The sequence below is a fragment of the Klebsiella sp. MPUS7 genome, from assembly GCF_009905335.1.
Lineage (GTDB): Bacteria > Pseudomonadota > Gammaproteobacteria > Enterobacterales > Enterobacteriaceae > Klebsiella > Klebsiella grimontii.
The window spans coordinates 3556431-4017803 of record NZ_CP047604.1; the positions used below are offsets into that span (position 1 = coordinate 3556431).

Consider the following 461373-nt stretch of genomic DNA (forward strand, 5'->3'; position numbering starts at 1 on the left):
CAACAATCATCAGCGCCTGCGTATTCCCCGCCTTTTCGCGGACGGTATCGATAAAGAAGCGGCGGTTTGGCAACTGGGTCAGCTCATCCTTAAGCGATTGAGAACGCGCGTCGACGTACAGGAGATTGATGCGCTCAATGATTTTGTAGACCCCGACCGCGCTCAGCAGCATGCCGGTCAGACGCAGCAGATCTTCACAGTAGTATCCCATCCAGCGCGGCTGGCGGAAGATTTCGTCCATCAGATCGAACGTGCCTCCGGCAATCCATAGCAGCAGCCCGTAGCGTACCCAGTTGACCGCCACGTGGTTCATGCGCACCTTGGTTGAGCTCCAGAGCATAAACAGCAGAAAAAGCAGCGCCAGAAGATCGATATACATACCGGGATTAGACAAAATCACGCGCCACGGTCCCAGCGGCGGCGAGACGAACGCGCACAGACCCGATACGGCGGCGATCGCCAGCAGCGCCGGAAAGATATGGGTTCGGGAAATAGAAGACGAGGGTTGAATATGGATGTTTTTTTCGCGTTCGGCCATGGTCAGGTCTCTTTACAGCGCGGCTTGCCAGGGCGTTAGCATAACAGCGGAAAGCGTTTGCGCGAACTGTAAAGGCGCGCGGGCGGGCGACAGGGAGCGGATTTCCACTTATCCCGCGTAGCGTATTAGATGAAATTGTTATCGAAGCGGGTTCGCGCAAAAGCGGTAGTCTAAACGTACAGGTTTAAATCAACAGGCGGTGGGAGAATATTCATCAAAACCACGCCAGGATCAGGGAGAAATTTCATAAACCGCAGGAAGTCCGCCGCAAAATAAGGAATTCAGCGCCCTTTGCGCATTTCCCTACCAACTGGCTGAGCGGGGATTGCCATCATTTATCTCCCAGGACTATGCTAATAGCACCAGCCTCATCAGTCATGCCCTGCGGGTTAAGCGATAAATATAAGGTGTCGTTATGGCCATTGATCCGGAACTATTATATATAGAAATTCTGGAGACTATTCTGTTGGCTACGCTGGATTCTCAATTCTGGAAACCCGCGCTGCAGAAACTGTCGTTACTGACAGGACATCAGTACGCGGCATTGCTTTATTATGACAAAGGTAATGCGCATCTTATGACGGATTCATTACTTTTTGATGAAAAAGTCTTTACGGCCTACCGGGATGTTTTTCTGGCAATCGATCCTGCCGAAAAAATATTGACGGGGTTGCCTGTAGGGCAGATGTACAGAGACAGGGAGTTTTTAGGAGATAAATTTATTGCTAATAGTATTTATTATAATGAATTTCATCACCCTAATGATTTAAATTATCTTACCAGCGTCAAACTAGGTACCGTCAACGGTTATGCCACTTATTTATCGCTGATGACGGCTAATGAAGCGGCCTATCCACAGCCCACGCAATTTGACCTGTTCCGGCGCCTCATCCCCGCGTTAATTACCGCCAGCCAGCTTCATGCCAGATTTGAACACCTTCGTGACACGATTAAATATCAGGGTGCCGTCATGGACAACGGTATTTACCCGGTCTGGCTTGTGGGTCATGCCGGTAAAATCCTTTACGCCAACACCCGGGCCGAAAATTACCACCGCGCGAGCCATAGCGCGATCTGGTCTGTCGGCGCTGACACGCTAAGCCTGAACACAGACAGCAAAAAACTGCGGCATGCCATTGAACAGGCCACCCGGACGGAGGCGCGCCCCCGAGCAGGATTATGCTACACCGCCGGGCGGCAAGCAAAGCCGATCCTGGTCATCCCGTCCCCCAGCATTCCCGGTGCGGCTTGCATTATCATCCCCGAGCCTTTCCTCACCGGCAGCGCATTCATGGAGCTCTTTAATGTCAAACCCGCCGAGAATGCGGTAGCAGAACTGCTGGTCAGAGGGATGACCCCGGATGAATGCGCCCTGCATCTCGGCGTCTCCATCACCACCGTCAGAACCCACCTTAGTGCGCTGTACCGGAAAACGCATACCCGTAATCAATCCGAGCTGCTGCTCATTATCAGGGCTATTCATAGCTAATTTATTTTACCCACTCATTCATTTGAATGAATGTGGATGCCATGACCACCACTATACTGAACCTTATCTGCGGGGACGCGTGTCAGTATAACCCCGTGGGTATAAGATGACCCCTTGTTGTAAATAGAAATACCTGCGTATATTAGTTTATCTTCACATGCCAGACATAAAATAATTTTATCCTGGCGAGGAGCGCATTTATGTTTTTACTAAAAACACACGCATCAGTAATTGTTTTATTTTTTATTTCCGCCGCCGCTCACGCTAATGAAGCCTCCTGTCAGGCTCAGCAGTCCTGCGGTGAACATATCAACAAATATTTAATTTACCTTGTATTTTTCATCGTTATCTTTGGTACCTTGCTTTCTATTTTAGTCATCCGCAATTCACTTCCTAAAGCGTGGTCTTTAGCCGATGCGCTTTCTGAAGATGTTGAATTATCCGCTACCGAAGAGGTTAAAGCCACCAGGGACGGCACTGATACCGTGACAAAGAAGCCTCTTTATGACGATGCAGGCAGGCCGCGGCTGGTCAAAGAAATGAAAGCCAGTTCGAGCCGGCTCATTGCGCTAATCGGCATGCTGGTTATTTTGTTTATGTATATTGGCTTCGGCTCGTTATTGCTACTTGACTTTGGCCGCAATGGAAAAATATCCAACCCTGACGCCCTGAGTGAAATCATTAAATTCCTGATAGCCGGAATGACATTATTTGCGCCTTACCTGGTAAATAAAGTCTCTTCTCTCTTTCAGGGCTTAACCTCGAGTAAATAGACCTAAGACACTATCTCAACATTCGTCACCGTCATGAAGGAGAGTTTTATGGATACTATCAACAAGCGTATATTCATCGCGACTCGCTATCCTGTCAGCACGCAGCATGGTCGCCCACCGATAGCGTTTTTAGAACAGTTAGTCGATACTTTAAATGCTTTACCTGATGAGGTTTTTGCTGAAAATAAGCTTCATGATATCTATGCCGTAATGAAAGGGGCTCTCGGGCCTTACACTAGTCTTTTACACCGTAAAGCCGTCATGTGTGAAGTGCTTCGCGTTCAGGCGGGGTTTGAATCAGACTGGCGCTGGGATGCCGGCGTTGATTCCGAAAACGCGCGTTCAATGGCTCACATGGAAAGCGAGGAAACCGGGGCGTTTCAGGTGTCATTTGACAGCATCGGCAATGGAAAGGCGGAACTCCTGAATTTTGCTAAACAGCATGGCATTGATACAGCTGAAAAATTCATTACAAAAATGAAAACAGACCACCCGCTGGCGATAGAGTATTGTGCCCGACTGTTGCGTTTCAGCACCAGCTGGTGCGGTACCATCGTAAACCCCGCGATGGTTATCTCTCACGTGCGACGCGATGCCGTGGAAGAATTCCAGACATTTGTTACGCTACATACGCCTCCTGTGATGTTTGCCGATAGCAACACGCCGCTGAGCGACAAAGAAAAAATGCTCGACGTAGTCAATATTGCCACAACGCCGGATCGTTATGAAAAAGTTCAGGCCATCGCTGCGATTGAGCTTTTCAAATTAGCCCATGAGCAGTGGCCGCATGATGGTTGCGCCCTGAACCTGGCTAACCTGTTACAGGCCGGAGGGATTGCCGTTCCCGATATTACGCAGGCATTAGCTTTGGGTAACTATCTTCGTGATAAACGACAATGGAAAGTCATTTCTGTGGGTGATCAACAGCCCGGCGATGTCGGTTCCACCTGCGGTCCCGTAGCGCACCACGGTTACGATCATATTTATCTGGTGCTGGAATGCGAAGGTAACGACATAATGCTCATTGCCGATAATCAAAAACCAGTCCCTCATCAACGACTAGCCAGTGGAAATGGCAAAACACCCACAACTTTCTTTTTGCGGCCAGTCTGATTCAACCCGGAAAAAACTTACCGCGTACTGAATCCCGTAACAGCAACGTTTTGGGTATTGCACGGGGTCGGATAGCCCGGGCAGGTGTGCGCCACCTCCGGGTATATCCGGCCTGCGTCGCGATAATCCGTTACCTTTTTTGCCGCTGTCGCTGATTATGCTGCTCAAGCTCATACTCAATAAAGGCATCTATCATGGACCGATATACTTTCTCAATAATCACTTCGGGCAACCCTGCCGCAGCCGCTTTTTCGCGAACCCGATCAATAACCTGCTGCACGCGTTCTGGCGCGCGTACGGCTGAGTGGTCTGTTTTAAATGCGGCGGCGGCTTGAACACACGTAGCGCGCTGAGCAATCAGGCTAACCAATTCGCTATCAATCGAATCGATCTGGCTTCTGACATCGGCAAGGCTGGAAAACGTCATCACTTAAACCTCCAAACTAGTACATAGGATCAGCATGATATAATAAATTTCGCCCGATTCCACGCCTGGCGTCTATTCAGGCAGCGTTGGCCAGCTTTTCTTCAAAGCCGATGCCGGCGGCGAGCTGCAGATGTGACCTTTCGTTTTTATCCGCGGACGCGCGTATTTGTTAGTGATAAAGCTTAGCCGGACAGCGGTGGTCGCTGGGTACGCATAGCCGCATACAGCGAGCATAGCTCCTGCAGGCTGTTGGTCCCCATACGCTTCATCAGCCGGGTACGCTGGACGCTGACCGTGGACGGACTGACCCCGCGGATACGGGCAATATCATCCAGAGAATGGCCGCGTAAACTGAGCCTCATGATCTGTTGCTCGGCGTGGGTAAAATTAAACGTATCGGGCAGATAAGCAACGCTTTGGTTCTGGGCCGAAAACAGGCCCATCACTTTTAACGCCTGACGCAGCTCTTCGACCGTCAACCTCTCTGACAAACAGAGCTTTAGCAGGCCCGGAAACAGCCGGTTGATAGCCTCAAAATGGCGCTCAGAGGTGATGAAGATGGCGTAGTGCTCCGGCGGATGGCGAAAGAACAAAGCGTATATCTCCTGGATATCCATCCCGCAAGTGACATACACGCAGTTGCTTAACCCTGCATCCGCGCCATCGTTCAGCTCCTGCAATAGAGTCTCTACGCCAGAAATAAATACACGATCCTTTCCATGAATAGTCATCTTGAAGTCCCGAGGTTACTGTCTTTTATTATCCTTCCATATGGATGCTTTTCTGAGAGTGTTATGTCGTCAGTCTGGCAGATCAATAGCGCAATCTTTTCCGTTTAGCTTTCGTTTAGGTTAAAGGAATCGGAAGCATGGGCTTCAGTTTAACCATTGAAACCGACGGAGTATTTTTTAAGTTTTAACAAATTGAGCGCTTTAAAATATAGGAATACGATTACTGCCAATTCAAAGAAAAGCTTAAATTCACGCATAAAACGGCGTCAAAAAACCAGAAACAAATACATAACACTATGATACGCATGGAAAATATAGAATTAGGATTATCTTTATAAATAACATAAAAAATATTTACCCTCTCTTTTTAATATTCAGATCTCGATCTCAAAACATCATTTCATTTTGTGTAAAAGTTATTTTCAATAAAATTACAAGCAGTGCGAATTAGCCATCAACAGGGAATAAAGAATAATGTGTGGTGAATCCCCCTAAGCGGCGGGGTCAAGCTGAATCGAGGAATACCCTCATCTACGTTTCGTTTTTATTGACGAATCAGGAAGTCAGCGCCTGATTCACCGGGAGGCACCCGGCACCACACCACCCTCTAATAATTTAATGTGTATCGTTCTGCCTGCTTTACGGCAGGTAATTTCTTGTACCTTTGGAAAATATAAAAAGTAGAGGCACTCTATGTTTCGCTCATTATTATTAGTCACGATTCCTTTTATCAGTATTGCTGCCCACGCGGTGACCTTTGATTACCGTCATGAAACCAATGACAAAGCCGGCAATAATCATAAAGACAGACTGTTGATGTCTCACCGTTTTGCTAATGGTTTTGGCTTGTCGCTGGAAGGGAAATGGAAAGGTTCGCAGGATAAAAATAAAGCCTATGATGAAACCGTTAGTAACGGCACCGAAGTGGTGGCGAGCTATGTGCATAAAATAAATAAAACCTTTCAGATTGAGCCTGGCTTCTCTCTGGATACCAGCTCGTCTTCAAATAGCTACCGCCCTTATCTGCGCGGCAAAGCCAACCTGACAGATGACCTCAGCGCCTCACTGCGTTACCGCCCTTACTACAAGCGCAATTCAGGCAATATCGGCACGTCTAAAGACACCTCGGAGAACGGTTATAACCTGACCAGCGTTATTTCCTGGAAATTCCTCAAAGATTATCAGCTGGATTATGAACTGGACTATAAAAAAGCCAACTCCGCAGGGGTTATTTTAGCGGATAACGAAAGCTACGACTGGACCCATGATTTTAAGCTGACCTATAAATTTGATAAAAACTGGTCGCCTTATATGGCAATAGCGAATGTTTCCGGCAGTAAAGCCACCGATGAACGCCAGACGCGTTATCGCGTTGGCGTGAAATACTCCTTCTGATAACTTCCTGTCAGCCAGATAAAAATAAATAAGGGTTTCATTAAACCCTTATTTTCATTAAGAGGAAAATAATGAAGATTGCAAAAATCACCCTGGCATTGGGCGCTCTGAGTCTCTTTTCCCTGAGTGCTGGAGCCCAGGAGAACGCGCGTCTGAGCAGCGTAAAGCAGTTCGCCGAGGTCGTGCTGGATAAAGCGGGAGATCGGTACGGCCATCACTCTCCTCTGCTGGCAAACGGCGTGGATCCTCGCACCGGCAAGCAAATGGAATGGGTTTTTCCGGACGGTAAAGTTACCGTGCTGTCGAACTTCTCCGCCCAGCAAAATTTAATGCGGGTGCTGGTAGGGTTAAGCAACCTGACCGGCGAAGCAAAATATAAGCAGCGGGTCGCGGAGAATATTCGTTACTACTTTGACCACTATCAGGACGCCAGCGGGCTGCTGCTGTGGGGAGGCCATCGCTTTGTTGATTTGAAAACGCTGCAGCCTCAAGGCCCGAGCGAAAAGGAGATGGTCCATGAACTTAAGAACGCGTACCCCTATTACGACATGATGTTTGCCGTCGATGACAAGGCCACCGCGCGCTTTATCAAAGCGTTCTGGAATGCCCATGTTTACGACTGGAAAACGCTGGAAACCAGCCGTCACGGGGAGTACGGCAAAGCGATGGGCGCGCTCTGGCAAAATGATTTTGCCCAACAGCCGCCGTTTTTCGCCACCAAAGGCCTGAGCTTTCTCAATGCCGGCAACGACCTTATCTACTCCGCATCGCTGCTCTATAAATACGATGGCGACGCAGGCGCGCTGACGTGGGCGAAGCGTCTGGCCGAACAGTACGTTCTGCCGCGCGATAAGAAGACCGGGCTCGGCGTCTACCAGTTTACCCAAGCGCTAAAACGCGCCGACACTACCGATGATAGCGATACGCACTCGAAATACGGCGACCGCGCGCAGCGTCAGTTTGGTCCCGAACTGGGGCCCGATGCGCTGGAAGGCAATATGCTGCTGAAGGGCCGGACCAGCACCCTCTACTCAGAAAATGCGCTGATGCAGCTTGCCCTGGCTAAATCGCTGGGCACCGCCGGCGACGATCTCAAAAAATGGACCCTTGATGGCCTCAAGGCCTTCGCGACCTACGCTTACGATGAGCAGAACAATACCTTCCGCCCTCTGCTGGCCAACGGCACGGACCTCTCCGGCTATGCGTTAAAACGCGATGGCTATTATGGGAAAAAAGGCACGGTGCTGAAAGCCTATCCGGCGGGAAATGAATTTCTTCTCTCCTATGCCCGCGCCTGGACGCTTGAACCGGATCGTGCCATCTGGAAAGTCGCGCGAGGTATCGCCAAAGGCCAGGGACTGGGCGATATTGGCGAACCCGGCGGCGCGAACCGCAGGCTGAATAGCCAAACGGAGAATCATCAGCCGTATGCGATTTTCGCGCTTATCGACCTGTGGCAGGCCACCGGGCAGCAGGACTATTTGACGCTGGCGGATCGTATCGGCGCTAACATCATCAACAAGCAGCGCATCAACGGCTTTTTTGTCGATGAACCTGAGGCCGAATATGCCAGTATCGATAGTATCGCCCCCTATGCGCTTCTCGCCCTGGAAGCCGCCTTCCGCAATACGCCGGACGCGGTGGCGCCGTTCCTGAACGGCGCGGGATTCACGGAGGGTGCTTATCGGATGGCTGACGGGACGGTTCGCTACTCTACCCGCGATGACGAACTGTTCCGCCTTAAACCCGGCGAACAGCTCAAACCGAACGGCAAAAAATAAAACTGGCCCTCACCGCCACCGGTGGGGACCGTACCGCGACGGGACAGTAACGCGCCGGACCGCCCGGCGCTTACTTCCCGGCATCCAGCGCCGACACCGCGCGCGAATAGGCGTCTATCGCCAGCGCCACATCGTCGGCGGTGACCGACTCTGCGGGATGATGGCTGATGCCGCCTTTGCAGCGGACAAACAGCATCGCTGAGGGCCAGCGTTCGGCAATGGCGATGGCGTCATGCCCGGCGCCGCTCGGCAGCGTTAGCGAACGCCCCTGCACCACCTGCACCGCCTCGCTCAATACCTGCTGCAATCCGCTATCGCAGGCGGTAGCGGCAATCCGGTAAAACTCTTCGGCGCTGAACCGCAGCTGGCGACGAGCGGCAATGGCCTGCGCCTCCGTCAGCAGCGTATCCAGCAGCGCATCCAGCGGCTGGTCTTTCGGCCCGCGAATGTCGAGGGTCAGCGCGACTTCGCCGGGAATGACGTTAACCGCGCCGGGCGCGCAGCGCAGCGTCCCCACCGTGGCGACCAGGTTTCCGCCCTGTTCGCGGGTCAGCGTCTCTATCAGCACCATCCACTCGGCGGCGGCGGCCAGCGCATCTTTCCGATGGCTCATCGGCACGGTCCCGGCGTGTCCCGCCTCGCCGGTAAAGCGGCAGTTCAGACGACGCGCGCCGTTAATCGCTTCCACTACGCCTAAGGCCAGTCCTTCCTGCTCCAGGCACGGCCCCTGCTCGATATGCAGTTCCAGATACGCGGCGATCTCCTCCTGGCTGCGGGCGGCCAGGTGAACGCGCGCCGGATCCAGCCCGGCCAGCACCATCGCCTGCGCCACGCTGACGCCATCGGCATCGGTCTGCGCCAGCCAGCACTCGGGCCAGGTGCCGGTCAGCCCGCGGCTGCCGAGCAGCGTAATACCGAAACGCGTCCCTTCTTCATCGCAAAAGCCGACAATCTCGATCGCCTTTGTCAGCCTACGCCCCTGTCGATGCAGGCTGTCTACCACCTCGATCGCCGTCAGGACGCCGAGCATACCGTCATAGCGCCCGGCGTTGCGCACCGTATCAAGGTGCGAACCCAGCAGGATGGCGGGCGCTCCCTCCTGCTCTCCCTCATAGCGCCCGCATATATTGCCGACGCTGTCCTGCCAGACGGTCATCCCGGCCTGGGTCATCCACAGCGCCGCCCGCTGGTTGGCCGCAAGATGCTGAGGAGAGAGATAAACCCGGGTCAGGGCGTCCGGCGTTTCGCTGATCGCCGCCAGCTCGTCGGCGCGGGCCATCACCCGGGCCGCGGCCTGCTGCATATCCGCCTGCTGGCGTTGTGTTTGACTCATTGCGCGCGCTCGCTGCGATAGTGGTCCCACGCGGCCTGCATCGCGGCGCCCTGGGTGGTCGGGAATTTGAGATAGTTCAGCACCGACTCCAGGGCGCTGAGCGTAGTCATCACGCAATCTTTCCGCGCGTTATAGCCCATGGTGCCGATCCGCCATACCTTGCCGTGCAGCGGGCCAAACGAGGTGCCGATTTCAATGCCGAAATCTTCCAGCATCAGCTTGCGCGCCTGGTCGCCGTTGATGCCCTGCGGGATGACGACGCCAAGCACGTTGTTCATCTTGTGTTTCAGGTCGCCGAAGGTCTCCAGCCCCATCGCCTGGATGCCTTTAACCAGCGCATCGCCGTGCAGCTTATGCCGGGCAATGCCGTTATCCAGGCCTTCCTGGAGGATCAAGCGGGCGCATTCGCGGGCGCCGAACAGCGCGGTAGTGGCCTCGGTATGGTGGTTAAGGCGCTCCGGCCCCCAGTAGTCCATCACCATGCCGAGATCGAAGTAGTTGGAGTAGATCATCTCCTCGTCGCCGTCGCGGTGGGCATCGGTGCGGATCCCCTCTTCCACGCATTTGCGGCGGCGAATCGCCTCTTCCATGCGCGCGCTGAGGGTAATCGGCGAGGTGCCGGACGGGCCGCCAAGGCATTTTTGCATCCCGGCCGAGACCGCATCCAGTCCCCAGGCGTCGGTTTCCAGCGGGTTGCCGCCCAGCGAGGCGGTGGCGTCGGTGTAAAACAGCGCGTCGTAGCGGCGGCAGATCTCCCCCAGCTCCGCCAGCGGCTGCAGCATGGTGGTCGAGGTATCGCCCTGCACCGTCAGCAGCAGGCGCGGACGAATACGTTTGACGGCATCCTCCACCTGGTCCGGGGTGAACACTTCGCCCCACGGCACTTCAATGGTATGCACTTCCGCCCGGCAGCGGCGGGCGATTTCGCACAGCAGATGGCCGAAGCGGCCAAATACCGGTACCAACACCTTGTCGCCCGGCCGAATAGCCGAAACCAGGATCGCCTCAATCCCGGCCCTTGAGGTTCCGTCCACCAGCATCGTCCAGCGGTTTTCGGTACGAAATACGCCGCGGTACAGCGCCATCACTTCGTTCATATAGTGGGTCATCGCCGGGTCGTACTGGCCGATGAGCTGGCTCGACATGGCGCGCAGCACGCGCGGGTCGGCGTTAATCGGGCCGGGCCCCATCAGCAGGCGCGACGGCGGGTTGAGTTGCGGAAACTGGGTGATATCCATCTTTAAGTCCTTATTGATTGAGGCCGCGCACGGATGAAATAAACTGCTTCAGTTCGCTGGTCTGCGGGTTGGCGAACAGCGTTTTGCTGTCGCCCTGCTCCCAGACGCGTCCCTGATGCATAAACACGACGCGGTCGCCCACTTCGCGGGCAAAATTCATTTCATGAGTCACGAGAATCAGCGTCATGCCCTCCGCCGCCAGCTGCTCCAGCACCTTGAGCACTTCGCCCACCAGCTCCGGATCCAGCGCCGAGGTGATCTCGTCACAGAGTAAAACTTTTGGCGACATCGCCAGCGCGCGGGCAATCGCCACGCGCTGCTGCTGGCCGCCGGAGAGACTCGACGGGTAGTAATCGAGCCGGTCGCCCAATCCGACCTTTTCCAGCATCCGCTGGGCCAGTTCACGGCACTCGGCGGCGCTCTTCTTCAGCACCCGACGCGGCGCCAGCATCACGTTTTCCAGCGCCGTCATATGCGGGAACAGGTTAAAGTTCTGGAACACCATGCCGATAGAGCGGCTGATCTCACGCGCCTGCGAGTCGCGGTCGGTAATGGTCATCCCGCCGAGCTTAATGCTGCCTTCCTGATAGCCTTCCAGCCCGTTGATGCAGCGCAGCAGCGTGCTCTTGCCGGACCCGCTGCGGCCGATAATCGAGATAACTTCGCCCATATCGATATCCAGATCGACGCCCTTGAGCACGTGGTTATCGCCGTAATACTTCTGCATCTGATTAATGGTGATGAGAGGCATTGAATTTGTTCTCCAGATAACGGCTGTAGCGGGACAGCGGATAACACAGAATGAAGTAGCCCAGCGCCACCAGCGCAAAGACTTTAAACGGCTGATAGGTGACGTTGGTCAGCATGGTGCCCGCTTTGGTCAGCTCGACGAAGCCGATAATCGACGCCAGCGCCGTGCCCTTGATCACCTGCACGGCAAAGCCGACCGTCGGGGCGATGGCGATCCGCAGCGCCTGCGGCGCGACGACGCGATACAGCGTCTGGCCAAAGCTCAGCCCCAGACAGCGCGACGCTTCCCACTGCCCTTTTGGCAGGGCGCGAATGCTGCCGAACCAGATATCGAGCAAAAAGGCGCTGGTGTACAGCGTCAGCGCCAGCGAGGCCGCGGTCCACGCCGAAACGTCGATGCCGAACAGCGCCACGCCGAAAAAGGCGAGAAACAGCTGCATCAGCAGCGGCGTCCCCTGGAACAGTTCGATATAGCCGCGGATCAGGCGTTTTACCTGGCGCCCGCCGGTCATGCGCAGCAGCAGGAGCGGCAGCGTCACCAGCGCGCCGCCGAGAAACGCCACCAGCGACAGCATCACCGTCCAGCGCCCGGCCAGCAGCAGATTGCGGACAATGTCCCAATCGGTAAAGGTGGTCATCATGCCTGTACCCCCAGCCATTTACGTCCCGCCGCCAGCAGCAGCTGGCGCATCGTTATCGACAACGCTAAATAAATCCCCGTCGTCACCAGATAGACCTCAAAGCTGAGGAAGGTGCGCGACTGAATCAGGTTGGCGGCGAAGGTCAGCTCTTCATAAGAGACCTGCGACACCACCGACGAACCGAGCATGACGATGATGCACTGGCTCACCAGCGCCGGATAAATGCGCTGTAGCGCGGGCGGCAGAATGACCTGAATGAAGGTCTGCGTCCGGGTCAGCCCGAGCACGCGCCCCGCCTCCCACTGCCCTTTCGGCGTCACCTGAATACCGGCACGTACGATCTCGGTACTGTAGGCCCCGAGGTTCACCACCATCGCCAGCAGCGCGGCCTCGCCCGCCGTCATCTTCAGCCCCAGGTTCGGTAAGCCGAAGACGATAAAAAACAGCTGTACCACAAACGGCGTGTTGCGAATCAGTTCGACATACCCGCCCCATATCCGGCTGAACCACGTCGGACGCCCGCTGCGAACGGCGGCGCCGAAAATGCCAATCGTCAGGCCGCCTATCGTCGCCAGCACGGTCAGCTGAATAGTCACCCACAGCCCCGCCAGCAGCTCCGGCCAGTGCGGCCAGAGCTCAGAGAAATGAAGTTGCTCCGTCATGCCCGAACCTTAGGCGCCGAGGCTGGCAGGCAGCGGCGCTTTCAGCCACTTCTCAGACAGCCCGTTGAGGGTGCCGTCTTTCACCCCCTGCTCAATCAGCGCATCCACTTTCGCCTTCAGGGCCGGTTCATTTTTCTTCAGGCCGATAAAGCACGGCGAGTCTTTCAGCATAAAGCTCGGCACCGGGGCTTTGTCAGCGTTCTGCCGGGAGATGGCCGCCACCACCAGGTTTCCGGTAGCGACGTACTGCACCTGGCCGGAAAGATACGCCGACAGCGTGGTGTTGTTGTCTTCGTAGCGCTTAATCTGCGCCTCTTTCGGCGCCACGCTGGTCAGCACCATATCTTCCACCGCGCCGCGGGTCACGCCAACGCTTTTACCACTCAGCGCCGCCGGGTCTTTCAGCTCTGCGCCCTTCGGACCAAATACGCCGAGGAAGAACGGCGCGTAGGCGCGGCTGAAATCGATCACCTTCTCGCGCTCGGCGTTTTTACCGAGGCTGGAAATCACCAGGTCCACCTTATCGGTTTGCAGATAAGGCACGCGGTTGGCGCTGGTGACCGGCACCAGCTGCAGCTTGAGCTTCATCTGTTTGGCGAGGTAGCGCGCCATATCGATGTCGTAGCCCTGCGGCTGAAGGTCGGTCCCCACCGAGCCAAACGGCGGGAAATCCTGCGGCACCGCAATGCGGATCGTGCCGCGCTTTTCAATATCCTGGAGCTGGTCAGCCTTCGCCGCCGAGAGGTTGGTTAACAGACAAGCGGCCCCGGCCAGTGCGATCAACAGTTTCTTCATGGTGTTTACCCGTTACGTTAGCATGAAACAAAAGATTCTTTAAAGTCACTTTTGCAACTAATGTGCCAGATAAATCGCCGCGCATCGGGTGAGTCCGCCGTTTGGCTAAGCGAAGGTAAAACAAGGGAAAGTGAGGAATTAAGAGGAAATGACCGCGCGTTCCCCCATTATTTTGTCGCACCAAAATCATGCAAGGCACCACGCTGGCGCCCCATTATCGTTGTTCTAGCTCGTCCAGCTGCTGATAGAGGGTGGCAATATCGTGAATACGCGGGCGGCCTTTATCGAGAATTTCGTGCAGAAACGCGTTCGACAGTAGATTGATCAGGCTATTGACCGACGCGTAGCTATCGTAGGCCGATACGCTATCCAGCGGCGCGCAAAGCCGCCAGCGCGCCAGCGGAAACAGGCCGTGGGCCTGCGGCTCGCACATCAGCAGCGCCGGAATACCGCTGCTCTGTAGCTGCTGCAGCAGCGGGCGAATAATGCGCGGGCGGCGGCGAAACGCCATCACCACCACCAGATCGTCCGCGGTTAAATCCACCAGCTCCTCGCTTAAGCTTTGTCCCGGCTGCGGCAGCACCAGCACCTGCCCGCGCGCCTGAAGAAGCTGCTGGCGCAGATGCAGCGCCGCCGGATAAGCATTGCGCATGCCGATAATCACAATACGCCGGGCGCTTACCAGCGCCTGAATCGCCTCGGCGAACTGCTGGACATCAAGGGCGTTAACCCACTGGGTCAGGTTGGCCATCTCCTGTTTATAGTGGCGCGCCAGCAGCGTGTTGCCCTGCACCGCATCGCGATTATCGGTCAGCGGCATTCCGCTCTGGCGCAGGGTGCGCAGCTCATCGCGCATATCTTTATATTTCTCATAGCCCAGGCGCTTGAACAGACGGCTGACCGTGGCTTTCGATACCCCGCTAAGCTGCGCCAGCTCTGCGCTGTTGTAGCTAATCAGGTCATCAAAATGATCGAAAATAAAATCCGCCACCCGCTGTTCCTGCGGCGATAAAGACGGGTACTGCTCTTTTAGTCGTTCATCAAGCTGTTGCATAAGACCTCTGTAACTTTCGTTTCACCGCACTATACCGCTAACGCCTTTCATAATGCATGCCAGTTCGGCAAAAAACGCCCATCGCCAGCAGCGATTGAAACTTTGCGTTCAGACATGGAACAGCTTTTGCAACCCTCTGGCGACGATTCGGTTAATTGAGGACACCCCATGCAAAGTCATGTTGCCGCCCACGGGATGGCGGTCGCGCCCCATCATCTGGCCAGCCAGAGCGCGCTGGCGGTTCTGCGCGAAGGCGGAAGCGCGATAGAAGCGATGGTCGCCGCCGCCGCCGCCATCGCCGTGGTTTACCCGCATATGAACGGCCTCGGCGGCGATGGCTTCTGGCTTATCGTGCCGCCCGAAGGCGACCCCATCGCCATTGACGCCAGCGGCGCGGCGGGCTCGCTGGCGACGCCGCAGGCCTACGCCGGCCTGGCGCAGATCCCCCACCGGGGCCCGCAGGCGGCCCTCACCGTAGCGGGCACCGTCAGCGGCTGGGACGAAGCGCTGAAGGTTTCGCGCGAGTTAAGCGGAAGATCGCTGCCGCTGTCGCGGCTGCTGGAAGATGCCATCGGCTACGCCGCGAGCGGCATCCCGGTTACCGCCTCGCAGGCCAGCGCCACCGCCGGGAAATTCAGCGAACTGCGCGACCAGCCCGGCTTCGCCGAAACCTTTCTGGTGGACGGCCAGCCGCCGAAGGCCGGGAGCCGCTTTTTGCAGCCGGCGCTGGCGAACACTCTGCGCCGGTTAAGCGAGGAAGGATTGGACAGCTTCTATCGCGGGCCGCTGGCGGAGCATCTGGCCCGCGGTATGGAACAGTATGGACTGCCCGTGACCCTCAGCGATCTGCAGCAGCATCGCGCCCGCCGCCCGCTGCCGCTCAGGCTTGAGCATCAGCACGGGGAACTGTGGAACCTCGCGCCGCCGACCCAGGGGCTGGTTTCGCTGGCAATCCTCGGCATCACCGACCGGCTGGCGATGGCCGACGCCGACGATGCGATGACCGTCCACCGCATCGTTGAGGCGACCAAGCTGGCTTTCGGCCTGCGCGACGCGCATATCACCGATCCGCGCCACCTTGATGTCGATATCCAGAGCCTGCTGGCGGCGGCGGCGCTACAGCCGCTAGCGGATAACATCGACGACCAGCAGGCTGCCCCGTGGGGCGCGGGCAAAGGCCCTGGCGATACCGTATGGATGGGGGTTATCGATAAAAGCGGACTGGCGGTCTCCTTTATTCAAAGCCTTTATCACGAATTCGGCAGCGGCGTGGTGCTGCCGGAGAGCGGAATTGTCTGGCAGAACCGCGGGGCCTCTTTCAGCCTCGACCCGAGCCACCTGCTGGCGCTGGCGCCCGGCAAACAGCCGTTTCACACCCTCAACCCCGCCGCAGCAAGGCTGAACGATGGCCGGGTGATGGTGTACGGTTCGATGGGCGGCGACGGTCAGCCGCAAACCCAGGCCGCTATTTTCACCCGCTACGTGCTGCAAAACGCGCCGCTGCAGGAGAGCATCACCCGGCCGCGCTGGCTGCTGGGACGCACATGGGGGCAAACCTCCGACTCGCTCAAGCTCGAAGGCCGCTTCAGCGCCGAATGCGTTGCCCGCCTGCGTCAACTGGGGCATGACGTTGAAGTGCTAGCCGATTTCAGCGAAGCCATGGGCCACGCCGGGGCGATCGTTCGCCACCCCAACGGTCTGTTCGAGGGGGCCAGCGATCCGCGCAGCAACGGCTCCGCCGCCGGATATTAGGAGCTGATGATGAACACACCGCACAACGAATGGGACGCTTACCTCACGCAAATGGAACAGCTGTTGGCGCTGGAGCTGGACGATGCGCGGCGCGCAGAGCTCCGGGTGCAGTTTAGCCGCATTGCCGCCATGGCCGGGCCGCTGCTGGCCTTTCCCCTCGACGAGCGCGTCGAAATCGCCGGAGTTTATAAAGCATGAAGCTGCCTGAAATGACGATTCACGACATCCAGCGCGCGCTGGCCAGCGGCGAACTCAGCGCCAAAGAGATCGCCCGCCACACCCTGGAGAATATCGCGCGGGTTAACCCGCAGATCAACGCCTGGACCCACGTCAGCGAAAAACGCATGCTCGCTGAGGCGGAAAATATCGATACCCTGCGGCGGGAAAAAAAGCCTCTGCCCGCGCTGGCAGGCGTTCCCTATGCGGTGAAAAATCTTTTCGATGTCGCCGGACACACGACCCTTGCCGGGGCGCAGCTGCTGGGCGATCGCCCCGCCGCCGTTGCCGATAGCTGGGCGGTGCGCCAGCTGCACAGCGCGGGCGCGCTGCTCTCCGGGATGCTAAATATGGATGCCTACGCCTACGGGTTTACCACCGAAAACAGCCATTACGGGGCGACGCGTAACCCGCACGATCTCTCGCGGATCGCCGGGGGTTCCTCGGGCGGGTCGGCGGCGGCGGTGGCCGCCGGGCTGGTGCATTTTTCGCTGGGGAGCGACACCAACGGCTCCATTCGCGTCCCGGCATCGCTGTGCGGGATCTTCGGCCTCAAGCCGACCTTTGGCCGCTTATCGCGTTCCGGGAGCCATCCTTTCGTCGCCAGCCTCGACCATATCGGTCCGTTTGCCCACTGCGTCAGCGACCTTTCCGCAGTTTACGATGCCCTGCAGGGCCGCGATCCGGGCGATGGTTTTCAGGCCGACAAGGCCAGCGAGCGCACGGCGAATCTGCTGTCGCGCGGTCTCGAAGGCCTGCGCTGCGCCACGCTCGGCGGTTATTTTACGACATGGTGCGATAACGACGCCCGCGCGGCCGTCGCTCGCGTCGCCGGGTCGCTGGCGGCGCATGAGGAGCTGATCTTCCCGGAGGCGGAGCTGGCCCGCTCGGCGGCGTTTATTATCAGCGCCGCCGAGGGCGGCAACCAGTACCTGCCCGCGCTGCGTAGCCAGGCCGAACGTTTTGAGCCGAACTCACGCGAGCGCCTGCTGGCGGGCGCGATGATCCCGTCGGCCTGGTATCTTCAGGCCCAGCGCTTCCGCCGCCACGCACAGCAGGCGTTTAAAGCCCTGTTCGCCCATGCGGATGTGCTGATCGCCCCGGCCACGCCGTGCAGCGCGACGCTCATCGGCGCGCAGAACATGGAGATCAACGGCCAGCCGCTGCCGATCCGCGCCAGTATGGGGATGCTGACCCAGCCCATCTCCTTCCTTGGCCTGCCGGTGGTCACCGTGCCGCTGCGCACGGCGAGCGGGCAGCCGATCGGCCTGCAGCTGATTGCCGCGCCTTTTAATGAACAAGCCTGTCTGCGGGTCGCGCGGGCGCTGGAAGAGACGGGCGTGACCGACGCCCGCCCGGTGGAGATAGCAGCATGATGACGCAAGAGCATATTAATCGCCCGCGGATCCTCGCCGAGGTGACGGCGGCGTTTTACCGCTATGAGGAAGCGCTGGTGAGCAATAATATCGCGGTGCTGGATGAGCTGTTCTGGCACGATAAGCGCACGGTGCGGCTGGGGGCCGGGGAAAATCTCTACGGTATCGACGAAATCCGCGCCTTTCGCGCCGCCCGTCCCGCCGCCGGATTAGCGCGCGAGCTGCGGCACACCACCATCACCACCTTCGGCGAGGATTACGCGGTGTGCAGCACCGAATTCACCCGCGAAGGCAGCGAACGCATTGGCCGACAGCAGCAAACCTGGGTGCGCTTCCCCTTCGGCTGGCGCATCGTCGCCGCCCAGGTGAGTTTAATGAGTTAAGGGAATCCCCCGGGTTGCGCTGCGCTTACCCGGGCTACGGGTCCATCGCCGTCTGCGGGCCGGTAGCCCGGACAGATGCGCAGCATCGCCTCCGGGAATGTGCCAGATCTGAAATGCTCTGCGGTTTGCTTCCCCGGTGGCGCTGCGCTTACCTGGGCTACGGGTTAACTCGCGCCTGTAGGCCAGTAGCCCGGGTAAGCCGCTTGCGGCGCGACCCGGGGAACGACTTTACCCACCAAACGGATGAACCTCGCGCCAGTGGTCGGCGATCTGCTGACGGGTGCAGACCCAGACCCGGTCGTGCTGCTGCACATAATCGAGGAAACGCTGCAGCGCGCGAAAGCGGCCCGGACGCCCCAGCAGGCGGCAGTGCATACCGATGGACATCATCTTCGGCGCGCTGGCCCCCTCTTCATACAGCACATCAAAGCTGTCTTTCAGATAGGTGTAAAACTGCTCGGCGGTATTAAACCCCTGGGCGGTGGCGAAGCGCATATCGTTGGCATCGAGGGTATAAGGCACGATCAGGTGCGGCTTACGCGTCCCGTCGCCGCAGGTCACCTCGCTCCAGAACGGCAGGTCGTCGCCATAATAGTCGCTGTCGTAATCAAAACCGCCGTGCTCCACCACCAGTTGGCGAGTATTGGGGCTATCGCGCCCGGTGTACCAGCCAGTGGGCGGCTTGCCAAACAGATCGGTTAACACCTGCACCGCTTTATGAAGATGCTCCCGCTCCTGCTCAATGGACATATTCTGGTAATGGATCCAGCGCCAGCCGTGGCTGACCACGTCATAGTTCGCCGACTTAATCGCCTCGACCACCTCGGGATGACGCGCCAGCGCCATAGCAACGCCGAACACGGTCAGCGGCAGTCCCCGCTTGCTGAACTCATTATGGATGCGCCAGAAACCGGCCCGGCTGCCGTACTCATACAAGGAGTCCATCGACATATGCCGGTCAGGGTAGCTGGCGGCGCCGATAATATCGGACAGAAACTGTTCAGAACCGGCATCGCCGTGCAGCACGTGGTTTTCCGAGCCCTCTTCGTAGTTCAGCACAAACTGCACGGCGATGCGCGCGTTGTTCGGCCACCGCGCATGCGGCGGCTGTCCGCCGTAGCCGCGCAGGTCGCGCGGGTAATCGTCTGCCAAAAATGCCATCTGCCACCTCTTTCATTCAAAACGGGGTTAATGCCTGAAATTTGCCGCTCAACGCCTTGTTTTCGGGAAAAGCTAAATCGCCGTGCTTGCTGGTCGACAGGCCTAACGCCACCAGCGACTCAACCATTTTGACCGCCGCGCTGACGCCGTCGATCACCGGCACGCGCAGCTCGCGGGTCAGCTCCTGGGCCAGCGTCGCCATCCCGCCGCAGCCCAGTACGATGGCCCCGCAGCCGTCCTCTTTTAGCGCCTGAATACAGCGCGCGCGCACCTTCTCCTGCGCCACACCGCTGCCGTCCTCCAGCGCCAGCACCGGTAAATCAATGGCGTGCAGGGCTGCGCAGTGGTCATGAAAACCATACTGGTGCAGCAGATGGCGGGCGATGATCAGGGTGCGCGGCAGCGTGGTCACGATGGAGAAACGGGTGGCCACCAGCGTCGCCATATGCATCGCCGCTTCGGCAATGCCCACCACCGGCCCCTGCGCCAGCTCGCGCGCCGCCAGCAGCCCGGGGTCGCCAAAACAGGCGATCACGTGCCCGTCTACCCCCTGTTGGCGACCGGCTTTGATCTGCTCCAGTACGCCCACGGCGGCGATGGCTTCATCAAAGTGGCCCTCTATCGATGGGACGCCTTCGCGGGGGCAGACCGCCAGAATCTCGGTTCCCGGCGCGGCGACCGCCCGCGCGGCGGCGCCGATGGTTTCCGTCATTGCCAGGCTGGTGTTGGGATTGATCACTTGTATACAAACAGCGGCCATTACGGCTCCTTATAACCGGCAAACAGCCGGGCAAAATCGGGCAGGGTCACGCCAGAACGCTCAAAGCAAAGGCTGGCGACAATATGTTCAAAATGGTGGCTTAACGCATCGCTCAGCGGCTGCAGCGCCTTGTCGCGCAGCAGCTGGACAAGCCGTTCGTGATCGTCGCAGCGGCAGCCCTGACGCCACGGCGATCCCCACGCCGCGATAACTAATGAAGAGCGCTGGCTCAGGCGGGTCACCATCTCGGTGAGCACCTGATTGCCGGAGATCGCCTGCAGCTGAATATGAAACTCGGCGGAGTAGCGGATCGCCGCCGGGCCGTCATAGCGTTCATGGGCCTGCTGCTCCTGACGGATAATGGCCTCCAGCGCCGCCAGATGCGGCGGCTGACAGCGAGCCAGCACATCCGGCAGGTTGGCGACCTCCAGCAGCGCGCGGGTGCGGAAGATCTCTTGCGCCTCTTCGACCGTCGGGCTGGCGACCTGTGCACCACGTTTGGGCGTCAGGGCGACCATTTGCACAGTCGCGAGTCGTTGCAGCACCTTTCTGATCCCGGTGCGGCTTACGCCGAACACCTCCGCCAGCGCCTCCTCCGGCAGTTTGCTCCCCGGCGGCAGCTGATGCTCGACGATCGCGGTCATCAGCGCCTGATAGATGGATTCGTCTTTATCCTGCAGTTCTGGCGCGGCCTGCAGACGATGTTGGTTGCTCATTCACCACTCCGGTTTTACTTTTTGATATCGAATCGTATACATAAAATTTAATTATTGCATACAAAAATAACTACTTTGGCCTAAATCCTGCAACAGCCTCAGCAATCCATTTAAACGGGTGTTCATTTACAGGAGCAGGTTTCATGCCAAATCAACAAAATACACATCAGGTTAAGGCCGCTGATCCCCACGCTGGATACAGCCCGCGGCTTTGCAATGAGGATCTGGCGCCGACGCGCGACCAGAACTGGAGCTGGTACAACATCTTTTCTTTCTGGATGTCGGACGTGCACAGCATGGGGGGCTACGTGGTGGCGGCGAGCTTCTTTACCCTTGGTCTGGCGAGCTGGCAGGTGCTGCTGTGCCTGCTGGTGGGGATTTGCATCGTTCAGCTGTGCGCCAACCTGGTGGCGAAGCCCAGCCAGATGGCGGGGGTGCCCTACGCGGTCATTTGTCGTCAGGCGTTTGGCGTCTTTGGCGCCAATATTCCGGCGGTGATCCGCGGGCTTATCGCCTTCGCATGGTACGGCATTCAGACCTATCTCGCCGCCAACGCGCTGATGCTGGTGCTGCTGAAGTTCTGGCCCTCGCTATCAACGCTCACCGCCTCCAGCTTCCTTGGCCTGTCGCATCTGGGCTGGCTCTGCTTCGCCACCATGTGGCTGCTGCAGGCGATGGTGTTCTGGCACGGAATGAACGCCATCAAGCGCTTTATTGATATCGCTGGCCCGGCGGTCTACGTGGTGATGCTGGCGCTGGCGGGCTGGATTGTATACAAGACCGGTTTTGACGGGATCTCCTTTACCCTCGCCAGTAAGTCTCTGAGCGCCGGGGAGCAAACCTGGCAGATGATTACCGCCACCGCGCTGGTGGTCTCCTACTTCTCCGGCCCGCTGCTCAACTTTGGCGATTTCTCGCGCTACGGCAAAAGCATGGGCGAAATCCGCCGCGGCAACCGCTGGGGACTGCCGTTTAACTTCCTGCTGTTCTCCATCGTGACCGTGGTGATTGTCTCCGGAACGCAGTCGCTGTTTGGCCGCATGATCACCGACCCGATTGAGACCGTGAGCCGCGTGGGCAACGACCTGGCGGTCGCCATTGGCCTGTTGACCATGATCACCGCCACCATCGGGATTAATATCGTGGCCAACTTTGTCTCCCCGGCGTTCGATTTCTCTAACTGCTCGCCGCAGAAAATCAGCTTCCGCACCGGCGGGATGATTGCCGCCGTGGGGTCGATTCTGCTGACGCCGTGGAATCTGTTTAACTCGCCGGAGCTTATCCACTACACCCTTGATGTGCTGGGGGCGTTTATCGGCCCGCTGTTCGGCATCCTGATTGTGGATTTTTACATCATTAAGCGCGGTAAAGTTTCCGTCAACGACCTGTTTGACGACACGCCAAAAGGCCAGTACTGGTACCGCAACGGCTTTAACCCGAAAGCGATCGCCGCCCTGATACCCTCCGTCGCTATTGGCCTGGTCATCAGCTTTATTCCGGCCCTGCACGAAGTGGCCAACTTTAGCTGGTTTATTGGCGTCTTCCTGAGCGGCGCGGCCTACCGCTGGATTGCCCGCGACGAGCGCGTCGGCGCGACGGCCGGTTTCAGCGCCCTCGCCCAGAAAGAGTAACCCCGCATCCCCGCCGCGGCGTCACGTCGCGGCGGCTCTCCGCCTGCGCAAACTGGCATTAATCTTGCTCAATCAACCTATCCTTTCGCTAACCCACAGGGCAGCTATGATGTTTGACTACCATGCCGCAGTTCGCGGCGCATTTTTCGATATCGCCGCCGTTGCCGATAGCGCTGACGATATCGCCCGCCATGCGCGCTATCTGGAGGATGGCGTGCTGTTTCTTCGCGACGGACGCGTTCAGGCGCTGCTGCCATGGCAGGAGGGCGAACGGTACCTGCACCCGCAGAAGGGCTATCGCGACCTGCGCGGTAAGCTGCTGCTGCCGGGGTTTGTCGATGCCCACGTCCACTATCCGCAAACCGAGATGATTGGCGCATTTGGCGAGCAGCTGCTGGAGTGGCTCACCACCTATACCTTTCCGGTGGAGAGCCAGTTTGCCGATGCCGACTACGCCGCCGAGATCGCGCAATTTTTTGTCAACCAGCTGCTAAGCCACGGCACCACTACCGCGCTGGTTTTTTGTACGCTGCATCCGCAATCGGTCGATGCCCTGTTTAACGAAGCGCTGCGCCTGAATATGCGCCTGCTCGCCGGGAAAGTGATGATGGATCGCCACGCGCCGGACTACCTGAGCGAAAGCGCGGAGCAGAGCTACCGGCAAACCCGCGAGCTGATTGAACGCTGGCACCAGCGCGGCCGTCTCGGCTACGCCATTACGCCGCGCTTTGCGCCGACCTCGACGCCAGAGCTGCTGGCCGCGGTGCGGCAGCTGCGGGAAGAGTTTCCCGATACCTGGCTGCATACCCACCTGAGCGAAAACCTCAACGAAGTGGCGTGGGTAAAAAGCCTGTGGCCGGAGCATGAGCACTATCTCGACGTCTACCATCATTATCGGTTAACCGGCGAGCGCAGCGTGTTTGCCCACGGCATTCACCTGGCGGACGCCGAGTGGCAGTGCCTGCACGAGACCGGTTCAGCGCTGGCCTTTTGCCCGACGTCGAACCTGTTCCTCGGCAGCGGGCTGTTTCGTTTACCGGTCTGCTGGCAGAACAAGGTGCGGATGGGCATCGGTAGCGATGTTGGCGCGGGCACTACGTTCAGTATGCTGCGCACCCTCGGCGAGGCGTATAAGGTCAGCCAGCTGCAAAGCTATCGCCTGCGCGCCAGCGAAGCCTTCTACCATGCGACCCTCGGCGGCGCGCGCGCCCTGCGCCTTGATGAGAAGATTGGCAATTTCCAGCCCGGCAAAGAGGCCGATTTTGTGGTTATCGACCCGGCGGTCACGCCGCTGCAGCGCTTACGCAGCGGGCGCTGCAAAGATATCTATGAGCAGCTGTTCGTGCTGATGACCCTGGGCGATGAACGCAATATTAGCGAGACGTGGGTAAACGGCGAGCGCGTATGGGGAGATGCGGCTGCGCAGTAGTCCCTTTCCCGGAGGCGCGCAGCGCCGCCTCCGGGGGACATTTAGCTGCCGCGATAGGTGGACCAGCCGCCGGGGGCAATTAAAAACGGTAAATGATAGTGCCCGCCAGGCGCTTCGCGGATGGCGAAATCAATCTGCGCGCTCAGGTAGAGCGTCTCGCGCCCGCTGGCGGTAAACCACTCGCCGATTTCCGCGCTCAACCGGTAATGCCCCGGCGCCAGCGGCCCGGCGCCGAGTTCGCCAATACGGCCGTTCTCATCGGTGGCCCCGCGGGCAATCAGCGCGCCTTCGCGCTCCAGCACAACCTTCACGCCCTGCGCCGGTCGGCCGGTAGAGATATCCAGAATATGGGTGCTTAAGGTACTCATTCGCCAATTGCTCCTTCCAGTCTTAATAAGGTGATTTCGCGCAGCTGCGCCAACGCGTCCTGAACTTCTGCGCGCTCGCTGTTTTGCAGGCGACGCGACAGCGCCGCTAAGATTTCATCCCCGCTGCGCCCTTTCGCGCGAATCAAAAAAACCCGGCCAAATCGCGCTTCGTAGCGGGCGTTGCCCGCTTTCAGCGCCTGCGCCAGCGCAGCATCGCGCTCATCAACGCTTCCCTGCTCCTGACGCGAGAGCGCCGCGTGCGCCTGAGACCCGGCGGGCTTTTCGCCAATACGCGGATGGGCGCTTAGCGCCTCGGCCAGCTCCGCTTCGCCCCACGCCGCCATCAGCCGCTGCGCGGCGTTGAGCAAATCAGCGCGGCTGCGCCAGGGCCGGCCGGCGGCGAGCGCCGCTGCCCAACCAGGAACGGCAACGCAGGGCGCCAGCAGGGAAACGGCCTCTTCGCCGCTCAGCTGGTTAAAGTGATTCAGCGCGATCATCGGTGCTCCTTGTGGCCGCCGCCGCGGCCGGTTTCTCTTCCGGGATAATCAGATTCAGGACAATCGCCACCAGCCCGCCGCTGGTCGCCGCCGAGCCGAACAGGTTACCCACGATCGGCGGGAATTGGGTCAGAAACGCCGGGACCGCCTCAATGCCGAGACCAAAACCAAAGGCCAGGCCAACGATCAGCATATCGCGGCGGGTCAGCGGTTTCTGGGTGATAATGCGGATCCCCGCCGCCACGACGCAGCCAAACATCACCATCGTCGCGCCGCCCAGCACCGGCGCCGGGATCTGGCGCAGTATCTCGCCGAACGGCGGAAACAGGCCCAGCAGAATCAAAATCCCCCCAATGTAGCGGCCAACGTAGCGGCTGGCGACGCCGGTCATCTGAATCACGCCGTTGTTTTGCGCAAAGGTGGTATTGGGGAACGCGCACAGCATCGCCGCCACCATGCAGCTTATGCCATCGGCAAGAATGCCGCCTTTCAGCCGGGAACGGAAGGCCTCGTCATCTATCGACTGCTGAGAGATCAGGCAGTTAGCCGTCAGATCCCCCACCGCCTCAAGAATGCAGACCAGCGACACCAGCGCAATCGGCATAAAAATCGCGCTGTTAAACTGAAAACCAAACGGAAACAGCTGCGGCAAGCGGAACCAGACATCGCCGACGCCTTTAAGCTGGAACGATCCGCTCAGCGCCGCCGCCGCGCAGCCGACGGCAATCCCCACCACCACCGAAGAGAGGCGCAGCCAGCGGTTTTTCGCACAGCTCAGCAGGACGATGGTCCCCAGCGTACCCGCGCCGAGGGCGATATTGCTCATGCTGGCAAACGCTTTCGCCTGCTCGCCGCCGCACCAGTTAATGACGCTGACTTTAATCAGGCTAATGCCGATCAGCGCAATCACGCTGCCGGTAATCACCGGGGTAAAAATACGCTTCAGCGGTTCAATAAAGCGGCTGACGAGACAGGGCACCAGCGCGGCGACGAAGTTGACGCCAAACAGCATGGCCATAATATCCTGCGGCGTGCCGCCCTGCCCTTTTACCCACATACCGCCGGCAATGGCGACGCCGAGGAACGCAAAGCTGGTGCCCTGCATACAGATCATGCCCGCGCCGATTCCCCAAACGCGGTTGGATTGCAGGAAGGTACCGATGCCGGAGGCCAGCAGGGACATGCTGATTAAATAGGGCAGCCACTCCCCCAGCCCCAGCGCCGCGCCGATAATCAGCGGCGGCGTGATGATGCCCACCAGCCCGGCGAGTACGTGCTGTAAAGCGCTAAAAAATGCCGGGAGCGGCGGGATCCGCTGCTCGAGGCCGTACAGTAAGCCGCCGTTTTTTTCATCTGACATGGTCGTTTCATCCCGTTGCGAATAAGCGTGCGGGAACGGGTGCACAAAACAGGCCAAATTCGCTCACACTTGCGCAACATTTAATTTTTCCTCAATTTTACAAAGAGATAAATCATCTTCCTGGTTAACCCCTGTGCGCCTGCGCGGGCCGCCGCGGTGAAACTTTAGATTCTCGATTCCTAATATAGAAATTATTGATTCATAAAAAGGCAACAAAACCCCCATCACGCACCACGATTGTGCAACCGCACGATGGCGGGGAGGCCGAATCGGCGAAATCCGCGCCTGCGTCAAAGTGGTACGCAAATTGCTCAAGCCAATCACGACGTATGTAAAGGAGAAGCAAATGAAAGCATTAGTTATCGGCGGCGGCATCGGCGGCCTGAGCGCGGCGGTAGGGTTAAAAAATGCAGGTATCCATTGCGAAGTCTTTGAGGCGGTGAAAGAAATCAAACCGGTGGGCGCGGCCATCTCCATCTGGCCTAACGGCGTGAAGTGCATGAAGCATTTAGGTATGGGGGATATTATCGAGAGCTACGGCGGCCCGATGCATTTTCTCGCTTATAAGGATTATCTGCGCGGGGAGGACCTGACCCAGTTCAGCCTCGCTCCGCTGGTAGAGCGTACCGGCGGCCGCCCCTGTCCGGTTTCCCGCGCTGAACTGCAGCGCGAGATGCTCGACTTCTGGGGACGCGACGCCGTGCAGTTTGGTAAACGCGTCACCCGCTGCGAAGAACACGCCGACGGCGTTCGCGTCTGGTTTACCGACGGGTCGATGGCGGAGGGAGATTTTCTGATTGCCGCCGACGGTAGCCATTCCGCGCTGCGCCCGTACGTGCTCGGCTATACCCCTGAGCGCCGCTACGCGGGTTACGTTAACTGGAACGGTCTGGTGGAGATTGATGAGGCGATTGCGCCGGGCAACCAGTGGACCACTTTCGTCGGCGAGGGGAAACGGGTGTCGCTGATGCCGGTCTCCGATGGCCGGTTTTACTTTTTCTTTGATGTTCCGCTGCCGGCGGGGCTGGCCGAGGATCGCAGCACGCTACGGGCGGATCTCAGCCGCTACTTTAGCGGCTGGGCGCCGCAGGTGCAGAAGCTGATCGCCGCCCTCGATCCCCAGACCACCAACCGCATTGAAATCCATGATATTGAACCGTTTGAGCGGCTGGTTCGCGGCAAGGTGGCGCTGCTGGGCGATGCCGGGCACAGCACCACGCCGGATATCGGCCAGGGCGGCTGCGCGGCGCTGGAGGATGCGGTGGTGCTGGGGGATCTGTTCCGCGAGAGCCGCGATATCGCCGGGGTGTTGCGCCAGTACGAAGCGCAGCGCTGCGATCGGGTCCGCGACCTGGTGCTGAAGGCGCGAAAACGTTGCGACGTGACCCATGGTAAAGATATGGCGCTGACGCAAGCCTGGTATCAGGAGCTGGAAACCGAGACCGGAGAGCGGATTATCAACGGCCTGTGCGAAACCATTCAGGGCGGCCCGCTGGGGTAAAAATATTGGCATCAGCGCCCTTCCCGGCTCGCGGCGTAAACGCCTTAGCAGGGCTACCGACCCGCAGACGCGGGTGAACCCGTAGCCCGGTCAGCGCAGCGCCGCCGGGGAAGCAAACCGCAGAATATTTCAGGCCGGGGACATTCACGCAGGCGGCGAGATGCGCCTCTCCGGCTACCGGATCGCAGACGCGGGTGAACCCGCTGCCCCGGCCTGCATCTCCTCCATCACGGCGGTCAGCTTCTGGATCGCCATCTGCGCCGGGCGGGAGAGCTGGCGCGACGGCGCGGTGCACAGGGCCAGGGTGAGCGGACGCAGCAGCTTGTTGCGTAGCGGGACAAACGCCAGCTGCCCGAGCTTCACCTCTTCCAGCACGTCCAGACGGCTGAGAATCGTCACGCCGCCGCCTTTCAGCACCAGCGATTTGATCAGCCGGATATCGTTACAGCTAATACTGTTGGCCGGAGAAAAATCATAATGGCGATAAAGCATCGCGACCCGATCATGGACGATCAGCGGCGCGCCGGGAACAATATGCCGCTCCTCGCTGAGCTCCCCTGGCGACAGCATCACGGCCTGCGCCTGAGGATGATCCGGGCGCATTACCGCGCCCATCTCCAGCTCGGCAAAGGCCAGCACGCTCAGCCCCGCCTGGCCTTCAGGATCCAGAATCAGGCCGAAATCGAGATCCGCCTGCCGCACCTTCTGGCTGATGGTATGGCTATCCGCCACCTGCAGATTCAGCTCCAGCCACTGCCAGCTGGCGATAATGTCCGCCAGCGCGGCGGCAAAGCTCCCTTCCGCCAGCGCCTGCACCATGCCAAGGCTGACGCTGCCGCGCTTCAGCCCCTGCAGCTCATCAAACTTTTGCCGCGTCAGATGAAACTCCTTTTGCCAGCGCAGCAGATTGTCATACAGCAGCTCCCCGGCGGTAGTCATACGCAGCCCTTCCGGCAGGCGCTCAAACAGCGGCGTGCCGAAGGCCTCTTCCGCCTGTAAAATTTGCCGGTTTATGGCCGAAGCGGAAATATGCAGCTTTTCCGCCGCCCGCCGCAGGCTGCCGCTGCGGGCCACTTCGGCAAAATAGATAGCGAAACGTGAAAATGGGCTCATCGGCGACCTGTTCTCTTTTTTGCAACGGCTGGGTGAATTCTTGCTGATGGATGTCAACACCCTAATATGGCAACAATAAACTCACAACAATTAAACAAATGTTTTTGTGAGCAGGAAGAGAAGCCATGAACAAACCACAACCTACCCCGCCCGCCCATTGCACCTTTGAGCCCGAGGACTGGCTGCGCCTGGCGAAATGCTGGCATCCGGTCGCGCGCGCCTGCGATATCGGCCCCGCGCCGGTAAAAGCCACCCTGCTTGATGAACAGCTGGTTATCTATCGTATCAAGGGCCAGGTGGTGGTCGCTCGCGACGTCTGTCCCCACCGCGGCGTGCCGCTGACGCTCGGTTTTCACGACGAAGAAGGGATCGTCTGCCCATACCACGGCCTGCGCTTCGGCGAAGATGGCCGCTGTAACCGTATCCCGTCCAGCCCCGACCAGCCGGTACCGGCGAAGCTCAACCTCACCAGCTTTGCGGTTGAAGAACGCTATGGCCTGATCTGGACCTGCCTGGCCTTCGACCCGGAGAACCCGATGCCGCTGCCGGTGATGCCGCACTGGCACGACGACGGCTTTCAGCAAATCAATTGCCCGGCCTTTGAGGTTAACGGCTTTGCGGGCCGCCAGGTCGAGGGCTTTCTGGACGTCGCCCATTTCGCCTGGATCCACACCGAGACCTTCGCCGACCCGGATAACCAGGTGGTGCCGAACTACAATCCGCAGGAGACGGCGTTTGGTTTTATCGCCGATTACTGGAGTTCGGTCGGCAACTATCCCGCCAGCTCCGAGTTTCGCGCGCCGGAAGGCTTCCAGTGGCTGCGCCATTTCGAGATGCATCTGCCGTTTACCGCAACCCTGACGATTCATTTTCCCGGCGAGGCCCGGCTGGTGATTATGAACGCCGCCTCGCCGGTTTCCTCGCGGATCACCCGCATGTTCGCGCCCATCGCGCGTAATTTCGATCTGCACGTGCCGGTAGAGGATGTTCACGCCTTTAACCTGCGCGTCTTTGAGGAAGATCGCCTGATGGTGGAGACCCAGCGCCCGGAGAGACTGCCGCTGGATTTAACGCTCGAAGCGCATATCCCCGCCGATCGCAGCTCCATCGCCTATCGCCGCGGGCTGAAAAAAATGGGCTTCGGCGACTTTTTCCTCGTTTAAGCGGAGAGCCATTATGAGCGATGTAATAGAGGTTATCGTTGACGGTATCTGGCGCCAGGGCAGCCAGAGCCTCGCTGTCAGGCTGGTGGCGCAGAACGGCCAACCGCTCCCCGCCTGGCAGCCCGGCGCGCATATTGATGTGCATCTGCCGTGCGGCCTTATCCGCCAATATTCGCTGACCGGCCCGGACGGCCCTGACGACGGCTACCTGATCTGCGTGGCGCTGGAGAAAGCGTCACGCGGCGGCTCGCGCTATATCCATCAGCAGCTGCGCCCCGGCCAGACGCTGTTGATTTCTCCCCCGCGCAATCTGTTTCCTTTACGCACAGCGGAGCGGGTGACGCTGCTGGCGGCTGGGATCGGCATTACGCCGCTGTACGCGATGGCGCTCAGGCTTAAGGCGGAAGGCGTGCCGTTTACCCTGCACTATTACCTGAAAAACCGCGCGCAGGGGGCGTTTGTCCGCGAACTGCAGCGGCGGTTCAGCGCCGAAAGCGTGGTGATTCACTGCTCTTGCGAAGGAGACAGCGCCCGGCAACATTTAGCCGCCGCGCTGAACAATACGCATACCGGATATCCGATTTATCTCTGCGGGCCGGAGGGATTTATGACCGCCGCGCGTCGGGCCGCCATGGAACGGGGCTGGGCGGAAACGCTGATCCATAGCGAAGCCTTTCAGCCCATCGCTGCGCCAGCCGGCGCTGAGGAGGGAGAAACCTTTAGCGTGACGCTGGCGTCCTCGGGAGAGCGGTGGCCGGTGCCCCCGCATAAAACTATCGCCCAGGTGCTCCAGGAAAACGGCGTCGCCGTCCCGCTCTCCTGCGAGATGGGGATTTGCGGCGCCTGCCTGACGCCGGTTATCGAGGGGGTTGTCGACCATCGCGACACCGTACAGTCGGAGGCGGAGAAATCCGCCAGCGCGCAGCAGATCGCCCTGTGCTGCTCGCGCAGCCGATCGGCGAATCTGTGCATTGATTTATAGACCGGCGCCGCTAGCGGGCGAAAACCCGCGCCTCGCCCACCACCTCAATGCGTACCGCCGCCCCCGGCCGCCATAACGGCTGGCTGACGGTTTTGACGATCAGCGGCTCGCTCCGGCCGGGCATCGTCAGGGTTAACGTCGAGAGATGGCCGCTAAAGTCCACATCGCGTACGGTAAGCTGCGGGTCATCCGCCCGGCAGGGGGAAATAACCAGCTGCTCGGGGCGCAGCATCACCCTTCCCTTGCCGACGGCCTGCGGATTGTCAGTTAAGAGTTCGCCTATCGCGCAGCGCGCGCGGCCGCCGCGCAGCTCGGCGGGCAGCACCAGCGCATCGCCGAGAAAAAGCGCGGTCTCTTCATCAACCGGATGACTGTAGACCTCATACGGCGTACCAACCTGGGCAAAACGCCCCTGACGCATCACCGCGACCTGGCTGGCAAAGGAGAGCGCTTCATTCTGATCGTGGGTGACCAGAATCGACGCGACGCCGGCCTGCGCCAGTAAATCGGCGGTGGCTTTACGCGTGGCCGCGCGCAGTCCGGTATCGAGGGCGGAAAAAGGTTCATCCAGCAGCATCAGCGCGGGCCGCTGCGCCAGCGCGCGCGCCAGGGCCACGCGCTGCTGCTGACCGCCGGAAATTTCGTGCGGCCAGTGGTTCGCCAGCTGGCTGTCCAGCGAGACCCTCTCCATCAGCGCCGCTACCTGCTGGGATTTCTCCTGGCGACTGCCATCGAGCCCCCAGGCGATATTGTCCGCGACGTTCAGATGGGGGAACAGCGCGCCCTCCTGCGGCACGTAGCCCACCCCGCGCAGGTGGGCGGGAATAAATGTCCCCTGCGCAAACAGCGTGCGCCCCTGCATGACAATCCGCCCGCTATCCGGCGTTTCGAAACCCGCGAGGATCCGCAGCAGCGTGGTTTTACCGGAGCCGGAGGGGCCAACGATCGCCGTACGGCTGCCTGCGGCCACCGTCAGATTGAGGTTTTCGAGCACCCGCGTACCGGCAAAAGATTTTGAGATTGAGGAGAGTTCGAGCATTTACAGGCCTGCGATTTTTTTCGACTGAATATAGAGAATGCCGGTCAGCGGCAGCGAAAGCAGAATCATCAGCATCGCGTAAGGGGCGGCGGCGACATAATCAATTTCGCTGGTCAGCGCCCAGAAGCCGGTTGACAGCGTGCGGGTGCCGAGCGGCGAGAGCAGCAGCGTGGCGGTCAATTCATTGGTGATGCCGAGAAACACCAGCGCCGCCCCCGCCGCCGCGCCCGGCGCCGCCAGCCGCATGGTGACGCTCCACAGCGCCCGGCCGGGGCTGCGGCCTAAACTGCGGGCGACGTTTTCCAGCTCGACGGGGGCCTGCGCGATCCCGGCCCGCAGGTTGACCAGCGCCCGGGGCATAAACATCAGCAGCCAGGCGAGCAGCAGCGTGACCTCGGTCTGATAGATGGGACGCGCATAGTGAATGGTGACCGTCACCAGCGCCAGCGCTGTTACGATGCCGGGCAGCGAGCTGGTCATGTAGTTACACCCCTCCAGCAGACGAAAAAAACGCTGCGGATAGCGAACGCCCAGCCAGGCGATGGGAATTGCGCAGGCGGTGGTGAGGAGCGCGCCCACCGCGCCGAGCAGCAGCGTTTGCCGCAGGGAGAGCCACAGGTCGGCGCTCATCCAGTTTTCCACGCCGCCCAGCCAGAGCCAACGGCAAAGCACCATCAGCGGAACGCCCAACGCCAGCATCACCAGCGTCAGCAGCGCGAGCTGAAGAGGGATCGCCGACAGCCGGCCCAGCGGCTGCCGCTGCTGTTCGCGCGCGGCGCCCGAACCGATGCGGGCATAGCGCGCCTTCCCCCTCGACGCCCCTTCCAGCAGCAAAATGGCCAGGCAGCAAAGCGCCAGCACCCCGCCCAGCATGTTCGCCGCCGGGCCGCTGAAGGTTGACTGGAACTGGTCATAGATGGCGGTGGTAAAGGTATCGAAACGGACCATCGCGAACAGGCCGAACTCCGCCAGCAGATGCAGCGCCACCAGCAGCGCGCCGCCGCATATCGCCAGCCTGAGCTGCGGCAAAACCACGCGGAAAAAGATCCGCCACGGCGGCGTACCCAATGAGGCGGCAACATCTTCCAGCGTCGGGTCCAGCCGCCGCAGAACGGCGGCAACCGGCATATAGATAAACGGGTAATAGGCCAGCAGCGAAAGAAACACCCCGGCAGACAGGCCGTGCATTGCCGGCACCGCGCTGACCCAGGCGTAGCTTTGCACAAAGGCCGGGATCGCCAGCGGCGCAACCGCCAGCACAGACCAGAGCCGCCGCCCCGCCAGCAGCGTGCGCTCCGTCAGCCAGGCCAGGCCAACGCCCAGCGCAATGCACAGCGGTACCGTCAGCGCGATAAGCCACAGGGTGTTGCTCAACAGCTCAGCGACGCGCGGACGAAAGACCAGCGCCCGGATTGTCTCCCAGCCGGTATCGACCCCCACGGCAATAACAAAACCCGGCGGCAAGAGCGCCAGCAGAGAAAACAGAACGGCTAACGCGATCATCGGAAAAGCAGGACGCCTGCGCTCGGGCAGGCGTTGGGCTTTTTTTCCGAGCGCGAAACTCAGAGAAGACATAGCGTATTCACTTTAACGGACGATTACAGCAGGCCAGCCTGGGTCATCAAATCAACCACTTTTTTGCTGTTCAGCGAAGATGGCTCAACCTTCGGCGCCTCTAGCGCCTGCAGCGGCGTCAGCTTCGGGTTGGACGCGGCGTTGACGCCAACGGCGTATTCAAAGGCGTTATTGGTGCGCAGCTCATCCTGCCCCTGCTTGCCGGTGATCCACTTGATAAAGGCCTGAGCCTGTTGCTGATGTTTGCTGGAGGCCAGAACGCCGCCGCCGGAAATGCTGACAAAGGCGCCAGGATCCTGGTTTTTAAAGTAGTGGAGGCGGGTATTTTTGCTGTTCTCGCCGGTTTTCGCCTGATCGACAAAGCGGTAGTAATGATAGATAACGCCGCCATCAATCTGACCGGCATTCACCGCTTTCATCACCGTGCTGTTGCCCTTGTAGGCCACAAAATTGGTTTTCATCGCTTTAAGCCATGCCAGGGTGGCCTGCTCGCCTTTCAGCGCCAGCATCGCGCTGACGATGGCCTGGAAATCCGCGCCGGATGGCGAAGCGGCCCAGCGCCCTTTCCACTGCGGTTGCGCCAGATCCATCAGCGACTTCGGCAGCTGCGCTTCGCTGATTTTCGCCGGATTGTAGACGAATACGGTGCTGCGGGCGGCAATGCCTATCCAGCGGCCGTGCTCAGGGCGGTACTGCGGGGCGACCTGCTGAAGGGTCTCGGCCGCCAGAGGCGCAAATAGCTTCGCGTTATCCACCAGCACCATCGCCGGGGAGTTTTCCGTCAGAAAGACGTCCGCCGGGGACGCCGTCCCCTCCTGCACCAGCTGATTCCCCAGCTCGCTATCGCCGCCGTTACGCAGCGTCACTTTAATGCCGGTCTCTTTGGTAAAACCGTCAACCCATGACTTAACCAGGTTTTCATGCTGCGCGTTGTAGACCACAATCCCGTCGCTGCTGGCCGCCGCCAGCGCCTGCGGAGCAATAAACGCGGAAGAAGCCATCAATGCAGCGGAGCAATAAGACACCAGACGAAAACGCATACGCTAATCCTTAATAGAGGTGGGCAAAGGGTAACTGGCAGCCGGTCGGCAGGGATTAAATCACAGAGGAATGTGAATGATAATGCAAACAATTACCATCTAATGAAAAAAGAGAAATATACTGCGCGCGGGCGGCACCAGGCGGGGAAAATGCTATAAAAAAATAACCGCCGCGATGAACATTAAAATAACCTTAAGACAGCTTAATTTTATTTTACACTGCCTTCAAAATCCCACTGCGGGCGGGCTTTGGCCACTGCGTTAGCGAAAACTCCACTGCACGCTCACCACAAAGACGGCGGGAAGAATAATTCCGCTTTCCACGCCGAAATAATCGGTAAAGTTGTACTGAAATCCATGGTAAATATAGGGAGAAAAGCCTATACCGGTCGCATCTTTAAAATCCTTGTAAGAACCATGGTCGCCGCAGTGCTCAAAGGCCGAGAAGAAAAACTCGCCAACGTAGCCATAAATTCCCTTAAATACCCAGCCGTTGCCCAGCGAGGCCCAGTCGCGGCGTACCCCGAGCGCGATGCAGCGATCGTCAAAGCTGTTTTTCCTCGTTCCGGCCAGCAGGCTGTACGGAGAATCTTCGGAGAACTTGCGTTCAACGGAGGCAAACTGGTTGTCAAAACCTTCGGTGTACTGCCCGTGGTTATTCGACAGGTGGTATATCCAGGAGCCGGTATTAACCGAATAAAGGTTGATTTCATCCGCCCGTAGGGCCGTCGACGACATCAACAGCGCGGCGGCAGCCACCGCAGGCTTGATCATTTTTCTGCGCATCAACATCATCCCCTGGTTCAGGCGTCGGCCCGGCTGGATAATAAGAGTATAGAAACCGCCGATTGGCTCTGCCGGAGAAATGCGCGATTTTCTGCAAAGAGATATTTTAATGAAATTCTGGCGGGTTAATTTTAGTAATACAGCGTATTTATTCCGGTCTTCATTGTCTGATGAACAAGAATAAAATGGGGTATTTAATTAATTTTCAGGACAGTAGTTGATCGTTAATAATAAAATACCTGGCGTCTGACCAGGTATTTATGAGGTGGATTTAGCGCTGACAAATTTTTATCAACAGTTCCGCCATCCAGCGGTGGCTTCTCTCCTGGCCCGCCGTTTCATGCCACGAGAGATAGCAGGTGCGGCTGTCCATTTCTAAAGGCAGCGGCAGCAGCTGCAGCCCAAACTGCTCTTCAAACTCTTGCGCCAGCCACTCCGGCGCGATAGCCACCATATTGGTTTGCGACACAACGCTCAACACGCTGACCATCGCGTTACCATGAAAAGCGACGCACGCCTGCTGCTCTTCAGAACTGTACCAGGGGGAGCTGAAGGAGGCGTAGCGATCCAGCGCGACGGTAGCGTGCTGCTCGCGATAAATATCCTCCTCACTCAGCGGCGATGCGATACGCGGATGGTTGCGCCTGGCGACCAGTACCATTTTGTCGTTGAACAGCGGGATGCTGGTAAACTCCGGATGATTGAATTTGTTGTAGTCGAGAACAAATTCCACCTCCTGATAGCGCAGCTGATTTGTCACCTGCTGACTTAGCGAAGATTTAAAGGACAGACTGACCCTGGGAGCAATCTCGCTGATTTTGTTAAAAATAAGCGGCGTCAGGTAGTTATCCAGCGGGCTACAGACGCAAAGGGTGTAGAGACGTTCGCAGTCCAGCGGGTCGAAAAGCGTGTCCGGCAGCTCATTTTGCACCAGCGACAGCGCGCGTCGAACCGAGCTAAAGAGTTGAAAGGCGCGCTCTGTCGGTTTAATGCCGCGGCCGTTACGGACAAACAGTTCATCTTTAAACAGCACCTTCAGGCGAGAGACCGCGCTGCTGACCGCAGGCTGAGACATACCCAGCGTTTGCGCCGCTTTGGTTAGGCTTTGTTCCTGCATGACGGTATCAAAAATAGTCAGCAGGTTGAGGTCGACTTTGCGCAATACCGGCTGCAGGACTTTCGGTTCAGAGGTTGGTTTAGATGTTGTATTTTCACTCATGTAGGGAACTCCACCAGCACATTAATCAGCGATTCTGCTGCGTAACACTGAGACCTTTCGCCAAAGGAAAAAAATAGGCAGATAAATCACCATCGGCCCCAGCAGCCATGTGTTATCGGTTTCCAGCAGCACGCTCAAATGTATGAAACTTATTATCAAAATGGTAAACAGCAGAAGAATATGAAACGTATTATGTTTTCTGGAGAAAACGGCATAGCGGTAAAGCATTCATTTTTCCTTCGTTCACTCCTTGAACAGCGGAGAATACCATATAAAAAGTGATGAAATTTCTGAAAAATACGCGACTTAATCCTAATAAGTAAATTCTCATTAAAATTTTTCGCCTGGGCTTAGCTAAATCGCGAATCAGGCAGAACGCCGATATTCCTTTGCCGCTACAGGGAGTCTAAAACCGGGTAATAACTTTCCATGACGCATAGGGGCTAAAGAATAGAAATTATTTCACAGAAAATAGTCACGTATATGCAGCAATAGCCGGAAGGAGGCGAAGGCGGTGGGCGAAATAAAATTGTGCGGAAGCGGGAAGCGCTCTGTTAACGCGCTAAGTCGATATTGGGCCGCCATCGAGGCCTCGAACCCCGTTCCCTACAACGTATGTCGTTCGCTCTTCCAGATGAGCTAATGGCGGTCAGGCGCTAATCAGTAAAGTTCAGCAGTGGCGTGCCGATACCAATTAGCGACGCGAATACTAGCCAGTCGGTTGGACGGAGTAAATAATATAAATGTACGAAATATCTGAATCGTCCCTCTCAGCGCCGGCCGATACGGGTCAAGGTTGAGGATGCAGACAAAACCTTACACGCCAGCCCCTTGTACATTGATAAGGATTGTTTATGATCCTCGGGTTCTGAAATGTCCTGGTACCCTATGCGCAACCGTCGGCTCCCTGGTAAATGGTTTTTGATACTGACCTGCTTCGTCATGGCATTCTGCCTTGTTCAGCGGGCGGCCTATCTGCACCATTTTTTGGCGGACGCCAGCGCCCAGGCGCAGGAGAGCGTTCTCAGCGCACAGGCCCAGCAGCCCTCTTCAGAGGAGGCTGAGCAAGGGCCTTCGCCCTGCCAGCTGAGCGCCAAATCCTTGCTCTGCACGCAGCCGCTTTTCTTCGATGGCGCATTGCCGGCCGTTCTTTTATTCCTTACCCTGCTTCAGCTGCTCGCCGCGGGCCGTCCGGTGGTTTTGCGGGACGATCCCGTTCGTCCGCCCACGCTGCGAATACATCTCAAAAACTGCGTTTTCCGTGAGTGAAAAAATCGTTCTTAGACGATTAGTTTTTTAATTCACGGAGAAAAAAATGCTGAATATCTTCAGGGGCTTCGTCTTCCTGTTACTGACCTGCGCGGGCGTTGCCCACGGGGCGGACACAGGATGGCTGACATCCCCGCAACACGACCACGCCCGGATCCGCTTCCAGGCGGAAAAAGGCAAAGATCGGATCGACGGACTGCTCTCTATTGAGCTGGCTTCCGGCTGGAAAACCTACTGGCGCTCGCCGGGTGAAGGCGGCGTCGCCCCGCAAATAATCTGGAACAACGGCGAACGGGCGCGGTGGTACTGGCCTGCCCCGTCAAGATTCAAGATTTCCGGCCTGACGACCCAGGGCTACCACGACCGGGTGGCGATCCCGATGACGATCGCCGCCGCCCCCGGCGACGTGCTGGAAGGCATGCTTACGCTGTCGACCTGCAGCAACGTCTGTCTGCTGACCGACTACCGGCTGCATCTCGATTTCAATCAGCCCGCGGACGGCGAGTTTCGGAACGCCTTTGCCCGGGCCATGCGCGCTGTCCCGGCGGATAACGGAGTGACGAACGATCTCGCCGCGCATCTGGTCGGTAGCCAGCTGGTCATCACCGCGACCACGACCGGCGAATGGAAAAATCCCGGGGTCTATTTTGACCCTATGGACGGGGGGATTGTGGCCGGCGATCCGGAGATTCGCGCCGAGGGCGACCGCCTCAAGGTGACGGTGCCGGTCACCGATGAATGGGGAGAAATACCCGCCACGCTGGCGGGAAAAGCACTGTCGTTGGTGCTGACAAATGGCGAAAAAGCGCAGCAGATAAACCTTACGACTGGCGCCGATCTCGCGCCAACGGCGACGGTTAGTCTCGGGAAAATAGTGCTTTTCGCGCTGCTCGGCGGCGTCATCCTCAACCTGATGCCCTGCGTGTTGCCGGTGATGGGCATGAAGCTCAGTGCGGTGCTGCAGGCCGGGGCCGATCGGGGCAGGGTCCGGCTGCGCTTTCTGGCCACCAGCGCGGGCATCCTGACCTCGTTTGCCCTGCTGGCGCTGATGGTGACGATACTCAAGCTCACCGGCGCCTCGCTGGGCTGGGGGATCCAGTTCCAGAATCCCTGGTTTATCGGCGTAATGGTTGCCGTTACCTTTCTCTTCGCGCTGAATCTGTTCGGGATAGTCGAGATGCTGCTTCCCTCGGCAGCCGTTAGCCGGATGGCGACCGCCGGCGGCGCCGGGATAGCGGGGAGTTTCTGCGAGGGCGTTTTTGCCACTCTGCTGGCAACGCCCTGCTCGGCCCCCTTCCTGGGCACGGCGGTCGCTTTCGCGCTTGCCGCCCCGTTTCATGAGCTGTGGCTGATTTTCATGGTGCTCGGACTGGGCATGGCTGCGCCGTGGCTGTTCGTCGCCCTGTTCCCGCAAACCGCCGCCCTGCTCCCCCGCCCTGGCCGCTGGATGAACAGCCTGAAAATGGCGCTTGGCGTCATGATGCTGGCTTCCAGCTTCTGGCTGACGACGCTGCTCGGCGTTCACCTCGGCGAGACCTCCAGCGTCGTGATGACGTTGACTCTCACCGTGGCGGCCCTGATCGCCTTGTTAGTCGCCCATCAGCGAACGACTCCCGCCTTCTGGCTGGTGGTTATCGCCCTGGCGGCGTATGGCGGTTTTCAGGTTCGCGGTCTGCTGACGCAGGGTTCCACCGTCTCATTGCCGCAGGCTAACGCTCAGCAAATTCGCTGGCAGCCCCTTAGCGAGGAGGCCATCCGCAGCGCGCGGGCTGAAGGCAAACGGGTGTTTATCGATATCTCCGCCGACTGGTGCGTAACGTGCAAAGTGAATGAACTCCGGGTGTTAAATCAGCCCGCCATCATCCGCGCGCTGGCTCAGCCCGATGTCGTGGCGCTGCGCGGCGACTGGAGCAAGCCTTCTGAGCCGATCGCCCGTTTCCTGCAGAGCCGCAATCGCTACGCCATTCCCTTCAACCAGGTCTACGGTCCGGGCCAGCCGCAGGGAGAAATGCTGCCGCCGCTGCTCGATAAACAAACCGTCCTCAAGGCTCTCAATCGTGCCAAAGGTTAAATTAACGATGAAAAAAACGCTGCTCACCCTCGCTCTCCTCCCGGCATCTTTGACGGCTGCGGCGTCTTCGCCGCTTACGCCGGCGCAGGAGGCCCGCGTGCAGGAACTGGTTCAGGAGACGCTAATCGGCCATCCTGAAATTTTGATCGCCGCGGCCGAAAAACTCGATCGGCAGAATGCCCAGGCCGGACAGGAATCGCTAAAGCAGGTACTGTCGCAGGACGGCGAGTTTATCTTTCACGACCCCAACTCACCGCGAATCGGCGCGCAAAATCCGAAGCTGACGCTGGTCGTCTTTACCGATCATAACTGCCCGTATTGTAAAAAGTTTGACCCCTATCTGGAGAAGATTGTGGAAAAATACCCGGACGTTGCGGTGACCTTTAAGTTTCTGCCCTGGCGCTCCGAAAGCTCAATGACCGCGGCCAGGGACGCGCTCACCCTGTGGCGCACGCATCCTGAACAGTTTGTTAAATTTAACCCTATCCTGATGGCGAAAAAGGGGTATCACGACAGTGTCAGCATTGAGCAGGCAAAAAAGAAGGCGGGGGTCATGGCGGCTCAGCCGGATGCGCAAAGTCTGGAGACGATTAAGCGCAGCTTTGCTATCGCCGAAAAGCTTGGCATTCAGGGAACGCCGGCCACGCTTATCGGCGATGAGATGCTCTCAGGCTGGATCCCCTGGGAGCAATTTGATGCCACAATCGGCGACGCGCTGAAAAAACAGTAACCCACGTCAGGGGGAGCGATCCCCCTGCATTGCGAGGCGATATGATGAAATACTTTTTACTGCTGGCGGCCTGGATGATGCCGGGCCTGGCGCTTGCCGAGGGGGCTATCCCCCAGATAGTTAAAAATTTTGGTGAACAGCAAGGGATCAAAATTATTAAGGAGATAGATTCCCCCGGCGGCGTGAAAGGCTGGGTCGGTCAGTATCAGGATATGGGCGTTACCCTGTTTTTGACGCCGGACGGGAAGCACGTTATTTCCGGGTATCTTTACGATGATAAAGGGCAAAACCTCAGCGAGGGGTACTTCAAAGAAGCGATCTATACCCCGTTAGGCCGCGAAATGTGGAAGAAGCTGAACGATGCCCGGCCGCTCAAGGAAGGCGCTGATTCCGCTGCCAGAAAAGTGATTGTCTTCGCCGATCCGTTCTGCCCCTACTGCAAGTCGTTCTGGTCAGCGGCGCAGCCGTGGGTAAAAGCCGGTAAGGTCCAGCTGAATACCCTGCTGGTTGCCTTTCTCAACCCGAAAAGCGGCCAATACGCCACGGCAATCCTGAATGCCAAAGATCCGGTAGCCGCCTGGCAAGAGTATGAACTCTCCGGCGGCAAAAAACTCCCGCGCTTTGACGGCGTGACGCCGCGCGAAACCTTTAATCTTCTTCAGCATAACCAAAAGCTGATGGATGATTTGGGCGCCAGCGCGACGCCGGCTATCTATTACATGAATGAACAGAACGAGCTCCAGCAGGTGATCGGCATGCCCGATAAGAAGCAGCTGGTGGAGATGTTCGGGCCTGAGCCCTGATGCAGAGCGGGCGTCCCTCGGGGCGCCTTGCTAACCCAGGACTGACTGCGTATTTTTACTCTTACGCTGCCCGTCCGGGCATTCAACGCTTGAATGAATGAGGAATAATGGAACGCTTATTTGTCTACGGCACGCTGCGTCCGGGCCACTCGAATGCCCATATTATGGACAACATTGGCGGTGAGTGGCAGCCCGGCTATGTGAAGGGGCTGTTTTATGAACGCGGCTGGGGAGCGGCGGCGGATTTTCCGGGGATCGTGCTCGACAACAACGGGCCTCGGGTCGACGGCTATCTGTTCCTGTCCGCGAATCTTAGCGTCCACTGGCCGATGCTGGATGCGTTTGAAGAGGGCTACGATCGCGTTGCCGTGGACGTTACCACCGAAGACGGCCAGCGCGTGACCGCCTGGATCTATCAGCTACAGCCGAAGGTCGCAGCGTAAAACCCTTTCGCCCCGCGCGTGCGGGGCGTCGCTCAGCGCGGGTTTAAGCGTCGCGCCAGCCCATTGCCGGCGCAACGTGCTTCAGTATGGACTCAATCACGTGGGCGTTATACTCCACGCCCAGCTGGTTCGGCACCGTCAGCAACAGCGTATCCGCTTCGGCAATCGCCTCGTCCTGCTTCAGCTGTTCGACCAGCTTGTCCGGCTCCGCGGCGTAGCTGCGGCCAAAAATGGCGCGAGTCTTCTCGTCGAGGAAACCTATCGAATCGCTCTCGTCACGGCCTGAACCGAAATACATCCGGTCACGATCGTTCATCAGCGCGAAAATGCTGCGGCTGACCGAAACCCGCGGCGTGCGCGTATGGCCCGCTTCTGCCCAGGCCTCGCGGTAGGCGCGGATCTGTTTCGCCTGCTGAATATGGAACGGTTCGCCGGTTTCATCGTCTTTCAGCGTCGAACTTTGCAGATTCATCCCCAGCTTTGCCGCCCACCTTGCCGTCGCATTCGAACCGGCGCCCCACCAGATTCGCTCGCGCAGCCCTGCAGAATAAGGCTCAAGCCGCAGCAGGCCCGGCGGATTGGGGAACATGGGCTGCGGGTTAGGTTTCGCAAACCCCTCTCCGCGCAGCGCGTCCAGCAACACTTCGGTATGGCGGCGCGCCATGTCGGACTCGTTTTCGCCTTCTCCGGGAACATAGCCAAAATAGCGCCAGCCGTCGATCACCTGCTCCGGCGAGCCGCGGCTGATACCCAGCTGTAAACGGCCGCCGGAAATTAAATCCGCCGCGCCCGCATCCTCGGCCATATACAGCGGGTTTTCGTAGCGCATATCGATAACGCCGGTGCCGATTTCAATACGTTTGGTTTTCGCCCCGACCGCAGCCAGCAGGGGAAACGGCGAACTGAGCTGGCGGGCGAAATGGTGCACCCTGAAATAGGCGCCATCCGCGCCCAGTTCTTCGGCGGCAACGGCCAGATCGATGGATTGCAGCAGCGCGTCAGCGGCCGAGCGCGTCCCGGACTGCGGCGACGGCGTCCAGTGACCAAATGACAAAAAGCCAATCTTTTTCATGACGTGGGTATCCTGGTTGGCGGGGAGGTCGTCGGCAGGTGGCGCATAATGAAACGTGTCTGCCGCGTTATGCCTCTACTCTACGCATAACCAGGTGAGAATAAATATCGTTTGTTTAACCGAATGCTTCAAATAAATTGATTGAGTCTGCGCGACGCCACAGACCGCGGCCCGGGCGATAAACACGGGTTCACAGGCCGAATATCGCCTCAATTTCAATTTTGAGATCCGCAGAAAACAGGCGGCTGACTTCAACGAGCGAGCTGGCGGGTAAGCAATCGCCGTAGTTCCGGTAAAGCACTTTGCGCAGCTCGTCGAGCTCATCAAAAGAAGTGATAAAGATCGTGACTTTGATAAGAGACGAAAAATCGATGCCTTCGGCCTGGGCAACGGTTCGTATCTGGGTAAAAATCTCCTCCGCCTGGGCGGCAATACCGTCGTGCTGCGCTCGGGTACCGAACGCGGTGAGTCCAGAAATATAAAGCGTGTTTCCGTGCTTAACCGAATGAACGTAGGGCGCCTTGACCTCGCCCAGTTCAGGGTAATTTTTTCGTACTATCTGACTCATACCGATATCCTTATTTTACAAGAAACTGACTTGCCTCACTCGTTCGGCGGTCTTGTCGTCATTCATTAGCCAGTCGCTAAACAGCCGCTGGCTAATGGCCCGCGCTTTTCATTGCATCCTGCCTGCCCGGATTGCACGGCTCTTTTGTACCCGGAAGATAAAATTTTCCGGACGAGTCAGGCTGCGTTCCGCCGGGGCAACCATCGCGCCCAGACGCGGTCGCGCTGCCATCAGAGCCATTGCCCCCATCCGAGTTATCCCCATTCCCACCGTCGCCGCCATTACCGCCGTTAGCGGCATAGGCTGAGCATGCGCACAGCATGAAGAAACACACCAAAAAGCGTCTGACCATCACCATCCCCTGTCATCGGATTTAAACACTGACTAAAAACAGGTGAATTGTACTCGCTTCCAGAATCCGTTGAACGCATTTCTGCCGCATCGCCGGATAAGAAAAACCGTACGCGACGCGACGATCGTTGTGCTCAGGGACAGGGCATGGAATAAGGCAGGAATAATCCAGGGGCAGGCCGTCGCGATATCGCCAGCACGGCTTTCGCTATCGCGGCCGTAACGCTATAAATCGTTATTTATCGCACAGGGTGACGTGGGTGGCAGCAGGGCCCTTGTCATCTCTATGGAGTATGGCATATTCAACTTTCTGGCCTTCAAACAGGGTATTAAAATTATCACCACGAAGCGCCGAGCAATGGACCGAGATATCTTTACTGCCATCGAGAGGTGAAATGAAACCAAATCCCTTTGACTCATTATACCACTTGACCAGACCTTTAATTCTTGAGGACATACTGACTCCAGTTGCACATCAGGTAATTGACAGAAAACGTGTCGGATTAAACGTATGGACTCAAAAGAAAGGGGGTATCAGCGATAGCGCCTGGTAATGAGAACGGGCCGGTAAAATTTTTAAGCTCATGCGTTTTTTCGGATTAATAATTTCATTAATGCATAAATACCATTAATAAGCAAATGAAATTTTAGCCGTCCAGATGCCCCGCTGGGGATAAAATAATGAGAAATGGCCTTAAATTTATTGCGCTGCGACTCATGATATAGCTTCACCGCCGCGTGAGCCTGTTCGGAAAAATAAAAGAACATCCCTCCAGATTTATCCACGTCACCATAGCCAAAAACTTGGCTAACCCAATGAAATAATGGATTTTATTATCATTAAACCATCAACAAGGCGCTGGCGAATCACTCCCCCCTCTTTCCGTATTACTCTCCGTCCCGGCAATATCAATTGAAATAAGTCTTGCTATCCGCGGTGAAGTATGTGACTAATGATTGGTCGGTTAAGTACACAGACATAATAAAGCGGTTTAGTAAAGCAGTCCTCATCTCAAGTGTTATCCGTTGATAATTCTTCCTTTTGAGTCTCCTTATCGTTATTAATTAGATTCTGTGCGAAACCTTTTTTCGCCGTAAGGCTCAGATATGTTGAGGTATTATCAATGTCTAATAAAATGACTGGTTTAGTAAAATGGTTTAATGAGTCGAAAGGCTTTGGTTTCATCACCCCGGACAACGGTAGCAAAGATGTGTTTGTACATTTTTCTGCTATCCAGAGCGGCGGTTTTAAGACCCTGAACGAAGGCCAGAAAGTCGAATTCACCATTGAAGATGGCCAGAAAGGCCCTTCAGCGGGTAACGTCTACGCCATCTAAGCTGCGCTTTATTCACTGGCGGTAGATTTCAGCTTCGCTGCTGATGATGGACTCACGCCAGTTCAAAAACCCTGACATCATGTCGGGGTTTTTTCGTTATATCACGAGCCGCCAGGTAATAAAAAACAAGGCTGGCCTCAGAGTATTCCGTGCTGAATCAAAAAGCCCCACCACGGAATGCCGACAACCATATGCAGCAGAAACGTTAATAAAGCGATTATGGTCCCGGTTAACCACCAGGATTTAATATCGTTATAACCGGCGGCAAAGATAATCGGCCCGGCGGCACCGCCATAGTGCGTGATACAGCCCCCGTAAGAGTTAGAAAACAGGATCGCAAGCGCCAGCAGCGCAGGCGCCGTACCGGTAACCAGTCCGACGGTAGCGAAGACGGGAACCATAGCCGCGACGTATGCACCGCCGGAGGCGAATAAATAGCGCACGATGATGCTTAAAAAAACAATAATCACAATGGTCGTGTTACCGGCGCCGAGGAAATCCAGATGCGCGGACATAAAGGCGGCAAGCCATTTAAAAAATCCCTCTTTGCTTAAGGTCGCACTCAGTCCAATAATGCCGCCGTACCAGATTAACGTATTCCAGCCGCCCTTATTTTGCAGCACATCATTCCAGCAAATAACATTCGCGAGCAAAGCGCCAGCCATGGCAATCACCGCAACGGAGGATTCATTCAGCCCCAGATAATGAGAAAATATCCAGCCTGAGAGCGCGGAGATAAATACGACGATCAGTCCTTTCTCTTTCGAACTGATGGCACCCAGCTCATTCAGGCCCGCAGTGGCTATTTTTATATTGTCTATTTCTTTTAATTGCGGGCGCACTATTTTGTAGGTGATATAAGGAATAACGGTTAACATCAATAGCCCAAGCGGTACCCCCGCCAGAGCCCATCCCACCCAGCTTATGCGAATATGAAAAATATCGGAAATTAACTGTAACGCTAAAGCATTTCCGGCAAACGCGGTCAAAAACATATAGCTGGTGGTTTTAGTCACCATATAGATATTCACCATCAGATAACGTCCGGCCTGACGCGGACTCTCTTTTGGCGTTGAACCTAACACCAGGGCAATGCTATTGATAATCGGGAATACGACGCCGCCGGCGCGTGCGGTGTTAGAAGGCGTCGCCGGTGACAGCATTAAATCCAACAGCGCCGTGACGTACCCTAGCCGTAGGGTTGTCCCACCAAATTTTAAAATAAACCAGTACGCCAGACGTTTCCCTAATCCGGTAGTGACAAAAGCGGCGCTCAAAGTAAACGCGCTAAATACCAACCATGTCGTTCCCGAGGAAAAACCGCTCAGTACATCCATTGACTTGACGGGAGAGTCATCAAATCTTGCCACCGTTAAGCATGACAAGCCTACCGCCGACATCATAATCACGGGCTCAGGATAAGGCTTACTCACCAGCCCTATAATGGACGCCAGGTAGATGCCGGCCAGTATCCAGGCTTCTTTCGTTAATCCCTCGGGGGGTGGAATTATTATTGCTAATATAATAATAAAAATAAGCACCGCTATTTTTATTAGCTTTGACTTCAACATGCTGCACCTCGGCTACAATCCGTGTCGTTAAAAGCAGAAGCCTCTTTCTTCTGAAGCTTCTGCTGAATAAGTGAGCTATTCACCGTTATTGCTTAATGCAGTAAAGAATTAGCCAGCGAATGTTTTAATAATATTTTTTTCATCATTCGTTGACTGATACTCTGGCAACCGATCGAAGTTCAGGTAACGATAAATATCGTCCCTTGTTGCTTTGATTTTATCCATGTGCCAGAAATATTGTTCAACGGTCGGCATTTTCCCTATCATCGCCGTCACGGCGCTCAGCTCTGCCGACGCTAAAAAAACGTTCGCATCGGTGCCCAGACGATTCGGAAAGTTACGAGTCGATGTTGAAACAACGGAACTGCCCTGACGTACCCGCGCCTGGTTCCCCATACACAGCGAACAGCCGGCGGGTTCGATTCTGGCGCCCGTTTTTATAAACTGATTAAAGTAGCCTTCACTGGCAAGCTGACGCGCATCCATTTTCGTCGGCGGAGCCAGCCACAGCCGTACGGGTATCTCGCGGGCATCGGCAATAATTTTACCGGCGGCGCGGAAATGGCCAATATTCGTCATGCAGGAGCCAATAAAGACTTCATCTATCGGCGTACGCGCGACTTCCGACAGCAGCCGGGCGTCATCCGGATCGTTCGGCGCACAGACGATAGGTTCGGTAATTTCCGTGAGATCGATCTCAATCACCGCGGCATATTCGGCGTTCTCATCGGCCACCAGCAGCGACGGATTCGCCAGCCACGCCTCAATTTCCGCAATTCGCCGCGCCAGCGTGTCGGCATTTTCATAACCCTGATTAATCATCCAGCGTAGCAATGTGGCATTGGAGCGCAGGTATTCCGCCACGTTATCTTCTTCCAGACGCAGCACGCACGCCGCTGCGGAGCGTTCGGCCGAGGCGTCGGCCAGTTCAAAGGCCTGCTCCGCTTTCAGCATCCCGAGCCCTTCGATTTCCAGGATACGACCGGAGAAGATATTGATCTTATTTTTTTTCTCCACCGTCAGTAATCCCTGCTTACGGGCATAGAGCGGAATGGCGTGAACCAGATCGCGCAGGGTTATCCCCGGCTGCATCTCTCCCGTAAAACGGACCAGTACGGACTCCGGCATATCCAGCGGCATAATGCCCGTTGCCGCAGCAAAGGCCACCAGCCCGGAGCCCCCGGGGAAAGAGATGCCAAGCGGGAAACGGGTGTGCGAATCCGCCCCGGTCCCTACAGTATCAGGAATTAGCATACGGTTAAGCCAGGAGTGGATAATGCCATCACCCGGCTTCAGCGCCACGCCGTTCCGGCGGCTGATAAATTCAGGCAGCGTTTCATGCAGCTTCACATCAACCGGCTTGGGATAGGCCGAGGTATGGCAGAAAGACTGCATAACCAAATCAGCGGAAAAACTCAGGCAGGCCAGATCGGTAAGCTCATCGCGCGTCATTCCTCCGGTGGTATCCTGCGAACCGACGGTGGTGACTCGCGGCTCGCAGTACTGTCCTGGTCGGATTCCGGCAACGCCGCAGGCTCTCCCCACTATTTTCTGCGCCAGCGTAAAGCCGGCGGCGGAGGGTGCCGGCGCCTTCGGCCTGCGGAAAACGTCGGAGGGCGCAAGGTTCAGTGATTGCCGCGCTCTGGCCGTCAGGCTGCGGCCAATAATCAGCGGAATGCGCCCTCCGGCGCGCACTTCATCCAGCAGAACGTCCGTTTTCAGGGAAAATGAGGTAACAGGACGCTGGCTGTGGGTTTCGCAAATCTCCCCGCGATACGGATAGAGATCAATCAGCATTCCCGTGGATAGCGCGGAAACATCCATTTCAAGGGGCAGCGCGCCGGAATCTTCCAGGGTATTAAAAAAGATGGGCGCAATATTGCCGCCAAAAACAAAGCCGCCGTTTCGTTTATTCGGCACCCATGGAATATCGTTGCCAAGGTGCCATAAAATAGAGTTAGTAGCCGATTTTCGCGAAGAGCCGGTGCCGACGACATCGCCGACGTAGACCAGCGGGTAGCCCTCTTTCTTTAACTGCTCTAGCTGTCGTATCGGCCCGCGGCTTCCCGGTTCATCCGGGCTGACGCCGTCGCGCGGATGACACAACATGGACAAGGCATGCAGAGGAATATCCGGACGTGACCATGCCTCGGGCGCAGGGGACAAATCATCAGTATTGGTTTCCCCCGTCACTTTAAATACTTTCAGCGTGATCTTCTCCGGCAGCGCCGGGCGACGTAAAAACCATTCGGCGTCGGCCCATGACTGAATCACTTTTTGCGCCCAGGCATTTCCTTGTTTCGCCTTTTCTTCCACATCCTTAAATTTTTCAAAAATAAGCAGCGTGGCGCTTAATTGTTCCGCTGCGCTGCTGGCCCAGCGGGGATCGTCCAGTAAGTGAATGAGCGGTTGAACATTATAACCGCCCTGCATGGTGCCCAGCAGTTCAATAGCCTGCTGAGGCGCAATAATACTCGCCGGGTTTTCTTCTTTGATCTGCTGATAAAGAAAATCGGCTTTAATCTTCGCCGCCGGATCGACGCCCGGCGGCACGCGATGCGCTAACAGCTGTACAAGGGCATGTTTATCATCGCAGGTCTTGCTGGTCAGTAATGTAATTAATTCTTGCGTTTGCTCAGCGGTTAACGGCTTCGGTGGAATATTTTTTTCAGCACGTTCGTCCACATGCTTATTATAAGCTTCTAACATATGCTCTCCGTTTCAGATGTTATTTATCTGAAGGTTGTTTATGTAATAGCGATATTCGGTTGGTAAAATTAAGTTTTAATAAATTGCGGTAAGCCTTCACAAAATTCTGCTAACTGCTCCAGACCATAATTCCACTCCCCGAATCCGGACTCAGCATTAATATGCCCGGCGTCACCCAGATCGATTAACCGCCCTCCCCAGCATTGCGCCCAGTACTGCGCTCGCTTAAAGGTCATTAACGGATCGTTTCGGCTGGCAAACAGGAGGCTGGGCACCCGCAGCATCTCGGGAATTACCGCCTCGTCCAGTTCGAAGAGCGATGGCTCCGCAGGCGCAACCATGACGATACCCGCGATGTTCACCTTTTGCGTCTGAATGAGGCGACATGCGGCGAGCGCCCCAAAGCTGTGGCCGACCAGCACGGCCGGCCGCTGACAGATAGCCAGCTCCCGACGGATAGCGGATACCCAGGCATCGATATCCGGCTCCAGCCAGTTCCGCTGGCTTATCCGCTTCCAAAAAGGAAAACGACGACTCCAACAGCTTTGCCAGTGATGCTCATCGCTGTCTCGCAGGCCCGGTACCAGAATAATCGTCAACTTCTCGCTGAGCTGTTCCAGACGTTGGGTAGTCATAAAGCCTTCCTCTCCACGTTCAGTACCGCCCGTCAGGCCGGGTAATGGGAAAGTACCCAGCCAACGGCAAGGAGATCCGCGCTGCCGCCAGGGCTAATATTTCTGTCAATCAACGCCTTATCCATGTGTCTCAGCGCTTTTCTGAGCTTTTCACCCGCCAGGTGTTCTATCTTCAGAACGCGTTGCGCATAGCGCTGCACATACTGCAGGCCACTCAGCCCGCCCCGGGACACCACATTGGTATCGGGGTTGAAGGCCATCAGGGCCAGCAGCATCCTGAGCAGCGCATCCTGCTCAGATAACCCCTCCCGCCGCGCTTTCTGCCACTGCGGCAGCCCGAACTGCCTGACGGTATAAAAGCCGTTCTCAGCCTCACCCCGCGCGCCGCTAAGCCCAAAGCGCTGAAAAATATGCTCGCCTTTGGTTTTCGCGAGGCCCTTTCTTTTCAGTTCCTGGCTAACCAGGCCCGCGCACATCGCGCGGGTTTCCTCGCACAGATTGCGCTGGCTAAGCATCTGGTTGCGCTTAACAAGGCGCCCAGCGGCGGCGCACAGCAGGCCGAGGGAAAAAATGCCGCCTTTGTGGGTGTTTACTCCCCCCGTGGCGTTAAACATCGCCTGTTCGCAGGCCAGTCCTGTGGGCCTTATCGCCAATAGCGTCTGCGGGGCAGGCAAATCCGCCGTCGCCTTTCCCTGCGCAAAAAAGCGCGGAAACCAGGGCGAGACGGCGCGAATACTGGCCATAAACAGGGCGATGTTCATATCACGATGCGCGCCATTGTTCTCGCCATCAACCAGCCCGGGCTTTGGCGTTAATCTCACTTCCCGATACATCGCCTCGGCAGCCAGCCAGGCAATGCTTTCACGTTGCTCAGCCCGTTCAACGTTCACCGCGAAAGTAGTCATAGGCTAAATCCTCAATCACTTGCGCAAGTTCATTCTGAGAATGGCGGCGCATACGGGAACAGACGTGGGCAGCCTCATTGCAAATGAAGCATCTGCGCATCGGCTGTCGGATCGCGCTGCGCTTAATTAATCCGGATGTGGGACAAAAGACATCGATATCCCACAGACGCCCGAGAGGATGATGATCTTCAAGATGCGCCGTCACGTGCTTAATCATCCAGGCAGGCGCCGCTACGGACCAGAACGCTTCGGGCCCGGTAGGCTGAAAACGAACGTCGTGTCTGGAAACGCCCCAGCGATGTTTCAGCAACAGCTGGCTCAACGCGTCCGTCGCCTCCGCCATAACCTGCCGGGCAAGCGGCGTATCTTTTACCTCTCCGGGCCAGACAAGCGTGGTGGATACCATCGGTTGTTCGAAGCGGCGCAGCCACGCCTGTTGTACACTCGCGCGCGCTTCTCTGGCTCTGAGGACCTCCTCAAGGGTGAGAGTGGCGCAGGAAGCGTTTGTCGTTTCGTCGATCATTCTTTCACCTGCCTTACAACGTCAATGACGCTGCCATCGCGATAACGCACGACGCCGACAATGCGCGAGGTAAACTCAATCGGTTTCGGTTCGCCAGAAATCACCAGCGATGTCTGATAAAGCGCCTCGATATCAACAACCGGCAAACCGGCCGCCGTCAGCCTCTCTTTGACTTCCGGGCGGGCAGGATTCACGGCAATGCCGTGGTCGGTGACGAGCACGTCAATGCTCTCTCCCGGCGTTACGCGGGTCGTGACGCGCCTGACGACGGTGGGAATGCGGCTGCGGATCAGGGGCGCGACCACGATAGTTAAATTTGCCGCCGCAGCGACATCGCAATGTCCGCCCGATGCGCCGCGCATCACACCGTCGGAGCCGGTCAGAACGTTGACGTTAAAATCCGTATCAATTTCCAGCGCGCTTAAGATGACGATATCCACGCGGTCGCAGCAGGCGGCTTTCGCCGCCGGGTTGGCGTAAACGCTGGTCGAAATTTCAACGTGGTGCGGATTTTTCGCCAGCGACTCTCCCGCCGCGCCATCAAAACTTTGTGTATCCAGCAGCTTAGTAATCAGCCCCTTTTCATGCAGATCGACAATGCTGCCGGTAATGCCGCCTAAGGCAAAGCTGGCGACGATATTGTGTTTCCTCATGCGGGATTCCAGGAATCGCGTACAGGCGGTGGACGCCGCGCCCGATCCCGTTTGCAGGGAAAAGCCATCGCGAAAATAACCGGAATGCTCAATGACGTCCGCAGCAGACCGCGCGATCATCAGCTCTCGCGGATTGCTGGTCACGCGCGCGGCGCCAACGCTGATTTTCGCCGGGTCGCCTACGCTGTCGATTTTGACAATATAATCAACCTGATCCTGAATAATGCTGGCCGGCATGTACGGAAACGGTTCAATGCTTTCCGTCAGCAAAACCACCTTTCGGGCATATTTTGCATCGACCATCGCGTAGCCAAGTGAGCCGCACCGGGATTTACCGCCGCTGCCGCTGGCATTGCCATATTCATCGCAGCAGGAGACCGCCAGGAATGCGACATCAATATTAATTTCACCCTTCTCAATCAGATTGACCCTGCCGCCGTGCGAGTGGATCTGTACCGGCTCCTCCATCAGACCGTGTGAAATCGCATCCGCTAATTCACCGCGCATCCCGGAGGTATAGATTTTGCTAATAACGCCGTGTTTAATATGCTCGATCAGCGGCGTGTTGCAGGTCATCAGGGAACTTGACGCCAGCGTCAGCCCTCGCAGGCCTTTTTCCGCCAGCCTGGCCATAACGTAGTTAATCACTTGATCACCCTCGCGGAAGGCGTGATGAAATGAAACGGTCATCCCATCGCGTAAATCGCAGCGCGATAAAACTTCATCCAGCGTGTCGAAAAGTTTGCGCTGATATTTTTGCCGGGTATCCGCGAGATAGGGCGTATGGGTATTTGCGCCGGAAAATACCTCATATTGGTGCTGGGCGCCGGATATATTATGAAGGGCTTCGGTTAATTGATTCATAGTTAAATCCTGTTGCTGGTGACTGAATGGAGATTATTGACGGATGCCGGAGGCATTTTTGCGTTCAATAACCACCCGGGCATGGTTGATGATCGGCGCGTCAATCATTTTGCCGTTCAGTGAAATCACCCCAAGTCCGCTACGCTCCCCTTCTTCGGCCGCGGCAATTACACGCTCGGCGTAATCAACCTCTTCCTGAGTGGGGGCATAGGCATTATGTAAGATCTCAATCTGCCGTGGATTAATAAGCGACTTACCGTTAAAGCCCATACGCTTAATCAAATCCACTTCTTTCAAAAAGCCGGCTTCGTCATTAATATCGGCATAGACCACGTCAAACGCATCAATGCCTGCCCCACGGGCCGCATGTAATACCGCGCAGCGCGCGTAAAACAACTCCGTACCGTCGCCGCGTTCCGTTTGCATATCCATGACGTAATCAAACGCCGCCAGCGCAATTCCCATCAGGCGTTGAGATGCCCTGGCGATAGCGACGGCATTAATGACGCCCACCGCCGATTCAATCGCCGCCATGAGCTGCGTAGAGCCCACCGGACGGCCGCAGCTCTCTTCAATACGCACAATTTCACGCTCAAGCTGATAAATATCTTCCGGCGTATCGGTTTTGGGTAAACGGATAACATCGACGCCGGCGCGCACCGCCGCTTCGAGGTCTTTTAAGCCAAACGGCGTATTCAGCGGGTTAATCCTGACAACGGTTTCAATATCTTTATACATAGGATGCTGTAACGCATGGAACACCAGCAGCCGCGCGCTGTCTTTCTCTTTCAACGAGACCGCATCTTCCAGGTCAAACATGATTGAATCGGGTTTATAAATAAAGGCGGTTGAAAGCATAGCGGCGCTTGAACCCGGTAAAAAAAGCATGCTGCGACGTAATTTTTTCATCATAATTTTTCCCACGCAATTTCGTTGCTGGCCGTTCCCCGTAAAATCGCCGCCTGCATTCTGGCGCGGATAACACAGTCCAGCGCGCCCTTATCCTCCACAATAATCTGGCCCTGCGTAACGTTTAATATGGAAAGTGTTTCATTGACCACTGCCGTAATCTGTTCACCAAATTGTTTGTACACTTCACTGTTGATAGTTATATCGAGCCCATCATCGTAGGGGCTGACTTTGACAACCAGGTCGCTGGATTCGAGCGTCCCGGCGATTGCCGCATGTAATATTTTCATATAAATATCCTGAACAATTATTTATTAAGCATCGACCATATCCAAATCGGGCTGCTTTGATTGATTCGTTGATAACCATTTATATAAATAAGGCATCGTAGTTGCAGGCACCATACATTTAACGGTGTGCATATCTTCGTGATTTAACAATTTCCTGACCGCAGAGGCGGAGATGGGAAGATTATTCATATCGGTCATCCGCTGAATCTCATTCACCTTGATACTGGCGGCAGGTATTGTCATCTCATCCTCCAGCCAGTGATGCATTGCGTCATTATATTGCGCGGTCACCTTACAGAAGGGTTCAGTACCAACAAAGCGCTGATTAATATTTAAAGCCGGTGCAATGTAACGGCGGAACATAAGCAAATCTATTGCGGCATACACCTCGTTAATAATTTGTTTTTCTTTGAGAAAGTAACCGGGGAATGTTCCTCGAGAAATAATATATTTTGAGCCAGGATGGACCGTAATATTAGGCAAATGCCGTGACCCCTCCTGAACCATGGCAAACCGTTGCCGAAAGGAAAACGTGGACAGATCTTCCTCAACGACAAAGACATGCAGCCAGTCGCAAGCTTTTGCAGCCTGCTCAATCAGATACTGGTGCCCTAACGTAAAGGGATTTGCATTCATCACAATCCCGCCGATATTTCCGGCCGTCACCAAATGCTGGCCCCGCAGTTGGCGGCAGTAGCGATGGATGCCAACCGGCGAATTCTCCATCAGCGTCGCCCTGTTATCGAGGGTGACCAAAGGATAAAATCCGCATCCCTGGAACGACCGAACATTATCCGGACACGTCAGGAGAAAAAGCTGATGTTCGCCGTTCTGAACAGCCAGCAGCTCCGCTTCATGAATGATTTTCAGGCCTAACGCCGTCCCGCGCCACTCTCTGGCAACCGCAATGCATTTTAACGTATTCCCCGCAAGCCCGGCGCAGGCAACCAGCTGCCGCTGGCAGCGCGCGACAACAAATTGCTCAATGTCGCCGTCGATACCTAATCCATTGTTCTTCAGAAAGAGAATAATTTCTTCTCTGAAGGTACCGTTGCTAGTTTCCACTCTCTCGAATTCTAGCGTTTGGTCGGTGTACATCTTGTTTCTCCTGCCCATACCTTAATGGGCGTCAAAAAATAATCTTGCCCGAGCCCGCGGAGACTACGACATCTGCATTTCGTGCTGCGGTTTTGATTCGACAATCGTATTCATGAGATGGCCAATATTTTCAATAACCACCTCGACCCGATCGCCTTGATGCATAAAGAGAGGGGGGGTTCTTTTTTTACCGACGCCGCCTGGGGAGCCGGTAATAATGACATCGCCGGCGCTGAGCGCAGTAAAAGTACTGATATAGCTAATCAGATCGGCGACTTTATGGATCATATTGCTCGTCGAATCATTCTGAACCATGATGCCGTTCAAATAGGTTTGAATAGACAAGCGGTGGGGGTCAGGTATTTCATCAACGGTTGTCAGGCAGGGACCAAATGCGCCGGTCTGCCGCCAGTTTTTCCCTGCGGTAAACCAGGCATGCTGCCAGTCGCGCACCGAACCATCCATATAGCAGCTATAGCCGGCAACATGGCTCAGGGCAGCGTCGGTATCGATATTCATACCCGGTTTGCCTATAATAACGGCTAGCTCGCCTTCATAATCAAATTCATTAGATAGCGCGGGTTTTAATATCGGCGTTGCATGACCGGTTTGCGAGTCAGGGAAACGAACGAAAAGGGTCGGCGCATCGTTCGTTTCAGAAAACTCTTTTCTTTTTTCCGCATAGTTCATACCGACGCAGAAAATTTTCCCAGGGCTTTCAATAACTGGTAAAAAAGTAATATCAGCCATCATAATATCGACCGGATAATTAACATATTGCCCGGCTATCTCAATGGCGCCCCACTGCAGTAAGTCCTTCAGCGTACGATATTGATGACCAATTTTGCTACCCAGGTCAATAATGCCTGTATCCGTCAAAATTCCATAACTCTTACGACCATGATGAACATAGCTTGCTAATTTCATGATGACACCTTACTAACATTGAATTTCTTTCCTCACGCCATTAGACATGACGTGAGTAATTTACTTCGCTACGAAGGATTTAAGACTCAACCGGAACCATGGCTTTTGTTTCGCTGGAAGACAAATACGTTGCGACCACCGCGCCAACGGCCAGTAGCGCAATAATGAATCCCGTCATCCCCTGCCAGCCCATAGAGTGGAAAACAAAACCGTTCACGAAACCAATCACTGAGCCGCCCATGTAGTAGAAGAACAGATACAGCGCGACGGCCTGGCCACGTGCATGCGTTGCATTTTTGCTTACCCAACTTAAACCAATGGAGTGACAACCAAAGAAACAGCCGGTAAAAATAACCGCGCCAATAATAAAGGTGACGACGTTAGAGGTTAAAGTCAGCAACATTCCTAGCGCCATCATCACAAACAGCGCACGCAGGACTCTCATACTGCCGTATTTTGCGGAAAGTCGTCCCGCCTGAGGGGCGGTGAAAAAGCTTAAGGCAAAGCTAAAGGAGAGCAGGCCCGCATTCGCCGGAGAAATATGAAACGGTTCGCCTTTCAGGAAGAAAGCCAGGTAGTTATAGAGAGAGGTAAATACCCCAAAAATGATAAAGCTAATCACAAAAGCTAACGCCAGTTTTTTATTTTTAAAGTGAGATGCTGCGCCTTTCACTACGCGAAGAACATTAAGGTTTTGCGTTGGCTTAAAGTTCTGAGACGACGGGAGTAAAAAGTTAACCAGCAAAGCAACCAAAATCAGGCTGATCGCAAAACCATAGAAAATGGTGTTTATTGAGATATGGTCGATCAGTTGGCTCGCCACAATACGCCCGGACATCCCTCCCATCGAGTTACCAAAGACGAAGTATCCAGTGACCACCCCAGCCACCACGGGCGCGACCTCCTCGCTGATATAGGCAGTTGCGGCAGCAGCGATACCGCTGAGCGCCAGACCAATAACCGCACGCAGAGCCACCAGCATCGCCCATGATTCGACCAGAGGACAGAGCATCGTCAGCAGTCCGCCAAGTAGTAGCGAAACGATAATTAATTTTTTTCTGCCGTAATGATCGGACAGCGTCCCGGTGAATAATAATCCTATAGCCAGAAGCGCCGTTTCTGCAGAGAGAATGATACTCACCTGACTAACCGGCACATCATATTCGACAGCCAGAACCGGTAACAAAGGTTGAATAAAAAACAGGGAGGCTAATTCTGCAAGGCCGGATAGCGCCAGGGCCAGGATGATCCGAATATAATTACTGACCTTGACGGGAGCAGAATTAAGCTGATTATCTTTCGTATGGGTTATAGCCATAAAATCCTCGACATTATTTTTTTAGGTACAGAGTTATGTAGCAACTACACGCTAGAGGACATCAGTATTTCACCGCATTAATGATATAAAATATTTATAATTCCTCCACTAAAACATATTCCGGGACGCAAACCGTACCTTCAAATAATTTACGGGAAGTTCTAATCACTGCGGCACGCGTTTTTTCAATATCATTTCCCTCTTTGAGTAAAGATACCGAAATTTTCCCGCTTGGATGTTCAATATTAATGATATTGGTATACGGCGTCCTGGGCTGAACGGCTACAATGTGATGGGCCACCGACCCTTCAATTATCGTGGCCGTTGCTATGCCGATAGACCCCGTAATAGCCAGAGATTTATGGCAGGTATGAGGCATAAAATAACGAACTCTGATGGTCCCGCCTGCGCCGGGTTCACTCAGCAGAACCGGTTTAGGGATCACTTTATCGGCAACATCGCCCAGCCCCATTTTCGCTCCCGCCTTACGCCGGATCGTTTCCAGCCTATTCATAAACGCGCGATCGGCATCGAGTTCGGCCGGTGATTCGTCCCCTCTTTTTCCCATCTGCTCAGCCCTAATCAGCACCATCGGCATCGCCATATCGATGCAGGTGACTTCCACATCATCAATCACATCGACGACGTTACCGGTTGGCAGCAGCTTTCCCGTCTTGCATCCGGCGGAGTTAAGGAAAGTCAGGCCAATCGGCGCGGCGCAGCCGGGAACGCCATCAATGTGCGTATCGCCTTCATAGTTGACATAAAAATTCGGCGTTTGTACTTCCGCATCAACCAGCGTACCGGTATTCAGGTTGCGAATTCGCACTGTCGTCACCGGACTTTGCGCCTTAACAAGGCCTTTTTCAATCGCAAAGGGCCCTACGGCACAGAGCATGTTTCCGCAGTTGGGCGTGGTATCGACGCGACGCTCGTTGACCATCACCTGAACAAATAAATAGTCGACATCAGCATCCGGACTGTCCGAGGGGCTAACAATAGCGACTTTACTAGTTTGGGGGCTGCCGCCGCCAATACCATCAATTTCAAGTTCGTGACCCGCGCCCATTAAGCCCAGCAGCACAGCATCGCGTTCTTCAATTTTTGTCGGCAAATCACTGGCCAGAAGCACCGGGCCTTTCGAAGTACCGCCACGCATCAGTACACAAGGAATCTTTAACATTATGTTTCTCGTTTCACGCATTAATAAGAGCAATGTCAGGATTCCACAGACGAATACATAATGCTAATGCCAATAAAACCAACCATTAATACGTTTTGCGTATAAATAGCGGTTAGGGTAGTGTGTTTGCATCGCGACAAAGTCTGGAGTGAAATCTCATGCTGCACGATCTTCAAGGTATACAAGCGTTTGTTAAAATTGCAGAAATTGGATGTTTCACAAGAGCATCACATTTTCTTCACACATCCCAACCGGCATTAACGCGGCGGATTAAAAAACTTGAAGAGCAGCTGGGAGCTACGCTATTTGAACGGACAACCAGAAACATTAAACTCACGGCTGTAGGCAGAGAGTTTTTACCTAAGGCAAAGAATTTAATAGATTTTTATGAGAGCTCGATCCTGAGTATTAAAGAAATGGCCACCCATCAAAGCGGTGTCGTCACCCTGTCCTGTCTCCCCACCGCAGCGTTCTATTTCCTCCCCTCCGTCATCAGGGACTATAACAACCACTATCCCAATATCCGTATCCGAATCCTCGAGCACAGCGCCAGCGATTGCCTTGAAGCCGTCTTAAACGGTGACGCAGATTTCGGCATAAACATGATAAACATCACACATCCCAATATCGATTTCTCGCCGCTGGTCAATGAGCCTTTCGTATTAGCCTGCCGACGGGATCACGAACTGGCGCAGAAATCACTGATCTTGTGGGAAGACCTGGCCAACTTCAGGCTTATTGGCGTAAGACGTTCAAGCGGTAACCGCTCGCTGATCGATCAAGCGCTGGAGAATATGGACTGGAAGCCCAACTGGTTCTATGAAGTCAGGCATCTGTCGACGTCGCTGGGTATGGTAGAGGCAGGGCTTGGCGTGGCAGTGGTTCCCAGTCTGGCCATGCCGACCGATGAGCATCATATTCTTGTCAGCCGTCCACTCGTTGAGCCGGTTATTCGCCGCACGCTCGGTCTCGTGCTGCGCAGAGAAACGGCGCTTAGCCCTGCAGCGGAAAAGTTCAGGGAGATGCTATTACAACTCTGGTCACAGGATACAAGCAGCCCGTGGATAGGGAAATTTACCCGGTAAAGGCGTTTTTATCTTCCGCACTCTATCGCCAGACGCTGCGCAAGGGACACGGCGATATCATTTCAGGCCGGGACGCTGGTCGGGCTAATATTGCCGCGCTTTTATGAGCCTGCCAGTCAGAAGTGATATTTTTTAACGACCCCGCAAACTATGACTCCCACCAGGTCGAAATTTTTAAATTCGGCGACGGAAATAAAACACCTTAGAACAATAGCGCATTAAGTTATGAATAATATGTGCAACACGCCATGATTTAAGTAAACAGCTTAGGTATCAGTAAATAACATTCAGGCATGAGTTAAACCAAAAAATAATAATGCACTGATAACAAACTCCGTTATCGTGTTCGCGTAATACGTTGTTTTTCAGAAATGACTTTCTCATCAGGGTAAAAATATGCCAAGAAAAATTCATAGATTGCTATTGTCGCTGGCGATCGCCGCCGCGCCTTTTTTCAGCCATGCCGAAGAGTCCAACTGGGATCATATTAAGCAATCGGGCGAACTGCGCATCGGAGTCGCGCAGGGGGAACCGTGGTATTTTAAAGATCCAGCCACCGGTCAGTGGAACGGCATTGGCTATAACGTAGGTAAAGTACTGGCAAAAGATTTAGGCGTAAAACTGGTGCCGGTGGAAACCACCTGGGGGAATGCGGTCGCCGCGCTGCAGGCCGGACAGATTGATACCATGCTGGTGCTGGACCCCACCGATGAACGCCGCAAAGCCGCCGACTTTTCCGACCAGCCCTTCCTCTGGTATGCGCAGGGGGTCCTGATCCGCGACGGCGTGAAGGCCGAGAGCTGGGAAGATCTTAATCGCCCGGATATTAAGATTGGCGTCACACTCGGCAGCAGCCCGGACCTGATACTGACCAAAAAATTACCCAAAGTGCAGCTGGTGCGCTTTACCAATATGGATGAAGGCGTCGCAGCCTTCTACGCCGGACGCGTCGACGCCCTCTCGTACGTTCACCCGGCGCTAGCGCTGCAGCAGGCAAAAGTGCACAAAGGCAACCTGATTCTGCCAAAACCGATTATTGCCATCAGCACCGGCGGCGCGCTGCGCAAAGAGAGCGATCCCCGCTTCCGCAACTTCCTGAATGAAGAGTTTGCCAAAATTTACCAGTCGGGACAGAGCAAACAGTTTTATGAAGACGCCCTTAAGCTACGCGGTGTGGATATCAGCAAAGTGCCCTCGGTGATTAAAGAAGAGTGGAAATGAGCGATTAATCTCCTGGCGCGGGCAGAAGCGGCGCGATTGCCGCGCCAATGTCCGCGCAGCGTTCCATATCCAGCAGAGCGTCAATCAGCCGCGCTGCCCGCGGAGCGCTGAGGCGTGATGACAGGTTGGCCACGCATTTATCAACGATCCGCTGTTCCGGCAGCGGATTTTCTGCGCACCCCGGCGGGAAGTCGATACGCTCTCCGGCGATCGTCCTTCCCTTTAGCACAATTTCCACGCGCGCGGCGGGACGGCGATGCTGCAGCATCAGCTGTTCAAAGGTCTCATCGGCGATAATTTCAACCCGGTCAGCAAAGGCAAGGAGTGGCGCCGCGCCGCGCGTCCGATCGCTGCTCCACTGATGACGCGCGATTTTAAAAGCCAGGCAGGCTATCGCCAGCGGCAGACTGAACTGCGCATCGGTATTGCTGACGGGACGCGCGTCGGCGAAAAAACGCGCCAGGGTGAAACTCCCATAGACGCGTATCCGCTCAATCGACTCTGCCGACGGAATACGCTCCAGCAGATGCTCAAACGACGCCAGCGCCGTATGCATCCAACGGCATACCGGATAGTCTTTGAAACTGGCGTGCCTGAGCTGCCAGTGCGTCGCCAGATTCTCTGTCAGCCGTTCTGGCTGAAAGCGGTCGGAGCCTGACATCCGCCAGAACCCCTGTTCGCCATCGAGTATCGCGCGCGGCCCCACTATTCCCGCGAGGTGTAGCTCCACCGCGCGTACGCCGGCCTCTGCCGCCGGCGCATTGTAATCCTTAAACGAAACCAGTGGACGCGCCTGCCAGTTGTACTTATGCAACGTGGGCAAAGGGGTTAACGAGGCGGCCAGTCCCAGGCTATTTTCCAGCCCCGCGGCATCGCAGCCGCGCAGTAAACCATACGCCACCGCCGCCCCCAGCGATTCGTGCTGGCACACGCCATACACTTGTTGAAACCTTTCAGGACTCGGCTGCTGAGAGATAATCACGCGGCTGTTGATTTCCCAGGCCGCCACCAGAGAGGTCAGCAACGCCCCGCCGCTGACCGGCCCACCCTGGCCCACCGCGGCCAGCGCCCCGGCCACCAGCGTGGCGCCGGGATGCCCCATCCCCCGCCCGGCGACTTCAAAACCATCGTCATAATCCAGCGCGTTTATCGCAGCGGCGTTAAGGAACGCGGCGCCGCTGGCGGAGAGCGGAGTTCCACCGTCAAGCGCCACGCTTCTGCCCGTCGCGTACTGGCTCCGAATAACCCGCGCGCTTTTACGCAGCACGCTGTCTTCGCCGCCGGCAATGCCGCAGCCCAGGCTATCGATAAAATGCAGAGCGATCCTGGCTTTCACCGACGCCGGTATCGCAGCCGGAGTGAGTTCGCCGGCAAAACGCGCCAGCGTAGCGGTTAAAGAATCAAAGTTTGGCATTGCTTTCTCGCGTAAATATTTATAACCAAAAGAGATAATAGCAATGGTTTTTATTATTTAATTATCACATTTCGCTACTGCTAAGATGATGTCGTTCTAAAACCATCACCATCGTTTTGCGTTTTTCAGGGGTTCCAGAACTATGTCGTATCAATGGGATTTTGCCGCCATCTGGCCATATCGCATGCTGTTGCTGGAGGGGCTGTGGGGTACCATTCAGATCGGCGTCACCAGTATTTTATTCGGCATGCTGGCCGGCATTGCGCTGGCGTTGATGAAGGCCTCGCCGCTAACGCTCTTCCGTATGCCGGCGCTGATACTGATCGGCTTTTATCGTAATACTCCCGCGATCGTCCACTTCTTCTGGATCTACTACGCTCTGCCAATCGTCAGCCCGCTGACGCTCTCGCCGTTCGCTGCCGCTGTACTGGCGCTCTCCGCCCAGTCGGCCGCGTTTTATGCCGAAGTTTACCGCGGCGGCATCCAGTCGATCGGCGCCGGACAATGGGAAGGGGCGAAGGCGTTGGGCATGTCGCGCGCCACCGCGCTCCGACGGGTTATTTTCCCTCAGGCGCTGCGCAGAATGATTCCTCCTTTCCTTGAGCGTTCTTTCGAACTGCTCAAATCCACCGCCCTTGCTTCGTCTCTGGCGTACAGCGAGCTGCTGTATCAGGCGATGCAAATCAACAGTCAGACTTACCGGCCCCTGGAAGTGTATTCGCTCATCGCGGTGATGTACTTCACCCTGCTGCTGATTATCAGCCAGGGCAGCCAGCTGCTTGAACGACGCCTTGCCGTCTCCGACACACGTTAACGAGAGAACAATCATGCATTATCAGTGGGACTTTTCCCTTGTCTGGCAAAACTTGCCGGTACTGCTGAAAGGACTGGGCGTTACGCTGGAGCTATGGCTGCTGGCGGGAATTGTCGGCACGCTGATCGGGCTTGCCGTTGGCGTCGTCCGTGCCCGCGGGCCGCGCTTTTTTTATCCCCTTACCAGCGCCTTTGTCGAGGTGTTCCGCAATACGCCGGTGCTTATCCAGCTCATCTGGTTCTACTATGCCTTTCCGGTGCTGGTGGGCATTCAGTTTTCCACTTTTGGCGCCGCCGCGCTGGCGTTAACCCTGTACACCGCCGCCTACAGCACCGAAATTTTTCGCGCCGGGCTACAGTCCATCGAACGCGGGCAGTGGGAAGGGGCAAAAGCCTTAGGCATGCCGCCGGGCGTGATGCTACGGCGCATCATCCTGCCGCAGGTATTTCGCCGTATGCTGCCAGCCCTGACAAACCGCATGATTGAACTGGCGAAGGTGACCTCCCTGGCCTCGATTCTCACGGTTAATGAACTGATGTATCAGGGCAGGCTGCTAAGCAGTACCTGGTATCGCCCGGTGGAGATTTTCACCGTCGTCGCCCTGCTCTATTTTGTGCTGATCTGGCCCGGAAGTTACCTGGCGGCACGACTGGAGCGCCGCTACCGTCCACATCCTTAATTTGATGAGAAAGGCCATGTCAGAGAAAAAAGTCGTCATGCGGATACGCGCCCTGCACAAACGCTTTGGTGCGCAAAGCGTGTTACAGGGCATCGATTTAGATATCTATGCCGGTGAGAAAATCGCCATCATTGGCGGCAGCGGCTCGGGTAAGAGCACCCTGCTGCGCTGTCTGAACTTTATGGAAATACCCAGCGCTGGCACCGTAGAACTGGACGGCGTTACCCTCGGTAAAATCGACAGCCGCGGTCAGCGGCGCTATAGCGAAAAACAGCTGAGCGATGTTCGCCAGCGCGTGGGGATGGTGTTTCAGCAATTTAATCTCTTCCCGCATCTGACGGTACTGCAAAATGTCAGCGAAGCCCTGATATCGGTGAAAAAGATGCGTCGCGAAGAGGCGATGCGCATTGCCCGCGCGCAGCTGGAAAAAGTGGGGCTCGGCCATAAGCATCAGGCCTGGCCCGGCAGCCTGTCCGGCGGTCAACAGCAGCGCGTCGCGATTGCTCGCGCCCTGGCAATGACGCCAGAGATAATATTGTTCGATGAGCCCACCTCGTCCCTCGACCCTGAACTCGTGGGGGAAGTCCTGCATACCATCCGTGAACTGGCAGATGAGGGACGGACGCTGCTGCTGGTCACTCATGAGCTGGGCTTTGCCTGGCATTTCGCCGATCGGGTGATTTTTATCGAAAACGGCGTGATTCATGAAATGGGCACCGCGGAAGAGGTGCTGCGCCATCCGCGCCAACCGCGCACCCAGGCCTTCCTTTCCCGTTTCGCTGAACGGGCATTTTAACCGCAAGGAAACATGATGAGTTTAGCTCTCTCCGGTCAAAGCAGTCAGGCGTACCTGCAGGATACGCGCAACGACAATGTGCAAGTGTACGTCAACGGCGAATTCGTTCATCGCGATCGCGCCACGGTTTCCGTTTTCGATTCCGGCTACGTCTGCGGCGACGGGGTCTGGGAGGGGCTGCGGCTGGTAAACGGCAAGCTGATCGCCCTTCAGGCGCATCTCGATCGCCTGTTTGCCGGGGCAGCCGCTATCCAGCTCAATATCGGCCATAGTCCTGAGGAGCTAACCGATATTATGTACAACACGCTGAAGATCAACGGTATGACGGACGGCGCCCATCTGCGGCTCATGATCACCCGCGGCAAAAAGCGCACGCCAAATCAGGACCCGCGCTTTATCCTCGGCGGCGCCACTATCGTCTGCGTGGCGGAATATAAGGTTGTTGATGAACAAGCCAAACGGCGCGGCCTTGCCCTGTTCACCTCGACCTATCGTACCAGCGCGCCGGATGTTTTCGATTTGCGTCTTAATTCCCACAGCCGCCTGAATTTGATTCAGGCGCTATTGCAGGCGCTGGATGCCGGCGCAGATGAAGCGCTGATGCTGGACCCTCATGGTTTTGTCGCCAGCTGCAATTCCACCAACTTTTTTATCATACGCCAGGGCGAGCTGTGGACCTCAAACGGCCTGTACTGCTTTAACGGTATTACCCGCCGCACGATCTTGTCACTGGCGCGCCAGCAGGGCCTCGGCGTACAGGAAAGATCCTTTACCCTTGCCGAAGCATTCACTGCGGACGAAGCTTTTGTCACCGGAACGCTGGCAGGTATTACCCCAGTAAGCAGGCTCGACGGCAGGCGCTTCGACCTCAACGAAAATCCCGTGACCCAACGCATCAGCGGCTGGTATCAGGACTATTTACAGCAGGAGGAGTCGCCGCCCGCCGACAATCGCTGGACGAAAAAAAACCCGCAGAGATAGCGCGGGTCGATTCAAGTGCAAATCCATTGACTGCAAATAACATCACAATAACCGAGCGTTATTTTATGACTTGCATCACAAAAACATCACCCCCTGTTCGGGGGGGATGCTAACTTCTCCCCGGTATCTCTTTATCCGTCCCGAGCGCAACGTGAAGGGCATAAGGGGCATGAAATAGCGACGCCTGCGCATTTCTGCTTCATGCTCAACTGAGATGGTCTGAGGATTTTTGCTTTTTTCGAGGCCGGATGTAAGAATCGACGAACGTTTTTGATGGGTCAACGCGTTCACTCATGCCGCCCACCGCAGGGGCATGGATATTGGCTATCGGGATAACATTGCGCCTGCATCGTTGCGATGCCCGCCCGCCATATCAAATGATGACTGCTATCTACCAGAGCCCCCCCTGTATTACTGCATTCAACGGGAAACAGTATGAAGCCAAAACAAGCGGAAATTATCCGCCATTCTATGTCCCTGTTTAACAAAGAGGGGTATCAGTCGCCGAGTATTGACCGGATTTCGGAGAATGCGGGCATCTCCAAAATGACGTTCTACCGCTACTATCCGGATAAAGAGGCGCTCATTCTTGATATTTTACAGCAGAAAGAGTGTGATTTTATGCAGGCGCTGCAGGACATTACCGCGGATAAACCCACGGGGCGTGAAAAGCTGTTTGCCGTCTTTGAATACTACAATAACTGGTTCACCTGTGCGGATTTTCACGGCTGCATGTTCACCCGCGCCCTGTTTGAATACGGGACCTCGTCTCCCGCTATCCGGACGATATGTTCACAGTTTAAATCGCGCCTCTACCAGTTTTTCCGCGACATCCTCATCGGACTATTAAAACCAGAGCCTGCGGAACGGGTGGCGATGATGATGCTTATGCTGATTGATGGCGCGATTGCCGCCCAACAGGCCGAGTCATCGGAATGCCGGGAGATCCCTCCCGGTATAACGGCCTGGAGCGCGGCGAAAGCGCTTATTTATTCAGAGGGCGGTACCCTCTGATTCGCGGCCCGCGAGCGTGCGTAACGCCTCCAGCAGACAATCGTAATAATCGCAGCAAGTCTGAAGACGCAGCGCTGCGCCAGAGTAGACCTCTTCCAGCGCAGCCGGGTTTTTATTGCCGATCGGCACGATAACGTTATTCAGCCATCCATCCGCGTGGCCGATATCAACCTCGATATGCTCTGAGTAATAATGGACGTCGCGATCCGATAGCCCAATACGGCGGCATCCTGTCACCAGCTTCTGGTACTGCGGCGGATCCAACAGTTCCGTCATCGCCATGACGCCAAGCGATTTGTAGTAATGCTGACGGTTAACGCCGCCCAACATAAACGCGTTGTAGCCAGCGAGTCCCTGCCAGTCGTACAGATGGGCGAAATGGTTTTCCGGCAACGCAATATCCCTTCGTTTCAGTAAATCCTTATACAGATTAACGTGCGTGATCTCCTGGCTGCCCTGGCCTATTTCATCCCAGAGATTGTGGGCAATCTCTGCTCGCGTTTCTGGCAGAGAACCGACTAGCCCCATTGCCACCAGATCGAAAAACAGCAGATTCAGCGCGCTATCGCTTTTGAAGAAATAGTCGATTTGCGTAGCAGAAGCGGAAGAAGCGAGAAAATCAAACAGAGGATGGTGCGAGGCCGGGTGTTTCTGACAGAGGTCACGAAGTTCCTCAACGATATTGCCGGCGTTAAGCGCGGGTATCGGGAAAGCGAACCGTTTTTTTTCCACTCGTAGCCATTCTGATTCGATGTAGTTTCTAATCCCGCAGAGCAAGGGATGGAACTGGTTTTTTGCCGCCGCCGATAGCGGCTCCGCCAGCCAAGCCTGGTACAGTTTAAACAGCGCGCCGTGGGCACGCTTTTTCGCCTGCGGGTCGTTGGCGGTAAAAGCCTTGATGCAGGTGTTTTCAGTCAGGTACCAGACTCTGTCGGCCAGCAGCGGATTAGCCGTAAGTTTTAGTGAAAGCGCGTTGCTGTGGAGAAGCTGGTCAATCATGTCATCCAGAGAGAGCCTGGCCATTGCGGAATGCTGTTCGTTCCCGGTGAAACCATTTTCTGTCTTACGCATCGATTTATCCCTGTATAATGCATGGTATAGATACGTTATCGTACAGATATATATGCTGCAATCAGATTTTTTGCACATGCGTAACAAATTTTTAATTATTTGTTTTTAAAACAAAAAATAGCAAAAACCCAAAATAATAATAAAATTTAATTGATATATTAAAAAAAATAAAGTTACCATTTAGTACAGTTCGAAGCGATGCAAGGAATCAGCATGCCTTACCTGTTACTCACGCTGGCGGCCCTGTTTTGGGGAGGGAATTATGTCGTAGGGCATATTCTCGTTCAGGGCGCGGACCCGATCCTGATGACCGAAGCGAGATGGGCGTTGACCGCGATACTGTTGGTATTGCTCTATCAGCGGCAAATCCGCGACAGTCGGCTGCTGTTCCGCCAAAATGCGCCAACGCTGCTGATTTTAACGCTGTGCGGGCAGATAAGTTTTCCCTTAACTCTCTATATTGGCCTGCAGTCGACTTCGGCGCTGAACGCAGCGATTTACATGTCTGCGACCCCCTGCATGGTGCTTATTATTAATCGGCTGATTTTCCGTGACCGGGTGTCGGCGCGTAACTGGTGGGGGGTGTTGTTTAGCACCGCAGGCGTCCTGCTGCTGCTTCTGCACGGCAACCTGACCAGTGCAGAGGGGCTAAAAGGCTTTAGCCAGGGCGATCTGTGGGCAATGGGATCCGCGCTGAGCTGGGCGGTATATTGCTCTCTGTTACGTAACAAAGATCGTCGTATCCCCGCCAACGCCTTTGTCGCCGTCAGTTCGCTTCTCGGCGCCCTTATTCTGCTTCCGGTGGTGATTTTCTGGCTGTGGCGGCATCCCGCTACCTCATTCGCTTCTTACCACGATATCTCTTTCCTGACCGGACTGGCGTACCTGGTTATTTTCCCCTCGTGGCTGGCTTACTTATTCTGGAATAAAGGCATCGCGGCCATTGGCGCCACTCGCGGGGAAATTTATACCCATATTATTCCGCTGTCTGGCGGCATATTAAGCATTCTGTTTTTACACACCCAGCCGCACCTCTATCACTTACTGAGCACGCTGCTAATTTTGACCGGGATCGCTATTTGTTCACTTGCTAAAAAAACAGCGCCACATTAATTAATAATAACACCACGTTTTAATCAATATTAACCGAAGAGTTTAACATGCTCAGGATATACTTATACCTTATTCTCGCCGCATCGGTTTCCGCGCTGGCAACAGATATGATCGTGCCGGCGCCGCGATCCTCGGCCATTCGAGCTGGAACCATATATTCCTCGTTATGGCCCTGTTTAGCGTCGTTACCCTTCTGCTGTCTCCGCACCGCCTGGGGCATCGCGATAGCGCTGCGGCGCCCTCTTCCTCCGGGTTTATCACGCCGGCATTTATCCAGGGAACGCTGCTGGTTTCGCTGATCCTGAGTTCGCTGTTTTGCTATATCTCGCTGTCGCCGGCCATTTTTATGCAGCAGCTTGGGCTGAGCACAATGCACTACTCGCTGATGTTTTCCGCTTCCGTTTTATTTTTTATTATTGGCAATCAGTTCTCAAAATTTGAGCGTATAAATAATCCCTGGATTTTGTTAATCATGAATGCGCTGGCGGTCTCGCCATTTATTATCGATAGCCACTCACTCATATTATGCATCGCTGGATCGATGATTTTTAATTTCAGCCCTGGCGCCTATTACCCGACCGCCAACTTTATCGCACTGCAAATCAAAGGGACTAAAACTGGTATTGCGGCATCAGTCACCGATTTTATCCAAACAGTCTGCGCCGGCGCCATCAGCTATTTCGCGGTAAAACTCACGGATACCGGCCTGGGGTTTGACAGAACCCTCGGCACGAGCACGTTAACGCTGGCAATTTTATCTCTTCTGGTAGTCACGACAATGAAGGTAACGCAATGGAAAATTGGCAAAAAAGGAAAATAGATAGATCGCTAAAATATCAAGCCAGGTGTTCTCTGAACATATTAATGAACGGGTGGTAGCCAAAAGGGATGGCAAGGTCATTACCCTCGACGATGGCAGAAAAATGGTGGAATTTGTCTCATGTTCGTATCTCGGGCTGGAGACTCATCCGGCGCTGAAAAAAGCGGATATCGACGCGATTGAGCGTTTTGGCGTGCAGGTTTCCGTCGCCAGAACGCGTTCCCGCAGCTGGAAGCGCGACTGAACCAAATCATGCATGGGGCTCATACCCTGACGTTTATCGCGGTGACGGTAAAAATGCGGCAGCTGCGCCATCAACTCCCGGCACGGACCACCGGCGGAAGACAAGCGGCAAAAAGCCTGAGCATGGGAAACCCTTAATCAGCTCCCGAATACTCAGACCCGTGACCAAAAAAAGGAGCGGTCATCATTCAGGGGGCCAGGCTTCTGAGAATCAACGAGGAGAGAATGACCGCCGCCGTCGGCGCCGTTTCGAGGTTAAACTGCAGCTGAACAGGGTTAATGAAGGGGCACATCACCATGTATATCGCATAGGTTGCCTCGTCAAGAGGGGTTTTCCTCTCAAACTCGCCGGCCTGCCTGCCTTCGACAACGATGCTTTCAATCAGCTTTAACAGGCGTTCCGCATACCTTTCCGTTGAAGGCCACTTATCCCGCGAGGCGACGGCGGCAATGTCGTAGAGCTTACGATCGTGGAAAAACAGTTCGCTTCCCGCTTCGGTGAGCGCGCGAAAGAGGCGGCGTAATTTTTCGCTGGCTGATGGCGCATCCGCCACCGCTGCAAGTACCGCCGTCATGATCGTCTCCAGGCGGTTAGCGCAAATAACTTCGCCGATAGCCTGTTTGGAATCGAAAAACTTATAGATGTAGGCCTTTGAAAAACCGATAGATTTAGCTAATTCCGCTACGGTGGTTTTTTCGTAGCCGTAATGCCCGAAATGCTCAAATGCGGCGTTGACGATTTGCTCCCGGACGCTGTGATCGAGTGGGCCACGTGCTGATGGTACGTTCATATTCTTAGTCATTCTGTTAGCTTAACGTGATGGTCTTTGATTGACAAATAGTGACCATTTTATCATTCAGCCACAATTTCGCTTGATGCAAGGTCGTGCAAAATTGTATCAGACAAAATCCTCTGCCAACAAAAGCATCGGCTCCCCCCGATACAACTTTATTTCAACCACACCACAGATTTGAATAAGCGGTAAACATCACCTCGCCGCCTGCTGTTCAGAAAGGTATTTTTGCCGCCATTTAGCCGGAGATACGCCGTGCATTTTCTTAAAAGCCTTAGAAAAATGCAGCTGATTTTCATAGCCTACGGAAATGCCCACCACTTTAATCGCCGTATTGCTGTTTTTGAGAAGGCTGACGGCGATGCTCATCCGGAAATTGAGCAAATACGCCTTGGGACCTATACCGTAGGCGCTTTTAAACAATCGGCAAAGGTAGCTGCGGTTGATATTACAGTATGCGGCCAGGCTCTCAACGCTCAGAGGTTCGTGGTAGCGATTTTCAATTTTTTTGATCGCCTTTTGCAGGTGCCTGGTCTTGTCATCACGGAGAGGAGCCCTTTGATCATGCGTATTGCTGATTAAGGTCGAAAAGAAGAGATAGCACAGCCCCTGCACCTTCAGCCGGTGTTCATCGCCATGTTCGACAATTTGCCGCAGGTAGCCGAGGGCGCTGACGTTGTCTTTATTCAGGTTGGGCCGGTAAATCGGTGATTGCCGGCTCAGATGGCACTCCGCGAAAATTCTGGCGGCGATCAGCCCATCGACCTCAAGCCACATATAATGCCACGGATCTTTTTTATCCGCGCAGTAGGTGGTCACATCATGGGGGTGGATCAAAAACCCCTCCCCCGCGACGACAGGAAAAGCGCCGGATTCACTGTAAAAGGTGCCGGTTCCACTTATCACATAATGAAATAGGTAATGCTGGCGAACAGCGGGGCCATAACGGTGCCCCTTATGACAACTCTCCTCGCCGTACTGGTACAAGTTCAATTCGATATTGTCGGTATGATTGAGGGTAAAAGTCTTGTGCATCAGTAACTCGCGCTTTTTTCCCATCACATTATCAGAGATACCGCCAGTAAAGTCCCCCGGTTCAGTCAGATTCAGAGCTGGCTCACACTTTCTTTGCGACATCATTTTTCGCCATAGCAATATCACATTTAGCCATATTTCCGGGTCACGCCGCAGCGTACATTCTGCCTGACCAAAACAGCAGGAACGGAGAAATACCATGATTAAAGTGACATTTATGGGCGCGGGCAGCACCATTTTCGCCAGAAACGTACTCGGGGACATTATGGCGACCCCGACGCTGAAAGAGGTGGAGATTGCGCTGTACGACATCGACGGCGCGCGTCTCAATGAATCTCTCGCCATGTTGAACAATATCAACAGCAATACCAATGCGGGCAGAGCGAAGATCGCCGCTTACCTTGGCGTTGAGAACCGCCGTGCGGCATTGAAAAACGCCCATTACGTGGTGAACGCCATCCAGGTCGGCGGCTACGACCCTTGCACCATTACCGACTTCACTATCGCGAGAAAATATGGTCTCCGGCAGACGATTGCCGATACCCTGGGGATTGGCGGTATCTTCCGCGCGCTGCGCACCATACCCGTAATGTTTGATTTCGCACGGGATATCGAAGCCGTCTGCCCGAATGCCTGGTTACTCAACTACACCAATCCTATGGCCACGATAACCGGCGCTATGCTGCGTCATACGGAGGTGAAAACGGTCGGACTTTGCCACAGCGTTCAGGTCTGCGCTGAAACGCTGTTGAAAAGCGTGGATATGCCAACCGAGGACGTGCAATTTCATATCGCGGGTATTAATCACATGGCCTGGCTGCTGGACATTCGCCGCCACGGCGAGGATCTGTACCCGGAAATTAAGCGCCGGGCCAGCGCCCTGCAGGGCAAGCATGATGATATGGTGCGCCATGAAATCATGAAAATTTTCGGCTATTACGTTACCGAATCGTCAGAGCACAACGCCGAATACATGCCTTACTGGATCAAACGCAACTACCCGGAGCTGATCGAGCGATTCAATATTCCGCTGGATGAATATCCGCGCCGGTGTATTGAGCAGATTGAACAATGGCAGCAGCAGAAAGTGGCGCTGACCCATGACACCAGCCTGACCCACAGCCGTACCCATGAATACGCGTCTTATATCATCGAAGCGATGGAAACCGATCGGCCCTATAAAATTGGCGGTAATGTGCTCAACACCGGTTTGATCGCCAACTTACCTTCCGAGGCCTGCGTCGAAGTACCTTGTCTGGTGGATGGCCAGGGCGTCACGCCATGCTACGTCGGCAACTTGCCTGAGCAGCTGGCGGCGCTGAACCGTACCAACATCAATACCCAGCTGTTGACCGTCGAGGCGGCGGTTACGCGCAAGCGCGAAGCTATCTACCATGCTGCGCTGCTCGACCCGCACACTTCCGCCGAACTGTCGATCGATGACATCCGCAAGCTGTGCGATGAACTGATTGAAGCGCATAGCAACTGGCTTCCAGCCTACCATTAATCGCCCTAAGGCTCTGCAGCTTCCTGTACGCCCGCAAAGCGCGGAGGTTTCCGCGCCGTTACCAATCTGCAGAAGTTTTGCCGCATTTAGCCATCGGCATGCCTTATACGGCAGGACTTCAGCCCACTTCAACCGGCTGCGGCCATGAGTCTATCAATGAGACGCTGAGCGATCCGCTGGATTTGGCAAGAGGGGACGGTTGATTGTCGGTATTGATGAAGCGTCCCCGCAAACTCGTGGCTGCTAATCCAATGTCCTTATCCGCGAGCGTGATGTCATTTTATTTAGTGTCGTTCGTAATGTAATATGCAACGGACGTCGGGAGAATACCCGCAAGCGTGCCTTGTGATAATTTTATCTTTTCAGCCTCAGATGCCACCAAATATCGCGCACTGTCATTACTGTAAAGTATCTTTTTAATTTCCTCATCACTCAGAGTGGTACAACGTTTATAAACCGTCTTAAAGTACTTATTGCCATCTTCGACGTCTTTCCTTAGCAGTTCAATATCATTGGGGCGGATCCACTCAGTATTCATATTTGGCGATGCCGCCGGGTGCAACATAAATGAAGATTCAGCAAGCGTGAATCTCTTTTGCGCGCCACAATATAATAACGTCGCTGAAGAACCGGTCATCCCTGCATTAATAGTTTCAACGGGAATTTTCGACCCCTTAATAGCCTGCATTGCCAGGTATCCACTTTCCATACTTCCGCCAAAGCTAGAAATGAATATCTTTATTGAATCTGCCTGCGGATAATCATTATTTATCTCATCAAGAGCAGATATTAGCTCGGATACCTGACGAGGGGTTATTTCTCCGGAGTATATTATCTTCGCTGTTTTTACCTCCGCAGGTTTAATGTTTTCTGATTTCACCCAGTGCATTTCTGCAAATGAGCAATATGAAATAAATAGCGACAAGCCTATAAAAAACTTAATATTCATGTGAATTTTCCCGTGAGAAGTAATATTACCCTTGCGACTTCAGGTGGTGATGGTGCTTACCTGTCTTTGAGATCCTCATGCAAGAAACGCCTGCTAGCTGGTGCAATGCAGGGCAAAGTAATGAAATGATCACTAACGTTATTATGAGCACGCAGATACTCTTCATTTTAACTAAAAATAGACACTCAGCCGCTACGGTCAGGATATGGCGCACAATAAAGATCCGCCACACATGAATACGCGACGGTAAACCTATGCAGGTCGAGGTTGCTATAACTATTTTATTCATCATCTATCCATAGTGCGCAGAAATACGTTTTTTCCTGTTTCAATAATAATTTCAACCTAGATAAATATTGTCAACCGCGATCGATAGTTTCATTATCATAGGCAGCAGCTATCACAAATAGAAAAACGATCGTTAATGTCGATCATCGTTAAATGATTATTATTCTTAATAGCTTGTGTTTACAGAGGTTTAAAAAATATACAGCGAAACTATTTCCCTGCTAAGTTCCGACATGGTTCACCCTCCAGAACATTATTTTTCCTCATTCCGTTTATACAATATTTAGATTGATAACAAAACACATCCAATTAAAATACAATTTCATTACATCATTTATTTATTAGCCATCTCACCGTTTAAAATAAAGACTAAAGTGCGCCTCTAATCAGGGTGGCGTTGGTGTATAATATTGGCGTTTTCAATTTATTAAGAAATACCTCAGCTTGCTGAAGCATTTTGAACGTGGAAAAATGGTCACTATCCAGCCGATAGCGTAAAACAGCCGGCTGTTGGTAATGGGTTGATAGTAATAAAGCAGTCTACTGGCGGCGTAACGGCTCAGGTCTGCTGGAGTTAAACGGACTGATGGAAATTGAACTTAATAAAAGCGCGCGCGAACGTATTTTTCATGCCGTTCTTTTTGAACTGCTTGCAAATGTGCTAATCGCGCTTTTTCTGGCGTGGTTTATGCAGATGTCTTTGCTCAATACAGGGGCGCTTTCGCTTATCTCAGCATTAACCGCAACGGTCTGGAACTATATCTTCAATAAACTGTTTGACGGACTGCAAAAATATCAAGGTTTCAAACGTACCGTGGTGATACGCGCGCTGCACGCCGTAGCCTTTGAGGTTGGTCTAATCGCCGCGCTTACGCCCATTGCAATGCTTTTGCTTGGTCTATCCTTTGTTGATGCACTTTACGTAGAAATGGGGCTGGTGCTGTTCTTTCTGCCTTACACTATGGCTTATAACTGGCTTTATGATTACATCCGCTGGCTCTTCATCGGGCGAAGGAAGCAGCCTGCCACCCAGTCGTAGTGCCAGCGTTTCGGCTGGCCTATCGCCCATAAAACGTTATCCCCTCCCCCTGTTCAGGCGGAGGGTAATTTTGCCAGCATCCATCCCACCGACAGTAAATCTGCGCTGCCCCCGGGGCTAAGATTGCGCCTAATCAGCGCATTGTCCATCTCTAGCAGCGCCCGGCGATCCCAGCCGTTAGCCAGCAAACCTTTCGCATATCCCTGCACATAGCGCAAGCCGTCGATGCCACCGCGTGAGACCAGGTTGCTGTCCTGATTGATGGCCATCAGGCGCAACAAAAGCTCATGAAGATCGCCGTTCCAGCGGGCTAATACCTCGCGGACGGTGGCAAAACCGCTCTCCGCCTCGCCTCGCGCGCCGGTCAAACCATACTGCTGATACTGCCGCTCGCCCGCCGTCGCTCTGCCGCTACGCCCTGCTAACTCACGCGCCACCAGCCCGGCGCAGATGTTGCGCATCTCATCGCAGAGGCGGTCCGCCGTTAAATTTTTCACACGCCCGGCGGTAAAGCACAGCAGTCCGAGCGCGAAGATCCCCCCTTTATGGGTGTTCACGCCGTTGGTCGCGGCATACATGGCCTGTTCGCAGGCCATTCCTATCGGGCGAATAATCCGTAGCTGTTCAGCAGCGGGTTTATCCGCGTGGGCATCCCCCAGCTCAGTAAAGCGAACCAGCCACGGGGTAATAGCCGCGATACTGCGGGCAAACAGGGCGTGATCCATATCACGATGCGCGCCGTTGTTGAGTTTGTCTACCAGCCCCGGCTTCGGCGTCAGCTCCAGTTCCAGCCATAGCGCCTCTTCCGCCAGCGCGGGCGCATCAATCGGCCGCGCTTTAATCGCGAGCAAACCAGTCATCGCTCATCTTCTCCGCGCGGCGCTCTTTCGCCGCCAGCAGCATCGCCAGACTGACACCCGCTGATGCGGGTGTCGCAATGGTCATATTGACGCCTTTACCTGTCGAACGGTGTCGATCACGCTGCCGTCGCGGTAGCGGATCACCCCGACAATTTTGTCGGTAAATTCAATCGGTTTTGGGACGCCGGTAAGCGAAATTGCCCGCTCATACAGCGCATTGATATCCACAACGCTGAGACCAGCGGCAAGCAGACGCTCGCGGATTTCCGGGCGCGCCGGGTTAACCGCAATGCCATGATCGGTCACCAGCACGTCGATACTTTCTCCCGGCGTCAGGCGCGTGGTGGCCCGTTTTACCACTGTTGGGATACGGCTGCGCAGCAGCGGGGCAACGACAATGGTCAGGTTAGCCGCCGCGGCCACGTCACAGTGTCCGCCGGACGCACCGCGCATCACGCCGTCCGACCCGGTGATTACGTTGACGTTAAAATCGACGTCAATCTCCAGGGCGCTGAGGATCACCACGTCAAGCTGGTCGCAGCTCGTCGCTTTACTGCCGGGGTTGGCGTAAACGTTGGTGGAGATCTCAACGTGGTTCGGGTTACGCGCCAGAGAGGCCGCTGCCTGACCGTCAAAGCACTGGGTATCCAGCAGCTTTTCGATTAAGCCTTTCTCGTGGAGATCCACCAGGCTGCCGGTGATGCCCCCCAGGGCGAAGCGCGCCTTCACGCCGCTGCGCTCCATCTTCTCTTCCATAAAGCGAGTGCAGGCGGTCGCCGCCGCGCCAGAGCCGGTCTGCATCGAGAAGCCGGGCCTGAAATAACCGGAGTGCTCAATGACATCTGCCGCATGACGGGCAATCATCAGCTCGCGCGGGTTGCTGGTGACACGCGCCGCGCCAACGCTGATTTTGGCGGGATCGCCGACGCTCTCCACCTGCACGATGTAGTCCACCTGATCCTGCACCAGGCTGGCGGGCATATTAGGGAACGGCACCAGTTCTTCAGTCAGCAGCACCACCTTACGGGCGAAGTGCGCATCCACCATCGCATAGCCCAACGAGCCGCAGCTCGATTTGCCGTGGGTTCCGTTGGCATTGCCAAATTCATCGCTGCACGGTACGCCAAGAAACGCGACGTCGATATTCAGTTCGCCATCCTGCAGCAGCTTGACGCGCCCGCCGTGGGAGTGAATTTGTACCGGTTCGTCCATCAGCCCGTGAGAGATGGCATCCGCCAGCCTACCGCGCATGCCGGAGGTGTAGATACGGGCAATGACGCCGTTCTGGATATGCTCGATCAGCGCATCGTTACAGGTCATCAGCGAACTGGAAGCCAGCGTCAGGTTCCTGAATCCCATTCTCGCCAACAGAGAAACGACGTTATTGATCACCCGGTCGCCTTCACGGAACGCGTGGTGGAAGGAGATGGTCATTCCGTCCTGCAAACCGCTACGTAAAACGGCCTCTTCAACAGAAGCGCACAGCTTACGGTTCTTTTTCTCTTCAGGATTGTTGAGCCACGGCGTCGCGCTATGGGCGGTATCAAAAGGTTTTAAATCCCGCAGATGGGGAAAGTTCACATGGAGAAGCTCTGTCTGATTCATTGTGTAATCCTTAACGACGCACGCCGGAGGCCGCCGCACGTTCGAGAACCACCTGCGCGTGGTTGATGATTGGGGCATCGATCATTTTGCCGTTGAGCGACACCACACCGAGGCCATTACGCTCGCCTTCCTCTGCCGCTTCAATCACGCGCTGAGCGTGATCCACCTCTTCCTGCGTTGGGGCGTAAGCGTTATGCAGCAGGTCGATCTGGCGCGGGTTAATCAGCGATTTCCCGTTAAAGCCCATTTTGCGGATCAAATCGACCTCGCGCAGGAACCCGGCTTCGTCGTTAACGTCTGACCAGACGACGTCGAAGGCGTCTATGCCTGCGGCGCGGGCGGCATGAAGCACGGCGCACCGCGCATAGAACAGCTCGGTGCCGTCGCCGCGTTCAGTCTGCATGTCCATGACGTAGTCAAACGCCGCCAGCGCGATGCCGATTAGCCGCGGGGAACTGCGGGCAATCGCCACAGCGTTAATCACCCCGATTGCGGATTCAATCGCCGCCATGACGCGGGTCGACCCCACTTCGCGCCCGCACTCGCGTTCGATACGCGCCAGGTGGCCTTCCAGCTCGTAGATGTCCTCCGGCGTGTCGGTTTTTGGCAGCCGTATTACATCCACGCCGCCATGAACGGCGGCCTCCAGATCTAGCAGGCCAAACGGCGTGCTGAGCGGGTTGATGCGCACCACGGTTTCGATATCCTGATACATCGGGTGCTGCAGCGCGTGGAACACCAGCAGGCGCGCGGTATCTTTCTCGCGCAAGGCAACGGCGTCTTCAAGATCGAACATGATGGAGTCAGGTCGGTAGATAAATGCGGTAGAGAGCATGGCGGCGTTCGCGCCGGGCAGAAACAGCATGCTGCGACGGAGTGTAGTCATTGCATTTTTCTCCAGTCAACGGTCTGCTCTTCCGCAGCGCGCAGGATCGCGCTCTGCAGGCGGGCGCGGATCACACAGTCCAGCGCGCCTTTATCCTCGACGATAATTAATCCCTGGCGCACGTCCAGCGCGCGCAGCGTCTCGTCGATCGTCTGGCGAATCTGCTCGCCAAACTGCTTGATCACTTCACTGTGAATGATAATCTCCAGACCGCCGTCGGCGGGGGCGATTTTCACCATCAGGTCGCTGGACTCCTGGGTTCCGGACAGCGACTCCCTAACAATTTTCATGATTAATTCCTGATAGTTATGCCACTTCCGCACGCGCGCTGTAGTGCGCTTTGAGGTGTGCAAACGTGGACTCCGGGACAATCTCCCGAATACGAGAAACCTGTTGTGTTCTGAGTAATCGGCGTACTTCCGATGCCGAAATGGCATTGCCTGTGGCCTTGATGCGCGGAATTTCCACCACCGAGATCTGCGGAGTCAGCAGTTGATGCAGCGTCTGATTGTACTGTCGTGTGATATCGCAAAACGGCTCGGAACCGATGAACCGATGGGTTATCCCTAACGCCGGCGCGATAAAATCGCGGAAAATCAGCACATCGATTTCACTCCACGCCTGCTGCACTTCTCCGCTCTCCTTCAGAAAATAGGCGGGGAAGGTAGCGCGCGAAATAATGTATTGCGATCCTTCATGCACGGAGACGTTCGACAGATGCGCGACGCCCGCCCGCACCATCTCCAGACGCTCGCGAAACGGGAAGAACGACGCATCTTCGCGCACCACGAACAGATGCAACCAGTCGCAGCGCCTGGCCGCCTGCTCCACCAGATGACGGTGCCCGAGAGTAAACGGATTGGCGTTCATTACGATCGCGCCGATACGCTCCCCACACCTGCGCTGGCCAGCCAGCGAACGGCAGTAACGCTCAATGCCCAGGGGGGTGTTTTCCATAAGCACCGCGCTGTTGCCACTTTGGGCGATGGGCCAGAAGCCGCTGCGGGCAAAGCGCTCTTTGTTGCATGGACGGGTACACAGAAAGAGGTGAAAATGGCCGTGCGCGAGGGCGACGTTTTCCACTTCCGCCAGCAGGCGCGCGCTCAGATTTACCCCACGCATCTGCTCATCAACCGCCACGCATTTGATAACGTTGGCCGCAAGACCCGCGCATCCCACCAGCTGCGAACCGGACAACGCCTCGACAAACAGAATGATATCGTTGTCCAGCCCCAGACCGCTGTCGGCCAGTAGCCCGCGAATCCGGCTGAGCCTTTCGGGATGTTCGGCCACTTCCGTGAGTCGAAAATCAATGGTGGGTTGCGTGTGCATACTCAGCTTTCCTGGCGCGCTGCGTTCAGCCGTTGCGCTGGCGCTTCGACGATCGTATTGCTCAGATGACCGATGTTTTCGATTTCCACCTCAATGCGGTCGCCCTCCTCAAGAAACAGCGGCGGATTACGTTTTTTACCCACGCCGCCCGGCGAGCCTGTGATAATCACATCGCCCGGACTCAGGCGGGTGAAGGTGCTAATGTATTCAATCAGCTCCGCGACCTTGTGGATCATGCTGCTGGTGTTGTCTTCCTGAACCATGCGGCCGTTCAGCCAGGTGCGGATCGCAAGTTGATGCGGGTCCGGGATCTCATCGGCAGTCGCCATCCACGGGCCAAACGCCCCGGTTTGACGCCAGTTTTTCCCCGCCGTAAACCAGGTATGCTGCCAGTCGCGGGCCGAACCGTCCATGTAACAGCTATAGCCCGCCACGTGGCGCAGCGCGTCCTCGCGGCGGATATTTTCGCCTCCTTTACCCATGATCACCGCCAGCTCGCCCTCATAGTCAAACTCGCTGGAGTGACGCGGTTTCAGTACCGGCGCATTGTGCCCGGTCTGGGAGTCCGGAAAGCGGATAAACAGCGTCGGAGCCGGATTATGCTGGTCAAACTCCTGGCGCTTGGCGGCGTAGTTCATGCCCACGCAGAGGATTTTTTCCGGCCGCTCAATCACCGGCAAAAAGGTGATGGCCTCCAGCGGCGCGTCGACGGCGTCATCGAGATAGCGCGTGGCCTCCGACATACCGTTACCCTGTAGCAGCGCCTTAAGGTCGCCGTAGCGGTCCCCCAAACGGCGACCTAAATTCACCACGCCGTCGGCCTTGACGATGCCGTAGCTGCGTTGACCTTTATAGATAAAGCTTGCGAGTTTCATAGTTCTTTCCTGAAGACTTAAACGAGGAAGTTGCCCAGAATCAGCAGAGAGATAGAGACGTTGATCGCGCCGCCGATACGAGTAGCAATCTGGGCGAACGGCATCAGGCTCATGCGATTGCCTGCGGTCAGGATTGCCACATCGCCGGTACCGCCCTGCCCGCTCTGACAGCATGAGACGATGGCGACATCAATCGGATGCATACCAATCTTCTTACCCACGAAAAATCCGGTCGCGACCAGCGAGGAGACGGTGCTAACAATGACCAGCAGGTTGCTTACGGTGAAGGCGTTGACCAGCTCCTGCCACGGGGTAATGGCTACGCCCACGGCGAACAGAATCGGATAGGTGACGGAGGTCTGGAAGAATTTATAAACAACCTGGGATCCTTCCAGCAGACGCGGAGATGCGCCGTTGCAAAGCTTAACCAGCACAGCTACAAACAGCATGCCAACCGGCGCAGGCAGGCCAATCAGCTTATGGCCAAGCATGCCCAGCATATAGAGCAGCACCGCCAGCAGCGCGCCGGAGGCAATCGTCGTCACGTCCGCTTTCCCGGAGAACGCTGGCTGGGAGGTGGCGGTGTCCGCATTAGCGCGGTTTGGCATCAGCTGACCTTCACCGGTCAGATGCGGATAGCGCTTGCCGAGCTGGTTCAGGCAACCGGAGATAATGATGGCGGTTAAGCCTCCGAGCATGACCATCGGCAGCACGCGACCGAGCGCCACGCCCTGATCCATGTGCAACAGCGCGGCATAGCCGATGGAGAGCGGGATTGCGCCTTCGCCCACGCCGCCCGCCATGATCGGTAGAATGATAAAAAAGAAGATCTGGAAAGGCTCAAGCCCGAGCGCCATGCCCACGCCCATCCCGACGATCATGCCGACAATTTCGCCGCAGAGCATCGGGAAGAAAATGCGCAGGAAGCCCTGAATCAGCACAGTGCGGTTCATACTCATGATGCTGCCGACAATGATGCAGCAGATATAGAGATAAAGAATGTTGGTGGATTTGTAGAACCTGGTGGTTGATTCGACCACCACGTCCGGCAGCAGGCCATAATAGACCATCGCGGAAGGAATGAAAGTAGCACAAATCGCCGCAGCGCCCAGCTTGCCAACAATCGGTAGCCGCTTGCCAAACTCGCCGCAGGCGAAGCCGAAGAACGCCAGCGTGGCGACCATCACCACGATGTCGCTCGGCAGCTTGCCGCCGAGGCAGTCGATCGCGATTAATGCTCCCGCCAGCACAAACAGCGGCAGCGGGATGATCCCCACCTTCCAGGTATCCATAATGTGCCACCAGCGCTCTTTGAGGGACGGCCGCTGAATATTAACCGGGTCGTGGGTTACAGATAAAGAATCGTCAGTAGTGCTCATAATAAAGCCTCTTGGTTATTTGTGCGTTAAGCGTAAAGTCGCCAGGGCTTAAATAATGTGAGGAATGGCATATTAAATCCGGAGTTTTAATGGCCGCTATGGTTTTAATGGTTTATTTTATTTAATGTGATTAGCGCCTTGTTTATTGGTGTGGTTTTTATGGTTTCTTTTCCTAATTGAACATATATATAACATTCATTAAAAGCGTATTAAGATAAACCTTAGTTTAATAATTTCACAGGTAAGTACACCGGTGCAAAAGATCACAAATTTTAAGTAAACTGCGGGTTTGCATGAAAAAAGATGATATATTGCCCATACCCGTTGATGCCGTGCGTGATGGTCATGAGAGTGTCATTTCAGATAAAACTGTTTATTTCACTGGTTGCCTTTTTCTCAGTGCTATTTGTCTTACTGGGAAGTTACTATTATGTCGATGTTGGCAGACAGCTATATCAGGAGATGAGCACCAGAGCTAAAATACAGTCGGAAGAAATTGCGCTTATTCCTAATTTGCGTAAAGAGGTAGAAGAAAAAGATATCAAAGCCATTCATCATTTTATGCAGCAAATAGCAGCGCACAGCGATGCGAGCTTTATTGTTATTGGTGATAATCAAGGTCAGCATCTGTTTCACTCCGTGTTCGCTGACCGGACGGGCACGACGCTCGTTGGCGGCGATAACGAAGAGGTGCTGCGCGGAAAAAGTATCACCACCATTCGTAATGGAGGTTTAGGCATTTCGCTGCGCAGCAAAACCCCCATTTTCAACGATGTCGGCCGGGTGGTGGGCATTGTCTCCGTGGGCTATCTCACCAGCTATCTGGATACCATCACCGTCAATAAGGTCGTCAACATCCTTATTGCCGCCCTGCTACTGCTTATCGCGCTGTTTATTTTTTCCTGGTTTTTCACCCGCAGCATAAAGAAGCAGATCTTCTCGCTTGAGCCGCGAGAGATTGGCCTGCTAGTTCGTCAGCAAAAGGCAATGATGGAGTCTATCTATGAAGGCGTGATCGCGGTCGATCGCGATCTGCGAATCGAGGTGATCAATCAGGCAGCGCGAACGCTGCTGGGCTTATCCCAGCCCGCGAGGGCGCTGCGTGGGCAGTTAATCAGCGAAGTCATCACGCCCGTGCCGTTCTTCACACCGCGCACCATGCTGCTCAAAGATACGCACGATGAGATTTGCCGTTTTAATGATTTGACGGTGATTGCCAGCCGCGTGCGTATCATGCTGGAAGATTCGCTCCAGGGCTGGGTCATTACCTTTCGCGATCGCAATGAAATCGACTCGCTCAGCGCCCAGCTTAGCCAGGTGAAACGCTATGTCGATAACCTGCGCATTATGCGTCACGAACAGTTAAACCGAATGGCTACCCTCTCCGGCCTGCTGCATATGGGACGCTATAAAGAGGCCATTGATTTTATTCAGGCGCAGTCGGAACACGCCCAGGAGCTGCTGGACTTTATCTCTTCACACTTTAGCTCGCCCACGCTGTGCGGGCTGCTGTTGGGTAAATCCGTGCGCGCCCGAGAAAAAGGGGTCGAGATTAATTTCGATCCCGCCTGCCGGATGGATAAAGCTTTCACCCCGCTTCTGGAAGCAGAATTAATTTCAATTATTGGCAACCTGCTGGACAACGCGATTGAAGCCACGCAGCGTGCGCCGCTCCCGCACGATCCGATCGAAGTGCTGATTAAGCTGAATGAGCGCGAGCTGATTATTGAAGTGGCCGATCGGGGCGTAGGAATTAAACCGGCGATCCGCGAAAGTATATTTGAACGCGGTATCACCACCAAAACGCGTGGCGATCATGGTATTGGCCTGTACCTGATCGAAAGTTACGTCACCCAGGCTGACGGCTACATTGAAGTTGCCGATAACACCCCGCGGGGCGCTATTTTCTCGCTCTTTATTCCCGCCACGGGAACCGCCCGCCGCCCTGCTCAAGAACTGGAAGATATTGACTATGCAACATGAATATATTGACATATTAATTGTTGAAGACGAGAACGAACTGGCGCAACTGCATGCGGAACTGGTTAGCAAACATCCTCGCCTGCGTCTGGTTGGCATCGCTTCCTCGCTGGCCGAGGCGCAGGCGAAACTTGCCAGCCTGCAACCGCAGCTTATTCTGCTGGATAACTATTTACCCGATGGGAAAGGCATCACGCTGATCAGCAATCCCCTGCTGGCTCACGCTAACTGCTCGGTGATTTTCATCACCGCCGCCAGCGATATGGATACCTGTAGCCTGGCGATCCGCAACGGCGCGTTTGATTACATTCTTAAACCCGTGTCGTGGAAACGGCTGAGCCAATCGCTTGAGCGCTTTGTTCAGTTCGCCGAGCAACAGCGGGAGTGGAAGATTGTCGACCAGCAGAACGTTGATTCGCTGTATCAGCTACAGGCCAAAAATTATCGTAAGGATAACGGCGGTAAGGGCATCGAAGAGAACACCCTGGCGAGGGTGCAAACCTTGTTCAACGCCAGAACGACACACTGCTTTTCTGTCGATGAAGTCGTCAGCGAGACGGGGTTAAGTAAAACAACCACACGCCGCTATCTGGAGCACTGCGTGGAGGCAGGATTTTTGCGCGTGGAGATGCTGTACGGGAAAATTGGCCATCCGCGAAGAATGTACAGGCGGGCAGATACGTGATGGCGGGCGGGGATAGCTGACAGGCTTTTTCAGGGCGCTGCGCCTCTCGGTGAGAAGAGGGAAAGACCGCTGGCTCAGGTTTGGCGTGGTCGCGTTTTCAGAGAAAAATCGCTCTTCCCTATCCCACTAACGATCGTCTCTTGCTCATCAACTACGGCGCTTTTGAAGACCACAAGCGCCTCGGGGGCATACGCTCATTGATGAGACGCGTTCAGGACAAATACGCTGTTTTGTTTTTCTTGCGATATTCACCGGGGGGTAAATGGAAATGCCGGGTAAATAATCGTGTAAAGGTTTGCTGCGAGTCATAGCCGTAGCGCAAGCCAATACTGTAAATATTCTCATCGGTCTCGCGTAAATCGCGGGCAGCTGAATCCAGCTTTTTATGACGAATGTAGCGCCCCAGGCTCTCTCCTTTATATTGCAGGAACAAACGCTGCAGATACCATTTTGAATAACCTGAATAATGAGCTATTTGTTCTATACGCAGTGGTTTATGTAAGTTATCGTCGATCCAATCAATGATAACGGCGATCACGGATTCAGAAATAAACATGGGGTCTCCTCCTTATGCATTCTCCCGGTATTATCAAGGTGGTTCTGCAGTAATTTTTGCTAAAGCCTCTGATGCTATTCGTGTTGTAATAAGCACAATATTAAGCTGATGGCATTGATAATCCTTTAATTATCAAAGACAGACCATACTCAAAAGCGGTATCCGGATGTGGATTGACCAACGATTCGATATGGGCAATTTCTGCCGGTATTTTTGATAACATTTTATTATCATTACCGTACGTTCGCGACTGTTCCTCTAATACGCACCCCAAAGTGTATTCGCTAATCGCGAGTAATATCATTGCGGCTTCTGCCTCAGTGAAACCGGCTCGAACAAGATAAACCAGTTTTGGATAAAAGGTTTCTCCTCCCACCCGGGTCGGCGATGTCCCTGCATGTAACAGAGCGCCGTCCCGATGGGCGAGCAGAGCGCGGCGGAAACTACGTGCGTTATCCGCCAGCCAGCTTGTCCATTCCGGAGTGTCTTCGGGCACAGGTAGCGCATGGTGTTTGGCTAAAACAGCTGAAGCCATTTCTTCCAGCAAATTGGCTTTGTTTTTGAAATGCCAGTACAACGTCGCAGATTCCACGCCCAGTTTTTGTGCCAGCTTGCGGGTCGTCAACGCTTCCAGACCGACTTCATCTAAGAGAGCTAATGCTGCCTCAATCACCTGATCTCGTTGAATTTTCGCCATGATATTGATCCTGTTGTTAATCCATTTACCCGTGCCAGCGGCCGGTGAAGAGACACGTTGTCTGAACCCGACGCCTGACGGAATCTTTAATGCAAATTACTCTATCAATGATAGATAAATTGATCAATGATAGATTTCTTCGCTCATCGTCGTTAGGGTCTTTTTATGAATATCGATCGAGACAAGTACGTTAAGAAAACAAACAATACGCGGCCGACAGATGCCATACCGCCAGTGTTGTGGATGCAGGCAGCCATTATCACGCTGGGAGCTTTTTCCACCATGCTTTCATCAACGATGCTCAGCGCTGCGCTGCCCGCCATGGCCATCGGCCTGGGGGTGCCGGACTCGGCAATACAATGGATAGCAACAGCGTATCTTATGGCCCTTGCAGCAGGCGTTCCGCTGAGCGCCTGGGCCGTCAGACGCTTTGGCGCTACGCAGCTTTGGCTCTATGGGCTGATTTTATTTGCGATTTTCTCGGCCGTTTGCGCCCTTTCCCCACGTTTCGAGGTGCTGCTTGCCGCAAGAATGATGCAAGGTCTGGCAGGGGGATTACTCGTACCGGCGGGGCAAACTATTCTTGGCCTGGTCGTCGGACGCGAACGCCTGGGGCGGGTCATTGGCACGATTGGCGTCGCCATCGTCATTGCCCCCTTATTGGGGACATCGCTTGGCGCACTCCTGCTTGAAAGCTGCGGATGGCGAGGGTTATTTTGGATCACCGTGCCCTTCTGCCTGTGTGCATATCTCGCCGGGTGGAAGTTGCTTCCCCGTCCGACAATAAAAAATGACAGGCCCCTCTCGCTGGACTGGCTGGGACTGGCGCTGGTCTTTTGCAGCCTGCCGATGCTGATGGAAGGCATGAAAGCGCTCAGCCTTAATAACGGTAAATATGGCTGGAACGTCATCATGCTGAGCGTGGGCGCCCTGTTCACCTGCTTGTTTATTTATCGCTCTTTGCGCATTGAATCCCCCTTACTGCATCTCGGGCTTTTCAAACATCGGGGCTTCACTTTATCTGCCGTATTGATGACTATCGGCGGCGCGGTGAATTTTGGCGGGCAGTTCCTGCTTCCTTTATATTTTCGCGACGTTTGCCATAAAACGCTGGCTGAAGTGGGCTTGCTGCTTACGCCTCAGTTAATCGGTTCGGCGATAGGATTTCCGGTGGCAGGCTATTTTTCTGATAAGCTGGGGCCACGCGCGGTGCTGATCGTTGGCGGCTTACTCGCGGCTTTTGCCACCCTGCCACTGGGGATGATTGATGCGCAAAGTCGCTATACGCTTGTGGGTGGAGCAATCGCCGTCAGAGGGTTCGGTTTAGCCCTGGCGACGGTACCCGCTATGGCAGCGGGCATGGCGATGGCTGGCAGCCGTCATGTCGCTGATGCCGCGCCTATTCTTAACATCCTCCAGCGTATTGGCGCGATGGCGGGAACGGCATTGATTACCGCGAGCTACATTAGATTCGCTCCGACTAATGGGAGCTTAACCGCCTTTCACCACGCCGGATGGATACTTACCGCTGGGGCCGTACTGCTCGCGCTTTGCGCATTTTTTATGGTAAATCATTCCGTTTTAACAACGCAGGAAGAATAAAAGTTTAATCAGAAAATTTATCGCTTTCAGACCCGATCCCAAAGCCTGCTGATTAAATTTGCAGAAATGGACTTCGTTGCCTGCAAAATAAACCATTCGGAGCAGCTGTTAGGCAGTCATGCCGGTCCGCTGCGAAGCCGACCGACATGACGCATTCTCACTGACTAAATCGCGCCGATCAATCCGCCATCAACCCGAATCACCGCACCGGTAATGTAGCTGGCAGGCTGGCTTGCCAGAAACGCCGCGGCGGCGCCGTACTCCTGCGGTTCACCGTAGCGCCCGGCCGGAATGCTCAGACGACTCTTTTCGGCGACCGCTTCCGCACTGCTGTTTTCCCGTTGCGCCCTGAGTGCGTCCAGCTGCCCCACGCGGTCGGTGGCGATGCGCCCTGGCACCATCACATTCACCGTCACGCCGTCGCCGGCCACTTCACTGGCGAGGGTTTTCGACCAGCCGAGCAGGCTCATGCGCAGCGCATTCGAGAGGGCGAGGCCAGGAATGGGGGTAATTACGCCGGATGACGTGGTGGTAATAATGCGTCCCCAGCCGCGGCTGCGCATGGCGGGCAGGAGTTTATCGGTGAGCTGAATCAACGAGGCGACCATCACTGAAAACTGCTGTTGCCAGACTGCGCCATCTGTCCCCTGCGCCGATGCGGGCCGCGGGCCACCGGAGTTGTTGACCAGAATATCGATATCGCCCCACTGCTGGCGAATATCGGCAATCACCGAATCAAACCGTTCCGGGGCGGCCAGATCCAACGGCCAGGCGCGGGCAGTACCGCCCGTCCGGGTGATACGCTCCACCGTTTGCGCCAGTTTATCAGCATTGCGGCCGGTGACCGCCACCCTCACGCCCTCCTGCGCCAGCGAAAGGGCAATAGCCTGCCCAAGGCCGCTTCCGGCACCGCACACCAGCGCCACTCGTTGTTGTATCTGCAAATCCATAAATGCTCCTGATTGTATTTTCAGAAGCAATATGTGCAAGAGCGATGCCAGCTATGCGCGACCGTTTTTAACATTGACCTGGTCAAACGCGTATTGCAGGTGTTTTCTCATCAATTCCGCCGCCTGTTCCTGCTTGTTCTCTCGCAGGGCATCGATGATAGCAACGTGCTCTTCGCACCACTCTTTTACGCGGCGCTTATTGTGATAGCTGCCAAATTCCAGCAGACGGCGCAGCCGGTTTTGTTGCTGGATAGCCTGTAACACAAACAGATTGCCGCTGGCTTCCGCCAGCAACTCATGAAATAAAGCGTCGGTTTCGAAAATCTCTTTTGCCGGAACCTGCGTAATGTCCGGGTGGGTGATGAGGCGCAGATGCTGGGCGCGCAGGCGTTTAAGCATCTGCCTGTCCACATGCAGGTTGGGTGTCAGCAGCGCCGTCGGTTCAATCATCAGGCGAAAACCGTAGCTGTTGCGCAGGGCGACATCGGAGTTGAGGGTTTGCAGAAAGCGCCAGCCGTGCCCCGCATTGCGCGCAATCAGGCCGTCCTCCGATAGCTTCACCAGCGTACGGGTCAGCACCCCGCGATCGACCTCATAGCGCTGACTGATTTCAGTCTGGGTAAACGATTCCGGCAGCACGCCCGCAATACGGTCATGGACCAGCTGTTCGTAAAGCTTCTGGTCATTGCTCTTGGACTGCTCAATCTCCAGCAGCTCCAGCTCATTGCTGCGTTTAAGCAGGAAAAAACCCTGATTTGGACGCGCTTCAACCGCCCCCATTCGGGTCAACTCTTTTAACCCGGCGCGCACCGGCGTACGCGAAACCCCCAGCGCATCGGCAAGATGTTGCTCGCGTAAATGATGACCTGGATCGAATTTTGCTTCAGATATCAGGTCGAGTATTTGCCGGGCTATCCGGCGACTGCTCGCAGTGGAGTCAGGCTGCATGGAGAACGCTTCCCTGGAATGCATTGTTGTGGTCGATATATACAATATCACGCACAACAAAACGCAGCAAAACAAAGCAAGGACTGCACGATTAACGTGCAATACGCACCAGAATGAGACGTTTTTTTCACACGTATAATTGTATTTATTGACACATTAAATTCAATTTAGACCTTAACCAGGAGACGACTATGTCTAGCAATTCTTTATTGTTTCGCCACGTGCGTACCTTGATGTTCGCGCTGACCGCACTCCCGCTGGTGGGCCATGCTGCGGTGGAAACCATCGCCCCGGGCAAGCTGACCTACGGCACGGCGGCGACGTTTATGCCTTTTGAGTTCGTGAAAGAGGGCAAGCTCACCGGCTTCGATATCGACCTGATTAACGCGCTAAGCAAAGAGATCCGGCTGACGCCTGCGCCGATGCCGATGGAGTTCAAAGGGCTTATCCCAGCGCTGCAGGGGAAACGTCTCGATATCATCAACTCCGCCATGTACGTCAACCCGACCCGTGCCGCGCAGGTCGACTTCGTGCCTTACCTGAAGATCGGCAGCCGCGTGGTGGTGAGCAAAGGTAATCCGGCAAAAATCACCGGACGCGACCTGAGCCTCTGCGGCAAAAATATCGCCGTGACGCTCGGCGGGATCGAAGAGAGCCAGGCCCGGGCAGACAACCAGCGCTGCCTGGAGGCCAAAAAACCGGCCATTAACGTCATGACCTTCCCCGCCGCTACCGACTCCGCCGTTGCCGTCTCCCAGGGTCGCGCCGATGCCGAATTCCTCTCCACGCCGGGAACCGTCGCCCTGCTAACCGAAAAAGCGGGCATGTTCGAAGCGGTTGGCGATGAGTTCGAAGCAGATACCCACATCGCGTTTGCCGTGCGTAAAGGCGATAGCGAAACCCAGGCTCTGCTGGAAAAAGGTCTCCAGGGCCTCGTCAAAAATGGCACCTACAAGCAACTGATAAAGAAATGGAACTTCCCTGACTCCGTTGCCCTTTTCTAACCCGTCTCGCCATTAACCGGAGAACGCTATGTCGATCGAACTTATGTGGCAGTACTTCCTCTCACCCGAGTTTGTTCAGGGTGCCTGGATGACGCTACTGATTACCCTCTGCTCACTGTTGTGTGGCGTGGTGCTGGGCCTGGTGTTGGCGCTGTTGCAGGAAGCGCCGTTTCGCGCCGGGAAAGGGCTGGCCTTTTTCTACCTGTGGCTGTTTCGCGGGACGCCGGTGCTGTTCCAGATAATCTTTGTCTACAACGTGCTGCCAGGCTTCGGCTTACGCTTCTCCGCATTTACCTGCGCAGTGCTGGCGCTTTCGCTTAATGAAGGCGCCTACATGGCGGAAATTCTGCGCTCTGGCCTGCAGGCCGTAAAAAGCGGCCAGCGCACCGCCGGCATGGCGCTCGGTATGACCAGCGGGCAGATCATGCGAAAAATCGTGCTGCCTCAGGCCGCACGCATCGTTCTGCCGCCGATGGGTAACCAGATGATCAGCATGCTGAAATCGAGCGCGCTGGTCTCGGTTATCGCCGTTCAGGAACTACTGCTGGTCGCCAACCAGACCGCCAGCGCCAGCTTCCGCTACTTCGAAGCGCTATGCGCCGCAGGCATCTATTACCTGCTGCTCACCAGCCTGTTTATGGTCTTCCAGTCGTGGCTGGAAAGCGTGCTGGATCCCAAACAGCGCCGCAGCAAAAGCCAGAAGCGGCTGAACCGCCTGTTTAAATTACCAAAACCCGCCCGGGAGGAACCATGAGCGAGAAACCGCTGCTGGAGATGATCGGTATTGATAAGACTTTTGGCCGCCAGACCGTGCTCAAGAACTGCTCTCTTGAGGTGCAGCGCGGGGAAACCGTGGTCCTGATTGGGCCATCGGGCTCGGGGAAATCCACCCTGCTGCGCTGCGTCAACATGCTCTCCCCTGCCGACAGCGGCGACGTGTTCTTCGCCAGCCAGCACATCAGCCGGGGCGAAGTGCCGGTGCACAAACTGCGGCAGCGTATTGGCATGGTGTTCCAGAACTACGAGCTGTTCTCGCACCTGACGGCGGCGGAAAACATCATGCTGGCCCCGATGACGGTGCTGGGGATGAACCGCACTGATGCCCGTACGCTGGCGGACAACCTGTTGGCGAAGGTGCGCATCAACGAACGCGCGGACCACTTTCCTGACGAGCTCTCCGGCGGCCAGCAGCAGCGCGTGGCGATTGCCCGAGCCCTGGCGATGAAGCCCGAGCTCATGCTCTACGACGAACCCACGTCAGCCCTCGACCCGGAGATGATCCGCGAGGTGCTGGAAGTGATGGCGGAGCTCAGCGCAGAAGGAATGACCAGCATGGTGGTGACCCACGAAATGGGCTTCGCCCGCCGGGCCGCTAACAACATTCTTTTTATGGAAGACGGCGAAATTATCGATCGCGCCAGCACCAGCGATTTCTTCGCCGGCAACGTCAGCGAGCGCGCGCAGCGCTTCCTGACGCAAATATTACATTAATCACGGAGTTCCTATGTTCAGTTATCAGGTTGACAGCGCGCGTATGAAAAAGGACTTAGCGACGCTGGTTGCCATCAATACGGAGAATCCGCCGGGCCATGAGCGTGAAGCCGCCGAATGTCTGGAAGGCTGGCTGCTGACCGCCGGATTCGATCTCTCCTTTAGCGAATACGCGCCGGGGCGGACCAACGTTATCGCCGTCCTGCACAATGGACCGGGGCCGTGCTTCGCCTTTAACACCCATATCGACACCGTTCCGGCGGGCAGCGGCTGGACCAGCGATCCCTTCACGCTCGCCGAGCGCGGCGGGCGCCTGTACGGGCGCGGCGCCTGCGATGCCAAAGGCCCACTGGTGGCGATGGTTGAAGCCCTGCGTTTGCTGGCCGCCAATCGTCAGCGCTGGTCCGGCACGCTGATGGGCGTGTTCACCGCCGATGAAGAGGTCGCCAGCGAAGGGGCGAAATTCTACGTACGTGATAACCCACCGGCGATTGATTTCGCGGTGATTGGCGAGCCGACATCGAATGCGACCTTCTCCGCTCACAAAGGCAGCTTGCGTCCTCGCGTGCGGGTAAAAGGCGTCACCGCGCACTCCGGCACGCCGGAGCTGGGGGTTAACGCGATTTACCAGTCCGCGCGCCTTTTAGGGCTGATTGAAGAGGCCCACCACCAGCAGGTGCGTTGCCGCTGCCACGATCTGGTCGGTAACGCCAGCCTGACGGTGACCCGCATCCACGGCGGCCATGCGGACAACGTGGTGCCCGACAGCTGTGAGCTGCTGCTTGACCGCCGCATGGTCCCGGGTGAAGACGAAGCGGTCGTCAAGGCCGAACTGCAACAGCTGCTCGACCACGCGCACGCTCATGCGGGCGTGGAAGCCGAAATTATCGCCTGGCAGCCCACCACCGGTGGCGCGACGCAAACCGACAGCAGCGAAGCCATTGTCGAGCAAAGCCTTGCCGCCTGCCGCCGTCACGGACAGAGCGAGCCCGGCCCGTTTGGTTTTCAGGGCGGCTGCGACCTGGTGCATTTCCGTTCGCTGGGCGCAAAGGGCGTGGTCATTGGCCCCGGCTCGCTGGCCGTGGCGCACAAGCCCGATGAATTCGTCCCCGTCGATGAATTTATCGCCGCGGCATATATCTATCTCGATATTGCGCTCGCCATGCTGCCGCCGGAGCCCGGTTTATGAAAGCGCAGCTCTTTCGCGGAGAACTGCATTATGCCGGTGTGATGCTGCATACCGCCGCCTCCGGCCCGGTGACGGCGCTCGACACCCTCTGGCTGCGTCTGGACGACCAGGGCGTGACGGGGATTGGCGAAGTGCGGCTCAATATTCGCTACCTGCATGGCTATAGCGAAGAGCAGGTGCTGAACAACCTGCTTCAAATCCTCAGCCGTTGGGACTGGCGCCGGCAGCCCGCGGCGCTACTTACCGCGCTGCATGATGAGGACCCCACGCTGCTGCCGCCGTCACGCATGGTGCTGGATATGGCATTGCACGATCTGCTGGCGCGTCAGGAGGGGGTAAGCGTTGCCGCCTGGCTGGGGGCGCAAGCTGGCCTGCCCGCCTGGCGCACCAATCAAACCCTGTTCTGGAGCAGCGAGTCGCGGATGCTGGAGCAGGCGCAACGCTATGTCGATCGCGGTTTCACCGAGCTGAAGTTACGCACGGGCGTAGCGGATTTCGCCACCGACCTGGCCCGCCTGCAAAGGCTGCGTCAGCGGTTTGGCCAGCAGATTTCGCTGGCGATTGACGTGAACGGCCAGTGGTCGCTGGCGCAGGCTCACGCAGCGTTCCCCTCTCTGCGAGCGCTGAATCTCAGCTACATCGAACAGCCGTTAAGCCCGGTATACGACAGCCAGCTTGCCGAACTGTACGGCTACGGCATCCCGATCATGCTCGATGAAAGTCTCAATAGCGACGCAGCCATCACCCGGCTGATCGCCGCCAAAGGCGCGCTGTGGGGGCATCTCAAGCTGGTGAAATTGGGCGGCCTCGCTCCGACGCTTGCCGCCGCCCGCCGTCTGCGGCGCGCCGACGTGCCGTTCATGATTGGTCAGATGAATGAAGGCCATGCCGCCACCGCCGCCGCGCTCCAGCTTTGCCGGGTGGTGCAACCGGCATTTGCCGAACTGTATGGCGCCGATGGCTTAACGGATGATCCCGTCAGCGGGCTGGAATACCGCAATGGACGGGTCACCGTCAACGACTCTCCCGGTCTGGGCGTGCAGTTCAATGCCGCGCAGGCCAACTTACTCCAGGAGTTTAACGATGCAAGATGTTAACAATGTGATTCAGGGCAGTGAGTCCGCCTTTAGCGCTGACGAATATGCGCAACGCATTCGACGTACCCGCGAACGCTTAAGCAGCGCGGGCGTGGACGTCATGATTGTTACCGGACCAGAAAACATTTTCTGGCTTACCGGTCAGCAAACGCCGGGATATTACACCTTTCAGGCGCTGCTGCTGCCGGTAGAAGGGGATCCGGTCTTTGTGATTCGTCAGCTCGAATACTTTAACTTTATCGCCAACACCTTTATTTCAGATGCCGCTATTTACCAGGATGGCGATAACCCGGTGGATTTTCTGGTGGCTATGCTGCAACAGCGCGGCTGGCTCAATAAGCGCATAGGACTGGATAAACGCGGCTGGTTCCTGCCGATTGCCGTGTATGAAGCCCTGCAGTCTAAGCTCGGCGCGATTGCCGATACGGCTGGCGTCATCGAACCGCTGCGCGCGGTGAAGTCGGCCGCGGAGGTGGAAAAAATCGCCGCCGCGGCCCGCTATGTCGATGCGGGTATGCGCGCCGGGATGGCGGCGATTCGCAGCGGCGCAGACGAAAACGCGCTGGTCTCGGCGATGATGGGGGCCGCCATTGCCGCCGGTTCCGAGTATGTCGGTATGGAACCGCTGGTCTCAACCGGTCCGCGAAGCGGCGTGCCGCACGGCACATGGCGACGTCGGGTGATGCAGGATAACGACCCGGTTTTTCTGGAGATGTCTGCCGCCCACGATCGCTACCACGCCGCGATGATGCGCTCCGCCTGGCTAGGCCGCCCGCCCGCTATCGCCATCGAAATGGAAAAAGTTTGTCAGGAAGCCCTGCAGGCCTCCCTCGACGCCATTCGTCCGGGCGCTACCTGCGAAGCGCCGCACCTGGCCTGCCAGAAGGTGATCGACCGCGCCGGTTTCACTGAAAATTTCAAAAAACGCACCGGTTACTCCATCGGCATCGCCTTTGCGCCGGACTGGGGCGAAGGCGGCATCCTTAGCCTTTACAGCGGCGTCACCACCGAGCTGCAGCCAGGAATGACTTTCCACATCCCACCGGCCCTGCGTATCTACGGTCAATTCACCGTCGGCGTCAGCGAAACCGTGGTGGTGACTGAAACCGGATATCGCCAGCTGGGTTCCCTGGCTCGCCCATTAACACTGCTGTAAGGAAAGAAAGATGAAAGATATCAATGAGTGTCGTGAACGCCTGCGCGGTATTTTCAACATCACCGTCACCCCGTTCGACGCCAGCGGCGCGATCGACTACCCGGCGTTGCGTGAAAACATCGAACGCGTGATTGGTCTGGGCTATGATGGCCTGCTGATTGGCGGCACCTACGGCGAGTTCCCGGTAATGACCGTCGAAGAGCGCCGCGAATTGTTTCATGAAGTGATGGCCTGCGTGGATGACCGCGTGGCGGTAATGCTGTGCAGCGCCAGTTCCGATCCGCGCGACGCCCGCGAGCTGACCGTTCTGGCAAGCGAGTTGGGCGGCCTGCCGATGGTCACCGCGCCCTTTGTTAGCGAAATCACTGACGAACAAATCATCAGCTACTTCAATGAGATGGCACCGTTATCCAAAACCGGCATTCTGGTGTACAACGCGCCGGGCATCGGCATTACCCTCTCCCCGACGCTGCTGGAACGGCTGGCAGAGATCCCGAATGTGGTCGGCATCAAACAGGGCGATCTCAACCCCACCGCCATCGACCAGATTGCCAACCGCCTGCGCGGGCGTCTGCGCCTGTTCTGCGCCTCCGATCTGGCTTTCCTCGGACCGATGATGGCCGGGTTTGACGGCATCAGCACGACCAACAGCGGCGCGCTGCCGGAGCTGATCGTCAATACGTTCCGCGCCGTGGAACGGGGCGATGCCGCCACTGCCCGCGATTTGCATCAGCTGTGGTACGCGTATCGAGCCCTGGCGCGCAAATACGGGCAGCCGCAGCTGGTGAAAGCGGCGATGGCGCTGCGCGGCTTTAACGGCGGCACCGTACGCGCACCGTTAAAACCGATCGGCGACGCGGCGCTGGCAGAGCTAACCCGCGTCATGCAGGCGCTCGCCAGCGACCAGCGCAGCGGGGTTACGCTGGCGCGTTAAGCGCCACCTTTAGAAACGCGACGAACAGCGGATGGGGCGCATCCGGGCGGGACATCAGTTCCGGATGCCCCTGAACTCCGTGCCAGAACGGCAGCTCAGGCTGGGAAACGGCTTCCACGATACCGTCGCTTTGCGCGCTCACGCTGACCCCGCCGGGGGACAGCGCCGGCAATAAGTCGGTGTTGAAGCAGTAGCGATGGTTGTAGTGCATTTCGCGGACATCGCCGGGGATAAGCCCCGAGGAAAAAGGGAATACGCCGCAGCGATGACGACCATCGGCAAAGGGAACAAAGCTGTGCAGAGCCTCATGCGGAGCGACTTCCGCGGGAATGGCCGATTCGAAACCCGGACTCCGGCGCACGGCAGCAGTCATCATGCTCTGCATTCCCAGGCACAACCCCAGCGTTGGCTGCCCGCGGTTAAGCGTATCTTCCGCCACGCGGATTTGTCCGTTGACCGCCGCCATTGAGGAACCGCCTGGCAGCACCACGCCCTGGAAGAGGTGAAGTTCGTGTAACTCGGCGGACAGACTGACCGGCGCGAAGAAATGGACATCCAGGTTCAGCCCCAGCGACGCCGCGGCATCGCCCAGTGAGCCGAGCGTGGCGGGATAGACCAGACGGTGGTCCGCCTCGCGGCCAATCAGCGCGATGCGCAAGGACGCCCCGGCGGACGACGGTCTCCCGGCATCCCAGCGGCCATAGCGGTCGGGGGTGAGCGCTAACAGCGTGTGTTGCCCGTCGCTGAGCGTCAGGCGGTGGTTGCTGTCATCGCTGTAAAGCCGCTGGCCCGGCAGGTCGGCGATGAGCGGCGCCTGCGAGGACGCCAGCACAATAACGGCGTCTGATGGCGGCAGGCTGGCGATATCGCGCACCTCTTCACGCAGCGTATCGCTGCGCCAGAGACCGCTGGTAACGCAGTACCCTGCGCGAATGACGTGCTGATGACTATCGGGAACGTCCCCGGCGAAGTCGGGGCGAAGGCTCCAGAGGGGCAACCCAAGACGATTAGCCCACAGGCTGGCGGTGATACCGTAGCGGGCGGGGACGGAGCTGTTATCGAGAATAAAGATCGGTGACACGGCGAGTTTCCTGCTGATGTTGGGTGCCTAATTGTATTAATTGAATCATTAGATACAAAAGAGGATTTATGAATAACAGTCAAATCGCCCGTCGTATGCTTTCCGTACGCCCTTCACCGACGGCGGCCATTTCTGACCGGGTACGGGCGCTGGAAGCCGCAGGCAAGCAGGTTATCAACCTGGGCGAAGGGGAACTGGATTTTGCTACCCCGGCCCATATTAGCTATGCGGGCATTGAAGCTATCGTGCATCACCAGACTAAGTATACCGCCGTTTCCGGCACCGCAGCGTTGAAGTCGGCGATTGCCGCCAAGTTCGCGCGCGACAACCAGCTGCACTACCGCGCGGAGGAGATCATCGCCGGGAGCGGCGCCAAGCAGCTCATTTTCAATGCCTTTCTGGCAACCCTGGACGCCGGGCAGCAGGTGATTATTCCCGCCCCCTACTGGGTCTCCTACCCGGATATGGTCTCTCTGGCCGACGGTGAACCGGTGATTGTGCCCTGTGATGAACAACACGGCTGGAAGCTGACGCCGGAACAACTGGCCGCCGCCCTCACCTCGTCAACGCGCTGGCTGGTTCTCAACTCGCCGGGTAACCCGACCGGGGCGATATACAGCGAACGGGAACTGCGCGCGCTGGCAGAGGTCCTGGCGGATTACCCGCAGGTGCTGGTGATGGCCGACGACATTTACGAGCCGCTGCGCTACGACAATGTCCCGTTTATCACTTTTGCTCAGGCCGCGCCGCAGCTGGTTTCGCGCACCCTGACGGTGAACGGGGTCTCCAAAAGCCACGCCATGACCGGCTGGCGTCTGGGCTATGCGGGTGGGCCGCAGTGGCTGATTGCCGCCATGCAGATCCTGCAATCGCAAAGCACCTCCAATCCCAGCAGCATTTCACAGGCGGCGGCGATCGCGGCCCTTAACCATTCGGCGGATTTCTTCGACGGCTGGCTGCATAGGTTGGATAAACGTCGCCAGCAGGTGCTGGGGATGATTGCCGCCACCGAGGGCCTGAGCGCTGGCATCCCCCAGGGCGCATTCTATGTCTTTGCCAACTGCCAGCAGCTTATTGGGCGGGTGACCCCTGGCGGCGAAACCCTCCGCGACGACAGCGGGCTGGCTAACTGGCTGTTAGAACACACTCAGGTGGCCGTGTTACACGGTTCTGCGTTCGGCATGCCGGGGTATTTACGTATCGCCTACGCGGTAGAAGATGGGCTGCTGACGCAGGCCTGCCAGCGGATTGCCGAAGCCTGCGCGCAGCTGCGTTAGGGCACGCAAGCACCACGATGGCGCCCTATAAAAAGAAAACCCCGTGCGATGTACTGGCCGGGGTTGTTGAATGCGGGCGCTCCGTTTTCTCAGCTCGCCAGCGCAATAGCGCGGCAATCAGTTTGCGTTCACGCCCGGCCGGTGCGGCAAAAATTCCTCGCCCCTGCCCCCTCCGTCGGGGCGAAATTGCGAAATGCATCACAGTCCAGGAAATAACTTAACAGGTTAACCGGTTAAGTTGAGTTGAGAGGTTGATCGGACAATCAGGTACGGGTATCGTAAGCCTACGAAATAAAATAAATGTAAACAGAAACTGGCGAAACAATGAAAGCAACGGCACAGTCAACGAAATACCAGGTGATAAAGGCAGCACTGTTAGATGAAATAAGAAACGGTACTTTTAAACCCGGGGAAAAATTCTACAGTGAGTCGGAATTAAAAGAGCGTTACTCCGTCAGTTCCGCCACGGTTATTCGCGCTATTCACGAAATGGTGAATGAAGGCTACCTGATTCGTTATCAGGGTAAAGGCACTTTTGTTTCGAAAGCCAAACGAAATGAGAACATTGTTTTCTCAGAATCAGATAACGATTTAAAAGGCATGCAGTCGGTTAAAGTTATCGCCTGTGAACTGGAAAACGATCCGTGTATTAAAGAAAAACTCGGGTTAAATGATGATGAAAAATATTATCATATTGCGCGCTTAAAGTTTGATAATAACAAACCTTATGCATTACAGATTTCGCATATTCCGGCCCGCTACTTCGCCAGTCAATTGACGATTAAGAATTCGGCACTCAGCTCTATTTATGAGGCTTTTAAGGTTAACAATGGTCTTGATATGTACACCATGCCCTATCGGCAGACCATCTGTGCCCTGACCGATGCTGCGCCAGAAGTCCTGCAGCACCTTGAGCTCACGGCTCACCAGCCCGTTATCATGATGAAACGCTACACCCACGACGAGCAAGGTCAGGTGATTGAATATATTGAGACCTGGAAACGGTTAGAATCATTTTATATTGAAATAAGAACGCCAGATAAGGGGGCAGGATGAACCAATTATTATTAATCTCTCATGGGGGTTTCGCCAGCGGTGCCAGACAGGCCACAGAATTAATACTCGGAGCGCAGCCAAACCTTCATGTAGTTGAACTGGATGGTGAGAAAGGGATAGCAGTATTTAAACAGGAACTTCTCGATAAAATCACCATCCTTAGCGCAGCAGAATCCAAAATTATTATCCTCTCTGATTTAAAAAGTGGTTCGCCATATAACTCCGCAATGGAGATTATTGTCACTAACAACCTATGGAATAATATCACCCTGCTCTCTGGGATGAATTTAAACTTAATTCTGGAAATGGCGATGGCAATTGATGAAAGTCACTCGCCAGCCTCGCTGAATGAAATAATAACTACGGCGCGTGATGGTATTTACCATTTACAGCAGGCAGCGCTTGCCGCCCACACAGATGACGGAGACGAGTAAAAAATGGAGCACATTGCGGTCTGGCAGATAGCGTTACTGACGCTTTATTCAGGGCTGGCGATATACGACGGCAACAACACGACGCTTGGGTTAGTGAAACCGAGCATGGCGGGCTTCTTTGCCGGTCTCATTATGGGCGATATGACCACCGGGCTTATCGTCGGCGGCACCCTGAACCTGCTGGTACTGGGCGTGGGCAACTTCGGCGGCGCGTCGATCCCGGATTACATGACCGGTGCGGTGCTGGGTACCACTTTCGCGATTATCAGCGGCCAGGGCGCGGCGTTTGGCGCAACCATTGCGGTGCCGATTGGTCTCTTAATGGTACAGCTGGATATCCTCGCCCGCTTCAGCAACACCTTTATCCATCATAAGGCCGACAGGCTGATTGAAGAGGGTCAGGTGAAGGCGGCGGCCAGGATGAACCTGCTGGGCCAGGTGCCTATTTCGCTCTCGCGTATGCTGCCGGTGCTGTTGGCGCTGATCCTCGGGGCAACCTTCGTTAATGACGTCGTGACCTGGATCCCCGCGTCCATCATGAACGGTCTTAAAGTCGCCGGTGGCCTACTGCCTGCGCTGGGTATCTCCATCCTGCTGCGCTATTTACCGATTAAGAAGAACATCTCGTTTCTTATTCTGGGCTTTTTCCTGGCGGCCTATCTGAAAGTGCCGGTGCTGGGCGCCGCGCTGCTGGGCCTGGCAATTGCGCTTTACGTCTTCAACTCAGAAAAACAGGTAACGCAAACTACCGAATCCCCGGAAAATGGAGCAATGGGCGATGAATAAAGTACTAAAACGCGTGTTCTGGCGCTGGTTCCTGTTCGGTCAGTCTGGCTGGAACTACGAAAAAATGCAGGGTCTGGGCTATCTGTACAGCATCTATCCGTTCCTTGAGAAAAAGTACGCAAAACCCGAAGAGCTGAAGGATGCGGCGAAGGTACACAGCCAGTTCTTTAACACCAACAACACCATGGCGCCGGGGATCCTCGGGGTGAACATCGCCCTGGAAGAGCAGACCGGGCTTGCGGGCAAAGATGCGGTTGCCGGAATCAAAACCGGTCTGATGGGACCGCTGGCGGGCATCGGAGATACGCTGTTCTTTGTTATTCCGACCACCATTATCGGTTCTGTCGCTTCGTACCTCGCGCTGCAGGGCAACCCGGTGGGGCTTGTCCTCTGGCTACTGTTCGCCCTGGTTCGCATGCTGTTTATGCGCTTTAGCATCAGCACGGGGTATCAGGAAGGGGTCAACCTGCTGGGGTCTTTGACCAATAGCCTCAACAAAATTACCCGCGCAGCCAATATTCTCGGGCTGACGGTTATCGGGGCGCTTATCCCCTCGGTGGTGAAGGCGAATCTTAATTTCGAATTCAGCTACGGCGAAGTGTCGCTCAAGCTGCAGAGCATTGCCGACCAGATTATGCCCGGGCTTATTCCGCTGCTGGTTGTGGGGTTCACCTACTGGCTGCTGGGGCTCAAAAAGATGAACTCGACTCGCGTCATTTTTGTCCTGATTGCTTTAGGTATTATCGGCTACAACCTGAATATTCTCGGTTAAGTAACACATTGATTTAAGGAATTTATCATGAAAGGTATTGTGCATATTCGTGTCGATGACCGGCTGATCCACGGCCAGGTGGCCACCCGCTGGGTAAGCCACTTCAACGCCAACCGTATTATGGTGATTGACGACGCCGTAGCTGCAAACGATGTAGAGAAAATGCTGCTGCGCAGTGCAGCCCCGGAAGGCTGCAACACCTCTATTCTCTCTTTTGAGAAAGCCAGCGCCAATATCCTCGCCGGCAACTACGACGGTCAGCGCGTACTGATCCTGCTGAAGACCCCGGAGCTGGCGCTGAAGCTGATGAACGCCGGGATTGCCCTCCCCCAGCTCAATATCGGCAATATGTCCAACAAAGACGATCGCCGCCAGATCAAACGCTCGGTCAGCGTCAACGATGCTGAGATCGCGGCCATCAACGCGCTTCTGGAAAAAGGCGTGGCGGTGACGGCGCAGATGACGCCGGAAGAGCCGAACGCCTGTATCACCACGTTTTTAAAAGCCGATAAGGGATAAGGGATGTCACCACATCAGCAGCAGTATTATCAGCATGTTTTAGCAACGCTGAATCAGGTGTTTCTTACTCAGAGCGCTGAAGTTGAGCAGGCGGCGGCGCTGTTTGCCGAGTGCGTCAAAGCCAACGGCATTATTCACGGCTTTGGCTCCGGCCACTCGTTTGCCGCGGCGGTTGAGCTGGCCGGTCGTGCAGGCGGCCTGGTCAATACCAAAGCCATTGACCAGTTCTATGGACCAACCGGCTGGTTTGATTCGCTGAAAGGGATTGGCGACATCTTCTCCGGGCTGCTCGATCTGCGCGAGTCAGACTGCTTTGTGATTATCTCCAACTCCGGCACTAAACCGCTGCACGTTGAGCTGGCACGCAAGGTCAAAGAGAGGGGGCTGAAGCTGGTGGTTATCACCCGCTACGCCGGTGAGTCGACGCCAACGAGCGAGAGCATCCGCGACTATGCCGATGTCATTCTCGATAACGGCTGCCCGTCCGGTGACTGCACGCTAAGTATGGATAACGGCAACATCATGACCGGTCCGGTGTCCTCGCTGTCTGCGGCCTTCATCATCAATAACGTGGTGATCCGCTGCATCGAGATGCTGCTGGAACAAGGTATCGCGCCGCCGGTGATGCGCAGCATCAATCTGCCCGGCGGTAAAGAATACAACGACATGCTGATGAGTCAGTACAAAGAGCGCGTATTCACGCTGTAGGGAAAAATCATGAAAGAGAGTCTGTCGAATCGCCTCACACCGCTGCCCTTTCCTGCCCTCACGCCCGACGCCTGTCGGGATGAGCTGACGGCGTGCGCGCGGCGGATCGCACGTAACATGGGTCTGTACGGCGAGAAATTCCCCTCAGCCTGCACGCTCAATAATCGCTACGTTCTGAAAGAGAATAACGACTGGACCAACGGATTCTGGACCGGGATGCAGGCAATGGCCTGGGAGTTCAGCGGCGATCGCGCATACCTGGACGGCGTTGAACGCAACGTGGCGAGTTTTAAAGCCCGCCTGGCGGCGCACTACGTCCTCGATCACCACGATATCGGCTTCCTTTATAGCCTGTCGGCAGTCGCGTACTGGAAACTGACGGAGCGCGAAGCGCTAACCCCGCTTATTCTGGCGGCGGCCGATCTGCTGGTAAACCGTTTTCACCACAGCGCCGGTTTTATCCAGGCCTGGGGTATGCTTAACGACCCGCAGGAGTACCGGCTTATTATCGATTCATTGATTAACCTTCCCCTGCTCCACGTGGCAGCAAAGATCAGCGGTGAATCACGTTATCGGGAAGTGGCTGAACGCCACTATGCGGCGGTCATCAACAACATTTTTCGCGAAGACGGCTCCACTTTCCATACCTTCTATTTTGACCAGACAAGCGGTGCGCCTTCGCACGGGAAAACCTTTCAGGGCTACAGCGATAACTCCTGCTGGGCCCGCGGCCAGGCGTGGGCCATTCTCGGCATCCCGCTTCACTGGTCGGCCACCGGCGAAACCGACCACTACGAACGGTGGCAGCAGGCCTGCGAGTATTTCTTCCGCTACCTGCCGGAGGACGGCGTTCCCGCCTGGGATCTGCTGCTGGCTGCAGATCCCGACGCCCCGAAAGACAGCTCCGCGCTGGCGATTGCGGTCTGCGGCCTGCTGGAAGCGCATAAGCACTTTCCGGATGCCGGTTACCAGACACTGGCGCGTCAATGTCTGCTGGCATTAATGCGCGGCGCGTCTGCCCGCGAGGATGATGTCTGCGAAGGCTTACTTAAACACGGTGTTTACGCCTATGCCCTCGGTAAAGGCATCGATGAATGTAATCTCTGGGGAGATTACTTCTATATGGAAGCGTTATACCGAGTCTACCAACCACAATGGTCAGGATACTGGTTATGACAATGATTCAGAGCTATTTAGATATCGTCCAGAAAAAACTTAACGACATTACTCAACAGCAAAGCCATAAAATCACTTCCACCGCCGTGGAACTGGCAAAAATCATTAACCAGGGAGGTGTAATTTATATTTTCGGCTGCGGCCACTCACATATTTTCGCTGAAGATGTATTTTATCGTGCCGGAGGTATCGCCCCGGTTCGGCCAATATTTATCGAACCTTTAATGTTACATCAGGGGGCGGCGGCTTCATCATATTATGAAAAACAGAATGACTATATTGCTGAGCATCTGGAGAGATTCTCGATCACCAGTAAAGATGCGCTGATTGTTATCTCAACTTCCGGGATTAACCCCGCTCCGGTCGATGCAGCACTCTGGGCAAAACAGCACGGGGCATTTACCCTGGCGCTGACCAGCTTTCTGTATGCCGAGACCCAGCCGTCGAAGCACAAGGCTGGCCTTAAGCTGCGGGACTGCGTGGATGTCGCCATTGATAACCAGGTGCCAATCGGTGATGCGGTGCTTTCCCTTACAGAGCATGCAACGCCGTTCGCGCCGGTTTCCTCAATGACCGGACTGTTTATTATGCATACCCTGTTCGCGGAAATCATAGCGAACCTGGGGAGTGAAAATAAATCTCTGCCGGTATTTTTGAGCGGTAACATTGCGAATTCCGCAAAACATAATGAATATCTTCTCGAAAAATACGGTGCGCAAATCCCGGAGCTCATAAATAACACGAGTTTTAAATAAACAGTACATCCCTCGCCCTATAATACATGGTTTTATAAGGTATATAATAATGACAACTCATAGACTCAGAGTTTCTCTGTGTACACCGCTGTTTCTTTTTATTGCCGCAGATGCCTTTGCGGAAGAAGAAACGGATTATGAAGCGCCTTCTCAGTTTGAGAAAGCGTTTTATGATGAAGGCAAATTAAATCTCAATACCTCACTATATATTCGTCATCGTGCTGTAAAAGACTCCACGACCGGTAAATACGGACTGGGTCCAGCCGGGATCCAGAACCAGACCGGTAACGTGGCGATTAGCTATATTTCAGGCTATTACCAGGACGTTATTGGCTTTGATTTCTGGGGCAACGCCAACATTAAACTCGGGCATACCGTCGGTCAGTCGGAGATCCTTTACTACGACTACGATTGCGGCGAGCCGGGCAAGTTCAGCCCGTGCGAGAGGTCCTACATGAGCGTGTCGGTTGCCGCACTCAAGCTCAACCTTGGCGATGCAGGCACCAATTTCAAGCTGGCCGCGGGCTATACCCCCATTAACTCCGGTACCGTAAAAAGCAGTTGGGGCCTCAACCCTCACGCTTTTCGCGGGTTTGACAGTGCCCTGACCCTCGACAAACTGAGGCTGACCTACGCCTGGGCCGACCGCTTCAAGAACGACTGGAGCCGTGATTTTAAACCGATGACCACGGCCTGGCACCAGAACAACGCCGCCGGACTCGATGACAACGGCAAAACCATTAAAGCCGGTGCAATCATCGATTACATTCACACGGTGGGCGCAGTCTATAACTTTGGCAGTACCGTGCTTGACGTGGGCTATGGCGAAGGTAAAGGCTACCGTCGCAACTGGCAGGCACAGGTAGAGCGTCACGATACGTTGACAAAGGATGTCTCCCTGCAGAGTAAGCTCTTCTACCAGGGCGCGCGCTACATTGAAGATCTGTCGAAAATAAAAGATCCTGCAACGGAATATTATGTGGGGGTTGGTTTTAACCTGAGCCACGACAACACCGTGTGGTCCCTTGGTTATAGCCAGAACTACGCCCCGAACACCGGAGATTACAACTTCCGCTTAACCCCGTGGGCGAACTCCGATAAGCGTGATTATCAGCCGACGCTGTCGCAGCTGGAAGACTTTAACGTTTCCGGCGCCCGCGCGGTTCGTTTTGGCGTGAGTTATAACTTTGCCGATCTGAATCTACCGGAGTTAACCCTGGGCGGTGCCGGAACCTACGGCTGGCACGTGGTTAGCGATGTCTGTAAAACCGGTTCGGCGAGAAAGTACGACGGGAGCATGGTGTCGTTCGATCTTTCCGCTCGCTATCTGGTGGCGGACGGCATGGCGAAAGGCCTCTCCTTTACCCTGCTCCCGGCGCTCTTCCGGGCGACAGACAGCAACTATAAAACCGATCGTAACGACGTGAAGTTTATCGTCGGCTACAGCATCAATATCTTCTGAGTCCGCGCCCCCTCAACAGCGCATGAGGGGGGACTTTGCGAAGGGAACCGCACCTGTCAGCTTCAAACGGCCAGAGCGGGTTACTCAACCGAATGGCATACTGAATAGCGGCACATAAGAAAAAACCCCGAGCGATTAAATAGCTCGGGGTTTGTATGACAGGATTGCACGATGCCGAAGAAAGCAAAAGAACCATCAGGACTAGCCGTAGATAGATAAGTGACATTAAAATAACATTCGGAGATAGTTCGAACTGTTTTTGACCTGCTACCTTGTCATACTAAACATTTCTCTGTAGATAATTCTGGCTTACTCCCTCACCATTTTCATATATTCATAAAATATGATAACCATCACATTCATGATCAGGGTGCCAATTTTTGATATAGCTGGCTTTTACTTTTTGCTACAGATGGTAATGCACCCTAAAAAAGGAATTAATCATGAAAATGACAATAATATATGCACTACTATCCGTATTTTTTGGAGTATATGGAACAACGGCCAGTGCCAGTAACACAAATCAAGTGTCACAAAATTTAGAAACTGCAATTCCCCAACAAAAGCAAATAGTTATCGGCAATTGGGACGAGTTCAACTCAAGAAAAATTGACAGACTCATTCAAGAAGCAAAGCAGAAGCCAGCGCATTCTTTATATGCTGTTTTTGATTTTGACAACACAACAGCTTTTCTGGATATCGAAGAGGCAACGCTTATATATCAACTAGAAAACCTTAAATTTTCGATGAAACCTGAGACATTGAAAGAGATAATTTATAAAGATATACCGCCTTCAGACTTTAACTCGGATTATAATAATAAAAATCATCAACCGGTTAATATAAACCTCATTGGTCAAGACATTATTGATAGCTACACATGGCTATACAATAATTACAGCGGATTTGCGGGTAATAAAACGCTTGATGAAATTAAGAAAGATTCTAATTATATGAATTTTATAGTGAAAATGAGATATTTATATGATGCAATAGGTGGGTCATTCGACCATGAGGTATCTTATCCATGGGTGACGTATCTTTTTTCTGGCATGTCCAAAAAAGAAGTAGCTGATTTAGTGCACGATACTATTGAGTGGCAAAATAACCAGCCTATCGAAAAGGTGACATGGGTAAGCCCAGCAGATATGGCTGGCCGAGCTGGTATCGTATCAGTAACATGGAAAAATGGATTTAGGCTGGTCCCAGAAATGCAGACATTATATAAAAACCTACAGCAGGCAGGAGTTGATGTTTATGTCATTTCCGCTTCTGCTTTAGATGTGATAAAAAGCATCGTTACTACAGAAAAATATGGTTTTTCTGTTCCTGAGTCTCATGTCTATGCAATGCATCCCTTATATGATAAAGAAGGTAGATTGACTCACAGCCTCGATCCATACTATCCCCAGACGCAAGGTAAAGGTAAAACCGAAACCATAAAAAAATTTATACAACAACATTACAAAAATACCGGGCCAATATTAGTTGCTGGCGATAGCGAAGGAGATCAAAACATGATGTCCGACTTTAATGACACAAAGTGTGTTCTTATTATTAATCGGCTACGCGCATCTGACACTATTATCGGTGAGTTATCAGCTAAAGCCGTTCGTGACTATAATAAAGATGATGCAAAAATATTATTACAAGGAAGAGATGAAAATAAAGGGGAATTTTTATCATCACAAAGTAGCATACTGATGGGCACTAATAACGAAGTATCTTTACCATAGGTATCGACTTACAGCAATGCCTCTTACTTGAAACGGGGGCATTGCTAGTGAAATGATATTAATTACTTTAAATATAAGATCATGACCTTGTCATAGTACATTATTTATAATAACGCCTTACATTGATACTTTTAAAGGATTAAAAACCATAATACTGCGCAGTATAATCAAACATTCCTTTTTAAGCATGAACATATTAAATCCAGCAACTTTAATAACAACATTCAAGTTATGACATAAGCACTCTATACAATATCCATTGTTTTGTCATCAAAACCTGAGGTCAAAGAATAACCATTTTCATCCAGATTATTAAACACATCCAAAATTCCGTTAGTTGTATAAACCAACAAATGTGTAAATACTTCTATTTTATTATTTTCAATAACCAAATAATCCACACCAAGTTTTACCGATGATATCCTATTATTTAGACATCCACTGATTTCTTTTGGACTATTTGTCACCCAGCGAACTTGATTATACTCAATCGAAAACGGAAGTGTTAGATCATTACTTAACCATAGTTCATCAAATTTAGACCAGGCAATAGAGATTACCTCACCACCATCAAAGTAGATTCTTATGGGTAAATCATTCCAGGGTTCCCAGTCATCAAAATAAATCTCGGCCGTTTCATACTTGATAATTTTTTTACCAAGCAATTTAAAAAAACAAGTATATATATTGTTAACTTTATTCATACCTTGAGCCTCATATCCTGAAGACTTAAAACCAGGCTGATATTAAAACATACTCATCCAGACACGCTGGCCTTTACAATCATCTTAACGAATTTTTGGACGTCCCATTCTTTAATATCTGAAACTTGCCCATCGCCGATTTCGATCAAACGAAGATTGGATGAAGCTGTCTCAACCATATCTATTGAGAAAAAAGGGGAGCTTATATGCTTCGCTATTTCATGAACAATAGTAGGGATAACATCATCAGCAGAGTAGACATTTCCATAGAATGAAAAATATCTACGTTCTGTTTCGGGTTTTAGGTCCTCAACCTTTCTAAGCACGACACCACCCTCAATTTCTCCGCGATATTGTTTAATATGGGCTAAAATCCCCTGTATTTCCTCGGCATTTTTCGCTATCGAACCACGCGATGTCGTAAGTGATTTAACATAGTCTTTAACAAAATATGAAGGCCATTTTAATCGGGATGTAATTTTTTCGAAATCATCATTCTCAGTAAGTAAAATAGTTTCAGGTGTATAATCACTACATGTTCCGTACCAGCCCGTAATATAGTGGCAAGAAGCGTAATCATCAGGAGAAACTAACATTTCCGCACTATGGCTTTTAACAGTATTGTATAATGTTTTATATTCTTTCTGTTTAAGCATCCAGCCTCGCCAAATAACTGGCGCATGCGCCTCAAGGTTTCCTGAAAGTTTAATTTTGCTATCTAATAAATGCTGTGATGATAGCAAAACACATTTTACTCCGTTATCACTTGCACAGTTGAATTCATCCTCATAATTTTCATCAACTCTATTCAGATTAAAGTAATCACTTGGGTAAATTATTTGCATGGAACCTATCCTTTTCTCAATATTTGTCTATATTATGGGTAACGTAACACTCTATTGGCAGTAATGTATATTTATATACTCCCCTGTTTATCTGCTCGGAGCGTGTTAAATGACTCAACGCCGGGAGGATTATTCACTGACGTCTTTACAGAGCCCACTTCGAAATGCATTAGCCCTCACCTGAACGATGAGTATTTGAAAGGATATTTATTGAGCAAAGGACGGACTTTAGATGTAAAAAAAGCCCGTATAAACGGGCTTTTTTGTACTACTTTATGCACTATAAAATCAAAACCATTCTTCAAGCTATTGATTTTATTTAGAATTTGGCGGAAGCGTAGAGATTCGAACTCTAGAACCCTTTCGGGTCGCCGGTTTTCAAGACCGGTGCCTTCAACCGCTCGGCCACGCTTCCAATGAGGCGCACTATAAACACCTCTGTTCCGGCTGTAAAGCACCAATTTATTCAACTGCCTTAAAATTAAACAAAAACGCGTTATTCGACTGAAATTCAGGCAGTTTGCGCAGATTTTCAGCGCAAAATGCCCTCTGCAGGTTAATGTTTTTTGATGTACATATCTTTGCTGTAGTAATACCCCAGCTTATCCGGCGTAAATCCGCCTACCCATGGCTTGACCAGATGGGTGCGCACGTAGTGATAGACCGGAATGGCCGGGACATCCTGACCTAACAGATCCTCCGCCTGCTGGTAGAACTTGCCCCGTGCCGTCGTGTCAGAAGCTTTTGCCGCATTGCGCAGCGCCTCATCGTAGACCGGGTTGCTGTACTGGCTGGTATTTTCACTGTCGCCGGTGCGGAAGTTGTTGAGAAACGTCGCGGCGTCGTCATAGTCGGCTATCCACGCGTAGCGCACGGCGTCAAAATTATGCGTATGCATGGCGTCGAGCATGGTCTTCCACTCCTGGTTTTGCAGCTTCGCCTCCACGCCAAGATTCTTTTTCCACATTGAGCTGGCGGCGATTGCAATTCGCTGGTGCGATTCCGACGTGTTATAGAGCAGATTAAAGACCAGCGGGTGTGACTCGTTATACCCCGCCTCGCTCAGCAGCTTTTTCGCCTCGGCGATACGCTTATCGCGCGGCCAGCTGGCGTACTCGGGATTGTGCAGCTTCACCCCGCCGATGTCAGGCTGGCTGATAAGCCAGGCCGGACGCTGCCCCTGCCCCATCACCTTCTCCGCGATAATGTCTTTATCGAGGGCCATATTGAGCGCCCGTCGCACGCGGGGGTCGTTAAACGGCGGCCGGGTGGTGTTGAATTCGTAATAGTAGGTGGCCAGCTGCGGCGAAACATCCAGCTGATCGCCCATGGTTTTTTTGAGCTGGGCAAACTGATTAATCGGCACCGTATAGACGATGTCGATCTCCCCCGCCTTATAGCGGTTGACGTCGGCGGTTTCAGAACTTATCGGCAGGTAGGTCACCTTATTGATGACCGTATGCGCGTTATCCCAGTAGCGCGGATTGCGCTCGGCCACAATGCGCTCATTCACCACCCACTGCGACAGCTTATAGGGCCCGCTGGTCACCATATGCTCCGGTTTGGTCCACTTGTCGCCGTAGCGCGATATCAGCACTTTATCGAGCGGAACCAGAGACGGGTGCGCCAGCATCGCCAAAAAAGCCGCATTCGGCTGAGTTAAGGTCACCTCAAGGGTGGTATCATCCAGCGCCTTGACGCCCAGCGTCTCGGGCGCTTTTTGACCCTGCGCTATCTCCGCGCCGTTGACGATATGCATATTGCCGGGATAGCTCGCGTAAGGGGACGCCGTAAGCGGCGACACCAGACGCTGCCAGCTCCAGACGATATCCTGCGCCGTAATCGCCGTACCGTCGGACCAGGTCACTCCGGGGCGCAGATGGAACGTCCAGACGGTGTTGTCTTTATTCTCCCACTTCTCCGCCAGCCTGGGCTGAATTTCTCCTGCTGGCGAAACGCTGACCAGCCCTTCGAAAAGATCGCTGATAATGTTGTTTTCAACGTCGCTTTCCACTTTATGCGGATCCAACGACGACGGCTCGCTGCCGTTATTTCTGACCAGCTCCTGCTTCTCCGCCAGCACCGTTCCCGGCGGCACCTGAGCGGCCAGCGCCGGAATAGCCATGGAGAAAAGGCCGACGGCCAGTAGTACGCGTGTGATGTGATTATATTTTTGTGATTTCATATCCCTTGCCTTTGTTACGCTTCGTTTGTACCCTCTCCAGAGTTAGTCGCAGAATGGCATTAACGCAATATTTTTCAGTGAGTTATCAGATTTCGATCTGGCTTCAGAAGGCGAACAAATAAACATACCGCGCATTTTCATTTTTCTGGAATAAAATGCTGCATTCAGCCCGCATGCCTTGAGTAAAGATGGGTAAAAGCACTATGGCTTCGGCCTTGATTTTTTTATGCTTCGTTATTAATTACATCTGTCATAAGAGAGTGACTCATGGATCGTATCATTACATCGTCGCGTGACCGTTCATCGCTGCTTAGCACGCACAAAGTTCTGCGGAACACCTATTTCCTGCTTAGCCTGACGCTGGCATTTTCGGCCATTACGGCGACGGCCAGCACCGTGTTGATGCTGCCTTCTCCGGGTCTGATTCTGACGCTGGTCGGTATGTACGGCCTGATGTTCCTGACCTATAAAACGGCGAATAAGCCAACGGGTATCATTTCCGCGTTCGCCTTTACCGGTTTTCTGGGCTACATCCTGGGGCCAATGCTTAACGCCTACCTGTCTGCGGGCATGGGAGACTTAATCGGCCTGGCGCTGGGTGGTACCGCGCTGGTGTTCTTCTGCTGCTCGGCCTACGTGCTGACCACCCGTAAAGATATGTCCTTCCTCGGCGGCATGCTGATGGCGGGCGTGGTGGTCGTGCTAATCGGTATGGTCGCCAACATTTTCCTGCAGCTGCCGGCCCTGCATCTGGCTATCAGCGCGGTGTTTATCCTGATCTCTTCAGGCGCGATTCTGTTTGAGACCAGCAATATCATCCGCGGCGGTGAAACCAACTACATCCGCGCGACCGTTAGCCTGTACGTCTCGCTGTACAACATCTTCGTCAGCCTGCTGAGCATCCTTGGGTTCGCCAGCAGAGACTAATTCTCTCCCCCGGTCGTTCTGAGGCCCCGCTTATGCGGGGCCTTATTTTTTGCTACACTGCCGCCATTTTCAGCGGTATGTGAAGAATCATGTTTATCTTTAACGGTAATGAAATAGAAACCGATAGCGAAGGCTATCTGAAGGACACAACCCAGTGGAACGAAGCGATGGCGGCCGTTATCGCCGAGCAGGAGGGCATCAGCCTTTCCGTTGAGCACTGGGAAGTGGTGCGCTTTGTGCGCGACTTTTATCTGGAATTCAACACCTCACCGGCGATTCGTATGCTGGTAAAGGCGATGGCGAACAAGTTCGGCGAAGAGAAAGGCAACAGCCGCTATCTCTACCGCCTGTTTCCGAAAGGCCCGGCTAAGCAGGCGACGAAAATCGCCGGTCTGCCCAAGCCGGTAAAGTGCATCTAATACAAAATGGCGAATTTCTGCCACTCTCTGGTGGGCTGATGGGGCTCGGTCAGAACCCTGTCAACTCGCGCGCTGCGCGGCCCGCCGGCTTTCAACCAGGCGATGAGCTTCTCCACCTGTTCAGCCTCTCCGCAGGCCAGCACTTCCACGCCGCCGTCGTCGAGGTTGCGCGCGTATCCGGTTAATCCAAGCTGCAGCGCCTCGCGCTGGGTCGAATAGCGAAACCCGACGCCCTGAACGGAACCGTAGACCCACGCCATCGTGCAAACCGTTGCCATATTCTCTCTCCTTTCCGGACAATGACTCACTACAGAGGATAGCAAATTCTTTCAGCGTACATGCTTTGGCAGTACGCCGTAGTGCTGGCGAAAACGGGCGGTAAAGCGCGATCCGCACTGGTAGCCGCTGTTTTGCGCAATTTCGCCAATGGGCCGCGACGTCGACTGTAATTGCCCCAGCGCGTAGGCCATACGGACCTCTTCCACGATCTGGCGGAAACTGCGGGACTCCTGCTGCAAACGGCGGCGCAGCGTCGACTCTCCCAGAAACAGCATTTTAGCCACTTTCGCTACGCTCCACGCATCGCCAGGCGACAGCATAATAATTTGCCTGACCTGGCCGGTTAGATCCTCGCGCCGTTCGTTGAGCAGCGGCCCGGCGTATCCGGCCTGATACAGCGCCAGCAGCAGCCCCATCGCCTGATGATGCTGCAGTTCGCCGCTGAGCCCCTCCCGTACCGCCTGCAGGACGCTTTGCCACATAAACGACAGTTCCGCCCCCAGCGGCGCGCAAAGCGACGTCAGACGGCCAGCCTGTGGTTCGCTCATATAGCGATTCTTAAAATCCGCCAGCAGCTCCGGGGTTAATGAGAGCAGATCGGAGCAAAACAGCCCGTTTTCCGGCTGATTAATCACCTCGAGCTCAACCTCGGCGGGCAAAATGATCAGCTGCTGCGGCGTTGCCAGCATCTCGCTGGCGCCCTGCACAATCACTTTGCTGCCGCGGTTTACCCGGCAGATCGCAGGCGCGAACAGCGTGACGCGGTGCAGTTTGCATAATCGTCGGGTGGTAATTTCCGCCGCCGTTAACGCGTTATGGTGAAAATTAATGTTCCGCATCAGGCTGCCCTTATTTTATCTTCCGGCCATCGCCGTTATCTGCGCGCTGGCGATGGCGTGGCTATGTAACATAAATCCGACTAACGCCCCGCTGGACTCGCCGTCAATGGGCAGCGTCGGGATATCCAGCGCCCATACCGTAAAGCGGTAGCGATGCGGTTTATCGCCGGCGGGCGGACACGCGCCGCCAAAGCCGGCATAGCCAAAGTCATTGCGCCCCTGTACCGCCCCGGCGGGCAGTTTAGCGTTATTTTTGTCTCCGGCGCCAGCGGCTAAGCTTGTCGCCTGTTGGGCAATATTCACCACCGTCCAGTGCCACCAGCCGCTCCCGGTTGGCGCATCAGGATCGTAAGCGGTCACCGCGAAACTGCGGGTACCCGCCGGGGCATTTTGCCAGGCGATCTGCGGTGAGATATTGCCGCCGGTGCAGCCAAAGCCGCCAAACCAATGCCTCTGCGCCAGAGCGTCTCCTTCGCGCATATCCGCGCTGCTGACGCTAAACGGCGCGGCAATCGCCGTTCCACTTATCATGACCATTATCGCGGCAGCGACTTTCAATCCTGTTTTCATCGTATTTTCCTCCGTCAGGTGAGGAAATACTGTAAGATCGCGGCGTGATTTTTATTGTGCCAAAGCGCCTGCGTTTTGTGCCGAAACGCTCACCTGTCGATACCGGTGGAATGGTGCTTGCCGCAGCCACTTGTGCTAACCTACGCGCCATTTTTTCGGTGCCGACATTCCCGTTGCTTAAAGGTAGCCCATGACAGACTCCATTTTCCCCCGCTTAGTGTTAACCAAAGGACGCGAGAAATCCCTGCTGCGTCGCCATCCGTGGATTTTCTCCGGCGCCGTCGCCCGAATGGAAGGTAAAGCCCGTTCAGGTGAGACCATCGATATCGTTGATTCGCAGGGAAAATGGCTGGCCCGCGGCGCCTATTCACCGTCTTCGCAGATCCGCGCCCGCGTCTGGAGCTTCGATCGCGATGAAGCCATTGATAACGCCTTTTTCGAGCGTCGTCTTCAGCAGGCGCAAACCTGGCGCGAGTGGCTGGCAGCCCGCGACGGGCTTGATAGCTATCGCCTGATAGCCGGTGAATCCGACGGCCTGCCGGGCGTGACCATCGACCGTTTTGGCGACTTTTTTGTTCTGCAGTTGCTGAGCGCCGGTGCCGAATACCAGCGCGCGGCGATTGTCAGCGCGCTGCAAACGCTGTTCCCGAACTGCGCTATCTACGATCGTAGCGACGTCGCGGTACGTAAAAAAGAGGGGCTGGAGCTGGCGCAGGGTCCGGTTGTCGGCGAGCTGCCGCCTGCCCTGCTGCCGATTACCGAGCATGGTATGCAGCTGCTGGTAGACATTCAGGGCGGCCATAAAACCGGCTATTACCTTGACCAGCGCGACAGCCGTCTGGCGACGCGTCGCTACGTCGCCGATAAGCGCGTGCTGAACTGCTTCTCCTATACCGGCGGTTTTGCCATCTCCGCGCTAATGGGCGGCTGCCGCCAGGTTGTCAGCGTTGATACCTCCCAGGAGGCGCTGGACGTCGCCAGACAGAACGTTGAGCTGAACAAGCTGGACCTGTCAAAAGCGGAGTTCATCCGCGACGACGTCTTCAAGCTGCTGCGTAAATATCGTGACGCCGGGGAAAAGTTCGATGTTATCGTGATGGATCCGCCGAAGTTTGTGGAAAATAAAAGCCAGCTGATGGGCGCCTGCCGCGGCTATAAGGACATCAACATGCTGGCGATTCAGCTATTGAATCCCGGCGGCATCCTGCTGACCTTCTCCTGTTCCGGCCTGATGACCACCGATTTATTTCAGAAAATCGTTGCCGATGCCGCCCTGGATGCCGGACGTGATGTACAATTTATAGAACAGTTCCGCCAGGCTGCCGATCATCCGGTGATAGCAACCTACCCGGAGGGGCTGTATCTGAAAGGGTTTGCTTGCCGCATCATGTAACTTGAAAAATGGAGAATCGGCCCGCATATAGCAGGTAATCATGTCTCCCGGGAGGTGCTTATGATAGCCAGCAAATTCGGTATCGGCCAACAAGTTCGCCACACGCTTCTGGGCTACCTGGGCGTGATCGTCGATGTCGATCCAGAGTACTCGCTCACGGAGCCGGAGGAGGACGAAATCGCCGCTAACGACGAACTGCGTCTTGCGCCCTGGTACCACGTGGTGATGGAGGACGATGATGGTCAGCCGATTCACACTTATCTTGCAGAAGCGCAGCTGAGCAGCGAAGCCAGCGATGAGCATCCGGAGCAACCGTCGCTGGACGAACTGGCGCGAACCATTCGCCAGCAGCTGCAGGCTCCCAGATTGCGTAACTGATCTCAAAAACCCGCGTTGCGGGTTTTTTATTGCCCTTTATCTCTGCGCGGCATTTGCCAGCGCCTGGCAAATCAGACTATTGAATTGTCCGTCACGCTGCTGTTGTTCACTCCAGCGGTCGTTTGCCCGCTTCATTGCGCGGGAAATCCCCTCGCTGGTAAGCGCAAGCTGCTGAAAAAAAGGCGCCAGCATCGTACCGCCGGGCAAAACCAGAGTTTTAAACACCGGACTCCCGTCAGCGTAACGGTACGTTAGCGCTTTTTCAGGCAGTATTGTTGGCGCAAAATACTGCTGCGCATAGCTGGCCCAGAAGTTCGCCGCCCCATAGCCGCGCGAGAAATTACTTTCACACCCGGAAGGCTCAGCCAGCGGCGAAACTCTTTTCTCCGGGGCTCTGAAGGCATTTTCCATCCAACGCGCCATTCCCTCCAGGTACCATCTCTGTTTAAAAACCGCGTAACCGTACTGGTATAAATGGAATAATTCATGGGCTGGCGTAACGTTGCGCGCGGGCTGCAGCCCGGCGTTAAGCACGATTTTTAAGCCGCAGGGCAGCGCCGTTCCGTCGCTCATCGTTTCCGCCGCCACGCGATCGAAGGCAAGGCCATGACCTTTAGGAAGCGCCAGCAGATAGAGGTTAATCTGTCGGGCCTGGGCATAAATCTTCTGCCGCAGAGGCGAGCGCAGGCCCAGCCGCGACGTGTAGAGATATTGCGCCGCCTGTAGCTGACGACCAATATCTTTTATAACGTCCGGCACGCCATCGCCGGTACTGTCCTGCGGATATCGCAGGGCATCTTTGCCCTGCAGGCTGTAGTAAATATGAAAGTCATCGACCACGTGCGTTTTTTCCAGACGATGCTCATGAAGCAGGGAGCCGGGAACGCAGCGCGAAACCTGCACGACATCGCGCGCCAGCAGCGGCGAACTGCAGCAGGACGCCAGCAGTAGCGCGATGACTTCCCTCATCGCCGCTCCAGGGGGCCAGGCAAAGGGAAAAGGCGCTGACGGTTATCCAACGTTAGCCGCCTGATGACGCTTTTTTTCCGGCCTGCTCTCCAGCTCCGTCCCGGTATCCAGCTGACGTTCGCTTGCCTGCCGCCATGCCGCCCATCGTCCGGCGATCGCGCTGGCGTAGTAGCGTTGCGCGTTGCGCAGCGCAGCCTGCTGCATACTTTGCTGTAGCGTCTTGTCGGAGATAACCTTGATCATCGCCGCCGCCAGCGCGCCCTCATCGCCGCAGGGCACCAGAATCCCCGCCTGCCGGTCCTGCAGGATGTCGCGCGGGCCATATTTAATGGCAAAGCTAATCAGCGGCGTACCGTATGCCATCGCCTCGACGGCGGAAATGGACTGCCCCTCCTGAGTCGAACAAAGCACCGTGCAGCAGGCCGTTTTATGCGCCTGCGCGATGTCGGAGGTGAAGCCGTTGATATGGATAGCCTGCTCCAGCCCCCACTCCGCCACCTGCGCGCTTAAGCTGCGCCGCAGCGGCCCTACCCCGTAAGTGTGCAGCTGCGCGTCGGGGATCGCCTTCACCACCTGACGAAACGCGCTCAGCAGTAAAGCGTGCTGCTTCTCTTCCGAGTAGCGCGCCAGGTAAATGACCGTTTGCGAAGGCGTCTTCTGCGGGTTCGCCGGTATAGCGCCGTTATCGAGATGGTTGGGGATCACCGCCATCCGGGCGGCCGGAAATCCCTCCTGCTGCAGGTCCTGCCACTGCTCATCAGTCAGGACAATCAGCTGGTCTACGAGTTCCGGCTGTTCCAGGATATGCCGGTATGAGCTTTTCAGCGCCCCGTTAGACAACTGATGATGGGAGTGGATAATCGCGCTCAGCGTGCAGGCCATACGCTGGGCGGGCCGTGAGCAAACGAAGCTTTTCCACGTTTTATTTTTATCGACGATAAAGTGCCAGCGCCCTTTTTCCGCCAACCGGGTTTCCAGCATCCACGCATAAAACGCCTCTTCCTGAGCAAAGCGTTTAACGTCCCCTCCCGGCAGAGCGATTTCAAGATGGCTTAGCTGCACGTTGCCCTTTTTTTCGTCAAAGCTTTTGCGCAGCAGAATATTGCCGGCGCGATCAATATAGTCTTCGATGATTCTCCCCTGCGGACGCAGCAGGAAGTTGTGTTTACCCACCGGTAGATCCGCGGTGGGATTCACGGCATGTCTGAGCTCAATATTGCCCACCAGCGGCGCCAGCGCAGAGATCGCATTCAGCTCAAGACAATCGCTTAGCCAGGCATAAAGGTTATAAACCGGCACCTCTTCGGGCAGCGCGCCGCGAGCTTTCAGCGCCTTAACCGCCGTGGAGAGTTCGGGATTCCACGTCGCGGTAATCAGCCAGGGTACAGTGCGCAGATGTTCGGTGAACAGTTTCGCCCGGCGCATGGCCGCCACCTCAATACCGTTGCCGACGTCACGCAGCGTCTCCAGCAAAAACACGGGGGTCGCGCTATTCGCCGGCTGCGCGTCGTCCTGCTGGAGCGGCGGCTTTTTTGCCGCTAAATGGTATTTCTGGTAGGCGATAAAGCCGGAAAGATAGTGCTCAACATCATCGATACGCACGCGGTAGCTGTGGTGGCGGATAAAGAAGCTGTTAACGATCCGCGCGGGATTTTTAAAGAACATCGCCAGCTCGGGCCAGAAAAAGCCGTTCAGCAGATAGCGGGCGCGGGCCTCCAGCGCCTGCCAGAACTTCTGCTGGTCAAAATCCGCCAGCAGATGACGATGCTCGGGCGAGGCGTCCAGCCGGGTCACCATTTCAGACGCCGCCATCATTAATTCCAACAGCGTGGGATAGGTGGTGACGCGATGCAGCACGAAATCAAGATGATCGCGCACGTTATTCAGGCCAAAGCGAAAGTACTTCTCTTGCGGACGGAAGCGGGTCAATTCATTCACGCAGTAGCTCAGCCAGTGGTCGTGATGCTGCCAGTGTTTATTTTTAATGAAATAGGCGAAGGCTTTCTCCACCATCTCCAGCCACTGCGGCGCGTTGGTCAGGCCGTACAGGCGCATCAGGGCAAAAGCCGCTTCGCCATCGTAATAAATGATGCGGAATTTGGCTTTCAGCGACAGATCGCGGCTATTTAATACATGAACAAACTGGCCGCTGAGCGGATCCTGCATAAAAGCAATGCCGGTCGCCAGCTGCGCCATCAGCGGTAGATATTGCCGGTCTCCGGTCGTTTCGGTGTATTTCACCAGCGCCAGGATGCTGACGGCGTTGCCGCCGAGCTTGATCTCATCGCCCACATCGCAGAGAAACGCCGCCTCGCGGCCATCGTCCAGCGTCCGCACTTCAATCAGCGTGTTAACCAGGTACGCAATCGCCCGGTCTATCGCCTGACGAACCGACGGCTGACGCGTCGCCTCCCAGCCCTCGATCAGCGAATAGGTCGAGCTGGCATGGCGCAGCGCGTTATAGGAGCGGACCGGGCGATCGAAACAGGGAAACCAGCCGTAATGGTAGAGGCCGTCTTGTTTTACCTGGCGGGCCAGATAATCGGTGCCTTTTTTAATCACCTCGGCCAGGCACTCGTCCTGCCACTCTTCCCCGATGACGCGATAGCCGGAACCCCGTCCGGTGTGTTCAATCACTTTTGCCCCAAAACGATCGCAGAAGACGCCCTGAGTTTTAAAGCGCCAGAGCGGCTGCTGCGGATCTTGCGGCCAGCTCAGCGTCTGCTTAAACCGCCGCTGGGCGTAGTTTTCCAGATTGACGCTATTCGGCGCCACGACGCCGTTATCCCCGTCATAGAGCAGCGCGTTACCGGTAATTTCTTGCTCAAGCATCGCGCAGCTAAACTGCGGATCAAACGCGAGGCCAAAGCGAAAATAGTTACGCTTGGTGACCATGAATTTTTCGTTGAGGGATTGCCAGCTGAGCTTTTCCACGCTGTCCACGATGTCAATCCGCAGCCACTGCGGTTCGCTGTCCTGTTTTTTACGCCACTCCTGCAGCGCTCTGGCCCCCGCCAGCCATGCGAGGTCAAAGCTGGTTCCGCTGGAGATATGAGTATGCGCGCGTGACTTACCATCGCTGACGCTGAAGAAGATGACCCATGCCGGATAGTCAGAGGGCAATTCGGTGGATTTTAATTTTTTCGCCTGAAAGCAGGCTTGTTGCAGTAAGTCACTTAGCGCCATCTTTCCCTCTCCGTATAATCAAGAATGCGTTGCATGTTTAAAAATTATTATTTCAACCCGTTTTGGAAATTGCGCTTATGTCTTTGCCCGGCACACTCCCCGGAGGCGGCGCTTAACGCGCCTTGTCCGGGCTACCGGCCCGCAGACGGCTGTGAATACGTAGCCCGGTCAGCGCAGCGCAAGCCGGGGAAGACGCTGCGCCGATATATCAGCCCGGCACAGGTCAGCCATCGAATTAACGTTCTCTTAATGCTTCTTTTGCCCGATTAAACGGTTTGACCAGATAATCCATGACCGTTTTTTCCCCGGTCTTAATATCAACGGTGGCAATCATTCCCGGGCCGATTAAAAAGCGCTTGCCGCTTTTATTTTCCAGGTAATCGTAGTCAGTTCGAATAAACACCCGGTAGTAGTAAATATCGGGTTTAGCTTCGTCCTGGGTTGTATCCGGCGATATGGTTTCCACCACGCCGTTAAGCGCGCCATAGATGGCATAATCATAGGCGGTAATTTTCACCAGCGCCTGCTGGTCAGGATGAATAAAAGCGATATCGCGCGGTGAAATCCGCGCTTCGATTAATAACCGGCCATCTACCGGAACAATTTCCATCAGCTCACCGTTGGGCGCAATAACCCCACCAATGGTGTTGACCTTGATATTTTTTACGATCCCCTGCACCGGCGAGCGAACGGTTAAGCGCGTGACCGAATCGGCGCGGCCTTTAATCACTTCCGCCAGGCTGGCCACGTCGGCATTGGCTTTTGACAGCTGTTCACGCGCGTCAACAAAATAGCGGGTATTAAGATCGATCTTTTTAAAACTGATATCCGCGACCTGCTGGCGAAGACGCAGCACTTCAACGTTGCTCGCCGCCCCGGTTTTCGCCAGCCTTTCGGTGATGGCCAGTTCGCTATTGACCAGTTTTAGCGACTCGTCCAGCTGGCGCGTCGATTTGCTCAACTGCTCCTTGCGGCTATGGTAGAGGCGAGTCTCTTCCGCCAGCAGCGCGGGCCAGGCTTTCAGGGAGTCGGGAAACGCCAGCGGCTGATTGTTGACCTCGGCAGTTAAACGAATGCTCGCCGCCAGCGAGGCGCGATATTTCGCCTGGCTTTCGCCGACGTTAGATTCGCTGCGGGTGGGGTCGAGGCGGGCCACGACCTGTCCGGCTTGTACCTTGCTACCTTCCCGCACGTTCAGCTCGGTTAAAATACCGCCGTCGAGGGTTTGTATTACCTGCTCCCGGGAGCTGGGGATCACTTTCCCGGTGCCCGTTGAGACTTCGTCCAGCACCGCGAACCATGCCCAGACGCCGCCCACCAGCAGCATCACGGCCAGCAGGAGAATCAGCCGCCGCGATTTTACGATCTGCGCTTCGTCTTGTTCGCTCTCCGGAAGCAGCGCCACCGGGTCGTTGTCGGCCAGTAAGGGAAATTTACTCATATATTCACCACCTGACCGCGGGCTTTCTCTTGTTCAAAGACCGTCGCTTTGGGTTTATCCAGCGCCAGCTGCCCGTCCTGGATAACCAGGATCCGGTCAACGATATTGAGCACCGCCGCTTTGTGCGTGGCGATAATCATCGTTCTTTCACCGGCCCACTGCGCCAGCTGTTCCACAAAAGCTTTTTCCGTTCGCTCGTCGAAAAACGAGGTCGGCTCATCGAGCAGGATAATGTTCGGATCGCGCAGCAGCGTTCTGGCCAGCAGCAGCGACTGCCGCTGGCCGCCTGACAGCCCCAACCCGCCTTCCATAACGACGTGTTCAAGACCAAGAGTCAGTTTGCGCACGAACTCCAGCGCGCCGCACAGGGTAAGCACCGAGAAGATTTCATCATCCGTCGCCGACGGACGCCCGAGGATCAGGTTCTCGCGCAGGGTGCCGTGGAACAGCCGCGCCTCCTGGGTCAGCAAGGTGGCGTTGCGGCGAATATCGGCGAGGTCGATCTGCGGCAGGCTTAAATCATCCAGCCGCAGCTCGCCGGAGACCAGCTCGATGTTGCCCATCATCGCCTGCAGCAAGGTCGATTTACCGGCGCCGATTCGTCCAAGAACAGCGATTCTCTCCCCGGCTTTTATCGACAGTTGATTAATCCGCAGCGGGATGGCGGCGTCGTTAAGGCCGTAGCGGAATTCCGCCTGGCGGAACTCGTAGTTGCCGTGCAGCACGGCGCGGTGAACCCGGGGTTCGTCCTGCCCCCCTTCGACCGGCAGCGCCATCAGCGTATCGAGGCTGGCCTTCGCCGTTTTCACCTGCTGCCAGCGGGCAAGTACCCCGCACAGCGCGGTCATCGGCGCCACCATGCGGGTCGATAGCATCGATGCCGCCACCATCGCCCCGGTGGTGATGTCGCCATTAATCACCAGCGGCGCGCCGACCACTACCACCGTGGCGTACAGCAGGTTTTGCACCGACATTCCCCAGCTGACCAGGCCGTGGGTGAGCCTGCGCGTTTTGACCCCCGACTCGGCGGTAATCGCGATATAGCTATTCCACTGATGCAAGAAACGGCTTTCCGCCTGCATCATTTTGATGTCCTGCAATCCCTGGATGCTTTCCACCAGGATGGCGTTACGTAAGGTATTTTCGTGCTGGTTTTTATTGGCCAGCGCCGCCAGCTTGCGCTGCAATAGCAGGCCGGGGAGGATCATCAGGACCGTCGCCACCGGCGCAATCCAGCTTAGCCACGGCGAGACAATAAACAGCACCACCTGAAACAGGAGAAAGAACGGTAAATCCGCCACGATGGTCATCATCGTCGAGGTCATCATTTCTCGCACCTGCTCCAGCTCGCGGATTTGCGAAATAAAGCTCCCCGTCGAGCGCGGCACCGCGCTGTTTTTCAGGCGCAGCGCGTGGCCGAAGACCCGGTCAGAAACGCGAATATCCCCGCGTTTGCCGAGCAGATCCGTGACGTGCCCGCGCATAATTTTCAGCACAAAAGCAAAGACCGCCGCCAGCAATACGCCGCTGAACAGAACATAAAGCGTGGGATAAGACTGCGCCGGGATCACCCGATCGTAAACCTGCATCGAAAACAGAATTCCGCTCAGCGCGAGAACGTTGATGGCGAAAGACGCCAGCATCACGTGCATATAGGGGCGAATATCTTTCAGTACAATTTTGCGTAGCCAGTCCGGCTGAAAGCGGGCCAGATAGCTCTCGGTGCGAATATCCCTTTCCGGCGCCGCCGGGCGAAAAGCAATGGTCTTTTCAATTTCCGGCAGCAGGGTTTCCAGCGGGCAGTAGCTGAGCAGCGCGAGCTCCTTCACAAACCGCACCCCAACGGCGTTATTGACGTCAACGCTTTCAACCACGGCGATTTGGCCGTCGCGCAGCTGGATGACTAGCGGTAGCCGCCAGGCCGACATTTTCTGATCGGCGGCGGATAAAATCTGGCAGTTTAGCCCGGCGTGGCGCGCCAGGTGCCGAAGCGCCTCCGGCAGGGTTTTCTGCGTCGCCCACTCGGCGGCGGCATGCAGCGTTCCGGGCGAAAAGCTTTGTCGATAGTGGTTGGCAATAAAGGCTATCGCATTGGACCAGTCGATCAGATGCGGTATCCCGGCGCGTTCATCTTGTGGGGTCATGGGCGGATCTCCACGCCCTGGATATTTTGTTTTTCCAGCGCGAACACCGTGCGCATCTTGCCGGTGCTGAACAGGCAGTCCAGCTCAAGAGAGCGCAGTTGCGATTCCGTCAGGACCTGGCTAAATCTGGCCTGGTAAATTTCCTGATCGACGTTGAGCAGATCCAGCAGCGGGCGCGAACCGAGCTGAAGGTACTGATCCTGATACAGCGCCCGGGTTTGTTCGCCCAACTCCTGCTGGCGCTTCTGAATACCCAGCGACTGAGTCAGATTAACCGCTTCATCGCGCGAGGCGTTGAGCTTCTGGCTGGCGTCCAGTTGCGCGGTTTTGATCGCCGCATTCGCCGCCGCCAGGCTTTGCTGGGCGGCGTCGCGGGAGGCGGTCATCGCCCCGCCCTGATAGATAGGCATCTGCACTTTCACCCAAGCGGAATATTGCGTTTTATTGAGCACCGCGCTGTTGGCGTAGTTATCATTGAGGTAGTGGGTAACTTCCGGCTCAAGGGAAATCGTCGGCAGCATTTGCGCGTTGGCGTTATCCAGCTGCGCCTGCGCCTGGCCGGCCTGGGCCAGCGCTGCTAATACCGCAGGCACTGAGCGGTAATCGATTTTGGCTACCGCGCAGGCGGCATCCATCCCCTGCGGGACGTCATCCGTTACCGTGGCGATTCCGCCGATGCCAATGTAGGTCGCGAGCGTGGCTTTCCAGCGCTCAAGGGCCGCCTGATATTGCAGGAGCGTGGATTGCGCGCCTTCCACGCGGGTGTCGGTCTGCACGACGTCCGATAAAGACGACGCCCCCGCATCGTTGCGCTGGCGAATAAGATCGCCAATCTGTTTGAGCGACTCGACCTGCGCTTTGGCGATGTCCACCAGCTTTTGATAGCCCTGAACCTGGACTACCGCCGCCGCGGTGTCATGAGCGACCTGATCGATGCTCAGCATGACGGTGGCCTGCTGTTGGGCAACGCCGGAGTCTGCGGCTCTGACCGAGCTGGACACTTTGCCGAAGTCGTAAAGCATTTGCGATACCGAGACGACCAACGATGGCGTATATCCGGCATCAGAATAGGTATTACTATAACCATTATTCATACCCGCACTAACTTGCGGGTAATATTTGGCTTTCGCCACGTCGACTTTCTGCGCCATCTCCTGGAGTTTACTCACCTCCTGGGTTATAGATGGATGCCAGTTCACCGCATTTTTTACCGCTTTTTTAATATCCAGCGGGCCGGATATTCGGCTTTGGCTATTAATAATCTCTTCGTTATACCCCGCCACCTGTTGGCTATCGGTTAAGCGCTGGCTGCTAATATCATTCGGCATCAAATATGAATTTTCCGCATGAGCAGAAAACGCCGGATTCAAAGAAATAAAGAGGGCTGTATAGCCGCAGGTTATGACATTCCTTTTTTGTTTAAATAGACGCATCAAATTTACCCTTCAGAAAACACGCACTGAAAAAACGGATATAATCATTTCCGCATCATTATTTTTATTAAATGATAGTCGGCTATCTCCCGGTTCACTGACCGATTCATTCCTCCCCTATTAAATAACCTCGACGGCGCGTCCCTGCGCCGTCAGCGTTATAACGCCTGTTAGTTGGAGTTATTCGTATCAATCAGCTCGTTGAGCGAATTGATATGCACCCCTTCCAGCGTAATTAAGGTTGTTGATTGATGGTCTCCGGCCCCGCCGTCGCGGTCGATGGATACCACCGTGTTATTGCCAACGTAGCTCAGGGTCACATAGTTGCCCAGGCTGCTGCTGTTACCATCCCAGTCAACCAGCAGCGCCGACACATCGATATGATCCCCTTGCGCAACCGAGAAATCCTTCCAGGTATCGCCGCCGTTGCCGCCGCTATTGTCATCAGCCAGCAGGTTGTAAACCACCGTGTCGGCCCCGATACCCAGGGTGAAGGTATCGTCATAAGCGGTGCTGTGAATATCGTCGCCGTTCACGCTGCCGGTAATCTGCGGATGCAGATCGATGGTCAGCGTCGCCGCGGAAGAGCCGCCATTGCTGTCGTTCACCGTGTAGGCAAAGACCTCCTTATGGGTGATTGTCGACACATCCAGACCTGCATTCAGACTGTAGGTATAAGAACCATTATTCGCCATCGTCAGGTTGCCATAGTCACCGTAAATTGTGACGCTGGTTGCGCTTACGCTACTACCGTCGCTGGTGGTGATACTGCCGTTGCTGTGGAAGGTCCAGGATTCGGCACTGCCAGAGGAAGTATGTCCGGCGACGGTGTATGAGGCATACAGCACGCCATGGAAATCTTCCGTACCGCCCGAGTTGTTTCCGTTCTGGATATTCCCGCTGACGTTGGTTCCTGCCACCGTATAATGCGTTGCGGTATCGATCGTCGTACCGGCGATCGTTGCGCCTACCGTATAGTTCGGTGGTGTGGTGACGAAATTATCCAGAGTGGCAGTAGCTTTAGAAGCCAGGACCATCTCGTAATTTCCTTCGCTCAATGCCACACCCGTTAGCGTTAGCGTATCCGTAGCGCTAGCTGTGGCGCCGATAATCGTGGTCAAGCTTTCTGTCGGCGTCCCTTGCCATACCAGGACCTTACTACCATCGCTGAGTACGTGATAAATGCTGACCGTGCTGTCAATCCTGACGGTATTGACCACTGAGCCACTCGCGGTGTAGTTCACATTCACCGAGAGGGTATCCATTTCGCGATCGGCCCCCACGCTAAAGTTAATCAACTTACTCGCTGATACTCCGCTCCCGCTCGACTTACCGCTGGTGTTCAGCCCAGAGGTGTCAATCGCCGGAACATTCACCGTTGCCAGCGCCGTTGCCACGTTCAGCGCAACCACGTCATTCACCGCCAGCGAAGCCGGGCTGTCGATATCGAACGTCAGCGTCGTGCTCGCCGTGTGACCCAGACTGTCGGTTATGGTGTAGGTAAAGACCTCCGATTGGCCGACGCTATTCACTCCGCCATAAGGCTGATAGGTATAGCTACCGTCGCTGTGAATGGTCAGCGATCCCCAGGCACCGGCTATCGTCGTTCCGCTGCTGGTGACCGCCACCGGATCGGCGTCGGTAACCGAGGTGGCGGTGACGCTGGTCACCTTAATATTTACCCCGGAGTCCGCCACGTCGCCGTCGCCATCGCTTTGCAGGACGTTCCCCGTCAGGCTGTCGGTGTGATAGCCCTCAGAGTCGGTGACCGACACGTTGATAAAGGTGCCCAGGTTCAGGTCCAGCAACGCGCCCAACAGGCCGCCGGTATTCGGTGAAGAGACCACCGCCGTGTACGATCCTGAAGGTAACATTGAGGACCAGCCGCCGCCGCTGTAGCCCAGGCTGAGACCCAGTCCGTCAACATTAATATTGACGGCGTTGGTCAGAACCTGCACCACTTCGCCGGTCGCCTTATCGACGATTGAGAGATCCGCCGTAAAGGACGATGCCCCGCCCAGCAGGCTCAGCAACGTGCTCAAGGCCGCGCCCAGGCTCAGGCCAGTGCTCCCCGAGACAGTGAGCAGCACTTTTTCGTTCGCGCCGGCGGCGACGTCAAAGTCAAAACTATTGCCGTTAAGCAAACCTACATTGACGTTACCGAGTAACGAGACGCCGACCAGTTGTCCGACGGTACCGCTTTCGCCATTAAGATTATCGAACGTCGCGGTCAGGTCCGTCTCCTGCGCATCCGGATTGGCCTGCGCCGGTTCGATATTTCCTCCAATATTGATCGTCAGAGAAGTGGTCGATGTATTCCCCGCTGCATCGGTAATGGTGTAGCTAAAGACATCCGATTGACCGACAGCGGCTCCGCCTTTGGTCAACTGGTAGCTATAGCTGCCGTCAGAGTGAATGGTCAGTACGCCATAGGCCCCCGTGACGTTGACGCCAGCGCTGGTCACGGTCACTGCGGTCGATCCGTCAACGGAGTCCGATACCGCGCTGGTGACCGTGATGCCCTGGCCGCTGTCCTGCATATCGCCGCTGGCGGTGTTGTCCAGCACGTTTCCTTCAATGGCGCCGACGCTATACCCAACGGAGTCCGTCACGTCCACGTTGACGAAGCTTGCTACCTGAGCCTCCGCCAGCGCGTTGATCAGCGATACCAGGGCGCCGTTACTTTCCGGTGCAGAGATAATCATGGTGTAGTCGCCCGCCGGCAGATTGGCAAAGGACGCCGTGCCGCTATAGGTGAGCCCGCCAAGCAGGCTCGCCGAGATAGAGACGCTGTTTTCCGCAATCGCCACGACTTCGCCGGTGACCGTATTCACCACCGACAGATCGGCGCTCAGGGTGTTGCCAGCCCCCAGCAGGTTGACGATGGTGGTCAGCAATCCGCTCGCCGTGAGCAGCGAGTTGCCGTTCACCGACACCGTCATATCCTCAACGGTTCCGGAACCCACGCTAAAGCGCAGATTATTGCCCGACAGCAGCGAGACATCGACGGTGCTGAGTAGCGTCAGGCCAACCAGTTGACCGCTGGTGCCGCTGACATTATTCAGGTTTCCGTCCTGAGTCACCACATCCGGGCTGTTGCTATCCGGTACAGCCTCGATATCGCTATCGGAGTCGCTGTCTGAATCCGAATCGCTGTCAGAATCGGAATCGCTGTCGGAGTCCGAGTCACTATCCGAATCGGAATCGCTGTCGGAATCGGAGTCACTGTCGGAATCCGAGTCACTATCAGAATCAGAATCGCTGTCGCTATCCGAGTCGCTGTCGGAGTCAGAGTCGCTGTCAGAATCGGAGTCACTGTCGGAATCCGAGTCACTGTCGGAGTCAGAGTCACTGTCGGAATCCGAATCGCTGTCAGAATCCGAGTCACTGTCAGAGTCGGAATCGCTATCGGAATCCGAATCACTGTCAGAGTCAGAATCGCTGTCAGAGTCCGAGTCGCTGTCAGAATCCGAATCACTGTCGGAGTCCGAGTCACTGTCAGAATCCGAGTCGCTGTCCGAGTCAGAATCGCTATCTGAATCCGAGTCGCTGTCAGAGTCAGAATCGCTGTCCGAATCGGAGTCGCTGTCGGAATCAGAGTCACTGTCAGCATCCGAATCACTGTCCGAATCCGAATCGCTATCGGAATCCGAATCGCTATCGGAATCCGAATCACTGTCGGAATCCGAGTCGCTGTCTGAGTCCGAATCGCTGTCGGAATCCGAATCGCTGTCAGAATCCGAATCGCTGTCAGAATCCGAATCGCTGTCAGAATCCGAATCGCTGTCAGAATCCGAGTCGCTGTCAGAGTCCGAATCGCTGTCGGAATCCGAGTCACTGTCCGAATCCGAGTCGCTGTCGGAATCGGAATCGCTGTCAGAATCCGAGTCGCTGTCGGAGTCGGAATCGCTATCGGAATCCGAATCGCTGTCAGAGTCGGAATCGCTGTCGCTATCCGAGTCGCTGTCCGAATCCGAATCGCTGTCAGAGTCGGAATCACTGTCAGAATCGGAATCGCTGTCAGAGTCAGAATCGCTGTCCGAATCCGCATCGCTATCCGTATCATCAGCCAGACCAATATTGATAGTCAGCGTCGTGGTAGCCGTATCACCATCCGCATCCGTAATGGTGTAGGTAAAGACCTCCGTTTGGCCGACAGAATCAGCGTCCCCGGTCGCGTGATAGGTGTAAGAACCATCGGCATAGATCACCAGCGTACCGTAGGCGCCCTCGACAATCGTTCCACCTGAACTAACCGTTTCCGCCGTTGCCCCCGGCACCGAAGTCGCAATGATGCTAGTCACGGTAATATCCGTACCGATATCACCAACATCCCCGCCAGCATCCGTCTGCAGGACGTTACCGCTGATAATCGCGGACTCGTATCCTACGGAATCGGTTACCGCAACATCCACCGCGGTCACCACGCTGATATTTGCCAGGAAGTTCACCAGCGTCGGCAGCAGTCCGGTATTCGTCGGCGACGAGATCACCACCGTATAGTTACCTTCCGGCAGATCGCTGAAGCTGGCGCCACCGCTGTAATCCAGGCTGACGCCTCCCGCCGTGATAGTCACCGCATTCGACGCCAACGCAACCACTTCGCCGGTCGCCGTATTCACCACCGCGAGATCGGCCTGGAAGGTATCGGTACCGCCCAGCAGAAGCAGCAGCGTATTGATCAGTGCCGCCGAACTCAGCGTTGTCCCGCCGGAAATATCCAGCACCACATCCTGAGTCGTTCCACTCGCGACGGTAAAGTCAAAGTTGTTGCCGCTAAGCAGCGAAACATCAACTACGCCAAGCAAGTTCACGCCAGTCAACTGGGTAATCGTACCGTTTACACCATCGAGATTGTCATGGTTCTCAGAGATCAGCGCAGTATTGGTATCCGCGTTGGCCTGCGGAATATCCGAGTCGCTGTCAGAGTCGGCATCGCTGTCGCTATCCGAGTCGCTGTCAGAATCCGAGTCGCTGTCAGAATCCGAGTCGCTGTCAGAGTCAGAATCGCTGTCGGAATCCGAGTCACTGTCGGAGTCCGAGTCGCTGTCGGAATCCGAATCGCTGTCGGAGTCAGAGTCGCTGTCGGAATCCGAATCGCTGTCAGAGTCCGAGTCGCTGTCAGAGTCCGAGTCGCTGTCCGAATCCGAGTCGCTGTCCGAATCCGAGTCGCTGTCCGAATCCGAGTCGCTGTCAGAGTCAGAATCGCTGTCAGAATCGGAGTCACTGTCGGAATCCGAGTCACTGTCGGAATCCGAGTCGCTGTCAGAATCCGAGTCACTGTCCGAGTCTGAATCGCTGTCGGAATCCGAGTCGCTGTCCGAATCCGAGTCGCTGTCAGAATCCGAATCACTGTCCGAGTCTGAATCGCTGTCGCTATCCGAGTCACTATCGGAATCGGAGTCGCTGTCAGCATCCGAATCACTGTCCGAATCCGAATCACTGTCAGAGTCTGAATCGCTGTCTGAATCCGAATCGCTGTCGCTATCCGAGTCACTATCGGAATCGGAGTCGCTGTCGCTATCGGAATCGCTGTCGGAGTCAGAGTCGCTGTCAGAGTCAGAGTCGCTGTCGGAGTCAGAATCGCTGTCGGAGTCAGAATCGCTGTCGGAGTCAGAATCACTGTCCGAATCGGAGTCGCTGTCAGAGTCTGAATCGCTGTCCGAATCCGAGTCACTGTCCGAATCCGAGTCGCTGTCGGAATCGGAGTCGCTGTCGCTATCCGAGTCGCTGTCAGAATCCGAGTCACTGTCGGAATCGGAGTCACTGTCGGAATCCGAATCGCTGTCCGAATCCGAGTCACTGTCGGAGTCGGAGTCGCTGTCAGAGTCAGAATCGCTGTCCGAATCCGAGTCACTGTCCGAATCCGAGTCGCTGTCCGAATCGGAGTCACTGTCAGCATCCGAATCGCTGTCAGAGTCCGAGTCGCTGTCAGAGTCCGAGTCGCTGTCAGAATCCGAATCACTGTCCGAGTCAGAATCGCTGTCGGAGTCAGAGTCGCTGTCAGAGTCTGAATCGCTGTCGGAGTCAGAATCACTGTCCGAATCGGAGTCGCTGTCAGAGTCTGAATCGCTGTCGGAGTCAGAGTCGCTGTCCGAATCCGAATCGCTGTCCGAATCCGAGTCACTGTCCGAATCCGAATCACTGTCGGAGTCAGAATCGCTGTCCGAATCGCTGTCCGAATCCGAATCGCTGTCAGAATCTGAATCGCTATCCGAATCCGAGTCACTGTCGGAGTCGGAGTCGCTGTCAGCATCCGAATCACTGTCCGAATCCGAGTCACTGTCGGAATCGGAGTCACTGTCGGAGTCGGAGTCACTGTCGGAGTCGCTGTCAGCATCCGAATCACTGTCCGAGTCCGAATCGCTGTCCGAATCCGAGTCACTGTCGGAGTCCGAGTCGCTGTCAGAATCCGAATCACTGTCCGAGTCTGAATCGCTGTCGCTATCCGAGTCACTATCGGAATCGGAGTCGCTGTCGGAATCGCTGTCAGAATCCGAGTCACTGTCCGAGTCAGAATCGCTGTCGGAATCCGAGTCACTGTCCGAGTCAGAATCGCTGTCGGAATCCGAGTCGCTGTCAGAATCCGAATCGCTGTCGGAGTCAGAATCGGAGTCGCTGTCGCTATCCGAGTCGCTGTCAGAATCCGAATCACTGTCCGAGTCTGAATCGCTGTCGCTATCCGAGTCACTATCGGAATCGGAATCGGAGTCGCTGTCGCTATCCGAATCGCTGTCAGAGTCTGAATCGCTGTCAGAGTCGGAGTCGCTATCCGAGTCAGAATCGCTGTCAGAATCCGAGTCGCTGTCAGAATCCGAATCGCTGTCCGAATCCGAATCACTGTCGGAATCCGAATCGCTGTCGGAATCCGAGTCATCGCTGAGATCGACAGTCAATTCAAATATCGGGGAACGCTCGCTGACGTTCCCGGCCTTGTCGGTCACCGTCGTGCTCAGGCTGTGGCTACCTTCGGCCAGCGCTCCCGGGGTAAAGCTCCAGCGGCCATCCTCGCCCGCTATCGCAGTGCCCAGGACGGTATCACCGTCATAAATTGTGACCGTGGCACCCGCTTCCGCCGTGCCGCTCAGGGTCGGCGTATCATCATCCGTTACGCTGCCGTTGTTGAGAATGCCTGTTTCTTCACCTGCATTATCAGTCACCTGCAGATCGCTGACCGGCACCACCGTAGTGTCCACCGTCAGTTCAAACGCCGGTGAACGCTCGCTGACGTTCCCGGCTTTGTCGGTCACCGTGGTGCTCAGGCTGTGGCTACCTTCGGCCAGCGCTTCCGGAGTAAAGCTCCAGCGCCCGTCAACACCCGCAATCACGGTGCCCAGCACGGTGTCGCCGTCATAGATCGTGACCGTAGCGCCCGCTTCCGCTGTGCCGCTCAGGGTCGGCGTGGTGTCGTTGGTCAGATCTCCGCTCTGCAGCGGACCAGTGTGCTCAGCTACGTCATCGGTTACCTGTGGAGCGCTGGCAGCGGGCGCAGTGGTATCTATCGTCAGCTCAAACGCCGGTGAACGCTCGCTGACGTTCCCGGCTTTGTCGGTCACCGTCGCGCTGAGGTTGTGGGTCCCCTCGCTCAGCTCCGGTAAAGTGAAGCTCCAGTTGCCATTCTCATCCACCACGACAGTACCTAGTACGGTATCGCCGTCGTAAATCGTTATTGTTGCCCCTGCTTCTGCCGTTCCTTTAATCTCTGGGGTCGTATCGTCGGTTACATCTCCAGAATGCAGAACGCCGGTGATGGGACCGACATTGTCATTCACCGTAATATTCTCTGCCGCGGTAGGTAACTCGGTATCTGAGTCGCTGTCAGAATCCGAATCGCTATCGGCATCGGAGTCGCCATCGCTATCAGAGTCACTATCTGAATCTGAATCTGAATCTGAATCGGAGTCGCTGTCAGAATCCGAATCACTATCCGAATCGGAGTCGCTGTCGGAGTCCGAATCGCTGTCCGAATCCGTATCACTATCGGAGTCCGAGTCACTATCAGCATCTGAGTCGCTTTCAGAGACCGAAGAGTGGTGGTCTTTGTTTGAGGTGCCGGCGAACATCGCCGCAATGCCCAGCAAAGCCGCGCCCGCCATGACCCAACCAGCAATACTTTGTCCTGCGCCACCGGTCGCGATGACTTCTGAAAGATCGCTAATCAGCGAATAGTGTGCTCCATCGGTACCCGCGCCTTCCAACCACCATAATGCGCCGGTCTCATCATCCATAAGAACCAAATCACTGTGCTGCCCATGCTCATCCACAACGAAAAAGTTTTTAATTGTAACGGTGTCACCGTTATGGAGTTTTAGAACAAGATCATTACCTTGGCGGGTATACGAACTTATATCCTCACGTTTAACGTGCAGGAGAACCACTGACTGCGTATTGAGATTAATTTGATTGCCATCAACGGTGTATTCAACACCTGTTTCTTTCACTGTCACATTTATATTTTTCATCAGGTTGCACCCTTGAGATGAAGACGCAGTCAGAGGTATGAGATAATTCTTAATTATGCACCTTATTAGATATACCAGTTCCCGGCGTCCCGCAAGGTTAAAGGAAAACAGATGATTTACATTCTGAAATAAATAAAAAACATTAAATTACAACCAGTTAAAATAATAAGCTTACATTTTAAAATGTTAATTAAGGCTATAATTAAAATCGTTACTCACGGTTATTACAATGAAGATAAAATTATGGATAATACATTTCCTATATCACCAAACCTGCTTTCAAGCGCTACCCGAAAAATATCTGTGATATTAGTCATATAAATGACATGAGAAAAAACAATTATTTTTTTAAACTTTAAAATATTTTACAAGGATTCCCCATGTATTTTCTATGGTTTATTTATAAAAAATAAATTATCTGTCGGAGAAGATTTTTCGTAATAAGGGAGATAAAGTCAGGAAGGTGTCCGTTAAACCCACAGAGATAATGTGATTTATTTTTAAATAAAGAAACGTTTCGATGTAGTTTTAATTAAAATTCTGCCCCTAAATAACTTAATTAATATTGATAATAAAAAACCCCGTCAGGCGGGGTTTTAGGTTTATCGGGCTAGTCCCAATCGAGGGATCTCAATCGCCGGACAGCGATCCATCACCACGTTAAGTCCAGCATCCCGGGCGAGGACAGCCGCCTGTTCGTTGATTACCCCCAGCTGTAGCCACAGCGTTTTCGCACCGATAGCCACCGCCTCCTGGGCAACGCCCCAGGCCGCTTCCGAGTTACGGAAAACATCGACCATATCTACTTTTTCCGGCACGTCAGCAAGCGTGGCATATCCCTTTTGCCCCAGAAGAGTAGTACCTGCCACCTTAGGGGAAACGGGAATAACGTGATATCCCTGATCCAGAAGGTACTTCATCACCCGGTAGCTGGGGCGGTCAGGTTTGTCGCTTGCTCCCACCAGGGCGATAGTCCGCGTCGAGGTCAGAATACCTGCGATATCATTCTCTTTCATCATCATCCTCCTGCTATTTAGCCCAAGTGTATGCTAATCCGGATGAATCAGCATGAGTCCTGACCTACAGATGCGTCAAATTTTTTCATCCTGACGCTTGCAGCAACAATCACTTCCAGTAATCTGTCTACAGGCCAAAATGTGGAATGAAATGATGGAACTAACAACACGTACATTGCCAGCGCGCAAGCATATTGCACTGGTCGCTCACGATCACTGTAAAGATATGCTGATGAAATGGGTCGAGCGCCACCAGCAACTGCTGGCGCAACACACGTTATCGGCAACAGGAACGACCGGAAATCTGGTGTCACGCGCAACCGGGCTGGAGGTGCAGGCGATGCTGAGTGGTCCCATGGGCGGCGACCAGCAGGTAGGAGCGCTGATTTCAGAAGGTAAAATCGATGTATTGATTTTTTTCTGGGATCCGCTGAATGCCGTGCCGCACGATCCGGATGTGAAAGCGTTATTACGTTTGGCAACGGTATGGAATATTCCCGTCGCCACCAACGTTTCGACCGCCGACTTTATTATCCAGTCCCCGCACTTCAACGACCCTGTTGATATCCTGATCCCTGATTATCAACGCTACCTTGCAGAGCGTCTGAAATAAAACCTGCTGGCGGCCATGCCGCCAGTCATTATGGTTTTCTTGCTACCGGGACACCCAGCGCCTCTAACATTTCAACAAACGGCGAAGGTTGTTCTTTATTAAACAATAACCATACGCGCAGACGTGCGCGGGTGATGGCGACATACAGTAAACGCCTCTCTTCGGCATCGGGAAAATCCTCCGGCTGTGGTAATAGCGCCTGCTCCATAATCGACTCGCGCGCCGGTGCGGGAAACGCGTCATCCCCCTCCTGAAGGCCAAGAATAATGACGTAATCTGCCTGTTGCCCTTTGCTGGCATGAATAGTCATAAAATCGAGATGCAGATGCGGCCAGCGCGTGGCGGCTTTCTCCAGCGCCGCCGGCTTCAAATGATGGTAGCGAGCTAACAACAAAATCCGCTGTTCTCGTTTGACATAACCGCTCATTTTATCAAGCAGATCGTCGAGTTTGTCCTGCGCTAGTAACGTCACCGCTTTTTTGTCCCCTGCGACCAGGCTGTTTAGCGGTTTCGTTAACTGATGCGGATTTTGTTGGATAAACCCGTTGGCGACCTCTCCTATCCGACTATTAAATCGGTACGTCGTATCCAGCGCGCAGCAATCTCCTTCGCCAAAATAGTGATTAAAGGCCGTTGTTAAAGAGAGCTGAGCACCGCTAAAACGGTAGATAGCCTGCCAGTCATCGCCAACGGCAAACAGCGTAGTCTGTGTGTTTTGCCGACGTAACGCGGCGAGTAGGGATGCCCGCTGCGGTGAGATATCCTGAAACTCATCCACCAGAATATGCTTCCACGGGCTGACAAAGCGCCCCTTATCCAGAACATTAATCGCCTGATGAATCAGGCCGGAAAAATCGACGGCATTTTCATCTTTTAACGCCGTTTTCCACGCTTTTAGCAAAGGGGCCATCAGCTTGACGCGCTTGCCAAAAAGATCACGTACCTCTTCAGGCGCTCCGGCAATCATTTCCGCCTGCGAGCCGCCATGCATACGCATCAGGCTAACCCAGCGATCAAGGCGACTGGCGATACGACGCTGCAGCGTTTTATCCTGCCAAAAATCCCCTTCTGGGATCTGCCAGTCCATTTCTTCTTCCAGCCACAGTCGCCAGCCTTTCGCCTGCGCTTTTTTCTCCTGGCACTGCTGCTGCCAGTTCTGAACTAAGAGTTTTTGCCGCGCGGCGCTGTCGTTCTCCAGCTTGCTGATCGTCGGAGCTTTTTTACTGCCCTGCTGAATAATATACAGAGCCAGGGAATGAAAAGTGCGCGCAGAGATCTCTTCAGTACCCAGGCGCTCGCGGATGCGCTCATCCATCTCCTGCGCGGCTTGTCGACCAAATGCCAGGAGCAGAATTTGCTCGGCCGCCGCTTCGCCACGAGTCAATAGCCAGCCAGCGCGCGCCACTAATACGGAAGTTTTACCGCTTCCGGCACCTGCCAGCACTAACAACGAACGCTCGCCGTTCACCACTGCGCGCGCCTGAGCCGGATTCAGTGGCGATGATTCTACCGCGGCAAAAAAGCCGCGGTATTGTTCCAGCATTGATTCAGTAAACGTTTGATTATGCTCGAGCCTGGCTTTTTCGGTATTACTCAACCAACTCTGACATTGCCGCCATAACTCGCGGCAGTTATCGAAAGCGTCAAGACGGGCTGTTGGCACAGGTAATCCGCCAAGCGCATGGCGTATTTTACGCTGGATATCGGTCACCTGCTGACGCGTCAACCACTTCCCCTCTGCGCTGGAACGCGCCACGTCAGCCAGCTGCTGGCGAAGGACATCAGCGGCGATATCGCTCATTTCCTCGCTCCACTGCTGCCAGAGCGTGTTCAAATGATGGTAAAAACGCTGGGTTTCATTCCATTCGGTGCCATGCAAACGCACAACTTTCTCGCCCGGCAGGATAAATTCCAGTTCCCCCCATACCAGACCACGCTTGCAATGAATTGATAATAACTGATTGAAAGGTATAAGATATTCATGACTGTCGCCGGAAACCTTTACTCCGGCATTAAGAAGTTGCACCCTATCATAAGGATGCTGAGCCATGCGCTTGCCCAATGTTGTCGCTCTAAGTTCCATATAATGTCGAATTTCAATCAGGTTGGATGTTTTTAAGTTTAACCGCCAGCGACCGGGTGCTCCAGCGTAAAAAACGCTACAATGGCCGGGCCTTATTATCCACGGAATTAAACAGAGGGTTTATGCGTACCGTTCTGAATATTTTAAACTTTATCCTTGGCGGATTCGCCACCACGCTCGGCTGGCTTCTGGCGACGTTGGTCAGCATCGTGCTGATCTTTACGCTACCTCTCACCCGCTCCTGCTGGGAGATAACAAAACTCTCTCTTCTACCCTATGGTAATGAAGCCGTTCATGTTGATGAACTCGATCCTCAGGGAAAGAATAGCCTGCTAAACGCGGGCGGGACACTATTGAATATTTTATGGTTTATTTTCTTTGGCTGGTGGCTGTGCCTGATGCACATCTTTTGTGGTATCGCACAATGCCTGACCATCATCGGCATTCCGGTTGGCATCGCCAATTTCAAAATCGCCGCTATTGCTTTATGGCCAGTAGGCCGTCGAGTCGTCTCCGTCGAGACCGCTCGTGCTGCGCGTGAAGCCAATGCGCGCCGCCGCTTTCAGTAACTGAATGGAACACAGAAATGCTCACCCCCCTGCTACGCCGCTATACCCGGAACAGCGCCTGGTTATATAACATCAGGATTTTTATCGCCCTCTGCGGCACGACCGCGTTTCCCTGGTGGCTTGGCGAAGTAAAACTCACGATTCCTTTAACGCTTGGGGTCGTGGCAGCGGCGCTGACCGACCTTGATGACCGCCTGACAGGACGTCTGCGTAATCTGGCCATTACCCTCGTGTGCTTTTTTATTGCCTCGGCCTCGGTGGAACTGCTCTTTCCCTGGCCGTGGTTATTCGCAGCAGGATTAACCGTTTCTACCATCGGCTTTATTTTGCTCGGCGGGCTGGGCCAGCGCTATGCCACAATCGCCTTTGGTGCCTTGTTAATCGCCATCTATACCATGCTGGGGGTAACGCTTTATAGCCACTGGTATCTCCAGCCGCTGTTTTTGCTGGCCGGGGCGGTGTGGTACAACTTACTCACCCTCGCAGGGCATCTTATTTTCCCCATCCGTCCCCTTCAGGATAACCTTGCACGCAGCTACGAGCAGTTGGCGCACTATCTGGAACTTAAATCGCGCCTGTTCGATCCGGATATTGAAGATGAAAGCCAGGCTCCTCTGTATGACCTGGCCATAGCCAACGGCCAGCTAGTGGCAACCCTGAATCAGACCAAAGTTTCCCTGCTGACGCGCCTGCGCGGGGATCGCGGGCAGCGCGGAACGCGTCGCACCCTGCAGTATTACTTCGTGGCGCAGGATATCCACGAACGCGCTAGCTCTTCGCATATTCAATACCAAACGCTGCGCGATCGCTTTCGTTACAGCGACGTGATGTTCCGCTTCCAGCGAATGCTGTCCATGCAGGCGCAGGCCTGCCAGAAACTGTCTCGTGCCATCCTGCTGCGCGAACCCTACCTTCACGATACTCACTTTGAGCGCGCTTTTATGCACCTTGACGCCGCGCTCGATCGCGTAAAAGCCAGCGGCGCGCCGGCAGAACAGATTAAGGCGTTAGGGTTTTTGCTTAATAACCTACGCGCAATTGACGCCCAGCTGGCGACAATTGAATCTGTCCAGACCACCGCGCAGTTCAGTAACAACACGGAAAACCTGCTGGCTGACGACCAGCCTGGCGGTTTTGGCGATGTCTGGCTGCGCTTACGCAGTAATATGTCCCCCGAGTCCGCCCTGTTTCGCCATGCGGTTCGTATGTCGTTGGTCCTGTGCGCTGGCTACGCTTTTATCCAGCTGACCGGGCTGAATCATGGTTACTGGATATTGCTGACCAGCCTGTTTGTTTGCCAGCCAAACTATAACGCGACTCGACACCGGCTGGCGTTAAGGATAATCGGTACTCTCATCGGCGTGGCGATAGGTCTCCCGGTGCTGCTTCTCGTTCCGTCCGTTGAAGGCCAGCTGTTTTTAATTGTTTTAACCGGCGTGCTGTTCTTCGCTTTCCGTAATGTGCAGTACGCCCATGCGACAATGTTCATTACCCTCCTGGTTTTACTTTGCTTCAACCTCCTGGGTGAAGGTTTTGAAGTCGCCCTACCGCGCATATTTGATACGCTGATCGGCTGCGCTATCGCCTGGGCCGCTGTCAGCTTTATTTGGCCTGACTGGAAATTCCGCAATCTGCCGCGAGTACTCGAACAAGCAATCAACGCTAACTGCCGGTATTTAGACGCCATACTTGAGCAATATCATCAGGGACGCGACAACCGCCTTGCCTATCGCATTGCGCGAAGAGCCGCGCACAACAGGGACGGTGAATTGGCATCAGTAGTCTCAAACTTATCAACTGAACCAAGAGCGGGCTCGCAAATTCGAGAAACCGCGTTTCGTTTGTTGTGCCTGAACCACACTTTTACCAGCTATATTTCAGCCCTGGGCGCCCATAGGGAAAAGCTGACAACGCCAGATATCCTGGCGCTGCTGGACGATGCCGTTTGTTATGTTGATGACGCGCTGCACCACTCGCCGGCCGATGAGCAGCGGGTACAGCAAGCTCTAGCAAGCCTGCAGACCCGGATACAGCATCTCGACCCCCGTGCCGAGAGCAAGGAGCCGCTGGTGCTTCAACAAATCGGACTGCTTCTGGCGCTGCTGCCAGAGATTTGTCGGCTACAGCGACAGGTTGAGATTCAACCTGAATAGGCCTCCCTCTCCTGCATCTGTTCCGCCGCCCACTCCTCAAGCTCCTGACGCTGTTGCGTTGGGAGCGTGGCCGCATGTACGCCAGCAATGGCTCCCTGTAGGCAATAAAGAATATTAACCGTTAGCGCTTTATTCATTTTCCGTAACCTCAGCCAGGCTTCTTTTGCCCCAATCTTACGCAGCGTTAATTCATCGGTGATGCCTGAATTAATCAACTGTAGCTCCATGTGAAAACTGATATTTGGCAAATTTTTCAATCTCCCGGAATGCCGCTGCCGATGTTTTTCATAGCGAGCGCTCTGTAATGACAGCGCTGATAAATGAAAAAGCATATTGCTATCCTGCCAAAGCCCTTCATCAATATGATAATACTTCAGCGCGACCAGACGACCATTCTTCTGCATTTTCAAAAGCGGGTTTTTATGCGCCACGCGGTACTCCGCGCTCTGCTCACAAACCCGAAGATAGATTTCCCCCTCGGCCATCATGGCAAATACGGTGTTGTCTATCGCCAGGCTATAGCCACCAAATAAGGGCCGACAGCTTATTTTTCCTAATGGAGTCAAACATGCCCGAAACTGATGGATCCTAAAACATACAAGTTTCTTCATGATTATTCCTTTGTTAATCATGTAAATAAGACATAAATTTGCTAACGGATCCGTTAATAAAGAAAATAAGTGACTTCTCTTCATGCGGCAACATGAATTATCTCTTTATTTTAATCAGCTTGTTTTTTTGCGAGCGGCTTTCAGAAAATAGCCTTTTGATGAAGTCAAAAGCAGGAAAAGTAAAATGCTTAATTAATATTAATCACATTAGAGCACAAAGTGTCAGGTATCTCTGGTCACTCGTAGACGGTTAACGTCATCATTTGTGAGAAAAATTTATCCAGGTAAAAAGCGCGACAACGATGAATTCACATGATGTACGCGCTGACATCCGACGCTATCGGCGCTTACTTACCCCCTGAGATGTACAAATTTCATCCAGAAACAGAGAAAATAGAGTTGATCTTTCACCCTGTCGCATATACTGTATATGCATACAGTAACCCACAGGCGGGATAGACTATGTTTACATCAGCTCACGCAAATCGTTCACCACTGACTTCTACTTCAGTACGTCGTCGCTCTCATGACGCTGCCGAACAGCCAGCTAACGGGCTGATCAGTGAAATAGTCTATCGCGAAGATCAGCCTATGATGACGCAGCTACTATTGCTTCCTTTATTACAACAGCTTGGTCAGCAGTCCCGCTGGCAGCTCTGGCTGACTCCACAGCAGAAGCTAAGCCGTGAATGGGTGCAGTCATCCGGTTTACCGCTGTCCAAGGTTATGCAGATCAGCCAGCTCTCCCCCGCTAATACCCTGGAATCAATGGTTCGCTCACTGCGCACCGGAAATTATAGCGTCGTTATTGGCTGGCTATCAGAAGAACTGAGCATTGAAGAACATGAACGACTGGTTGCCGCTGCAGAAGAGGGTCACGCGATGGGCTTTATCATGCGCCCGGTAAGAAATACCGATCAGCCAGGCAGACAACTTTCCGGGCTAAAAATTCACTCAAATCTGTATCATTAACCGAGTTTAGGATTAATCCTGGAATTTTTTTTGCCCTGACGCGAGATGGGCTTTCTTGATGGGCATTTTTGTTAAAATGCTTGTCTGATGCGGCTTCGCGACTTTTTTTGCCCCGAACAAGTTCAACCGTATTTGTTAAACATAGCGTACACAACCCTTTTTTTTCATATGCCTGACGGAGTTCACACTTGTAAGTTTCGAACTAAGTTGTAGACTTTACATCGCCAGGGGTGATCGGCTTACGCTGCATGTATCAGCATAGTTAACAACAAGTCACGCCCCGGGTGAAGGATTTAACCGTGAGGTCTTCTGAACCTTCATGGCGAATTTTGGATGATAATGAGGCGCAAAAAATGAAAAAGACAGCTATCGCGATTGCAGTGGCACTGGCTGGCTTCGCTACCGTAGCGCAGGCCGCTCCGAAAGATAACACCTGGTACGCAGGTGCTAAACTGGGCTGGTCCCAGTATCACGATACCGGTTTCTACGGTAACGGTTTCAAAGGTAACAATGGTCCGGTTCGTAACGATCAGCTGGGTGCTGGTGCGTTCGGTGGTTACCAGGTTAACCCGTACCTCGGTTTTGAAATGGGCTACGACTGGCTGGGCCGTATGGCTTATAAAGGCAGCGTTGACAACGGCGCTTTCAAAGCTCAGGGCGTTCAGCTGACTGCTAAACTGGGTTACCCGATCACTGACGATCTGGATATCTATACCCGTCTGGGTGGTATGGTTTGGCGCGCAGACTCCAAAGGTAACTACGCTTCTACCGGCGTTTCCCGTAGCGAACACGACACTGGCGTATCCCCGGTATTCGCGGGCGGCTTAGAGTGGGCTGTTACTCGTGACATCGCAACCCGTCTGGAATACCAGTGGGTTAACAACATCGGCGACGCTGGCACCGTTGGTACCCGTCCTGATAACGGCATGCTGAGCCTGGGCGTTTCCTACCGTTTCGGTCAGGACGATGTTGCTCCGGTTGTAGCTCCGGCTCCGGCTCCGGCTCCAGAAGTGACTACCAAGCACTTCACCCTGAAGTCTGACGTTCTGTTCAACTTCAACAAATCTACTCTGAAACCAGAAGGCCAGCAGGCTCTGGATCAGCTGTACACCCAGCTGAGCAACATGGATCCGAAAGACGGTTCCGCAGTTGTTCTGGGCTACACCGACCGTATCGGTTCTGATGCCTACAACCAGCAGCTGTCTGAGAAACGTGCTCAGTCCGTTGTTGATTACCTGGTATCCAAAGGTATCCCGGCTAGCAAAATCTCCGCTCGCGGTATGGGTGAATCCAACCCGGTTACTGGCAACACCTGTGACAACGTGAAAGCTCGTGCAGCTCTGATTGACTGCCTGGGTCCGGATCGTCGCGTAGAGATCGAAGTTAAAGGCTACAAAGACGTTGTAACTCAGCCGCAGGCTTAAGTTATATCGTCAATAAAAAACCCCGCAATGCGGGGTTTTTTTTGGCTTAAATTCCGCGTTCAAAAAACAGCAGCGGAATCCCGGTGCCTGCATCGCTACTCTTTACCTAACAGCACCTGCAAATCATGCTTCAGGCTGGACATCTTGCTGGCATACTTCTCTTTATGCTCAGCATCCTCAATCAACTGCACGATAGTTTCCGACAGCGTTTTACCCCGTCTTTGCGCCAGACCTGCAAGGCGCTGCCAGACCACGAATTCAAGGTCGATAGACTTTTTACGCGTATGCTGATGCTCCGCGTTGAAGTGACGCTTACGTCGGGCGCGGATAGTCTGCTTCATGCGGTTCACTAGCTCTGGATTCATATGCTGCTCAATCCAGGTATTCACCAGCACGGGTTCATTTTCGAGCGTCAGTAATAAATCGACCGCGGCTTGCGCAGCGCTGGCTTCAATGTAGCGGGTAATAAGCTCACCTTCCCGATGCTTTTTTACCAGATAAGTCCATTTCCAGCCGCTTTCAAGATTTTCCAGTTGTTGATATTTCATTGCGATCTCAATGTGACCGTGTAACTCATTTCAGGATATCAGTTTTTTCCTGATGTGCTGAGAATAAATCATCTTTCGTGATGTTGGTAGATTCGTTATCACCACGACAATCGCAATCCCCCGTGTGCTCAGACGCTGCATAATGTATAATCGCGCGTTTTACATCTGACTAAAAAACAGCGACTTTGACCATTACGAAACTTACCCGAAACGACCTTGCTCCTGATACGGAAAGTTATCAGGCGCTGTTTGCACAAGCCGACCTGGCTCACGCAGAGGAATCCCTCTCAGGCGAACTGCAACCCCGTCTCTTTTATGCCCTGGAGCAGCTACTGGTCACTCCAGCCATTTCGCCATTTATGCTGGTTAAAATTCCGGAAGAACCGGAGTACCTGCAATGGCTAGCTAATGAAACCCGAACTTTACATCAACCGGCAGCAACGCTCTGTGGCGTTCACTATCAGGTTGATGGCGGAAAAATCTCTCTTACGCCAGCGCAGACTGCTGAAGATAATTTCGCCAGCGTTGCTCCGGTCGAAGCCGCTGACTGGATCGAAGCAGAGCAGCTGTTTGGCTGCGTGCGCCAGTTTAATGGTGAGATCACCTTACAACCCGGTCTGGTCCATCGCGCCAACGGCGGCGTAATGATTCTCTCCCTGCGCGCCTTACTGGCTCAGCCCCTACTGTGGATGCGGCTAAAAAATATGGTGGCCCGCCAGCGTTTTGACTGGCTGTCATTCGATGAATCTCGCCCTCTTCCGGTGAGCATCCCTTCTATGCCCCTGAGCCTGAAAGTGATCCTCGTCGGCGAGCGGGAATCCCTGGCTGATTTCCAGGAGATGGAACCCGAGCTTTCTGCGCAGGCTATCTACAGCGAATATGAAGATAACCTGCAAATTGCTGATGCAGAGACGCTGAAGCAATGGTGCCAGTGGGTCTGGCAAAATGCTCAACAGCTTGAACTTCCGGGACTGTCCGCTAACGCCTGGCCGCTGCTGATTCAGGAAGGCGCGCGTTATACCGGCGATCAGGAAACTTTGCCGCTGTGCGTTCTCTGGATTGCCCGCCAGCTTCGAGAAGCTGCCGCGTTCTGTGATGGTGAAGAGATTAGCGCCGAAGAGATACAAACCATGCTGGAGCGTCGTCTGTGGCGCGAGGGCTATCTTGCTGAGCGCATCCAGGATGAAATCCTGCAGGAGCAAATCCTGATCGAAACCGAAGGCGAATGCGTAGGACAAATCAACGCACTTTCTGTCATTGAGTTTCCGGGTCACCCTCGCGCGTTTGGCGAGCCTTCGCGTATCAGCTGCGTCGTGCATATTGGCGACGGCGAATTCATCGACGTTGAACGTAAGGCCGAGCTGGGCGGTAACATTCATGCAAAAGGTATGATGATCATGCAGGCGTTTCTGATGTCTGAGCTGGAGCTCGAACAACAGCTTCCCTTCACCGCCTCCCTGACCTTCGAGCAGTCCTACAGCGAAGTGGATGGCGATAGCGCCTCCATGGCCGAACTGTGCGCGCTGATCAGTTCGCTGGCCAATGTACCGATTAATCAGAGCATCGCCGTTACCGGCTCTGTCGATCAGTTTGGTCGCGTACAGCCGGTTGGCGGGCTCAACGAGAAAATTGAGGGCTTCTTCGCTATTTGCCAGCAGCGTGGGCTGACCGGTAAACAGGGCGTCATCATCCCCTCCGCCAACGTTCGTCATCTGAGCCTGGCGCAGGAACTGCAGCAGGCCGTTGCGGATGAACAGTTCTTTATCTGGGCAGTCGATGACGTGTCGGAAGCGCTGCCCATTCTGACCCAGCTGCTCTGGGACGGTGAAGGACAAACTTTACGGCAAACCATTCAGGAACGAATTGCGCAGGCGACACAGCAAGAGAGTCGTCATCGCTTTCCGTGGCCGCTACGCTGGTTAGGCGGTTCAGGTTCGAACTGATCGGACTTGTTCAGCGTACACGTGTTAGCTATCCTGCGTCCCGAACTCAAAATAAGGCTTACTGAAAACATGGTAGATAAACGCGAATCCTATACGAAAGAAGACCTTCTTGCCTCTGGTCGTGGTGAACTATTTGGTGCGAAAGGCCCACAGCTGCCGGCGCCAAGTATGCTGATGATGGACCGCGTCATCAAAATGAGCGAAACCGGTGGTAACTATGACAAGGGTTATGTTGAGGCAGAACTCGATATTAACCCGGACCTGTGGTTCTTCGGTTGCCATTTTATTGGTGACCCGGTAATGCCGGGCTGCCTGGGTCTGGATGCCATGTGGCAGCTGGTTGGCTTCTACCTGGGCTGGTTAGGCGGCGAAGGTAAAGGGCGTGCATTAGGCGTCGGTGAAGTTAAACTCACCGGCCAGATACTGCCAACGGCGAAGAAAGTGACCTACCGTATTCATTTCAAACGCGTGATAAACCGTCGTTTGATTATGGGCCTGGCGGATGGCGAAGTGCTGGTTGACGGGCGTCTGATTTACACCGCGACCGACCTGAAAGTGGGCCTGTTCCAGGACACTTCCGCATTCTGATAAGCGGTGACGCGTTAGAAAAGGCGAAGCCCCCGCGCAGCGGAGGCTTCTTTTTAAAGAGACAGTCAGGCAGTTTGTACCCTGTCCTCCATGGCTTCTCGCCAGCCTCCTAGCCAATAAGACCTTTGGTTTAAGGTCTGGTAAGGACACATTTCCTTCGACCTTCCGGTAATACCGGCCTGGTACCCACGCTGATGTGCCCGTTCCAGGCGATCTCGTTTTTGTCTCTTCATGCCTCGTTTCCCTCATTCTTTGATCTGGTGGAAAAGAAAACAATGGTCACTTAATACGCAACCACGGTTAACGAATACCGCGAATCAGGGATAGCGTCAATGCGCAAAATTCACGCCATTGTCATATTTGTGAGCTACAAGAAAGTTCGTTTGTACAAAAACTGTGAACCAGCACAAGTAACAATCTGATGAGACAAACAAAAAAGCCGCTGCGATTTTCGTTCTCGCAGCGGCTTTTTACTCTTATGAATTTTACTTATGGCAGGCGGTTTAGCTCGCTGGCAATTGCGGTTGCTTCCTGAGTCCAGGCCTGAGCTAAGGTTTTCACCATCGCGTCGTAGCCATCCTCTTGCTGCTTAAGCTCAATATGGAACGGCCGCTTGATCAGCTGCCCCTGATGCTTCAACAGCCACTCGCCGCTGACGATTACCCGGCCATCGTAACGACCGTGAAAACCACTAACGGAGACGTTCAGCGTATCCTGCTCGCTACCCAGTGGTTGAGAAGCGACAACCCATCCCGGTAGCTGGTTGCTAAGGTTCGCCACCAGCGTCGTTCTCAGCTGTTGATCGAGCGGGCTAGCCCACAGATTGTTGTTGGCAATCACATACTGGACATCGGTGGTCTGATAAACCACCCCGTTACCGGCCAGATAATCTGGAATGCTCACCTGCTCGACCCACAGCAAATTTTTGCTTTGGTGGGCGGCGCTTTGCGCGCCTCCCTGCGCCACCGGAAGCTGATAGTAAGTTTTACTGTCGCCGCCGCTGCTGCATGCCGTCAGCGCGCAAACCGCCGCCGCTATTAGCCATTTCTTCATTATTTCGCTCCCTTCGGCTGCGGATCTTTTTTATCCTTCGCCTCAAATACCAGCGCATTGCTCTTATCATTGAGCGTTTTCAGTACCGGCTGCAGTTCACGAAGAACCTGATCGAGACGCTGCATATCCGCAACCATCTTATTGTATGCCGCCGATCCCGGCTGGAAGCCCTGCATACTACGATTAAGTTCACGCAACGTATTCTGCATATCGCCCGGTAGCTGCTGCATCGACTGACTTGACGTTATCTTGTTCAGACTATCCAGCGTCGCCTGTACGTGCTGCATCGTTTTTTCACTTTGCGCCAGCGTACTGGTTGCCTGCTCCAGCAGCGGGTTAATGGGCAGATTATTAATCTTATCCAGCGCGTCCATCAGGCGCTGCTGAATCTGCGCCAGGCCACCGCTCACGGTTGGAATAATCGGATAACCGCCAAACTCCTGGAACTTGCCGCGCGCTGGCGCTTTCGGGTAGAAGTCGAGATCGATATACAGCGCCCCGGTGACCAGGTTACCGGTTTTAAGTGAACCACGCAGTCCACGGTTCATCAGATCATCGATATGCTTACGAATGTCAGGATCGGCGCCTAATTGATTGATCAGGCGTTCAGGCTCAATCCGCACTTCGACCGGAATACGATAGTCGTCGTTTAAGTTCTGCTTCAGGCCAGGAATAAAGAACGGTACTTTACCCACGGTCCCAAGGCGGATACCGCGGAACTCAACCGGCGCGCCGGGCTGCAGACCGCGAATCGAATCTTTAAAGAACATTACGTAGTCAATATGCTGAGTAAACACCGAATCCTGAATGCTGCGCTGATCGTCAAACAGATGATATTCGGTTTTATTCGCCACCGGCTCACCTAGCGGCAGCCCTTCGGGAATATCAAAGCTGACGCCGCCGCCAAACAGGGTCGACAGCGATCCCATTTCAACGCGCATACCCGCAGCGGTTAGATCTACCGCAATACCGCTATCCTTCCAGAAGCGCACGTTATTGGTTACCAGCCGATCGTTAGGCGCGCTGATAAACAGTTGATAAGTAATGTTCCGTTTTTGCGCATCGAAGGTGCTGGTTTCTACTGAACCTACGCGATAGCCGCGGAAAAGCACCGGATCGCCGGGAGAAAGCTGACCCGCTTTACTGCTTTCCAGCAGGATACGAATACCTTTTGCATCAGGGGATGCCAACGGCGGTGAATCCAACAGCGGGTACTGCGCCGGGACAGAACCTTTGGTACCCGGCTGCAGTTCGATATAGGCGCCGGATAGCAACGTCCCCAGACCGCTAATCCCTTCACGACCTACCTGCGGTTTAACCACCCAAAATACCGAATCCTGGTGCAGCAGTTTTTCCATGCCTGAATTCAACCGGGCTTTAACTTCCACGTGGGTCAGGTCATCCGTCAGCGTTGCGCTTTCAATCACGCCGACATCAACGCTGCGGCTTTTGATCCGGGTTTTCCCCCCTTCAATTCCCTCTGCGTTAGTCGTAATCAGGGTCACTTCCGGCCCCTGGTGACTATAGTGATAAAAAAGAATCCAGGCGCCAATGAGCGCCGTTACTATCGGGAAGATCCACACCGGTGACCAGTTTTTCACCTTTTGCACCTTCGCTTCTCCGCTCTTATTTTCCATGCTGCAGTCTTTCCTCACGGCTTGAATCTGGCTCACGATCCCACAATAAACGAGGGTCAAACGTCATGGCCGAAAACATTGTCATTACTACGACCAGCGCAAACATCACTGCTCCTATCGCCGGATAGATATTCATTAATCCACCAATGCGTACCAGAGCGGAGAGGACTGCGATAACAAACACATCAATCATTGACCAGCGGCCAACAAACTCGACGACTTCATAGATCAGATGCATGCGCTCCGAGTCGCGCTCTCCCTTGCCGCTGGCGTTCCAGCATAGCCAGCCAATGGCAATCATCTTTAACGTCGGCACCATAATACTGGCGATAAATATCACCATAGCGACCGGATACGATCCTTCACTCCACAGCAGGATCACCCCCGCCATAATAGTTGAGGGCATTTTATCGCCCAGCAGGTCGGTAATCATGATCGGCAAAATATTGGCGGGCATGTAGAGGAGCAACGAAGTCACCAGCAGCGCCAGCGTCCACTGCAGGCTGTTTTTACGCCGGGCGGTTCCCCTGGTACGGCAGCGCGGACAAACGGCCTCATCCATAGGCAATACCGCCGTGCAGCATGAACACGAGCGTAGCCCCTGACGTAGACCGGAAACGCCGACTTTTAGCGGCTGTTTAATCGGCGGCATTGGCGCAATGTCATCCCATAACCAGCGGCGATCCACGCACTGGAACGTCCGCAGCTGTAACAGGCAGAACATACACCAGGGAATAAAACTCAGGCCAATGCCAATATCGCCGTAGGCCATCAGCTTAACGAAGCTGACCAGTACCCCGGCGAGGAAGATCTCCGCCATCCCCCAGGTTTTAAGGTGAAACAGGATCCGCGCCAGGAAGGCTTTCAGTCCGGAAGGCATGCCCACCCGGTTGACCAGCAGCAGTATCGTGACCAGGCAGAAAGCCGGCACCAGCTGTACGAACAGTAAAAAGAAAGTCCCGAGGCTGGCGTAATCCTCGGTAAACAGCACATTTGGAATTTCCAGTAGCTCAATTTCGCTGCTGATCCCCCCAACCTTCATATAGATGAAGGGGAAAAGATTGGCCAGCAGCAGCATGAACAACGCGACCAGCGCGTAGGCTGTGGGACGCTGCCGGGGCGCGTCCCATGACGTTGTTAATGTCGTTCCGCAACGCGGACACGTAGCTTTCTGGCGATGCTCCAGCTGCGGCAAAGCCACCAGCAGATCACATTGTCGACACAGGATATGCCGCGCAGCATGATGATGATCGCACATGAAAACTCCTCAGCTTATGCGCCGTTTTTTAATCCTTCGAGATATTCCCAGCGTTCGAAGGCGGTTTCCAGCGCCTGCTCCGCTTCACTCAGCTGCGCAAGCACCTGCTGCGTATGGTCATGCGATTGCCCAAAGAAAGAAGGGTCGGCAACCTGCTCCTGCAACTTCTGCAGCTGGGCTTCCAGCTCTTCCAGTTTCTGCGGCAGCTGCTCCAGCTCGCGCTGCAGGTTATAGCTTAGTTTGCTGGCAGCGCGTTTGACACTTTCTGCTTTCGGTTGAGCAACTTCAACAGACTTTTTAGAAACCGACTGCTTTTTCGCCAGATACTGGGCCTGCTGACCGCGGGCGTCATGATAGCCGCCGACGTATTGACCAATTTGTCCCGCGCCTTCGAAGATCCAACACTCCGTAACCGTGTTATCAACAAACTGACGGTCGTGGCTCACCAGCATCACGGTTCCCTGATAGCCGTCAACCAGCTCTTCCAGCAGTTCCAGGGTTTCGACATCCAGATCGTTTGTCGGTTCATCGAGAATCAACAGGTTGCTGGGCTTGAGGAACAGACGCGCCAGCAGCAGACGGTTACGCTCACCGCCCGACAGCGCGCGCACCGGCGTCATCGCGCGTTTTGGATGGAACATAAAGTCCTGCAGATAGCCCAGGACGTGGCGCGGCTTGCCGTTCACCATCACTTCCTGTTTACCTTCCGCGAGGTTATCCATCACCGTTTTATCCGGATCAAGTTCCGCGCGGTGCTGGTCGAAGTAAGCGACCTCCAGCTTGGTACCCACGTGAATGCGTCCGCTATCCGCCTGCAGCTGACCAAGCATCAGCTTCAGCAGCGTGGTTTTCCCGCAGCCGTTGGGGCCAATCAACGCAATTTTGTCGCCGCGCTGGATTTGGGCGGTGAAATCTTTCACCAGCACCTTGCCATCAACCTGGTAGTTGACGTTCTCCATTTCGAACACGATCTTGCCCGAACGCGCGGCCTCTTCGACCTGCATCTTCGCGCTGCCCATCACTTCACGGCGCTCACCGCGCTCGCGACGCATGGCTTTTAACGCCCGTACGCGCCCTTCGTTACGGGTACGACGCGCTTTGATCCCCTGGCGGATCCACACTTCTTCCTGCGCCAGCTTGCGATCGAACTCCGCGTTCTGCAATTCTTCCACGCGCAGCGCTTCTTCTTTATCCAACAGATACTGATCGTAGTTACCTGGATAGGTCACCAGCTTGCCGCGATCGAGATCGACGATTCGCGTCGCCATATTGCGGATAAAGGAACGGTCGTGCGAAATAAAAATAATGGTGCCTTTGAACATCTTCAGGAAACCTTCCAGCCAGTCGATAGTTTCAATATCGAGGTGGTTGGTCGGCTCATCGAGCAGCAGCACGCGCGGCCCGCTGACCAGCGCGCGGCCAAGGGCCGCTTTACGCAGCCAGCCGCCGGAAAGCGAGGAGAGCTCGGCGTTAGGATCGAGATTGAGCTGTTCCAGCACTTCATTAATGCGGCTATCGAGCTGCCACAGGCCTAAATTATCCAGCTGCTCCTGCAGACGCGCCAGTTCGTTCAGATTCTTATCACTCGGATCGGTCATCACCAGCTGCGAAACATCGTGATAACCCTTGAGGTAAGCCGCTTGTTCCGCAATCCCTTCGGCCACAAAGTCGTAAACGGTGCCGGTAACATTACGCGGCGGATCCTGCTGTAAACGTGCCACAACCAGATCCAGTTCATAGATAATGCGCCCGTCATCGAGACCCTGTTCACGATTGAGGATCTTCATCAGGGTCGATTTACCCGCACCGTTGCGTCCAACCAGGCAGACGCGTTCGTTATCTTCGATATGCAGTTCAGCATTATCCAGCAGCGGCGCATCGCTGAAAGAGAGCCAGGCGCCGTGCATACTAATTAAAGACATTCTTTATTCCTTTCAGGCTGCGGTAATCAGCCAGCAGTTGTGAATCTGACGGTTACGGGCAAAATCCTGAGACAGCGTTTTTTGCGTGATCTCCTGCGCCTTCAGGCCCAGCTGCGCCAGCCCGTCATGATCCATACGGAAACCGCGTTTGTTGTTCGAGAACATAATCGTGCCGCCTTTACGCAGCAGACGTTTTAAATCGGTCATCAGACGCAAATGGTCGCGCTGAACGTCAAACGCATCATCCATACGCTTGGAGTTGGAGAAGGTTGGCGGATCGATAAAGATCAGGTCGAACTGTTCGGTCGTCTCACGCAGCCAGCCCAGCACATCGGCCTGCATCAGGCGATGCGCGCGGCCGGTTAAGCCATTGAGGCGCAGGTTACGTTCAGCCCATTCAAGATAGGTACGGGACATATCGACCGTCGTCGTGGAGCGCGCGCCGCCAAGGCCGGCGTGAACGCTGGCGCTGCCGGTGTAGGAGAACAGGTTGAGGAAGTCTTTGCCTTTGCTCATCTGCCCCAGCATGCGGCGAGCGATACGGTGGTCGAGGAACAGGCCGGTATCCAGGTAATCGGTCAGGTTGACCCACAGACGCGCATTATACTCCTGCACCTCAATGAATTCGCCTTTCTCGCCCATTTTCTGATACTGGTTTTTACCTTTCTGCCGCTCGCGGGTTTTCAGCACCAGCTTGTTCGGCGCAATCCCCAGTACCGCAATGGTGGCGGCAATAATATCAAATAAGCGCTGGCGGGCTTTATGCGCGTCAACGGTTTTCGGCGGCGCGTACTCCTGCACCACCACCCAATCGGCGTAGCGGTCGATGGCGACGTTATACTCCGGGAGGTCGGCATCATACAGGCGATAGCATTCAATACCTTCCTGACGCGCCCACTTCTCGTATTTTTTCAGGTTCTTGCGCAGGCGGTTGGCGAAATCTTCCGCCAGCATCGCGGTTTTGCCGCCTTCGTTTTCTGCAAGATGGTAGTTCTTCTGGACGCAGTCGAGCGGGCCATTTTTCGCTTTAAACTGTTTATCAGCACGAAGCTGCAGGCAGCTCAGCAGATCCGGCGAGGCGCTAAACAGCGACAGGTTCCAGCCGCCAAACTGGTTCTTCATAATCCGCCCCAGCAGGCTATGCAGGGCAATCAGCGCCGGTTCACTCTCCAGACGCTCGCCGTACGGCGGGTTGCTTATAACCGTGCCGTATGGGCCCTTCGGCAGCGGATTGCTCAACTGGGCGACATCTTTCACTTCGAAGGTAATCAGTTCGCCAATACCGGCGCGGCGGGCGTTACGCTGCGCGCGTTCGATAACGCGGGCGTCAACGTCGGAACCGTAAAAGCGCGACTCATACGCCGCCAGTCCCTGACGGGCGCGGGTTTGCGCTTCGGCTTTCACTTCTTTCCAGATAGCATCGTCATGCTGCGCCCAGCCGCCAAAACCCCAATGACCGCGGTGTAAACCCGGCGCACGATCGGTGGCCAGCATCGCCGCTTCAATCAGCAGCGTACCGGATCCGCACATCGGATCGAGCAGCGGCGTACCCGTGGCCCAGCCGGAACGCATCACTATCGCCGCGGCCAGGTTTTCTTTGATTGGCGCCATGCCGGTCCCGTCGCGGTAGCCGCGCAGGTGCAGGCCCTCGCCGCTGAGATCCAGGGAAATATGCGCGGTCTCTTTATTTAGCCAGACGTTAATACGCAGATCGGGGTTTTCGCGATCGACGTTGGGACGCGGCAGGTTCTTACGCGTAAAGCTGTCGACGATGGCGTCTTTAACCTTCAACGCCCCGTACTGGCTGTTACGAATCTCTTCGTTCAGCCCGCTAAAGTGCACGGCAAAAGTGGCATCCTGGCTGAAAATCTCGGTCCATGGAATAGCCTGTACGCCAAGATACAGATCCAGGTCGCTGTAGACGCTGCACTGCCCCAGCGGCAGCATAATCCGCGAAGCCAGCCGGCTCCACATCAGGCTTTGATACAGCAACCGCGTATCTCCCTGAAAATGGACCCCGCCCTGGACCAACTGGCAGTCCATCGCGCCCAGTCCTTCCAGTTCAGTTTTTAACAGCTCTTCCAGCCCACGAGCCGTACTGGCAAACAGAGAATTCATATCGTCACTTTTACTAAAAGAAAATTGGTGCGCATTATAGCCAATATGCGCCCCATGTCATAAAGTTAAAGGCTTATTTTTAAAGCCAGGGGCAGCGTATGGTCACCCTTTCGCGTCTTTTTATTCATCCCGTCAAATCAATGCGGGGAATTGGCCTGAGCCACGCTTATGCAGACATCAGCGGGCTGGCCTTCGATCGTATATTTATGGTGACGGAAACCGATGGCACCTTCATCACCGCCCGTCAGTTTCCGCAAATGGTCAAGTTTATTCCGGCGCCACTCCATGATGGTCTGCATCTGACCGCGCCGGACGGCAGCAGCGCGGTGGTCCGCTTCAGCGATTTCTCGACGCAGCAGGAGCCTACCGAAGTCTGGGGCAACCACTTTACCGCCCTGATTGCCCCGTCCGCGGTCAACCAGTGGCTAAGCGGGTTCTTTAACCGCAACGTTCAGCTCCGCTGGCTGGGGCCGCAGCTTAGCCGCAGGGTGCAACGCCACGATGCCGTTCCCCTCTCCTTCGCCGACGGTTTTCCCTATCTGCTGGCCAATGAGGCTTCACTACGCGATTTGCAAAAACGTTGTCCGGCCAGCGTAAGCATAGAACAGTTTCGCCCGAATCTTCTGGTGACCGGCGCGGCCGCCTGGGAGGAGGATACGTGGAAAGTGGTACGCATTGGCGAGGTCGTTTTTGATGTCGCTAAACCGTGCAGCCGCTGCGTATTGACCACCGTCAGCCCGGAGCGCGGGCAAAAGCATCCTGCCGGCGAGCCCTTAAGCACGCTGCAGCGTTTCCGCACGGCGCTGGACAACGGCGATGTCGATTTCGGCCAGAACCTGATCGCGCGAAACAGCGGCGTAATCCGCGTTGGCGATGAGTTAGAAGTACTGGCCCGCGGCCCGGCGAAGGCCTACGGCGCAGGCGATAGTGACGATACGCCGGCACCTGAAGCGCAGCAGAACGCGACGGTGGAAATAGCGTGGCAGGGAGTGAGTTTTACCGGTAATAATCAGCAAATCCTGCTGGAGCAGCTGGAACAACAGGGAATTCGCATTCCTTACTCCTGTCGGGCAGGAATCTGCGGCAGCTGCCGCATCCGGCTGGAAGAAGGGGAAGTCAGCGCGCTGAAGAAAAACGCGGTAGCCGCCGATGGCACGATTCTGTGCTGTAGCTGCGTACCGAAAACCGCGGTGAGGCTGGCGCCTTAAACCGCCTGGCCCAGGCTGTAGCTGGCGACGCCTGGCGCTGGCTGCAGTCTGTCATTCATAATTTTAATCACGTCGCCCAGCTGCATCACGCGCCCGGCAAGCGTCAATCCGGGCTGCGCTAACAGGCATAGCGCGGCGTTTTCGCCGGGTTCAACCACCAGCAGATTGACCTGCTGGCCAGTATCGCTGAGCCATGCGCTGGCGGCATCGCCAACGCCGGGCTGCCAGCTTTCTTCATGAGTATTGAAGTGCCAGCTTTTCGGCATTTGCGGTTTGAGAAAACGAATGGCGACCAGCGCATTAAGTACTAATTCTGCGCGCTGTTCTTTTGTTAATTCGAGGTCGCGGCATTTTTCTTCAAATGAAAAATAGAGCGCAGCGTCATCAACGCAAAATCCGGAAGGCGCGAAGGCGTCGGGCGTCAACATCCGTCGGGCAAAACGCGACCTGAATAACATGCCATTGGCCAGATCGAGCATCATACGGTCATGCTCTTCATCGTAATACCAGCGCCAGTTATCGTCAGGTTTGATCCGCATTTCTACCCCCGTCCTCTTCCACTTCCATCTGTAATAAACAGGTAAACTGCTACAGAATATTTCCAAAATTAAGAAAAGACTAAAATGTTTAAATAAGCAACAATGAAGGAATATAAAACAACCAGGGCTATAAATAAAGCCCTGGTGAAGTATCAGAAGGGGAAAAGATTAGATATGGGTAACAATTTCTTTAATCAGCGGCGGACCTTTAAAAATAAATCCGGAATAAATCTGCACCAGCGTCGCTCCGGCGGCTATCTTTTCCCGGGCGGCAATCACCGAGTCAATACCGCCGACTCCGATAATGGGCAGACGGCCATTTAATTCCGCAGACAGCATACGGATAATTTCCGTACTCTTTAGCTGCAACGGACGTCCGCTAAGCCCACCGGTTTCATCACAATGTTTCATCCCCTGTACCAGCGATCGATCCAAAGTTGTATTGGTGGCAATCACGCCATCTATATTATGCCGGACTAAACTGTCCGCCACCTGGATCAATTCTTCGACGGAAAGATCCGGGGCGATCTTCACGGCCACAGGAACATATTTCTGATGCTTCTCTTGTAGCTCACGTTGCTTATTTTTAATACCAGAGAGCAAATCATCCAGCGCGTCTCCGTATTGTAAAGTACGCAAGCCTGGGGTATTCGGCGAAGAGATATTAATGGCGATATAGCCGGCATAAGCATAGATTTTTTCCATACAAATCAGATAATCATCTTTGCCTTGTTCTACCGGGGTATCTTTATTCTTGCCAATATTAATCCCCAGAATGCCGTCAAAATGCGCCTTTTTTACGTTCTCAACGAGGTTATCAACACCGTGGTTATTAAAGCCCATGCGGTTGATCAACCCTTCAGCATCGACCAGGCGGAAGATCCTTGGCTTATCGTTGCCCGGCTGCGGGCGTGGGGTCACGGTGCCAATTTCAATGGAACCAAAACCCATCGCGCCGAGCGCATCAATGCACTCGCCGTTTTTATCCAGCCCGGCGGCCAGGCCCAGCGGGTTCTTAAATGTGAGTCCCATACAGGTCACCGGTTTTGTCGGCACCTTCTGGCGAACCAACATTTCCAGTGGGGTACCCGAAACACGGCGTAATTGTTGAAAAGTGACTTCATGAGCGCGCTCAGGATCGAGCTGAAAAAGGGCTTTACGAACGAAGGGGTAGTACATGAACTCTCCTGGATTCCCGGTGTGCAAACCGGGGGCGTATTATGTGCGATCCACCCCGGAAAGGGAATTGACCTACGACAAAAAATCTTACCTCCGACGCAAACGTTTACTTTCGCCCCTTCCGTTATGCACTTTCTGACAATCCAACGCCGGATAAATCATTTAGGGAAATAAAAGCGCTCTGTCACACTGCAGCTAAATGTTATCAATTATAGATAAATGCGAATATTTAGTTATAAGGAGTGAGTATGCGAGTCATCACACTTGCGGGCAGCCCGCGTTACCCTTCCCGCTCCAGCGCGCTTCTGGAATACGCCAGAGAGACGCTCTCCGCGGCGGATATTGAAGTCTGCCACTGGCACCTGCAGAATTTTGCCCCGGAAGACCTGCTTTACGCTCGCTTTGATAACCCCGCCCTCCATGCGCTGAATGAACAGCTTGCCGGCGCCGATGGGCTGATCATCGCGACCCCCGTCTATAAAGCCTCTTTTTCCGGTGCGTTAAAGACGCTTCTGGACCTGCTGCCGGAACGCGCGCTGGAGGGAAAAATCGTTCTGCCGCTGGCTACCGGCGGAACCATCGCCCATATGCTGGCGGTGGATTACGCCTTAAAACCGGTACTCAACGCGCTGAAAGCCCAGGAGATCCTGCACGGCGTTTTTGCTGATGATAGTCAGGTCACGGATTATCAGCATAAACCGCAATTTACCCCGAATCTGCAGGGTCGCCTCGACCAGGCGCTGGAAACCTTCTGGCAAGCTCTGCATCGTCCCAGCAGCCGCGCGCCGGCGCTGAAAAATTTACAGCGGGTTGCGCATGTTTAAAAACCCGCGTTGATGCCCCTATCCAGGCAAAACGGTCAAGAATAAAGGAACACTTTATGGCGACGCTTTCGCAAAAATTCCTGATCCGCGTAGCCCCCTGGCTTTTGCCGGTCGGCAGCGTGATCGTCTGGCAATTCGCCTCCTCCGTCGGTTGGCTATCGACCCGTATTTTACCGTCGCCGGAAGGAGTGCTAAAAGCCTTCTGGACGCTCTCCGCCAGCGGCGAGCTCTGGCAGCATCTGGCTATCAGCTCATGGCGGGCGCTAATTGGTTTTAGCATCGGCGGTTCTATTGGCCTGGTTCTCGGGCTGATTAGCGGCCTGTCGCGCTGGGGCGAACGCCTGCTGGATACCTCCATTCAGATGCTGCGCAACGTGCCGCACCTCGCGCTGATTCCGCTGGTGATTTTATGGTTCGGCATCGATGAGAGCGCCAAAATCTTCCTCGTGGCGCTGGGCACCATGTTCCCGATTTATATCAACACCTGGCACGGTATTCGAAATATTGACCGGGGACTGGTCGAGATGGCCCGCAGCTACGGCTTATCGGGTTTTGCTCTCTTCCGCCACGTGATCCTGCCCGGCGCCCTGCCCTCCATTATGGTCGGCATCCGTTTTGCGCTCGGCCTGATGTGGTTAACGCTAATCGTGGCCGAAACCATCTCGGCTAACGCCGGTATCGGCTATCTGGCGATGAACGCCCGCGAATTTCTGCAGACCGATGTCGTGGTCGTCGCCATTATTCTTTACGCTATTCTCGGCAAACTGGCCGACTTCAGCGCCCAGCTGCTTGAACGCGTCTGGCTGCGCTGGAATCCGGCCTATCACCTTCAGGAGGCCAACGCATGACCACCGCGCGTCTTAATCCGGGGATCCCGCTGCTGCTTAACGGCGTAAGCAAACGTTACGGCAGCAAGACGATTCTGAATGAACTCGATCTTCATATTCCCACCGGGCAATTCGTCGCGGTGGTCGGGCGCAGCGGCGGCGGTAAAAGCACCCTGCTGCGTCTGCTGGCCGGGCTGGAAAAACCCAATGCCGGACAGCTGCTGGCGGGTTCGACCCCGCTGGCGCAAATCCAGGACGATACCCGGATGATGTTTCAGGATTCCCGCCTGCTGCCGTGGAAAACGGTGATCGATAATGTCGGCCTCGGGCTGAAAGGCCAGTGGCGCGAGGCCGCGCTCAGGGCGCTGGCGAGCGTCGGCCTTGAAGACCGCGCCGGTGAATGGCCCGCAGCGCTTTCCGGCGGGCAAAAGCAGCGCGTGGCGCTGGCTCGCGCGTTAATTCATCGCCCCGGATTATTACTGCTTGATGAACCGCTGGGCGCGCTGGACGCGCTCACTCGCCTCGAGATGCAGGATCTGATTGTCTCGCTGTGGCAGGAACATGGATTTACCGTCCTGCTGGTCACCCACGACGTCAGCGAGGCGGTGGCGATGGCCGATCGCGTTTTGCTGATTGAAGAGGGGAAGATAGGGCTGGATCTGCTGGTGGACATTCCACGTCCGCGGCGCACGGGTTCGGCGAAGCTGGGCGAACTGGAAGCGGAAGTTTTGAATCGGGTAATGCAGCGCGGCCAGAACGAGTCTGCGCCGCGCTTAGCCAGACACGGCTGAACCGCCGTCGTTTTTATAACATCCGGCCACAGCGCAGCTGCGCCATGGCCGGAAATCACATCACTGTTACGCCAGCGCTTTGCTGATTTTCTCGAACAGATCCCCGGAAAGATTCTCCAGACCTTTCAGCTGCTCCAGCGCCCCGCGCATCAGCGCCTGACGCTTCTCGTCGTAGCGCTTCAGGCGAATCAGCGGTTCAATGAGACGCGAAGCAACCTGCGGGTTGCGGCTGTTCAGTTCAGTCAGCATCTCGACCAGGAACTGATAACCGCTACCGTCTTCGGCGTGGAACGCCGCCGGGTTGCTGCCGGCAAAGGCGCCGATCAGGGAACGGACGCGGTTCGGGTTACCCATGCTGAACGAGCGATGATTCAACAGGCCGCGAACCGTCTCCAGGGCGTTATCCGCCGGGCTGGTGGACTGCAGGATAAACCATTTATCCATGACCAGACCGTCCTGGTGCCATTTGTCGTCATACTCCTGCATCAGCGCATCACGGCACGGCAGCTGGGCCGCTACGGCCGCCGTCAGCGCCGCCAGCGAGTCGGTCATATTGTCCGCTTGATGATACTGCGCGCTAACCAGTTTATCCGCCAGTCCGGCATCGCCAAACGCCAGGTAGCGCAGGCAGGTGTTACGCAGAGAACGCTTGCCGATATCGGCATGCTCAACGCGGTAGCTGTCGAGCTTATTGGCGTTGTAAACCGCCAGGAACTCGTCCGCCAGCTCTTTCGCCAGCGTGCGGGTCAGCGCTTCGCGCACCGCGGCGATGGCGATCGGATCGATAATCGCAAACAGCTCCGCCATTTCATTTGCCGAAGGCAGGGTCAGGATCTCCGCCGCCAGCGCCGGATCGATCTTCTCATCCAGCAGAATCGCACGGAACGCATCGGCTACGTGGATCGGCAGCGACAGCGGCTGCCCCTGCTGGTGACGGTTGACGTTGAGTTTGATATAGGTCGCCAGCAGGCTCTGCGCCGCGTCCCAGCGGGAGAAATCATTCCGCGCGTGGCGCATCAGGAAGGTCAGTTGCTGATCGCTCCATTTGTACTCCAGCTTCACCGGCGCGGAAAACTCGCAAAGCAGCGCCGGGACCGGCTGGAAGTAGACGTTGTCGAAAACAAAAGTCTGCTCCGCCTGGGTCACGTTCAGTACGTGATGCACCGGATGGCCGCCCTTCTGCAGAGGGATCACTTTGCCTTCGTTATCGTACAGCTCGATATCGAATGGGATATGCAGCGGCAGCTTCTCCGCCTGTTCTGACGTCGGCGGCGTGCGCTGGCTGATGGTCAGGGTGTACTGCTCCGTTTCCGGATTGTAGTCGTCATGGACGGTGACAATCGGCGTACCGGACTGGCTATACCAGCGGCGGAAATGGGACAAATCGACGTTGGAAGCGTCTTCCATCGCCTGGACAAAATCATCGCAGGTCGCGGCGCTACCGTAGTGGCGTTCAAAATAGAGCTGCATTCCTTTCTGGAAATTCTCTTCGCCCAGCAGGGTATGCAGCATGCGGATCACTTCCGCGCCCTTCTCATACACCGTCAGGGTGTAGAAGTTGTTCATTTCAATCACGCTGTCCGGGCGAATCGGATGCGCCATCGGGCTGGCGTCTTCGGCGAACTGCAGGCCGCGCATGGTACGTACGTTATTGATGCGGTTGACCGCGCGAGAGCCGAGATCGGAGCTGAACTCCTGATCGCGGAAAACGGTCAGACCCTCTTTCAGGCTAAGCTGGAACCAGTCGCGGCAGGTGACGCGGTTGCCGGTCCAGTTATGGAAATATTCGTGACCAATGACGCGTTCGATATCCAGATAGTCTTTATCGGTCGCGGTATCGGTACGCGCCAGCACGTATTTGGAGTTAAAGACGTTAAGCCCTTTGTTCTCCATGGCGCCCATATTGAAGAAGTCGACGGCGACAATCATATAAATGTCGAGGTCGTACTCGAGACCAAAGCGGGTTTCGTCCCACTTCATTGAATTTTGCAGCGAGGTCATCGCCCATGGCGCGCGGTCAAGATTGCCGCGGTCAACGTACAGCTCCAGCGCGACTTCACGCCCCGAACGCGTTTTGAAGGTATCGCGCAGGACGTCGAAATCGCCGGCCACCAGCGCAAACAGGTAGCACGGTTTCGGGAACGGATCCTGCCACTGGATCCAGTGGCGGCCGTTTTCCAGCTCGCCCTGGGCCACGCGGTTACCGTTGGAGAGCAGGAACGGGTATTTTGCTTTATCGGCGATGATTTTGGTGGTGAAGCGCGCCAGAACGTCCGGGCGGTCCAGATACCAGGTAATATGGCGGAAGCCTTCCGCTTCGCACTGGGTACACAGCGCTTCGCCGGACTGATACAGTCCTTCCAGCGCGGTATTCGCCGCGGGGCTGATTTCGTTGACGATGGTCAGGGTGAAATGTTCCGGTAAACCGCTAATGACCAGTTGGTTATTTTCTTCCTTGTAGTCGCTCCACGGTTGGCCGTTAACCTGCAGAGAGACCAGCGTCAGGTCTTCGCCATCCAGACGCAATGGCACATCAGACGTAGCCGCCTGGCGGGAGACCTTGCTCTCAGCCGTCACTACGGTTTTCGCGGCATCCAGGTCAAAGGTCAAATCGATATCGCTAATCAGATACTCCGGCGCACGATAGTCGTGGCGGTATTTGGCTTGGGGCTGTTGTGTCATAAAAAACCTTTAGCGTGTCCTGTAAAGTGTCGACTCAGTCTATTCCTGTTGCGCAAATCTCGCTATGCAGAATCTTCATCTTTTCAATGCTAAACATGAAAATTGCTACATTTTGATAACACAAGAGGCACGAAATGCGCTCGACCAGGCGCAAAGCTTGTGGTGTGATGCGTGTTCAATATATTAAACTAGGCCTCGCAAATGACCGTCAGCGTCGCCATCAGCCGTCGCCGCGGGACAGAGTCGGGTATTACAGGTATACTCCGCCTCCTTTTTACCGCTTTGGTTTTGATGGAAACGCTCCAGTGAGAGGATGCTACTGCGCACCATGACCCAATTCACTTCTCCTGTACTGCACTCGTTGCTTGATACGGATGCCTATAAGCTGCACATGCAGCAGGCTGTCTTCCACCGCTACAATGATGTACAGGTTGCGGCGGAGTTCCGCTGCCGTGGGGATGATTTGCTCGGCATCTACGCCGATGCGATTCGCGAGCAGGTTGAGACGATGCGCGACCTGAGGCTACAGGACGATGAATATCACTGGTTGTCGAGCCTGCCCTTCTTTGCGCCAGACTATCTTGAGTGGCTACGCGGCTTCCGCTACGACCCGCGCCAGGTTACCGTCATTAATGACAACGGCAAGCTGAATATCCGCCTTTCCGGGCCCTGGCTTGAAGTCATTATGTGGGAAGTCCCGCTGCTGGCGGTGATAAGCGAGTTGGTGCATCACTATCGCTCGCCGGAAATCAGCGTCAATCTCGCGCTGGACACGCTCGAGCATAAGCTAACTGACTTTAACCGCCTCACGGCTGATATCGATATGTCGGGCTTCCGCCTGATGGATTTCGGTACCCGCCGCCGCTTCTCGCGCGAGGTGCAGCAGGCCATTGTTCAGCGTCTTCAGCAGGAACCCTGGTTCACCGGCACCAGCAATTACGATCTGGCGCGTCGTCTGAATCTGACGCCGATGGGAACCCAGGCGCACGAATGGTTCCAGGCGCATCAACAGATCAGCCCGAACCTGGCAAGCAGCCAGCGCGCGGCCCTCGCGGCCTGGCTGGAAGAGTATCCCGATCGGTTGGGGATTGCCCTGACCGACTGCATTACGATGGATGCTTTCCTGCGCGATTTCGGACCGGAATTCGCAACCCGTTATCAGGGGCTGCGCCACGACTCCGGAGACCCGGTCGAATGGGGCGAGAAGGCTATCGCCCACTACAAAAAGCTGGGCATCGACCCGCTGAGCAAAGTGCTGGTATTTTCCGATAATCTCGACCTGACAAAAGCGCTTGATCTCTATCGCCACTTCTCCTCGCGGGTGAATCTGAGCTTCGGTATCGGTACGCGTTTAACCTGCGATATTCCCCAGGTGAAGCCGCTGAATATTGTTATCAAGCTGGTGGAGTGCAACGGTAAGCCTGTCGCCAAACTTTCTGACAGCCCGGGTAAAACAATTTGCCACGACAAAGCGTTCGTCCGCGCTCTGCGCAAAGCCTTCGATCTGCCGCCGGTTAAAAAAGCCAGCTAGGTCATGTCATATAAAGACAAAATGCGTCCGCCAAAACGGACGCATTTTTATTAGCCTCCACTTATCATCCCGAGACTTTATCAAGCGTTAAGAATCCCGTTCGCCCTGCATGGGATAATCACTATGAACGAATCCCTCTTAATATCAGGCTCTCCCGCAGCAAAGAAGGCGATCTCCTTATTTATTTCCTAAAAGCCCCCTTTCTTGTGCGAAATCTACTTGTCTGATGGAAGATGACAGGTAACATAGATATCCCCCTGCTGAAGGGGAATACAGATTTTTCTATTGGACTAACAAGAGAGACTATTATGAGCGTTGTGCCTGTAGCCGACGTACTCCAGGGCCGCGTTGCCGTTGACAGCGAAGTCACCGTGCGCGGATGGGTGCGTACCCGCCGAGATTCTAAAGCTGGCTTTTCTTTCCTCGCCGTCTATGACGGTTCCTGCTTTGATCCTGTACAGGCCGTTATTAGTAATTCTCTTCCCAATTACAATCAGGAAGTCCTGCGCCTGACTACCGGCTGCTCGGTCGTGGTAACCGGCAAAGTCGTGGCGTCTCAGGGACAGGGCCAGAGCTTTGAAATCCAGGCCAGCCATGTTGAAGTCAGCGGCTGGGTGGAAGATCCGGATACTTATCCGATGGCGGCTAAACGCCATAGCATTGAGTATCTGCGTGAAGTTGCCCACCTGCGTCCGCGCACCAACCTGATTGGCGCGGTGGCGCGCGTTCGCCATACGCTGGCGCAGGCGCTGCACCGTTTCTTCGACGAGCAGGGTTTCTTCTGGGTTTCTACTCCGCTGATTACCGCTTCCGACACTGAAGGCGCCGGCGAGATGTTCCGCGTTTCAACGCTGGATCTGGAAAACCTGCCGCGCAACGACCAGGGCAAAGTCGATTTCGATAAAGACTTCTTCGGCAAAGAGTCGTTCCTGACCGTTTCCGGCCAGCTGAACGGCGAAACCTATGCCTGCGCGCTGTCTAAAATCTACACCTTTGGCCCGACCTTCCGCGCGGAAAACTCCAACACCAGCCGCCATCTGGCGGAGTTCTGGATGCTGGAGCCGGAAGTCGCCTTTGCTAACCTGAACGATGTGGCAGGTCTGGCGGAAGCGATGCTGAAGTACGTTTTCAAAGCCGTTCTCGAAGAGCGCGCTGATGACATGCAGTTCTTTGCCGAACGGGTTGATAAAGACGCCATCGACCGCCTGCAGCGTTTCGTTTCCGCTGATTTTGCCCAGGTTGATTACACTGACGCGGTCACCATTCTGGAAAATTGCGGTAAGCAGTTCGAAAACCCGGTGTACTGGGGCGTGGATCTCTCCTCCGAGCACGAACGCTATCTGGCGGAAGAGCACTTTAAAGCGCCGGTTGTCGTGAAAAACTATCCGAAAGATATTAAGGCGTTCTATATGCGCCTTAACGAAGACGGTAAAACCGTCGCCGCTATGGACGTCCTGGCGCCGGGCATCGGTGAAATCATCGGCGGCTCCCAGCGTGAAGAACGCCTGGACGTGCTTGACGCGCGTATGGCGGAAATGGGCCTTAATAAAGAAGACTACTGGTGGTATCGCGACCTGCGCCGTTACGGCACCGTGCCGCACTCCGGTTTCGGTCTGGGCTTTGAACGTCTGATCGCTTACGTGACCGGCGTGCAGAACGTTCGTGACGTCATTCCGTTCCCGCGGACCCCGCGTAACGCGACATTCTGATTTTTTTCTGCAATTTTTGTCAAAGGCCAGCGCAAGCTGGCCTTTTTTTATGTCAATTTACGTTAACGAATATCAGGAAACTTAAACATCAACCGTCATGGTTCACAATTATGTTACGCACTATTTCATTAGCGACCGCTAATTAAAACCGCACCTTTTGTTCATAAACTGGCAAACATGCTGATTATATTGCTCGTTTTTTAACCACACGCAGCACAACTTGCAACGACAAGATTTGAATAAAAATAAAGCAAAATGCAGATGCAAAATGCGCAAACCCTCTCTTATCTAAATTAATCATAATTAATTCATATAGATATATAAAGGAAGGTGATTTTGTCAGCAAATACGACCGGAATGTTGATTGAGTTCACAAAGTTCCCAAAAATACATATTTGGTTACATAGAATTTCCTTTTGTTACTCATATGAGATATTGGTAGCATTTTCAGGCTAGCGAAACGTTGTTCTGAATGGAAAGATGCCTCCAGACACCAAACTATCATCAATAGTTCCGTAAATTTTTATTGACGAAACTTATTGGCGGCAGTGGCAAGTGTTCATAAAAAAATATAAATGAGGGTAATAAATAATGATGAAGCGCAAAATTCTGGCAGCGGTAATTCCTGCCCTGCTGGTAGCCGGTGCAGCTAACGCTGCAGAAATCTATAACAAAAACGGCAACAAACTGGACTTCTACGGGAAAATGGTTGGCGAGCACGTTTGGACCACCAACGGCGACACCAGCAGCGATGATACCACTTACGCCCGTATCGGCCTGAAAGGCGAAACCCAGATCAACGATCAGCTGATCGGCTACGGTCAGTGGGAATACAACATGGATGCGTCCAATGTTGAAGGTAAACAGACCACCAAAACTCGTCTGGCTTTCGCAGGCTTAAAAGCCGGTGAATATGGTTCATTCGACTACGGTCGTAACTATGGCGCCATCTACGACGTCGAAGCGGCAACCGACATGCTGGTTGAATGGGGCGGCGACGGCTGGAGCTATACCGACAACTTCATGACCGCGCGTACCAACGGCGTTGCAACCTACCGTAACTCTGACTTCTTCGGTCTGGTTGACGGTCTGAGCTTCGCGCTGCAGTACCAGGGTAAAAACGACGCTTCTAGTCGTGATGTTAAGAAACAAAACGGCGACGGCTTCAGCACCGCGGCAACCTACGCGTTTGACAACGGCGTTGCGCTGTCTGCTGGCTATGCGAACTCCAACCGCAGCGGCGATCAGAAAGCTGACCGTCAGGGCGAAAAAGCTGAAGCATGGGCAACCTCCGCTAAATATGACGCGAACAACGTCTACGCTGCGGTCATGTACTCCCAGACCTACAACATGACGCCGGAAAACGAAGGCAACTACTTCGCTAACAAAACTCAGAACTTCGAAGCCGTCGTTCAGTATCAGTTCGACTTCGGCCTGCGTCCGTCCATCGGCTACGTACAGACTAAAGGTAAAGACCTGCGCTCTCGCGCTGGCTTCTCCGGCGGCGATGCTGACCTGGTTAAATACGTCGAAGTGGGTACCTGGTACTACTTCAACAAAAACATGAACGTCTACGCTGCGTATAAATTCAACCAGCTGGACGACAACGATTACACCAAAGCCGCTGGCGTTGCGACCGACGACCAGGCCGCAGTGGGTATCGTTTACCAGTTCTAATCTGCAGTACACCCCTTCGTGATATGCCTAAAAAGCAGGACTTCGGTCCTGCTTTTCTGCTTTCCTGAGAGGAAGATCGTAACTTTCAAAAACCTTCTCGCTTTTTGTCGCAAACGGTTGGCAATTAACATAACTCCCGTTAACCTGATAGCGGATTTCCCTTCAGTAATCACAATGGAACCTCGTCATGTTTGAGAACATTACCGCCGCCCCTGCCGACCCAATTCTGGGCCTGGCCGATCTGTTTCGTGCCGATGACCGCCCAACAAAAATTAATCTTGGAATTGGTGTTTATAAAGATGAAACGGGTAAAACACCGGTCCTGACTAGCGTGAAAAAAGCAGAGCAGTATCTGCTGGAAAATGAAACCACCAAGAACTACCTGAGCATTGATGGTATCCCCGAATTTGGTCGCTGCACCCAGGAGCTTCTGTTTGGGAAAGGAAGCGCAATTATCAATGATAAACGCGCTCGCACCGCCCAAACGCCGGGCGGTACAGGCGGCCTGCGCGTCGCCGCCGATTTCCTGGCGAAGAACACCGATGCAAAACGTATTTGGGTGAGCAACCCTTCCTGGCCGAACCATAAAAGCGTATTTAATTCAGCCGGCCTGGAAGTTCGCGAATATACCTATTACGACGCCGCTAACCACAAACTCGACTTCGACGGTCTGCTGGCCAGCCTGAACGAAGCCCAGGCCGGCGACGTGGTGCTGTTCCACGGCTGCTGCCACAACCCTACCGGTATCGATCCGACGCTTGAGCAGTGGCAACAGCTGGCGCAGCTGTCGGTAGAAAAAGGCTGGCTGCCGCTGTTTGACTTCGCCTATCAGGGCTTTGCCCGCGGTCTGGAAGAAGACGCGGAAGGCCTGCGCGCTTTCGCTGCGCTGCATAAAGAGCTGCTGGTTTCCAGCTCCTACTCGAAGAACTTTGGCCTGTACAACGAGCGCGTAGGCGCCTGTACGCTGGTTGCCGCGGATCAGGAAACGGTAGACCGCGCGTTCAGCCAGATGAAGTCCGTCATTCGCGCTAACTACTCTAACCCACCGGCTCACGGCGCCTCGGTAGTGGCGACGATTCTCAGCAATGACGCGCTGCGCGCTATCTGGGAACAAGAGTTGACCGACATGCGTCAACGCATCCAGCGTATGCGCCTGCTGTTCGTGAATACCCTGCAGGAAAAAGGCGCCAGCCGCGATTTCTCTTTCATCATTCAGCAAAACGGGATGTTCTCGTTCAGCGGTCTGACCAAAGAGCAGGTATTACGTCTGCGTGAAGAGTTCGGGATTTACGCGGTGGCGTCCGGACGTATAAACGTCGCCGGTATGACGCCTGACAACATGGCGCCGCTGTGCGAAGCGATTGTCGCCGTGCTGTAACCTCAAGCTCAGGACAAACAAAAGGCCGCATTTGCGGCCTTTTTTACATTCTGGCTCCGGTCACCAGACCGGCATTTCATCCTGCAGGAAAGGGTTATGCAGACGCTCATAGCCAAGCGTCGACATAGGGCCATGGCCAGGAATAAACGACACGTCATCGCCCAGCGGCAATAGTTTGCGTTTAATCGCATCGATCAGTTGATTATGGTCGCCGCGAGGGAAGTCGCTACGCCCTACTCCGCCTTTAAAAATCACATCGCCGGAAATCAGCAGTCGGCAAGCCGGATCAAAGAAGACTACGTGCCCCGGCGTATGGCCAGGACAGTGCAGCACCTGCAGGGAAATATTCCCCACGCTAACCGCATCGCCTTCGTTCAGCCAGCGATCGGGCTGCAGCGGCTGACAGTCTTCAAGACCAAACATCCGGCTCTGCGCCGGCAATCCTTCCAGCCAGAACTCATCTTCTTTTTCCGGACCAATAATCGGCACACCATAATGCTGCGCCAGCTCCGCCGCCGCGCCAACATGATCGAGATGACCGTGCGTGAGCAGAATCTGCATCAGGCTAACGCCTGCCGCCGCGACTTCCTGTTTGATTCGCTCAGCGTCACCGCCGGGATCGACCAGCGCCGCCAGTTTGGTTTGTTCACACCAGATTAAAGAACAGTTCTGCGCGAACGCGGTAACCGGAATAATACGATAGTTCATGAGGCTCCTTTCGTTACCAGTGCCGTACCGGCCCGGTATCAATATGCACAAAGTTGCTACGTGGGTAGTATCCTACACCACCTGTGCGCATAGATAACGCCGCTTTGCGAACATTGCTTAACGAAATGCCTTCAATATGGAAATCCATCGCCTGGCCTTTAGTGTGGTAGCTGTGTTTCGCCACCCCTCGGCTGCGGGCGCGAAGCTCATTATTGGTATCAACAGAACGATAACCGGAAATAAGCTGGACAGGCTTGTTGGTGCCAAGTAATCCCTGCAAACGATAGAGTTGATCGAACAAACCGGGATCGATGGATTTAATCTTATTCGCGCGATAGTCGCGGAAAAAATGATTAAGTCTTGCTAATTCATCCTGAATATAGCCTCTGCCATCGAAAAACTCCGCCTTGAGTGATTCACCAGTATGCAGGTTGTTCAGCGTCAAAATACGCGGTCGGGGGGTCGAGAGGGTGGCAAATGCCGGCGCAGGCAGAATGGCAGCAGCACCGAGCGCGGCTCCACCTAACGCCAGCAGTTTGCGGCGATTAGCGTCAAATTTGTCCATGATAATCAGGTCTACAGGTAAATGAATCGTAATATACTTTTCCCGCAATCCGCCCGTTAGCCGCCAGCGCGCTCGCTCCCCTAAGGCTAATCAATATCAGCTATGGAGAATGGGCTGCTTACCGCCACAACGCCTTTGCAGGATTATATGTATATGCACTTCTGGCGCACGAAGGGCACCTTACCGGGCATTATTGCCAACGTCAAGGTAGCCTAACCCCAGTAAACTCGGGCCTTGCAGCATGCCAGGCCCGTTTTCACACACAGATAGGACAACCAAATCCGTTGAACTACTTCATTTATCTGATTAATTGTTCAGCTTTAGGCAATATTTGTGCGCTGGATCGCGCGGTGAGATCGTAATTGTAAATATCTGTTCGATATTGTGTACGTCCATCAGCGCCGACAAACGCGGTCAAATAATAGAGATTAACCGGGATATTCTGGCGAATATTAACGTAGCGGGTGTTTCCCTGTTTAAGCGCATCTGAAATACGCGCGTCATTCCAGCCAGCATCCTGCAGTAGCATATTCGCCAGCTCAGAGGCTTTATTGACGCGTACGCATCCGGAGCTCAACGCACGCCCATCCCGCTGGAACAGATTGTGATTTGGCGTATCGTGCAAATAGATAGCGTCCGAGCTTGGCATATTGAATTTATAGCGCCCCAGCGAATTGCGCGCGCCGGGAGCCTGCTGGAAGCGGAACGGCAGATTCGATGCGGTTATCGTTTCCCAATCGACCTGATAAGGGTCGATTGTCTCTTTGCTATTCCAGCCGCGCATCATCGTATAGCCGTGCTGCTCAAGGTAGCCTGGGTTATTGCGCACCTTCGGCAGAATATCGTTGCGCGCCAGCGTCGGCGGCACGTTCCACGGCGGGTTGACCACGACATTGTTCAGGGCGCTGCTCATCATCGGCGTTTTACGGTCCGGGCGACCAACGATAACCCGCGATGCCAGCACCTGGCTACCGCCCTGGTAATAGACCAGCGAAAAGGCGGGAATATTCACCATGATGCCGGTCGCCAGATTACCCGGCAGCAGGCGCAAACGCTGAATATTCAATGCCAGCACGCCGGCGCGCTGCGCGGGAGAAACGTTGAGCCAGTCGCGGGTCGCCTGACCAATCACACCGTCAGCGCCCAGCCCCTGCCAGGCCTGGAAGCGCTTAACGCCCTCGACTAACTGGCGATCGTAAACGCCGCGGCCGCTGTTTTTGGCCTTTTTCCCGGCAGATGGGCTCACCACCTCATCGCCCGGCAAAGCAATCTTTGCCGATTCATCCAGCATACCGGTGCGCTGTAAAATTTCGCGCAGCGCGCCGGCATCATTGCTCCATTCGCCCGGGCGCAGCGACGTCTTGCTGGTAAGCTGCGGCCATGGACGGGAATCGGCAACCTGCGCTAATAGCGCCTGATGCATTGCGGCATACTGCGGATGCTGCGGGGCGAGCCCGGCAATAAACTGCGGCAGCGAACCGTTATCCAGCGCCACCTGCCACTGGTTAATGACCGACAGAGGCGGCGTCGACATCGCATACGGTTTGGTGCCGTACAGCCAGCGGTTGCCCTGAGTCGGAATACCGCTAATAAAATGCAGATAGCCCATCATGGCGTCAGAAAGAACAACATCCCGCGCCAGACCGTTCACTGCCGGGTCGGTCAACAGCTCAACCCAGGTGGTGAACTGCGGCTGGAAACCGGCGATAGCCACTTCAGCCAGCTGCTGTTGAAACGCCTGCACCGCCTCGCGGTTATCCCACATCGGTTTCATATCCCTGGCCGCATACAGCGATACCAGCGGATTCATAAATACGGGTTGATAACCGGTCGGCAGCACCGCCTGAATATCGGCACGGCTTTTTGCCGCCGCCTCGGCTGGAAGCGCCTGCTCGCCGGTCATTTTGGCGACCGCCGCAGATTGGTTTGCGCTTTGGCTCAGCGCAGAAGAAAGCTCGCTGATGGCGGTAGCGCTATCCGATGGTACCACTTCAGGCTCTTCGGCCTGGACATTGAACAGTGGAGCAAATGCAAAAGCCAGGCTCAGACTGAGCGCGGACAATTGACGACCATACCGTTTCTTTAGCAACATCCCTTGCCCCCTGTTAACACATTGCTGCCCGCTAAATTGGGGCTTACTTTCAGTATATGAAGACGAAAACGCTTTTGCCTTCCCAAATGTAAAGAAGTTAAAAGATTATACAATCCTAAAATACAGGAACGGATAACAAAAAGGGCGACATCGCGTCGCCCTTTGGCTGGTTATTATACCACCCTATGAAGCATTTGCCGTTCCCGGCAGCGTTTCGGGCAGCTGCGGCGCGAAGCCACGCAGACCGACGACGTGCACGTGCTCGTGATTATTCACGACCTTACGCACAAGCTTATAGGTGGTGCCTTTTTCCGGACTGATATTTTCCGGCGCCGCGATAATCAGCTGCATCTCCAGACGATCGCAGAGCTCGAACAGCGTCGCGATAGAGCGGGCATCCAGACGCGCCGCTTCATCAAGGAACAGCAGACGACACGGCGAAATGTCCTTACCGCGCAGGCGCGAAGATTCATCTTCCCAGCTCTGTACCACCATCACCAGGATCGACATCCCGGTACCGATAGCCTCACCGGTCGATAGCGCACCGGATTCCGCGCGCAGCCAGCCGTCGGAACCACGGTTAACTTCCACTTCCATCTCCAGATAGTTGCGGTAGTCCAGCAGCTCTTCGCCGATGGTCTGCGGCGTACGCTGCCCCATATCAATCTGCGGATTCAGGCGCTGATACAGCTTCGCCAGCGCTTCCGAGAAGGTCAGACGATTGCTGTTGAACAGATCCTGATGCTGTTCATGCTGTTCAGACAGCACGTCCAGCAGCATCGAGTGGGTTTCCCGCACGTTGACGTTCAGACGCACGCTGTTAACCTGGCCGAAGGAGACGCTCTGCAGCCCCTGGTTGAGCATGCGAATACGGTTTTGCTCGCGCTGGATAGTCTTGCGGATAATATTGGCCACGCTGCGGGAGCTGATGGCCAGCTTCTGCTCGCGGTTGGTCAGCTCTTCCGTCAGACGGCTGAGTTCGATCTCCATCTGCTCAATCGCTTCCACCGGATCGTCGGTGCGGATGATATCCTGGCGGATACGCTCGCGCAGATGCTGATACACGGCGACAAAGAACTGGATTTTGCGTTCCGGGCGTTTCGGATCTTCAGAAATACGCAGCACATCGCGCAGATGTTCGTTATCCGAGACCGCCAGACGCAGCGCGCCGAGCGCCTTATCCGACATGGAGCGCAGCTCATCTGCAGACAGGTAAGCCAGCTCGCGACGATGCAGGCGACGCTCCACGCCGTTGTCTTTCACCAGGCGCATGACCGCGCACCAGCCCGCTTTGGCGCTGACCACCTGTTCGCGCATTTCGCAGTAATCGCGCTCCAGCTTGCGCAGTCTGCGGGTCAGGTTATCCATTTCCGCTTCGCAGAAGGTCAACGCTTTCTCAAGTTGATTGCGGCGCGCGCGGTTGTTGCTGAGCTGAGCGTGGAGCTCATCGCGGCGCAGACGGGCGCGCTCTTCGGCGCCGGCGTCGGCGCGTACGCCAATATCCTTAAGCTCTTTATGCAGGTCGTTGAGCAGCTCTTTTTTGGTGTCATACGAACTTTTCAGCGATGCCAGCACCTGATGGTACTGATTGAGCTGCGCGGCGTGGGTACGCAGCGCGTCGCGGGTGCGGGCACGTTCCGCTTCCGCCTGCTCCAGGCGATGGCGCAGCTTCTCGTTCAGATCGCTATTACCGCTGAGCATCTCTGCGGAATCAGAGTAGCTAAAGTGGGCGCGACGCTGCACCACTTCGGTCAGCGCAAACGCCTGCTGACGCGCGTCGCGCTGGGTCTGCTGCGAATACGCATAGTCTTCTTTCAGCTGTTCAAACTGCTCCGGGTCGCTCTGAAGAACGGAAACGATCGGCTCCAGCTTTGCCAGCTGATTGCCGTGCTGCTGTACGAAGCGCGCGGCTTCCTGCGCTTCGTCAAGGCGTTCCTGGATTTCATCCACGCGATCGGCCAGCGAGTCGTCGGCCAGTAGATTCAGACGCGGCAGCAGGCGGTTGAGGGCGGATACCCCCTCTTTGGCCTGCTCATACTGCGCCCGGTTCTGCTGGTTATCGCTCTCATGGGCAGTCAGCGCCCGCTCCAGTTCGCCGCGACGCGTATTCAGTTTGCGGATTTCCTCTTCCGGGTCGTCCTCAAAGGCCACCGCCAGATGGTTGCCGATAAAGCGGCTGAACGCCTGATGCAGGCGCTGGGTTTTCTGCACATCAAACGACAGCGTCGCAAAACGCTCGGACAGGCTTTCGCGCTCGGCGTGCAGGGTTTCAACACGGCTTTCGCGGGCCGCGCGGCCAAACAGCGGCAGCGTCGGGAAGCGTGAATAGCGCCACTGGCGATCGGCAATCTTCACGACCACCGCTTTTTCCAGCTCATCGACGCTGAATACGCTGTCATCAAACGACTGCGGATCGCCTTCGATCAGGTAGAGATCTTCGGGACAATCTTCAAGACCTTCGAGCTGATCGGCAATCAGCGACAGATCCGGTACCACGATGGCGTGGCGGGAAGGACCGTAGAGCGCGGAGTAATAAGGCGCATCATCGAGACTCACGTCATCGTAGATTTCCGACAGCAGTACGCCGCCAAAACGTTCCGCCAGCGCGTTCAGGCGCTGATCTTCCGAACCGCCCGGCTGGCTAAGACGCTCAATTTCATCATCGATAGCGCGCTTGCGGGCGCCGACTTCATCGCGCTCCACGATAGCTTCGCGTTCACGCTCCAGCAGCTGCTGGAGATATTCGGTGACTTCCTGGCTGGACTCAAACTGCTCGCCGCTCTGCTCGCACAGCTGGTTAAGGCTGTTCTGCGCCGCCAGCCAGATGGGCGCGCGGCGCATCAGCGTTTGCGTCCGCGACTGCAGCTGTTCCAGCTCCTGGCGTAGGGTCATCCGCCGTTCGCTGGCGGAGGAGACGCTGTCGGAAAGCGACGCGATGCGGGCTTCCAGCTCCTGATGCAGAGCTTCCAGCTCATCGATATCGTAGCGTTTGCCCTGCCGCTTACAGAATTCATTGAGCTGGCGTTCGGCGTCCTGCTGTTCACGCAGGCGCTGTTCGAGCTCGGTCAGGCGGCTGCGCAGCCCGTGCGCCTGTTCAGCCTGATGGCGTTGATTAACGCCTTCGCGCAGCAGCTCGCGCGCTACGTTCCAGGCTTCATTACGCGCCAGCGGGCCGTTGATCTCCGCCACCAGCTGGTATGCCTGTTCAAACTGGCTGTGCGCGGTTTGCGCCACGCTCATTTTCTGTTCCAGCGACAGCATTTTTTCCGTCGCTTCCTGCTCTTTCGCCTGGAACGTTTCCAGCCACTCGTCGGCGCTTTCCGGGGTTAAGTCCGGCAGATGGCAGAGGGTTTTTGCCCGCTCCAGCGCCTGCAGCGCCTGGGTGTACTGAATCGCGCGGGTCTGCTGCACGTCCAGCGCCTGCTGGTAGTCGGCAAGCTGGTTTTTCAGCTCATCCACTTCCAGCTCGGCGGCTTCGGCGCGGGCTTCGTTCTCTTCCTGTAGATCAACCGCTTCCGCGACGACTTCATTTTGCTCTTCGAGGCGAATCTGCAGTTCATCAAGATCCGCTTCATAGCGCTCGATTTTTTCCTGCTGGCGCAGCGCGGTCTGTACCAGGTTCAGATGGTCGCTGGCGGCCTGGTAATCGGCTTCCAGATCGCCTTCCGCGCCGTTATGTTCCTGCAGTTCGCGGGCCATATCGACGTGCTTATACTGTTCCGCCGCGAGCTGAGCGCGGGAGGTGAACAGATCCCGGCGATATTCCAGCGCTTTATCGAGATGAATGCGCCGTTCATTGGCGTGACGCATATAGTCGGCGGCAACGTAGTTGGTGGCTTCGCTGATCAGATGCTTGAAGAGATCGCGGTCCGACTGCGTCACGCGGATAGCTTCCAGCGTCATGCGGTTTTCACGCAGCGCCGCTTCCATATCCTGGAACGCCTTACGCACGCCGCTGTTTTCCGGCAACAGGTAGTCGCGCAGCGAGCGGGTAATGGTGCTCGAAATACCGCCGTACAGCGAGGCTTCGATCAGGCGATAGTATTTGCTACGGTCCGAAGCCGAACGCAGGCGACGGGCCACCACGCCCAGGTCAAACATCAGCGAGTGATATTCGGTAATAGAGTTAAACTGCTTAAACTGCACCCCTTCCATCGCTTCGAGCTTATCTTTCAGCTCGTTGAGCGTCACCACGCGCGCCTGGCGCTCGTTAAGGGTTTCGGTCAGCAGCTGGGTTGGCTGGATGGAGGTTGGCAGGCCCTGGATCGCAAACGGCTTGATATCGACTTTACGATCGCGACCGGCCACCTGCTGTAGGCGAACGCCGACCACCACGCGCTGGTGGCGGGAGTTGATCACGTCCAGCACCGAGTAGCAGACGCCAGCGCGCAGCTTACCGTGCAGGCCTTTATCGCGCGAGCCGCTGGTGGCCCCCGCTTCCGTGGTGTTACGGAAGTGCAGCAGCGTCAGGTCCGGGATCAGCGCGGTGACGAAGGCGGCCATGGTCGTGGATTTACCGGCCCCGTTACCACCGGAAAGCGTGGTCACTAATTCATCAAGATCAAAAGTCCGGGCAAAAAAGCCGTTCCAGTTAACCAGCGTTAGCGAGCGAAATTTACCGCGTTCAATCATTACTCTTCCTCCCCGCTATCCGGCTGATTCTCTTCATTCTCATCATTAAGCTGCAGGCGATTTTCCAGCGCCATCGCTTCACCGTCGCGGATCATACGCAGCTGGGCTTCGCGCGGATCGTCACCGGCGCGCACATCGGCGCCGAAGCGAAATACCGATTCGGTGATGCGGAATTTGCTGCTGTCGTGGCCCATAAACCACACCATGCCGAGACGGCGCAGGCGGTTGAGCGAAGCGCGCATTTTTTCCTGCAGTTTCTGGCGATCAAGGTCGGAGCCGGTAGAACGGTTATTGACCAGCTTCAGCAGCTTGGCTTCATCCGCCAGAGTCAGCAGCTCGTCGTAAAGCTCCTGCTGGGTGAAGATGCCTTCATTCGCCAGGCGCTCCGGGCTGAGGTAGAGATAGCAGAGAATTTTGCCCACCATCATATCCAGCTCGGAGAGCACCGAGCGCGGGATCAGCGTGGTCGACCGCGGACGCAGATAGAAAAATCCTTCCGGGGCGCGAATCAGCTCGACGTTGTAGCGAGCATAAAATTCTTCCAGGTAATCCTGAAAATCCATTAAAAATGCGTGATTATCCAGCTCGTCGAGGCCGATATGGCGGCCCGCGCGCAGGGCGCTATCCAGCGCCGGAAATAACGGATTAGCCAACGCTTGCGCCAGTTTAACCGGCATCACTTGTTCAATATTTGTCGATGACATGCGCCTGTACCTTGGCTCCGTAATCATTAATCGGCTGCCATTTTGCCGGCAGTCCGGTGAAATCTGCTTGCGCTACGCCCAAACGTACCGCCTGGTCGACCACAATGCGCGCGACATCAAAGTGGCGTGCGCGCGGATACTGCGACAGATATTCGCGAACCACCAGGCCAAGATCCAGCGGCAGTCCCTTCTCTTTATAGACCACCAGCTGTCCTTCAATCAGCGCCGCCAGCTGTTCGCGAATTTCGTTAAACTCTTCGTACTCCAGATCCGCCGGAAGTTCCCCGGTGACCTCTTCATCATGCAGCGCCATCTCTTCATCGCGCATATCAAGCAGTCGATCGGCATTCGCGTGGGTGAGCGCCCACGGAGCGTCGAAGTAGGTTTGCACCGACTGACGCAGACGCTGCGCGAAGACGCGGTTTTTATCCATATCGATGGCGGTACGGATAAATTTATGCACGTGGCGATCGTAGCCGATCCACAGGTCAATCGCCTGCTGGCCCCAGCTGACGATGCGGTCCAGCTTGCTTTGCAGATCGAACACCAGACGATCGATAAAATTCAAATCGTCGCGCGCCATGGTCGAGTCCTGGATACGTAGTAGGTTTGCCTGCAGCTTATCGCCCGCCGCGTCCAGCGTATCCTGCAGTTCGCGCAGGGTGCCGGAGGTTTCCGACAGCAGCAGCTCACAGCTGGAGATCGCCGCTCGCCAGTCCTTGTTCAGCAGTTGGGCAATATCATCTTTCACCAACTGCTGCTGTTCATCCATGATCCGCTGAGTCAGGTCGATGCTGTCAAAAATTTCCGCTACCGAGTACTTCAGCGGGGCGAAAACGTTACGATGCCAGTGGAACTCATCGCCGCCCTCTTCTGCCGAGTCGGCGGCGCGCTTGAGTTCGCCGGCAACGATGGAGAGCTGCATCGACAGGCGCAAGGTGGAGAACTCGCGCTGGCGAATATAGTAGTCGGTGATCCCGATGCCCAGCGGCGTCAGGCGATAAATAGCATTACCCTCGGTGATTTCGCTGGTAAAGCGGTTCAGCAGACGCTGGCGCACCATATCGTTAATGGCATTATTGGCGCGCTGGCTGATGGTTTCGCTGGTCTGCTCAAACGCATCACTCACGTGGCGGAACGCGTCCACCAGTTCTCCCTCGGTCATTTCCCCTTCCATCCGCTCGCCGTTCAGCGTGGCGATCGCCAGCAGAAAAGAGAGTCTGTCGACCGGCAGCGAAATAGAAAAATCATTTTTCCTGGCCCAGGCAACCAGTTCGGGGACTGTCTGGGAAAATTCACTCATAGTTTATCCTTGCATCTGCGGCTTAAGCGCGGTGACGTGAATATAACGGCCTAAGCTAATATACGGCTCCTGGCGACAGTAGCGCGTTTCCAGCTCCAGCAGCGCCGCAAATTTGTCGTGCTGTTGGTGTTTTTCACGCAGATAATCATGAAACACCCGTACGCCTGTTTTACCGGTAATCTGCCAGCCAATCTCTTCCAGCCAGCCGTAAACCTGCTGCGGATCGCGCGGATAGTCCGGCGACAGCGTGCGTTTTTTCTTTTTCGGCATGCCGATTTGCACATAGTCGAGATTTCCGGCGACCATATTGTGCATCAACAGACCGTTAGCATTGTAGAACATCAGCGACAACGCGCCGCCGGGACGCAGCATCGCCCACAGCGTACGCAACATCGCCTGAGGTTCGGCTACCCATTCCAGCACCGCATGAAACAGTATCAGATCGACCGGACTTTCCAAATGCTGCTCAATATCCTGAGCCGCGCATTGTACAAAATGCATGTTGTCGATCACACCTTTATCGGCAGCCGCCTGCCTAGCGCGAGCCACCATTTCACCGGAAAGATCGCATAACGTGACGTGATGGCCCATTTCCGCCACTTTGATCGCCGTCTGTCCCTCGCCGCCGCCCGCGTCAAGAACTCGCAATGGCCCAGGCCCCAGCTGGTTCAGCAGCGGTTGCAGATCCTGCCAGAGGATCGCCTGCCGCAGCTGGCCTTTGGTGGTGCCATATATATTGCGCGAAAACTTTTCAGCAATATCATCGAAATTACGATCCTGCACGGGTGACTCCACACGCCAACACAAAGCCGCTATTTTGTCATACCCGCGCGGAGAATGAAGCGATCTGTTGTAAGATCCGGGTATATCTTTAGTTAGATGGTTAAAAAAGGAACCGTACGGCATGCTTTTTACGCTGAAAAAGGTTTTAGGCGGCATGATGCTGCCGCTTCCCCTGCTGCTGTTGCTGATTGCGCTCGGGATCGCACTGCTGTGGTTTAGCCGTTTCCAGCGCACCGGCAAGCTCTGCGTCAGCCTCGGCTGGCTACTGTTACTGCTGTTGAGCCTGCAACCCGTAGCCGATAGCCTGCTAAAGCCGATTGAAGATAAATACCCGACGTGGAGAGATGAAAAGCGCGTGCAGTATGTCGTCGTGCTTGGCGGCGGCTACACCTGGAATCCGAACTGGGCCCCCAGCTCAAATCTCATCAACAACAGCCTGCCGCGGCTGACGGAGGGGATCCGCCTGTGGTATGAAAACCCGGGCTCGAAACTCATTTTTACCGGCGCCGCGGCAAAAACGAATCCAGTCAGCACGGCGGAAGCCGGGGCCAGAGTTGCCGAGAGTCTGGGGATACCGCGCAGCGAAATCATCGTTCTGGATAAACCCAAAGACACCGAAGAAGAAGCCGCTGCGGTGAAGGAGGCGATAGGCGATGCGCCGTTCCTGCTGGTTACCTCCGCCTCGCATCTGCCGCGGGCGATGATTTTCTTTCGCCGCGCCGGGCTAACCCCCCTGCCCGCGCCGGCCAACCAGTTGGCGATTGAGTCACCGCTCAACCCATGGGAGCGAGCAATTCCTTCGCCCGTTTGGCTCATGCATAGCGATCGGGTGGGTTACGAAACGCTAGGCCGCATCTGGCAATGGCTGAAAGGATCCTCAGGCGATCCAGGGCAGGATTGATTTAGCCGCCAGATCAAACCGGGTGCGGTCAAAGCGCCCGGTATTCACCAGATTATCCACTTCGTCCCACAGCAGATACAGCCAGCGCCGCCAGAGAAACGCTTCCGCCACCGGCGCCCGCCGGAGATAGTGCCACAGCAGCTCCTCCTCCTGACCGCTATCGGCCAGACGGAATAGCTCATATTCCCGCGGCGCCCAGAGCATCATACCCGGCCCGACCATCGCCAGCAGCTGATCGCTGCGCGGATCTTTAAGCATGCTGCGCAGCGTGAAGCTACCGTGTACCAGCACGCAGTTATCATTGAAATCTTTAAACAAATCCATAAGGCATTCGCGGGTGCGGAACAGAATGCGTTTATCCTGCATCGTCAGGCCGGTATCATGATAAAGATTCAGCGTGCTCCATAGCACCTCCACGCGCTGGCGATACCAGTACGGCCAGAGGTTTTCCTGAGTACTATCGACCATCCCGACGCAGCCGCCGCTGTCCTGGCGGTGCCAGGCCAGCAGCGCTTCAACGATCTGCTCCTGCAGCTGCTCCCAGCGCTCCGGCGTGCGGGCGGGGGCTTCAACCGAGACGCCGCGCAGCCGTTCGATCAGCAGAACATCGGGGCCGGGATGCTCTTCATGCGTCATTACGCCGTAGACAACCGGCATACGCACGGTGCCGCTTCGCGCGAGGGTCGATATTTTCCACGCCAGCTGGCGCGCCACCCCCGGCGTCGTAAAGCTGCGCGCCAGCAGCGGCATTGGGTTTCCCTGTGCATCATATAGCGACCACAGCGCCGACGAGGGTTTCTCGCTGACGCACTCCACGCGGCTTAGTTTTTCACCCAGCAGGTGGCTCAGCTCGGTACGCAACTGTTCCATTTCTGATTACCCCTATGAATACTACCGGTTTCATAATGAGCGCCTGCGCCGGGGTTGTCATCGGGTGAGATCAAAATTGACGTAAAAAAGTATGGAATAACGGCCTGGGGATATCCCCTCCTGGCGGAGGGGACGGAGGGATTAACGCAGCTCCGCGCGAACGCGCTCCAGATCTTCCGGTGTATCGACACCCGTACCGGGAACCACTTCCGCCACCGCGACATGGATTTTCTCGCCGTACCACAGCACGCGCAGCTGCTCGAGCATCTCTATTTGCTCCAGCGGGCTCGGTGCCCAGCTAACATAGCGGCGGATAAATCCGGCGCGATAGCCATAAATCCCAATATGGCGCAGCAGCGAATCGCCAACAGCCTCGCGGGATTTGGCGAAACGATCGCGATCCCACGGAATGGTGGCGCGTGAGAAGTAGAGCGCATAGCCCTCAGCATCCATCACGACCTTCACCGCATTCGGATTAAACGCTTCTTCCGCATCGTGGATTGGCACCGCTAAGGTCGCCATACCGCTCGTGCTTGCCGCCAGATTTTCGGCCACCTGCCGCACGATGGCTGGCGGGATCATCGGCTCGTCGCCCTGAATGTTAACGATGATGGTGTCATCGCTGAAGGCGCATTTTTCGACCACTTCGGCAAGGCGTTCGGTACCAGATTGATGATCTTCACGCGTCATGCAGACTTCGCCACCGGCGGCTTCCACCGCATGGGCCACGTCCGGATGGTCGGTAGCAACGATGATACGCTCGGCACCGGATTCGCGCGCGCGTTCCAGAACGTGGACAATCATCGGCTTGCCGTTGATATCCTGGAGCGGTTTCCCTGGCAGGCGGGTAGAAGCAAAGCGCGCGGGGATGATAACCACGAAACTCATGACTGGCTCTCTTCTACAGGAAGCGGGCGCGCTTCGGTTTCCAGCAGTACGGGAATGCCTTCACGCAGCGGAAAAGCCAGGCGATCAAGTTTGCAGATCAGTTCTTGCTTATCCTGGCTGTAATACAGCTTACCGTTACAAACCGGACAGGCGATAATTTCAAGTAAACGGTGATCCATGATTCCTCCAGATGGACCGAATAGATTCTTCAGCAGCATATCACACGTGGGCTCAGGCGGCGTCAATTTCCCAACCCTGCTGCAGGCCGGCAAAAAGCGCCGGAGGTAGCCGTCCGCAGGTCACTCGCGCGGCACCCTGCCAGAGGGCAAAATCATCAATGGCGCGTTTTAGCCCGCTCTCCAGCCCGGACGTCACCTTTACCCCCTCTTCCAGCCACAGGGCGATAATTTCCAGCACGCCGGTTTTACGGTGCATTTTGCTGTCCATTCTGCCAACCAGTCTCCCCTGGTGCAGCAGCGGTAACACAAAATAGCCGTACTGCCGTTTCGGCGCGGGGGTGTAGCACTCCAGGCGGTAGGTAAAGCTAAACAGCTGTTCCGCTCGTTTGCGATCCCATACGACCGGATCGAAAGGCGAGAGCACGGCGCTGTGGCTGGCGGCGAGCCTGCCGCCGGGAGAGGACTCCAGCAGCGTCAGGGCATCACGGTGAAGCCACATTTCGCCCAGCGTCTCAACGTTAACCGGCACCACCAGCCCCTCATCCTGCCAACTCGCCAGCAGCAGCGGCAGCGGGGGCTGACGCAGACGATAATAATCCGCCAGCCACTGCGCGCGAAAAATCCCCAGGCTACGAGCGCTATTGCGTAACATAATGGCTTCAGCCTGCTCCTGAGAGAGCCCATCTCGCGCATCGTCCCAGTTCGGCATCACCCGATGGGTCAGGTCGTAAACGCGCTGAAAATTACGCCGCTCGATAACCATCACTTCACCGGCGGTAAATAAACCTTCAAGATGGCGTTTATGCGGTTTCCACTCCCACCAGCCGCTGGCGCCTTTGCGCGGATGCTCGAAGTCGGCCGAGCGCACCGGGCCATTTTCAGCAATATGGGCTAGCAACTCCTGAATGCCTGCGGCGTGCTCGGTCATCCACGCTTTGTGATATTTCCAGCCCATGTTATCCGGCGCCAACATGCGGTGACGCACCAGCGAAAAGTCGCTGCGCGGTAAAAAACAGGCTTCGTGCGCCCAGTACTCCATCAGCTCGCCGGCGCGGAGCGCCTCGTCCAGCCAGCCCTGAGGATAGCGGCCAAGGCGGCTAAAAAGCACCAGGTAAGGACTGCGGGCAACCACGTTGATGGTATCGATTTGCAGCAGGGACATCTGCCTGATGGTCTGTAGAATGTCCTCGGGCCTGGCGCGACGACGGGGCTTTTTCAGCAGCCCCTGCGCGGCGAGGTGGAGATGGCGGGCATCTTTAAGCGAGAGGGACAATACCGGCATGCAGCTACTCCGTTAAGGGTTCAGGCGCAAGCGGTGATGGACAAAATCAGCGTTGCGCCAGCGTAATTAAGTCAGTGAGCAACCGCTGCGCGCGTTCATCAGTCATTATCGCGTCGACCGGGAGATACCACCAGTTTGCCTGCGCAAACTCGCGGCACTTCACCGCGTCTTTTTCGGTCATCAGCAGAGTTTGCCGCGCTGTCGCCAGGGCGGCGACAGCGCTCTGCGTCAATGCCTGATGATCGGCCAGGGCAACGGTTTTGACTGGCTGTACGCCGCAGCTTTCAAGAGTGGCGAAGAAACGCGGAGGGTGGCCGATTCCGGCCATCGCCACCACATTGTCAAACGCCGCGACATCCCGGCGTTCACCGGTCAGCAGATTCACCGCCAGTCCGGGGCGAAGCTGCATCGGAATTTCTCCCGGGCGGGCGAGGCCCCCGTTAACAATAACCGCATCCACGCTGCGTAAACGCGAAGCGCGCTCACGCATAGGCCCGGCGGGCAGCCACCAGCCGTTGCCAAAACGGCGCACGCCGTCAATCACCACAATTTCTTTGTCGCGCGCCAGCTTATAGTGCTGCAGGCCATCATCAGTGACGATAAGCTGAAGATCGTTGGCGGCAAGCAGGGCCTGTACCGCATCGCTGCGTACCGGCGAGACGGCAACCGGCGCGCCGGTACGCTGGTAAATCAGTACCGGCTCATCCCCCGCTTCCCCGGTGCGGGTATCCGGATTAAGCAGCAGCGGATAGCTCGCTGCTTTACCGCCGTAGCCGCGTGAAACGACACCAACGCGAATACCGCGCTGCTGGAGCTGTTCCACCAGCCAGACGACAACCGGCGTTTTACCATTGCCGCCTGCGGTCAGGTTACCCACCACCACGACCGGCACCGGCGCTCGCCAGGCTTTTCGCCAGCCCAGTTTATAGCTAAGCCGTATCAACCCGCTCACCAGGCCATAGAGCCAGGAGAGCGGAAGCAGCAGCCGCCATAAGGGCGACTCACCGGACCAGATACGAGCAATCATGCGCCGAACTGCATCTTATGCAGCTGAGCGTAGACGCCCTTGTGCTCAAGCAGATCGGTATGGCTGCCGCGCTCAACGATCTGACCATCTTCCACCACCACGATCTCATCAGCCTGCTCAATCGTCGACAGACGGTGGGCAATAACCAGCGAGGTGCGGTTTTTCTGCAGTTCGTCCAGCGCGGCCTGAATCGCGCGTTCGGATTCGGTATCCAGCGCCGATGTGGCTTCGTCGAGGATCAGGATCGGGCTGTTACGCAGCAGGGCGCGAGCGATTGCGATACGCTGACGCTGGCCGCCGGAAAGCATCACGCCGTTTTCACCGATAATCGTATCCAGGCCATTGTCCATTTTGTTGATAAAATCCATGGCATAAGCCATACGCGCCGCTTCCTCAATCTGCTCGCGGCTGTACTCTTCGGTACGCGCATAGGCGATGTTATTCGCTACGGTATCGTTAAAGAGATGGACGTTTTGCGACACCAGCGCAACCTGATCGCGCAGGGAGCTCAGGGTGTATTCACGCAGGTCGTGGCCGTCCAGCAAGATCTGTCCATCATCAACATCGTAGAAACGCGTAATAAGGCTGGCGATGGTCGACTTACCCGAGCCCGAGCGCCCGACCAGCGCCACGGTTTTCCCTTCCGGAATATTCAGGTCGATATTGCGCAGGGCGGCGACTTCGCGTCCTGGGTATCTGAAGGTGACGTTTTTAAATTCGAGGTTGCCCTTCGCGCGTTCGATAACCCGCGTGCCTTCATCCTTCTCCTGCTCGGAATCAAGAATGGCGAAAAGGGTCTGACAGGCGGCCATCCCGCGCTGGAACTGCGCGTTGACGTTAGTCAGCGATTTCAGCGGGCGCATCAGCGCGATCATCGAGGAGAAAACAACGGTGATGGTCCCGGCCGTCAGCGTCTCCATCACGCTCGGGAAGCTGGCAGCATAGAGCACGAAAGCCAGAGCCAGAGAGGCGATCAGCTGGATAATCGGATCAGAAATTGACGACGCGGAGACCATTTTCATCCCCTGCAGACGCATCTTATTGCTGACTTTATCAAAACGTTTGGTTTCGACGGCCTGGCCGCCAAACATCAGCACTTCTTTGTGCCCTTTCAGCATCTGCTCTGCGCTGGTCGTCACCTGTCCCATGGTGTTCTGCATATTCTTGCTGATATTACGAAAACGCTTCGAGACCACGCGAATAGCAATAGACACGATCGGCGCCAGCACGATCAGAATCACTGACAGTTGCCAGCTGTAGTAGAACATCATAACGAACAGGCCAATAATCGATGCGCCTTCACGCACAACGGTAATCAGCGCGCTGGAGGAAGAGGACGCGACCTGCTCAGAATCATAGGTAATACGCGATAACAGCGTCCCGGTGGACTGTTTGTCAAAGAAGGCAACCGGCATCCCCATCATATGGCTGAATAAACGACGGCGCATCGTCATCACGACTTTGCCGGACACCCAGGAGATACAGTAGCTTGAAACGTAGCTGGTAATGCCGCGCAGAATCATTAACCCGATCACCACCAGCGGCATCCATATCAGCACGGAGCGATCCGTTTTACCAAAACCATCATCCAATAACGGTTTAAGAAGCGATAGCATGAAGGTATCACTAGCCGCGTTAAGCACTAACGCTACCGCTGCAACGATTAGCCCGGGTTTAAACGGCGCTATAATCGGCCAGAGTCGGCGGAAGGTCTGCCACGTGGAGAGATCTTTATCGTTCTGCATTCAATAAACCAGCTTGTGTTGAAATAGCCGCATATTCTACCCGTTCTACGCCTTCCCGCCAAACCACTGATGATACCAACGAGGTAAAACTTGATCCCGTAAGCCATGGATTTGCCAGCCGTCCGGGGAAAAAACGACCGTAATTTGCCCCTGATGCGGCGTATCGAACCATTGATAACGCTGATTCCGGTAGCGCTGAATCACTTTCGCTGATGGCATACGCCAGGCGTTATAGCGAGAAGCGGAAGCAAGCGCCGCCTTGCCGCCAACGCTCCGCAGTAGGGCTATCCCTGACGAGGTATTACTGCCGTGGTGCGGAACCTGGATAAGTGTAGACGCAAGATGCTGCCAGTAGTGGCTAATCATCGCCAGCTCCGCCGGCGTTTCAATATCCCCGGTCAGCAGAATACTGTACTGCCCATCGTCAATTCGCACCACGCAAGAGCGATTATTTCCCGCTTTTGTCGCCCCAGGCAGCGGCCAAAGCGCGCGAAAGGTTAAGCCTCGCCACTGCCAGGTTTCTCCGCGCCGGCACGCTAAATGACCAGCCCAGCCCAGCGGGCTGCGCACCGCTGTCTGCGGCCATGCTTTTAACACTGAGTTGAGCCCACCGCGGTGATCGAGATGCTCGTGGCTGAGAACGATCCCCTCCAGCTGCAAATGGTGCCAGCGTAGCCACGGGATAATAATCTGCTGGCCGCTGTCGCCATCAGGCCAGGCAAGCCCGGTGTCATAGAGAAACGCCGCGCCCTGACGTTCAATGACCACCGCCAGCCCCTGCCCTACGTCCAGCATAGTGGCTCGCCATTCGTCAACTGAGGCGCTTCGCCAGAACGGCCTGCTCAGCAGCACGAGGCCGGTCAAGCAAAATGCGGGCGCCGTCCGCCAGGCGTGAAAGCGCCAGACGATCAGCGCCAGCCACGGCACTATGCTTATCCCAAGCCAGCGAGCGTCAAGCCCCAGCCAGCCGGACGGCAGCTGGCGTAATAACCAGAATAAGATAGCCAGGATCCTGTCCGCTGATTGCCAGACCGCCATCTCAATGATAGACGGCGCGCAGAGGTGTAAAAACATGGCTGCCAGGATCAACGGGACGACGACAAAGGTCACCAGAGGCACGGCGATAAAGTTGGCGACCACGGACGTTAAGCTTATACCGTGAAACAGAGCGATCTGTAGAGGAGCGAGCAGGAACATCAATCCGATCTGCAGGTGGCATAACGCAAGGCTTTGACGCAGTAGCCAGTTCTTTTTGCCGGCCGGCATCGGCGCCAGTTGATACCAGAAAATAAGCGCCGCTACGGCGAACGCTGATAGCCACAGGCTTTCGGATAACATTGCCAGCGGATCGGCAAACAGTATTGCGCCAATGCAGCAGACCCATAGCTGCCATGGCGACCAGCGTTTTCCGGATAGCCTCAGCGCGCCCCCCGCAGCCAGCGCGACGCAGGTGCGCAGCGCCGGCGGCTGCATGCCGGTTAGCCCAGCGTAAAATATCGCGCTCGCCAGGCCCATAAGCAGCGGCGCCCGCCAGCCAAGCCAGCGGCACGGGAGAAAGAATTGCGCGCCCCTGAGCAGCAACCAGCCCAGAGAAGCCCCCAGCGCGATATGTAAGCCAGAAATCGCCATCAGGTGCGATATGCCGGTTTCCTGCATCAGGGATTTTATCTCGCGAGGTATCGCCAGACGCTCCCCCATGCCTAACCCTAGCATCACCGATTGCCACGGCAACGCGGCCAGCGTGTGATTCAGCGAAGCCAGATAACGCGCTCGCAAACTGCAGTTTCGCTCCCGGATTTCAGCCGTGATAAAGCGCCCGGTTAACGGACGATGCTGCGCTAATGCATAGCGTTGGCTATCGAAACCGCCATCGTTGAGCTGACCGTGGACTGGACGCGCCCGCAGCGTCATGGCCCAAACCTGGCCTGCGCAGGGCGTTTCTGGCAGATAGTTGCCGTAGAGGCTAATCCCCGGAGCAGGAAACAGCCGACGCCCATCCAGACGAATAATTTTGCCCTGATGCGTTGTCTGCCCGTCCGTTGCGGTCAGCTCAACTTCAACCCGCTGATTCTTGTCCGTTAACCTCTCTGTCGGCCATAGCGTCTGGCGAGCGCTGAGCACTCCCCAGACAAAAAACAGCGTTATCAATGCCGCGTATTGCGCAGGTCTGCGCCGACATTGCGCAATGAGTAGCGCCAGGACCATTAACCCCCAGGTAACCCACCGCCCGGGCAGAACGGGCAACCAGAGTAGCGGCAGGATACCGATAATCACGCAGCCCGCAAGTTGTGGTAAACGCATGAGCACCTCCCTGTCAGAGGGAGTGTTACGCTAAACAGGCAGGCTGTCTCTGAGGACGGAGAGAAACTGCATCGCGCTATCCAGAGAATTTACTTTTCTGGTGCAACAGAACCTGCGTTTTGCGAGGTAGCTTCAAAGAGAGATTAAAAGTCATAAAAAAAGCACCCGAGGGTGCTTTTTTAACGTTTAAGTATGTTGTCGCCGATCGGCGAAACTTACTCTTCGTAAATATTGGCGCGGTCGCGTAATTCTTTGCCCGGCTTAAAGTGCGGAACGTATTTACCTTCCAGTTCAACTTTATCGCCAGTTTTTGGGTTACGCCCGGTGCGGGGTGCTCGATAATGCAGAGAGAAGCTGCCGAAACCGCGGATTTCAATGCGCTCGCCTTGAGCAAGCGTTGAGGCCATATGCTCCAGCATTTCTTTAACAGCATCTTCCACTGCTTTCGCAGGAATGTGAGATTGCTGGCTGGCAAGTCTTTCTATCAATTCTGACTTGGTCATTATTCCTCCGGTTTCCTTCAAGGCAAAATTAGCTAACAGCTTAAACAAGGGCGGCCGTAGCCGCCCTTTGTGCTTGATTACAGGACGAATCCCGCAATCTGTCAAGTAAACTCGTCGTAATTCAGGTTGTTGTAACCCGAAAGACTAAGATTACTCGCCTTTAGCTGCTTTGAAAGCTTCAGCCATTGCGTTGTTAGAGAAGTTTGCATCTTCCTGTTTGTTAACAGTTGCGATTGCATCTTTCTCGTCAGCTTCGTCTTTCGCACGAACAGACAGGCTGATTGCGCGGTTTTTACGATCAACGCCGGTGAATTTAGCTTCAACGTCGTCGCCAACGCTCAGAACCAGAGTTGCATCTTCAACGCGGTCACGGGAAGCTTCAGAAGCGCGCAGGTAACCTTCAACGCCGTCAGCCAGCTCTACGGTTGCGCCTTTAGCGTCAACTGCAGTCACTTTACCGTTTACGATTGCGCCTTTCTTGTTCAGTGCAACCCAGTTGTTGAACGGATCTTCTGCGAGCTGTTTAACGCCCAGAGAGATACGCTCACGCTCTGCGTCAACCTGCAGAACAACTGCTGCGATTTCGTCGCCTTTTTTGTATTCACGAACTGCTTCTTCGCCTGCAACGTTCCAGGAGATGTCAGACAGGTGAACCAGGCCGTCGATGCCGCCGTCCAGGCCGATGAAGATACCGAAGTCAGTGATAGACTTGATTTTACCTTCAACACGGTCACCCTTGTTGTGGGTTTCCGCGAACTGCTGCCATGGGTTGTTTTTGCACTGCTTCAGGCCCAGGGAGATACGACGACGTTCTTCGTCGATATCCAGAACCATAACTTCCACTACATCGCCAACGTTAACAACTTTGGACGGGTGGATGTTTTTGTTGGTCCAGTCCATTTCGGAAACGTGAACCAGGCCTTCAACGCCTTCTTCGATTTCAACGAAGCAGCCGTAGTCGGTCAGGTTGGTCACGCGACCGGTCAGTTTGGTACCTTCCGGATAACGTTTAGCGATAGCTACCCACGGATCTTCGCCCAGCTGTTTCAGGCCCAGAGATACACGAGTACGTTCGCGGTCGAACTTCAGCACTTTAACAGTGATTTCGTCGCCAACGTTTACGATTTCGCTCGGATGCTTAACGCGTTTCCATGCCATATCGGTAATGTGCAGCAGGCCGTCAACGCCGCCCAGATCAACGAATGCACCGTAGTCAGTGAGGTTCTTAACGATACCTTTAACTTCCATGCCTTCCTGCAGGTTTTCCAGCAGCTGATCGCGCTCTGCGCTGTTTTCGGATTCGATAACGGCACGACGAGAAACAACAACGTTGTTACGTTTCTGGTCCAGCTTGATGACTTTGAATTCAAGCTCTTTGCCTTCCAGGTGCAGCGTGTCGCGCACCGGACGAACGTCTACCAGGGAGCCCGGCAGGAACGCACGAATACCATTCAGCTCAACAGTGAAGCCACCTTTAACTTTGCCGTTGATAATACCGACTACAGTTTCAGCGTCTTCGTAAGCTTTTTCCAGCGTGATCCAAGCTTCGTGACGTTTAGCTTTCTCACGGGACAGCAGGGTTTCACCGAAGCCGTCTTCTACTGCATCCAGAGCAACGTCAACTTCGTCACCAACCTGGATTTCCAGCTCGCCCTGGGCGTTTTTGAACTGCTCTGCCGGAATGGCAGACTCAGATTTCAGACCGGCGTCAACCAGTACTACGTCTTTGTCGATAGCAACAACAACACCACGAACGATGGAACCCGGACGGGTTTCGATTGTTTTTAAGGATTCTTCAAATAGTTGAGCAAAAGATTCAGTCATGTTTAATCTTCAGGTTTCATATTTAACGTCCACCTGGCTCCATGCCGGATGGGGTTGTTTAACATACCCGCTAACACTCCATTGCTGCGGGGGTACTGCTAAAATTCGGAGGCTCTTGTGCTTTTTCGATAAGACAATTAAGCGGAAGCCAGTTTTTCGCGCGCATATTGTAGCGCTTTTTCAATCACTTGCTCAATGTTTAGTTCTGTTGAATCAAGAACTAAAGCATCGGCAGCCGGGATCAGCGGCGCGACTGTACGATTGCGATCGCGATCGTCGCGCTCTTTTATCTCGGATAAAAGGCGATCAAAGTTAACACTAAAGCCCTTTTCCTGCAACTGGAGCATGCGGCGATGAGCACGTTCTTCCGCGGAAGCGTCAAGGAAAATTTTCACCGGCGCATCAGGGAATACGACGGTGCCCATATCGCGTCCGTCGGCGATCAGGCCCGGCAATTCGCGAAAGGCTCGCTGGCGGCGGAGCAATGCTTCACGCACGCGAGGAAAAGCAGCCACTTTAGATGCCGTGTTGGCAACATCCTGAGTGCGAATTTCAGCGCTAACATCCTCCCCCTCCAGAACCACTTCCAGGCTACCGTCAGTAGAGACAAAACGCACATCCAGGTGCGCAGCCAGCGGCACCAGCGCCTCTTCGGATTCCACATCCACATGATGATGTAGGGCCGCGAGAGCAAGCACGCGATAAATCGCCCCAGAATCGAGCAGATGCCAGCCCAGCGTTTCTGCCATTGCCTTGCATAAGGTGCCTTTGCCCGCACCGCCAGGCCCATCAATGGTGATTACCGGAACTGTTGCCGTCATCTTTTTCTCCTTCAGCAGGGCGCATCAATATATAAACGCCGCGCATTATACGCATCTCTACGACAGAAAGTGAGCATTGCTTGTAAATTACGGATAACAGGAAATCTCCTACGGAAGAATTGTGCAATTATAGCGGGCTGTCAGAGCAACAGCCCGGAAGATGATGTCGTTTTACTGTTTATCTGCGGCGATACGGTCGCGAATATGCTGCGCGCGTTCTGATGAAGGTGGGTGTGAATCGAACAGAGATTTGCTACGCCCGGCGTCAAGACTGGCCAGTTTTTCGAAGCTTCCCACCAAGCCTTGGGTGCTGATTTTGCGCTTCTTCAGCAAATCGTAAGAGAAATCATCGGCGTCCGACTCCTGCGAACGAGAGAAGGCTGAGTTGATCATCCCCTCGCCAATGTCGCCCAACTGGGATTTTGACAGACTTGCAGCCGCTCCGCCGGTTGCCGAAATGGCATCACGCGCGGCGACGGTTGCATACGCGGTTTGCATCGCTTTACGCGAGTGGCCCAGCGCGACGTGACCCAGTTCATGGCCCAGTACAGCTTCAACTTCATTATCGGTCATCATGTCCATCAGGCCGCTATAGACGCGCACGCAGCCGTTGGCCATTGCCCAGGCATTGACATCTGACGTCATATAAACCTTATAGTTTACCGGGGTACCGTTGATGTTATTTCCAAGCGCTTTGGCAATTTTATTCAGACGTTTGGTGTACTTACTTGAAGCGCCGGCCTGTTTATTTTCGCTATCCATTTGCTTACAAGCATCGTCGGAAAGCGCTTTGACTTCAGCGTCAGAAAGCGTTGCCGCTTTGTAAGCCGTCATCCCTGAACTTACGAGGGCGTTGGTGTCCATCCCCTGCATATTTTTACAACCTGCCAACAACGTGGCGGAAACCGCTAAAGCCAGCATTACTTTTGTATTTCTCATATCAATCATCCATTGATTTTCATATTAAATGCTTATAAATCATTAATTTACAAGCATCCAAGGCTAGCATTTAGTTTCCCGCCCGACAAGCAGACATAAAAAAACGCCGACACGATGGTCGGCGTTTTTACCTTAAACTCACGTCATTCAGGCCGGCGTACTGATTCGCGCCAGCTGCTCGAAGTAGTCCGGGAACGTTTTCGCCGTACATTTCGGGTCAAGGATGGTGACCGGCGTATCGGAAAGTGCCACCAGCGAGAAGCACATTGCCATACGGTGGTCGTTCCAGGTGCCGATCTCAGCAAACTGAAGCTTCGCAGGTGGAGTAATGCGGATGTAATCCTCCCCCTCTTCAACCTCTGCTCCCACTTTACGCAGCTCCGTGGCCATAGCAAACAGACGGTCGGTCTCTTTGACCCGCCAGTTATAGATGTTGCGCAGAGTCGTGGTGCCTTTCGCAAACAGGGCTGCCGTGGCGATCGTCATCGCCGCATCCGGAATATGATTCATATCCATATCGATGGCGTTCAGTTCACCATGGGTGCAGGCAATAAAGTCATCGCCCCAGGTAACGGTTGCGCCCATTTTTTCCAGCACATCGGCAAAACGGATATCACCCTGTACGCTGTTGCGGCCAATACCGGTGACCTTCACCGTACCGCCTTTGATCGCGCCAGCGGCGAGGAAGTAGGATGCCGAGGAGGCATCGCCTTCCACCAGATAGTCGCCCGGCGCGAGGTAGTGTTGATTGCCGCGCACGATAAAGCGCTGATAAGACTGGTTTTCAACCTCAACTCCAAAGGTTTTCATCAGGTGCAGCGTGATATCGATATAAGGTTTGGAAACCAGATCGCCTTTAATCACGATCGCGGTATCCTGCGGCGCCAGCGGAGCCGCCATCAGCAGCGCGGTCAGAAACTGGCTGGAAACGCTGCCGTCCACTTCAACCTGGCCGCCGCTGAAACCGCCGCGCAGGCGCAGCGGCGGGTAGTTTTCCTGCTCCAGGTAATCAATCTGCGCTCCGCCCTGACGCAGCGCGTCAACCAGGTGGCCAATCGGCCGCTCTTTCATTCGCGGTTCGCCGGTCAGCACAATATCGTTACGGCCTAAACATAACGCAGCCGCCAGCGGACGCATCGCCGTTCCAGCATTACCGAGGAACAGTTCTAGTGCTTCAGCCGCCTGCAGAGGGCCGCCGTTGCCGGTGACTTCACAGCGAGTACGATCGGAAGACAGGGTATAATGAACTCCCAGCGCGCTCAGGGCATTCAGCATGTGGCGTACATCGTCGCTATCCAGCAGGTTGGTCAGCACCGTAGTGCCCCGGGCCAAAGCCGCCAGCAGCAAGGCACGGTTAGAAACACTCTTGGACCCGGGCAGGTTAATCGTGCCATCTACGCGTGCGATGGGTTGTAACGTCAGGGATTCCATTAAACTCAACTCTCAAACAAACAGAATAAAAACCCCGCAGAGCGGCTGCGGGGATGAAAAACACGACAGCGATTAACCGTGACGGCGTTCGAAGTCCTGCATAAAGTCGGTCAGCGCCTTCACGCCCGCCAGCGGCATGGCGTTATAGATGGAAGCACGCATGCCGCCCACGACGCGGTGGCCCTTCAGCGCATGCAGACCGGCGGCAAAGGACTCTTCGAGGAACAGTTTATCAAGCGCGCTGTCCGCCAGCTGGAACGGCACGTTCATGCGCGAGCGGTTCGCCGCAGCGACATCGTTGCGATAGAAAGCGCTGTTATCGATGGTGCTATAGAGCAGGTCGGCTTTCTGCTGGTTGATTTTATCCATAGCGGCAACCCCGCCCTGCTCTTTCAGCCATTTAAACACCAGACCTGACAGGTACCAGGCAAATGTCGGCGGCGTGTTAAACATGGAGTCATTGGCGGACAGAATGGAGTAATCCAGAATCGATGGGCAGGCTACGCTGGCTTTACCCAGCAGATCTTCGCGCACAATAATCAGCGTCAGACCAGCAGGGCCGATGTTTTTCTGCGCGCCGGCGTAGATCACGCCATAGCGGCTAACGTCAATTTCACGGGATAAAATCGTCGATGACAAATCCGCCGTGACGACCACATCGTCGCCAAAGTTTGGCGCTTCTTCAATGGCAATACCGTCAATGGTTTCGTTCGGACAGTAGTGCAGATAGGCAGCGCCCGGAGTCAGCTGCCATTCGCTCATCGGCTTAACCGCGCGCAGGCCGTCAACGGTAATTTTGGCGTCGATCACGTTCGGCGTGCAGTATTTATGCGCTTCTTTTACCGCGCTGGCCGCCCAGTAGCCGGCATCGACGTAGTCGGCAACGGTTTTATCGCCAAGCAGGTTCAGCGGGATACCGGCAAACTGTCCGCGACCGCCGCCGTGGCAGAATAAAACTTTATAATTGGAAGGAATATTGAGCAGGGAGCGAAAATCCTGTTCCGCCTCTTCAGCCACCTTAATGAACTCTTTGCCACGGTGGCTGATTTCCATCACCGACGTTCCCAAACCGTTCCAGTCGCACAGTTCCTTTTGCGCCAGTTTGAGTACTTCCGCCGGCAGCATTGCCGGGCCTGAACTGAAGTTATAGACCTGAGCCATTTCCCCTCACCACTTGCTATGTTATTTACCCGCGAACCGTCGCGGGCATAAGTTATTCCTGTGGCTATCGGTTTTATCATTCAGTGACACGCACCGCAATGGCTAAAACTGAGCGTCGGGGAAATGCGGCCTCGCTCACACAAAAGAATCTGCCAGCTTGACGTCATAAAACCGACATAATTGCTGTCAAGTGACTCTTTTTGCCCGGCTGACCTTCGACCATTCTGCATTTGCGCAGCGAGGGCATAATTGTTTATCCCCGGCGCGTAGCGTAAGGATTGCGCTACAGCGAACGCAGGCATAATGGTCGTCCCGGGGAATAGTGGTAAAACGATCGGTAAAGCGGGAAGGAAGAATGGAGAGTCCGGCTTTAACATCTTCATCCTCGTAGAAATAGAGGCTGATCTGGCCGTTGGTTTCCAGAATAGCCAGCCGCACCTGTCCCAGTTGTTCAACCCCGCTGATTCTCAGCTCCATAAAAAATTCAAATTCGGTCATGTTTTCCGCCTGCAGTTTCTCCCATGCCAGCTCGCCGTTTTCCACAACAATAATCGGCTTGCCTTCCAGCAGATCCTCAAGTTTTTCGCTATGCCCCATCAGCCACATAATCAATCGATACAGCAGCGCCAGCGTAATAAAAACCGCCAGTACCGGCAGCATAGGGACGTCATCGTAAAATGCGACGTCGCCCGCGGCCGAACCGAGAGTCAAAATGATGAGCACTTCGAACAGAGACATCTGACGAACGCCCCGCCGCCCGGTTATCTTGAGAAAAATAAATACCAGTACGAAGGTGTAGAGGCTCCGTAATGCCACCTCGGCCAGAAATTCCATGGGCACTTTATCCAGTGCCATACGATGCCAGTCAAATGTCTTCATGTTTTACGCCTGAACAGTTATTGAGTGACATAAGCATAGCCAGACGATGGAGATAGCACCCGTCATCTAAAACCCGTATCATTGCGCGCTTTACGTACGATAAAAGTGACCGCCATGACTCAAACATTTATACCCGGCAAAGATGCCGCCCTGGAAGATTCCATCGCTCGCTTCCAGCAGAAGTTGCTCGACCTCGGATTTGATATTGAAGAGGCCTCATGGCTCAACCCGGTACCGCACGTCTGGTCAGTGCATATCCGCGATAAAGAGTGCGCCCTGTGCTTCACCAACGGCAAAGGCGCCACCAAGAAAGCCGCGTTGGCCTCCGCGCTCGGAGAGTACTTTGAGCGCCTCTCGACTAACTATTTCTTTGCCGATTTCTGGCTGGGCGAGACCATCGCGAATGGCCCTTTCGTCCATTACCCTAATGAAAAATGGTTCCCGTTAACCGACGATGACGACGTGCCGGAAGGCCTGCTGGATGCCCGCCTGCGCGCGTTCTACGATCCTGACGAGCAGTTAACCGCCAGCATGCTGGTGGATCTGCAGTCTGGTAATGACGAGCGCGGCGTCTGTGGCCTGCCGTTCACCCGTCAGTCTGATGGTGAAACGATCTATATTCCGATGAATATCGTCGGCAACCTGTACGTTTCTAACGGGATGTCCGCGGGCAACACCCGCAACGAAGCCCGCGTTCAGGGGCTTTCGGAAGTGTTTGAACGCCATATTAAGAACCGCATTATCGCCGAGAGCATCAGCCTGCCGGAGATCCCTGCGGAGGTGATGGCGCGGTATCCGGGCGTAGTAGAATCGATCAATAAGCTGGAGGCCGAAGGATTCCCGATTTTCGCATATGATGGTTCGCTCGGCGGCAAATATCCGGTTATCTGCGTCGTACTGTTTAACCCGGCTAACGGCACCTGTTTCGCCTCTTTCGGCGCACATCCCGATTTCGGCGTGGCGCTGGAACGTACCGTTACCGAACTGCTACAGGGCCGCAGCCTGAAAGATCTCGACGTTTTCACGCCGCCAACCTTCGATGATGAAGAAGTCGCCGAACATGCGAACCTTGAAACGCACTTTATCGACTCCAGCGGCCTGATCTCCTGGGATATGTTTAAGCAGGATGCCGACTATCCGTTCGTGGACTGGAGCTTCTCCGGGACCACGGATGAAGAGTTCGCCACTCTGATGGCTATCTTTAAACAAGAAGATAAAGAAGTTTACATCGCCGATTACGAACACCTGAGCGTCTACGCCTGCCGAATCATTGTCCCGGGCATGTCTGATATCTATCCGGCGGAAGACCTTTGGCTGGCGAATAACAGCATGGGCGCGCCTCTGCGGGAAACGATTCTTTCCCTGCCGGAAAGCGAGTGGGAAAAAGAAGATTATCTGGCGCTTATCGAACAAATGGACGATGAAGGCCTCGATGATTTCACCCGCGTGCGCGAACTGCTGGGTCTGGCGACCGGCAAAGACAACGGCTGGTATACCCTGCGCATTGGCGAGCTGAAAGCAATGCTGGCGCTGGCGGGCGGCGATCTCGAGCAGGCGTTGATCTGGACCGAGTGGACGATGGAGTTCAACGCCTCCATCTTTAGCGCCGAGCGCGCCAATTACTACCGCTGCCTGCAAACCCTGCTGCTACTGAGCCAGGAAGAAGAGCGTCAGCCGCTGCAGTATCTGAACGCTTTTGTGCGCATGTACGGCGCCGATGCCGTAGAAGCTGCCAGCGCCGCGCTCAGCGGAGAAGCACCGTTTTATGGGCTGCAGGCCGTTGACAGCGATTTGATGGCTTTCCCGGCTCATCAGTCGTTATTGAAGGCCTATGAAAAGCTACAGCGCGCGAAAGCCGCATTTTGGGCTAAATAAAGCGTTTCTTCCGTTAAAATGACGATAACAGGGGGTCGACTGCGACCCCTTTTTCCTGTTTTGCACTATTTCCGCCGATGTTGTAGCTATAAAGTTAATTAGTGGTGAGAAATAATAAAATACTGCCGCAAATATTGTTAATTTTAATAAAAATACCCCATTTTAATTAACCGAAAAACGGGGGCAAAATGAAAATAATCAACATTATTTGTAAATTTTAAAATTTATTTTTTTATTAAAAAACAAAAAGTTAACTAAAAAAATAAGCAAACCCACACACTAAAAAGGCCTATAGTTCCGGTAGGATATGATCTACATCAAATTCCCTTCTATAATGCTTTGTTAGTATCTCACCGCCAACTTACATAAAGAGAGAGTTAGTGTGAAAGCTGACAACCCTTTTGATCTTTTACTCCCTGCTGCCATGGCGAAAGTCGCCGAAGAAGCGGGCGTCTATAAAGCGACAAAACATCCGATAAAGACGTTTTATCTGGCTATCACCGCAGGTGTCTTCATCTCTATCGCTTTTGTTTTCTATATTACCGCGACAACCGGCACGGCCGGGATGCCATTCGGGGTTGCCAAACTGATTGGGGGCATCTGCTTCTCACTGGGTTTGATTCTCTGCGTTATTTGCGGTGCCGACTTGTTTACCTCAACCGTTCTTATCGTTGTCGCGAAAGCCAGCGGAAGAATCACATGGGGTCAACTGGCGAAAAACTGGCTCAACGTCTATGTTGGTAACCTGATTGGTTGCTTACTGTTTGTATTGCTGATGTGGCTTTCAGGCGAATATATGACTGCCAACGGTCAATGGGGACTTAACGTTCTGCAAACCGCCGACCACAAAATGCACCATACTTTTGTTGAAGCCGTGTGCCTGGGTATCCTGGCAAACCTGATGGTCTGCCTTGCGGTATGGATGAGTTACTCCGGCCGTAGCCTGATGGATAAAGCCATGATTATGGTTTTACCGGTGGCAATGTTTGTTGCCAGCGGGTTTGAGCATAGTATCGCGAACATGTTTATGATCCCGCTGGGTATCGTTATCCGCGACTTTGCAAGCCCGGAATTCTGGACCGCAGTTGGTTCAACTCCGGAGAGTTTCTCTCACCTGACCGTCATGAACTTCATCACTGATAACCTGATTCCGGTAACTATCGGGAACATCATCGGCGGTGGTCTGCTGGTTGGGTTGACATACTGGGTCATTTACCTGCGTGGCGACGACCATCACTAAGGGTTGTTTCAGGCAGTAAATAAAAAATCCACTTAAGAAGGTAGGTGTTACATGTCCGAGCTTAATGAAAAGTTAGCCACAGCCTGGGAAGGTTTTGCGAAAGGTGACTGGCAGAACGAAGTCAACGTACGCGACTTCATCCAGAAAAACTATACCCCGTACGAAGGTGACGAGTCCTTCCTGGCTGGCGCAACTGACGCGACCACCAAGCTGTGGGACACCGTAATGGAAGGCGTTAAACAGGAAAACCGCACTCACGCGCCTGTTGATTTTGATACTTCCCTTGCGTCCACCATCACTTCTCATGACGCTGGCTACATCGAGAAAGGTCTCGAGAAAATCGTTGGCCTGCAGACTGAAGCGCCGCTGAAACGTGCGATTATCCCGTTCGGTGGTATCAAAATGGTAGAAGGTTCCTGCAAAGCGTACGATCGCGAGCTGGACCCGATGCTGAAGAAAATCTTCACCGAATACCGCAAAACTCATAACCAGGGCGTGTTTGACGTATACACCAAAGACATCCTGAACTGCCGTAAATCTGGCGTTCTGACTGGTCTGCCGGATGCCTATGGCCGTGGTCGTATCATCGGTGACTACCGTCGCGTTGCGCTGTACGGTATCGACTTCCTGATGAAAGACAAATACGCTCAGTTCGTTTCTCTGCAAGAGAAACTGGAAAACGGCGAAGATCTGGAAGCAACCATCCGTCTGCGTGAAGAAATCTCTGAACAGCACCGCGCGCTGGGTCAGATCAAAGAAATGGCGGCTAAATACGGCTGCGATATCTCTGGTCCTGCAACCACCGCTCAGGAAGCTATCCAGTGGACCTACTTCGGTTACCTGGCTGCCGTTAAATCTCAGAACGGCGCAGCAATGTCCTTCGGTCGTACCTCCAGCTTCCTGGACATCTTCATCGAACGTGACCTGAAAGCCGGTAAAATCACCGAGCAAGACGCACAGGAAATGATTGACCACCTGGTCATGAAACTGCGTATGGTTCGTTTCCTGCGTACTCCTGAATATGATGAACTGTTCTCTGGCGACCCGATTTGGGCAACCGAATCTATCGGCGGTATGGGCGTTGACGGCCGTACTCTGGTCACCAAAAACAGCTTCCGTTTCCTGAACACCCTATACACCATGGGGCCGTCTCCGGAGCCGAACATCACCATTCTGTGGTCTGAAAAACTGCCGCTGAGCTTCAAAAAATACGCTGCGAAAGTGTCCATCGATACCTCTTCTCTGCAGTACGAGAACGATGATCTGATGCGTCCTGACTTCAACAACGATGACTATGCTATCGCTTGCTGCGTAAGCCCGATGGTTGTTGGTAAGCAAATGCAGTTCTTCGGTGCTCGCGCTAACCTGGCGAAAACCATGCTGTACGCAATCAACGGCGGCGTTGATGAAAAACTGAAAATGCAGGTTGGTCCTAAATCTGAACCGATCAAAGGCGACGTCCTGAACTTCGACGAAGTGATGGAGCGCATGGATCACTTCATGGACTGGCTGGCTAAACAGTACGTCACTGCGCTGAACATCATCCACTACATGCACGACAAGTACAGCTACGAAGCTTCACTGATGGCGCTGCACGACCGTGATGTTATCCGCACCATGGCATGCGGTATCGCAGGTCTGTCCGTTGCGGCTGACTCCCTGTCCGCAATCAAATATGCAAAAGTTAAACCGATTCGTGACGAAAACGGTCTGGCTGTCGACTTCGAAATCGAAGGTGAATACCCGCAGTTTGGTAACAACGACTCTCGCGTCGATGATATGGCCGTTGACCTGGTTGAACGTTTCATGAAGAAAATTCAGAAACTGCACACCTACCGCAACGCTATCCCGACTCAGTCCGTGCTGACCATCACCTCTAACGTTGTGTATGGTAAGAAAACCGGTAACACCCCTGACGGTCGTCGCGCTGGCGCTCCGTTCGGACCAGGTGCTAACCCGATGCACGGCCGTGACCAGAAAGGTGCTGTTGCCTCTCTGACCTCCGTTGCGAAACTGCCGTTTGCTTACGCGAAAGATGGTATTTCTTACACCTTCTCTATCGTGCCAAACGCGCTGGGTAAAGACGACGAAGTGCGTAAAACTAACCTTGCCGGCCTGATGGATGGTTACTTCCACCACGAAGCGTCCATCGAAGGCGGTCAGCATCTGAACGTCAACGTCATGAACCGCGAGATGCTGCTCGACGCGATGGAAAACCCGGAAAAATATCCGCAGCTGACCATCCGCGTATCCGGCTACGCAGTACGTTTTAACTCCCTGACTAAAGAACAGCAGCAGGACGTGATTACTCGTACCTTCACTCAGACCATGTAATGGTATTGACTGAAATCGTACAGTAATAAGCGTACAATAAAGGCTCCACTCAAGTGGGGCCTTTTTAGCAATATCATCCTGCCCCAGTCTCTTTTGTCTGCTGTCTATACTTTATGGATAACAGCCAAAACAGACTCGACATAGCCTTTGAGCTGTGCATCTACATAGGCCCCGGATGGGCCAAATTCGGAGATATCACCGCAATGTCAACAATTGGTCGCATTCACTCCTTTGAATCCTGTGGCACCGTCGATGGCCCGGGGATCCGCTTTATCACCTTCTTCCAGGGCTGCCTGATGCGCTGCCTCTATTGCCACAACCGCGACACCTGGGATACCCACGGCGGCAAAGAGATTACCGTTGAAGAGCTGATGAAAGAGGTGGTGACCTATCGCCACTTTATGAACGCTTCCGGCGGCGGCGTGACGGCATCCGGCGGCGAGGCTATCCTGCAGGCCGAATTTGTTCGCGACTGGTTCCGCGCCTGCAAGAAAGAAGGTATTCATACCTGTCTCGATACCAACGGCTTTGTGCGCCGCTACGACCCGGTTATTGATGAACTGCTGGAAGTCACCGATCTGGTGATGCTCGATCTCAAGCAAATGAATGATGAAATTCACCAGAATCTGGTTGGCGTCTCTAACCATCGGACGCTGGAGTTTGCCCGTTACCTGTCAAACAAAAACATCAACGTCTGGATCCGCTACGTTGTGGTCCCGGGCTGGTCCGACGACGACGATTCCGCGCATCGCCTGGGCGAGTTTACCCGTGACATGGGCAACGTCGAGAAGATTGAACTGCTGCCGTACCACGAGCTGGGCAAACACAAATGGGTAGCCATGGGCGAAGAGTACAAGCTGGATGGCGTCCATCCGCCGAAGAAAGAGACCATGGAACGCGTGAAGGGTATTCTCGAGCAGTACGGTCATAAGGTGATGTACTAAGGTTATCTCCCGGTAGACCTTGCGCTACCGGGTTTCTCCTCCAGCGATAAGCATCAGGACATAAAATATTCCGACAGCTTATTCGCCACGCTCTCAATTGAGAAAATCCGCTTCTGATGCGCTTTACGATATTCCGCATAGCGTTCATCCTGCTCTTCAAGCGCGCTCAGTATCCGGTCAGCCACCATCATTGCCCCGGCAATTTCCGCAAACCCCGATTCGCCTTCCCCTTGTAGGGCCACCGCCGCCTGAAGATTCCAGTCAGACAAACGGGCCAGCGGCGCAAACGTCCCGCGGGTCAGCGACAATATTTTAACGCCCTGCTGCTTTGCCAGCGACAGGGCCTGCATCATATCCGCCGACGCCTGTTCGCTATGCACCACAATAATGCCGGTTTTCTGGTTATCAGAAAGCAACGGCATCGCCGCCGGGTAGGAGCGATCGACAAAGCTTGCCGCCTTACCCATATTGATGAGGTTCATCTGCAGGAATAACGCCACCGGCACCGCCGTGCCCACGGCATAGATAGCGATGCTGTTCAGGGCGTTAAGCCAGTCAGCCGCGGCTTTCAGCTCCTGGCTATCGACAATGGCATTACTGTCGCGAATGCTCGCCAGCACCGGCGCAATCTCTTCGCTCTCGTTGCTACCGCTATCTTCCAAACGCGCGGCGCCCTGCTCCATCGCCAGCGCGGTTCTGAAATCCGAGAAACCTTTAAAACCAAAGGCCCGACAAAAACGGGTGATGCTGCCCTCACTGGTATCAATGGAGTCGGCCAGTTCTGAAATCGTGTGACGCATCACAAAGTCAGGATTCTCCGTAATAAAACGGCCCACTTTCTCCAGTATTGGGCTTAGCCCTGAAGCTCCATTTCTTATGCTAATCAACAAGTTGTTGTCTATATAGCTCATTTTTCGCCCTATTTGCTCAAAATGCAAACACAGTCACATCTTTCGGCCTGCGGTAAAGATAATAATTATTATCTCACATAAACAAATAAAAATAATTATTTTTACACACAGGAGAACATCGAATGAAAGGTCTCATAGTCTGTCGTACCGGTATGGGCAGCTCCTTAATGCTCAAAATCAAAGCCCAAAAAATCATCGACAAACACGGCTGGGATATCGAATTGGAACACGACGTCCTCTCAGGCTTACGCACCTGGCGAGACATTGATTTTGTCATCACTATGCGCGATCTCACCGATGAAGTCGAAGCCGCCGGATTCAGAGCTGTCGGCATTACCGACCTGATGAACAGTGAAGAGATGGAGTCTGCGCTCACTGACATCGTTCAAAGCAACTAACCTCTCCCGGAGGCAATATGGATTTCCTCAGATTTATTGTATTCGACATTCTGGGCGTAACCCCACTTTTAGTTGGCTTTATTGCATTAATCGGCCTGTTAATCCAACGTAAGCCGATTGAAAAAGTGCTTTCCGGCACCTTCAAGACCATCGTCGGTTTTCTGGTTTTCGCCGGCGGCGCCGGTCTGGCGGTCACTTCCCTGGGTAATTTTCAGACCTTATTCAGCGATGGATTTGGCCTTAAGGGCGTAATGCCGCTGGCGGAAGCGCTAACCGGACTGGCGCAAACCAAATTCGCCATGTGCGTATCGCTAATCATGGTGATTGGCTTTGGCTGGAACCTGTTCTTTGCCCGCGTGACGCCGTTTAAATACATCTTTCTGACCGGGCAACATAACCTTTATCTCTCCGCGCTGCTTACCGTGACGCTGAAGGCGCTGGGCTACAGCGACATGACGACCATCATTGTCGGCTCCGTCCTGCTGGGTCTCGCCGCCTGCCTCTATCCGGCTATTGCGCAGCCGTGGATGCGAAAAATTACCGGTAACGATGAGATCGCGATGGGGCACTACGTCACCCTGGCCTACGCCGCATCCGGCTGGATCGGCTCAAAGGTCGGCGATCCTAAACAATCTACCGAAAAGCTGAATCTCCCCGGCTGGCTGGGGATCTTTAAAGACTACATCGTCTCAGTGTCGATCTCGGTGAGCATTTTCTATTACATCGCCGCGCTCGCCGCCGGGAAAGCCGCGGTCACCGCTGCGGCCGGCGGGATGCACTGGCTGGTTTACCCGCTCTTTCAGTCGCTGACCTTTACCGCCTCGCTGTACATCATTATTACCGGCGTACGCCTGCTGCTGTCAGAAATTGTTCCGGCCTTCCTTGGCATCTCGGAAAAGTTTATCCCTAACGCCAAACCCGCGCTCGATTGTCCGGTGGTCTTTCCCTACGCCCCGACCGCCACGGTGCTGGGGTTTATCTCTTCGTTTGTCGGCGGGCTGGTGGTGATGGGCTTTCTGGCGATCCTTGGCCAGACCGTGATTATCCCGGTAGCCATCCCCTACTTCTTCATCGGCGCGACCGCAGCGGTATTTGGTAATGCCTCCGGCGGCTGGAAAGGCGCGATTGCCGGGAGCTTCATCACCGGGATCCTGATCGGCATCGGCCCCGCGCTGATTTACCCGATTATGGAGTCCGTCGGTCTTTCAGGCACCAGCTTCCCGGAAACCGACTTCGTCGCGCTGGGTCTGGTCGTGTACTACATCGGCAAAATGCTGCCCTAAGAAGGAAAGAACATGAACATTGATGAACTGAAATCCCACGCGCTTGCCGCCCGCCGCGAGATCGTCACCCTGATTTACGAGTCCGGAATTGGCCATCCGGGCGGAGCATTATCGATAATCGACATTCTTACCTGGCTCTATTATCAAGAGGTCGATCTGGCCGCCTCTCCCCGCTCGCGCGTGGTGATGAGTAAAGGCCACGCCGTCGCCGCGCAGTACGCCATGCTGTACCAAAAAGGGAAGATCGATCGCAGCGAATTCTCTACGTTCCGACAGATCAACTCGCGTCTGCAGGGTCACCCGAGCATAAAGTCGCTACCCGAGGTCGATGCAACGACCGGCCTGCTGGGCCAGGGGCTGTCGATTGCTTTGGGTATGGCGGCCGCCAAAAAGCGGCGCAACGATCCGCACCGGGTGTTTGCCATCGTTGGCGATGGTGAAATGCATGAAGGCCAAATCTGGGAGACGCTACAGCAGGCCGGGCATATGAAAATGGATAACCTGGTCGCCATCATCGATTACAACGGCTTCTCTTCCCACGATCCGGTCAATGAAGTCGTTAACCTCGAGCCGCTGGCGGACAAAATCCGCAGCTTTGGCTGGCATGTACTGGAACTGCATAACGGCAATGATATGCATCAGGTTGCCGATACCCTGATGCTATCCCGCCACCTGAAAGGTAAACCTGTCGCTATCGTGGCGCACACCACCAAAGGCTCCGGCGTCAGCTATATGGAAAACAACGGCGACTGGCACTCAAAAACCCCGAGTAAAGAACAATTTCAGCAGGCAATGGAGGAGTTACAGTGATGAAAGCGCCCCGTGATGAGATCGGTAATGCCCTGATTGACCTTAAAGAAAAGGGCTATCCCGTCGTTGTTATCGACAGCGATTTAGCCAGCTCCACCCGTACTGACCAATTTCAGGCCGTCTATCCAGAGGCTTTTTTCGAAATGGGCATTGCGGAAGGTTCCGCCATGAGCTTCGCGGTCGGCCAGGCGCTGGAGGGCTTTATGCCCTTCTACGTCAACTTTGCCATGTTCGTCACCGGCACCGCCTGGACCCAGCTGCGGCAGGCGTGCTATGCCAAAGCCAATATTAAACTCGTCGGTAGCCACCCCGGTATGGATGATGGTCCGGACGGCGCTTCGCATCATGCGCTGGAGGATTTAGCGCTGACCCGCGTCCTCCCGGGATTAACCATTCTGACCCCGGCAGATGCGGAGGAGATCGCCGAGGCCTTTGAGCAAGCGGCCAAAATAAAGGGCCCTGTCTATATTCGCGTGGCGCGCGAGCCGATGCCGGTTCGCGATAAAAGCGTCGTTCCGCGGGTCAGCGATATCGCCGCCATCGCCGATAGCGGCGCCGATTTCGCGATTCTGTTTGAAGGGACGGTGCTGGAGCAGGCTACCGATGGCTATGAAAAGCTGATCGCCAGCGGCAAAAAAGGCAAGCTTATTCACGTTGCAACCCTCAAGCCCTTTAACGAGCAGGCATTTTATCGGCTGGTTGAAGGCTGCCCGCTTATCGCTACGCTTGAAAATCACACGGTAAACGGCGGCCTCGGCGGACTGATCGCGGAAACCCTGGCGCAAAAGGCGCATCCGGCCCGCCTCACTCGGCTGGGAACGCCGGACACATTTACCGAATCGGGTAATAGCAGGCAGCTAAAAGCGAAATACGGCATCTCGGGAGAAGCGCTATTTAACGCTCTACGCTAACCACCAGGCGAGCCGGTCAGCTCGCGCGTAAAGGGAACATATATGGAAGAGACGCTATTTTCCGCCTGTCAGTTCACCAGCGACAGCCTGAACTGGCGCAGCGCCGTTCAGCTCGCCTGCCGCCCGCTTGAGCAGCAGGGAAAAATCACCGGAAGCTATGCCAGGGCTATTATCAGCGCCACGGAGCAGGATGGTCCCTGGTATATACTGAGCCCGGCGTTTGCGCTACCGCACGCGCGACCGGAAGCCGGAGTGCTGAGCAGAAACAGCGCGCTTTCGCTGCTTTGCTGTCGCAAGGCCGTTGATTTTCCGCAGCATCCCGGTATTCGGCTGATAGTCGTACTGGCGGCGGCCGATAGCGAACAGCATATTCAGACAATCCAGCGGTTAGTCAGTTGGCTGGATGAGGAGGACAGACTACGGCGATTCACCGAGGTTCACAATCAGGCCCAGCTTGAAGCGCTTCTCGCTTCGCATTAATCGATAGCCAGGGGCGTCTCTCCTGGCTATTTTCGACCACAATCAGGCGTGAGCAACCGGCGTAGGGTGATGCCCCGCTTTGCGCAGCAGCGTCAGCAGGTAGATGAAGGACACGCTGGCTATCATGATAAACAGCAGATTGTCAGAGAAATTCTGCATCAGCATCGCGGTCAGCGTTGGCCCAAGCAGGCTGCCCACGGTATAGCTCAGTAACAGCGCCTGGTTCATCGCCACCAGCTGATGACGCTCCACTTTTTCACAGGCCCAGGCCATAGCGACCGGATAGAGCGTGAAGCCGGAAGCGCCCAGCACGAACAGCGCAGGCGCCATTGCGGCCTGGCTTAACATCGCCAGACAGCCGAGAATCACCACAAACACCTGGACGCGTAGAACCAGCAGGCGACCGTAGCGATCGGCGAGCCGACCAATCGGCCACTGTCCAACGATGCCTGCGCTCACCATCACCGCCATCCAGAAGCCGATGCCGGAATCGCTGACGCCCTGGTGGTTAAGCCACAGCGGCATCAGGCCATACAGCGAGCCGAGCACGATACCGGAAATAATGCAGCCATTGACCCCGTGACGGGCCTGACGCAGCCTTAACATTGGCCAGATACGCGCCGGTTCGTGCGGCTCATCGCCCCGAGTCGCCACGCGAGCAAACAGCAGCGGCAGAATGGCCGCCAGAGCCAGCGCCGTCACCCACGGCAGGACGCTCATCAAATCCGTCGGCAGTTTGCTGACCATTAACTGGCCCAGCACCGTGCCAACGTAATAAATCATCATATACGCCGCCAGCAGGCGACCGCGGCTCCGCGAAGTGCCGCTACAGACCAGCGCGCTCTCCACCACCACCCAAATCATCGCGCAGCCGACGCCCGCGATAAAGCGCCAGCTGAACCAGCTCCAGAAGCCAAGCGTAATGCCGAGCCCAACGCAGCCCACGGCAAAAATAATGGATGCCAGATAATAGCTACGATTAAAACCCAGACGCTTAATCACCCATCCGGCGAGCAATGTCCCCACCAGATTACCGGTAAAGTAGGACGACCCTACCATGCCGACCTGCCAGGTCGGCATATTTTCATGGGCGAGCCAAAGCGGGACAAGCGTATTTAAAACCGCTATCGCCAGGGTCAACAGAAGCAGGCCACAGAGCAACATTTGCACTGGCCGGGTGTAGATGGTCATGGATATAAACCGTGATGGAGTTCAGATTTCGTGCGCATCATGCCACTGCTGCAAACATTGTCAATCCACCTGAAATCAGGCGTGACGCGGTTTGCGGGCGTACGATAGAAGTTTTTTATCCAGCGGATCGGCAACAGAATAGTTGTTTATATTATTCCATTGTTTTTATTAATTTATTAGGAAAATGAGGTGGGAGTATCGGTAGAAATATTTCATGAATCGACCGCACTTTTTATCGCGCCAGAAAGTAATATCCTGGCGCGATAAAGGGCGGTTAGCTGGCGATTGCCATCCCTACGGTCATATGCAGGCCGTAGAAGACGCCGCGGCCGATCATCTCGCCGACCAGCATTAGCACAAAAGCCAGCCCCAGCATCGGCAATGCGGGCTGATAGCCTTTGAGCTGCGGAGCGATCCAGCAGACCAGGGCCAACGCCAGCGCAACCAGACGCCAGGCCATTAGCGAGCCGTAGTCCGGCACCAGCGCGGAAGCTTGCTGGATGGAGCTATGGATTGTCGCCAGCTCGCTTCCCTGCATTAGCCCCACGATCGCGCTAATCACCAGCGCCAGCAGGGTCACCGCCGGCAGCAGGCGCATCGCCCAGCCGGTAACGTCCGCAACGCGCAGCAGCAGATATCCCAGCAGCGGACCGCCGATAAACATCGTCAGGAAGAAACTCAGCGGCGTCCAGACCGTATACCAGGTGGGTACCGTATCAATAGTGTTATAGACGCGGACCATCATCCAGACAAAGATAACCCCCAGCACCATGGTAATAATCAGCCAGAGATGACGCAGTCCCGCCGGTAGCTTATTGACCACCGCCAGCAGCCAGCCAATACCGCCGACAGCAAAGAAAAGCGCCCCGCTGGCGATTTCATTGCTGAGCGACGAGGCCCCTACGCGATTGAGCGAGTTAAACGCGCGCATGGGCGACCCAAGATGCAGGGTTGAGGCAATAAAGCCCACGCCCATCAGCACCCACAGGCCAAACATGCTCCACACCACGCGCTGCTGCTGTTCACGCGATAAGTCGCCTTTCATGAGCGCCAGAGCCAGTACAATAAAGCCGCCCACCACGCACTGACCAAAGACCGTGAAAATAATCAGCGGCCATTCATGCCATCCACTCCCCATCTCACACCTCCTTCGGGTTAGCCAGATAGCCGGTGGTATCTCCACACGGTCGGCTGTTGGCGTTAGGTTTAATCACAATACTTGGTTTAGTGAAGTGGGCCGAAGGCAGCGGCGCAACGGCAGCCAGCTGGCCGTGTTTTTTACGCAGCTCTTCAATCGGGCCAAAATCAAGCGCGCGGAGCGGACAGGACTCCACGCAAATCGGCTTTTTGCCCTCGGCGACGCGTTCGTGGCAGCCGTCGCATTTGGTCATATGCCCTTTTGCCGCATTGTACTGCGGCGCGCCGTACGGGCAGGCCATATGGCAATAGCGACAGCCGATACAGACATCCTCATCGACAACGACAAAGCCATCTTCACGTTTATGCATCGCCCCGCTCGGGCAAACTTTGGTGCAGGCCGGATCTTCACAATGGTTGCAGGCGATAGAGAGGTAATAGGCAAATACGTTCTGCTGCCAGACACCGTTATCTTCCTGCCAGTCGCCGCCCGCGTATTCGTAGATACGACGGAAACTCACCTCCGGCGTGAGGTTTTTGTAGTCTTTGCATGCCAGTTCGCAGGTTTTGCAACCGGTGCAACGGGCGGAATCAATAAAAAATCCATATTGAGTTGTCATCGGTCACTCCTTACAGCTTTTCAACCTGGACGAGGTTGGTATGCGATGGATTGCCTTTCGCCAGCGGCGATGGGCGTTGGGTGGTCAGCACGTTAATGCTGCCAGCCTGATCCACGCGACCGGCGTCCGGGTTATACCAGGCCCCCTCACCCAGCGCGACCACGCCCGGTATCATTCGCGGGGTCACTTTGGCTTCGATATGCACTTCACCGCGATCGTTAAAAATGCGGATCCGATCGCCATTGGCGATACCGCGCTTCTGCGCATCAAGTGGGTTGATCCACATCTCCTGACGGCACGCGGCTTTCAGTACGTCAACGTTGCCGTAGGTGGAGTGAGTGCGGGCTTTGTAGTGAAAGCCGGTCAGCTGCAGCGGATATTTTTTAGCCAGCGGATCGTCATAATTTTCAAACCCAGGGCTGTAGATCGGCAGCGGGTCGATAACATCCTCTTCTTTCAGCTCCCAGGTCGCCGCGATTTCCGCCAGCTGCGCAGAGTAAATTTCAATTTTCCCTGACGGGGTCGTTAACGGATTGGCGGCAGGATCTTCACGGAAAGCCTTATAGGCAACGTGGTGGCCTTGCGGATCGCGCTGTTTGAAGATCCCCTGCTTGCGGAATTCATCAAACGGCGGCAGCGCCGGGATCGCTTTACGGGATTGCTCATAGAGGTGACGCAGCCACTCTTCCTGAGTGCGGCCTTCGGTGAAGCCTTGCTCAACGCCCATGCGCTTCGCCAGCTCGGTAGTCATCTCATAGATGGTTTTGCACTCAAAACGCGGTTTGATGGCCTGGTCGGCAAAAATCACGTAGGACATGTTGCCGCAGGAAGCATCGAGGGCAAAATCCATCTGCTCCGAGGCGGTACAATCCGGCAGCAGAATATCGGCATATTTCGCAGACGAGGTCATATGGCAATCAATGACCACAATCATCTCGCACTTTTTGTCATCCTGGAGGATGTCATGGGTACGGTTGATTTCTGAATGCTGGTTGATCAAGCAGTTACCGGCATAGTTCCAGACCATTTTGATGGGGACGTCGAGCTTATCTTTACCACGCACGCCGTCGCGTAGTGCGGTCATTTCCGCTCCGCGCTCAATCGCATCGGTCCACATAAACATGGAAATACTTGTTTCAACCGGGTTATCCAGCGTCGGCATGCGCTCAAACGGCAGCGAGTAAGAGCCTTCACGCGCGCCGGTATTCCCGCCGTTGATTCCAACGTTGCCGGTTAAGATCGCCAGCATGGAAATCGCGCGGGAAACCAGCTCGCCGTTAGCATGGCGCTGCGGGCCCCATCCCTGAGAAATATAGGCAGGTTTTGCGCCGGCGATTTCACGCGCCAGCTGCACGATACGCGCCTGAGGAATGCCGGTAATCGTCGACGCCCACTCTGGGGTCTTCGCGATACCGTCTTTGCCCTGACCGAGAATATAGGCCTTATAGTGACCATTGGCCGGCGCGCCTTCCGGCAGCGTTTTCTCGTCATAGCCTACGCAATACTTGTCGAGGAAAGGCTGGTCTACGAGATTCTCGTTAATCATCACCCACGCCAGCGCCGAGACCAGCGCGGCATCGGTTCCGGGGCGGATAGGGATCCACTCATCTTCGCGTCCGGCACCGGTGTCGGTATAGCGTGGATCGATAATAATCAGTCTGGCGTTGGATTTCTCCCGCGCTTGTTCCAGGTAGTAGGTCACCCCGCCGCCGCTCATCCGGGTTTCCCCCGGGTTATTGCCAAACAGCACCACCAGCTTGCTGTTTTCGATATCCGACGGGCTATTGCCATCGGCCCAGCCGCCGTAGGTGTAGTTCAGTCCCGCGGCGATTTGAGCGGTGGAGTAGTCACCGTAATGGTTGAGGTAACCGCCGCAGCAGTTCATCAGACGGGCAATCAGGGTTTTCCCCGGCGGCCATGAGCGAGTCAGGGTTCCGCCGAGGGTTCCCGTTCCGTAGTTCAGATAGATGGACTCATTACCGTACTCTTTTATCAGGCGCTGCATATTGCTGGCGATAGTATCGAACGCTTCTTCCCAGCTGATGCGTTCGAATTTGCCCTCTCCGCGTTTGCCCACCCGCTTCATCGGATATTTCAGGCGATCCGGGTTGTAGACGCGCCGACGCATCGAGCGACCGCGCAGACAGGCGCGAACCTGGTGCAGGCCATCGTAGTTATCGTCACCGGTATTGTCTGTTTCAACATATTTAATCTCACCATCAACCACATGCATCCGCAGCGGGCAGCGGCTTCCGCAGTTCACCGTACAGGCGCTCCAGGTGAGCGTTTCGCTGACAGGGTTGAGGTTGTCTGCGGCATGGGCAATGCGCGTGAAGGGTAAGGTAAAAGCGCTGCTGGCCATCGCCAGCCCGCCAATCGCCGTGGTTTTCATTAAACCACGCCGGCTCACCTCGGCAGCCAGTAAAGCATCGGGGGTTTTGATTTTCATAGATACTCGCTTCGGTTGCTCACAATGAACTTAAAGCCGTTGTATAGTTATTGATACAACGAAATTAGTCTTTATTAGTTTTTTATGCTGGATAATCCAAAGGGAGTATCTTCGTAATCGCGAAGTCGATTATTGCCCGGTATCAAGAAGGGGGTAAAAAAAAAGCGCCCGCAGGCGCTTTTGAGAAGAGTGTTGAAAAATCAGCCGATAAACTCAAGGCCGCGCATATACGGGCGCAGGACTTCTGGGATCGCAATGCGACCATCCGCCTGCTGATAGTTTTCCATCACCGCGACGAGCGTACGTCCAACCGCCAGGCCAGAACCGTTCAGCGTGTGTACGAGGCGAGTTTTCTTGTCAGACTTGCTGCGGCAGCGCGCCTGCATACGACGCGCCTGGAAATCCCAGACGTTAGAGCAGGAAGAGATCTCACGATAGGTATTCTGCGCCGGTACCCACACTTCCAGATCGTAGGTTTTGCATGCGCTAAAGCCCATATCGCCCGTGCACAGAGCCACTTTACGATACGGCAGACCCAGCAGCTGCAGCACTTTCTCGGCGTGGCCGGTCATCTCTTCCAGCGCCGCCATGGAATCTTCCGGACGTACAATCTGCACCATTTCGACTTTGTCGAACTGGTGCATACGGATCAAGCCGCGGGTATCGCGGCCATAGGATCCGGCTTCAGAACGGAAGCACGGCGTATGCGCGGTCATTTTGATCGGCAGATCGTCTTCGTCGATGATCTCATCGCGCACCAGGTTGGTCAGCGGGACTTCCGCCGTCGGGATCAGCGCGTAGTTGCTGCTGTCAGCTTCTTCTTCCAGCGGACGGGTATGGAACAGGTCGCCGGCGAATTTTGGCAACTGACCGGTACCGTACAGCGTGTCCTGGTTAACCAGATACGGGACGTAGTTTTCGCTGTAGCCGTGCTGTTCAGTATGCAGATCCAGCATAAACTGCGCCAGCGCGCGGTGCAGACGCGCCAGTTGGCCCTTCATGACCACAAAGCGAGAACCGGTCAGCTTCACGGCGGCGGCAAAATCCAGCCCCCCGTGCATTTCGCCCAGCGTCACGTGATCGCGAACGTCAAAATCAAACTCGCGCGGCGTACCCCAGCGGCTGACTTCAACGTTGTCATTTTCGTCGCGGCCGGCCGGAACGTCATCGTGCGGAATATTAGGGATGGTCAGCGCGATATCGCGGATTTCCGCCAGCAGCGCGTCCAGTTCGGTCTTAGCGGCATCAAGCTGCTCGCCGAGTTTGTTCACTTCCAGGCGTAATGGCTCAATATCTTCCCCGCGCGCTTTCGCCTGGCCAATGGATTTCGATCGGGAGTTGCGCTCCGCCTGCAGGTCTTCAGTTTGAACCTGCAGAACTTTACGACGCTCTTCCAGAGCGCGAAGTTTATCTACATCCAGCTTAAAGCCCCGGCGTGCCAGTTTTTCTGCGACTGCGTCTGGCTCGGTACGCAGCAGATTGGGATCGAGCATGCTTATCCTGTGCTTATCGAATTAATAAAGAAAAATGGCCGCAGAGCGCGACCACGGAAATAGTGTGACAACCTTACCGCAACGCCTCAATTATCGGTAGCGTTTTATCGGGCTATTTTGATCCTGTTCGGTTAACCAGGCGAGCTTTTCGCCTATTTTGCCCTCCAGCCCCCGGTTTGTCGGCTTATAATAGCGCGTTTGCGCCATTTCCTGCGGGAAGTACTGCTCTCCAGCGGCATAGGCATTTGGTTCATCATGAGCATAGCGATACTCCTGCCCGTAGCCCATCTCCTTCATTAGCTTCGTTGGGGCATTGCGTAAATGTACCGGTACGTCGTAATCGGGGCGTTCGCGGGCATCGGCCATCGCCGCTTTAAACGCGGTATAGACCGCGTTGCTTTTCGGCGCGCAGGCAAGATAAACAATGGCCTGGGCAATCGCCCGCTCGCCTTCCGCCGGTCCGACACGAGTAAAGCAATCCCAGGCGGAGATCGCAACCTGCATCGCGCGCGGATCGGCATTACCGACATCTTCCGACGCGATTGCCAGACAACGGCGCGCGACGTAGAGCGGATCGCCACCGGCGGTAATAATCCGCGCGTACCAGTAGAGGGCGGCATCCGGTGCGCTACCGCGAACCGATTTATGCAGCGCGGAGATTAAATCGTAAAAACGATCGCCTTTGTTGTCGAAACGCGCGCTGCGCTCGCCGGCGATTTCGGTCAGCAGCTCAACTTTCAGCACGCGATTGCCGGAGGCGTCGGACTCGGCCATATCGGCCATCATTTCCAGGGTATTCAGCGCCCGCCGCGCGTCACCGTTGACCAGGTCGGCGATGGCCTTGCGCGTCTCGTCCGGCAGAACGATATTTTGCCCGCCGTAGCCGCGCGTTTTATCGCTCATCGCCTGGCTGAGCACCTGTTCGATGTCGTCGCTGGTCAGCGATTTCAGCAGATAGACGCGCGCGCGGGATAACAGTGCGGAATTGAGTTCAAAGGAGGGGTTTTCCGTCGTCGCGCCGATAAAGGTGATGGTTCCGTCTTCGATATGCGGCAGAAAGGCATCCTGCTGGCTTTTATTGAAACGGTGAACTTCATCGACAAACAGAATTGTGCGGCGACCCGCGTTGCGGTTTTGTCGCGCGCGTTCAATGGCCTCGCGGATCTCTTTCACCCCGGAGGTCACCGCTGAAATACGTTCAACGTCGGCGCTGGCATAGCGCGCAATCACCTCGGCCAACGTGGTTTTCCCCGTCCCCGGCGGCCCCCAAAGGATCATGGAGTGCAGATGACCGGCTTCAATCGCCCGCGGTAAGGGTTTACCCGGCGCCAGCAGATGCTGCTGACCAATGTACTGCGCTAAATTTTCTGGCCGCATGCGTGCGGCCAGGGGTTGAAACGCGTTGTCGGAAAAATCGAGCGACAGATTGCTCACGTTCGCCTCTACTTACGTTGATCGTCCACCGTAACCCCTTGCGGCGGCGTAAAGGTGAACTTAGATGCGTCGACGGCGCCATTTTGTTGCGACTTCAGCTGATAGCTGCTGCGTTGATCGTCCTGTTCCACGGCGCTGAACTGATGAATCGTGCCGTCACGACCCACGTTAATGGTGAACTGCTTTAGATTACCGCTACCGTTTTTCGGGGTCAGAACAAAATCATCGCCGTTTTGCTTAATATTGTAGTTCTGCCAGTCGCTGGCCTGATTGCGGGCAATCAGCATAAACGGCGTGTTGCTGGTCGCATCTTTCAGCCAGGTGGCGGTAGCCTGCTCAACAAACGGGTTATAGAACCACAGCGTTTTGCCGTCGGAAACCAGCACGCTTTCATCCGGCTGGGTCATATGCCAGTTGAACAGATTTGGTCGTTTGACCCACAGGTCGCCCTGCCCGTCCTGCACGGCGTTGCCGCTGCCGTCCGTCACTTTCTGCGTAAAGCTGGAGTGGAAGCTGCTCACTTTATCAAGGCGGCTTTTTAAATCGCTGGCGGCGTCCGCCCATACCTGACTGACGACAAAACTGGACAGTAATGCACAGGTGATTGCGAGTTTTTTCATTGTTATTCCTTAATGTGCGTCACTCCCGACGCGGGAGCCTGATCTGCTGCTAATGTAGAACGGCCAACGGCGGTTAAACAGCAGAACAGGCTGATTTTCACTTATTTACCCAACTTTGCGGTTACTCAAAAGGCGGCGGAGCCAGCACCTCACGGTTACCGTTATGACCCTGCTCGCTCACGATACCCTGAGCTTCCATTTGCTCAATGATACGCGCGGCGCGGTTATAGCCAATACGGAACTGACGCTGCACCCCGGATATGGAAGCCTTGCGTTTCTCCGTCACAAAGTTGACGGCCTGATCGAACAGCGGATCGAGCTCTTCACCGCCCTCGTAGCCACCGCCGCCGCCTTCGCTTTCGCTATCGGAGGTGATGCCATCGACATACTGCGGACGCCCGCGCGCCTTCCAGTCCTGAACGACGGCGTGAACTTCCTCGTCGCGTACAAAAGCGCCGTGCACGCGCACCGGGATCGTGGAGTTAGGCGCGGAGTAGAGCATATCGCCCATTCCCAACAGAGACTCCGCACCGCCCTGGTCAAGGATGGTCCGCGAGTCAATTTTACTCGATACGGTAAAGGCGATACGCGTCGGAATGTTGGCTTTAATCAGGCCGGTGATAACGTCAACCGACGGTCGCTGGGTCGCCAGCACCAGGTGGATCCCCGCGGCGCGCGCTTTCTGCGCCAGACGCGCGATCAGCTCTTCCACTTTCTTGCCGACGGTCATCATCAGATCGGCAAATTCGTCGACCAGCACCACGATATAAGGCTCTTTTTTCAGTACCGGATGCGTCGCATCCATACTGTCGCCAGGCTTCCAGTAAGGATCCGGAATGGGTCGTCCCATACGCGCGGCTTCGGCAATCTTCTCGTTATAGCCTGCGAGATTACGTACGCCCAGCGCGGACATGAGTTTATACCGGCGCTCCATCTCGTTAACGCTCCAGCGCAAAGCGTTGGCCGCGTCTTTCATATCCGTCACGACTTCCGTCAACAGATGCGGTATTCCCTCATAGACCGACAGTTCGAGCATTTTCGGGTCAATCATGATGAATTTCACATCTTCCGGCTGCGCTTTGTAGAGCATGCTGAGGATCATGGCGTTGACCCCAACGGACTTACCGGAGCCGGTGGTACCCGCCACCAGCAGGTGCGGCATCTTCGCCAGATCGGCGGTCACAGGTTCGCCCGCGATGTCTTTACCGAGGACCACCGTGAGCGGTGAAGGATTGTCGCGGAATTTCGCATTATCCAGCACTTCGCGCAGGTAAACGGTCTGGCGCTTTTTGTTAGGCAACTCCAGGCCAACGTAAGGTTTACCCGGAATAACTTCCACCACACGAACCGCCGCCGTGGACAGTGAACGCGCCAGATCTCGCGACAGGTTGGAAATCCGCGCCGCTTTCACCCCTGGAGCCAGGTTTAGCTCAAAGCGGGTGATGACCGGGCCTGGTGAGTAGTTCACCACGTCGGCTTTAATGCGGAAATCGGCCAGACGAGCTTCAACCAAACGCGCCATCTGCTCGAGGGCAAAGGTATCGATCGGCTCAACCTCAGCCGGCGGCGGCGTGAGCAGATCAAGCGAAGGCAGCAGCGTCGTGGGTTTCTGCAACGGGCGACTGTCGCCATTGCGCATCAACAGCGGGTGAATCAGGCTTTCCTGCGGCTGCGGGATCGGTTGCTGCTGCTGCGAAGCCTGCTGCTGCGGATAACCGCCAGGAGCCTGCTGTGGCATCTGCGGATGTTGAACCGGCTGCTGCTGTACTGGCTGATAGGCCTGAGGCTGCGCACTTTGCGGCTGCTGATGCATCTGCTGGTGCGGCATCGGCTGCTGTACGGGCTGCGAATGCTGGGTCGGCTGCGGGGCGGGCTGCTGCACTTCCGGCATCGGCGTGAAGACAGGCTCGCTCGGCGTATCATCAACTAACGTTTTCATTGGCGAGAATTCATAATCAGCCGCAGAGAACGGATGCGATCCCGGCGGCTGCTCGCTGGCGTAACGCTGCTGCTGGGAAGCGGCAAACTGACGGGCAAGTTCGGCTTCAGCGGCGGAATCCTCGTCTACATTATCCTCTTCCGCAGCGTAGCTATCGCCATAGCGCTGATTTTGCGCAGCCGCGAACTGACGCGCCAGCTCGCCCTGCTCAAACTCTGCAACTTCCTCGTCCGTCAGCGCATCATCATCATAGTGCTGATGTTCTGCCTGACGCGCGCGTTCTTCAGCCAACCGCTGCGAAGGCAGCTTAATGCCATAGGATGCCAGCTCACGTCGCGTTGGAACACGAACGCGATTTGGACGAGGCAATTTCGGGCCTATGCCCTCTTTTACCTGCGCACGCGGGCCGCCAGACGCCGGGCTAAACAGCGGCGCGGCGCTGGATGCGACGGAGGCCGCCGCGGCGCTTGCCCCGGTGGCCTGATGGACGCCGGCCGCCAGCGCGCTCACCGCGGCAACATCAGCCGCCGGAGCAGGCGGAGGCGAGATCGGTTTTGTCGCAACTGGACTGACCGGTTCTGGAATTGGCTGATACCACGCGGCAAGCTGCTCGCGTTCACGCGCGCGTTTCTCTTCCACTTCTTCGAAGTAGTACATCGGCGGACGCTGTGGTTTCACTTCCTCTGCTGGCTCAGGCTCTACGGCAGAAGCAGGAACGTAAGGTTCAGGCTGCTGGATAGGGGCCTGCTGCGGCGGGTAAGCTGGTTCAGGCTGATAAGCGGGCTGCTGAACTGGAGCCTGCGCTGGCTGATAGGCCTGCTGCGGCGGGTAAGCCGGTTCTGGCTGATAAGCAGGCGGCTGAACAGGGGCCTGCGCCGGCTGATAGGCCTGCTGCGGCGGGTAGGCCGGTTCAGGCTGATAAGCAGGCGGCTGAACAGGTGCCTGCGCCGGCTGATAGGCCTGCTGCGGCGGGTAGGCCGCTTCAGGCTGATAAGCAGGCGGCTGAACAGGAGCCTGCTCCGGCTGATAGGCATGCTGCGGCGGGTAAGCCGCTTCAGGCTGATAAGCAGGCTGCTGAACAGGGGCCTGCGCCGGTTGATAGGCCTGCTGCGGCGGGTAAGCTGGTTCAGGCTGATAAGCAGGCTGCTGAACAGGAGCCTGCTCCGGCTGAGACGCGTACTGCGGCGGGTAAGCCGGTTCAGGCTGATAAACTGGCTGAGCGTCATACCCAGGCAGCGGTTCAGACCATGCCTGCGGCGCCGCGGTATCCTGCGCGGCCAAAGCCACCGGATCGGCAATGCTATGCCCGTTCAACAGAGGATCGTAGGGGTCAAAATCGCCGGGGCGCGCCGCGCTGGCTCCGGAGAACAGAACATCATCGGCGTTCGCCGGACGCGCTGCGCTAGAACCAGAAAAAAGCACATCGTCTGCGGCAACAGGCGCGCCGCTGGCGCTGTACTGAACCTCGCCCTCGGCGTCGTCCATCCGTTTACCGGAGAACAACGCGGCATCGGTCTTACGCCCCAGCGGATTGGCAAACTTCTCAGCCAGGCGCTGGCGGCGTGCTAAGGCGCTGCGTAGAATCCGCGCCCGACGAGAACCTTGCGGTTTAGTGGATTCATCGTCTTCATATTCTTCTTCATCTTCTTCATATTCCCCTTCATCGACCCAGGTGTCGTCACGACGGGTACGGTTGCTGGCGAAAGTGAGAATAGAAAGGATCGCGCCGCCGAGTTTTTCAGCAATGCTAACCCAGGACCAGCCGGTAAACAGCGTCAGTCCTGCCGCCCAGATGCAGAGCAGCGCGATTGTACCGCCGCTGCTGTGCAGCAGCGGTTGCAGGGTCGTGCTCAGTAGGCTGCCGATCACCCCGCCCGAAGCGAAGTACCAGATATCATCCGCGTTAATCGCCGCCAGACCGCAGGACGTGAGGATCAGCGCCAGCGCGCCAATCAAACGCAGCGAGACGGCGAAATAGTCGATGTACTCGTCGTTTTCCTGATGACGCCAGGCAAACCAGCAGCCGCCGATAATGATGACCGGAATGGTATAGGCCATTACGCCAAAAATAAAAAATAGCGTATCGGCGAGCCAGGCTCCCGGCGTCCCGCCTAAGTTGTGAATAGGCTCATGCCACGCCGTTTGTGACCAGCTAGGATCCGAGGGATTAAAGCTGAGTAAGGCCGCCATCAACCAGATGGCAAAAAGGGAGCAAAGAATGAGTAACGCCTCAAGGAGTCGGCGCCCGCTACTTAGCTTTGTGAATTTGACTTCTTTGTCTTCGGTGTATTCCTGGCTCAAGAAAGGCTCTCCAGGTATCAGGCTGTTTCCTGCCTTCGGCTAAAACGGACAACAGCGCCGGGTCTCCCCGGCACTGTTGCTGTATGGATTAACAGGAGTGTAATCAAACTACATCGATTTTGCACCTGTTCCGTGTTAGCGCGTCTTGATTACCAAACGATTACTTTGCTTGACTTCTTCCATTACCACATAGGTACGGGTGTCATTTACGCCCGGCAGGCGCAGCAAGGTCTCGCCCAGTAATTTACGATACGCTGACATATCCGGCACGCGAGTTTTCAACAGATAGTCGAAATCCCCGGAAACCAGATGACACTCTTGAATTTCTTCAAGTTTTTGCACAGCGGAGTTAAATTGCTCAAACACATCCGGCGCGCCACGATTCAGAGTAATCTCAACAAATACCAGAAGTGATGCATCCAGATAATGCGGGTTGAGCAGCGCTGTATAGCCCTGAATAAAACCCTGTCTTTCCAGTCGACGCACGCGCTCAAGGCAAGGCGTCGGAGAAAGTCCCACCCGTTTAGAAAGCTCGACGTTGGAAATACGCCCGTCTTTTTGCAATTCATTCAAAATATTACGATCAATGCGGTCGAGATCTTTGCCAGGGCGCTTCTTGCTATCTACCATTATTATTGTCTCTCTGTATTCCTTCCCTACTCCTGTTCCGACTCTGAGCCTTCACTGCCAGAGTCCATCCTGTTATCACCCGTACGACGTTGGGTAACCCAGGGGTACGTGAGAAGCCCGTTGCCTGACGGCAGCCACCGACATCACGCATGGCGTCTGTCCACACCATGCGTAGATTTCGCTAACCCGGATAAAAATGGCATTTGCGTGCATGAAAATTCGCCACACGCCAAACACTGCTTTTCTTCTTCCATGAATGTTTTCGCAAAAGCACAGGGGATTGTCAAAGCAAAACATCGATTTTTAGTACAAGATGCCAGATATTCATTATCCTCCCCGGTTGATTCTCATGTTTTCCTCTTATAATTGTCCCGCTAACAGTAGAATTAGTTATATTCTTCGTTCGTTAAATCGCCAATTAATCGGCATCTTCTATTGCACATATCGTTAACAAAACCGCCGCGCTCTTTTTTTACGTCAACAAATTCCCTACAATCCAGCTCATGTATGCCAATAAATTATGAGGATCTCATGGGCACGGCCAAACACAGTAAACTGCTTATTCTTGGTTCTGGACCTGCGGGATACACCGCTGCGGTCTACGCAGCGCGCGCAAATCTGCAGCCGGTACTGATTACCGGAATGGAAAAAGGCGGTCAGCTGACCACCACCACTGAAGTGGAAAACTGGCCAGGCGATCCTAACGATCTGACCGGACCGCTGCTGATGGAGCGCATGCACGAACATGCCACCAAGTTTGAAACCGAAATTATTTTCGATCATATCAACAGCGTCGATCTGCAAAACCGTCCGTTCCGCCTGGTTGGCGACAGCGGTGAGTACACTTGCGATGCCCTGATTATCGCTACCGGCGCATCAGCGCGCTATCTGGGTCTGCCATCGGAAGACGCGTTTAAAGGCCGCGGCGTTTCTGCCTGCGCGACCTGCGACGGTTTCTTCTATCGTAACCAGAAGGTCGCGGTGATCGGCGGCGGCAATACGGCTGTAGAAGAGGCGCTGTACCTGTCTAACATCGCTTCCGAAGTCCATTTGATCCACCGTCGTGATAGCTTCCGCGCGGAAAAGATCCTTATCAAACGCCTGATGGACAAAGTGGAGAGCGGTAACATCGTGCTGCACACCCACCGTACGCTGGAAGAAGTGACCGGCGATCAGATGGGCGTGAGCGGTTTACGCCTGCGCGATACCCGGAACGTCGACAACGTTGAATCTCTGGAAGTCGCAGGGCTGTTCGTCGCTATCGGCCACAGCCCGAACACGGCAATTTTCGCCGGTCAGCTGGAGCTGGAAAACGGCTACATTAAAGTTCAGTCCGGCATCCACGGCAACGCCACCCAGACCAGCGTTCCGGGCGTTTTCGCCGCCGGCGACGTGATGGATCATATCTATCGTCAGGCGATTACTTCTGCCGGTACAGGCTGCATGGCGGCGCTGGACGCAGAGCGTTATCTGGATGGTTTAGCCGACGCTTGCAAATAATCTTTACAAGTCAGTAACAAAGGTAAAGAAGGCGACGAAAAGTCGCCTTTATTTTTGCCCCGTTGTAACATTGCCGTGCCCAAAAAACTCATAACTACACCTGCTAAGCGCGCAATGAATAAAACCCGTCAACAAGAGTTAACCCGTTGGTTAAAAGATCAAAGCATTATCTCCCGTCGCTGGTTGATGATTTCCCGTGCATTGGGCGTCGTTAGCGGCCTGTTGATCGTTGCTCAGGCCTGGTTCCTGGCGAGGATCCTTCACCGCATGATTATGGAAAATATCCCCGCGACGGCGCTGCTGCTGCCCTTTACGTTACTGGTGCTGGTCTTCGTGCTTCGCGCCTGGGTGATCTGGCTGCGTGAAAGAGTGGGTTTTCAGGCAGGTCAACATATCCGCCTGGAGATCCGCCGTCAGGTTCTGGATCGCTTACAGCAGGCGGGGCCGGCCTGGATACAGGGGAAACCCGCCGGTAGCTGGGCCACGCTGATCCTTGAGCAGATCGACGATATGCATGATTACTATGCTCGCTATTTGCCGCAGATGACGCTGGCGGCCTCTATCCCTTTGCTGATTGTCATCACTATTTTCCCGGTCAACTGGGCTGCCGCGCTTATTTTGCTGGGCACCGCCCCGCTTATTCCGCTGTTTATGGCGCTGGTTGGGATGGGCGCGGCCGATGCCAACCGACGCAACTTTCTCGCTCTGGCGCGGTTAAGCGGCCATTTTCTCGATCGTCTGCGCGGTATGGAAACGCTGCGAATTTTTCATCGCGGTGAAGCAGAGACCGACAACATACGCGAAGCCTCGCAGGATTTCCGCCAGCGGACCATGGAAGTGCTGCGCCTGGCGTTTCTCTCCTCCGGCGTGCTGGAATTTTTCACCTCGCTCTCTATTGCGCTGGTCGCCGTTTACTTTGGCTTCTCCTATTTGGGAGAACTCAACTTTGGCCATTACGGCGCCGGGGTGACGTTGATGTCCGGTTTCCTCGCCCTGATTCTGGCCCCCGAGTTTTTCCAACCGCTGCGCGATTTAGGCACCTTTTATCATGCTAAAGCGCAGGCTATTGGCGCCGCTGATAGCCTAAAGACCTTTATGGAAACGCCGCTGGCGCAGGCAGAGCGTGGAGAAAAGGCATTAAGCGATAATGAAATGATAAGCATTGAAGCTCGCGACCTGCTAATTAAGTCTCCCGAAGGAAAAGTGCTGGCCGGGCCGCTGAGTTTTTCCTTACGCGCCGGGGAACGTGTGGTGCTGGTTGGGCAAAGCGGCTCGGGCAAGAGCTCGCTGCTGAATACGTTAACCGGTTTTCTTCCTTATGATGGCTCTCTCAGGGTCAATGGCGTTGAGTTAAAGAGCCTGGACGCCGACCGCTGGCGCCGTCTCCTGAGCTGGGTTGGGCAAAATCCGCAGCTGCCCGCGGCGACGCTGCGCGAAAACGTCCTGCTCTCCTGCCCTGATGCTACTGAAGCCCAGCTGCAGCTTGCGCTGGATAAAGCCTGGGTCAGCGAGTTCCTCTCCCTTCTGCCGCAGGGTATCAATACCCCTGTTGGCGATCAGGCCGGTCATCTGTCGGTCGGGCAGGCCCAGCGCGTCGCCGTCGCCCGGGCGCTGCTGGTGCCCTGTCGTCTGCTGCTATTGGACGAGCCAGCGGCCAGCCTTGACGCGCATAGCGAACAGCGGGTGATGCAGGCGCTGACCAATGCGTCAACGCAGCAAACCACGCTAATGGTTACCCACCAGTTGGAAGGCCTGGCAAACTGGGATGCCGTCTGGGTTATGCAGGATGGTCAAATTGTTGAGCAAGGCAGTTATTCGCAGCTGGCGGCCGCAGGCGGCCCGTTCGCGACCCTACTCGCCCATCGTCAGGAGGAGATTTAAATGCGCGCGTTGTGGCCTTACCTGGCGCTCTACAAACGACACAAATGGCTGTTGCTGCTCGGAATCGTGCTGGCGATCGTGACGCTGCTGGCCAGTATTGGCCTATTAACGCTGTCGGGCTGGTTCCTGTCGGCATCCGCCGTGGTTGGCGTAGCGGGCATCTACAGCTTTAACTATATGCTGCCTGCCGCCGGCGTACGCGGCGCGGCGATTATTCGCACAGCAGGCCGCTACTTTGAGCGTCTGGTTAGCCATGATGCCACCTTCCGCGTCCTGCAGCACCTGCGGGTCTTTACCTTCAGCAAGCTGCTGCCGCTCTCCCCAGCCGGGCTGGCGCGTTTTCGTCAGGGCGAGCTGCTCAACCGGGTGGTTGCCGATGTCGATACCCTGGATCATCTCTATCTGCGCGTTATATCGCCGCTGGTAGGGGCGCTGGTGGTGATCCTGGTCGTCACCGTGGGGCTGAGCGTGCTGGACGTCACGCTGGCCCTGACCCTCGGCGGTATTATGCTGCTCACCCTGCTGGTGATGCCGCCGCTGTTCTATCGCGCCGGCAAACCCGCTGGTGAAAGCATGACCCGGCTTCGCGGGCAGTATCGCCAGCAGTTGACCTCCTGGCTGCAGGGACAGGCGGAGCTGATGCTGTTCAACGCCAGCGATCGCTACCGGCGGCAAATGGAAAAAACGGAAGCGCATTGGCTGGATGCACAGCGTCGCCAGGCGGAACTGACCGCCCTCTCTCAGGCGCTGATGCTACTGATTGGCGGTATTGCAGTTATTGCTATGCTGTGGCTCGCCTCCGCGGGGGTTGGCGGCGATACTCAGCCAGGGGCGCTGATTGCGCTGTTTGTTTTTTGCGCGCTGGCGGCGTTCGAAGCGCTGGCGCCGGTTACCGGCGCATTTCAGCATCTCGGGCAGGTGATCGCTTCTGCAAAACGCATCACGCAAATAACCGAGCAAGAGCCGGAAGTCTCCTTCACTCAGGGCGAAGAGCGGAAGCTGGAGCGCGTCGCGTTGAACTTAAATCAGGTTAGCTTCAGCTATCCTCAGCAGCCCTCCCCTGCGCTGGAGAAAATTTCATTGCAGGTCAAGGCCGGGGAGCATATCGCCATTCTGGGGCGCACAGGCTGCGGTAAATCAACCCTGTTGCAGCTGCTGACCCGGGCATGGGATCCGGCGGAAGGTGAAATATTACTCAACGGTGAGCCACTGGCGCAGCTTAACGAGGCAACGCTGCGTCAGGCGATGAGCGTCGTGCCGCAGCGCGTGCACCTGTTCAGCGCCACACTGCGCGATAACCTGCTGCTGGCTTCCCCGAACGCCAGCGACGCCCGGCTTGCCGAAACGCTTGAGCGCGTCGGCTTAGCAAAATTACTGGACGATAGCGGCCTGAATAGCTGGCTGGGCGAAGGCGGCCGTCAGCTCTCCGGCGGCGAACTGCGCAGACTGGCTATCGCCCGCGCCCTGCTCCACGACGCGCCGCTCATGCTGCTTGATGAGCCTACTGAAGGCCTCGATGCGACGACTGAAAGCCAAATCCTTGATTTACTCGCAGAAGTGATGCGTGAAAAAACCGTATTAATGGTGACCCATCGTCTGCGCGGACTGGCGCGTTTTAATCAGATAATAGTCATGGACAACGGGAAGATTATTGAGCAAGGTAGTCACGCAGAACTGCTGGCTGAACAGGGGCGTTACTACCAGTTTAAGCAGCGCCTGTAGGCTACTATTGAATCATTGCCTGATGCGTTGAGGTAAAAATGCGGCTGGTTCAGCTCTCTCATCATTCCATCGCCTTCCCCTCCCCGGAAGGCGCTTTACGTGAACCTAATGGCCTGTTGGCGCTGGGCGGCGATCTTAGCCCGGCGCGGCTACTGATGGCCTATCAGCGCGGTATTTTTCCGTGGTTTTCACCCGGCGATCCTATTTTATGGTGGTCTCCCGATCCGCGAGCGGTACTGTGGCCGGAGAAATTCCATCTCAGCCGCAGCATGAAGCGCTTCCATCAGCGCTCGCCCTATCGTGTGACGCTGAATCACGCCTTCGGTCAGGTTATCGAGGGCTGTGCCGACCATCGCGATGAGGGCACATGGATAACGGCAGGAATCGTTCAGGCCTACCATCAGCTGCACGAGCTGGGACATGCGCATTCTATTGAAGTGTGGCAGGGAGATGCTTTAGTCGGTGGAATGTACGGCGTCGCGCAGGGCGCGCTGTTTTGCGGAGAGTCGATGTTCAGCCGTGCCGAAAACGCCTCTAAAACCGCGCTGCTGATCTTTAGCCAGGTATTTTCACAGGATGGCGGAAAATTAATCGATTGTCAGGTGCTGAATAAGCATACGGCATCGCTGGGCGCAGTGGAAATTGCTCGCCGGGATTATCTCGACTATCTCTCCGTACTGCGGACTTATCGTCTACCGGAACGATTCTGGGTACCGAGGGTGCTATTTGCAGGAGAAGCGTAAATGTTTTCAGCACATTTTTTGTTGGGATGTTATAATTGCGCGGTAGAGTAGCTTCTGCCCGTTGCCCCGCCGCCGTTTGGGAATAATAAGAGTCAGATAACACCCATTGTTCTGTCACTCCCCCTTTACGTTTGCGCCTGTCACCCGGTTTATCCGCGTGAATTACGGGTAATGCGCCAAAACTACTTCGGCGATTTGACGTAAAACTTTACATACTTGCTGAACTTCGGCATTATCTTGCCGGTTCAAAACTACGGTAGTGATACCCCAGAGGACTAGATGGCCAAAGAAGACAATATTGAAATGCAGGGCACCGTACTTGATACGCTGCCTAACACTATGTTCCGCGTAGAACTGGAAAACGGTCACGTGGTAACTGCGCATATTTCCGGTAAAATGCGTAAAAACTACATCCGCATTCTGACGGGCGACAAAGTGACTGTTGAGCTGACCCCGTACGACCTGAGCAAAGGCCGCATTGTCTTCCGTAGTCGCTGATCGTTTTCGCGCTTAACGCGCCAGATGCTGAAGGCCGGGATAATTCCCGGTCTTTTCATTTCTACATCATTGACAACTTAAAGCGCGCAGATAAAAAAACCGGCCCTAAGGCCGGTTTTGTCATTGAGTACCAGAAACTTAATGCGCCGCTTCCGGTTTGTGCTTCTGCGCACTCTGGAAGTCGTAGGTCAGCGCGTTTTTCTCTTTATCCAGTTCCACAGTCACCTGGCCGCCGTCAACCAGTAAGCCAAACAGCAGCTCGTTGGCCAGCGGTTTTTTCAGGTTGTCCTGAATTACCCGTGCCATCGGACGTGCGCCCATGGCCCGGTCGTAGCCTTTCTCGGCCAGCCAATCGCGGGCTTCCTGGCTCACTTCCAAAGAGACGCCTTTCTGATCCAGCTGAACCTGCAGCTCGACGATAAATTTATCCACCACCTGATGGATAACCGTCGTAGACAGGTGATCGAACCAGATAATGTTGTCGAGACGGTTACGGAATTCCGGCGTAAAGATCTTTTTGATCTCATCCATCGCATCCGGACTGTTGTCCTGATGGATAAGGCCAATGGATTTACGCTCGGTTTCACGCACCCCGGCGTTGGTGGTCATCACCAGCACCACGTTGCGGAAATCCGCTTTGCGGCCATTGTTATCGGTCAGCGTCCCGTTATCCATCACCTGCAACAGCAGGTTAAAGACGTCCGGATGCGCTTTTTCAATTTCATCCAGCAGCAGCACCGCGTGCGGATGCTTGATAACCGCATCGGTCAGCAGCCCGCCCTGATCGAAACCGACGTAGCCCGGAGGCGCGCCGATTAAGCGGCTGACGGTATGACGTTCCATATATTCGGACATATCAAAACGCAGCAGCTCAATACCCAGCGACTTCGCCAGCTGCACGGTGACCTCGGTTTTACCCACCCCGGTAGGTCCGGCGAACAGGAAAGAACCCACAGGTTTGTGCTCATGGCCAAGCCCGGCGCGCGCCATCTTGATCGCTTCGGTTAAGGCCTCAATCGCCTTATCCTGGCCAAAGACCAGCATTTTCAGGCGATCGCCGAGGTTTTTCAGCGTATCGCGATCGCTGCGGGAAACGCTCTTCTCAGGAATGCGCGCAATCCGCGCCACCACGGACTCAATATCCGCCACGTTAACCGTTTTCTTACGTTTGCTCACCGGCATCAAGCGCGCACGCGCTCCGGCTTCGTCAATCACGTCAATCGCCTTATCCGGCAGATGACGATCGTTAATGTATTTCACCGCCAGTTCCACCGCCGCACGTACCGCCTTCGCGGTGTAACGGACATCGTGGTGCGCTTCATACTTCGGCTTCAGGCCGTTAATAATCTGCACCGTCTCTTCCACGGAAGGTTCGGTGATATCAATTTTCTGGAAACGACGCGCCAGGGCACGATCTTTTTCAAAGATGTTGCTGAATTCCTGGTAGGTTGTCGAACCAATTACCCGGATCTTACCGCTGGAAAGCAGCGGTTTAATCAGGTTAGCGGCATCGACCTGCCCGCCGGAAGCCGCGCCCGCACCGATGATGGTGTGGATTTCATCAATGAACAGAATACTGTTGGTGTCCTGCTCCAGCTGCTTGAGCAGCGCTTTGAAGCGTTTTTCAAAATCGCCGCGGTATTTGGTGCCTGCCAGCAGCGAGCCGATATCCAGCGAATAGATAGTGCAATCTGCCATCACTTCCGGCACATCGCCCTGCACGATACGCCAGGCAAGACCTTCAGCAATAGCGGTTTTACCGACGCCGGATTCCCCTACCAGCAGCGGGTTGTTCTTGCGACGGCGGCACAGAACCTGAATAGCGCGTTCCAGCTCTTTCTCGCGGCCGATCAGCGGATCGATACCGCCTACGCGGGCAAGCTGGTTGAGGTTGGTGGTGAAGTTTTCCATACGATCCTCCCCGCCTGCTTGCTCTTCGCTGCTGCCTGGCTGGCTTCCGCTGTTATCGGAAGACTGGCTCGGCTCGTCTTTACGCGTACCATGAGAGATGAAATTCACCACATCAAGTCGGCTGACTTCATGTTTACGCAGCAGATAGGCCGCCTGAGACTCCTGCTCGCTAAAAATCGCGACCAGAACGTTGGCGCCGGTCACTTCGCTGCGGCCGGAAGACTGGACGTGGAAAACGGCACGCTGCAGTACGCGCTGGAAGCTCAGCGTCGGCTGAGTATCGCGCTCTTCTTCCGTTGCAGGCAGTACGGGTGTGGTCTGTTCGATGAAGGCTTCAAGCTCCTGACGCAGCGCGACCAGGTCCACTGAACACGCTTCAAGCGCTTCGCGGGCCGAAGGGTTGCTAAGCAGCGCCAGCAACAAGTGCTCGACGGTCATGAACTCATGACGGTGCTCGCGCGCTCTGGCGAAAGCCATGTTTAAACTGAGTTCCAGTTCTTGATTGAGCATAGGCACCTCCCCCAAGTTTATTGCCTGCATTCAGGCTTTTTCTAGCGTACACAACAACGGATGTTCGTTCTCCCTCGCGTACTGGTTCACCATCGATACTTTGGTTTCCGCGACTTCGGCGGTAAAGACCCCGCAAATCGCTTTACCTTGATAGTGAACCGTCAGCATCAGTTGCGTTGCACGTTCAACATCATAAGAAAAGAATTTTTGTAACACGTCAATAACAAACTCCATTGGAGTGTAGTCATCATTGACTAATATCACTTTATACATAGATGGCGGTTTAAGCGCATCCTTAACTTCGTCCTCTACTAGCTGATCGAAGTCCAACCAGTCTCTCTTACTCATCGTCAGTGTTCATCATCGGTTGCTGTTGCCAACAGGCGGTGGCCTGTCGATGACCAGAGGCTATGCACATCACAAATCTACAATAGATCATAGATAATTATCATCTATTACTTCCATCCGCGATGTCTGTCACATTCCCCGGCAATAGCGTTAACTGCTTCAAATTTTGACGCATTTTTCACCGTCCCCCAGCGTCAATCGCTTGACGCATTTCCTGATTTCTCTAAATTGTAGTGGCGAGAGTTGGCGAGCAAATGAACAACTCGTCACTCCACTACCGGTTCATTCCATCTTACTTATAAGATTTACGAAGGATGTCGAAGTATGGAAATGGGTACTGTTAAGTGGTTCAACAATGCCAAAGGGTTCGGTTTTATCTGCCCTGAGGGCGGCGGCGAAGACATTTTCGCCCATTACTCGACCATCCAGATGGATGGTTACAGAACGCTAAAAGCCGGACAAGCGGTTCGGTTTGATGTTCACCAGGGGCCAAAAGGTAACCACGCCAGCGTGATTGTCCCTGTTGAAGCTGAAGAAACAGAAACAGCCGCATAACTCTTTTGCTTCATTGTGTACATCCCGCCAGCAAAATGCCAGTCCTTCTGACTGGCATTTTTTTATCGCTACTCGCGCGCCAGGGCGTCTACCGGGTCCAGACGCGCCGCGTTGCGCGCCGGTAGCCAGCCAAACAGCACCCCGGTCAGCGTGGAGCATAAAAACGCGGTCAATAGCGCCAGCGGTGAAAAACCGATCTCCCAGCCGGGTAAAAACAGCTGTAGAACAAAGGCGATCAGCAGCGAAAGCGTGACGCCCAGCGCCCCGCCGACCAGGCAAACCAGCACCGCCTCGATCAAAAACTGCTGTAACACATCGCTGGCCCGCGCCCCGACCGCCATACGGATACCGATCTCCCGCGTGCGCTCGGTGACTGAGACCAGCATAATGTTCATTACGCCAATTCCGCCGACCACCAGCGCAATCACCGCCACCAGCGTCAGAAACAGCTGTAATGTATGTGTGGTCCGCTCCGCCGTTTTCAAGACGCTGTCCATATTCCAGGTAAAAACATCTTTCTTGCCGTGACGCAGTTCCAGCAGGCGCAGCAGCTGCTGCTCAGCAATCGAGCTGTCATAACCTTCGTTCACCCGCACGGTAATGGAGTTCAGCCACGACTGTCCCATCACCCGCCCGGCCATCGTGGTATAGGGTAACCAGACGCGCAGAATTTTGCTGCTGCCGAACATCGACTGTTTTTCATCCGCGACGCCGATCACCGTTGCTGGCATATTGCCGACCAGAATGATCTCACCCACCACTTTCGCTTTGTGCGGAAACAGCTGTCGACGCGCGTTGCTGTCGAGCACCACCACCTGCGCGCGGCTATTTAGCTGGAGCTCGTTAAAGGTATTTCCTTCGCTAAAAGTCATGCCGTAGACGTTAAAATACTGCGCCCCCACGCCCTCGGCGCTGGCGGCAACGTCAATATTATCCGCCCGCAGACGCAGGCTTTTTGATACCGCCGGGGTCGCCGAGCTGACCCAGGGCTGTTTCTGAATAGCCAACAGATCATCGTACTTGAGAGACTGCTGATAGCGGGGATCGTCATCGCCGAAATCCTTGCCGGGATAAACATCAATGGTATTGGTACCGATAGCGCGAATATCGGCGAGCACCATCTGCTTCGCGGCATCGCCCACCACTACAATCGACACCACCGAGGCAATGCCGATAATAATCCCGAGCATCGTCAGCAGCGTGCGCATTTTATTCGCCGCCATCGCGCGCCAGGCCATGACCAGCGCTTCGCGAAAGCCGCTGCTGAACTGACGCCACGCCGATGGCTCAGCCGCCCCGCGCTGGTGCAGCACGCCGCCGTGGGCGGAACCCAGCGCGGGCGGATTACGCACGATTTCACCATCGTGTATTTCAATGACCCGTTCCGCCTGGGCCGCCACCTGCGGGTCGTGGGTGACAATAATCACCGTATGCCCCTGCGCTTTTAGCTGGTGAAGGATCCCCATGACCTCTTCGCCGGAGCGGCTGTCCAGCGCGCCGGTTGGCTCATCCGCCAGAATCACTTCCCCGCCGTTCATCAGGGCGCGGGCGATACTCACCCGCTGCTGCTGGCCCCCGGAGAGCTGCGAAGGCTGATATTCAGCCCTGTCGCCCAGCCCCAGCCGAATCAGCAGCTCATGGGCCCGAGCCAGGCGCGCTTTACGCTCCGCGCCGGCATAAACCGCCGGAACTTCGACGTTCTGCGCCGCGGTCAGATGCGATAGCAGATGATAGCGCTGGAAAATAAAACCGAAATGTTCCCGCCGCAGGCGTGCCAGTTCATCGCCGTTAAGACGGGCCACGTCCGTACCCGCGACCCGATAGGTGCCGCTGGTGGGTTTGTCCAGACAGCCCAGAATATTCATCAGCGTGGATTTACCGGAGCCGGACGCCCCGACGATAGCCACCATTTCTCCGGCGGCGATGCTCAACGTAATGCCTTTCAGCACCTCAACGTTGCCCTCGCCAGAAGGATAGCTGCGGCGAATATCACGCAGTTCCAGTAACGCCGTCATTTCGCCGCTCCGGCCGCACCTTCGCCGATAATCACTTCATCCCCCTCTTCCAGCCCTTTCACCACCGCCACATCGGTGTCGTTACGCGCGCCGATAACGATTTCGCGCTCTTTAACTTCACCGGTACGCAGCAGACGCACGTGATAGCGGTTATCGCCGATGGCGTCACCCAGCGCGCTCAGCGGGAGGGTGATGACGTTTTTTACTTCAGAAAGCTGGATATGCACCTGAGCGGTCATCTCCAGACGCAGGATCCCCTGCGGGTTCGGCACTTCAAAACGGGCGTAGTAGAAAATCGCGTCATTGACCTTTTCGGGTGTCGGCAGGATATCCTTCAATGTTCCTTCATAGCGCGTCAGCGGATCGCCCAGCACGGTAAACCAGGCTTTTTGCCCCGGCTTCAGATGAATCACGTCCGCTTCCGAGACCTGCGCCTTCACCAGCATGGTGCTGAGATCGGCCAGGGTTAAAATATTCGGCGCCTGCTGGGCGGCGATCACCGTCTGCCCCTGCAGGGTAGTGATTTGCGTCACTTCCCCGGACATCGGCGCCAGAATTTTGGTGTAGTCGAGGTTGGTTTTGGCCGTATCCAGGGTAGCCTGATTACGTTTGACCTGCGCTTCAATCGTACCGATTTGCGCTTCTTTGACCGCTAAGTCGGTCGCGGCGGTATCGAGGTCCTGGCGAGAGACCAACTGGCGCTGCGCCAGCTGCTGCTGGCGGGCCAACGTCGTCGCGGACAGTTTACGTTCCGCACGCGCCTGGTTGAGCTGCGCCCGCAGCTCCATCAGCGTCGCTTCAACTTCTTTAATCTGGTTTTCCGCCTGCTCGGGATCGATAACCCCCAGCAGCTGATCTTTTTTCACTTTGTCGCCAATCTCAACGCGCAGCGTTTTTAGCTGTCCGCTCACCTGCGCCCCGACGTCAACTTTTTTTAACGCATCCAGCTTACCGGTCGCCAGCACGCTCTGCTGCAGGTCTCCTTTGCGTACCACCAGCGTCTGATACTGCGGCAGCGGCGCATTCAGAATTCGCCATCCCCAGACGGCGAGGGCCAGTACGACAATCGCCAGCAGCCACCATACTTTCCTGCGCTTTCCATTTAATTTCATAAAAATTCCTGATGTTTTAACCCGCAGAACCCGCGACAATTCTATCTAAATGCGGTAATAGAATAACGCGCATTTTTAGCTGCGCTTAATTTTTGTTTAACCGAAGTTGAAGGTCGTGCGGATAAAGGCGTGCCGGGAGAGTTCCCGGCAGAGAGATAAACGGCGGTCGGCGCTAATCCGCCCGCCCGCGCGCCAGCCATAGCACGCGGGAGAACATTTTTTTCAACAGCGCAGGAATGGCGTCAACCCCGCGACGCCCGGCCTCCATCGCCACTTCAATCGCCAGGTCCGGTTTTGACGAACGGTGGATCGCTTTGGTGATCACCCGCCGCATATTCATGGGAATATTTATCGGCAGCTGGGCCACCCGATGATAAACATCGTCGAAGCCCTGGCGATACATAAAATGCTCCATATCCATCGCCGGTAGCGCGGTGAGATGGTCGCGCTCAAGCATTTTGTCGTCATTCAATAGCCCGCGAACGGTGGCGGCATATTTCTTCCCGGCCTCATCGCCGTCCACCAGCACGTGCCATTCAATCCCCATTCGCCGGGCGAATTTGATAAGCGGTTTTAATCCCGACTGGGCAAACTCAATCACCTTCACCCCTTCCGCATCAAAGTGGTGGCCGCACTGGCGCGCCAGCTCGTTGATAACCCAGGTTTCGGTCTCCCCTTCGACCAGTAGCCAGCAGCGGGCAAACAGCGATGAAGCGCGGTTAAAGCGAATATGAAAAGCGATGCGCCGGCTGTCTTCGGCATTCATCCCGCCGGGCCCCAGCCGCCAGGCGGATACCCGTGATGATTCACGCACCAGCCGGCAGACGTGCTCGACGGGCGTTAATGACAGCAGTTCGCCGGAGTTCGTCGTCGTCACCCGCTGTAGCGGCAGTAAATTAAGTAAATGCCAGGCTACGGACAGCATAATCGGATGCAGCCGGGTTTCCGGATCCTCAATCAACAAGAGCGGCCGCGCATCGCGATCGAGTCTCACCGTGCCTTTCGCCTGCAGCAGCGTAGAAAACAGTCCCAATAAAATCACCCGATGGCTGCGCCCGCCGGGCTTGTCGATCATCCTGTTAATGATGTCCAGGTAGCGCCAACTGCGCTGTTCATCATGTGAATGACGGCGCATCAGGCGATGACGCGACTGCGCGCTGCTCTGCTCGGCAAAATAGTGCTCCAGCAATTGCACCATGGCCGACAGTCCCTGGCGGATCTGCCCATCGGTTAAATTTTGCGGATGATGCACCAGTTCACGAGAGAGGAAATCAAGCTGGCGTGCGGTAATCTCGATCTGCGGCGAATGCGGAACGGTGCCGTTGTGGATCCGTCGCATAAAGCGGGCGTCGCGCAGCCGCAGAACCGGCATCAGCCGCACCAGGTGACGGGCGAGTTCATCAATATCGTCAAGCTCCAGCGCTTCCCCTTCACCGTTAATAAAACTACGCAGGGTCATTACGCTGTCGTCATCGGCAAGCTCCCCCTCGAGGCGATAGAAAACGCGCTGATAGCCGTCGTCGCAGGGCACCCAGCAGTTACTGAGAGGGCGATAGCGTCGCACTCGATGGCGGCCGGGTTCATTCTCACGGAAGGTCAAAATGATATGCAGATGATGCTCGCGTCCCTGAATATCGCCGGGCGGAAACCAAAAATCTTCCCGAACAAAATGATAAAGGTCAAACTCCGGGGACAGGAGTAGCGTCAGGGCATCCAGCAGGCTGGATTTACCCCAGGCATTTTCGCCAATCAGCACGTTATTTTGCTCAAGCATCAACGATAAACGGTTAATGCCGCGAAAACCGACTATTTCGACGCGCTCAAGATGCATATGCCCTCCGCTCGGTGGCGACTATCTCCTTCAGTTATCAGCAGTATAGCGAGGTGAGCATCAACATGACACTCCGGGCGTATTATGAATCGCTATAGGGTGAAGAGGCGGAATGTGATGCGCGGTATTTCACTTAATTGAGAAACGCATTCATCATCAAAAGTCGTTTTTTTAATCATTTTTGTTCTACACTTTTAAAAATTCCCATGAAAAAAGGAATCCCAGCACATTGTTCTAAATCAAATTACATCAATTTATTTAACTGGTCCCGGAGTAGCGATCGTCCATAGAATAGCGTCGCTTTATTCTAGTCGTCATTCTTTGTGTCGAAAATAAAGGCCGGCACGAAAACTCGTGCGCGTTTACGTTTTTATTGAGGTGGTTATGTTTAGAAAATTAGCAGCAGAATGCTTTGGTACATTCTGGCTGATATTCGGTGGTTGCGGCAGCGCCGTTCTGGCTGCAGCGTTCCCGGAACTGGGAATTGGTTTTGCCGGCGTCGCGCTGGCTTTCGGTTTAACCGTATTAACCATGGCCTATGCCGTTGGTCATATTTCCGGCGGGCATTTTAACCCAGCGGTGACTTTAGGTTTATGGGCCGGCGGTCGTTTCCCGGCCAAAGAGGTAATTGGTTATATTATCGCCCAGGTTGTCGGCGGTATTATCGCCGCCGCTATTCTGTATGTTGTCGCCAGCGGTAAAGCGGGCTTCGACGCCGCCGCTAGCGGGTTCGCTTCGAACGGTTATGGCGAACACTCTCCGGGCGGCTTCTCCATGCTTTCCGCCATTGTGATTGAGATTGTCCTGACCTGCGGCTTCCTGCTGGTTATTCACGGCGCCACGGATAAAAACGCCCCTGCCGGCTTCGCCCCTATCGCCATTGGTCTGGCGCTGACGCTTATTCACCTAATCAGCATTCCGGTCACCAACACGTCGGTAAACCCGGCGCGTAGCACCGCGGTAGCGATTTTCCAGGGCGGCTGGGCGCTGCAGCAGCTGTGGCTATTCTGGGTAATGCCGATTATCGGCGGCATTCTCGGCGGCGTGCTCTACCGCACCCTGCTGGAAAAACGCAGCTAAGCTCCCACGATTCTCTTGAGGCCCGGTACTACCGGGCCTTTCTTTTTTCCGACTACTTTACTCAGTCCGGCGATTTGGGTAGTGTCAGTGACGCTATTTTCACTCTGCAAGGATCGTGTCGTTCATGTTTTCGGGACTATTAATCATTCTGCTGCCGTTGGTCATAGGCTATCTTATTCCTCTTCATCGGCCATCAGCCCTTAAACTCATTACGCGATTTCTGAGCTGGATCGTCTACGTTATTCTCTTCTTTATGGGTATTAGCCTGGCCTTCCTGGATAATCTGGCCAGCAATCTTCTGGCGATCCTTCATTATGCGGCGGTCAGCGTCGTTATTATTATGCTGTGCAATATTGCCGCCCTGATGTGGCTTGAACAGAAAATGCCCTGGCAAAATCATCATCGTCAGGAAAAATTACCCTCGCGTCTGGCAATGGCGCTGGAATCCCTTCAGCTATGCGGCGTGGTGCTTATTGGCTTCCTGATTGGTCTGAGCGGTCTCTCTTTTTTACAACACGCCACCGAGGCCAGCGAATATACGCTGATTTTCCTTTTGTTCCTCATCGGTATTCAGCTGCGTAATAATGGCATGACGCTGCGGCAAATCGTTCTTAATCGTCGCGGCATGATTGTCGCGGTGGTGGTGATGGTCAGTTCATTGCTGGGCGGCGTCATCAATGCCTTTATTCTCGACCTGCCGCTAAAAACCGGGCTGGCCATGGCCTCCGGTTTTGGCTGGTATTCGCTCTCCGGGATCCTGCTGACCGAATCCTATGGCCCGGTGATTGGCAGCGCGGCATTCTTTAACGATCTTGCCCGTGAACTGCTGGCGATTATGCTTATCCCCGGGCTGGTGCGCCGCAGCCGTTCAACGGCGTTAGGCCTTTGCGGCGCGACATCAATGGACTTTACGCTGCCGGTACTACAACGCTCAGGCGGGGTGGAGATCGTCCCGGCGGCCATCGTGCATGGCTTCATTCTGAGCCTGCTGGTGCCCATCTTGATGGCTTTTTTCTCCGCTTAATACCTCTCTGGCGGTAGTTCCCTGCCGCCAATTTTGCGCTAAATCAATCTCCCTGTAAGTTGTACGAGAAATACCTTTTATCTTCACGCGCTCGGGCATAACCTTAAACATGTATATTAAATATAACTTTAAAAAAGGTGTGACCATGTTTTGTGTGCAATGTGAACAAACCATCCGTACCCCGGCAGGGAACGGCTGCTCTTACGCGCAGGGTATGTGCGGGAAAACGGCCGAAACGTCCGATCTGCAGGATCTGTTGATTGCTTCTCTGCAGGGCCTCTCCGCATGGGCGCTTAAAGCCCGCGAATACGGCATCATCGACCATGACATCGATAGCTTCGCGCCGCGCGCTTTTTTTTCCACGCTGACCAACGTTAACTTCGACTCCCCGCGTATCGTTGGCTACGCCCGCGAGGCCATCACCCTGCGCGAAGCGCTGAAAGCCCGGAGCCTGAATATCGACGCTCATGCGACGGTTGATAACCCGATGGCCGATCTGCATTTAGTGAGTGACGATCTCGGCGACCTGCAGCGTCAGGCGGCGGAATTCACCCCGAACAAAGACAAAGCGGCCATCGGCGAGAATATTCTCGGCCTGCGCCTGCTGTGCCTGTACGGTCTGAAAGGCGCGGCGGCCTACATGGAACACGCCCACGTTCTCGGTCAGTACGACAACGCCATCTACGCCCAGTACCACAAAATCATGGCGTGGCTCGGTACCTGGCCTGCCGATATGAACGCGCTGCTGGAATGTTCGATGGAAATCGGCCAGATGAACTTTAAAGTCATGAGCATTCTGGACGCCGGCGAGACCAGCAAATATGGCCATCCCACCCCGACGCAGGTCAACGTCAAAGCGACCGAAGGCAAATGTATCCTGATTTCTGGCCATGACCTGAAAGATCTGTACAACCTGCTGGAGCAGACCGAAGGCACCGGCGTTAACGTCTACACCCACGGTGAAATGCTGCCGGCGCACGGTTACCCGGAGCTGCGTAAATTCAAACATTTGATCGGTAACTACGGCAGCGGCTGGCAAAACCAGCAGGTCGAGTTTGCCCGCTTCCCTGGCCCGATTGTCATGACCTCAAACTGCATCATCGACCCAACCGTCGGCGCCTATGACGATCGTATCTGGACCCGCAGCATCGTCGGCTGGCCGGGCGTGAATCATCTGGAAGGCGAAGATTTCGCCCCGGTTATCGCTCAGGCGCAGCAGATGGCGGGCTTCCCGTACAGCGAGATCCCGCACCTGATCACCGTTGGTTTCGGTCGTCAGACCCTGCTGGACGCGGCGGATACGCTGATCGACCTGGTGAGCCGTGAAAAGCTGCGCCATATCTTCCTGGTGGGCGGCTGCGACGGGGCGCGCGGCGAACGTAACTACTTCACCGATTTCGCCACCAGCGTACCGGACGACTGCCTGATCCTGACCCTGGCCTGCGGTAAATACCGTTTCAACAAACTCGAATTCGGCGATATCGAAGGTCTACCGCGTCTGGTCGATGCGGGCCAGTGTAACGACGCTTACTCCGCCATCATCCTGGCGGTCACCCTGGCGGAAAAACTGGGTTGTGGCGTGAACGACCTGCCGCTGTCTCTGGTGCTTTCATGGTTTGAACAGAAAGCGATTGTTATTCTGCTGACCCTGCTCTCGCTGGGCGTGAAAAACATCGTCACCGGCCCGACGGCGCCGGGCTTCTTCACGCCGGATCTGCTGGCCGTGCTTAATGAGAAATTCGGTCTGCGTTCGGTGACCACCGTAGAAGAAGACATGAAGCAACTGCTGAGCGCGTAAGGAGTAAAAGTATGACTTTGCCAACCCATCAGTGCCCGTGGCGGATGCAGGTTCACCACATCCATCAGGAAACGCCGGATGTGTGGACAATTTCGTTGCTCTGCCACGACTATTATCCGTATCGTGCCGGGCAGTACGCGCTGGTCAGCGTACGCAATTCGCCGGAGACGCTGCGTGCCTACAGCCTCTCCTCGACGCCGGGCGTTAGCGAATATCTTACGCTGACCGTACGCCGTATTGACGAGGGCGCGGGTTCGCAGTGGCTCACCCGCGACGTGAAGCGCGGCGACTATATCTGGCTGTCCGACGCGATGGGTGATTTCACCAGTGACGATAAAGCGGACGATAAATTCCTGATGCTGGCCGCAGGATGCGGCGTCACGCCAATCATGTCAATGCGCCGCTGGCTGGCGAAATATCGCCCGCAGGCTGATGTTCAGGTGATTTTTAACGTGCGTTCTCCCCAGGATGTCATTTTCGCTGAGGAATGGCGTCAGTATCCGGTGACGCTGGTGGCGGAAAATCACGCCGCCCACGGTTTCGTGGCAGGACGTTTAACGACCGAACTGCTGCAAAGCGTGCCGGATCTGGCATCGCGTACCGTCATGACCTGCGGCCCGGCGCCGTATATGGAGTGGGTTGAGCAGGAAGTGAAAGCGCTGGGCGCGACGCGCTTCTTCAAAGAGCAGTTCTTTACACCGGTAGCCGACGCCGCTACCAGCGGCCTGAAGTTCACCAAACTGCAGCCGGCGAAAGCGTTCTATGCGCCGGTCGGCGCCACGCTGCTCGAAGCGCTGGAAAGTAACAAAGTGCCGGTTACCGTCGCCTGTCGCGCAGGCGTCTGCGGCTGCTGCAAAACGAAAGTGGTTTCCGGCGAGTATACCGTCAGCAGTACCATGACGTTAACCGATGCGGAAATCGCAGAAGGCTACGTGCTGGCCTGCTCCTGCCATCCGCGGGGCGATCTGGTACTGGCTTAACCAGCAACTGCCGGATGGCGCAGCGCCATCCGGCTATCTTTACCGCCAGGCCGAATTGCCGGCGATGGCATAGCGCCCTGCCCCCAAAAAAGCGACCGCCAGCGCACCCACGAAAAAATAGACCAGGCTCTCAATCGCCCACGCGCCGACCGCATCCAGCGCGAAGGTTTTGCCCGTCCCGACCATCAGCCAGGCGACGACCATCGTAAACGCCAGCACCAGCGCCGCCGGACGGGTAAGAATTCCCAGGATCAGCAGGCAAGGCGCAACCACCTCACCCACTAATACCCCATAAGCGATAAAACCCGGCAATCCTTTTGCTACCAGCATATTGCTGATTCCCCCTACGCCATCAAATAGCTTGTGCAATCCGTGAAACAGCATCAGTCCGCCAACGGCAAGTCGTAACAAGAGTTTGCCGAAATCGTCATGAGACAGCAGTTTATTAACAGCATTTAACAGCGATTTAACCATTTGAAATGATTCCTGTTTACCACTTTATGTGAACACAGATTATGCGGAGTTTTTGCTGAAAAAAACCAGCGAAAATGAGGGGTTAAAGCGAGCGTAACTGGCAGTATCATCTAAGCTTGTAAGCGTTATCACAAAAAGGAGATGGAGAACCATGAAACAGACCGTGGCGGCATACATTGCCAAAACTCTTGAACAGGCTGGCGTTAAACGTATTTGGGGCGTAACCGGGGATTCTCTTAACGGCTTAAGCGACAGCCTGAACCGCATGGGGACCATCGATTGGATGCCCACGCGCCACGAAGAAGTGGCCGCCTTCGCCGCCGGAGCGGAGGCCCAGCTTACCGGCGAACTGGCGGTATGCGCCGGTTCCTGCGGGCCGGGCAACCTGCACCTGATTAACGGCCTTTTCGACTGTCACCGCAACCATGTTCCGGTGCTGGCTATCGCCGCCCATATTCCTTCCAGTGAAATCGGCAGCGGCTATTTTCAGGAGACGCACCCTCAGGAGCTGTTCCGCGAATGCAGCCACTACTGCGAACTGGTCTCATCCCCGGAACAAATTCCGCAGGTGCTGGCCATCGCCATGCGCAAAGCAGTAATTAACCGCGGCGTCTCGGTCGTGGTGCTCCCCGGCGACGTTGCGCTAAAACCCGCGCCGGAAAGCGCCAGCAGCCACTGGTACCACGCGCCGCTGCCGCAGGTGACGCCGGCGGAAGAAGAGCTGAAGAAGCTGGCCCAGCTGCTGCGCTATTCCAGCAACATCGCCCTGATGTGCGGCAGCGGCTGCGCCGGAGCGCATAAAGAGCTGGTGGCGTTCGCCGCGAAGCTCAAAGCGCCTATCGTTCATGCGCTGCGCGGCAAAGAGCACGTTGAATACGACAACCCTTATGATGTGGGGATGACCGGGCTGATTGGCTTCTCCTCCGGCTTCCACACCATGATGAACGCCGACACCCTGGTACTGCTCGGCACCCAGTTCCCCTATCGCGCCTTCTACCCGACGGACGCGAAAATTATTCAGATCGATATCAACCCCGGCAGTATCGGCGCCCACAGTAAAGTGGACATGGCGCTGGTCGGCGATATCAAATCCACCCTCAGCGCGCTGCTGCCGCTTCTCGAAGAGAAAACCGACCGCAAATTCCTCGATAAAGCGCTGGAACACTATCGCGACGCGCGTAAGGGGCTCGACGATCTGGCCAAGCCCAGCGACAAAACGCTTCATCCGCAGTATCTGGCGCAGCGCATCAGCCACTTTGCCGACGAGGACGCCATTTTTACCTGTGACGTGGGTACGCCGACCGTCTGGGCCGCGCGCTATCTGCAGATGAACGGCAAGCGCCGCCTGCTCGGCTCCTTCAACCATGGGTCAATGGCTAACGCCATGCCGCAGGCCATCGGCGCAAAAGCCACGGCTCCCGACCGCCAGGTCGTGGCAATGTGCGGCGACGGCGGCTTTAGCATGCTAATGGGGGATTTCCTCTCGCTGGCGCAAATGAAGCTGCCGGTGAAAATCGTTATCTTCAATAACAGCGTACTGGGTTTCGTGGCGATGGAGATGAAGGCCGGGGGCTATCTGACAGACGGCACCGAGCTGCACGCCACCAACTTTGCCCGCATCGCCGAAGCGTGTGGTATCAAGGGCATACGCGTTGAGCGCGCGTCAGAGGTTGATGAAGCGCTGCAAACCGCTTTCGCTACCGATGGCCCGGTACTGGTGGATGTGGTCGTCGCCAGTGAAGAGCTGGCGATGCCGCCGCAAATCAAACTGGAGCAGGCCAAAGGTTTCAGCCTTTATATGCTGCGCGCGATTATCAGCGGCCGCGGCGACGAGGTTATTGAACTGGCGAAAACTAACTGGCTAAGGTAAAAATATCCTTTTCAATTCATACACAAAATCCTTCGTGTTGCCTCAAGGCGGCGAGCCCGAACATCCCCGGGAGCATAGATAACTATGTGACCGGGCTTTGAGGGTGTAGCCAACGCAGAAGCAGCGCGAAGAATGAAGTGTATAAGGATATGACATGATAGATTTACGCAGTGATACCGTCACCCGCCCGGGCCGCGCCATGCTGGAAGCTATGATGGCCGCCCCGGTCGGGGATGACGTCTATGGCGACGACCCGACCGTTAACGAACTCCAGCGCTTTGCTGCCGAGCTGGCGGGCAAAGAAGCCGCGATCTTCTTGCCCACCGGCACCCAGGCCAACCTGGTCGCCCTGCTCAGCCACTGCCAGCGCGGCGAAGAGTATATCGTCGGCCAGGGCGCGCATAACTATCTCTATGAAGCCGGCGGCGCGGCGGTACTCGGCAGCATCCAACCGCAGCCCATCGACGCCGCAGCGGACGGCACCCTGCCGCTGGACAAAGTCGCGGCCAAAATCAAACCGGACGATATTCATTTCGCGCCCACCCGCCTGCTGTCGCTGGAAAATACCCATAACGGCAAAGTGCTGCCGCGTGAATATCTGAAAGAAGCCTGGGAATTCACGCGCCAGCGCGGCCTCGGACTGCACGTGGACGGCGCGCGTATTTTTAACGCCGTCGTGGACTACGGCTGCGAGCTGCGCGATATCACCCGCTACTGCGATTCTTTCACCATCTGCCTGTCCAAAGGCCTTGGCGCGCCGGTAGGCTCGCTGCTGGTAGGGAGCGAAGAGTATATTCGCCGCGCGATCCGCTGGCGGAAAATGGTCGGCGGCGGAATGCGTCAGGCGGGGATTCTGGCGGCGGCTGGCCTGTATGCTTTGCAGAACAACGTCGCGCGCTTAAAAGAGGATCATGACAACGCCGCGTGGATGGCGGAGCAGCTGCGCGCCGTCGGCGCTGACGTGATGCGCCACGATACCAATATGCTGTTTGTTCGCGTTGGTGAAGCGCGCGCCACCGCGCTGGGCGAGTATCTGCGCGAACGCGGGGTGCTGATCAACGCCTCACCCATCGTGCGCCTGGTGACGCATATTGACGTTAACCGCCGGCAGCTCGCCGAGGTAGTGAGCCACTGGCAGGCATTTTTAAACCGTTAAGGAGTCCGGTGTGTCGCAGCGAATTCTGGTGCTTGGCGCCAGCGGTTATATCGGCCAGCATCTGGTGAAAAGACTCAGCGAGCAGGGCTTCACCGTGCTGGCGGCGGCACGCCACATCGACAGGCTTAAAAAACAGCATCTCCCCGGCGTCGAGTGCTATTCGCTCGATTTAAACCAGCCGGAAGCGCTACCCGACCTGCTGGCGCAGGCTGATACCGTTTACTATCTGGTGCACGGGATGGGCGAAGGCGGCGACTTTATCCGCCACGAGCGGCAGGTCGCGCTCAACGTTCGCGACGCGCTGCGCGAGACGCCGGTGAACGAAGTCATCTTTCTCAGTTCCTTACAGGTGGCGGAGCAGGAGCAATCCGATCATCTACGCGCCCGCCAGATCACCGGCGATCTGCTGCGCGAATCGGGCGTCCCGGTAGCGGAAGTTCGCGCCGGCATTATCGTCGGCGCCGGTTCCGCCGCCTTCGAAGTGATGCGCGATATGGTTTACAACCTGCCGGTGCTGACGCCGCCGCGCTGGGTACGCTCGCGCACTACGCCGATTGCGCTGGAAAATTTGCTCTACTATCTGCTGCGGTTGCTTGACCATCCGTCCCGCGAGCATCGGGTGTTTGAAGCCGCCGGGCCGGAAACGTTAAGCTATCAGCAGCAGTTTATCCGCTTTATGGCGGTCAGCGGCAAACGACGCCCGCTGATTCCTGTTCCTTTCCCTACCCGCTGGATTTCAGTGTGGTTTCTCAATGTGATTACCTCGGTGCCGCCAACCACGGCCAAAGCCCTGATTCAGGGGCTAAAGCACGATCTGATCGCCGACGATCGCGCCCTGCGGGCCTTAATTCCTCAACCGCTTATCGCGTTTGATGAGGCGGTGCGCCGCACGCTTAAAGAAGAGGAGCAGCTGGTGAACTCCAGCGACTGGGGCTACGATGCGCAGGCCTTCGCCCGCTGGCGGCCCGAATACGGCTACTATCCGAAACAGGCGGGCTGTACCGTTAATACTTCCGCCAGCTCCGGCGCGCTGTGGGAGGTGATCAACCAAATCGGCGGCAAAGAGGGCTATTTCTTCGGTAACGTGCTGTGGAAAACGCGCGGGGCGATGGACCTGCTGGTCGGCCATCGGCTGGCAAAGGAGCGTCCGGAAAGAGCGTATCTGCAAACCGGCGACGCGGTGGACAGCTGGAAGGTCATTATCGTCGAGCCGGAAAAGCAGCTGACGCTGTTATTCGGCATGAAAGCGCCCGGCCTTGGCCGCCTGAGCTTTACCCTGCGCGATAAAGGCGATCATCGCGAGCTGGACGTGCGCGCCTGGTGGCACCCGCACGGTATGCCGGGGCTCTTCTACTGGCTACTGATGATCCCGGCGCATCTGTTTATTTTTCGCGGTATGGCGCGACGCATCGCCCACCTGGCGGAGCAAATCACCATCAAATAGAGTATACGTATAGAATTCTTTCATGATTCTCATTGCATCGTAGTCAGAATCACGGAAAAATGCGCACGAAATTCTTTTATTTAACAGTGGATCGATATGAAGGTACTGGTTACCGGTGCGACCAGCGGATTGGGCCGCAACGCGGTGGAATATCTGCGTAACAGGGGCATTAGCGTCAGAGCGACCGGGCGCAACGAAGCGATGGGCAAGCTTCTGAGCAAAATGGGCGCAGAGTTCGTCCCTGCGGACTTAACCGAGCTGGTCTCTTCGCAGGCCAAAGTGATGCTCGCCGGTATCGATACCCTGTGGCACTGTTCCAGCTTTACCTCGCCGTGGGGCACCCAGCAGGCCTTCGATTTAGCTAACGTCCGCGCGACTCGCCGTCTCGGCGAGTGGTCGGTAGCCTGGGGCGTGCGCAACTTCGTGCACATCTCTTCGCCGTCGCTCTATTTTGATTATCACCATCATCGCGATGTTAAGGAAGATTTTCGCCCGCAGCGTTTCGCCAACGAATTCGCCCGCAGCAAAGCGGCAAGCGAAGATGTGATCCATCTTCTGGCGCAGGCCAACCCGAATACCCGCTTTACGATCCTGCGCCCGCAGAGCCTGTTTGGCCCGCATGATAAAGTGTTTATCCCGCGGCTGGCGCAAATGATGCAGCACTACGGTAGCGTTCTGTTGCCGCGCGGCGGCAGCGCGCTGGTGGATATGACCTACTATGAAAACGCGGTACACGCGATGTGGCTCGCCAGCCAGCCCCAGTGCGACCTCTTGCCCTCGGCCCGGGCGTACAACATCACTAACGGCGAACCGCAAACCCTGCACAGCATCGTACAGAAACTCATCGATGAGCTGGGAATAAAGTGCCGCATCCGTTCGGTCCCTTACCCGATGCTGGATATTATTGCCCGCAGCATGGAGCGCTTTGGCAATAAGTCAGCTAAAGAGCCCGCCTTTACCCACTACGGCGTCTCTAAGCTGAACTTTGATTTCACCCTTGATATCTCCCGCGCCCAGCAGGAGCTAGACTACCGGCCGGTTGTCACGATGGATGAAGGCATTATCCGTACCGCCGCGTGGTTGAAGGACCACGGTAAGCTGCACTATTAACCCCGCCCATACTTTTCCAGCAGCGCTTCGGCTATCGCCAGGGTTTGGGCATCGGCAACCCCGTCCCAGCGCTCGGGGCGGAAGTGCATCTGGAAAGCCATAATGACCCGCTTCTGCTGTGCAGGGGTCATGTCCGGCGTTACCTGATAGCCGTAGCGAGACAGCACGTCCAGCAGTTCTGCGGCGTCGACCGGCTCGTATGACAGGCGCCCCTGCAGATAAAACGCCACGCGCTGGGCATCCGGCCATGCGCCAATTCCCTGTTCGGCCAGCCTGCGCCACGGGAACAGCGGCCCCGGATCGTCTTTACGCTGCGGGGCGATGTCCGCATGCGCGACCACGTTCTGCGGCGCGATATGGTAGCGGGCGATAATGTCTTTCGCCAACGGGATCAGAGCGTCAATTTGCGCCGGATTAAACGGCGTGAAGCTTTTCCCCCCGGCCGTTTTTTGCCAGCCGCGATTCTCCAGCTCAATACCAATCGAGGTATCGTTAATACGCGTGCTGCCGCGCCAGAAGCTGACGCCCGCATGCCAGGCCAGATCCTCTTCCGGCACCAGTTGCCAGATCCGCGGTTTGCCTCCGTGCAGCGGCGGTATCTCCGGAATCAGGTAGTGAGAGCTCACCTGGTTATCCGTCAGCGTCGCCAGCGAAACGTCGAAATCATCGGCGGTGTAGTGGATCACCAGCACTTTGATGCGCGGATAAGCCGCCTGCGCCGGGTGGCGCGTATCCAGCTGATAGCCGTCGCGATCGATAATGCCCTTTTCCGTAGCGCAGCCCGCCAGCAGCAGCGTCAGCAGGACGCCTGCCCGGCACATTCTCATCGCCGGGTCTTCACCGCGGTGCCGCTGACGCTGACCATCAGCATGCTGCTATCTTTACCGACGGTTTCATAATCAATATCAATGCCGACAACCGCGTTGGCGCCCAGCGCTTTGGCCTGTTCGCTTAGCTCTTCAAAGGCGATTTCCCGGGCTTTACGCAGCTCTTTTTCATAGGCGCCGGAACGACCGCCGACGATATCGCGGATGCTGGCGAAAAAATCGCGGAATACGTTAGCGCCGAGAATCGCTTCCCCGGTGACGACGCCGCAGTATTCGATGATGGGCTGACCTTCGAGGGTTGGCGTAGTTGAAAATTGCATGTTCAAACTCCTTCTTTAGCGTTCAATGCGTTAGCTCTAAGGGTCAAGCACAATCCCTATCTGATACACTATGCTTGAACAGATATTCTAACGTAGTGAGCTCATAAGGAAATCATCATGCGCTACAAAGTTCTTGCATTAGTCCTCCCCTGCGCGCTGGCGCTCAGCGCCTGTACAACCGTCACGCCTGCCTACAAAGATAACGGCACCCGCAGCGGCCCCTGCATCGAAGGCGGCCCGGATGACGTGGCGCAGAAGTTTTATGACTATCAGGTACAGCACCGCAACAGCGATTTAACGGCGCTGCGTCCGTACCTGAGCGACGGTCTGGCAAAACTGCTGAACGACGCGCGTCAGGACCCGTCTAACAACGCCCTGCTGCAGTCAAACCTGTTCTCCAGCAGCACAACGCCAGCCGACAGCGCCGATGTCGCCAGCGCCTCGACCATTCCTAATCGCGACGCGCGCAACATTCCGCTGCGCGTGGAGCTGAAACAGGGCACCCAAAGCTGGAAGGACGAAGTATTGATGATTCAGGAAGGCCAGTGCTGGGCCGTGGATGACGTGCGTTATCTCGGCAACAACGCCCATGCGCCGGCGGGCACCCTGCGTCAGAGTCTCGAAAAACGCTAATCCGGGCGCCAGGCCGCTCAGGCCGAATGAAATAACCCCGGTAAAATGTCGGCATTTCCGCTGGTAATGCCGACATTGACTTCTCCCGCCTTCACGAAGCCATATTTTGTGCTAACTTTAAATGTAAACATGGTTTACATTTAACTTTTAACGCATAAATATTGCATAACTATTCTGCCAAAGGTACTATTTGCGGCCTCAATTGCTATTTGTATCAGACTGCCCAGATGAGCATTAAATTAAACGGCATTAATTGCTTCTACGGCGCGCACCAGGCGCTGTTCGACATCACGCTGGATTGCCCGCAGGGGGAAACGCTGGTGCTGCTCGGCCCAAGCGGTGCCGGTAAAAGCTCGCTGCTGCGCGTCCTCAATCTGCTGGAGATGCCGCGTTCCGGTACGTTGCATATCGCCGGAAACCATTTCGACTTTACCAAAGCGCCTTCTGACAAAGCCATTCGCGAGCTGCGCCAGAACGTGGGTATGGTTTTCCAACAGTATAATCTGTGGCCGCATCTGACCGTGCAGCAAAATCTGATTGAAGCCCCCTGCCGCGTACTCGGTTTAAGCAAAGATCGGGCGTTAGACCGCGCGGAAAAGCTGCTCGAACGTCTGCGCCTGAAACCCTATAGCGATCGCTACCCGCTGCATCTTTCCGGCGGCCAGCAGCAGCGCGTGGCCATTGCCCGCGCCCTGATGATGGAACCGCAGGTTCTGCTCTTTGATGAACCCACGGCGGCGCTCGATCCAGAAATCACTGCCCAGATCGTCAGTATTATCCGCGAACTGGCTGAAACCGGCATTACGCAGGTTATCGTCACCCACGAAGTGGAAGTGGCGCGCAAAACAGCCAGCCGCGTGGTCTATATGGAAAATGGCCATATCGTTGAACAAGGTGATGCCGGCTGCTTCGCGCATCCGCAGACCGACGCGTTTAAAAACTATCTTTCACATTGATGTTTTCGGGGAAATGACGATGAAAAAAGTACTGATTGCCGCTCTTCTTGCGGGCATGAGCCTCTCCGCTACCGCAGCCCAGACCATTCGTTTCGCCACCGAGGCCTCCTACCCTCCATTTGAATCGATCGATGCCAATAACAAAATTGTCGGCTTTGACGTCGATCTGGCGAACGCCCTGTGTAAAGAGATTGATGCGACCTGCACCTTTACCAACCAGGCCTTCGATAGCCTGATCCCCAGCCTGAAGTTCCGTCGTTTCGACGCGGTCATGGCCGGGATGGACATCACTCCTGAGCGTGAAAAGCAGGTGCTGTTCACCACCCCGTACTATGAGAATTCCGCGCTGTTCGTCGGCCAGCAGGGTAAATTCACCAGCATTGATGCCCTGAAAGGCAAAAAAGTCGGCGTGCAGAACGGCACCACTCACCAGAAATTCATCACCGACAAACACCCGGAAATCACTACCGTTCCTTACGACAGCTACCAGAATGCGAAGCTGGACCTGCAGAACGGCCGTATTGACGCGGTATTCGGCGATACCGCCGTAGTGACCGAATGGCTGAAGAGCAATCCGAAGCTGGCCGCAGTGGGCGACAAGGTTACCGATAAAGACTATTTCGGCACCGGTCTCGGCATTGCGCTACGTCAGGGCAATACCGAACTGCAGCAGAAATTTAACGCTGCGCTGGAAAAAGTAAAAAGCGATGGGACTTACCAGTCTATCTATAACAAATGGTTCCAGAAGTAACGCTGAATGAACGAATTTTTTCCATTAGCAAGCGCCGCCGGGATGACCGTCGGCCTTGCCGTTTGCGCCCTGATCATCGGCCTGGTGCTGGCGATGCTGTTTGCCGTCCTCGAGTCGGTGAAGCTGCGTCCGATCGCCTGGCTCGCAACCGGCATTGTCACCCTTTTACGCGGACTACCGGAAATTCTGGTGGTTCTGTTTATCTATTTTGGTTCCTCACAGCTGCTGCTGACCCTCTCTGACGGCTTTACGATCAATCTCGGCTTTGTGCAGATCCCGGTACAGATGCAGATTGAAAACTTCGACGTCAGCCCGTTCCTCTGCGGAGCTATCGCGCTTTCTCTGCTGTATGCCGCTTACGCATCGCAGACCCTGCGCGGAGCGCTAAAGGCCGTTCCGCAAGGGCAATGGGAATCCGGCCAGGCGCTGGGACTATCGAAAGCCGCTATTTTCTTTCGCTTAGTGATGCCGCAAATGTGGCGTCACGCGCTGCCGGGTCTCGGTAACCAGTGGCTGGTGCTGCTGAAGGATACCGCGCTGGTGAGCCTGATCAGCGTCAACGACCTGATGCTGCAAACCAAAAGCATCGCCACTCGTACCCAGGAGCCGTTTAACTGGTACATCATCGCGGCGGCAATCTATCTGGTCATCACCCTGTTGAGTCAGTACATCCTGAAACGTATTGACCAGCGTGCGACGCGCTTCGAACGGAGACCGGGCTGATGCTTGATTACTTACCTGAACTGCTAAAAGGGCTGCATACCAGCCTGACGCTGACGGCGGCCTCTATCGTCGTGGCGCTGATTCTGTCGCTGATCTTTACCATTATCCTGACGCTAAAAACGCCGGTGCTGGTGTGGATCGTGCGCGGCTATATCACGCTGTTTACCGGCACGCCGCTGCTGGTGCAGATCTTCCTGATTTACTACGGCCCGGGACAGTTCCCGTCGCTGCAGGAGTATCCGGTACTCTGGCATCTGATTTCCGAGCCCTGGCTCTGCGCGCTGATCGCCCTTTCTCTTAATAGCGCCGCCTATACCACGCAGCTGTTTCATGGCGCCATTCGCGCCATCCCGGACGGCCAGTGGCAATCCTGCGGCGCGCTGGGGATGAGCAAGAAAGATACCCTGGCGATCCTGCTGCCGTACGCCTTTAAACGCGCCCTCTCCTCCTACTCCAACGAAGTGGTGCTGGTGTTCAAGAGTACGTCTCTGGCCTACACCATTACCCTGATGGAAGTGATGGGTCACAGCCAGCTGCTCTATGGCCGCACCTATGACGTGATGGTGTTCGGCGCCGCCGGTATTGTCTACCTGGTGGTCAACGGCCTGCTGACGCTGCTGATGCGCCTGATTGAACATAAAGCGCTGGCGTTTGAGCGACGGAATTAAAATCGCATAACTAGCCAGACCAAGACGGATAACTTCACTGAATTATCCGTCTTTTTTTAACCTAATAAAAATAACTATCCATCTTTATTGAATATAAATTCATTTGGTGGCATTGTTAGACCCAGCCGCAAACACGGCACAACATCATAAGATTGACCGACGGGAGTTCCACAATGAAAAAGTTAGTTCTGGCCGCACTGCTTAGCTCTTTCGCCTTTGGCGCCGCTGCCGCAGAAAAAATCAGCTTTGGCGTTTCTGCAACTTACCCACCGTTTGAATCCATGGACGCCAATAACCAAATCGCCGGTTTCGACATCGACCTGGCGAACGCGCTGTGCAAACAGATGCAGGCCGAGTGTACTTTTACCAACCATGCTTTCGACAGCCTGATCCCGGCGCTCAAATTCAAGAAATATGATGCGGTCATTTCCGGCATGGATATTACCCCGGAGCGCAGCAAGCAGGTGGCGTTCACCGACCCGTACTACGCTAACTCCGCGCTGGTTATCTCGAAGAAAGATGCCTTCCACTCTTTTGACGATCTGAAAGGCAAACGCATCGGGATGGAAAACGGCACCACGCACCAGAAATACCTGCAGGATAAACATCCTGAGGTGAAAACCGTGGCTTACGATAGCTACCAGAATGCGTTTATCGACCTGAAAAATGGCCGTATTGACGGGGTGTTTGGCGATACCGCCGTGGTCAACGAGTGGCTGAAAACCAACCCGCAGCTGGGCGCGGCGACGCCGAAAGTGACCGACGCGCAGTACTTCGGCACCGGCCTCGGCATTGCGGTACGCCCGGATAACAAAGCGCTGCTGGAAAAACTGAACGCCGCGCTGAAGGCGATTAAAGCTGACGGTACCTACGATAAAATCAGCCAGCAGTGGTTCCCGGAGTAAGCATTTCCCGGAGGCGGCGCTTGACGCGCCTGTCCGGGCTACCGGCCCGCAGACAGCCGTGGCCCCGTAGCCCGGGCAAGCGCAGCGCGGCCCGGGAAACAGCCGCAACAAAGCCTCAATCCCGGCGCAGTCCCCGGGTTGCGGCTTAAACGCCTTACCCGGGCGACCGATTAGCAGACGGCGGTAAACCGGTAGCCCGATCGGCTAATCCGCAACCTTACACCGGCAGGGTAAACTGGAAACAGGCCCCTGCCGGCGCGTCAAGCAGGCGAATATCGCCGCCGTGCAGCTGCAGCATCCGTCGCACAATCATCAACCCCAGTCCCCCTCGTGATGCGCTTTGCGCGCCAGGCGCCAGCACCGAAGGCCGCTCGAATAGCGTTGCCCGCAGCTCGCTGCCAATGCCCGGCCCGCTGTCGGCCACCTCGACGATAAACTCCGGTCCCGAGCGACGCGCCGCCAGACGGATAAGCCCGCCTTCCGGGGTATGACGAATGGCGTTATCGAGCAGATTAGTCAGCACCCGCTCAATCATCGAGAGATCCGCGGTTATCGGCGGTAACCCAGTGGCCAGCTCCAGCCGTAGACCGATATTGCGCGTCGCGATTGGCAGGTCGAATTTTTGCGCCACATCCTGTACCAGCTCGGCCAACACAAATGTTTCCGGCTGCGGCTTAATCCCGCCGTGCTCCAGGCGAGCCAGCTCAAACAGCTGCTGAGACAGATGGCGGACTTTGTTGCCCTGGCGCAGGGCGATATTCAGATACTGCTTGTTCTCCTCCATCGTCAGGCGATCGGCCTTCAGGCTTAACGTTTCCAGATATCCCAGCAAAGAGGTAAGCGGCGTGCGTAAATCGTGGGAGATGTTGGCGACAAATTCCCGCCGCTGACGATCGCTATCGGCCAGACGGTCCCACTGGCTGGCAATCTGGCGAGCCAGCTCAATAAAGCGATTGTGCAGCACGGCCACTTCATTTCCGGGGTTTGCCTCCGGGGTTTGCGCCGCCAGCGCCTTGATCGCATGAATACTGTCCTGGCTGTCGGTTGCCACCAGCGCGGTGAGCTGACGCACCGGGCGCGTTACCCAGAACCAGGCCAGCCAGCCCGCCAGCCCGCCGAGACCGGCCACCAGCAGCAGAGTCCACAGCAGCAGGCTCCACAAGGTTTTCTGCCAGGCGCTCGCCGCCAGCTCATTAAAGGTTTCGCCTTGCAGGATAATGTAGAGATAGCCGCGCAGCTGGCCGTCCTGGCGCAGCGGCGCCACGCTAAACACCTTTTGCTTATCAAGGCTGCGCGGATCGTCGCCGTACACCGGCCAGGCGCCGCCGGACAGGAACGTTTGCACCGGCGCCAGATCGATGCGCTGGCGCTTAATATGCCCCGGCGGCGCGGCGTCGGCCAGCAGCTCGCCGTCGGGCGAAAGCAGATACAGCTCCACGCTGGGATTAAAGGTCATCAGCCGGTCAAAAAGCGGTTTCAGCATCTGGCGGTCAACCTGCCCCTGAGCGTCCAGCAGCGGCTCGCGGGCGGCGATCTGCTGCGCCAGCCCGGCGGAGAGACGCTGGACCATCACATTACCGTACTGCGCGCTGCTGTACAGCTGGATCAGGCAAACGGCTATGGCGCAGAGCAGCAGCAGTGAGGTAAACACCAGCGCCAGGCGCTGGCTGAGGCTGAGACGGCGGATCATGGCTGCGCCTCTTTGCGCTCCACGGCAAACTTATAGCCTTTTCCCCAGACGGTCAGAATGATGTCCGGCTCCGCCGGGTCGCGCTCAATTTTGGTGCGCAGGCGGTTGATATGGGTATTGACCGTATGCTCATAGCCGTCGTGCTGATAGCCCCACACCCGATCGAGCAGCTCAAGGCGGGAAAAGACCTCCCCCGGATGGCGGGCAAAGTAGTAGAGCAGGTCGAACTCGCGCGGCGTCAGATCCACCGTCTCGCCGCGCAGCTTAACGTCGCGCGATAAGGGGTCAATGCTTAAACCATGGCTGGCAATACGCCCGGCATCCATCAGCAGATTTTGCCCCATAGCCTCCTGACGACGGAACACCGCCTTAACCCGGGCGGTCAGTTCGAGAATCGAAAACGGTTTGGCCAGGTAATCATCCGCTCCCATCTCCAGCCCCTGCACCCGTTGGGTTTCGCTGGCGCGGGCGCTGATAATAATCACCGGCAGATAGCGGGTTTGCTGACGAATGCGGCGACAAATTTCCAGACCGTCGACGCCCGGCAGCATCAGGTCGAGGATCACCGCATCCCAAAGCTCTTTTTCCAGCAAACTCAGGGCCTGCGCCCCGTCCGCCACGTGGACAATCTGATAACCCTCATCCAGCAGATTCAGGCGCAGCAGCGCGGCGATATCTTCATCATCTTCAACCAACAGGATTTTTTTTGCCACCGGCAGCACTCCGCTATTCTTACGTTCTGATTAGCCAAGCTTACCCGATCTTCACCGCCTGAAGAGTTCACATTTTGTTTATACTTCGCGAACCAGCAGGGTCAACACCTCATAATGGGCGGTGTGGGGGAACATATCGAACAGCTGGACGCGCTCAATACGATAACCGCTCAGGCGAGCGATATCTTTCGCCATCGTTCGGGCGTTGCAGCTGGAATAGATAATAAACTCCGGCGCCATACGGCTTAAATACGCGCATAGCTCGTCGCCGATGCCGCGACGCGGCGGATTCACCAGCACCAGATCCGGGATCTCGCCTTCGCCGGTGGCAAACTGCGTGGAATCAAGCGCCTGGAAATGCAGGTTATGCAGGCCGAGCTCTGCCGCCGACTGCTTCGCGCAGGCGATGGCTTCCGGGGCGATTTCGATCCCGGTCAGGCGCATCTCAGGCGAAGCGCAGTGCAGACCAAAGCCGCCGACGCCGCAGAACAGATCCCACATATGGTTGACCGGCAGCTGGCGCACCCAGTCGCGAGCGGTGGCATACAGCCGGCTGGCGACCGTCGGGTTAGTCTGAAAGAAGCTCTGCGGGCGGATCCACAGCGGTACGCCGTTGAAATTTTCCGCCAGCGCCTGCTGGTCGGTAAGGAAAATTTCCTGCGGCCCCTCCATGATAGCCATATGCACCGGCTGAATATTGGCGGTAATGACTTTCAACTGCGGCAGCAACGCCTGCAGCGCCGGCAGCGCGGCGCGCAGCTGGGTAAGCTTGGTCTCCGAGCGCAGGACAAAGCGCAGCATCATACCGCCGTCGAGCCGGCTTTCGGTCAGCAGAATGTACTTCAGCTCTCCGCGCCTGCGGGCGACATGATAGGGCGTGAGCCCGGCGCGGGCGATAAACGGCTTAAGCGCAGCGAAAACCGGCGCGAAGCTTTGCGGATAAAGCGGGCAATCGGTCAGGTCTTCCGGAGCGCCATCACGGTGCAGCATCCCGAGCAGCGGGCGCTCAACGCTACCGCTGACCACCATTTTGGCTTTGTTGCGAAACCCACTCTCCGGGCCGCAAGCCGGTGCGCACCACTCAGCGACGGGCGCATCGGCCAAAAGCGCGCGCAGATCGGCCATTTTATCGGCGAGCTGTTGGGATATCGGCAGTTCCAGCCACTGGCAGGAGCGGCAGCGACCCGCGTCATAAAGTGCGCAATGCATAACAAGACCTTCATAAAAACAGGGGCGGGGATTGTATCACCGTTACTGTAAACGGAAAAAGCGTCGGCACGGGGCCGGCACAAACAGCATCGCCAGCACCAGCAGATCCGGTAGTTTTTGCAGCACCAGGGAGCGAAAGATTTCGCGCTTCGATTCCCCGGCAATGCTAAACAGCTCGGGGTAACCGTAGCCCAATGACGCGGCCCACAGGTAGCCAATCACGATAATCTGCGTCAACAAGAATAGCCAACGCGCCCAGTTGCGCCCTTTTACCAGCGAAAAAGCGCACCAGATTTCAATAAACACCAGCACCAGGCTTGAGAGGAACACCAGGGTGAGCGCCCACGTCTGCACGCTGCGATGGACAAAATCCACCATTCCCTGAACGCCAAGCTGGTTGAGGATCATCAGCAAATCCAGACCGCGGACTAAAATAATGGCGAAGGCCGCCACCTGCACCAGCGCAGGAACGTTAAGACGTGCATGAGAAGAACGCGTATTAGTAAACAATCCCAACGTAAAGTCTTCCATGAAAACGGCGCCTCAAGTGCGGCGCCGATGTTAACTCTATTGCAGATTTTAGGTGGTTCAGCCGGTTCTTGCACGCTGGATATCGCGTACCCGCTGCTTTTCCGCGCGGGCCATCAAATACCAGGCGATAAAACCAACAATTCCAACCACGCCAAGGATTAACGTCGCCAGGGCGTTAATCTCAGGGTTGACCCCCATGCGCACGCTGGAGAAGACCAGCATCGGTAGCGTTGTCGCCCCCGGTCCGGAAACAAAGCTGGCTATGACAAGGTCGTCGAGCGACAGCGTAAAGGCCAGCAGCCAACCGGAGACCACCGCCGGCATAATCATCGGCAGCGTAATGACGAAAAAGACCTTCAGCGGCGCGGCCCCCAGATCCATCGCCGCCTCTTCAATGGAGTGGTCAAGCTCACGCAGGCGCGATGAAATAACCACCGCGACGTACGCGGTACAGAAGGTGACGTGCGCCAGCCAGATGGTCAGCATGCCGCGATCCGACGGCCAGCCAATGGAATGCCCCAGCGCCACAAACAGCAGCAGCAGCGACAGGCCGGTAATCACATCGGGCATCACCAGCGGCGCGGTGATCATAAAAGCAAAGCCGTTTGAACCGCGGAAGCGGCCAAAACGCACCATTACCACCGCGGCAATGGTACCGAGGATCACCGCCGCCGTCGCGGCGCAGGCGGCAATGGTCAGACTTAAGCCTACCGCGCTCATCATCGCATCGTCATGAAACAGCTCGCGATACCAGCGCGTCGACCACCCGGCCCATACCGTCACCAGCTTTGAGCTGTTGAACGAGTAAATCACCAGCATCAGCATCGGCGCATACAAGAAGGTAAAGCCGAGCAGCAGAATTAAAATTCGCCACGGCGAACGGACTACCGGCAAATTATTCATCCGTGTTCCCCCACCTGTTTTTGCTGATGCTTGTGGAACCACATGATCGGCACGATCAGCAGCAACAGCATCACGATCGCCACCGCCGACGCGACCGGCCAGTCGCGGTTATTGAAGAACTCCTGCCACAGCACGCGGCCAATCATAATGCTGTCCGGGCCGCCCAGCAGTTCCGGGATAACGAACTCCCCGACCGCCGGAATAAACACCAGCATCGACCCGGCAATAATCCCGCCTTTGGTGAGCGGAACGATCACCTGGAAGAAAGTCTTCAGCGGTCGGGCGCCCAGATCCAGCGACGCCTCCACCAGCGAGTAATCAATACGCGTGAGGGCGGTATAGATCGGCAGCACCATAAACGGCAGATAGGCGTAAACAATACCGATATAGACCGCCAGGTTGGTGTGCAGGATCTCCAGCGGCTGGTCGATGATCCCCAGCCACAGCAGGAAGTTATTGAGCACGCCGTTGCTTTTCAGCAGCCCCATCCAGGCGTAGACGCGGATCAGAAACGAGGTCCATGACGGCAGGATCACCAGCAGCAGCAGGATATTTCGCGTCGATGGCTTACTGTGCGCTACCGCCCACGCCAGCGGATACCCCAACAGCAGGCAGCAGAACGTCGAGATCGCCGCCACCTGAAGCGACTGCAGATAGGCTTCAAAATAGAGCGGATCGTCGGTGAGCTGCAGGAAATTCCCGAGATTCAGCGTTAACGTGAGCTGACCGTCGGCCCACTCCAGCAGGTCGGTGTACGGCGGGATCGCCCGCGCCATCTCCGCCAGGCTGATTTTAAAAACAATCAGGAACGGCAGCAGGAACAGCAGGATCAGCCACACGTAGGGCAGCGCAATAACCAACTTGCGCCCGTGGGCCATCTGCAGTCGCGCCAGCCATAGCGCAAAACCGCCCGGTTTTTTTACGCCTGACGGGGGTTCTAATGTACTCATCGCCCTCTCCTTACACCGTCAACACGACGCAGCTATCGGCATCCCAGCACAAACGCACCTCATCACCCCAGGTTGGCGCCCCCTTACGGTAACGATGTTCGTTCTGCAGCTGAGCGCTCAGCATCTGCCCGCTTTTCAGGCGCACATGGTAGATAGACAGGTCGCCGAGATAGGCTATATAGATAACCTCGCCCACCGCGAAGTTATAGCCATCCGCGGGCGGGTCCTCGCAGAGCATGATTTTTTCCGGGCGCAGGGCCACCCACACCGGGACGTTATCGACGACGGAGGCATCGGGATCGACCTTCAGCGGATGGGTCAGGCCCGGAGAGTCCAGCACCAGGCCATCTTCCTGACGCTCTTTCACCAGCCCTTCAAAGACATTGACCGAGCCAATAAACTCCGCGCTGTAGCGGGTGGTCGGGTGTTCGTAAATTTCCTCCGGCTCGCCGATTTGCACGAACTTGCCGCGGTTCATAATGGCGATACGCCCCGCCATGGTCATCGCCTCTTCCTGATCGTGGGTCACCATCACGCAGGTGACGCCGACGCGCTCAAGAATATCGACGACTTCGAGCTGCATCCGATCGCGCAGCTTTTTATCCAGCGCCCCCATCGGCTCATCAAGCAGCAGCAGTTTCGGTCTTTTCGCCAGACTGCGGGCCAGGGCCACGCGCTGACGCTGGCCGCCGGAGAGCTGATGCGGTTTACGCTTTGCAAACTCCTGCATATGCACCAGCGCCAGCATCTCCTGCACCCGGCTGGTGATTTCGGCCTTGGGCAATTTGTCCTGCTTGAGGCCAAAGGCGATATTCTGCTCCACCGTCATATGGGGAAACAGCGCGTAGGACTGAAACATCATATTAATCGGCCGCTGATACGGCGGCACCCGCGCCAGATCGACGCCATCCAGGACAATCTGTCCGGCGGTGGGCTGTTCAAAACCCGCCAGCATACGCAGCAGGGTTGACTTGCCGCAGCCGGAAGCGCCCAGCAGAGCGAAAATTTCGCCTTTATAAATAGTGAGGTTGACGTCGTCGACGGCGTGCTGACCGTCGAACGACTTGGTTAAATTACGGATTTCCAGCAGCGGGGTCAGCGCTTTGGGGGTTTTCGCCTGCGGGCGAGGAATCACATCATTCACGGGGTGTTCTCCGGCAGAAATCAAATCATGGTGCAGGCGCACCATCGCGGTGCGCCTGTTGCCGGCAGCGCGAGGCATCGCCGGCCTACAACTCACGGAGAATTACTTACCGCTTTTCACCTTCGTCCAGGCGCGAGTACGCACGCGGTCGATTTTCGGATCCTGTACTTTCAGCGTGAACAGCTTGGCGAAGACGTCAGCCGGCGGATAAATGGCCGGGTTATTGCGGATCTCTTCGCTGACCAGCGGGAGAGAGGCTTTATTGCCGTTAGCGTAATAGACATGATCGCTGATGTGGGCGATAACATCCGGGCGCATCAGGTAGTTGAGGAACTGATAAGCCTCATCTTTGTTTTTCGCATCTGCAGGCATCGCGAAGACGTCAAAGAACGCCAGCGCCCCCTCTTTCGGAATAAAGTAGGAGACATTAACGCCGTTCTTCGCTTCTTTCGCCCGGTTCGCCGCCTGCCATACGTCGCCCGCCCAGCCGATAGCGACGCAGATATCGCCATTCGCCAGGTCATTGATGTACTGCGAGGAGTGGAAATAACGAATATTCGGCCGCAGCTTCAGCAGCAGGTCGGTCGCCGGGCCGGTGTAATCGTCGGCTTTACTGCTGTTAGGATCTTTGCCGAGGTAGTTCAGCACGGTGGCGAAAATCTCTTCCGGGGCATCAAGGAAGGAGACGCCGCAGCTTTTCAGTTTCTCCAGGTTCTCCGGCTTCATCACCAGATCCCAGCTGTCCAGCGGCGCGTCTTTACCCAGTACGGCTTTCACTTTATCGATGTTATAGCCAATACCGGTGGTCGCCCACAGGTACGGGATCGCGTATTTATTGTCCGGGTCGTGCTTCGCCACCAGCTTCAGCACTTCCGGATCGAGATTTTTCCAGTTGGGAAGTTTGCTCTTATCCAGCGGCTGGAAAACCCCTGCCGCCAGCTGGCGCTCAAGGAAACTCGCCGACGGCACCACCAGGTCAAAACCGGTGCTGCCCGCCATGAGCTTACCCTCCAGCACTTCGTTGGAGTCAAAGACGTCATACACCACTTTAATGCCGGTCTCTTTTTCAAAATTCGCCACCGTATCCGGCGCAATATAATCAGACCAGTTATAAACATGCAGGGTTTTTTGTTCGGCTGCGAGCGAACCGGCAGAGACGGCCATCAGCGCACCCGTAACCAGACCTGTTAACCATTTTTTACCAAAGGCGGTCATATCTCTTATTCCTTCTCAATGCCCGTTAACAAGCGGGCTGAATATACGCACTTGTTCGCATGCAATAATCATGCATATTTTTTCATTGCCTAAGAAAAGGAGAGAGGACCTCTCCCGGAATGGTTGCCCGCAACTGGAAGCAGCGTCAGAATAACTGTAGCCAGAATAAGAGGCTATAGCCCAGGTAAAAAAACGGCTTTTATCAATTTTTTATGCAATAAGGGTCTATGTGATAAGCCGAAAGCGGCAGAATGGCGGTGAAAAATTCTTTACAGGAAGGTTAATAGCAGAATAAAAGCACGTAATACGCAGCCGCCATGGCAGTGGCTGCGCTATTTTTCGACAGGCTTAGTGAAGAAAATGGTACTGAATATTCTCAGCCGCCGGCTCTTCTTCCTCGGACTTATACAGCACCTGATTGGCGCTGGCCTCAAGGATAACCATAGAAATCTGTTCTTCGCTCTGGCGGAAAAACCACGCGAACTGGTCGAGGGTCACGCCGACGCCGACGGTCAATGCCTGACACACCACCAGTTTCGGCAGATTATCGTCCTGAATATCGAGGAAAGCTTTGACCGTCAACGAACTGGCGTTAATCGCAGAAAGATCGGCGGAAAGCGGCAACAGCGCGGAGGGTTTGACCTCAGCCAGCGCGGAGAAAAGCACCACGTTATCCACCAGGTCAAGTTTGGCATCAAAAATGCCTTCGAAATTTTGCATATGCGGCAGGTGCAGTGCCTGGCAGGAATCACACTCAAAAAAGCTGATGCCCAATTCGTCGAGCCATTGACGTAATGTATCAAGACCCGGAACGACCAGTGAATCCATATGACCTGTGACCTCTTACTGTGAAAAATGCGACGCCATAGCTTACGCAAAAAAAGCGGCGTATTCCATGACGGTGTCGTGAAAGGGAACTATCCGCCCATTTTCAGACAAAATCCGGGCGTGGCTTGTCGTTCGATCCAGGCGATCATTTTGCCGGCGATATCGACGCCGGTGGTGGTTTCAATCCCTTCAAGCCCCGGAGAAGCATTAACCTCCATCACCAGAGGACCGCGCGTGGCGCGCAGAATATCAACGCCAGCGACGTCCAGCCCGAGCGTCTGCGCGGCCTTAATGGCCATTTCACGCTCCTGCTCGCTGATAAACGCCACCGACGCTACGCCGCCGCGATGCAGGTTAGAGCGAAAATCCCCCTCCTTCGCCCGCCGCTCAATCGCCGCCACGACCTCATTGCCCACGACCAGGCAGCGCACGTCCCGGCCTTTCGCCTCGGCGATATACTCCTGCACCAGAATATGCGCATTCAGACCGCGAAAAGCGTCAATGACGCTCTCTGCCGCCTGCCGCGTTTCGGCCAGCACGACGCCGATGCCCTGAGTGCCCTCCACCAGCTTTACCACCAGCGGCGCGCCGCCAACCATCGCGATCAGGTCGCTGGTATCGTCTGGCGAATGGGCAATGCCGGTGAGCGGCAGGTCGATTCCCTGACGCGCCAGCAGCTGGAGCGAACGCAGCTTGTCGCGGGCGCGGGTGATGGCGACGGACTCATTGAGCGGATAGCTGCCCAGCAGCTCAAACTGACGCAGCGCCGCGGTGCCGTAGTAGGTAATCGCCGTGCCGATGCGCGGAATGACGGCGTCAAAATGCGGGAGCTGGCGGCCTTTGTAGTGAATGGATGAGGCCACCGGACTGACGTTCATATAGCAGGAAAGCGGATCGAGGATTTCCACCTGATGACCGCGTTTTTGCGCGGCTTCGCGCAGGCGTCGACATGAATAAAGCGTTCCATCCCGGGATAATATGGCAATTTTCACCCTGCACCTCTGCGAAAAGACCCGCTCCGGCGGGCCTTTGGTAGTCAATGAGCGCTGACCTGCGGAATTTCCTTACGTCAGACCAGGGGCAGTTTACACGCAATCAGCGCGTAGCCCATCCCTGCTTATGCAGATATTCCAGAATAAATGGACGGCTCTCTTTGACGATAGTCCGGCGGATATGGTCGCTCCAGGTATCGCGACGCGTGTTGCTGCCGCGTGAGAGATAATACTGCGCCAACTGCTCGTCATATTCCGCAAGGACCGTTTCATCCAGCGGCTGATAGTGATTTTCATGCACCAGCATCGCCGACGGCATGCGCGGTTTCACTTCCGGGTTATCGTCAGGCCAGCCAAGGCACAGGCCAAACAGCGGCAGCACGTGCTGCGGGAGCTTCAGCAGCTCGGTCACCGCATCGATATTGTTGCGCAGGCCGCCGATATAGACGCCGCCCAGGCCAAGGGATTCCGCCGCCACCAGCGCATTCTGCGCCAGAAGAGCGGTATCGACGCAGCCCAGCAGCAGCTGTTCGGCGAGGCCCAGCTGAGCGTCCGGGCAGATTTGCAGATTGCGGTTAAAATCAGCGCAGAATACCCAAAACTCCGCGGCCTGCGCCACGTGCTGCTGACCGCCGCTCAGCGGGACCAGCTGTTGACGTATTTCCGGGTCGGTAACGCGAATAATTGAGGAACATTGTAAAAAACTGGAGCTGGAAGCGCCCTGCGCGCTGGCAATAATCGCGGCGCGCTGTTCGTCGCTTATCGGCGCGTCGGTAAAATGGCGAATAGAACGGTGGCTACGCAGCAGCTCAATGGTCGGCGTCATCTCGTTTTTCTCTGTCAGGCAGTGAGGAAGGTGGGGTTTTCGTGTGCGTCAACTGCGGGGCAATGACTTGCGCCACGCGCCACATTAACGCCACGGCGGCCGGGAGCATCAGCAGGATCCCCGCGAAGATCATCAGCAGCGCCGCCGTCGGGCTGGAAAACGGCGCGGGCAGGCTGACGTACTGGTTGAGCGAGAGCCAGGCCAGGGTCAACAGCACCATGCCGATAATCTCGACTACCAGAATACTTGTGGGTAATGCAGCGGGCGATCGCATAACGCTCCTCCGGTCCAAATCATGCACGCTCCCGGGCAAAAACCGGTCGCGTATCAGGCCAGTATAGCGGTTTCATCAGCAGAATATTTACCAAACATAGCCTTAAGCCATCAAAGCAAAAGGCAGAACCTTCTTTCCCTCGCCGACATAACGCGGCATGATACCCGCCATTCGCCATCCGGCTGAGGTTTAAGGAGAGAGACTATGTTTACGGTAATTTTTGGTCGTCCAGGCTGCCCCTATTGCGTTCGCGCCAAAGAGCTGGCGGAAAAGCTGAGCAATGAGCGCGATGATTTTAACTATCGCTACATTGATATTCACGCAGAAGGCATCAGCAAAGCCGATCTGGAAAAAACCGTGGGTAAACCGGTAGAAACCGTGCCGCAGATTTTTGTCGATCAGAAGCACATTGGCGGCTGCACTGACTTTGAAGCCTGGGCGAAAGAGAATCTCGGCCTGTTCGCCTGAGACGGCTCACTCCTCTGACGAGGGCTTGCGTCTGGTATCAAGCCAGGCGCAAATAAACAAAAAGCACAGCGCGCCCAGCGCGCACCAGAACACCGCGCTAAACAACCACGCCAGTTCCTGCCAGAAAGAACGCTGGGTCACAAAGAAAAGCCGCATGACCACTAGACACACTGGCGCAGCCAGCATCGCGCCGATAAGCGGGCGAATAACCCGCTGTCCGGGAGAGAGGCAGCTTGCCGCCGCACCGGGTAGCAAAAAGAATAGCAGCCCGAGCTCAGGGTTACCGGTAGCCCGAAAGGCGCCTTTCATATGTAACAGTAGTGACAAACAAACCACAATAAATAGAAAGAACCCACAGATAATACCGGCCCAGGTACGCTCAGATTTCACGACATCCTCCTGATTTTGCCTCTAACCAACTTCCACTTCGCCCAGTCAGATAAAGATTCTGGCAATCCATGCCAATAAAAGATCCCGTCAATGTAAAAACGATTGTTACTAGCCGCAGCCTCCAGGAAGGATTAAACTGTCGACTATATTTTGCTGGTTATAACGGGATGCCAGAATAGCGTTCGGGACAACGCGAACACTGGACCAACCTTAGACCAAATAACCATTTCCTTCAACAACTTACTAGTAAATGAGAAGTTGGCTTTCGTGAATATAAACGTCGCAGATTTGTTAAACGGGAATTACATCCTGTTATTGTTCGTTGTACTAGCATTAGGACTCTGCCTCGGGAAACTGCGTCTCGGGTCGGTACAACTTGGTAATTCCATTGGCGTTTTAGTCGTTTCCCTATTATTAGGGCAGCAGCATTTCAGTATTAACACTGACGCCCTCAATCTCGGCTTTATGCTGTTTATTTTCTGCGTCGGCGTGGAGGCGGGACCCAACTTTTTTTCTATTTTTTTTCGCGATGGGAAAAATTACCTGATGCTCGCTCTGGTGATGGTCGGCAGCGCGATGCTGATCGCCATGGGGCTGGGTAAGCTATTCGGCTGGGATATCGGCCTGACGGCCGGGATGCTCGCCGGCGCTATGACCTCCACCCCCGTGCTGGTGGGCGCCGGAGATACGCTACGCCACTTCGGCCTGCCCAGCGACCAGTTAGCCCTTTCGCTCGATCATCTGAGCCTCGGCTATGCCCTGACCTATCTGGTTGGCCTGGTCAGCCTGATCGTCGGCGCCCGCTATATGCCGAAGCTGCAGCATCAGGATTTACAGACCAGCGCCCAGCAGATCGCCCGCGAGCGCGGCCTCGACACCGATTCCCGGCGTAAGGTGTACCTGCCGGTGATCCGCGCCTACCGCGTCGGCCCGGAGCTGGTGGCGTGGGCTGATGGTAAAAACCTGCGCGAGCTGGGCATTTACCGCCAGACCGGCTGCTACATTGAGCGCATCCGCCGCAACGGCATTCTCGCGAACCCGGACGGCGATGCGGTGCTGCAGATGGGCGATGATATCGCCCTGGTGGGTTACCCGGATGCCCATGCCCGCCTCGACCCAAGCTTCCGTAACGGCAAAGAGGTCTTCGACCGCGATCTGCTCGATATGCGTATCGTCACCGAAGAGATCGTGGTCAAAAACCACAACGCCGTCGGCCGCCGCCTGGCGCAGCTGAAGCTTACCGATCACGGCTGCTTCTTAAACCGCGTTATCCGCAGCCAGATCGAAATGCCGATCGACGACAACGTTGTGCTCAACAAGGGCGATGTGCTGCAGGTTAGCGGCGATGCGCGTCGCGTCAAAACCGTCGCGGATCGTATTGGCTTTATCTCCATCCACAGCCAGGTGACCGACCTGCTCGCCTTCTGCGCCTTCTTTATTGTTGGCCTGATGATCGGCATGATCACCTTCCAGTTCAGCTCGTTCAGCTTCGGCATCGGTAACGCCGCCGGTCTGCTGTTTGCCGGCATCATGCTCGGCTTCCTGCGCGCCAACCATCCGACGTTCGGCTATATCCCGCAGGGGGCGCTGAATATGGTGAAAGAGTTCGGCCTGATGGTATTTATGGCCGGCGTGGGGCTCAGCGCCGGCGCCGGCATTAATAACGGCCTCGGCGCCGTCGGCGGTCAGATGCTGGCGGCGGGCCTCATCGTCAGCCTGGTGCCGGTGGTTATCTGCTTCCTGTTCGGCGCGTACGTCCTGCGCATGAACCGCGCGATGCTCTTCGGCGCCATGATGGGCGCCCGCACCTGCGCGCCGGCGATGGAAATCATCAGCGATACCGCGCGCAGCAATATTCCGGCGCTGGGATACGCGGGGACCTACGCCATCGCTAACGTGTTGTTAACCCTGGCAGGTACGCTGATTGTTATCATCTGGCCGGGGCTACAGTAAACTTTTCAGAAAAAAAACGCGTATACGCAGAACTTTTTTAGCTGGCGTCAGTCATAAGTAGTGCCACTGCTTTTCTTTGATGTCCCCATTTTGTGGAGCCCATCAACCCCGCCACTTAGGTTCAAGGTTGATGGGTTTTTTGTTTTCTGCGCCCCGCTCACTCTCCCGCCAGCCGGTCTACCATCAGTCGAATCGCTTCTCTCGATAGCGGCGCTCTGTCGGTCACGAAGTGCAGCGTCATCCCCTCGATAAAGGCGTCCAGCCCGCGGGCCGTTGCCGGTTCAAACCACTGCTCAAGGGTCTGCTGGCTGCGCAGCATCCAGTTCTGCATGACCGCTTTTAAATTCGGCTGGCTGCTGCAAAAAGCATAAAGCTGATACATCAGCTCCATATTGCGCGCGGTAGTGACCTGGGCGCTAAAAATCAGCTCGGCAATGGCGTCACAGGCCTCCCGGCGATTATGCACATCGGCAAAAAACTGCTGATACTGCGCCGACATCTGGCCGGTAAACAGGCTGAACGCCTCTTCGACCAGCGCCTCAATACCGCTAAAATAGTAGGTCAGCGAACCCAACGGCACGCCCGCGCAGGTGGCGATTTTCCGGTGCGTAACCGCATGAATGCCGTGTATCGCGATCGTGTCCAGCGTCGCCTGCAAAATCCGCTCCCGACGCTGCGGGTCGTTTGGTCGACGGGCCATACTCTTTTCCTCTTTCATTTAATATGCCTCAGGCTGAATCGAATCATAGAGGTCAATAAAAAAGCATTCCTCAGCAAGCAACCTGGATGTACAAATGTACACAACCTTGCTACTGTTGTCTGCATCTCTTCACTCTCGGGCATTTACGGATGACAGCGCAAACTTCACGCAGGGCTCTTCAGCTAAGGCTGTGGGCGCTCTTCATGTTCTTTTTTATCCCCGGATTACTCATGGCGTCATGGGCCACCCGCACGCCGGCGATTCGCGATCTGCTCGCGCTATCGACGGCGGAAATGGGGATTGTATTATTTGGACTCTCAATAGGTTCAATGAGCGGCATCCTCTGCTCAGCGTGGCTGGTCAATCGATTCGGCACCCGTAAAGTGATTCGCGCCACCATGTCCTGCGCGGTGGTTGGCATGCTGGTGCTCAGCGCCGCGCTATGGTTCACGTCGGCGGTGCTGTTTGCCATTGGCTTAGCCATCTTCGGCGCCAGCTTTGGCTCCGCGGAAGTGGCGATTAACGTCGAAGGCGCCGCCGTTGAACGCGAAATGAATAAAACCGTCCTGCCGATGATGCATGGTTTCTACAGCTTCGGCACGCTCGTCGGCGCCGGGATTGGCATGGCGGTAACCGGCTTCGGCCTGCCCGCCGCGCCGCACATTCTGCTGGCGGCGCTGGTGGCTATCGCCCCCATCGCTATCGCCATTCGCGCGATTCCTGAAGGCACCGGCAAAAATGCGGCGGAAGCGGCGCGCCATGAAGGCAAAGGCCTGCCGATCTGGCGCGATGCCCAGCTGCTGCTGATTGGGGTGATCGTGCTGGCCATGGCCTTTGCCGAAGGCTCCGCCAACGACTGGCTGCCGCTGCTGATGGTGGACGGCCATGGCTTCAGCCCGACCTCCGGCTCGCTGATTTATGCAGGCTTCACCCTCGGCATGACCCTTGGCCGCTTTACCGGCGGCTGGTTTATTGACCGCTACAGCCGCGTGACGGTGGTACGCGCCAGCGCGGTAATGGGCGCGCTGGGCATTGGCCTCATTATTTTCGTCGACAACCCGTGGGTCGCCGGTCTCTCCGTATTATTATGGGGCCTCGGCGCGTCGCTGGGCTTCCCGCTGACCATTTCCGCCGCCAGCGATACCGGCCCCGATGCGCCGAAGCGCGTCAGCGTGGTGGCGATTACCGGCTACCTCGCCTTCCTCGTCGGGCCGCCGCTGCTGGGCTTTCTCGGCGAACACTTCGGCCTGCGCAGCGCCATGATGGTAGTGCTGGCACTCGTGCTGGTCGCGGCCATCGTCGCCCGCGCGGTAGCGAAGCCACAATCTGAACCCGTGATGGAGAACAGTTAATGAGCATCAAATTGATTGCGGTAGACATGGACGGCACCTTTCTGAGCGATGCCAAAACCTATAACCGTCAGCGTTTCCTCGCCCAGTATGCGCGGATGCGCGAGCAGGGCATCCGCTTCGTCGTCGCCAGCGGCAACCAGTATTACCAGCTCATCTCCTTCTTCCCTGAGGTGGCGCACGAAATCGCTTTTGTCGCCGAAAACGGCGGCTGGGTGGTCAGCGCCGGCGAGGATGTGTTTAACTGCCGGATGCCGAAGGAACATTTCAATACCGTCATCGACCATCTTCTGACGCTGACCAACATTGAAATTATCGCCTGCGGTAAGCGCAGCGCTTATACCCTCAACCGCTATAACGATGCGCTGAAAGCGGTCGCGGCGAAGTACTATCATCGCCTCGAACTGGTCGACGATTTTAATCATATTGCTGATGATGAAATTCTGAAGTTCGGTCTCAACGTGCCGGATCAGCTGATTCCGCAGATCCAGCCGAAGCTGCACGCCGCGCTTGGCGATATGGTGACCGCGGTCGCCACCGGCTACGGTAGCATTGACCTGATTATTCCCGGGGTGCATAAAGCCAACGGACTGCGCATCCTGCAGGAACGCTGGGGCATAAAGAACCATGAAGTGGTGGCGTTTGGCGATAGCGGCAACGATATCGAAATGCTGCAGCACGCCGGATTCGGTTTCGCGATGGCCAACGCCGCCGCGCCGGTGAAGGCCGTCGCCGGCTACCGTGCCCCGCACAATAACGAAGAAGGCGTGCTGCATATTATTGATAAGGTACTGAATCGCGAAGCGCCGTTCGCCTGAGGTAGCGCCTGCTGCGGCGCGTCACGTCGCAGCAGGGCATTTGAAAGTTACTGCGGTTCGTGGGCGTTGCCCACGCGTTTATCCTTCAGGAAGTAGACCGTCATCGCCAGCCAGAGCACCCCGCTCAGCAGGTTGAGCAAGCTGAAGAGCCCGCTACCGCCAGACTCATAGGCGTGCTTACTGACTTCGATACCCACGGTAAAGATCAGCATTTGCAGCATCCCCATCGCCGCCGACACCGTCCCCTTACTCATCTCGCTGGCAAACAGCGTCAGACGCACCAGTCCGGCGTTGGCGAGACCAATCCCGAAGGCGTAAACGCTCAGCCCGGCGGTCATCCACAGATACGCGTGCGTCGACGCCACCGTCGCCACGGCGGAGATCAGCAGGCCGATCATAATCGGCCAGCCGCCGAGAATAATCAGCGAGCGCACCGTTTTGCGTGAAGTCTGGCGCGCCAGCACCAGGTTCCCGGCAATCAGCGCGCCAAAAATCGGCACCTGCAGCAGGCCATATTCGTAGCTGGTCGCCTGCTCGCCGCTGATGATGATCACCGGCGATTGGGCAATCCACGCCAGCAGCGGCAGGCTGACAAAACCGGTGGCCAGCGCGCCGGCGACAAAGCGCAGGTTTTTCAGCACTTCACGATAATCACGCCCCAGCTCTTTTACCGATAGCTTCTCGCCCATGCGGGTGGCGGTTTCCGGCATCGCCTTCTGTAGCCCGAAAAAGGCGATGGCGGCCAGCACGGCAAACAGGACAAACATCATCTCCCACGGCAGGAGATGAACCCAGGCCGCGCCCACCAGCGGCCCGAGCAGCGGCGCAATCAGCGCGACGTTGGCCATCAGGGCGGTGATCTTGATGCACACCGCCTCTTCAAAAGACTCCTGTATCGCCGCATAGCCGACCGCGCCGATAAAGCACAGGCTGATACCCTGCAAAAAGCGCAGCAGCGTGAACTGCTCAATAGTTTGCGCCAGCAGCGTCGCCAGGCAGGTTACGATAAACCACACTACCCCGGTCAGCATCACCGGACGACGGCCGATGCGGTCCGAAAGCGGCCCCAGCAGCCACTGCAAAAACATACCGCCGGCCAGATAGGCGGTCATTGAGGTCGGCACCCACTCGTTGCCCACGCCAAATTCTGCCACCACCGAGAGCATGCCCGGCTGGATCATGTCATTGCCGATATAGGTGGAGAACTCGTATAACACCAGGCACAACGGAAAGAGCAGCGCCTGACGTCCGAGGCGTTTGCCAGAAAGCGAATAATTCTGCATGAAATCTCTTATTTAAATAAAACCGCGCAAAGTTTAATGAAAGTCGTCTCGGGGAGATAGCGAATTGTGAGCGATGAAGCAAAATATCGCCACACGGATAGCGCATCGCCAGCAACCAATCAAAATCCAGCTGTATATATTTCGTTTATGTTTCAATTAGATTACAGGCTATATACTCCTTCAATCAGTCTGTTTACGAAGCCACGCCCGTGTTTTAATTCATAACAAACTGATAATTAAGACAATACTGCTTTACCTTATCGCCACCGTTTTTTAAGGTGGGCGGCTTGTTGCTAACGGACCCAAGAGCCTGGATGTATGCTGGAAAATATTAACTATTCGCTGTTTGCATTACTCAACGCTACCCCCGCATCGCCGTGGTGGGCGATTGAAATCGCGACGTTTATCGCCAAAGACCTGATAATTATGGTGCCATTATTGGTGTTGGCCTTATGGCTTTGGGGCCCAAACCAGCGGCAGTTAGTATTTAAGGTCATGATGGCATTAGCCATTAGCCTGACGCTTTCGTGGATATTCGGCGTATTTTTTCCGCATGACCGTCCGTTTGTCGCCGGTATTGGCTATAACTTCCTGCATCATTCGCCCAATAACTCCTTCCCGAGCAATCACGGCACGATCTGCTTTACCTTTGCGCTGGCCTTTATGTTCTGGCACCGCCTGTGGTCGGGCGCGCTGCTGTTCGCCCTTGCCTGCGCGATTGCCTGGTCCCGGGTCTATCTCGGCGTGCACTGGCCGATGGATATGCTGGGCGGGCTGCTCACCGCGATGATCGCCTGCCTTAGCGCCCAACTGCTGTGGCAAAGCGGCGGAAAAACCCTCTATCAGCATCTGCAGCGGCTGTACCGTCTGTTTTTTTCGCTGCCGATTCGCAAAGGTTGGGTGCGCGAATAGATGTTCCTGACCAGCTGGTAAAGTTGCGGTAGCGCCCAATTCCTGCGCGTGACTAAGCCTCTTCCGGCAGGTAAAATCGCCGCTGACGCCCTGTCAATGCAGGGCGCTTTCAGCTTAGAGGGAATATGGAAACTCGTCGTGACGAACGCATCAGTCAGCTTATTCAGGCACTCAAGCGCAGTGATAAACTCCATCTAAAAGAAGCGGCCACCCTGCTTGGCGTGTCAGAGATGACCATTCGTCGCGATCTCAACGGCCACAGCGGCCCGGTCGTGTTGCTGGGCGGCTATATCGTTCTGGAGCCGCGCAGCGCAACGCACTATCTGCTGAGCGATCAGAAAACACGCCTTGTGGATGAAAAACGCCGCGCAGCCCGCCATGCGGCTAAGCTGCTTGAGCCCCACCAGATGGCCTTTTTTGACTGCGGGACCACCACGCCGTGGATCATCGACGCCATCGATAGCGCCCTGCCCTTTACCGGGGTCTGCTATTCGCTCAATACCTTTCTTTCCCTGCAGGAAAAACCCCAGTGCCGCGCGATTTTGTGCGGTGGCGAGTTCCACGCCAGCAACGCCATTTTTAAACCGCTAAGCCTGCAGGATACGCTGAGCCACCTTTGCCCGGACATCGCGTTTTATTCCGCCGCGGGCGTCGATTGCGAGCAGGGCGCGACCTGTTTTAACCTGGAAGAGCTGCCGGTCAAACACTGGGCGATGAAAAGCGCGCGCTACCACGTGCTGGTCGTCGATCACAGTAAATTTGGTAAAGTTCGCCCGGCGAGGATGGGGGATTTAGCGCAGTTTGACGTGATTGCCAGCGACGTGTGTCCGGATGACGATCTGCTCGCGCTGGCGAAGGAAAAACAGATTTCACTGCTTTACTAACCGCGCCCCGCAGGGCGCGGCCTGCATTTTAAGAAAACCAACCGCCGAACCAGCCGTGCAATTTCATCAGCACGAAATCGATCATCCGGCTAAAGAAACCGCCTTCGTTTACCGCTTCCATCACAATCAGCGGCCGCTGCTCAATGGTTTTATCATTAAGCTTGAAGTCGATGGTGCCGACCACCTGCCCTTTGGTCAACGGCGCGGTCAGCTGCGTATCATTCAGGGTGTAGCTGGCCTTGAGGTTTTTCAGCTGGCCTTTCGGCAGCGTGATGGAGCCGGCCTCGCCCGCCCCCAGCTTCGCTTCGCTGCTATCGCCAAACCAGACGCGCTGGGTAATAAAGGTGGCATCGGGTTTAATCGGCGTCACGGTTTCATAGAAACGGAAGCCCCAGGTCAGCAGTTTTTCTGATTCGTTAAAACGGATACGGTCAGTTTTGGTGCCGAGCACGACGGCAATCAGGCGCATATCGTTTTGCGTCGCGGAAGAAACCAGATTGTAGCCCGCCCCGGCGGTGGTCCCGGTTTTCACGCCGTCAGCGTTGAGATTCGTGCTCCATAGCAGACGGTTGCGGTTCGGCTGACGGATTTTGTTGAAGGTGAACTCTTTTTCTTTATGGATCGCATACTCTTCCGGCACGTCATGGATCATCGCTTTGGTGAGCAGCGCCATATCGCGGGCGGTACTAAACTGACCCGGCGCATCCAGACCGTGCACGGTCATAAAGGTGGTGTTGGTCAGGCCCATTTTCTGCGCATAGCCGTTCATCAGGCTGACAAACGCGTCCTGGCTGCCCGCCACGTAGTCGGCGATCGCGATGCTGGCGTCGTTGCCGGATTGAATGATAACGCCCTTGTTAAGATCTTCGACCGACACCTGCATTCCTGGCTTAAGGAACATCACCGATGAGCCGCGCAGCGCCGGGTTACCGGTTGCCCACGCGTCGCGCCCGATAGTCACCATATCGGTCGACTTAATCTTACCCGCCTTTAACGCCTGGCCGACAACATAGCTGGTCATGATTTTGGTCAGGCTCGCCGGATCGAGTTTTTCATCGGCATTGCCTTCGCTGAGCACTTTGCCGCTGGCATAGTCCATCAGGATCCAGGCTCGCGCGTCAATGGATGGCGCATCGGGGAGTTGTTCTGCAGCCTGCACCGCAGGCGCAACGAGAAATAAAAGCGCGCAGCCTGCCGCGAGGCCGCGAAGGGAAAAAGCATCATGCGTCATAAGAGCCACCCAAGTATCCTTTCCAAACAAAAATATGCCGCTACACTCGTTCGGCGCCGCAGCAGCCGGTGAGTAAAGCGTACAAATGACCTTAAAGAAACAGCGAGTTGGTAAAGTTTTTAAAGTTTACGCAATAACCTCGCCCGGTGCTGCAAACAGAGCAATTTTTTTGATCGCGGTTGCCTAAATATTAACTTTATTATGGCATGCAAAAAATTAGTTTAGCAAATTCAACGTTCTGCATTATTTTCAACGATATAGCGCGGTTTGCTTCAGGACAAATGCGGACAAATGCGGACATTTGAACGCCCCAAATCGTGCCCCAAACGACATTTTGCCCCAAAATCTGCCCCATTTTAACGTCCAAAAACAGGACTTGCATCCTGCCTCAAATCGTTAATCGCATGGGGTGCGACTCTGGGGGCTTCAACATCTCCAGGACACCCATAAGTAAAAACGTACCCATGCAACCGGAACTTCAACTTGACTGTTCAGACCAGAAATATCTGGAAACATCTGGAATTTTCTCAGAAGATATACTCCGCGCAAAGACGCACACAGCAATAATGTCATGAAGTTTTTCCCCTGAGTGTGCCTGCTCCGGGGATTTTTTTATCAAACAGGACTTATATCCTGTCTCAAGTCGTTAATCGCATGGGTTGCGACTCCGAGCAATTCCTCGTCTTCCAACGCCTCACCTTCGATGCTCTCGCCTTCAACTGTGATAAAAGAGCTTCCCATCAATTTTGCAAACTGCAGTTCGCCAGCCAGGCGGATAAGAAGGACGCTTCCTTGCGTCACCTTCAGCGATAAATCGAGAACGACATAGCCGCGATCCGTCTCTATAACCTGAGAGTTAGCGCCAATGTTGCACGCAGCCGTGACAGTCAGCCTCTGCTCAACGTAGTCGGCGGCCGGTGAAGGAAAATAGCTGGCAGTCATTACATCACCCTCCCCATGTTCCGCAGAATCCATAATCTGTTTTCGGAGTGATCAGGCGTCTTGTCAGCGAAGCACGACTGATAGCGCTCTATCCACCGGTTAGCCTCGGAATAAGATAGATGGATGCCACGGCACTCCAGAGAAGACACAAAATCGCGAGTGTGCAGGTACTGATAGCCTTTCGAGTTTCGGAGAATCGACTCACGAAATGCCTGGTTGATATCTGATTGTCTGAGCATTATTTGCCCCACAAACACTGTTTATATATACAGTATATTTAACCCAGCCACATATCAATATAGGTTCCGGCTATCAATTCGCGTCATTGACGTAACGCATTGATGTAATGAGTAAGGTAAGTCTTAAAATGCTTTCAGTGCTGAACTGTTTGATGGTTTTACGAACAGTGCGAGGATAAAATTTTTCAGCTATAGCATTGCTTCAATAGCAAATTTCTCACCTGCGGGCTCTTGCATACGATTTACTAATGAGTGACGTTTACTGGCTCGTACCCGCGCAGCATTTGCAAGCAACACCGTTGTAAAAAGGACGAAATTATTGTTATATGTTAACAGCCCTCGTTAGATTTGGTTATGAAGTAAGATCAATTATTACTTAATTCAAAATCAATCGTGTGAACAGCAACTAACTACATGATGATTTATTATGTCCATAAGAAGGTAAAAATGAAGATTTCAATTTCATCACTCACTGATTATAAAGGTTTCAAATTAAATGAGCCATTAGAATTTGAGGCTCCTTATTGTATTATTACTGGTAAGAACGGAGTTGGAAAAACGAGATTCTTAGACAGTATCATTGAGAATAGAGCACAAATTTTTTTCGATGGGGATGTTTTAGCACCTGATAAAATTGGCAGAACGAATGTAAACATTCCAAACAGCTCTATGCTCAGGAGTATATCATATGCATACCACATTGATTTAATCTGTAGGGCTATTTTAACAACAATTGAAAATCATGTAAAAGGAACAGAGTTCCCCCCTGAAACGACATCAAGAAGCGATTTCGGTGAGATACTTACAATCCCAGTCCTAAAACTAATCAGAGAAATAGAAGATATAAGTAAAAAAGAAATCAAAAAAACAACCTCGAATGAAATTAAGCTATGCCTTTCATTAGTTAATGCTGTATCACAATGCTTACCATCTTATAAATTGAATATCTCTATATTAATCTCAAAACATTACTATGAAATTGAAGCCAATAACTATTTGAATTATAAAGTATCAAATGGCGATGATTTATTTTGTTTAGATACACATGACTTTAACAAAGAAAAAAAATCGCCTCACGGTGTACTAAACGAAATAATACGAAACTCATTCGATAATAAATATCATATTCAGACACCCCCAAAAAGCTGTTACGACTCAATCTATAAACCTTCAATACTACGGGTAGACAATGATGAACAGATCGAGATAGAAAATTTGTCTTCTGGAGAAAAAGTGATTTTATGGATGGTATTGAATATATACGCCATAAACACTCAACATTATGAAAATATATTAGACAATAAATCACTTATATTACTTGATGAGCCAGATGTATATTTACACCCAAAGATGATACCGGAACTATTCAAAACACTAAATTCCCTAAACAAAATGCTAAATTGTAATTTCATTTTATCAACCCATTCTCCAACTACTGTAGCTTTATTACCTAATGACGAACTATTCGTTCTTGAGGATTTTGAAACGAATACCATACACCGAAAGGTCTCTAAAGACGAGGCAATAGGTAATTTATTACAAGGAGTTTCTCAGATATCCATATCTCCAAGAAACAGAAGACAGGTATATGTTGAGAATGGAAGGGACAGTGACATCTACCAAGCTATTTTCTCGAAATTATCATTCAAAAACCTTGGGCTTGACCCTGCTATTACGTTAACATTTATGGCTTCAGGCGGCCAGATACCAATAGATGAGATTGATAAACATGTGAAAAGTGTATTTAAAGATGCCTCCGAAGAATCATTGGTTCTACTGACAAGAAAGATTAATGAAGAAAGTGATTGCAACAAGGTAAAAAGAGCGGTTGAATATCTTGAAAACGCAGGAAGCGAAACGGTAAGAGGAATTATTGATTGGGATAAAAGTAATAAAACTGCAGTATCCAGAAAAATCATAGTGGCGGCGAAAAACTATGCCTACTCGATTGAAAATCTAGTTTTTGACCCCATTTCTATATTCGCATACCTGACGACTTTCCATCAAAATTATCATAAAAAATCTGACTTTTGCAGTTGCAGTGACTACGATGATCTAAAAGATATTATTCATGACAAGGATAAACTCCAAGAAATAATAGACTCAATTACAAATAAAGTATTTAATCGCAAGAATGATTATAAAATATCGATAAAATATATTGTCGATAAAGGGCTTAAGGGTGATACTGAATTCTATAACATGAGAGGGCATGATTTAAAAAGCAAAATACTCCATGCCTATCCTAAGTTATACGAACTAAAATCTAAAAAACAGACATTTCAAGAAATTGAGTATTATCTCATGACGAATATAACTTTAGAAATGTTGGGGTTTGAATTTCTTTCCTCAGAATTTCTCAACACCCTGATACAATTACAGAAATAACTCCTCCCCCCATCTAGAAAAAATATAAATAGATGGGGGGACTATGATGTTACAATTTTTAACTTCTTATTTGTTTAATGTGGTTGTAGGCCTGTTCTTCGGGGTTAGGACCATCTAAATCGTAATCGCAGCTGAACGTTTCCTGGTCAAATACAATATCACTTCCCGGCGCAGTGTAATTGACGATAAACGACATCACAGTTTTATCCTCAGAGATATTTATCACCCCTACGGAAATGCCCGCTCCGTTGACGGGTATCCCCTTAAACATCACGTTTCCTTTTAACATATGTTACCCCTTAGCTAGTTCGACCTGCTGACTCATATCTCAGGCGTATGCGTGAGAAAGATGGTGTGATTGATGAAGCAGTGTTGTTTTTACAATAAATTATGACATTACCGTCAGCGTCCATACTTGGCTGTAATGTTGCCCCGTTAAGGCTTCCATTGGCAGTAGCCTCAACACCAGTAGCTATAAAACCCGTAGTGTCGGCCACGCTTTGAACCGGAGATGTGGACGCCTGTCCTGAAGCTATCGTTCCCGGAACCCATGCAAATGACCAGTTCAGGTAGTTTTTTCTCTCAATAAATACGCCGTCAAACAATATTGGTGATGTGCCATTTGTAAGAATGAATGAGCCGTTACTGATTTTGTCCGGCCTGATTTGCCAGGTGTAGTTATGCCACTGACTGTCGGCAGTAACGCTGACGCTACCGAAATCAACGCCGTCAAGATTGAGAATGACGGATGAAGCGGTGCCAGAAACATTCTTCATTCTCGCTGTAATATGCACAAATTCACGGTCAGAAATCAGTGCGCGTGAAATAGTACCGCGACGGATTTCAGTTAATGCAGCGACCGACATTACCGTTCCGTAATGAGTCATAGAGTTTGCATCAGGTACGAAAGGGTTGTTTACCAGCCCGGTCATTTTATGGGCCGATATAAAGCCCGGTGCTTCATAGTACGAGCGTTTGTTTTTTGCTCCATTGTTAGTGTGATAGATAATCGGCTCGATATCCTGCGGCAGGTTTGAAGTGCAAACAAAAGTACCGTCAGCCGTTGCATCTCCCCGGTTAGAAATATTTTTACTTCCCGCAACTGTTCCGCCCTGGATATTCATCAGGACATTGTCACACCCCGAAAACTGATTTCCGCTAATATTAGGTTTTACACGAGAGTTGACACCTATTCGAATACAATTTGTATAAAGATTTTCATTAGTTAATTTGAAGTTCGTAAAGAAGTTATCTTTTATATCTACCCTGTTGGCCTGTCCAAGGTATATAACAGACTTCTGAGTGACGTTACCGGATACGGGTTTATCGTCATATTCAAACTTGTGATGCCCGGCGATAGAAACCACATCAAGGTTTGACCTGTCGGTGCCATAAATCCATGTACCTGAGTTGAACCCGAAAATACCGCGCCAGAGGCTGAAGTTATTCACGTTGTTATTGGGGATGTCTATATAATCTTCAAATCGAATACATCCGGTATCTTCACTGCCCAGTCGTCTGCAGAGATAGTTATGAAGCCCTCCCTCAGCAACATCCTGAAGCGACAATCCCCAGCCCGAAAGATTCTGAAAGGTAATTTGCTCAAAAAACAGATAACTCCATGTCTGAGCTCTGACAAGCATTCCTGTATCAGAACCTTTCTGGCCGCTCAGACTCAGATTAAGAAGTCCGCCACCATGCGGGCGGATTCCTTCTTCAGGATCACCAAGAAACTGAAAGATATGATTTGCGCCTGATGGTTTTATTATTCTGGCCCCAAGGGCATCGATGCTGATAGAACCTTTTCCGTAGAATTTAACTGGAGCAGTAAGATTAATGTCGCCAACTATGTATTCACCATCTGGAACAAAAATTGACGCAACGCCTGAATTGGCCGCTCGTTGAAACATTAAAGTATGGTCACTCTCCCCCATATACCAGTCAAATACATCAGGATAACGGGCATTTTTATCGTGCTGAGTTTGACTTGTGGCTCCCAAAAATGGCTGCTTAACAGCCGTCAGGGCATCACCCATGCCTTCTTCGTCTGAACCCAGGTTTTGGCGAAGCGCTGCATCACCGACAGATACAAAATGCGCAGCGTCGGTGCTGGTCCATGTTTCGTCAGTATTACCAGCCGTGGTAAAAGGGATGCCTGTCGCTGCGGTGAGTTTATACAACTCGTTGTTATAGCGAATGAGCTGGTTATACTCGGTGAGCGTCAACGGACCGGCAGTGTAATCACCGATTACTTCATACCCCGAGTTCTGGATAAATGCATTGAACCGGCTTTCTCTGTCCTGTTGGGATAAATTAAATAGATTTGTGCGCCCCGTATTGGTCAGGCGCTGCACACCGAGGCGATCGGTATAGAATTCACCAGTACCGGTAACCTCTTCGTCAAGCTTCGCGCCTGCAAATACCGCATTGCGGATATCGGTACTAGGTACCGGAACCTGTGTCGGTGTCGGGAGTGGAACTTCTGCCATTGTGCATGTCGCCCTATGTATAAGGCGCACGAAAGTCTCAGAAATTAATCTGATGTTGTGCGCGAAGGTTGGTAATTACTGCTGTGTATTACGGATAAATCGAGTCTGAATACTCAGTGAGTGAGAGAGTTTGAGTGTCGTCACCGTTGGGCTTGGCGCTATCGACGCGCCAGATTGTGGAGTTCAGTTCCGAGTCAGTAGCGATGAAATACCGGCTGGGGTTTTGCACCGTGCTGCGGTCATAAATGTTCAGATCGAAGGTATCGGCTGCAGCCTGAAATGCCTTGGCTTTGCCGCTTACCGGATAAGCTCGCCAGCGGCCGCGATAATTCCCCAGACTGTCTGTCATCACCACCCACATATCGCCGAGAGAAAAATCGATACGCTCTGATGTCGAGAATACATCGCCAGTGCGACCTGTGATGTAGCCGGTCTGCTGCGCGTTGTCGTACAGGTCCGGACACTGAACCACCGTACCGCGTACGACCTGTGTCTCTTCCAGCACTTTCACCGTCATGGTCAGGCGCGAATAGAGGATTTTTCTCGCCTCAAGCCACGCCCGGTCAGTCGCCTGAGCGGAGTTGCGGCAGCCGTCCAGACTGATCTGCATCGCGTTAACCGTGGCATCCTCAACCTCAGTGATGCCGCTGCTGTCGATCTGCAGGTAAATGTAAGCCTTCTTGTTCGTCAGTGGGTCAACGTAGTCCAGCGCTACGCCGTCATAACCACCGGGGAGAGACATTTGCCATGCGACTTTGTACTCGTCCCAGAACATGTTTGAGCGCGCAAATACCGCATCGGGATTTGTCACTTTCTCATCACGCCAGAACGTCAGAACATCGCCGATGTTGTTGCCGTCAACGCGGGCCACATTGGCGATCGTCGCTATGCGCTCACCTAGCGGCTGTTTCTCATCAGAAAAGGTGTAATCGAAATACCCAAGTTGAGCATCTGGCAGCGAATCGGCAATGGCATACAGAGCCGCGACATCAATACTTGCCTCGTCCTGCTTACTTACGACAACCCACTCATGCAGGATAGCGTCGGCAAACGACCGACTCGGCCGCAGCGTATAATCGACCGCTCCGGTTGTCCGGTCGTAGCTAATTGTGTGACGCTGCGCCAGCATGTTGTACTTCTGCTCGCGGTTTGAGTTGCTGTCGTTCGACCCCTTGATCGTAATGCGGGCAATCGTGTCTTCCGGATAAACGACGTTTTCCCGCACGTTCACCGCGTGGATTGCCATCAGTGTCACGACGTTGGCATCGTTGCTGTTATCGAGGCGTTCGATGGTAACAGCATAGCGCCCGGACCCGGCCGCCGGTGTGAATTTATGCGTCGTGCGGAAGTAACGTGTGGTGACTTGAAAATCGTTGTCGAAGAAATAATCATACTGCTCTGAGGTCCCCGGCACCTGATTGTTATCGTCATCAACCTTCCAGAATTTAATCCGGTATTGCGTTGTGCCGGCAGTCGCGCCTAGCTGAACCAGCACATGCACCCAGACCTGCGTCGAGACGATTGGCGAGACTGACGGCCCGATAACCAGCGGGGTCTGGTCATTCAGCGTGAACAGAGTCGCGTTGATAACCGCATTACCCGGCAGCGACGTAATTTCTCCAGAGAGCTCGCCGATATAAAACGTCGTGTACGACAGCGTGTCGTCACCGATGAAGCTCTCTGATGAGATGATATTCCCGGCGCCGGTGACGTTTCGAGTAACACTTGTGCCGCCGTCGTTCCATGTGGCATTGATGACGAACGTAACCGGGTGCGGCACCGCCAGCGCAGCGAAGTATGCAAAGTTGTCATCGTTTGACAGCACAACAGCCTTGAGTTGATTACTCTCTATAGCTACTGAGGTCGGCGCAGTCGTTGTTGCGGTCTGAGCCGGGAAATCTTCGCTTTCGTTCAGGCCAGGTACAGTCTCGTTATCCACATCATCGAACTGATAGCCGACTTCAATCGTGCCGATCACGTCACCCGGGTTATAAATCGCAGAACTGGCGCCCGCCAGGCTGCCGAGGTTCGATTCCGAGTAGCGGATCGAGGAAATGGTGTACCGGCCGTAACCAACTTCAAACCACTCAGTAAGTTGTTTGTTATTGTCGACGAACTCGAATAGCGCTTCTTGAATCAAATCTGGAAACACACGGCACTGGCCGTAAATGTTCGGGCGCCCCTTGTAGAGTCGCGCGCGGTTCGTCTGGCCAGTTAAGTCATTATTCGGCGATTCTCCCGTCGCAACCGATACAGAGGCACTCGGCTTGTTTGACAGGCCGAATACCTTCAGCGCACCGGAAAGGATTTTCGAGACCGGGCGCAGTATCGTGGTGACGAGTTTGCCAACACCGCCCTCCGGCTGGTCGAACACCGCCACGACGTCACCGGCACTCAGTGGCCGACTGATATCGTAGTCGTCCGGCAGCGCGCGACCATTCAGTTTAACGACCAGATCGCGGTGTAACTGTAGAGAATCCAGCAGGCTAATCAGTGTGGTGCCGGTCTCTACCGTTCCTGACTGCTTCGGCGCGCCGGGCAGTCGCTGCAATTCATATCGAACCATGCACCATGTACTCCACTTTGCTGTAAACCTTCAGTAAGGCCAGCGGGCTGTCGCAGCGTACGAAACCGAATTCGCCGCGGGCATGCAGGCACTTAACCGGGCTGATCATTACCCCGATGTGCGCCGGCACTTCGCCGCGGTAAAAAACGGCGATGCAACCGGTGGTCGCCACCGGCACACGCCGCCAGTGTGCGTGCTCCTGTTCGTAGCAGGTGATGAAATCCGCGCCCGATTCGTAGCCGGCGATGTGATGTAACTCCAGGCCCAGCACATGGCGGTAATAGAGAACCACCAGGCCCCAGCAGTCCACTTGCTCAAAACTGCAGGCGCGGTTAGCCCAGGGCTTGCCGTTAACAAGCCCGATAAATTCACTCTGTGTCATACGGTGATCAGCCCGGGATAGTCTTTCGTGGTGTAAATGATGGAGTTGGCCAGCGTCAGCGGGTTAGTTTTCCCGGCGGTCACAGTGACGTTGCTGGCATCGGCGGAAATGTCGTTCACGTAAAGCGTCCAGTCTTTCAGTGATGCCGTGTCACCGATCGCATTCCACTGCTGATACAGGCATTTTATCGGCGTCATGCGCGCAGCCCCACGCCAGCTTTTAAGCGTCTGTCTGACGTGCTCCGTCGCGGCGACAAACGTTATGGTCATTGATATAACTGCCGTTCCGTCCTGCGCTGGCTCGGTCACACTGAATCGCGCTGGCTCGAAGGAGTTTCCACCGAACGTCGCCGGGCGGAACAGGTTATTGACCACTCGGTAATAACCAAACGCAGGATGGTAAAACTCCACAGTCTGCTTGATATCACTGGCCGGCCGCCGCTCCTTCCATTCTCTCAATGTCGGCATCAGCCGGCCCTCGGCATAACTTCTGTCACCAGATAATCCAGCCAGTAGCCATAACCAGGCTGCGCCTCAACAATCCAGTCGTCGTAGTCCTCGGTCATATCCTCGATACCGTTGCTGATAACCGTCGCCGTCCAGGTTACAACGCTGCCGTTTTTGCTGGTCTGCACCGGCATACTGACGAAGTGAAGCGTCTGTTGCTGCACGCCTTGTGTATCCCCAAGGTCGATCGGCATCTGGAACCAGTTGCGCCCACGGTCGCAATAGGTCGGTGACCGCAACCATGACTTAAACCGCTCGGCCTGCGCCAGCGTTAATATCCACTGCAGCGTCCAGGTCGCTTTCAGGTCCGTTGTGATTGGGGTAAATATCGCAGGACCCACTGCCGTCTGCGTCGTCTGCCAGGCTGTATCCTGCGTCATGTTCTGATCGGCGCGCTGGGGAAGCGGCAGGAACGGAGGGTATTGAACTGTTGCCACGTTTCCTCCGGCATTAAAAAAGCCGCGGCTGCGGCACTGTTCGAATATCAGGATATAAAGTATCCCTGAGCCAGGTTAGGCTGATAAAACCACTACAACAAAGGAGGTTTTATGTCTGGTCTGATTAACCCTAAAGACTCCCCTGAAGAGTCAGCCTACGCACTAATCATCGAGTTAGTTAGGGCTCAACGTGTTCCGGTTTACTCATCAAATATTTCTGGACTGCTGTCGCTCTATGATGAAGCTGTCGAGCATTTTAAAGACGACGAGAAGAAGAGCTAATCATCGGCACATAATGCAATAAAGCTTTCACGAACGGATTTGGCGATCGCCTTCGCTTTTTCCGTTCTCTCTTCTTCTTTCCACGCCACAATTCCCTGCAGTTCATCAGAAAGCCTTTCAGCTGCTTGCTCCTGTACTCGCTCTGGTAATTCGCAAAATTTCATAATTTCCACCCATTAAAAAACCCGCCGTAGCGGGTTGGTTTAGTTATTCAATTGCCTGCGGAGACTTGGGAATATCTTCGATGATAATGTCGAATTTTTTGATATCCCCATCCTGAGGCGTAATCTTAAACTCCGAGTTAGTCGGGATGATACCCTCCACAACACTCCCGTTAACCATTTCCAGACGGAATTTTACCGGTCTGTTTTGGCGGAAAATGGTCGTTTTGCCTATCTCCATATCCCTTCTAAAACTTTCTCCTGGCCTATAGATATTATCTTTTCCCATCAAAACGCTCCATTTGCTTTACGAGACAACCCAAGCGTCGATTGTAGCGTGCTGATGTAAGGACCATTACGTTCCGCATCAGAAATCAGGAATTCCAGCACATAATTGCCGTCACTCTGAGTTGCTCCCATGTATTGCGGCTCAGCATTGGATGCCTGATTGTTTATGACTACCTGAACATTCAGCCCACCACCGCCATTCATATCCTTATTGCTGATAACCTTTCCATTATCACCAGGTATCATGTACTGCTTGCCTGTGCTGGCCTGGTAAATCTCCGGCTTACCTTTCTCGCCGACCTGATACATACTGCCAGCCGATACCGGCCCGCCATTATAGCGCGCGCCAGCCAGAGCAAGACCGCTCGCAAGTCCTACAGTTGATGTGATGCCTGCAGATGCCGGCGCGGCGTTTGTTCCCAGCGTTGCGAGCGATGCTAGGGCAGCAGCTGGCGCCCAGGCTGAAGCCGTTGTTGCCGCCATTCCAACAGAAGAAGCAACAGATGCAGCCCCAAGAGTCTGGCCGAGAATGTAGTTTTTCAGCGCTTCGACGCCAACCTGCACGATGCTGTTGATCACGCTGTTCAGGATGGTATTCCCAAGCGACCGCATCGCCTCCTGCGCTGACATTGTGCCGGTTAGCAGGCCGGTAATTGCGTTTGAGGCATTCCCGCTAAACGCATCCACCGCACTCGTCAGCATGTTATATCCGAGGCTTTGCTGGCTGAGTAGCTGCCATTGGGCCTCTGTCATCTGCTGATTATACTGATTCTCCTGCGCCGTTCTCAGTGCCAGATACTGAGCATCCGTGGCTGATTTGGCAGCGATGAACTGGTCGTAACTGATTTTCCCCTGCTGATAGCTCTGTTGGAGTATTGCCTGTTCCTGCTGCTGGTACTGCTGCATCAGGGATAACTTCTGGTTATTCTCGTTCACCAGTTGCTGTACAGGGTCAACTTCGGCGCGGACCGTAGCTACCGGATTTAGAGTTTTCTGCGCGTTAATTTTGGCGAGGTTGTTCTGGTGCTCCAGCGCCATTTTCTCGGTAGCAGTGTTGTACTCTTGAAGGTCAATCTTCCCGGCGTTCAGCGCGGCTTTCAGGTTCTGCATGGATTCTGCGTAGGATTTATTCTCCGCCTGCTCCGGTATGGCCTTGAGCGCTTCGGTTACGCCCCTTGCCGCTGCGGCCGCGTCAATGGCAGCTGCCTTATACTCTCTGGCTTGACGCTTTTGCTCATCCGTAGCATGCGCGCCAAGGGATTGCTCAGCCCTGAGTAATTGCTGCTCTCTTGTTAGCCCCTCTGTCGAATCAGCAGCAAGAACCGATTCCTGTCGAAGTTGCTCAAGCTTCTGCGCGATAGATTCAGCTGTAGAAGCTGACTGCTTGCCTGCTTTGTCGCTTTCCTTCCGCGCCTCTGTAACCCGGTAGGTTTCGGCGTATTCGTCCTGCAGGGCCTTTACTCGTTTTGGGTCATTTACTCCGGCATCGGCTGCATCATATTGCGCCTGAAGTCGTGCCCTCGCCTCTCCCTCCAGTTTTGCTAAGGCGAGTCTTCGCTCAGATATTTTGATAAGGTTGTCTTGTTTGGGGTTAGCTGCGTTTACGCCTCCAAACCCTTTTTGTGAATTTGCGGCATCCTCAGAAGCTTTACCTACCGCACTAAGATCTCCTGCAAGGGTAGCGGCCTTAGTGCTTAGCACTGAAAGCGCCTTATTCTGTTGAGACCAACCATCAAGCCCAAGCCATGACCATGTCCTGGCCCTTTTGCTGTACATTTCGGCAGTAGATGTTAAATCAGCAATTTTTTGCGCTGCCGTCTCGGTTCGTCCACTCAATCTATCAATGGCCGCGCTTATAGAGTCGATGATGGACACCATTGTTGTACTCGCGCCGGTAGCTTCGTTCATTTTACCTACAAGCAAGGAAAGAGAGACGGTAAGGCTATTGCTGGCCTGCTCCATTGTCCTTGGTAGCTTATTAAACTCCTGATTAACAACTCCCGATTGTTTGGCTATTGCGTTAAGGGCGGCCTCGGCTGTAATTTTTCCATCAAGCATTGCTTGTCGAAGTTGTCCCATAGACAACCCGAGACCCGCTGCCATCTGTCGTGCTAGTTCTGGCATGCTTTCAACTACAGAATTGAACTCTTCTGCTCTAACTATCCCACCGTCGATGGACTGGCCGAATTGACGCAGAGCTGTAGCCATTTCCTCTGCAGAACTCCCACCGACACGCCCTATTTTTTGAAGTGTATCTGTCAGAAATAGGATTTGGCTATTCGTAGCGCCAGTTGCTTTTAATGATGATGTCAACTTTTCCCAAAGATTTTGGGTGTTCTGTAGGCTCGCACCTGTGTTAGATGCAATTTGCGCTAAAGCTGAGAACGTCACTTTAGCCTCGGCCGTTCCTGAGGATAGCCTTGCAATTCTTGACTGTAATTGCGTTACATTGTCAGCCACCTCAAGGAACGCCTTGCCGTAATCAATAATTAGCGAGACTGTAATAGCGCTAGCTACGCCCGATAAAGCGGCCTTTAGAACACCCATTGAAGCCGATGCTTTTTGTCCGGAGTTTTCTAACTTATCAACTCCTGCGCTTGCGCTTCTGGCACTTTTATTCATTTCCCCGAGAACATCTGCTGCCTTTCTACTACCAGTAATTAACTTCGCCGTTTCCATGTCAACGTCGTAGTAAAGATCACCAACTTTTTCAGCCATAGAATTCTCCGGACATAAAAAAACCCGCCGAAGCGGGTTTTAGAGAGTTATGATTCACTTTCGACAAAACTTATAATCATGTCCGCACAGTTCAATGGAGTGTTTTCCATCATCGGACCAGAGTGAAAGCTGTTTAATGTACGTTTCACCTGTTTTTGCGTCGAAGTCGTAGACAACCATTCCTGCATCTACGTTCACAGCCCTTGGTTCCTGTGCATCACCATTAGCTTTTATAGTTTTGAAGGTGACAGTAACTTGGTTGGTATTATCATTTCTTCGATCTGCGATATGCGCCTTCCCGCCACTTACATCTACGCAACTATTAGTTTTGTCGCCGCAGACTGCCATCAACACTTCTTTTTTAGCCGTATCGATCGCCTCTTGCTCAGATGGCGCTGTCTTATAGCAACCTGTTAACGCCAGAGAAAGCAATGCCACTGCCGTAATACGTTTCATATCCCTATCCCATCAGTAAATGATGCGGCAATCGTAGCAGAGGGTAAGCGATACGACAAAACCACCTGATCGTTTATCAGGATGTTCGGCGGTGAGCTTCCAGGGTAGGTTGGATGGTAAACCCGAAACAAGGAATCAACATGGATAAGTTTGACCGCGCCATCCAGCGAGAGCTACTCCAACGTCTCTGCGACATTTACCCAGAATCTGCCGATAGTAGCTTCTCCAAGGAGTTTTCAGAAAAATTTGGAGGCATTACTATCTTTACTGCCAACTTACTTTATCTTGCTGGTCACGGACTCATTGATATAAGACTTAGCAATGAAATAGGCCGACGACTGCCATCTGTAATGGACTCTTTCACGAAAATCACCAGCAAAGGCATAGATTTCATTCGCGATGACGGCGGTTTGGGCGCCATCCTGAACGTACAGACCATTAAGTTTCACCGGGATGCAGTGATCGTCCTCGAAGACCTGATCGCCATTTCAAATATGAACGACGAACAGAAGGAAAAAGCCAAGTCGACTCTCGGCGAAATGTCGACGGAAGCTATTAAAACCGTGGTTCAAGCCGCGACGACTGCCGGGTTATCAAAGCTACTCGGGCAATGAAGTTGTACCAGATAGCAAAAACCCGCCGAGGCGGGTTTATATCGTAAGAACTGTCATTTAGATTTTAGCTTAAAATCCCATGCAACATTCATTGGCGGATGGTCTTCATCAATGATCATATTGTATTGACCACGGACAACAGCGCCATTTTCTCTAACCTCTAAGTAACTTATGCGGAGAACCTCATGCGTGAGTATCGCATTTGCCAATCTTGGAAGCTCATTCGGGCGAGTCATTTCCTCCGATACCTTCAGATTGAATGTCTCACCATTACTGGTCCGCTGAACCTGCAGGTTGAAATCAGTACTTATTCCCGACCTGTGCAGGCCTAGAATGTAGAAGTTGTCAAAGCTCTCTCGGCTATCACGGTTTTTGGCCTGCCTGTTTTTGAAGTCCAGCAACTGAGCACCTGAATATGACTCTCCACCAACAACTGCTGATTCTGCATCATTAGCTACGGATTTGAGGACTGCTCCTTTGGCTGTTTCAGCCAATTGCTCAATGTCTCTACTGGCTGGGGTTTCACCCTTTGATTTGAGCTCGGCAGCAATCGTGAATGCATCCTTCATGCCTGATACGACAGTTTTGATGTCTTCACTTTTCGAATCATTCTCACCTTTCTTCTCAGTCTTCTTGCAATGTAGGTAGTAGCAGCCGCAAATCGTGAGAGCGGAAATCAAAGCCAAAAGCACCGTCATTTTTTCGACACCACTCATGTTTTCCATTGTCCGCTGAAGAAAATCAATTGCATTGTTAGTTGTGAAAGACCAATCGGTTGTAGATTCAGTAGACCCTTCTTCAACCCTAAAAACAACATCTAGAGCCTGCTTATCTTCGTTAGTCAATAGATTTAGCTTTGGACTTCCGTACTTAGCCACTGCATATGCACGCTGGAATGCTTCATGCATGGACGCCATGCCGGCAATCATAGAAGCCGTCAGGCTTGAGTGGAACTTATCCCCTTTGACATTGATATAAAGTAGTGGCCAGCCCTCAAAAACGATGTCTAATTCATCAAAATTGTAGCCATCCTTGCTTATGAAATCTTGCGTAAAACCCCAGAAATCCTCAGCACTTTTTATGCTGATAGTTTTGTCTTCCATCGCCAACTCGCTAGGTTGTTTTTTTCAAATCTAAACGAAGTGCCGCTAATGGTAAATCCTGTTGTTTGTACACCCCTTTTGGATATTGTGTGCAATCCACTATTGATGTGCGGTAGGCAAAAGTAGTCCAGAAGCCTGGTTATTGGTTGGCTTTAGCCTGTCTGCGCTTACGCCGTGCAAAGTAGTCATCAGCTGCGTGATCGTATTCTTCGCGGGTGTACCCTTTCTGCTCAGGGTATTTAGCGATGAGCATTAGCTGAAACTCGGTCATCGTCAGTTGGCCGGCCTCTTCCTTGCTGATACCGAAGTGGTTACGCGCTGCGATAATGTAATCTGATGCCCGGAATTCAGATGTGGTATCGCTGGATTCGTGCCGCTGGAGCTTTCTAACTTTCGCTTTACCTATGATGCCGTGCATCATCAGGCTTTGGGCGACTATAACCATGTTGTGCGGCGGCATGCTTCCCTGGCGCCATACGAAACTGCGCTTTCTGCCTTTACCTGGCTTCATCCATCCTATCAACTCGCCGATATCGTCAGCACAGCAGGCTGTCAATACGGTATGGGCAGCCATAATCGACTTGCGGCTCAATAGACCGCTCTGAATATACTGCAACACGCAATCAGGCAGCCGGTCGTACTCATTGTGGATGTAGGATTCAGCAGCCCGCCTTAACAGAGGGGTCACTTCGTCATTGCAGAGGTCGTAGAACGTCTGAACAATTTCAGCAGGTTCGCCAATTCGCGACATGGCCAGCAGTGACGGCCGGAAAAAATAATCCCTGTCTCCGGCAGTAATCAGGCATTCGCCAAACTCTTTAACTGGTGTCATCTTTCCCCCATAAACAAAATCAAGGGCAGGATTCCTGCCCTTTGTTTTGCTTACACGGTGACGGTTACTGTGTGAGTGGCTGTGAATTCGCCATCCACAGTCTTAACTGTGATTACCGCAGTGCCGGCCGTTGCACCAGACGGGGCAGAGACAGTCACGGTATTGCCGGTGAAGGCCACGGTCGCGCGCGACGGCACAGAAGAAGTAACAGTGAACAGTTTATTGTCAGCATCATCAGGTGCCACATTGACAGTAAAGGTGGTACTTGAACCTGCCGCTACAGTGCTGGTAGTCGGAACGACTGTGACGCCTGTTACCGGAATGCCATCATCTGCTTCGGTGATCTGGAAGGTGTTACCGTCAGCCAGTTTGAACTCAAAGCTGTATGTCACGATTTCCTTCACACCACCGCCATCACTGGCGCCGGTCGGGACCATGTAGCCGATGTGATAGAAATCGCCCCAATGGAAGCGCATCCAGACCGCAGGCTGGCGTCGGGCCCGGACTTCATCGGCGATATACTTCACGAACTGCTGAATGCCGAATTCATCAGTACGGTCCTGAACGCGCACTTCTCCCTCAATGGAATAGGTCGGGTCCAGGCTGGCAATCAGGTTCGAACTGAATCCGCCATTGTCTGCATCAGACGTCAGCGCCTCCGGGCTCATATCCCACGTTGCAGAAGTCGGCAGACCCATGAGTTTCCATTCGCCTTCTGCCGGCATCTGGTCAGAACAGCCGTAAGCCAGTTCCAGCGTCTTCGCGCGACCGATAAGTTGTTCGTTATTGGAGCAGCCTTGCATCGTTGCTTACCTCACTTCAGATAATAAAAAAGGCCGCTCCAGGCGACCTTGTGTGATTTGATTTGGTGTTACCCGCCGAAGAGACTGGCGAACTGTAAGCGCCACACCATGCGCCCTTCTTCAGTCATTACTGGCGACGGAATTCCGCCAAGGTTTGATATCTGTCCGAGGCAGGGATTCGTCATCGGGTTTTGCTTCACATAATCGATGATGGCCTGCACATCAGCCTCTGATTTGGCATAGTCACCGGCAGATTTACCAGTTATCACATCGACCAGGACGTAATAATCAGCAGCCATATCGCGGTCTACTGCCGTTCCGCCGTTGGGACGGAATACGATGAATCGTTCTGCAAGCTTTCCTGTATCGGTCCATGTCAGTGACTGAACGGTGTACCCGGTAGTTAAGCCGGCATCAACGAGGAAGTTACGAACGCGCTTATGCATCGGAGGGTTCACAGGGCTAGCTCCTTTTTGATTGCGGCATCAACGGCATTACGCGTTTCATCGCCTGCTTTCTTCAGGAACTGAGGCTCGCCTGCCGGGTCCCAGTAATTACCACCGCCCTGTGATGCTGGGCGGGGTTTGCCCTTGAGCGTTCCTTTAGCTTCATGGACGTATACCGCGTAATTAGCCGAATACCCCACTCGTCCGGTAATGCGTGTGCCATTTACCATCACTTCCTGAAACTGTGAGTTAATCAGATTAGAAGTGGCAACAGGCGTCATCCTTGCGGCCTCTGGCGCGACGATTAACAAGGCTGATTTGATAGCCCTGACTACCTTCCTACCCTGAACATCTCCAATGATACGGTCGAGATTTCGCTTTGCTTGTTCGATGCCGCGGATCTTAACGCCCATACTCAGACTCCCGTCAGAATTGCGTAATCATCCGCCAGGCGCTCGAACGTGTCGGCGTAGCGGATAACCTGCCGCACCTCGTCGGCGCCGGCAACAACCGGGTCGGATTCGGTCGATGCTCCAATTAGGAGGTAATCACCCGCCGCTGCTAGTGCATACTCAGACCACACGGTATTCTTCACGACGATTTCAGAGCCAAGACTGCCGATGCGCTTTGACAAGCCGCCCTCGTAATCACAGAGAATCGACTCAGGAGGCGAGAAGCCTAGCGTATCGCCATATTCATCGTTGCCGAGATTCCGCCAGATTGTCGCTGTCGCGGTATATGACCATGAAGCAACCGAAGACATCAGCCATCCCTCCATCGCAGCACGATTGCGCCTGTGGCCCGTATGCGGGCGCAGTTAATGAACCATTCGCCGTCGCTTTTCACGTATGCCGTCGTTTGCTGGCCGGTATCGGTCATCACCCACACCCGGGTAAACGTCCGCGGTAGCCGTTGCTGAACTGAAATCCACGCCATTAGCAGCCCCCGACCACCAAAAACAGCCCCACACTGTTGCCGGCGCTGATCGGTAGTTCACTGGTGCAACCGCTGGTATCCAGTTTCGCCAGCGAGTCGCGCAGCCAGGTGATGCCGTCGTCTCCGTAGTCGAACGAGCGCGACGCTCCTGATGGCGCCCCCTGCGATTTTATTCGCCGGGCACCGGAAGACGTCGCCATGAGCGCAGCGGCATACATCAGGATGAGCTTTGCCGTGCATTCGTCGTATCCCGCACCATCGAGGCACGGGATAATTTTGTTCACCACGCAGAGAATCGGATCGAGCAGCGAGACGGGAATGGCGTAACCCAACTCACCGAGGAACGCCTGCACGTCTGCCGCTGTGATTGGGTCAGCCATGGTTATTTCGCCTTCTTGGTTGCTTCTGCCAGTGCGGCTTCGGCTTCGTCTGCGCGTTTTGTTTCTGCTGCCAGCGCGTCGGCGTGAGCCTTGTCTTTCGCTTCACCATCGGCGATGAGCTGTTGGTTCAGCTCCAGCGCGTCGGCGAGTTGCTTTTGCAAGGCAGTCAGTTCTGCTGCAGGCGCGGACGGAGTAGCCACTTCGAAGGAAAGCTTCTCGCCTTTCTTCTTGTCGGTCTCCTTTGCTTTGCCAGTGCTGATCCAGCGCTCCGCCGTTGCGTCGTCTACATCCACCACCGAACCAACCTCCAGTTTGCGGAGGCTGGCACCGGCGTGCAGGTTGCTTGCCACGATTTCGACCAGTGCCATGATTTATCCTTAGCTTGATGCATGAATTACGGAGTATTTATTGTTGATGTCCTGCTTAACCATCAACCCCATTGCACCCCAGGTGCGCCAGATGTAGTCGCTGTTGTATTCCGGACGCGGAGAGGCAACGGTACCGATAGCCTGACCAACGATTGGAGCAATGACGCCAGCAGACAGCGGAACGATGACAATTTCGTTACCTGAAAGCTGGCTGTCTTCTTTAATCGCCGCTACACCGGTCAGTTTCAGGATTTCATCCATGATCGTGCCGGACTGGAAGTTGTCGGAGAAATAGCGCTCCAGGTTGGAGATGATTTCACCGGATACGTACCAGGTCTGTTCTGCATACTGGTTGTTTACGCGACGCATCTGATCACGCAGCGCGATTGCGCCAGCGCGGATAGCCTGAGACGTTGCGGTACCAGAGGTGAAGTCGATGTTAAGGCCGGAAGCCCCAAGATCGATCTGTGCTACACGCTCATCGTCACGCAACCCTTTCCAGGTCAGGCCGTCGAACACTGCGAAGTTGCCAGCTTTGTCACGGAAGCCGTTGAAAATGTAGTCAACGTAACGACGCTGAACATCTTCAACGGAACCACGCTGCGCATCCGACTGCGACTGCAATGCCTGCGGGCTGTTGAAGATTGGATCACGCCATTCGAACTTAAAGCCCGAGTCGTGAATAGGTACCATGGTGCCGTCGAAGGAATAGCTGCGAGCATCCAGCGCCGCACCGACCTGACCGGACATGGAAGTATGAGCCCAGCCGCGGCCGCCGGTACGAGCGTAATCGTAACGAGACTGCTCAATTCGCACGGAGCGAGACAGCGGCATCAGATCGTTCAGTAGAGTGAACTCGGTATTCGGCTCGAACTGCTGAAGCACAGTTGTGTCGAAAGCGCGATACAGGCGGCGGATATCGTCAACTGCGTTCACCGCGTCGAGATAAGGGACGTTTTCTGCATCACCACGGAACTGAGTGCGCGCCAGAAAATCAGCTGCAGCCTGAGCACTGGCGTTTCGTTCAAGTTCGAGAGCGCGCCATTGCGCCTGGTTTACCGCGAGGTTCCCGGTCTTCTCGCCGATAGACTTGGAGAATACAAACATTCAGTGCTCCTTATTTGAACACAACGCGAATCAGATCGCCCGCCACCGCAGTGACTGCTTTATCTTCTTCGACATAAGCGAATACGGCGGCATCATCTGCAACCGCAGTGATCTGACCGTTGGCTACTGCAACCGGCTGGCCTTTGGTGTAGGTGCCCGCTGCCGCCCGCACGTTTAGGAACATGCCAGGTAGCGGATGAATACCAACAACCAATTCATTGGCTGGGATTGCGTCATCAACACTCAGGCAGCGAAAGTAGTCTTTGTTTGCCACATACTTGATGGCGGATTCTGCCCCGGCTACAGAGGCCGTGAACTTGTCAGCAGTACTGAAGAAGCCAACAGTACCAGGCAGAGTCGATGCTGCTGCCCCGCCTTCACGGTTAAGTAGCGGATTAGGGAACACGCCTCCGGCGTGGATAATATGTTTTCCGTCTTTAGCCATTTTTTACTCCGGCATTTCGCTGACTGATTGGGTATTGGTTGCCTGATTGCGGAATGCAGCGTTCAGGCCGAAAGATGTCTGGCACTTGGCATACATGGCGTCGAGCGCCTTACCGTCCAGATCTGCAACTTCGTCGTCGCTCATGTTCATCGCCAGTTTCACAGCCGCGCGCTTTTCGCCCTTCTCTTTGTCAGAGTTGGCATTGATCTGGCTGTTAAGTGCGGTGACCTGCTCAGTAAGGACTTTTGCCCACGCTGGCATCTCTTCGTTATTGGCGGCCTGCTCTTTTTTCTTGGGCTTGCCGGTTTCCGGGTTGATTTCTTCATCGCTTTTTTTCTTGGCGGTGGCTTCTTCAGCCTTCATCTGGTTGTATGCGTCCATCAGCTCGGCGTCGGACTTGCCTTCAGTCGGCTTACCAGCGGCTTGCAGCGCATTGATAATCAGTTCTTTCATCGGATCGTTCTCTCCGTTGGTTTTAATCTCGTACTCAGTGGGTTTGCGCACGACTTTTACAGGTTCGCCGACGAACACGGCCTTGCCGTCATCATCGATGAGGTACTTCTGTTTAAGGTATTTGGTGTCGTCCCGGTAGATGAAGCTGTCCGGCCACACCGTTTCAGGCCAAAGCCACTTATCTCCGGTGTCACCCTCGCGCAGCTTGTCGCAGATAGCGCGGGAGATGTCGTCGAAAGAGAAGTTGGAGGCATTGGTGAAGAAGAATTTGGTTTTGTTGAGCAGGCCGTCGCGGGTGCAGTCAATTCCGTCAGCAAGGCGAGCAACTTCGATCTGCTGCTCATCACCTTCTGAGTTAACGAAGATACCCACGCCCTCCTCCGGTGTTCCAGCACCCGGCTCATCGAGCAGTACCGCCACATGGTCAAACATCATGTTGGTAGCGATCTCGTTGTACTTCTTGCCCTTCGATTCGCCATTGGCAGCGATACCGGAATACAGCAGGCCGGTGGAGATGTGAATCGGGTCGGAGTTGGTGCCAGCAAGCATCTCATCCAGGCGGTTGATAAGGCGCTTGCCCTTCTCGCTGGATTCGGCGTACTGGCGGTTAACGTACATGTCGCCCGTCACCTTGCCGTCATTGTGGCTGACGTTCTGCAGCCAGGCACCGACGTGGTACTCATTCACCGCCCGTACATCGCGCGCAGACACGTGCTTGCCTTCCACCTTCGGGTGGCCCAGCGGCATCGGGTTGCGCTCCAGCGTGTTGTAGGCCTTTTCGATTTCTGCTGCCGGGTACAACTTCCGGTTCATCACGATATCGTCCACGACAGGCGTGATGCCGCGAACCACGATATGTGGCTTGCCGTCGATGGTTTCAGTGGTGATGTTTGAAGCGGAGTTGACGACGGTCAGCACGTTAACGCGGTTGCGTTTCATGCTGGGTCCTCATTAGTGGATTTCAGGCAATAAAAAACCCGCCTAAGCGGGCTTGTAGTGAGATCTTTATCAGTGGAAGTTCAATTCTTTTTTAGCATCTTCAACTATCAGGCTAATTATGTCCTCAACGTCCCTTTCCATGTCTCCATATGCGGCTTGTTCAGGGTAACCTTCCTCATGGATTGATTCCTCTGCACTAGCATCTAAGGAGAAAAAATCATCTAAAAGTTCTTTTGTGTTAGAACTAAGGGAGATCGGGGCTAGGATGAAAGACCTTCTGAGTTCCTTTTTAAGATCGTTAAACCTACTCCAATCGAAATGGTAATCAGGAACGTCTTGCAACCTTCTTTCAGCTTCATAGATACGTTGATAATGGTTTGAGGCCATAGCGTATATTGACTTCATTTCGATAAGAATATCGATCAGTTGCCCATAGGCTGTATGTTTCTTTTCCCACCACTTTTCTCTGTAGAATCGGCGTAATGCGAAATAAGCTGTGAAACCAGCTGCGGCCACACCAATAATAATCGGGCCCACAAGTGAAAGGGCAAAAGATCCAACCTCAGCGGGTGTAATCGAGCTCATAATTTACCTATCATCTTATTTTGATAGGTATTTATATCACTATTATTCTACTTTATCCCAAGCCTTACGCTCTTTCTCCAGCTTGTTCGCCAGCCCTTCATTGAATATGCTGCCGTCGTCGTTGAGCAGCACTGGTATCTGGCTGCAATAGCAGTTGTACCGGTTACCGTTCTCAGCGTAGAAGTCCCGCACTTCTTCAGCGGTGTAGACTTTGCCGTGACGACTGGCGTGCCAGGTGCGCGTAGTTGGCTTAAGTGCTGACAGCCACAGCAGGCCGGTATTCAGCCCCAGCCGATCAGCGGCCCAGTCCGTTTCATTCCATTGTGCCTGCCGCAGCGCTCCGACCTGCTCAGTCTGAGCGATGGTCTTCGCCTTCGACATCGACACATCGAGGCGCTTGCTGATGACGCTGGCCGTTTCGCGTGGGTTAACTCCACGGGCCACGGCATCGGTGATGATGCTGGTCAGATCGCCGCGGGCGGTGTCGCTGATAACCTTCCAGTCACTGAACGTTGTAAGCCTGGCCGCCGCTATCTGGTTCAGATAACCGGGGCTGTTTAAAAGCTGCTGTAGCGTTGTCTGGCTGGCATATACCTGCGACTGCACCGAAAGGTTGGTGAAGGCGTTTAGCGTGCCGCGGTCATACTCCGCAATGACGTAGTCCATCGCCCATAGGTTCTGGTTGCCGCCATCGAGAAGCTCATCATCCAAAATTGACTGCACAACCTGCAGCAGGTCGGCCAGCTCAGCGGCGGTCATGTCATAGATGAACTTACCGGCGTTGACCTGATACAGCGAAGGGTCGGATCCCTCGTTGTTGCACATCATCCACGACTGATGTGCGTTCGCCTCTCGCTGCAGCCCTGTAAGCCTTTGGTCAAATAGTGCCTTAAGCCTGCGCTTGATGTTCAGATACCGGTCTTCGATATCATTGAACATCCTGCTGACCTGCCGCGAGGACTGCGTAGGGTCAGCTTTATTGCGCGGTACGATTGGCGTCCCGATTCTGGTTTGCGCTGTCATCATCATCTGTCAGCGGATCCTTATCGGTTTGCTTTACGTCAGGTTTAGGTGGTTGCACTATCTTGCGAGGCTCCAGCTCACCGACTGCGCGGATTTCGTTTTCATCCACCGCCGGTGTGCCATATGCCTGCTGGGTATCTTTCGCCACGACAGCCATTGCCTGCATGTTGGCAATCTTCTCTTTTTCGCTCGGCGCGAGCAGATCAGACCATGCCAGCGTGACCTCTCCGGATGATGGCGGGTCAATGACGCCTACAGTCCAGAAGCGCTCAAGCACGCTCTCTACAATCGTCGACTGGAATCCCCAGCGGCGGCCGTTACAGCGCTTAGCCCAGTCTGTTTTATCCTCATCGGAGGCAAGGCGCCCCGTCTGCTGTCCAAACAGGATGGTGAACGGACATTGAATCGAAGATGCAAACTCGTTGGCCGCCACCGTCCAGGTCGGAGACGGGTCTGCTGCCGCAACGGAGAGAACCGACGGCGTGCCGGCCTGCATTACCAGGGCAGCATCAGTACCACGGTTCATCTTGGTGACCTTGTCGTTAAGCGCTTCACCAAGGTCTTTGTAGCCAGCATCTGTGGCTGCCTTTGTCAGATTTGCAATGCTGGTTTCTTTGTCGAACGCAATCCCGAGCTGGCGGCTGGCATTCTTCAGGAACCCTTCTGCGCTGCCGCCCGAGACTTTTTCAAGGTCGAGCAATTTGTTGTAGCCCGCGCGCAGGAAAGGCACGCCAGACAGCATATTTTCGTCTTCCGAGCCTTCGCAGAGAATGATGATTCGCTCGGGGTGTACGGTGACGCCTCGCACCGGACCGTACGTACCATCATCACCAACTGGCTGCTCGTTGAAGTTGTACGAAACTGGCTGGCCGTATGTTTCTGATAGTGTGTCGGTATCGAAGTTTCCCGGCTTGATCTGCGACTCCCACGCTGGGATCAGCTTAACAATGGCCTTGTCCTTTAAACGTGCCACCACAGACCTGTCTACCGGCTCACTCCACTCTCTTCCGTCCCTAAACTGAATGAGCAATGCCGAGTACCGGCCAACCAGATTACGGCGATCCGCATCCTTAATTTTCGGCCAGTGTTTCTTCAGCAACTTAGTGGCTGATTTCTCCCAGTCTGTTGTCTCGGTTGACTCCTTGCCGTCATCGCCGTCGATGATCGTCGGGTTATCAACCCAGCACGAATCAAGAAGCTTATGAACGGCGGCAAAAGCTACCGCGTTGCGCTCATAAGCCCGATAATAGCGGTCGAACTCGAGACTGTTCGGATAGCCGAACTCATCCCACAATTTCGTGCGTTTGGTGTTTCCCGGCTGGCCCGCGTACAGCATGCGCTGCCGCCCGATAGCATCAGCAAGGGCATTAACGAGGAACTGTTCCCCGGTGCTTAATTCACTCACTGATGAGCTCCTTAGAAGAATACTGCGCCGACCTGCTTGTGGTTGTTCTTCGCTACAGCAAAGTAGCGGAAGCCGTCAGCACCGTGTGATGTGAAGTCATGAAGCGGTTTATCTTTCCAGCAGCCGCGCTTGTCGTCCCACTCCTTGCGGTAGCCCTCGAGGTGAGATATGCCCTCGGCACACCTATCCTCATCGAATACACAGGACGGGAGGATTTCACGCACCGACTCAATGCCAGTATCGACACCCGTTTTCGGCACAACGTTGAATGTCATCGAGTACACCTGACCGTCGATTTCATAGCCTTCCTGCGCAAGCTCTTTGCGCGATTTGGCGTCAGCACCGAACTCGCGGTTCTCGATGTCGTGCGGCCCCCAGTGTTCGCCATACTCATAGCCTCGGTCTTTCAGCACCTTCATGTAGTGTCTCAGGCCTTCGCCGGAGTTTTCGTAGTAGTCGATGATGTGAAATTCCTCTCCAACTTCGCGAACAAACCAGATGGCCGTGGAGTCGCCAACACCGATATCCCAGAACGTGTGAACCGGTAGGTGTGAGTTATCCGGGATTTTGCCGATCCGCTTGTTGGTGTAGAGCCAGCGGAATTGTTTGGCGTAGTACGCGCCCTCGACCGACTGCTGGAACGCCTCGGCCGGAATGGTCGGGTATTCGCGCTTCATGTCGTCGCCGAGCGTCTTTTCTTTGGCGTAATACCAGGCTTTTTGGCGTTCGTTGACTACTACGCCGTGCTTCGCCTCCATTTCAGCGAAGTATTCAATCAGGCGTACTGGCAGCGGTTCGACCGGGTCGATTGCGTACTGCGGATTCTTCCACCAGGAGAAGAAGAAAAACTTCCAGTCCAGCGCAGATAGTGGCTTGCCCTGCAACAAGGCTTTCTCTGCCGTCTGGCAGTAATCGAAGAAATAACCAGCACGACCCTCTGCGGTGCTCTCTATGGTCGCAAAGCATCCAGTCGATACCGCCTCAAAAGCACCAGTGACAATTTCCCGGGCTTTATCAGGATACTTGGCGCATATCTTCCCCAACTCGGAAACGTGCAGATAGCGCAGCGTACCGCCACGGAATGACGTGCTGACGTATAGCGAGCCGCCCTTCTTAAAGACGAGCTCACCAGACGAATCATTGCTCGCCGGGTTGGCAGCCTTTATCTCTGCCGGCAACTTGTCGTATGCGTACTTCACTTTTTCGCGGAACAGGCGCTTTGCGTCATTCAGCGTGTGGGCAATCAGCGCGCATTTCGCCGACTCAAACAGTGCCGCGTCGAGCTGGATGATGCACACCTCAGTTGTGAAACCGAGTTGCCTAGCCTTAAGGATGATGTTGCGGGTGTGGATCCCCTCGAAGTATTCCCTCTGCTCAGGAGTCATCCTGAAGCGGGTCGGCTTACCCTCTTTGTCGGTGATCCAGTAAAGATTGTTCAGCCGCCAGTCTTTATTGGACAGCAGCTTGAGGTGCTCAGGTTTCATTACGCCCCCTGAGACAAAGAATCCATCAGGTCAGAGAGTTGCTTAACAGAATTGTCGCCTTCAGGCCCGTCAATGTCATAGGCCTGGCGCTCAAGTCCAATCAGGTTCTTCAGCGCATCGCTCAGCGCCTTAACCGACTTAACGCGCTCCGGCATGCTGATGACCTTGTGGTAAATCTCATTGAGCTTATCCTGGCCTTTATCGTCAGGGTTGAACATCAACTCTCCGAGCATCTCCAGTGCGGCCACGTCTGCGCACTCTGCCCCAAGTTCATCAAACAGGGCATTGGTTATCTGTCTGGCTCGCTTAATGTCGCCGCGATGCTCCATGCGGACATTGGCGATTACTTCAGCAGTCGCCTCGATGAGTACGCGTTCGTTAAAAGTAACTTCACTGCGTACCTGCTTGCGTACCTCAGCTTTGCGTACCAGATCGTCAGCGCGTTCTTTCACCTTCGCATTCAGGTCACGTGACCAGTCGTCACGCTTGGCACGCTTACGGATAGCGCCTTCGCTGATTCCGTGTTGTGATGCTATTTCTCGGAGGGACATCACCCCGGCCCGGTACGCCGTCTCGATGGCCTCCCAGTCCGGTGTTGCCATAAAATTCTCTTTAGTTTTGTTTGTGGATGATCAATATTCTTTATTCTTCTGATTCAGCTTTTATCTGAGTACCAAATAAAATGAGGATTCTGTATGTCGCGTAAATTTGAAGATGGTGCCGTTGTCCAATTGAAGTCAGGCGGTCCACTAATGACGGTCTCAAGCTTTAATGAAGAATATAAAACTTATCATTGCGAATGGTTTGCTGGTAACGATCTTCAATCCGCAAATTTTTACGAGCATCAACTAACGGAAGAATAGTATCTACTAACGGCTTTGCGAGCCGTCAAGATGTGGCTCACCTCTTTGGTTGACACCAGATCTATGCTTCTTGTCGGTTAAGCATTATCGAAGCCCCTCAATGAAGGACTTCTGTAATGCGGGCTCTTATCTCAGCGCAGCCCCTTGCTGCGTGCCGGATACTCGGTTACGAGCGCCAGCTGTGAGATGGATGGGCTGACTTCTGGCCAGCCCGGCCTCTCCGGTAGTCGACAGAGCCAGATCGACAGGAGAATGAAGAGAATCAGCATGGCGCGTTACTTCTTAACGCTGTCCGGCATTACCGCACCAACAACGCCAGCCAGCGCTACGCCGCCAGCGATGACGGTTTCCTGAATGCCCTGAGGCAACTGATAACCAAATACGCCAGCAACAACAAGAATGATGCCGCGCCAGGTGGAAGGCTCTTTCAGCCGATTAATGAGATAGTTCATAGCTCCACTCTTTCCTTTACCCAACCATAGAGGAAATCTTCATTTGCCGCCCGAGCTTCAGCAAGCTCAAGATAGCGGGCGCCCTGGCTACAATTAAGCCCCTTCAGCAGCGTGGTTTCGCCATCTTTTCCGCGAACGGCCAGATAGCTTTTCAGCGCTGCAATAGTGATGTTGCCGATCGCGCCGTCCGGCTTCAGGTCCGGATATAGCTTGCCCTGCATATTCAGCGCCGATAACCAGCGCTGCAGGAATGTACTGGCGACACGTGGCCCCATGTTCACGCCGGTATCACACAATTCCTGTGCAATGGCTGGCGACAACTCGGCGATGCGGTCGAACTTCGGTTCAGTCCAGTATTGCGACAGATAAATGGCTTTGGCTGTATCCCGTGGTAACGCCTTCATATCGCCACTATAGCCATATGCGCGGGCGGTAGTCTGCGTGATACCCCAGCGCGTTGGGCCGCCTTTATCATTCGGGTTATTTACGTAACCCCCTTCTTTACCGAGGATGCCCTCGATAATCTGATCTGCTGTCATGGCGCCTTAACTCCGGTAATGCGCTCCCAGAAATAGGTCAAAGCAACAGAACCCATTGCCCCGCTAATTCCGGAAGTGGCCAGTATCATGTAAATGCTCAGTCCGCTTTCAATGCTCACCAAGCCAGCAATAACGCCGGTAAACCCTGAAACCACCATTTGGGCAAGAGCATTGATCAAGCTCCATGTTGCCTTGCTCTGCTTCACATCTATCAGGTAGCGGACAAGTCCACCCCAGCAAGCAATGATCAGCAGAACCAGCCAGGACATCCCGGCAATGCTCTCTTTGTCTTGCATACGTTTAGCCATAGTTACCGCCTCCGATGAAAGATCGGGAAGCTGTGTGTTTTAAAAGGGGTCAGGCCCGTCAGGCTGGATTTAACAACGAAGCATGTCGATGATGATTCCTGCGGGACCTGATAATAAAAAAGCCATGCAAATGCATGGCCTTGTGATTTGAATCCGTTATTTACAAAATGTATTCGAGACAGTATCTTTCGACTTCCGGACAAAAAAACATATACCGGGACAAAATCTAAATGTAACTGCCTTGCCTGCGTGAAACCATGCGGGCTTTTTTTTGCCCAAAGAAAAGGCCCGCCGAAGCGAGCCTGCCACTGCTGTTTCTTTGTTTGTATTGGTTGTGGTGCCGGGTGCCTCCCGGTGAGCATGCCCCAACAGACATCACTCGCGTGGTATTCACAGGGCTTTCGCTCTATTAGTTGGACGCCCCTCCGCATAGGGGGATTCACCACACCAAAAAATTTAACATCTGATGAAACTCGTTTCAATGCTCCACGACGATGTGACAGGGGTACTGATGCAATGCATCTCGCGAATACCCCTGTCGTATCAACGGAAAGCAAAAAGCCCAAGGCGTTAACCTCGGGCTTCAATAATTTTTGCTGCTCAGTTCGCTTTAACGTCCCGAGCCTAACACAATTCAAGCATTTTCTGCGCAAGAGTTCAAGTAAAACTTGTCGCTATTTGTGCCGAAAGCATCACGCATTGGTGCATAAAGCATCGATTCTGCAAGATTTAGCCAAACGTCGATTCTGCTTTCACATGTGCGCAGACACCATTCTGGGTGTTTTTTGTTAAGGTCGCGAGCCATTGCTTTTTTACTCAGACGCTTGATATATCTGTCTTCTATGAGCGCATACAGACTCTTATGCCCTGAGCGAACCAGTATTTCTCCGAGAACTGAATTGATGGTCAGCGCCTCTTCATCAGTGCAGAACGCCAGTCCACTTTTATTTTTGCCGTTAAGAATCTCCTGAAAGAACGCTTCAAGCTCAGGCTTGGAAATGCCTGATTTCTTCATCCGGCGTAGTGCATCGTTGATAGCTGTTTTCGTTATCTTCCCGGATGCCAGCAATTGATTAAACATATTGCCGCCGCTACCACCGCCTATATACGACCAGCGGCCCCACATACGCAGCTTTCCCTGTATCCAGATGCTTTCCAGAGTGCGGAGGCGAACCATTTCACCTGATTTACCAACCTCAGAAGGGTTAATCATTTATTCACCTCATTTTTGATTTTCGGTTGCTCGGCGGCAAACTGTGCCAGCGCCATAAATGACTGGCCTTTCGCTTCCAATTCGGTACGGTTGATGTAGCTGAATTTCTCGCCTCTCCAGGTCTTATCAAACACAGCTATGGCACCAGCGAAAAATGCGCTGGTCGGCCTTTGTTTGTCGTTGGCAGGGTTAAACCAGACAGGCAGATCGAAACCAATCCGCCCACGAATAAAGCAGACATGATCCGCATCTTCCGTCCACCAGGTTTCGCTCGTTGCGGATTTAACCAGGAAAACATAGCGACCGCCCTTCTCGCGTTGCGCAGCTGCGTAGTTCATGATGTGCGTCATGCCGGTGATGGCTTGCTTTTCGTGGTACTGAGAGCGGCTGTATGGCGGGTTGCCAAATGCAGCACCACCGATTGAGGAAAGCATTTCCGACCAGTCCTGTGTCAGCGCGTTATCTTCTGCGGTGTACCAGATAGGGCATTTTGCATTGCTGTCATCAGCGAACAGGTCCAGCATCAACGGACCAAACATCGCATTGATACCCCAGAAAAGCGGATCCGGCGTTCGCCACTGGTCGCCAACCTCTTTTAAATAATGTGATGGTGCGTTGCGTAGGGCTGTGAGGGATTCGCAGTAAGGATTAGTCATGCGGCCTCCAGCGTTTTTTTCAGTGCGCGTAAGTCGGCGTAAGCCTGCAGGCGGATGGCTTCCAGCTCTGCGATGGTCCAGCGGTGAATCCGGTTGTCGTTATCAAGCCCCTGAACTGCGGCTTCACCGATTTTTTCCACCAGCCCGACCCGGTAAGCTTTGATATTCCCGGACTTGCCGACGTTGCAGTCATCACATTGAAGATTGATATTGATGCGGGTAAACCGCAGGTGGGAGGCTATAGCAACGGTTCTGTAGTGGCCGGCATGCCAGACTTTGGCGTCGTGAGTACCGCAGGAAATACACCCCTCCCCATTAGCAAGGGCAGTTTCACGGCAAAGGGTATTAACCACGCGCTCGGTGACTTCCAGCCAGTGACTGAGGGGCTTCTCAGCCGTCTTTGGTTCAGGGCGGATATGGTGATCGGGTTTATTTTTTAACCTGTTTTGTGTCTTAACCTTTTGTTTCTCGCGCTGATGCGCAAGGTACTGGCTCTTATGCTCTTCGCAACACCAGTAAACATTTGTATAGGTAAGGTTAAACCAGGCACCGCAGCCGGGTGCTTTGCATCTGCGACGGGGGTCTCTCATATCGCACCGCCTGGGTGCCACAGACAAACAGAAACACCGCGCACTGAGGCACGGCGTAAAATGGCGTTGCTGCGTTTTTGCGTCATCACTTTACTCCGGTGATGGCGCGATAGGTTCGGTGTTCAGCCGAGGTGATTAGTATAAATCACTTTTTCTTCTTCCGGAAGAATACTTTACACTCCTCGTGAGATTCCTTTGTGATTACAATCTCTCCTTCATTAAGCGGGGTTACAACATAAACTCCACCAGAAAGGTGGTTGACAACATACGTACCCAAAACGTCCATTGCTTCATTCATTTCTTTCTTATTCATCAGTCCGCACCTTGTGAATATTTCATAAATCGTAGATTTTTCTTTTCCTGTACAGGGATGGCTAAAAATGAACTCGCGACGCTCTGGAATACAATGACATATTTAGATCGTCCATCAAGACCCTATTTTTACAGACAAAATAGAATGACAATGAAAATACAAAGAACAATAAATTCAATGCGTTATGGAAAACCACTAAATATAAAAAAGTCATTCACATTTTTTCTCTGGTTCAACCCCCTATTTCACTCAGATAGAAGAATTAAGCCAATTTCAGAATTTAATTAACTGCATGTAAAATGAAGTAGCAGAAAACACTAGCGCGACAAAGAATGCACATTTTGTGTAGTGTGCAACCCACTATTTTCCAGGCAAGAAAAAGAAAACCCGCAAAAGCGGGCTTAAGGTGATGGACTAATAATCACTGAAGTAACTTGGGCTCGACCTTGCAGTGAACCTCCCACAAACTGATTCCGCAGCTCCCGCAGAAGTTAGCCAGGTAATTCAGCCCTGACCACTCCCGGACGCCACCGCGAGCGGCTTCAACGTATACGCCGATTTGCTTATCTCTCCACAGCCCAAACAGTCGCCAGCCTCCGCTATCTGCGTTTCTGACTGCAACAATGCGGGTCAGAACTCCAGTCTGATAGAGCTCGGTAAAAGCTGGCTTTTTTCTGGTTATCATTTGCATAAATAACAAACCTTAGATTTGTTGATAACAAATATGGTGTTTGTGTTTTATGGCTTTGCGTTTTGCGGGGGATTTAGGCATCGCCAGTTCCCCGCGTCGGAGCAGTGTCGATAGCCAGCAAATGCGGCGATTCCAGATAGCGAATCATCGTTTCTGCAACCTGCTGGCGAGCCTTTAAATCCTGATGCACGATTAGCAAGACTGGTGAAAGAGACTTTCTATCGACGTTGTAGCCATAACGCTGCAGGGTACCAATGAGGTCAGCAAGAATCTGGCTATCTGTAAGTTCATGACTCACCCTTCACCTCCTGCGGGGCGGCTGCGAGCATGGCGGCGCGGCAGGCGTTCCAGCCTTTCACCTCTGCTATAGCCGCTACAGCATCAACGGCGTACATGCTCAGCGGATTAGGCATTGGCTTTTCCTCCGGCACTACCGGCTGCTGCGCGTGGATATAGAGCGGCGCTATGTTTCGCTCTAGGTCGGTAATGACGCTCCATATTGGGACTGACTCGACGCCTTGTTTCGCCATATCACGATAACTGTCGGCATACGCCAGCACAGGGTTGCGGACCGGCTCGCTGTCTATTACAGCCAGCGCGATGCGAGCCAGCTCCTCAGCCTCTTCAGCTGGCAGCATTACGTTGCTTCCGGCACCGTAGGTGTCACGCCATGATTTAATTTTTTCCAGACGTTCTCTGGTTAACTGGTTATTAGTCATGGTCTGATTCCTTACCTCTACTGACAGACAAGTTTTTATTCACGATGGCATCCATCAGGCGTGATGCTGCAGCTTTCTGAGATGAGACATTCGCAATGACCGTTGGCCTTGTTTTCTCGCAGCTGGCGCAAATACCATCCCATGATGAAATGAGGAAGAAATCTTCACGATCGGCAATGCCGGTATTCATTACCAGATCCTCAATCATTAGCGTGACCCCGCGAACTCCCCGACCTTCGCTTAACCTCTGCACTGCGTAGCCGAAGGCGTTGATCATCACAGCATGGAACTGGATATACTCGCGTTTGTACTCTGCCTGATTCGTACCGCGGCGAATATCATCTAAACCAGTCAGCATCAGCCAGGCATTCCACAACCCCTCCAGATCATCTTGCGAACATGAACCTGAAAATTTTGCAGTGGCATCACTAAGGGCCTTGAAGCTCACCCACTTATCACTTTTCGCTGGAACGACGTTGTGCTCAAAATCGGTGACTTCAGAAAAGACGTCGTGTGAACTGATAAAGCTGACCATCTCCTGCGCATTCTTATCGCGCCCGTTATAGGCCATGTTGATAGCCGCAGATGGCTTCGAAACATTGTTGTTAATGTCAGAGAAAAACTGCTGCCGCGTCTTCAGTGGCAACTGTAGAGTAAGCATCATGGGGACATGGATCGGTTCATCAATGGTGCGGCAATATTGCGCAATACCTGCTGCGCGATGCTGACCATCAAACAGTTTAATCTCTGCATCCATTGGGAAACGGGCTACCCCCACGTTAGTGTTTCCAAACTCTTCGAATTCAATATACGAGTCGCAGTTACCTACCAGCGGTGGAATGATGAATGGCTGTTTTTTCTCATATGCCTCAAAAAGATACTGATAAAACTTTTTCGCCCTGGTTAGGTTCAGTTCTCGCTGAGAGCGTTCAAGAGTCTCACCATAATTATCGCTGGCGAGGACTCTCGTTAGTGTCCGTGCAGGTACTGTCAGCATCAGGACAATTGAACCACCCTGAGTTCCACGCGACGCCGGAAATTCAAAAAAATGATCGCCTATTTTGCTCATAATGATTCCTCCCCAAGCACCCAACGGAGTGCGCTTGCATACTCACCCTCGGCAGATTCCAGGGCTTTAGTAATTTCTTTGCGGGTTTTCAGGCGAGGCTTTGCATCACCGAGGATCTGACGCTGACGCCGGGCTTTTTCATGGCCGGTTGTGCCAGCAGTTGCCGCTTCGATTTCTGCCACCTTCTTCCGCTGTTCTTCGGGTTTCAGTGATGCAAGTTGACGCGCCTGAGTAACCGTCACTGTGCCGGACTCTACAGCGTCTTTGACTGCCTGGGTGGCATCCAGCAGGGATAGCGTTGCGCGTACTGTCTGGACACTCACGCCAAACATCAGCGCTAAATCGTCCTCGTCGTGCCCGCGCTCCAGCGCATCAGCCATTTTCTTTGCCCGGCCCAGCGGTGTATCTGCCTGGCGGATTTCGTTAGCACTTACCATCGCCTGCGCCATGCGAACGGCGGAGCCACGTTTAGTGACTGCCGGAACCAGTAACGGCTCTTTGCTCTCTTTGGACAGACGCTTGTTGGCTTCCAGTGTATGGCGCACGCGCTGACGACCATCCACCACACAGGCCAGCCCGCTTTCGGGGTCTTTCCAGACGATAATCGGCTCAAGAACGCCTTGGTCCATGATGTTCAGCACCATTGCCTCGCTGATAGGCAGGTGGATACGCTCATCGTAAAGCGGGTGAGTTTTGTCGGTAACCAGATGAAGGTTTTCAGGCTCGAACGTTAAAACGTTTGTCTTGCCACTGGCGCCGTATACCACTTTCGAATCTTTAGCCATTTTTAACCTCGTTTTTATTCACCGCTTCCACCCATTTTTGTTCCAGAGCATGTCTGGCTTTGTTCTTTCCACCAGCCCAGTAACTGTGCTGGACTCGGTAATGGTCATACAGGCATTTCAGGGCGCCTGAACATGAGCCAAACGTATAATCTTTCCAGTGAAACTCAGGTACCGCGCCGCAATCAGGGCATTTTTGTAATTTCATTGAGCGACCCCGCGACATTCCTTCAGTAGGTTTTCAAACATCATGCGGATACGGTTCGCACAGCCAAACGGCATGTCGTTAAAGCGCCACAAGGCTGCGCCGTTGCGTAGGCCGCTCTGGACAATCTGCCCCGCTCCATGCAGCTGGCGAAGCTGGCCATTCACTGACGACATACCGCGCCCCAGCGCATTGGCGATTTCACGCGTAGTCAAATCAGAATTAGCTTTGAGAAATTCGATCATCGTGATTTCACCGTTGTATTGTGTTTTCTTGGATTTGGTTGTTTTCATTAAAAAAACTCCTTAGCCCCTGAAACCCTTAGGAATATCTGCCTGAACCTTGCCGCTAAAACCGAGGTTGCCTCCGGTTGCGAGATTTACCGGGCACAGCTTCAGTGCCAGCTCTGGCCATTTGTTGCGTAATGTCTTCATAGTTTGAACTTTTGGGCACCAGAACTGATCGCGCTGAATGCGCTCAATCATGGTGCGGATTTGGTCGTGGCTACATCCATGCTCCTGGCGAAGCAGGCGAACCTCGTTAGCCCAGGCGACAAAGCTCGGTTCTCTCGGTTTTGCCAGAGAGCCGTCAAATTCGGCGGCGCGTTCGTACATCTCGATGATGGTCGACCAGAACCACATCGCGAGATCGAAGTCGTCATCGGTAGCCAGGTTACTGTCTCCGGTAGCGTCAGGAATGTTTGCTTCCGGGATGACTGGTTCACGTCCTGACTCTGCAAAGTTATCCACAGGAAGAATCTCTCCCGCGTGGTTTTTATGATCTGCATGTAGTGATCTGTTTTTAAGATCTGTATAGAGACAGGATTCGGCTTGAGAGCCGTTTCCAGGATTCGGCTCTTGGGCCGTTTCCATTCGGCTCTTGGGGCGAATGCATTCGGCTTGAGAGCCGTTTCCATTACTTTCAATCACTTGCTCAGATTCGGCTCTTGAGTCGTTTCCATTCAGCTCTTGAGCCGTATCCATATTTTTCAATGGTTTATTTGAATCTCCCTCTTGCGGGAATATTTTGGCGATTAGCGCTTCCTGATCGACGCGGTAATGCTTCTTCGGCGTGCCGCTTACCTGCCGCAGCTCTTCCTCAATAACCCCCGCCAGGTACTTCTCTGTAATCTTGAACATTGCTTTTCTGACCACATCGCCGTCTTTAGCGCGGATCTCTTTCGCAAGCGCTGCGTGCTCTTTGTAAAACCAGCCATTTTCCAGACTCGACTTGCCCGACCAGAACACCAGCTGATTGAGAATGGCCGCCAGCAAATGCTGCTGCCTGTCTCCTGCAAAGAAATCCAGATACGGTCCGGGGATCGTTATGCAGTTCCCCTGCCCCGACATGGCCTGAACAATTTCAAAAACCTGATTGTTCATTCCGAAACCTCGTTGTGTAGCCGTAAAAACTCTCTCAACCCCACCCAGCCAATAGCCCCGCAGGCTTTGCGGTAGGAAACATCTTTCTCTGTCGCTGTGAGTACCGTCACCATGTGGCCTTTGTGTCTGTGCTGGAAGCGAGAACCGGCCTTAGGGATGCCAGTGCCAGCACAATCTCCTTCAGACGGCTCATACGCCGGATACGCTCGTTTCAGACGAGCAATCAATTCAGCAGCAGACTGGGTACACATAGTCACCTCCAGAATCAGTGGTATTTCGTTACTTCAACAGCGACAGGCTGATACGCCTTGCTGTATATGGCTTCAATAGCGTCGTCGTGCGCATCAATAGCCGTTCCGATGGCATGCTGGGCCGCCAGCAATGCCCGACGTTCGATCGTGTCGTAGATGCTCAGACGATGACGGATTTCACGCGGCAGAACGCGCAGGATTGACGGAAGCAGAAGACGGATTTTCTCGCGCTGCTGTTCGGTCTCACCCTTCAGCCAGCGATGGAAGATATTTTGCTGATTGGCCCACGCCTTACCCGGAACCAGGCGAAGCTCAGTCCCACCGGAGCGCACGTATTCTTCAGCAATCGCGTTGGCTGCGTATGCCTGGCCGACTTCAGCAGCCCAGGCGAGCAGAACCATTTCAACGTGCTCGTGTTTGATTTCCATCAATCAGACTCCCTCTGCCGCTTGGTGATAATTTCTTCCGTAAGCCCGCTAATCGGTGTTGGATGAAGATCCGGGCGAAGTTCATGAGGGGTTACTACCCACCCTCCCATGCGACAGAGTGGGATGACGCGATCACTAGGGACGCAATTTCGGTTTATCCAATTTGCTACTGACTGGCTCGACTTAAAGTCGAACATGCGGGCGACACAGGAAACATTCCCAATCGCTCTAACGGCTTTTTCCGTTATGTTTTTGTATGGTGTAGGCATTCTTACCTCCTGTGAGTTGGTAAGTAGAGAATACTACACAAAGTAGAAAATGCAACTACTTAAAATAGAAATGACTAAAAACACTCTCTGCCGTAATCTTCTACCTATGGTAGAAAAATCGAATAAGCATCAAGACTTCGCAGATCGACTTAACCAAGAGATGAGTAAAAAGAACTTGTCTGTTAAGCAATTAAGTCATGCGGGACAGGTCACCTACGAAATGGCTAGGCGGTATACGCTTGGCACAGCAAAACCGCGCGATGAAAAGCTGATGAGAATTGCGGAATGGTTGAGCGTGCCTCCAGCCTGGCTAGACTACGGGGCAGTAGAAAACAGTGCTGAATCCAACGCAGCCCCGGAGACTGTCACCCTCACCCAACCAGAGAAGGGCGATGAAACAGAATTCGCGAGCTTAAGCGATGAAGAGAAACGCCTGATTCGAGTCTTCAGAAAATTCCCTGATGCAGAAGCAAACAACATGCTTCTGGCCTTTGAGATTCGCTATAAGAAGCTCCTGGAGTTCTATAGCGAGTACGCAGATCCAGACAAAAAATAAATCAGAAACAACCACACCAAACCCAGCAATGCTGGGTTTTTTTGTGTTCCTGCATCGTTAAAAACAACTTTTAGTAGATATTTATTTCTACTCCAAGTGTTGACCAATCTACTTTATGTAGTATTCTCTACTTATCGACACAACGGTGCGATAGGTTAAACGTTCGGTTGGCCGCCTGAAGGCTAAAAATCAACAGGCTTTGCAATGCAGTGAATGCGGCTATGCGCACGCGGCACAGTTAAGCGGTATCACTCGTTTCTAAAAAGAGTGGGGTGGAAAAGAAGCTGTCGGTACCAGTTCTTAACTGGCTGGTATCACCGGGAGGCACCCGGCACTGCATTGCAAGGCCTGTTAGGTACTCAACACGCATGAGGGAAAGGAGATGATTCGAGACGAAGACAAGCCAGCATGGCGCCGGTTCTGGTTGAAGGTTGTTCCATTTTTAGTTGCGGTCGCATCGGTAAGCGTTCAGTGCTGGGGTGGAGTATGAGCAGAAATGGCATTCGTTCACTGGTTATTGTTCTGGCCATCTGTCTTGTTGTCTGGTCTGCGACCATTATAAAAATTCTGCATGTTACGGGAGTATTTAATGGCTAATTTTCTGCAAAGCAACCCGATGGTTAAAGCAGCTCAAAGCAAACTCGCTATTGCGCAGTTCATTGGTAACAGTGGCATGTGGTCTGATGCCATGGCGTCAATAAAAGATATTCATGAAGCAGCAAAGCACGAAGAAGACTATATGTTTTGTGGTCGCACGGATTCACTTTCCGGACTTCAATTTCGGGACGTAGTTTTAAATTACGACCTGTACGGGGATTTAATTTCCGTCGATGCTGACTTGCTTACAGGGCAATATAAAGTAAATACCGAAGTTTCATTTTAATTATCGAAAAAATGAATTAATGCCTTAAATGGCAGGTATCCACACACCTTAATACAGGAATAAATATGGAAGCCGAAACACTCCACTGCTACAGCTGCGGCGGCTCCTTTGCACGCGAAGAGTTGCAATATCGCCCCATCGGAAAGGGTGCATACCGAAAGCAAGCCTATTACTGCCCTGTGTGCAATGAAAAGCAAAAGAAGAAAGAAACGCTCACAGCTGCAAAGTCATCATTCCGAAACTCTTTACCAGCCAGACCAGCAACAGCCCAATTACGGCCTTCGTTCTGGAATAAATAAAATCAGTTTCAGTTAGCAATCCTGCAAAAGGAAATAACAAATATGAAAATAGAATTTATTGATAAAGGTGTAATAGCAACCGCGATTGTCACAAGTACGGTATTCGAATTCCGGCTGCACAATCGCGCCGTTGATACTGCTTTATTCCTAGCTCCTTCCGTTCGTTCAAAGCGTAGTGGATTCTTTATTTTAAAAACGGTTATTTCCGGGAAAACAACCCATGTATTGCGTGCATACAAGGCTCTTCAGTCGGAGGCTTCACGATGATCGAGCGTGGAATGATTTTTAATGGAGAAATGGTGCGTGCCATCCTCGACGGCCGGAAGACGCAGACGCGGCGCCCAGTGAAATTCCCTGTACATGATAAAAACCTTGGGTGCGAGCTGGCTGGCAATGAACTGGCCGGGGAGCTGTCAGCAGGGAACTATCTGAACAGCGCATTTGGCAAGCCAGGCGACCGCATCTGGGTAAGAGAGACCTTTTGCCCGGTAGATGACACTCAATATGGCGGGGAGAAGTGGGTAGATTACCGAGCCACTCCTAAGTTTGAAGCAAGCCACCCGGCAGGCTGGGACTGCGCGCCTAATGATGCTGAAGCCCTCAAATGGCGCCCATCCATCCACATGCCGCGTTGGGCCAGCCGCATTCTGCTGGAAATTACCGGTGTGCGTGTGGAGCGATTAAACGCTATCAGCGAAGAGAATGCAGCATCTGAAGGCGTGGCCCAGTTTCGCGGCGGGTTCTGGAAGCATTACCAACCGGGCTGGACTCAACACCAGCTTAGCGCCAGGGGCTCTTTCGTTACTCTCTGGAAATCTATCTACGATGAAGAAAGCTGGCAGAGCAACCCATGGGTTTGGGTTATTGAGTTCAAACGATGTGGCAGCACAAACTGATTTCCAATAATCAACATTAAACCGGGGAACTGATTATAGTTTCCCGGCCATGAGGTTATTTATGGCCGATATTACTCAAGAAGATGAATGGGTGATGGAAAAGGGAATTGTAGCGAAGATGTATATGACTCCCCGGCAAATTAAATCTTACCGGGAGGGGAGATGGATCGAGGGCATTCATTATAAGAAGCACCCACCAGATCCAAAAGCTTCAGAAGGAAGGGTAACGCTTCTCTACAACTACACCAGGATTAATAGGCTTGTCGGGGAAACATAATGAATATGCCTGCTGGCGTAGAGCTGCATGGGAAAGGAATAAGAATTAGCTTTCTATATCGCGGCATACGTTGCCGCGAAGTTTTGCGGGGCTGGACTGTTTCAAATAGCAATATAAAAAAAGCGGGCAATCTCCGTGCTTTAATCATGAGTGAGATCCTGCAAGGTAAATTTGACTATGCAGAGCACTTTCCTGAATCAAAGGCGCTTAAAAAATTCACCACAACACAAAAAATTAAAACCTTCGGTGAATTGTGCAAAGTTTATCTTAATGCCAAAAAGCTTGAGGTCTCAGCTGCGTCATACAGAGGCGCAGAATCACGTATAGCAACGCTTTGCGCTATTGTTGGAAGTAATACGCATATTGCGGATATTCAGCATACCGACCTGTTGAATTACAGGAACGCGCTATTAACTGGTAACACCTTTAGCGATCACGCGCCCTGGCTTAAAAGAAAAGGTCGCGCTGTATCCACGGTCAACGGCCTGATGAACAACCTGACTGCGTTGCTCAAGCTGGCGAACCTGAGCGGCTTTATCGAGCATACCCCTCACGAAGGTATAAAGATGCTTAAGCGCTCCAGGAGAGACCCGGATCCGCTTCTACAGAGTGAGTACGAAGGTTTCATAAAAACGTTATCTCCTCGGTATGTTTTGCTCTGGACTACAGCTATCTTTACTGGTCTTCGGCATGGAGAGCTTACAGCTTTAGCCTGGGAGGATGTGGACCTTGATAAGGGTGAGCTTCACGTCAGGCGTAACCAGACGAATGAGGGCCTGTTTGTGCCACCCAAAACCGAAGCGGGGATCAGAACTGTAACCCTACTTGAACCTGCGCTGAATGCTCTACGCGAACAATTCAAGCTAACTGGCGCATTAAGCAAAACCGAAATCACTTTCCATCACCGCGAACATGGTTTAACTGAACAACAAAAACTGCGGTTCGTGTTTATCCCGCCCAAAAACTGGCGCGGGGAAACGAAGTATTACGGTTCTCAGTCTCTGGGGTATAGTTGGGAGGCGGGATTAAAGAAGGCGGGGATCAGGAGCAGACGCCCTTACCAGTCGCGCCACACGTTCGCATGCTGGCTATTAACGGCCGGTGCTAACCCGTCGTTTATCGCCGGACAGATGGGTCACGAGAACGCGAAGATGGTTTATGAGATTTACTCGAAGTGGATCGGAGAGATGGACCGTAACCAGGTGGAAATGCTGAATACTAGTTTTTCTAACGTTCTGTCCCAAGGGTGCCCCAAACGCAAGGTAGTGGGTATAAAAAGCGTTTAATTTCAGCAAAATAAAATCACTTGCCGGAATATTAACTTTATTCCAACATGAATGCTCACTACGCCGCAACGGCGGCTTAATAAAAAGCAGGAGCGGATATGATTACGCTGTGGGGCAGAAATAACTCGACCAATGTGAAGAAAGTGCGCTGGGTGCTGGAAGAACTCGACCTCCCGTATCAGCAAATTCTGGCCGGTCTGGAGTTCGGTCTGAATCACGATGCGGACTATCTGGCCATGAATCCCAATGGCCTGGTACCGTTATTGAAAGATGAGACGACCGATCTCGTGCTCTGGGAATCAAACACCATTATCCGCTATCTGGCCGCGCAGTACGGTCAAAATCGCCTGTGGGTGGAGTCGCCCGCCGAGCGCGCTCAGGGGGAAAAATGGATGGACTGGGCCAACGGTTCGCTCTCGCCTGCCCATCGGCCGGTGTTAATGGGGCTGGTGAGAACCCCGCCGGAAAAACGCGACCCCGCCGCGATTGAAGCCGGTATTGCCGCCTGCGAGACGCTGTTCGCCATTCTGGATGATGAACTGTCGCGTCATCAGTGGCTCTCAGGCAACGCCTTCGGCCTCGGCGACATCGCCGTCGCGCCGTTCATTTATAACCTGCTGGAGATCGTTAAAACCTGGCAACCGCGCCCGCACCTGCAGCGCTGGTATCAGCAGATTAACCAGCGCCAGGCCTGGCGCAACGTGGTGATGATTCCGGTCACCTGATATTAGCCCGCCGGTCTCACCTTCAGCAGCTCGCCGTTGGATTCGTCGGTTAGCACATACAGATAACCATCGGGTCCAACGCGCACATCGCGGATACGTTTTCCGCGATCGCCCAGAATCAGCTCCTGTTCCGTGACGTTATCGCCGTCAACCTTGAGAACAATCAGCGATTTATCCTTCAGCGCGCCGATAAACAGCCGGTGCCGCCACTGCGGAAAAGTCTGCGCGTCGTAAAACGCCATACCGCTCACCGCCGGCGATTTTTCCCAGACAAACAGCGGCGCTTCGGTTCCTTCCGCCGTTTTGCCTTTGGCCTCCGGGATCGGCAGGCCGCTGTAGTTAATGCCGTGCGTCGCCAGCGGCCAGCCGTAGTTTTTGCCTTTTTGCGGAATATTGATCTCATCCCCGCCTCGCGGCCCGTGCTCATTTAACCACAGCGTATCGCTCCACGGGTTCATCGCCATCCCCTGGGGGTTGCGAATACCGTAAGACCAGATTTCCGGTCTGACGCCGGCCTGGCCGACAAAAGGATTATCGTCCGGGACCTTGCCATCAGCCGTTAGCCGCACCACTTTTCCCTGCAGCTTATCGAGATCCTGAGCGGTCGAACGCTGGTTATTCTCCCCGAGTCCAATAAACAGATAACCGCGGCCGTCGAACACCAGCCGTCCGCCAAAATGATTGCCGGTTGAGAGCTTCGGCTGCTGGCGGAAAACCACCTGGAAATTTTCCAGGCGCTGGAGGTCATCGCTCAGTCGGCCGTAGCCCACGGCGGTCCCGGCCTTGCCGTCACTCCCGCCTTCGGCGTAGCTCAGCCAGACCCGGCGCGACTGGGCGAAATCCGGAGCCAGCGCCACGTCCAGCAGACCGCCCTGCCCGTTGGCCCAGACCTGCGGCACGCCCGAAATCGCAGGCGCGAGGCCTTTATCTCGCTGCCACAGACGGAGCTCGCCGCCGCGCAGGGTCATCAGAATCCCCCGGTCGTCGGGAAGAAAGGCCAGCGCCCACGGGTGTTCAAGCTGGTTCTGCAACACCTCTACGCGCTCCTGGGCGGCAAGGCTTGCCGTTGGCAACAGCAGCGCGGTAAGGGCGATCAGGTTAATGGTCTGGCGCATGGCATACTCCTTTTGTCAGCAATGCTGATAAGGGTAGCCAGCGTGGGAAAGCGGGAAGGGATTTTTACATAACATTAATCGGGGGGAGCAGGCTCCCCCCGATTTCAGGCGTGCGTAATGGGCTGAGAATCATTCAATTTATGAATATTTAGCCGCAATACCGCCAGACAGCTTTCCAGCTTATCTACGTCGACAGCGATATAGGACGGGCAGTCATGATGTCCGCTCAACAGGCAGACCGCCGCGGAAGCGACGGCCTCGCCGGCCAGCCGCAGGGCTTCCTTCTCCTCCGGCGCGACGGCGTGCTGCAGGCGCGGCGCATGTTGATGCATTTCATGGCACAGTTCAAACAAGTTATCACGTAGATGGTCGTTTTCGCTGACTGACATATAGCCTTTTGCTTTACGCAGCTGCAAATAAGCGTCGAGATCAATGTTGGCATTAATCAGCTTATTCATCAGGTTACGATACAGTCTGTCAACGCTCATCGCGGTTCCTCCTCTGTCGTCCTTTACCACAACCATAATATGGTCATTTTTTGTACAAAACGATGAGGCAGATCAATAATTCTCAGGTCATTAACATCCTTTACAATGTTACAACGGCGATTAAAATCCTCTTCGGCGATCTCAACGACCAAAAGTAAAAAATGTTATACGCTCTCAAAAATAAAAACCTTTCAACTCACGATAATAAAATTATTTATTGCAGTAATGATCACATATTAGTGCAATTCACATTGCCATAAAATGCCGCCAGGTGTCATATCATTTCATAAAATGTTTTACGTATAACATTCAATAAGAGCAGCAAGCAGATCGATCCTGTTTGTAACCTTTACCGCTACCGCTTGAAGGAACTGAAATGATTACGCCCGGCAAAAGAAACTATATCTTGTTGAGTCTTTTCGATTTCCTCTACCTCTTCGCCTGGTCCTCGACCATGGCGTTCTTCGTTATCTGGACCACTCAGCATCTCGGGATTAGCGCAACCAAAACCGGTCTGCTCTACTCGGTCAACGCCTTTATCGCCCTGCTGATGCAGCCCTTCTTCGGCTTTATTTCCGATAAGTTCGGCCTGAAAAAACGGCTGATCTGGATCCTGGTCGCCATGCTGCTGCCGGTAGGCCCGTTCTTTATTTATTTGTATGCGCCGCTGCTGGTGCACAGCTTCTGGCTGGGCGCGCTGCTTGGCGGGGTATACCTGGGGATTATTTTCAACTCCGGCTGCGGAGTTATCGATTCGTATATTGATAAAATTTCGCGGCGCTACCAGTTCGAATACGGCCGGGTCAGGATGTGGGGATCGTTAGGCTGGGCCGCCGCCGCGTGGATCGTCGGCAAATATATCGACAGCAATCCGAACCTCGCTTTCTGGCTGGCCAGCGTCGCCATCGTTATCGCGGCGATCTGCTTTATGCTGACCAAAATCGAACTGACCGAAGCGGAAATGCAAAAAAGCAGCGCGCTGAAAGTTTCGCACGCCCTGGAGCTGGCCAAGAACGGCCAGTTCTGGATGCTGCTGGTCTTCACCCTTTTCGTCACGCAAATCTATGACACCTACGATCAGCAGTTCGCCCAGTACTTTTCTCTGCAGTTTTCGACGCCGGAAGAAGGCAATCGCTGGTACGGCATTCTGGCCTCCATTCAGGTATGCGGCGAGACCCTGTTTTTATGCCTGATGCCGTGGTTCGTAAACCGCACCGGCGCGAAATGGGCGCTGATCATCGCCGGGCTGATCATGTCGGTGCGTATCGTCGGCTCCGCGATTCCTCTGGGTCCGGTGTGGATAGGCGCGGTAAAAATGATGCATGCGCTGGAAAAACCGCTGATTTTAGTGTCGGTGTTTAAATTTATCGCCGCCAACTTCGACAACAAGCTCTCCTCGACGGTCTACCTGCTGGTGCTGTTCGTCGCCTCTATCGCCACCGCCATTTACTCGCCGCTGGCCGGGTATTTGTACGACACCATCGGCTTTGCGCATACCTATTATATTCTGGGCGGCATCGCCGGGCTGTTTACGCTAATCTCGGTATTTACGCTTCGCGATAATAGAGAACAGACCGCGCCGGGGGCTGGCGTTGCGCAAAGCCATTAATCAAAATTCGCCCGGAAGCCTCTTTCGGGCGAATTAGCGGAAGCTCCACTGCACGCTCATCACAAATATGGCCGGGACGATAATGCCCGTTTCGACGCCGAAATAATCGGTAAAATTGTACTGCAGGCCATGATAAATATAGGGAGAGAAACCGACGCCGGTGAGTTTCTTCGCCGTTCGATAGGTGCCTGAATCGCCGCAATCGCGAAAGGCTTTAAAGAAGAACTCGCCGGTATAGGCATAGACGCCCTTGAACGTCCAGCCATTTGCCCCCGCGTACCAGTCCCTTCGCGCTCCCAGAGAGAGGCAGCGGTCGGCAAAACTATTCTTCATGGTCCCGACCAACGCGCTGTACTTTGAATCCGCAGACAGCTTGCGCTCAACGGAAAAAAACTGGTTATTGAATTTTTCGTTATATTGACCGTGATTACCGGTCATGTGATAAACAAATGAACCGGTATTGACCGAATATAACGCCATCTCGTTGGCATAAACGGGCGTCGCGCCGATCATGGCCAGCGCGCAGACGAAACCACCCAACTTTTTAAACATGGGAAACCTGATAAAAAATAAAGACTAAAAGCAGCGGCTATTTTACCGCTTCAGGTTAAACCAGATCTAAACCGACGTCCCCCGATTGCCGAGATAATGGCTGAATAACCCCCTTATTTTGATTAACAATCTGGATAATCATGCCGATAAAAAGAAACACAGATATCGCCGGGCTAACATGAAAAGGAGTATAAACTTTCCGCCGATCTCTGTAGAATCCCTGCCCTGACCATCCCAATAATTGAACACTTTTTAAGCTATGAGCAATGTCACCCCTCAGCCGAAAATCGGCTTTGTCTCTCTGGGCTGCCCGAAAAATCTCGTGGACTCAGAACGTATCCTGACTGAACTGCGCACCGAAGGATATGACGTGGTTCCCTCCTACGATAACGCTGATATGGTTATCGTTAACACCTGCGGCTTTATCGATAGCGCCGTGCAGGAGTCGCTGGAAGCGATTGGCGAAGCGTTGAAAGAAAACGGCAAAGTGATCGTCACCGGCTGCCTGGGCGCAAAAGAAGATCAGATCCGCGAAGTGCATCCGAAGGTGCTGGAAATTACCGGCCCGCACAGCTATGAACAGGTGCTGGAACACGTCCACCACTACGCGCCGAAGCCTAAACACAACCCGTTCCTCAGCCTGGTGCCGGAACAGGGCGTGAAGCTGACGCCGCGTCATTACGCTTACTTAAAAATTTCCGAAGGCTGCAACCATCGCTGCACCTTCTGCATCATCCCGTCCATGCGCGGCGATCTGGTCAGCCGTCCGATTGGCGAAGTGCTGGCGGAAGCCAAACGCCTGGCCGATGCCGGGGTCAAAGAGCTGCTGGTGATCTCTCAGGACACCTCCGCCTACGGCGTTGATGTCAAACATCGCAGCGGCTTCCACAACGGCATGCCGGTCAAAACCAGCATGGTTAGCCTGTGCGAAGAGCTGGCGAAGCTCGGTATCTGGGTGCGCCTGCACTACGTCTATCCGTACCCGCACGTTGATGATGTGATCCCGCTGATGGCGGAAGGCAAAATTCTGCCTTATCTCGATATTCCGCTGCAGCACGCCAGCCCGCGTATTCTCAAAATGATGAAACGCCCGGGCTCCGCTGACCGCCAGCTGGCGCGCATCAAGCAGTGGCGTGAAGTTTGTCCCGAACTCACCCTGCGTTCGACCTTTATCGTCGGCTTCCCGGGCGAAACGGAAGACGATTTCCAGATGCTGCTCGACTTCCTGAAAGAAGCCCGCCTCGACCGCGTCGGCTGCTTCAAATACAGCCCGGTAGAAGGCGCAACCGCCAACGAACTGGCGGATCAGGTGCCGGAAGAGGTGAAAGAAGAGCGCTGGAACCGCTTTATGCAGCTGCAGCAGCAGATCTCCGCCGAGCGCTTGCAGGAGAAAGTCGGTCGCGAAATTTTGGTGCTGATCGACGAAGTGGATGAAGAAGGGGCAATTGGCCGCAGCATGGCCGATGCGCCGGAAATCGACGGCGCGGTCTACCTTAACGGTGAGAGTAAAGTCAAACCGGGCGACGTTGTGCGGGTGAAAGTCGAACACGCCGACGAATACGATCTATGGGGCTGCCGGGTTTAATTTCGCCCGCTGACCGTATCCCGGATGACGGCGCTCGCGCGCCTTATCCGGGGAATCACACCCCTACCCTTTTATCCTCGGATCCAGCGCATCGCGCAGGCCGTCACCCAGCAGGTTAAACGCCAGCACCGTCAGGAAAATCGCGATTGCCGGGAACAGCGCCACGTGCGGCGCCATCACCATATCCGCCCGCGCTTCGTTGAGCATCGCCCCCCACTCCGGCGTCGGCGGCTGCGCGCCAAGCCCCAGAAATGACAGGCTGGCGGCGGAGATAATCGACACGCCGATGCGCATCGTAAAGTAGACCACAATCGACGATACCGTGCCGGGCAAGATGTGATTAAACAGGATGTTAGCATCGCTGGCGCCAATGCTGCGCGCCGACTCAATAAAGGTCTGCTGCTTAAGCACCAGAGTATTGCCGCGCACCAGACGTGCAAATGCCGGGATCGAAAAGATCGCCACCGCGATAATCACGTTCGACATTCCGCTTCCCATTACCGCCACCACCGCAATTGCCAGCAAAATCCCCGGGAAAGCGAACAGCACGTCACAGATACGCATAATAATGCGGTCCCACCAGCCTTCGTAGTATCCGGCCAGTAGCCCAAGCACCGTGCCGATGGCCGCGCCGATGAATACCGCGAGTACCCCGGCGGCCAGCGAGATCTGCGCCCCCACCAGCACCCGACTGAAGATATCCCGCCCCAGGGAATCAACGCCGAACCAGTGCATCATTGACGGGCCGTCGTTGAGCCGGTCGTAATCAAAATAGTTTTCCGCATCGAACGGCGCAATCCACGGCGCTACGATCGCCACCGCGATCAGCAGCAGGACAAATATCCCCGCCCCCATCGCCACCGGCTGACGGCGAAACCGCCGCCAGAACTCGTGCCATGGGGTACGTATCTGCCCGGGTTTAATCCCCGGCATCGCGTTGATAACCGCTTGTCTTCTCCAGTTGAGCAATCGCACCTTACTTGTACCTGATAGCTGGATTAATGGCGGCATACAGCACGTCCACCACTAAATTAATAAGAATAAACTCCAGCGAAAACAGGAGGACTTCCGCCTGAATCACCGGGTAATCGCGCATCTCCACCGAGTCCACCAGCAGACGCCCGAGGCCTGGCCAGTTAAAGACCTTCTCCACCACGATTGAACCGCCGAGCAAAAAGCCGAACTGCAGCCCCATCATGGTCACCACCGGGATCATCGCGTTGCGCAGGCCGTGCTTGAGCACCACCAGCGTTTCGCTGACGCCTTTCGCCCGCGCGGTACGCATGTAATCTTCATGCAGGACATCGACGAACGAGGCGCGGGTAAAGCGCGCCATCACCGCCGCCACCGCCGCACCCAGGGTCAGCGAAGGCAGAATATAGTGGCGCCAGCTGTCGGCGCCCACCGTCGGCAGCCAGCCCAGCTCAACGGAAAAGACCTGCATCAACAGCATGCCGAGCGCGAACGCCGGGAACGAGATCCCGGTCACCGCCAGCGCCATCCCCAGGCGATCCGGCCAGCGGTTGCGCCAGACTGCCGCCACGATCCCCGCCGCCATCCCGAACACTACCGCCCAGCTCATGCTGGCGAGCGTCAGCCAGAACGTGGGCATGAAACGGCTGGCGATTTCGCTGCTTACCGGGCGACGCGAGGCCATCGAGGTACCGAAATCCCCCTGCACAATATTGCTGATATAGTGCCAGAACTGCACGTGCAGCGGCCGATCGAGCCCCAACTGCTGGCGCACCATTCCCACCACCTGAGCATCCGCTTCCGGCCCGGCAATCAGCCGCGCCGGGTCCCCGGGCAGCATATGCACGAACAGAAACACCAGCACCGCCACAATCAGCAGCGTGGGAATCAGCCCCAGCAGGCGTTTAATCACATAATTGAGCATGCTTCTCCTTGCGTGAAATCCCCGCAGCCTGCGCCCGGGGACCCACAGCTATCTACTTAAGATCCGCCTGTTCAAAGCTAAATCCGGTATCCGGCTGGATATAGAATCCGGTCAGATTTTTACTGTGCGCTGAGACCAGTTTTTCGACCACCAGCGGCACCCACGGCGACTCTTTCCAGATAGTATCCTGCGCGTCCTTATACAGCCGCGTTTTTTCCTGCGCATCGGTGGTTTTCAGCGCGTCGTTGAGATCTTTATCGACCTGAGGATTGCTGTAGAAAGCGGTATTAAATAGGGTCGGCGGCCAGTTTTGCGACGCGAACAGCGGCGACAGCGCCCAGTCAGCTTCCCCGGTCGACGCCGACCAGCCGGTGTAGAACATGCGTACGCCGCTCTCTTTCTGCCCCTTACCTTCCACCTCCGCCGCGCGCTGGCCCGCATCCATCGCCGTCAGCTGCGCCTTAATGCCCACCTGCGCCAGCTGCTGCTGGGTAAACTGCAGCACTTTCTGCGCCGTACTGTGGTTATGCGACGACCACAGCGTGGTGCTAAATCCATTCGGATAGCCTGCCTCTTTCAGCAGCTCGCGGGCCTTGGCCGGATCGTACGGCCAGGCGCTGTAGCTTTCAGCGTAGGCAATAGACGGTGGCACCACGCCGGTCGCCGGGGTGGCATAGCCCGCAAAGGCCACCTTCACCAGCGCCTGACGGTTGATGGCGTAGTTAATCGCCTCGCGCACTTTAGGGTTATCGAACGGCTTCTGCGTCACGTTCATGCTGATATAGCGCTGCATGATCGACGGGCTGGCCACCAGCTCCAGCTTGCTGTTTTTCTCCAGCAGCGGCGCCTGCTCGTAGGGGATCGGGAACGCAAACTGCGCTTCGCCGGTCTGCAGCATCGCCGCGCGGGTATTGTTATCCACCACCGGACGCCAGGTAATGGAGTCCAGCTTCGGCAGCCCCGGCTGCCAGTAACCGGCGAACTTCTTCACTTTAACGAAGTCGGTCTGATTCCAGGTGTCGAGCTGGTACGGACCGGTGCCGACCGGATGGAAACCAATCTCTTTACCATATTTCTTCAGCGCCGCCGGAGAAATCATCGCCGTTGCCGGGTGGGCCAGGATATTAATAAACGCCGAGAAAGGCTGTTTGAGGGTAATTTTCACCGTCGTCGGGTCAACCGCCTCGGTGCTGGCGATATTTTTATACAGGTTATAGCGCTTGAGATGATTTTCCGGATTGCTGGCGCGATCGAGGTTGGCCTTGACCGCTTCGGCATTAAACTCAGTACCGTCCTGGAACTTCACCCCCGGGTGCAGCTTAATGGTATAAACCAGCCCGTCCGGAGAAACGGTATAGCTTTCCGCCAGCACGTTATGCAGTTTCATCTCTTTATCCAGGCCGAACAGCCCCTGATAGAAAGACTTCGCCACCGCCTGCGACAGCGTGTCGTTAGCATCATAGGGGTCGAGGGTCGTAAAGTTAGAACCGACCGCCACCACCACATCTTTTGCGGCAAAAGCCGGCGTCGCTGCCAGCGCCGAAGCGACGCCCAGCGCCAACAGCCATTTGCCTGAAACGCGTTGAGTCATGTTGTTCTCCTGAAATGCTGCATTATGGATGTCGTTGTTATCGTGCCAGCACGTCGGCGGCGGACTCTCTGGCGACAAAGTGCCCCGGCCCCACCTGCTGTAACGGCGTACTCACCCCCTCTTCGCCCCGCCTGAAGATATTACCCGGCAGCTCGTCGGAGAGCAGCACGCGCTGCGGACGACGATGCGTAGGGTCGGCTACCGGAACGGCGGCCATCAGTTTACGGGTATAGGGATGCTGCGGGTTTTCAAACACCGCGCGGCGCGGGCCAATTTCGACAATGCGCCCGCGATACATCACCGCCACGCGGTGGCTGATGCGCTCAACCACCGCCATGTCATGGGAAATAAACAGAAATGCGATGCCCATCTCGCGCTGCAAATCGAGCATCAGATTGATAATTTGCGCGCGTATCGACACGTCCAGCGCCGATACCGATTCATCGGCAATCACCACTTTTGGATTGAGCGCCAGCGCGCGGGCAATACAGATGCGCTGGCGCTGGCCGCCGGAAAACTCGTGCGGATAGCGCCAGGCATGTTCCGGCTCCAGTCCGACGCGTTCCAGTAGCCAGGCGACACGTTCGCGGGCGGCGTCCCCCTCGAGCAGGCGGTGCACGCGCAGCGGCTCCATAATCGAATAGCCCACCGTTTGCCGCGGGTCGAGGGAAGCGTAAGGGTCCTGGAAAATAAACTGGATATCGCGGCGCAGCGCCTGAAGCTTACCGCCCGTCAGCGTATCAATCCGCTGACCGTTGAAGGTGATGCTGCCGCCCTGGGTTTCCACCAGACGCAGCAGCGCCCGTCCGGTGGTGGATTTACCGCAGCCCGACTCCCCCACCAGGCTTAGGGTTTCGCCGGGCCATAAATCAAAACTGACTTTTTCAACCGCATGCACTTCACGGGTAATGCGGTTGAGAATACCGCTACGCAGCGGAAAGCGCGCCACCAGATCGCGAACTTTGAGGATCGGTTCCCCGGCCACAACGGTGTTCTGCTCCTCCGGCGACGGGCTTTGGTTTAGCAGCGGGAAACGGCGCGGCAGAGAGGTGCCGCGCATCGCGCCCAACCTGGGCACCGCGGCCAGCAGCGCCTGGGTATAGGGATGCTGCGGCGCGCGGAAAATCTCCTCCACGCTGCCGGTCTCCACCGCTTCGCCGCGATACATCACCAGCACACGGTCGGCGATATCGGCCACCACGCCCATATCGTGGGTAATAAAGATAACGCCCATCGCCATCTCTTTTTGCAGAACGGCGATCAGCTGTAAAATTTGCGCCTGGATAGTCACATCCAGCGCGGTCGTCGGTTCATCGGCAATCAGCACCGCCGGGCGGCAGGAGAGCGCCATGGCGATCATCACCCGCTGACGCATCCCGCCGGAAAGCTGATGCGGAAAGCGCGACAGCATGGCTTCCGCTTCCGGAATGCGTACCTGATCGAGCATTTTTTTCGCTTCGCGCAGGGCCTCATCATGCTTCAGGCCCTGATGTAATCGGATCGACTCGGCAATCTGTTCACCGATAGTGAAGACCGGATTCAGCGAGGTCATCGGCTCCTGAAAGATCATCGCCATATCCGCGCCACGCACGCCGCGCATATCGGCGTCAGACTGTTCGCTTAGCTCAATCACCTGCCGGTTGCGACGACGCAGCAGCAGCGCATCGCTGCGCACTTCGCTGACCGCCCGATCGAGCAGGCGCATCAGCGCCAGCGACGTTACCGATTTGCCCGAGCCGGACTCGCCGACTATCGCCAGCGTCTCGCCGCGCCGCAGGGTAAACGACAGGTCGCGAACGGCGGAAAAAGCCTGCTGCTGCTGGCTAAACGTAATGTTCAGGCCGCGCACCTGCAGAACATCATTAGCATCGATTTCTTGACTATGCGGCAACGCCCTTTCCTCTTATTCGCGATAAATACCAATCGTGGGCGTATCACCCGCATAACACCAGGCCCGGTACATGCCTTCACTATTAAACGGCAGCGCCACGTTGCCTTCACGGTCGACGGCGATCAGGCCGCCGCTGCCGCCCAGCGCGGGAAGTTTCTCCATCACCACCCTTTCGCAGGCCTCCTGCAGGCTGAGATGGCTGTACTCCACCAGCGCCGAAATATCGTAAGCCGCCAGCGTACGCATAAACACTTCGCCGGTGCCGGTACAGGAAACGGCGACGCTGGCGTTATTGGCATAGCAGCCCGCCCCCGGCAGCGGGCTATCGCCGACGCGTCCCGGCAGCTTATTGGTCATTCCGCCGGTTGATGTCGCCGCCGCGAGGTTACCCGCCAGATCCAGCGCAACCGCGCCGACGGTGCCCATTTTGTGCCGCTCATCCAGCGGCGCGGCGTGGTGGTCGAGCACGATATCGCCGCCCTCCTGCGCCTGACGCAGCTGCAGCAAGCGCTCGGGGGTCGAAAACAGGCTGTTATCGACCCGTTCCATACCGTGGGCAGCGGCAAACGCTTCCGCCCCCTCGCCAATCAACAGCACATGCGGGCTCTGTTCCAGCACCAGGCGCGCCGCCAGCACCGGATTACGTAAATGCTGAACTCCCGCCACGGCGCCGGCCTGCAAGCGGCAGCCATCCATCACGCAGGCATCGAGTTCATGGCGGCTATCGCGGGTAAATACCGAGCCAATACCGGCGTTAAATAACGGGCACTCCTCCAGCAGCCGGACCGCTTCGGTTACCGCATCCAGCGCGCTGGCCCCGGCCGCCAGCATTTTTTGTCCGCTATCGACAATCGCCGACAGCGCCGTTACGTACTCCCGCTCGCGCGCCGGCGTCATCTGCGCGCGGCTAATCGCCCCGGCCCCGCCGTGAATTGCTATAACCGCCTTACCCATTACGCCGTTCCTTACCGATAAAGTGTATAAATATCATTATCGTGCTGACTGTCCTATACAATTTTTGAATATAGAAAGAGCGGACGGTGATGTAAAGCTTGTACCCAGGTGGCATATAGCCCGCCCCTCTTTTCTGCCATAATAGGCGTTTTCGATGTTTGCCCGCAGGAGAAACCCATGGATTTTACCGCCGGACTGATGCCGCTCGACACAGCCCTGACCCAGATGCTCACTCGTATTACGCCGCTGAATGCGACGGAAACCGTACCGCTGTTGCAGGCCTTTTCGCGCGTGACCGCCCATGATCTCGTTTCACCGCTCAACGTTCCCGGTTTTGATAACTCGGCGATGGACGGCTACGCCGTACGTCTGGCGGATCTCGCCGACGGCGCAGCGCTGCCGGTGGCGGGCAAGGTCTTCGCCGGTCAACCCTATAACGGCGTCTGGCCCGCGGGCGCCTGTATCCGCATTATGACCGGCGCGCCGGTACCGGAAGGCTGCGACGCGGTGGTCATGCAGGAGCAGACCGAACAAACCGATGACGGGATCCGCTTTATCGCCCCGGTGAAAAACGGGCAGAATATCCGTCGTCTCGGCGAGGATATCGCTCATGGCGCGGTCGTCTTCCCCGCGGGAACCCGCCTGACCGCCGCCGAGCTGCCGGTCATCGCCTCGCTGGGCATTGCCGAGGTTGACGTGGTGCGTAAAGTGCGGGTGGCGGTGTTCTCCACCGGCGATGAGCTCCAGTTGCCGGGCCAGCCGCTGGCCGACGGGCAAATTTACGATACCAACCGCCTGGCGGTACACCTGATGCTGCAGGAGCTGGGCTGCGAAGTGATTAACCTCGGCATTATTCCCGACGACCCGGCTAAACTGCGCGAAGCCTTTATCCAGGCAGACCAGCAGGCCGACGTGGTGATAAGCTCCGGGGGCGTTTCCGTCGGCGAGGCGGACTACACCAAAGCGATCCTCGAAGAGCTGGGGGAAATCGGCTTCTGGAAGCTGGCGATTAAGCCGGGTAAACCTTTCGCCTTCGGCAAGCTCGGCCATAGCTGGTTCTGCGGCCTGCCGGGTAACCCGGTTTCCGCCACGCTGACCTTCTACCAGCTGGTTCAGCCGCTGCTGGCGAAGCTGTCCGGCAACGTCGGGCAGGCTCAGCCGATGCGCCTGCGCGTGCGCGCCGCAACCCATCTGAAAAAATCGCCGGGCCGTCTCGATTTTCAACGCGGTGTGCTGCAGCGCGGCCCGGACGGCGAGCTGGTGGTAAACAGCACCGGTCACCAGGGCTCGCATATCTTTAGCTCATTCAGCCTCGGCAACTGCTTTATCGTGCTGGAGCGCGAGCGCGGCAACGTGGAAGCCGGCGAATGGGTGGAAGTCGAGCCGTTTAATCATCTGTTCGGAGGGCTGTAATGGGCGTGGAGCTGAGCGATGCGGAGATGCTGCGCTATAACCGGCAGATTATTCTTCGCGATTTCGATTTTGACGGTCAGGAGCAGCTGAAAGCCTCGCGCGTGCTGGTCGTCGGCCTCGGCGGGCTGGGCTGCGCCGCCGCGCAGTATCTGGCGGCGGCAGGCGTCGGCCAGCTTACCCTGCTCGATTTCGATACCGTGTCGCTCTCCAACCTTCAGCGCCAGACCCTGCACAGCGACGCCACCATCGGCCAGCCGAAGGTCGACTCCGCCCGCGGCGCGCTGGAGCGGATGAATCCCCACGTTCAGCTCACGACGCTCAACGCACGGCTGGAAGACGCTGCGCTGGCGGCGCAAATCGCCGCCCACGATCTGGTGCTCGACTGTACCGACAACGTCGCGATCCGTAACCAGCTCAACGCCGGATGTTTCCGCCATAAAACGCCGCTGGTCTCCGGCGCCGCGATTCGCATGGAGGGACAAATCAGCGTCTTTACGTATCAGGAAGATGAACCCTGCTACCGCTGCCTGAGCCGCCTGTTTGGCGACAACGCCCTCACCTGCGTCGAGGCCGGCGTCATGGCGCCGCTGGTTGGCATCATTGGTTCACTACAGGCGATGGAGGCGATTAAGCTGCTCGCCCGCTACGGCAGCCCGGCGACCGGCAAAATCGTCATGTACGACGCCATGCGCTGTCAGTTCCGCGAAATGACGCTGCCGCGTAACCCTCACTGCGAGGTGTGCGGTACGCCCTAACCCCTTTCCGGCGGTACCGCCGCCGGATGTTTTGTGACCCGCCGCGACTTTTTCGCCTCCGTTTTCCCCCCTCGCTATGCTTGTTGATTTATATCAATACAACTTTCATTCGAAAGTAATTTAATCTTCATATGCAAATTAGAGGGTGGATTATGATCTTCAACATTCAGCGTTATTCAACCCATGACGGCCCGGGGATCCGCACTGTCGTCTTCCTCAAAGGGTGTTCGCTGGGCTGCCGCTGGTGCCAGAACCCGGAAAGCCGCGCCCGCACGGCGGATTTGCTGTATGACGCGCGCCTGTGCCTGGACGGCTGCGACCTCTGCCAGCAGGCCGCGCCGGAGGTGATTACCCGCAAGCTGGACGGCCTGATTATCCACCGCGAAAAACTCACCGATGCGTATATTGGCAAACTGCGCGACTGCTGCCCGACCACCGCATTAACGGTGTGCGGCGAAGAGAAGAGCGTCGAAGAGATTATGGCCACGGTGCTGCGCGACCAACCGTTTTACGAGCGCAGCGGCGGCGGCGTCACGCTCTCCGGCGGCGAGCCGTTTATGAATCCCGAGCTGGCCCGCCAGCTGTTTGAGGCCAGCCACAACGCGGGGATCCACACCGCGGTCGAAACCTGCCTGCACGTGCCGTGGAAATACGTCGAGCCCTCTTTGCCGTTTATCGACCTGTTTCTCGCCGACCTCAAGCACGTCAACGAAGCGATTTTCCAGCAGTGGACGGACGGCAGCGCCCGCCGGGTGCTGGATAACCTGCAGCGCGTCGCGCAGGCCGGAAAGAAAATTATCATTCGCGTGCCGCTGATCCAGGGCTTTAACGCCAACGAAAGCGATATTGCCGCCATTACCGATTTTGCCGCTGACCGCTTAAAGGTTGGCGAGATCCACTTCCTGCCGTACCACACGTTAGGAATGAATAAATACCAATTACTCAGTCAGCCCTATACCGCACCGGATAAACCGCTTGCTGCACCCGAGCTGCTCGCCTTCGCGCAGCGCTATGCTCAGAGCAAAGGTTTAACGGCGACTCTACGAGGATAACCTTATGACAACGTTGAAACTGGATACTCTGAGCCCGCGCATTCAGGCGCATAAAATGGCGCTGGTGCATATCGTCAAGCCGCCGGTCTGTACCGAGCGCGCCCAGCACTATACCGAAGCCTATCAACAGCACCTGGATAAACCGATCCCGGTACGCCGCGCGCTGGCGCTGGCCCATCACCTGGCGGAACGCACGATCTGGATTAAGCACGATGAACTGATCGTCGGCAACCAGGCCAGCGAAGTTCGCGCGGCGCCTATCTTCCCGGAATACACCGTTAGCTGGATCGAAAAAGAGATCGACGACCTCGCCGATCGCCCCGGTGCCGGGTTTGCCGTTAGCGAAGAGAATAAACGCGTGCTCCACGAAGTGTGCCCGTGGTGGCGCGGTCAAACCGTTCAGGATCGCTGCTACGGCATGTTTACCGACGAGCAAAAAGCGCTGCTGGCGACCGGCATTATCAAAGCGGAAGGCAATATGACCTCCGGCGATGCTCACCTTGCGGTCAACTATCCGCTGCTGCTGGAAAAAGGCCTCGACGGCATGCGGGCGAAAGTCGCCGAACGCCGTTCACGCATTAACCTGACCGTGCTGGAAGATCTGCACGGCGAGCAGTTCCTCAAAGCCATTGATATCGTGCTGGAAGCGGTCAGCGAACACTGTAAGCGCTACGCCGGGCTGGCGCGCAGCATGGCCGCGACGGAGAGCCGCGAAGCCCGCCGCGACGAGCTGCTGGCGATAGCCGAAAACTGCGATATCATCGCCCACGAGCCGCCGAAGACCTTCTGGCAGGCGCTGCAGCTGTGCTATTTCATCCAGCTGATTCTGCAGATCGAATCCAACGGCCACTCGGTCTCTTTCGGCCGCATGGACCAGTATCTCTACCCTTACTACCGCCGCGACGTTGAGCTGGCACAATCATTGGATCGCGAACACGCCATCGAGCTGCTGCACTGCTGCTGGCTGAAGCTGCTGGAGGTGAATAAAATTCGCTCCGGCTCGCACTCGAAGGCGTCCGCCGGTAGCCCGCTGTACCAGAACGTCACCATCGGCGGCCAGAATCTGGTGGACGGCAACGCGCAGGACGCGGTGAACCCGCTCTCCTACGCCATCCTTGAATCCTGCGGTCGCCTGCGCTCAACGCAGCCTAACCTCAGCGTGCGCTATCACGCGGGCATGAGCAACGACTTCCTCGACGCCTGCGTGCAGGTGATCCGCTGCGGCTTCGGCATGCCGGCGTTCAATAACGACGAAATCGTTATTCCTGAATTTATCAAACTCGGCATTGAGCCGCAGGACGCGTACGACTATGCCGCGATCGGCTGCATCGAAACCGCCGTCGGCGGCAAATGGGGCTATCGCTGCACTGGGATGAGCTTTATCAACTTCGCCCGCGTCATGCTGGCAACCCTGGAAGGCGGCCGCGACGCCACCAGCGGTCAGGTCTTCCTGCCGCAGGAGCACGCCCTGTCGAAAGGCAACTTCGACAACTTCGAGCAGGTGCTGGCCGACTGGGATACGCAGATCCGCTACTACACGCGCAAATCTATCGAGATTGAGTACGTCGTCGACACCATGCTGGAAGAGAACGTGCACGATATTCTCTGCTCGGCGCTGGTGGATGACTGCATCGAGCGCGCGAAGAGCATTAAGCAGGGCGGCGCGAAATATGACTGGGTTTCCGGGCTACAGGTCGGCATCGCTAACCTCGGCAACAGCCTGGCGGCGGTGAAGAAGCTGGTGTTCGATCAGGGCGTTATTGGTCAGCAGGCGCTGGCAAAGGCGCTGGCTGAAGACTTCGAAGGCCTGACCCACGAGCAGCTGCGCCAGCGCTTAATCAACGGCGCGCCGAAATACGGCAACGATGAGGACAGCGTGGATATGCTGCTGGCTCGCGCCTACCAGACCTATATCGATGAGCTGAAGCTGTATCATAACCCGCGCTACGGCCGCGGCCCGATCGGCGGCAACTACTACGCCGGCACCTCGTCCATTTCCGCCAATGTGCCGTTTGGCGCGCAGACCATGGCGACCCCGGATGGCCGTAAGGCGCACTCGCCGCTGGCGGAAGGGGCCAGCCCAGCCTCCGGTACCGACCATCTCGGGCCGACCGCGGTCATCAGCTCGGTGGGCAAACTGCCGACCGGTTCGATTCTTGGCGGCGTGTTGCTTAACCAGAAGCTGAACCCGGCCACGCTGGAGAATGAATCCGATAAGCAGAAACTGATGGTGCTGCTGCGCACCTTCTTCGAGGTGCATAAAGGCTGGCATATTCAGTACAACATCGTGTCGCGCGAGACGCTGCTTGAAGCGAAGAAACACCCTGACCAGTATCGCGATTTAGTGGTCCGCGTGGCCGGTTACTCGGCGTTCTTTACCGCCCTGTCGCCGGATGCTCAGGACGATATTATCGCCCGTACCGAGCATACGCTGTAAATAACGTCCCCCGGCTTGCGCTGCGCTTAGCCGGGCTACAGGTTCGAAGCCGTTTGCGGGCCACTGCCCCGGGTAAGGCGTTTACGTCGCAACCCGGGGTTTTCTCCTGCACATCGGTGAACGCCAACTTTCATTCGAAATAAATTTGTGCTCCCCATCACATTGTAATTAGAATGTTACTGGTCGAAGTTAAGCCAGGAGCATGTGTTATGACCGTTAAAGTTATCGTCACCGATATGGACGGAACTTTTCTCAATGACGCCAAGCAGTATGACCGCTCGCGTTTTCTTGCGCAGTTCGCGCAACTGCAACAGCAGGGTATTGAATTCGTTGTCGCCAGCGGCAACCAGTACTACCAGCTGATCTCTTTTTTCCCGGAAATCCGCGACCGCATCTCCTTTGTCGCCGAGAACGGCGCGCTGGTTTACGAACACGGTCAACAGCTGTTCCACGGCGAACTGACCCGTCATGAATCCCAGGTCGTCATTGGCGAACTGCTGAAAGACCCGCAGCTCAACTTCGTCGCCTGCGGCCTCGAAAGCGCCTATGTCAGCGACCGCGCGCCCGAGGCGTTCGTCACCCTGATGTCAAAGCACTACCATCGCCTGCAGCGCATTAGCAGCTATCATGATATTGACGATAAGCTGTTCAAGTTTTCGCTTAACCTGCCGGATAGCGAAATCCCGCAGCTTATCGATAAACTGCACGTCTCGCTGGACGGCATCATGAAGCCGGTCACCAGCGGCTTCGGCTTCGTCGATTTAATTATCCCCGGCCTGCATAAAGCCAACGGCATCAGCCGCCTGCTGAAGCGCTGGAGCATCTCGCCGCAGGCGTGCGTGGCCATTGGCGACAGCGCTAACGATACGGAAATGCTCAAGCTGGTGAAATACTCTTTCGCGATGGCCAACGCCGCCGACAGCATCAAGGCGGTGTCGCGTTTTGCCACCGATGATAATAACCACGACGGCGCGCTGAACGTCATTCAGGCCGTCCTCGACCACGCCGCCCCCTTCAACCAGTAACGCCGCGCCGGGGTTGACCGCCCCGGCTTCCCGTTTTGTGCGCCTCTGCATAATTTTAAACTTGCATTAACTTAATTTTAACTTAAATTATCATATGTAAGATTTATTACTTTCGAATGAAAGATGAGAGGTCATCATGGCTGTTACCCATACCAGTGAAACTTTACCTGCCGACCCTAAAGCGGCTATCCGCCAGATCAAGCGGGAGCTGCGGGCGCAAATTGGCGACGTACAGGCGGTGTTCGATCGGCTGACGGCGCGTATCGCCGCGCGTCTGGAAGAGATTGACGCCCTCAAGGCCAGCGCTCAGGACGTCTGGCCGACAATCCCGTTCGAGGCGATTGCGCGTGGCCAGGTCCCGGAGGCCCAGCGCGAGCTCATCAAGCGTCGCGGCTGCGCGGTCATCAAAGGCCATTTTTCTCGCGAACGGGCGCTGGCGTGGGATAACTCGATGCTCGACTATCTCGACCGCAACCATTTTGATGATGTCTACAGAGGCCCGGGCGATACCTTTTTCGGCTCGCTGGAGGCGTCGCGGCCGGAAATCTATCCGATTTACTGGTCCCAGGCGCAGATGCAGGCGCGCCAGAGCGACGAAATGGCCGCCGTGCAGTCGTTCCTCAACCGCCTGTGGACGTTTAACCGCGACGGGAAACAGTGGTTTAACCCGGACGTGAGCGTCATCTACCCGGACCGCATTCGCCGCCGCCCGCCGGGAACCACCTCGAAAGGTCTGGGCGCGCATACCGACTCTGGCGCCCTGGAGCGCTGGCTGCTGCCGGCCTATCAGAAAGTGTTTGCCGACGTGTTTAATGGCAATATTGATGCTTACGACCCGTGGGACGCGGCGCACCGTACCGAAGTCGAAGAGTATACGGTCGACAATACCACCAAATGCTCGGTGTTCCGCACCTTCCAGGGGTGGACCGCGCTCTCCGATATGATCCCCGATCAGGGTCTGCTGCACGTGGTGCCGATCCCGGAAGCGATGGCGTACGTGCTGCTGCGTCCGCTGCTCGATGATGTCCCGGATGATGAACTGTGCGGCGTCGCGCCGGGTAAGGTGCTGCCGATTTCGGAAAAATGGCATCCGCTGCTGATCAAAGCTTTAAGCTCTATTCCGGCGCTTAACGCGGGCGATTCGGTATGGTGGCACTGCGACGTGATCCACTCGGTCGCGCCGGTGGAAAATCAGCAGGGCTGGGGCAACGTGATGTATATTCCCGCCGCGCCAATGTGTGAGAAAAACCTCGCCTACGCGCAGAAGGTCAAAGTCGCGCTGGCGCGCGGCGCTTCGCCGGGCGACTTCCCGCGCGAAGATTATGAAGCCAGCTGGGAAGGACGTTTCACGCTGGATGATTTAAATATCCATGGTAAGCGCGCGCTGGGAATGGTTGATTAATCGTCATATAGCCCCTTCGCTTCAACGGCGGTACGGCGGTTACCGGCGCGTATCCGCCGCACCGAATCGCGTACCGCCAGCGTGCCATGCAAGAGTAACGCGCCGTGCGGCGCATCGGGACGGATCAGTCTTTGCTGTAGCAAATGCACCGCTTCAACCCCTAATTCATCGCGCGGGACGTGGACGGCGGTTAGCGGTACATCCTGAATCGCCGCCAGGTTAAAACCGTCGATACTCATGACGGAAATGTCCTGCGGGACGCGCAAACCGCGTTTTTGTAAGGCGGCGATCGTGCCTGCCGCCATAAAATCACCGCCCACCAGAAATGCCGTCGGCAGCGGGCCGTCGCCGCGCTGATCCAGCCACTCCCCTACTTTTTCCTCGGTATCCCGGGCGCTGAAATTGGCCACATCAATGAGATCCCTGCTTTCGGCAAAGCTCAAATTCCGCGCGCGCCACGCCTGCTTGATCCCCAGCAGACGCAGCTCCATGGTATAGCGGCGCAGGCACATCACGTTCATGATCGCCTGATGCCCCATCTCAAACAGGTAGCGGGCGGCGAACTGGCCGATCAGCCGATGATCCGGCGCGACGGAGGGTAAGCGCATTCCCGCGTCGTGGCAGTTGATCATCACGCAGGGCTTCGCCAGATCGGCCGCCAGATCGTGAATATGCGGATCGTCGATACCCAGTAAAATAGCGGCCTGGGTCGAGGCTTCATGCATGCGCTGCAAAAACAAATTGGCATCGCTGTCATTCTCTTCCAGCGCGCAGTAGCGCAGGTGCACCTCGTGCGGCATAAGGGCGCTATTGATGCTTTGAATCACCCGATAGTAGTAAATATCCGTACGCTCATCGAAAGCGCGCTGGGGCGCGAATACCACGAGGTTGTTGAGCAGCATTCGCCCGGCGGCGATACCCTCCATCACGCCCAGCTGGCGGGCGCACTCCAGTACCCTCTGGCGGGCCCTGGCGCTGGTGTTCGCTTTCCCCGCCAGCACCCGCGATACCGTGCTGACCGACAGCCCGGTACGCGCCGCGATTTCGCTCACTTTAAGCTTTTTGTCCATTTTGTGATCGCGCTCTACTTTGCTGATGAAAAAATTTTCATATCGAGAATGTGAATATTTTTAAGCGATTTGGCGATGTCATACTGCGATCCCGATCGCCCCATGAAAAAATTTGCAGAATTGTCGCTATTGCCCGCTCGCATTCTCCCTTAGCCTGAATTGGTCCAACACCTTTGAGATTAGTCAACCAATAGTGTCGAGACATCAACCTTAACAAACAACGAAATAGAAAATTTTAGCGACAACTCAGCAAGCGGGTTGGTCAATTTTCCCTACTACATGTCTCGTGGAGAGTTCTATGAGCCAAGGCCTCAATAACGATATGGCGGTGAGTAAATCGCGCCGCATAGTGAAGAACCTGCGCTGGTGGATGCTGGTGCTGTTTTTGCTCGGCGTCACCGTTAACTACATCACGCGCAATTCGCTGGGGATTATCGCCCCGGAATTAAAAACCTCTCTCGGTATTACCACTGAACAGTACTCGTGGATCGTCGGCGCTTTTCAGCTGGCGTATACCATTTTTCAGCCGCTCTGCGGCTGGCTTATCGACGTCATTGGCCTCAAGCTCGGCTTTATGATCTGCGCCACGCTGTGGGCCATCGCCTGCATCGCCCATGCCGGCGCGGGGAGCTGGCTGCACCTGGCGATTCTGCGCTTTTTCATGGGCGGCGCTGAGGCGGCGGCGACGCCAGCCAACGCCAAGACGCTCGGCGAGTGGTTCCCTAAATCCGAGCGCCCAATCGCGGCAGGCTGGGCCGGGGTTGGTTTCTCCATCGGCGCCATGCTGGCACCGCCGATTATCTACTTCGCGCACGCCTCGTTCGGCTGGCAGGGCGCATTTATGTTCACCGGCGCGCTGGCGCTCGTATGGGTCGTACTGTGGTGGGCGTTCTATCATAACCCGGAAAAACACCCTAACCTCGGCAAAGCCGAGCTGGCGCTTATCCAGCAGGACAATGAAGCGCCGCCGGTTAAGCTGCCCTTCTTTACCGCGCTGAAAACCGTATCGAAAAACAAGCGCTTCTACGGTATCGCCATTCCGGCCTTTATGGCGGAACCCGCCTGGGCGGTGCTGAGCTTCTGGGTACCGCTCTACCTGGCGAAAGAGCACGGCATGGATCTCAAGCAAATCGCCATGTTTGCCTGGCTGCCGTTTCTGGCGGCCGACCTCGGCAGCGTCGCCAGCGGCTATCTGACCAAACTGTATACCCGCTGGTTCGGCTGCTCGCGGGTGAACTCGGTGGTCGCCAGCTCCGTCACCGGCGCCTTCCTGATGATTTCCCTCGCCACCGTGGCGATTACCCGCGATCCCTATATCACCATCGTGTTGATTTCAATTGGCGGCTTCGGTCACCAGATTATCTCCTGCATGCTCAGCGCGCTGGTGGTGGAGTCGTTCGATAAAGGGCAGATGGCGACCGTAAACGGGATGCGCGGCTCCGCCGCCTGGATCGCCAGCTTTTTGTTCTCGCTGTTAATTGGCGTCACCGCCGACAAAATCGGCTTCAACCCGCTATTTATCGCCATGGGGTTCTTTGACCTGATTGGCGCGGTATTCCTGGTGGCATTTATTGCTGAACGTCGCGCAAAACGCGCCTGAGAGTGGATGTAAAAAATGAAGACTTTGAAAAACTGGACCTTACACCAACGGCTGGAGCATCACGTTGAGCTGCTCGTCGACGGCCAGCACACCCTGTGTCTGTACGTACTGGAAGAAAATATGTTCCGCGTGCTGCTGAAGCGGCACGGCCAGCTGGCGCTGGATCGCACCTGGAGTATCGCTCCCCAACAGGACGTGCCGTGGGAAGGACGCCCGCGCGAAGAGCTGAGCGGCTTTAGCCTACCCGCCTGGCAGCTCACGGAGCATAGCGACGCCCTGACCATTGCCACCGACCAGCTGCGCGTCACCGTCCACCAGCCGCTGTGGCTGGAATGGCGCTATCGCGATGAGGCCGGCGAGTGGCAGCCGCTGGCGAACGACCGCCCCACCAGCGCCTATCTGGCGAATGCACACGGCGACGGCGTTGCCCACTACCTGAGCCGACGCAAAGACGAACGCTTCTACGGTCTGGGCGAAAAGGCCGGCGATCTGCAGCGTAACGGTAAACGCTATGAGATGCGTAACCTCGACGCCATGGGCTATAACGCGGCGAGCACCGACCCGCTGTACAAACATATTCCGTTTACCATCACGCAGCGCAGCGATGTCAGCTACGGTCTGTTTTACGACAACCTGAGCAGCTGCTGGCTGGATCTCGGCAACGAAATCGATAATTACCATACCGCCTATCGCCGCTGGCAGGCGGAAGCGGGAGACATTGATTACTATTTGTTTTCCGGCAAGCGGGTACTGGATATCACCAAAGCGTTCGTCCGCCTGACCGGCAAAACGCTGTTCGGACCGAAATGGAGTCTCGGCTACAGCGGTTCGACGATGCACTACACCGACGCGCCGGATGCGCAAAACCAGCTGATGAACTTTATCCGCCTGTGCGATGAACACGCCATTCCGTGCGATTCGTTCCAGCTCTCTTCCGGCTATACCTCGATTAACGGCAAGCGCTACGTCTTTAACTGGAACAACGACAAGGTGCCGCAGCCGAAGGTGATGAGCCAGGCCTTCCACGATGCCGGGCTGAAGCTCGCCGCCAATATTAAGCCCTGCCTGCTGCAGGACCATCCGCGCTATCACGAGGTCGCGGAGCGCGGGCTCTTTATCCGCGATTCACAGGCCGATGCTCCCGAGCGCTCCAGCTTCTGGGATGACGAAGGGTCGCATCTCGACTTTACCAACCCGCAAACCGTCGCCTGGTGGCAGGAAGGCGTGACGACCCAATTGCTGGAGCTGGGCATCGACTCCACGTGGAACGATAATAACGAGTATGAAGTCTGGGACGGCGAAGCCCGCTGTCACGGATTCGGCCACGAAATTGCTATCAAACATATTCGCCCGGTGATGCCGCTGCTGATGATGCGCGCGTCGCTGGAGGCCCAGCAGCGCTTTGCGCCGCAGAAACGCCCGTATCTGATCTCTCGCTCCGGCTGCGCCGGGATGCAGCGCTACGTTCAGACCTGGAGCGGCGATAACCGCACCAACTGGGAGACGCTGCGCTATAACACCCGCATGGGGCTGGGTATGAGCTTGTCCGGGCTGTTCAACGTCGGACACGATGTGGGCGGCTTCTCTGGCGACAAACCGGACCCGGAGCTGTTCGTGCGCTGGGTACAAAACGGCGTTATGCATCCGCGGTTTACCATTCACTCGTGGAATGACGACCAGACGGTCAACGAAGCCTGGATGTACCCGGAGGTCACCCCGGCGATCCGTTCAGCCATTGAGCTGCGCTATCGTCTGCTGCCGTACCTCTATACCCTGCTGTGGCAGGCTCACGCCGACGATGAACCGATGCTGCGCCCGACCTTCCTCGATCACGAACACGATGCGCAGACGTTTGCCGAATGCGACGACTTCCTGCTGGGTCGCGATCTGCTGGTCGCCAGCGTCGTCGAACCCGGCGCGCGTCAGCGCCGCGTGTGGTTACCGGCAAACCAGGACGGCTGGTACGACTTTTACAGCCACCAGTGGTACGCAGGCGGCCAGTGGATCGTCCTTGATGCGCCGCTGGAAAAACTGCCGCTGCTGGTTCGCGCCGGGACAGCCCTACCGCTTAGCGAACGCATTCGCCACGTTTGCGCTGAAAAAGACGATACCCGCGAGCTGAAACTGTTCCCGCTGAAAGGAATGGGGACCTGTCGCGGCCTGCTGTTTGAAGACGACGGCGAAAGCTGGGGCTACCGGAACGGCAATGCGCTGTGGGTGGAATGGGAAATGGTCTGCGATAGCGCCAGCATTAACCTGAAGGTCAAGGCGCGCGGCGATTATCGTCCGGCGTGGAAAACGCTGAAGGTATCGTTGCCGGCGGGGGAAAAACGCAGGCTGCGGGTGAACGGTGAAGAAAGGAGCGAGTGGCGGGTGTAGCCCGGATAAGGCGCACTGGCGCCTTCGGGGAATTCAGCGACTCTGCAAACTGCTCCCGGGGGCGGCGCTCAACGCGCCTTGCCCGGGCTACGGGCTCACCGCCGTCTGCGGGCCGGTAGCCCGGATAAGGCGCAGCGGCGCCGCAATCCGGGACAAGCAACAGAAAAATTATTCGATACCTTTAGTACGCAGATAATCTTCGTAGTTACCGGTGAAGTCGACCACGCGCTCCGGCGTAATTTCAATCACCCGGGTCGCCAGCGAGCTCACAAACTCACGGTCGTGGGAAACAAAAATCAGGGTCCCCTGATACATCTCCAGCGCCATGTTCAGCGATTCGATCGATTCCATATCCAGGTGGTTGGTCGGTTCGTCCATCACCAGAATGTTCGGTTTCTGCATCATCAGCTTACCGAACAGCATACGGCCTTTTTCGCCGCCGGAGAGCACTTTCGCCGGCTTTTTGATGTCGTCCTGGCTGAACAGCAGTCGGCCCAGGATGCTGCGCACCGCCTGTTCGTCATCGCTTTCCTGTTTCCACTGGCTCATCCACTCAAATACCGTCAGATCGTTTTCGAATTCATATTCGTGATCCTGGGCATAGTAGCCAATCTGCGCGTTCTCGGACCATTTAACGGTACCGTTATCCGGCATCAGGTCGCCGACCAGGGTTTTCAGCATTGTGGATTTACCCACGCCGTTGGCGCCCAGAATAGCGATCTTCTCCCCCACTTCCAGCAGCAGGTTGAAGTTTTTAAACAGCGGGCCGTTGTCAAAGCCTTTTGCCAGCGCTTCCACTTCCAGAGCGTTACGGAACAGCTTCTTATCCTGCTCAAAGCGAATGAACGGGTTCTGACGGCTGGACGCTTTCACTTCGTCCAGCTTAATTTTGTCAATCTGACGGGCGCGCGAGGTCGCCTGGCGAGATTTAGAGGCGTTGGCGCTAAAGCGGCTCACGAAAGATTGCAGGTCGGCAATCTGCGCTTTTTTCTTGGCATTATCCGCCAGCAGACGTTCGCGCGCCTGGGTCGCCGCGGTCATATATTCATCGTAGTTGCCCGGGTAAACGCGCAGCTCGCCGTAATCCAGATCCGCCATGTGGGTACAAACCATGTTCAGGAAGTGACGGTCGTGCGAAATGATGATCATGGTGCTGTCGCGATCGTTGAGGGTCTGCTCCAGCCAGCGGATGGTATCGATGTCCAGGTTGTTCGTCGGTTCATCAAGCAGCAGGATATCCGGGTTGGAGAACAGCGCCTGCGCCAGCAGCACACGCAGCTTCCAGCCGGGAGCCACTTCGCTCATCGGGCCGTAATGCTGTTCAACCGGGATACCGACGCCGAGCAGCAGTTCGCCGGCGCGCGCTTCGGCGGAGTAGCCGTCCATCTCGCCGTACAGCACTTCAAGGTCAGCCACCTTGTAACCGTCTTCTTCGCTCATCTCCGCCAGGGAGTAGATGCGATCGCGCTCCTGCTTCACTTCCCACAGCTCGCCGTGGCCCATAATGACCGTATCCAGCACGCTGAACTCTTCAAACGCAAACTGATCCTGGCGCAGCTTACCGATACGCTCATTCGGGTCGAGGGAGACGTTGCCCAGCGTCGGCTCAAGATCGCCGCCGAGGATCTTCATAAAGGTGGACTTGCCGCTACCGTTGGCGCCAATCAGGCCGTAACGATTGCCGCCGCCAAATTTGACGGAAATATTTTCGAACAGCGGCTTACTGCCGAACTGCATGGTGACGTTGCTGGATACTAGCACGGGGTTATCCTGAAAATAGAGAATGAGAAGTGTGATGAACCAGACATTATGCCAGCAAATGCTTCACTTTTCACGGGGCGTTATAAAATCATCAATGACGCTTGTGTTAGGGTCGTGTCATATTGCGCGGTTACACTGCTTAATGCGTAATTTTTTACCTTAATCTGGAAGGAACCTATGACCACACTCTCCCGCCATCCGGCTTTCTTATCGCTGCAGGGCGGTATCAACTTTCGTGACCTGGGCGGCCAGCGTACCGCCGACGGGCGCCGCGTGCGGACCGGAAAACTATTCCGCTCCGGCTCGCTGCATATGATGACGGCCGATGACCTCACCCACCTGGACGCCATCCCTCTGAGCCGGGTCATTGATTATCGCGACCCGGGAGAAGTGAATCGTAGCCCCGATAAGCTGAACGAAGCGGCTCGCTACCTCAACGCTCCGGCGAATCCGCACGTTCGCGACGTCAACGCCAAAGTCACCGAGCTCAACGCCGCCACGCTAAACGCCCTTAACGGCGAGCAGTTTATGCTGGAGCTCTATCGCCAGCTGCCGTTTAATAACGCCGCTTATCGCCAGCTGGCCGGCTGGCTGATGGAGCCTTTCGACGGCGCGCTATTGCAGCACTGCGCGGTAGGGAAAGACCGTACCGGCGTGGGCTGCGCGCTGACGCTGTTCGCCCTCGGCTGCGATCGCCACACGGTGATGGAGGAGTACCTGCTCACCCAGGGCATGCTGACGCAGGTCGAGGATTTTTTGCTCGCATCCCTCGGCAATGAGCTGACCGCCCGCGGCCGGCAAAACCTGGCGGAAATGATGACGGTGCATGAATCTTACCTTGCCGCCGCGCTTTCCGGCATCGATGAACGTTACGCCAGCGTCGATGCCTGGCTGGAAAAAGAGTATCAGCTGACGCCGCAGGCGCGAGAAGCGCTCCAGGCGCGGCTTCTGGAGGGGTAATCCCCTCCCGTTTTTAGCCTGCAGGGCCAGCGTTGACGGGCTACACTCACGGTCACAGGAAAAAAATGTGATTTCGTACACATCTCATTTACCTGTTTGCCGGAAAGCACATATAATGCGCTCCCATCGACTTCCTGTTTAAACTGACAAAGGCCTGTGCGGCATTAATATCGCCCACGACATAAAGATTATGAAATTATCAACACTCTTCGCGGCAGCCTTCGCCATCGTGGGCTTTTGCAACACAGCTTCTGCTGTAACCTACCCTCTGCCTACCGACGGCAGCCGTCTGATTGGCCAGAACCAGGTGATCACCATTCCGGAAGGCAACAAGCAGCCGCTGGAATATTTCGCCGCCGAATACCAGATGGGTTTATCCAACATGCTGGAAGCCAACCCGGGCGTGGACACCTTCCTGCCGAAAGGCGGCACCGTGCTGAATATCCCGCAGCAGCTGATCCTGCCGGACACCGTGCATGAGGGTATCGTCATCAACAGCGCGGAAATGCGCCTTTACTACTATCCGAAGGGCACCAACACCGTCATCGTGCTGCCGATCGGTATCGGCCAGCTCGGCAAAGACACCCCGATCAACTGGGTAACCAAAGTTGAGCGTAAAAAAGCCGGTCCGACCTGGACGCCTACCGCCAAAATGCACGCTGAATATGCCGCTGCCGGCGAACCGCTGCCGGCCGTTGTTCCGGCCGGTCCTGATAACCCGATGGGCCTGTACGCGCTGTATATCGGCCGCCTGTACGCCATTCACGGCACCAACGCCAACTTCGGCATCGGCCTGCGCGTCAGCCACGGCTGCGTGCGTCTGCGTAACGACGATATTAAATTCCTGTTTGAAAACGTGCCGGTCGGCACCCGCGTAGAGTTTATCGATGAGCCGGTAAAAGCCACTACCGAGCCTGACGGCAGCCGCTTCATTGAAGTTCACAACCCGCTGTCCACCACTGAAGAGCAGTTCCAGGGCGGCGAAATCGTACCGATTAACCTGACCAAATCCGTACAGGCGATTACCAGCCAGACTGACGTAGACCAGAGCGTGGTCGATCAGGCGATCCAGAACCGTTCCGGTATGCCGGTGCGTCTGAACTAACAGCGCATCGCGCAGCGCGGCGGGCCCGGTGCCCGCCCTTTTTTTATCCGTTATTCACCAGAATAATTCCGCCGTGATCGTAGCGATAGTGGCAATGGGCATACTCCAGCGGCGTACCGTCCTCAAGATAGATCACCTGCTCCACCTCCAGCACCGGATCGCTCGCTTCGCAGTTGAGATATTCCCTGTCCAGCGCCTGCGGTTTCATCGCCCGCACCACCCGATACGATCCCATCATCTTGAGCCCCAGCGTCTCCTGCAGGTAGCGAAACACCGAGCCTTCGAGATGCGTTTTATTCAGGCCGGGCACCAGCGCGACCGGCATCACGGTGAGATCCAGCGACACCGGTTCCTCGTTGAGCAGCCGCAGGCGAACGAAATCATAGACCGGGGCATCGGCGTCAATCAGCAACGAAGTTTGCTCTTTTTCCGTCGGAAAGCGCAGCTCGAAGCGAATCACCCGGCTGGCCACTTCCCCTAAGTGCTCCCAGGTTTTGGTGGCGCCAAAATAGTCGCTGCCGGGCAGTTCCCACTGCGAAAGCTGGAGGAAATTTTTGCGCACGAAGGTGCCCTGCCCCTTGCGGGTGTAGATAAGGCCTTCGACAATCAGCTGACGCATCGCCTGCTGGATGGTCATCCTGCTGGTGCTGAATTCCGCCGCTAACGCGAACTGGTCGGGTAACGGCGCGCTGGCGGGATACTGTCGGCTGATGATACGTTTTTTGATTTCCCGCGCGATACTCAGATATTTGGCCGTCATTCCCCGATCCTTTTACGTTGCTGATAGCGACTGGCGGGCAGAATATACCATCTGCCCGCGCGAGGCGCCGTTACATCTCTTCGCCATTGCTGCGAATGGCCCGCTTGAGCCAGGCATAGCTTTTCTTCGGAACGCGCTTAAGGTCCTTCAGGTCGTGGTTTTCACGGTTCACATAGACAACGCCGTAGCGTTTGCGCATATCGCCCTGCGAACTGAGAATATCGATCAGCCCCCAGCCCAGATAGCCAATCACCTGCGCGCCGTCCTCAAATATCGCCTCTTTCATAGCGTTGATATGATCGCGATGATAGGCGATACGGTAATCGTCAGCGATCGGGTTCTCGCCGTCCCAGGACTCAATCACCCCGATGCCGTTTTCAATCGGGAAGACCGGCAGACGCCAGTCGTTGTAGTAGCGGGTAATGATGGTGCGAAAGCCCAGCGGATCAATCTGCCAGCCCCACTCGGTAGCGTTCAGATAGTCATTCTTTTTATCGCCGAACTGCATGTAGTGGTTCACCGGCGTGCCCGGCGGGATCGGATCGCTATCCAGCGCCTTGCTGGCGTAGTAGCTAAAGGCCAGATAGTCGATTTTGACCTGCGCCATCAGCGCCAGATCCTCTGCGCGGTAGATATCCGCAAAGCCTTCGCGAGCGACAACGTGCATGACTTCCGGGCTGTAGCCCTCCCCGGCGAAGGCGCGCAGCAGATTCTGGTTTAAAAATTCGTCGAGCTGCTGGGCGCAAAGGATATCGCGCGGTTTACAGGTCGCCGGATAGACCAGCGCGTGGGCCAGCATGCCGCCCATCAGGCACTGCGGCTTCGCCTGGTGCAGATACTGCGTCAGGTGCACGTGGGCCATCATCACGTGGTGCTGGATCTGATACAGCTCGCGCAGGGTCTTCTCGCCGCGCATGTAGCCTGAAATCAGAAACGCGTCCGGCATATGGTAGAGATTCTGTTCATTAAAGGTCAGCCACCACTTCACCTTGTCGCCAAAGCAGTCGATCATCTTCTGCCCGTAACGAATAAAGGCTTCCATCACCCGGCGGTCGGTAAACCCGTTGTAGCGTTCAGCCAGCGACAGCGGCATATCGAAGTGATACAGGCAGATCATCGGCTCAATGCCGCGGGCAATCAGGTCATCGATAAACTGGTGATAAAAGGCGATACCTTCTTCATTGAACTCACCGTCGCCTTCCGGGCAAACGCGGCTCCACGCAATCTGGAAGCGGTAGCAGTTCATGCCCAAATCCTGCATCAGGTCGAAGTCTTCCCGGTAGCGGTGGTACGAATCGGTCGCCACCTTCCAGTCGGAAGTCAATTCCGCGGACTGGCGGATATCGTAAACCGACATCCCTTTACCGCCCTCATTCCACGCCCCCTCGGTTTGCATGCTGGAAACCGAGTTACCCCATAAAAAATCTGCCGCTAGTGTTCTGTTCATCGCTCGCACCCATGACTAGTCATATAAATTTCATGACTAGTCATATAAACGAAATCTTATTTTCGGGCAAACCCAGGGATCGTTTTTTGTGAGCGCAGCGGATAAAAAAGCCGGATCGCGAAACAGACGATCCGGCGTGCAAGAGAGGAAGTTACTGCTGTGCTAGCTGGTCGCGACGGTATTCGCCCTGGCGCTCCAGCATCCAGCCCGGATACTCTCGCGGCAGCGCGCTGACCGCATCAAGCCGCGCCAGCTCGTCGCCGCTGAGGACAATGCTGGTTGCCGCGAGGTTCTCGGCGAGCTGCTCCGCGCGCTTCGCGCCAATGATCACACTGCTTACCGCCGGCTGATGCAGCAGCCAGGCCAGCGCGATTTGCGCCACCGAAACGCCCTTCGCATCGGCAATCTCGCGCATTACATCAATGCAGTCAAAAGCCCGCGCTTTGTTCACCGGTGGGAAATCGAACTCCTGACGACGGCCGCCGCTCGCCGACTGTCCGTCGCGATCGTACTTACCGCTGAGCAGCCCTCCCGCCAGCGGACTCCAGACCATCAGGCCCAGGCCTTCGCTCTGCATCATTGGCGCCAGCTCGCGCTCCAGATCGCGCCCGGCAATGGTGTAGTAAGCCTGCAACGAGGCAAAGCGCGCCAGCCCCAGTCGTTCGGAAATGCCCAGCGCTTTGACTATCTGCCATGCCGCCCAGTTCGACACGCCGATGTAGCGGACGTGGCCGTGCTGCACCAGATTATCCAGCGCATACAGCGTCTCCTCGATGGGGGTCGCCGGATCGAAGCCATGGAGTTGATAGAGATCGATATGATCGAGCTGCAGGCGACGCAGGCTCTCCTTCACGCTGCCGATGATGTGATAGCGCGAACTGCCGCGCGAGTTCACGCCTGCGGTGCCGGTTTCGCCAAACACTTTAGTCGCCACCACGACGTTTTCACGCGGCACCTTCAGATTCTTCAACGCCTGGCCGGTAATCTCTTCCGAGCGCCCTTCCGAATAGACGTTAGCGGTGTCGATAAAGTTGATGCCCGCATCGAGCGCGCTGCCCACTAGCTGCTCTGCCTCCGCCTGGCGCAGCTGCCCCACTTTCCCCCACAGGCCGCCTTCGCCGCCGAAGGTCATGGTGCCCAGGCACAGCTCAGAGACAAAAAGGCCGGTATGGCCCAGTTTTTGATAACGCATAGGACTCTCCTTAATCAGGGTGATTCACCATCGTGAAGAGAGTTATACCCCGGAAAAGGAGAGCGCGAATGTGGCGTTTCTGTCCGTTTCTTGCCCAATTCTCTGAAAATCAGAGCTGCAGCAATCCATACCCCACCAGCGCCGCCCACAGCAGCATGGGCAGGGAATAGACGTGGAAACGCCACCAGATACGACGATCGCCGGCCATGCGCAGCGCAATCAGATTGGCCAGCGAGCCCGGCAGCAGGCCGAACCCGCCAACGTTAACCGCCCAAGCCAGCAGCGTTGAGGGCTGAACGTAATTAAGCAGCAAAATGGTCGCCGGGACGTTGCTGATAAACTGCGACAGGCCAATCGAGGTCAGCCACAATCCTCCCGCCGAGAGCTGGCCAACGCCGTTGAGCGCATGCTGTAGAACAGGCAGTTGGATCAGCAGGTGAACGTCAATAAACATCGCCATAAACACCAGCAGCAGCGTCCAGTCGACATTGATAATCACCGCCCGCGCCAGCAGCAGAAAACCCAGCGCGATCAGAGCCAGTCCCCACAGCTCCTGCTTCAGCTCTAAGGCGGTCAAAAAGACCAGATAGAACGCCAGGCAGCTCCAGACCAGCTTTGGCCGCCACGATGGCGCCTTATCGCTACTCTGATAGTTGAGATGTTTCGCGGGAAAGCAGAACCAGCACAGCGCCAGCAGGGTGATCATCATCGCCGCCGCCAGCGGCAGCATCTGGCCGATAAAGGCCGGAAAGGAGAGACCTGAGCGCCCCCAGAGAAGAATGTTTTGCGGGTTTCCGATAGGCGTTAACAACGACCCGGCGTTCACCGCCAGCGCTTCAAAAATGATTAACCGGCTTGTCGGGATGGCGCACCATTTTTTCAGGGTCAGCGTGAGCGGTACGACAATAAACAGCGCCACGTCGTTGGTTAAGAAGGTGGAAAGCAGCGCGGCCGCCAGCACCATAAAAATGGCCAGCTGGCGTTCGGTCACAAAGCGGCGCGCCATTTTGCGGCCAATGACGTCAAAATAGCCGCTCAGTTCGATACCTTTGGTCAGTAGCATCAGCCCGCTAAGGGTGATAATCGTATGCCAGTCAATGGCGTGAAGCCAGGCGGCGGGGGCAAACGGAACAAAGAAGCTTAAAACAACGCCGATAATCAGCAGCAGATGTAAAAAGCGGTCGCGGATCAGCGACTGAACAAAGACGAGGTTCATTCTCCCAGCGACCCCTGCTTGAGGGTAAACTGTTTAAACATCGCCAGCGTCTCTTCGCTGACGTGGTGCTCCATCCCTTCGGCGTCGCGACGCGCAATCTCCGGGCTAACGCCGATCACCAGTAAAAAGTTTTCGACGATCTGGTGGCGTTCCCGGCTTTCATGCGCCAGCTTCTCCCCTTCCGGAGTCAAAAAGATCCCCCGCCAGGGGATCTGTTCGATCAGCCCGACGCTCGCCAGTCTTTTTAACATTTTCGCAACCGTTGGCTGCGACACCCCAAGACGCGCGGCCATGTCCACCTGACGGGCTTCTCCCACTTCCATAATCAGATCGGAGATCAGCTCCACGTAGTCATCAATCAGCTCCCGACGATGCGCCTCGCGCACCTGACGAAACCCCTCAACGTGCTCCTCGACATTCACTAGCTGCGTCACTTTTTTTGTTATTGGCTTACCTGCGCGACGGTTCATTGTGCTTCCTCATTCCTGTGACGCATCAAGCATCATATAAAAGGATCCCCATTGTAATGGATCGCGCACGGAGAACAAAAAATTAACGTTTTAGCCATAGCTATAAAATATAGCCTGTGCTATATCTGTACGTAATACACACATCCTTCAGGGAGCGAAGGACGAAGTTACAGGAGGTCGTTATGAATGAATTCAAGAGGTGCTTAAACGTGTTTACCCATTCTCCTTTTAAAGTTCGGTTAATGCTTGTCGGTATGCTGTGCGATCTGATCAACGGCAAACCCCCACAGGATAAACCCAACAACTAGCGCGGCGTCGCGGTACGCCGCTTCATTTTTCTGTCATATTTCCCTGCCACACTGGCTGATTACTCAGCGCTTCAGCAACTTTTTTCAAGTTTTGTAAGCTTTCTCCCAAAACAATCCGTTATGGATAGTTGACCTTAACATTTGCAAGCCCTATCTTTTGTCAGCCCTGCCACTACTGCGGCTCGCAGAGACCCTCTTCACGCACTGTCCAGCAGGTTTTACCCCTTGATGCCAGGGGACGCACATGGCTCTTTTTTGATTGTTTACTATGAATGTCACGCTGAAAGAAACGCTGGTCGCCCGCGGACTGGTACTGAACCCATGGACAGGATTCTATTTTTTACAATCGCTGTTTATTAACCTGGCGCTGGGCTACGACTTTAGCCTGCTCTATACCGTTGCTTTTACCTGCGTGCTGCATCTTCTGTGGCGCAGCTTTCCGCGCGCGCAAAAAGTGGTGGTCGGCGTTTATTCGCTGCTGGCGGCCATGTACTACCCTTTTGGCCAGGCCTACGGCGCGCCTAACTTCAATACGCTGCTGGCGCTGCATGCCACCAACCTCGAAGAGTCCACCGAGATCCTGACCATTTTCCCGTGGTACAACTATCTGCTGGCCGTGTTTATCTTTGCGCTCGGCGTCATTGCCGTACGCCGTAAGCCGGAAACGTCGGCGCGCTGGGGGAAAATGGATACGCTGGGGCTGCTGTTCTGCACCGCGATTTTCTTTCTCCAGCCGGTGCAAAACCTCGCCTGGGGCGGCGTCTTTAAGGTTATCGATACCGGCTATCCCGCCGTCCGCTTCGTTAAAGATGTGGTGGTGAATAATAATGAAGTGCTGGATGAGCAGGCGCGAATGGCGCAGCTCGCCAATATGAAAGACAGCTGGCACGTACTGGCGGTAAAGCCGAAGTATCATCTGTATGTGGTGGTGATTGGCGAGAGCGCCCGTCGCGATGCGCTCGGCGCCTTTGGCGGCCACTGGGACAATACCCCGTTCGCCAGTTCGGTAAAAGGCTATCTGTTCAATGACTACGTTGCCGCCAGCGGCTCAACGCAGAAGTCGCTCGGTTTAACCCTCAACCGGGTGGTCGACGATAAGCCGCAGTTTCAGGATAACTTTGTGACCCTCGCCAACCGCGCCGGTTTTCAGACCTGGTGGTTCTCGAATCAGGGGCAAATTGGCGAATACGATACGGCGATTGCCAGCATCGCCAAACGCGCGGATGAGGTTCAGTTCCTCAAGAATGGTGATTTCGAGGCCAATAAAAATACCCAGGATGAGCAGCTCTTAACGCTGACCGCGCAGGTGCTGGCCACCCGCCGTACCCAGCCGCAGCTGATCGTCCTGCATTTAATGGGCTCACATCCGCAGGCCTGCGATCGCACCAAAGGGAAATACACGGTTTTTGTTCAGTCGAAAGAGACCTCCTGCTATCTCTACACCATGACGCAAACCGACACGCTGCTGAGCAATCTTTATACTCAGCTACAAAACTCTGGCGAAACCTTCTCGATGACCTATTTTTCCGATCACGGTCTGGCATTTAAAGAGCGCGGGAAAGAGGTGCAGTATCTGGCGCACGACGATAAGTATCAGCAGAATTTCCAGGTACCGTTTATGGTGATCTCCAGCGATGATAAAGCGCATAAGGTCATTAAAGCGCGGCGCTCCGCCAACGACTTCCTGAGCTTCTTTTCCCAGTGGACCGGGATCAGCGCTCAGGAGATTGCCCCGCGCTATCGTTTCATCTCTGAACAAAAGGCTGGCCCAACCTACATCACCAACTTCCAGCTGAAGAAAGTGGACTATACCCATCTGGGTACCGACGCGTTCACTATCAATTAACTCAGACGCGTAAACAGCAGGCAAAAAAAATCCGCCCCTCAAGGCGGATTTTTTATATCACCGAAGTGATTAGAAGCGGTAACCTACGCCAGCAATCCAGGTGCCAACGTCAACGTTACGAATGCGAGACTGCTCGTAGGAGAAGTCCAGGGCAACGTTTTCGATCGGGTTGAACTGCAGACCAGCGCCGTAAGAGAAACCGTAGTCGCTCATATCAGATTTGTTCGGGTAGCTGTTGTCCTGGAATTTACCGTAACCAACACCCACTACGCCGTAGATGCTAGCCCAGTCGTTCAGACGGTAAGCCGGACCTGCGGTGATGCCGTAGTACTGGCCTTTTTTGTAAACGCCAGATTCAGAACGATCTTTTTCGGTGTAGGTGAAAGAACCGATAACACCCAGCGGGTTGTTGTCTTGCTCGTAGCGGTACTTCAGGTTGAAACCGCCAGCTTTGTTCGCTTCACCCTGCATGTCGCTCTGCGCGTAGCCACCGGTAACGGTAGAAGTCGCAGCGAAAGCAGTGGTACCTACGGATGCAGCCAGAACAACGGCCAGTGCTGAAAAACGTGCAATTTTATTCATAACCACCTCAAATGTGTTTCTAATAAGTCCTAAGCCTTAAATATAACAAAAACTTTTGGGAAACTCTTTTCACTTTACATTGTCTAACGTACTTTTTCATGTAACTAAAGGTTTCTACGTTTCTATAACAAACTGGAAAACAAACCTTTTTTACAAATATACTCCTATTAAGGCTCATAAAGCGCCAGACGTGTATCCAGATTATTCCTAATCTGGTGGTGAAATTATCTTCAGACCCGCCCTATTGTACTGCTTTTAAGACCCTTTTTTTCAACATTAGCTCAACCGGCGCGGGGTAATTCAATTACACTGGAACCTTTACCGCATTTGACAAAATTGACAGGAGAAAGGATGCCCGGCTCGTCTCGTAAGGTACCGGCATGGTTGCCGATACTGGTTATTTTAATCGCCATGATTTCCATTCAGAGCGGCGCCTCGCTGGCCAAATCACTCTTCCCGCTGGTCGGCGCCCCAGGCGTTACCGCCCTGCGCCTGGCGCTCGGTACCTTAATCCTGGTGGTCATCTTCAAACCCTGGCGCCTGCGCTTTGCCCCGGAGCAGCGTCTGCCGCTGCTGCTGTATGGCCTCTCGCTTGGCGCGATGAACTACCTGTTCTATTTATCGATTCAACGCATTCCGCTCGGCGTCGCCGTCGCGCTGGAGTTTACCGGGCCGCTGGCGGTAGCGCTATTTGGATCCCGCCGCCCCCTCGACTTCGTCTGGGTGGCGCTGGCGGTGCTCGGGCTATGGTTCCTGCTGCCGCTGGGGCAAAGCGTGTCGCAGATCGATCCCGTTGGCGCGCTGCTGGCGCTCGGCGCGGGCGCCTGCTGGGCGGTTTACATTCTGACCGGCCAGCGCGCCGGGGAAGAGCACGGCCCGGCAACGGTTGCCATGGGGTCGCTGATCGCCGCGGTGGTCTTTGTGCCGATGGGGATGATTCAGGCCAGCGATACGCTATTTCAGTGGGGGCTGCTGCTGCCGGGGCTCGGGATCGCCATTTTATCTACCGCGCTGCCCTACTCTCTGGAGATGGTGGCCCTGACCCGTATGCCGAGCAAGACGTTCGGCACCCTGATGAGCATGGAGCCGGCTCTCGCCGCGCTTTCCGGGATGGTGTTTCTTGGCGAAACGCTAACCGCGACCCAAACGCTGGCGCTGGGGGCGATTATCCTGGCGTCAATGGGCTCTACGCTGACAATGCGTCGGGAAACCAAAATCCAGAAGGTCGACATCAACTAACTAAAAAAGGGCTGATTGGCGGAAAAACCAATCAACCCCCTTTGATTTATAAAGCATTTCACCCGACTAACAGCCCTGCACTATCAGACCGATAGAGACTACCGCCGCTGCAAAGCTCAGATCCGTTGCTATACTTAATTCCGCAAGTTATTGGGATGAGACGCTCCGAATAATTCGAATTTGAAGTATGACGAGTACATATATCAAGAGGATATGACACTATGAGTACCGCAAAACTGGTTAAAACTAAAGCAACGAATCTGCTCTATACCCGTAACGACGTCGCTGATAGCGCTAAGAAGGCGACCGTTGAGCTGCTGAATCGCCAGGTGATCCAGTTCATTGACCTGTCTTTGATTACCAAACAGGCTCACTGGAATATGCGCGGTGCAAACTTTATTGCCGTTCATGAGATGCTGGACGGCTTCCGCACTGCGCTCGTCGACCACCTTGATACGATGGCAGAACGTGCCGTACAGCTTGGTGGCGTAGCGCTGGGTACCACTCAAGTCATCAACAGCAAAAGCCCGCTGAAAAGCTACCCGCTGGATATCCATAGCGTCCAGGACCATCTGAAAGAGCTGGCCGACCGCTATGCCATCGTCGCCAACGATGTGCGTAAAGCCATCGATGAAGCCAAAGATGAAGACACCGCTGATATCTTCACCGCCGCTTCCCGCGACCTGGATAAATTCCTGTGGTTCATCGAAGCCAATATCGAGTAACGCCAACTGCCGTCAGCCACGCTGGCGGCTTTTTTTATTTACTTCCACCCCCCCCACCACGCACCACCTCAGTGCATGAGAATGTTCAAAATACGTGCAAAAGTAAATCAATTGTAATAATCACCTCACACAATCGTTACGCCGAGATTGTTTTAACATCAGGGTTTGCGCTAAAAATGCTCGTGTTATGCGATGCTCTTATGATGCACCAAAATAACGCCCCATAATGGTGCATTTAACGTTGTCCGTTATCAACATTGTGCAACAGGATTCATCCTGATTGTTATAAAACAACAGGTTGTAAAACTGGCATGATATTTTCATAAGGCAACTTGTTCTCGCAGGGGATCGTCCCGTGGATAAAAAAGGAAATGCTATGAAGTCTGTATTTAAAGTTTCACTGGCTGCACTGACCCTGGCTTTTGCGGTTTCTTCTCACGCCGCTGATAAAAAACTGGTTGTCGCGACCGATACGGCGTTTGTTCCGTTCGAATTTAAGCAGGGCGATAAGTATGTTGGTTTCGACGTTGACCTGTGGGCAGCGATTGCAAAAGAGCTGAAGCTCGATTACACCCTGAAGCCAATGGACTTCAGCGGCATTATTCCGGCGCTGCAAACCAAAAACATCGACCTTGCGCTGGCGGGGATCACCATCACCGACGAGCGTAAAAAAGCCATCGACTTCTCAGATGGCTACTACAAAAGCGGCCTGCTGGTCATGGTCAACGCCAATAACAACGATATTAAGGATGTCAAAGATCTGAACGGTAAAGTGGTTGCCGTGAAAGGCGGCACCGGTTCCGTCGATTACGCAAAAGCGAATATCAAAACCAAAGATCTGCGCCAGTTCCCGAACATCGATAACGCCTATATGGAACTGGGCACCGGTCGTGCCGATGCGGTTCTGCACGATACGCCAAACATCCTTTACTTCATCAAAACGGCGGGCAACGGCAAGTTCAAAGCGGTAGGCGACTCGCTGGAAGCGCAAAACTACGGTATCGCCTTCCCGAAAGGCAGCGACGAGCTGCGCGAAAAAGTGAACGGCGCGCTGAAAACGCTGCGTGAGAACGGCACCTACAATGAAATTTATAAAAAATGGTTCGGTACTGAACCCAAATAATAATTAGCGATGCTCTCTTCCAGGCCTGCGGTGGTCTGGTAGACCTGGAGCGCTCCGGGCTACCCCCTCAGCAGGCCTGAATAGTTTTCTCAGAGGGTTTTCCTCTGTTTTCGAGACGGTAACAGGAACACATTATGCAGTTTGACTGGAGTGCCATCTGGCCCGCCATTCCTATTTTGCTGGAAGGCGCCAAAATGACGCTGTGGATTTCGGTCCTCGGCCTGGTCGGCGGTCTGATAATCGGTCTGGTGGCCGGTTTCGCCCGCTGTTTCGGCGGCTGGATTGCCAACCACATCGCGCTGGTCTTTATCGAAATCATCCGCGGCACCCCGATTGTGGTGCAGGTGATGTTCATCTACTTCGCTCTACCCATGGCGTTTAGCGATTTACGTATCGACCCGTTCTCCGCGGCGGTGGTCACCATTATGATCAACTCCGGCGCCTATATTGCGGAAATCACCCGCGGCGCGGTGCTGTCGATCCATAAAGGCTTTCGCGAAGCCGGCCTCGCGCTGGGCCTCTCTCGTCGGGAAACCATTCGCTACGTGATCCTGCCGCTGGCGCTGCGCCGTATGCTGCCACCGCTGGGCAACCAGTGGATTATCAGCATCAAAGATACTTCGCTGTTTATCGTCATCGGCGTGGCCGAACTGACCCGCCAGGGCCAGGAAATTATTGCCGGTAACTTCCGCGCGCTGGAAATCTGGAGCGCCGTTGCGGTTATCTATCTGATCATCACCCTGGTGCTGAGCTTTGTTCTGCGTCGTCTTGAAAGAAGGATGAAAATCCTGTGATTGAATTTAAAAACGTTTCCAAGCACTTTGGCCCAACCAAGGTGCTGCATGATATCGATCTGAAGATCAACCAGGGCGAAGTCGTGGTGATTATCGGGCCGTCCGGTTCCGGTAAATCGACCCTGCTGCGCTGTATTAATAAACTTGAAGAGATTACCAGCGGCGATCTGATCGTCGACGGCCTGAAGGTTAATGACCCGAAGGTTGACGAGCGCCTGATTCGCCAGGAAGCCGGGATGGTGTTCCAGCAGTTTTATCTGTTCCCGCACCTGACGGCGCTGGAAAACGTGATGTTTGGCCCGCTGCGCGTGCGCGGCGCCAATAAAGCGGCGGCGGAAAAACTGGCGAAAGACCTGCTGGAGAAAGTCGGCCTCGCGGAACGCGCGCACCACTACCCTTCTGAGCTTTCAGGCGGGCAGCAGCAGCGCGTGGCCATTGCCCGGGCGCTGGCGGTGAAACCGAAAATGATGCTGTTTGATGAGCCCACTTCCGCGCTTGACCCCGAACTGCGTCATGAAGTGCTGAAGGTAATGCAGGATCTGGCCGAAGAAGGCATGACCATGGTTATCGTTACCCATGAAATCGGCTTCGCCGAGAAAGTGGCTTCGCGCCTGATCTTTATCGATAAAGGGCGCATTGCGGAAGATGGCGATCCGCAGATGCTGGTGAATAACCCGCCCAGCCCGCGCCTGCGCGAGTTTTTGCAGCACGTAGCCTGATGCCTCCGGCTCTCCCTTCGCGGGAGAGCCGCTTTCCAGAATCATCCCAACCCCACTCTCCGAATCGCGTCTTCTATACTTATTGGTTTGAGATGCAATGGAGGTGCCTGTGCCGCGGATTTTGTTACTGCTTGCCCTATTCTTCACCGCTCCGCTCTGGGCCGCGACGCTGCCCGGCGTTCCGGCAGCCACAACGGATCAGTCCAGCAGTAGCGAACCCGATCTGGCGCAGAAGAAAGCGGCCTACGGCGCGCTGGCCGACGTGCTTGAAAACGCCGATGCTCGTCAGGAGCTTATCGATCAGCTGCGGAAAGCCGCCGCCACGCCGCCGCCGGACAGTACGCCGACGCTGACGCCGCCGGAAATAAAAGATGAGACCACGGTGCTGGAGAACGTCACCCACATCAGCCGCGAATACGGCGAACAGCTCTCTTCGCGCTTCTCCCAGCTGTGGCGCAACATCACCGGTTCTCCGCACAAAGCGTTTAATTCACAAACCTTCACCAGCGCCGCCTGGCATTTCCTGCTGCTGGCAGGTCTGGTATTTGCGTTCTGGTGGCTGGTACGCCTGGCGGCCCTGCCGCTGTATCGCAAGATGGGTCACTGGGGACGGCATAAAAACCGCGACCGCAGCAACTGGCTTCAGCTACCTGCAACGATCGCCGGCGCGTTTATTTTCGACCTGCTTCTGCTGGCGCTCACCCTCTTCGTGGGCCAGCTTTTAAGCGACCGCCTGAACGGTAATAATCCCACCATCGCCTTCCAGCAAAGCCTGTTTCTCAACGCCTTCGCGCTGATTGAATTTTTCAAGGCCATTCTGCGGCTCATTTTCTGCCCCCGCATCCCGGAGCTACGCCCGTTCAACCTCAGCGATGACGCGGCGAAATACTGGAACCTGCGCCTGAGCGCGCTGAGCAGCCTGATTGGCTACGGGCTCATCGTCGCGGTGCCGATTATCTCCAACCAGGTCAACGTCCAGTTTGGCGCATTGGCCAACGTGGTGATTATGCTGTGCATTACGCTCTGGGCGCTGTATCTGATATTTCACAATAAGAAATTGATTACTCAAGGACTCATCCATCTCGCCGACCGCTCGCTGGCATTCTTTAGCCTGTTTATCCGCGCCTTTGCGCTGATCTGGCACTGGCTGGCCTGCGCTTACTTTATCGTGCTGTTTTTCTTCTCGCTGTTCGACCCCGGCAACAGCCTGAAATTTATGATGGGCGCGACGCTGCGCAGCCTGGCCATCATCGGTGCCGCCGCGCTGGTCTCCGGTATTCTGTCGCGCTGGATTGCGAAAACCATCACCCTGTCGCCGGAAACCCAGCGCAACTATCCTGAACTGCAAAAACGGCTTAACGGCTGGATCTCCGCCTCGCTGAAAGCGGCGCGGATATTAACGGTTTGCGTGGCGATTATGCTGCTGCTCAGCGCGTGGGGCCTGTTCGATTTTTGGCAGTGGATGCATAACGGCAGCGGGCAAAAAGCGGTGGATGTGCTGATCCGCATCGCGCTGATCCTGTTCTTCTCGGCGATTGGCTGGACGCTGCTCGCCAGCCTGATTGAAAACCGTCTGGCATCGGATATTCACGGCCGCCCGCTGCCCAGCGCCCGCGCCCGAACGCTGCTGACGCTGTTTCGCAACGCGCTGGCGGTCGTCATTAGCACCATTACTATCATGATCCTGCTTTCGGAAGTGGGTGTGAATATCGCCCCGCTGCTGGCCGGCGCCGGCGCGCTGGGCCTCGCGATTTCGTTCGGCGCGCAAACCCTGGTTAAAGATATTATTACCGGGATTTTCATCCAGTTTGAGAACGGCATGAATACCGGCGATCTGGTGACCATCGGGCCGTTAACCGGGACGGTAGAACGTATGTCGATTCGTTCCGTCGGCGTACGCCAGGATACCGGCGCCTATCATATTATTCCGTGGTCTTCGATAACCACCTTCGCCAACTTCGTGCGCGGGATCGGCTCGGTGGTGGCCAACTATGATGTTGACCGGCAAGAAGATCTGGATAAGGCCAACCAGGCGCTGAAAGACGCGGTCGCGGAAGTGATGGCGCAGGAAGAGATTCGCGGGCTGATCATTGGCGAGCCCTCCTTCGCCGGGCTGGTGGGCTTAAGCAACACTGCCTTCACCCTGCGCGTCACCTTTACTACTCTGCCGCTGAAGCAGTGGACGGTCCGCTTCGCTCTTGATACTCAGGTAAAACGACACTTTGACCTCGCGGGCGTGCGGGCGCCGGTACAAACTTACCAGGTTCTGCCGATGCCAGCGCCGGCGGGACCGCCGGCTCCCGCCGAGCCGACGTTATAAAGCGCGGCGACGTTTGGCTTCGTCCATAAAGGTCCAGGCGATAAAGCGGCTTTGCTTATTCCCCTGGGCCATCTCTTTTTTCACCACTTTCACCGCGCCGACGTCGGTCAGCGCGCGGTAGAGCGGCGGCAGGTTGTCGCCGCGAGACACCAGCGAGGTAAACCACTTCACCTGACGGCCAAACTGCTGGCTCTCCTGAATCATCTGCGTAATAAACGCGACCTCGCCCCCTTCGCACCACAGCTCCTGCTGCTGGCCGCCAAAGTTCAGCACGCTCTCTTCGCCCAGCCCCAGGTTGCGACGCTTACGCTCACCGCCCGCCTGCGCGCTGGCGGCGGAATCATGGAACGGCGGGTTGCACAGGGTTGCGTCGTAGGTCTCATTTTTATGAATAATGCCGGTCAGAATCGCTTTGGCGTCTTTTTGACGACGCAGGCGGATCTGGCGAGTAAGGCCGGGATTGCCGTTGACGATAGCCTGGGCGCTGGCGAAGGCGTCGGCGTTCACTTCGCTGCCGGTGAAGCGCCAGCCGTACTCATGCACGCCGATCAGCGGATAGATGCAGTTTGCGCCAACGCCAATATCGAGAATGCTGGCGTTGGCCGGGATGGTCCCGCTATCCAGCGCCAGCAGATCGGCGAGATGATGGAGGTAGTCCGCCCTGCCCGGTACCGGCGGGCAGAGAAAGCCGTCGGGTATATCCCAGTGTTTCACCGCGTAGAAGTGCGCCAGCAGCGCTTTATTCAGCGCCTTCACCGCCAGCGGGTTAGCGAAGTCGATGGTCTGCTCACCCACCGGGTTAAGGGTGATAAAGCCCTGTAGCTCAGGGTGGGCCTGGCACAGCGCGGGCAGGTCGTATCGTTGTTGGTGACGGTTACGCGGGTGTAACCCCGGTTTCTGGGCTTTCATGGCAATCTCCTTTGAACAGCCGCGTAAGATACCCGTTGACGGCGGCGCGGTAAATAAGTGAGTCTGGATATCTCTTTTTTTGTCACGGGTATCGTATGTACTACTACCAACCTTCGCACGGACACGGGCTGCCTCACGACCCGCTGAACGCTATTATCGGGCCGCGGCCCATCGGCTGGATAGCTTCCGTTGATAACAGCGGCCAGCGTAACCTCGCCCCCTACAGTTTTTTCAACTGCTTTAACTATCGGCCACCCATTATTGGTTTTGCCAGCAGCGGTTGGAAAGATAGCGTGCAGAATATCGCTGAGACGAAAGAGTTCGTCTGGAACCTGGCCACCCGCCCTCTGGCGGTCGCGATGAACGAAACCTCGGCCACCCTTCCCCATAACGAAGATGAATTCATCCGCGCCGGACTGACTGCCGCTCCCAGCCGCATCGTCAGCGCGCCGCGGGTCGCCGAAAGCCCGGTAAACTTCGAGTGTCGCCTCTCACAATGCATCCAGTTAACCACCGCCGAAGGGCAAGCGGTTGACACCTGGCTGGTGCTGGGCGAAGTGGTCGCGGTGCATATCGATGAATCGCTGCTGGATGACGGAATTTACCAGACCGCCAAGGCCCAACCAATTCTGCGCGCCGGAGGGCCAAGCGCCTATTACGGCATTGATGAAAGCCTGCGTTTTGATCTTATTCGTCCGGACGCCCGCTAAGCGTACTTCCCGGCCGGCAATATCTCCGTTGCCCAGGCCGGGCTGCTGATTTCCGTATCCCCGCCTTAAGCTACCCCTCCCCGTGCGCTTTATGTAGAAAAATTGCGGTCAATGTAAATAAATGTATTTATTTTTTTATAAATGAGTGATAAAAATTCGTTCGTTTTTGATAATGATTATCACAATCATTATCAAACTCATTACTTTGTATAGAAATCACCTGCAGTGGTCGGGGCGAAGCAACGCTTCGTCTGCGGTCGTTATGGCCTAATTAAAACGATAAGTCACTTATTGAAATGGAAAAAAATAACAATTTGCCGTTCAGCAGTTTTAACTCGCTCACGCTCTTCACTGGCTTATGCCTGAGTCTTTCTCCGTCCGGCCAGCTACTTGCAGCGGATAGCACTGAAAATACTAGCGGCGAAACGCTGGTGGTCGAAGCGCAGACGCCATCGCTTTACGCGCCGACCCGCTCCGCCGATCCAAAATTTTCACGGCCGATCGCCGACACCACGCGAACGGTTACCGTGGTTTCTGAGCAGGTGATGAAGGATCAGGGGGTCACTAACCTTACCGACGCGCTGAAAAACGTCCCCGGCGTCGGCGCTTTCTTTGCTGGCGAAAACGGCAACTCGACCACCGGCGACGCCATTTACATGCGCGGTGCGGACACCTCCAACAGCATTTACGTCGACGGTATCCGCGATATTGGCAGCGTCAGCCGCGATACGTTTAATACCGAACAGGTCGAAGTCATCAAGGGGCCGTCAGGCTCCGACTATGGGCGCAGTGCGCCGACCGGCTCGATCAATATGATCAGCAAACAGCCGCGCCTCGATTCCGGTATCGACGCCTCCGCCAGCGCTGGCAGCGCCTGGTTCCGACGCGGCACGCTGGATATTAACCAGGCCATTGGCGAAACCAGCGCGGTGCGTCTGAATCTGATGGGCGAGAAAACCCACGACGCGGGCCGGGACAAGGTGAAAAACGAGCGTTACGGCGTCGCGCCATCGGCGGCATTTGGTCTCGGCACCGAGAACCGCCTGTACCTTAACTATCTGCACGTGACCCAGCACAACACCCCCGACGGCGGCATTCCTACCATCGGGCTGCCGGGCTATTCCGCTCCCAACGCCGCCACCTCAGCGCTGAATCACTCCGGCAAGGTCGCTACCAGCAACTTCTACGGCACCGATTCCGACTACGATGATTCCACGACTGATACCGTGACAATGCGTTTCGAGCACGACCTGAGCGACACGACGACGATCCGCAACACTACCCGCTGGTCTCGCGTGAAGCAGGATTATCTGATGACCGCGGTGATGGGCGGAGCGTCAAACATTACCCAGCCAAACCCTGACGATGTGGGCACCTGGACCTGGTCGCGCCTGGCGAATACCAAAGACATCAGCAACAAGATCCTGACCAACCAGACTAACCTGACGTCGACGTTCTACACCGGCGCTATCGGTCATGACGTCAGCACCGGCGTGGAATTCACCCGTGAAACCCAGACCAACTACGGGGTCTATCCGCTCACGCCTCCGGCGGTGAATATTTACCATCCGAACAGCGACATCTCCATCGGCGGCCTGAACCGCAGCAGCGCCAACGCTAACGGGCAGACGGATACCTTCGGCGTCTATGCTTTCGATACCCTGCAAATTTCCCAGGACTTCGAACTTAACGGCGGGATCCGTCTGGACAATTACCAGACCAAATATGATAGCGCCAGCCTGTGCGGCGGTACCGGACGCGGCGCCATTGCCTGCCCGACCGGGGTCGCGAAAAATACCCCGCTCACCACCGTCGATACCTCAACCAGCGGTAACCTGGTTAACTGGAAGGCCGGCGCGCTGTACCACCTGACCGATAACGGCAATCTCTACGTCAACTACGCCGTTTCCCAGCAGCCGCCGGGAGGCAGCAACTTTACCCTCGCGCAAAGCGGCACCGGCAGCAGCGCCAACCGAACCGACTTTAAACCGCAGAAGGCCAAAACCAGCGAGCTCGGCACCAAGTGGGAGCTGATGGATAAACGCCTGCTGCTGACCGCCGCCCTCTTCCGCACCGATATTGAAAACGAAGTCGAGCAGAACGACGACGGCAGCTATTCGCAGTATGGTAAGAAACGCGTTGAAGGCTATGAGATTTCGCTGGCCGGTAACATCACTCCTGACTGGCAGGTTATCGGCGGCTATACCCAACAGCATGCAAGCGTTCGTGAAGGCGCGAACACCGCCCAGGACGGCACCAGCGCGCTGCCGTATACGCCAGAGCACGCGTTTACCCTCTGGAGCCAGTACCAGGCCACCGATGCGATCGCCGTCGGCGCCGGCGCGCGATACGTCGGCAGCATGCATCGCGGCAGCGACGGCGCGGTCGGCACGCCTTCTTATACCGAAGGCTACTGGGTGGCCGATGCTAAAGTCGGTTACCGCATTAACCGCAATCTCGACCTGCAGCTGAACGTCTACAACCTGTTTGATACCGACTACGTCGCCTCGATTAACAAGAGCGGCTACCGTTATCACCCGGGCGAGCCGCGGACCTTCCTGCTTACCGCCAATATCCATTTCTGATCCACGGCGGGGCGGCAACGCCCCGTTTTCTCAGGAGATAAAACGATGATGTACCATATTCCCGCCGTTCTCACCCCTCACGAAGTGGACGATTTTACCGCTCAGCTTCAGCAGGCGGAATGGGTTGACGGGCGCGTGACGACCGGCGACCAGGGCGCTCAGGTCAAAAATAACCAGCAGGTGGACACCCGCAGCAACCTCTACGCCGAGCTTCAGGGCAACGTGCTGGCGGCGCTGAACCGCAGTTCGCTTTTTTTTGCCGCCGCGCTGCCGAAGGCGATTTCCAGCCCGCTGTTCAACCGCTACCAGCAGAGCGAAACTTACGGTTTTCACGTCGACGGCGCGGTGCGCAGCCAGGCGCAGGGCGGCTGGATGCGCACCGATCTTTCCGCCACCCTGTTTTTAAGCGCTCCGGAAAGTTACGCTGGCGGTGAGCTGGTCGTCAACGACACCTACGGGCAGCACGCGGTTAAGCTCCCGGCCGGGGACCTGGTGCTCTACCCTTCGAGCAGCCTGCACTGCGTCACCCCGGTGACCTCAGGCGTCCGCGTCGCCTCGTTCTTATGGATTCAGTCAATGATCCGTGACGATAAACGCCGCAGTATGCTGTTTGAACTGGATGGCAATATTCAGAAATTAAAAAGCCGCCACGGCGAAAGCGACGAAGTGCTGTCTCTGCTTAATCTGTACCATAACCTGCTGCGCGAATGGTCAGAGATCTGAGCCTTGTCTGGTCATTTTTTACCCCCATATTCTCTATACTAAAGAGAGAAGAGATAGCGAGGTGAACTATGGCATCAGGTTGGGCAAATGATGACGCGGTGCAGGAACAGATCGACAGCACCATCAACGACGCGATAGCCCGGGCGCGAAATGAGCTGTCATCGGGCGAAAGCAACAAATTTTGTGAAGAATGCGGAGAGCCGATTCCTGAGGCGCGCCGACGGGCGGTGGCGGGAGTCAAATACTGCGTTAAATGCCAACAGGAGAAAGATTTACATAACAATACATTTTCGGGATATAATCGCAGAGGTTCCAAAGATAGCCAGCTTCGCTGACCGATATTTACCGTTCATTACCGCATATCGCATTAACTTTTCGCGCACGATTTTTGGCAAACGGAGTGGCAAAATGTGCCCTTCCAGCCCGCTGAATGCCGTCCCAACCGGTTTCGCCGCCACCGGCTAAAATAATTTATTAATATTCAATAAATTAATAATCATTCAAAAAATTAGATTGAGATTGTTAATTTCCTTCGATTTTATCTCCCGCCAAAAACCGTGATACTTATCACATCGACGGAACATCGTCCCCTATACAGAACAACCTGCGAGAGATTAATTATGAAAAACATCAAATACGCTGCTGCCGCTATCGCCCTGTCCGCTCTGTCTTTCGGCGCGTTCGCCGCTCAGCCGGTCACATCGGCTCAGGCAGAGAGCATGAACAAAATCGGTGTGGTTTCTGCTGAAGGCGCGACGACGCTGGATGGACTGGAAGCCAAACTGGCTGAAAAAGCAGAGGCCGCTGGCGCGACCGGCTATAGCATTACCTCCGCTAACAGCAACAACAAACTGAGCGGTACCGCGGTTATCTACAAATAATCGCCAGCATTTCCTGTAGCAACACTCTGTAATGCCACTGTTTTAACCCTATAAGATCCTTTAATACCCTTGCCTTGCCCGTCCATGCCACTGGACGGGCTTTTTTTTGCCTGCCGATACAGTTACCAGCTCTCAGCCACCTTCGCCAGCCCCTGCTCCAGAGAGGAGGCGACGCCGGTCGCCACCAGACAGCAGGCCAGCTGAATTTTCAGCGATTGCGGCAACGGCTCGCTCCCTACAGAACAGCGCTCAATCCAGCGCGCGGTCACTTCGGGATCTTTTGACGCCGGCAGGACGAGCGCCTGCTCCGCTGCGCCATCCTGACGCTCGTTAACCACCCGCGTACCGGCCGCGTCAATCAGGCTGATCTGCGGACAGCGCTGCGGATTGGCGTAAACTTCGCCTTCGGTACCGTGCATCAGCAGCGCCCGGCCGCCGATCTCGGCAAAGAATTTCGCCACCCGGCCAACGTATTCAGGATGCGAAACGCTCGACAGGCGCAGCGCCGCATCTTCAGCAAACGGCGTCGCCAGCTTGGCCAGCGTGTGGGCGCTGTTACGCACCCCCATGCGCCAGCGCATCGCCAGCTGTTTTTCCAGCGGCGGACACAATGCGCCGACCGGCACGTAAACCGGCTGATGGCTGTCTAACCGCGCCTGGGCCTGGCCCGCCTGAAGCGTCGCCGGGATCCCCATCAGTTCAAAAATCGTTTCCGTCAGCACGCGGGTGGGATCGTGGCTCACGCCGTGAACAATCACCGGGAAGCCAAGCTTATGCAGAAGCACGGCGAGCAGAGGCGTCAGGTTAGCCTGCTTGCGCGCGCCGTTGTAGCTGGGGATCACTATCGGCATCGGTTTAGCGACCGGCGGCGTCAGCTTCATCGTATGATTCTGCATCGCTTCATAGAAGCCCTTCATCTCCGCTTCACCTTCGCCCTTGATGCGCAGGGCAATGAGAATGCCGCCGAGTTCGAGCTCAGGCACCTCGCCGTTAAGCATCCGCGAGTAGAGCGCGCGCGCCGTCTCCACGTCCAGGTCGCGGGCGTGATTTTTGCCGCGCCCGACTTCTTTAATGATTTTGCTGTAGTCCATTGCAGGCTCCTCTGAGCTTCTCACATCATCGACACTGCACCGCTAACGCCGTTTGCGACGCGTCTGTTTTGTTTTAGTTTTTACTATAACCTCAGGGACGGCTGGCTGCTCTATCGGAAATACGGGTAATGCATTCAATAAACGCTTACCGTAGTTTTTGGTCAACAGGCGTTTGTCATAAATCACCACCTCTCCCCAGCAGCTATGGCTACGAATCAGGCGGCCAACCTGCTGAATCAGGTTGAATGACGCGCTGGGCAGGCTCTGAACTTCGAACGGGTAGCGGTTGAGGCTTTTGAGCCATTCGCCTTCGGTAATCACCACCGGGCTGTCTATCGGCGGGAACGCGATCTTATGAATATGCACCTGGCTTAACAACTCGCCTTTTAAATCCAGCCCTTCCGCGAAGGATTGCAGCCCAACCAGTACGCTGCGCTCGCCGCCTTCTACGCGTTTGCGATGCAGCTCGACCAGCCGGTAGCGAGGCTTATCGCCCTGAACCAGCAGCAGCAGGCGCAGATCGGTAACGTGTTCGAGAAAGCGCTGCATCGCTCTTCCGCTGGCGAACAGCACCAGCATGCCGAGATGCTTTTTGCTCTCGACCTGCTCCCGGAAATAGGCGGCCATCTCGGCGATATGCTGTTCTTCGTTATCGATAAGCGGTTCGTAATGCATCTGCGGAATGACGATTTTGCCCTGTTCGACGTGGTTGAAGGGCGAGTCCAGCGCCACAAAGCGGTCTCCCGCCTTCTCTTTCAGCCCGCTCATCTCCTGCAAACGCGAAAAGCTATTCAGCGAGCGTAGCGTCGCAGAGGTGACGACGATATGCGGGACGCTGCGCCACAGCAGCCTCTCCAGCTGTTCGCTGACGCGGATCCCCACGCAGTGGAACCAGATATGCATCTGGCCATCCCGCAGGTCGCGGGTAACCCATTTGGTCACCGGCGCGCCGGAGGATTGCGCCAGCGATGCCAGCCGCCAGAGTTTACTTTGGCTCTCAAACATCCCCAGCGCGCGGTTCATCTGCAGCAGAACCCGGTGCAAACGCACCACGTCGTGGCTGCCGGTTTTTTCGCCCAGATCGTTAAGGAACAGCTCCGCCAGACCGCGCAGCGTCTCGGTGAGCTTCGCCAGCCGCTGGCAGATTTCCATCACTTCCGCCGGTAGCTCTCCCATCGGGAAGCGGTGCTCAGCCTCCTGCCCGGCCGGCATGTACAGGTTGAGGATGTTATTCAGGGAGGAGATGAGTTCGTAGAGCTCCTCGCAATGCCCATTCAGCCGTTCGGGATTGGCCAGCGGCGGCGTGGTCTTAGGGCGAAACTGCTCCATGCAGGTCGCGACCAGCTTCGTAAAAAGATCCAGCTGCAGGCGGTACCACGGGGCGGTAATTTCCGCGCTCATTTCCAGCGCATCGCGGGCCACCTCCGGAAGATGGTGGCCTTCATCCAGCACCAGCAGCAAATGCTTAGGCTCCGGCAGCACCGCTTCGCTCTCCATGGCCGCCATCACCAGCGCATGGTTCGCCACCACCACTTCGGCCTCCTGGATTTCCCGGCGGGCGACGAAGAAGGGGCATTCGCGGTAGTAGTGGCAGTTGCGGTTCAGACAGCTGGCTTTGTCGGTGCTCAGGCGGCTCCATAGTGAATCATCAACGTTTTTATCGGTATGATCGCGCAGGCCGTCCCATTTATAGCTATCGAGATCCGCTTTCAGCGTCGCGCACAGCTTCTGCTCCGCCTGGTTATTGGGCGTGAGTTCGTCATCAAGAAAGGCCAGTAAATCCTGCTGCGTCGGTTCGGTGCTGGCAAGGGCGGCCAGGTTACGCGGGCAGACGTAGCGCCCGCGGCCAAAGGCGGCGGTAAATCGCAGGTCGGGAATGATTTTGCGCAGCAGCGGCAGGTCTTTGCTGTAGATTTGGTCCTGCAGAGCAACGTTGGCGGTACTGACCACCAGCGTTTTTTGTTCTTCACGGGCAATGGCGATGCCGGGAATCAGATATGACAAGGTTTTACCGACGCCGGTCGGGGCTTCTATCGCCAGATGCCGCCCCTCTTCCCCGGCAAGCGTCTTCGCCACATCGGCGATCATCTGCCGCTGCGGAGGACGGGGAATAAAGTCAGGAATTTGTTCCTGAAGCGCCTTATACCAGGCGGCGATTTGCGCTTTCAGCGCTGCGGTCAAAGCCATGAGAAAACCTGAATACTGTATAAACAGCCACTATTGTGCCATTTTTTCGCCATCGGGAGGAATGTCTTTCTGAGCAAACTGGAATCTCGCTCGAGGTTCAACGTGAGCGAAGAGCATGCCGGGCAAGGAGCCTTACCCGGATAACCCATCCGGGGCATGGCCGCGCGTTCGCGGCTATGCCCGCAGGAGTGACGGGATAGGGTTACTCAGCCGCCGCGGGTTTGCGCGGGCGACGACGGCGAGGAGGTTTACCGTCCTGAGTTCGCGCTTTCGGCGCTTCGCCATCGGTACGACGCGGCGCGGACTGCTGACCGCGACCTTGTCCCTGGCCGCCGCGGCCCTGACTTTGGCCACCACGGCCGCCGCCGCCGCGCTGCTGCTGACGACCGTTCTGAATCGGCTCGGCTTTGATCGACGGATCCGGCTCATAGCCCGCAAGGGCGATACGCGGGATCTCTTTTTTCAGCAAGCGTTCGATATCATGCAGCAGCTTATGTTCATCCACGCAGACCAGCGACAGCGCTTCACCCGTTGCCGCGGCGCGCCCGGTACGACCAATACGGTGCACATAGTCTTCCGGTACGTTTGGCAGCTCGTAGTTCACCACGTGCGGCAGCTCTTCAATGTCCAGACCGCGCGCGGCGATATCGGTCGCCACCAGCACGCGAATGCCGCCGGATTTAAAGTCAGCCAACGCGCGGGTACGCGCGCCCTGGCTCTTGTTGCCGTGAATGGCGGCGCTGCGGATGCCGTCTTTATTAAGCTGCTCCGCCAGATGGTTAGCGCCGTGCTTGGTGCGGGTAAAGACCAGCACCTGCTGCCAGTTGCCTTCGCCGATCATCTGCGACAGCAGCTCGCGCTTGCGCTTTTTGTCGACAAAATGCACCAGCTGGCTCACCTGTTCTGAAGCGGTGTTGCGGCGAGCGACTTCAATTTCCAGCGGATTATGCAGCAGCTTTTCCGCCAGCGATTTAATCTCGTCGGAGAAGGTTGCGGAGAACAGCAGGTTCTGGCGCTTTGCCGGCAGCTTCGCCAGTACCCGGCGAATATCGTGAATAAAGCCCATATCCAGCATACGGTCGGCTTCATCCAGCACCAGCACTTCAACTTTGTCCAGGCTCACGGCGTTCTGATGTTCAAGATCCAGCAGGCGGCCGGGCGTTGCCACCAGGATATCGACGCCGCTGCGCAGCTTCATCATCTGCGGGTTAATGCTCACGCCGCCGAACACCACCAGCGAACGAACGTTAAGGTATTTGCTGTAATCCCGCACGTTCTCGCCAATCTGCGCCGCCAGCTCGCGCGTGGGGGTCAGGATCAGCGCGCGCACCGGACGACGGCCTTTAGCGTGCGGTTCTTTCTGGACCAGATGCTGAAGCAGCGGCAGCGTAAATCCCGCCGTTTTACCAGTACCGGTCTGGGCGCTGGCCATCAGATCGCGACCCTGTAATACCGCCGGGATGGCCTGCTGCTGAATAGGGGTTGGCTCAACGTAGCCCTGCTCAGCGACGGCGCGCAGGATTTCAGGATTCAGGCCAAGGGAATCAAAAGACATAACAACTCCGAACCGCCCCGGCCCGTCACAGGCGTAGTTTTCAGGGAGATTATTGCGAAAGAGATGGCAAAAACCACAATGCCATGAAGCTGCGCAGTCTAGCAGATTTTGTGATGAACCGCATAAAATCTGCCGAAAAGAATCCTCTGGCTAACAAACCACTGCTCCCGGTCCTGGCGATAAACAAGCGCCGCCGCAGAACGCGGCGGCGAAAACAACTAACGCAGGCGATACTTAATTTTTTCGACCATCTTCGCGGTGGAAATGCCGTAGCGGTCGTGCAGCGTCGGAAGCGCCCCGGCCAGCAGGAATTCGTCGGGCAAACCGACGGTATCCAGTTCGCAGCGCACGCCTTTGCGCATCAGCAGCGCGGCAACCGCCTCCCCTAACCCGCCAACCGACGTGTGGTTTTCCGCGGTCACCACCAGACGACCGGGCCTCGACGCCTGCGCAACGATCGCTTTTTCATCGAGCGGTTTGATGGTGGGTACGTGCAGTACCGCCGCGCTGATATTATCGGCCCGCAGTTTTGCAACCGCTTCCAGGGCGCGCATGGTCATCAGCCCGGAAGAGATAATCAGCACATCATTACCGTCCTCCAGCAGCTTCGCCTTGCCCAGCTCAAATTGATAATCATATTTATCGAGCACCAGCGGCACCTTACCGCGCAGCAGACGCATATACACCGGACCGCTGTGGTCGGCAATCGCCGGTACCGCCTGTTCTATCTCCAGCGCATCGCAGGGATCGACGATGACCATCCCGGGGATGCCGCGCATAATCGCCAGATCTTCCGTTGCCTGATGGCTCGGCCCGTAGCCGGTGGTCAGACCCGGCAGCGCCGCGCAGATCTTCACGTTCAGATGCTCTTCGGCGATAACCTGATGGATAAAATCATAGGCGCGGCGGGTAGCAAAAGCGGCATAGGTGGTGGCGAAGGGAATAAATCCCTCCTTCGCCATTCCCCCGGCGGCCCCCATCAGCAGCTGCTCCGCCATCCCCATCTGGAAGAAGCGATCCGGGAAGGCCTGGGCGAAGATATGCAGATCGGTATACTTTGACAGATCCGCGGTCATCCCGACGATTTCCGGGCGCTGCGCCGCCAGCTTCGATAGGGCGACGCCAAACGGGGCGGAAACGGTCGCCTGGCCTTCATCAGCAATAGAGGCGATCATCGCCGACGTCTTTAAACGTGGTTTACTCTGGCTCATTACAGCACTCCTTCCGGTTTGTTGGCGTCCAGCACCGCAATCGCCTTTTGCCATTCGTCGGCATCGACGCGGATAAAATGGTTCTTATCGCGGGTTTCCAGGAACGGCACCCCTTTGCCCATCAGCGTGTCGCATAAAATGACCCGCGGCTGGTTGCCCGCATAATTTTTCGCGTTGTCGAAGGCGGTAATCACCGCCGCCAGATCGTTGCCGTCCACGCGCTGCACGTACCAGCCGAAGGCGGACCATTTTTCATGCAGCGGCTCAAAGCCAAGGATTTTGCGCGAATCGCCGTCCGCCTGCTGTTTGTTCACATCAACGATATTTATCAGGTTCGTCAGGCCGTAGTGGGCCGCCGACATCGCCGCTTCCCAGGTCGACCCTTCGTCCAGCTCCCCATCCGACATGGAGTTATAAACCCAGGATGCGCTGCGCTTCTGCCGCAGGCCGAGCGCCATCCCGACGGCAATGGAGAGCCCCTGCCCCAGCGAGCCGCCTGACATCTCCATCCCCGGCGTATAGGTTGCCATACCCGACATCGGCAGACGGCTGTCGTCGGAGCCGTAGGTCTCCAGCTCCTCTTGCGGGATAATTTCCGCTTCCAGCAGCGCCGCATAATAGGCGATGGCGTAATGGCCGTGCGAGAGCAGGAAGCGGTCGCGTCCTTCCCACTCCGGCTCTTCCGGGCGGTAGCGCATCGCGTGGCTGAACGCGGTGGCCAGCACATCCGCATAGCCTAACGCCTGGCCGATGTAGCCCTGTCCCTGAACCTCGCCCATTTGCAGGGCATAGCGGCGTATACGCCACGCCGCCGCGGCAACTTTTTGTGATTCCGTGATTTTCATCTGCTTGCCTCGCTTAGTGGATTAACATGCCGCCGTTCACGTCCAGGGTGATACCGGTCGAGTAGGAAGAGAGATCGCTGCCGAGGAACAGGGCGGCGCGCGCGATATCCACCGCATCGCCAAGGCGGTTCATCGGGATCCCGGCAAGGATATTGGCCGTCATGTCGTCGGTCAGCTTACCGGCGGTGATATCGGTCTGAATCAGCCCCGGGGTAATGCAGTTAACGCGGACGTTATCCGGACCAAGCTCGCGCGCCATCGCCCGCGCCAGGCCGAGCACCCCGGCTTTCGCCGCGCTGTAGTGCGGGCCGCCGAAGATACCGCCGCCGCGCTGGGCGGAAACCGAAGAGATACAGACGATGCTGCCCGATTTTTGCGCCCGCATCGTCGGAATAACCGCCTGCGACATCAGCAACGTGCCGCGCAGGCTGACGTCCAGCACCGCGTCGTAGTTGGCGCGCTTAATATCCATCAGCTTCAGCGGCTGAGTAATCCCGGCATTATTCACCAGCACATCGACCCGGCCATATTTCGCCAGAATCTGTTCCATCGCCGCCTGAACCTGAACTTCATCGGCAACGTTCGCCGCCAGGCCAAGATGTCCTTCGCCTAAGGCCGCGGCCGCCGCTTTGCTGGCTTCGCCATTGAGGTCGATAATGACCACGCTGGCGCCGTTTTTAGCAAATAATTTGGCGGTGGCAAAACCCAAACCGCGTGCCGAGGCCGCGCCGGTAATAATGGCGACTTTATCTTTTAATAACATATTTTCACTCCATGACATGACGTCATATTAATTAACAGGATGTATTTCCGTTATTGTGGCTCATCGAGAAAGAGAATCACCACCAGACCTATTGCGGCGCAGATACCAAAATAGGTGAATACCGAATTAAAGCTGCCGGTTTGATCGAGTAAAAAGCCCGCAGCCATCGGGGCAACAAATCCGCCGAGGTTACCGCCGCTATTGATAATAGAAGAGGCGATCGGATAGGTTTTATTATCCGAAACGGCCATACCGTAGGCGGTAAAGGCCGGCCAGCCAATATTCAAACATAAACCGACGAAGAATAATCCGACACAGACCGCCCAGGTGCTCGCGGGAATATTTAGCATAATGAGCATCATGACCACGGTGGAAATCGCGGTAAACATCATTGTCGGTTTACGTCGCCGGCCTAATACCTTATCCGAAATCCATCCACCGCCAATCGCACCTATAAAACCGCCAATACACGGCATACTTGCCACGAAGCCCATGCTCATTACATCAAAACCGCGCTCTTTAACCAAATACAGCGGGATCCACGTTAATAATCCGTACAGCACGCTAACCATCATAAAATAAGCCAGACAGTCGCCAAGAATATTTTTCGAGGTAAATAATCCTTTCGCCGTATCAATAGGGGTAAGCTTTTTCACCCGAATACATTTATCCAGCCAGATAAAGCGATCGGCAATTAATATATTTTGCCGTACGGCGTTTTTATCGCTTTCACGCCCGGCGTTAATCTCTTCCAGTTCGCTTTGCGAAACAAATCCGCTCTCTGCGGGTGTTGACTTAACCAACAGGTACCACGCCACCGCCGCCACAATTCCCGGTATCGCAAAGGAGAAAAAGACCCATCGCCAGCCCCAGGTTACCGCGATCCATACCGCCAGCGGCGGTACGATGATCGGCGCAAACATGGTGGCGGCGATGTAGACGCCCGTTGCCGTGGCTTTCTCTTTCGGCGGGAACCAGTTATTAATGGTCGAAGCCAGGCCTACCGGACATGGCCCTTCGCTAAGCCCCAGCCCCAGCCGCACCATCTTCAGGCCAAACACCGAGCTCACGGTGCCCATTAGCCAGGTAAAAGCAGAAAAACCGAAAATCGACAGCGCGACCAGCCCTCGCGTGCCGCGTTTGGCAATGAAAAAGCCGGCCGGGATCTGGCTGACCGCATAGCCCAGGAAAAACATGCTGGCGATGGCCCCGGCTTCAAAGTTGTTGATATGAAACTCATCAATAATGAACGGCAATACCGCGCCGATATTCGTTCTGTCGGCGTAATTTATGGCATACACCAGGAAAATCATCGTCAAAACCACAAAACGATATTTTGTTTTCCTGGCGTCAGTACAGACCACAGTATCTATACGTGACATAGGGTATCCTCTGTATTTTTTATGCTTTTTGTCGCGAACCTTACCGCATCGCGCCCTGTTATCAGGCCTGTGGTTGCAATATAACAATCCCAAAAAGAAAGGGTATTCAAAAAAGCTCAATTACGCGTGAGAAAAATTTGCTTCGTGACTGCATTCAAATTCCTGTCAATTATTTTTCCGAGAGCTTCATATTTAAAACTGTTAAGTTCATCACGGATTACGCCATATCTTATTTCCCGGCTATGCTATCCTGACCCTCATTTTCTGGGATAACCGCTGGATGTACTGTTTTTTGAGTAAACAAATCACCCTGCATTATTCCACTCACCGGAGGAAATCATGAACCAGCCGCTGCCAAATAAAAGCTTGCCGATGCCATCCTTACGCAATATTCAGGCATTTATTGAAGTAGCCGATACCGGCAGCCTGAACCTGGCAGCGGAGAATCTCAATATTACAGCTTCCGCAGTCAGTCATCAGATAGCCAGCCTGGAACAGTATCTGGGAAAGAAAATATTTTCCCGCAGCAGTAAAGGAATGGTCTTAACCACCATTGGTGAAAAATATCTTAAAGAAGTTTCCGGAGCCTTAAATATTATTGGCCAGGCCACTAACCAGGTGATTAATGATATCCACCAGGATTATTTACGGATTCATTCAGCGCCGAGCTTTGGCTTATTGTGGTTGATGCCCCGACTTCATAAGTTTCGCCAGGCCTGGCCGGAGCTTAAAATTAGCCTGACCTGTTCTTATGAAAGCATTCAGTTCTCCCGCGATAATATCGATATTGATATTCGCCACGGGCTCTCACAGTGGCCGACCCTGGTGGTCAAGACCATAAAAAACGAACGCATGCTCCCCTTCACCTCATCGACTTATTTAGCCGGACGCGACGTTCAGTCCATTGAAGATTTGTTGGCCTGCGATCTTATTCATTCCGATAGCACGCTGATCGGCTGGAGCAACTGGCTGTCCTGGCATAAAGTTCGCGGCTGGAATAAAAACTTTATTTTTAATTTTGACCGCTCCTATATGAGTATCGAGGCCGCGCGCATGGGGATGGGGATTATTCTTGAGAGTAATTTGCTGGCCGGGCAGAGCGTTCGTCAACGTCACCTGGAACCCGTCTTTAGCCGCGACGTCAGTATGCCGGTTAATGCCCATCACTTCGTTTTACCGCACCCGAATGAGCAAAAAGAGAAAGTGAAGATCTTCTTTAACTGGGTTGCCGAAGAGCTAAGCCACGAAGGATTTCATATCTAGCAGCAAACGGTGGACAAACTGCAAACCTGCGCCTAGAGTTAATCAATCGATTGATTAACTTTTCCAGCGTGATGACGACAACTCCCATTACCAGCAAGGGCGAGCAGGCGAAAAGCCAGCTTATCGCCGCCGCAATCGCCCAGTTTGGCGAATACGGCCTGCACGCCACGACCCGCGATATCGCCGCTCAGGCCGGGCAAAATATCGCCGCCATTACCTACTATTTTGGTTCCAAAGACGATCTCTACCTCGCCTGCGCCCAGTGGATCGCTGATTTTATCGAACACAATTTCCGCCCCCACGCACAGGCGGCGGAAGCGCTGTTCACTGAGCCTGTGCCGGATAAAACTGCGATGCGCAGCCTGATACTTGGCGCCTGCCAGAACATGATCCTGCTGCTGACCCAGGACGACACCGTCAATTTGAGCAAATTCATCTCCCGCGAGCAGTTGTCGCCGACGCCGGCCTACCGGCTCATCCACGATCAGGTGATTGCTCCACTACACTGCTACCTGACCCGTTTAATCGCCGCCTATACCGGCCTTAACGCCGACAGCACGCAAATGGTGCTTCACACCCACGCGCTGCTGGGCGAAGTGCTCGCTTTTCGCCTTGGGCGGGAAACGGTGCTGCGCCGCGCGGGCTGGGCCGAGTTCGATCGGGACAAAACCGCACAAATTATTGAGGTTATCACCTGCCATATTGATTTCGTTCTGGAAGGATTATCGCAAAGGAGTCTGGAGTCATGAAAAAACCGCTCATCATCGTTGTGCTGCTTCTCCTGCTGGTCGCTGTCCTTGGCGGAGGCTGGTGGTGGTACCAGAGCAGCCAGCAGAAAACGCTCACGCTATATGGCAACGTGGATATTCGTACCGTCAACCTCAGCTTCCGCGTGGGCGGGCGGCTGGCGTCGCTCAGCGTCGACGAGGGCGATGCGATTAAAGCCGGGCAGACCCTGGGCGAGCTGGATCGCGCGCCGTACGAAAACGCCCTCCAACAGGCGCAGGCCAACGTGTCCACCGCCCGGGCGCAGTACGACCTGATGATGGCGGGGTATCGTTCGGAAGAGATTGCCCAGGCCGCCGCCGCGGTCAACCAGGCGCAGGCGGCTTACGACTACGCGCAGAACTTTTACCAACGCCAGCTGGGGCTGCGCAAAAGCAGCGCCATCTCCGCTAACGACCTGGAAAACGCCCGCTCCTCGCGCGATCAGGCCCAGGCGACGCTGAAGTCCGCGCAGGATAAGCTGCGCCAGTATCGCGCGGGAAATCGTCCGCAGGAAATCGCCCAGGCCAAAGCCAGCCTTGAGCAGGCGCAGGCCGCGCTGGCGCAGGCGAAGCTCGATCTGCACGATACCACGTTGACCTCGCCGTCCGACGGAACGCTGATGACTCGCGCCGTCGAGCCGGGCAGCATGCTCAGCGCCGGCGGCACGGTGATGACGCTCTCGTTAACCCATCCGGTGTGGGTACGCGCCTATATCGATGAAAAAAACCTCGGCCAGGCCCAGCCGGGTCGCGAAGTGCTGCTTTACACCGATAGTCGCCCGGATAAACCCTACCGCGGCAAAATCGGCTTCGTTTCCCCTACCGCTGAATTCACGCCGAAAACCGTGGAGACGCCGGATCTGCGCACCGATCTGGTTTATCGCCTGCGTATTGTGGTCACCGATGCCGACGACGCGCTGCGCCAGGGGATGCCTGTCACCGTCACCTTCAGTCACGGAAACGGCCAATGAGCGAGGACGTCATTACGCTGAGCGGCCTGACCCGGCGCTTTGCCGGCATGGACCGCCCGGCCGTCGCGCCGCTGGACTGCACCATTCACTCCGGCTATGTAACCGGTCTGGTGGGCCCTGACGGCGCGGGAAAAACCACCCTGATGCGCATGCTCGCCGGGCTGCTGAAGCCCGACGCAGGCAGCGCAACGGTCATCGGCTACGACCCGATTGCCGACGATAGCGCCCTGCACGCGGTGCTCGGCTATATGCCGCAGAAATTCGGCCTGTATGAAGATCTGACGGTGATGGAAAACCTGACGCTCTACGCCGATCTGCGCAGCGTGACCGGCGAGGCGCGGGAAAAAACCTTCGCCAGGCTGCTGGAATTTACCTCCCTCGGCCCCTTTACCAGCCGGCTGGCGGGCAAGCTTTCCGGCGGCATGAAGCAGAAACTTGGTCTGGCCTGCACCCTGGTCGGCGAACCGAAAGTCCTGCTGCTTGATGAACCCGGCGTCGGCGTCGACCCCATCTCGCGCCGCGAACTGTGGCAAATGGTGCATGAACTGGCGGGCGACGGAATGCTGATCCTCTGGAGCACCTCTTATCTTGATGAGGCCGAGCAGTGCCGGGACGTGCTGTTGATGAACGAGGGCCAGCTGCTCTATCAGGGGGCGCCAAAAGAGCTGACGCAGACCATGGCCGGACGCAGCTTTTTGATTTCCAGCGGCGAGGAGAATAATCGCCGCCTCCTCCAGCGGACGCTGAAGCTGCCGCAGGTGAGCGATGGCGTGATTCAGGGGAAATCGGTACGCCTGATCCTTAAAAAAGAGGCCAGCATCAGTGAAGTCCAGAACGCTACCGATATGCCGCCGCTCGAGGTCGCCGAAACCGCGCCGCGCTTCGAGGACGCCTTTATCGACCTGCTGGGCGGCGCCGGGACCGCCGAATCGCCGCTGGGCAACATTATCCACACCGTGGAAGGCTCCCATGAGGACACGGTGATTGAAGCGCAGACCCTGACCAAGAAATTCGGCGATTTTGCCGCCACCGACCACGTTGATTTCCAGGTCAAGCGCGGGGAGATATTCGGCCTCCTCGGGCCTAACGGCGCGGGCAAGTCCACTACCTTTAAGATGATGTGCGGCCTGCTGGTCCCCACCTCCGGTAAAGCGCTGGTGCTGGGCATGGACCTGAAAGTCAGCTCCGGCAAGGCGCGTCAGCATCTGGGCTATATGGCGCAGAAGTTCTCGCTCTACGGCAACCTTTCCGTCGAGCAGAACCTGCGCTTCTTCTCCGGCGTGTACGGCCTGCGCGGGCGGGAGCAGAACGACAAAATCGCCAGCATGAGCGAGGCGTTTGGCCTGAAAAGCATCGCCCGGCAGGCCGCCGACGATCTGCCGCTCGGCTATAAGCAGCGCCTGGCGCTGGCCTGCTCGCTAATGCACGAGCCGGATATCCTGTTTCTTGATGAACCCACTTCCGGGGTCGATCCCCTCACCCGCCGTGAATTCTGGCTGCATATCAACAGCATGGTGGATAAAGGCGTGACGGTGATGGTCACCACCCACTTTATGGATGAAGCGGAGTATTGCGATCGTATCGGCCTGGTCTATCACGGCAAGCTGATCGCCAGCGGCACGCCGGACGATTTGAAGGCGCTGGCAGCGGATGATAAACAGCCTGACCCGACGATGGAGCAGGCATTTATCACCCTCATCCACGATTGGGACAAGGAGAACGCCGGTGAGCGCTAAATGGCTATCGTGGCGGCGCGTACGCGCCCTGTGCGTGAAAGAGACGCGGCAGATTGTCCGCGACCCCAGCAGCTGGCTGATTGCGGTGGTCATCCCCCTGCTGCTGCTATTTATCTTTGGCTACGGGATTAACCTCGACTCCAGCAAGCTGCGGGTGGGCGTGCTGCTGGAGCAGCAAAGCGAAGAGGCGCTGGATTTTGTCCATACCATGACCGGCTCCCCCTATATCGACGCCACCGTCAGCGATAACCGCCAGCAACTGGTGCAGATGATGCAGGCGGGACGCATTCGCGCGCTGGTAACCATTCCGGTAGATTTCGACCGCAAGATGGCCCGCCCCGGCGACGATGCGCCGATCCAGCTCATCACCGACGGCAGCGAACCGAATACCGCTAACTTCGCCCAGGGCTACGTCGAAGGCATCTGGCAAATCTGGCAGCAGCAGCGGGCGGAAGATCGCGGCGAAACCTTCGAGCCGCTTATCGACGTGCAGACGCGCTACTGGTTTAACCCGGCCGCCATCAGCCAGCATTTTATTATCCCCGGCGCGATTACCATCATTATGACGGTGGTCGGCGCGATCCTGACCTCGCTGGTGGTGGCCCGCGAGTGGGAGCGCGGCACCATGGAGGCGCTGCTGTCGACCGAGATTACCCGCGCCGAACTGCTGCTGTGCAAGCTGATCCCCTACTATTTCCTCGGCATGCTGGCGATGCTGCTGTGTATGCTGGTGGCGGTGTTTATTCTCGGCGTGCCGTTTCGCGGTTCGCTGGTGATTCTGTTTTTTATCACCAGCCTGTTTTTGTTGAGCACCCTGGGAATGGGGCTGCTGATTTCCACCATTACCCGCAACCAGTTTAACGCCGCGCAGGTGGCGCTGAACGCCGCGTTTCTGCCGTCAATTATGCTGTCCGGGTTTATTTTTCAGATCGACAGCATGCCGGCGATAATCCGCGCGGTGACCTACGTGATCCCGGCGCGCTATTTTGTTAGTACCCTGCAAAGCCTGTTTCTGGCGGGCAATATCCCGGTGGTGCTGCTGGTGAACGTAATGTTTTTAATCGCCTCGGCGGTAATGTTTATCGGCCTGACGTGGCTGAAAACCAAACGGCGTCTGGATTAATTTGTCTGCGCCCGCTTCCCGGGTCGCGGCGTGAACGCCTTACCCGGGCTACCGTTTCTGCCAGATTAGGTAGCCCGGATAAGCGCAGCGCAATCCGGGGATCACAAAGAGAGAATATACGATGTTTCATCGCTTATGGACGTTAATCCGCAAAGAGCTGCAGTCGCTGTTGCGCGAACCGCAGACGCGGGCGATTTTGATTATGCCGGTACTGATCCAGGTACTGCTGTTCCCCTTTGCCGCCACGCTGGAGGTAACGAACGCCACCATCGCCATCTATAACGAAGACAACGGCAAGCACGCCGTGGAGCTGACCCAGCGCTTCGCCCGCGCCAAAGCCTTCACCCACGTTCTGCTACTGAAAAGCCCGCAGGAAATACGACCCACCATCGATGAACAAAAAGCCCTGTTGGTCGTGCGTTTCCCGGCGGATTTTTCGCGCAACCTCGACACCAACCAGACCGCCCCGCTCCAGCTTTTGCTGGACGGGCGCAACTCTAACAGCGCGCAAATTGCCGCGAACTATCTCCAGCAGATCGTCAAAAGCTATCAGCAGGACCTGCTGGAAGGTAAAGCCAAACCGAACAATAGCGAGCTGGTGGTGCGCAACTGGTATAACCCGAATCTCGATTACAAATGGTTCGTGGTGCCGTCGCTGATCGCCATGATCACCACCATCGGCGTCATGATCGTCACCTCGCTCTCCGTTGCCCGCGAGCGCGAACAGGGCACGCTCGACCAGCTGCTGGTGTCGCCGCTGGCAACCTGGCAAATCTTTATCGGTAAAGCGGTCCCGGCGCTGATCGTCGCCACCCTGCAGGCAACCATCGTGCTGGGGATTGGCATCTGGGCCTATCAAATTCCGTTTGCCGGCTCATTGCTGCTGTTTTACTTCACGATGATCGTTTACGGCCTGTCGCTGGTAGGATTCGGCCTGTTGATTTCGTCGCTGTGCTCCACGCAGCAGCAGGCGTTTATCGGCGTATTCGTCTTTATGATGCCGGCGATTTTGCTCTCCGGCTACGTTTCGCCGGTGGAGAATATGCCGGTATGGCTACAGAACCTGACGTGGGTAAACCCGATTCGTCATTTCACCGATATCACCAAGCAGATCTATCTGAAGGATGCGAGTCTGGCAATCGTGTGGGGGAGTTTGTGGCCGCTACTGGTCATAGCGGCCACCACCGGCTCAGCGGCGTATGCGATGTTCCGAAGAAAGATCGCGTAGTTTTTTATCTTTCGCCAGCAGTGATACCACCGCCGGACCGGCCAGTATCGCCAGCCCGGCGAGGGCCAGCAGCAGGTTATTGTGCAGTACGCGCGACAGCAGCCACAGCACGATCACCGCGGTGCCGAAGTACCAGGTGGTGGTGAGTTCCTCAAGGAAATCACCGACGTCGCGCCAGCGCTCATCGTGATGGCGCTGCAAAAACAGCATCGACACTAACGTGACGCCGTACAGCACGCACAAACCTAATCCGACGCGCACCAGCGCGCCGCTCATCCAACCCATCACCAGTACTGCCACGACCAGTAGATGCAACATAATCTGCCAGCAACTAAGACCCGTTGCGACGCGTACACGTTGTTGCCACTTCATGGCTTCTCTCCTGAAGGATTTTTCTCTGCTACTCAGAGTACCGCACTTTACGGAAAATTCCGTATCACCGCATCTTTTTGTGACCTCTACTACACTATTTCCTACAGGAAAGTGACATTGCCCAGAGAAATAAGGACGAACAAATGCCGCGATTTTCGTTAAACGTGCTGACAATTAACACCCATAAAGGCTTTACTGCGTTCAATCGCCGCTTTATTTTGCCCGAATTACGCGAAGCGGTGCGCAGCGTCAGCGCCGACATTGTTTGCCTGCAGGAGGTGATGGGGGCGCACGAAATTCATCCGCTGCATATCGAAAACTGGCCGGATACCACCCACTATGAGTTTCTCGCCGATACCATGTGGAGCGATTACGCCTACGGCCGCAACGCCGTTTACCCGGAAGGACATCACGGCAACGCGGTGCTTTCTCGTTTTCCCATTGAACATTATCAAAATCTCGATGTTTCGGTGGGCAACAGCGAAAAGCGCGGCCTGCTCTACTGCCGCATCGTGCCGCCGGAAAGCGGAATCGCTATCCATTTATTCTGCGTGCACCTGGGGCTGCGCGCTCATCAACGCCAGGCCCAGCTGACGATGCTGGCGGAGTGGGTGAACGGTTTACCCGCGGGCGAACCGGTGGTGGTGGCCGGTGATTTTAACGACTGGCGGCAGCAGGCTAACCGGCAGCTTAAAGCCCAGGCCGGGCTGGAGGAGATTTTTACCCGCGCCAGAGGGCGTCCGGCGCGGACTTTCCCGGTCAGCTTCCCCCTGCTGCGCCTCGACCGCATCTACGTAAAAAACGCCCATGCCAGCCAGCCTAAAACGCTGGCGTTAAAACAGTGGCGTCATTTGTCCGATCATGCACCGCTTAGCGTGGAGATACATCTGTGAAATGCAGCTGGCAGGAAGGAAACCGCATTCGGCTATTAGAAAATGGCGATAACTATTATCCGGCGCTGTTTGCCGCCATTGGTCGCGCGCAGCAGCGGGTGATCCTCGAATCCTTTATCTGGTTTGAAGATGACGTCGGCAAACAGCTCCATGCCGTTCTGTTAAAAGCGGCCCAGCGCGGCGTGCGCGTCGAGGTATTACTGGACGGCTACGGCTCGCCGGATTTAAGCGAAAGCTTTGTGGGGGAGCTGACGTCGGCTGGCGTGATTTTTCGCTACTACGACCCGCGCCCGCGACTGCTCGGTATGCGCACCAATTTGTTTCGCCGCATGCATCGTAAAATCGTGGTGATCGACGACGTTACCGCCTTCGTCGGCGGAATTAACTACTCCGCCGAGCATATGACCGATTACGGCCCGGAAGCCAAACAGGATTATGCCGTGCAGGTTGAAGGGCCGGTGGTGCTCGATATCCTGCAATTTGAACTGGAAAACCTGCCTACCAATGAGGCGACCCGCCGCTGGTGGCAGCGGCGTCGGCATAAGCCTGAAATCAACCGCAACCCCGGCGAGGCCCAGGCGCTGTTTATCTGGCGGGATAATCAGGATCATCGCGACGATATTGAGCGTCACTATCTGAAAATGCTGACCACCGCCCGCCGGGAAGTGATTATCGCCAACGCCTACTTTTTCCCCGGCTATCGCCTGCTGCACGCCATGCGCAACGCGGCCCGCCGCGGCGTGCGCGTCAAGCTTATCGTGCAGGGCGAACCGGATATTCCGATTGTCAAATTTGGCGCGCGCCTGCTTTATCACTATCTGGTGAAAGGCGGCGTGCAGATTTTCGAATACCGCCGCCGTCCGCTGCACGGCAAAGTGGCGCTGGCGGACGACCACTGGGCCACCGTCGGTTCCAGCAACCTCGACCCGCTCAGCCTGTCGCTGAACCTGGAAGCCAACCTGGTGATTCACGACCGCGAATTTAACCAGACGCTGCGCGATAATCTCAATGGCTTAATCCTTAACGACTGCCGCGAGGTCGATAAGCGCATTTTGTCGAAACGTACCTGGTGGCGGCTCGGCATTAGCGTGCTGGCGTTCCACTTCCTGCGCCACTTCCCTGCCTGGGTCGGATGGCTACCGGCCCATACGCCGCTGCTGTCGCGGGTTCAGCCCCCGGTACAGCCAAAAATTGAAACTCAGGATCGCGTAGACCCGGAAAATCAGGAGGTGAAATCCTGATGGCGAAATCTCACCCTCGCTGGCGGATGGCGAAAAAAATCCTGACGGTGCTCTTTTTTATCGCCGTCGTCGTTCTGCTGGTGGTCTACGCCCAGAAAATTGACTGGCAGGACGTGTGGAAAGTGATTCGCGATTACAACCGTACGGCGCTGCTCAGCGCCATCGGGTTGGTTATCGCCAGCTACCTGATCTATGGCTGCTACGATCTGCTGGGGCGCGCCTACTGCGGCCACAAGCTGGCTAAACGCCAGGTGATGCTGGTGTCGTTTATCTGCTACGCCTTTAACCTGACGCTCAGCACCTGGGTAGGCGGCATTGGTATGCGCTATCGGCTCTACTCGCGTCTGGGGCTGAGCGGGGCGACCATTACCCGTATCTTCTCCCTGAGCATTACCACCAACTGGCTGGGGTATATCCTGCTCGGCGGCATTATTTTTAGCTCCGGCATGGTGAAGGTTCCCGAGCGCTGGTATATCAGCCAGCCGTCGCTGCAAATTCTGGGCGTCGTTTTGCTGCTGATTTCCGCGTTTTACCTGTGGGCCTGCGCCTTTGCTAAAAAGCGCCATCTGACGATAAAAGGCCAGCGGCTGGTTCTGCCTTCCTGGCGCTTCGCGATATTGCAGATGGCGGTTTCCAGCCTGAACTGGATGGCGATGGGGGCGATTATCTGGCTACTGTTGGGGCCTCAGGTGGACTATTTTCTCGTGCTCGGGGTACTGCTGGTGAGCAGCATTGCGGGGGTTATCGTGCATATTCCGGCAGGCATTGGCGTGCTTGAGGCGGTGTTTATCGCCATGCTTTCCGGAGAAGAGATTTCGCGCGGCGCGATTATCGCCGCCCTGCTCGCCTACCGCGCGCTGTACTACTTCCTGCCGCTGCTGCTGGCGACCATCGGCTACTTAATTCTGGAGAGCCGGGCGAAGCATCTGCGGGAGAAAAACCAGCGCAAGCTGGCGGGAGAAGAGTAAAAAAAGCCCCGGTCGCGGATGCTGACCGGGGCTGCGATTGGGTCGATATCGTGGATATCTGCCGCTATTTTATCCACTTCTCCGTTGATGAACTTTCCCGTTGGCGCTTCGCTGACTGAGCTACAGGTTCACCGCCATCTGAGATCCGGTAGCCCGGACAGATGCGCAGCATCGCCTCCGGGAACAAGTTAACGACGGTTGCCGAAAATGCGCAGCAGCATCAGGAACAGGTTGATAAAGTCCAGATACAGCGTCAGCGCCCCAAGAATCGAGTATTTGCGCAGCGTTGACGCATCGCGAACGTCAATCTGCTCGCCGATGTTTTTCAGCTTCTGGGTGTCATAGGCGGTCAGGCCGACAAATACGATCACCCCGATGTAGGTCACTGCCCACATCAGCGCTTCGCTCTTCAGCCAGAAGTTAACCAGCGACGCTAGCAGGATACCAATCAGCGCCATAAACAGCATATTGCCGAAACCGCTCAGATCGCGTTTGGTGGTGTAGCCGTAAAGGCTCATCGCGCCAAACATCCCGCCGGCCACCACGAAAGTACTGGCGATCGACGAGTAGGTATAGACGATGAAAATGCTGGAAAGCGTGAGCCCGGTGAGCGCCGAATAGAGCATAAACAGGGTGGTCGCCATCCCTGCGCTCAGCCGCTGCACCATGCCGGAGAGCACGAATACCAGCCCCAGTTGGGCGATGATCAGGCCGAAAAAGGTTATTTTGCTGGAAAAGACGAACATCATCACCGCAGGGGTATTGGCCGCAAACCACGCGATAAACGCCGTGAGCAGTAGCCCGACCGTCATCCAGCCGTACACCTGCGCCATATAAGTTTGAAGTCCGCTGCGACCCTGTACGATCGCCCCGGAACGAGGATATCTGTCCATGACTGTCTCCTGATTAACGAAATTTATCTTCTAAGCGTACCACACTACCAGCGTTCTGCCGCCCTGCGGTCGCTATCTCGCGCATCGACCCAGCGCTCGCCTTCCGGCGTCGCTTCGCGCTTCCAGAACGGCGCGCGGGTTTTCAGGTAATCCATAATAAACTCCCCCGCCGCAAACGCGCTGCCGCGATGGACGCTGGTGACGCCGACAAAGACAATCTCTTCTCCGGGCCACATTTCGCCGATACGGTGAATCACCGTGACCCGCCCCAGCGGCCAGCGCTCGCGCGCCAGCTCAACGATTTCCGCCAGCGATTTTTCGGTCATCCCCGGATAGTGCTCAAGAGTCAGCGCTTTGACGCTGTCGCCAAGGTTGTGGTTGCGAACCTTGCCGGTAAAGGTCACCACCGCGCCGTCTTCATCGCGCTCGGCCAGCCAGGGATATTCGTCGCCGACCTTAAAGCGGTCGTGGCTAACGATAATACGCGTCTGCGTCATCTTATCCTCCGGTGACCGGCGGGAAAAACGCCACTTCATCGCCGGCCGCCAGCGGATGATCAAACGTCGTCAGCGTCTGGTTTACCGCCGCCAGTAGCTTGCCCTCCTCCAGCGCCAGCGCCCAGCGGTCGCCGCGGGCGATCAGCTGCTGGCGAACGGCTTCAACCGTGGAAAGCCCGTGCGAATCGAGCGTCAGGGAATCGGTGCCGAGCAGTTCGCGCACCTGAGCAAAAAAAAGGACCTTAATCATGGCTATCTTCCACTTTAAAATCGCCGGACTTGCCGCCGCTTTTCGCCAGCAGGCGCACCGGACCAATCACCATATCTTTCTGTACCGCTTTGCACATATCGTAAATCGTCAGCGCGGCGACGGAGGCGGCGGTCAATGCTTCCATCTCAACGCCGGTTTTCCCGGTCAGGCGGCACAGGGATTCGATGCGCACCCGGTTATGCTCGGGCTGCGCCTGCAGATGGACTTCGACTTTGCTCAGCATCAGCGGATGGCACAGCGGAATAAGCTCCCAGGTGCGTTTTGCCGCCTGGATCCCGGCGATGCGCGCGGTGGCGAAGACGTCGCCTTTGTGATGGCTGCCGTCGATAATCATCGCCAGCGTCGTGGCCTGCATCTCAACATAGGCCTCGGCGCGCGCTTCGCGAACCGTCTCCGCTTTCGCCGAGACATCGACCATGTGCGCTTCGCCGGCGGCGTTAATATGGGTCAGCTGTGACATAAATTACTTCTTAAGGTGAGAGATAAAGTTGCACGGGCGCGTACGCGCATCGAGCTGCGGCGCAATAATATTGTCCCATGCGGTACGACAGGCTTTGGTTGAGCCAGGCATCGCAAAAATCAGCGTACGGTTGGCGACCCCGGCAACGGCGCGGGACTGCAGGGTCGAGGTGCCGATCTCTTCGAAGGAGAGCATGCGGAACACCTCGCCGAAGCCTTCGACCTCACGGTCAAACAGCGGCAGCAGCGCTTCCGGCGCCTGGTCGCCGTCGGTAAAGCCGGTGCCGCCGGTAATCAGCACCACCTGCGCCTCATCGCCGGCAATCCACGCCGACACCTGGGCGCGAATGGCGTAGCGGTTCTCTTTAACAATCGCCTTATCGACGATGACGTGGCCCGCCTCCTCTGCCGCATCGCGCAGCCAGTGGCCGGAGGTGTCGTCCTCTTCGCCGCGTCGGCTGGAGACGGTAAGAATAGCAATACGGGTCGGGATAAACTCAGCGCTGGCCTGGCTCATCTGATCGCTCCTTAAAATGAATTATCCGCCGATATACGACAGGTTCTGCGTAATACCGGTGTTGCCCTGATGCAGGAAATGAGTTTGCTTTTTGTGCGTTAACGCCTCGGAAATTCTCGCCTCCAGCGCCGACTGCTGCCGCTCATCGGCGAGCAGATCGCGCAGGTCGACGCCGCCTTCACCGAACAGGCACAGGTGCAATTTACCCACGGAAGAGACGCGCAGGCGGTTGCAGGTAGCGCAGAAATCTTTTTCATAAGGCATGATCAGGCCGATTTCCCCGGCATAGTCCGGATGGCAAAACACCTGCGCCGGGCCGTCGCTACGCTGGCGGATCTGATGGATCCAGCCGCGGCGCAGCAGCTCATCGCGCAGCACCATGCCCGAAATGTGATGGCGGCGAAACAGATCGCTGCCTTCGCCGGTTTCCATCAATTCAATAAAACGCAGCTGAATGCGGCGCGGCTGGATCCACGCCAGAAAGGTGTCGAGCTGGTGATGGTTAACGTCGCGCATCAGCACGGTATTGACCTTCACTTTTTCGAAGCCAGCGGCAAAGGCGGCATCGATGCCGTCCATCACCTGACGAAACTTGTCCTGGCCGGTGATGGCGTGAAACTGACGCGCATCGAGGCTGTCCACGCTGACGTTAATTGCCGTCAGCCCGGCATCGCGCCAGCTTTCAACATCCCGCGCCAGCCGGTAGCCGTTGGTGGTGACCGCAATCTGGCGAATGGAGGGATTTTCCCGCACGGCGGCGATGATGTCGGTAAAATCGCGACGCAGCGAAGGCTCACCGCCGGTCAGGCGCACCTTTTCCGTCCCCAGGGCGGAGAACGCGCGGGTGACGTGACGGACCTCATCGACGCTGAGGAAGCCTTTATTAGTGACGGCGCCGGGCTTATAGCCATCGGGCAGGCAGTAGGTGCAACGAAAGTTGCAGACATCGGTAATTGATAAGCGCAGATAGTAAAACTTCCGCGCATATGCATCGGTAAGCTGTGAAGCCATAGACACCTTTCCAAATACGGGAGACGCGGTCATTTCTTTCCACGCCCTGGTGACAACCGAAGTTGTCACGGCCAAAGCACCATATCTTTTGACACAGGCACAGAGGCTAGAGTGTTAACGGGTTATGCCGATAGTAGCGCTTTCATAACGGTTTCGCCATTTCCGATTTCGTTATATATTCAATTACATATCGCTACGATCGCGCATTTTCGCTACAGAATAGCTAAAAACCACGCTTTTGCATTGATGTCGGTCAGTTTGTCAGGTCCCGCCCATCGTCTTTTAGGGGTAGATCGGTTACTGTGAGCCCGATTAATTGTTATAAGGGATTTTTATGCGCAATCGTACTTTCGCCGATCTTGATCGCGTTGTGGCTCTCGGCGGCGGGCACGGGCTGGGCCGGGTGATGTCATCCCTCTCTTCGCTCGGTTCACGCCTTACCGGCATCGTCACCACCACCGATAACGGCGGCTCTACGGGACGCATTCGTCGCGCGGAAGGCGGCATCGCCTGGGGCGATATGCGCAACTGTATTAATCAACTTATCGCTGAACCCAGCGTGGCGTCGGCGATGTTTGAGTACCGTTTTAGCGGCAACGGCGAACTTTCCGGGCATAACCTCGGAAATCTAATGCTTAAGGCGCTGGATCACCTGAGCGTCCGGCCGCTTGAAGCGATCAATTTGATCAGAAATCTCCTTAAGGTTGACGCGTTTCTGATCCCGATGTCGGAACAACCGGTCGATCTGATGGCCATTGACCACGAAGGGCACGAAGTCTACGGCGAAGTGAATATCGATCAGCTTGCCAGCGTGCCGCGCGAGCTTATGCTCTCACCGCCGGTCCCCACCACCCGCGAAGCGATAGAAGCCATCGCCGAAGCCGACTTAATTCTGATTGGCCCCGGCAGTTTCTATACCAGCCTGATGCCGATTCTGCTGCTCGATGAGATGGCGCAGGCGCTACGCCGCACGCCCGCGCCGATGGTGTTTATCGATAATCTGGGCAAAGAGCACAGCCCGGCAGCCAGCCTGACGCTGGCGGACAGAGTCGCCATTATGGAACAGCAGATCGGTAAACGGGTGATTGACGCGCTGGTGGTCGGCCCGAAGGCCGATATCGCAGGGATTGAAAATCGGGTCGTCATTCAGACGCCCCTTGACGCCAGCGATGTGCCCTATCGTCACGATCGGCAGCTATTACGCCGCGCGCTGGATAAAGCGATTCAGGCCTTAGGCTAATCCTCAAAGCAGGCTTATTGTCGGGACACAATCAGGCTGGCTTAAAATCTTAAGGTTGTCTTAAAAAAAAACGGGCAGCATAGCGACATCTCTTTATGTGGACGTTCGCTATGTCGTTATTTTCTTTACGCCGGCCAATGCTTAACCGTACGGTCTATTTGATTCTTTTCGCCAGCTATATCGGTCTGGTGCTGAATATCGCTTTCTATCGCCAGGCGTTTACCCTGCTGCCGGTCAACGGTCTGCACAACTGGCTGGTGTTCCTCAGTATGCCGATTGTGGCCATCAGCGTGATGAATATCATCACCACGATAGCGTCGTTCCTGAAGCTTGACCGCCTCGTCATCAGCCTGTTTATTTTGCTTAGCGCTTCGGCCCAGTATTTTATCTGGACCTTCGGGGTGATTATCGATCGGGCGATGATCACCAATATCCTCGATACCACGCCCGCCGAAAGCTTTGCGCTTCTCTCCGGCAGAATGGTCCTGATACTGGGTCTCACCGGCGTTCTGGCGGTGGTCGCGGCCTGGTGGGTTAAAATCCGCAAACCGGCAACCCTGTGGCGCAGCGTGGCGATACGGCTGGCGAGCATCGTGGTTTCAGCGCTGCTGATTATGCTGGTCGCGGCATTTTTTTATAAGGATTACGCCTCGCTGTTTCGCAATAACAAAGAGCTGGTGAAGTCCCTGAGCCCGTCAAACAGCATTGTGGCGGTGAATTCATGGTATGCGCATAACAGAATGGACAATCTTCCGCTGGTCAAAATTGGCGAAGACGCGGTTCAGAAACCGGTGATGCGCAGCGGACCGCGGAAAAACCTGACCATCGTGGTATTAGGCGAAACCTCAAGGGCGGCCAACTTTTCCCTGAACGGCTACGCCCGCGAGACCAACCCGCGCCTGAAACAGGATAATGTTATCTATTTCCCCGATACGACCTCTTGCGGCACCGCGACTGCGGTTTCCGTACCGTGCATGTTCTCTAATATGCCACGCGCCCACTATGATGAAGAGCTGGCGCACCACCAGGAAGGCGTGCTGGATATCCTGCAGCGGGCGGGAATTCAGGTGCAGTGGAATGATAACGACGGCGGCTGCAAAGGGGCCTGTGACCGGGTGCCGCATCAGAACGTCACCGATCTCAAGCTGAGCGGCCAGTGCATCGACGGCGAGTGCTACGATGAGGTGCTATTCCATAACCTGGATAGCTATATCGACAATCTTCAGCAGGACGGAATTATCGTTCTGCACACCATCGGCAGCCACGGTCCGACCTACTACAATCGCTATCCGGCGCAGTTTAAACAGTTTACGCCGACCTGCGATACCAACGAAATTCAGAGCTGTACCCAGCAGCAGCTCACCAATACCTACGACAATACGATTTTGTATGTCGATTATGTGGTCGACAAAGCGATAAAATTACTGCAGTCAAAGCAGGATAAATTCACCACCAGCCTGGTGTATCTGTCGGATCACGGCGAGTCGCTTGGCGAGGATGGGGTATATTTGCACGGGCTGCCGTGGTCCATCGCGCCGGAGACGCAAAAACACGTCCCGATGCTGCTGTGGCTGTCCGCGGATTATCAACAGCGCTATGGCGTCTCCAGCCAGTGCTTGCAGCAGAAAGCGAAAACGCAAGCGTATTCGCAGGATAATCTCTTCTCCACCCTGCTCGGTCTGCTCGGGGTCAGCACCCGCGAGTACCAGGCAACAGACGATATTTTAACGCCATGTAGAGAGGCAGGCCGATGAAAATTTTAGTCATTGAAGACGATGCGCTCCTGTTACAGGGATTAATCCTGGCGATGCAAAGCGAGGGCTACGTCTGCGACGGCGTGTCAACCGCCCACGAAGCCGCGCTCTCTCTGGCCAGCAATCACTATAGCCTGGTGGTCCTCGACCTCGGCCTGCCGGATGAGGACGGCCTGCACTTCCTGGCGCGTATGCGGCGGGAAAAATTCAGCCAGCCGGTGCTGATCCTCACCGCCCGTGATACCGTTGATGACCGCATCAGCGGTCTGGATACCGGCGCGGATGACTACCTGGTTAAGCCGTTTGCGCTGGAAGAGCTTAACGCCCGTATTCGCGCCCTACTGCGTCGTCACAACAATCAGGGCGATAACGAACTGACCGTCGGCAATTTACGCCTGAACGTCACCCGGCGGCTGGTCTGGCTCGGCGAGCAGTCTCTGGATTTAACCCCCAAAGAGTACGCCCTGCTTTCTCGTCTGATGATGAAGGCGGGCAGCCCGGTGCATCGCGAAATTCTCTATAACGACATTTACAGCTGGGACAACGAACCGGCCACCAACACGCTGGAGGTGCATATCCATAATCTGCGCGATAAGGTCGGCAAATCACGCATCCGCACCGTCCGGGGCTTTGGCTATATGCTGGTTGATAACGCGGAGACGGAATAACGCTATGGCTTTTTTTGTCAGTGAAAACTGGACCATGCGTCATCGGCTGCTGCTGACAATTGGCGCAATCCTGGCGGTGTGCCAGTTGATCAGCGTGTTCTGGCTGTGGCATGAAAGCCAGGAACAGATACAGCTGCTGGTCGCCAGCGCCATCGAAGGGCATAACAATCAGAAGCATATTGAGCATGAGGTTCGCGAAGCGGTAGCCAGCCTGCTGATCCCGAGCCTGCTGATTATTGGCCTGGCGCTGTATATTTCCCTGCTGGCGGTTAAAAAAATCACCAGGCCGCTTTCTCGACTGCAGCTCGAGCTGGAAAGCCGTACCCCGGATAATCTGCAGCCTATCGCGCTGAAAGAATCGGTTCCTGAAGTGACCGCAGTGACCACCGCGATCAATCAGCTGGTATCCCGCCTGAATTTAACCCTCGATCGCGAGCGCCTGTTTACCGCCGACGTCGCCCATGAGCTGCGCACGCCGCTGGCCGGGCTGCGGCTGCACCTGGAGCTGCTGGCGAAAGTGCACGGCGTTAACGTGGATCCGCTGATACAGCGTCTCGATCAAATGACCAACAGCATTACTCAACTGCTTCAGCTGGCGCGCGTCGGCCAGTCATTCTCCGCCGGTAGCTATCAGCAGGTTGCGCTAAAAGAGGATGTTTTCGAGCCGCTGCAGGACGAGCTCGAGACGATGCTGCAACAGCGCCAGCAGAAGCTGGTGTTCAGTGATAAAGAGGGTGAAGCGGTGGTTTCGGGCGACGCCACGCTGGTGCAGGTGATCCTGCGCAATCTGGTGGAAAACGCCCATCGCTATAGCCCGACGGGGTCGACGATTAAAGTGTCGATAGCGCCCGGCCCAACGCCAATTCTGGCGGTCGAAGACGAAGGCCCGGGAATCGATGAGGCGAAAAGCGGTGAATTAAGCAAAGCGTTCGTTCGCATGGACAGCCGCTACGGCGGTATTGGTCTTGGGTTAAGCATCGTCACCCGCATCGCCCAGCTGCACGACGCGCAGTTCTTTTTACATAACCGTCAGCCCGGACCCGGCGTTCGCGCCTGGGTACTCTTCCCTAAAGCTTCGCGTCAGAACGTCAGCACCCACTGATGGAAAAAGGCAACGACGATAACAAACGCGCAGGTGACTGCCAGGTATTCGCGGAAGGTTAATTTTTGCATGGCGCTATCCTCAGTAAAGTGAGGATAGTTTCGCCAAACAAGATTAAGCCAACATTAAGCATCACGGAAAATCACGACAGAGGGGCAATAAATAACCAAAGCGTTCTGGCCACCTCGTTTTGACGCATGTGCTCGCTTTTCTGTCGGGTGGCGGCTAACGCCTTTTCCGACCTACGAAAAACACATCCTGTCCATCACCCCGAAGACCGTAAGGCCCGGCGATAACTCCGCTACGACGCGGCGATAAACAGCTCGCGCAGCTGGTGAAGCTGGTCGCGAATTTGCGCCGCCTCTTCGAACTCCAGGTTCTGCGCGTGCTGCATCATCTGCCCTTCCAGTTCGTGAATCTTCTGCTGAAGCGCCTTCGGCGTGAGGGCGACCGTATCCGCCTCAACCGGAGAGCGGGACTTGCCGCGCCCCTTGGTTTTGGTTTTCGCGATATTCTGACCGAGCGCCAGAATATCGACCACTTTCTTGTTGAGCCCCTGCGGAACAATGCCGTGCTCTTCGTTATACGCCTGCTGCTTCTCACGGCGGCGCTCGGTTTCACCGATCGCTTTCGCCATCGACGGGGTGATTTTATCGCCGTAGAGAATCGCTTTGCCGTTGATATTTCGCGCCGCGCGGCCAATGGTCTGAATCAGCGAGCGTTCAGAGCGCAGGAAGCCTTCTTTATCGGCGTCCAGGATCGCCACCAGCGAGACTTCCGGCATATCCAAACCTTCACGCAGCAGGTTGATGCCCACCAGCACGTCAAACTCGCCGAGGCGCAGGTCGCGGATAATCTCCATGCGCTCCACGGTGTCGATGTCCGAGTGCAGGTAGCGAACCCGCTCGCCGTGCTCTTCCAGATATTCGGTTAAATCTTCCGCCATCCGTTTGGTCAGCGTCGTGACCAGCACGCGCTCGTTGATCGCGGTGCGGAGGCGAATTTCCGAGAGCAGGTCGTCGACCTGGGTGCCTACCGGACGCACCTCGATGATCGGATCCAGCAGCCCCGTCGGGCGAACAACCTGGTCCACCACCTCGTCGCCGGATTTATCCAGTTCATAGGCCCCCGGCGTCGCCGAAACGTAGATCGTTTGCGGCGCCAGGGCCTCAAACTCTTCAAACTTCATTGGCCGGTTATCGAGCGCCGACGGCAGACGGAAACCATACTCCACCAGCGTCTCTTTACGCGCCCGGTCCCCGCGGTACATGCCGCCGATTTGCGGGATCGTTACGTGGGATTCATCGATCACCAGCAGACCATCGGCCGGCAGGTAGTCAAACAGCGTCGGCGGCGGCTCGCCCGGGCCGCGGCCCGACAGGTAGCGCGAGTAGTTTTCAATCCCCGAACAGTAGCCCAGCTCGTTCATCATTTCGAGGTCGAACTGCGTACGCTGGCTTAGACGCTGCTCTTCCAGCAGCTTGTTGTTCTCCAGCAGCACCTTACGCCGCTCCGCCAGTTCCACTTTAATCTCTTCCATCGCCTGGACGATGCGCTCGCGCGGGGTGACGTAGTGGGTCTTCGGGTAGACGGTGAAGCGCGGGATCGTCGACTCGATATGACCGGTCAGCGGATCGAATAGCGACAGGCGCTCAACTTCCTCATCGAACAGCTCAACGCGCAGCGCGACGTCGTCAGATTCCGCCGGGAAGATATCAATCACTTCGCCGCGCACGCGGAAGGTACCGCGCTGGAAGGCCTGATCGTTGCGGGTATACTGCAGCTCGGCCAGGCGGCGCAAGATAGCGCGCTGGTCAATGATCATGCCCACCGTCAGGTGCAGCATCATCTTCAGATAGAGGTCCGGGTCGCCCAGGCCGTAAATAGCGGAGACCGACGCCACCACCACCACGTCGCGACGCTCCAGCAGGGCTTTGGTCGCCGACAGACGCATCTGTTCAATGTGTTCGTTCACCGACGCATCTTTCTCGATGAAGGTGTCCGAGCTTGGTACGTAGGCTTCCGGCTGGTAGTAGTCGTAGTAGGAGACGAAATACTCCACCGCGTTCTCCGGGAAGAACTCTTTCATTTCGCCGTAAAGCTGCGCCGCCAGGGTTTTGTTCGGCGCCAGCACCATCGTCGGGCGCTGCAGGTCAGCAATAACGTTGGCGATAGTAAACGTTTTACCTGAGCCGGTTACCCCGAGCAGCGTTTGATGCGCCAGGCCATCTTCCAGCCCCTCTTCCAGGCGACGAATGGCTTCCGGCTGGTCGCCGGAGGGACGGAAAGCAGAATGCAGCTTGAACGGTTTACTCATCAATCAGAACCTGAAGAAGGGTTGAATGGCAGGTGTTTAATTCTACTCGTCAGCTCAGCTTTTGCCAATAAAAAATACTGGATATAAAGCCAGTACCCTATTATCGTATCCGGGCTAATTCGCGCTTTTTACCGCCAACATGGGCAAATAAAAAGCGCTTTACGGGATAATCCGCCACTCTGTAGGGTTATCCCCAAAAAGTATTGTCATTTAACATTTGTCAAGCGAGAGGATGAATGTTTTATGGCAGCCGGTGACACTTTTCTTACAGGCATTGCTTTTATCTAATCAATTGATATTTAATATAATTTAATAAAAGACGGGTTTCGCGCCAATTCGCCCGCAGGCCGCGTACTCTCTAGCTTACCGCAAGTTTTCTAACTCTAATGCACAAGGTTATCCACAGGAATAGTGGATAACTGTCTGCAGCCCATGACCCGTGCCACCCGCACAAAACCGATCGCCTCGGCAAAAACCGTCGCGAAAAAAATTAATTGAATTTTTTTTGCTGTTTATCGACGAAGAGCAGCGAGATTTTTTGCACCACATTTCAGCGCGCGGGCACCGGGAAAGTGCAAGGTCGATCCGCTTTCGCCCGGCAGCACCTGTATAGACCAGCAAATACCGAGAGTTCTTTTTCCTGGCAAGAGATTTGCAGAATCTTCTTGTCGCCTGCTATCCCAGGAAAGGAGAAAACGTCTATGTTGAGTCTACGTGCCGTGAATCACTATTACGGAAGCCAGCACACGCTGTGGAATGTCGACCTCGAGCTCAGGCCCGGTAAATGCACCTGCGTAATGGGGCTTCAGGGGATGGGTAAAACCACGCTCGTCAACTGCATTACCGGCCATCTGCCGGTGGCCAGCGGCAGTATGACCTGGCAGGACGGCGGATCGGCGCCCTATGACCTGATGCCGCTCTCCGCGCAGTCGCGCAGCGCCATCGGCATTGGCTACGTCCCGCAGGATAAACGGATCTTTTCGCAGCTGAGCGTCGAGGAAAATCTGCATATCGCCCTCGCGGCGGGCGGCGAACCGGCGTCAGCGGTCGCCGGAGAGATTTACGATCTGTTTCCCGAGCTGTACGCTCTGCGGCAAAGTAAAGGGATTACCCTGACCGCCGACGACCAGTACCAGCTGGCGCTGGCGAGAGCGCTGATAACCCGCCCGCGCCTGCTGATCCTCGACGAGCCTTCGCGCGGCGGCGGCCAGCGTTTCCTGCACAAGCTCGGGGATTTACTGATGCGCCTGAACCGCGATATTGGCCTGACGGTGCTGATCGCCGAACAGCATCTGCCGTTTATTCGCCGGGTGGCGGATCGTTTCTGTCTACTGCACTGCGGACGCAGCGTCGCTCAGGGCGACGTTAACCAGCTGGATACTCCGCTGCTGGCGAAGTGGATGACGCCCGATCCAGCGCGCTGAGGTCGAGATACTGCCCCAGATCCTCACGCTGAACCGCATTCGCCAGCCACGGGATCTCGCCGAGCAACGGCGCGGGCAGTACGCGCTTCAGCGTCGCCAGATACTCAGAGTGGCGCCTGCCCGGCGGCTGGATATCATTGGCTATCCAACCCGCCAGCGGCAGCCCGGCCTGAAGCACCGCCTGAGCGGTAAGCATCGCATGGTTGATGCACCCCAACTTAACGCCAACCACTAAAATCACCGGCAGCCGCTCTTCCCGTACCCAATCGGCAAAGGTCAGCGTCTGCGAAAGCGGCGTAAACCAGCCCCCCGCCCCTTCCACCAGCAGCCAGTCAGACAGCGCTTCCAGACCGCGCAGGCCTGTAGAGATCGCGGCGGCGTCGATCGGCCTCCCTTCTTCAGCGCTGATAATATGCGGTGACGTCGGCTCAGCAAAGGTAAACGGGTTGACCTGCTCGTAGCGTAGCGCCACCCGGCTATTGCGCTGTAAAGCCAGCGCATCCTCGTTGCGCAGCCCCTGCGGCGTATATTCGCTGCCGGAAGCCACCGGTTTGTAGCCCGCGCTCTTAAATCCTTCGCGGTTGGCCGCCTGTAGCAGAGCGCAGCTGGCGACGGTTTTACCCACTTCGGTGTCGGTACCGGTAACGAAAAAACGTTTAATCACGTTCGATAACTCCTGTGAAAAGATGATACGTCAGCGGACACTGGCCCTGCTGCTGCGGCCAGGCGAGCTGAAGCTGCCGCAGCTTGCCGCGGCTGAGCGTAGCTGCGCCGCGCCCGTGGTGTAGATGGGTCGCGCCAATGCCTTTAAGCGAGCGCATCGCGCTGAGCGCGTCGGCAAACGGCAGCGTGATGGCGTGGACGTGGCCGCTGGCGCGGCGACCGGCCAGCGCCTGACGCACCGCCTGCTCGCTGAGAAAACGGTTGGCGTGCGGCCGCGCATCGATGGCTCGCCAGGCCTGATTGAGCTCCGGCAATGAACCAGACAGCAGCGTACTAAACGCGACGCGCCCGCCGGGGCGTACCACCCGGGACAGCTCATCAATGGCGGTAGCGAGATTGTCGCACCACTGAACCGCAAGGTTGCTCCACGCCAGGTCAACGCTGCCGTCCGCCAGCGGGAGCGCTTCGATGTCGCCCTCGACGTAGCGGTGCGCGCAGTTTCCGCGGCGGGCTTCCGCCAGCATGTCGACGGAAAGATCCAGCGCCGTCACCCGGCTCCCTGCATCGCGCCAGAAACGGCTGATGCTGCCGGGGCCGCAGCCCGCGTCCAGCACTTCAGGAAAGGTCTTGATATCGAGCTGTTCCAGCAGCAGAGAGGCGCTTAGACGCTGTAATTCGTCGTGCTGGGTGTAATGCCCCGCCGCGCGGCCAAACGCCGCCGCGATGGCGCGCTTATTCACCGCCGTCATGCAGCACCTCCAGCAGGCGGGCGATATCGGCGGATTTATGGGCCGCCGTCAGCGTCAGGCGCAGCCGCGCGCTGCCGACGGGGACCGTCGGCGGGCGGATTGCCGTCGCCCAGCAGCCTTCCTCGCGCAGGCGGGCGGCCAGCCGCAGCGCGCGGGCGTTGTCGCCGACAATCAGCGGCTGAATCGCGCTGCCAGAATCGGTGAGTTCGCCGGGATAGCGGGTCATTCCCCGGCGAAAGTCGGCGATATGGCCGGCCAGCGTTTCCCGCCGCGCCTGACCCTCGTCGCCGCGAATAACCTCCAGCGCGGCGCTCAGCGCCACCGCCTGCGCCGGGGGCATGGCGGTGCTGTAAATCAGATGGCGGGCAAACTGCAGCAGATAATCCGCCAGCGCCTCGCTGCACAGCACCGCCGCGCCGCTGACGCCAAACGCTTTCCCGAAGGTGACGATAAGCAGATCCGGGCGTACCTGCTGCGTATGGCAACTGCCGCGCCCCTCTTCGCCGAGCGCGCCGATACCGTGCGCGTCGTCAACCAGCAGAAGCGCGCCCGCGGCCCGCGCCGCCTGGCACACCTCCGCCAGCGGCGCGCTATCGCCGTCCATGCTAAAAATGCCTTCGGTCACCACCAGCTGCTGGCCGGTAAGCGGTTTCGCCAGCAACTCGTCAAGATGGCGGCAGTCATTGTGCTGAAAGCGCCGCAGCTGCGCCGGACTCAGGCTGGCGGCTTCCAGCAGCGACGCGTGGCTGAGACGGTCGGCGACAATCCGATCCTCTTTGCCCGCCAGCGCGGCAATCACCGCCTGGTTCGCAGCAAAGCCGGAAATAAACAGCAGCGCGCGCGGATAGCCCAGCCAGTCGGCCAGCTGCTCCTCCAGCGCGCGGTGCGCCTCGCTATAGCCGCTGACGTGGCCGGAGCCGCCGCTGCCGACGCCGTAGCGCTCCGCGCCCTGCTGCCAGGCTTTGACAATAGCCGGATGCTGGCTGAGGCCAAGATAATCGTTGCTGGAAAAATTGAGCCAGCGCCGTCCTTCGCGGCTGAGCCAGCGTCCTGCGCCCAGCGTCACCGGCAGGCGACTGCGCAAGGCATCCGCCGCCCGCCGCTCCTCCAGCGCCAGCTCGATGCGGTGCTGCCAGCTCATAGCGCCGCCGCGTTGTAATATTCCTCGGTATCCGGATTCATCAGCGCCTGCTCCAGGCGCTGCTGCTGGGCGTTATCGCCTTCCAGCACCGCGGTCTGCTGCGGGTTAATCCCCAGCTTGCGGAACAACTGCAGGTCTTTGTCCTCTTCCGGGTTTGGCGTGGTCAGCAGCTTGCAGCCGTAGAAAATCGAGTTCGCTCCGGCCATAAAGCACATCGCCTGGGTCTGTTCGTTCATCTGTTCGCGCCCGGCGGAGAGACGCACGTGCGAGGTCGGCATCATGATGCGCGCAATGGCGATAGTGCGGATAAAATCAAAGGCGTCCACGTCGTCGTTGTCCGCCAGCGGCGTGCCTTTAACCTTCACCAGCATGTTGATCGGCACGCTTTCCGGCGGCGTCGGCAGATTGGCCAGCTGCAGCAGCAGCCCGGCGCGGTCTTTAACCGTTTCGCCAAGCCCGACAATCCCGCCGGAGCACACTTTAATCCCGGCATCGCGCACCTTGTCGAGGGTGTCCAGGCGCTCCTGGTAGGTACGGGTGGTGATGATATTGCCGTAGAATTCCGGCGAGGTATCAAGGTTGTGGTTGTAATAATCCAGACCGGCGCCGGCCAGGCGCTGCGCCTGGCTATCGTCGAGCGTACCGAGGGTCATGCAGGCTTCCAGCCCCAGCGCTTTCACCCCTTTCACCATCTGCTCAAGATACGGCATATCGCGGTCGTTAGGGTTCTTCCACGCCGCCCCCATGCAGAAGCGGGTTGAACCGGCTTGTTTCGCCTGTCGCGCCGACTCCAGCACCTGTTCAACTTCCATCAGGCGTTCGGATTCAAGGCCGGTTTTATAGCGTGCGCTTTGCGGGCAGTATTTGCAGTCTTCCGGGCAGGCACCGGTTTTAATCGACAGCAGCGTGCTGACCTGAACCTGGCGCGGGTCAAAGTGCTGACGATGGATCTGCTGCGCTTCAAACAGCAGGTCCAAAAATGGTTTATTAAATAACTCAGTGACTTGCGACATTGTCCAGCGTGGGTGGTGAGCCATTAGCCTCTCCAAAGGGTTTTGTTAATTGTCGGTTCGGTTTATACTCGTAAACCTAAATGTTTTCAAAATGGTTTACAAGTCGATTATGACAATGGACGATCTCGCTTTCGATCGGCGCCACATCTGGCACCCTTACACTTCAATGACTTCGCCGCTGCCGGTCTATCCGGTGGTGGCCGCCCACGGCTGTGAGCTGACCCTCGCCGACGGCGGGCAGCTGGTTGACGGCATGTCGTCCTGGTGGGCGGCCATTCACGGCTACAACCACCCGCGGCTGAACGCGGCGATGAAAGCGCAGATTGAGCAGATGTCGCACGTGATGTTCGGCGGGATCGTTCACCCTCCCGCGATCGCCCTGTGCCGCCAGCTGGTGGCGATGACGCCGGAAAGCCTTGAGTGCGTATTCCTCGCCGATTCCGGTTCCGTCGCCGTTGAAGTGGCGATGAAAATGGCGCTTCAGTACTGGCAGGCGAAGGGCGACCCGCGCCGGCGCTTTCTCACCTTCCGCAACGGCTATCATGGCGATACCTTCGGCGCGATGTCGGTCTGCGATCCGGCGAACTCAATGCACAGCCTGTGGCAGGGTTATTTACCCGATAATCTCTTCGCCCCGGCGCCGCAAAGCCGCTTTGACGGCGAGTGGGATGAGCGGGATATCGTGCCGTTCGCCCGACTGATGGCCGCCCATCGTCATGAAATCGCCGCGGTGATCCTCGAGCCGATTGTCCAGGGCGCGGGCGGCATGCGGATGTACCATCCCGAGTGGCTCAGGCGGATCCGCAAGATGTGCGATCGCGAAGGCATTCTGCTGATTGCCGATGAGATTGCCACCGGCTTTGGCCGGACGGGTAAGCTGTTCGCCTGCGAGCACGCGGGTATCGCGGCGGATATTCTGTGCCTCGGCAAAGCGCTGACCGGCGGCACCATGACGCTCTCCGCCACCCTCACCACCCGTCAGGTGGCGGAAACCATCAGCGACGGTCAAGCCGGCTGCTTTATGCACGGCCCGACCTTTATGGGTAACCCGCTGGCCTGCGCGGTGGCGACCGAGAGCCTGCGCCTGCTGGAAAGCGGCGAATGGCAGCAGCAGGTGGCGGCCATTGAAGCGCAGCTCAACGCCGAGCTGGCGCCGGCGCGCGAATCAGAGCAGGTTGCCGACGTGCGGGTACTGGGAGCGATTGGCGTGGTCGAGACGCATCGATCGGTCAACATGGCCGCCCTGCAGCGCTTTTTCGTCGAGCAAGGCGTGTGGATCCGCCCGTTCGGTCGCCTGATCTACCTGATGCCGCCGTACATCATTACGCCGGAGCAGCTGAGCCGCCTGACGCGGGCGGTTAACATCGCTGTTCAGGATGAAACATTTTTTAGCGAATAAGAGACGGTAAAGGCGCGGCTCACACGCTACACTTCTTTGCTAATCAGTGAATTAATGCGAGGAAAGACGATGAAATTAATCAGTCATGATTTGCAGGATGGCGAGAAGCTGCCCAATCGTCATGTCTTCAACGGCATGGGCTACGATGGCGATAATATTTCGCCGCATCTGGCGTGGGACGATGTCCCGGCCGGAACCAAAAGCTTTGTGGTGACCTGTTTCGATCCCGATGCGCCGACCGGCTCCGGCTGGTGGCACTGGGTAGTGGCCAACCTGCCGGCCGATACCCGCGTGCTACCGCAGGGAGCGGGCTCCGGACAGGCCGAACTGCCCGAAGAAGCGATTCAGACCCGCACCGATTTTGGCCAGGCCGGATACGGCGGCGCGGCGCCGCCAAAGGGCGAGACCCATCGCTATATCTTTACCGTCCACGCGCTGGACGTCGAAAAGATTGCCGTCGATGAGGGCGCAAGCGGCGCGATGGTCGGCTTTAACGTCCATTTCCACAGCCTCGGCAGCGCATCGATTACCGCCCTGTTTAGCTAATCCCCGGATGGCGGCGTAAACGCCTTATCCAGGCTACAGGTGAGTGCGATTGGGTAGCCCGGGTAAGGCGTCAGCCGCAACCCGGGTAAACCAAAACAATCACGACTCCGTCACCGCCAGCACGGCGTTTTTGCGCACCCGCGCAAACCACACCGCCGTCAGCAGTCCAAGCCATACCAGACCGGCGATCAGCGCAATCCGCGTCTCCTCCACCATTCCCAGCACCGCGATGACCAGCCCCATAAACAGCAGCGTCAGCAGCGGCGCAACCGGCCACAACGGCACCGGGAACGCGATATTGCCGCGCTCTTCAGCGGACAGGCCGCGACGCATCGCAAAGTGAGCCAGCAGGATCATCACCCAGACCCATACCGTCGCGAAGGCCGCCAGTGAGGCAATCAGCACAAACACCTGCTCCGGCATCAGGTAGTTCAGCACCACCGCCGCCAGCAGCGCCACGCCCATCACCACCACCGTCATCCACGGCACGCCGTTGCTGGCGATACGCTGGAAGCTCTTCGGCGCCAGCCCCTCTTTCGCCATACCGTACATCATGCGCCCCGCGCCGAAAATATCGCTGTTGATCGCCGAAATACTGGCGCTGATGACGATGATATTCAGGATGGTGGCCGCCGCTGGAATACCCAGACCATCAAAAATCAGCACGAACGGACTGCCCCGCTCGCCGAAGCTGTTCCACGGGAATATCGCCATCAGAATGGCCAGGGTGCAGACATAGAACAGCACGATACGCAGCGGGATAGTGTTGATCGCCTGCGGGATCACCTTCTGCGGATTCTTCGCTTCCGCCGCGGTCACGCCGATAATCTCGACGCCGCCAAAGGCGAACATCACGATACCGAGCGAGGCAATAATCCCCTCCCAGCCGTTAGGGGCAAAGCCGCCATGGCTCCATAGGTTCTCCAGCCCGGTTGCCGGGAAAGCGTTACCGAACCCGAAGAAAATAATACTGCCGCCCGCCACAATCATGGCGATAATCGCCACCACTTTAATCAACGACAGCCAGAACTCCATCTCGCCAAAAACGCGCACGCTGCACAGGTTCATGGCGCCGATAAAAAAGATAATGCTCAGCACCCAGATCCAGCGCGGAACATCGGGATACCACAGCCCCATATAGATGCCGAAAGCGGTAACGTCCGCGAGGGCGACGATCACCATTTCAAAAGTGTAGGTCCAGCCGGTGATAAACCCCGCCAGCGGGCCAAGATACTGGCGCGCGTAGCTGCTGAAGGAGCCGGAAACGGGGTTACGCACCGCCATTTCCCCCAGCGCGCGCATCACGATAAACACCGCCGCGCCGCCGATCAGATAGGCCAGCAGTACCGCCGGACCCGCGGCTTTGATCGCCGATGCCGAGCCGTAAAACAGCCCGGTACCGATGGCGGAGCCGAGCGCGATAAAACGAATGTGCCGGGCGTTCAGCCCGCGCAGCAGGTGTGGCTTGTTTTGTTGTTGCATATGCAAGTGTCCTGATAGTTTTTATACGACGACAAATATGCGTGTAGGGCGGCCGGGAAGAAGCGATCCTCCCGGCGCGGGTACAGAGAACAGCGATGATTTAGAGCACGGCGGGCAGCAGCCGCGTCAGATGACGCGCCGCCAGAAGCGCAATGGCGTTTTCGATATCCGGGGCGAAGAAACGATCCTCGGTGTAATGGGTCACCCGTTCGCGCAGCAGGTGCCGCGCCTCTTCCAGCAGCGGGCTACTGGTCAGGCCTTTGCGCATATCCAGCCCCTGTACGGAAGCCAGCCACTCAACGGCCAGCACGCCGCGGGTATTTTCCGCCATCGCCCACAGGCGACGCCCGGCGGCTGGCGCCATGGAAACGTGGTCCTCCTGGTTGGCGGAGGTCGGCAGACTGTCCACGCTGTGCGGATGCGACAGCGCTTTGTTCTCGCTGGCCAGCGCCGCCGCCGTCACCTGGGCAATCATAAAGCCGGAGTTGACGCCGCCGTTTTTCACGAGGAACGGCGGCAGCTGCGACATATGGCTGTCCATCATCAGGGCGATGCGGCGCTCGGAAAGCGAGCCGATCTCGGCAATCGCCAGCGCGATATTATCCGCCGCCATCGCCACCGGTTCGGCGTGGAAGTTACCGCCGGAAATCACGTCATTCTCGCTGGCAAATACCAGCGGGTTGTCGGATACCGCGTTGGCTTCCACCAGCAGCACCTCCGCCGCCTGGCGAAGCTGGGTCAGGCAGGCCCCCATCACCTGCGGCTGACAGCGCAGAGAATACGGGTCCTGCACCTTGGTGCAGTTATGGTGCGACTGGGAAATAGCGCTGTCGTCGGTCAGCAGATGGCGATAGAGCGCCGCGGCGTCAATCTGCCCGCGCTGGCCGCGCGCTTCATGAATGCGCGGGTCAAACGGCCGGCGCGACCCGAGCGCCGCCTCGGTGGTTAACGCCCCGCAGACCACCGCGGAAGAGAATAGATCTTCGGCTTCGAACAGGCCGCGCAGGGCAAACGCCGTCGAGGCCTGGGTGCCGTTGAGCAGCGCCAACCCCTCTTTCGCCGCCAGAGTAATCGGCTCAAGCCCCGCCTGACGCAGCGCTTCCGTTGCCGGCAGCCACTCCCCGCCGCGCACCCGCGCTTTCCCTTCGCCAAGCAGGGTTAAGGACATATGCGCCAGCGGCGCGAGATCGCCGGACGCGCCGACCGATCCCTTCGCTGGGATCCACGGCGTCACGCCCGCGTTGACCAGGCCAATCAGCGCCTGGATCACGCTCAGGCGAATCCCGGAAAAACCGCGCGACAGGCTGTTAATTTTCAGCACCATAATCAGACGCGCGAGGTCGTCATCCAGCGGTTCGCCTACTCCCGCCGCGTGCGACAGCACCAGCGAGCGCTGCAGGTTTTCCAGGTCTTCGGTAGAGATGCGGGTTTGCGCCAGCAGGCCAAAACCGGTGTTGATGCCGTAGGCCGTGCGGCCTTCCGCCAGAATGGCGTTAACGCAGGCGACGCTGTCATCAATCGCCGCGAACGCGCTTTCGTCGAGGGCGAGCTTTAGCGGCTGACTGTAGACGTCGCGCAGCTGCGACAGGCTGAGTTGACCCGGAATCAGTGTTAAAGCGTTCATTTAGCGTGCCCCTGCGTTGCTGCCACCATCGGAAGATTCAAACCTTGTTCTGTCGCGCACTCAATCGCGATATCATAACCCGCATCGGCATGGCGCATCACGCCGGTCGCCGGATCGTTGTGCAGCACCCGGGCGATACGCGCCGCCGCTTCATCGGTACCGTCGCAGACGATAACCATGCCGGAGTGCTGCGAAAAGCCCATCCCTACCCCGCCGCCGTGGTGCAGCGACACCCAGGTCGCGCCGCTGGCGGTGTTAAGCAAAGCGTTGAGCAGCGGCCAGTCGGAAACGGCGTCGGAACCATCGCGCATCGCTTCCGTTTCGCGGTTCGGGCTGGCAACGGAGCCGGAGTCAAGGTGGTCGCGGCCAATGACAATAGGCGCGGAGAGTTCGCCGCTGCGCACCATTTCGTTAAACGCCAGCCCCAGCTTCTGCCGCCACTCGAGGCCTACCCAGCAGATACGCGCCGGTAGTCCCTGGAAGCTGATACGCTCGCGCGCCATATCCAGCCAGTGGTGCAGGTGCTTATCGTCTTTAACAATCTCTTTCACTTTAGCGTCGGTTTTATAGATGTCCTGCGGGTCGCCGGACAGGGCCACCCAGCGGAACGGGCCGATGCCGCGGCAGAACAGCGGGCGGATATAGGCGGGTACAAAACCGGGGAAAGCAAACGCGTTGTCAACGCCCATCTCCTGGGCCATCTGGCGAATGTTATTCCCGTAGTCAAACGTCGGCACGCCCATGTCGTGGAAAGCCAGCATCGCCTGAACGTGGTCAGCCATTGAGCGCTTCGCCGCCAGGATAGTGCCCTGCGGGTCCGACTCAGCTTTAGCCTGGTACTCTTCCCAGCTCCAGCCTTTCGGCAAATAGCCGTGCAGCGGGTCGTGGGCGCTGGTCTGATCGGTCACCATATCCGGGCGCACGCCGCGCTTGACCATTTCCGGCACGATGTCGGCCGCGTTGCCGCACAGGGCGATTGAGATCGCCCGGCCTTCGGCGGTGTATTTTTTGATGCGCGCCAGGGCGTCATCCAGCGACGTCGCCTGTTCGTCAACGTAGCGGGTACGCAGGCGGAAATCGATACGGCTCTGCTGGCATTCAATATTCAGCGAGCAGGCGCCCGCTAAGGTCGCGGCCAGCGGCTGCGCGCCGCCCATGCCGCCCAGACCTGCTGTTAATACCCAGCGCCCCTTCAGGCTGCCCTGGTAGTGCTGGCGCCCGGCTTCAACAAAGGTTTCATAGGTGCCCTGCACGATGCCCTGGCTGCCGATATAGATCCAGCTGCCGGCGGTCATCTGACCGTACATCGCCAGCCCTTTAGCATCCAGTTCGTTAAAGTGTTCCCAGGTTGCCCAGTGCGGCACCAGGTTGGAGTTGGCGATCAGCACCCGCGGCGAATTTTCATGGGTTTTGAATACGCCCACCGGCTTACCGGACTGCACCAGCAGGGTTTCGTCGCTCTCCAGGTTTTTCAGCGCCTTCACGATGGCGTCGTAGCATTCCCAGTTGCGCGCCGCGCGCCCGATACCGCCGTACACCACCAGCTCATGCGGGTTTTCGGCGACATCCGGATCGAGGTTATTCATGAGCATACGCAGCGGAGCTTCGGTCAGCCAGCTCTTCGCATTTAGCGTCGTGCCACGCGGTGCACGGACGTCCTGCTGGCGGTATTTGCTTTGCGACATCGGGGGTTTCTCCTGACAATTAACGTTGTGTACGTAGATACATATACTTGTCTATACAAGCATGCGCAAGCCAGGATTTAACACAAATGATACATTTTTGTTATATTGCGTCAGCAATCACGTTTTGCCGACGCGCAGGAAGATCAGGAAGCAAAATGGCCCTGCAGACGGTAGCGGCTGCCGGGGAAAAGCAGACGCGCGTGGGAGACGATATGGGTAGTGGACCAGGTGCGGCGGCGGATCAGCAGACAGGGGTCGTGCGCGTGAATGTGCAACAGCGCGCACTCCTCAGCCGTTGCCTGCACCGCCTCGACAATATGCTCCCCTTCGGTCAGCGGGGCGATGAGCGACAGGTAGTCGTGGGGCGTGGTGGCGGTATAGTCCTGACGCAGATAGTCCGGCACCACGGCGGCGTTGACGCAGCGGTCCTCAATCTGTACCGGAACGTCGTTTTCAAAATGCACCATTAGCGAATGGAAAATCCGCGTACCGGCGGCCACGTTCAGCGCCGCGGCCTGAATCAGGTCGGCCTGCGTTTCCTCCAGCAGCAATACTTCACAGCGGTGCTGATGATGACGAGAGGCAATTTCTTCGGCGATGCTGCGCACTTCAAACAGCGCCGACTGCCCTTTCGGCTCTGCGACAAACGTCCCTACCCCCTGTAATCGCACCAGCAGGCCTTCATCAGTCAGTTCGCGCAGCGCCCGATTGATGGTCATCCGGCTAAAGCCAAACTGCGCCACCAGTTCCGCCTCCGAAGGAATGCGATCGTGCGGACGCCAGACGCCGCTGTGGATCTTTTCGCTGATAGCCTGTTTCACCTTTTCATAGAAAGGCGCAGGCGCGGAACGAGGTTGCGATGAGAACATGGCCGGGCTTCCTTGTGCGAATGGGCGCGAAACGTCCAGAATATACTGAATCGCTACTGCCACCAATGGGCGATTTGCCACGCCAGACGCGCTGCCGCGCGGGCTCCCTGGCTATCAATATCGTACTGCGGGTTAAACTCCACCAGATCCACCGCCTGGAGCTTACCGCTGCGGCACAGCGGCTCGACGATGCGCAGCAGCGTGGCCAACGGGATGCCGAGCGCGGCAGGCGCGGAGACGGCGGGCATTTCGCGCGCGGGCAGCACGTCGAGATCGATAGTCAGATACAGGCGATCGTAGCGGGCGATATTACGCGCGAGTTCCGGGATCGCTCGCGCTTCGAAAGCGTTAAGCACATCGAGATCTTCGATAATCGTCACCCCGCGGCGGGCGGCCTCGTCCAGCAGCGCCTGGGTATTGGCGGCGCGGCTCACGCCGATGCAGGCGTAATGAAAAGCGCGCCGCTGCGCTTCGCAGGCCAGCGCCAGCTGACGGAATGGCGTACCGGAGCTGGCCCGGTCGGCGATACGTAAATCCAGATGCGCGTCAAGATTAATAATGCCGACCTCCTCCCCGGGAAACGCGTCCAGAACCCCGGCGCCGTGGCCGAAGGCCGTCTCATGACCGCCGCCGAGGACCAGCGTACGCTTGCCCGCGCGTTGGCAGGCGGTTACCGCTTCGCGCAGCGCCTGCTGCGCTGCCTCCAGCGCGTCGTCCGCCACATGGATAGTCCCCATATCCACGCAGCGGTCATGTCCGTCATGGCTGGCCATATTGGCCAGCGCCCGGCGCAGGGTTTCCGGTCCCCTTTCAGCGCCGGTGCGCCCTTTATTGCGCCGAACCCCTTCATCACAGGCGAATCCCAGCAGGGCAATGTCGCCAGCCAGCATCTCCGGCTCAAAACGCTCGGCCCGGACGATAGTCTGAAACAGGCGCAGCGCGTTGGCCGCCTCCGCGCTGTCGTCGCGTCCCTGCCAAAGCACGGCGGGGGTAGGTTGCCATAGCTTCATACGATTTCTCCACGAACGACGCGCTGCCAGAGCGGACTGCGCCCGGGCTCATAAACCATCTCCACCGGATGCTCCGCATCCCAGATAGCGAAATCGGCAACAAAGCCCGGCGCCAGCTGGCCGTGGCTCGCCTGGCGGCCCAGCGCCTGCGCCGCATGACGCGTCACGCCTGCCCACGCCTCCTCCGGCGTTAAGCCAAATTTCACGCAGGCCATATTCATCGCCAGATGCAGGCTGGCAAAGGGGCTGGTGCCGGGATTGTAGTCCGTCGCCACCGCCATCGGGACCTGATATTCACGCAGCAGTTCAACCGGCGGCCTGCGGGTTTCGTTAAGGAAATAGAACGCGCCGGGCAGGAGCACCGCCACGGTGCCGCTGCGGCTCATCGCCGCCACGCCTTCCGGCGTCAGGTATTCGATATGGTCGGCGGAAAGACCGTGATAGCGGCTCACTAATTCGGCGCCGCCCAGCGAAGAGAGCTGCTCGACGTGTCCTTTTACCGGAATACCCAATGCCTGGGCCGTGCTGTAAATCCGTTCCGTTTGCGTCGGGCTAAAGCCAACGTTTTCGCAGAAGGCATCGACGCTTTCAAATAGCCCCTCTTCCCACAGCGTGGGTAGAATGGTTTCACACACCAGATTGATATAGCCGTCCGGGTCGCCTTTATATTCCGGCGGCGTGGCGTGGGCGGAGAGCAGCGTTGGCGAAACCTCGACGGCATGCGTCGCGGCAAGCTGCTGTACGACCCGCAGCATTTTGCGCTCGTTTGCGAGATCCAGCCCGTAGCCGGATTTAATCTCGAGCGTAGTGACGCCTTCGCGCAGCAGACGAGCCAGCCGCTGCCGGGCCAGCGCCAGCAGTTCGGCTTCGCTGCTATCGCGGGTGGCGCGCACGGTCGCGTTAATGCCGCCGCCGTTGGCGCTAATGGTCTGGTAGGAGACGCCGTTGAGGCGCTGCTCCCACTCCTGCGCCCGGCTGCCGCCGAAGACCAGGTGCGTATGGCAATCAATCAGCCCCGGCGTAAGCAGTCTGCCGCCGAGGTCAATACTCTGCCCTGCGGGCGCCTCGCCTTCTGGCACAATCGCTTCGATACGTCCGTTGCGTACCAGCAGCGCATGATGATCCAGCAGCCCGTAAGGCTGAGAGGAACGGGGATCGAGTGTGGCAAGGCGGGCGTTTCGCCAGATTACGCGTTCGGAAAGGGTGTGTGTCATAGCCGTCAACTTGTCATGGGTTGTATAGACATTTATTTTGATCCCGCGCGAAATGTCAACCCGACAGCGGCGAATGTTATTTATTTGTGATCAAAAGCGATCCATTCCAGCCGCTCGCTATGTAAAGGAAACAACTTTTTTGCGCTACATCTTCCCGTTTCGTTTAAGTTGGTATAAAACAGCAGGCTTTAAAGGACTTATCCTCTTAATTTATTCTTGCCCGGAGCAATATGAACACATATTCCGTTTCCCGCCTGGCGCTGGCGCTGGCCTTTGGCGTGACGTTGTCCGCCTGTAGTTCGACGCCTGCCGATCAACAGCCCTCAACGCAGACTGCGCCGGGCACGGCCTCTCGTCCTGTTTTAACCGCCGATGAGGCGAAGAACTTTTTACCGGCGAGCTATTTCCAGTCTCTCGATCCGAACGCCGCTGCGTGGACGCCGTCCGCCATCAGCCTCCCGGCGCAGCCGGATTTTGTCGTTGGGCCTGCGGGTACCCAGGGGGTAACCCACACCACCATTCAGGCCGCGGTGGATGCAGCGATTACCCGCCATTCTAATCGTCGCCAGTTTATCGCCATTATGCCGGGCGAATATGCCGGCACCGTCTACGTGCCGGCGGCACCCGGCGCGCTGACCCTGTACGGCACCGGCGAGAAGCCGATTGACGTAAAAATCAGCGCCGCAATTGATTCAGAAATGGATCCGGTCTCCTGGCGTCATCAGGTCAATCCGGGCGGTAAATATATGCCGGGTAAACCGGCCTGGTATATGTACGACAGCTGCCAGAACAAACGTACCGCCACCATTGGTGTGATGTGCTCAGCGGTTTTCTGGTCGCAGAACAACGATCTCCAGCTGCAGAACCTGACTATCGCCAACAACCTCGGCGACAGCGTAGACGCGGGCACCCATCAGGCCGTGGCGCTGCGTAGCGATGGCGATCGGGTGCAGATTAACAACGTGAACATCCTTGGCCGCCAGAACACCTTTTTCGTGACCAACAGCGGCGTACAAAACCGCCTGCAGGATAACCGTCAGACCCGTACGCTGGTCAGTAACAGCTATATAGAAGGCGACGTCGACATCGTTTCCGGCCGTGGGGCGGTGGTGTTCGATAATACCGACTTCCGCGTGGTCAACTCACGCACCCAGAAAGAGGGTTACGTTTTTGCTCCGGCGACCCTGAAGAGCGTGACCTACGGCTTCCTCGCGGTGAACAGCCGCTTTACCGCTTCCGGCGATAACGTCGCGCAGCTGGGCCGTTCTCTGGACGTTGACGGCAACACCAACGGCCAGGTCGTGATTCGCGATAGCGTCATTAATGAAGGCTTTAATGTTGCCAAACCGTGGGCTGATGCCGTCGCTTCTAACCGTCCGTTTAGCGGCAACACCGGTACCGCGGATGCCAAAGGCAACCCGCAGCGTAACCTGAACGACGCGAACTTCAACCGCATGTGGGAATACAACAACCGCGGCGTGGGAAGCGTTGTCGTCGCAGAGCCGAAGCAGTAACGCTCAAACCGAAAGGGGGAGCCCTTCCCCCTTTGTCTTTTTGCTTTACCCTCTCCCTTCTCCATCGCCCTCACCCGCGCGCCATCATCGACACGACCGCCCGTTCGCCGCAGAACGCCGCTATGTACAAGTTTTTCACATTATCTTTACAAATAATAACTAATAAAAACAATGCTTTATTATGAGGTGTTAAAAAAACAAACTAAATGTACAAAATTAATTCGTAAAAATTGTACATCCTGAAAATCGTGACTATAGTTATTACGTAAGTTTTAAATCCTGCATTACAGCATTCTTATGATTTAAAAAAATGCGCACCATTTCCTTTGAGATGGTGAAGAACCGTATCGCAAAGATGATGGCTATCCACATCTTTGTTTGGTGATTTATTGCCTAATATGACTCGAGATATACCATGCAGACTAAAAACACCATTCCCGCAGAGTTTATTGCAAACTCGGCTTTGCTGAAAAATATCGAACATATGGTGCAGGCCCAGACGCAGAGTGAAGCCGTCAGCCACGATCGTTTAATCGTTGAGGTGCAGCGTCGCCTGAATATCGAGAAAAATGAAATTCTCGCCGACTTATATATCCAAACGCTGCATATGCTACGCGCCAAAAGTCATCACTAAGCGTGATATGTGATTTGTTAAATTAAGCCAGCATTAACATTTCTGCCTCGGAGGACAAATGAACAACGACAAGCAAGGTCACTTTTTTAATCATTACGATCTTTGGATTAACAATAACCTTCTTCGTCAAGGATTACAGCTGGTACTGGATTCGTTATCACCAGGCTGTTTTCATGGAAAATATGTCTTTTTCACCAGCGATAACTATTATGCGGTGCTCAATCATCATTATGATCGCAAAAGAGTTCGTTTTGTCCTGCTCACCGATGGCAATGATTTAAACTTTCTGAGCGAGCTGCCGATGTACAGAATTCCTGCGCGCGCCACGCCGGCTGAGATAAAATCTTTTATTCTCCGCCCTACCTTGTTCGGTAAGAAGCCTGACAGGGAATCAGAAAATATTATTTTTACCAGTCGTGAAAAAGAAGTAATTCGTCTGATGAACGATGGCGAAGCGATGGTAAATATAGGGAAGTCGCTGAATTTACATATTAAAACAATTTATCAAATTCGCCTGACCTTAATTAAAAAACTTGGCTGCTCGGGCCGGACAGATTTTTTTAATATTAGCCGCAGCGAAACATTTAAAGCCTGGACCCAGCGCAATTTCTGACAGTTTACCGAACGGCCAACCTGGTCACGCATCGGGAAGACAAGCGGCGGAATAACATCTCTAAAAATGTTCCGCTGCTAACCCCCTCTCTCGCTTACTCTCCGTGAAACTCGATAGTGTAGCCCTGGCTTTGCCAGTGGCTCAGTAATTCTGCCTGCAAAGGGGTCAGCGCGCGGCCAGTCCAGACAAAAATATGCTGTCCGGGGAATAATTCCGGGCGGGGAGAGTCAAGCGGCTCTGCCAGCACGTTGACGTGCCAGGCGCGCTGCGATAAACGCCACGCTTCCAGCCACAACCGGGTACGATCTTCGTTTCCCCAGCCAACCAGCAGGGTCTCTTTACCCACCTTTTTGCGCGACTCCGCAAGAATAAGCGCCACGCAATCAATCAGGATACCGTCCAGCATACTGATGATGGCCAGGGAGGTGTTCTGATCGAGATTGAGCTTGCTGCGCACCGGGACAAAAAGCCGGTCAATAAGTTTATCTACGGGATATTCATGGCTGAGAGACATGATGCGGGTACGTAATTTCGCGGGCTGTACAAGTCGCAGAAGAGACATCATCTCTTCCTGGAGCAGAACGGCTGCGTCGTGCGATTCAGGCTGCTGGCCTTCCAGTAGCGCCTTTACCTTGCCAACCGAAACCCCCCGATCGATCCAGCGTTTGATTTCCTCAATGCGCTGAACGTCCTCCTCGTCAAACTGGCGGTGCCCTCCCTCGCTTCTCTGCGGCTTGAGCAAACCATATCTCCGCTGCCATGCACGCAAAGTCACGGGGTTGATTCCGCAACGTTCGGCAACTTCACCGATGCTGTAATATGCCATTAGCGCCCTCTAACCTGAAAATACTTTCCCGACTAAATTAACTAATTTAGCCAGGTTGTACAATTAACTTTTCTTGTACAGTTAAAATAAACAGGTCGGACGCCAATGTACAGGTCAAAAAAGAATAATTATTTTACCGTTCACTACGTTTTTTTTACGTAAACATGCACTCCACCGCAGAAAAAATTTAAAGAAGCTCCCACGCTGTTTTTTTCTCAGGCCATGCTACCGCGGGAATTCCCCCCAGACACGGTCTGGCAAATAAATTACCCTGGAAATGGATAATGCCCGCGGACTCCAGCCACATCCACTCCTCCGGCTGCTCAACGCCCACCGCTGAAATGGCGATTTCCAGCGAATTACAGCATTTAATAATGGCCTGCACGATGGCCTGTTTTGGGCCGTGCTTATGGATATCTTTGACCAATTGGCGATTAATCTTAATGCGGTCCGGCTGAAACTGGGCCAGCAGCAAAAGCCCGGCAAATCCGGCGCCAAAGTGATCGATCGCCACGCGAATTCCCGCGGACTTGAGCTTTCGTACGGAATCGGTGAATTCATCAACGCGGGAAATGGCTTCACTCTCGGTGAATTCCACGATAATTTGTTCTGGAATCAAACCATTGGATTCAATTTCCGCCAGCAGAAATTCGACAGCCCCGGGAATATTAACCAACGTCATCGGTAGCAGGTTAATCGACAGAGTGCGTCCACGCAGGCGCAGACGTCCCGCCATAGCAAAGGCAATACGCTTGCTGAGGAGGTCCGTCGAGTACATTTCCTCTCGCGACAGCCCATCAAAATAGACCGCCGGCGATTCGCCGGAAGGGGTACGCAGCAGCGCTTCCACGGAGACGATCTCTTTCGCAAACGGGTCGATAACCGGCTGGAACGCGAAACTGCATTCGGCCCGCGCCAGCGGCGTATCAGGATACGAGGCTTCCCCTTCCGTCACAAAATCCCAGCTTTCGGCCGCTGGAATCTCGTAATAGTTCTCCTTTTCCGTTGCTTCCACGAAGGTACGGAAAAAATGGAGCGCTCTGTCGTCATAGGTGAGTTGATATTTCGTGGTCCCTTTATCCAGCACAACCTGCAGCACTTCATCGCGGTCATACTCTCGTAAATCAAAGAGTTCCATACCTATTTTGCCAAAGCGCCGCGTCGGACCATGATCCCTGAGTAGTTCAACAAGATTATGGTGCCGCGGGTCTGTGCAGATACGGCGATAAATTCCCTCGACCTTCTCTTCAGGCCCTTCTAATAATTGAAAAAAATGGGTGCCGTTAAAAAGCAAAATACCCGACACCTCTTCCTGGCCATTTTTTACATTTGCTTCAGCAACCATGCTGTCAAGCGATTTAATTGACACGTTGTCGCAGATATGGCTGCGATAAATGATGGTAGTGAGCATGAAATTTCCGACAGAAGAGATAAAAACTAATGAGATATTACAGTAGCAGTTCCACCGCAATAAGTCCTGTAAAACAGCTGGTCTTATTAACAAATAATTTACATTAACCAACTCATTTCACTGCGATTCTTGCCTGCCTGTACACCTGTACAAGCCGTACATCTTATGATGACGATACCCTTACGATAACAAAGATTAAAACTCATTTAAAATCAATAAATTATAAAAAATATCAAAAAACTTAACATATTTTTTTCATTTTTTATGTACAAGTTGACGATCATTGTATAACTTTAATCGCAAGTTTACTGATGATTGAACTGACAGGAGCACATATGCAGCAGAACGGTTACATTCCTGACACGGCTAACGCTATTGCCCACTACTTCAATAAAGCGTCACTGCCTTCGCAGCAGGAAACATTAGGGCAGATTGTTATGGATATCCTTAATGAAGGACGGAACCTCAATCGCAAATCTCTGTGTACAAAACTGCTGGGTCGCCTTGAAGTCGCTTCTGGGTCTGAAGAAGAAATGCATTATCAAACGCTGATCGGCCTCCTGTTTGAGAACCAGCAATAAAAGTTCCGCCGGCTATCTGGTGATTTAAGTCGTTACTGAATGAGGAAATATAAGGGATGGGCCAGAATCTGACACGGATTACCGGCTTGCGACTAAATTCCCAGTCATGGAGATGACGATGATCAGAGATACAGTTATGAATAGCGATGATTTTGATCCATTAACAGATTTACTGATTGGAGAAGCGGTCTTATCCCTACTCAAAAGTAAGGGGCCTATAAGTCAACAGGCGCTGATTGGTAAACTCCAGGCTATGCAGGCGGGAGAAATGGATTCAAAGCGGCGGAACGCCCTGGGGCGTATTATCGATGAAATCAGTAACAGGGTAGCTCGCCGTAGTAAGAAAATAACTCTGGGTACTTCAGGCGCTAAAAATAATTGGGCTGAACAAAATGCTTTATTAGGTTCTCCCCCGCGGCCTGGTACAAATAAAATCCACTGACCCTTCGCGGTCAATCTTTTAACTAACACAGTAGAGAATATGATGAGACAGACTATGCATCAGCAACCGGATATTTACGCAGGCCTGAACGATAACGCACTCTCTGAATATTTCCGCAACGCAGGCGACAGGCTGATCGATGAATCCGCGGTCATGTCGCTGGCTATCAGCAGTATTCTTGAGTCTGAAGGACATCTCAGCAACAAGGCGATTATTCTGTGGTTAATTACCGCTCTCGAGACCACCCGCGACGTGGTAACCGCGGACGTCATCCGCAAAACTCTGGAAATCGTCGTCAGCTATACCATGGATGATATCTAATTTATTAACCGCTCCGCATTAAACAGGGAAGTCGCATATCGCGAACCGAGGGATTATTTTATTACCAAAGCGGTGGGTATATGTTAAATCCCCGCGCGGTGTCATTTTTTTAAAACTCGCCCCTGACATCAGATCAATTATCTGAACGGGGCGAGTTTTAAATCAAGATAAGTATGCTAACCCGGCACTCAACGTTATTCATCCCGAGGAAAAGACCGCCGATATCACTGCGCTACAGCACCCCGGCCAGGCGGCGAACGCCGTCGAGCAGCACCTCTGGCGGATGGTTGGCAAAACCGAATAAAACCCCCTCGCGCGACATCGGCCGCTGGCAATATCGCTCAAAACTCTGCACGCCTAAACCGATCTGGCGCGCCTTAGCGACGACCTCTTTTGCCTTTAGACCATCCGCTAACCAGCAGACGATATGCACTCCCGAATCCGTTGGATGCACCCGCATGCGCCCGGCAAAATAGCGCTCAATCGCCGCCTCCAGCGCGCTTTTTCGCTCAAAACAGGCTTTACGGATACGACGAACATGGCTGGCATAGTGTCCCTCGCGGATAAAACGCGCCAGAATGGCCTGTTCCAGATATCCGCTACAGAGATCGGTGTAATATTTCGTCATGGCGAACTGTTCGCGCAAATGCTCAGGGACCACTAAAAAACCCAGACGAAACTCGGGGTACATCATCTTAGAAAAGGTACCGGAATAGATGACCCGCTGATGTTTATCCAACCCTTGCAACGCCTGTAAAGAGCGGGCGGCATAGCGGAATTCGCTGTTGTAATCATCTTCAAATATCCAGGCCCGATTGGCTTGCGCCCATTCCAGCAAAGCAAGCCTTCTTGGCAGGCTAAGCGTTCCACTGAGCGGGAACTGATGCGACGGCGCGGTATAGACCAGCTTAGCTTGCGGGTAATGACGTATTCCATCCTGAATATCCATGCCTTCACCGTCAACGCGAACGGGCCGGACCACCGCTCCCCGGGCGGCGAATGCGCCGCGCGCGCCATTATAGCCGGGATCGTCGAGCCAGACTTCATCGCCCTTTTCCAGTAAAACCTGAGCGGTAATGGCCAGCGCCTGTTGAATACCATTGACAATAATAACCCGATCTTCATGGCAATTTACGCCGCGCGTCGCCTGAATATAGTGGCTAATCGCCTGTCGTAAAGGTAGATATCCATAAGCCGTGGCGTGCGCCCCCAGTTCGTGGCGCGATTGCCGCCAGACGCGCCCCAGCAGCCGCCCCCATAACGCATGCGGGAAGAGATCGGTACAGCCGATACCGACGGCAAAAACCTGACGCATTTCACCGCTCTCTTCCCTCTCGGACCATGATGGCAGCAATGCGGCAACGTCAGGATTAAGCGGCCCTGCGGCGGCTATTGCCGTTTCCGGCTGTGGCGACGATTCATACTCGCTAATGACGCTATCCGGAATATGTTCGCAGACAAAGGTGCCCGCGCCCTTACGCGTCACCAGATACCCCTCATCCATCAGGCGGTCAAAACCAGAGATAACCGAATTCCTGGAGATCGCCATCATCTCTGCCAACGCCCGGCTGGAGGGAATTTTTGAACCCGCCGTTAAGCGCCCATCCAGAATCGCGTTACGCAGGGCGTGATACACCTGATCTTTGATAACGCCGCGCGGGAGCAACAGTTCCTGAAACAGCGGTGCAATAGGTTTTGGCATAGAGGCAATGGCGATCGTTAAGCTAAAAGTGGACCCTATAAATATACATAAAGTGTTACTTTTTAGGAACCAGAAGAGCGCCTACCATAGCGGCAGGTAAAGACCATCCCGGTTTATAAAAGTAAGGAACCGCCATGAATAGCCAAAATAGCGACGTTAATCACGGGCAAATCACCCTCCTCCCCGCAGCTGATAGCGACTTTGCCCAGTGGCTGCCGCTGTGGAAAAGCTACCAGACGTTTTATCACGTCGACATTCCGGAGGAGGTGACGCGCCTGACCTGGAGTCGGTTTTTAAATCCGGTCGAACCGATGTTTTGCGCCGTGGCAAAACGTGAGGGAAAGATAGTAGGATTCGTTCATTATCTCTTCCACCGCTCCACCTGGGCCGAAAGCGACTATTGCTATCTGGAAGATTTATTCGTTGATCCGGACGTCCGGGGTCAGCATATCGGTAAACAACTGATTGAGTACGTTCAACGGCAGGCGCGGAAACGCCATTCGGCCAGCCTGTACTGGCATACGCATGAGACCAACCTTCGGGGCCAGCGTCTGTATAACTGGGTCGCGGAAAAAAGCGGCATGATTGAGTATCGTATGCGGGTGAAGTAGCCCTTTCGTCAGGCGTAAAAAAACCTCGCCGCGGCGAGGTTTCTGTCACGCACGGCGGGTTTAGTAAGCGTTTACCACCACCCACATTGGGCCCTGGCCTACGGCATAGCGCCCTTTTTCCTCTAGCAGCCCCTGCTCGCCTTCGATTTCATACACCGCGATATGATGCGACTTCTGACCGGCGGCGATCAGATATTTGCCGCTATGATCGAGGTTAAAGCCGCGCGGCTGGGTCTCGGTATTCTGATAACCTTCAATCGACAGCACGCTGCCGTCTTCCGAGACGCTGAAGATGGTGATAATGCTGGCGGTACGATCGCAGGCGTAGAGGTGACGGCCATCCGGGGTCAGATGGATATCCGCCGCCCAGCGCACACCGGCGAAATCAGGCGGCATCATGTCCAGGGTCTGTACGCACTCGATTTTGCCGTGCGGATCTTTCAGCTCCCAGACGTCAACGGAGCTGTTCAGTTCGTTGACGCAGTAGCCGTACTGCTGGTTCGGGTGGAACACCATATGACGCGGGCCTGCGCCTTCAACGGTGGTCACTTCAGCCGGCTCCTGGGCGGCGAGGAAACCGTCGTCGCTCAGGGTAAACAGGCAGATACGATCCTGCTTCAGCGCCGGCACCCACAGGGTGCGATTGTCCGGGGAAATATTTGCCGAATGGCAGCCTTCCAGCCCTTCGACAACCGTCACCGCTTCTCGCGGCAGGCCGTCCACCAGCGGCGTGACGCTCACGCAGCCTGCATTATAGGACGCGCTAAACACAAAGCGCCCCTGATGATCGGTAGAAATATGCGTTGGGCTACCCGGCAGCGGGGCTTCGCCAGCGAAGGTCAGGACGCCGTTATCGGGCGCAATGCGGTAGGCCAGTACGCGAAACTCCGGACGCACGCCGACGTAGAGATACTCTTTGTTCGGGCTCACCACCATCGGCTGGACCTGCCCGGGGGCATCGACAACCTGCACCAGGGTCAGTTTCCCCGCAAGATCCAGATCCCAGACGTGGATCTGCTGGCTTTCCGGGCTGGCGGTATAAACGGTTTGTTTCATGAATACTCCTTCCTCACTGCACGTGGAAATTTCATTTTTCAGACTAACGGCACCCTGAAAAACACAATATGCATACACCATGCTATTCAGGTTGCCTCCTCGCAGCCTGAAAGATCAAGTGTATCGGCTCTTTAGCGGTAGATGCTGAAAAGTTTGCCCGAATGGCGCAGCGGTGTACCATCATAGCCTGCTAACTTTTCATCATTAACCGGAAACAACACATGACCTCACGCGTGATTGCCCTGGACTTAGACGGCACCCTACTCACCGGCAAAAAAACCATTCTCCCCGCCTCGCTCGACGCGCTGGCACGCGCCAAAGACGCGGGATATCAGATCATCGTCGTCACCGGTCGACATCACGTCGCTATCCATCCTTTTTATCAGGCGCTGGCTCTGGATACACCTGCAATTTGCTGTAACGGCACTTATTTGTATGATTATCATGCAAAAAAGGTTCTGGAGTCCGATCCTATGCCGGTAGACAAAGCCCTGAGCCTGACCGAAATGCTTAACGAGCACGCTATTCACGGTCTAATGTACGTCGATGACGCCATGCTGTATGAGCAGCCGACCGGGCACGTTATCCGCACCGCCAACTGGGCGCAGTCGCTGCCCGTCGAGCAGCGTCCGGTGTTCACTCAGGTCGATTCTCTGGCGCAGGCGGCCCGTGAAGTCAAGGCCGTGTGGAAATTCGCCCTGACCGATGAAGACACCGCAAAACTGCAGCGCTTTGCCCAACATGTTGGCCAGACGCTGGGTCTGGAATGCGAATGGTCGTGGCACGATCAGGTGGATATTGCCAGGGAAGGCAACAGCAAAGGCAAACGCCTGGCCCAGTGGGTCGCGTCGCAGGGGCTGTCGATGCAGGATGTTATCGCTTTCGGCGACAATTATAACGACCTCAGCATGCTGGAAGCCGCCGGTACCGGCGTGGCGATGGGCAACGCGGTGGAGGACGTCAAAGCGCGCGCCAACGTCGTGATCGGCGAAAACGAGACCACCAGCATCGCCGACTACATCTATCGCCACCTGTTGTAATCAGGCGGCTATCGACACGCTTTTTATCTGCGCATACAGCCGCTGGCCTGGGACAACCCCCAACTCATCGCGAGCCCAGGGGCTGATGCGCGCCCATAGCGTACGGCCGCTAATCTCCAGCCTGACCTCAACCTGGCCATGGCTTTCAATACACTGCATGACCTGCGCGGGCAAAATGTTGCGGATACTGGTTTGCTGAGCGGGCTGCAGCACCAGAGAAACGTCCGAGGCCTGAATGCGGATCCGCGCGCTTTCGCCCTGCGGCCTGTCGAGCCGGTTGACCCATATCTGCCGATCGCCCAGCGCCAGCGCGGTCATGGCATACCGCGGATGCTGAGCGGCGACGGTTACGTTCAGGATAGTGCTTTGCTGATCCTGGGGAAGCCAGGGGTGCATTACGCTACTGCTCCACACCTCTTCCAGGCAACCAAAGGCTTTGACTTTCCCCGCTTCCAGCACCAGGACGTTATCCGCCAGATGCTGAATCTCATCCAGAGAGTGGCTGACGTACAGCATCGGGATATTGATTTCGCGCGCCAGACGCTGCAAATAGGGCAATAGTTCGCGCTTGCGCGGGATATCCAGCGACGCCAGCGGCTCATCCAGCAGCAGCAGTTCCGGGGCGGTAAGCAGCGCCCGGCCAATCGCCACCCGCTGTTTTTCTCCGCCGGAGAGACCGCCCGGCAGGCGGTCAAGCAGCGGCGCAATGCCAAGCAGCGCCACCAGCTTGTCAAACTGCGCCGCCATATTCTTCGCCATGCCATATTGCAGATTGCCGCGCACCTTATAATGCGGGAACAGGCGAGCGTCCTGAAAAACGTAGCCAATGCGGCGCTTTTCCGGCGCCAGGCAGATACGTTTTTCAACATCATTAAGCACTCTGCCGTTAAGCACGATGCGCCCCTGCTGCGGGCGCGTCAGGCCGCTAATGGCGTTAATCAGCGAGGTTTTACCCGCGCCTGAGACGCCGAAAACCGCGGTGATGCCGCTGGTGGGAAGCGTCTCGCGAATTTGCAGGCAGTGGGTGCCCAGCCTCTGGCTAAAGTCGAGTTCGAGCATGATTATTTCCCCATCCGCTGACGGCTAAGGCGGGCCAGCCATTCGGAAATCAGCAGCGATACCAGCGCCAGCGCAATCGAAATCAGGCATAAACGCGCGGCCGCGCCTTCGCCGCCGGGAGTCTGAATCAGGGTATACATTGCCGAAGGGATGGTGCGCGTTTCCCCAGGAATATTGGCAACAAACGTGATGGTGGCGCCAAACTCGCCCAGCGAGCGGGCGAAAGCCAGCACGGTGCCGACGATAATGCCGGGTAGCGTCAACGGTAGCGTAATCGTGAAAAACACCCGCCAGCGGCCGGCGCCGAGGGTACGCGCCGCCTGCTCAAGCTTGATGTCGACCCCTTCCAGCGCGAGGCGAATGGCCCGCACCATCAGCGGAAAGGACATCACCGCCGCCGCCAGTACCGCGCCGCGCCAGCTAAACGCAAAGCTCAGACCAAACCAGTCGTACAGCCAGCTGCCGATAAAACCCCGTCTTCCCATCGCGATCAGCAACAGATACCCCACCACCACCGGCGGTAATACCAGCGGCAGGTGGAGAAGGCTATCGAGCAGCGCTTTACCGGGAAAATCCCGGCGAACCAGCAGCCAGGAAAAAAAGATGCCAAAAGGCAAGCTCAGTAACACCGCCAGGGATGAGACTTTCAGGCTCAGCAGTACCGCCTGCCATTCAGGATCGCTTAAGAACATTAGTGGGTAGAAAATCCGTAACGTTTAAAGATGGCGGAAGCTTCCGGCCCTTTAAGATAGTCATAAAACGCGCTGACCGTGGCATTTTTATGCCCGTCGACGATGGCCAGCGGATATTCCACTTTCTTATGGGAATCTTCCGGGAAGGTACCGACAACTTTTACGCCCTTGCTGGCGACCGCATCAGAGCCGTACACGATCCCCAACGGCGCTTCGCTGCGCTCAACCAGAGCCAGCGCGCCGCGCACGTCTTCCGCCGGAGCCAGCTTCGGCGACAGCGTCTCCCAGGCACCCAGCTTTTGCAGCGCTTCTTTCGCATAGATGCCGGCCGGCACGTGCTCCGGGTCGCCAACGGCCAGACGACCGCCTTTCAGCAGGCTGGTCCAGTCGGTTTTATCATTAATACTGATATCGCCCTGAGCGCTGGCCTTCGGCGCCACGACCACCAGGCTATTGCCGAGCAGCGTCGCGCGTGATGCGGTATCAATGCTTTTTTTCTCGACCGCGTAATCCATCCATTTCTGGTCGGCGGAGATAAACAGATCCGCCGGCGCGCCCGCTTCAATCTGTCGCGCCAGGGTCGATGAAGACGCAAAAGAAGAGACAACATCAACGTTCTTCTCTTTCTTATACTCTTTAGCGATATCCTGCATGGCGTTGGTGAGCGATGCCGCGGCAAAAACCGTCACCTTGCCCTCTTCCGCCAGCGCGTGACCCGCAACGGAAAACGTTAACGTTGCCCCAGCGATAAAGCGTAACCATTGACCTGTCATCTGAAACTCCCGTCGGTTCGTTATGTAGTAGACAATATAACGATAGCGCTAAGATTTTCCCAGCGAAAATTAGGGGTAATCAGTAACGGCTCAATGGAGGGGGGACAAATAAAAACGCCCGGGAGAACCGGGCGCGGGGGAAATCAGTGGTTTTGCGGTCTGCTGTCTTTATGACCGGCTCCGGAGAAGAGGTTAAACACTTCGCCCAGCCCGTAAATCAAGCCCAGGATGATAGCCATCACCACAGGGACCATGACTACGGCAAAAACCAGACTTTTCAATAGCTCTAACATGGTTGGCTCCAGAAAGTACGGATAGTTTATTGTAACTAATTCAGCCGGAAAAACACGCCCCATTTGTGCGGTGCCTCACTGGCCACCGTGAGAGATGCATCTTGCAAGATGACCGCTATCGGTCACAATACTCTTTTTCATCAGGATATGATTATGCAGGCTGAAATCCTTCTTACCCTCAAATTACAGCAGCGCCTGTTCGCCGATCCCCGCCGTATCGCCCTGCTGAAACAGATTGACCAGACCGGCTCAATTAGCCAGGGGGCAAAAAACGCGGGCATCAGCTATAAAAGCGCATGGGATGCGATTAATGACATGAATCAGCTCAGCGAGCAGCCACTGGTCGACCGTGCGACCGGCGGCAAAGGCGGCGGCGGCGCGGTCCTCACCCGCTACGGGCAGCGGCTGATTCAGCTTTACGACCTGCTGGCGCAGATTCAGCAGAAAGCGTTCGATGTCCTGAGCGATGATGATGCCCTTCCCCTCGACAGCCTGCTGGCCGCCATTTCGCGATTCTCTCTGCAGACCAGCGCGCGCAACCAGTGGTTCGGCACCATTACCGGCCGCGACCATCAGCAGGTCCAGCAGCACGTTGAAGTCCTGCTGGCCGATGGGCAAACCCGCTTTAAAGTCGCCATTACCGCCCAAAGCGCCGATCGTCTGGGCCTTGCTGAAGGCCAGGAAGTATTAGTGCTGCTCAAAGCGCCGTGGGTCGGCATGACCCAGGATGCGGCCCTGGCGCAACAGGCCGACAACCAGCTGGCCGGACGTATCACCCACATCGAACGCGGGCCGGAGCAGTGCGAAGTGCTCATGGCGCTCCCGGATGGGCAGAGCCTCTGCGCCACCCTGCCGCTGGAACAGACGCGCGATCTGGCGGAAGGGGCGGAGGCGATAGCATATTTTAACGCCGATCGCATCATTCTTGCCACGTTGTGCTAACGGCATTGACATTGCGCTCGCGAAGACGTATCCCTGAAGTACATCGCTGCAAAAAGTGGGATACACAATGTCATTGTTGCAAATTTCGCAAGGCACGTTTCGTCTTAGCGATACCAAAACGTTAAATATTGAACACCTCAGCGTGCGGGCTGGCGAAAGCTGGGCTTTCGTCGGCAGCAACGGTAGCGGGAAGTCGGCGCTTGCGCGGGCGTTATCCGGCGAGCTGACCCTGCTAAGCGGGCAGCGCGAGTGCACCTTCTCGCGCATCACCCGTCTCTCTTTTGAGCAGCTGCAAAAGCTGGTCAGCGATGAGTGGCAGCGTAACAACACCGATTTGCTCAGCCCGGGAGAAGAAGATACCGGGCGCACGACGGCGGAAATTATCCAGGATGAGTTTAAAGACGTCACCCGCTGCGCTCGCCTTGCTGAACAATTTGCCATTAGCCACCTGCTCGAGCGCCGCTTTAAATACCTCTCTACCGGTGAAACGCGCAAGACCCTGCTGTGCCAGGCGCTGATGGGCGATCCCGACCTGCTTATCCTTGATGAGCCGTTCGACGGCCTCGATGTCGCCTCGCGCCAGCAGCTCGCCGAGATGTTGGCCAGGCTGAACGACGAAGGTATCGCCCTTGTTCTGGTTCTCAATCGTTTCGACGAGATCCCGGCGTTCGTGCAGTATGCCGGGGTGCTGGCGGACTGCGTGCTGAGCGACACCGGCGAAAAGCAGGCTCTGCTGCAGCAGGCGCTGATTGCCCAGCTCGCGCATAGCGAAAAGCTTGACGGCATGACGCTGCCAGAACCCGACGCCCCCGCCGCGCGCCTTGCGCTAGACAGCAAAGCGCCGCTCATCGTGCTAAACGACGGTCTGGTTTCTTACAACGACCGCCCGATCATTAATCGCCTCAGTTGGACGGTCAATCCCGGCGAGCACTGGCAGATCGTCGGCCCTAACGGCGCCGGTAAATCGACGCTACTCAGTCTGGTCACCGGCGACCATCCCCAGGGATACAGTAACGATCTGACCCTGTTTGGCCGCCGCCGCGGCAGCGGTGAAACCATCTGGGATATCAAAAAACATATTGGTTACGTCAGCAGCAGCCTGCACCTTGAATACCGCGTCAGCACCAACGTGCGTAACGTGATTCTCTCGGGCTACTTCGACTCGATCGGCATCTACCAGGCCGTTTCCGATAAGCAGCACAAGCTGGTGCAAAACTGGCTGGATATTCTGGGTATCGACCAACGCACCGCCGACGCGCCGTTCCACAGCCTCTCCTGGGGGCAGCAGCGGCTGGCGCTGATCGTCCGCGCCCTGGTCAAACACCCGACCCTGCTGATTCTTGATGAACCGCTACAGGGGCTGGACCCGCTCAACCGTCAGCTGGTGCGTCGCTTCGTTGATGTGCTGATTAGCGAAGGGGCGACGCAGCTGCTGTTTGTCTCCCATCACGCCGAAGACGCCCCGGACTGCATTACCCACCGTCTGGCCTTTGTGAGGAGTGGAGACGGTTACACTTACCAGCAGGGTCCGCTGCAAAATTAAGCCTGTACAGGGGTCTGCGGATCCCTGATTTTTTCAGAATAATAGCTATCACACACCCCATCACTCTGTTTTTACAATGAAAAAACCAAAATGGCCCGATTGGAAATTTTAGTGTAAACGATTCCACCAATTTGGCCTGTGTCACACTTTTGGCTTCTTTGGTATGCTATCTTCTTCTCACACGATAAGCCTATTGGAGCGAATCATGAAAGTACTGGTTACAGGTGGTAGCGGTTACATTGGAAGTCACACCTGCGTTCAACTGCTACTGCAGGGACACGAAGTGATTATTCTCGACAATCTCTGCAACAGTAAACGCAGCGTACTGCCAATCATTGAACGTCTCGGCGGGAAAAGCGCCACCTTTGTCGAAGGCGACATTCGTAACGAAGCGCTGATGACGGAAATCCTTCACGATCACGCTATTGAAGCGGTGATCCATTTCGCCGGCCTGAAAGCCGTCGGCGAATCCGTCGCCAAGCCGCTGGAATACTACGACAACAACGTGACCGGCACACTGAAACTCGTTTCCGCCATGCGCGCCGCGGGCGTGAAAAACTTTATTTTCAGCTCCTCCGCCACCGTGTACGGCGACCAGCCAAAAATCCCTTATGTCGAAAGCTTCCCGACCGGGACTCCGCAGAGCCCGTACGGTAAAAGCAAGCTGATGGTCGAGCAGATCCTCACTGACCTGCAAAAAGCGCAGCCGGAGTGGAGCATCGCACTGCTGCGCTACTTCAACCCGGTCGGCGCGCATCCGTCGGGCGATATGGGTGAAGATCCGCAGGGCATCCCGAACAACCTGATGCCGTATATCGCGCAGGTCGCGGTCGGCCGTCGTGAATCGCTGGCGGTATTCGGCAACGACTACCCAACCGAAGATGGCACCGGCGTGCGCGACTACATTCACGTGATGGACCTGGCCGACGGCCACGTCGCGGCGATGGAAAAACTGGCTGATAAAGCCGGCGTGCATATCTATAACCTTGGCGCAGGCGTCGGCAGCAGCGTGCTCGACGTGGTCAACGCTTTTAGCAAAGCCTGCGGCAAACCGATTAACTACCACTTCGCGCCGCGCCGCGAAGGCGACCTCCCGGCCTACTGGGCGGACGCTGAAAAGGCCGATCGCGAGCTGAACTGGCGCGTGACGCGCAACCTTGACGAAATGGCGCAGGACACCTGGCACTGGCAGTCCCGTCATCCGCAGGGTTATCCAGACTAAGGAACCTTCATGAGCGTATTTAACCCCGTCGACCATCCACATCGTCGTTATAACCCGTTAACCGGGCAGTGGATTCTGGTTTCTCCGCATCGCGCCAAGCGCCCCTGGCAGGGGGCGCAGGAAACGCCGGCAAAACAGAGCTTGCCCGCGCACGATCCGGACTGTTTCCTGTGCCCGGGTAATACCCGCGTCACCGGCGACAAAAACCCGAACTACACCGGTACGTTTGTTTTTACCAATGACTTTGCGGCTTTGATGACCGATACCCCAGACGCCCCGGAAAGCGACGACCCGCTAATGCGCTGTCAGAGCGCCCGCGGCACCAGCCGGGTCATCTGCTTCTCGCCAGACCACAGCAAAACGCTGCCGGAACTGAGCGTAGAGGCGCTGGAAGGCGTGGTTAAAACGTGGCAGGAGCAGACCGCCGACCTTGGAAAAACCTACCCGTGGGTGCAGGTTTTTGAAAATAAAGGCGCGGCAATGGGCTGCTCCAACCCGCACCCGCATGGCCAGGTGTGGGCAAACAGCTTTCTGCCTAACGAGGCGGAACGCGAAGATCGTCTGCAAAAAGCGTACTTCACCGAGCACGGCGCGCCGATGCTGGTGGATTACGCGCAGCGCGAATTAGCCGACGGTAGCCGCACCGTCGTCGAGACCGAACACTGGCTCGCGGTGGTCCCTTACTGGGCGGCGTGGCCCTTTGAGACGCTGCTGCTGCCGAAAGCGCACGTACAGCGCCTGACTGATTTAACCGACGACCAGCGCAGCGACCTCGCGCTGGCGCTGAAAAAACTGACCAGCCGTTACGACAACCTGTTCCAGTGCTCATTCCCCTACTCGATGGGCTGGCACGGTGCGCCGTTTAACGATGAAGAGAATAATCACTGGCAGCTGCACGCGCATTTTTATCCGCCGCTGCTGCGCTCCGCGACGGTGCGCAAATTTATGGTCGGCTATGAAATGCTGGCCGAAACCCAGCGTGATCTGACGGCCGAGCAGGCCGCCGAACGTCTGCGCGCTGTGAGCGACGTCCATTTTCGCGAATCCGGAGTATAACCATGAGTCTGAAAGAGAACACCCAAGCCCTGTTTGCTGAGAAATTTGGCTATCCGGCCAGCCATGTTATCCAGGCCCCAGGCCGCGTTAACCTGATCGGCGAGCATACCGACTATAACGACGGGTTCGTACTGCCCTGCGCCATTGATTACCAGACGGTCATCGCCTGCGCGCCGCGCGACGATCGTACCGTGCGGGTGATTGCCGCCGATTACGCCAATCAGACCGATGAATTCTCTCTCGACTCGCCGATTACCAGCCACGATACCCAGCAGTGGTCGAACTATGTTCGCGGCGTGGTTAAGCACCTGCAGCAGCGGAATAACGCTTTCGGCGGCGCAGATCTGGTGATCAGCGGCAACGTGCCGCAGGGCGCCGGATTAAGCTCCTCGGCTTCGCTGGAAGTCGCCGTCGGCACCGTGTTCCAGCAGCTGTACCATCTGCCGCTCGACGGCGCGCAGATCGCGCTGAACGGCCAGGAAGCGGAAAACCAGTTCGTCGGCTGCAACTGCGGCATTATGGACCAGCTGATCTCCGCGCTCGGTAAAAAAGATCATGCCCTGCTAATCGACTGCCGCACCTTAGGAACGAAAGCGGTGTCGATGCCGAAAGGCGTGGCGGTAGTGATTATCAACAGTAACTTTAAGCGCACCCTGGTCGGCAGCGAGTACAACACCCGCCGCGAGCAGTGTGAGACCGGCGCGCGTTTCTTCCAGCAGCCCGCCCTGCGCGATGTGACTTTACAAGAATTCAATGCCGTCGCCCACGAGCTTGACCCGGTGGTCGCCAAACGCGTTCGCCACGTGCTGACCGAGAACGCGCGCACCGTAGAAGCCGCCGCCGCGCTGGAAAAAGGCGACCTGCAGCGGATGGGCGAACTGATGGCGGAATCTCACGCTTCCATGCGCGATGATTTTGAAATCACCGTCCCACAGATTGATACCCTGGTGGACATCGTCAAGGCGACCATCGGCGATAAAGGCGGCGTACGCATGACCGGCGGCGGTTTCGGCGGCTGTATCGTTGCGCTGGTGCCGGAAGATTTGGTCGATACCGTACAGCAGGCCGTTGCCAAAGAGTATGAAGCGAAAACCGGTATCAAAGAGACCTTCTACGTCTGCAAACCGTCTCAGGGAGCTGGACAATGCTAAACCCAACAACGGAGCTGGCGCCGGACGGCCAGCCGTGGAATCTTCTCACCCTGCGTAACGACGCAGGCATGACGGTCACGGTGATGGACTGGGGCGCGACGCTGCTCTCCGCGCGCGTGACGCTGGCTGACGGCAGCGTACGCGAAGCGCTGCTCGGCTGCGCGAACCCTGGCGACTATACCCGACAGGCCGCCTATCTCGGCGCCTCCGTCGGCCGTTACGCTAACCGTATTGCCAACAGCCGCTTTACCCTTGATGGCCGCACCGTCAATCTGACGCCTTCCAACGAGGCGGGGCATCAGCTGCACGGCGGTCCGGAAGGTTTTGACAAGCGCCGCTGGCAGATTGTCAGCGCCGACGATCGTCACGCGCTGTTTTCACTCTCATCCCGCGATGGCGATCAGGGGTTCCCCGGTAATCTGACGGCAACGGCGCGCTACCGCCTGACCGACGATAACCGGATAGCCATCGAATATCGCGCCACCGTTGACCAGCCGTGCCCGGTGAACCTGACCAACCACGTCTATTTTAACCTCGATGGCGTGCAGAGCGACGTGCGTAGCCATAAGCTGCAAATCTTTGCTGATGCGTATCTGCCCGTTGAGAGCGATGGTATTCCGGGAGGCGATTTGCAAAACGTCACCCTGACCAGCTTCGATTTCCGCACGCCGAAGGTGCTGGCGGACGACTTCCTGCGCGATGAAGACCAGCAGAAAGTGAAAGGTTACGACCACGCCTTTCTGCTCCAGGCGCTGGGCGATGCCAAAAGCCCGGCGGCCCACGTCTGGTCGCAGGATGAAAAGCTGCAGATGACGGTCTATACCTCCGCGCCGGCCCTGCAGTTCTACTCCGGCAACTATCTCGCCGGTACGCCGTCGCGCACGGCGCAGCCGTACGACGACTGGCAAGGCCTGGCCCTGGAGAGCGAGTTTCTGCCGGATTCGCCAAACCATCCGGAATGGCCGCAGCCGGATTGCGTGCTGCGCCCCGGCGAAGAGTACGTCAGCCTGACGGAATATCAGTTTATTGCGCAATAATCCCCCGCCCTCCCGATGGAGGGCTTTTTTTATCCTTTCGCTGAAAATTACGCCACTTACAGACAAAAACATAACCTCTGTTTTACAAGCACCTTACACTGAGCGACTATTTTCGCTATGGTTAGGGATAAGCATTGCCGTGAGGTAAATCACGGCAATATAATGAGAATAGTTATCAATCAATAAATATATACACTACCGCATTCGGGTCGCATCAAGGCGGCACATGAGCGAATCCTGGCAGCATAGTCAACTATGTCGCCAGGGTGAGTAAAAGTAGCCAACGAGGAAGCGGCGCGAAGGATGACGTGTATTGAGGAGTAAGTGTATGGCTGTAACTAAGCTGGTACTCGTTCGTCACGGCGAAAGCCAATGGAACAACGAAAACCGTTTCACCGGTTGGTATGACGTTGACCTGTCTGAAAAAGGCGTGGGTGAAGCAAAAGCGGCCGGTAAGCTGCTGAAAGAAGAAGGCTTCAGCTTCGACTTTGCTTATACCTCTGTGCTGAAACGCGCCATCCACACCCTGTGGAACGTGCTGGACGAACTGGATCAGGCCTGGCTACCGGTTGAGAAATCCTGGAAACTGAACGAGCGTCACTACGGTGCGCTGCAGGGTCTGAACAAAGCGGAAACCGCTGAAAAATATGGTGATGAGCAGGTTAAGCAGTGGCGTCGCGGCTTCGCGGTAACGCCGCCGGAGTTGACTAAAGACGACGAGCGCTATCCGGGCCACGATCCGCGCTACGCAAAACTGACCGACGCAGAACTGCCGACGACCGAGAGCCTGGCGCTGACCATCGACCGCGTCGTACCGTACTGGAACGAAACGATTCTGCCGCGTCTGAAAAGCGGTGAGCGCGTGATTATCGCCGCTCACGGCAACTCCCTGCGTGCGCTGGTGAAATACCTCGACAATATGGGCGAAGCAGAGATCCTCGAACTGAACATCCCGACCGGCGTACCGCTGGTGTATGAGTTCGACGAGAACTTCAAGCCTATCAAACATTACTATCTGGGCAACGCCGACGAGATCGCCGCGAAAGCCGCGGCCGTAGCCAACCAGGGTAAAGCGAAGTAATTTTCGCGGGATGTAAAAAAAGCGTGGAACTATCCACGCTTTTTTTTATTTTGAGACTCGGCGTAAAGCTTAGCCGCGACGCGCTTTTACCGCATTCGCCAGCTGACGAAGAAGCGTATCGGTATCTTCCCAGCCAATACAGGCATCGGTAATGCTTTTGCCGTAGGCCAGCGGCTCGCCGCTGTCGAGACTCTGATTGCCTTCCACCAGATGGCTTTCGATCATCACGCCCATAATCGACCGCTCGCCGCCGGCAACCTGCTGGCATACGTCTGCGCCGACCTCCATCTGCTTTTTAAACTGCTTGCTGGAGTTGGCGTGGCTGAAATCGATCATGATCTGAGCGGGCAGGCCTGCTTTCGCCAGACCGACCTTCACTTCGGCCACGTGCTGCGCGCTGTAGTTCGGCTCTTTACCGCCGCGCAGGATAATATGGCAATCGCTATTACCGCTGGTATTCACAATCGCCGAATGCCCCCATTTGGTCACCGACAGGAAACAGTGCGGCGCGCCGGCGGCGTTGATAGCGTCAATCGCGACTTTGATGGTTCCATCAGTGCCATTTTTAAAACCTACCGGACAGGAGAGGCCGGAAGAGAGCTCGCGATGCACCTGTGACTCAGTGGTACGCGCGCCAATCGCGCCCCAGCTCATCAGGTCGGCAAGATACTGCGGGGTGATCATATCGAGGAACTCCCCGGCCGCAGGCAGACCGCTGTCGTTAATATCCAGCAGCAGCTTACGCGCGATCCGCAGGCCATCGTTGATGCGGAAGCTATTATCCATATGCGGATCGTTGATCAGCCCTTTCCAGCCCACGGTGGTGCGCGGTTTTTCAAAATAAACGCGCATCACGATTTCCAGCTCCCCTTTAAGCTCCTCGCGAAGCTTAAGCAGGCGTTCGGCATACTCTTTCGCCGCCGCCGGATCGTGGATGGAGCACGGGCCAATCACCACCAGCAGCCGATCGTCGTTACCTTTCAGGATCTGGTGGATCGCTTTGCGCGCATGCGCAACGGTATTGGCGGCATTTTCGGTAGCAGGGAATTTTTCCAGGAGCGCAACGGGAGGTAATAATTCGTTGATCTCTTTAATGCGTAAATCGTCGTTCTGATAATTCATCTTATTTCCAGCGTTGCCATACTTATCTAGTTAATTGCAATCCCTCCAATCTATCTCTTCGGTCAAAAAGTGTAAACATGATTTTACAGTAGCGGCAGAATATTCCTGGAAATAGGCTAAAAAACGCCATAAAGTCGCGGAATGATGGCCACAAGCTATAATTTTTAACTGTTAGAACTTAATTTTCTTTAGCATTCAGCATTATATATTAATGCCGTTCGCTAATACCGAAGCTTAAACCACAACGAGTAGAACCTCCGGCAAATGCACTGTTGGAAGAGGTAATCCGATAAATCGACATAACAGGAGCATCCAATGAAAATGAACAAGCTAACCAATCTTCTCCTCGCAGCAACCCTGGGTCTGGCCAGCGGCGCGGCGCTGGCTGCCGATACCGGCGCGCAGTCGAATAACGGGCAGGCCAATTCAGCGGCAGACGCGGGTCAGGTCGCCCCCGACGCGCGTGAAAACGTGGCGCCCAACAACGTCGATAACGGCAAGATCAACTCCGGTTCCACTGATACCGGCGGCACAATGCTCCACCCTAACGGCTCGACCATGAACCATGACGGGATGTCGAGCGATGAAGTGCACAAGAACTCAATGTGTAAGGATGGCCGCTGCCCGGATACCGATAAAAAAGTCGGCCAGGAAGACGCGACAAAAACTGATGGTACCACGCAGTAATCAAGGTGGGATGCCAGCGTTAGGGAGAGCTAAGGCTCTCCTTTTTTCATTTTATTCACCCCAAAACGCGAATCATGTCATAAAGTAATCATCAAAATAATAATGTAGGGATGTCACCATGGGGCAATCGCACTCGCATCGTTCTCCACCATCCGCCGAAGATAAGAATGCCCGTCGGCTGCTGCTGGCGTTCTGCGTCACGGCCGGATTCATGTTGATTGAGGTCGCAGGCGGACTCATTTCAGGTTCGCTGGCGCTGCTGGCCGATGCCGGACATATGCTGACGGACGCCGCGGCGCTGCTGTTCGCCTTTCTGGCCGTGCGTTTCGCCAGTCGCCCGCCCAACGCCCAACACACCTTTGGCTGGCTGCGCCTGACGACCCTTGCGGCCTTCCTCAACGCCATCGCCTTAGTGGTCATTACTATTTTGATCGTCTGGGAGGCCATTCAGCGCTTTCATCATCCGCAGCCGGTTGCCGGTAAAACCATGATGATCATCGCCGTTGCCGGGCTGCTGGCCAATATTCTGGCCTTCTGGATCCTGCATCGCGGCAGCGAGGAGCGTAACCTCAACGTGCGCGCCGCCGCGCTGCACGTGCTGGGGGATTTGCTCGGTTCGGTTGGCGCCATTATTGCCGCGATAGTGATCCTCACCACCGGCTGGACGCCTATCGATCCTATTCTGTCCGTGCTGGTGTCGTGCCTGGTTCTGCGCAGCGCCTGGCGTCTGCTGCAGGAGAGCGTCAATGAACTGCTGGAGGGCGCGCCGCGTTCGCTTAACGTCGACGCATTAAAACGCGATTTGCGCCGCTCGATACCGGAAGTTCGCGACGTACACCACGTTCATGCCTGGCTGGTAGGAGAAAAAACGGTGATGACGCTGCACGTGCAGGTGGTACCGCCGCACGATCACGACGGTCTTCTGGACCGGATCCTCGACTTCCTGGAGCATAAGTATGAGATTGAACATATTACGGTGCAGATGGAGTATCAGCCCTGTAGCGGCCCGGAGTGCCGTCTGAACATGACGCACGCCGGGCATGGACATCATCACCACCATTAACGGGAAAACGCGTGAGAGCCGCGCTCACGCGCGCTGTTAATCCACATGCGGCTGCCGTTGAGCGCGATAAATGTCAGCAGCAGGTATTCGAGCGACATCGCATAGACGCCCTGCAGGGCGAAAATCACCACGCTAATGACGTTTATAATCACCCACAGCAGCCAGTTTTCGACATATTTGCGCGTCATCAGAATCATCGCTACGACGGAGAGCACCATCATGCAGGAGTCCCAGAACGGGAAGGCGTCCGGCTGCAGCTCCGGCATGGCGACCTGCAGGCCCAGGGTTTGCATCAGCGCCACGGCAATCCGCGTCAGAAACGCGAACACCGGGTTAATAAATATCGTCATCAGGCCAATCGCCACCACGCAGGCCGCCAGCCAGCCTAACGCTTTCGGCAGCGGTAGCCAGCGGATTTGCAGTTCCGCCTGGTTATCACTGGTTTGCCGCGACCAGGCGTACCAGCCGTAGACGTTGGCCGCGAAGAAAAAGATCTGCAGCAGAAGGCTGGCGTAGAGCTGGATCTGAAAGAAGATAATGGCAAACAGCGTGACGTTGATCAGCCCGAAGGCATAGTTAGCGATCTTCTCCAGGCTCGCCAGCCAGATGCACAGCAGGCCAGCGACGGTGCCGACCGCTTCAATCCACGACAGGTCATATCCCCCGGCGCCAATTGGTATATGCACTAATATGTTCTGCGTACTAAAAAAATCCATCTTATCCCCAGAGCGTTCTGTAACGCAGTAATGATCTATCCCCGAAGTGTAGCCGCAAAATCGAGCATTCTGTTTAGCGGAACCAGCGCCCCGGTCCGCAGCTGCTCATCAACATGAATTTCATGTTCAGCGCCCCCCTTCTCCAGCGCTTCAGCAATCGCCTGCAGGCCGTTCATCGCCATCCATGGACAGTGCGCGCAGCTCCGGCAGGTTGCCCCTTCGCCTGCCGTGGGCGCTTCCAGCAGCTCTTTTTCCGGTACCGCCTGCTGCATTTTGTAGAAAATACCGCGATCGGTGGCGACGATGAGCTGCGTGTGCGGCAGCGTTTTAGCGGCATTGATCAACTGGCTGGTTGACCCCACCGCGTCAGCCATATCAACAATCGCCTGCGGTGATTCCGGGTGAACCAGCACCGCGGCCTGGGGATAAAGCGCCTTCATTCTTGCCAGCGCTTGAGTTTTGAATTCATCATGAACTATACAGGCGCCCTGCCAGCACAGCACGTCGGCGCCGGTCTGTTTTTGCACATAGCTGCCTAAATGGCGGTCCGGCGCCCAGATGATTTTTTCACCCAAGCTATCAAGATGCTCAATGAGTTCCACGGCGATGCTCGACGTCACAACCCAATCGGCGCGCGCCTTGACCGCCGCTGAAGTATTGGCGTAGACCACGACCGTACGATCCGGATGAGCGTCGCAGAAAGTGCTAAACGCCTCGATCGGACAGCCCAGATCGAGCGAACACTCCGCATGCAGCGTGGGCATCAGGATGGTTTTTTCCGGACTGAGGATTTTTGCCGTTTCTCCCATAAAGCGCACGCCGGCAACCAGCAGCGTTGAGGCGGAATGTCGGGCGCCGAAGCGCGCCATCTCCAGGGAATCTGAGATACAGCCGCCGGTCTCTTCGGCCAGTTGCTGGATTTCGGGGTCGGTGTAGTAATGAGCCACCATCACCGCATCGCGCTCGCGCAGCAGGCGTTTAATTTTTTCACGATAAAAGTGCTTCTCATCGCGGTTTAACGGCATTGGCTTCGGAGGAAAAGGGTAAATTGCCGCTTCCGGGTCAAACATTACGCTCATCTTGCAGTCTCGTTTCGCTGGCTTAACTTTCAGACCGTGATAATGCCTGCAGAGAGGTATTAGTCGGCCATGGTGTTTTATATGCTAAACAAGATAGCCGATTGTGCGGAAAATGTCGTGAGGAATTTTGCCCCTCAGGGAGCAGGAGCATTTCCCGGAGGCGATGCTGCGCATCTGTCCGGGCTTGTATGATTAACCCGTCAGAAAGAACCGGCCAGTTCTCTCTGATGGCGGTCCGGATGCCGTGTCCGGGCTTAGGCTTTCGCGCCTGTTCCGTAGATCCTTTGCACCGGACCGCCGTTCTTTCTCATGTGATAAACCGGACAGTATCATGGACCGGCTTTCACCGGTAACCCGTATTCGCAAGGTTGGTTTCACTATGGAAAATGAACTCCACTTCATCGGTATTGATGTCGCCAAAGCTAAACTGGATGTCGATATTCTTCGCCCTGATGGCCGGCATCGTTGTAAAAAATTTGACAATACCCTCTCCGGGCACGAAGCGCTGGTCCGCTGGCTTCGCGGCCATGATGTGAACCGTGCCCATGTCTGCATGGAATCCACCAGCACCTACATGGAAGACGCGGCCGCGCATCTGAGTGATGCCGGGTATACCGTGTCCGTCATCAACCCCGCCCTCAGTAAAGCTTTCGCACAGAGTGAGGGGTTGCGCAGTAAAACCGACAAAGTGGACGCCCGTATGCTGGCTCACTTCTGCCGGGAAAAACGCCCGCCAGCCTGGGAGGCCCCCCATCCGACAGAGCGGGCACTGAAAGCCCTGGTGTTACGCCATCAGGCGCTGACAGAGATGCAGACACAGGAGAAAAACCGGCGGGAAACCGCGCCGGAAGTTCAGCTGACCAGCATTGATATCCTGCTGGGGTGTCTGAGCGCGGAGCTGGCGCGTATCGAAAAACAGATAAAAGACCTGACGGATAATGACCCGGATATGAAACAACGGCGGAAGCTGCTGAACAGTATCCCGGGCATCGGAGAGAAAACGGCGGCGGTTCTGCTGGCGTATACGGGCCTGAAGCTGAAGTTCGGTACAGGGCGGCAGTTCGCGGCGTATGCAGGACTGACGCCGGTGCAGCATGAGTCAGGCAGCAGCGTGATGCGGGCGAGCCGGATGAGCAAGGCGGGACCGGTTCATCTGCGCAAAGCGCTATACATGCCAGCGTTATCGGCGCTGTACCATACGGCGTGGGGAAAAGCGTTCAGGAAAAGGCTGGAAGGGAATGGAAAGCGTGCGAAAGTCATCATAGGGGCGATGATGCGAAAGCTGGCGCAGGTGGCGTACGGTGTACTGAAGTCAGGAAAGGCGTTCGATGCGTCACAGCATGAGCTGTTGATAGCGTAAGAAAGCGTGCCGGATGAAACGACAGCGCGGGATGTCGCTGTCGTTGTTGTGCCTGTCATCCGGGAGCCGGAGAAGATGACAGTGGTGAAAAGAGTTGCAGGCGTTCACAGTATCTACCGGCCCATGCACGGGTGCGCACAACGATAAGATGGAATAGCGCAGTATGGGATGGTTGTAATATTTAAGCGAAGGCTGGATAGCAAAAAAGCGCCGCCAGCGCCATTTTTACATTGGTGGGTCGTGCAGGATGACTCGCTTCGCTCGCCCTTCCGGCCGTCGCCGCAGGCGGCTCCGTTGTCTCTCTTCGTTCGACTCAAACCTGCGGCAGGTTCGAATCTTGGATATCGCAGATAGTAAAAAAGCGCCTTTAGGGCGCTTTTTTACATTGGTGGGTCGTGCAGGATTCGAACCTGCGACCAATTGATTAAAAGTCAACTGCTCTACCAACTGAGCTAACGACCCCTTGCGGGTTTACTGCTAACTGGAACGATTCAGGATGGTGGGTCGTGCAGGATTCGAACCTGCGACCAATTGATTAAAAGTCAACTGCTCTACCAACTGAGCTAACGACCCGCTCGGGTACTTCCTGAATATTCTTCACTCGTCACCAATTTATAATTGGTGGGTCGTGCAGGATGACTCGCTTTCGCTCGCCCTACGGGCCGTTGCTGGCGCAACGTTATCCTTCACGCTTAACATCTGAGTTCGATGTTAAATTGGTGGGTCGTGCAGGATTCGAACCTGCGACCAATTGATTAAAAGTCAACTGCTCTACCAACTGAGCTAACGACCCGAGTGGTGGGTGATGACGGGATCGAACCGCCGACCCCCTCCTTGTAAGGGAGGTGCTCTCCCAGCTGAGCTAATCACCCGATACTGCGCTGGATACATCTTTTAGTGGTGGGTCGTGCAGGATTCGAACCTGCGACCAATTGATTAAAAGTCAACTGCTCTACCAACTGAGCTAACGACCCACTATTTTTGCCGCTTTGGGCTTATTCGATATCCCTTGGCAACGGCGGCATATATTACTGATTTAAGAATTCAGCGCAACAACAATTTAGATAAAGATTGCTTAACTGCTTAGGATTCATGCGACAAGACCAGAAATGATGCGATTTCTGGTCATGCCATAATCATCCGAGTGCGTTAAGGCGTTTTTGCGCTTGTTTGGCCCCATCGGTGCCAGGAAATTTACTGACCACCTGCTGGTAAACCGCCTTCGCTTTTGCGGTATCGCCTTTGTCCTGCATGATAACGCCGACTTTAAACATCGCATCGGGCGCCTTCGGGGATTTAGGGTAGTTTTTCACCACGGAAGCGAAATAGTACGCCGCATCGTCTTTTTTACCCTTGTTGTAATTCAGCTGACCGAGCCAGTAGTTGGCGTTCGGCTGGTAGGTTGAATCAGGATACTTTTTGACGAAGTTCTGGAAAGCCGCCATGGCGTCGTCCTGGCGGGAAGGATCCTTCACCAGCGCAATAGCCGCGTTGTAATCGGAGTTGGCATCGCCGGTTGACGCCGGAGCGCCTGACGAAGCCGCCGGCGCGCTAGCCGCAGCCCCCTGATCGCCCGCTGACGTCTGGGTTTGCGCACCCGTTGCGCCGCCGCCGCTGCTCAGACCATCGATCTGCAGCAGGATCTGCTTCTGGCGCTCAACAACCTGATTCAGCTGATACTGGCTTTCCTGAATTTGACCGCGCAGGGAATCAATATCGGACTGATTATCGGAGAGTTGCTGCTGGAGTTGGGTTAAAAGCTGGCTGTGCGCATTGGAAATACGCTCGAGTTGAGTGACGCGGTCTTCGACCGAGCCTGAGCCGACACTACTGATTGGCGCCTGAGCAAAAGCGGCCCAGGGGGCCGCTATGCCAACCAGTAACGACAGACTCAACAGATGATGTCTGAAGTTACTGCTCATGCAATTCTCTTAGTAAACCAGTACGGCGCGACGGTTTTTGGCGTAAGCCGCTTCGTCGTGGCCCAGTACTGCAGGTTTTTCTTTACCGTAAGAAACGATGGAGATCTGGTCAGCAGAAACACCTTTGCCCTGCAGATACATCTTAACGGCGTTAGCACGACGCTCGCCCAGAGCGATGTTGTATTCCGGCGTACCACGCTCATCCGCATGACCTTCTACGGTCACTTTGTAAGACGGGTTGCTACGCAGGAAGTTTGCGTGCGCGTCCAGCATTGCAGCGAAGTCAGAACGGATATCGTATTTGTCCAGATCGAAGTAAACGATATTGTTCTGCTGCAGCTGTTGCATCTGCAGACGAGCCTGCTCTTCGGAAGACATGTTGCCGCCGTTAGCGTTACCGTCCATACCAGTGCCGGCACCCAGCATGCCTTCACCGCTCTGGTCGTTGCTGGCGTTCTTGTTAGAAGAACATGCCGCGATTGCCATAACCGGCAGAGCGATCAACAGCCCTTTCAGCACTTTGTTCAGTTGCATTTCTTTGATTCCTTTAATAATCAATTATTTATTATCACAGATACGGCGACCAGGCAGGTGATTTTACCTGTCCATCAGTTGCCGGAAGACGCGCTTTGAAACGCCCATCTGTAGAAACCAGATTCAGCACGGATCCCATCCCCTGAGAAGAGCTGTAGATTACCATAGTGCCGTTAGGTGCCAGACTTGGCGTTTCATCTAAAAACGTTGATGACAGAACCTGTACACCACCCGCTTCCAGATCTTGTTTGGCAATGTGCTGCTGACCGCCGGCCGAGCTTACCATTACCATAGTTTTACCATCAGCGCTCACGTCAGCGTCCTGGTTTTGTGAACCTTCCCAGGTAATACGCTGCGGCGTACCGCCGTTAATATTGACTTTATACACCTGCGGACGACCCGCCTGGTCGGAGGTAAAGGCCAGGTTCTGGCTATCCGGGAACCAGCTTGGTTCGGTGTTGTTGCTACGACCGTTGGTCACCTGACGAATCTGACCAGAGCCCAGATCCATCACGTACAGGTTCAGGCTACCGGTTTTCGACAGGGCGAAGGCCAGTTTGCTGCCGTCCGGCGAGAATGCCGGCGCGCCGTTGTGCTGCGGGAAGGAAGCAATCTGACGAACGGAGCCGTTAGCCAGCGTCTGCACAACCAGCGCAGAACGACCGCTTTCGAAGGTCACATAGGCCAGCTTCGCGCCGTCCGGAGACCAGGCCGGAGACATCAGCGGCTGGGTGGAGCGGTGAACAAGGAACTGGTTGTAGCCATCGTAGTCGGATACGCGCAGTTCGTACGGGAACTGGCCGCCGTTGGTCTGCACCACATAGGCGATACGGGTACGGAAGGCGCCCTTGATGCCGGTCAGCTTCTCAAATACAGCGTCGCTGGCAGCATGCGCGGCATAGCGCAGATACTGTTTTGTGACTTTAAATGAGTTCTGCGCCAGCACGGTACCCGGCGCGCCGCCGGTATCAACCAGCTGGTAGGCCACGTTGTAGGAGCCGTCAGGGTTTTGCGTAACCTGACCCACTACGACGGCGTCAACGCCCAGCGCAGACCATGCCGCTGGCTGCACTTCCTGAGCGCTGCCCGGCTGCTGAGGCAGACGCGAGCGATCGAGCGGATTAAACTTGCCGCTGTTGCGCAGGTCAGCCGCCACGATACCGCCCACATCTTCCGGCGCAGCACCCTGCCCCGCCCACTGGAACGGCACAACGCCGATTGGGCGTGCCGAGTCGACCCCTTGGGTAATCTCGATGCGTACTTCTGCGTGCAGCACTGCCGCCCACAGCATTAAAAAACCAAATGCTACTCGTAATGCCTGCTTCATCATATCTCCCTTATCCAGGCGGAAAGCCCACGATAATTTAGCAGAATGTTAACAAACTCAAATACACAAAACTACCAAAACCCTGGGACTACCGAAGTTTGTTTTCCCCGCATAAACGGGGAAAACGATTACTGAGGTTTGAAGTCCAGTGGCGCATTTTTGAATGTTTCATAAACAGCCTGCGACGGCGGTTTAGGGAACTTCGTCATCCGGCTCGTTGCCGCCAGCATTTGCTGACAGAACGCCGGATCGCCGCCTTCCGATTTCACACTTAACAGCGTTCCATCCTGAGCCAGATTCACACGTAAAGTACAGGTTTTACCCTTATAGGTATCCCAGTCATAGAGATGACCTTTAATCGCAGCCTGAACCTGTGAAATATAGCTGTTAATCTCAGCCTGGGATGCCCCACCCTGCCCCTGCTTACTTCCTTTAGCAGGAGATGAGCCCCCAGCGCTACCGCTGGTATTACCTTTCGGCGCATTCTTACCGGAGCTCAGGTCGCCGAGAAGATCGTCAACGCCGTTGGCCTCTTTGGCCGCAGCGGCTTTCTTCGCGGCGGCGGCCTTAGCGGCGGCGGCTTTCGCCGCTTTGTCCGCGGCGGCCTTCTCTGCTGCTGCGGCTTTAGCTGCCGCGGCTTTCTCGGCGGCGGCTTTTTCCGCTGCGGCGGCTTTGTCGGCAGCCGCTTTCTCGGCAGCGGCTTTCTGCGCGGCGGCTTTTTCTGCCGCTTTTTCTGCAGCTTTTTCTGCAGCGGCCTGTTTCGCCGCTTCCTGCTGCGCTTTTTTCTCTGCCTGCTGCTGCGCTTTCTTCTCAGCTTCCTGCTGAGCTTTCTTCGCCGCATCGGCTTCGGCTTTCTTCTGCGCGTCCGCAGCCGCTTTCGCGGCTTCCGCTTCTGCCTGTTTCTTCGCATCCGCCGCCGCTTTCGCCGCGGCCGCTTCGGCGGCTTTCGCCTGAGCATCGGCCTTTGCTTTCGCGTCAGCGGCGGCTTTGGCGGCAGCTTCCTGCGCCTCTTTCGCCTGTGCGTCCGCTTTGGCTTTGGCCGCTGCGGCGGCTTTCGCCGCGGCTTCTTCCGCCTGTTTCTGCTGCTCTTTCGCCTCTTTAGCCGCTTCCTGCGCCTGCAGACGATCCTGTTCCAGCTGTTTCAGCCGTTCCTGCTCAGCGGCCTGTTTTTCACGTAGCTCTTCCGCCTGCTGCTGAGCCTGCTTTTCACGCTGCTCGGCAGCGCGGCGGGCGCTGGCCTGCTGCTGCTGTTGGCGGTCATAATTCTTCACAACCGCCCCCGGATCGACCATTACCGCATCGATAGAGGACCCCCCGCCGCCGCCGGCAGAAGCATCCAGATGCTCGTCAAACGAACTCCAGATCAGCAGCGCTATCAATACGATGTGCAGCGCGACTGATACTATGATCGCTCGTTTAAGCTTGTCGTTTTGTTCGGTTGCCTTTGACACTATCGGTTCCCAAAAACTGTTCGCCTGTTCCCGTTATACGACGTCCGCCGCGGGACGCTGTTGTCCCAAAGCCGACATGCTGACGGGCGTGCATATTGCGAGCGATTAGATCGGCTTGGTCATCAAGCCAACCGATTTAACCCCTGCGCTATGCAACAGGTTAAGCGCTTTAATAATCTCATCGTATGGCACCTCTTTAGCGCCGCCGATCAGGAACACCGTTTTCTCATTCGCCTCAAGTCGACGCCTGGCTTCCGCAATAACCTGTTCCGGCGGCAGCTGCGATAGCGTTTCCGGGCCAACTTTCACGCTGTACTGCCCGACGCCGGAAACTTCAACGATCACCGGCGGCTCATCATTGCTTTTCACCGCCTGCGATTCCGTTGCGTCCGGTAGGTCGACCTCTACGCTCTGCGTAATGATCGGCGCTGTCGCCATAAAGATCAGCAGCAGCACCAACAGGACATCCAGCAGCGGAACGATGTTGATCTCGGACTTCAGTTCGCGACGCCCGCGTCCACGTGCTCTGGCCATGGCTTACCCCTTATTGCTTTCGCTGCTGGTAAACGCCTGACGGTGCAGAATAGCGGTGAACTCTTCCATAAAGTTGTCGTAGTTCAGCTCAAGTTTGTTCACGCGCTGGTTCAGACGGTTATAGGCCATAACCGCTGGGATAGCGGCAAATAGGCCGATAGCCGTCGCGATGAGCGCTTCTGCGATACCCGGCGCCACCATTTGCAGCGTCGCTTGTTTTACCGCGCCCAGCGCGATAAAGGCGTGCATGATCCCCCAAACGGTGCCGAACAGACCGATATACGGACTGATAGAGCCGACCGTACCGAGGAACGGGATGTGGGTCTCCAGGGATTCCAGCTCGCGGTTCATCGAAATACGCATCGCGCGCGATGCCCCTTCGACAATCGCTTCCGGCGCGTGGCTGTTCGCACGATGCAGACGGGCAAACTCTTTGAAACCGCTGTAGAAAATTTGTTCCGAACCGGTCAGATTATCGCGACGGCCCTGGCTTTCCTGATACAGGCGAGAAAGCTCGATACCGGACCAGAATTTATCTTCAAACGCTTCGGCTTCACGTGACGCCGAGTTGAGGATACGCGTTCTCTGAATAATGATGGCCCAGGAGGCGATAGAAAAACAAACTAAAATCAACATGATAAGTTTAACCAGAAGGCTCGCCTTCAGGAACAAATCAAGGATATTCATCTCAGTCACTGCTTAAACTCCGCGACAATAGACTTGGGAAGCGCACGAGGCTTCATTAAGAGTGGATCAACGCACACGATAAGAACCTCAGCTTCATTCAAAACGACGTTCTCGGCGTTGACGATTCGCTGCGTGAAAACCAGAGTAGCACCGCGCATTGCGGTTATCTCCGTCTGGATTTCGAGCATGTCGTCGAGTCTGGCGGGCGCAAAATACTCGAGAGTCATTTTGCGAACCACAAAGGCAACTCGTTCAGCCAGCAAAACCTGTTGGCTGAAGTGATGATGGCGCAGCATCTCTGTGCGTGCTCTTTCATAGAAAGCGACGTAGCTGGCGTGGTAAACCACACCACCGGCGTCGGTGTCTTCGTAATAGACCCGAACCGGCCATCGAAACAGCGTTGTATTCACTTTACATCCCGGTAATGCAACAAAAGGTTAGTGCTTTCAAACTTCGCTACTATACGCGCGGGAATCGTGGTTTGGAATGGGGGAAAGTAAACGAGGAGTAAATTTTTATGGGCTTATGCAAGCCCATATGGTTAACAGAGATTTCTTATTCAAAAGAAGAAAAAGAACAGGCCTAAAACGAGCACAATATCAGCGATAAGCGGACAAAAAATTCCCTGCCAGTGAATGGCGCGCGGACGGAAGCCCACGCCGTGGATAACGCCGGTACAAACCGCCCACATCAGCAGGAAACCGTGCCAGATTTCCAGCTCGCTGGTTTTGGCCGCAAAGCGCGACGGATCCCAGAAGATGCAGCCCGCCAAAGCCAGCGCCATCAATAAGGAAAGCGCCCTTAACGGGCGCTTGTCCATTATCGCATACAGAGTAGCGATAATACTCATCAGTGTTCTTCTTTACCTGCTTTGGTCGCTTCCACGTGCTCAAGCGCCAGCGCGGTAATCACCCCAAAGGCACAGGCAAGAAGCGTTCCCAAAATCCATGCGAAATACCACATATATAGCTCCTTACCTTAGTACAGCGAATGGGTGTTCTTTTCGATGTCTTCGCGCGTAATGCGACCGAACATTTTCCAGTAACACCAGGTGGTGTAGGCCAGAATAATCGGTACGAAGACAATCGCTACGTAAGTCATCACGTTCAGCGTCAGCTGGCTGGAGGTCGCGTCCCACATGGTCAGGCTCGCGTTCATCGCCGTGCTTGACGGCATAATGAATGGGAACATGGCGATACCGGCAGTCAGAATGATGCACGCCAGCGTCAATGAGGAGAACAGAAACGCCCATGCGCCTTTGTCCGCTTTGGTCGAGATGACGGTCAGCAGCGGCAGCGCCACGCCCAGAGCAGGAATCGCCCACAGCGCCGGCATGTTATTAAAGTTCACCATCCACGCACCGGCCTCACGAGCCACTTCTTTGGTCAGCGGGTTAGACGGGCCGGTATGATCCATCACCGATTTAACCACATAACCGTCGATGCCGTAGTAGACCCAAACGCCCGCCAGTGCGAAGCCGATCAGCGTCACCAGCGCCGCCACCGTAGAAACGGAGCGGGTGCGCAGGTGCAGTTCACCCACGGTACGCATCTGCAGGTAGGTCGCGCCCTGCGTCAGGATCATCGCCACGCTGACAATACCGGCCAGCAGGCCAAACGGATTCAGCAGCTGGAAGAAGTTTCCGGTGTAGTACAGGCGCAGATATTCATCAACGTGGAACGGAACGCCCTGCAGCAGGTTACCGAACGCCACGCCAATCACCAGCGGCGGCACGAAGCTGCCGACGAAGATGCCCCAGTCCCACATGTTGCGCCAGCGGTTGTCCTCAATCTTCGAGCGGTAGTCGAAACCTACCGGGCGGAAGAATAACGACGCCAGCACCAGGATCATTGCCACATAGAAGCCGGAAAACGCGGCGGCGTAGACCATCGGCCAGGCGGCAAATAGCGCGCCGCCGGCGGTGATCAGCCACACCTGGTTTCCATCCCAGTGCGGGGCGATGGCGTTGATCATAATTCGACGCTCGGTGTCGTTACGACCGAGGAAACGGGTGAGCATCCCCACCCCCATGTCGAAGCCATCGGCGACAGCAAAACCAATGAGCAGAATGCCAATCAGCAGCCACCAGATAAAACGCAATACTTCATAATCGATCATTTGACGACTCCTGTCTTAGCGTGCCGACTGAATAGCCGCAGAGGACTGTTCAAAGTGATAGCGACCGGTTTTCAGGCTGCTTGGTCCTTTACGGGCAAACTTGAACATGAGGAACAGTTCAGCCACCAGGAACAGCGTGTACAGGCCACAGATCAGCACCATTGAGAAGATCAGGTCGCCTGCGGTCAGCGACGAGTTCGCGACAGCCGTTGGCAGCACCTCACCGATAGCCCACGGCTGGCGACCATATTCGGCGACAAACCAGCCGGATTCAACGGCAATCCACGGCAGCGGCAGACCATAAAACGCGGCGCGCAGCAGCCATTTTTTCTCACCAATGCGGTTGCGAATCACGCTCCAGAAGGAAGCGCCGATAATCAACAGCATCAGCACGCCGCACGCCACCATGATACGGAAGGCGAAGTACAGCGGCGCAACGGCAGGAATAGAGTCCTTGGTCGCCAGCGCGATCTGCTCTTCCGTCGCGTCAGAGACGTTGTCGGTATAGCGTTTTAGCAGCAGACCGTAGCCAAGATCCTTCTTCACGTCGTTAAACCGATCGCGAACGGCCTGGTCGGTTGAACCGGCACGCAATTGCTCCAGCAGCGCGTACGCTTTCATCCCGTTACGAATACGCTCTTCGTGCTGAACCATCAGGTCTTTCAGGCCGGTAACCTGTTTATCCACGGAGCGAGTCGCAATAATGCCCAACGCGAAAGGGATTTGAATCGCGAAGCGGTTCTCCTGCGCCTTCTGGTCAGGAATACCAAACAGGGTAAAGGCCGCCGGAGCAGGCTGAGTTTCCCATTCCGCTTCGATAGCCGCCAATTTGGTTTTCTGCACGTCGCCCATTTCGTAGCCGGATTCATCACCGAGAACAATAACGGAGAGAATCGCCGCCATACCGAAGCTGGCTGCGATAGCGAAGGAGCGCTTGGCGAAAGCAAAGTCGCGGCCTTTGAGCATATACCAGGAGCTGATGGCAAGAATGAACATCGCGCCGGTCACGTAGCCTGACGCCACGGTGTGAACGAACTTAACCTGAGCGACCGGGTTCAGAACCAGCTCGGAGAAGCTGACCATCTCCATACGCATGGTTTCAAAGTTGAAGTCCGACGCAATCGGGTTCTGCATCCAGCCGTTAGCGACAAGGATCCATAGAGCCGACAGGTTGGAGCCCAGCGCCACCAGCCAGGTAACGGCCATGTGCTGAACTTTGCCCAGACGATCCCAACCGAAGAAGAACAGACCTACAAAGGTAGATTCGAGGAAGAAGGCCATCAAACCTTCAATGGCCAGCGGCGCACCGAAGATATCGCCCACGTAGTGAGAGTAGTAAGACCAGTTAGTCCCGAACTGGAACTCCATGGTCAGACCGGTTGCCACACCCAGCGCAAAGTTGATACCAAACAACTTGCCCCAGAACTTGGTCATATCTTTATAAATCTGTTTGCCGGAAAGGACGTAGACCGTTTCCATGATGGCCAGCAGGAACGCCATACCTAGCGTCAGTGGCACAAACAGGAAGTGGTACATCGCGGTCAAGGCAAACTGTAAGCGCGACAGTTCGACTATATCTAACATCATGACTCCTTGCTCATCGCATGAAGACTCCGAGAGTGAACCCCGTTAGAAAGGGTCACACGCATGCCCCAATACAAATTTATTTGCTTCTTCTCACTACGCCCGTTTTCTCTTTCAAGAATGCGGAGGCACTGAAAAGTTACAAACATGTTAACAAAACACCCAAATTGATCCCGTGATTATATTACGCTGCAAAACCCTTACAATAAATAGGTTTTTATTGTGATAAATTTGCAGTTTTCGACAGCGATCAATTTTTAGCGAAAATACCAGATTTCGGTCAATTTGATCCGCGACAATTTAACTCCATTTCGCGGTCTTTTCCAAGTTTTAAACATTGATTTAAATCAATTTTCATTTTAAATGTTAATTATGTATATCGTGTACCTCACAGGTAAACACCAAGTTAACAATATGTTTTTCAAGAGTATCATCAGTTACTGAAAATGATAGTCCATTTATTTCGTCGCTGAGGGGAATTTAATGAGCTGAACGCTGATCGCGTAAATGTGGTTATCAGTCGATAATGCCGCGTAGCTCACAGATTTTTTTTATCAAGTTAACGCCATAAATTTTTTTCTTATTAGATTTATCATTGCATTTACTTAAAATTAACACAATTGCGTAACTATCTCATTATCAAGTAAACGCAGCGCCTCTTTTTTCTTTTGGTGATGTAAAGCGTCCTTCTCTTTCGCGGTATCATCTACATCGCGCTTTTACCCTCGCCACGTGACGCTTGCCGGCCCTCCCCCTTTTTTCAACAAAAATGAAATATAAATTGCACAAATCACCATTTTATATCTTTAATCTAACAAATTGCCCGCGCCACATATAAAAATCAGCACATAAATTCCGTTAGTACGCTCACAGAAAAATTTAAAGAAGTGTATTCATCGCTTATTAGCGAAGGCAAAATCAAGACGAAATATAAAATAAGACCTTGCTCACAAACATCGCATTATATTTATTACCAGGATTCAAACAGAAATAAATCCAGACAATGAATAAAAATATAACCACATGATACAAAAGAAGTTTTTCACGCAAAATCAAAAACGAGAGTTTTTTGAAAGATATTCTGAAAATAGATCAATTGCTTCCCCTCTGCGAACCACAGACACTCCAGCCCTATTAACAGGCGGCCATCATCAACGCTGCAAATATTAGAAAGTCGTTTTTATTTTTTACCATTAGCCTTACAGAGGATTACCCATGAAGAAATCAACACTTGTTATTGGCGTCATTGGTGCTGACTGCCATGCAGTAGGCAACAAAGTCCTGGACCGCGTTTTTACTGCCCATGATTTTCGCGTAATCAATCTGGGCGTGATGGTCAGTCAGGATGAATATATTGATGCCGCCATCGAAACCGGCGCGGATGCCATCGTCGTGTCGTCTATTTACGGCCACGGCGACATCGACTGCCTGGGGCTGCGCGAACGCTGCATCGAGCGCGGTATTGGCGACATCCTCCTTTACGTTGGCGGCAACCTGGTGGTTGGTAAACATGATTTTGCCGACGTCGAAGCCAAATTCAAAGAGATGGGTTTCAATCGCGTCTTTGCCCCAAGCCACGATCTGGAAGACGTCTGCCAGCTGATGGCGAACGACATCAACCAGCGCCACGGCGTTGAACAGCAGTGTCTGGAAGAGGCTATCTGATGCAAACCGTCTCTGTCGATATCGGCTCGACGTGGACCAAAGCGGCCCTCTTCGCACAGGAGGGGGATGAGCTGACGCTGGTAAACCACGTTCTGACCCCGACCACTACCCATCACCTGGCGGAAGGCTTTTTTGCCAGCCTGAACCAGGTGCTCAACGTTGCCGATGCGCGCCCGCTGCTGAACCGCGGTGACGTGACGCTGAAATACTCTTCATCGGCAAAAGGCGGCCTTGCCGTCGCGGCGATGGGGCTGGTGCCGTCTATTACCCTGGAATCAGCGAAAGTCACTGCCCACTCGGCGGGGGCCAAAATCGCCCAATACTACGCCTACAAGCTCAACCGTCACGATATCCAGGAACTGGAAGCCACGCCGCCGGATATCCTGCTGTTTACCGGCGGCACCGACGGCGGCGAGGAGAGCTACGGCCTGGCCAACGCCCACGCGCTGGCGGAGTCAAAGCTTGACTGCGCCATTATCTATGCCGGAAACCGCGATATTCAGGACGAGGTTCAGGCCATCCTCGGCCACAAAGATTTGACCACGGTAGACAATATTCTGCCCGACCTCGATCACCCGAACCCGTACGCTGCCCGCAAGGCGATTTGCGATGTCTTCTTATCCCGTATCGTCAAAGGCAAAGGGCTGGACGTTATCGTCGCTGAAACCGGCGAAGAACCGATGCCGACGCCGTGGACCGTCTACGAGCTGGTGAAAACCATCAGCCATTACGACAGCGCATGGAAAGAGTTCATGCTGATTGACATGGGCGGGGCCACCACCGACGTCTACTCCGCCTGCGCCAACACGCTCTCCCCGGATACCGTTCTGCACGGGGTGCCGGAACCGTTTGTGAAACGGACGGTGGAAGGCGATCTCGGCATGCGCGTTTCGGCGGTCGTGGTCGGTGAAAGTACCCGGGAGCTGGTGAACGCGGTGTTTGCCCACCAGCCGCAGCGTCAGGAGGCCTTTTACCGCTACCTGCGCCATCTGGTCGCGCAGCCGGATTATCTGCCGGTCAACGAGGAAGAAAAATATTTCGACACCGTGCTGGCCGGGCTGTGCGTTGGCTACGCCAGCGAACGCCACGCGGGCACCAAAAAACAGGTGTGCACCTGCGTGGGCAACGTCGATTTACAGATGGGCCGCGATCTGACCACGGTGCGCAAAGTCGTGGGTTCCGGCGGATGGCTCTCCCGCGCCAGCCGCTTCGACATCCAGAGCTGGCTGAAATACCGCGAACTGGATGACGACGGCCGACGCATTCTCTTACCGACCCGGTTTGACTATTACCGCGATGCAAAAGGCCTGCTTCCGCTGCTGGCAAACGTTGCCAGGCTCTACCCCGAGCTCGCCGCTCGCACCAGCATTCACTGTTTAACCCTATAAATGAAGGCAGCTACGAATGGAACTTCGAAATAAAAAATTAACCCATGACGAATTCATGACCGAGCGGCATCAGGTATTGCAGACCTGGCATACCGGCAAGGACGTTGAGCACTTCGAAGATGGCGTGAAGTACCAGCAAACCATTCCTGAGAAAAAACGCTTTTCTCACGCTCTGCTGAAGGCCGACCAGGAAGGTAAAACCCTGAGCCAGCCGCGCGCGGGCGTGGCGCTGATGGATGAACACATCGCGCTGCTCAAAACCCTGCAGGAAGAGTGCGATCTGCTGCCGAGCACCATCGATGCCTATACCCGCCTCAACCGCTACGAAGAAGCGGCGGTCGGGATCCAGAAATCCATCGAGGCGGGGACCTCCAAACTGAACGGCCTGCCGGTGGTTAACCACGGCGTCGCCGAATGCCGGCGGATGACCGAAGCGCTGGAAAAACCGGTCCAGGTACGCCACGGTACGCCGGACGCGCGCCTGCTGGCGGAAATCTCCATGGCCAGCGGCTTTACCAGCTACGAAGGCGGCGGTATCTCCTACAACATTCCCTACGCCAAGCGCGTCACTCTGGAGAAGTCGATTCGCGACTGGCAGTACTGCGACCGCCTGATGGGCCTGTATGAAGAGCACGGTATCCGTATTAACCGCGAACCGTTCGGCCCGCTGACCGGAACCCTGATCCCGCCGTTTATGTCCCACGCGGTGGCGATTATCGAAGGCCTGCTGGCGCTGGAACAGGGCGTCAAGTCGATCACCGTCGGCTACGGCCAGGTCGGCAGCCTGACCCAGGACATCGCAGCCATTCGATCTCTTCGCGAGCTCTCCCACGAGTACTTCGGCAATTACGGTTTCGACGATTATGAGCTGAGTACCGTCTTCCACCAGTGGATGGGCGGTTTTCCGGAAGATGAATCGAAAGCGTTCGCCATTATCTCCTGGGGCGCGGCGGTAGCCGGGATGTCCGGCGCCACTAAAGTAATCACCAAGAGCCCGCACGAAGCGTTCGGTATTCCCACCGCGGCAGCCAACGCGCAGGGGCTGAAGGCCTCCCGCCAGATGCTCAATATGGTCAGCGATCAGAAGTTCCCGCCATGCGCCGCCGTTGATCAAGAAGTGGAACTGATTAAAAGCGAAGTCCGCGCAGTACTGAAGAAAGTGTTCGAGCTGGGCAACGGCGATATCGCCCGCGGTACGGTGCTGGCCTTCGAGGCGGGCGTTCTGGACGTGCCTTTCGCTCCGGCTTCCTGCAACGCCGGCAAAATTCTGCCGGTTCGCGACAATTCCGGCGCTATCCGCGTGCTTGAAGCCGGCGCGGTACCGCTGCCGAAAGACATCCTCGCCCTGCACCAAGATTACGTCGCCGAACGCGCGCAATTTGAAGGACGCAAACCCTCATTCCAGATGGTTGTTGATGACATTAACGCGGTATCCCACAGTAAATTAATAGGAAGACCATAATGAAAATTAAACAGGCCCTTTTCACCGCTGGCTACTCTTCATTCTATTTTGACGATCAGCAGGCGATTAAAAACGGCGCGGGTCATGATGGATTCATTTATACCGGTGCTCCGGTAACGCCAGGCTTCACCTCGGTACGCCAGGCGGGTGAATGCGTGTCCGTCCAGCTGATTCTGGAAAACGGCGCGGTGGCGGTCGGCGACTGTGCCGCCGTACAGTACTCGGGCGCGGGCGGCCGCGACCCGCTGTTCCTCGCGGAAAATTTTATCCCGTTCCTCAACGATCATATTAAACCGCTGCTGGAAGGCCGCGATGTCGATACCTTCCTGCCGAACGCCCGCTTCTTCGACAAGCTGCGCATCGACGGCCATCTGCTGCATACCGCCGTCCGCTATGGTCTTTCCCAGGCGCTGCTCGATGCGACCGCGCTGGCCAGCGGTCGCCTGAAGGCGGAGGTGGTTTGCGACGAATGGCAGTTGCCCTGCATCCCGGAAGCGATTCCGTTATTTGGTCAGAGCGGCGACGATCGCTACATCGCCGTGGACAAAATGATCCTCAAGGGCGTTGACGTCCTGCCGCATGCGCTGATCAACAACGTCGAAGAGAAGCTGGGCCTGAAAGGCGAAAAGCTGCGTGAGTACGTGCGCTGGCTGTCCGATCGCATCCTGAGCCTGCGCGCCAGCCCCCGCTATCGCCCGACGCTGCATATCGACGTATACGGCACCATCGGCCTGATTTTCGATATGGACCCGGTTCGCTGCGCCGACTATATCGCCAGCCTGGAGAAAGAGGCGCAGGGTCTACCGCTGTATATAGAAGGCCCGGTGGATGCGGGTAACAAACCGGACCAGATCCGCATGCTGACCGCCATTACCAAAGAGCTGACCCGCCTCGGTTCCGGCGTAAAAATTGTCGCCGACGAGTGGTGCAACACCTACCAGGACATCATTGACTTTACCGATGCCGGCAGTTGCCACATGGTGCAGATCAAAACCCCGGATCTCGGCGGCATTCATAACATCGTGGACGCGGTGCTGTACTGCAACAAACACGCGATGGAAGCCTATCAGGGCGGTACCTGTAACGAAACCGAGATCAGCGCCCGCACCTGCGTTCACGTCGCGCTGGCCGCGCGTCCGATGCGCATGCTGATCAAGCCGGGTATGGGCTTCGACGAAGGTCTCAACATCGTGTTTAACGAAATGAACCGCACCATCGCGCTGTTGCAGGCTAAGGATTAAGAGATGGCTCGTACCTTTAAGATCTTATCGCCCACGGCTATCCTCGGCTATGGCTTCCCGGAAGAGAGCTTTCGTAAAGCCATGGAAGAGTCGCCGGATCTGATTGCCGTTGACGCCGGTTCATCCGATCCTGGCCCCCACTACCTGGGGGCGGGCAAACCCTTTACCGACCGGGCCGGGGTGAAACGCGATCTGCGCTATATGATCGTGGCCGGCGTGAAAAACAATATCCCGGTGGTGATCGGCACCGCCGGAGGATCCGGCGCCGCGCCGCATCTGGAGTGGTGTCGGCAGATAATCCATGAGATTGCGCAGGAAGAACATCTGTCATTCTCCCTGGCGTTGATTCCGTCTGATGTCGATAAAGCGATCGTTCATCAGGCGCTGGATAACGGCAAAATCACTGCCCTGGATTTTGTGCCGGAGCTGACTCATGAGGCCATTGAAGAGAGCACCTATATCGTCGCCCAGATGGGGATCGAACCCTTCCAGCGGGCGCTGAAGGCCGGCGCCCAGGTAGTGCTGGGCGGGCGGGCGTACGATCCGGCCTGCTTCGCGGCGCTGCCGATCATGCAGGGCTTTGATGAAGGTCTGGCCCTGCACTGCGGCAAAATTCTCGAGTGCGCGGCCATAGCCGCCACGCCGGGCTCCGGATCCGATTGCGCTATGGGGATTATCGACGACAACGGCTTTACGCTGAAAGCGTTCAATCCAAAGCGTAAGTTTACCGAAACGTCTGCGGCGGCGCATACGCTGTACGAGAAGTCCGATCCGTATTTCCTGCCCGGTCCGGGCGGCGTGCTGAACCTGAAAGGATGCACCTTCACAGCCGTCAACGAGGGCGAAGTGTACGTCAGCGGTTCTCGTCATGAAACGACGCCGTACGCGCTGAAGCTGGAAGGCGCACGCCAGGTCGGCTTCCGCTGCCTGACCATTGCCGGAACGCGCGATCCGATCATGATTGCCGGGATCGACACGATTCTCGAAGAGGTACAGGCCAGCGTTAAGCGCAACCTCTCGCTCGCTGACGACAGCATCCGCATGACCTTCCATCTGTATGGAAAAAACGGCGTGATGGGCAATCACGAGCCGATGAAAACCGCCGGGCATGAACTGGGCATTTTGCTCGATGTCGTTGCGCCGACCCAGGATATCGCCAACAGCGTCTGCTCGCTGGTGCGCTCTACCCTGCTGCACTACGGCTATGAAAACCGCATTGCGACCGCGGGCAACCTCGCCTTCCCGTTCTCGCCTTCCGATATTCAGAGCGGCCCGGTATACGAGTTCTCAATTTATCACCTGATTGAAGCCAGCGACGCGCTGCGCTTTGACTTCCATATCGAACAGGTGACGCCAGAAGGAGTTCAGGCATGAAACAATCCCTATGCTCACTGGCGCAGGTGATCCGTTCCAAAAACGCCGGACCGTACGAACTGGTTTTAGATATTTTATTTAAAACCCGGGAGGATTATCAGCGGGTAAAACGTTCTGAACTATTAACTCCGCAGCTCATTGCCGGTTTATATAACGTGAAGCCTGATTTTATTCATCGTATTGTCTGGTTCGATCCGGCCAACGCGGTAAAAATCGTCATGCCACGGACTATTATTTCCGGCAACGTCGGAGACAATGATGTTTATGGCGCTCAGCAGCATGCGCCGTTATTAAGTATTGAGTTCGACCTGTAATTTCTAAAATACAACAACATCCATTGGGGTACAGGATTTCGCTGTATCACTGTATTCCAGACAATTTATGCGGTTGGTCACCACAGGCGTACGTCTGCGCTGCTACCTGGCGCGGGCGTACGCCGCCCTACACCACTTCACCGACTAACCCTGTTCCGATGGAGTAAATATGAAAAAAATAAGTTTAACCAAAATGATCATATTAGGCCTGATACTCGGCATGATTGCCGGGGTGATCATTAATAATATGGCATCAGCAGATACAGCAAAATCCTATGCGCAGGATATCTCCATCTTTACCACTATATTTTTACGCATGGTAAAAATGATTATCGCCCCGCTGGTAATATCAACGCTGGTGGTCGGTATCGCCAAAATGGGCGATGCGAAAACGCTCGGGCGCATATTCTCTAAAACCTTTTTCCTGTTTATTTGCGCCTCGCTGCTGTCGATTGCGCTGGGTCTGGTGATCGTCAATCTGTTCCAGCCAGGCGCGGGCATCAACTTCGTCCCCCACGATGCCGGAGCCGTGGCCGCCGTTCAGTCCGAACCCTTCACCCTGAAAGTGTTTATCTCGCACGCGGTGCCAACCAGCATCGTTGATGCGATGGCGCGCAACGAAATTCTGCAAATCGTGGTGTTCTCCATTTTCCTCGGCTGCAGCCTGGCGGCGATCGGCGAAAAAGCCGAGCCCATCGTGAAGGTGCTTGATTCACTGGTGCACGTGATGCTGAAGCTAACGGGATACGTCATGCTGTTCGCGCCGTTGACCGTTTTCGCCGCCATCTCCGGGCTGATTGCCGAACGCGGTCTGGGCGTGATGGTCAGCGCCGGGATCTTTATGGGCGAGTTCTACCTGACGCTGGGCATGCTGTGGGCGATCCTGATTGGCCTGTCGACGGTGATTGTCGGCCCGTGCATCAGCCGTCTGACCAAAGCGATCTTCGAGCCCGCGCTGCTGGCTTTCACCACATCCAGCTCAGAAGCCGCCTTCCCAGGCACCCTCGATAAGCTGGAAAAATTTGGCGTCTCTTCCAAAATCGCCAGCTTCGTCCTGCCCATCGGTTACTCCTTTAACCTGGTGGGCTCCATGGCCTACTGCTCGTTCGCCACGGTGTTTATCGCCCAGGCCTGCAACGTCCACCTTAGCATGGGCGAGCAGATCACCATGCTGCTGATCCTGATGCTGACCTCGAAAGGAATGGCGGGCGTGCCGCGCGCGTCAATGGTGGTTATCGCCGCGACGCTGAACCAGTTCAACATTCCGGAAGCGGGCCTGATTTTGCTGATGGGAGTCGATCCGTTCCTCGATATGGGACGCTCCGCCACCAACGTGATGAGTAACGCCATGGGCGCCGCCATCGTTGGCCGCTGGGAAGGCGAGCATTACGGTGAAGGCTGCCGCGGCACCGCCCCGGTCAAAAAACCGGAGCAGGAGCGCCCTGCCAGCGAAACGTCCGAAGTGGCGATGTCCTGACAGCAACATGGCTATGAGCCCCAGGCCGGATACGTCCGGCCCGGTTCCCTCCAATCATCCCAACAGGACACACCATGAACGTAAAATTTCTCGGCGCCTGCATCTTAACCGCCAGCTTACTGTTTGGCGCCGCCGCGCAGGCGCAAAGCGAGCCGGACTACGCCGGCATTATCGAGCAGGCGCATCAGAAATATAAGAGCAACCACGATGGTAAAGTCGCCGACTATATCCCTGCTCTGGCGAGCTATAGCCCGAATAATTTCGCCATTACGCTCGCCACGGTCGAAGGCAAAATTTACCAGACCGGCGACGTGAAAAAAGCCTTTCCGATGGAATCCCTGAGCAAAGTCTTCACCCTGGCGCTGGCGATGGAACAGCGCGGGCCGCAGGAGGTGCTGGATAAACTTGGCGCCAATGCCACCGGCCTGCCCTTTAACTCCGGCTTAGCCGTGGAGCTCACGCAAGGCGCGCCGGAGAACCCGTTGGTTAACGCCGGCGCCATGAGTACCGTGAGCCTGATTGCGGCGAAAGACAAAACCGAACGCTGGAACAACATTCTCAACAACCTTAACGCCTGGGCCGATAGCTCGCTGCGCGTTAATGAGCCGGTATTTCAATCCGAAATGGAGACCAACCAGCATAACCAGGCGCTGGCGATGCTGATGAAGTCATACCACAGCTTTTATGGCGACCCTCAGGAAGCCGTCGAAATCTATACCCGCCAGTGTTCGGTGGATGTCACCGTCGAGCAGCTCGCCAAAATGGGGGCCGTACTCGCCAATAAGGGCAAATCGCCGTTCAACGGCAAGCAGTTGCTTAATGAACGCTACGTCCCGCAGGTGCTGGCGGAAATGGCGATTGCCGGACTGTACGACGGCAGCGGCAAATGGCTCTACACCGTCGGTATCCCGGCGAAATCGGGGGTCGCCGGCGGAATGGTCGCCGTCGTTCCCGGGCAATACGCTATCGCCGTCTACTCTCCTCCGCTGGATGCAGCTGGTAACAGCGTCCGCGCCCAGCAGACCATCGAGTATGTCGCGCATGCGACGCAGGCCAATCTCTTTATAGCGAAATAGTGAGAAGTAAAATGTCGAAACCCTTTGTCTGGCAGGAACTTTTTGTTCAGAGTAACGATAATACCGAATATGAATTACTAACAAATCAACATGTTAAAGTGACAGAGTTAGATGGGGAAGAGGTTATCAAGGTTGCGCCGGAAGCGTTAACATTGCTGGCTCAGCAGGCATTTTATGAGGCTTCATTTTTCCTGCGCGCCGGGCATTTAAAGCAGATCGCCAGCATCCTGCACGACCCGCAGGCCAGCAGCAACGATAAATACGTTGCGCTACAGCTGCTGCGCAACGCCGAAGTCTCAGCAAAAGGCGTGCTGCCAAACTGCCAGGATACCGGGACCGCCACCATCGTCGCGAGCAAAGGCCAGAACGTCTGGACCGGCGGCAACGACGCTGAGGCCCTGAGCCAGGGCATCTACACCACCTTTCAGGAAAACAATTTACGCTATTCGCAAAATGCCCCCCTTGATATGTACACTGAGGTCAACACGCAGACTAACCTGCCCGCGCAGATCGACATCAGCGCCGCGCCGGGGAGCGAATACCGCTTCCTTTTCGTCAATAAAGGCGGCGGTTCGGCGAACAAAGCCGCGCTATTTCAGGAAACAAAATCTATCCTGCAGCCGGAAAAACTCACCGCCTTTCTGACTGAAAAGATGAAAGCGCTGGGCACCGCCGCCTGTCCGCCGTACCACATCGCCTTCGTTGTGGGCGGTCTCTCGGCCGATCAGGCGTTGAAGGTTGCCAAACTGGCTTCGACAAAATATTACGACAACCTGCCGACCAGCGGAAACGAACTGGGGCAGGCGTTTCGCGATACGTCGCTGGAAGCGGCGCTGCTCAAAGCCAGCCGCGAGTTCGGCATTGGCGCGCAGTTTGGCGGCAAATACTTCGCCCATGATATTCGCGTGATTCGCCTGCCGCGGCACGGTGGCTCCTGCCCGATCGCAATGGCCCTTTCCTGCTCCGCCGACCGGAACATCAAAGCCAAAATCAACAAACACGGCATCTGGCTGGAGAAGCTGGAGCATAATCCGGGCAAGTTTATCCCTGATTCTCAGCGTATCGAAAACGGGGCTCAAAGCGTTCAGCTCGATCTGAACCGGCCGCTGCGCGAAATTCTCCGCGAGATGTCAACGCTGCCCGTGGGCACCCGACTGTCGCTGAGCGGTCCGATCGTCGTCGCCCGCGACATCGCCCATGCCAAACTCAAAGAGCGCCTCGATAACGGCGAACCGATGCCGGAGTACATGCGCAATCATATCGTTTACTACGCAGGCCCGGCGAAAACGCCGAATAATCTGGCCTGCGGCTCACTCGGCCCTACCACCGGCGGACGCATGGATGGGTACGTCGATGCTTTCCAGGCGGCAGGCGGTAGTCTCATCATGCTTTCCAAAGGCAACCGCAGCCAGCAGGTAACCGACGCCTGCCATAAACACGGCGGCTTTAATCTCGGCAGTATTGGCGGCGCGGCGGCCCTGCTGGCGCAGCAGTATGTGAAAAGTTTACGCTGCCTTGAGTATCCGGAGCTGGGGATGGAAGCGGTGTGGATGATGGAAGTCGATAACCTGCCGGCGTTTGTGCTGGTCGACGATAAAGGCAATAACTTCTTCAGCCAGTTCGAGCATCAGCATCGCTGCGCAACCTGCCCGGCGGGGCATTAAGGAGGGTTTATGCACGCGCGTGGAAATCCCGACCGCCACCGTCAGCGCCAGCAAAAGCTGAAAACGCAGGTTGATACCCGCGTGGCGGCGGCTACAGAGCAAAGAGGTATTCTGATCGTCTTTAC

Annotated in this window: 429 protein-coding genes, 6 tRNA genes, 1 other RNA gene, 3 pseudogenes and 1 riboswitch (2 of these 440 running past the window's edge); of the genes and pseudogenes, 190 read left to right on the plus strand and 249 right to left on the minus strand. The window is 55.4% G+C overall.

The window, feature by feature from the left end:
- Positions 1-538: the 5' portion of a GGDEF domain-containing protein gene (locus tag GUC22_RS16640; protein WP_004871366.1), read on the minus strand. Its footprint begins 365 nt before the window's first position; the window shows 538 of its 903 coding nt (coding positions 1-538); its start codon is at positions 536-538; the stop codon falls past the left edge of the window.
- Positions 539-953: 415 nt separating this feature from the next.
- Between GUC22_RS16640 and GUC22_RS16645 the strand changes: the two genes are divergently transcribed.
- The 3 genes from GUC22_RS16645 to GUC22_RS16655 all read left to right on the plus strand — a co-directional run bounded on the left by GUC22_RS16645 (position 954) and on the right by GUC22_RS16655 (position 3913).
- Positions 954-2027, plus strand: a complete 1074-nt coding sequence (locus tag GUC22_RS16645; RefSeq protein ID WP_004871369.1) for a helix-turn-helix transcriptional regulator — start codon at positions 954-956, stop codon at positions 2025-2027.
- A 200-nt stretch (positions 2028-2227) separates the two neighbouring features.
- A complete protein-coding gene (locus GUC22_RS16650) occupies positions 2228-2800 on the plus strand; it encodes a hypothetical protein (protein ID WP_024359591.1) in 573 nt (190 codons plus the stop codon).
- A gap of 48 nt (positions 2801-2848) precedes the next feature.
- A complete protein-coding gene (locus tag GUC22_RS16655; protein ID WP_024359592.1) occupies positions 2849-3913 on the plus strand; it encodes a hypothetical protein in 1065 nt (354 codons plus the stop codon).
- A gap of 130 nt (positions 3914-4043) precedes the next feature.
- Here GUC22_RS16655 and GUC22_RS16660 read toward each other — a convergent pair whose 3' ends face one another.
- On the minus strand, positions 4044-4340 hold the full coding sequence (locus tag GUC22_RS16660) for a chorismate mutase (RefSeq protein ID WP_004871378.1): 297 nt from the start codon (positions 4338-4340) through the stop codon (positions 4044-4046).
- A gap of 182 nt (positions 4341-4522) precedes the next feature.
- On the minus strand, positions 4523-5071 hold the full coding sequence (locus tag GUC22_RS16665; protein ID WP_024359593.1) for a helix-turn-helix transcriptional regulator: 549 nt from the start codon (positions 5069-5071) through the stop codon (positions 4523-4525).
- A 693-nt stretch (positions 5072-5764) separates the two neighbouring features.
- Between GUC22_RS16665 and GUC22_RS16670 the strand changes: the two genes are divergently transcribed.
- Together GUC22_RS16670 and GUC22_RS16675 are read left to right on the plus strand one after the other, a co-directional pair.
- Positions 5765-6466: an oligogalacturonate-specific porin KdgM family protein gene (locus GUC22_RS16670; protein WP_004871401.1), complete on the plus strand. Its 702-nt coding sequence runs from the start codon at positions 5765-5767 to the stop codon at positions 6464-6466.
- Positions 6467-6537: 71 nt separating this feature from the next.
- Entirely contained in the window at positions 6538-8247 is a 1710-nt protein-coding gene (locus GUC22_RS16675) for a pectate lyase (protein ID WP_154933208.1), read from the plus strand.
- A 70-nt stretch (positions 8248-8317) separates the two neighbouring features.
- On the opposite strand, the gene hpxK is transcribed toward GUC22_RS16675, so the two are convergent.
- The 7 genes from hpxK to hpxU form a co-directional block, all read right to left on the minus strand.
- A complete protein-coding gene (gene hpxK / locus GUC22_RS16680) occupies positions 8318-9580 on the minus strand; it encodes an allantoate amidohydrolase (protein WP_154933210.1) in 1263 nt (420 codons plus the stop codon).
- On the minus strand, positions 9577-10818 hold the full coding sequence (locus GUC22_RS16685; RefSeq protein WP_049088239.1) for a pyridoxal-phosphate-dependent aminotransferase family protein: 1242 nt from the start codon (positions 10816-10818) through the stop codon (positions 9577-9579). Before GUC22_RS16685 ends, hpxK begins: the two co-directional genes overlap by 4 nt.
- 10 nt (positions 10819-10828) lie before the next feature.
- Positions 10829-11569: an amino acid ABC transporter ATP-binding protein gene (locus tag GUC22_RS16690; protein WP_004131222.1), complete on the minus strand. Its 741-nt coding sequence runs from the start codon at positions 11567-11569 to the stop codon at positions 10829-10831.
- On the minus strand, positions 11550-12206 hold the full coding sequence (locus GUC22_RS16695) for an amino acid ABC transporter permease (RefSeq protein WP_064411193.1): 657 nt from the start codon (positions 12204-12206) through the stop codon (positions 11550-11552). Before GUC22_RS16695 ends, GUC22_RS16690 begins: the two co-directional genes overlap by 20 nt.
- The gene (locus GUC22_RS16700; protein WP_004871413.1) at positions 12206-12871 is read right to left on the minus strand and encodes an amino acid ABC transporter permease; all 666 of its coding nucleotides are present in this window, start codon (positions 12869-12871) and stop codon (positions 12206-12208) included. Before GUC22_RS16700 ends, GUC22_RS16695 begins: the two co-directional genes overlap by 1 nt.
- Positions 12872-12880: 9 nt before the next feature.
- Positions 12881-13666 (minus strand): transporter substrate-binding domain-containing protein, encoded by a 786-nt coding sequence (locus GUC22_RS16705; RefSeq protein ID WP_004871415.1) that lies wholly within the window; start codon positions 13664-13666, stop codon positions 12881-12883.
- Between the two features lie 214 nt (positions 13667-13880).
- Positions 13881-14720, minus strand: coding sequence for a MurR/RpiR family transcriptional regulator HpxU (hpxU, locus tag GUC22_RS16710; RefSeq protein ID WP_004849708.1), 840 nt, complete (start codon positions 14718-14720; stop codon positions 13881-13883).
- 168 nt (positions 14721-14888) lie between these two features.
- Between hpxU and hpxW the strand changes: the two genes are divergently transcribed.
- From hpxW to hpxZ, 4 genes are read left to right on the plus strand one after another with little or no spacing between them, the layout of a single operon-like run.
- Positions 14889-16472, plus strand: a complete 1584-nt coding sequence (hpxW, locus tag GUC22_RS16715) for an oxamate amidohydrolase (protein WP_148854978.1) — start codon at positions 14889-14891, stop codon at positions 16470-16472.
- A 9-nt stretch (positions 16473-16481) separates the two neighbouring features.
- A complete protein-coding gene (gene hpxX, locus GUC22_RS16720; RefSeq protein WP_004871419.1) occupies positions 16482-16670 on the plus strand; it encodes an oxalurate catabolism protein HpxX in 189 nt (62 codons plus the stop codon).
- On the plus strand, positions 16667-18064 hold the full coding sequence (locus GUC22_RS16725; RefSeq protein ID WP_160183647.1) for an AtzE family amidohydrolase: 1398 nt from the start codon (positions 16667-16669) through the stop codon (positions 18062-18064). The genes hpxX and GUC22_RS16725 overlap by 4 nt, the downstream gene beginning before the upstream one ends.
- On the plus strand, positions 18061-18447 hold the full coding sequence (gene hpxZ / locus GUC22_RS16730) for an oxalurate catabolism protein HpxZ (RefSeq protein WP_112070286.1): 387 nt from the start codon (positions 18061-18063) through the stop codon (positions 18445-18447). Before GUC22_RS16725 ends, hpxZ begins: the two co-directional genes overlap by 4 nt.
- A gap of 228 nt (positions 18448-18675) precedes the next feature.
- Here hpxZ and puuE read toward each other — a convergent pair whose 3' ends face one another.
- The 3 genes and pseudogenes from puuE to GUC22_RS16745 form a co-directional block, all read right to left on the minus strand.
- On the minus strand, positions 18676-19608 hold the full coding sequence (gene puuE, locus GUC22_RS16735) for an allantoinase PuuE (RefSeq protein WP_049130229.1): 933 nt from the start codon (positions 19606-19608) through the stop codon (positions 18676-18678).
- 40 nt (positions 19609-19648) lie between these two features.
- Positions 19649-20368 (minus strand): annotated as a pseudogene (hpxA, locus tag GUC22_RS16740) (allantoin racemase); the annotation flags it as partial.
- Complete coding sequence (locus GUC22_RS16745; protein WP_004871433.1) at positions 20368-21084, minus strand: GntR family transcriptional regulator; 717 nt, start codon at positions 21082-21084, stop codon at positions 20368-20370. The pseudogene hpxA and the gene GUC22_RS16745, both read right to left, overlap by 1 nt.
- Before the next feature lie 143 nt (positions 21085-21227).
- On the opposite strand from GUC22_RS16745, the gene GUC22_RS16750 reads away from it, so the two are divergent.
- Entirely contained in the window at positions 21228-22715 is a 1488-nt protein-coding gene (locus GUC22_RS16750; RefSeq protein ID WP_004871435.1) for an NCS1 family nucleobase:cation symporter-1, read from the plus strand.
- Between the two features lie 109 nt (positions 22716-22824).
- Positions 22825-24144 (plus strand): guanine deaminase, encoded by a 1320-nt coding sequence (guaD, locus tag GUC22_RS16755; protein ID WP_064342440.1) that lies wholly within the window; start codon positions 22825-22827, stop codon positions 24142-24144.
- A gap of 41 nt (positions 24145-24185) precedes the next feature.
- Here the strand turns inward: guaD and uraH are convergent, their stop codons facing one another.
- Genes uraH through GUC22_RS16770 form a run of 3 tightly spaced genes read right to left on the minus strand, consistent with a single transcriptional unit; the run spans position 24186 to position 26369 of the window.
- Complete coding sequence (gene uraH, locus GUC22_RS16760; protein ID WP_160183648.1) at positions 24186-24512, minus strand: hydroxyisourate hydrolase; 327 nt, start codon at positions 24510-24512, stop codon at positions 24186-24188.
- Positions 24509-25009 (minus strand): 2-oxo-4-hydroxy-4-carboxy-5-ureidoimidazoline decarboxylase, encoded by a 501-nt coding sequence (gene uraD, locus GUC22_RS16765; protein ID WP_024359601.1) that lies wholly within the window; start codon positions 25007-25009, stop codon positions 24509-24511. The genes uraH and uraD overlap by 4 nt, the downstream gene beginning before the upstream one ends.
- Entirely contained in the window at positions 24987-26369 is a 1383-nt protein-coding gene (locus tag GUC22_RS16770; RefSeq protein WP_160183649.1) for a nucleobase:cation symporter-2 family protein, read from the minus strand. The genes uraD and GUC22_RS16770 overlap by 23 nt, the downstream gene beginning before the upstream one ends.
- 346 nt (positions 26370-26715) lie before the next feature.
- Here GUC22_RS16770 and hpxO point away from each other — a divergent pair, with 346 nt between their 5' ends.
- Positions 26716-27870, plus strand: coding sequence for an FAD-dependent urate hydroxylase HpxO (gene hpxO, locus GUC22_RS16775; protein WP_004871444.1), 1155 nt, complete (start codon positions 26716-26718; stop codon positions 27868-27870).
- Between the two features lie 174 nt (positions 27871-28044).
- On the opposite strand, the gene hpxR is transcribed toward hpxO, so the two are convergent.
- A complete protein-coding gene (hpxR, locus tag GUC22_RS16780; RefSeq protein ID WP_024359603.1) occupies positions 28045-28983 on the minus strand; it encodes a LysR family hpxDE operon transcriptional regulator HpxR in 939 nt (312 codons plus the stop codon).
- A 125-nt stretch (positions 28984-29108) separates the two neighbouring features.
- On the opposite strand from hpxR, the gene hpxD reads away from it, so the two are divergent.
- Positions 29109-30146 (plus strand): molybdenum cofactor-independent xanthine hydroxylase subunit HpxD, encoded by a 1038-nt coding sequence (gene hpxD, locus GUC22_RS16785; RefSeq protein WP_004871446.1) that lies wholly within the window; start codon positions 29109-29111, stop codon positions 30144-30146.
- 13 nt (positions 30147-30159) lie between these two features.
- On the plus strand, positions 30160-31128 hold the full coding sequence (locus GUC22_RS16790; RefSeq protein WP_160183650.1) for a PDR/VanB family oxidoreductase: 969 nt from the start codon (positions 30160-30162) through the stop codon (positions 31126-31128).
- A 10-nt stretch (positions 31129-31138) separates the two neighbouring features.
- Here the strand turns inward: GUC22_RS16790 and GUC22_RS16795 are convergent, their stop codons facing one another.
- The 5 genes from GUC22_RS16795 to leuO all read right to left on the minus strand — a co-directional run bounded on the left by GUC22_RS16795 (position 31139) and on the right by leuO (position 36787).
- Positions 31139-32167 carry an ABC transporter ATP-binding protein gene (locus GUC22_RS16795; RefSeq protein WP_098363032.1) on the minus strand — a complete coding sequence of 343 codons (1029 nt, stop codon included), beginning with the start codon at positions 32165-32167 and terminating at the stop codon, positions 31139-31141.
- Complete coding sequence (locus GUC22_RS16800; protein WP_170960569.1) at positions 32168-33742, minus strand: ABC transporter permease; 1575 nt, start codon at positions 33740-33742, stop codon at positions 32168-32170.
- Between the two features lie 23 nt (positions 33743-33765).
- Positions 33766-34782, minus strand: a complete 1017-nt coding sequence (locus GUC22_RS16805) for an iron ABC transporter substrate-binding protein (RefSeq protein ID WP_049130214.1) — start codon at positions 34780-34782, stop codon at positions 33766-33768.
- Positions 34783-35043: 261 nt separating this feature from the next.
- On the minus strand, positions 35044-35556 hold the full coding sequence (locus GUC22_RS16810) for a hypothetical protein (protein WP_160183891.1): 513 nt from the start codon (positions 35554-35556) through the stop codon (positions 35044-35046).
- Positions 35557-35839: 283 nt separating this feature from the next.
- A complete protein-coding gene (gene leuO, locus GUC22_RS16815; protein WP_024359609.1) occupies positions 35840-36787 on the minus strand; it encodes a transcriptional regulator LeuO in 948 nt (315 codons plus the stop codon).
- Positions 36788-37675: 888 nt separating this feature from the next.
- On the opposite strand from leuO, the gene GUC22_RS16825 reads away from it, so the two are divergent.
- The 5 genes from GUC22_RS16825 to GUC22_RS16845 all read left to right on the plus strand — a co-directional run bounded on the left by GUC22_RS16825 (position 37676) and on the right by GUC22_RS16845 (position 42103).
- Positions 37676-38056: a hypothetical protein gene (locus GUC22_RS16825; protein WP_004871458.1), complete on the plus strand. Its 381-nt coding sequence runs from the start codon at positions 37676-37678 to the stop codon at positions 38054-38056.
- 46 nt (positions 38057-38102) lie between these two features.
- Positions 38103-40127, plus strand: coding sequence for a protein-disulfide reductase DsbD family protein (locus GUC22_RS16830; RefSeq protein ID WP_160183651.1), 2025 nt, complete (start codon positions 38103-38105; stop codon positions 40125-40127).
- Positions 40128-40134: 7 nt separating this feature from the next.
- On the plus strand, positions 40135-40857 hold the full coding sequence (locus GUC22_RS16835; protein ID WP_160183652.1) for a DsbA family protein: 723 nt from the start codon (positions 40135-40137) through the stop codon (positions 40855-40857).
- Positions 40858-40901: 44 nt separating this feature from the next.
- Complete coding sequence (dsbG, locus tag GUC22_RS16840) at positions 40902-41660, plus strand: thiol:disulfide interchange protein DsbG (protein ID WP_024359612.1); 759 nt, start codon at positions 40902-40904, stop codon at positions 41658-41660.
- Positions 41661-41767: 107 nt separating this feature from the next.
- Positions 41768-42103, plus strand: a complete 336-nt coding sequence (locus GUC22_RS16845; RefSeq protein WP_004871461.1) for a gamma-glutamylcyclotransferase family protein — start codon at positions 41768-41770, stop codon at positions 42101-42103.
- A 43-nt stretch (positions 42104-42146) separates the two neighbouring features.
- On the opposite strand, the gene GUC22_RS16850 is transcribed toward GUC22_RS16845, so the two are convergent.
- The 3 genes from GUC22_RS16850 to GUC22_RS16860 all read right to left on the minus strand — a co-directional run bounded on the left by GUC22_RS16850 (position 42147) and on the right by GUC22_RS16860 (position 44551).
- The gene (locus GUC22_RS16850; protein WP_049130209.1) at positions 42147-43175 is read right to left on the minus strand and encodes an LLM class flavin-dependent oxidoreductase; all 1029 of its coding nucleotides are present in this window, start codon (positions 43173-43175) and stop codon (positions 42147-42149) included.
- Positions 43176-43365: 190 nt separating this feature from the next.
- Positions 43366-43743 carry a RidA family protein gene (locus tag GUC22_RS16855; protein ID WP_024359614.1) on the minus strand — a complete coding sequence of 126 codons (378 nt, stop codon included), beginning with the start codon at positions 43741-43743 and terminating at the stop codon, positions 43366-43368.
- A 586-nt stretch (positions 43744-44329) separates the two neighbouring features.
- On the minus strand, positions 44330-44551 hold the full coding sequence (locus tag GUC22_RS16860) for a cold shock domain-containing protein (RefSeq protein WP_004871463.1): 222 nt from the start codon (positions 44549-44551) through the stop codon (positions 44330-44332).
- Between the two features lie 667 nt (positions 44552-45218).
- Between GUC22_RS16860 and cspA the strand changes: the two genes are divergently transcribed.
- Positions 45219-45431, plus strand: coding sequence for an RNA chaperone/antiterminator CspA (gene cspA / locus GUC22_RS16865; RefSeq protein ID WP_004131139.1), 213 nt, complete (start codon positions 45219-45221; stop codon positions 45429-45431).
- Between the two features lie 137 nt (positions 45432-45568).
- Here the strand turns inward: cspA and GUC22_RS16870 are convergent, their stop codons facing one another.
- The 12 genes from GUC22_RS16870 to GUC22_RS16925 form a co-directional block, all read right to left on the minus strand.
- The gene (locus tag GUC22_RS16870; RefSeq protein ID WP_160183653.1) at positions 45569-47002 is read right to left on the minus strand and encodes an anion permease; all 1434 of its coding nucleotides are present in this window, start codon (positions 47000-47002) and stop codon (positions 45569-45571) included.
- A gap of 108 nt (positions 47003-47110) precedes the next feature.
- Positions 47111-49711, minus strand: a complete 2601-nt coding sequence (acnB, locus tag GUC22_RS16875; protein WP_160183654.1) for a bifunctional aconitate hydratase 2/2-methylisocitrate dehydratase — start codon at positions 49709-49711, stop codon at positions 47111-47113.
- Positions 49712-49779: 68 nt separating this feature from the next.
- The gene (locus GUC22_RS16880; protein ID WP_024359619.1) at positions 49780-50346 is read right to left on the minus strand and encodes an RBBP9/YdeN family alpha/beta hydrolase; all 567 of its coding nucleotides are present in this window, start codon (positions 50344-50346) and stop codon (positions 49780-49782) included.
- Positions 50347-50378: 32 nt separating this feature from the next.
- Positions 50379-51251: a triphosphoribosyl-dephospho-CoA synthase CitG gene (gene citG / locus GUC22_RS16885; RefSeq protein ID WP_154913298.1), complete on the minus strand. Its 873-nt coding sequence runs from the start codon at positions 51249-51251 to the stop codon at positions 50379-50381.
- Entirely contained in the window at positions 51226-51774 is a 549-nt protein-coding gene (gene citX, locus GUC22_RS16890; RefSeq protein ID WP_102650294.1) for a citrate lyase holo-[acyl-carrier protein] synthase, read from the minus strand. Before citX ends, citG (GUC22_RS16885) begins: the two co-directional genes overlap by 26 nt.
- Positions 51771-53291: a citrate lyase subunit alpha gene (citF, locus tag GUC22_RS16895; protein WP_098363040.1), complete on the minus strand. Its 1521-nt coding sequence runs from the start codon at positions 53289-53291 to the stop codon at positions 51771-51773. The genes citX and citF (GUC22_RS16895) overlap by 4 nt, the downstream gene beginning before the upstream one ends.
- Positions 53292-53324: 33 nt before the next feature.
- On the minus strand, positions 53325-54200 hold the full coding sequence (gene citE / locus GUC22_RS16900; protein WP_024359623.1) for a citrate (pro-3S)-lyase subunit beta: 876 nt from the start codon (positions 54198-54200) through the stop codon (positions 53325-53327).
- Positions 54200-54490, minus strand: coding sequence for a citrate lyase acyl carrier protein (gene citD, locus GUC22_RS16905; protein ID WP_004131130.1), 291 nt, complete (start codon positions 54488-54490; stop codon positions 54200-54202). Before citD (GUC22_RS16905) ends, citE (GUC22_RS16900) begins: the two co-directional genes overlap by 1 nt.
- A 24-nt stretch (positions 54491-54514) precedes the next feature.
- Positions 54515-55588, minus strand: coding sequence for a [citrate (pro-3S)-lyase] ligase (gene citC, locus GUC22_RS16910; RefSeq protein ID WP_098066734.1), 1074 nt, complete (start codon positions 55586-55588; stop codon positions 54515-54517).
- Positions 55589-55651: 63 nt separating this feature from the next.
- Positions 55652-56515 (minus strand): fumarylacetoacetate hydrolase family protein, encoded by an 864-nt coding sequence (locus GUC22_RS16915; RefSeq protein WP_049130201.1) that lies wholly within the window; start codon positions 56513-56515, stop codon positions 55652-55654.
- Positions 56516-56594: 79 nt separating this feature from the next.
- Positions 56595-57833 (minus strand): MFS transporter, encoded by a 1239-nt coding sequence (locus GUC22_RS16920; protein ID WP_024359626.1) that lies wholly within the window; start codon positions 57831-57833, stop codon positions 56595-56597.
- Between the two features lie 94 nt (positions 57834-57927).
- Entirely contained in the window at positions 57928-59016 is a 1089-nt protein-coding gene (locus tag GUC22_RS16925) for a 4-oxalomesaconate tautomerase (RefSeq protein WP_098066730.1), read from the minus strand.
- A gap of 158 nt (positions 59017-59174) precedes the next feature.
- Here GUC22_RS16925 and GUC22_RS16930 point away from each other — a divergent pair, with 158 nt between their 5' ends.
- Positions 59175-60101, plus strand: a complete 927-nt coding sequence (locus tag GUC22_RS16930; protein ID WP_004131117.1) for a LysR family transcriptional regulator — start codon at positions 59175-59177, stop codon at positions 60099-60101.
- Between the two features lie 396 nt (positions 60102-60497).
- The gene (locus GUC22_RS16935; protein ID WP_160183655.1) at positions 60498-61322 is read left to right on the plus strand and encodes a transporter substrate-binding domain-containing protein; all 825 of its coding nucleotides are present in this window, start codon (positions 60498-60500) and stop codon (positions 61320-61322) included.
- A gap of 4 nt (positions 61323-61326) precedes the next feature.
- Here the strand turns inward: GUC22_RS16935 and GUC22_RS16940 are convergent, their stop codons facing one another.
- A complete protein-coding gene (locus tag GUC22_RS16940; protein WP_024359629.1) occupies positions 61327-62736 on the minus strand; it encodes an MmgE/PrpD family protein in 1410 nt (469 codons plus the stop codon).
- A gap of 142 nt (positions 62737-62878) precedes the next feature.
- Between GUC22_RS16940 and GUC22_RS16945 the strand changes: the two genes are divergently transcribed.
- From GUC22_RS16945 to GUC22_RS16965, 5 genes are all read left to right on the plus strand, one after another.
- Complete coding sequence (locus tag GUC22_RS16945; protein ID WP_004871474.1) at positions 62879-63550, plus strand: amino acid ABC transporter permease; 672 nt, start codon at positions 62879-62881, stop codon at positions 63548-63550.
- 13 nt (positions 63551-63563) lie between these two features.
- Positions 63564-64229 carry an amino acid ABC transporter permease gene (locus tag GUC22_RS16950; RefSeq protein ID WP_131931000.1) on the plus strand — a complete coding sequence of 222 codons (666 nt, stop codon included), beginning with the start codon at positions 63564-63566 and terminating at the stop codon, positions 64227-64229.
- Positions 64230-64245: 16 nt separating this feature from the next.
- Positions 64246-65025, plus strand: a complete 780-nt coding sequence (locus GUC22_RS16955; RefSeq protein ID WP_004871478.1) for an amino acid ABC transporter ATP-binding protein — start codon at positions 64246-64248, stop codon at positions 65023-65025.
- A 15-nt stretch (positions 65026-65040) separates the two neighbouring features.
- On the plus strand, positions 65041-66006 hold the full coding sequence (locus GUC22_RS16960; protein ID WP_004871480.1) for an aminotransferase class IV: 966 nt from the start codon (positions 65041-65043) through the stop codon (positions 66004-66006).
- A gap of 435 nt (positions 66007-66441) precedes the next feature.
- Positions 66442-67020, plus strand: coding sequence for a TetR/AcrR family transcriptional regulator (locus GUC22_RS16965; protein WP_004871483.1), 579 nt, complete (start codon positions 66442-66444; stop codon positions 67018-67020).
- On the opposite strand, the gene GUC22_RS16970 is transcribed toward GUC22_RS16965, so the two are convergent.
- Positions 67000-68091 carry an iron-containing redox enzyme family protein gene (locus GUC22_RS16970; RefSeq protein WP_049130197.1) on the minus strand — a complete coding sequence of 364 codons (1092 nt, stop codon included), beginning with the start codon at positions 68089-68091 and terminating at the stop codon, positions 67000-67002. The genes GUC22_RS16965 and GUC22_RS16970 overlap by 21 nt on opposite strands.
- A 213-nt stretch (positions 68092-68304) precedes the next feature.
- Here GUC22_RS16970 and GUC22_RS16975 point away from each other — a divergent pair, with 213 nt between their 5' ends.
- From GUC22_RS16975 to GUC22_RS27625, 3 genes and pseudogenes are all read left to right on the plus strand, one after another.
- The gene (locus tag GUC22_RS16975) at positions 68305-69204 is read left to right on the plus strand and encodes a DMT family transporter (protein ID WP_160183656.1); all 900 of its coding nucleotides are present in this window, start codon (positions 68305-68307) and stop codon (positions 69202-69204) included.
- 346 nt (positions 69205-69550) lie between these two features.
- Positions 69551-70024, plus strand: coding sequence for a hypothetical protein (locus GUC22_RS27440; protein ID WP_227673660.1), 474 nt, complete (start codon positions 69551-69553; stop codon positions 70022-70024).
- A pseudogene (locus GUC22_RS27625) lies at positions 69997-70315 on the plus strand (aminotransferase); the annotation flags it as partial. The gene GUC22_RS27440 and the pseudogene GUC22_RS27625, both read left to right, overlap by 28 nt.
- A gap of 140 nt (positions 70316-70455) precedes the next feature.
- On the opposite strand, the gene GUC22_RS16990 reads toward GUC22_RS27625, so the two are convergent.
- Both GUC22_RS16990 and GUC22_RS16995 read right to left on the minus strand, forming a co-directional pair.
- The gene (locus tag GUC22_RS16990) at positions 70456-71070 is read right to left on the minus strand and encodes a TetR/AcrR family transcriptional regulator (protein ID WP_004871494.1); all 615 of its coding nucleotides are present in this window, start codon (positions 71068-71070) and stop codon (positions 70456-70458) included.
- 186 nt (positions 71071-71256) lie between these two features.
- A complete protein-coding gene (locus GUC22_RS16995) occupies positions 71257-72096 on the minus strand; it encodes an AraC family transcriptional regulator (protein ID WP_049085439.1) in 840 nt (279 codons plus the stop codon).
- Positions 72097-72295: 199 nt separating this feature from the next.
- On the opposite strand from GUC22_RS16995, the gene GUC22_RS17000 reads away from it, so the two are divergent.
- Positions 72296-73603: an alpha-glucosidase/alpha-galactosidase gene (locus GUC22_RS17000; protein ID WP_101868204.1), complete on the plus strand. Its 1308-nt coding sequence runs from the start codon at positions 72296-72298 to the stop codon at positions 73601-73603.
- 280 nt (positions 73604-73883) lie between these two features.
- Here GUC22_RS17000 and GUC22_RS17005 read toward each other — a convergent pair whose 3' ends face one another.
- Positions 73884-74552: an ATP-dependent Clp protease proteolytic subunit gene (locus GUC22_RS17005; protein ID WP_024359637.1), complete on the minus strand. Its 669-nt coding sequence runs from the start codon at positions 74550-74552 to the stop codon at positions 73884-73886.
- An 874-nt stretch (positions 74553-75426) separates the two neighbouring features.
- Here GUC22_RS17005 and GUC22_RS17010 point away from each other — a divergent pair.
- On the plus strand, positions 75427-75879 hold the full coding sequence (locus tag GUC22_RS17010) for a PACE efflux transporter (RefSeq protein ID WP_134878545.1): 453 nt from the start codon (positions 75427-75429) through the stop codon (positions 75877-75879).
- Positions 75880-75932: 53 nt separating this feature from the next.
- On the opposite strand, the gene citG (GUC22_RS17015) is transcribed toward GUC22_RS17010, so the two are convergent.
- The 7 genes from citG (GUC22_RS17015) to GUC22_RS17045 all read right to left on the minus strand — a co-directional run bounded on the left by citG (GUC22_RS17015) (position 75933) and on the right by GUC22_RS17045 (position 82816).
- Positions 75933-76739: a triphosphoribosyl-dephospho-CoA synthase CitG gene (gene citG, locus GUC22_RS17015; RefSeq protein WP_160183657.1), complete on the minus strand. Its 807-nt coding sequence runs from the start codon at positions 76737-76739 to the stop codon at positions 75933-75935.
- 81 nt (positions 76740-76820) lie between these two features.
- Positions 76821-78344, minus strand: a complete 1524-nt coding sequence (gene citF, locus GUC22_RS17020) for a citrate lyase subunit alpha (RefSeq protein WP_024359641.1) — start codon at positions 78342-78344, stop codon at positions 76821-76823.
- Positions 78345-78354: 10 nt separating this feature from the next.
- Positions 78355-79230 (minus strand): citrate (pro-3S)-lyase subunit beta, encoded by an 876-nt coding sequence (citE, locus tag GUC22_RS17025; protein ID WP_024359642.1) that lies wholly within the window; start codon positions 79228-79230, stop codon positions 78355-78357.
- Positions 79227-79520: a citrate lyase acyl carrier protein gene (citD, locus tag GUC22_RS17030; protein WP_102650288.1), complete on the minus strand. Its 294-nt coding sequence runs from the start codon at positions 79518-79520 to the stop codon at positions 79227-79229. The genes citE (GUC22_RS17025) and citD (GUC22_RS17030) overlap by 4 nt, the downstream gene beginning before the upstream one ends.
- A 16-nt stretch (positions 79521-79536) precedes the next feature.
- Positions 79537-80562 carry a [citrate (pro-3S)-lyase] ligase gene (gene citC / locus GUC22_RS17035; protein ID WP_154933066.1) on the minus strand — a complete coding sequence of 342 codons (1026 nt, stop codon included), beginning with the start codon at positions 80560-80562 and terminating at the stop codon, positions 79537-79539.
- A gap of 2 nt (positions 80563-80564) precedes the next feature.
- Complete coding sequence (locus GUC22_RS17040) at positions 80565-81437, minus strand: fumarylacetoacetate hydrolase family protein (RefSeq protein ID WP_024359645.1); 873 nt, start codon at positions 81435-81437, stop codon at positions 80565-80567.
- A gap of 17 nt (positions 81438-81454) precedes the next feature.
- A complete protein-coding gene (locus GUC22_RS17045) occupies positions 81455-82816 on the minus strand; it encodes a 2-hydroxycarboxylate transporter family protein (protein ID WP_024359646.1) in 1362 nt (453 codons plus the stop codon).
- Between the two features lie 345 nt (positions 82817-83161).
- Here GUC22_RS17045 and GUC22_RS17050 point away from each other — a divergent pair, with 345 nt between their 5' ends.
- Positions 83162-84799 carry a sensor histidine kinase gene (locus GUC22_RS17050; RefSeq protein WP_160183658.1) on the plus strand — a complete coding sequence of 546 codons (1638 nt, stop codon included), beginning with the start codon at positions 83162-83164 and terminating at the stop codon, positions 84797-84799.
- Positions 84789-85481 (plus strand): response regulator, encoded by a 693-nt coding sequence (locus GUC22_RS17055; protein WP_134878549.1) that lies wholly within the window; start codon positions 84789-84791, stop codon positions 85479-85481. Before GUC22_RS17050 ends, GUC22_RS17055 begins: the two co-directional genes overlap by 11 nt.
- A gap of 211 nt (positions 85482-85692) precedes the next feature.
- On the opposite strand, the gene GUC22_RS17060 is transcribed toward GUC22_RS17055, so the two are convergent.
- On the minus strand, positions 85693-86037 hold the full coding sequence (locus GUC22_RS17060) for a RamA family antibiotic efflux transcriptional regulator (protein WP_004871504.1): 345 nt from the start codon (positions 86035-86037) through the stop codon (positions 85693-85695).
- A gap of 100 nt (positions 86038-86137) precedes the next feature.
- The gene (locus GUC22_RS17065) at positions 86138-86734 is read right to left on the minus strand and encodes a TetR/AcrR family transcriptional regulator C-terminal domain-containing protein (protein ID WP_160183659.1); all 597 of its coding nucleotides are present in this window, start codon (positions 86732-86734) and stop codon (positions 86138-86140) included.
- 165 nt (positions 86735-86899) lie between these two features.
- On the opposite strand from GUC22_RS17065, the gene GUC22_RS17070 reads away from it, so the two are divergent.
- The gene (locus GUC22_RS17070; RefSeq protein WP_134878550.1) at positions 86900-88336 is read left to right on the plus strand and encodes a DHA2 family efflux MFS transporter permease subunit; all 1437 of its coding nucleotides are present in this window, start codon (positions 86900-86902) and stop codon (positions 88334-88336) included.
- A gap of 164 nt (positions 88337-88500) precedes the next feature.
- On the opposite strand, the gene GUC22_RS17075 is transcribed toward GUC22_RS17070, so the two are convergent.
- Both GUC22_RS17075 and GUC22_RS17080 read right to left on the minus strand, forming a co-directional pair.
- On the minus strand, positions 88501-89286 hold the full coding sequence (locus tag GUC22_RS17075; RefSeq protein WP_082237359.1) for an SDR family oxidoreductase: 786 nt from the start codon (positions 89284-89286) through the stop codon (positions 88501-88503).
- A gap of 51 nt (positions 89287-89337) precedes the next feature.
- Complete coding sequence (locus GUC22_RS17080; RefSeq protein ID WP_134878551.1) at positions 89338-90234, minus strand: GntR family transcriptional regulator; 897 nt, start codon at positions 90232-90234, stop codon at positions 89338-89340.
- A 191-nt stretch (positions 90235-90425) separates the two neighbouring features.
- Here GUC22_RS17080 and GUC22_RS17085 point away from each other — a divergent pair, with 191 nt between their 5' ends.
- The 7 genes from GUC22_RS17085 to GUC22_RS17115 are packed head-to-tail and all read left to right on the plus strand — an operon-like array spanning position 90426 to position 97105.
- On the plus strand, positions 90426-91238 hold the full coding sequence (locus GUC22_RS17085) for an ABC transporter substrate-binding protein (RefSeq protein ID WP_004871515.1): 813 nt from the start codon (positions 90426-90428) through the stop codon (positions 91236-91238).
- A 28-nt stretch (positions 91239-91266) separates the two neighbouring features.
- Complete coding sequence (locus GUC22_RS17090) at positions 91267-91992, plus strand: amino acid ABC transporter permease (protein ID WP_004871517.1); 726 nt, start codon at positions 91267-91269, stop codon at positions 91990-91992.
- On the plus strand, positions 91989-92729 hold the full coding sequence (locus GUC22_RS17095; protein WP_148865398.1) for an amino acid ABC transporter ATP-binding protein: 741 nt from the start codon (positions 91989-91991) through the stop codon (positions 92727-92729). Before GUC22_RS17090 ends, GUC22_RS17095 begins: the two co-directional genes overlap by 4 nt.
- Positions 92730-92742: 13 nt before the next feature.
- Positions 92743-93918 carry a M20 family metallopeptidase gene (locus GUC22_RS17100; RefSeq protein WP_049090222.1) on the plus strand — a complete coding sequence of 392 codons (1176 nt, stop codon included), beginning with the start codon at positions 92743-92745 and terminating at the stop codon, positions 93916-93918.
- Positions 93915-95015, plus strand: a complete 1101-nt coding sequence (locus GUC22_RS17105) for a mandelate racemase/muconate lactonizing enzyme family protein (RefSeq protein ID WP_154955133.1) — start codon at positions 93915-93917, stop codon at positions 95013-95015. Before GUC22_RS17100 ends, GUC22_RS17105 begins: the two co-directional genes overlap by 4 nt.
- Positions 95002-96171 carry a M24 family metallopeptidase gene (locus tag GUC22_RS17110; protein WP_004871527.1) on the plus strand — a complete coding sequence of 390 codons (1170 nt, stop codon included), beginning with the start codon at positions 95002-95004 and terminating at the stop codon, positions 96169-96171. Before GUC22_RS17105 ends, GUC22_RS17110 begins: the two co-directional genes overlap by 14 nt.
- 10 nt (positions 96172-96181) lie before the next feature.
- Positions 96182-97105 (plus strand): dihydrodipicolinate synthase family protein, encoded by a 924-nt coding sequence (locus GUC22_RS17115; protein WP_024359656.1) that lies wholly within the window; start codon positions 96182-96184, stop codon positions 97103-97105.
- On the opposite strand, the gene GUC22_RS17120 is transcribed toward GUC22_RS17115, so the two are convergent.
- On the minus strand, positions 97089-98186 hold the full coding sequence (locus tag GUC22_RS17120) for a glutamine amidotransferase-related protein (RefSeq protein ID WP_024359657.1): 1098 nt from the start codon (positions 98184-98186) through the stop codon (positions 97089-97091). The genes GUC22_RS17115 and GUC22_RS17120 overlap by 17 nt on opposite strands.
- Positions 98187-98254: 68 nt before the next feature.
- Between GUC22_RS17120 and GUC22_RS17125 the strand changes: the two genes are divergently transcribed.
- From GUC22_RS17125 to GUC22_RS17175, 11 genes are all read left to right on the plus strand, one after another.
- Positions 98255-99463, plus strand: coding sequence for a pyridoxal phosphate-dependent aminotransferase (locus tag GUC22_RS17125; RefSeq protein ID WP_049131191.1), 1209 nt, complete (start codon positions 98255-98257; stop codon positions 99461-99463).
- A gap of 324 nt (positions 99464-99787) precedes the next feature.
- Positions 99788-100519 carry a GntR family transcriptional regulator gene (locus GUC22_RS17130; RefSeq protein ID WP_024359659.1) on the plus strand — a complete coding sequence of 244 codons (732 nt, stop codon included), beginning with the start codon at positions 99788-99790 and terminating at the stop codon, positions 100517-100519.
- A complete protein-coding gene (locus GUC22_RS17135) occupies positions 100516-100953 on the plus strand; it encodes a PTS sugar transporter subunit IIA (protein WP_024359660.1) in 438 nt (145 codons plus the stop codon). Before GUC22_RS17130 ends, GUC22_RS17135 begins: the two co-directional genes overlap by 4 nt.
- Before the next feature lie 3 nt (positions 100954-100956).
- Entirely contained in the window at positions 100957-101739 is a 783-nt protein-coding gene (locus tag GUC22_RS17140; RefSeq protein WP_160183660.1) for a PTS mannose/fructose/sorbose/N-acetylgalactosamine transporter subunit IIC, read from the plus strand.
- Complete coding sequence (locus GUC22_RS17145; protein ID WP_024359661.1) at positions 101732-102511, plus strand: PTS system mannose/fructose/sorbose family transporter subunit IID; 780 nt, start codon at positions 101732-101734, stop codon at positions 102509-102511. Before GUC22_RS17140 ends, GUC22_RS17145 begins: the two co-directional genes overlap by 8 nt.
- A 27-nt stretch (positions 102512-102538) precedes the next feature.
- On the plus strand, positions 102539-103030 hold the full coding sequence (locus tag GUC22_RS17150) for a PTS sugar transporter subunit IIB (protein WP_014837995.1): 492 nt from the start codon (positions 102539-102541) through the stop codon (positions 103028-103030).
- Positions 103031-103033: 3 nt separating this feature from the next.
- Positions 103034-103738 carry a sugar isomerase domain-containing protein gene (locus GUC22_RS17155; protein WP_024359662.1) on the plus strand — a complete coding sequence of 235 codons (705 nt, stop codon included), beginning with the start codon at positions 103034-103036 and terminating at the stop codon, positions 103736-103738.
- Between the two features lie 9 nt (positions 103739-103747).
- Entirely contained in the window at positions 103748-104914 is a 1167-nt protein-coding gene (locus tag GUC22_RS17160) for a glycoside hydrolase family 88 protein (RefSeq protein ID WP_024359663.1), read from the plus strand.
- A complete protein-coding gene (locus GUC22_RS17165; RefSeq protein ID WP_224233260.1) occupies positions 104893-105669 on the plus strand; it encodes an SIS domain-containing protein in 777 nt (258 codons plus the stop codon). Before GUC22_RS17160 ends, GUC22_RS17165 begins: the two co-directional genes overlap by 22 nt.
- Positions 105670-105718: 49 nt before the next feature.
- Positions 105719-107131: an OprD family outer membrane porin gene (locus tag GUC22_RS17170; protein ID WP_160183661.1), complete on the plus strand. Its 1413-nt coding sequence runs from the start codon at positions 105719-105721 to the stop codon at positions 107129-107131.
- 443 nt (positions 107132-107574) lie between these two features.
- Positions 107575-108867, plus strand: coding sequence for a haloacid dehalogenase-like hydrolase (locus GUC22_RS17175; RefSeq protein WP_049086020.1), 1293 nt, complete (start codon positions 107575-107577; stop codon positions 108865-108867).
- Between the two features lie 245 nt (positions 108868-109112).
- Here the strand turns inward: GUC22_RS17175 and GUC22_RS17180 are convergent, their stop codons facing one another.
- The 4 genes from GUC22_RS17180 to GUC22_RS17195 form a co-directional block, all read right to left on the minus strand.
- The gene (locus tag GUC22_RS17180) at positions 109113-109571 is read right to left on the minus strand and encodes a hypothetical protein (protein WP_049086019.1); all 459 of its coding nucleotides are present in this window, start codon (positions 109569-109571) and stop codon (positions 109113-109115) included.
- A gap of 53 nt (positions 109572-109624) precedes the next feature.
- Positions 109625-110416, minus strand: a complete 792-nt coding sequence (locus GUC22_RS17185) for an ATP-grasp domain-containing protein (RefSeq protein WP_160183662.1) — start codon at positions 110414-110416, stop codon at positions 109625-109627.
- A gap of 327 nt (positions 110417-110743) precedes the next feature.
- Positions 110744-110831 (minus strand) — tRNA-Ser (locus GUC22_RS17190).
- Between the two features lie 141 nt (positions 110832-110972).
- The gene (locus tag GUC22_RS17195; RefSeq protein ID WP_049086018.1) at positions 110973-112601 is read right to left on the minus strand and encodes an ABC transporter substrate-binding protein; all 1629 of its coding nucleotides are present in this window, start codon (positions 112599-112601) and stop codon (positions 110973-110975) included.
- A gap of 267 nt (positions 112602-112868) precedes the next feature.
- Between GUC22_RS17195 and yccA the strand changes: the two genes are divergently transcribed.
- Positions 112869-113528, plus strand: coding sequence for an FtsH protease modulator YccA (gene yccA, locus GUC22_RS17200; protein ID WP_004100829.1), 660 nt, complete (start codon positions 112869-112871; stop codon positions 113526-113528).
- A gap of 89 nt (positions 113529-113617) precedes the next feature.
- The gene (gene tusE, locus GUC22_RS17205; protein WP_049131195.1) at positions 113618-113947 is read left to right on the plus strand and encodes a sulfurtransferase TusE; all 330 of its coding nucleotides are present in this window, start codon (positions 113618-113620) and stop codon (positions 113945-113947) included.
- Here the strand turns inward: tusE and yccX are convergent.
- Genes yccX through GUC22_RS17220 form a run of 3 tightly spaced genes read right to left on the minus strand, consistent with a single transcriptional unit; the run spans position 113944 to position 115635 of the window.
- On the minus strand, positions 113944-114225 hold the full coding sequence (gene yccX, locus GUC22_RS17210) for an acylphosphatase (RefSeq protein ID WP_004131057.1): 282 nt from the start codon (positions 114223-114225) through the stop codon (positions 113944-113946). The two genes, tusE and yccX, sit on opposite strands and share 4 nt — an antisense overlap.
- Before the next feature lie 51 nt (positions 114226-114276).
- On the minus strand, positions 114277-115065 hold the full coding sequence (locus GUC22_RS17215; RefSeq protein WP_004871534.1) for a helix-turn-helix transcriptional regulator: 789 nt from the start codon (positions 115063-115065) through the stop codon (positions 114277-114279).
- A gap of 15 nt (positions 115066-115080) precedes the next feature.
- Positions 115081-115635: a YbhB/YbcL family Raf kinase inhibitor-like protein gene (locus GUC22_RS17220; RefSeq protein WP_004871536.1), complete on the minus strand. Its 555-nt coding sequence runs from the start codon at positions 115633-115635 to the stop codon at positions 115081-115083.
- A gap of 190 nt (positions 115636-115825) precedes the next feature.
- Here GUC22_RS17220 and rlmI point away from each other — a divergent pair, with 190 nt between their 5' ends.
- Both rlmI and hspQ read left to right on the plus strand, forming a co-directional pair.
- Complete coding sequence (gene rlmI / locus GUC22_RS17225) at positions 115826-117028, plus strand: 23S rRNA (cytosine(1962)-C(5))-methyltransferase RlmI (protein WP_004871539.1); 1203 nt, start codon at positions 115826-115828, stop codon at positions 117026-117028.
- Between the two features lie 60 nt (positions 117029-117088).
- Complete coding sequence (gene hspQ, locus GUC22_RS17230; protein ID WP_004871541.1) at positions 117089-117406, plus strand: heat shock protein HspQ; 318 nt, start codon at positions 117089-117091, stop codon at positions 117404-117406.
- A gap of 36 nt (positions 117407-117442) precedes the next feature.
- Here the strand turns inward: hspQ and GUC22_RS17235 are convergent, their stop codons facing one another.
- The 7 genes from GUC22_RS17235 to GUC22_RS17265 form a co-directional block, all read right to left on the minus strand.
- A complete protein-coding gene (locus tag GUC22_RS17235) occupies positions 117443-118375 on the minus strand; it encodes a peptidase (RefSeq protein ID WP_160183663.1) in 933 nt (310 codons plus the stop codon).
- Positions 118376-118417: 42 nt separating this feature from the next.
- Positions 118418-121561, minus strand: a complete 3144-nt coding sequence (locus GUC22_RS17240; protein ID WP_114499446.1) for a glycosyltransferase — start codon at positions 121559-121561, stop codon at positions 118418-118420.
- Positions 121562-121796: 235 nt separating this feature from the next.
- Complete coding sequence (locus tag GUC22_RS17245) at positions 121797-123002, minus strand: HlyD family efflux transporter periplasmic adaptor subunit (RefSeq protein WP_004131043.1); 1206 nt, start codon at positions 123000-123002, stop codon at positions 121797-121799.
- Positions 122999-125146, minus strand: coding sequence for a type I secretion system permease/ATPase (locus GUC22_RS17250; RefSeq protein ID WP_160183664.1), 2148 nt, complete (start codon positions 125144-125146; stop codon positions 122999-123001). Before GUC22_RS17250 ends, GUC22_RS17245 begins: the two co-directional genes overlap by 4 nt.
- A complete protein-coding gene (locus GUC22_RS17255) occupies positions 125143-126579 on the minus strand; it encodes a TolC family outer membrane protein (RefSeq protein ID WP_154944399.1) in 1437 nt (478 codons plus the stop codon). The genes GUC22_RS17250 and GUC22_RS17255 overlap by 4 nt, the downstream gene beginning before the upstream one ends.
- A gap of 170 nt (positions 126580-126749) precedes the next feature.
- A complete protein-coding gene (locus GUC22_RS17260; RefSeq protein ID WP_160183665.1) occupies positions 126750-135041 on the minus strand; it encodes a BapA/Bap/LapF family large adhesin in 8292 nt (2763 codons plus the stop codon).
- A gap of 602 nt (positions 135042-135643) precedes the next feature.
- Entirely contained in the window at positions 135644-136057 is a 414-nt protein-coding gene (locus GUC22_RS17265; RefSeq protein ID WP_004871554.1) for a CoA-binding protein, read from the minus strand.
- Between the two features lie 154 nt (positions 136058-136211).
- On the opposite strand from GUC22_RS17265, the gene mgsA reads away from it, so the two are divergent.
- Complete coding sequence (gene mgsA / locus GUC22_RS17270) at positions 136212-136670, plus strand: methylglyoxal synthase (protein WP_024360052.1); 459 nt, start codon at positions 136212-136214, stop codon at positions 136668-136670.
- A gap of 28 nt (positions 136671-136698) precedes the next feature.
- Here mgsA and helD read toward each other — a convergent pair whose 3' ends face one another.
- Entirely contained in the window at positions 136699-138753 is a 2055-nt protein-coding gene (helD, locus tag GUC22_RS17275) for a DNA helicase IV (protein ID WP_024360053.1), read from the minus strand.
- 122 nt (positions 138754-138875) lie between these two features.
- On the opposite strand from helD, the gene GUC22_RS17280 reads away from it, so the two are divergent.
- Both GUC22_RS17280 and yccS read left to right on the plus strand, forming a co-directional pair.
- Positions 138876-139322 carry a YccF domain-containing protein gene (locus GUC22_RS17280; protein WP_004871560.1) on the plus strand — a complete coding sequence of 149 codons (447 nt, stop codon included), beginning with the start codon at positions 138876-138878 and terminating at the stop codon, positions 139320-139322.
- Positions 139323-139339: 17 nt separating this feature from the next.
- The gene (yccS, locus tag GUC22_RS17285; protein ID WP_024360054.1) at positions 139340-141475 is read left to right on the plus strand and encodes a YccS family putative transporter; all 2136 of its coding nucleotides are present in this window, start codon (positions 139340-139342) and stop codon (positions 141473-141475) included.
- Here the strand turns inward: yccS and GUC22_RS17290 are convergent.
- On the minus strand, positions 141463-142086 hold the full coding sequence (locus tag GUC22_RS17290; RefSeq protein ID WP_024360055.1) for a TfoX/Sxy family DNA transformation protein: 624 nt from the start codon (positions 142084-142086) through the stop codon (positions 141463-141465). The genes yccS and GUC22_RS17290 overlap by 13 nt on opposite strands.
- A 462-nt stretch (positions 142087-142548) precedes the next feature.
- On the opposite strand from GUC22_RS17290, the gene sulA reads away from it, so the two are divergent.
- Positions 142549-143058: an SOS-induced cell division inhibitor SulA gene (sulA, locus tag GUC22_RS17295; RefSeq protein WP_025107493.1), complete on the plus strand. Its 510-nt coding sequence runs from the start codon at positions 142549-142551 to the stop codon at positions 143056-143058.
- Between the two features lie 353 nt (positions 143059-143411).
- Positions 143412-144482 carry a porin OmpA gene (gene ompA, locus GUC22_RS17300; protein WP_004871566.1) on the plus strand — a complete coding sequence of 357 codons (1071 nt, stop codon included), beginning with the start codon at positions 143412-143414 and terminating at the stop codon, positions 144480-144482.
- Positions 144483-144577: 95 nt separating this feature from the next.
- On the opposite strand, the gene matP is transcribed toward ompA, so the two are convergent.
- The gene (gene matP, locus GUC22_RS17305) at positions 144578-145030 is read right to left on the minus strand and encodes a macrodomain Ter protein MatP (RefSeq protein WP_004871567.1); all 453 of its coding nucleotides are present in this window, start codon (positions 145028-145030) and stop codon (positions 144578-144580) included.
- A gap of 185 nt (positions 145031-145215) precedes the next feature.
- Here matP and GUC22_RS17310 point away from each other — a divergent pair, with 185 nt between their 5' ends.
- A complete protein-coding gene (locus GUC22_RS17310) occupies positions 145216-146973 on the plus strand; it encodes an AAA family ATPase (protein ID WP_160183666.1) in 1758 nt (585 codons plus the stop codon).
- A gap of 69 nt (positions 146974-147042) precedes the next feature.
- Positions 147043-147561, plus strand: coding sequence for a bifunctional 3-hydroxydecanoyl-ACP dehydratase/trans-2-decenoyl-ACP isomerase (gene fabA / locus GUC22_RS17315; protein WP_004131011.1), 519 nt, complete (start codon positions 147043-147045; stop codon positions 147559-147561).
- Between the two features lie 65 nt (positions 147562-147626).
- Here the strand turns inward: fabA and rmf are convergent, their stop codons facing one another.
- The 6 genes from rmf to rlmKL form a co-directional block, all read right to left on the minus strand.
- Positions 147627-147794, minus strand: coding sequence for a ribosome modulation factor (gene rmf / locus GUC22_RS17320; protein WP_004871568.1), 168 nt, complete (start codon positions 147792-147794; stop codon positions 147627-147629).
- Positions 147795-148050: 256 nt separating this feature from the next.
- A complete protein-coding gene (gene pqiC, locus GUC22_RS17325; protein WP_004871569.1) occupies positions 148051-148614 on the minus strand; it encodes a membrane integrity-associated transporter subunit PqiC in 564 nt (187 codons plus the stop codon).
- Positions 148614-150251 (minus strand): intermembrane transport protein PqiB, encoded by a 1638-nt coding sequence (pqiB, locus tag GUC22_RS17330; RefSeq protein WP_004871571.1) that lies wholly within the window; start codon positions 150249-150251, stop codon positions 148614-148616. Before pqiB ends, pqiC begins: the two co-directional genes overlap by 1 nt.
- Entirely contained in the window at positions 150241-151509 is a 1269-nt protein-coding gene (gene pqiA, locus GUC22_RS17335; RefSeq protein ID WP_049130858.1) for a membrane integrity-associated transporter subunit PqiA, read from the minus strand. The genes pqiB and pqiA overlap by 11 nt, the downstream gene beginning before the upstream one ends.
- Before the next feature lie 14 nt (positions 151510-151523).
- A complete protein-coding gene (locus tag GUC22_RS17340) occupies positions 151524-153431 on the minus strand; it encodes an ABC transporter ATP-binding protein (RefSeq protein ID WP_024360058.1) in 1908 nt (635 codons plus the stop codon).
- Positions 153432-153443: 12 nt separating this feature from the next.
- Positions 153444-155549: a bifunctional 23S rRNA (guanine(2069)-N(7))-methyltransferase RlmK/23S rRNA (guanine(2445)-N(2))-methyltransferase RlmL gene (rlmKL, locus tag GUC22_RS17345; protein ID WP_004871577.1), complete on the minus strand. Its 2106-nt coding sequence runs from the start codon at positions 155547-155549 to the stop codon at positions 153444-153446.
- 98 nt (positions 155550-155647) lie between these two features.
- On the opposite strand from rlmKL, the gene GUC22_RS17350 reads away from it, so the two are divergent.
- Positions 155648-156757 (plus strand): YcbX family protein, encoded by a 1110-nt coding sequence (locus tag GUC22_RS17350; RefSeq protein ID WP_024360059.1) that lies wholly within the window; start codon positions 155648-155650, stop codon positions 156755-156757.
- Here GUC22_RS17350 and zapC read toward each other — a convergent pair.
- Together zapC and pyrD are read right to left on the minus strand one after the other, a co-directional pair.
- The gene (zapC, locus tag GUC22_RS17355) at positions 156754-157296 is read right to left on the minus strand and encodes a cell division protein ZapC (protein WP_004130998.1); all 543 of its coding nucleotides are present in this window, start codon (positions 157294-157296) and stop codon (positions 156754-156756) included. The genes GUC22_RS17350 and zapC overlap by 4 nt on opposite strands.
- A 168-nt stretch (positions 157297-157464) precedes the next feature.
- Positions 157465-158475 carry a quinone-dependent dihydroorotate dehydrogenase gene (gene pyrD, locus GUC22_RS17360; protein ID WP_004130996.1) on the minus strand — a complete coding sequence of 337 codons (1011 nt, stop codon included), beginning with the start codon at positions 158473-158475 and terminating at the stop codon, positions 157465-157467.
- A 248-nt stretch (positions 158476-158723) separates the two neighbouring features.
- On the opposite strand from pyrD, the gene ssuE reads away from it, so the two are divergent.
- The 3 genes from ssuE to ssuB are packed head-to-tail and all read left to right on the plus strand — an operon-like array spanning position 158724 to position 160917.
- Positions 158724-159299 (plus strand): NADPH-dependent FMN reductase, encoded by a 576-nt coding sequence (gene ssuE, locus GUC22_RS17365; protein ID WP_049087512.1) that lies wholly within the window; start codon positions 158724-158726, stop codon positions 159297-159299.
- A 56-nt stretch (positions 159300-159355) separates the two neighbouring features.
- Positions 159356-160147, plus strand: a complete 792-nt coding sequence (gene ssuC, locus GUC22_RS17370) for an aliphatic sulfonate ABC transporter permease SsuC (RefSeq protein WP_004130990.1) — start codon at positions 159356-159358, stop codon at positions 160145-160147.
- The gene (gene ssuB / locus GUC22_RS17375; protein ID WP_049087513.1) at positions 160144-160917 is read left to right on the plus strand and encodes an aliphatic sulfonates ABC transporter ATP-binding protein; all 774 of its coding nucleotides are present in this window, start codon (positions 160144-160146) and stop codon (positions 160915-160917) included. The genes ssuC and ssuB overlap by 4 nt, the downstream gene beginning before the upstream one ends.
- A 66-nt stretch (positions 160918-160983) precedes the next feature.
- Here the strand turns inward: ssuB and pepN are convergent, their stop codons facing one another.
- Positions 160984-163599, minus strand: coding sequence for an aminopeptidase N (pepN, locus tag GUC22_RS17380; RefSeq protein WP_160183667.1), 2616 nt, complete (start codon positions 163597-163599; stop codon positions 160984-160986).
- A 328-nt stretch (positions 163600-163927) separates the two neighbouring features.
- Here pepN and pncB point away from each other — a divergent pair, with 328 nt between their 5' ends.
- The 4 genes from pncB to GUC22_RS17400 all read left to right on the plus strand — a co-directional run bounded on the left by pncB (position 163928) and on the right by GUC22_RS17400 (position 169894).
- Positions 163928-165130 carry a nicotinate phosphoribosyltransferase gene (pncB, locus tag GUC22_RS17385; protein WP_004871590.1) on the plus strand — a complete coding sequence of 401 codons (1203 nt, stop codon included), beginning with the start codon at positions 163928-163930 and terminating at the stop codon, positions 165128-165130.
- Between the two features lie 308 nt (positions 165131-165438).
- Positions 165439-166839, plus strand: a complete 1401-nt coding sequence (asnS, locus tag GUC22_RS17390) for an asparagine--tRNA ligase (protein ID WP_004130975.1) — start codon at positions 165439-165441, stop codon at positions 166837-166839.
- Between the two features lie 591 nt (positions 166840-167430).
- The gene (locus GUC22_RS17395; protein ID WP_064342411.1) at positions 167431-168516 is read left to right on the plus strand and encodes a porin; all 1086 of its coding nucleotides are present in this window, start codon (positions 167431-167433) and stop codon (positions 168514-168516) included.
- 187 nt (positions 168517-168703) lie between these two features.
- Positions 168704-169894, plus strand: coding sequence for an amino acid aminotransferase (locus tag GUC22_RS17400; RefSeq protein WP_004137615.1), 1191 nt, complete (start codon positions 168704-168706; stop codon positions 169892-169894).
- Between the two features lie 60 nt (positions 169895-169954).
- Here GUC22_RS17400 and GUC22_RS17405 read toward each other — a convergent pair whose 3' ends face one another.
- The 7 genes from GUC22_RS17405 to cmoM form a co-directional block, all read right to left on the minus strand.
- Positions 169955-170602, minus strand: coding sequence for an MBL fold metallo-hydrolase (locus tag GUC22_RS17405; RefSeq protein WP_004871622.1), 648 nt, complete (start codon positions 170600-170602; stop codon positions 169955-169957).
- Between the two features lie 13 nt (positions 170603-170615).
- Positions 170616-171167, minus strand: coding sequence for a YcbK family protein (locus GUC22_RS17410; protein WP_004130967.1), 552 nt, complete (start codon positions 171165-171167; stop codon positions 170616-170618).
- Between the two features lie 298 nt (positions 171168-171465).
- Entirely contained in the window at positions 171466-173259 is a 1794-nt protein-coding gene (ldtD, locus tag GUC22_RS17415) for a L,D-transpeptidase (protein ID WP_102650049.1), read from the minus strand.
- Between the two features lie 183 nt (positions 173260-173442).
- Entirely contained in the window at positions 173443-177891 is a 4449-nt protein-coding gene (gene mukB / locus GUC22_RS17420) for a chromosome partition protein MukB (protein WP_024360065.1), read from the minus strand.
- On the minus strand, positions 177891-178595 hold the full coding sequence (mukE, locus tag GUC22_RS17425) for a chromosome partition protein MukE (protein ID WP_004100725.1): 705 nt from the start codon (positions 178593-178595) through the stop codon (positions 177891-177893). The genes mukB and mukE overlap by 1 nt, the downstream gene beginning before the upstream one ends.
- The gene (mukF, locus tag GUC22_RS17430; RefSeq protein ID WP_024360066.1) at positions 178576-179898 is read right to left on the minus strand and encodes a chromosome partition protein MukF; all 1323 of its coding nucleotides are present in this window, start codon (positions 179896-179898) and stop codon (positions 178576-178578) included. Before mukF ends, mukE begins: the two co-directional genes overlap by 20 nt.
- A gap of 3 nt (positions 179899-179901) precedes the next feature.
- On the minus strand, positions 179902-180681 hold the full coding sequence (gene cmoM / locus GUC22_RS17435; protein ID WP_004871632.1) for a tRNA uridine 5-oxyacetic acid(34) methyltransferase CmoM: 780 nt from the start codon (positions 180679-180681) through the stop codon (positions 179902-179904).
- A 121-nt stretch (positions 180682-180802) separates the two neighbouring features.
- Between cmoM and elyC the strand changes: the two genes are divergently transcribed.
- Positions 180803-181582, plus strand: coding sequence for an envelope biogenesis factor ElyC (gene elyC / locus GUC22_RS17440; protein WP_004871635.1), 780 nt, complete (start codon positions 180803-180805; stop codon positions 181580-181582).
- On the opposite strand, the gene GUC22_RS17445 is transcribed toward elyC, so the two are convergent.
- From GUC22_RS17445 to GUC22_RS17510, 14 genes are all read right to left on the minus strand, one after another.
- Positions 181559-182452, minus strand: a complete 894-nt coding sequence (locus GUC22_RS17445) for a YcbJ family phosphotransferase (RefSeq protein WP_024360069.1) — start codon at positions 182450-182452, stop codon at positions 181559-181561. The two genes, elyC and GUC22_RS17445, sit on opposite strands and share 24 nt — an antisense overlap.
- A gap of 141 nt (positions 182453-182593) precedes the next feature.
- Positions 182594-183340, minus strand: coding sequence for a 3-deoxy-manno-octulosonate cytidylyltransferase (gene kdsB / locus GUC22_RS17450; RefSeq protein ID WP_004871641.1), 747 nt, complete (start codon positions 183338-183340; stop codon positions 182594-182596).
- A complete protein-coding gene (gene ycaR / locus GUC22_RS17455; protein WP_004130952.1) occupies positions 183337-183519 on the minus strand; it encodes a protein YcaR in 183 nt (60 codons plus the stop codon). The genes kdsB and ycaR overlap by 4 nt, the downstream gene beginning before the upstream one ends.
- A 52-nt stretch (positions 183520-183571) precedes the next feature.
- Positions 183572-184801: a winged helix-turn-helix domain-containing protein gene (locus GUC22_RS17460; protein ID WP_024360071.1), complete on the minus strand. Its 1230-nt coding sequence runs from the start codon at positions 184799-184801 to the stop codon at positions 183572-183574.
- Between the two features lie 46 nt (positions 184802-184847).
- The gene (gene lpxK / locus GUC22_RS17465; protein WP_049130865.1) at positions 184848-185828 is read right to left on the minus strand and encodes a tetraacyldisaccharide 4'-kinase; all 981 of its coding nucleotides are present in this window, start codon (positions 185826-185828) and stop codon (positions 184848-184850) included.
- The gene (msbA, locus tag GUC22_RS17470; RefSeq protein ID WP_024360073.1) at positions 185825-187573 is read right to left on the minus strand and encodes a lipid A ABC transporter ATP-binding protein/permease MsbA; all 1749 of its coding nucleotides are present in this window, start codon (positions 187571-187573) and stop codon (positions 185825-185827) included. The genes lpxK and msbA overlap by 4 nt, the downstream gene beginning before the upstream one ends.
- 45 nt (positions 187574-187618) lie before the next feature.
- Positions 187619-189874, minus strand: a complete 2256-nt coding sequence (locus tag GUC22_RS17475; RefSeq protein WP_049130866.1) for a ComEC family protein — start codon at positions 189872-189874, stop codon at positions 187619-187621.
- Positions 189875-190089: 215 nt separating this feature from the next.
- Positions 190090-190377: an integration host factor subunit beta gene (ihfB, locus tag GUC22_RS17480; RefSeq protein WP_004100704.1), complete on the minus strand. Its 288-nt coding sequence runs from the start codon at positions 190375-190377 to the stop codon at positions 190090-190092.
- 150 nt (positions 190378-190527) lie between these two features.
- Entirely contained in the window at positions 190528-192201 is a 1674-nt protein-coding gene (gene rpsA, locus GUC22_RS17485; protein ID WP_004100702.1) for a 30S ribosomal protein S1, read from the minus strand.
- A gap of 137 nt (positions 192202-192338) precedes the next feature.
- Positions 192339-193022 (minus strand): (d)CMP kinase, encoded by a 684-nt coding sequence (gene cmk / locus GUC22_RS17490; protein ID WP_024360075.1) that lies wholly within the window; start codon positions 193020-193022, stop codon positions 192339-192341.
- Positions 193023-193193: 171 nt separating this feature from the next.
- Positions 193194-193961, minus strand: coding sequence for a M48 family metallopeptidase (locus tag GUC22_RS17495; protein ID WP_160183668.1), 768 nt, complete (start codon positions 193959-193961; stop codon positions 193194-193196).
- A 147-nt stretch (positions 193962-194108) separates the two neighbouring features.
- A complete protein-coding gene (gene aroA / locus GUC22_RS17500) occupies positions 194109-195392 on the minus strand; it encodes a 3-phosphoshikimate 1-carboxyvinyltransferase (RefSeq protein WP_024360077.1) in 1284 nt (427 codons plus the stop codon).
- A 72-nt stretch (positions 195393-195464) separates the two neighbouring features.
- Complete coding sequence (gene serC / locus GUC22_RS17505) at positions 195465-196553, minus strand: 3-phosphoserine/phosphohydroxythreonine transaminase (RefSeq protein WP_024360078.1); 1089 nt, start codon at positions 196551-196553, stop codon at positions 195465-195467.
- A 186-nt stretch (positions 196554-196739) separates the two neighbouring features.
- On the minus strand, positions 196740-197432 hold the full coding sequence (locus tag GUC22_RS17510; RefSeq protein WP_064371665.1) for a DUF421 domain-containing protein: 693 nt from the start codon (positions 197430-197432) through the stop codon (positions 196740-196742).
- Positions 197433-197546: 114 nt separating this feature from the next.
- On the opposite strand from GUC22_RS17510, the gene ycaO reads away from it, so the two are divergent.
- The 4 genes from ycaO (at position 197547) to pflA (ending at position 203825) form a co-directional block, all read left to right on the plus strand.
- Positions 197547-199307: a 30S ribosomal protein S12 methylthiotransferase accessory factor YcaO gene (gene ycaO, locus GUC22_RS17515; RefSeq protein WP_004871670.1), complete on the plus strand. Its 1761-nt coding sequence runs from the start codon at positions 197547-197549 to the stop codon at positions 199305-199307.
- A 382-nt stretch (positions 199308-199689) separates the two neighbouring features.
- Entirely contained in the window at positions 199690-200547 is an 858-nt protein-coding gene (focA, locus tag GUC22_RS17520) for a formate transporter FocA (RefSeq protein ID WP_004849465.1), read from the plus strand.
- 51 nt (positions 200548-200598) lie between these two features.
- A complete protein-coding gene (gene pflB / locus GUC22_RS17525) occupies positions 200599-202881 on the plus strand; it encodes a formate C-acetyltransferase (RefSeq protein ID WP_024360081.1) in 2283 nt (760 codons plus the stop codon).
- Between the two features lie 203 nt (positions 202882-203084).
- A complete protein-coding gene (pflA, locus tag GUC22_RS17530) occupies positions 203085-203825 on the plus strand; it encodes a pyruvate formate lyase 1-activating protein (RefSeq protein ID WP_004871674.1) in 741 nt (246 codons plus the stop codon).
- Positions 203826-203878: 53 nt separating this feature from the next.
- On the opposite strand, the gene GUC22_RS17535 is transcribed toward pflA, so the two are convergent.
- On the minus strand, positions 203879-204736 hold the full coding sequence (locus tag GUC22_RS17535) for a MurR/RpiR family transcriptional regulator (protein ID WP_049087521.1): 858 nt from the start codon (positions 204734-204736) through the stop codon (positions 203879-203881).
- Between the two features lie 122 nt (positions 204737-204858).
- Between GUC22_RS17535 and GUC22_RS17540 the strand changes: the two genes are divergently transcribed.
- Genes GUC22_RS17540 through GUC22_RS17560 form a run of 5 tightly spaced genes read left to right on the plus strand, consistent with a single transcriptional unit; the run spans position 204859 to position 208618 of the window.
- A complete protein-coding gene (locus GUC22_RS17540; RefSeq protein ID WP_004100672.1) occupies positions 204859-205134 on the plus strand; it encodes a PTS sugar transporter subunit IIB in 276 nt (91 codons plus the stop codon).
- 17 nt (positions 205135-205151) lie between these two features.
- A complete protein-coding gene (locus GUC22_RS17545; RefSeq protein ID WP_004871676.1) occupies positions 205152-206417 on the plus strand; it encodes a PTS ascorbate transporter subunit IIC in 1266 nt (421 codons plus the stop codon).
- 12 nt (positions 206418-206429) lie between these two features.
- A complete protein-coding gene (locus GUC22_RS17550; protein WP_004871681.1) occupies positions 206430-207227 on the plus strand; it encodes a transketolase in 798 nt (265 codons plus the stop codon).
- Positions 207227-208138 (plus strand): transketolase family protein, encoded by a 912-nt coding sequence (locus GUC22_RS17555; RefSeq protein WP_024360083.1) that lies wholly within the window; start codon positions 207227-207229, stop codon positions 208136-208138. Before GUC22_RS17550 ends, GUC22_RS17555 begins: the two co-directional genes overlap by 1 nt.
- 42 nt (positions 208139-208180) lie before the next feature.
- The gene (locus tag GUC22_RS17560) at positions 208181-208618 is read left to right on the plus strand and encodes a PTS sugar transporter subunit IIA (protein WP_004871686.1); all 438 of its coding nucleotides are present in this window, start codon (positions 208181-208183) and stop codon (positions 208616-208618) included.
- Positions 208619-208660: 42 nt separating this feature from the next.
- Here GUC22_RS17560 and GUC22_RS17565 read toward each other — a convergent pair whose 3' ends face one another.
- The 9 genes from GUC22_RS17565 to lrp form a co-directional block, all read right to left on the minus strand.
- Complete coding sequence (locus tag GUC22_RS17565; RefSeq protein ID WP_004871688.1) at positions 208661-209809, minus strand: MFS transporter; 1149 nt, start codon at positions 209807-209809, stop codon at positions 208661-208663.
- A gap of 274 nt (positions 209810-210083) precedes the next feature.
- A complete protein-coding gene (locus GUC22_RS17570; protein WP_024360084.1) occupies positions 210084-210947 on the minus strand; it encodes a dimethyl sulfoxide reductase anchor subunit family protein in 864 nt (287 codons plus the stop codon).
- A gap of 1 nt (position 210948) precedes the next feature.
- Positions 210949-211566, minus strand: a complete 618-nt coding sequence (locus GUC22_RS17575; protein ID WP_004871693.1) for a DMSO/selenate family reductase complex B subunit — start codon at positions 211564-211566, stop codon at positions 210949-210951.
- Between the two features lie 10 nt (positions 211567-211576).
- Positions 211577-214015: a dimethylsulfoxide reductase subunit A gene (gene dmsA, locus GUC22_RS17580; RefSeq protein WP_148865378.1), complete on the minus strand. Its 2439-nt coding sequence runs from the start codon at positions 214013-214015 to the stop codon at positions 211577-211579.
- A 200-nt stretch (positions 214016-214215) separates the two neighbouring features.
- A complete protein-coding gene (gene serS / locus GUC22_RS17585; RefSeq protein WP_160183669.1) occupies positions 214216-215508 on the minus strand; it encodes a serine--tRNA ligase in 1293 nt (430 codons plus the stop codon).
- A 90-nt stretch (positions 215509-215598) separates the two neighbouring features.
- A complete protein-coding gene (gene rarA, locus GUC22_RS17590) occupies positions 215599-216942 on the minus strand; it encodes a replication-associated recombination protein RarA (RefSeq protein ID WP_004871703.1) in 1344 nt (447 codons plus the stop codon).
- Between the two features lie 8 nt (positions 216943-216950).
- On the minus strand, positions 216951-217562 hold the full coding sequence (gene lolA / locus GUC22_RS17595) for an outer membrane lipoprotein chaperone LolA (protein WP_004130911.1): 612 nt from the start codon (positions 217560-217562) through the stop codon (positions 216951-216953).
- Positions 217563-217683: 121 nt separating this feature from the next.
- On the minus strand, positions 217684-221802 hold the full coding sequence (gene ftsK, locus GUC22_RS17600) for a DNA translocase FtsK (RefSeq protein ID WP_160183670.1): 4119 nt from the start codon (positions 221800-221802) through the stop codon (positions 217684-217686).
- A 135-nt stretch (positions 221803-221937) separates the two neighbouring features.
- Complete coding sequence (gene lrp / locus GUC22_RS17605) at positions 221938-222432, minus strand: leucine-responsive transcriptional regulator Lrp (RefSeq protein WP_002439523.1); 495 nt, start codon at positions 222430-222432, stop codon at positions 221938-221940.
- Between the two features lie 531 nt (positions 222433-222963).
- Here lrp and trxB point away from each other — a divergent pair.
- The 5 genes from trxB to infA all read left to right on the plus strand — a co-directional run bounded on the left by trxB (position 222964) and on the right by infA (position 228776).
- Complete coding sequence (gene trxB / locus GUC22_RS17610) at positions 222964-223932, plus strand: thioredoxin-disulfide reductase (RefSeq protein ID WP_160183671.1); 969 nt, start codon at positions 222964-222966, stop codon at positions 223930-223932.
- Between the two features lie 114 nt (positions 223933-224046).
- Positions 224047-225813, plus strand: coding sequence for a heme ABC transporter permease/ATP-binding protein CydD (gene cydD / locus GUC22_RS17615; protein ID WP_160183672.1), 1767 nt, complete (start codon positions 224047-224049; stop codon positions 225811-225813).
- Positions 225814-227535 carry a heme ABC transporter ATP-binding protein/permease CydC gene (gene cydC, locus GUC22_RS17620; RefSeq protein ID WP_024360088.1) on the plus strand — a complete coding sequence of 574 codons (1722 nt, stop codon included), beginning with the start codon at positions 225814-225816 and terminating at the stop codon, positions 227533-227535. It begins immediately after the preceding gene.
- Positions 227536-227573: 38 nt separating this feature from the next.
- Positions 227574-228278 (plus strand): leucyl/phenylalanyl-tRNA--protein transferase, encoded by a 705-nt coding sequence (gene aat / locus GUC22_RS17625; RefSeq protein WP_024360089.1) that lies wholly within the window; start codon positions 227574-227576, stop codon positions 228276-228278.
- Between the two features lie 279 nt (positions 228279-228557).
- The gene (infA, locus tag GUC22_RS17630) at positions 228558-228776 is read left to right on the plus strand and encodes a translation initiation factor IF-1 (RefSeq protein WP_002211347.1); all 219 of its coding nucleotides are present in this window, start codon (positions 228558-228560) and stop codon (positions 228774-228776) included.
- 138 nt (positions 228777-228914) lie between these two features.
- On the opposite strand, the gene clpA is transcribed toward infA, so the two are convergent.
- Positions 228915-231197 (minus strand): ATP-dependent Clp protease ATP-binding subunit ClpA, encoded by a 2283-nt coding sequence (gene clpA / locus GUC22_RS17635; RefSeq protein WP_032711149.1) that lies wholly within the window; start codon positions 231195-231197, stop codon positions 228915-228917.
- A gap of 30 nt (positions 231198-231227) precedes the next feature.
- Positions 231228-231545, minus strand: a complete 318-nt coding sequence (clpS, locus tag GUC22_RS17640) for an ATP-dependent Clp protease adapter ClpS (protein ID WP_004130898.1) — start codon at positions 231543-231545, stop codon at positions 231228-231230.
- Between the two features lie 324 nt (positions 231546-231869).
- Here clpS and cspD point away from each other — a divergent pair, with 324 nt between their 5' ends.
- On the plus strand, positions 231870-232100 hold the full coding sequence (gene cspD, locus GUC22_RS17645) for a cold shock-like protein CspD (protein ID WP_004100627.1): 231 nt from the start codon (positions 231870-231872) through the stop codon (positions 232098-232100).
- Positions 232101-232168: 68 nt separating this feature from the next.
- On the opposite strand, the gene macB is transcribed toward cspD, so the two are convergent.
- The 3 genes from macB to GUC22_RS17660 all read right to left on the minus strand — a co-directional run bounded on the left by macB (position 232169) and on the right by GUC22_RS17660 (position 237058).
- Positions 232169-234115 (minus strand): macrolide ABC transporter ATP-binding protein/permease MacB, encoded by a 1947-nt coding sequence (gene macB, locus GUC22_RS17650; RefSeq protein ID WP_024360091.1) that lies wholly within the window; start codon positions 234113-234115, stop codon positions 232169-232171.
- Positions 234112-235227: a macrolide transporter subunit MacA gene (gene macA / locus GUC22_RS17655; protein ID WP_004871729.1), complete on the minus strand. Its 1116-nt coding sequence runs from the start codon at positions 235225-235227 to the stop codon at positions 234112-234114. The genes macB and macA overlap by 4 nt, the downstream gene beginning before the upstream one ends.
- Before the next feature lie 172 nt (positions 235228-235399).
- A complete protein-coding gene (locus tag GUC22_RS17660) occupies positions 235400-237058 on the minus strand; it encodes an ATP-dependent endonuclease (protein WP_004871731.1) in 1659 nt (552 codons plus the stop codon).
- A gap of 384 nt (positions 237059-237442) precedes the next feature.
- Between GUC22_RS17660 and aqpZ the strand changes: the two genes are divergently transcribed.
- The 4 genes from aqpZ to hcr all read left to right on the plus strand — a co-directional run bounded on the left by aqpZ (position 237443) and on the right by hcr (position 241940).
- Complete coding sequence (aqpZ, locus tag GUC22_RS17665) at positions 237443-238138, plus strand: aquaporin Z (protein WP_154955333.1); 696 nt, start codon at positions 237443-237445, stop codon at positions 238136-238138.
- Positions 238139-238262: 124 nt separating this feature from the next.
- Positions 238263-239162, plus strand: coding sequence for a lysine exporter LysO family protein (locus GUC22_RS17670; protein ID WP_004871736.1), 900 nt, complete (start codon positions 238263-238265; stop codon positions 239160-239162).
- 145 nt (positions 239163-239307) lie between these two features.
- The gene (gene hcp / locus GUC22_RS17675) at positions 239308-240960 is read left to right on the plus strand and encodes a hydroxylamine reductase (protein ID WP_154955334.1); all 1653 of its coding nucleotides are present in this window, start codon (positions 239308-239310) and stop codon (positions 240958-240960) included.
- An 11-nt stretch (positions 240961-240971) separates the two neighbouring features.
- Positions 240972-241940 carry an NADH oxidoreductase gene (hcr, locus tag GUC22_RS17680; protein ID WP_154955335.1) on the plus strand — a complete coding sequence of 323 codons (969 nt, stop codon included), beginning with the start codon at positions 240972-240974 and terminating at the stop codon, positions 241938-241940.
- Between the two features lie 39 nt (positions 241941-241979).
- Here the strand turns inward: hcr and GUC22_RS17685 are convergent, their stop codons facing one another.
- Complete coding sequence (locus GUC22_RS17685) at positions 241980-242414, minus strand: DoxX family protein (RefSeq protein ID WP_004871745.1); 435 nt, start codon at positions 242412-242414, stop codon at positions 241980-241982.
- A gap of 151 nt (positions 242415-242565) precedes the next feature.
- Here GUC22_RS17685 and poxB point away from each other — a divergent pair, with 151 nt between their 5' ends.
- The 4 genes from poxB (at position 242566) to GUC22_RS17705 (ending at position 247994) form a co-directional block, all read left to right on the plus strand.
- Complete coding sequence (poxB, locus tag GUC22_RS17690; RefSeq protein ID WP_049087313.1) at positions 242566-244284, plus strand: ubiquinone-dependent pyruvate dehydrogenase; 1719 nt, start codon at positions 242566-242568, stop codon at positions 244282-244284.
- Positions 244285-244438: 154 nt separating this feature from the next.
- Positions 244439-245440, plus strand: coding sequence for a low-specificity L-threonine aldolase (gene ltaE / locus GUC22_RS17695; protein ID WP_154913247.1), 1002 nt, complete (start codon positions 244439-244441; stop codon positions 245438-245440).
- 10 nt (positions 245441-245450) lie between these two features.
- A complete protein-coding gene (locus GUC22_RS17700; RefSeq protein WP_154955336.1) occupies positions 245451-246884 on the plus strand; it encodes a DUF2867 domain-containing protein in 1434 nt (477 codons plus the stop codon).
- Positions 246885-246980: 96 nt separating this feature from the next.
- Positions 246981-247994 (plus strand): NAD-dependent epimerase/dehydratase family protein, encoded by a 1014-nt coding sequence (locus tag GUC22_RS17705; protein WP_049130688.1) that lies wholly within the window; start codon positions 246981-246983, stop codon positions 247992-247994.
- Here GUC22_RS17705 and GUC22_RS17710 read toward each other — a convergent pair.
- On the minus strand, positions 247991-248821 hold the full coding sequence (locus tag GUC22_RS17710) for an N-acetylmuramoyl-L-alanine amidase (RefSeq protein ID WP_082237384.1): 831 nt from the start codon (positions 248819-248821) through the stop codon (positions 247991-247993). The two genes, GUC22_RS17705 and GUC22_RS17710, sit on opposite strands and share 4 nt — an antisense overlap.
- The gene (locus GUC22_RS17715) at positions 248818-249141 is read right to left on the minus strand and encodes a heavy metal-binding domain-containing protein (protein ID WP_004100606.1); all 324 of its coding nucleotides are present in this window, start codon (positions 249139-249141) and stop codon (positions 248818-248820) included. Before GUC22_RS17715 ends, GUC22_RS17710 begins: the two co-directional genes overlap by 4 nt.
- Positions 249142-249258: 117 nt before the next feature.
- On the opposite strand from GUC22_RS17715, the gene GUC22_RS17720 reads away from it, so the two are divergent.
- The 6 genes from GUC22_RS17720 (at position 249259) to artJ (ending at position 253777) form a co-directional block, all read left to right on the plus strand.
- Positions 249259-249774 (plus strand): lipoprotein, encoded by a 516-nt coding sequence (locus GUC22_RS17720; RefSeq protein WP_004849391.1) that lies wholly within the window; start codon positions 249259-249261, stop codon positions 249772-249774.
- Positions 249775-250001: 227 nt separating this feature from the next.
- On the plus strand, positions 250002-250730 hold the full coding sequence (gene artP, locus GUC22_RS17725) for an arginine ABC transporter ATP-binding protein ArtP (protein WP_024360099.1): 729 nt from the start codon (positions 250002-250004) through the stop codon (positions 250728-250730).
- A gap of 19 nt (positions 250731-250749) precedes the next feature.
- Positions 250750-251481, plus strand: a complete 732-nt coding sequence (gene artI / locus GUC22_RS17730; RefSeq protein WP_004130868.1) for an arginine ABC transporter substrate-binding protein ArtI — start codon at positions 250750-250752, stop codon at positions 251479-251481.
- 6 nt (positions 251482-251487) lie between these two features.
- The gene (gene artQ, locus GUC22_RS17735; RefSeq protein WP_049090041.1) at positions 251488-252204 is read left to right on the plus strand and encodes an arginine ABC transporter permease ArtQ; all 717 of its coding nucleotides are present in this window, start codon (positions 251488-251490) and stop codon (positions 252202-252204) included.
- Positions 252204-252872, plus strand: a complete 669-nt coding sequence (gene artM, locus GUC22_RS17740) for an arginine ABC transporter permease ArtM (protein WP_004130864.1) — start codon at positions 252204-252206, stop codon at positions 252870-252872. The genes artQ and artM overlap by 1 nt, the downstream gene beginning before the upstream one ends.
- Positions 252873-253045: 173 nt before the next feature.
- A complete protein-coding gene (gene artJ, locus GUC22_RS17745) occupies positions 253046-253777 on the plus strand; it encodes an arginine ABC transporter substrate-binding protein ArtJ (protein ID WP_160183673.1) in 732 nt (243 codons plus the stop codon).
- 217 nt (positions 253778-253994) lie between these two features.
- On the opposite strand, the gene GUC22_RS17750 is transcribed toward artJ, so the two are convergent.
- The 12 genes from GUC22_RS17750 to GUC22_RS17805 form a co-directional block, all read right to left on the minus strand.
- Positions 253995-255467 (minus strand): ATP-binding protein, encoded by a 1473-nt coding sequence (locus GUC22_RS17750; protein WP_024360102.1) that lies wholly within the window; start codon positions 255465-255467, stop codon positions 253995-253997.
- A complete protein-coding gene (locus tag GUC22_RS17755; protein ID WP_004134579.1) occupies positions 255464-256180 on the minus strand; it encodes a response regulator transcription factor in 717 nt (238 codons plus the stop codon). The genes GUC22_RS17750 and GUC22_RS17755 overlap by 4 nt, the downstream gene beginning before the upstream one ends.
- A 78-nt stretch (positions 256181-256258) precedes the next feature.
- Complete coding sequence (gene rlmC, locus GUC22_RS17760) at positions 256259-257389, minus strand: 23S rRNA (uracil(747)-C(5))-methyltransferase RlmC (protein ID WP_098140529.1); 1131 nt, start codon at positions 257387-257389, stop codon at positions 256259-256261.
- A gap of 42 nt (positions 257390-257431) precedes the next feature.
- On the minus strand, positions 257432-257920 hold the full coding sequence (locus GUC22_RS17765; protein ID WP_160183674.1) for a YbjO family protein: 489 nt from the start codon (positions 257918-257920) through the stop codon (positions 257432-257434).
- 57 nt (positions 257921-257977) lie between these two features.
- Positions 257978-258823 carry a putrescine ABC transporter permease PotI gene (potI, locus tag GUC22_RS17770; protein ID WP_024360104.1) on the minus strand — a complete coding sequence of 282 codons (846 nt, stop codon included), beginning with the start codon at positions 258821-258823 and terminating at the stop codon, positions 257978-257980.
- Positions 258820-259773: a putrescine ABC transporter permease PotH gene (gene potH, locus GUC22_RS17775; RefSeq protein WP_004134590.1), complete on the minus strand. Its 954-nt coding sequence runs from the start codon at positions 259771-259773 to the stop codon at positions 258820-258822. The genes potI and potH overlap by 4 nt, the downstream gene beginning before the upstream one ends.
- Positions 259774-259783: 10 nt before the next feature.
- Entirely contained in the window at positions 259784-260917 is a 1134-nt protein-coding gene (potG, locus tag GUC22_RS17780) for a putrescine ABC transporter ATP-binding subunit PotG (RefSeq protein ID WP_004134592.1), read from the minus strand.
- A 102-nt stretch (positions 260918-261019) separates the two neighbouring features.
- Positions 261020-262132, minus strand: a complete 1113-nt coding sequence (potF, locus tag GUC22_RS17785; RefSeq protein ID WP_004134594.1) for a spermidine/putrescine ABC transporter substrate-binding protein PotF — start codon at positions 262130-262132, stop codon at positions 261020-261022.
- Positions 262133-262480: 348 nt separating this feature from the next.
- Positions 262481-262960, minus strand: coding sequence for a YbjN domain-containing protein (locus GUC22_RS17790; RefSeq protein WP_004130838.1), 480 nt, complete (start codon positions 262958-262960; stop codon positions 262481-262483).
- Positions 262961-263049: 89 nt separating this feature from the next.
- A complete protein-coding gene (rimK, locus tag GUC22_RS17795) occupies positions 263050-263952 on the minus strand; it encodes a 30S ribosomal protein S6--L-glutamate ligase (RefSeq protein ID WP_004134597.1) in 903 nt (300 codons plus the stop codon).
- Positions 263953-264055: 103 nt separating this feature from the next.
- Positions 264056-264778, minus strand: coding sequence for a nitroreductase NfsA (gene nfsA / locus GUC22_RS17800; protein ID WP_004134599.1), 723 nt, complete (start codon positions 264776-264778; stop codon positions 264056-264058).
- Positions 264762-265052: a YbjC family protein gene (locus tag GUC22_RS17805; protein ID WP_004134601.1), complete on the minus strand. Its 291-nt coding sequence runs from the start codon at positions 265050-265052 to the stop codon at positions 264762-264764. Before GUC22_RS17805 ends, nfsA begins: the two co-directional genes overlap by 17 nt.
- 204 nt (positions 265053-265256) lie before the next feature.
- Here GUC22_RS17805 and GUC22_RS17810 point away from each other — a divergent pair, with 204 nt between their 5' ends.
- Positions 265257-265520, plus strand: a complete 264-nt coding sequence (locus GUC22_RS17810) for a GrxA family glutaredoxin (RefSeq protein ID WP_004100567.1) — start codon at positions 265257-265259, stop codon at positions 265518-265520.
- A 6-nt stretch (positions 265521-265526) separates the two neighbouring features.
- Here GUC22_RS17810 and ybjM read toward each other — a convergent pair whose 3' ends face one another.
- Positions 265527-265910 carry an inner membrane protein YbjM gene (ybjM, locus tag GUC22_RS17815; RefSeq protein ID WP_004134606.1) on the minus strand — a complete coding sequence of 128 codons (384 nt, stop codon included), beginning with the start codon at positions 265908-265910 and terminating at the stop codon, positions 265527-265529.
- Between the two features lie 267 nt (positions 265911-266177).
- On the opposite strand from ybjM, the gene GUC22_RS17820 reads away from it, so the two are divergent.
- Positions 266178-267863: an aspartate:alanine antiporter gene (locus GUC22_RS17820; protein ID WP_004134610.1), complete on the plus strand. Its 1686-nt coding sequence runs from the start codon at positions 266178-266180 to the stop codon at positions 267861-267863.
- Between the two features lie 157 nt (positions 267864-268020).
- Here GUC22_RS17820 and GUC22_RS17825 read toward each other — a convergent pair whose 3' ends face one another.
- Complete coding sequence (locus GUC22_RS17825) at positions 268021-268563, minus strand: TetR/AcrR family transcriptional regulator (RefSeq protein ID WP_004130826.1); 543 nt, start codon at positions 268561-268563, stop codon at positions 268021-268023.
- 149 nt (positions 268564-268712) lie between these two features.
- Here GUC22_RS17825 and GUC22_RS17830 point away from each other — a divergent pair, with 149 nt between their 5' ends.
- A complete protein-coding gene (locus GUC22_RS17830; protein ID WP_004135117.1) occupies positions 268713-269915 on the plus strand; it encodes an MFS transporter in 1203 nt (400 codons plus the stop codon).
- Complete coding sequence (locus GUC22_RS17835; RefSeq protein WP_004135118.1) at positions 269915-270730, plus strand: Cof-type HAD-IIB family hydrolase; 816 nt, start codon at positions 269915-269917, stop codon at positions 270728-270730. The genes GUC22_RS17830 and GUC22_RS17835 overlap by 1 nt, the downstream gene beginning before the upstream one ends.
- Before the next feature lie 47 nt (positions 270731-270777).
- Here the strand turns inward: GUC22_RS17835 and GUC22_RS17840 are convergent, their stop codons facing one another.
- A complete protein-coding gene (locus GUC22_RS17840) occupies positions 270778-272013 on the minus strand; it encodes an MFS transporter (protein WP_024360107.1) in 1236 nt (411 codons plus the stop codon).
- A gap of 318 nt (positions 272014-272331) precedes the next feature.
- Here GUC22_RS17840 and ybjG point away from each other — a divergent pair, with 318 nt between their 5' ends.
- Both ybjG and deoR read left to right on the plus strand, forming a co-directional pair.
- Positions 272332-272925, plus strand: a complete 594-nt coding sequence (gene ybjG, locus GUC22_RS17845) for an undecaprenyl-diphosphate phosphatase (RefSeq protein WP_049131731.1) — start codon at positions 272332-272334, stop codon at positions 272923-272925.
- 125 nt (positions 272926-273050) lie between these two features.
- Positions 273051-273809: a DNA-binding transcriptional repressor DeoR gene (gene deoR / locus GUC22_RS17850; RefSeq protein ID WP_004135121.1), complete on the plus strand. Its 759-nt coding sequence runs from the start codon at positions 273051-273053 to the stop codon at positions 273807-273809.
- A gap of 28 nt (positions 273810-273837) precedes the next feature.
- On the opposite strand, the gene dacC is transcribed toward deoR, so the two are convergent.
- The 3 genes from dacC to GUC22_RS27560 all read right to left on the minus strand — a co-directional run bounded on the left by dacC (position 273838) and on the right by GUC22_RS27560 (position 276221).
- Positions 273838-275040 (minus strand): serine-type D-Ala-D-Ala carboxypeptidase, encoded by a 1203-nt coding sequence (dacC, locus tag GUC22_RS17855; protein ID WP_029669928.1) that lies wholly within the window; start codon positions 275038-275040, stop codon positions 273838-273840.
- A 615-nt stretch (positions 275041-275655) separates the two neighbouring features.
- The gene (locus GUC22_RS17860; protein ID WP_160183675.1) at positions 275656-275982 is read right to left on the minus strand and encodes a hypothetical protein; all 327 of its coding nucleotides are present in this window, start codon (positions 275980-275982) and stop codon (positions 275656-275658) included.
- Entirely contained in the window at positions 275982-276221 is a 240-nt protein-coding gene (locus GUC22_RS27560; protein WP_320077028.1) for a hypothetical protein, read from the minus strand. The genes GUC22_RS17860 and GUC22_RS27560 overlap by 1 nt, the downstream gene beginning before the upstream one ends.
- 447 nt (positions 276222-276668) lie before the next feature.
- Here GUC22_RS27560 and GUC22_RS17865 point away from each other — a divergent pair, with 447 nt between their 5' ends.
- The gene (locus GUC22_RS17865; protein WP_160183676.1) at positions 276669-278609 is read left to right on the plus strand and encodes an AAA family ATPase; all 1941 of its coding nucleotides are present in this window, start codon (positions 276669-276671) and stop codon (positions 278607-278609) included.
- A 58-nt stretch (positions 278610-278667) separates the two neighbouring features.
- On the opposite strand, the gene GUC22_RS17870 is transcribed toward GUC22_RS17865, so the two are convergent.
- From GUC22_RS17870 to GUC22_RS17895, 6 genes are all read right to left on the minus strand, one after another.
- Complete coding sequence (locus GUC22_RS17870; RefSeq protein WP_160183677.1) at positions 278668-278898, minus strand: hypothetical protein; 231 nt, start codon at positions 278896-278898, stop codon at positions 278668-278670.
- 10 nt (positions 278899-278908) lie between these two features.
- On the minus strand, positions 278909-281098 hold the full coding sequence (locus GUC22_RS17875) for a hypothetical protein (protein ID WP_160183678.1): 2190 nt from the start codon (positions 281096-281098) through the stop codon (positions 278909-278911).
- An 88-nt stretch (positions 281099-281186) separates the two neighbouring features.
- A complete protein-coding gene (locus GUC22_RS17880) occupies positions 281187-283664 on the minus strand; it encodes a MoaD/ThiS family protein (protein ID WP_160183679.1) in 2478 nt (825 codons plus the stop codon).
- A complete protein-coding gene (locus tag GUC22_RS17885; RefSeq protein ID WP_160183680.1) occupies positions 283651-284046 on the minus strand; it encodes an NlpC/P60 family protein in 396 nt (131 codons plus the stop codon). The genes GUC22_RS17880 and GUC22_RS17885 overlap by 14 nt, the downstream gene beginning before the upstream one ends.
- Complete coding sequence (locus GUC22_RS17890) at positions 284043-284513, minus strand: hypothetical protein (protein ID WP_004199076.1); 471 nt, start codon at positions 284511-284513, stop codon at positions 284043-284045. The genes GUC22_RS17885 and GUC22_RS17890 overlap by 4 nt, the downstream gene beginning before the upstream one ends.
- On the minus strand, positions 284513-284989 hold the full coding sequence (locus GUC22_RS17895) for a hypothetical protein (RefSeq protein WP_201746398.1): 477 nt from the start codon (positions 284987-284989) through the stop codon (positions 284513-284515). The genes GUC22_RS17890 and GUC22_RS17895 overlap by 1 nt, the downstream gene beginning before the upstream one ends.
- A 111-nt stretch (positions 284990-285100) precedes the next feature.
- On the opposite strand from GUC22_RS17895, the gene GUC22_RS17900 reads away from it, so the two are divergent.
- Complete coding sequence (locus GUC22_RS17900; protein WP_049594414.1) at positions 285101-285271, plus strand: hypothetical protein; 171 nt, start codon at positions 285101-285103, stop codon at positions 285269-285271.
- Here the strand turns inward: GUC22_RS17900 and GUC22_RS17905 are convergent.
- The 4 genes from GUC22_RS17905 to GUC22_RS17920 are packed head-to-tail and all read right to left on the minus strand — an operon-like array spanning position 285268 to position 288894.
- A complete protein-coding gene (locus GUC22_RS17905; protein WP_227673661.1) occupies positions 285268-285444 on the minus strand; it encodes a hypothetical protein in 177 nt (58 codons plus the stop codon). The genes GUC22_RS17900 and GUC22_RS17905 overlap by 4 nt on opposite strands.
- Before the next feature lie 34 nt (positions 285445-285478).
- The gene (locus tag GUC22_RS17910; RefSeq protein WP_160183682.1) at positions 285479-285721 is read right to left on the minus strand and encodes a hypothetical protein; all 243 of its coding nucleotides are present in this window, start codon (positions 285719-285721) and stop codon (positions 285479-285481) included.
- Complete coding sequence (locus tag GUC22_RS17915; protein ID WP_160183683.1) at positions 285721-288438, minus strand: tape measure protein; 2718 nt, start codon at positions 288436-288438, stop codon at positions 285721-285723. Before GUC22_RS17915 ends, GUC22_RS17910 begins: the two co-directional genes overlap by 1 nt.
- 54 nt (positions 288439-288492) lie before the next feature.
- Positions 288493-288894, minus strand: coding sequence for a hypothetical protein (locus GUC22_RS17920; RefSeq protein ID WP_160183684.1), 402 nt, complete (start codon positions 288892-288894; stop codon positions 288493-288495).
- Positions 288895-289034: 140 nt separating this feature from the next.
- Here GUC22_RS17920 and GUC22_RS17925 point away from each other — a divergent pair, with 140 nt between their 5' ends.
- Positions 289035-289508: a hypothetical protein gene (locus GUC22_RS17925; protein WP_227673662.1), complete on the plus strand. Its 474-nt coding sequence runs from the start codon at positions 289035-289037 to the stop codon at positions 289506-289508.
- Positions 289509-289561: 53 nt separating this feature from the next.
- On the opposite strand, the gene GUC22_RS17930 is transcribed toward GUC22_RS17925, so the two are convergent.
- The 17 genes from GUC22_RS17930 to GUC22_RS18010 all read right to left on the minus strand — a co-directional run bounded on the left by GUC22_RS17930 (position 289562) and on the right by GUC22_RS18010 (position 302419).
- Positions 289562-290611 (minus strand): hypothetical protein, encoded by a 1050-nt coding sequence (locus GUC22_RS17930; RefSeq protein ID WP_133497377.1) that lies wholly within the window; start codon positions 290609-290611, stop codon positions 289562-289564.
- A 139-nt stretch (positions 290612-290750) separates the two neighbouring features.
- The gene (locus GUC22_RS17935; RefSeq protein ID WP_142475187.1) at positions 290751-291443 is read right to left on the minus strand and encodes a DUF6246 family protein; all 693 of its coding nucleotides are present in this window, start codon (positions 291441-291443) and stop codon (positions 290751-290753) included.
- Between the two features lie 50 nt (positions 291444-291493).
- The gene (locus tag GUC22_RS17940; RefSeq protein ID WP_160183685.1) at positions 291494-292246 is read right to left on the minus strand and encodes an Ig-like domain-containing protein; all 753 of its coding nucleotides are present in this window, start codon (positions 292244-292246) and stop codon (positions 291494-291496) included.
- 68 nt (positions 292247-292314) lie between these two features.
- Positions 292315-292704 carry a hypothetical protein gene (locus tag GUC22_RS17945; protein ID WP_160183686.1) on the minus strand — a complete coding sequence of 130 codons (390 nt, stop codon included), beginning with the start codon at positions 292702-292704 and terminating at the stop codon, positions 292315-292317.
- Positions 292701-293105: an HK97 gp10 family phage protein gene (locus GUC22_RS17950; RefSeq protein ID WP_160183687.1), complete on the minus strand. Its 405-nt coding sequence runs from the start codon at positions 293103-293105 to the stop codon at positions 292701-292703. The genes GUC22_RS17945 and GUC22_RS17950 overlap by 4 nt, the downstream gene beginning before the upstream one ends.
- Positions 293106-293107: 2 nt before the next feature.
- Positions 293108-293455 (minus strand): hypothetical protein, encoded by a 348-nt coding sequence (locus tag GUC22_RS17955; RefSeq protein WP_160183688.1) that lies wholly within the window; start codon positions 293453-293455, stop codon positions 293108-293110.
- Positions 293455-293628 (minus strand): 50S ribosomal protein L13, encoded by a 174-nt coding sequence (locus GUC22_RS17960; protein ID WP_160183689.1) that lies wholly within the window; start codon positions 293626-293628, stop codon positions 293455-293457. Before GUC22_RS17960 ends, GUC22_RS17955 begins: the two co-directional genes overlap by 1 nt.
- Entirely contained in the window at positions 293628-294008 is a 381-nt protein-coding gene (locus tag GUC22_RS17965) for a hypothetical protein (RefSeq protein ID WP_134915949.1), read from the minus strand. Before GUC22_RS17965 ends, GUC22_RS17960 begins: the two co-directional genes overlap by 1 nt.
- Before the next feature lie 2 nt (positions 294009-294010).
- Positions 294011-294376 (minus strand): hypothetical protein, encoded by a 366-nt coding sequence (locus GUC22_RS17970; protein ID WP_160183690.1) that lies wholly within the window; start codon positions 294374-294376, stop codon positions 294011-294013.
- Positions 294377-294385: 9 nt separating this feature from the next.
- On the minus strand, positions 294386-295483 hold the full coding sequence (locus tag GUC22_RS17975) for a major capsid protein (RefSeq protein ID WP_024358940.1): 1098 nt from the start codon (positions 295481-295483) through the stop codon (positions 294386-294388).
- Positions 295484-295493: 10 nt separating this feature from the next.
- Positions 295494-295928, minus strand: a complete 435-nt coding sequence (locus tag GUC22_RS17980; RefSeq protein WP_160183691.1) for a hypothetical protein — start codon at positions 295926-295928, stop codon at positions 295494-295496.
- A gap of 3 nt (positions 295929-295931) precedes the next feature.
- Positions 295932-297320, minus strand: coding sequence for a DUF2213 domain-containing protein (locus tag GUC22_RS17985; RefSeq protein WP_160183692.1), 1389 nt, complete (start codon positions 297318-297320; stop codon positions 295932-295934).
- A gap of 69 nt (positions 297321-297389) precedes the next feature.
- A complete protein-coding gene (locus GUC22_RS17990) occupies positions 297390-297905 on the minus strand; it encodes a hypothetical protein (protein WP_160183693.1) in 516 nt (171 codons plus the stop codon).
- A gap of 42 nt (positions 297906-297947) precedes the next feature.
- Positions 297948-298928: a phage minor head protein gene (locus tag GUC22_RS17995; RefSeq protein ID WP_201746418.1), complete on the minus strand. Its 981-nt coding sequence runs from the start codon at positions 298926-298928 to the stop codon at positions 297948-297950.
- Entirely contained in the window at positions 298882-300264 is a 1383-nt protein-coding gene (locus GUC22_RS18000; protein ID WP_227673676.1) for a DUF1073 domain-containing protein, read from the minus strand. Before GUC22_RS18000 ends, GUC22_RS17995 begins: the two co-directional genes overlap by 47 nt.
- 80 nt (positions 300265-300344) lie before the next feature.
- Positions 300345-301817: a terminase gene (locus GUC22_RS18005; protein WP_160183696.1), complete on the minus strand. Its 1473-nt coding sequence runs from the start codon at positions 301815-301817 to the stop codon at positions 300345-300347.
- Complete coding sequence (locus GUC22_RS18010; protein ID WP_160183697.1) at positions 301817-302419, minus strand: hypothetical protein; 603 nt, start codon at positions 302417-302419, stop codon at positions 301817-301819. The genes GUC22_RS18005 and GUC22_RS18010 overlap by 1 nt, the downstream gene beginning before the upstream one ends.
- A 93-nt stretch (positions 302420-302512) precedes the next feature.
- Here GUC22_RS18010 and GUC22_RS18015 point away from each other — a divergent pair, with 93 nt between their 5' ends.
- A complete protein-coding gene (locus tag GUC22_RS18015; protein ID WP_160183698.1) occupies positions 302513-302680 on the plus strand; it encodes a YodC family protein in 168 nt (55 codons plus the stop codon).
- Between the two features lie 275 nt (positions 302681-302955).
- On the opposite strand, the gene GUC22_RS27305 is transcribed toward GUC22_RS18015, so the two are convergent.
- The 15 genes from GUC22_RS27305 to GUC22_RS18090 form a co-directional block, all read right to left on the minus strand.
- Positions 302956-303132 (minus strand): hypothetical protein, encoded by a 177-nt coding sequence (locus tag GUC22_RS27305; protein ID WP_201746399.1) that lies wholly within the window; start codon positions 303130-303132, stop codon positions 302956-302958.
- The gene (locus tag GUC22_RS18020; RefSeq protein WP_064374479.1) at positions 303129-303671 is read right to left on the minus strand and encodes a glycoside hydrolase family 108 protein; all 543 of its coding nucleotides are present in this window, start codon (positions 303669-303671) and stop codon (positions 303129-303131) included. Before GUC22_RS18020 ends, GUC22_RS27305 begins: the two co-directional genes overlap by 4 nt.
- The gene (locus tag GUC22_RS18025) at positions 303668-303967 is read right to left on the minus strand and encodes a phage holin family protein (protein WP_031280382.1); all 300 of its coding nucleotides are present in this window, start codon (positions 303965-303967) and stop codon (positions 303668-303670) included. The genes GUC22_RS18020 and GUC22_RS18025 overlap by 4 nt, the downstream gene beginning before the upstream one ends.
- Before the next feature lie 646 nt (positions 303968-304613).
- A complete protein-coding gene (locus GUC22_RS18030; RefSeq protein ID WP_160183699.1) occupies positions 304614-305192 on the minus strand; it encodes a DUF1133 family protein in 579 nt (192 codons plus the stop codon).
- Positions 305189-305848 (minus strand): phage N-6-adenine-methyltransferase, encoded by a 660-nt coding sequence (locus GUC22_RS18035; RefSeq protein WP_160183700.1) that lies wholly within the window; start codon positions 305846-305848, stop codon positions 305189-305191. Before GUC22_RS18035 ends, GUC22_RS18030 begins: the two co-directional genes overlap by 4 nt.
- Positions 305845-306438: a recombination protein NinG gene (locus GUC22_RS18040; protein ID WP_160183701.1), complete on the minus strand. Its 594-nt coding sequence runs from the start codon at positions 306436-306438 to the stop codon at positions 305845-305847. The genes GUC22_RS18035 and GUC22_RS18040 overlap by 4 nt, the downstream gene beginning before the upstream one ends.
- Before the next feature lie 145 nt (positions 306439-306583).
- Complete coding sequence (locus tag GUC22_RS18045) at positions 306584-306751, minus strand: hypothetical protein (protein WP_155774241.1); 168 nt, start codon at positions 306749-306751, stop codon at positions 306584-306586.
- Positions 306752-307515: 764 nt separating this feature from the next.
- Entirely contained in the window at positions 307516-307740 is a 225-nt protein-coding gene (locus GUC22_RS18055; protein ID WP_142469717.1) for a hypothetical protein, read from the minus strand.
- Positions 307730-308161 carry a hypothetical protein gene (locus tag GUC22_RS18060; RefSeq protein WP_160183702.1) on the minus strand — a complete coding sequence of 144 codons (432 nt, stop codon included), beginning with the start codon at positions 308159-308161 and terminating at the stop codon, positions 307730-307732. Before GUC22_RS18060 ends, GUC22_RS18055 begins: the two co-directional genes overlap by 11 nt.
- Positions 308154-309230, minus strand: coding sequence for a DGQHR domain-containing protein (locus GUC22_RS18065; RefSeq protein WP_142469719.1), 1077 nt, complete (start codon positions 309228-309230; stop codon positions 308154-308156). Before GUC22_RS18065 ends, GUC22_RS18060 begins: the two co-directional genes overlap by 8 nt.
- Entirely contained in the window at positions 309227-310015 is a 789-nt protein-coding gene (locus tag GUC22_RS18070; RefSeq protein ID WP_160183703.1) for a ParB/RepB/Spo0J family partition protein, read from the minus strand. Before GUC22_RS18070 ends, GUC22_RS18065 begins: the two co-directional genes overlap by 4 nt.
- Positions 310008-310220: a hypothetical protein gene (locus tag GUC22_RS18075; protein WP_160183704.1), complete on the minus strand. Its 213-nt coding sequence runs from the start codon at positions 310218-310220 to the stop codon at positions 310008-310010. The genes GUC22_RS18070 and GUC22_RS18075 overlap by 8 nt, the downstream gene beginning before the upstream one ends.
- Positions 310217-310510, minus strand: a complete 294-nt coding sequence (locus GUC22_RS18080; protein WP_142469721.1) for a FaeA/PapI family transcriptional regulator — start codon at positions 310508-310510, stop codon at positions 310217-310219. Before GUC22_RS18080 ends, GUC22_RS18075 begins: the two co-directional genes overlap by 4 nt.
- A 12-nt stretch (positions 310511-310522) precedes the next feature.
- A complete protein-coding gene (locus GUC22_RS18085) occupies positions 310523-311599 on the minus strand; it encodes a hypothetical protein (RefSeq protein WP_160183705.1) in 1077 nt (358 codons plus the stop codon).
- Positions 311600-311864: 265 nt separating this feature from the next.
- Positions 311865-312278: a toxin YdaT family protein gene (locus tag GUC22_RS18090; protein ID WP_160183706.1), complete on the minus strand. Its 414-nt coding sequence runs from the start codon at positions 312276-312278 to the stop codon at positions 311865-311867.
- 318 nt (positions 312279-312596) lie between these two features.
- Between GUC22_RS18090 and GUC22_RS18100 the strand changes: the two genes are divergently transcribed.
- From GUC22_RS18100 to GUC22_RS18135, 9 genes are all read left to right on the plus strand, one after another.
- Complete coding sequence (locus GUC22_RS18100; protein WP_077267846.1) at positions 312597-313103, plus strand: hypothetical protein; 507 nt, start codon at positions 312597-312599, stop codon at positions 313101-313103.
- 486 nt (positions 313104-313589) lie between these two features.
- Positions 313590-313700: a hypothetical protein gene (locus tag GUC22_RS27565; protein WP_309475226.1), complete on the plus strand. Its 111-nt coding sequence runs from the start codon at positions 313590-313592 to the stop codon at positions 313698-313700.
- A complete protein-coding gene (locus GUC22_RS18105) occupies positions 313693-313986 on the plus strand; it encodes a host cell division inhibitory peptide Kil (RefSeq protein WP_160183707.1) in 294 nt (97 codons plus the stop codon). The genes GUC22_RS27565 and GUC22_RS18105 overlap by 8 nt, the downstream gene beginning before the upstream one ends.
- A 65-nt stretch (positions 313987-314051) precedes the next feature.
- The gene (locus GUC22_RS18110; protein WP_160183708.1) at positions 314052-314285 is read left to right on the plus strand and encodes a hypothetical protein; all 234 of its coding nucleotides are present in this window, start codon (positions 314052-314054) and stop codon (positions 314283-314285) included.
- A 42-nt stretch (positions 314286-314327) separates the two neighbouring features.
- Entirely contained in the window at positions 314328-314552 is a 225-nt protein-coding gene (locus GUC22_RS18115; RefSeq protein WP_042944716.1) for a hypothetical protein, read from the plus strand.
- Positions 314549-315181, plus strand: coding sequence for a morphogenetic protein (locus tag GUC22_RS18120; protein ID WP_160183709.1), 633 nt, complete (start codon positions 314549-314551; stop codon positions 315179-315181). The genes GUC22_RS18115 and GUC22_RS18120 overlap by 4 nt, the downstream gene beginning before the upstream one ends.
- Before the next feature lie 61 nt (positions 315182-315242).
- Positions 315243-315458 carry an excisionase family protein gene (xisR, locus tag GUC22_RS18125; RefSeq protein WP_004111685.1) on the plus strand — a complete coding sequence of 72 codons (216 nt, stop codon included), beginning with the start codon at positions 315243-315245 and terminating at the stop codon, positions 315456-315458.
- On the plus strand, positions 315458-316744 hold the full coding sequence (locus GUC22_RS18130) for a site-specific integrase (RefSeq protein ID WP_160183710.1): 1287 nt from the start codon (positions 315458-315460) through the stop codon (positions 316742-316744). The genes xisR and GUC22_RS18130 overlap by 1 nt, the downstream gene beginning before the upstream one ends.
- A 98-nt stretch (positions 316745-316842) precedes the next feature.
- Positions 316843-317469, plus strand: a complete 627-nt coding sequence (locus GUC22_RS18135; protein ID WP_004135126.1) for a glutathione S-transferase family protein — start codon at positions 316843-316845, stop codon at positions 317467-317469.
- Positions 317470-317471: 2 nt separating this feature from the next.
- Here GUC22_RS18135 and GUC22_RS18140 read toward each other — a convergent pair whose 3' ends face one another.
- Both GUC22_RS18140 and bssR read right to left on the minus strand, forming a co-directional pair.
- The gene (locus GUC22_RS18140; protein ID WP_160183711.1) at positions 317472-318584 is read right to left on the minus strand and encodes a PQQ-dependent sugar dehydrogenase; all 1113 of its coding nucleotides are present in this window, start codon (positions 318582-318584) and stop codon (positions 317472-317474) included.
- Positions 318585-318688: 104 nt separating this feature from the next.
- A complete protein-coding gene (bssR, locus tag GUC22_RS18145; protein ID WP_004135130.1) occupies positions 318689-319072 on the minus strand; it encodes a biofilm formation regulator BssR in 384 nt (127 codons plus the stop codon).
- 379 nt (positions 319073-319451) lie between these two features.
- Between bssR and GUC22_RS18150 the strand changes: the two genes are divergently transcribed.
- A complete protein-coding gene (locus GUC22_RS18150) occupies positions 319452-320681 on the plus strand; it encodes an oligosaccharide MFS transporter (protein ID WP_165775005.1) in 1230 nt (409 codons plus the stop codon).
- Positions 320682-320714: 33 nt separating this feature from the next.
- Here the strand turns inward: GUC22_RS18150 and GUC22_RS18155 are convergent, their stop codons facing one another.
- Positions 320715-321194: a hypothetical protein gene (locus GUC22_RS18155; protein WP_165775004.1), complete on the minus strand. Its 480-nt coding sequence runs from the start codon at positions 321192-321194 to the stop codon at positions 320715-320717.
- A gap of 298 nt (positions 321195-321492) precedes the next feature.
- Here GUC22_RS18155 and rimO point away from each other — a divergent pair, with 298 nt between their 5' ends.
- Positions 321493-322818 carry a 30S ribosomal protein S12 methylthiotransferase RimO gene (gene rimO, locus GUC22_RS18160; protein WP_004135138.1) on the plus strand — a complete coding sequence of 442 codons (1326 nt, stop codon included), beginning with the start codon at positions 321493-321495 and terminating at the stop codon, positions 322816-322818.
- Positions 322819-322881: 63 nt separating this feature from the next.
- On the opposite strand, the gene gsiD is transcribed toward rimO, so the two are convergent.
- From gsiD to iaaA, 5 genes are read right to left on the minus strand one after another with little or no spacing between them, the layout of a single operon-like run.
- Positions 322882-323793 (minus strand): glutathione ABC transporter permease GsiD, encoded by a 912-nt coding sequence (gene gsiD, locus GUC22_RS18165; protein ID WP_004135139.1) that lies wholly within the window; start codon positions 323791-323793, stop codon positions 322882-322884.
- Between the two features lies 1 nt (position 323794).
- On the minus strand, positions 323795-324715 hold the full coding sequence (gsiC, locus tag GUC22_RS18170; RefSeq protein WP_004130799.1) for a glutathione ABC transporter permease GsiC: 921 nt from the start codon (positions 324713-324715) through the stop codon (positions 323795-323797).
- A 52-nt stretch (positions 324716-324767) separates the two neighbouring features.
- Positions 324768-326306, minus strand: coding sequence for a glutathione ABC transporter substrate-binding protein GsiB (gene gsiB, locus GUC22_RS18175; RefSeq protein ID WP_004135142.1), 1539 nt, complete (start codon positions 326304-326306; stop codon positions 324768-324770).
- 37 nt (positions 326307-326343) lie between these two features.
- A complete protein-coding gene (gene gsiA, locus GUC22_RS18180) occupies positions 326344-328197 on the minus strand; it encodes a glutathione ABC transporter ATP-binding protein GsiA (RefSeq protein WP_116943989.1) in 1854 nt (617 codons plus the stop codon).
- A gap of 12 nt (positions 328198-328209) precedes the next feature.
- A complete protein-coding gene (iaaA, locus tag GUC22_RS18185; RefSeq protein ID WP_004135143.1) occupies positions 328210-329151 on the minus strand; it encodes a beta-aspartyl-peptidase in 942 nt (313 codons plus the stop codon).
- A gap of 177 nt (positions 329152-329328) precedes the next feature.
- Between iaaA and moeA the strand changes: the two genes are divergently transcribed.
- The 6 genes from moeA (at position 329329) to GUC22_RS18215 (ending at position 337235) form a co-directional block, all read left to right on the plus strand.
- Positions 329329-330564, plus strand: coding sequence for a molybdopterin molybdotransferase MoeA (moeA, locus tag GUC22_RS18190; protein ID WP_116943988.1), 1236 nt, complete (start codon positions 329329-329331; stop codon positions 330562-330564).
- Positions 330564-331319, plus strand: a complete 756-nt coding sequence (moeB, locus tag GUC22_RS18195) for a molybdopterin-synthase adenylyltransferase MoeB (RefSeq protein ID WP_116943987.1) — start codon at positions 330564-330566, stop codon at positions 331317-331319. The genes moeA and moeB overlap by 1 nt, the downstream gene beginning before the upstream one ends.
- A gap of 152 nt (positions 331320-331471) precedes the next feature.
- On the plus strand, positions 331472-332371 hold the full coding sequence (locus tag GUC22_RS18200) for a glycyl-radical enzyme activating protein (RefSeq protein WP_024360114.1): 900 nt from the start codon (positions 331472-331474) through the stop codon (positions 332369-332371).
- Positions 332372-332375: 4 nt separating this feature from the next.
- Complete coding sequence (locus GUC22_RS18205; RefSeq protein ID WP_024360115.1) at positions 332376-334808, plus strand: formate C-acetyltransferase/glycerol dehydratase family glycyl radical enzyme; 2433 nt, start codon at positions 332376-332378, stop codon at positions 334806-334808.
- A 209-nt stretch (positions 334809-335017) separates the two neighbouring features.
- Positions 335018-335833, plus strand: coding sequence for a Cof-type HAD-IIB family hydrolase (locus tag GUC22_RS18210; RefSeq protein WP_004135161.1), 816 nt, complete (start codon positions 335018-335020; stop codon positions 335831-335833).
- A gap of 136 nt (positions 335834-335969) precedes the next feature.
- Positions 335970-337235, plus strand: coding sequence for a DUF1479 domain-containing protein (locus GUC22_RS18215; protein ID WP_148855375.1), 1266 nt, complete (start codon positions 335970-335972; stop codon positions 337233-337235).
- On the opposite strand, the gene GUC22_RS18220 is transcribed toward GUC22_RS18215, so the two are convergent.
- The gene (locus tag GUC22_RS18220) at positions 337232-338305 is read right to left on the minus strand and encodes a LacI family DNA-binding transcriptional regulator (RefSeq protein ID WP_024360117.1); all 1074 of its coding nucleotides are present in this window, start codon (positions 338303-338305) and stop codon (positions 337232-337234) included. The two genes, GUC22_RS18215 and GUC22_RS18220, sit on opposite strands and share 4 nt — an antisense overlap.
- A gap of 298 nt (positions 338306-338603) precedes the next feature.
- On the opposite strand from GUC22_RS18220, the gene GUC22_RS18225 reads away from it, so the two are divergent.
- Positions 338604-339905, plus strand: a complete 1302-nt coding sequence (locus tag GUC22_RS18225; protein WP_004135164.1) for an MFS transporter — start codon at positions 338604-338606, stop codon at positions 339903-339905.
- Positions 339906-339920: 15 nt separating this feature from the next.
- Positions 339921-342284, plus strand: coding sequence for a TIM-barrel domain-containing protein (locus tag GUC22_RS18230; protein ID WP_160183712.1), 2364 nt, complete (start codon positions 339921-339923; stop codon positions 342282-342284).
- Between the two features lie 168 nt (positions 342285-342452).
- On the opposite strand, the gene GUC22_RS18235 is transcribed toward GUC22_RS18230, so the two are convergent.
- A complete protein-coding gene (locus tag GUC22_RS18235; protein WP_004135166.1) occupies positions 342453-344045 on the minus strand; it encodes an ABC-F family ATPase in 1593 nt (530 codons plus the stop codon).
- Positions 344046-344222: 177 nt separating this feature from the next.
- On the opposite strand from GUC22_RS18235, the gene GUC22_RS18240 reads away from it, so the two are divergent.
- Both GUC22_RS18240 and ldtB read left to right on the plus strand, forming a co-directional pair.
- Complete coding sequence (locus GUC22_RS18240) at positions 344223-345005, plus strand: tyrosine-protein phosphatase (RefSeq protein ID WP_102650064.1); 783 nt, start codon at positions 344223-344225, stop codon at positions 345003-345005.
- A gap of 190 nt (positions 345006-345195) precedes the next feature.
- Positions 345196-346110 (plus strand): L,D-transpeptidase, encoded by a 915-nt coding sequence (gene ldtB, locus GUC22_RS18245; protein ID WP_004130773.1) that lies wholly within the window; start codon positions 345196-345198, stop codon positions 346108-346110.
- Positions 346111-346153: 43 nt separating this feature from the next.
- On the opposite strand, the gene GUC22_RS18250 is transcribed toward ldtB, so the two are convergent.
- The 5 genes from GUC22_RS18250 to mntR all read right to left on the minus strand — a co-directional run bounded on the left by GUC22_RS18250 (position 346154) and on the right by mntR (position 351195).
- Positions 346154-346870, minus strand: coding sequence for a GntR family transcriptional regulator (locus GUC22_RS18250; protein WP_004135171.1), 717 nt, complete (start codon positions 346868-346870; stop codon positions 346154-346156).
- Positions 346871-346940: 70 nt separating this feature from the next.
- Positions 346941-348317, minus strand: coding sequence for a glycoside hydrolase family 1 protein (locus GUC22_RS18255; protein ID WP_024360121.1), 1377 nt, complete (start codon positions 348315-348317; stop codon positions 346941-346943).
- 151 nt (positions 348318-348468) lie between these two features.
- Positions 348469-349509, minus strand: a complete 1041-nt coding sequence (locus tag GUC22_RS18260; RefSeq protein ID WP_004135173.1) for an aldo/keto reductase — start codon at positions 349507-349509, stop codon at positions 348469-348471.
- A gap of 109 nt (positions 349510-349618) precedes the next feature.
- Positions 349619-350725: an anion transporter gene (locus GUC22_RS18265; RefSeq protein WP_049130080.1), complete on the minus strand. Its 1107-nt coding sequence runs from the start codon at positions 350723-350725 to the stop codon at positions 349619-349621.
- Positions 350722-351195: a manganese-binding transcriptional regulator MntR gene (mntR, locus tag GUC22_RS18270; RefSeq protein ID WP_004130763.1), complete on the minus strand. Its 474-nt coding sequence runs from the start codon at positions 351193-351195 to the stop codon at positions 350722-350724. The genes GUC22_RS18265 and mntR overlap by 4 nt, the downstream gene beginning before the upstream one ends.
- Positions 351196-351377: 182 nt before the next feature.
- Here mntR and mntS point away from each other — a divergent pair, with 182 nt between their 5' ends.
- Together mntS and GUC22_RS18280 are read left to right on the plus strand one after the other, a co-directional pair.
- Entirely contained in the window at positions 351378-351503 is a 126-nt protein-coding gene (mntS, locus tag GUC22_RS18275) for a manganase accumulation protein MntS (protein ID WP_004130761.1), read from the plus strand.
- A gap of 268 nt (positions 351504-351771) precedes the next feature.
- On the plus strand, positions 351772-353349 hold the full coding sequence (locus GUC22_RS18280; protein WP_004135176.1) for a phosphoethanolamine transferase: 1578 nt from the start codon (positions 351772-351774) through the stop codon (positions 353347-353349).
- Positions 353350-353418: 69 nt separating this feature from the next.
- On the opposite strand, the gene ompX is transcribed toward GUC22_RS18280, so the two are convergent.
- Positions 353419-353931 carry an outer membrane protein OmpX gene (gene ompX / locus GUC22_RS18285; protein ID WP_004130755.1) on the minus strand — a complete coding sequence of 171 codons (513 nt, stop codon included), beginning with the start codon at positions 353929-353931 and terminating at the stop codon, positions 353419-353421.
- Between the two features lie 351 nt (positions 353932-354282).
- On the opposite strand from ompX, the gene rhtA reads away from it, so the two are divergent.
- The 6 genes from rhtA (at position 354283) to ybiO (ending at position 360851) form a co-directional block, all read left to right on the plus strand.
- Complete coding sequence (rhtA, locus tag GUC22_RS18290; protein WP_049130078.1) at positions 354283-355170, plus strand: threonine/homoserine exporter RhtA; 888 nt, start codon at positions 354283-354285, stop codon at positions 355168-355170.
- A 221-nt stretch (positions 355171-355391) separates the two neighbouring features.
- Positions 355392-355895 carry a DNA starvation/stationary phase protection protein Dps gene (gene dps / locus GUC22_RS18295; protein ID WP_004130751.1) on the plus strand — a complete coding sequence of 168 codons (504 nt, stop codon included), beginning with the start codon at positions 355392-355394 and terminating at the stop codon, positions 355893-355895.
- Positions 355896-356271: 376 nt separating this feature from the next.
- Positions 356272-357018: a glutamine ABC transporter substrate-binding protein GlnH gene (glnH, locus tag GUC22_RS18300; RefSeq protein ID WP_004135178.1), complete on the plus strand. Its 747-nt coding sequence runs from the start codon at positions 356272-356274 to the stop codon at positions 357016-357018.
- A 134-nt stretch (positions 357019-357152) separates the two neighbouring features.
- A complete protein-coding gene (gene glnP, locus GUC22_RS18305) occupies positions 357153-357812 on the plus strand; it encodes a glutamine ABC transporter permease GlnP (RefSeq protein ID WP_004100490.1) in 660 nt (219 codons plus the stop codon).
- Positions 357809-358531, plus strand: a complete 723-nt coding sequence (gene glnQ / locus GUC22_RS18310) for a glutamine ABC transporter ATP-binding protein GlnQ (RefSeq protein ID WP_004849106.1) — start codon at positions 357809-357811, stop codon at positions 358529-358531. The genes glnP and glnQ overlap by 4 nt, the downstream gene beginning before the upstream one ends.
- A gap of 109 nt (positions 358532-358640) precedes the next feature.
- On the plus strand, positions 358641-360851 hold the full coding sequence (gene ybiO / locus GUC22_RS18315) for a mechanosensitive channel protein (RefSeq protein ID WP_049085302.1): 2211 nt from the start codon (positions 358641-358643) through the stop codon (positions 360849-360851).
- On the opposite strand, the gene rlmF is transcribed toward ybiO, so the two are convergent.
- Positions 360846-361760, minus strand: a complete 915-nt coding sequence (rlmF, locus tag GUC22_RS18320; RefSeq protein WP_024360126.1) for a 23S rRNA (adenine(1618)-N(6))-methyltransferase RlmF — start codon at positions 361758-361760, stop codon at positions 360846-360848. The genes ybiO and rlmF overlap by 6 nt on opposite strands.
- A 95-nt stretch (positions 361761-361855) precedes the next feature.
- On the opposite strand from rlmF, the gene GUC22_RS18325 reads away from it, so the two are divergent.
- The 5 genes from GUC22_RS18325 (at position 361856) to ybiJ (ending at position 366659) form a co-directional block, all read left to right on the plus strand.
- A complete protein-coding gene (locus GUC22_RS18325) occupies positions 361856-362470 on the plus strand; it encodes a flavin reductase family protein (protein WP_082237397.1) in 615 nt (204 codons plus the stop codon).
- 296 nt (positions 362471-362766) lie between these two features.
- Entirely contained in the window at positions 362767-365055 is a 2289-nt protein-coding gene (locus GUC22_RS18330; protein ID WP_160183713.1) for a catecholate siderophore receptor Fiu, read from the plus strand.
- A gap of 45 nt (positions 365056-365100) precedes the next feature.
- Positions 365101-365778: a PKHD-type hydroxylase YbiX gene (ybiX, locus tag GUC22_RS18335; RefSeq protein WP_064342383.1), complete on the plus strand. Its 678-nt coding sequence runs from the start codon at positions 365101-365103 to the stop codon at positions 365776-365778.
- A gap of 68 nt (positions 365779-365846) precedes the next feature.
- Positions 365847-366113 (plus strand): DksA/TraR family C4-type zinc finger protein, encoded by a 267-nt coding sequence (locus tag GUC22_RS18340; RefSeq protein WP_004130731.1) that lies wholly within the window; start codon positions 365847-365849, stop codon positions 366111-366113.
- 285 nt (positions 366114-366398) lie between these two features.
- On the plus strand, positions 366399-366659 hold the full coding sequence (ybiJ, locus tag GUC22_RS18345; protein ID WP_004130722.1) for a DUF1471 family protein YbiJ: 261 nt from the start codon (positions 366399-366401) through the stop codon (positions 366657-366659).
- A 122-nt stretch (positions 366660-366781) separates the two neighbouring features.
- Here ybiJ and ybiB read toward each other — a convergent pair whose 3' ends face one another.
- The 7 genes from ybiB to GUC22_RS18380 form a co-directional block, all read right to left on the minus strand.
- On the minus strand, positions 366782-367750 hold the full coding sequence (gene ybiB / locus GUC22_RS18350; protein ID WP_024360129.1) for a DNA-binding protein YbiB: 969 nt from the start codon (positions 367748-367750) through the stop codon (positions 366782-366784).
- 42 nt (positions 367751-367792) lie between these two features.
- Positions 367793-369937 carry an ATP-dependent DNA helicase DinG gene (dinG, locus tag GUC22_RS18355; protein ID WP_024360130.1) on the minus strand — a complete coding sequence of 715 codons (2145 nt, stop codon included), beginning with the start codon at positions 369935-369937 and terminating at the stop codon, positions 367793-367795.
- A 202-nt stretch (positions 369938-370139) separates the two neighbouring features.
- Positions 370140-371492 carry an ATP-dependent RNA helicase RhlE gene (rhlE, locus tag GUC22_RS18360; RefSeq protein WP_049087280.1) on the minus strand — a complete coding sequence of 451 codons (1353 nt, stop codon included), beginning with the start codon at positions 371490-371492 and terminating at the stop codon, positions 370140-370142.
- A 218-nt stretch (positions 371493-371710) separates the two neighbouring features.
- The gene (locus GUC22_RS18365; protein WP_049087279.1) at positions 371711-372703 is read right to left on the minus strand and encodes a transketolase family protein; all 993 of its coding nucleotides are present in this window, start codon (positions 372701-372703) and stop codon (positions 371711-371713) included.
- The gene (locus tag GUC22_RS18370) at positions 372703-373548 is read right to left on the minus strand and encodes a transketolase (RefSeq protein ID WP_154963915.1); all 846 of its coding nucleotides are present in this window, start codon (positions 373546-373548) and stop codon (positions 372703-372705) included. The genes GUC22_RS18365 and GUC22_RS18370 overlap by 1 nt, the downstream gene beginning before the upstream one ends.
- A gap of 13 nt (positions 373549-373561) precedes the next feature.
- Positions 373562-374311: an SDR family NAD(P)-dependent oxidoreductase gene (locus GUC22_RS18375; protein WP_024360134.1), complete on the minus strand. Its 750-nt coding sequence runs from the start codon at positions 374309-374311 to the stop codon at positions 373562-373564.
- Between the two features lie 50 nt (positions 374312-374361).
- Entirely contained in the window at positions 374362-375693 is a 1332-nt protein-coding gene (locus GUC22_RS18380; protein WP_160183714.1) for an MFS transporter, read from the minus strand.
- Positions 375694-376032: 339 nt separating this feature from the next.
- Here GUC22_RS18380 and GUC22_RS18385 point away from each other — a divergent pair, with 339 nt between their 5' ends.
- The 6 genes from GUC22_RS18385 (at position 376033) to GUC22_RS18410 (ending at position 382781) form a co-directional block, all read left to right on the plus strand.
- A complete protein-coding gene (locus GUC22_RS18385) occupies positions 376033-376956 on the plus strand; it encodes a LysR substrate-binding domain-containing protein (protein ID WP_004135224.1) in 924 nt (307 codons plus the stop codon).
- Positions 376957-377027: 71 nt separating this feature from the next.
- Positions 377028-377705: a transcriptional regulator CecR gene (gene cecR, locus GUC22_RS18390; protein ID WP_024360135.1), complete on the plus strand. Its 678-nt coding sequence runs from the start codon at positions 377028-377030 to the stop codon at positions 377703-377705.
- Entirely contained in the window at positions 377702-378694 is a 993-nt protein-coding gene (gene hlyD / locus GUC22_RS18395) for a secretion protein HlyD (RefSeq protein ID WP_049087275.1), read from the plus strand. Before cecR ends, hlyD begins: the two co-directional genes overlap by 4 nt.
- Positions 378691-380430 carry an ATP-binding cassette domain-containing protein gene (locus GUC22_RS18400; protein ID WP_024360137.1) on the plus strand — a complete coding sequence of 580 codons (1740 nt, stop codon included), beginning with the start codon at positions 378691-378693 and terminating at the stop codon, positions 380428-380430. The genes hlyD and GUC22_RS18400 overlap by 4 nt, the downstream gene beginning before the upstream one ends.
- Positions 380420-381553 carry an ABC transporter permease gene (locus tag GUC22_RS18405; protein ID WP_004135232.1) on the plus strand — a complete coding sequence of 378 codons (1134 nt, stop codon included), beginning with the start codon at positions 380420-380422 and terminating at the stop codon, positions 381551-381553. Before GUC22_RS18400 ends, GUC22_RS18405 begins: the two co-directional genes overlap by 11 nt.
- 121 nt (positions 381554-381674) lie before the next feature.
- The gene (locus GUC22_RS18410; RefSeq protein WP_004135234.1) at positions 381675-382781 is read left to right on the plus strand and encodes an ABC transporter permease; all 1107 of its coding nucleotides are present in this window, start codon (positions 381675-381677) and stop codon (positions 382779-382781) included.
- On the opposite strand, the gene GUC22_RS18415 is transcribed toward GUC22_RS18410, so the two are convergent.
- A complete protein-coding gene (locus GUC22_RS18415) occupies positions 382743-383153 on the minus strand; it encodes a YbhQ family protein (protein ID WP_004135236.1) in 411 nt (136 codons plus the stop codon). The two genes, GUC22_RS18410 and GUC22_RS18415, sit on opposite strands and share 39 nt — an antisense overlap.
- A 143-nt stretch (positions 383154-383296) precedes the next feature.
- Here GUC22_RS18415 and GUC22_RS18420 point away from each other — a divergent pair, with 143 nt between their 5' ends.
- The 3 genes from GUC22_RS18420 to GUC22_RS18430 are packed head-to-tail and all read left to right on the plus strand — an operon-like array spanning position 383297 to position 386255.
- Positions 383297-384046 carry an endonuclease/exonuclease/phosphatase family protein gene (locus tag GUC22_RS18420; protein ID WP_004135238.1) on the plus strand — a complete coding sequence of 250 codons (750 nt, stop codon included), beginning with the start codon at positions 383297-383299 and terminating at the stop codon, positions 384044-384046.
- Positions 384043-385287, plus strand: coding sequence for a cardiolipin synthase ClsB (clsB, locus tag GUC22_RS18425; protein ID WP_064342379.1), 1245 nt, complete (start codon positions 384043-384045; stop codon positions 385285-385287). Before GUC22_RS18420 ends, clsB begins: the two co-directional genes overlap by 4 nt.
- Positions 385287-386255 carry a lysylphosphatidylglycerol synthase transmembrane domain-containing protein gene (locus tag GUC22_RS18430; protein ID WP_004135242.1) on the plus strand — a complete coding sequence of 323 codons (969 nt, stop codon included), beginning with the start codon at positions 385287-385289 and terminating at the stop codon, positions 386253-386255. Before clsB ends, GUC22_RS18430 begins: the two co-directional genes overlap by 1 nt.
- 188 nt (positions 386256-386443) lie before the next feature.
- Here the strand turns inward: GUC22_RS18430 and GUC22_RS18435 are convergent, their stop codons facing one another.
- The 6 genes from GUC22_RS18435 to moaA form a co-directional block, all read right to left on the minus strand.
- Entirely contained in the window at positions 386444-387148 is a 705-nt protein-coding gene (locus GUC22_RS18435) for a Bax inhibitor-1 family protein (protein ID WP_004135244.1), read from the minus strand.
- 44 nt (positions 387149-387192) lie between these two features.
- On the minus strand, positions 387193-387645 hold the full coding sequence (moaE, locus tag GUC22_RS18440) for a molybdopterin synthase catalytic subunit MoaE (RefSeq protein WP_004135245.1): 453 nt from the start codon (positions 387643-387645) through the stop codon (positions 387193-387195).
- A gap of 1 nt (position 387646) precedes the next feature.
- On the minus strand, positions 387647-387895 hold the full coding sequence (gene moaD / locus GUC22_RS18445) for a molybdopterin synthase sulfur carrier subunit (protein WP_004135247.1): 249 nt from the start codon (positions 387893-387895) through the stop codon (positions 387647-387649).
- Complete coding sequence (gene moaC, locus GUC22_RS18450) at positions 387888-388376, minus strand: cyclic pyranopterin monophosphate synthase MoaC (protein ID WP_024360139.1); 489 nt, start codon at positions 388374-388376, stop codon at positions 387888-387890. Before moaC ends, moaD begins: the two co-directional genes overlap by 8 nt.
- A 3-nt stretch (positions 388377-388379) precedes the next feature.
- Positions 388380-388892: a molybdenum cofactor biosynthesis protein B gene (gene moaB, locus GUC22_RS18455; RefSeq protein ID WP_004135251.1), complete on the minus strand. Its 513-nt coding sequence runs from the start codon at positions 388890-388892 to the stop codon at positions 388380-388382.
- Between the two features lie 21 nt (positions 388893-388913).
- Complete coding sequence (gene moaA, locus GUC22_RS18460; RefSeq protein ID WP_004135253.1) at positions 388914-389903, minus strand: GTP 3',8-cyclase MoaA; 990 nt, start codon at positions 389901-389903, stop codon at positions 388914-388916.
- A riboswitch (molybdenum cofactor riboswitch) is annotated at positions 389891-390029 on the minus strand. It overlaps the preceding gene by 13 nt.
- A 208-nt stretch (positions 390030-390237) precedes the next feature.
- Between moaA and yvcK the strand changes: the two genes are divergently transcribed.
- The 4 genes from yvcK (at position 390238) to pmrB (ending at position 394667) form a co-directional block, all read left to right on the plus strand.
- The gene (gene yvcK, locus GUC22_RS18465) at positions 390238-391143 is read left to right on the plus strand and encodes a uridine diphosphate-N-acetylglucosamine-binding protein YvcK (RefSeq protein WP_004135255.1); all 906 of its coding nucleotides are present in this window, start codon (positions 390238-390240) and stop codon (positions 391141-391143) included.
- A gap of 110 nt (positions 391144-391253) precedes the next feature.
- Complete coding sequence (gene eptA / locus GUC22_RS18470; protein WP_131930244.1) at positions 391254-392897, plus strand: phosphoethanolamine transferase EptA; 1644 nt, start codon at positions 391254-391256, stop codon at positions 392895-392897.
- The gene (gene pmrA, locus GUC22_RS18475) at positions 392894-393565 is read left to right on the plus strand and encodes a two-component system response regulator PmrA (protein ID WP_004135258.1); all 672 of its coding nucleotides are present in this window, start codon (positions 392894-392896) and stop codon (positions 393563-393565) included. Before eptA ends, pmrA begins: the two co-directional genes overlap by 4 nt.
- A gap of 4 nt (positions 393566-393569) precedes the next feature.
- Positions 393570-394667, plus strand: coding sequence for a two-component system sensor histidine kinase PmrB (pmrB, locus tag GUC22_RS18480; RefSeq protein WP_004135260.1), 1098 nt, complete (start codon positions 393570-393572; stop codon positions 394665-394667).
- A gap of 301 nt (positions 394668-394968) precedes the next feature.
- On the opposite strand, the gene uvrB is transcribed toward pmrB, so the two are convergent.
- Entirely contained in the window at positions 394969-396984 is a 2016-nt protein-coding gene (uvrB, locus tag GUC22_RS18490) for an excinuclease ABC subunit UvrB (protein ID WP_004135262.1), read from the minus strand.
- A 701-nt stretch (positions 396985-397685) separates the two neighbouring features.
- On the opposite strand from uvrB, the gene GUC22_RS18495 reads away from it, so the two are divergent.
- On the plus strand, positions 397686-398408 hold the full coding sequence (locus GUC22_RS18495; RefSeq protein ID WP_004135264.1) for an ABC transporter ATP-binding protein: 723 nt from the start codon (positions 397686-397688) through the stop codon (positions 398406-398408).
- Here the strand turns inward: GUC22_RS18495 and bioD are convergent.
- Genes bioD through bioB form a run of 4 tightly spaced genes read right to left on the minus strand, consistent with a single transcriptional unit; the run spans position 398350 to position 401998 of the window.
- The gene (gene bioD, locus GUC22_RS18500) at positions 398350-399072 is read right to left on the minus strand and encodes a dethiobiotin synthase (protein ID WP_004135266.1); all 723 of its coding nucleotides are present in this window, start codon (positions 399070-399072) and stop codon (positions 398350-398352) included. The genes GUC22_RS18495 and bioD overlap by 59 nt on opposite strands.
- Entirely contained in the window at positions 399065-399820 is a 756-nt protein-coding gene (gene bioC, locus GUC22_RS18505) for a malonyl-ACP O-methyltransferase BioC (RefSeq protein ID WP_116943976.1), read from the minus strand. The genes bioD and bioC overlap by 8 nt, the downstream gene beginning before the upstream one ends.
- Entirely contained in the window at positions 399804-400961 is a 1158-nt protein-coding gene (gene bioF, locus GUC22_RS18510) for an 8-amino-7-oxononanoate synthase (RefSeq protein ID WP_064371852.1), read from the minus strand. The genes bioC and bioF overlap by 17 nt, the downstream gene beginning before the upstream one ends.
- Positions 400958-401998, minus strand: a complete 1041-nt coding sequence (bioB, locus tag GUC22_RS18515; RefSeq protein WP_049090097.1) for a biotin synthase BioB — start codon at positions 401996-401998, stop codon at positions 400958-400960. The genes bioF and bioB overlap by 4 nt, the downstream gene beginning before the upstream one ends.
- 85 nt (positions 401999-402083) lie before the next feature.
- On the opposite strand from bioB, the gene bioA reads away from it, so the two are divergent.
- The gene (bioA, locus tag GUC22_RS18520) at positions 402084-403373 is read left to right on the plus strand and encodes an adenosylmethionine--8-amino-7-oxononanoate transaminase (protein WP_064343381.1); all 1290 of its coding nucleotides are present in this window, start codon (positions 402084-402086) and stop codon (positions 403371-403373) included.
- 69 nt (positions 403374-403442) lie between these two features.
- Positions 403443-403919 carry a kinase inhibitor gene (locus tag GUC22_RS18525; RefSeq protein WP_004132457.1) on the plus strand — a complete coding sequence of 159 codons (477 nt, stop codon included), beginning with the start codon at positions 403443-403445 and terminating at the stop codon, positions 403917-403919.
- A gap of 99 nt (positions 403920-404018) precedes the next feature.
- Here GUC22_RS18525 and GUC22_RS18530 read toward each other — a convergent pair whose 3' ends face one another.
- The 6 genes from GUC22_RS18530 to hutI all read right to left on the minus strand — a co-directional run bounded on the left by GUC22_RS18530 (position 404019) and on the right by hutI (position 411803).
- Positions 404019-405401 carry an amino acid permease gene (locus GUC22_RS18530; RefSeq protein ID WP_024360148.1) on the minus strand — a complete coding sequence of 461 codons (1383 nt, stop codon included), beginning with the start codon at positions 405399-405401 and terminating at the stop codon, positions 404019-404021.
- 100 nt (positions 405402-405501) lie between these two features.
- Positions 405502-407025, minus strand: coding sequence for a histidine ammonia-lyase (hutH, locus tag GUC22_RS18535; protein ID WP_116943975.1), 1524 nt, complete (start codon positions 407023-407025; stop codon positions 405502-405504).
- Positions 407022-408710, minus strand: coding sequence for a urocanate hydratase (gene hutU / locus GUC22_RS27450; RefSeq protein WP_024360150.1), 1689 nt, complete (start codon positions 408708-408710; stop codon positions 407022-407024). Before hutU ends, hutH begins: the two co-directional genes overlap by 4 nt.
- Before the next feature lie 143 nt (positions 408711-408853).
- Positions 408854-409579: a histidine utilization repressor gene (locus GUC22_RS18545; protein ID WP_004134948.1), complete on the minus strand. Its 726-nt coding sequence runs from the start codon at positions 409577-409579 to the stop codon at positions 408854-408856.
- A gap of 53 nt (positions 409580-409632) precedes the next feature.
- Positions 409633-410589: a formimidoylglutamase gene (gene hutG, locus GUC22_RS18550; RefSeq protein ID WP_160183715.1), complete on the minus strand. Its 957-nt coding sequence runs from the start codon at positions 410587-410589 to the stop codon at positions 409633-409635.
- A complete protein-coding gene (gene hutI, locus GUC22_RS18555) occupies positions 410586-411803 on the minus strand; it encodes an imidazolonepropionase (protein ID WP_004134958.1) in 1218 nt (405 codons plus the stop codon). The genes hutG and hutI overlap by 4 nt, the downstream gene beginning before the upstream one ends.
- A 230-nt stretch (positions 411804-412033) precedes the next feature.
- Between hutI and GUC22_RS18560 the strand changes: the two genes are divergently transcribed.
- The 3 genes from GUC22_RS18560 (at position 412034) to GUC22_RS18570 (ending at position 414564) form a co-directional block, all read left to right on the plus strand.
- Complete coding sequence (locus tag GUC22_RS18560; protein ID WP_004134959.1) at positions 412034-413317, plus strand: putative acyl-CoA thioester hydrolase; 1284 nt, start codon at positions 412034-412036, stop codon at positions 413315-413317.
- Positions 413318-413732: 415 nt separating this feature from the next.
- On the plus strand, positions 413733-413951 hold the full coding sequence (locus GUC22_RS18565; protein ID WP_004134960.1) for a hypothetical protein: 219 nt from the start codon (positions 413733-413735) through the stop codon (positions 413949-413951).
- 58 nt (positions 413952-414009) lie between these two features.
- A complete protein-coding gene (locus tag GUC22_RS18570; RefSeq protein ID WP_004134961.1) occupies positions 414010-414564 on the plus strand; it encodes a LuxR C-terminal-related transcriptional regulator in 555 nt (184 codons plus the stop codon).
- 94 nt (positions 414565-414658) lie between these two features.
- Here GUC22_RS18570 and GUC22_RS18575 read toward each other — a convergent pair whose 3' ends face one another.
- Positions 414659-415390 carry a MerR family transcriptional regulator gene (locus GUC22_RS18575; RefSeq protein ID WP_004134962.1) on the minus strand — a complete coding sequence of 244 codons (732 nt, stop codon included), beginning with the start codon at positions 415388-415390 and terminating at the stop codon, positions 414659-414661.
- A 187-nt stretch (positions 415391-415577) separates the two neighbouring features.
- Complete coding sequence (locus GUC22_RS18580) at positions 415578-416801, minus strand: diguanylate phosphodiesterase (RefSeq protein WP_024360154.1); 1224 nt, start codon at positions 416799-416801, stop codon at positions 415578-415580.
- Positions 416802-417136: 335 nt separating this feature from the next.
- Here GUC22_RS18580 and ycgZ point away from each other — a divergent pair, with 335 nt between their 5' ends.
- The 3 genes from ycgZ to GUC22_RS18595 all read left to right on the plus strand — a co-directional run bounded on the left by ycgZ (position 417137) and on the right by GUC22_RS18595 (position 418145).
- Positions 417137-417382 carry a regulatory protein YcgZ gene (ycgZ, locus tag GUC22_RS18585; RefSeq protein ID WP_004134967.1) on the plus strand — a complete coding sequence of 82 codons (246 nt, stop codon included), beginning with the start codon at positions 417137-417139 and terminating at the stop codon, positions 417380-417382.
- 118 nt (positions 417383-417500) lie between these two features.
- The gene (locus tag GUC22_RS18590) at positions 417501-417824 is read left to right on the plus strand and encodes a hypothetical protein (protein ID WP_004134969.1); all 324 of its coding nucleotides are present in this window, start codon (positions 417501-417503) and stop codon (positions 417822-417824) included.
- Between the two features lie 54 nt (positions 417825-417878).
- On the plus strand, positions 417879-418145 hold the full coding sequence (locus GUC22_RS18595) for a biofilm development regulator YmgB/AriR family protein (protein WP_004134971.1): 267 nt from the start codon (positions 417879-417881) through the stop codon (positions 418143-418145).
- A gap of 232 nt (positions 418146-418377) precedes the next feature.
- On the opposite strand, the gene GUC22_RS18600 is transcribed toward GUC22_RS18595, so the two are convergent.
- Positions 418378-419847: a PLP-dependent aminotransferase family protein gene (locus tag GUC22_RS18600; RefSeq protein WP_102650071.1), complete on the minus strand. Its 1470-nt coding sequence runs from the start codon at positions 419845-419847 to the stop codon at positions 418378-418380.
- Between the two features lie 134 nt (positions 419848-419981).
- Between GUC22_RS18600 and GUC22_RS18605 the strand changes: the two genes are divergently transcribed.
- Positions 419982-420458 carry a GNAT family N-acetyltransferase gene (locus GUC22_RS18605; protein ID WP_004134978.1) on the plus strand — a complete coding sequence of 159 codons (477 nt, stop codon included), beginning with the start codon at positions 419982-419984 and terminating at the stop codon, positions 420456-420458.
- 60 nt (positions 420459-420518) lie between these two features.
- On the opposite strand, the gene pgl is transcribed toward GUC22_RS18605, so the two are convergent.
- Positions 420519-421514, minus strand: a complete 996-nt coding sequence (gene pgl / locus GUC22_RS18610) for a 6-phosphogluconolactonase (protein WP_160183716.1) — start codon at positions 421512-421514, stop codon at positions 420519-420521.
- A gap of 221 nt (positions 421515-421735) precedes the next feature.
- On the opposite strand from pgl, the gene GUC22_RS18615 reads away from it, so the two are divergent.
- Positions 421736-422554, plus strand: a complete 819-nt coding sequence (locus tag GUC22_RS18615; RefSeq protein WP_004134981.1) for a pyridoxal phosphatase — start codon at positions 421736-421738, stop codon at positions 422552-422554.
- Here the strand turns inward: GUC22_RS18615 and modC are convergent, their stop codons facing one another.
- The 4 genes from modC to GUC22_RS18635 form a co-directional block, all read right to left on the minus strand.
- A complete protein-coding gene (gene modC, locus GUC22_RS18620) occupies positions 422555-423613 on the minus strand; it encodes a molybdenum ABC transporter ATP-binding protein ModC (protein ID WP_160183717.1) in 1059 nt (352 codons plus the stop codon).
- 2 nt (positions 423614-423615) lie between these two features.
- Positions 423616-424305: a molybdate ABC transporter permease subunit gene (gene modB, locus GUC22_RS18625; RefSeq protein ID WP_004134985.1), complete on the minus strand. Its 690-nt coding sequence runs from the start codon at positions 424303-424305 to the stop codon at positions 423616-423618.
- Positions 424305-425078, minus strand: coding sequence for a molybdate ABC transporter substrate-binding protein (modA, locus tag GUC22_RS18630; protein ID WP_024360159.1), 774 nt, complete (start codon positions 425076-425078; stop codon positions 424305-424307). Before modA ends, modB begins: the two co-directional genes overlap by 1 nt.
- Positions 425079-425221: 143 nt before the next feature.
- Positions 425222-425371 (minus strand): AcrZ family multidrug efflux pump-associated protein, encoded by a 150-nt coding sequence (locus GUC22_RS18635; protein WP_004134988.1) that lies wholly within the window; start codon positions 425369-425371, stop codon positions 425222-425224.
- A 153-nt stretch (positions 425372-425524) separates the two neighbouring features.
- Here GUC22_RS18635 and modE point away from each other — a divergent pair, with 153 nt between their 5' ends.
- From modE to gpmA, 7 genes are all read left to right on the plus strand, one after another.
- Positions 425525-426313 (plus strand): molybdenum-dependent transcriptional regulator, encoded by a 789-nt coding sequence (modE, locus tag GUC22_RS18640; protein ID WP_024360160.1) that lies wholly within the window; start codon positions 425525-425527, stop codon positions 426311-426313.
- A gap of 67 nt (positions 426314-426380) precedes the next feature.
- Complete coding sequence (gene modF, locus GUC22_RS18645) at positions 426381-427856, plus strand: molybdate ABC transporter ATP-binding protein ModF (protein ID WP_024360161.1); 1476 nt, start codon at positions 426381-426383, stop codon at positions 427854-427856.
- Between the two features lie 205 nt (positions 427857-428061).
- A complete protein-coding gene (gene galE, locus GUC22_RS18650) occupies positions 428062-429078 on the plus strand; it encodes a UDP-glucose 4-epimerase GalE (protein ID WP_024360162.1) in 1017 nt (338 codons plus the stop codon).
- A gap of 9 nt (positions 429079-429087) precedes the next feature.
- Positions 429088-430134 (plus strand): galactose-1-phosphate uridylyltransferase, encoded by a 1047-nt coding sequence (gene galT / locus GUC22_RS18655; RefSeq protein ID WP_004130601.1) that lies wholly within the window; start codon positions 429088-429090, stop codon positions 430132-430134.
- 2 nt (positions 430135-430136) lie between these two features.
- Positions 430137-431285 (plus strand): galactokinase, encoded by a 1149-nt coding sequence (gene galK, locus GUC22_RS18660; protein ID WP_024360164.1) that lies wholly within the window; start codon positions 430137-430139, stop codon positions 431283-431285.
- The gene (galM, locus tag GUC22_RS18665) at positions 431279-432322 is read left to right on the plus strand and encodes a galactose-1-epimerase (RefSeq protein WP_004134996.1); all 1044 of its coding nucleotides are present in this window, start codon (positions 431279-431281) and stop codon (positions 432320-432322) included. Before galK ends, galM begins: the two co-directional genes overlap by 7 nt.
- A 328-nt stretch (positions 432323-432650) precedes the next feature.
- On the plus strand, positions 432651-433403 hold the full coding sequence (gene gpmA, locus GUC22_RS18670; RefSeq protein ID WP_004100351.1) for a 2,3-diphosphoglycerate-dependent phosphoglycerate mutase: 753 nt from the start codon (positions 432651-432653) through the stop codon (positions 433401-433403).
- A gap of 69 nt (positions 433404-433472) precedes the next feature.
- Here the strand turns inward: gpmA and aroG are convergent, their stop codons facing one another.
- A complete protein-coding gene (gene aroG, locus GUC22_RS18675; protein WP_004134998.1) occupies positions 433473-434525 on the minus strand; it encodes a 3-deoxy-7-phosphoheptulonate synthase AroG in 1053 nt (350 codons plus the stop codon).
- A gap of 315 nt (positions 434526-434840) precedes the next feature.
- On the opposite strand from aroG, the gene GUC22_RS18680 reads away from it, so the two are divergent.
- On the plus strand, positions 434841-435212 hold the full coding sequence (locus GUC22_RS18680; RefSeq protein ID WP_064342367.1) for a YbgS-like family protein: 372 nt from the start codon (positions 434841-434843) through the stop codon (positions 435210-435212).
- Positions 435213-435330: 118 nt separating this feature from the next.
- Positions 435331-436275, plus strand: coding sequence for a CDF family zinc transporter ZitB (zitB, locus tag GUC22_RS18685; RefSeq protein WP_004135002.1), 945 nt, complete (start codon positions 435331-435333; stop codon positions 436273-436275).
- Here zitB and pnuC read toward each other — a convergent pair.
- Together pnuC and nadA are read right to left on the minus strand one after the other, a co-directional pair.
- A complete protein-coding gene (pnuC, locus tag GUC22_RS18690) occupies positions 436272-436991 on the minus strand; it encodes a nicotinamide riboside transporter PnuC (RefSeq protein ID WP_049086250.1) in 720 nt (239 codons plus the stop codon). The genes zitB and pnuC overlap by 4 nt on opposite strands.
- A gap of 35 nt (positions 436992-437026) precedes the next feature.
- A complete protein-coding gene (gene nadA / locus GUC22_RS18695) occupies positions 437027-438070 on the minus strand; it encodes a quinolinate synthase NadA (RefSeq protein WP_024358773.1) in 1044 nt (347 codons plus the stop codon).
- 379 nt (positions 438071-438449) lie between these two features.
- Here nadA and GUC22_RS18700 point away from each other — a divergent pair, with 379 nt between their 5' ends.
- Complete coding sequence (locus GUC22_RS18700) at positions 438450-439430, plus strand: IS110 family transposase (RefSeq protein ID WP_049130515.1); 981 nt, start codon at positions 438450-438452, stop codon at positions 439428-439430.
- 231 nt (positions 439431-439661) lie between these two features.
- Here GUC22_RS18700 and GUC22_RS18705 read toward each other — a convergent pair.
- From GUC22_RS18705 to cydA, 17 genes are all read right to left on the minus strand, one after another.
- Positions 439662-439787, minus strand: a non-coding RNA gene (locus GUC22_RS18705) — RtT sRNA.
- Positions 439788-439816: 29 nt separating this feature from the next.
- Positions 439817-439892, minus strand: a tRNA-Lys gene (locus GUC22_RS18710).
- A gap of 35 nt (positions 439893-439927) precedes the next feature.
- Positions 439928-440003: transfer RNA gene (locus tag GUC22_RS18715), tRNA-Lys, on the minus strand.
- Between the two features lie 144 nt (positions 440004-440147).
- Positions 440148-440223, minus strand: a tRNA-Lys gene (locus tag GUC22_RS18720).
- 3 nt (positions 440224-440226) lie between these two features.
- Positions 440227-440302 (minus strand) — tRNA-Val (locus GUC22_RS18725).
- A gap of 26 nt (positions 440303-440328) precedes the next feature.
- Positions 440329-440404, minus strand: a tRNA-Lys gene (locus tag GUC22_RS18730).
- 162 nt (positions 440405-440566) lie between these two features.
- Positions 440567-441352 (minus strand): cell division protein CpoB, encoded by a 786-nt coding sequence (gene cpoB / locus GUC22_RS18735; RefSeq protein ID WP_049132038.1) that lies wholly within the window; start codon positions 441350-441352, stop codon positions 440567-440569.
- Between the two features lie 9 nt (positions 441353-441361).
- Positions 441362-441886 carry a peptidoglycan-associated lipoprotein Pal gene (gene pal / locus GUC22_RS18740; protein WP_004100337.1) on the minus strand — a complete coding sequence of 175 codons (525 nt, stop codon included), beginning with the start codon at positions 441884-441886 and terminating at the stop codon, positions 441362-441364.
- 34 nt (positions 441887-441920) lie between these two features.
- Positions 441921-443213, minus strand: coding sequence for a Tol-Pal system beta propeller repeat protein TolB (gene tolB, locus GUC22_RS18745; RefSeq protein WP_004133400.1), 1293 nt, complete (start codon positions 443211-443213; stop codon positions 441921-441923).
- A 128-nt stretch (positions 443214-443341) separates the two neighbouring features.
- Entirely contained in the window at positions 443342-444664 is a 1323-nt protein-coding gene (gene tolA, locus GUC22_RS18750) for a cell envelope integrity protein TolA (RefSeq protein ID WP_160183718.1), read from the minus strand.
- A gap of 105 nt (positions 444665-444769) precedes the next feature.
- Complete coding sequence (gene tolR, locus GUC22_RS18755) at positions 444770-445198, minus strand: colicin uptake protein TolR (protein WP_004130580.1); 429 nt, start codon at positions 445196-445198, stop codon at positions 444770-444772.
- Between the two features lie 3 nt (positions 445199-445201).
- Positions 445202-445894: a Tol-Pal system protein TolQ gene (tolQ, locus tag GUC22_RS18760; protein WP_004100332.1), complete on the minus strand. Its 693-nt coding sequence runs from the start codon at positions 445892-445894 to the stop codon at positions 445202-445204.
- Positions 445891-446295, minus strand: a complete 405-nt coding sequence (ybgC, locus tag GUC22_RS18765) for a tol-pal system-associated acyl-CoA thioesterase (protein WP_004130578.1) — start codon at positions 446293-446295, stop codon at positions 445891-445893. Before ybgC ends, tolQ begins: the two co-directional genes overlap by 4 nt.
- A 149-nt stretch (positions 446296-446444) precedes the next feature.
- Positions 446445-446735 (minus strand): cyd operon protein YbgE, encoded by a 291-nt coding sequence (gene ybgE / locus GUC22_RS18770; protein WP_004100327.1) that lies wholly within the window; start codon positions 446733-446735, stop codon positions 446445-446447.
- Positions 446735-446848 carry a cytochrome bd-I oxidase subunit CydX gene (gene cydX / locus GUC22_RS18775; RefSeq protein WP_004100325.1) on the minus strand — a complete coding sequence of 38 codons (114 nt, stop codon included), beginning with the start codon at positions 446846-446848 and terminating at the stop codon, positions 446735-446737. Before cydX ends, ybgE begins: the two co-directional genes overlap by 1 nt.
- 15 nt (positions 446849-446863) lie before the next feature.
- Complete coding sequence (gene cydB / locus GUC22_RS18780) at positions 446864-448003, minus strand: cytochrome d ubiquinol oxidase subunit II (RefSeq protein WP_004133408.1); 1140 nt, start codon at positions 448001-448003, stop codon at positions 446864-446866.
- 15 nt (positions 448004-448018) lie between these two features.
- Complete coding sequence (gene cydA, locus GUC22_RS18785) at positions 448019-449587, minus strand: cytochrome ubiquinol oxidase subunit I (RefSeq protein ID WP_004133409.1); 1569 nt, start codon at positions 449585-449587, stop codon at positions 448019-448021.
- Positions 449588-450802: 1215 nt separating this feature from the next.
- Between cydA and glmS the strand changes: the two genes are divergently transcribed.
- From glmS to cobO, 10 genes and pseudogenes are all read left to right on the plus strand, one after another.
- Positions 450803-451252 (plus strand): methylaspartate mutase subunit S, encoded by a 450-nt coding sequence (gene glmS, locus GUC22_RS18790; protein WP_049087170.1) that lies wholly within the window; start codon positions 450803-450805, stop codon positions 451250-451252.
- The gene (glmL, locus tag GUC22_RS18795) at positions 451252-452640 is read left to right on the plus strand and encodes a methylaspartate mutase accessory protein GlmL (protein WP_064342364.1); all 1389 of its coding nucleotides are present in this window, start codon (positions 451252-451254) and stop codon (positions 452638-452640) included. Before glmS ends, glmL begins: the two co-directional genes overlap by 1 nt.
- Positions 452641-452656: 16 nt before the next feature.
- On the plus strand, positions 452657-454102 hold the full coding sequence (locus tag GUC22_RS18800) for a methylaspartate mutase subunit E (RefSeq protein WP_064342363.1): 1446 nt from the start codon (positions 452657-452659) through the stop codon (positions 454100-454102).
- On the plus strand, positions 454102-455343 hold the full coding sequence (locus GUC22_RS18805; RefSeq protein WP_024358778.1) for a methylaspartate ammonia-lyase: 1242 nt from the start codon (positions 454102-454104) through the stop codon (positions 455341-455343). Before GUC22_RS18800 ends, GUC22_RS18805 begins: the two co-directional genes overlap by 1 nt.
- Before the next feature lie 3 nt (positions 455344-455346).
- The gene (locus GUC22_RS18810; RefSeq protein WP_024358779.1) at positions 455347-456717 is read left to right on the plus strand and encodes an acyclic terpene utilization AtuA family protein; all 1371 of its coding nucleotides are present in this window, start codon (positions 455347-455349) and stop codon (positions 456715-456717) included.
- Positions 456714-457031, plus strand: coding sequence for a DUF4387 domain-containing protein (locus tag GUC22_RS18815; protein ID WP_004133422.1), 318 nt, complete (start codon positions 456714-456716; stop codon positions 457029-457031). Before GUC22_RS18810 ends, GUC22_RS18815 begins: the two co-directional genes overlap by 4 nt.
- 169 nt (positions 457032-457200) lie before the next feature.
- A pseudogene (locus GUC22_RS18820) lies at positions 457201-458479 on the plus strand (dicarboxylate/amino acid:cation symporter); the annotation flags it as partial.
- Positions 458480-458582: 103 nt separating this feature from the next.
- Positions 458583-459584 (plus strand): glutaminase A, encoded by a 1002-nt coding sequence (gene glsA / locus GUC22_RS18825; protein WP_064342361.1) that lies wholly within the window; start codon positions 458583-458585, stop codon positions 459582-459584.
- An 11-nt stretch (positions 459585-459595) separates the two neighbouring features.
- Positions 459596-461248: a class I fumarate hydratase gene (locus GUC22_RS18830; protein WP_004133427.1), complete on the plus strand. Its 1653-nt coding sequence runs from the start codon at positions 459596-459598 to the stop codon at positions 461246-461248.
- Between the two features lie 9 nt (positions 461249-461257).
- Positions 461258-461373, plus strand: the 5' portion of a protein-coding gene (cobO, locus tag GUC22_RS18835; RefSeq protein ID WP_004133429.1) for a cob(I)yrinic acid a,c-diamide adenosyltransferase. 487 nt of this gene lie beyond the right edge of the window; 116 of the gene's 603 nt are visible here — the first part of the coding sequence; the start codon lies at positions 461258-461260; the stop codon falls past the right edge of the window.

Coding starts and splice junctions, on each gene's coding strand:
- yccS (WP_024360054.1), top strand. CDS start 139,340: ATGCTCACCCCCCTGCTACGCCGCTATACCCGGAACAGCGCCTGGTTA.
- cspA (WP_004131139.1), top strand. CDS start 45,219: ATGTCTAATAAAATGACTGGTTTAGTAAAATGGTTTAATGAGTCGAAA.
- GUC22_RS18255 (WP_024360121.1), bottom strand. CDS start 348,317: ATGAACAGAACACTAGCGGCAGATTTTTTATGGGGTAACTCGGTTTCC.
- sulA (WP_025107493.1), top strand. CDS start 142,549: ATGTTTACATCAGCTCACGCAAATCGTTCACCACTGACTTCTACTTCA.
- GUC22_RS18000 (WP_227673676.1), bottom strand. CDS start 300,264: ATGCTGTACGCGGGCCAGCCGGGAAACACCAAACGCACGAAATTGTGG.
- hpxR (WP_024359603.1), bottom strand. CDS start 28,983: ATGAGCCCATTTTCACGTTTCGCTATCTATTTTGCCGAAGTGGCCCGC.
- GUC22_RS17095 (WP_148865398.1), top strand. CDS start 91,989: ATGAGCGAGAAACCGCTGCTGGAGATGATCGGTATTGATAAGACTTTT.
- GUC22_RS17550 (WP_004871681.1), top strand. CDS start 206,430: ATGAACATTGATGAACTGAAATCCCACGCGCTTGCCGCCCGCCGCGAG.
- pnuC (WP_049086250.1), bottom strand. CDS start 436,991: ATGGATTTTTTTAGTACGCAGAACATATTAGTGCATATACCAATTGGC.
- GUC22_RS16770 (WP_160183649.1), bottom strand. CDS start 26,369: ATGTCAGATGAAAAAAACGGCGGCTTACTGTACGGCCTCGAGCAGCGG.
- GUC22_RS16970 (WP_049130197.1), bottom strand. CDS start 68,091: ATGCGTAAGACAGAAAATGGTTTCACCGGGAACGAACAGCATTCCGCA.
- GUC22_RS17280 (WP_004871560.1), top strand. CDS start 138,876: ATGCGTACCGTTCTGAATATTTTAAACTTTATCCTTGGCGGATTCGCC.
- GUC22_RS18085 (WP_160183705.1), bottom strand. CDS start 311,599: ATGAACAATCAGGTTTTTGAAATTGTTCAGGCCATGTCGGGGCAGGGG.
- mukB (WP_024360065.1), bottom strand. CDS start 177,891: ATGATTGAACGCGGTAAATTTCGCTCGCTAACGCTGGTTAACTGGAAC.
- aroA (WP_024360077.1), bottom strand. CDS start 195,392: ATGGAATCCCTGACGTTACAACCCATCGCACGCGTAGATGGCACGATT.
- moeA (WP_116943988.1), top strand. CDS start 329,329: ATGGATTTTACCGCCGGACTGATGCCGCTCGACACAGCCCTGACCCAG.
- cydD (WP_160183672.1), top strand. CDS start 224,047: ATGAATAAAACCCGTCAACAAGAGTTAACCCGTTGGTTAAAAGATCAA.
- hpxU (WP_004849708.1), bottom strand. CDS start 14,720: ATGCAACAGCTTGATGAACGACTAAAAGAGCAGTACCCGTCTTTATCG.
- GUC22_RS16695 (WP_064411193.1), bottom strand. CDS start 12,206: ATGACCACCTTTACCGATTGGGACATTGTCCGCAATCTGCTGCTGGCC.
- GUC22_RS18700 (WP_049130515.1), top strand. CDS start 438,450: ATGGAAAATGAACTCCACTTCATCGGTATTGATGTCGCCAAAGCTAAA.
- uraH (WP_160183648.1), bottom strand. CDS start 24,512: ATGAGTACCTTAAGCACCCATATTCTGGATATCTCTACCGGCCGACCG.
- GUC22_RS17265 (WP_004871554.1), bottom strand. CDS start 136,057: ATGAAAGAGAATGATATCGCAGGTATTCTGACCTCGACGCGGACTATC.
- GUC22_RS17810 (WP_004100567.1), top strand. CDS start 265,257: ATGTTTACGGTAATTTTTGGTCGTCCAGGCTGCCCCTATTGCGTTCGC.
- hutH (WP_116943975.1), bottom strand. CDS start 407,025: ATGAACGCTTTAACACTGATTCCGGGTCAACTCAGCCTGTCGCAGCTG.
- GUC22_RS18575 (WP_004134962.1), bottom strand. CDS start 415,390: ATGGCATATTACAGCATCGGTGAAGTTGCCGAACGTTGCGGAATCAAC.
- GUC22_RS17175 (WP_049086020.1), top strand. CDS start 107,575: ATGAAAATGACAATAATATATGCACTACTATCCGTATTTTTTGGAGTA.
- GUC22_RS16835 (WP_160183652.1), top strand. CDS start 40,135: ATGAAAAAAACGCTGCTCACCCTCGCTCTCCTCCCGGCATCTTTGACG.
- cspD (WP_004100627.1), top strand. CDS start 231,870: ATGGAAATGGGTACTGTTAAGTGGTTCAACAATGCCAAAGGGTTCGGT.
- GUC22_RS17875 (WP_160183678.1), bottom strand. CDS start 281,098: ATGGCAGAAGTTCCACTCCCGACACCGACACAGGTTCCGGTACCTAGT.
- GUC22_RS27305 (WP_201746399.1), bottom strand. CDS start 303,132: ATGAACTATCTCATTAATCGGCTGAAAGAGCCTTCCACCTGGCGCGGC.
- pepN (WP_160183667.1), bottom strand. CDS start 163,599: ATGACACAACAGCCCCAAGCCAAATACCGCCACGACTATCGTGCGCCG.
- cecR (WP_024360135.1), top strand. CDS start 377,028: ATGACGACAACTCCCATTACCAGCAAGGGCGAGCAGGCGAAAAGCCAG.
- GUC22_RS18615 (WP_004134981.1), top strand. CDS start 421,736: ATGACCTCACGCGTGATTGCCCTGGACTTAGACGGCACCCTACTCACC.
- GUC22_RS18080 (WP_142469721.1), bottom strand. CDS start 310,510: ATGAAAACAACCAAATCCAAGAAAACACAATACAACGGTGAAATCACG.
- GUC22_RS17085 (WP_004871515.1), top strand. CDS start 90,426: ATGTCTAGCAATTCTTTATTGTTTCGCCACGTGCGTACCTTGATGTTC.
- GUC22_RS18330 (WP_160183713.1), top strand. CDS start 362,767: ATGGAAAAAAATAACAATTTGCCGTTCAGCAGTTTTAACTCGCTCACG.
- ycgZ (WP_004134967.1), top strand. CDS start 417,137: ATGCAGCAGAACGGTTACATTCCTGACACGGCTAACGCTATTGCCCAC.
- bioC (WP_116943976.1), bottom strand. CDS start 399,820: ATGACGGCGGTGAATAAGCGCGCCATCGCGGCGGCGTTTGGCCGCGCG.
- pqiA (WP_049130858.1), bottom strand. CDS start 151,509: ATGTGCGATCATCATCATGCTGCGCGGCATATCCTGTGTCGACAATGT.
- GUC22_RS17570 (WP_024360084.1), bottom strand. CDS start 210,947: ATGGGGAGTGGATGGCATGAATGGCCGCTGATTATTTTCACGGTCTTT.
- GUC22_RS17970 (WP_160183690.1), bottom strand. CDS start 294,376: ATGGCACTGGTCGAAATCGTGGCAAGCAACCTGCACGCCGGTGCCAGC.
- cydX (WP_004100325.1), bottom strand. CDS start 446,848: ATGTGGTATTTCGCATGGATTTTGGGAACGCTTCTTGCCTGTGCCTTT.
- GUC22_RS18060 (WP_160183702.1), bottom strand. CDS start 308,161: ATGACTAATAACCAGTTAACCAGAGAACGTCTGGAAAAAATTAAATCA.
- GUC22_RS18065 (WP_142469719.1), bottom strand. CDS start 309,230: ATGAGCAAAATAGGCGATCATTTTTTTGAATTTCCGGCGTCGCGTGGA.
- GUC22_RS17660 (WP_004871731.1), bottom strand. CDS start 237,058: ATGCATCTTGAGCGCGTCGAAATAGTCGGTTTTCGCGGCATTAACCGT.
- pmrB (WP_004135260.1), top strand. CDS start 393,570: ATGGCTTTTTTTGTCAGTGAAAACTGGACCATGCGTCATCGGCTGCTG.
- dps (WP_004130751.1), top strand. CDS start 355,392: ATGAGTACCGCAAAACTGGTTAAAACTAAAGCAACGAATCTGCTCTAT.
- GUC22_RS18250 (WP_004135171.1), bottom strand. CDS start 346,870: ATGACGGCCAAATATCTGAGTATCGCGCGGGAAATCAAAAAACGTATC.
- GUC22_RS16965 (WP_004871483.1), top strand. CDS start 66,442: ATGAAGCCAAAACAAGCGGAAATTATCCGCCATTCTATGTCCCTGTTT.
- GUC22_RS17245 (WP_004131043.1), bottom strand. CDS start 123,002: ATGAGTAAATTTCCCTTACTGGCCGACAACGACCCGGTGGCGCTGCTT.
- GUC22_RS18075 (WP_160183704.1), bottom strand. CDS start 310,220: ATGAAATTACAAAAATGCCCTGATTGCGGCGCGGTACCTGAGTTTCAC.
- GUC22_RS17170 (WP_160183661.1), top strand. CDS start 105,719: ATGACAACTCATAGACTCAGAGTTTCTCTGTGTACACCGCTGTTTCTT.
- GUC22_RS18635 (WP_004134988.1), bottom strand. CDS start 425,371: ATGTTAGAGCTATTGAAAAGTCTGGTTTTTGCCGTAGTCATGGTCCCT.
- GUC22_RS17460 (WP_024360071.1), bottom strand. CDS start 184,801: ATGCCGGTATTGTCCCTCTCGCTTAAAGATGCCCGCCATCTCCACCTC.
- cydC (WP_024360088.1), top strand. CDS start 225,814: ATGCGCGCGTTGTGGCCTTACCTGGCGCTCTACAAACGACACAAATGG.
- GUC22_RS18565 (WP_004134960.1), top strand. CDS start 413,733: ATGCAGACTAAAAACACCATTCCCGCAGAGTTTATTGCAAACTCGGCT.
- pgl (WP_160183716.1), bottom strand. CDS start 421,514: ATGAAACAAACCGTTTATACCGCCAGCCCGGAAAGCCAGCAGATCCAC.
- GUC22_RS18800 (WP_064342363.1), top strand. CDS start 452,657: ATGGAACTTCGAAATAAAAAATTAACCCATGACGAATTCATGACCGAG.
- galT (WP_004130601.1), top strand. CDS start 429,088: ATGAGCGTATTTAACCCCGTCGACCATCCACATCGTCGTTATAACCCG.
- GUC22_RS16685 (WP_049088239.1), bottom strand. CDS start 10,818: ATGGATATCACCCAGTTTCCGCAACTCAACCCGCCGTCGCGCCTGCTG.
- GUC22_RS16700 (WP_004871413.1), bottom strand. CDS start 12,871: ATGACGGAGCAACTTCATTTCTCTGAGCTCTGGCCGCACTGGCCGGAG.
- GUC22_RS16660 (WP_004871378.1), bottom strand. CDS start 4,340: ATGACGTTTTCCAGCCTTGCCGATGTCAGAAGCCAGATCGATTCGATT.
- GUC22_RS18035 (WP_160183700.1), bottom strand. CDS start 305,848: ATGACTAATCCTTACTGCGAATCCCTCACAGCCCTACGCAACGCACCA.
- bssR (WP_004135130.1), bottom strand. CDS start 319,072: ATGAGCGTTGACAGACTGTATCGTAACCTGATGAATAAGCTGATTAAT.
- yccA (WP_004100829.1), top strand. CDS start 112,869: ATGGATCGTATCATTACATCGTCGCGTGACCGTTCATCGCTGCTTAGC.
- uraD (WP_024359601.1), bottom strand. CDS start 25,009: ATGATCGCGCTGAATCACTTTAACCAGCTGAGCGGCGAAGAGGCCGTT.
- GUC22_RS17075 (WP_082237359.1), bottom strand. CDS start 89,286: ATGGATTTGCAGATACAACAACGAGTGGCGCTGGTGTGCGGTGCCGGA.
- modA (WP_024360159.1), bottom strand. CDS start 425,078: ATGACAGGTCAATGGTTACGCTTTATCGCTGGGGCAACGTTAACGTTT.
- pal (WP_004100337.1), bottom strand. CDS start 441,886: ATGCAACTGAACAAAGTGCTGAAAGGGCTGTTGATCGCTCTGCCGGTT.
- GUC22_RS17235 (WP_160183663.1), bottom strand. CDS start 118,375: ATGAGGGAAGTCATCGCGCTACTGCTGGCGTCCTGCTGCAGTTCGCCG.
- GUC22_RS18025 (WP_031280382.1), bottom strand. CDS start 303,967: ATGCAAGACAAAGAGAGCATTGCCGGGATGTCCTGGCTGGTTCTGCTG.
- GUC22_RS18140 (WP_160183711.1), bottom strand. CDS start 318,584: ATGCGCCAGACCATTAACCTGATCGCCCTTACCGCGCTGCTGTTGCCA.
- ssuC (WP_004130990.1), top strand. CDS start 159,356: ATGGCGACGCTTTCGCAAAAATTCCTGATCCGCGTAGCCCCCTGGCTT.
- bioB (WP_049090097.1), bottom strand. CDS start 401,998: ATGGCTCACCACCCACGCTGGACAATGTCGCAAGTCACTGAGTTATTT.
- ybiJ (WP_004130722.1), top strand. CDS start 366,399: ATGAAAAACATCAAATACGCTGCTGCCGCTATCGCCCTGTCCGCTCTG.
- ybiB (WP_024360129.1), bottom strand. CDS start 367,750: ATGGACTACAGCAAAATCATTAAAGAAGTCGGGCGCGGCAAAAATCAC.
- GUC22_RS16995 (WP_049085439.1), bottom strand. CDS start 72,096: ATGCACAAGACTTTTACCCTCAATCATACCGACAATATCGAATTGAAC.
- GUC22_RS17255 (WP_154944399.1), bottom strand. CDS start 126,579: ATGCGTCTATTTAAACAAAAAAGGAATGTCATAACCTGCGGCTATACA.
- artJ (WP_160183673.1), top strand. CDS start 253,046: ATGAAAAAGTTAGTTCTGGCCGCACTGCTTAGCTCTTTCGCCTTTGGC.
- ycaR (WP_004130952.1), bottom strand. CDS start 183,519: ATGGATCACCGTTTACTTGAAATTATCGCCTGTCCGGTTTGTAACGGT.
- GUC22_RS17790 (WP_004130838.1), bottom strand. CDS start 262,960: ATGGATTCACTGGTCGTTCCGGGTCTTGATACATTACGTCAATGGCTC.
- cydA (WP_004133409.1), bottom strand. CDS start 449,587: ATGTTAGATATAGTCGAACTGTCGCGCTTACAGTTTGCCTTGACCGCG.
- aqpZ (WP_154955333.1), top strand. CDS start 237,443: ATGTTTAGAAAATTAGCAGCAGAATGCTTTGGTACATTCTGGCTGATA.
- GUC22_RS17930 (WP_133497377.1), bottom strand. CDS start 290,611: ATGGAAGACAAAACTATCAGCATAAAAAGTGCTGAGGATTTCTGGGGT.
- GUC22_RS16805 (WP_049130214.1), bottom strand. CDS start 34,782: ATGCGTTTTCGTCTGGTGTCTTATTGCTCCGCTGCATTGATGGCTTCT.
- GUC22_RS18115 (WP_042944716.1), top strand. CDS start 314,328: ATGAAAATAGAATTTATTGATAAAGGTGTAATAGCAACCGCGATTGTC.
- modC (WP_160183717.1), bottom strand. CDS start 423,613: ATGCTCGAACTCGACTTTAGCCAGAGGCTGGGCACCCACTGCCTGCAA.
- pflA (WP_004871674.1), top strand. CDS start 203,085: ATGTCAACAATTGGTCGCATTCACTCCTTTGAATCCTGTGGCACCGTC.
- GUC22_RS16725 (WP_160183647.1), top strand. CDS start 16,667: ATGAAGCTGCCTGAAATGACGATTCACGACATCCAGCGCGCGCTGGCC.
- mukF (WP_024360066.1), bottom strand. CDS start 179,898: ATGAGTGAATTTTCCCAGACAGTCCCCGAACTGGTTGCCTGGGCCAGG.
- GUC22_RS17960 (WP_160183689.1), bottom strand. CDS start 293,628: ATGGCGTGGATTTCAGTTCAGCAACGGCTACCGCGGACGTTTACCCGG.
- GUC22_RS16800 (WP_170960569.1), bottom strand. CDS start 33,742: ATGTCTTCTCTGAGTTTCGCGCTCGGAAAAAAAGCCCAACGCCTGCCC.
- GUC22_RS18240 (WP_102650064.1), top strand. CDS start 344,223: ATGACCACACTCTCCCGCCATCCGGCTTTCTTATCGCTGCAGGGCGGT.
- GUC22_RS18010 (WP_160183697.1), bottom strand. CDS start 302,419: ATGGCAACACCGGACTGGGAGGCCATCGAGACGGCGTACCGGGCCGGG.
- GUC22_RS16690 (WP_004131222.1), bottom strand. CDS start 11,569: ATGCCTCTCATCACCATTAATCAGATGCAGAAGTATTACGGCGATAAC.
- rlmC (WP_098140529.1), bottom strand. CDS start 257,389: ATGCATTGCGCACTTTATGACGCGGGTCGCTGCCGCTCCTGCCAGTGG.
- GUC22_RS17870 (WP_160183677.1), bottom strand. CDS start 278,898: ATGTTAAAAGGAAACGTGATGTTTAAGGGGATACCCGTCAACGGAGCG.
- GUC22_RS18260 (WP_004135173.1), bottom strand. CDS start 349,509: ATGCGTTATCAAAAACTGGGCCATACCGGCCTTTTTGTCTCTGAGCTG.
- zapC (WP_004130998.1), bottom strand. CDS start 157,296: ATGCGGATCAAACCTGACGATAACTGGCGCTGGTATTACGATGAAGAG.
- GUC22_RS16795 (WP_098363032.1), bottom strand. CDS start 32,167: ATGCTCGAACTCTCCTCAATCTCAAAATCTTTTGCCGGTACGCGGGTG.
- GUC22_RS17840 (WP_024360107.1), bottom strand. CDS start 272,013: ATGCAGAATTATTCGCTTTCTGGCAAACGCCTCGGACGTCAGGCGCTG.
- puuE (WP_049130229.1), bottom strand. CDS start 19,608: ATGGCATTTTTGGCAGACGATTACCCGCGCGACCTGCGCGGCTACGGC.
- GUC22_RS16960 (WP_004871480.1), top strand. CDS start 65,041: ATGAGTTTAGCTCTCTCCGGTCAAAGCAGTCAGGCGTACCTGCAGGAT.
- hutG (WP_160183715.1), bottom strand. CDS start 410,589: ATGAAGCTATGGCAACCTACCCCCGCCGTGCTTTGGCAGGGACGCGAC.
- GUC22_RS18580 (WP_024360154.1), bottom strand. CDS start 416,801: ATGCTCACTACCATCATTTATCGCAGCCATATCTGCGACAACGTGTCA.
- iaaA (WP_004135143.1), bottom strand. CDS start 329,151: ATGGGTAAGGCGGTTATAGCAATTCACGGCGGGGCCGGGGCGATTAGC.
- galE (WP_024360162.1), top strand. CDS start 428,062: ATGAAAGTACTGGTTACAGGTGGTAGCGGTTACATTGGAAGTCACACC.
- GUC22_RS18375 (WP_024360134.1), bottom strand. CDS start 374,311: ATGTTATTAAAAGATAAAGTCGCCATTATTACCGGCGCGGCCTCGGCA.
- hpxZ (WP_112070286.1), top strand. CDS start 18,061: ATGATGACGCAAGAGCATATTAATCGCCCGCGGATCCTCGCCGAGGTG.
- GUC22_RS17090 (WP_004871517.1), top strand. CDS start 91,267: ATGTCGATCGAACTTATGTGGCAGTACTTCCTCTCACCCGAGTTTGTT.
- GUC22_RS17065 (WP_160183659.1), bottom strand. CDS start 86,734: ATGGCGAAAATTCAACGAGATCAGGTGATTGAGGCAGCATTAGCTCTC.
- GUC22_RS16745 (WP_004871433.1), bottom strand. CDS start 21,084: ATGAGCAACCAACATCGTCTGCAGGCCGCGCCAGAACTGCAGGATAAA.
- hpxX (WP_004871419.1), top strand. CDS start 16,482: ATGAACACACCGCACAACGAATGGGACGCTTACCTCACGCAAATGGAA.
- hpxO (WP_004871444.1), top strand. CDS start 26,716: ATGAAAGCATTAGTTATCGGCGGCGGCATCGGCGGCCTGAGCGCGGCG.
- potH (WP_004134590.1), bottom strand. CDS start 259,773: ATGAGTACATTAGAACCCCCGTCAGGCGTAAAAAAACCGGGCGGTTTT.
- cpoB (WP_049132038.1), bottom strand. CDS start 441,352: ATGAGCAGTAACTTCAGACATCATCTGTTGAGTCTGTCGTTACTGGTT.
- GUC22_RS17400 (WP_004137615.1), top strand. CDS start 168,704: ATGTTTGAGAACATTACCGCCGCCCCTGCCGACCCAATTCTGGGCCTG.
- GUC22_RS18435 (WP_004135244.1), bottom strand. CDS start 387,148: ATGGACAGATATCCTCGTTCCGGGGCGATCGTACAGGGTCGCAGCGGA.
- GUC22_RS18680 (WP_064342367.1), top strand. CDS start 434,841: ATGAAAATGAACAAGCTAACCAATCTTCTCCTCGCAGCAACCCTGGGT.
- GUC22_RS18200 (WP_024360114.1), top strand. CDS start 331,472: ATGATCTTCAACATTCAGCGTTATTCAACCCATGACGGCCCGGGGATC.
- hutI (WP_004134958.1), bottom strand. CDS start 411,803: ATGACACACACCCTTTCCGAACGCGTAATCTGGCGAAACGCCCGCCTT.
- GUC22_RS17555 (WP_024360083.1), top strand. CDS start 207,227: ATGAAAGCGCCCCGTGATGAGATCGGTAATGCCCTGATTGACCTTAAA.
- rhlE (WP_049087280.1), bottom strand. CDS start 371,492: ATGTCTTTTGATTCCCTTGGCCTGAATCCTGAAATCCTGCGCGCCGTC.
- GUC22_RS16825 (WP_004871458.1), top strand. CDS start 37,676: ATGCGCAACCGTCGGCTCCCTGGTAAATGGTTTTTGATACTGACCTGC.
- tolR (WP_004130580.1), bottom strand. CDS start 445,198: ATGGCCAGAGCACGTGGACGCGGGCGTCGCGAACTGAAGTCCGAGATC.
- kdsB (WP_004871641.1), bottom strand. CDS start 183,340: ATGAGTTTCGTGGTTATCATCCCCGCGCGCTTTGCTTCTACCCGCCTG.
- citG (WP_160183657.1), bottom strand. CDS start 76,739: ATGACTGGTTTGCTCGCGATTAAAGCGCGGCCGATTGATGCGCCCGCG.
- GUC22_RS18570 (WP_004134961.1), top strand. CDS start 414,010: ATGAACAACGACAAGCAAGGTCACTTTTTTAATCATTACGATCTTTGG.
- GUC22_RS16845 (WP_004871461.1), top strand. CDS start 41,768: ATGGAACGCTTATTTGTCTACGGCACGCTGCGTCCGGGCCACTCGAAT.
- GUC22_RS17010 (WP_134878545.1), top strand. CDS start 75,427: ATGGAAATTGAACTTAATAAAAGCGCGCGCGAACGTATTTTTCATGCC.
- GUC22_RS16930 (WP_004131117.1), top strand. CDS start 59,175: ATGCTGCACGATCTTCAAGGTATACAAGCGTTTGTTAAAATTGCAGAA.
- nadA (WP_024358773.1), bottom strand. CDS start 438,070: ATGAGCGTAATGTTTGACCCGGAAGCGGCAATTTACCCTTTTCCTCCG.
- GUC22_RS17975 (WP_024358940.1), bottom strand. CDS start 295,483: ATGTTTGTATTCTCCAAGTCTATCGGCGAGAAGACCGGGAACCTCGCG.
- GUC22_RS18105 (WP_160183707.1), top strand. CDS start 313,693: ATGGCTAATTTTCTGCAAAGCAACCCGATGGTTAAAGCAGCTCAAAGC.
- glnH (WP_004135178.1), top strand. CDS start 356,272: ATGAAGTCTGTATTTAAAGTTTCACTGGCTGCACTGACCCTGGCTTTT.
- GUC22_RS17950 (WP_160183687.1), bottom strand. CDS start 293,105: ATGGGCGTTAAGATCCGCGGCATCGAACAAGCAAAGCGAAATCTCGAC.
- GUC22_RS16830 (WP_160183651.1), top strand. CDS start 38,103: ATGCTGAATATCTTCAGGGGCTTCGTCTTCCTGTTACTGACCTGCGCG.
- GUC22_RS17575 (WP_004871693.1), bottom strand. CDS start 211,566: ATGACAACTCAATATGGATTTTTTATTGATTCCGCCCGTTGCACCGGT.
- GUC22_RS18020 (WP_064374479.1), bottom strand. CDS start 303,671: ATGACAGCAGATCAGATTATCGAGGGCATCCTCGGTAAAGAAGGGGGT.
- moaD (WP_004135247.1), bottom strand. CDS start 387,895: ATGATTAAGGTCCTTTTTTTTGCTCAGGTGCGCGAACTGCTCGGCACC.
- citC (WP_098066734.1), bottom strand. CDS start 55,588: ATGTACACCGACCAAACGCTAGAATTCGAGAGAGTGGAAACTAGCAAC.
- GUC22_RS18605 (WP_004134978.1), top strand. CDS start 419,982: ATGAATAGCCAAAATAGCGACGTTAATCACGGGCAAATCACCCTCCTC.
- infA (WP_002211347.1), top strand. CDS start 228,558: ATGGCCAAAGAAGACAATATTGAAATGCAGGGCACCGTACTTGATACG.
- GUC22_RS17150 (WP_014837995.1), top strand. CDS start 102,539: ATGAAAGGTATTGTGCATATTCGTGTCGATGACCGGCTGATCCACGGC.
- GUC22_RS16950 (WP_131931000.1), top strand. CDS start 63,564: ATGCATTATCAGTGGGACTTTTCCCTTGTCTGGCAAAACTTGCCGGTA.
- GUC22_RS17145 (WP_024359661.1), top strand. CDS start 101,732: ATGAATAAAGTACTAAAACGCGTGTTCTGGCGCTGGTTCCTGTTCGGT.
- GUC22_RS17825 (WP_004130826.1), bottom strand. CDS start 268,563: ATGGCCCGTCGACCAAACGACCCGCAGCGTCGGGAGCGGATTTTGCAG.
- zitB (WP_004135002.1), top strand. CDS start 435,331: ATGGGGCAATCGCACTCGCATCGTTCTCCACCATCCGCCGAAGATAAG.
- citX (WP_102650294.1), bottom strand. CDS start 51,774: ATGATCGACGAAACGACAAACGCTTCCTGCGCCACTCTCACCCTTGAG.
- GUC22_RS17865 (WP_160183676.1), top strand. CDS start 276,669: ATGAAGATTTCAATTTCATCACTCACTGATTATAAAGGTTTCAAATTA.
- GUC22_RS16955 (WP_004871478.1), top strand. CDS start 64,246: ATGTCAGAGAAAAAAGTCGTCATGCGGATACGCGCCCTGCACAAACGC.
- GUC22_RS18100 (WP_077267846.1), top strand. CDS start 312,597: ATGCAACTACTTAAAATAGAAATGACTAAAAACACTCTCTGCCGTAAT.
- modF (WP_024360161.1), top strand. CDS start 426,381: ATGTCATTGTTGCAAATTTCGCAAGGCACGTTTCGTCTTAGCGATACC.
- poxB (WP_049087313.1), top strand. CDS start 242,566: ATGAAACAGACCGTGGCGGCATACATTGCCAAAACTCTTGAACAGGCT.
- galM (WP_004134996.1), top strand. CDS start 431,279: ATGCTAAACCCAACAACGGAGCTGGCGCCGGACGGCCAGCCGTGGAAT.
- GUC22_RS17350 (WP_024360059.1), top strand. CDS start 155,648: ATGGTCACCCTTTCGCGTCTTTTTATTCATCCCGTCAAATCAATGCGG.
- GUC22_RS17885 (WP_160183680.1), bottom strand. CDS start 284,046: ATGACACAGAGTGAATTTATCGGGCTTGTTAACGGCAAGCCCTGGGCT.
- modE (WP_024360160.1), top strand. CDS start 425,525: ATGCAGGCTGAAATCCTTCTTACCCTCAAATTACAGCAGCGCCTGTTC.
- GUC22_RS18230 (WP_160183712.1), top strand. CDS start 339,921: ATGAAGACTTTGAAAAACTGGACCTTACACCAACGGCTGGAGCATCAC.
- GUC22_RS17405 (WP_004871622.1), bottom strand. CDS start 170,602: ATGAACTATCGTATTATTCCGGTTACCGCGTTCGCGCAGAACTGTTCT.
- citC (WP_154933066.1), bottom strand. CDS start 80,562: ATGCACACGCAACCCACCATTGATTTTCGACTCACGGAAGTGGCCGAA.
- GUC22_RS17165 (WP_224233260.1), top strand. CDS start 104,893: ATGGTCAGGATACTGGTTATGACAATGATTCAGAGCTATTTAGATATC.
- GUC22_RS27565 (WP_309475226.1), top strand. CDS start 313,590: ATGAGCAGAAATGGCATTCGTTCACTGGTTATTGTTCTGGCCATCTGT.
- GUC22_RS18210 (WP_004135161.1), top strand. CDS start 335,018: ATGACCGTTAAAGTTATCGTCACCGATATGGACGGAACTTTTCTCAAT.
- hpxK (WP_154933210.1), bottom strand. CDS start 9,580: ATGAGTCAAACACAACGCCAGCAGGCGGATATGCAGCAGGCCGCGGCC.
- GUC22_RS18155 (WP_165775004.1), bottom strand. CDS start 321,194: ATGATCGGCGCGACGCCCGTTTATGCCAACGAGATGGCGTTATATTCG.
- GUC22_RS18070 (WP_160183703.1), bottom strand. CDS start 310,015: ATGGCTAAAGATTCGAAAGTGGTATACGGCGCCAGTGGCAAGACAAAC.
- ltaE (WP_154913247.1), top strand. CDS start 244,439: ATGATAGATTTACGCAGTGATACCGTCACCCGCCCGGGCCGCGCCATG.
- artI (WP_004130868.1), top strand. CDS start 250,750: ATGAAAAAAGTACTGATTGCCGCTCTTCTTGCGGGCATGAGCCTCTCC.
- GUC22_RS16855 (WP_024359614.1), bottom strand. CDS start 43,743: ATGAGTCAGATAGTACGAAAAAATTACCCTGAACTGGGCGAGGTCAAG.
- gsiB (WP_004135142.1), bottom strand. CDS start 326,306: ATGACTCAACGCGTTTCAGGCAAATGGCTGTTGGCGCTGGGCGTCGCT.
- GUC22_RS16850 (WP_049130209.1), bottom strand. CDS start 43,175: ATGAAAAAGATTGGCTTTTTGTCATTTGGTCACTGGACGCCGTCGCCG.
- hpxD (WP_004871446.1), top strand. CDS start 29,109: ATGAACAAACCACAACCTACCCCGCCCGCCCATTGCACCTTTGAGCCC.
- GUC22_RS18130 (WP_160183710.1), top strand. CDS start 315,458: ATGAATATGCCTGCTGGCGTAGAGCTGCATGGGAAAGGAATAAGAATT.
- fabA (WP_004131011.1), top strand. CDS start 147,043: ATGGTAGATAAACGCGAATCCTATACGAAAGAAGACCTTCTTGCCTCT.
- GUC22_RS17835 (WP_004135118.1), top strand. CDS start 269,915: ATGAGCATCAAATTGATTGCGGTAGACATGGACGGCACCTTTCTGAGC.
- ompA (WP_004871566.1), top strand. CDS start 143,412: ATGAAAAAGACAGCTATCGCGATTGCAGTGGCACTGGCTGGCTTCGCT.
- pyrD (WP_004130996.1), bottom strand. CDS start 158,475: ATGTACTACCCCTTCGTTCGTAAAGCCCTTTTTCAGCTCGATCCTGAG.
- GUC22_RS16990 (WP_004871494.1), bottom strand. CDS start 71,070: ATGACTAAGAATATGAACGTACCATCAGCACGTGGCCCACTCGATCAC.
- moaB (WP_004135251.1), bottom strand. CDS start 388,892: ATGAGCCAGGCCAGCGCTGAGTTTATCCCGACCCGTATTGCTATTCTT.
- citF (WP_024359641.1), bottom strand. CDS start 78,344: ATGAATCAGACAGAGCTTCTCCATGTGAACTTTCCCCATCTGCGGGAT.
- GUC22_RS17185 (WP_160183662.1), bottom strand. CDS start 110,416: ATGCAAATAATTTACCCAAGTGATTACTTTAATCTGAATAGAGTTGAT.
- hcp (WP_154955334.1), top strand. CDS start 239,308: ATGTTTTGTGTGCAATGTGAACAAACCATCCGTACCCCGGCAGGGAAC.
- GUC22_RS17540 (WP_004100672.1), top strand. CDS start 204,859: ATGAAAGGTCTCATAGTCTGTCGTACCGGTATGGGCAGCTCCTTAATG.
- asnS (WP_004130975.1), top strand. CDS start 165,439: ATGAGCGTTGTGCCTGTAGCCGACGTACTCCAGGGCCGCGTTGCCGTT.
- mukE (WP_004100725.1), bottom strand. CDS start 178,595: ATGTCATCGACAAATATTGAACAAGTGATGCCGGTTAAACTGGCGCAA.
- GUC22_RS17445 (WP_024360069.1), bottom strand. CDS start 182,452: ATGGAACAGTTGCGTACCGAGCTGAGCCACCTGCTGGGTGAAAAACTA.
- citF (WP_098363040.1), bottom strand. CDS start 53,291: ATGAATCAATTAACCGAAGCCCTTCATAATATATCCGGCGCCCAGCAC.
- mgsA (WP_024360052.1), top strand. CDS start 136,212: ATGGAACTAACAACACGTACATTGCCAGCGCGCAAGCATATTGCACTG.
- GUC22_RS16935 (WP_160183655.1), top strand. CDS start 60,498: ATGCCAAGAAAAATTCATAGATTGCTATTGTCGCTGGCGATCGCCGCC.
- GUC22_RS17545 (WP_004871676.1), top strand. CDS start 205,152: ATGGATTTCCTCAGATTTATTGTATTCGACATTCTGGGCGTAACCCCA.
- galK (WP_024360164.1), top strand. CDS start 430,137: ATGAGTCTGAAAGAGAACACCCAAGCCCTGTTTGCTGAGAAATTTGGC.
- GUC22_RS17130 (WP_024359659.1), top strand. CDS start 99,788: ATGAAAGCAACGGCACAGTCAACGAAATACCAGGTGATAAAGGCAGCA.
- clpA (WP_032711149.1), bottom strand. CDS start 231,197: ATGCTCAATCAAGAACTGGAACTCAGTTTAAACATGGCTTTCGCCAGA.
- GUC22_RS17915 (WP_160183683.1), bottom strand. CDS start 288,438: ATGGCTGAAAAAGTTGGTGATCTTTACTACGACGTTGACATGGAAACG.
- GUC22_RS16945 (WP_004871474.1), top strand. CDS start 62,879: ATGTCGTATCAATGGGATTTTGCCGCCATCTGGCCATATCGCATGCTG.
- GUC22_RS17900 (WP_049594414.1), top strand. CDS start 285,101: ATGTCTGGTCTGATTAACCCTAAAGACTCCCCTGAAGAGTCAGCCTAC.
- GUC22_RS18385 (WP_004135224.1), top strand. CDS start 376,033: ATGAACCAGCCGCTGCCAAATAAAAGCTTGCCGATGCCATCCTTACGC.
- rlmF (WP_024360126.1), bottom strand. CDS start 361,760: ATGAAAGCCCAGAAACCGGGGTTACACCCGCGTAACCGTCACCAACAA.
- GUC22_RS18600 (WP_102650071.1), bottom strand. CDS start 419,847: ATGCCAAAACCTATTGCACCGCTGTTTCAGGAACTGTTGCTCCCGCGC.
- GUC22_RS16650 (WP_024359591.1), top strand. CDS start 2,228: ATGTTTTTACTAAAAACACACGCATCAGTAATTGTTTTATTTTTTATT.
- GUC22_RS16665 (WP_024359593.1), bottom strand. CDS start 5,071: ATGACTATTCATGGAAAGGATCGTGTATTTATTTCTGGCGTAGAGACT.
- macB (WP_024360091.1), bottom strand. CDS start 234,115: ATGACGGCGTTACTGGAACTGCGTGATATTCGCCGCAGCTATCCTTCT.
- GUC22_RS18415 (WP_004135236.1), bottom strand. CDS start 383,153: ATGAAGTGGCAACAACGTGTACGCGTCGCAACGGGTCTTAGTTGCTGG.
- macA (WP_004871729.1), bottom strand. CDS start 235,227: ATGAAATTAAATGGAAAGCGCAGGAAAGTATGGTGGCTGCTGGCGATT.
- GUC22_RS17925 (WP_227673662.1), top strand. CDS start 289,035: ATGGATAAGTTTGACCGCGCCATCCAGCGAGAGCTACTCCAACGTCTC.
- GUC22_RS17510 (WP_064371665.1), bottom strand. CDS start 197,432: ATGAAGACATTTGACTGGCATCGTATGGCACTGGATAAAGTGCCCATG.
- GUC22_RS17830 (WP_004135117.1), top strand. CDS start 268,713: ATGACAGCGCAAACTTCACGCAGGGCTCTTCAGCTAAGGCTGTGGGCG.
- GUC22_RS17955 (WP_160183688.1), bottom strand. CDS start 293,455: ATGTCTTCGGTTGCTTCATGGTCATATACCGCGACAGCGACAATCTGG.
- citG (WP_154913298.1), bottom strand. CDS start 51,251: ATGACTACTTTCGCGGTGAACGTTGAACGGGCTGAGCAACGTGAAAGC.
- artP (WP_024360099.1), top strand. CDS start 250,002: ATGAGCATTAAATTAAACGGCATTAATTGCTTCTACGGCGCGCACCAG.
- GUC22_RS16790 (WP_160183650.1), top strand. CDS start 30,160: ATGAGCGATGTAATAGAGGTTATCGTTGACGGTATCTGGCGCCAGGGC.
- GUC22_RS18830 (WP_004133427.1), top strand. CDS start 459,596: ATGTCGAAACCCTTTGTCTGGCAGGAACTTTTTGTTCAGAGTAACGAT.
- GUC22_RS17765 (WP_160183674.1), bottom strand. CDS start 257,920: ATGGAAGACTTTACGTTGGGATTGTTTACTAATACGCGTTCTTCTCAT.
- GUC22_RS17715 (WP_004100606.1), bottom strand. CDS start 249,141: ATGCAATTTTCAACTACGCCAACCCTCGAAGGTCAGCCCATCATCGAA.
- hpxW (WP_148854978.1), top strand. CDS start 14,889: ATGCAAAGTCATGTTGCCGCCCACGGGATGGCGGTCGCGCCCCATCAT.
- GUC22_RS17060 (WP_004871504.1), bottom strand. CDS start 86,037: ATGTTTATTTCTGAATCCGTGATCGCCGTTATCATTGATTGGATCGAC.
- ycaO (WP_004871670.1), top strand. CDS start 197,547: ATGACTCAAACATTTATACCCGGCAAAGATGCCGCCCTGGAAGATTCC.
- GUC22_RS18560 (WP_004134959.1), top strand. CDS start 412,034: ATGAACACATATTCCGTTTCCCGCCTGGCGCTGGCGCTGGCCTTTGGC.
- tusE (WP_049131195.1), top strand. CDS start 113,618: ATGTTTATCTTTAACGGTAATGAAATAGAAACCGATAGCGAAGGCTAT.
- ybiX (WP_064342383.1), top strand. CDS start 365,101: ATGATGTACCATATTCCCGCCGTTCTCACCCCTCACGAAGTGGACGAT.
- yvcK (WP_004135255.1), top strand. CDS start 390,238: ATGCGCAATCGTACTTTCGCCGATCTTGATCGCGTTGTGGCTCTCGGC.
- artQ (WP_049090041.1), top strand. CDS start 251,488: ATGAACGAATTTTTTCCATTAGCAAGCGCCGCCGGGATGACCGTCGGC.
- GUC22_RS27440 (WP_227673660.1), top strand. CDS start 69,551: ATGCAGCAGCTTGGGCTGAGCACAATGCACTACTCGCTGATGTTTTCC.
- GUC22_RS18530 (WP_024360148.1), bottom strand. CDS start 405,401: ATGCAACAACAAAACAAGCCACACCTGCTGCGCGGGCTGAACGCCCGG.
- yccX (WP_004131057.1), bottom strand. CDS start 114,225: ATGGCAACGGTTTGCACGATGGCGTGGGTCTACGGTTCCGTTCAGGGC.
- acnB (WP_160183654.1), bottom strand. CDS start 49,711: ATGTTAGAAGCTTATAATAAGCATGTGGACGAACGTGCTGAAAAAAAT.
- moaC (WP_024360139.1), bottom strand. CDS start 388,376: ATGTCACAGCTGACCCATATTAACGCCGCCGGCGAAGCGCACATGGTC.
- GUC22_RS16810 (WP_160183891.1), bottom strand. CDS start 35,556: ATGATCAAGCCTGCGGTGGCTGCCGCCGCGCTGTTGATGTCGTCGACG.
- GUC22_RS18410 (WP_004135234.1), top strand. CDS start 381,675: ATGTTTCATCGCTTATGGACGTTAATCCGCAAAGAGCTGCAGTCGCTG.
- GUC22_RS18280 (WP_004135176.1), top strand. CDS start 351,772: ATGAATGTCACGCTGAAAGAAACGCTGGTCGCCCGCGGACTGGTACTG.
- GUC22_RS17720 (WP_004849391.1), top strand. CDS start 249,259: ATGCGCTACAAAGTTCTTGCATTAGTCCTCCCCTGCGCGCTGGCGCTC.
- rhtA (WP_049130078.1), top strand. CDS start 354,283: ATGCCCGGCTCGTCTCGTAAGGTACCGGCATGGTTGCCGATACTGGTT.
- GUC22_RS18815 (WP_004133422.1), top strand. CDS start 456,714: ATGAAACAATCCCTATGCTCACTGGCGCAGGTGATCCGTTCCAAAAAC.
- GUC22_RS18400 (WP_024360137.1), top strand. CDS start 378,691: ATGAGCGAGGACGTCATTACGCTGAGCGGCCTGACCCGGCGCTTTGCC.
- ldtB (WP_004130773.1), top strand. CDS start 345,196: ATGAAATTATCAACACTCTTCGCGGCAGCCTTCGCCATCGTGGGCTTT.
- serC (WP_024360078.1), bottom strand. CDS start 196,553: ATGGCTCAGGTCTATAACTTCAGTTCAGGCCCGGCAATGCTGCCGGCG.
- GUC22_RS18045 (WP_155774241.1), bottom strand. CDS start 306,751: ATGAATAAGAAAGAAATGAATGAAGCAATGGACGTTTTGGGTACGTAT.
- GUC22_RS17805 (WP_004134601.1), bottom strand. CDS start 265,052: ATGCGATCGCCCGCTGCATTACCCACAAGTATTCTGGTAGTCGAGATT.
- rimO (WP_004135138.1), top strand. CDS start 321,493: ATGAGCAATGTCACCCCTCAGCCGAAAATCGGCTTTGTCTCTCTGGGC.
- bioA (WP_064343381.1), top strand. CDS start 402,084: ATGACAATGGACGATCTCGCTTTCGATCGGCGCCACATCTGGCACCCT.
- citD (WP_102650288.1), bottom strand. CDS start 79,520: ATGAAAATTGTTAGGGAGTCGCTGTCCGGAACCCAGGAGTCCAGCGAC.
- GUC22_RS18225 (WP_004135164.1), top strand. CDS start 338,604: ATGAGCCAAGGCCTCAATAACGATATGGCGGTGAGTAAATCGCGCCGC.
- ssuE (WP_049087512.1), top strand. CDS start 158,724: ATGCGAGTCATCACACTTGCGGGCAGCCCGCGTTACCCTTCCCGCTCC.
- GUC22_RS17160 (WP_024359663.1), top strand. CDS start 103,748: ATGAAAGAGAGTCTGTCGAATCGCCTCACACCGCTGCCCTTTCCTGCC.
- GUC22_RS17105 (WP_154955133.1), top strand. CDS start 93,915: ATGAAAGCGCAGCTCTTTCGCGGAGAACTGCATTATGCCGGTGTGATG.
- GUC22_RS17395 (WP_064342411.1), top strand. CDS start 167,431: ATGATGAAGCGCAAAATTCTGGCAGCGGTAATTCCTGCCCTGCTGGTA.
- ompX (WP_004130755.1), bottom strand. CDS start 353,931: ATGAATAAAATTGCACGTTTTTCAGCACTGGCCGTTGTTCTGGCTGCA.
- dsbG (WP_024359612.1), top strand. CDS start 40,902: ATGAAATACTTTTTACTGCTGGCGGCCTGGATGATGCCGGGCCTGGCG.
- aroG (WP_004134998.1), bottom strand. CDS start 434,525: ATGAATTATCAGAACGACGATTTACGCATTAAAGAGATCAACGAATTA.
- ybjG (WP_049131731.1), top strand. CDS start 272,332: ATGCTGGAAAATATTAACTATTCGCTGTTTGCATTACTCAACGCTACC.
- GUC22_RS17040 (WP_024359645.1), bottom strand. CDS start 81,437: ATGAAACTCGCAAGCTTTATCTATAAAGGTCAACGCAGCTACGGCATC.
- GUC22_RS16940 (WP_024359629.1), bottom strand. CDS start 62,736: ATGCCAAACTTTGATTCTTTAACCGCTACGCTGGCGCGTTTTGCCGGC.
- GUC22_RS17995 (WP_201746418.1), bottom strand. CDS start 298,928: ATGACAGCGCAAACCAGAATCGGGACGCCAATCGTACCGCGCAATAAA.
- GUC22_RS18040 (WP_160183701.1), bottom strand. CDS start 306,438: ATGAGAGACCCCCGTCGCAGATGCAAAGCACCCGGCTGCGGTGCCTGG.
- pqiC (WP_004871569.1), bottom strand. CDS start 148,614: ATGAAGAAATGGCTAATAGCGGCGGCGGTTTGCGCGCTGACGGCATGC.
- citE (WP_024359623.1), bottom strand. CDS start 54,200: ATGAAAAAATTACGTCGCAGCATGCTTTTTTTACCGGGTTCAAGCGCC.
- aat (WP_024360089.1), top strand. CDS start 227,574: ATGCGGCTGGTTCAGCTCTCTCATCATTCCATCGCCTTCCCCTCCCCG.
- lpxK (WP_049130865.1), bottom strand. CDS start 185,828: ATGATTGCTCGTATCTGGTCCGGTGAGTCGCCCTTATGGCGGCTGCTG.
- guaD (WP_064342440.1), top strand. CDS start 22,825: ATGTTTGACTACCATGCCGCAGTTCGCGGCGCATTTTTCGATATCGCC.
- GUC22_RS17290 (WP_024360055.1), bottom strand. CDS start 142,086: ATGAAGAAACTTGTATGTTTTAGGATCCATCAGTTTCGGGCATGTTTG.
- GUC22_RS18325 (WP_082237397.1), top strand. CDS start 361,856: ATGTACTACTACCAACCTTCGCACGGACACGGGCTGCCTCACGACCCG.
- GUC22_RS17565 (WP_004871688.1), bottom strand. CDS start 209,809: ATGACCATCTACACCCGGCCAGTGCAAATGTTGCTCTGTGGCCTGCTT.
- GUC22_RS17180 (WP_049086019.1), bottom strand. CDS start 109,571: ATGAATAAAGTTAACAATATATATACTTGTTTTTTTAAATTGCTTGGT.
- ihfB (WP_004100704.1), bottom strand. CDS start 190,377: ATGACCAAGTCAGAATTGATAGAAAGACTTGCCAGCCAGCAATCTCAC.
- bioF (WP_064371852.1), bottom strand. CDS start 400,961: ATGAGCTGGCAGCACCGCATCGAGCTGGCGCTGGAGGAGCGGCGGGCG.
- pncB (WP_004871590.1), top strand. CDS start 163,928: ATGACCCAATTCACTTCTCCTGTACTGCACTCGTTGCTTGATACGGAT.
- GUC22_RS17710 (WP_082237384.1), bottom strand. CDS start 248,821: ATGAGAATGTGCCGGGCAGGCGTCCTGCTGACGCTGCTGCTGGCGGGC.
- GUC22_RS18215 (WP_148855375.1), top strand. CDS start 335,970: ATGGCTGTTACCCATACCAGTGAAACTTTACCTGCCGACCCTAAAGCG.
- GUC22_RS17155 (WP_024359662.1), top strand. CDS start 103,034: ATGTCACCACATCAGCAGCAGTATTATCAGCATGTTTTAGCAACGCTG.
- lolA (WP_004130911.1), bottom strand. CDS start 217,562: ATGAAAAAACTCGCAATCACCTGTGCATTACTGTCCAGTTTTGTCGTC.
- eptA (WP_131930244.1), top strand. CDS start 391,254: ATGTCGTTATTTTCTTTACGCCGGCCAATGCTTAACCGTACGGTCTAT.
- hcr (WP_154955335.1), top strand. CDS start 240,972: ATGACTTTGCCAACCCATCAGTGCCCGTGGCGGATGCAGGTTCACCAC.
- rlmI (WP_004871539.1), top strand. CDS start 115,826: ATGACAGACTCCATTTTCCCCCGCTTAGTGTTAACCAAAGGACGCGAG.
- GUC22_RS16915 (WP_049130201.1), bottom strand. CDS start 56,515: ATGAAATTAGCAAGCTATGTTCATCATGGTCGTAAGAGTTATGGAATT.
- GUC22_RS17685 (WP_004871745.1), bottom strand. CDS start 242,414: ATGGTTAAATCGCTGTTAAATGCTGTTAATAAACTGCTGTCTCATGAC.
- GUC22_RS17260 (WP_160183665.1), bottom strand. CDS start 135,041: ATGAAAAATATAAATGTGACAGTGAAAGAAACAGGTGTTGAATACACC.
- GUC22_RS16880 (WP_024359619.1), bottom strand. CDS start 50,346: ATGACTACCCAACGTCTGGAACAGCTCAGCGAGAAGTTGACGATTATT.
- glmL (WP_064342364.1), top strand. CDS start 451,252: ATGCAAACCGTCTCTGTCGATATCGGCTCGACGTGGACCAAAGCGGCC.
- GUC22_RS16655 (WP_024359592.1), top strand. CDS start 2,849: ATGGATACTATCAACAAGCGTATATTCATCGCGACTCGCTATCCTGTC.
- GUC22_RS17860 (WP_160183675.1), bottom strand. CDS start 275,982: ATGACTGCCAGCTATTTTCCTTCACCGGCCGCCGACTACGTTGAGCAG.
- GUC22_RS17705 (WP_049130688.1), top strand. CDS start 246,981: ATGAAGGTACTGGTTACCGGTGCGACCAGCGGATTGGGCCGCAACGCG.
- nfsA (WP_004134599.1), bottom strand. CDS start 264,778: ATGACGCCGACCATTGAGCTGCTGCGTAGCCACCGTTCTATTCGCCAT.
- cydB (WP_004133408.1), bottom strand. CDS start 448,003: ATGATCGATTATGAAGTATTGCGTTTTATCTGGTGGCTGCTGATTGGC.
- GUC22_RS17980 (WP_160183691.1), bottom strand. CDS start 295,928: ATGGCTAAAGACGGAAAACATATTATCCACGCCGGAGGCGTGTTCCCT.
- GUC22_RS16705 (WP_004871415.1), bottom strand. CDS start 13,666: ATGAAGAAACTGTTGATCGCACTGGCCGGGGCCGCTTGTCTGTTAACC.
- rlmKL (WP_004871577.1), bottom strand. CDS start 155,549: ATGAATTCTCTGTTTGCCAGTACGGCTCGTGGGCTGGAAGAGCTGTTA.
- GUC22_RS17920 (WP_160183684.1), bottom strand. CDS start 288,894: ATGAAACGTATTACGGCAGTGGCATTGCTTTCTCTGGCGTTAACAGGT.
- dmsA (WP_148865378.1), bottom strand. CDS start 214,015: ATGAAAATCAAAACCCCCGATGCTTTACTGGCTGCCGAGGTGAGCCGG.
- modB (WP_004134985.1), bottom strand. CDS start 424,305: ATGTTCTTAAGCGATCCTGAATGGCAGGCGGTACTGCTGAGCCTGAAA.
- GUC22_RS16870 (WP_160183653.1), bottom strand. CDS start 47,002: ATGTTGAAGTCAAAGCTAATAAAAATAGCGGTGCTTATTTTTATTATT.
- clpS (WP_004130898.1), bottom strand. CDS start 231,545: ATGAGTAAGAGAGACTGGTTGGACTTCGATCAGCTAGTAGAGGACGAA.
- GUC22_RS16860 (WP_004871463.1), bottom strand. CDS start 44,551: ATGTCCTCAAGAATTAAAGGTCTGGTCAAGTGGTATAATGAGTCAAAG.
- artM (WP_004130864.1), top strand. CDS start 252,204: ATGCTTGATTACTTACCTGAACTGCTAAAAGGGCTGCATACCAGCCTG.
- GUC22_RS27560 (WP_320077028.1), bottom strand. CDS start 276,221: ATGCTCAGACAATCAGATATCAACCAGGCATTTCGTGAGTCGATTCTC.
- potI (WP_024360104.1), bottom strand. CDS start 258,823: ATGAATAATTTGCCGGTAGTCCGTTCGCCGTGGCGAATTTTAATTCTG.
- xisR (WP_004111685.1), top strand. CDS start 315,243: ATGGCCGATATTACTCAAGAAGATGAATGGGTGATGGAAAAGGGAATT.
- ybgE (WP_004100327.1), bottom strand. CDS start 446,735: ATGAGTATTATCGCTACTCTGTATGCGATAATGGACAAGCGCCCGTTA.
- lrp (WP_002439523.1), bottom strand. CDS start 222,432: ATGGTAGATAGCAAGAAGCGCCCTGGCAAAGATCTCGACCGCATTGAT.
- rpsA (WP_004100702.1), bottom strand. CDS start 192,201: ATGACTGAATCTTTTGCTCAACTATTTGAAGAATCCTTAAAAACAATC.
- hlyD (WP_049087275.1), top strand. CDS start 377,702: ATGAAAAAACCGCTCATCATCGTTGTGCTGCTTCTCCTGCTGGTCGCT.
- GUC22_RS17880 (WP_160183679.1), bottom strand. CDS start 283,664: ATGGTTCGATATGAATTGCAGCGACTGCCCGGCGCGCCGAAGCAGTCA.
- mntR (WP_004130763.1), bottom strand. CDS start 351,195: ATGAACCGTCGCGCAGGTAAGCCAATAACAAAAAAAGTGACGCAGCTA.
- GUC22_RS16920 (WP_024359626.1), bottom strand. CDS start 57,833: ATGGCTATAACCCATACGAAAGATAATCAGCTTAATTCTGCTCCCGTC.
- GUC22_RS18430 (WP_004135242.1), top strand. CDS start 385,287: ATGGCGAAATCTCACCCTCGCTGGCGGATGGCGAAAAAAATCCTGACG.
- GUC22_RS16675 (WP_154933208.1), top strand. CDS start 6,538: ATGAAGATTGCAAAAATCACCCTGGCATTGGGCGCTCTGAGTCTCTTT.
- GUC22_RS18090 (WP_160183706.1), bottom strand. CDS start 312,278: ATGGAAATCAAACACGAGCACGTTGAAATGGTTCTGCTCGCCTGGGCT.
- GUC22_RS18120 (WP_160183709.1), top strand. CDS start 314,549: ATGATCGAGCGTGGAATGATTTTTAATGGAGAAATGGTGCGTGCCATC.
- cmk (WP_024360075.1), bottom strand. CDS start 193,022: ATGACGGCAACAGTTCCGGTAATCACCATTGATGGGCCTGGCGGTGCG.
- ldtD (WP_102650049.1), bottom strand. CDS start 173,259: ATGTTGCTAAAGAAACGGTATGGTCGTCAATTGTCCGCGCTCAGTCTG.
- deoR (WP_004135121.1), top strand. CDS start 273,051: ATGGAAACTCGTCGTGACGAACGCATCAGTCAGCTTATTCAGGCACTC.
- GUC22_RS17055 (WP_134878549.1), top strand. CDS start 84,789: ATGCAACATGAATATATTGACATATTAATTGTTGAAGACGAGAACGAA.
- citD (WP_004131130.1), bottom strand. CDS start 54,490: ATGAAAATATTACATGCGGCAATCGCCGGGACGCTCGAATCCAGCGAC.
- GUC22_RS17670 (WP_004871736.1), top strand. CDS start 238,263: ATGTTTTCGGGACTATTAATCATTCTGCTGCCGTTGGTCATAGGCTAT.
- GUC22_RS18265 (WP_049130080.1), bottom strand. CDS start 350,725: ATGAACCTCGTCTTTGTTCAGTCGCTGATCCGCGACCGCTTTTTACAT.
- GUC22_RS17965 (WP_134915949.1), bottom strand. CDS start 294,008: ATGGCTGACCCAATCACAGCGGCAGACGTGCAGGCGTTCCTCGGTGAG.
- GUC22_RS17110 (WP_004871527.1), top strand. CDS start 95,002: ATGCAAGATGTTAACAATGTGATTCAGGGCAGTGAGTCCGCCTTTAGC.
- glsA (WP_064342361.1), top strand. CDS start 458,583: ATGAACGTAAAATTTCTCGGCGCCTGCATCTTAACCGCCAGCTTACTG.
- rmf (WP_004871568.1), bottom strand. CDS start 147,794: ATGAAGAGACAAAAACGAGATCGCCTGGAACGGGCACATCAGCGTGGG.
- GUC22_RS17340 (WP_024360058.1), bottom strand. CDS start 153,431: ATGTCTTTAATTAGTATGCACGGCGCCTGGCTCTCTTTCAGCGATGCG.
- gsiC (WP_004130799.1), bottom strand. CDS start 324,715: ATGCTCAATTATGTGATTAAACGCCTGCTGGGGCTGATTCCCACGCTG.
- GUC22_RS18495 (WP_004135264.1), top strand. CDS start 397,686: ATGTTGAGTCTACGTGCCGTGAATCACTATTACGGAAGCCAGCACACG.
- GUC22_RS17985 (WP_160183692.1), bottom strand. CDS start 297,320: ATGAAACGCAACCGCGTTAACGTGCTGACCGTCGTCAACTCCGCTTCA.
- hutU (WP_024360150.1), bottom strand. CDS start 408,710: ATGTCGCAAAGCAAATACCGCCAGCAGGACGTCCGTGCACCGCGTGGC.
- GUC22_RS18810 (WP_024358779.1), top strand. CDS start 455,347: ATGGCTCGTACCTTTAAGATCTTATCGCCCACGGCTATCCTCGGCTAT.
- trxB (WP_160183671.1), top strand. CDS start 222,964: ATGGGCACGGCCAAACACAGTAAACTGCTTATTCTTGGTTCTGGACCT.
- moaA (WP_004135253.1), bottom strand. CDS start 389,903: ATGGCTTCACAGCTTACCGATGCATATGCGCGGAAGTTTTACTATCTG.
- uvrB (WP_004135262.1), bottom strand. CDS start 396,984: ATGAGTAAACCGTTCAAGCTGCATTCTGCTTTCCGTCCCTCCGGCGAC.
- GUC22_RS17890 (WP_004199076.1), bottom strand. CDS start 284,513: ATGCCGACATTGAGAGAATGGAAGGAGCGGCGGCCGGCCAGTGATATC.
- serS (WP_160183669.1), bottom strand. CDS start 215,508: ATGCTCGATCCCAATCTGCTGCGTACCGAGCCAGACGCAGTCGCAGAA.
- GUC22_RS17935 (WP_142475187.1), bottom strand. CDS start 291,443: ATGACACCAGTTAAAGAGTTTGGCGAATGCCTGATTACTGCCGGAGAC.
- pqiB (WP_004871571.1), bottom strand. CDS start 150,251: ATGGAAAATAAGAGCGGAGAAGCGAAGGTGCAAAAGGTGAAAAACTGG.
- GUC22_RS18110 (WP_160183708.1), top strand. CDS start 314,052: ATGGAAGCCGAAACACTCCACTGCTACAGCTGCGGCGGCTCCTTTGCA.
- GUC22_RS17005 (WP_024359637.1), bottom strand. CDS start 74,552: ATGAATATTAAGTTTTTTATAGGCTTGTCGCTATTTATTTCATATTGC.
- GUC22_RS17535 (WP_049087521.1), bottom strand. CDS start 204,736: ATGAGCTATATAGACAACAACTTGTTGATTAGCATAAGAAATGGAGCT.
- GUC22_RS18420 (WP_004135238.1), top strand. CDS start 383,297: ATGCCGCGATTTTCGTTAAACGTGCTGACAATTAACACCCATAAAGGC.
- GUC22_RS17195 (WP_049086018.1), bottom strand. CDS start 112,601: ATGAAATCACAAAAATATAATCACATCACACGCGTACTACTGGCCGTC.
- glnP (WP_004100490.1), top strand. CDS start 357,153: ATGCAGTTTGACTGGAGTGCCATCTGGCCCGCCATTCCTATTTTGCTG.
- GUC22_RS17215 (WP_004871534.1), bottom strand. CDS start 115,065: ATGCGGAACATTAATTTTCACCATAACGCGTTAACGGCGGCGGAAATT.
- GUC22_RS17495 (WP_160183668.1), bottom strand. CDS start 193,961: ATGAGAAATACAAAAGTAATGCTGGCTTTAGCGGTTTCCGCCACGTTG.
- glmS (WP_049087170.1), top strand. CDS start 450,803: ATGAAGAAATCAACACTTGTTATTGGCGTCATTGGTGCTGACTGCCAT.
- GUC22_RS18805 (WP_024358778.1), top strand. CDS start 454,102: ATGAAAATTAAACAGGCCCTTTTCACCGCTGGCTACTCTTCATTCTAT.
- GUC22_RS17125 (WP_049131191.1), top strand. CDS start 98,255: ATGAATAACAGTCAAATCGCCCGTCGTATGCTTTCCGTACGCCCTTCA.
- tolB (WP_004133400.1), bottom strand. CDS start 443,213: ATGAAGCAGGCATTACGAGTAGCATTTGGTTTTTTAATGCTGTGGGCG.
- GUC22_RS17080 (WP_134878551.1), bottom strand. CDS start 90,234: ATGCAGCCTGACTCCACTGCGAGCAGTCGCCGGATAGCCCGGCAAATA.
- GUC22_RS18545 (WP_004134948.1), bottom strand. CDS start 409,579: ATGTTCTCATCGCAACCTCGTTCCGCGCCTGCGCCTTTCTATGAAAAG.
- gpmA (WP_004100351.1), top strand. CDS start 432,651: ATGGCTGTAACTAAGCTGGTACTCGTTCGTCACGGCGAAAGCCAATGG.
- GUC22_RS17135 (WP_024359660.1), top strand. CDS start 100,516: ATGAACCAATTATTATTAATCTCTCATGGGGGTTTCGCCAGCGGTGCC.
- leuO (WP_024359609.1), bottom strand. CDS start 36,787: ATGAGTGAAAATACAACATCTAAACCAACCTCTGAACCGAAAGTCCTG.
- GUC22_RS18135 (WP_004135126.1), top strand. CDS start 316,843: ATGATTACGCTGTGGGGCAGAAATAACTCGACCAATGTGAAGAAAGTG.
- GUC22_RS16975 (WP_160183656.1), top strand. CDS start 68,305: ATGCCTTACCTGTTACTCACGCTGGCGGCCCTGTTTTGGGGAGGGAAT.
- GUC22_RS17990 (WP_160183693.1), bottom strand. CDS start 297,905: ATGAGCTCGATTACACCCGCTGAGGTTGGATCTTTTGCCCTTTCACTT.
- ssuB (WP_049087513.1), top strand. CDS start 160,144: ATGACCACCGCGCGTCTTAATCCGGGGATCCCGCTGCTGCTTAACGGC.
- GUC22_RS17910 (WP_160183682.1), bottom strand. CDS start 285,721: ATGGGAAAAGATAATATCTATAGGCCAGGAGAAAGTTTTAGAAGGGAT.
- GUC22_RS18030 (WP_160183699.1), bottom strand. CDS start 305,192: ATGATTAACCCTTCTGAGGTTGGTAAATCAGGTGAAATGGTTCGCCTC.
- GUC22_RS18365 (WP_049087279.1), bottom strand. CDS start 372,703: ATGAGCCAGAGTAAACCACGTTTAAAGACGTCGGCGATGATCGCCTCT.
- GUC22_RS17140 (WP_160183660.1), top strand. CDS start 100,957: ATGGAGCACATTGCGGTCTGGCAGATAGCGTTACTGACGCTTTATTCA.
- GUC22_RS18595 (WP_004134971.1), top strand. CDS start 417,879: ATGCATCAGCAACCGGATATTTACGCAGGCCTGAACGATAACGCACTC.
- GUC22_RS17100 (WP_049090222.1), top strand. CDS start 92,743: ATGTTCAGTTATCAGGTTGACAGCGCGCGTATGAAAAAGGACTTAGCG.
- helD (WP_024360053.1), bottom strand. CDS start 138,753: ATGGAACTTAGAGCGACAACATTGGGCAAGCGCATGGCTCAGCATCCT.
- GUC22_RS18205 (WP_024360115.1), top strand. CDS start 332,376: ATGACAACGTTGAAACTGGATACTCTGAGCCCGCGCATTCAGGCGCAT.
- GUC22_RS18590 (WP_004134969.1), top strand. CDS start 417,501: ATGATCAGAGATACAGTTATGAATAGCGATGATTTTGATCCATTAACA.
- GUC22_RS17050 (WP_160183658.1), top strand. CDS start 83,162: ATGAGAGTGTCATTTCAGATAAAACTGTTTATTTCACTGGTTGCCTTT.
- GUC22_RS18525 (WP_004132457.1), top strand. CDS start 403,443: ATGAAATTAATCAGTCATGATTTGCAGGATGGCGAGAAGCTGCCCAAT.
- GUC22_RS18005 (WP_160183696.1), bottom strand. CDS start 301,817: ATGAAACCTGAGCACCTCAAGCTGCTGTCCAATAAAGACTGGCGGCTG.
- GUC22_RS17475 (WP_049130866.1), bottom strand. CDS start 189,874: ATGCGTTTACCACAACTTGCGGGCTGCGTGATTATCGGTATCCTGCCG.
- GUC22_RS18015 (WP_160183698.1), top strand. CDS start 302,513: ATGTCGCGTAAATTTGAAGATGGTGCCGTTGTCCAATTGAAGTCAGGC.
- potF (WP_004134594.1), bottom strand. CDS start 262,132: ATGACCGCCTTTGGTAAAAAATGGTTAACAGGTCTGGTTACGGGTGCG.
- pflB (WP_024360081.1), top strand. CDS start 200,599: ATGTCCGAGCTTAATGAAAAGTTAGCCACAGCCTGGGAAGGTTTTGCG.
- dinG (WP_024360130.1), bottom strand. CDS start 369,937: ATGGCTTTGACCGCAGCGCTGAAAGCGCAAATCGCCGCCTGGTATAAG.
- matP (WP_004871567.1), bottom strand. CDS start 145,030: ATGAAATATCAACAACTGGAAAATCTTGAAAGCGGCTGGAAATGGACT.
- GUC22_RS17410 (WP_004130967.1), bottom strand. CDS start 171,167: ATGGACAAATTTGACGCTAATCGCCGCAAACTGCTGGCGTTAGGTGGA.
- GUC22_RS16925 (WP_098066730.1), bottom strand. CDS start 59,016: ATGTTAAAGATTCCTTGTGTACTGATGCGTGGCGGTACTTCGAAAGGC.
- GUC22_RS17940 (WP_160183685.1), bottom strand. CDS start 292,246: ATGCAAGGCTGCTCCAATAACGAACAACTTATCGGTCGCGCGAAGACG.
- pmrA (WP_004135258.1), top strand. CDS start 392,894: ATGAAAATTTTAGTCATTGAAGACGATGCGCTCCTGTTACAGGGATTA.
- GUC22_RS18220 (WP_024360117.1), bottom strand. CDS start 338,305: ATGGACAAAAAGCTTAAAGTGAGCGAAATCGCGGCGCGTACCGGGCTG.
- GUC22_RS16670 (WP_004871401.1), top strand. CDS start 5,765: ATGTTTCGCTCATTATTATTAGTCACGATTCCTTTTATCAGTATTGCT.
- moaE (WP_004135245.1), bottom strand. CDS start 387,645: ATGACGCAGACGCGTATTATCGTTAGCCACGACCGCTTTAAGGTCGGC.
- GUC22_RS17045 (WP_024359646.1), bottom strand. CDS start 82,816: ATGAGCACTACTGACGATTCTTTATCTGTAACCCACGACCCGGTTAAT.
- GUC22_RS17560 (WP_004871686.1), top strand. CDS start 208,181: ATGGAAGAGACGCTATTTTCCGCCTGTCAGTTCACCAGCGACAGCCTG.
- moeB (WP_116943987.1), top strand. CDS start 330,564: ATGGGCGTGGAGCTGAGCGATGCGGAGATGCTGCGCTATAACCGGCAG.
- GUC22_RS17115 (WP_024359656.1), top strand. CDS start 96,182: ATGAAAGATATCAATGAGTGTCGTGAACGCCTGCGCGGTATTTTCAAC.
- GUC22_RS17220 (WP_004871536.1), bottom strand. CDS start 115,635: ATGAAAACAGGATTGAAAGTCGCTGCCGCGATAATGGTCATGATAAGT.
- GUC22_RS17750 (WP_024360102.1), bottom strand. CDS start 255,467: ATGATCCGCCGTCTCAGCCTCAGCCAGCGCCTGGCGCTGGTGTTTACC.
- hspQ (WP_004871541.1), top strand. CDS start 117,089: ATGATAGCCAGCAAATTCGGTATCGGCCAACAAGTTCGCCACACGCTT.
- mntS (WP_004130761.1), top strand. CDS start 351,378: ATGAATGAATTCAAGAGGTGCTTAAACGTGTTTACCCATTCTCCTTTT.
- dacC (WP_029669928.1), bottom strand. CDS start 275,040: ATGACGCATGATGCTTTTTCCCTTCGCGGCCTCGCGGCAGGCTGCGCG.
- GUC22_RS17070 (WP_134878550.1), top strand. CDS start 86,900: ATGAATATCGATCGAGACAAGTACGTTAAGAAAACAAACAATACGCGG.
- GUC22_RS18370 (WP_154963915.1), bottom strand. CDS start 373,548: ATGAAAATCACGGAATCACAAAAAGTTGCCGCGGCGGCGTGGCGTATA.
- citE (WP_024359642.1), bottom strand. CDS start 79,230: ATGACTACACTCCGTCGCAGCATGCTGTTTCTGCCCGGCGCGAACGCC.
- GUC22_RS17000 (WP_101868204.1), top strand. CDS start 72,296: ATGATTAAAGTGACATTTATGGGCGCGGGCAGCACCATTTTCGCCAGA.
- GUC22_RS18340 (WP_004130731.1), top strand. CDS start 365,847: ATGGCATCAGGTTGGGCAAATGATGACGCGGTGCAGGAACAGATCGAC.
- GUC22_RS16750 (WP_004871435.1), top strand. CDS start 21,228: ATGCCAAATCAACAAAATACACATCAGGTTAAGGCCGCTGATCCCCAC.
- elyC (WP_004871635.1), top strand. CDS start 180,803: ATGCTTTTTACGCTGAAAAAGGTTTTAGGCGGCATGATGCTGCCGCTT.
- GUC22_RS16645 (WP_004871369.1), top strand. CDS start 954: ATGGCCATTGATCCGGAACTATTATATATAGAAATTCTGGAGACTATT.
- GUC22_RS17240 (WP_114499446.1), bottom strand. CDS start 121,561: ATGGCGCTAAGTGACTTACTGCAACAAGCCTGCTTTCAGGCGAAAAAA.
- msbA (WP_024360073.1), bottom strand. CDS start 187,573: ATGCAGAACGATAAAGATCTCTCCACGTGGCAGACCTTCCGCCGACTC.
- GUC22_RS17250 (WP_160183664.1), bottom strand. CDS start 125,146: ATGACCCCACAAGATGAACGCGCCGGGATACCGCATCTGATCGACTGG.
- GUC22_RS18380 (WP_160183714.1), bottom strand. CDS start 375,693: ATGTCACGTATAGATACTGTGGTCTGTACTGACGCCAGGAAAACAAAA.